Genomic DNA, 422,004 nt, shown 5'->3' on the forward strand with positions numbered 1-422,004 from the left:
GCGGAGGGTCGCCCTCGTACTGGGCGTACGAGGGCGATCCCGACAACGCGGCGAGCGCGCGTGCCAGGCGTCGCGAGCCAGACGGGACTTTCGAATCACGCCCTAGATGCATCGAACGGCGGCGTCGGACACCGTCTCGTCTGGTGGCCGTCGGCGGCGCCCGGTGGGCGGCCCCGCGCGGGCGCCCGTCAGTGCCGTTCCACCAGCACCGCGCTCCCCTGTCCCACACCCACGCACATGGTCGCCAGGCCGCGTTCCGCGCCCGTCCTGCGCATCCGGTGCAGCAGCGTCGTGAGGATGCGGGCCCCCGAGCAGCCCAGCGGGTGGCCGAGGGCGATCGCGCCGCCGCTGGGGTTGACCAGGTCGGGGTCGATGCCCAGTTGGTCCACGCAGGCCAGCGCCTGGGCGGCGAACGCCTCGTTGAACTCGGCCTCCTGGAGGTCGCCCACGCTCCAGCCGGCCCGGGCCAGCGCCTTGCGCGTCGCGGGCACCGGGCCGATGCCCATCACGTCGGGGTGCACCCCGGCGGAGGCGCCGGCGACATAGCGGCCGAGCGACTCCAGGCCCAGGTCGTTCAGGGCCTCCTCGCTGACCAGGAGGAGCCCGGCGGCGCCGTCGTTCATCGGGGAGGCGTTGCCCGCGGTGACGGTGCCGCCGGGGCGGAAGACCGGCTTGAGCCCGGCGAGCTTGTCCAAGGAGGTGTCCTCGCGGACGGACTCGTCGGCGTCGACGAGCACGCCGTCGGGGCGGGTGACGGGCAGGAGTTCGTCGTCGAAGTGGCCGTCCTTGCGGGCCCGGGCGGCGCGCTGGTGGCTGCGCAGGGCGAACCGGTCCTGGCGTTCGCGGGACACGCCGTACCGTCCGGCGACCTCCTCGGCGGTCTCCCCCATGGCCAGCAGACCGTGCAGGTCCTTCATCGCCGGGTTGACCAGGCGCCAGCCGAGCCGGGTGTCGACGGTCTCGACACGGTGCGGGAGGGCCTCGTCGGGGCGGGCCAGCACGAAGGGGGCGCGGCTCATCGACTCGGAGCCGCCCGCGATCACGATGTCGGCCTCGCCGGCGGCGATGGTGCGGGCGGCGGCGGTGACGGCCTCCATCCCGGAGGCGCACAGCCGGTTCACCGTGGCGCCGGGCACGCTCTCGGGGAGGCCCGCGAGGAGCACGGCCATCCGGGCGACGTTGCGGTTGTCCTCGCCCGCCTGGTTGGCGGCGCCCCAGTAGACGTCGTCGACGCGGGCGGGGTCGAGGGCCGGCACCTCGGAGACGAGGGCGCGGACCACGGTGGCGGCGAGGTCGTCGGGCCGCACGGTGGACAGGGCGCCGCGCAGCCGGCCGATGGGGGTGCGGCGGGCGACGGCGAAGTGGACGGGACGCACGACGGGCACTCCTGATCGAGGACACGCGGAAGGCGAGGACGCCGTTGTTAGCACTGCTAGTTTCGGACTATAGACCGCCCCGCACCCCCCTGGGAAGATTTCCCGAGGGGCCTCACCGACGCAGCCGCGTGCGGTGCCCGTGGTGGAGCGCGCCCCGAGACGTTCCACGGGAGGGACCGCGTCGAGGTCTTCGCCGACCCGCCGCACGCCCTCGATGCCGTCCTTTCCGAGGAGCGCATATCGCGAGGACAGGCCGTGTTTGCGGGTGTTCGCCCGGGGCACCCGCGCGGTCATGGAGTGGTTGCGCAGCGCCGCCTGCGTGGGCGAGGACCCCGAGCTGTTCTTTCCCGTCGGCACGTCCGGCCCGGCCCTGAGGGACGCGGCGAACGCCAAACGCGTGTGCGCCCGCTGCAGGGTGACCGCCGCGTGTCTGGCCTTCGCCCTCGACAGCCCGCCGACGTCGGGCGTCTGGGGCGGGACCGACGAGGCGGAGCGCGCCGCACTGCTCCGTACCGCACGTGACGACGCGAGAAGGAGAACCTCGGTATGACTGTCGTGAAGAGCCCGCTGCCCGAACCGGCCCGTCAGGTCACCTTCGATGCGTTGCAGAGCACTCTCGTCGACCTGCTCGGACTCTCGCTGATCGGCAAGCAGGCCCACTGGAACATCGTGGGCCCCCGCTTCCGCTCGATCCACCTCCAGCTCGACGAGGTGGTCTCGACGACCCGCACCTACTCCGACACCGTCGCCGAGCGCGCCGCCGCCCTCGGCCTGCCGCCGGACGGCCGGCCGGAGACGATCGCGTCGGCGTTCACCCTGCCCGCCCCGAAGGACGGCTGGGTGCGCGACGAGGACGTCGTACAGGTGATCTCGGAGACGCTGGGCGCGGCGATCGGACGGCTGCGCGAGCGCATCGCAGCGACGGAGTCGGCCGACCCGGTCACCCAGGACCTGCTCATCGCCATCACCGCCGACCTGGAGAAGCAGCGGTGGATGTTCGAGGCGGAGAACTGGCAGCAGGGGGACTGACCCGCACCGACCGGCACGGACCGACTGCCCCGGCGTCACACGCCGAGCGGCACACGGACGGACGACACACGAACGACGCACGGACGGAGGAGCACCGCATGACGGACGCCCTCGAACTCGACGCGCTGTGGGAGGACTTCCACCGCGTGGTCAACATGACCTCGCAGGAGCTGGCCGCCTGGCTGCGGGTGCGGGACGCCGACGAGAACGCCGAGCCGCTGCCCGACGAGGCGGGGACCTCGACCGGTCAGCACGTGCTGGCCATCCTGCAGAAGCGACGTACCGACCTCACCGACGACGACCTGCGGGTGATGCACCGCGTCGTGGACACGGTGACCGCGCGTACGGACCTGGAGGACGAGCCGGCGGCCGAGGACACCCGGCTTCGGCACCTTCTGATGACGGTCGGGCACGACCCGCTCAAACCCTGACGCCGGGGCCTTGAGCCCCCCACACGTTCGACGAGGAGTCCGCGGCGCACGCCGCGGACTCCTCGTCGTCGTCACCGCAGACCGCTCACGGGCAGGTCGAGCAGCCGGGCGACCGTGCGCAGCACGCCGTTGTCGTTGTTGGACGGGGCCAGATGGCGGGCCCTGCCGACGACCTCCGGGTGGGCGTTGGCCATGGCGAAGGACCAGTCGGCGGCGTCCAGCATCTCCAGGTCGTTGAGGTAGTCGCCGAACACCATGGTCTGCGCGGGCGTGATGCCCAGTTCCCGCTGGAGCCGACGCAGCGCGGCGCCCTTGGTGGCGGTGCGGTTCATGACGTCCACCCAGTGCTCGCCGGAGACGACCACGTTGTGGGTGCCCGTGAACGCGGCGAGGGCCGGGGCGGTGATGCGCTCGGCGGAGGCGAAGTCGTAGAGGGCCACCTTGAGGACGTCGTCGTCGACGGCGGCGATGTCGTCGACGACCGCGTTGCGCCGGTAGTAGCGGCGGACCTCGGCCAGGAACGCGTCGTCGGTGCGCTCCACGTACGCGGACCGCTTCCCGCAGACGACGGCGCCCACGTCCGCGCCGCCCGCGACGAGTCGCCGTACGCACTCCACGACCTGGGCGACGACGTCCGGGTCCATCGGGTCGGAACTCAGCTCCTCGCCGTCGCGGACCACATAGGTGCCGTTCTCGGCGATGAACACCATGCCGTCGGCGACGCCCTCGAACTCGTGCGCCAGCGTCGCGTACTGCCGGCCGCTCGCCGGGCTGAACAGCACCCCGCGCTCCCGCAGCAGCCCGATCACCTCCCGCAGCCCCTCCGGCGGCCGCTTGTGGTCGTCGAGCAGGGTCCCGTCCATGTCGGTGACGACCAGGCGGACGCCGGCCGACGCGGCCGACGGCTCCGGGACGGACAGATGGGCGGTTTCGGAGTAGGGCATGTCCTGCTTCCTGTACGAGGGCGACCGGGTCGTCACCCTACCGGGGGACCCCGAGCGGCCCTCGAACACGGAGCGGGCCGTCCGAATCCCGGGACAGCGGTGATCACCGGGCGGCACAATGACGGCTGACGGGCCAAGGCGACGAGTACGCGACAAGAGCGCGGGAGGGAGCGGTCACGTGAGCGAGGTCCACACGCCGTCGGGCGGATCGACGGCGCCGCTGAACACCGGGGTGGCGCACAACGCGCGGGTGTGGAACTACTGGATCGGCGGCAAGGACAACTACGAGGTCGACCAGCGGGTCGGCGAGCACGTCGCCGGGATGTTCCCGCTGATCCGGGAGATCGCCCGCGCGGACCGCTGGTTCCTGGGCCGGGCGGTGCGCTTCCTCGCCGAGGAGCGCGGCATCCGGCAGTTCCTCGACATCGGCACCGGTCTGCCGACGGCCGACAACACCCACGAGATCGCCCAGCGTCTCGCCCCCGACTCACGGATCGTGTACGTGGACAACGACCCGATCGTGCTGGTGCACGCGCGCACCCTGCTGACCGGCACCGCCTCCGGCGTCACCGACTACGTCGACGCCGACGTCCACGACCCCGACGCGATCCTGCGACGCGCCGCCGGCACCCTGGACTTCACCCGACCCGTCGCGGTGATGATGCTGGGCATCCTGAACTTCGTGCTGGACGTGGAGGCGGCGCGGGACATCGTGCGCCGGGTCATGGCGGCGGTCCCCTCCGGGAGTTTCCTGGTGCTCACGCATCCCACCCACGACAGCGAGGTGGGCGGCGAGGGCCAGATCCCCGCCATGAGGTTCTGGAACGAGAACGCGACCCCGCCGATCACCGCCCGCAGCGGCGCGGAGATCTCCGCGTTCTTCGACGGCCTCCAGCTGCTCGAGCCCGGCCTGGTGTCCTGCTCGCGGTGGCGTCCCGAGCCGGGCGCCCCGGCCGTGGTGCCGCAGTACGGCGGAGTGGCCGTGAAACCCTGACGGCGCGCGCCGCCCGCGGGCGTGGGCGGGGCGGACCATCGACGACGCCACTGACCTGGAGGCCGTATGAGCACCCTCGCCGACCCCGTGCCCGGCGGTCGCCCCGGGGACGTGGAGCGGGCGAGAGCCCTGGCCGCCGAGCTGCCGGGGCGGGGTGTGCACGGGGTCGTGCTGGCCTACGTCGACACCGCGGGCGTCGGCCGGGTGAAGACGGTCCCGGTGGCGCGGCTGGCGTCGGCCACGGCCTGGGGCGTCGGCATGTCCCCGGTGTTCGACACGTTCCTCGCCGACGACCGGATCGTCTCCACGGACGTGCTGGGCTCCCCCGACGGCGACCTGCGTCTGTACCCCGACCTGGACCGGCTGGTGGTCCTCGCCGCGCAGCCGGGCTGGGCGTGGGCGCCGGTCGACCGGATCACCCAGGACGGCGAACGGCATCCGGGGTGCTCGCGCACCTTCCTGCGCGAGATCGTCGCCGGCGCCGCCCGGACGCACGGCCTGACCTTCCGGGCGGCCGTCGAGATCGAGTGGTCGTTCGGTCTGGACTCCGCGCCCGCCGGCGAGTTCGTCCCGGCGACCACCGGGCCCGCGTACGGCGCGATCCGGCAGGTCGAGCTGAGCGACTGCACCGCCGATCTGCTCGCGGCGTGCGCGGCGCAGGGGGTGGACGTCGAGCAGGTCCATCCCGAGTACGCGCCCGGCCAGTTCGAGATCTCCGTGGGCGCCCTCGATCCTGTGGCCGCCGCCGACCGCAGCGTCCTGGTGCGCCAGACCGTGCGCGCGGTGGCCCGGCGGCACGGGCTGCGGGTGTCGTTCTCCCCCGCCGTCACCGCCCAGGGCGTCGGCAACGGCGGTCACCTCCATCTGTCCGCCTGGCGTGACGGGGTCAACCTGCACACGGGCGGGGAACGCCGGCACGGGATGACGGCCGACGCGGAGGCCTTCGCGGCCGGTGTGCTGGGCCGGCTGCCCGCCCTGACCGCGGTGACCGCGCCGAGCCCGGCCGGCTATCTGCGCCTCAAGCCCTCCCAGTGGGCGGGGGTGTTCACCGCCTGGGGCCTGGAGACCCGCGAGGCGGCGCTACGGCTGGTGCGGGGCACCGCGGGCCGGCGCGCGGAGCTGGCGAACCTGGAGGTCAAGCCGGTCGACCTGGCCGCCAATCCCTACCTCGCGCTCGGCTGTGTGATCGCCGCCGGCCTGGACGGGATCGCGTCGGGCGCGACCCTGCCGGAGGAGACCGCGGGCGACCCGGCCGCTCTGGAAGACGCGACGGCCGAGGCCCGGGGCGTGCGCCGGCTGCCTGCCTCGCTGGCCGAGGCGGTGGAGCGGTTCCAGGAGGACGAGGTGCTGCGGGCCGCCCTGGGCCCGGTCCTCGCCGACGCGGTGACCGCCGTCCGCCGCGGTGAGATCGAGGCGGTCGCCGGGCTGGACGACGAACGGGTGGCGGCGGCCTACCGCTGGGCGTACTGAGATGCGCGCCGGGCCGGTCCACGAGGCGCTCGCCGCCCTGGCGCTGGTGGACCACCACTGTCACGGGGTGGTGGCGGGCCCGCTTGACCGGGCGGGTTTCGAGGAGCTGCTCACCGAGGGCGACCGGTGGCCGGGCCACTCGTCGTTCGACACCCCGGCCGGTGTGGCCGTACGGCGGCACTGCGCGCCGCTGCTGGACCTGGACCGGCACGCCCCGCCCCGGGAGTACCTGGCGCGGCGGGCCGAACTGGGGCCGCGGGAGGTGAACCGGCGGTTCCTGACGGCGGCCGGGACGGGCCGGTTCTTCGTGGACACCGGTTTCGACGCGGACCGTCTCACCCCGCCCGCCGAACTGGCCGCGCTGGCGGGCGCGAGCGCCCACGAGGTCGTCCGGCTGGAGACCGTCGCGGAGGCGGTGGCCGCGCGGGGCGTGGACGCGGGCGGGTACGCCGACGCGTTCCGGGCGGCGGCCCTGGACGCCGTGCGGGCGCCGGGGGTGGTGGCGGTGAAGTCGGTGGCCGCCTACCGCACCGGCTTCGGCCTCGACCCGGCCCGGCCCTCGGACGCCGAGGTGACCCGGGCGGCCCGGACCTGGCTGGCGGCCGGCGGCCGGCTCCAGGACCCGGTGCTCGTACGGCATCTGCTGTGGACGGCCGTGGACCTGGGGCTGCCGCTGCAACTGCACACGGGCTTCGGCGACCGGGACATCCGGCTGCCCCGCGCGGATCCCGGACTTCTGACGGACTGGTTGCACCTGATCGCGGGCACGATCCCGGTGCTGCTCCTGCACTGCTGGCCCTACCAGCGGCAGGCCGCCTTCCTGGCGGCCGTGTTCGAGCAGGTGTACCTGGACGTGGGACTCACCCTGCACCATGTGGGTCCCGTACGAGCGCGGGCGGTCCTGGAGGAGGCCTTGGAGATCACACCGTTCCGCAAACTGCTGTACAGCTCCGACGCCTACGGTGTCGCCGAGTTCCACGCACTCGGCGCGCTGGCGTTCCGCCGGGGTCTGGGGGACCTCCTCCAGGACCGGGTGGACGCCGGCGAACTCAGTCTGGCCGACGCGCTGCGCCTGGCGCGGTGGGCCGGGGCGGACAACGCCCTCGAGGTCTACCGGCTTCCCGACGGACACTGAAAGTATGATCAAGCAATGTCTGACCTGACCGAAACCACGCCCGGTTGGCTGAGCGCCGACGAGCTCGAGATGGCCCGCGCACGGATGCCGATCCTGTACGTCGAGGCCGTGCCCGTGCGCGTCGACGACAGCGGTGAAGTCACCAGCATCGGCCTGCTGCTGCGGATCGGACCGGACGGCAACGTCAACCGGACCCTGGTCTCGGGCCGGGTCCTGCACCACGAGCGGGTCCGCGACGCTCTGCTGCGGCACCTGGAGAAGGACCTCGGACCGGTGGCCCTGCCGCGGGTGCCGACCTCGCTGCAGCCCTTCACCGTCGCCGAGTACTTCCCGACGCAAGGGCTCACCCCGTACCACGACCCCCGTCAGCACGCGGTGTCCCTCGCCTACATCGTGCCGGTGACCGGTGACTGCCGGCCCCGGCAGGACGCGCTGGACCTGGTCTGGTTCGACCCGCAGGAGGCCGCGTCGCCGGCGGTGCAGAGCGAGATGCCCGGCGGGCACGGGTTCCTGCTGCGGCAGGCCCTGGCCCACGTCGGCCTCTCGGCCTCCTGACCCGGGTGGGACCGCGTCGCACGGTGCCCGGTCAGCGCGCGGTGGCGATCGGCGCCGCCGCCCGCCGGCCCTGCACCCTCGTGGTGTGCCGGGGCTGCTGCTGCGGCGACGCCCGCAAGCACCCCGGCTTCGACCACGCCTGGCAGCTCGACCGGCTGCGCGCGGCCGCCGCCGCGTCCGACGGGGGCTTCGCGGTCCGTACGACGGACTGTCTCGGCCCGTGCGACCAGGCCAACGTGGTCGTCGTCCAGCCCTCGGCGGCCGGGCGGCGGGCGGGCGGCCGGGCCACCTGGGTGGGGTTCGCCATGGACGACGACTGCACGGAGGAGCTCATCGGCTGGGCGGCCGCGGGCGGCCCCGGCGTCGCCGAGCCGCCGCTCACCCTGGAACTGCAGTTCATCGCCCCGCCGAGGGGCGCGCGGACGCGCGGCCGCCGGTAGAGGGCGGCCCGGCGGACATGGACGGACGACCCGGCCCCGAGGCGCACACCCCTCGCGCAGCCAGACACGACTGGTGGGGCGTGGTGCTGGAGGCCCCCGATCCCCGGGCGCTCGCCCGCTTCTACGCGGGGCTGCTCGGCTGGGAGATCGTCAAGGAGGACGCGGACGGAGCGGCCGTCGTGCCGCCCGAAGGCGTGGGCTACCTGGGCTTCCAGTTCTCGGAGGGCTTCGTCGCGCCGGTCTGGCCGGCCCGGGAGGGCGCCCGGCGGATCACCATGCACCTGGATTTCGAGGTGGTCGATCTGCGCGCCGCCGTGGCGCACGCGCTGGCGCTCGGGGCACGGGAGGCGGACCACCAGCCGCAGGCGAACGTCCGCGTGCTGCTCGACCCGGCGGGCCATCCGTTCTGCCTCTACGTGGACGCCGACATGGAACAGGCCGCCTCCCCGTGATCGAGAAGACGGCCTCCGACCTGCGTGAAGCCGGTCGGGGCGACAGACATCGGCTCCTCGCTGTCAGGCTCGACGGGCGGAGGACGCGAGGCGATCGGCGAGCTCGATGACGAGGTCGCGCAGTTCATCGGGGCGCTCGATGACGAACGGCCGGTCGAGTGAGGCGAGTGTCGGAGGCAACCAGTCGAGCCGCTCCACCCGCAGCTCAACGCGCAGCCAGCGCTCGCTCGCCAGGTCCTCGCCCGCCACGGGCGGGTACTCCTCCAGGCTCGCGACGCCGACCGGAAGGCGGGCGCGGATCTGCTCGACCGTCCCGTGGATCCGCAAGGTCACCTCATGCCGGTACTCGGCCGTGGCGAACCCTGACAGCACACGCTGGACCGGACCGGGCCCCGCGGGCTCATCGAACGAGCCGGGCAGGATCCGCGCGTCCGCGATGCGATCGAGCCGGAAGGTTCGCTCCTCGCCGATCCGGACGTCCGCGCCCGTGACGTACCACCGGCCCCCATGGGCGACGATCCCGTACGCGTGCAGCGTGCGTTCGCTGCGCCGTCCGTCGCGGTCGGTGTAACGGATCGAGACCGGTCGGCGGTGGCGCACCGCATCGGCGATGGCGAGCAGGACCCCGGCGTCCGGGGTGTCGAACTCGGCGGGCCGATCCGTGAAGGCGAGAGTTTCCAGGAGTGTGTCGAGCCGACGGGCGATGTGCTTGGGCAGCACCCGCCGGATCTTCGCCGATGCCGTCTCGCTCGCCGTGTGCTGCGTCGTCGTCAGCCCTGCCCGGCGGCCGGCGACCAGGCCGAGCAGCACGGCCAGCGCCTCGTCGTCGCTGAGCATGAGCGGAGGCAAGCGATACCCGGGGGCGAGCCGGTACCCGCCGTAGCGGCCGCGCACCGACTCCACGGGCACGTCCAGGTCGATCAGCTGGTTCACGTACCGCCGCACGGTGCGCCCTTCGACGCCGAGCCGGTCGGCGAGTTCGGCCACCGTCCGGGTGCCGCCCGACTGCAGCAGCTCCAGGAGTGTCAGCACGCGGCCGGTGGGTCGAGGCATGTGCACAACATAGCGCGAAAATAGAGGACCGATTCTGTCCACTATTTCTCCTAGCCTGCGACGTGCACGCCTCCGCACAGCCAAGGAGATCCCCATGGACTTCGTCTCGATCCGCATCATCACCAGCGACGTAGCGCGCCTCGTCGAGTTCTACGAGCGAGCCACCGGGGCGCGGGCGACGTGGGCCACCGAAGACTTCGCCGAACTCAGGACCGCGGGTGCCACCCTCGCGATCGCGGGCACCCGCACCGTCCCGCTGTTCGCCCCGGGCTCTGCCCGGCCGGCGGACAACCACAGCGTGATCACCGAGTTCCTCGTCGACGACGTGGACCGCGTTCACCAGAACCTGACCGGCTTCGTCACCGACTTCGTCAGCGGGCCCACCACGATGCCCTGGGGCAACCGGTCGCTGCTGTTCCGCGACCCCGACGGCAACCTCGTCAATTTCTTCACCCCCGTGACGCCGGCGGCCATCGAGAAGTTCGCACGCTGACGCCTGACCGCCGATCAGCCCCCACCCCACGAAGTGGCCTTTGCCCCGTCACGGAGGGCTGCATGGCCCACCTTGAGTGAGTCGAGGTGGGCTTTGGCAGTGCTCGAGCGGACTGGTCCCCGACAGGTCCCCGAAAATGACCAAAGGCCACTCCAGATCCTCTCTGGAATGACCTCTGACCTGCGACTTCGTAAAGTCGGGACGACAGGATTTGAACCTGCGACCCCTTGACCCCCAGTCAAGTGCGCTACCAAGCTGCGCCACGTCCCGGTGCCCGTCTGACCTGGGGTTTCCCCCGGCAGAACGTGCAGGGAAACCATACCGCACTCGCGTCGGTGGTCGCGCATCCGTTTCGGCGCTCAGCGGCCCTCGGGCAGCCCCAGCCCGGGGTGGGCCTCCAGCAGGCGCGGCGGGGCCGCCTGGCGCCAGGAGTCGGCGAGGATGTCGCCCAGCTCGCCCTCGTCCTCCAGGGCGGCCAGCCGGACTCGCACCCAGGCGAACTGGGCCTCGTGGCCGGCGATCCAGAACTTGCCGGGCTCGGCCAGGACCAGTTCGGCGCGCTCCTCCTTGGGGCAGCGCACGGCGAGGGAGGTCTCGTCCTCGGGCAGGGTGGCGAACATCTTCGTCCCGACCCGGAACGTGGGCATGCTCCAGGCGATCTTCTCCGTGGTGTCCGGCAGGGACAGGGCGATACGGCGTACGTCTTCGGCGTCCGGCATGCTCCGCACGGTAGCCGCTGCCACTGACAACGCGCGTGTCACGCCGTCTGGGCCCGTGCCGCCTGTCCGAGCGCCTCCAACACCGGCCGGATCAGCGGGTGCTCCTCCGCGCCGCGCCGTACGGCCGCGAACACGCGCCGCGTGGGGGCCGCCCCGTCGACCGGGCGGACGACCACGCCGGCGAGGTCCATGCCGCGCAGCGCCGAGCGCGGGACGAGGGCCACGCCGACGTCCGCCGAGGCCAGCGCGACGACCGCGCGGAAGTCGTCGGAGGAGTGCTCGAGGCGGGGCTGGAAGCCGGCGTGCTCACAGGCCAGCACCACCACGTCGTGGCAGGGGTTGCCTGGGTACGGGCCGATCCAGGGGTCCTTGGCCAGCTCGGCGAGCGGCACCTCCGGGAGGTCCGCGAGCCGGTGGGTGACGGGGACGACCGCGTCGAAGGGCTCGGCGTACAGCGGGAGGTGCGCCAGTCGCGGGTCGTCGGCGGCCGGCGCCCCCCGGTACTCGACGGCGACGGCCACATCGACCTGCCGGTCCAGGACCATCCGCAGACTGGCGTCGCCCTCGGCGTCCTGGACGCGGATTCTTATCCCCGGGGCGGCGCCGGCGAGCCGGGCCACGGCGGGCGCGACGACCAGGGCGATGCCGGTGGCGAAGGCGGCGACCGTGACCGTGCCGGCCGCCCCCGAGCCGTAGGCGGCGAGTTCGGCCTCCGCCCGCTCCAGCTGGGCGAGGACCGCGTGGGTGTGGGCGAGCAGGATCTCCCCGGCCGGGGTCAGCCGCACGCCCTTGGCGCCCCGCTCGACCAGCCGGTGCCCGGTCTCCTGCTCCAGCGCCGTGAGCTGCTGGGACACCGCGGACGGCGTGAGGTACAGGGCGGCGGCGGCCGCCGTCACCGTACGGTGGTCCGCCACCGCCCGAAGGATGTGCAGCCGCCGAGCTTCGATCACCCCACGATTATCGCAGGCCACGGGGCCGGGTCGGGGCCGTCAGGCAGGGGTCGGTTCCGCTTCCTCCAACTCGGCTCGGGCCGCGACGAAGGCGTCCACCGCACGGTCGACGTCCTTCGTGGAATGCGCGGCGGACAGCTGGACCCGGATCCGGGCCTGGCCCTGGGGGACGACCGGGTAGGAGAAGCCGATGACGTAGACCCCGCGCTCCAGCAGGAGTTCCGCCATCCGGCCGGCCCGCGCCGCGTCGCCGATCATGACGGGGGCGATGGCGTGGTCGCCCGGGAGGACGTCGAAGCCCTCCGCCGTCATCCGCCGGCGGAACAGGGCCGTGTTCTCGGCGAGCCGCACGCGCAGGTCGTCGGCCGACTCCAGCAGGTCGAGGACCTTGAGGGAGGCCGCGGCGATGACCGGGGCGAGGGTGTTGGAGAACAGGTACGGGCGGGAGCGCTGGCGCAGCAGGGCGACGATCTCGGCACGGGCCGCGACGTACCCGCCGGAGGCGCCGCCGAGCGCCTTGCCCAGCGTGCCGGTGATGACGTCGACGCGGTCCATGACGCCGTGCAGCTCGGGCGTGCCGCGGCCGCCGGGCCCGACGAAGCCGACGGCGTGCGAGTCGTCGACCATGACCATGGCGTCGTAGCGGTCGGCGAGGTCGCAGATCTCGCGCAGGGGGGCGACATAGCCGTCCATGGAGAACACGCCGTCGGTGACGATCAGCTTGCGGCGGGCGCCGCCTTCGGTCGCCTCCTTCAGCCGGGCTTCGAGGTCGGCCATGTCGCGGTTTGCGTAGCGGAAGCGGCGCGCCTTGCACAGCCGGATGCCGTCGATGATCGAGGCGTGGTTGAGGGCGTCGGAGATGACGGCGTCCTCGGAGCCGAGCAGCGTCTCGAAGACGCCGCCGTTGGCGTCGAAGCAGGAGGAGTACAGGATCGTGTCCTCCTGGCCGAGGAACGCCGACAGCCTGGCCTCCAGTTCCTTGTGCACCTCCTGGGTGCCGCAGATGAAGCGCACGGAGGCCATGCCGTAGCCCCAGCGGTCCAGGGCCTCGTGGGCGGCGGCGATCACCTCGGGGTGGTCGGCGAGCCCGAGGTAGTTGTTGGCGCAGAAGTTGAGGACCTCGCCGGGGCGGCCGCCCGCGGTCACGGCGACGGTCGCGGACTGCGGGGTGCCGATGACGCGCTCGGGCTTGTGCAGACCGGCGGCGCGGATCTCGTCGAGGGTGGCGCGCAGGTCGTCGCGCACGGAGTCGAACATGAGGACAGGCTCCTGAAAGTGTCTCGCCGGGAAGGGAGTTACGCGGTCCAGTCGAGGATGACCTTGCCGCCGCGGCCGCTCGCCGCGTCCGCGAAGGCCGCCTCGAAGTCGCGGTAGCCGTAGCGGCCGGTGATCACGGGGGCGAGGTCGAGCCCGCCCTCGAGCAGCACCGACATCGCGTACCAGGTCTCGAACATCTCACGGCCGTAGATGCCCTTGATCGTGATCATCGAGGTGACGATCCGGGCCCAGTCGACCGGGAACTCCTCGGCGGGCAGGCCGAGCATGGCGATCCGGCCGCCGTGCGTCATGTTGGCGATCATGTCGCGCAGGGCCTCGGCGCGGCCGGACATCTCCAGGCCGATGTCGAAGCCCTCGCGCAGGCCCAGCTCCCGCTGCCCGTCGGCGATGGACTCCCGCGAGACGTCGAGGGCGAGGCTCACACCGATCTTGCGGGCCAGCTCCAGCCGCTCCTCGCTGACGTCGGTGACGACGACGTTGCGGGCTCCGGCGTGCCGGGCGACGGCGGCGGCCATCAGGCCGATCGGCCCGGCGCCCGTGATCAGGACGTCCTCGCCGACCAGCGGGAAGGACAGCGCGGTGTGGACGGCGTTGCCGAACGGGTCGAAGATCGCCGCCACGTCGAGGTCCACGGGCACCCGGTGCACCCACACGTTGGACGCGGGCAGCGCGACGTACTCCGCGAAGGCTCCGTCGCGGCCGACGCCGAGACCGACGGTGGCCCGGCACAGATGGCGGCGGCCGGCCAGGCAGTTGCGGCACTTCCCGCACACGAGGTGCCCCTCGCCGCTGACCCGGTCGCCGACGGCGATCTCCGTGACGTCACGCCCGGTCTCGACGACCTCGCCCACGAACTCGTGTCCGACCACCAGCGGGGTGCGGATCGCCTGGCGCGCCCAGCCGTCCCAGGCCCGGATGTGCAGGTCGGTGCCGCAGATGCCGGTGCGGAGCACCTTGATCAGCACATCGCCCGGTCCGACGGCGGGCTCCGGCACGTCCGCGAGCCACAGCCCGGGCTCCGCCTTCTCCTTGACCAGCGCCTTCACGCTACGGCTCCTGTGGTTAGGTCCCCCGGGGGCCGGGCACGCCGAAGGGGCCGCCGGCACCGGGGAAGGGGTGGAATCCCGTAGCAATCTGCCGTACGGCGCGGGTGCGGTCCATCGAGAGTTTCTTAAGCGGCTCCACAGTTCCGCTTCACACGCCGGCTGCCACCGGGCCGACGCCCCTCACCGCGCCTCACAGAGGGCTTCCGCCGGCGTCCCGCCGTTCCAGCCGGCCGGCGAGGTCGGCGGCGGTCGCCTTGATCGTGTCCAGACCGGTCCTTCCCCAGGCGCGGGGAGCCAGGTCGGCGACGCACACCGTGCCGAGCGCCATGCCGGTCGAGTCGATGAGCGGGGCTCCCAGGTAGGAGCGGACGCCGTACGCGTCGACGACGGGGTTGCCCGCGAACCGCGGGTAGTCGCTCACGTCCTCCAGGACCAGCGCCTTGCGCCGGACGACGACGTGCGGGCAGTAGCCGTGGTCGCGGGGCAGCGTGCGGCCGATCTCGGGCTTGCCGCCGCGGGCCTGCCGGCCGCCGGGCGGGGTGTGCAGCCCGGCGAAGAACTGCCGCTCCCCGTCAGGGAAGTTGACCATGGCGTACGGCGCTCCGGCCAGCTCGGCGAGACGGTCCGCGAAGGCGTCGAGGGCGGGCTCCGGCCACACTCCGAGACCCAGCCGGCGCAGTCTGCGGGCGCGGGCGGGGGCGTCCTTGTCCTCGGGGGTGAGCAGCAGCCGACCGGCCGGGCGCTGCGGGTCGTAGCTCATGAGCGGGCTCCGTCCCCGTGGACGCTCGGCTGGGGCGCCGCCGAGACGTGGGCGATGAGGTGCCGGACGAGGGTGAGCAGGGTCTGGACGCCGGAGGCGGAGATCCGGGCGTCGCAGCGCACGACGGGGACCTGCGGGTCCAAGTCGATGGCCGCGCGGACCTCCTCGGGGTCGTAGCGGTGGGCGCCGTCGAACTCGTTCACGGCGATGATGAACCCCAGACCGCGTTCCTCGAAGAAGTCGACGGCCGCGAAGCACTCCTCCAGTCGGCGGGTGTCGGCGAGGATGACCGCGCCGAGGGCGCCCTCGGAGAGTTCGTCCCACATGAACCAGAACCGCTCCTGGCCCGGGGTGCCGAACAGGTACAGGACGTGCTCGGCGTCGAGGGTGATACGGCCGAAGTCCATGGCGACGGTCGTCTCGACCTTGTTCTCGATGCCGTCGAGGTTGTCGGTGGCGGCGCTGACCGTGGTGAGCAGTTCCTCGGTGCTGAGCGGCGCGATCTCGCTGACGGTGCCGACGAACGTGGTCTTGCCGACCCCGAACCCGCCCGCGACGAGGATCTTGAGCGCGGTGGGGAAGGGCTCGGGACGGTCGCGGAGTTCGTCGTAGGGGGCGGCGTGGGCGGCGCGGGCACCCTGGCCGGCGCGGTTCGGGTCGGGTGCGTCGCGCCCTTGCCGGGCAGCGCGGGCGTCGCTCTCAGAGCTGTCGTCGTAGTCCATCGAGCACTGCCTCCAGTAGGGCCCGGTCGGTGGGGATGTGGTGGTACTCGGGGGGCTTGGTGGTGAGCGCCCCGCAGTCGACGAGGTCCGACAGCAGCACCTTGGTGACCGCGGCCGGCAGCTTGAGGTGGGCGGCGACCTCGGCGACCGGGACGGGCCCCCGGCACAGGTCCAGCGCCTGTGCGTGCTCGGGGCCGAGATAGCCGAGGGGGGTCGACCCGGTGGCTCTCACCTGTGACATCAGATCGAGGGCGACACTGGGCTCGGTCCGGCCGTTGCTGACCGTGAAGGGGCGCACCAGCCGTCCGGCCGCGTCGTCGAGCCAGGGGCCGTCGCCGGCCGCCGCCACGCTCAAGGTCCCGTCACCGACGGTTCGACGGCATGCCGGCGGGGCGCGGTCTCCAGGTAGGGGCGGACGCTCTTGACGAGCATCGCCATCTCGTAGCCGAGGACGGCGGCGTCGGCCTCGCGGCCGGCGAGGACCGCGAGACAGGTGCCGGAGCCGGCGGTGGTGACGAACAGCAGCGTCGAGGCGAGCTCGACGACGACCTGGCGCACGTCGCCGCCGTCGCCGAAGCGGACTCCGGCGCTGCGGCCGAGCGAGTACAGGCCGGAGGCCAGGGCGGCCATGTGGTCGGCGCTGTCGTGGTCGAGGCCGTGGACCGACTTCACGAGGCCGTCGCAGGAGAGGAGGACCGCGCTGGTGGTGTGCGGTACGCGCTGCACGAGGCCGCTCATCAGCCAGTCGAGGTCGGATACATGGCCGGTCGGCGCTTCGCTCGCCATGGTGGATCGACTCCTTGGGGTACGCGGGTCCGCGGGAGCGGCGGGGGTGGGGGTGAGGGAGGTGCTGCTCATCCGGCCGGCGGGCTCCCGTCGTACGGGCCGGTGGGGTACGGCACCTGTCCCGGGGGCGGGGTCGGGGTGGAGTACCGGGGCGTTTGCAGGTCTTCCGGTTCCAGGCTCTGCTGGGCCTCGGCGAGGCCCATGCCGCGCTGGAAGGCGGCCATGAGGCCGGGGTCGTGCCCGACGGGCCGCTCGATGTCCTGCCGGGGGGCGGGGCCGCCGCGCAGCTGGGGCACGATGTGCTCCTGGGCGCGGCGGCGGGGCAGTTGCGGCTTGCCCATGGTGCCGCGGACCGCTCCGGCGCGGGGGGTGGGCGCGATGCCCGAGTGCTCCTCCAGCACGGGCCGGTCGGCGGGCCGGATGCCGGGCACGGCCTCCGCCGGGGTGGGCCGCTCCTCGTGCGCGCCGCGCACGGGCAGCGGAGCCAGACCGTGACCGTCCGGGCGGGGTGCGTCGTGCCGGGCGCCCTGACCCTGAGGCTGCGCACGCGATGCCTGGGGCGGGACGGGGGCGGACACGGAGGGGACGGGACCGTGGGCCAGGGCCGTGTCCGGAGCGGAGAGCGAAGACGGCGGTGGAGCCGAAGCATGAGGCGTGTTCGGCAGGTGGGGCGCACCCGGCGGACGCGGTGGGAGGGCGGGTTGCGTGTGTCGGCTCTGCGCACCTGTCGCCGACGGCGCCGGGCCACGCCCTTGTGCACCGCCTTCCTGCGGCACCGCACCGCGGCCGGCCGCGCCCCCCTGGGACGGCGTCCCGCTTCGCGTGACCACCCCGACCCCCGACGGCATTTCTCCGAGGCCGACCGCGCCTGCCGCCGACGAAGCCCCGGGCTGCTCCCCCGGGGCTCGTGCCGTGCCCTCCGCCCCGGCCTGCGGCAGCCCCTGCGTCGAGCCCAACAGGGCTTGCGGTACGACGAGTACGGCCTGGACGCCGCCGTAGATGTTGCCCTGGAGGCGGACGTGGATGCCGTGGCGGCGGGCGAGTTGGGAGACGACGTAGAGGCCGATGCGGCCGTCGGCGAGCAGGCGGCCGACGTTGACCTGGTCGGGGTCGGTGAGCAGGGCGTTCATCCGGCTCTGCTCATCGACGGGCATGCCGAGTCCGCGGTCCTCGACCTCGACGGCGAGCCCGGAGGTGACGAGGTTCGCGCGCAGCAGGACCTGGGTGTGCGGGGCGGAGAACACCGTGGCGTTCTCGACGAGTTCGGCGAGGAGATGGATGACGTCGGCGACGGCGTGCCCGCGCAGATCCCCGGCGATGGGCGGGACGAGCTTGACCCGCGAGTACTGCTCGACCTCGGCGATGGCTGAGCGCAGCACCTCGGTCATGGAGACGGGGTTGCTCCATTGCCGCCGGGAGACGGCGCCGCCGAGCACCGCGAGGTTCTCGGCGTGGCGGCGGATGCGGGTGGCGAGGTGGTCGACGTGGAAGAGGCCCTTCAGCAGGTCGGGGTCCTCGATCTCGTTCTCCAGCTCGTCCAGGATGGAGATCTCGCGGTGCACGAGGGACTGAAGGCGCCGCGCGAGGTTGACGAAGACCTCCAGCTTCTGTTCGCTGCCGGCCTGGCTGGAGAGCTGGGCCGCCTGGACGACGGCGGCGACGGCCCCGTCGTGGGCGCGGGCGAGATCGGCGGCGAGGAGTTCGAAGTCGTCGGCGTCGCCGGGCGGTCCGCCGCGTGCCTTGCGGGGCGGCGGGGCCTCGCCGCGGCGCAGTGTGTCGAGCAGCGCGCGCAAGTCGGCCTCGCCGCGCGCGCTGTTGCCGCGCAGGGCGGCGATGCGGTCGCTGACGGAGCGGGCGGCGCGGTCGGCGGCCACGGCCGCGACGAGGATGCCGACGGCGGTCACGCCGACCGCGCCGGTGAGGACGGCCCACAGGGTGGGGCTGGGCCGGGCGCCGGTGGAGCGCACGGTGAACAGCACGGCCGCGCAGGCGCTGAGGGCGACGGCGGTCGGCGGGAGCACGGCGAGCCGGACGAGCTGTGGCCGTATGTGTGTCTCGGCCGGCGCGAGTGCGGGTCGGGCGACCGGTCGTCCGTGCCGTCCGCCCTCACGGCGGTCTGCGCGTGGAGCGGGTGCGCCAAGGTGAGACATCGGTGTCCTCGTACTGTCGGTCCGTCGGGCGTGCTCGGCCGCGCGGGTGCGCGTCCCGGGCATGCGCCATCGCGGTGTCGGTCGAGAGGGCCGGGAATTCGGCCGCGCGTCGTCCGACGGACACTCACAGTAGTCGCCAACGCATCATGTGCGGTGGGCAGTTGACAAACTCCCCCGGAGAGGGTCCCGCTCTGGTATGAGGCTTCGCACGACAGACCGATAAGGCCCGCAATGCCCCGTTCCCAGAGCGCACCCAAAGAGCGAGGGAACGATCGACGCCGATCAAAAGTGGTCACTGTCGGTGAGCGGACCCACGCCTAGGCTCCGCCGGTCCGGGCGGGTCCAGCCGGCTGCGTGTGTGATTTTTTTGGGGGGCCGCTGCGGAGCCCGTTCACCGTGGGCCGTCGGGCGCAGCGTCAGCACGGCCGTCATCGCCGCGAGCGCCTCCGCGCTCGACCGCGTAGCAGGGGGTGGACTCGCATCGAGGCGTCGGCGGCGGCCGTCGAGGGCAGCGCAGGGCGCACCTCAGCGCGGCGCCGACACCTGCTCGCCGGCCTCGTCGAACTCCCGCCTGGCCCGCTCGACCTTCCGGAGGTTCTCCGCGGACCACTCGGCGAGGTGGGCGAAGATCGGCGCCAGGCTGCGGCCGAGCTCGCTGATCTCGTACTCGACCCGGGGCGGCACCTCGGGGTGGTACGTGCGCACCACCAGGCCGTCGCGCTCCATCTGGCGCAGCCGCTGGGTGAGCACCTTCGGCGTGATGGTGCGGATGTTGCGCTGGAGCTGGACGAAGCGCTGCCGCCCGAACTCGTTCAGCGTCCACAGGATCGGCGTCGTCCAGCGACTGAAGACGATGTCGACCACCGGGGAGACCGGGCACGCCAGCTCCGAGTCGGCCTTCCCGCCCCGCGTGGTGGCGCCGCGCATGGCGCCGGTGCTGCCGCCCATTCGAACCCTCCAGGAAGTCACTTTCCTCTAGGTACCTACTATACGGACGATGCTAGCGTCGCGGACACCGCCCGGCCGGGCCAACTCTCCTTCTTCCACACGACTTTGGAGTTGTCATGATCGTTGTCACCGGAGCTTCCGGAAACGTCGGCCGTCCGCTCGTCGAGGCGCTCACCACGGCGGGCGAGAAGGTCACCGCGGTGTCCCGCAGTCCCCTCTCCCACGACCTTCCGGAGGGAGCGTGGCACGTCCGCGCCGACCTCGCCGATCCCGCCACCCTGGCCCCCGCCCTGGACGGCGCGGACGCGCTGTTCATCCTGCTGGCCGGCGAACTGCTCGGCGGCGGCGCACCCGCGGTCGAGGTCCTGGCCGCGGCGGCGGAGGCCGGCGTCCGGCGTGTGGTGCTGCTCTCCTCGCAGATCAACGGCACCCGCCCGGACGCCCTCTCGCACGGCCGGCTCCGGGAGTTCGAGGAGGCCGTACGCTCCTCGGGCCCGGACTGGACGATCCTGCGCCCGGGCGCCTTCGCCTCCAACGCCTACGCCTGGATCGAGACCGTGCGTACGCAGCGCGCGGTGATCGCCCCGTTCGCCGACGTGGCGCTGCCGGTCGTGGACCCGGCGGACATCTCCGCGGTCGCCGCCGTGGCCCTGCGCGACGAGGGCCACCTCGGACAGACGTACGAGCTGACCGGCCCGGCCGCCGTCACCCCGCGCGAGCAGGCGGCGGCGCTGGCGGAGGCCCTCGGCGAGCAGGTGGGCTTCGTGGAGCTGACCCGCGATCAGGCCCGCGAGCACATGGCGCGGTTCATGCCCGAGCCGGTGATCGACGGCACCCTCGACATCCTCGGCGCGCCGCTCCCCGCCGAGCAGCGGGTCAGCCCCGACGTCGAGCGGATCCTCGGCCGCCCCGCCGGCTCCTTCGCCGGATGGGCCGAGCGCAACGTCCACGCCTTCAAGTGACAACGGCGGCCTGACCGGCCCCGGCGCCTCGCCGTCCCCGTGGACGCGCATGCGCGGGGCCGGGAGCGCGGGTCGGGACAGCCTCCTGGAGCCGGACCTGTCCATCCCGGCACCACTTCACTGACACAAGGTGTCAGCGAACCTCTGGACAGTGGTGCCATGATCCTCAGCCGCCACTCCCGCCGCGCCGAGCTGCTGCTTGTGCCCGCTGCCTTCGCCACCGCTCTCGGCAACAATGTCCAGCTCATCGTCGGGGCCCTGCTCATGATCAGGGAGCAGCGGACCATGATGGCCGTCGGCTGGCTGTTCATCGCCGTCGCCGGGCCGCAGGCGCTGCTGTCGCCGTTCTTCGGCCGGCTGGCCGACCGCTTCGACCGGCGGGCCCTGTGGATCGGCTGCGATGTGACCAGCGCGGCGCTGGCCCTCGGGCTGCCGCTGTGGCTGGCCTGCGGCGGCGCCCCGGGATCCGGGATCTACATGGCCAATCTGGCGCTCGCCGTGGTCGGCGCCCTGTTCTTCCCCGCCAGCTCCGCGCTGATCAAGGAACGGATTCCGGCAGACAGGCTGCGGCGGTTCAACGCCCGCTACGAGATGGCGACCCAGGCGGGGATGCTGCTGTCGGCGACTGCCGGCGGGCTGTGCGTCCAGGCGTTCGGCGCCGTGCCGCTGCTGGTGTTCAACGCCGGGACTTTCCTGGTCTCGGCGCTCTGCGTCGCTGCGGTGGGGCGTCGCCCGGTCCGGGCCCTGCCGGCCGGAGTCGCCCGGGAGCCGGGGCCGGTCCTGGCGGCCGCGCGGGGGCCGCTGCGGATGCGCCGCTTCATCCTGCTCTACGCCCAGGGGAGCGTGGTCGTCACGGTCTTCAACGCTCTGCTGCCCACCGCCGTGATCGGTGAACTCCACTTGGGCGCAGGGACGTTCGGTGCCGTGGACGCTCTCGGGTGCCTCGGCTTCCTGCTGGCCGCCGGCGCCTACCGGATCGTCAGCAGACGACGTGCGGACCTTCGCATCGCCGTCGCCGGCTTTCTGCTCTGCGATGTCTGCCTGGTACTGCAGAGCCAGTTCGGGATCGCCGGATACCTCGTCGGGGTACCACTGGGCGCGTTCTTCTTCGGGCAGGCCCGGATCGCCTCCCGCACCATGCTGATGACCTCGGCCGACGAAGCCTCGGTGGGCAGGGCCTTCGGGCTGGCGAACGGCGGCGGGCTGGCGGCTACGGTCGGGGTGATGTTCCTGGTCGCGACGGTCACCGACCACAGTGACACGCGCTACGGCTTCGGGGTCCTTGCCGCCCTCGCGCTGCCGGCGACCGTGTCCGCCGGACTGCTGCTGAGGTCGCCGGCCCCGTCCCGGCCTGATGGGTCCGCTGGTCGGTACCGGTCGAGCACGGCCGCCGCCATCCGCGCGATCTTGCAGCGCAGTTCCTCGGGGGCGAGCACCTCGACGTCCGGCCCCAGTGACAGCAGTACGGGTACCGCCAGGTCGACCGATTCCAGCGGTACCGTCGCTGTCACCCAGCCGTCGCCGTCCGGCGGGCCCACCGAGGCTTCGACGGCGCGGACCAGTGCCGCGTCCAGGCGGTCCGGCAATGCGGCGAGCAGTGCCGGAGCGATCCGGAGAGAGGCCTGAAGCCGCAGCCTGCGGGCGTCGTAGGCGGTGAGGTAGTCCTGCCAGTGGGCGGTCAGGTCGAAGCCGTCGGGGCGCTCGAAACCGTCCTCCCCGACGTCCAGGCGGAGGATCGACGACACCCGATAGGTCCGCACAGCTCCGTGCACCGCTGCGACGAGGTACCAGACGCCCGCCTTGAGGACCAGGCCGTAGGGGTCGAGTTCGCGCTCGACCTCCTGCGGCTCGGCCCAGCGGCGGTAACGCACCTGGATTCGCCGCTGGTTCCACACGGCGTCGGCGAGCGCCACGAGAGCGGGCGGGGAGTCCTGTTCCCGGTACCAGCCGAGAGCGTCGAGGTGGAAGCGCTCTCGGATCCGGTCGGCTCGGTCCCGCAGTGGGGTCGGGAGCGCCGCGGTCAGTTTCAGCTGTGCCGCCGCGAGCACCTCGCCCAGTCCCAGGTCGTCCGCCGCACCGGGCAGCCCGGCCAGGAACAACGTCTCGGCCTCGTCGGCGTGCAGTCCGGTGAGCCGGGTCCGGTAGCCGCCGAGCAGTTGGTAGCCGCCATGGTGCCCGGCGTCCCCGTAGACCGGAATGCCCGCGCTGCTGAGTGAGTCGATGTCCCGGTAGACGGTCCGGGTCGAGACACCCAGCTCCTCCGCGAGTTCGTCGGCCGTCAGCCTGCCCCGGTTCTGCAGCAGGAGAACGAGGGAGAGGAGCCGGGCCGCGCGCATGAACCGATCATGACAGGTCCGGGCTCTGTGGGCTCGCCTCCTCGGGGGCATGGAGTCAGTCCCCGCACAGATCCGCCCGGCCGTGCCCGCCTGTCCGGCAATCACCCGACATCGCCCGATCATGTTCAGTACCGTCGAGTCCGTGATCGTATGGCTCAACGGCACCCACGGCGCAGGCAAGACGACGACCAGTGCGCTCGTGCAGCAACTGATACCGCAGTCACGGGTGTTCGACGCCGAGAAGGTCGGCGAGACACTCATGGACATCACGCCGGGGCTGCCCACGACGGACAACTTCCAGCACTGGCCGCCGTGGCGGCCGCTCGTGGTCGAGACCGCCCGACGCGTCCTCGAGTACACCGGCGGCACCCTGATCATGCCCATGACGGTCCTGGTCGAGCAGTACTGGCGCGAGATCAGCTCGGGCCTCGCCCAGCATGCCGTTCCGGTCCGGCACTTCGTCCTCCACGCCGATCAGGACACCCTCCGCGGGCGTATCGCGGGCGACACCGTCGTCGGCCCCGACTCCCCGTTCCGTCTCCAGTACCTCGCGCCCTACGCCGAGGCGGCGCGCACGTGGCTGCACGCCGAGGCCGAGGTCGTCGACACCACACACCTCACACCCGCCCAGGCCGCCCGGCGGATCGCGGAGGCCGTCACGAGCGAAGGTCCCGGCTGACTCGCATCCGCGACCACCTGACCGCCCGGATCTCCGAGGCGGAGCCCCGGCCCGGCCGCACCGCCGGTCAGCCGTTTCAGCCGCCCCGAAGACCGACCGCCAGCGTCAGTTCGAGGACCCGGTGGGGCGACGCGAGATCGGGGAACAGCTCCCGCAGTTGCGACATCCGGTACCGGACGGTCTGGGGATGGACGAACAACGCCGCCGCCACCTCGTCCCGCCTGCCCTGGTGCAGCAGCCACGCCCGCAAGGTCTCCTCCAGCCGCCGCGCGGTCGCGGCGGGCAGGGTCCGCAACGGCGCGAGGGCCCGGGCACGCAGGTCCGCGAACGCGTCCACGTCGGCGCTCAGCACCAGCTCGGGCAGGTGGTCCTCGGTGTCGTGGATATCAGCGGAGAGGGAGCGCGCGCGTACGGCTCGTTCGTACGAGGCGGACGCACGAGTCCATGGCCGGGCCGGACCGACCACTGCGGTGCGGTCGGTCAGCTGCCGCAGGAGATGCGGTCGGTCGGCGTCGGGGACGAGCAGCACACCGGTGGCGTCCGGCAGATCGTCCAGGACGAGGGTGCTCGGGTCGAGCCCGCGGTAGGCGGGCCGGGCCTGGGCGGCGGGCAGCAGGACCGCGGTCAGCGAGACCGGAGGCTGCCACCCGGCCCGCTGAGCGGAGGCGAGCAGCACGTCCGGGCTCGCGCCGGCGAGGAGGTCGCGGGCCAGGTGTTCCAGGTGGCGCTCGTGGTCCCTGCCCCGGGCGGCCAGTTCGTCGGCGTGGCCCGCGGCGCTCGCGGCGGAGAGCTCGTCGATGTAGGCGAAGGTCAGTTCGGCGAACTTGGCGACCTCGGCGGCGGGCAGACCCGCCGGCACGGCACCCGCTGCCAGGCATCGCCAGGCCACGCGGGCGCCGACCCGGTATGCGCTGAGCAGCGCGTCCATCGAACGGCCGTCGCGCACCTCGCCGCGGCCCAGCTCGTAGGCCGCGTCACCGGCGTCACCGCCGGTGGCGTTCCCGCTCGCGAGGTCCAGATAGTGCCCCAGGGCGGTGCGGACGGCTCGGCGGATCGTGGCGCCCATGTGACCCGAAAGGGCGTTGGCGTAGGGAGGGACCTCGTCGATGATCGCCTGAACGACCTCGTCGGCGGTGGTCTTCAGCGCGGCCCTCAGTGCGGTGACCGTCGTCTCATCAAGGGCCAGTTCGCTGGCTCTCCGGATTGCATGGCTCACGTTTTTGTTCCCTGCGAACAATACAGCCGACCAGATTTATGTCTTTCGGTCAGGACTTTACGCCTTGAGGCACAGCAAGCTGGAGTCATGACGAGTGCAACCCTCCGCAGCAGGGCCTGGAAGCTGCTGGAGATGGTCACGACGCCGGTGCTGCCGTCGGACTACCTCGACCTGGTCAGCCCGCTGCGTGCGGGCGCCGACCTGCGTGGGCGCATCGAGGCCGTGCACCCCGAGACGGGTGACGCCGCGACCGTCGTGATCAGGCCTGGACGGGGCTGGCGCGGCCACACGGCCGGTCAGTACATGCGGGTCGGGGTCGACGTCGACGGGGTGCGCCTGTGGCGTGCCTACTCCATCACCTCGCCGACGCACCGCCAGGACGGCCGCGTCACGATCACCGTGAAGGCGATCCCGGACGGCAAGGTCAGCAACCACCTGGTCCGCAAGGTGAGACCGGGCACGCTGATCCAGCTCGACCAGGCGACCGGTGACTTCGTGCTGCCGCAGGCCAAGCCCGCCAAGGTGCTCTACCTGACGGCCGGCAGCGGCATCACGCCCGTGATGGGCATGCTGCGCGACGCCGAGTTCGACGACGTGGTCATGGTCCACTGCGCGCCACGGCCGCAAGACGTGATCTTCCGCAACGAACTGCACGACCTGGTGGCGGACAAGAAGCTGCGGCTCACCGAGGTGCACACCGACACGGACGGCATGCTCGACATCGCCCGTCTCGACGAACTCGTGCCCGACTGGGCCGAGCGCGAGACCTGGGCCTGCGGGCCGGCGGGCCTGCTCGACGCCGCCGAGGAGCACTGGAGCGGGCACGGCGTCCTGGAGCGCCTGCACACCGAACGCTTCCGCCCGAGCGTCGTCGTCGCCGGTGACGGCGGCGAGGTCACGTTCAGCGACAGCGGCAAGACCGTCGACGCGGACGGCGCCACGCCGTTGCTGGACGTCGGCGAAGAGGCCGGCGTGCTCATGCCCTCCGGGTGCCGCATGGGCATCTGCTTCGGCTGCGTCACGCCGCTCAAGGCGGGCGCCGTCCGCGACCTGCGCACCGGCGAGATCACCGAGGCCGAGCCCGGCGTCCTCATCCAGACCTGCGTGTCCGCCGCGGCGGGCCCGTGCGACATCGAACGGTAGGAGCACCTTGACCGCCATCGACCCCACCGCCCACCTGACCGCGGAGCAGATCGAGGAGCTCGGCCGTGAGCTGGACGCGATCCGCGACGAGGTGATCGCCGGCCGCGGCGAGAAGGACGCCGCCTACATCCGCAAGGTCATCTCGGCGCAGCGCAAGCTCGAGCTGGTCAGCAGGGGCGTGCTGCTGTTCTCGATCTTCCCGCCCGCGTGGGTGATCGGCACCGCCGGTCTGTCCGTGGCGAAGATCATGGACAACATGGAGATCGGCCACAACATCCTGCACGGCCAGTGGGACTGGATGCGGGACCCGAAGATCCACTCCACCACCTGGGAATGGGACCACGTCTCGCCGGCCGACCAGTGGAAGCATTCGCACAACGAACTGCACCACGCGTACACCAACGTGATCGGCAAGGACAACGACCTCGGCTACGGCATCATGCGCGTCGACGAGGACCAGAAGTGGCACCCCTTCCACCTCGGCCAGCCGCTGTGGAACTTCATCAACGCCTGTTTCTTCGAGTACGGCATCGCGGCGTACGACCTGGAGCTCGGCAAGAACCTGAGCAAGCGCCGCCGAAAGAACCCGGAGTTCCGCGCGCGGGCCAAGGCCGTGGGCCGCAAGATCCGCAAGCAGGTGCTCAAGGACTATGTGATCCACCCGCTGCTGTCGGGCCCGTCGTTCCTCCCCACGCTCGCCGCCACGTTCACCTCGAACCTGGTCCGCAACATCTGGTCCCACTCGGTGATCATGTGCGGGCACTTCCCCGAGGGCGTGCAGGTCTTCGAGCGCCGGTCGATCACGGGCGAGACACGCGGCCAGTGGTACCTGCGCCAGATGATGGGCTCGGCGAACATCAGCGGCAGCAGAGCCATGCACTTCATGACCGGCAACCTGTCGCACCAGATCGAGCACCACCTGTTCCCGGACCTGCCGAGCAACCGGTACGCCGAGGTCGCGGTGAAGGTGCGCGCGCTGTTCGAGAAGTACGAGCTGGAGTACGTCACCGGGCCGCTGCCCAAGCAGGTCTTCTCCGCGTGGCGCAAGGTCTTCCGGCTCTCGCTGCCGAACAAGAAGCCCAAGGTCACGACGCCGGACCGCGAGCGGGAGCTCGTCGCTGCCTGACTCGGCGGTCCGTGAGCGGCGGTGCCGGCGAAGCGGGACTTCTCGTCGGGACGCCCGGCCCGCGGACCGTCTCGCCGAGCTCCTCCCCGCCCGGCGTCACCGCTCACCCGCGAGGTCGAGGTCACCCCTGTCCGTCTCGGCCGCACCCTCAGCGCGCCGGGGACGGCGCCACGGACGGGCGATCGGGCCGGACACCGCCTGCCACCACGCCTCCGCCGGAAGCTTCCCGGCCGGCTCGAACGGCTCGCCCGGGCGTGGGAGCGCCACCGCCTGACCGGCCTCCTCGGCGGCGTCCTTCGTCCACTCGCCCGGCTCCGCCCAGGCGTGCATCGCCAGGTTGAAGGTGCCCCAGTGGATCGGCAGGAGTACGCCCGTCGGCTCGCCGCCCTGGAGGTCGAGGTGGGCGCGGACGCCCTCCTCGGGGGTCATGTGGATGTCGGGCCAGAACTCGGAGTACGCGCCGATCTGGATCATCGTGGCGTCGAAGGGGCCGTGTGCGGCGCCGATCTCACGGAAGCCGTCGAAGTAGCCCGTGTCGCCGCTGTGGTAGACGCGGTGCTCGTCGCCGGTGACGACCCAGGAGGCCCACAGGGTGTGCTGAGTGTTGCGCAGGCCCCGGCCGCAGAAGTGGCGGGCCGGGGTGGCGGTGAGGGTGAGTCCGCCGACCTCCGTCGTCTCCTGCCAGTCCAGCTCGCGCACCCGGTCCGCCGAGACGCCCCAGTGTTCGAGGTGGGCGCCCACGCCGAGCGGCGCCGCGAACAGGGTGTCGGTGCCGGCCAGGGCCTTGATCGTGGGCAGGTCCAGGTGGTCGTAGTGGTCGTGCGAGATGACGACGACGTCGACCGGGCCGAGGGCCGCGAGCGGCAGCGGGGCGGGGTGCAGCCGCTTCGGGCCCGCGAAGGGGAAGGGGGAGCAGCGCTCGCCCCACACCGGGTCGAAGAGCACCCGGTGTCCGTCGATCTCCGCCAGCACGCTGGAGTGGCCGAGCCACGTCAGCCGCAGGCCCGTCGGGGCCGGCTTGGACAGGTCGGCGACGGTGGTGGCGTGCACGGGGAGGGTGCCGGCCGGGGCGCGGCGGGTGCGGGTGTCCTTGTCGAGGAACGCCTTGGCCAGGTCGAGTGTGGAGCCCGAGGGGCGGGTGCGCGCCGGACCGCCGGGGTTGCGGAAGACGCCGTCGGCGAAGTGGGGCGATCTGCGGATGCGCGCCAGGCGCTCACCGCTCGGATCCGCGCCGAAGGCCTCGGGCCGGAGCGCGCGAAGCCCTGAGCGCGGGGAACGGGAACCGGCCACGGTACCTCCAGGGTGGAATCGCTGAGGGGTTCCATTATGGTCGGCCCCCTCGACAACGCCGGGGCCGACCCCGGCGCGGGCGCCGCTTCGACGCGAACGCTCCTACCGCGTCGACGCACAACGCCCGCACCGCGTCGACACCGGCGCCCCGCACCGCTTTGACACGGCGTTCCCCCAGTCCCGATACTGACCTGCCGTTCAGTGATGGCCCAGGCCGAGGAGCCCGTATGACCGCCCCCCTGCTGTCCCTCACCTGGACCGACGACGTCACCGGCCGACAGGGCTTCCTGGTCGTCGACCGGCTGGTGCGCGGCGTGTGCAGCGGGGGTCTGCGGATGCGGGCGGGCTGCACCCTGGAGGAGGTGACCGGCCTCGCCCGCGGCATGAGCCTGAAGGAGGCGCTGCACTACGACCCCGAGGCCCGTTACGTCCCCCTCGGCGGCGCCAAGGGCGGCATCGACTGCGATCCCAGGGACCCTGAGGCGTACGGGCTGCTGGTGCGGTACCTGCGCGCGGTGCGGCCGTACATCGAGAGCTGCTGGACCACGGGGGAAGATCTGGGGCTCACGCAGGACGTCGTCGACCGGGCCGCCGTCGAGGCGGGTCTGGTGTCGTCGGTGCAGGCCGTCTATCCACTGCTCGACGACGAGGAGGAGGCCCGGCGGCGGCTCGCCGACGCCTTCGCCGTCGAGGTGGACGGCATCGGCCTGGACGAGCTGGTCGGCGGCTGCGGGGTCGCCGAGTCGGTGCTCACGGCGCTGGACCGCGCGGAAGTGCCGTACGCCGGGACGCGGGTCGCCCTCCAGGGGCTGGGCACCATGGGCGGGGCCACGGCCCGCTTCCTCACGCGCGCGGGGCTGAGGGTGGTGGCCGTCGCCGACGTCAAGGGGACGATCGCCAACCCCGAGGGCCTGGACGTGGAGGCGCTGCTGGCCGCGCGGGACGCGTACGGCACCGTCGACCGCGCCGCCCTGCGCCCCGGCGACCGTGAACTGCCCGGCGACGCCTGGCTCTCGGCGGACGTGGAGGTGCTGGTGCCGGCGGCGGTGTCGTACGCGATCGGGGTCGAGGAGCAGGAGCGGATCACCGCCCGGTGGATCGCCGAGGCCGCCAACATGCCCGTCCTCGCGGCGGCGGAGGAACCGCTCCACGCGCGCGGGGTGTGCGTGCTGCCGGACGTCGTGGTCAACTCCGGCACCAACGCCTGGTGGTGGTGGACGCTCTTCGGCGACATCGGCGCGGACGCGGACGAGGCGTTCGCGCACACACGCCGCTCGATGCGGGCGCTGGTCGAAGACGTCCTCGCGCGCGCGGAGAGCGACGGCACGACCCCTCGCGCCGCCGCCCACGCCCTGGCCGCCCAGCGCCTGCCGGCGATCACACGACGGTTCGGCGGTCACCGCTGAGGCGGGGCGCACGGGTGCCGGGGTGGGCGTCCGAAGGGGCTGTGAGCACGTCGGCGCAGGTCGCGGGGGGTGTGTAGGGTTGCCGCGTGGCGAGAGTCCGATTGAGTGTGGCCGAGCGGCGTGAGGAGTTGCTGCGGGCGGCCATCGAGCAGATCGAGGCGCGGGGCGTCGCGGCGGTCAGGATCGCCGACGTGGCCGGGTCGCTCGGGGTGAGCAACGCGCTCGTGCTCTACCACTTCGAGACCAAGGAGAAACTGGTCGCCGCCGCCTTCGCGCACGCCGCCCAGGACGATCTGGCCCGGCTGCGCAAGCTGCTGGGCCGCCGGGCCACGGCCCTGAGCCGGCTGCGGTCGGCCGTGCGCTGGTACGCGCCCACGGGCCAGGCCAAGGGCTGGCGGCTGTGGATCGAAGGCTGGGCGGTGTCACTGCGCGAGCCCGCGCTGCGGGAGGTCGCGCGTGATCTCGACCGGCAGTGGAAGGCGGCGCTGGCGGAGGTGATCGCCGAGGGCGTGGCCGCGGGCGAGTTCCGCTGCCCCGACCCGTCCGGCACCGCCCTGCGCCTGACGGCCCTGCTCGACGGTCTCGCCGTACAGCTGACGTCCTACCAGGGCGCGGTGTCCCGGGCGAAGGCCCACGACTGGGTCGAGGAGACGCTCATCCGGGAACTCGGCCTGCCGACGGGGAGTTGAGCGGCCGGAAGCGTCCGTGTGGACGCCCCCCCGCGCACGGTCGGCCGCGCGGAGGGACCGCTCACGCCGACGCGGTCCCTCCGCCGGACGGCCCCTCACGCCACCGATTCGATCCACAACTTGATGTCGTCCGGCGACAACGCGCCCTTGGCCGTGATGTGGTCCCCGGAGGACTCCCCGCGCAGCCTGCGGCCGATCCACGGCACGAGGTACTCGCGCGCCCACTGCACGTCGTCGCGGCGGACGTCGAGGGCGCCGCGGGGCGGCAGCGGCGGCCAGGGCTGCTCCGGGTCGGCCGGGACCTCCAGGCCGAGCGCCTGGCCGGCGCGCAGCGCCACGCGCGTGTGCCCCTCCGGGGAGAGGTGGAGCCGGTCGTGGTCCCAGGCCCGCCGGTCCTGCACGGACCTCAGCGACCACAGGTCCAGCACCGGACAGCCGTAGCGGTCGGCGACGGCGCGGACGTGCCCGTTGTACGTGGCGATCTTGCCGCGCAGGTGCTTGAGGACGGGGACGCCACGGGTGTCGAAGCCGGTCGTCACCATGACCGTGCCGCATACGGCGGTGAGTTCGGCGATCGCCCGCTCGAACCGCTCGGCCACCTCGTCCGGGTCGGTGCCCGGACGGAGGATGTCGTTGCCGCCCGCGCAGAAGGAGACGAGGTCGGGCGCGAGTTCGACGGCCCTCGGCAACTGGTCGGCCATGATCTGGTCGAGCAGCTTGCCGCGCACCGCGAGGTTCGCGTACCGGAAGTCGCCCTCCGGCCGCCGGTCCGCGAGCAGTACCGCGAACCGGTCGGCCCAGCCGACGAACGCCCCGTCGGGCCCGGGGTCGCCGACGCCCTCGGTGAAGCTGTCCCCCACCGCCACGTACGACCCGATCACTGATCTGCTGTCACTCTTCGAATCGTCTGCCACAACCGTGCATGATTCACCTTCGAATGTGACCTACGCGACCGTAGGCAGGGGTTGACTGGCGGTGAGAAAGGACACTCTTAAAGAATTTGCCAATCAAGGAATAAGGGACCACACGCGGAAGTCGTTGATGCGGAAGTGGCTCCACGTGGTGCGGAACGCGAAGTGCCCGCCGGTGTAGGGCTCGGGGTCGGTGTGGTCGAACACGAGCCGCCCGTTGTTCCACCACTGGACCGTGGAGCCGTCGGAGACGATGCGGACACGGTTCGGCTCGCCCGCGACGAGCAGCGGCTCGCTGTAGTCGTACAGCAGCGGCCGCTCTCCCGGCCGGCCGACGTAACGGCGCATCCGGGTCGTGGTGTTGGAGTTGGCGCCGTAGCCGACGTAGTACGTCTCGAGGTGGTCGTACTCCGCGAGGGCGCCGCCCCTGGACGTGGCGAAGAGGTCGTCCGGGGAGCGGACGTCGACGGCGTTCCAGAAGTTGTTGAGGTCGGAGACGCGGTCGTTGGCCCCGCCGGCGGAGACGGGGGTCGCGGTGTACTGAAGGACGCACGGTCCTTCGAGCCGCTTCCGGTACCAGATCGTCGCGCCGGCGGGCACGTCCACCTCGAGGGTCCCCCGGGAGGCGGCGACCGTGCCGCCCTTCTCCAGTTCCACGGCCCATCGGCACAGGCCGTGCCGGAAGTCGTCGTGGGCGACCAGCCGACGGCGCCGGGGCGCTCGGCCGTCGACGGGAGCGGCGTTCGCGGTGACCGCGGGGGCGATCGCGGCGAGGGCGGCGCCGGCGGCCAGGGCGCCGAACGCTCTGCGCGAGGTCGTCATGGGGGAACGGCTCCTTTGTGACGCGCGGAGTACGGCGGACAGCGCGGGTAAGCGCTTGCCCGCCGAGGGGCGGAGCTCACTGTGCCCTCGCTCCGCCACCGCTGTCGACACCGCGGGAGCCATGCCACGAGACCGCGATACGACGATCAGGGACTCGCGGCGGCCGCCGGGCCCCCTCTCAGCCGACGGAGACGCCGTGCGAGCGGAGGTAGGCGACCGGGTCGACGTCGGAGCCGTAGTTCGGCGTGGTGCGGATCTCGAAGTGCAGGTGCGGCCCGGTCACGTTGCCGGTCGCGCCGGAGAGGCCGATCTGCTGGCCGGCGAAGACGCTCTGGCCGGCCGAGACGGAGAGCGCGGAGAGGTGGGCGTACTGGGCGTAGTAGCCGTCTGCGAGCCGGATGACGACCTGGTTGCCGTACGCGCCGCCCCAGCCCGCGGAGACGACCGTGCCCGCGCCGACGGCCTTGAGGGAGGTGCCGGTCGGGACGACGAAGTCGACGCCTGTGTGGTAGCCGCTGGACCACATGCTGCCGGACATCCGGTACGGGGTGCCGACGGCGGGGTTGGACACGGGGAGGTGGAAACCGGAGACGTTGCCGCCGCCGTGGGCGCTCTGCCCGGCCGACGCCTTCGTGGCGGACTTCGAGGAGTGCGAGGAGTGCGACGACTTCGAGGACGCCGAGGACTTCGAGGCGGACGACTTCGAGGAGTGCGCGGAGCGCGAGCTCTTCGACGCCGTGTCACCGGCGGAACCGGCGCTGCCCGCGGAACCGCCCGCCCGCTTGCCGATCGACAGCTTCAGACCGGGGTGGATGAGCGAGGGGTCCTCGCCGACGACCTCGCGGTTGTCGGCGTACAGCTTCTGCCAGCCTCCGCGCACGTGCTGCTCGTCCGCGATCCTGGAGAGGTAGTCGCCGGACCGGACCGTGTAGGTCGTGGTGTTCGCCGCGGCCGGGGCGTCGGTCGCGGCCGTGCGCTGCGCGACCGGAACGGTCTGCACGGGCTTGTCCGAGACGGAGGAGACGGACTGGGCCGCCGACTGGGCGGGGGCCGCGTGGGCGCCGGCGGCGCCGATGAGCGGGAGGGCGAGAGCCGCGCCGCCGGTGCCGGCGGCGGCGATGGAACGGCTGAAGCGCGGGGCCTTGGGACGGCGGTGCTTACCCTTCGCGGGCATGGCGGGTTCCTCTCCGGCGCCTGCGAGGTGAGCTGTCGGGTGCGGGCTGGAGATGCCCGGCCGCGCCGGAGCGCGGCTTTACCCCAAGCCTGTTCCGGAGACCGGAACAGGCGGTCGTGCCTGTGGGTCCCCCGCTCCTGCCGTGGACGGGTGAGTGTCTGCGGGTTCCGGTCGGCGGCAGGATTCGGCGTCCGTCCGGATTGGCGTGAAACGTAAGCGACTGGGACACGCGGCGACAAGCGAAGGTTGCGCCGGTGACGCCCTCGACGTGATCCGCTGCGCCGCACTCCCGTCACACTGCGTGCACCAGGTGACGGATTCTGCGGAAACACCCATGAAAACTCCATGAATTACGTGAACATGACCAACGACGCACGGTCACGAATATGACGCTGCTCACGCCGCACCGCTCCAGCGCCCCTTATTTCAGACCGAGTTGAATGAAGGACTTCAAATTCGGACAGAGCACTCAGATGCGACGCAGGCGGATAACCGTCGCATCGAGGTCACCGCGCAGTCCCGTGCGCAACCCGTGATGCAACAGCACCGCACCTCGGTGCACTTCGCCCGTTTCGAGGCATTCGTACGACGCCTTCGGGTCGAGGCCGCGCAACCGCACCGCCGGCGCCGGCTCGCCGTAGCGCTGCGCCTGGAGCCAGGCGAGCACGACGCTCTCGTCCTCCCCGCGCACGTACTGCACCGCGCTCAGCCCGCCCTCGGGGGCGCGCAGCCGGTGAAGATCGCCGTGCTGGACGAGGGGCCGGATCTCCTTGTAGAGATCCACCCAGTGCCGGGCCTCGGCGAGTTCCTCCTCGGTCCATTCGGACAGGTCTCCGCCGACGCCGAGCACTCCCGCCATCGCGCTGACGAACCGGAACCGCAGCGAGCTGACCCGGCCGTTGAGCTGGGTGTTGGGGCTGTCGGTGACCCAGGCGGCCATCACTCGCGCGGGATGGATCTGGCTGAAGCCGTGCTGGATGGCGAGCCGGTCCAGCGGATCGGTGTTGTCGGAGGTCCACACCTGGTCCGTACGGCTCATGATCCCGAGGTCGATCCGCCCGCCGCCGCCCGAGCAGGACTCGAAGGCGACGCCGGGGTGCGCCGCCCGCAGCCGGTCCAACAGGGCGTACAGACCGCGCACATGGTCCACCCAGAGCCGCTGCGGATACGGGTCGTCCGGCCAGCCGGCGTCGGTGAAGCAGCGGTTGAAGTCCCACTTGACGTAGTCGATGGGCGCACTCGAGAGCAGGGTGTCGAGGCGCTGCCACAGGTACTCCTGGACGTCCTCGCGGGCGAGGTTGAGGACCAGCTGGTTGCGCAGTTCCGTCCGCCTGCGTCCCGGTTGGAACTGCACCCAGTCGGGGTGCGCCCGGTACAGGTCGCTGTCCGGGTTGACCATCTCGGGCTCGACCCAGATGCCGAACTGCATGCCGAGCGCGTGCACGTACTCGGCGAGCGGCTTCAGGCCCTTGGGGAAGCGGTCGGGGTTGGGCGTCCAGTCGCCGAGCCCCGCGTGGTCGCCGGTGCGCGCGCCGAACCAGCCGTCGTCGACCACGAACAGCTCGACGCCGACGGCCGCGGCGCGGCGGGCGAGGGTGGCCTGCTGCTCCTCGGAGATGTCGAAGTAGGTGGCCTCCCAGGAGTTGAACAGCACCGGCCGGTCGCGCTCGGCGTCCGGGATCACATGGGCGCGCTGGTAGGCGTGCCAGGCGCGGCTGGCGCCCCCGAAGCCCTCGTCGGTCCACAGGCCGGCGAACACGGGGGTGGTGAATTCCTCGCCGGGCGCGAGCCGCAGCAGGCCCGAGTCGTCGTAGCCGGCTCCGCCGGTGATCTGCACGCGCGCGTCGGGCAGTTGGGCGACGGAGATCCGCCAGGACCCGGACCAGCCCAGGGCGCAGCCGTAGACCTCGCCGCGCTCCTCGGTGGCGTCGGCGTCCAGGGCGACCCAGGGCAGGTGCTGGTGACTCGTGTGGCCTCGGCGGCTGCCGATGACCTTCTCGCCATAGGTGAGGGGCGCGCGGGTGAGCCGGGACTCCGCGGCCCAGCGGCCGTGCAGCTGGGACAGCCGCCAGCCGTCGCGGTCGGGCAGGGTCCAGACGGCGGAGTCGGCGCGCAGCAGTTCCAGCGGCTCGTCGCCCTGCTCGCCCTCGTGGCGAAGCGTCGCCCAGCGCTCCACGACGTCGCCCCGCATCCGGTAGTGCAGGGTGACGGCCAGCCGGCCGTCGCGGAAGCGCAGCCGCAGCTCGTCGCCCTCCTCGCCGCCGTGCGTCTCGTGGCCGACGAAGCTCCACTCGGTGCCGCGCCGCCCGGCGGTGCGCACCGACAGGGCGGGCCGCACGAAGCGGGCCCCGCCCTCCACGGGGTACTCCTCGCGGCCGTCGAGGGGGGACTCGAAGGCCCAGTAGTCCGGCAGCGGGCGCACGGCCAGCGCCTGCGCGTCGGCGAGCTCCATCCGGGGGCCCCAGTGCAGGTGCACGAGCTCGTCGGTCTCGGTGACATGGACGGCGTAGCTGCTGGCGGGCCCGGAGAGGAGCCAGGTACGGCCGTCGGCGTCGGACTCGGACATGAAACCCCCACTGATTCGAACAGGTGCGATCAATCGTCGACATCATCCGACGTCGGCGTTCACTGAGCAAACGTCACGGGACGCGCTGCGGGGGAACGGGTGACGCCGGGTGGGCCGCCTCGGGCGGACCGGAGGACGCAGGGTGAGCCGGAGCTCGCACAGGGCCGTGACCGGCCTCTCGGGACCCAGGAGCGCCCGGCGCGTGAGCCGGGCTCACATGGCCCTGGGCGGATGCCACGTCCGGGCCCCGCACGGGACCGAGCAAACCCAGCACCACCGGCCTCGAAACCCGGGCCCACCCAGCGTCTGAGCCCGGCTCAGACGGCCCAGGCAGACGCCACGTGAGCCGAGCCCCGCACGGGACCGAGCAAACCCAGCATGACCGGCCTCGGAATCCGGACCCACCCAGCGCGTGAGCCGGGCTCACACGGCCCGGACAGGCGCCGCGTGGGTCGGGCCGCGTACGGAGCTGGGCGGGCGCCGCCTGGGTCGGGCCTGTTCACGGTGCGTGGGCGGGCTCGGCCGGGCCTTGGCGCACTGTCTGTGCGGCCTCGCGTGGAACGGGCGGGCACCGCCGAAGCGGCCTCGCTTGAAACGGGCGCGCACCGCCGAAGCGGCCTCGCTTGAAACGGGCGCGCACCGGGGAAGCGGCCTCGCACAGAACGGGCGGGCACCGCCGAAGCGGCCTCGGGAGGTGGCCGTTCGACGTGCGGTGGCGGGCGGTGGACGGCTGCCGGGGGCGCGAATCGATGTCGTATGGTCAAGGAAGTTCCGTCGGTCACCGAGCCGCGCCGACGGGGACCGACCGGGAGGGAGCCCCCGTGACGCAGCAGATCCCGTCGACCGAGCCCGAGCTGGCCGGTGTGCGCAACTTCCGTGACGTGGGCGGTCTGCCGACCGCCGACGGCCGCAAGGTGCGGCACGGCGTGCTGTTCCGCAGCGGCCACCTCGCGCACGCGACCGGCGAGGACGCCGCGTTCCTGGCCTCCCTCGGCCTGCACACGATCTTCGACTTCCGCAACGCGGCGGACCTCAGGCTGGAGGGCCCGGACGTCGAGCTGCCGGGCGTGCGCAACGTGAACCTGCCGCTGTCCGACCCGGCGGACGGCGCGGAGTTCTGGAAGATGGTCCGCGACGGCGACATCGACCAGCTGCGCCGGATCCTGGGCGACGGCAAGGCCGCCGGCCGGATGATCGCCTCCTACCGCTCGATCATCACACAGCGCACGGCCGAGCACTCCCGGGTGCTGCACGCGCTGGCCGAGGACAGCGTCCCCGTGCTGATGCACTGCGCGGCGGGCAAGGACCGCGCCGGCCTGTCCGTCGCGGTGACGCTGCTCGCGCTGGGCGTGGAGCGCGACGCGATCCTCGTCGACTACCTGGAGTCCAACGCCAAGCACCGCCGCTACAAGGTGCGCCGCAGCGGCGCCTCCGCGGACACCTACTCCCCCGAGGTCATGGAGCTGCTCGGCCCCCTGTTCGACGCCCGCGCGGAGTACCTCACGGCGGCGCTCGAGACCATCGAGGCGACCTGGGGCGGCGTCGACCCCTATCTGGAGCAGGGCCTCGGGCTCACGGAGCAGACCCGGGAGCGGCTCCGGGAGCGGCTCCTCGACTGAGGGGTCCGCGCCCTGCGCCCGTCCGGCCGCCGCGCTACTTCGCGCCGACCTCGAACAGCAGCCAGATGAACGCGGCGAGGGCGTGTCCCACGGCGATGTAGATGAACAGACGGATCCAGATCCCGCGCGGGAACCTCTCCTCGATGTCGTTCATGACGTCCCTCCAGGGGTGGGGCCGAGGCACAGGGCGGCCGTCGGGCTCTGCAGCAGGGTGTGGACGAAGAGCAGGTCGACCCCGTCGGGGTCGCGTGCCGCGATGCGGTGCGGGGTCAGCGAGTCGAAGTGGGCGCTGTCGCCGGGCGCGAGGCGGTGCGTGGCGTCACCGAGCCGGAGCACCAGCCGGCCGCGCAGGACGTGCAGCCACTCCTCCCCGGGGTGGACGCGCACGACGTCACCCTGCGAGCCGTGGGGCACATGGACGCGCAGGGCCTGCATGCCCCGCCCGGACGCGCCGGCCCGCCAGTACGTCCAGCCGCCCGCGCGGGTCGGTTCCATGTCGTCGGCGCGCACCACGGCGTCCCGGTCGGCGGCCGCCTCGCCGAGCAGGTCGGAGACCGTCGTACCGTAGACGCGGGCGAGTGCCAGCAGCATCGGCAGCGAGGGCTGTCGCCGCCCGGTCTCCAGACGGGAGAGATGGGCGGGCGAGAGCCCGGCGTCCCGGGCCGCGGCCTCCAGGGTGAGACCGGCCAGACGGCGCAGGGAGCGCAGCCGGGGCGCGACGGCCGGCAGGGTGTCGCCGCCCTCGCCCGAGCCGGGACCGGCGTCGGACGGTCCGGGGCCGGGTTCGGCGTCGGAGGGTGTCATGCCTCCATTCAGCCGGAGTTTTGCCTCTGCGGCAAACTTCTTGCCTCAGAGGCAAAAACCGTCACCGTTCGGCGACCGCCTGCTTGACGAGGGTCTTGCCGAAGTCCCACATCAGTCCGCCCCCGTTGTGCGCGTCGTCCATCACCTCGGTGAACGCGGCGACGAACCGGTCGACCTCCCGCTCCCCGATGACGAGCGGCGGGATCAGCTTGATCACCTCCAGGTGGTCGCCGGAGACCTGGGTGAGGATCCGGTGCCGCTGGAGCAGCGGCACGACCACCATCTGCGCGAACAGCCCCTTGCGGGCGGCCTGGAGCATCGCCCACCTGCTCCGCAGCTTCAGCGACTTCGGCCGGCCGAACTCGATGCCGATCATCAGCCCCCGGCCGCGGACGTCGGCGAGCAGCTCGTACTCGCCGGTGAGCGCCGCCAGCCGTGACGTCAGCAGCTCGCCGGTGGCGCGGGCGTTGGCGACGATCTGCTCGTTCTCCATGACCGCCAGCACGGCGAGGCCGGCGGCCATGGCCTGGGCGTTGGATCCGAAGCTGGCCGAGTGGACCAGCACCCGGTCCATGGAGGAGTAGACCTTCTTGAAGATCCAGTCCTTGCCGAGGGTGGCCCCGACCGGCACATAGCCTCCGGAGAGGGCCTTCGCCACGCACACCAGGTCCGGCTCGACGCCGTCCTCGTGCTGGTGGGCGTAGAAGTCGCCGGTGCGGCCCAGTCCCGTCTGCACCTCGTCGGCGACGAGCAGCGCCTTGTGCCGGTGCAGGAGTTCCTGGGCGGCGCGCAGATAGCCGGGCGGGGCCTCGTGCACGCCCTTGCCCTGGATCGGCTCGATGATCAGTGCGGCGACGTCGCCCTTGGCCAACTCGCGGGCGAGGGCGTCGAGATCGCCGAGAGGCACGGCCGTGTCGGGCAGCAGCGGGGCGAAGCCGTCGCGGAAGCCGGACTCGCCGTTGACGGACAGGGAGCCCGTGGTCAGTCCGTGAAAGGCGTGGTCGCAGTAGAGGACGCGCGGTCTTCCGGTCGCGTACCGGGCGAATTTCAGCGCGGTCTCGACGGCCTCCGTGCCGCTGTTGCCGAAGAACACCCGGTCCAGGTGCGGACTGTGGGCGAGGAGTCTCTCCGCGAGCAGTCCCGGCAGCGGCTGGCAGTCGAAGCGGGTGAGGTCGGCGAGCTGCGCGTCGAGCACGTCGTGCAGCGCCCGGCGGACGACGGGATGGTGCCGGCCCAGGCCCATCACGCCGAAGCCGGCGAGCATGTCGAGGTAGTCGTGGCCGTCGGCGTCCCAGAAGTAGGCGCCCTCGGCGCGCTCGTAGACCTTGTCGAAGCCGATGGTGTGCAGCATGCGCGGCAGTTGGTGGTTGAGGTACCTGCCGTGCAGTGCGTAGCGTTCGGCTCCGCGCTCGGCCAGGAGCGCGCCGAGGTCGAACTCCTTCGTCATTCGCTCTCCTTGACTGAGCCGACGAGGTCCCTGACGGCCGGGCTCGCACCGATCCGACCGGCGATCTCGACAGGCGTGAGGCCGATGTCGGCCAGCACCTCCGAGCGTTTGGCGTGGGCGAGGAACTGTTCGGGGATGCCGAACCGCCGTACCGGAACGTCGACTTCGGCGTCTCCCAGAGCCAGCGCCACCGCCGAACCGACGCCCGCGGCACGGCTGTTGTCCTCGACGACGGCGACGAGCCGGTGCGCGGCCGCGAGTTCGGGCAGCGCCGGGTCGACGGGCTTGACCCACCGCGGGTCCACCACCGTGCAGTCGACGCCGCGTGCCGCCAGCAGTTCGGCGGTCCGCAGGCACACCGGCGCCATGACGCCGACCGCGACCAGCAGCACGTCCGGGCGTTGGGCTCGGCGCAGCACGTCCATGCCGCCCACCCGGTCGACGGCGGGGACGCGCGGGCCGACGGATTCCTTCGGGAAGCGCACCAGGGTCGGCGCGTCGTCGACCGCGACGGCCTCCCGCAGCTGGGCGCGGAGCTGGTCGGCGTCGCGGGGCGCGGCGATCCTCAGGCCGGGGACGACCTGGAGGACGGACATGTCCCACATGCCGTTGTGTGAGGCCCCGTCGACGCCGGTCACCCCGGCCCGGTCGAGGACGAACGTGACCCCGCAGCGGTGCAGGGCGACGTCCATCAGCAGCTGGTCGAAGGCCCGGTTGAGGAAGGTGGCGTAGACGGCGACGACGGGATGCAGGCCGCCGGTGGCGAGGCCTGCGGCGCTCACGGCGGCGTGCTGTTCGGCGATGCCGACGTCCCACACCCGGTCCGGGAAGCGCTCGGCGAACGGGCCGAGGCCCACCGGGTGGAGCATGGCCGCGGTGATCGCCACGACGTCGTCGCGTTCCTCGCCGATGCGTACGATCTCCTCGCCGAAGACGGACGTCCAGGACGGGCCGCCGGCCGGTACGAGCGGCGCGCAGGTCAGGGGGTCCATCACGCCGACGGTGTGGAAGCGGTCCTCCTCGTGTGCGAGGGCGGGTTCGCAGCCGCGGCCCTTCTCGGTGAGGCAGTGCACCAGCACCGGGCCGTGGAAGCGCTTGGCCCGCCGCAGCGCGGACTCGACGGCCCTGACGTCGTGCCCGTCGATCGGGCCGACGTACTTCAGGCCGAGGTCCTCGAACATGCCCTGCGGGGCGAACGCGTCCTTGAAGCCCTTCTTCGCGCCGTGCAGGGACTCGTAGAGGGTGGGGCCCACCACCGGGGTCCGCTGCAGGACGTCCTTTCCCCAGGCCAGCACCTTCTCGTAACCGTCGGTGGTGCGCAGGGCGGCCAGGTGGTGGGCGAGGCCCCCGATGGTCGGCGCGTAGGAGCGTTCGTTGTCGTTGACGACGATGATCAGCGGCCGGTCCCTGGCGGCGGCGATGTTGTTGAGCGCCTCCCAGGCCATGCCGCCGGTGAGCGCGCCGTCGCCGACGACCGCGACCACGTGGCCCGTCTCCCCCAGCACCTGGCGGGCCTTGGCCAGGCCGTCGGCCCAGCCGAGGGCGGTGGAGGCGTGACTGTTCTCGATGACGTCGTGCTCGGACTCCTCCCGGGAGGGGTAGCCGGACAGGCCGCCCTTGCCGCGCAGCTTGGAGAAGTCCTGACGGCCGGTCAGAAGCTTGTGGACGTAGCTCTGGTGGCCGGTGTCCCACAGGATGCGGTCGGCCGGCGACTCGAAGACCCGGTGGAGCGCGACGGTCAGTTCCACCACGCCCAGGTTGGGGCCGAGGTGCCCGCCGGTGCGGGCGACCGCGTGCACCAGGAACTCCCTGATCTCGTTGGACAGTTCACCGAGTTCCGCCTCGGACAGCGCCTTCAGGTCACGTGGTTGCCGGATGTTCTCCAGGATGGTCACGCTCGGGCCCCCTCTCGTTGCGTACGGCTGCTCTCACGGCGCCGGCCGGGTCGCCCTCACTCCCGGTTCCCGGAGACGGTCTCGCGCATCGCGCGCAGCGACTCCTTCAGCGAGCCCATGGTGGCGAGGACGGCGGTGGGCTCGTAGCCGCAGTGCGCCATGCAGTTGGCGCAGCGCGGGTCCTTGCCGCGGCCGTAGCGGTCCCAGTCGGTGTCCTCGATGAGCTCGCGGTACGTGGGCACGTATCCGTCGCTCATGAGGTAGCAGGGTTTCTGCCAGCCGAACAGGGAGTAGTTGGGGATCGCCCAGGCGGTGCAGGGGAAGTCGACCCGGCCTTCGAGGAAGTCCAGGAAGAGCGGTGAGTGGTTGAGCCGCCAGCGGCGGCGGTTGCCGCCCGCGAAGGCTTTCCTGAACAGTTCGCGGGTCTGTTCCACGCCGAGGAAGTGCTCCTGGTCGGGGGCCTTCTCGTAGGCGTAGGCGGGCGAGATCATCATCTCGTCGACCTTGAGGTCGTCGTTGAGGAAGTTGAGCACCTCGACGATGGTCTGCGGGGTGTCGGTGTTGAAGAAGGTGGAGTTGGTGGTGACCCGGAAGCCGCGCCGCTTGGCCTCCTTGATCGCCGCCACAGCCTCGTCGAAGACGCCCTCCTTCGCCACGGACTCGTCGTGCCGTTCGCGCAGTCCGTCGATGTGCACGGCGAACGCGAAGTAGGGGGACGGGGTGAAGCGGTCCATCTTCTTGCGCAGCAGCATCGCGTTGGTGCACAGGAAGACGTACTTCCGTCTCGCCACCAACTGCCGGACGATCTCGTCGATGTGAGGGTGCATCAGCGGTTCGCCGCCCGCGATGGAGACCATCGGGGCGCCGGACTCGAGCACCGCTCCCACGGCCTGGGCGACCGGCATGCGCTGCTTGAGCACGCCCGCCGGATGCTGGATCTTTCCGCAACCCTCGCACTTGAGGTTGCAGGCGAAGAGGGGCTCCAGCTCGACGATGAGCGGGAACTTGTCACGCTTGCGGAGCTTTTGTTCAGCCAAGTATGTAGCGACCTTGATGGACTGGCGCAGCGGCATGGCCATCTGGCTCACCTCCGGGGGAGCAGCACGTTTCGGTGCCATTCGAAGAATGCAGGCAGGACGGAGCGAAGGACGCGGAAAGCCGATATTCCACCGCGCACCGTGCCGATCCGGACGAGTTCATGTTCAGGAGCGTCCACGACCACCCGGACGGCCGCAACCGGGCGCATCGAAGCGCGGACGGCGCTCAGGAGCGTGGCCGCGGACTCCATGTCGGCCGCGATCGCCCCGGCGGCGCGCAGGTCGGAGCGCTCCGGGCCGCGCACCACGTGGTCGGAGCCGGTCAGCGGGCCGGTGTGGACGGTGCGGCCGGGCAGGGTGCGGGTGAGTTCCTTGACGAGCAGTTCGGTCCCCACGCACTCCACGGTGCCGCGCGGGTCGCGGGTCTCCTCGGCGACGACCAGGTCGCCGGGGTGCATTCCGGGGGCGAGTCCGGCGCAGAAGCCGGTGGCGACGACCGCCGCCCCGCCCAGCGGCGGGCCCGAGAGGGCCCGGGTGACGGAGCGTTCGGCCGCCTTCGGTCCCATCCCGGTGCGCAGGACGGTGACCGGCCCGCCGGCCCCGCCGCGGTCGCCCATGCGCAGGGCGAGGCGCTCGATGCCGAGGGCGCAGGCGATCAGCAGCGGGGCGGAGGCGGGCCGTGCGTTCATCAGCGTCCCTCGCCCTTCGCGGCCACCGCGCCGGCCGTGTCCTCGGCGGCCGCCCGGGCCGTCGTCCCGGCGAACGGCTCGCCGTGGACGTACCGGCCGAGCGCGGTCAGCGGGAACACCTGCCGGTAGAGGTGGTAGTTGATGGAGAAGTCCCAGGGGAAGCCGGTACCGGTGAACTGCGGCTCGTCCCAGGAGCCGTCCTCCCGCTGGGTCGCGGCGAGCCAGTCCACGCCCCGCCGGACGGCCTCGGACTCGCGCTCCCCCGCCGCCAGCAGCGCCATCAGCGCCCAGGCGCTCTGGGAGGCCGTGGAAGCCCCCCGGCCGCTCCAGCGGGCCGGGTCCTCGTAGGAGCGCAGGTCCTCGCCCCAGCCCCCGTCGTCGTTCTGCACCCGCTCCAGCCAGGCCACCGCCCGCCGGATCGCCGGGTGCTGGGCGGGCATCCCGGCGGCGGTCAGCGCGGGCACCACCGAGCCGGTGCCGTAGAGGTAGTTGACGCCCCAGCGCCCGAACCACGAGCCGTCCGGCTCCTGTTCGGCGAGCAGCCAGTCGATGCCGCGCCGGGTGCGCGGGTCGCCGGCGAGTCCCTCGACGGCCAGCATCTCCACGACATGCGCGGTGACGTCGGCCGAGGGCGGGTCGATGACCTCACCGAAGTCGCAGAAGGGCAGCCGGTTGGGGAAGGGGCTGGTGTTGTCGACGTCGAAGGCGCCCCATCCACCGTTGCGCGACTGCATCCCGAGGTTCCAGCGCACTCCGCGCTCGACGGCCTTCTCCAGCCGCTCGGGGTCGTGGTGGCGGACGCGGCGCAGCGCGAGGACCACCTCGGCGGTGTCGTCCATGTCGGGATAGTTGTCGTTGTGGAACTCGAACGCCCACCCTCCGGGTGGGAGTTGGGGCCTGCGTACGGACCAGTCGCCGGGCCGCACGATCTGCTCGCCGAGCATCCAGTCGGCCGCCTTGACCAGTTGGGGGTGATCGGCGGGCACCCCCGCGTCGGCCAGCGCGATCGTGGCCAGGCAGGTGTCCCACACGGGCGACTGGCAGGCCTCGATCATCCGGGCGCCGTCCTCGCGCCGGACCGCGTACCGGTCGAGGGATTCGAGGCCCGCCCGCATCACCGGGTGCTGGAGGTCGTAGCCGAGCAGGTGCAGGGCGATCACGGAGTACACGGCGGGCGGCTGGATGCCGCCCCAGCAGCCGTCGTTCTCCTGCCGTTCGATGATCCAGCGCGCGGCGGAGTTCAGGGCGGCGCGGCGCAGCCGGCGCACCGCGACCGTGCGGTAGGCGCGCACCACCTTGTCGAGGCGCTGGAAGAGGCCGTCCCAGGTGTGCAGCGGCGCCGGCGGCCTGGGCGGGTTGGGCCGGGCGGGGTCGGTGTGCAGCTCGTCGAGCGGGAAGGGCGCCGGACGCACCGGGCGCTTGGCCGAGACGACGGTGAGCGGGACGATGGTCTGCCGTGCCCAGCAGCCGAAGTTGTAGATGCTGAGCGGGAACCACTTGGGGAAGTAGAGGAGTTCCGGCGGGAGTTCGGGCAGGTCCTCCCACTTCCACCAGCCGAACAGGGCGAGCCAGATCCGGGTGAAGACGCGGGCTGCGGCGATGCCGCCGCGCTCGCGGATCCAGGCGGAGGCTCTCGCCATGTGGGGCGCGTCGGGCGGGTCCCCGGCCAGGCGCAGGGCGACGTAGGCCTCGACGGTGGCCGAGAGTTCGCCGGGGCCGCCGTGGAAGGTGGCCCACGTCCCGTCCTCGCGTTGCTCGCCGCGGATGAAGAGGGCGGCGGCCCGGGTCGTCGACTCGTCGCGGATGCCCAGGAACTGACGGAGCAGCAGGTCCTCGGCGTCCATGCTGACGTTGGTCTCGAGGTCGCCCTTCCACCAGCCCTCGGCGTCCTGTCGGGCGAGCAGGAAGTCTCTCGCACGCCGCATCGCGCGCTCGGCGGTCTCTTGTGTCCCGGCCGCCTCGGGGGTGTCGCTGTCGGTGTCGCTGGCCGCCGCGGCCCGGGGCGGCAGGGCCCCGGGGCTCGGGTCGGTCGTCGCTGTCATGGCTTCCCCTTCGTGCAGTGTGCATGGCGTTGCGTCTGCTGTGGGTCCGCCGTCGGCCGGTGCGTCTCTTCCCTCGACACCGGCCGGCGACTACGCGAGGGCTATTCGACCGATGGGGATCATCTCTTGCGCACGACGACGAAGTCGGCGAGCGCCGTGAACCGGTCCCGCACCTGCTCGGGCATGTCGACGGCGTTCAGCGCGTCGAGGGCGACGGTGTGCTGGCGGCGGGCCTCCTCGGCGGTCCACGCGCGTCCGCCGGCCTCCTCGATGAGGGCGGCGCGGGCCGCGAACTCCTCCTCGGAGAAGTTCTCGAAGTCGCTGCTCTTGGCGTCGGCGGCGAGCATCTCGCCGAGCCGCTCGGAGGCGGGGCCGCCCGCCGCGAGCGCCGCCACGACCGGCAGGGACTTCTTGCGCTGGCGCAGGTCGCTCCAGGTCTGCTTGCCGGTGGAGACCGGGTCGCCCCAGATACCGAGGAGGTCGTCGACGGCCTGGAAGGCGAGCCCGAGGTGGTAGCCGTACCGCTCCAGGGCGTCGGCGGTGGGGTCGTCGGCGCCGCCGAGCACGGCGCCGACGGAGCTGGCGCAGGCCAGCAGCGCGCCGGTCTTGTTGCCCTCCATCTCCAGGCACTCCTCGACGCTCACGCGGTCGCGGTGCTCGTAGGAGATGTCCTGCGCCTGACCGTCGATCAGGGCCCGGGTGGCGGTGGTCAGCCGCCGGGTGGCCCGTGCGGCCTCGGCCGTGCCGAGCTCCAGCAGGACCTCGCCGGCGAGGGCGAACAGGGCGTCGCCGACCAGGATGGCCTGGGCGGGGCCGTGCACCTTCCAGACGGTGTCGCGGTGCCGGCGCTGCTCGTCGCCGTCCATCAGATCGTCGTGCAGGAGTGAGAAGTTGTGGACCAGCTCCACGGCGACGGCGCCGGGGACGCCCACCTCGGGCCGGGCTCCGGCGACCTCCGCGGAGAGCACCGCGAGCGCCGGACGCACGGCCTTGCCGCCGTCGCCGTCGGTCGGGTTGCCCTGGGCGTCGATCCAGCCGAAGTGATAGGCGGCGACGGTGTCCATGGGGGGCGCCAGACGGTCGACGGCCGCCCGCAGCACCGGTGTCGCCAGGGTCCGGCCGCGCTCGAGGAGCGCGGCCACGTCCACCGCGGTCTTACGAGCGGCCGTCGTGGCCGTGGGCACAGGGGGCACTGATTCTCCTCTTGTCACGGTGCCGGAGGGGGTGCGGGAATGTGCCGAGCCGTGCTGATCTCGTTCGAGCGTCATGCGGCCTCCTCGATGGCGAAGAGGTGGCGGGGGCGGGACCGGCCGAGGGCGCCGAGGGCGGCGTCCGCCGCGCCGACGCCGCTGCGGACCGCACTCTCCATGGTCGCGGGCCACCCTGTGGCGGTCCACGCTCCGGCCAGGTACAGGCCGGACGCCTTGGTGCGGGCGCCGGGCCGCAGACGCCCGACGCCGGGGGCGGGAGCGAACGTGGCCGTGCGCTCCCTGGTCACGAAGAAGTCGTTCACGCGTGCGCCGCGGGCACGGGGCAGCAGCCGCTCCAGCTCGGGCAGATAGCGCTCGCGCAAGGCGGCGACGGGCTCGTCGATCTCGTCCTGGGCGGCCGACTGCGACAACGCGAGGTACTGCCCCTGGCGCAGGCCGGAGGCGTCGGTGCGGTCGAAGACCCACTGCACGGGCGTGCCGAGCGCGGCGAGGAACGGCGCGGCGAGGACCTCGCGGTCGTAGACGACGTGCACGTTGAGGATCGGCGCGACACCGATGTCGAGGAGCCGCTCGGGGGCGTCGAGCGCCCCGGCCGGCAGCAGGTCGTAGGTCTCGCGCTGCGGTACGGCGAGGACGACGGCGTCGGCGCTCAGCGTGCCGCCGGCCGTCCGCACGGTCCAGCCGCCCTGCCCGGCCGGGGCCACGGAGGTGACGCGGGCGCGGACCTCGGTGCGCACGCCGGCCGCGGCGAGCGCCTCGCGGGCCAGCATGTCGTGCAGGTCGCCCAGCGGGACGCGCGCCCAGCCGATGTCGGCGGCGCCCGGTTCGGACAGCAGGCCGGTCTTGAAGACCATCGCGGCGAGCTGGAGTGAGGCGTCGTCGGCGACCGCGTTGAGGGTGGCGACGCCGACCAGGTCCCACAGGGCCTCGACGGCGCGCGGGGACTGGCCGTGCGCGGCGAGCCAGCCGCCGAAGTCCTGGTCGTCCAGGGCGGGATCGGCGAGGTCGAGCCGCTTGAGGGCGAGCGCGGCCCGGCCGACCCGGGCGCGTTCGGCGAGCGAGAGGTGCGGGTAGGCGGCCAGGCCGCGGCCCAGGTGGAGGGGGACGGGCAGGGCGTCCCGGCGCAGCCTGCCCAGCCGTCGTCCTTCGGGCCTCGCCAGGTCGAGAACGGGCACGTCGAGACGTTCCTGCAGGGGCGCGAGCGCCGCCGCGCCGATGCGGTCGAGGAACCAGCGGTAGGCGGTGCAGCAGCGCAGGTACACGTGCTGGCCGTTGTCGACGGTGAGTTCGCCGCGCCGGAAGGAGAAGGCGAGGCCGCCCAGCCGGGGCCGGCCTTCGAGCAGGGTGACGCGGACGCCGGCGTCGGCGAGCGCGAGCGCGGCGGTCACCCCTGCGAGCCCGCCGCCGACCACGACCGCCTCGTGCGGCGCGTCCGGGCCGGGACGGCGCAGCGGATCGTCGCTCATCGTGCACCCTCCCCCGCACGTCCGCCGTGGCAGGTCCGCCGCCTGCGGCGGGCCGTCGCAGTCAGGGACGCCGGGGCGCGCCGGAGGGTTGCGCGCCGCCGCGTCCCGGTCGCCTCGCTCCGGCTCGGCGCGCCGCCGGTCACAGCGGCCTCCTGACGGTCAGCCGGGACACATGGCGGGCGTCCAGACCGGACAGTCCGCGCACCGCGACGTACGCCTTCTCGCGGCCGGGCAGCGAGACCCGGCCGCGCAGCACCGCCTCGGGGTCGCGCTCGATGCGGTCCAGCAGGCGGCGGTAGATGCCGGCCATCGCCGCGACGCAGGCCCCGCTGCGCCGGTCGAGCAGGGGCAGCAGACGGTAGCCCTCGGCGAAGAGGGCGCGGGCGCGCCGCACTTCGAAGTGCACGAGGCCCGCGAAGTCGGAGCCCTCCGGCGGCGTCGGCCCGTCGAACCCGGCCGAGCACCCGAACTTGGCGAGGTCGTCGGAGGGCAGGTAGGTCCGGCCGCCCGCGGCGTCCTCGCGCACGTCCCTGAGGATGTTGGTGAGCTGGAGGGCGAGCCCGAGGGTGTCGGCGTACTCCGGCGCGCGTTCGGCGCCCCGTGCCCCCGGTTCGGTCCCGAACACGCCGAGCGAGAGGCGTCCGATGGCGCCCGCGACGCACCGGCAGTACGTCTTGAGGTCGTCCCAGGTCTCGTAGGTCTCGCCGCGGACGTCCATCAGGACGCCGTCGATCAGCTCGTCCAGGCCGCCGAGCGGGATCGGGAAGACCCGCGCGGCGTGCGCCAGGGCGACCGCCACGGGATCGGTGTCGTCCTCCTCCACCTCGCCCTCGCGGACACGGGTGAGCAGCGCGCGGGTGTCCTCCAGCCGGGTGGCCTTGACGTCGTCGTCGAGCGGTCCGTCGCCGATGTCGTCGACCCGGCGGGAGAACGCGTACAGCGCCGACATCGCGCGCCGCTTCGGCGTGGGCAGCAGCCGGATGCCGTAGGCGAAGTTGCGGGCCTGCTGCCCGGTGACGGCCTCGCAGTAGCCGTAGGCGGCGAGTACCGGTGCGGACGCGTGTGGCGCGGAGTCCACGGCCTGGCTCACCCCTCTCCTCGCAGGGTCGCGCCCGTCTCGCGCAGCAGCCGGAGTCGGCCGGGGCGGGGCGGGCCGGGAAGGACGTCGTAGTGGGCGGCGGCGATCGCGTGGAGCGCCGCCCTTCCCCCGGCCACGAACCCGGCGAGCAGCAGCCTGAGCCTGCCGTGGACGCTGTGCACCAGCGGGGTGCCGTCGGCGAGGAGGTCGTGGGCGCGCTGGGCCTCGAAGGCGATCAGGGCGCGCAGCGACGCGCCGGCGGTGGGCGCGGCGAGGTCGGCCTCCTGGACGTGGAAGCGCTTCATGTCGGCGGCGGGCAGATAGACGCGGCCGCGGTCGAGGTCCTCGGCCACGTCCTGGAGGTGCTCGACGATCTGCAGCGCGGTGCAGATCGCGTCGGAGCTGCGGATCCGCTCGGGGGTCGCGGTGCCGGTGACGGCGAGGACGAGCCGGCCCACGGGGTTGGCCGACAGCTCGCAGTAGGCGAGGAGGTCGTCGTAGGTCTCGTAGCGCGTGACGAGCTGGTCGCGGCGGTTGGCGGCGATCAGGCCGAGGAAGGGCTCGGGGGTGAGGCGCCGGCGGCGGACGACGGGCTGGAGGCGGCGCAGCAGCGGATGGCGCGGGGCGCCGTCGAAGACGCGGCGCAGGTCGGCCTCGAAGGCGTCCAGCAGGACCAGCCGGTCGTCGGCGTCCGTGTCGGTGACGCCGAGCAGGCGGGCGTCGGCGCCGCCCGGGGCCAGATCGCCGTCGCCGATGTCGTCGACGAGACGGGCGAAGCCGTAGACGGCCATGAGGTCGTCGCGCCAGGCGCGCGGAAGGAAGAAGGGGGCCACGGGGAAGTTCTCGTCCGCGGCCTTGGCGAGGGTGTCGCGCTCGGGGTGCCCGGTGCGCGACGCGGTCGGCGCCGTCACCGTCGGCTGCCCCGGACGGGAACGGCACGTGCTGCGCTGAGCTGGGGAGTTTCCGTAGCCATTGCCGTCACATCTCCCGTTCTACACCGACAACCCGATACCCACTATTTCGGACACGCCGCCCAGCCGCCGCACGGCGGCCCGCGTGAGGACAAGGACCCCTTATCGCCGCACTTGCACGTGTTTCGGGACCGGTACAGCTTACGTTGTACAACACCGTACGGTTCGCGGGGGTGCCCCGCAGATCACAACAACACACCGATGGGCGTCAAGCATCCTGCGCCGCACCGGAGTTGACGCTTCCTTTGCAGACGCGGGGCCCCGCCGGGCAGGTGCCCGCGGGGCCCTGACGGACCGGCGGCTACTTGGCCGTGAACTTCTCGTACTCCTTGAGGACCTCTTCGGTCGGACCGTCCAGGCGCAGTTCGCCGCGCTCCAGCCAGAGCACGCGGTCGCAGGTGTCCCTGATCGACTTGTTGCTGTGGCTGACGAGGAACACCGTGCCGGCTTCCTTGCGCAGCTCCCGGATGCGTTCCTCGGAGCGGAGCTGGAACTTGCGGTCGCCGGTGGCCAGCGCCTCGTCGATCATGAGGACGTCGTGGTCCTTCGCGGCGGCGATGGAGAACCGCAGCCGGGCCTGCATGCCGGAGGAGTAGGTGCGCATCGGCAGCGTGATGAAGTCGCCCTTCTCGTTGATGCCGGAGAAGTCGACGATGCCCTGGTAGCGCTCCTTGATCTGCTCCCGGGACATGCCCATGGCCAGGCCGCCGAGGATGACGTTGCGCTCGCCGGTGAGGTCGTTCATCAGGGCCGCGTTGACGCCGAGCAGCGACGGCTGGCCGTCGGTGTAGACCTTGCCCCGCTCGGGCGGCAGCAGCCCGGCGATGGCCCGCAGCAGCGTGGACTTGCCGGAGCCGTTGGATCCGATGAGGCCGATGGCCTCGCCCCGGTGCGCGACGAAGGAGACGCCCCGCACGGCGTGCACCTTGCGCACGCCGCGTTCCTCACCGCGCTTGAGGATGCGGCTCAGTGCCGCGGTGGCGCTGCCCTTGCCCGTCTTCGCGCCGTTGACGCGGTAGACGATGTGCACGTCGTCGGCGATGACGGTGGGGACCCGCTCGCCCGGAGCCCGCTCAGCCACGGCCATACCTCTCCTCCGCCTTCCAGAAGTACACGAAGCCTCCCACGGCGAACAGCACCGCCCAGCCGCACGCGATCGCCCACACGTGGTCCGGCAGGTACCGGGCGCCGTACTCGTCGATGAGCGCGAAGCGCATCAGGTCCATGTAGACGGCGGCCGGGTTCCACTGCAGCAGGGTCGACAGCCACTGCGGACGGTCGGCGAGGAAGACCGGGATGGAGAACATCACGCCGGACGCGTACATCCACGTCCGCATCACGAACGGCATGAGCTGCGCGAGGTCGGGGGTCCTCGCGCCGGCCCGGGCGAAGATCAGCGCCAGGCCGGTGTTGAAGCAGAACTGCAGCAGGAGCACCGGCACGATCAGCGCCCAGGACGCGGACGGATAGCTGCCGAAGGCGATCGCCACCAGGAACAGCACGACCATCGAGTACAGCAGCTGCTGGAGCTGCTGGAGGGCGAAGGAGACGGGCAGGGAGGCGCGCGGGAAGTGCAGGGCGCGCACCAGACCGAGGTTGCCGGAGATCGCGCGCACGCCGCTCATGACCGAGCTCTGCGTGAAGGTGAAGACGAAGACGCCGGTGACCAGGAACGGGATGTAGACGTCGCGGGGCATGCCTTTGCCGGCGTTGAGGATCACGCCGAAGATGAAGAAGTAGACGCCCGCGTTGAGCAGCGGGGTGGCGACCTGCCACAGCTGCCCCAGCTTGGCCTGGCTGTACTGGGCGGTCAGCTTCGCCTGGGAGAAGGCCAGGATGAAGTGCCGGCGCCCCCACAGCTGCCGGACGTACTCCCCCAGCCGGGGCCGCGCACCGCTCACGGCCAGCCCGTACTTGGCGGCCAGTTGCGCCGCCGTGAGGCCCTCGTCGGGCGACGGGGGCGCGCTCACCGCGACTCCGCCGTCATGCGTTGTCTCACTCACAGGTCGGAAACTTTCGTCTTCGGGGCGCCCGGCCGGAAGGGGGCCGGGCAACAGCCGGGGGGCCGCGGCAGGCTCCGGGGCCCTCGGATGGAGCTTGTCAGATGACCGGAGGCCGGCCCAGCCGGCCTGGTCGGACGGCGGAAGGGCCGCCCGGCCGGCCTGGTCAGACGACGGGGGGACGGCCCAGCCGGGTCAGCCGCCACACCGTACGCCACTTCATCGGCCGGCGCGGCCCGCACGGGGTGGCCCAGCCCTCGCGGAAGCCGCCGAACCAGGCCTTGAGCGCGGGCCCCGAGGGGCGGCGCAGCAGGGTCAGCAGCAGCCACACCCCGAGGTACACCGGGACCAGCGGCGCGGGCAGGTTGCGGCGGGCCAGCCAGACGCGGTTGCGGGCGACCATGCGGTGGTAGACCGCGTGCCGCGAGGGCGCGGTGGTCGGGTGGTACAGCACCATGTCGGACCGGTAGTCGATCATCCAGCCCGCGTCGAGGGCCCGCCATGCCAGGTCGGTTTCCTCGTGCGCGTAGAAGAACGCCTCCGGGAGCACGCCGGCTTCGGCGAAGACCCGGGTGCGCACGGCGTTGGCGCCGCCGAGGAAGGTGGTGACCCGGGAGGAGCGCATCGGGTCCGAGGCGCGCAGCCGGGGCACGTGGCGGCGCTGGGTGACGCCGGTCTCCGGGTCGGCGATGCGGAAGCTGACGATGCCGAGCTTCGGGTCGGCCGCGAAGGCCTGCCGGCACAGCTCGGCGGTGTCGCGCTGGGCCAGCAGTCCGTCGTCGTCCAGGAAGAGGAGGATGTCGACGTCGCGGCCGCTGGGCCCGAAGGCCTCGATGCCGACGTTGCGCCCGCCGGGGATGCCGAGGTTCTCCGGCAGCTCCACGGTGCGCACGCCCTCGGGGACCTCCGGGACGGGCGAGCCGTTGCCGACCACGACCACCTCGACCCGGTCGCCGTCCTGCCCGGCGACCGAGTCGATCAGCGCGCGCAGCTCCTCGGGGCGGTTGCCCATCGTGATGACGACCGCGCCGACCTTCAGCGGCGCGCTCACTTCAGCCTGCTCGACGCGAGGATGGACACCAGGTGCAGCACCGTCTGGAGCAGCGCGATGCCGGCCAGCACGGCGACGCCGAGCCGGGAGAAGAACAAGTCGCCGCGGACCTGGTCCACGATCGCCAGGACCAGGATCAGCAGGGACGCCTCGATGCCCAGGATCAGCCGGTGGAACTTGAGCGCGGCGGCGGCCTTGCGGGCCAGCGCCATGCCCGAGGAGCGCGGCTCGGACGCCGCCTCCTTGACCGGCGGCAGCCCGCCCTGGTGCCGGGCGACGCCGACCAGGTCCGTCTCGGCCTTGATCAGGATCGCGCCGAGCGCGGCCAGGGTGCCGAGGAACGCCCACAGCCAGTCGATACGGCCGCTGCCCCACAGGTCGGCGGCGCGCAGCCCGAAGCCGACGAGGACGGCGGCGTCGGTGAGGTAGGCCCCGACCCGGTCCAGGTACACCCCGGCGAGCGAGTACTGCTTCTTCCAGCGCGCGATCTCGCCGTCGACGCAGTCCAGCAGCAGGTACATCTGGACGCACACCACGCCGAGCACGGCGCCCCAGATCCCCGGCACCAGCAGCGCCGGGGCGGCGAGGACGCCGAAGACGGTCATCAGGTACGTGAGCTGGTTGGGCGTGACCCTGGTGTTGACCAGGTAGCGGTCGACCCGCAGGGACACCTCGCGCATGTAGAGGCGTCCCATCCAGTGCTCACCGCTGCGCCGGTCCTTCACCCCCGGAGGGTGGACGACCGGTCTGAGTTCAGCTACCGATGGCCTTGACATAGTCGGCGTAGGTGTCCTTGATCTGTTCGGGGGTCAGGGCGAGGTGTTCGAGGATGGTGTAGCGGCCGGGGCGGGTCTCCGGGGCGTACTCGACCGCGCGGACGAACTCCTCCACGGTGAAGCCGATCTCCTGCGCGAGCACCGGCAGCCCGTGCCGGCGCAGCACCTGCGCCATGTGGGCGGACTCCTCGTGCGCGCCGCGCAGGTACATCGCGAAGGCCGCGCCCAAACCGCACTGCTCGCCGTGGGCCGCCGCCCGGGTGGGGAAGAGCAGGTCGAAGGCGTGGTTGATCTCGTGGCAGGCGCCCGAGGAGGGCCGCGAGTCGCCCGAGACGGACATCGCGATGCCGCTGAGGACCAGCGCTTCGGCCAGCACCTGGAGGAAGCCGGTGTCGCCGATCCCGCCCGGGTGCCGCAGCACCGCCTCCCCGGCCTGGCGGGCGATCGCCGCGGCCAGTCCGTCGATCTTCTCGCCCTTGACCCGGTTGGCCAGCTCCCAGTCGGCGATCGCGGAGATGTTGGAGACCGCGTCGCCGATCCCGGCCCGCACGAACTTGGCCGGCGCCTGGGCGATCACGTCCAGGTCGATGACGACCGCGATCGGGTTGGGGACGCCGTACGAACCGCGGCCGGCGTCGTTGTCCAGCGTCGCCACCGGCGAGCACAGTCCGTCGTGCGCGAGGTTGGTCGGCACCGCCACCAGCGGCAGCCCGACGCGCGCGGCGGCGAACTTCGCACAGTCGATGATCTTGCCGCCGCCCAGGCCGACGACAGCCTCGAACCGGCCGGCCCGCATGTCGGCGGCCAGCCGCACCGCGTCGTCCAGCGTTCCGCCGCCGACCTCGAACCACGTGGCGCCCGGCATCGAGTCGGCCAGCCGCTCCCGCAGCCGCGCGCCCGAACCGCCGCTGACCGCCACGGCCAGCCGGCCCGAGCGGGAGATCCGCTCGTCGGCCAGCACGCCCGCCAGGTCGTCCAGCGCGCCCGCGCGGATGTCGACCACGACGGGCGAGGGAATCAACCGCGTCAGTACTGGCACGCGATCTCCCTGCCCCGAGCGAGGTCGTCGTGGTTGTCGATCTCGACCCACGACACGTCGCCGATCGGGGCCACGTCGATGCGGAAGCCCCGGTCGACCAGCTCCTGGTAGCCGTGCTCGTAGAACTGCTGCGGGTCGGCGTTCCACACGGTGTGCAGCGCGTCCGCCAGCTCGGCCGCCGCGTCGCCCTCGATCAGCGTGACGCCGATGTACTCGCCGCTCGCCTCCGCCGGGTCCATCAGCTTCGTGATCTTCGTCATCCCCCGCTCGGGGTCGACGACGACCTTCATCTCCTCGTCCGCGAGCTTCTTCACGGTGTCGACGGCGAGGATGATCTTCTTGCCGTCGCCGCGGGCGGCCAGCAGCGTCTTCTCCACCGACACCGGGTGCACGGTGTCACCGTTGGCGAGGATCACGCCGTCGCGCAGCGCGTCCCGGCCGCACCACAGCGAGTAGGCGTTGTTCCACTCCTCCGCCTTGTCGTTGTCGATCAGAGTGATCTTCAGCCCGTACTTGGCCTCCAGCGCGGCACGTCGCTCGTACACCGCCTCCTTGCGGTAGCCCACGATGACGGCGACCTCGGTCAGGCCGATCTCCGCGAAGTTGCCGAGCGTCAGGTCCAGCACCGTGGGCCCGTCGGCTTCGCCCTCGGGCCCCACCGGCACCAACGCCTTGGGCAGGGTGTCGGTATAGGGACGCAGACGCCGTCCGGCGCCGGCGGCCAGCACGAGGCCGATCATGCGGGTTCTCCTTCGTCGTGTACGGCGGGCACGCCACCCAGATGAGCGGCCACCCAGAAGCGGATGCTCTCGGTGAGCACCAGCAGGGCCACGGCCACGGCGAGGGCCGTGAGCGCGACCGTGAACTGCGCGGCGGTGAGCAGCGCGGCCAGGACGGTGACGAGCAGCGTCCGTCCTTCGTGTCCCCCTGCGGCGCGCACCAGCCAGGCCGGTGGCGGCGCTCCGGTGTCTCCCCAGTTGCGGTACACCGTGTCGTAGTGATGGTAGGCGACGGCGGCCACCAGCCCGAAAGCCGCAGGCAGCGCTCCGTCCACGTCCGACCTGGCGGCCAGGAGGAGGACGGCGCCGTACTCGGCCGCGCGGAAGACCGGGACGACCAGCCAGTCCAGGGAGCCCGTGAGGGGGCGGGCGACGGCGACGGCCGAGCACAGGACGTACACGCCGGCCGCCGGGACGACCCACCAGCCGGGTCCCTGGAGCCGGGCGACGGTGAGAAGGACCACGGCGCCGGCGAGGGCGCTGAGCGGCGCGAGGCGGGAGACGGCGGGGACGCGCCCGCGCAGGCCGCGGGCGAGCAGTTCGGCGAGGGGCCCGCTGTCGGCGAGAGCGGCGAGCGAGCGCGCCTCCCGTCCGGTCAGCGCCGTCCTGCGGCGCAGCGAGCGCAGCACCCGCCCGGCCGTGGTGTACAGGGCGGCGAAGGCGGAGCCGGCCAGCAGCGCGTAGAACGTGATGCGCGGGGTGGCCACCGCGGTGAGGACGGCGATCATGGCCCAGCGTTCGCCGATGGGCAGCACGATGATCCGGCGCGCCCAGACGGTCCAGCCGACGCGGTCCGGCCGGCCGGCGAGGGCGGGGGCGCCGGTGCCGGTTGTGCCGGCGGTGGCCGCGGCGGGCTCCGCCGCGGGGGTGGCTGCGCGGGTGGCGTCGCGTTCGGCTTCGTGGAAGGCGAAGTCGACGACGTGCCGGCAGGTCTGGAGCACCATGGCGCCCAGCGCGAGGGCCCATACGTCGTCGCCGCCGCGGGCCGCGCCGAGAGCGAGGCCCGCGTAGAACGCGTACTCCTTGGCCCGGTCGAAGGTGGCGTCGAGCCAGGCGCCGAGAGTGGAGTACTGCAGCGAGTAGCGGGCGAGCTGGCCGTCCGTGCAGTCGAGGACGAAGGACAGGAGCAGCAGCACGCCGGCGGCCACGAACCCGCCCCGGGTGCCGGTGGCCGCGCTGCCGGCCGCGATCAGCGCGGTGATCAGCGAGGCGGTGGTGACCTGGTTCGGGGTGAGGCCCCGGCGGGCGCACCAGCGGGCGATGTAGCGCGAGTACGGGCTGACGAAGTAGGTGGTGAAGAAGCCGTCGCCCGCCTTCACGGCCGACTTCAGGCGTACGGCCTCGTCGTCGACGGCGCTGACGGCCTGGCGTGCCTCGTTGCGGGCCTGAGGGTCGGCGGGGACGGCGGCGACCAGACTGCCCAGCTCGGGACGGTGGACGGCGGCGCCGTCGGCGTCCAGCGCGGTGACGACACGATCGGCCACGCCCGCGAGGCTGCCGACGGCGAGGGCGGCCCCGCCGGCGGCGGAGTGCTCCCGGGCCATCGCGCGGGTCAGGGCCTGGCGGCCGTCGGGCTGCGCGGTGACGGCGCCGGGGATCGCCGAGAGCGGGTGGCGGGGGTCGGTCAGACCGAGGCGCAACGCGTGCGTGTGGCCCACGAAGCGGCTGTCGACCAGGGCGACGCGCTGGTCACCGGGCACCTCGGCGAGGAGTGTCTCCGCTTCGGCGGCGTCGGCGGCGGTCCGGACGTCGAAGCCGAGGGACCGCAGGTCGCCCTCGATCGACGATCCCGGAACCGGCTGACCGGTGAGGATGGCGGTCGGCAACCGAACTCACTCCCTGGTTCCCGGCGCGCCCGCGCCGGTCGTGTGCATGGTGGGGGACGCCCCTTGGCTGCACCAGGCGGGCGGCATGTCGGCAGAGGCTATCGGATACCCGGAAAGCGGTGCTCACCGGCCGTTCAGCCGCACTGGACGCACCGAGATCATCTTGGGGGATCGACACCCCGCCCGACAAACCGCGTCCGGCTGCCGCCCGTTCGGCGTCCGCGGACGAGGCCCGTGCGGCCGGGGAGGGCGCCCCATAGAGTGGACCGCCATGACCTGGCTGATCACCGGCGGAGCCGGATACATAGGCGCCCACGTGGCACACACCATGACCGCCGCCGGCGAATCCCTCGTCGTCCTCGACGACCTCTCCTCGGGAGACCCCGCCCGCCTCCCGTCCCACGTCCCCCTCGTCACCGGCGACACCGCCGACCCGGCCCTGCTCAAGCGCGTTCTCGCCGACCACCAGGTCACCGGCGTGATCCACCTGGCGGCCCGCAAACAGGTCCCGGAGTCGGTGGCCCACCCCACCCGCTACTACCGGGAGAACGTGGGTGCGCTGGCCGCCCTCCTGGAGGCGGCGGCCGAGGCCGGAGTGCGGCGCTTCCTCTTCTCCTCCTCCGCGGCCGTCTACGGCACCCCCGACGTGGCCCTCGTCACGGAGGACACCCCGTGCGCCCCGGTGAACCCGTACGGCGAGACCAAGCTCGCCGGGGAGTGGCTGGTGCGGGCCGCCGGCCGGGCGCACGGCATGGCGACGACCTGCCTGCGCTACTTCAACGTGGCCGGCGCGGCCACCCCCGAGCTGGCCGACACCGGTGTCTTCAACATCGTCCCGATGGTCTTCGACCGGCTGACGCGCGGCGAGGCCCCGCGGATCTTCGGCGACGACTATCCGACGCCGGACGGCACCTGTGTGCGCGACTACATCCACGTGGCCGACCTGGCGGAGGCGCACCTCGCCGCGGCCCGGCGGCTGGCCGCGCCGGACACGGCCGGGGACCTGACGGTGAACATCGGCCGGGGCGAGGGCGTCTCGGTGCGGGAGCTGGTGACCCTGATCGGCGAGGTCACCGGGGACCGGCGGCCGGCCGTGGTCGAGGGGCGCCGGCCGGGGGACGCCCCGCGCGCGGTCGCCTCGGCCGCGCTGGCCGGGCGGGAGCTCGGCTGGACGGCGTCGCGCGGGGTCCGCGAGATGGTCGGTTCCGCGTGGCGCGGCTGGCTGCTGCACCAGGGCGCGACCCGGTGAGGCTGCCCTGACCTGCGGTTCGTTTGCGCAGGTCAGGGCACATGACAACGGTGTTCAATGCCGCGTTGCCGGATACCCCCCACCCGTAGTTGACTGTGCTCCCGGACAGACACAGACGAACACGGACGCACGGCAGGGAGGCATTCCCCATGGGGGCTGGGCACGACCACGGCCACACGCACGCGCCGGTCACCGGCACCGCCGCGGCGGCGTACCGGGGGAGGCTGCGCGTCGCACTGTCGATCACGCTCACCGTGATGGTGGTGCAGATCGTCGGCGGGCTCCTCGCGGACTCCCTCGCCCTGATCGTGGACGCGGCGCACATGGCGACGGACGCGCTCGGTCTCGGCATGGCGCTGCTCGCCATCCACTTCGCGAACCGGCCCCCGAGCGAGAGCCGTACCTTCGGCCTCGCCCGCGCCGAGATCCTGGCCGCCCTCGCCAACTGCCTGCTGCTCCTCGGGGTGGGCGGCTATGTGCTGTACGAGGCCATCGAGCGGTTCCTCACGCCGGCCGCCACCGAGGGCGGGCTGATGCTCGTGTTCGGAGCGATCGGCCTGGTCGCCAACTCGATCTCGCTGACGCTGCTGATGCGCGGCCAGGCGGAGAGCGTGAACGTGCGCGGGGCGTTCCTGGAGGTGGCGGCGGACACGCTGGGCTCGGTCGCGGTGATGGTCTCGGCGGCGGTGATCCTCACCACGGGCTGGCAGGCCGCCGACCCGATCGCCTCGCTCGTCATCGGCGTGATGATCGTGCCGCGGACCGTGAAGCTGCTGCGGGAGACGCTGGACGTCCTGCTGGAGGCGGCGCCGAAGGGCGTGGACATGGCGCAGGTGCGGGCGCACATCCTGGAGCTGGAGGGGGTGGAGGACGTGCACGACCTGCACGCCTGGACGATCACCTCGGGGATGCCGGTGCTGTCGGCGCACGTCGTGGTCCGCTCGGACTGGTTGAACGCGAGCGGCCACGAGAAGATGCTGCACGAGCTCCAGGGCTGCCTCGGCGACCACTTCGACGTGGAGCACTGCACCTTCCAGCTGGAGCCGAGCGGGCACGCGGAGCACGAGGCGCGGCTGTGCCACTGACCTGGGCCGCTCGCCGCCGGGGACCCTTCGCTGACGCGGCCCTCCCGCTGATCCCGGCCTGGCGCTGACGGCCTCGACGGGAGGGTGTCCGCACATCCGTTCAGGACGGTTCCGTGCCCGCCCCCCAGGGCAAGATCACCTCTGCGCGGGACATGCGGGCGTTCGCGCGAAGTGCCGGAGGCGCCGGACGCGTACGGCAGACTGGGGCGCGAGGACCGATGCTAAGGATGGGTATGCCGATCACTTCTGCCACCACGACGAACGGTTCGTCGAACGGCGCCGCGGACGCGATTTTGCTGGAACTGGTCGACGCCGACGGCCTGACGATCGGCACCGCGGAGAAGCTCGCCGCCCACCAGCCGCCCGGGCAGCTGCACCGGGCGTTCTCGGTCTTCCTCTTCGACGAGCGGGGCCGGCTGCTGCTCCAGCAGCGGGCGCTGGGCAAGTACCACTCCCCCGGTGTGTGGTCCAACACGTGCTGCGGGCACCCCTACCCCGGTGAGGCGCCGTTCGCGGCGGCGGCGCGGCGCACGTTCGAGGAGCTCGGGGTGTCGCCGTCGCTGATGGCGGAGGCGGGCACGGTGCGCTACAACCACCCGGACCCGGCGTCGGGCCTGGTGGAGCAGGAGTACAACCACCTCTTCGTGGGGCTGGTGCAGTCGCGGCTGCGGCCGGATCCGGAGGAGGTCGGCGACACGGCGTACGTGACGCCCGCCGAACTGGCCGAGCGGCACGCGAAGGACACGTTCTCGGCCTGGTTCATGACGGTGCTGGACGCGGCCCGGCCGGCGGTCAGGGAGCTGACCGGCCCGTCGGCGGGCTGGTGACGCACGCCGTGGGCGGGCCGGATCTCACCTGATCCGGGCGTCCTTGAACGGCAGACCGGCCCAGATCACCTTCCCGCCGCTCGCCGTGTGGTGGACGTCGCACGTCCCGCCGGCCTCCCTGGCGATCTCACGGACGAGAAGGAGCCCCCGGCCGCCGGTGCGGCCGTGGTCGGTCTCCAGGGCGGTCGGACGGTAGGGGTGCTCGTCCTCCACGGAGACCCGTACCCACTCGGCCCCCACCGCGACCTCCACTCCGAGCATCGGGGACAGCACCGCCGCGTGCCGGACGGCGTTGGTCACCAGCTCGGAGACGATCAGCAGCAGTCCCTGCACCAGGTCGTCGCTGAGGGGCACTCCCTGGCGGTACAGCAGATCCCGTACGGCGTGGCGGGCCTCGGGGACGGAGGCGTCGACGGCGGGCGCGGTGAACCGCCAGACCCCTTCGTACGGCAGTGGCCGGGGCCCGTCCTCGTCGGCGGGATCGTCCTGCGCGCCCGTGTCGCCGTCGGGGCGTGGGCCGCTTCCGCGCCCGTCGTCGTCCATCGTCCGGTCGCCACCCTTGCGCTCGATTGTCACCACGCGTCGAGTGTTGGCACCGAGGCGCGCACCCCCTGACGACTGAACACAAGTCAGCGGATATCGAGCGTCCCTGACCACCCCGGCGCGAGACGGCCGGCGACACGACCGCTTCTGTCCGCCTCGCGCCGCCTTCACGCATTATTCGGGTTGTACGGCTTCGGCGGGCCTCCGGCCGGTCCACACCTCGGCGGCCGCCCTCACCGGACGGCGTCAGGCCCCGCCGGGGAGAACGTCGTCTGCCGGGGCGCTAGCATCCGGCGCATGGAGCCCGAACTGTTGCACGGTGTCGTCGAAGAGGTGGCCACCGTCGTCCTGCACCACCCGGCCAAGCGCAACGCCATGACGGCCGCGATGTGGCGCGCGCTGCCGCCGCTGCTCGACGAACTGGCCGCGCGCAAGGACGTACGGGCCCTGGTGCTGACCGGGGCGGGCGGCACCTTCTGCGCGGGGGCCGACATCTCCACGCTGCGGGGCTCGTCGGCCGAGGCGCAGGAACTGGCCGTACGGGCCGAGGAGGCCCTCGCCGCGTTCCCCAAGCCGACCCTCGCGGTGGTGCGGGGTCACTGCGTGGGCGGCGGGGCACAGCTCGCGGCCGCCTGCGACCTGCGGTTCGCCGAGGAGGGCGCCCTGTTCGGGGTGACACCGGCGAAGCTCGGCATCGTCTACCCGTCCTCCGCGACCCGGCGCCTGGTCTCCCTGGTGGGACCGGCGACCGCCAAGTACCTGCTCTTCTCCGGCGAGTTGATCGACACGGAACGGGCCCTGCGCACAGGACTGATCGACGAGGTGCTCCCCGCCGCGGAACTCGACGTCCGCGTCGAGGAGTTCACCCGGACCCTGGCCTCCCGCTCCCAACTGACCCAGGCCGCCGCGAAGGAGTTCGCAGGCGGCCGCACGGACCGAGACGCCCACTGGACCGCCCAGTCCCGGAACGCCTCCGACACCGCAGAGGGAGTCACCGCCTTCCTGGACCGCAGGGAGCCGCGCTTCACCTGGACTACGTCAGGATGAACCGGCTCCGGGAGCGCAGCAGCTCGACGAGATGCGCGGGCGCCTTCTCGGGGGACCCGGCGTCGTAGGGCGGCTGCGGATCGTACTCCGCGGCCAGTTGCACCGTCTGGGCGTGCTCGTCGCCGGCGATCGTGCCCAGCAGGGTGAGCGCCATGTCGATGCCGGCGGAGACGCCGGCCGCCGTGACGTACTTGCCGTCGGTCACCACCCGCTCCCCCGTCGGCACGGCGCCGAACTGCTTCAGTCGGTCGAGGGCGAGCCAGTGCGAGGTCGCTCGACGCCCGTCGAGCAACCCGGCGGCGGCCAGCAGCAGGGAGCCGGTGCACACCGAGGTCGTCCAGGCGCTGGCGGCGTCCGCGGTGCGCAGCCAGTCCAGCAGGACGCCGTTCTCCATCTGCGCGTTCTGGCCGGGTCCGCCGGGCACGACGACGATGTCCGGGCCGGTGACCTCGGCGAGCGTCCGGTCGGCGGTGAGGGCGAGGTCGCCGGTGTCGGCGCGCACGGGCCCGGTCCGCTCGGCCACGAAGACGGTACGGGCGTCGGGGAGCCGTCCCAGGATCTCGTAGGGGCCGACGGCGTCCAGGGCGGTGAATCGGTCGAAGAGGACGATGGCGATCTGCATGCGTTTCCTTCGGTTCGGTGGACCGGTCGGGAGACCGGCTATCGAGGGGCGGGCACGGTGGGCGGTGCGGGGCGGAAGCGGCGGCGGTACTCGGCGGGCGGGACGCCGAGGGCCTTGAGGAAGGCGCGACGCATGGCCTCGGGGGTGCCGTAACCGCTCGCCCGGGAGATCCGTTCGACGCCGTCCGCCGTGTCCTCGAGCAGACGGCGGGCGTGTTCGAGGCGGACGCGCTCGACGTGGCGACCGGGGGTCGTGCCGGTCTCGGCGCGGAAGGCGCGGGCGAAGTGACGGGGCGACAGTCCGGCGCGGGCGGCGAGGGATTCGATGCTCAGATCGTCGGCGGGATGCTCGGTGATCCAGTGCTGGACCTCCCGCAACGGTTCACGCGTCGCCGTCTGGGCGGCGAGCTGGGCGCTGAACTGGGCCTGGTTGCCGGGGCGGCGCAGGAAGACGACCAGATGCCGGGCGATGGTCAGCGCGACCTCCCGGCCCAGGTCCTCCTCGACCAGTGCGAGGGCCAGGTCGATGCCGGAGGTGACGCCCGCCGAGGTGTAGACGTCGCCGTCCCGGACGTAGATCGGTTCGGCGTCGACCTCGACGGCCGGATGACGGCGTGCGAGCCCGTCCGCGTAGGCCCAGTGGGTCGTCGCCCGCCGACCGTCCAACAGCCCGGCCGCGGCCAGCAGGGCGGCGCCGGTGCAGACCGACACCAGTCGCCGTGCGCGCGGGCCGTTCGCGCGCAGCCAGTCGACCAGCGGCGGATCCGGCCGCCGCGTGCCCTGACCGCCGGGCACCACCAGGGTGTGCGGGTCGGGCTCGTCGGCCAGGATCCCGTCCGGCACGAGCCTCAGGCCGCTGCTGGTGCGCACGGGAGCGCCGTCCAGCGAGGCGGTACGGATGCGGTAGGAGCCCGGGGTGTGCGTCTCCGCCCCGGCGAACACCTCCAGGGGACCGCTCACGTCGAGGCTCTGGACGTCGTCGAAGAGGACGACGAGAACGGTTCGCTGCGCCATGCGGACGATTCTTCGCGGGCCGGGCGATGTCCACAACGACGAGTTCCCCACCCTTTCTGCCATGCCTCGCACAGAGGCGAAGCGAACGGCTGGGCATGGTCCGGCGTCGGTGAGGTACACGGAGGGTCCCGGTCGTTGGGGCCGGGAGAGGAAAGGAGTTGGTCGTGTTCCGTGCTATCGGTGATGTTCTGCGGCAGATCGGTGGAGCGATCGCCACTGTGGTGACGCTTCCCTTCCGGGCGCTGGCGCGGTTGTTCGGGGGCGCCTCCTCCTCGGCTCGGGGCAGCAGGGCCTGAGGAAGCCTCGCAGGGCGTGCCCTGATCCGCCGGAGCCGGTGTCGCCTGCCACAATTGCCGCGCAACCTTAAGCGGAGAAGGCGGTACGGGATCGTGACGACACCCGGGTCCAGCGAGGCCATGGCAGCAGTGTCCATCGAAGGCAGGATCGCCGAGGAGCTCGGCGTACGGGAGCGGCAGGTGAAGGCCGCCGTGGAGCTGCTGGACGGCGGCTCGACGGTGCCCTTCATCGCCCGCTACCGCAAGGAAGCGACCGAGATGCTCGACGACGCGCAGCTGCGCACGCTCGAGGAGCGGCTGCGCTACCTGCGGGAGCTGGAGGAGCGCCGGGCGGCGATCCTGGAGTCGGTGCGCGAGCAGGGCAAGCTCACCGACGAGTTGGAGGCGCGGATCCGGGGCGCCGAGACCAAGGCGCGCCTGGAGGACGTCTATCTGCCGTACAAGCCGAAGCGGCGGACGAAGGCGCAGATCGCCCGGGAGGCCGGCCTCGAGCCGCTGGCCGAGGGGCTGCTCGGGGACCCGGGCGTCGAGCCGCTCGCGGCGGCGGCCGCGTTCGTCGACGCCGGCAAGGGCGTCGCCGATCCGCAGGCCGCGCTGGACGGCGCGCGGGCGATCCTCACCGAGCGGTTCTCGGAGGACGCCGACCTGATCGGCGAGCTGCGCGAGCGCATGTGGGTGCGAGGGCGGCTGGCGGCGAAGGTGCGGGAGGGCAAGGAGGAGTCCGGCGCGAAGTTCGCCGACTACTTCGACTTCGCCGAGCCGTTCACCGACCTGCCCTCGCACCGGATCCTGGCGATGCTGCGCGGCGAGAAGGAGGAGGTCCTCGACCTCGTCCTGGAGCCGGAGGAGCCCACGGAGGGCCCTTCCTCGTACGAGGGGATCGTGGCCGCCAGGTTCGGCATCGCCGACCGCGGCCGGCCGGCCGACAAGTGGCTGCGGGACACGGTCCGCTGGGCGTGGCGCACCCGCGTCCTCGTCCACCTCGGCATCGACCTGCGGCTGAGGCTGCGCACGGCCGCCGAGGACGAGGCGGTCGACGTGTTCGCGGCGAACCTGCGCGACCTGCTGCTGGCCGCCCCGGCCGGCACCCGCGCCACCCTCGGCCTGGACCCCGGCTTCCGTACGGGTGTGAAGGTGGCCGTGGTCGACGCGACCGGCAAGGTGGTCGCGACCGACGTCATCCATCCGCACGTCCCGGCCAACAGGTGGGACGAGGCGATCGCCAGGCTCGCGCGGCTGGCTACGGAGCACGCGGTCGAGCTGATCGCCATCGGCAACGGCACCGCCTCCCGCGAGACCGACAAGCTCGCCGGTGAACTCATCGCCAAGCACCCCGAGTTGAAGCTGACCAAGGTGATGGTGTCGGAGGCCGGCGCCTCCGTGTACTCGGCGTCCGCGTTCGCCTCGCAGGAACTGCCCGGCATGGACGTGTCGCTGCGCGGCGCGGTGTCCATCGCGCGCCGTCTCCAGGACCCGCTGGCCGAGCTGGTGAAGATCGACCCGAAGTCGATCGGCGTCGGCCAGTACCAGCACGACCTGTCCGAGGTGAAGCTGTCGCGTTCGCTGGACGCGGTGGTGGAGGACTGTGTGAACGGCGTCGGCGTCGACGTGAACACCGCGTCCGCCCCACTGCTCGCCCGCGTCTCCGGCATCACCTCAGGGCTCGCGGAGAACATCGTGGCGCACCGCGACGCCAACGGGCCGTTCGCCTCGCGCTCCGCCCTGAAGAAGGTTCCCAGGCTCGGCCCCAAGGCGTACGAGCAGTGCGCGGGCTTCCTGCGGATCCGGGGCGGCGACGACCCGCTGGACGCGTCCAGCGTGCACCCCGAGGCGTACCCGGTGGTCCGGCGGATGGTGAAGACCTCCGGGCAGGAGGTGGCCGCCCTCGTCGGCAACACCTCCGTCCTGCGCTCGCTGCGTCCCGCGGACTTCGTGGACGAGACGTTCGGCCTGCCGACCGTCACCGACATCCTGAAGGAGCTGGAGAAGCCCGGGCGCGACCCGCGGCCCGCGTTCAAGACGGCCACCTTCAAGGAGGGCGTGGAGAAGATCTCCGACCTGGCGCCCGGCATGGTGCTGGAGGGCGTCGTGACGAACGTGGCCGCCTTCGGGGCGTTCATCGACGTCGGCGTCCACCAGGACGGTCTGGCGCATGTCTCCGCGTTGTCGCGGACGTTCGTCAAGGACCCGCGGGACGTGGTCAAGCCGGGTGACATCGTCAAGGTGAAGGTCCTGGACGTCGACATCCCGCGCAAGCGGATCTCGCTCACGCTCCGCCTGGACGACGAGGCGGCCCCGAAGGGCGGCGCCCCGGGCGAGGGCGGCCGGTCGCAGCGCGGGGGCGGACGTCCCCCGCAGCAGCGGCAGGGCGGCCGGCGCGGCGCGGACGGCGGCAACGACGGCCGGCGCGGCGGGAGCGGGGGTCAGCGCGGCGGCAGCGGCGGCGGGCGGCAGGCCCCGCCGCCGGCGAACAGCGCGATGGCCGACGCGCTGCGGCGCGCGGGGCTGGTCGACCCCAAGAACAAGCGGTGACGCCTTGAGCGACGGGCCCGGTCCTCCCTGATCTCGCGGGAGGGCCGGGCCCTTCTCACGCCGTACGCCTGGCGTCTCGCCGGCGGTCCGTCAACGTTCCGTCACCTTGCCGTCGGCCACCTCGAGTCGGCGGGTGACATGGACCGCGTCCAGCATGCGGCGGTCGTGGGTGACCAGCAGCAGGGTGCCCTCGTAGGCGTCGAGGGCGGACTCCAGCTGCTCGATGGCCGGGAGGTCGAGGTGGTTGGTCGGCTCGTCGAGGACGAGGAGGTTGACGCCTCGTCCCTGGAGGAGCGCGAGGGCGGCCCTCGTCCGCTCCCCCGGTGACAGCGTGGCCGCCGGGCGCAGCACATGGTCCGACTTCAGACCGAACTTGGCCAGAAGGGTGCGCACTTCGACCGGCTCGGTGTCCGGGACGGCCGCGCGGAACGCGTCGAGCAGCCCCTCGGGCCCGTGGAACAGCTTCCGCGCCTGGTCGACCTCTCCGACCAGGACGCCCGAGCCGAGCGCGGCGTGACCGGCGTCCAGCGGGATCCGGCCGAGGAGCGCGCCGAGCAGCGTCGACTTCCCCGCGCCGTTCGCGCCGGTGACCGCGACCCGGTCGGCCCAGTCGATCTGCAGGGTGACCGGCCCGAAGGCGAAGGCGCCGCGCCGCACCTCGGCGTCCCGCAGGGCGGCGACGACCGCGCCGGAGCGCGGGGCGGCCGCGATCTCCATGCGCAGCTCCCACTCCTTGCGCGGCTCCTCCACGACGTCCAGGCGTTCGATCATGCGCTGGGTCTGCCGGGCCTTCGCGGCCTGCTTCTCGCTGGCCTCGCTGCGGAACTTGCGGCCGATCTTGTCGTTGTCGTTGCCCGCCTTGCGGCGCGCGTTCTTCACGCCCTTGTCCATCCAGGAGCGCTGGGTCTGGGCCCGGTCCTGGAGGGCGGCCCTCTTGTCGGCGTACTCCTCGTAGTCGTCGCGGGCGTGCCGGCGGGCGATCTCGCGCTCTTCCAGGTAGGCGTCGTAGCCGCCGCCGTAGAGGTTGATCCGGCCCTGCGCGAGGTCGAGTTCGAGGACCTTGGTGACGGTGCGGGTGAGGAACTCGCGGTCGTGGCTGACGACGACGGCGCCGGCGCGCAGGCCGGCGACGAAGCGTTCGAGGCGCTCCAGCCCGTCGAGGTCGAGGTCGTTGGTGGGCTCGTCGAGGAGGAAGACGTCGTAGCGGGACAGCAGGAGGGAGGCGAGGCCGGCGCGGGCGGCCTGGCCGCCGGACAGGGACGTCATCGGCTGGTCGAGGTCCACGCCGAGGCCGAGGGAGTCGGCGACCTCCTCCGCGCGCTCGTCGAGGTCGGCTCCGCCGAGGCCGAGCCAGCGCTCCAGGCTGACCGCGTAGGCGTCGTCGGCGCCGGGGGCCCCGTCGACCAGGGCCTGGGTGGCCTCGTCCATGGCGTGCTGCGCCTCGGCGACCCCGGTGCGGCGGGCGAGGAACGCGCGCACGCTCTCGCCGGGGCGGCGCTCGGGTTCCTGGGGCAGGTGCCCGACGGTCGCGCTCGGCGGGGAGAGCCGCAGCTCGCCCGCCTCCGGCGCGGTGAGGCCGGCGAGGAGCCTGAGCAGGGTGGACTTCCCCGCGCCGTTGGCTCCGACCAGCCCGATCACGTCGCCGGGGGCGACGACGAGGTCGAGCCCGGAGAAGAGGGAGCGGTCGCCGTGCCCGGCGGCGAGGTTCTTGGCGACGAGGGTGGCGGTCACAGACGCCAGATCCTAGTCGGCCAGGAGCGCTCCCTCCGCTCCGGCCCGTCACGGGAGGCGCGGTGCGGACAGTGGGGCGCGGACGCCGTCCGCCGGCGCGGAGCGCGAGGCGTCGGGCGCCGTCGTCGCGGCTCCGGCGGGGGCGACGGTGGAGGTGGCGGCGGCGAACCCCCTGGCGCCGCCGACGAGCGGGACCCGGGCCGACGTGCGGGACAGGTCCAGGGTGAGGGTCGGGGTGTCGGCGGGCGGGTCGATGAGGTCCTTGTCGGTGCCCGCGACGATCAGCGCCAGCCGGTGGCCCGCGGGCACCACGTGGTCGGTGGCCGCCAGGTCGAGGGTGATCGAGTACGCGCGGCCCGGGGTGAGCGGGACGCCCCGGCCGGCGTCGGCGTAAGTGCCCAGGTCGGCCCAGCCGCGACTGACGACGGTATGGCCGACGTCGGCCGTGCGCGGCGCGGTCTCCTTGAAGCAGGCGCTGTCGCCGGCGCTGCTGTCGCCCCAGCAGGTGCGGTCGGCGAGGGTGGTGATGCCCTCGCCGCTCGCCGCGTAGTCCCGGATGGTGTCGGGGCCGAGGTCGACGAGGACGGCGGTCAGATGGGCCGTGGGGGTGCTGGGCGTGGCGGTGACGGTGACCTCGGAGGAGCCGGACAGGCGCAGGTCCCGGGTGAGGGGCGCGGTGACGAAGCCGGCCTTGTCGGGGGTCGCGGTGTCGACCCGCGCCGCCCAGTCGGTCTCGCCGAGCCGCGGGTCGTCGGTGAAGGCCGCGGTGCCGCGTCCCTTGCGCAGGCCCAGGGCGCCGACGCCGGGGTGGACGCCCTGGGCGGGGCGCAGGGTGGTGGTCTGTGTGCCGCGCGGCGGCCAGGACCGCGAGGTGACCCACTGGTCGGGGTGGCGTTCGACGTCGGCCATCGGCTCGCGGTCGATGCCGTTGTCGTAGCCGAGGAGTTCGTGGTCGAACCAGCGGTGCAGGGTCTTCACCCAGTCGGCGCGGCGGAAGTCGAAGGGGTCGACGTGTCCGGTCTGGGAGAGCCAGATCTTGCGTTCGACGCCGTGCTCGGCGAGCGCGTCCCACCACTGACCGACGTGCTTCATACGGACGTTGAGGTCCTGGAGGCCGTGGACGAGGAAGACGCTGGCCTCGACCCTGCTCGCGTGCCTGACGTAGTCGCGTTCTTTCCACAGGCCGGTCCGGTCGCCCGTGCGGGGCGCCTGCTCGACGAGTCTGCGCTGCACGGCGGCGCATTTGGCGCGGGCGTCGGGGCTGGCGACGTAGTCCGAGAGCCAGTCGGGGCCGGAGTCGTAGAGCGGGGCGCCCTGCTGGAAGTAGTAGTCGTACCAGGAGGAGATGGCGCTGATCGGGACGATGGTCTTCAGGCCCTTCACACCGGTGGCGGCGACGCCGTTGGCGATCGTGCCGTCCCAGCTCTTGCCGATCATGCCGGTCGTGCCGTCGGTCCAGCCCGCCTTGACTGCGGTGGTGCCGGTGCGGGTGGTGTACGCGGTGCCGCGTCCGCCCAGCCAGTCGATCACGGCCTTCGCGGAGAGGACGTCGGAGCGGCCGCCGACGTCGACACAGCCATCGGAGCGGTTGGTTCCGGCCAGGTCGACGGCGACGAAGGCGTAGCCGCGGGGCACGAAGTAGTTGTCGTAGAACAGCGGGGTCTGGACGACGGCGCCGTTCGCGTCGTACGTCTTGCGCTGGCTCTCGTTGCCGCGTCCGCAGCACGAGTAGTAGGGGCTGGCGTCCATGATGACGGGCACCTTGCGGCCGCGGGCGGCGGGTTCGCGCGGGCGGACGATGTCGACGGCGACCCGGTCGGTCCTTCCGTCGCCGTCGCCGTCGAGCCGGGTGTCCACCCAGACGGCCTCGCGGACGGCGTCGTCGTAGGAGTACACCGGCAGGCTCTCGCGCGGGGCGGCATGGGCGGTCGCCGGGGTGAGGAAGGCGGCCGTCAGGAGGGTGACGGCCGCGGCCGCGAGCGGTCTCCAGATCGTGAAGCGCGTGCGTATCGGCATGCGCCTGGACGGTACAGCGGGCAACTCCCCTGCAGAAGAGGGCGATTGTGCGCAGGATGTGACCGGAACGGGACCACCCCGGCCAGGGCTCGGAGCGTGGACGGCGGGAACCGGTCGTCGGGGCCGGTGCGGCTCGTGTCGTACAGGGAGAGCCGCCGGCCGTCGGGGCCGACGAGGTTGACGGCGCGCTTGGTGCCGGCGGGCTGCGGGACGGCGGTCAGCCCGATGCCGCGGTCGCGGTGCAGGGCTCGGACCAGCGCGCCCTCGGGGTCGTCGCCGAGGAAGTCGAGATGGTGGGTGCGCAGGCCCAGGGCGGCCAGGCCGACGGCGACGAAGTCCCCTGTCTGTCCGGCGCGGGTGCGGATCCCGCTGCCGATCATGTAGCTGTCGGCGTACGGGAGCGGCAGCTCGGGGACGTACACGATGGTGTCAACGCCCGCGCCGCCCAGGACGAGGACGTCGGTGTCCCGGCCGGACGGGGCGGACCGCGCGGACCTGCTCACCTCAGGCCTCCCCGTGGTCGTACACCGTCACCGCTATGCCGCGCTTCACCAGGCGTTCGGTGATCAGCGGCTCCACCCGGGACCACTTGCCGCCAGCCAGGCCGCAGCCGATGCGGGGCATGTGGACGGAGGCGTCGAGTTCGGCGGCCTTGTCCGCCAGGGCCTGAAGTGCCGTGTCGATGGCCTCGTAGCGCACGGGGACGCCCTTGCTGCCCGTGCCAATGCCGCGCTGACCGACCAGGTTGGCGACCCAGACGTACGGCTCGACCTGGACGAACTGGGCGGCGCCCAGCCCGAAGTCGTTCGCCGCGCGCTCCCGGTGCCAGGCGCGGTAGGCCGCCTCGGGCTGCGGCCAGCGGCGGGAGAGCGCCACGACGAAGCCCTTCCCCCATCCCCCGATGTCGTTGCAGACATGGGCGATCACCTTGACGCCCTTCACCGACGGCACGGTGGCGTCACCCCGGATGTAAGTGATCTCCGACATGACGCCACCGTAGGCGATGCCACTGACAGTGGCCTGCGAGTCACCGCATGGGCCGGCCCGCTACTTCGTGGGGCCGGTCAGCTCCTGGTCGGCGGTTCGCGCCACCCTGTTGCGGATCCCGAACCAGCCGGCGACGAGTGCGGCGGCGATGAGCGGGACGAGCAGCACGGTCTTGCGGCCGACCTCGGGGTCGTTCCACATCAGGCCGAGCACGGCGATCAGGAAGACGATCGTGGCGATCTCCGTGCCCGGACTGCCGGGGAGGCGGAAGGACGGCCGGTGGAGCAGGCCCGCCCTGGCGCGGCGTACGAAGACCAGGTGGCAGACCATGATGATCACCCAGGTGCTGATGACGCCGAGGGAGGCGACGTTCAGCACGATCTCGAAGGCCTGCTCCGGCACGAGGTAGTTCAGGCCGACGCCGAGGACGCAGACCCCGCAGGTGAGCAGGATGCCGCCGTAGGGGACCTGGCTGCGGTTCATGCGGGCGGTGAACTTCGGGGCGGAGCCCGCCATCGCCATGGAGCGCAGGATGCGGCCGGTGGAGTACAGGCCGGAGTTGAGCGAGGACATGGCGGCGGTGAGGACGACGAGGTTCATCACGTCGCCGGCGCCGGAGACGCCGATCTTCGACAGGACGGTGACGAACGGGCTCTGGTCGGCGGAGTAGGCCGAGCCGGGCAGCAGCAGGGCGAGCAGGACGACCGAGCCGACGTAGAACAGGCCGACCCGCCACATGATCGAGTTCACCGCGCGCGGGACGACCTTCTCCGGCTCGGCGGTCTCGCCCGCGGCGACGCCGACCAGCTCCAGTGCGGCGTACGCGAAGATCACGCCCTGCATGACGATGACGACGGGCATCAGGCCGTGCGGGAGGAGGCCGCCGTTGTCGGTGATCACGCCGAGGCCGGGCGCCCGGCCGTCGACCTCGTGCCGGGTGGCGAGCAGGAAGATGCCGATGCACATGAACGCGACGAGGGTGGCGACCTTGACGACGGAGAACCAGAACTCCATCTCGCCGAAGATCTTCACCGAGATCAGGTTGACGGCCAGCACCACGGCCAGTGCGGCCAGCGCCAGCACCCACTGGGGGATGCTGGTGAACAGACTCCAGTAGTGCGTGTAGAGCGCGATCGCCGTGATGTCGGCGATGCCGGTGGTCGACCAGTTCAGGAAGTACATCCAGCCGGCGACGTACGCGCCCTTCTCGCCCAGGAACTCACGCGCGTACGACACGAACGAGCCGGAGGACGGCCGGTAGAGGACCAGCTCGCCCAGGGCGCGGACGACGAAGAAGGCGAAGACGCCGCAGACGAGGTAGGCCGCGGCGAGCGCCGGGCCCGCGGTGTGCAGGCGTCCTCCGGCGCCCAGGAAGAGGCCGGTGCCGATGGCGCCGCCGATGGCGATCATGTTGACGTGGCGGTGCTTCAGGTCCTTGCTGTAGCCGGCGTCGCCCGCGTCCGCGGGTGTCGCGGTCGCCCGGGTGGGGGCGGCGACCTCGGCCGTGTGCACGGTGTCCTTGCTCACGGGAGTTCCACTCTCTGGTGCGCCCGGGCGTCGTGCGCTCGGGTTTTCCGTACGGTCCTGGCCCGCGGCTCCCAGGTCGGGGCACAGACCAAGGGGGCAGCTTCCCCGCGTGTGACCGCTCATGCGGTGGCTCATGTCACAGAGGGTGACTTCTCACAGGGTCCTCACTCCGCCCCTCGGCTTTCACCTGATTCTGGCGAGGAGGCCCCAGCGTTCACGCGGGGAGGAATCGCCTCCCGCGACCGCGACGCGGAGCGTCTCCTGTTGCCGACGCCCGAGCAGGCGTCGGTACTGGAGGCGACTCTGCACGCCTGCAACCGCGCGGCCGACCATGTGTCCCGTACCGCCTTCGAGCAGGGCGTGTACGGGCGCAATGAGTTGCAGAAGCTGGTGTATACGGACATCAAGGGCGACCTTTGGTCTGTCCGCCCAGCCCGCCGTCCGCGCGATCAAGAAGACCGTCGACGCGTACGCCACCCTGCGGGCGAACCTCACGGCCGGAAACCTCGGCAAGCCCGGCTCGAAACGCTGGCGCAAGGCCACATGCACCCCGATCGCCTTCCGGCCCGAGGCGGCCCAGCCGTTCGACGACCGGTGTCTGTCGTGGCAGCACGACGCGCGCACAGTGTGTACGACCGAGCGCACCTTCTCGGCAGTTCACGGCCGAGAAGGTGACAGCGGTGGTGTGACAGCGATACTGCTGCGCATGACGATCGAAATCGAGGAGCCGTCCCTCACGGTCGACGAGCTGGCCGCCCGGGCCGGTGTCACGGTGCGCACGGTCCGCTTCTACGGCACCAGAGGGCTGCTGCCGCCGCCGGCCATCGGTCCGCGCCGGGTGGGCCGCTACGGCGCGGGGCATCTCGCGCGGCTGGCGTTGATCGAGGAGCTGAGGCGGCAGGGCATGACGCTGGCCGCGATCGAGCGCTATCTGGACCGGCTGCCCGCCGGTCTCGACGCCCACGACCTCGCCGTCCACCGCGCGGTGGTGGCGTCGTGGGCGCCGGACGCGCAGGAGACGGTGACGCGCAAGGAGCTGTGCCGGCGGGCGGGACGGGCGCTGGAGCCGGGGGACGTGGACCGGCTGACGGCGATGGGCGTGCTGACCGAGGCTCCCGCCGAGGACTCCTACCGGGTGGATCCGGGGTTGCTGAGGCTGGGCGTGCGGCTCCTGGACGTACCGCTGTCCCCGGAGTCGATCCTCGCGGCGCGCACCGTGCTCGTGGAGCACGCGCGGGCCGCCGCGCAGGAGATGTCGCGGCTGCTGCGCGAGGAGGTGTCCGAGGGCGACGCGCGCGCGGTGCGGTCGCTGTCGGCGCACATGCAGCCGCTGGTGGTGCAGGCGCTGCTCACGGCGTTCCAGCGGTCGCTGACCGAGGAGGTCCGGGAGTGGCTCGGGGAGCCGCCGCCGGCGGACGGCTCCCCTGAGTGAGCCGCTCAGCGGCCGTCGGTGAAGGTCTCCCCCTTCTCCGCCTTCTCGACGAGCAGCGCGGGCGGGGCGAAACGGTCGCCGTAGCGCTCGGCGAGTTCACGCGCGCGCGCCACGAAACCGGTGAGGCCTCCCTCGTAGCCGTTGATGTACTGGAGCACGCCGCCGGTCCAGCCCGGGAAGCCGATGCCGAAGAGGGAGCCGATGTTGGCGTCCGCGACGGAGGTCAGCACGCCCTCCTCCAGCAGCCGGACCGTGTCGAGGGCCTCGGCGAAGAGCATGCGCTCCTGCATGTCCCGGAACGGGATCTGCGCGCCCTCGCGGGTGAAGTGCTCGCGCAGGCCCGGCCACAGGCCCGCCCGCTTGCCGTCGGCCCCGTACTCGTAGAAGCCGGCGCCGCCGCTGCGGCCCGTGCGGCCGAACTCGTCGACCATGCGGTCGATGACGGCCTCGGCGGGGTGCGCGCTCCACACGCCGCCCGCGTCCTGAACGGCCCGCCGGGTCTCCTGGCGGATCCTGCGCGGCAGGGTGAGGGTCAGGTCGTCCATCAGGGACAGCACCTTGGCCGGGTAGCCCGCCTGGGCGGCCGCCTGTTCGACGGAGGCGGGCTCGATGCCCTCGCCGACCATGGCGACGCCCTCGTTGATGAAGTGGCCGATCACCCGGGAGGTGAAGAAGCCGCGCGAGTCGTTGACGACGATCGGCGTCTTCTTGATCTGCCGGACCAGGTCGAAGGCGCGCGCGAGCGCCTCGTCGCCGGTCCGCTCGCCCTTGATGATCTCGACGAGGGGCATCTTGTCGACGGGCGAGAAGAAGTGCAGCCCGATGAAGTCGGTCTGGCGCTCCACGCCCTCGGCGAGGGCGGTGATGGGCAGGGTGGAGGTGTTGGAGCACAGCAGTGCGTCGGGGGCGAGGAGGTGCTGGATCTCCTGGAACACCTTGTGCTTGAGGGAGGTGTCCTCGAACACGGCCTCGATGACGGCGTCGCAGCCGGCCACGTCCTGCGGGTCGGCGGTGGGTGTGATCCGGGCGAGCAGGGCGTCCGCCTTCTCCTGGGTCGTACGCCCCCGGGAGACGGCCTTGGCGCACAGCTTCTCGGAGTAGGCCTTGCCCTTGACGGCCGCCTCCAGGGAGACGTCCTTGAGCACGACGTCGATGCCCGCGCGGGCGCACGAGTAGGCGATGCCGGCGCCCATCATCCCGGCGCCGAGGACGGCGGCCTTGCGGACCTGGCGCCGCGGGACGCCCTGGGGCCGGTTGGCGCCGGAGTTGACGGCCTGGAGGTCGAAGAAGAACGCCTGGATCATGTTCTTGGAGATCTGCCCGGCGGCCAGCTCCACGAAGTAGCGGGCCTCGATGACCTGCGCGGTCTCGAAGTCGACCTGGGCGCCCTCGACGGCTGCGGCGAGGATGTTGCGCGGGGCCGGGTAGGGGGCGCCCTTGGTCTCCTTGCGCAGACTGGCCGGGAAGGCGGGCAGGTTCGCCGCGAACTTGGGGTTCGAGGGCGTACCGCCGGGGATACGGTAGCCGGGCCGGTCCCAGGGCTGCTGCGATTCGGGGTGTGCGTCGATGAAGGCGCGGGCCTTGGCGAGCATGTCCTCGGGCGTGTCGGCCACCTCGTGGATCAGGCCGTGCTCCAGGGCGCGCCGCGGGCTGTACTGGGTGCCCTTGAGGAGGACCTTGAGAAGGGCGTCGGCGATGCCGAGCAGGCGCACGGTGCGCACCACGCCGCCGCCCCCGGGGAGCAGTCCGAGGGTGACCTCGGGGCAGCCGATCCGGGAGCCGGGGGCGTCGAGGGCGACCCGGTGGTGGCAGGCGAGGGCGATCTCGTAACCGCCGCCCAGGGCCGCGCCGTTCAGTGCGGCGACGACGGGCTTGCCGAGGGTCTCGATGCGGCGCAGGTTGCGCTTGATCTCCAGGCCGCCGTCGAGGAGCTGCTGTGCGGTGCCGGGGGTGACGCGGATCAGGTCGCGCAGGTCGCCGCCGGCGAAGAAGGTCTTCTTGGCGGAGGTGATGATCACGCCCCGGACGGAGTCCTTCTCGGCCTCCAGGCGGTCGGCGATCACCGCGAGCGAGTCGCGGAACGCCTGGTTCATGGTGTTGGCGGACTGTTCGGGGTCGTCGAGGACGAGGGTGACGAGGCCGGTGCGGTCCTGTTCCCAGCGGATGGCAGTGCTCTGTGTCATGACAGGGTCTCCGTTGAAGTCTGTTGTTCCGCCGGGGTGGTCAGAGGCGTTCGACGATGGTCGCGATGCCCATGCCGCCGCCCACGCACAGCGTGGCGAGGCCGTAGCGCTTGTCCTGGCGCTCCAGTTCGTCGACGAGAGTGCCGAGGATCATCGCGCCGGTGGCGCCGAGGGGATGGCCGAGGGCGATGGCGCCGCCGTTGACGTTGACCTTGTCCAGGGACAGGCCCATGTCCTTGACGAAGCGCAGGACGACGGCGGCGAAGGCCTCGTTGATCTCGACGAGGTCGATGTCGTCGACCGTCAGGCCCGCCTTGGCGAGGGCCTTGCGGGTGGCGGGGGCGGGTCCGGTGAGCATGATGGTGGGCTCGGAGCCGGAGACGGCGGCGGAGACGATCCGCGCGCGCGGGGTGAGCCCGTACCGTTCGCCGACCTCCTTGGAGCCGATCGCGACGAGTGAGGCGCCGTCGACGATGCCGGAGGAGTTGCCCGCGTGGTGGACGTGGTCGATCTTCTCCACCCAGTGGTACTTCTGCAGGGCGACCGCGTCGAAGCCGCCGAGTTCGCCGATGTCGGCGAAGGACGGCTTGAGTCCGGCGAGGGAGTCCGCGGTGGTGCCGGGGCGCGGGTGCTCGTCGTGGTCGAGGACGACCAGGCCGCTGCGGTCCCTGACCGGCACGACGGAGCGGTCGAAGCGGCCGTCCTTCCAGGCGGCGGCCGCCCGCTCCTGGGAGAGGGCCGCGTACTCGTCGACGTCGCGCCGGGTGAAGCCCTCGATGGTGGCGATGAGGTCGGCGCCGATGCCCTGGGGCACGAAGTTCACGGCGAGGTTGGTCATCGGGTCGTTGAACCAGGCGCCGCCGTCGGAGGCCATCGGCACCCGGGACATCGACTCCACGCCGCCGGCGAGAACGAGGTCCTCCCATCCTGAACGGACTTTCGCGGCAGCCAGGTTGACGGCTTCCAGGCCCGAGGCGCAGAAGCGGTTCTCCTGCACGCCGGCGACCGTGTCGGGCAGTCCGGCGGCGATCGCGGCGGTGCGCGCGATGTCGGAGCCCTGGTCGCCGACGGGGCTGACGACGCCGAGGACGATGTCGTCGACGGCGGCCGGGTCGAGTCCGGGGAAGCGGTCGCGCAGCTCGTGGATCAGGCCGACGACGAGGTCGATGGGCTTGGTCCCGTGCAGGGCGCCGTTCGCCTTGCCGCGCCCGCGCGGGGTGCGGATCGCGTCGTACACGTACGCTTCGGTGCTCACTGGGAGGCCTTTCGGGGAGGGTGGGCCGAGGAGGAACGGTCGCCCTGGCGGGGAGGGTCCGTGACGAGCAGCGGGACGTCCCAGTCGCGCGCCACCTCGGCGGTGTCGGCGCCGGGCCGGGCGGGGCCGCCGCGCACGGCGGCCGGGGTCAGGGAGAAGCGGGGCGCGGGGGCGGGCTGGGTGATGCCGCCGTGGTCGGTGAAGGTGCCGCGGGCGGCGAGGTGCGGGTGGCGCGGGGCCTCGCTCAGCGACAGCACGGGCGCCACGCATGCGTCGGTGTCCGCGAAGAGGGCCGTCCACTCGTCCCGGGTGCGGGACTTGAAGCGGGCGGCGACCGCCTCGCGCAGGTCGTCCCAGCGGGAGGGGTCCTTGCGGGCGTCACCGAAGTCGTCGAGCCCCAGCAGGCGTACGAAGGTGTCGTAGAACTGCGGTTCCAGGGCGCCGACGGCCATGTGGCCGCCGTCGGCGGTCTCGTAGGTGCCGTAGTAGGGACAGCCGCCGTCCAGGAGGTTGGCTGCGCGGCGGTCCTGCCAGCGCCCGGCGGCGAGCATGCCGTGGAGCATGGCGGACAGGTGCGCCGTTCCGTCGACGATGGCGGCGTCGACGACCTGGCCCTCGCCGGTCGCGCGCGCGTGGTGCAGTGCGGCCAGGACGCCGACGACGAGGTAGAGGGAGCCGCCGGCGTAGTCCCCGAGGAGGTTGGCGGGGGCGGGCGGGGGCGTGTCCGGGGGGCCGATCAGGCCGAGGGCGCCGGTGAGGGCGATGTAGGCGATGTCGTGGCCGGCGCGAGGGGCGAGGGGGCCGTCCTGGCCCCACCCGGTCATCCGGCCGTAGACCAGCCGGGGGTTGCGGGCGTGGCAGGCCTCGGGGCCGACACCGAGGCGTTCGGCGACGCCGGGGCGGTTGCCCTCCAGCAGCACGTCGGCGCGGGCGGCGAGGTCGAGGACGCGCGCGGGCCCGTCGGGGGACTTCAGGTCGACGATCACCGAGCGCTTGTTGCGGTTGGTGACGTCGTGGGCGGGGTCGACGGCGAGGGCGGAGCCGCCGGGGCGGTCGACGCGGACGACGTCGGCGCCGAGGTCGGCGAGGAGCATCGCCGCGAAGGGGCCGGGGCCGATGCCGGCGAGCTCGACCACGCGTACGCCCGTGAGCGGGCCGTGCCGGGGCGGGGGTGCCGCGTCCGCGGTGTCTGCCGTTGTCATCCAGCCCCCTTGCTGTGACACAACCGATGTAACACCAGTGATGCTAGGAACGTGTTCCCGTGGACACAAGAGGCGAGCGAGCAAGCGCTTAGCCAGTTTAGTGCGCGACGCGGGGTTTCTCCCGGCGGGCGGTCGGGAGGGGGCGGGCGCGGACCGGGCGCGTGCCTTCTCCCGCTTTTTCCGGTCGTTCCCGGGCACGGCCACCCGCTGCTCGTGGCCTCGTCGCCGGGCTTCGCACCGCTCACGCTAACCTCGGCCACCCACAGCGGCGCGGGCTGCACGACAAAGGGGTGTCATGAGCAGGCTGAACAGGTCGGACCGTCCGTACGACATCGTGCTCTTCGGGGCCACCGGCTTCGTCGGGACGCTCACCGCGGAGTACCTGGCCGCCCACGCGCCCGAGGGCCTGCGCTGGGCGATCGCCGGGCGCGACGAGGTCAAGCTGCGCCGGCTGCGCGACCGGCTTCCGGGCGGCGCGGAGCCGGGGGTGCTGCGGGCCGACGTGTCCGACACGGCCTCCCTGCGCGCGCTCGCCCGGCAGGCACGCGTGGTGGCGACGACGGTCGGCCCCTATGTGGCCTACGGCGAGGACCTGGTGGCCGCCTGCGCGGACGCCGGCGCCGACTACCTCGACCTCACCGGGGAGCCGGAGTTCGTCGACCTGACGTACGTCCGGCACGACGCACGCGCGCGGGAGACCGGGGCGCGCCTGGTGCACGCGTGCGGCTTCGACTCCGTGCCGCACGATCTGGGCGTGTACTTCACGGTCCGTCAACTGCCCGCGGGCGTGCCGCTGACGGTGGACGGCTTCGTGACCGCCGACGCCGCCTTCTCGGGCGGGACGTTCGCCTCCGCGCTGGGGCAGTTCGCACGCGGGCGGCGGATGGCGGCCGCGGCGCGGGAGCGGCGCCGGCACGAGCCCCGGCTGATGGGCCGGCGGGCGGGCGCGCCCACCGGGCCGCCCCGGTTCGCGCCGGAGGTCGGCGCCTGGGCGCTGCCGCTGCCCACCATCGACCCGCAGATCGTGCGCCGCTCCGCGAAGGCGCTGGACCGCTACGGACCCGACTTCCGCTACCGCCACTACGCGGCCGTACGGCGTCTGCCGGTCGCCGTGGGCGGTGTGGCGGGCGTGGGGGCGCTGTTCGCCGCCGCCCAGGTGCCGCCCGTGCGGCGCTGGCTGTCGGAGCGGCTGAAGCCCGGCGACGGGCCGAGTGCCGAGCGCCGGGCGCGCAGCTGGTTCTCGGTGCGGTTCGTGGGCGAGGGCGGCGGCCGGCGGGTCTTCACCGAGGTGTCGGGCGGCGACCCCGGCTACGACGAGACGGCGAAGATGTTCGCCGAGGCGGCGCTCGCCCTGGCCCTGGACGACCTGCCGGAGACGGCCGGGCAGGTCACGACGGCGGTCGCGATGGGCGACGCCCTGATCGAACGGCTCGGCGCCGCGGGCATCCGCTTCCGGGTGGCGGCGCGCCGCTGAGGCCTGGGCCCGACCCGGCGGCTCAGAGGTTCCACCGGGCCAGGGTGTAGATCATGCCGGCGATCCAGCCCAGTCCGGCCAGCAGGGCGAGGACCAGCGCCGCGTTCATGGCGCGCCGCACGGGCAGGGCGGGGCCGGCCGGCGGCTCGGGGCAACGATGCGTCGTCATGGCGGCCACACTGCCGGGCGGCGGCCGGGCGGCGCATCCGTACGGGTACTCAGACGGCGTACTCGAACGGCGCGCCCCGCTCAGGGGCTCGCCGTCGCCTCCCGGAGCGCCCGCCGGCACAGCGCGTCGGCCCGGCGGGTCGACTCCGGGAGCCGGAACCGCGGGGTGAGCGCGAGCGTGTGGGCGCAGGCGCGGTCCAGGGTCACCCGGTGGCCGACGGACACGAAGACCGGCTTGACGCCCTCGCGGGTGCGCAGCGCGCGGCCCACCTCGTCGGCGCCCGCGAGCAGCGGGGACGCCGATCCACGCGGGACGCCGGGGTCGTCGTACGTGAAGGCGAAGGGGTTCTTGGCGACGCCGATCGTGGGCAGGCCGGTGAGGACGCCGAGGTGGCTGGCGAGCCCGAATCGGCGCGGGTGGGCGAGGCCGTAGCCGTCGCACACGATGAGGCCCGGCGGGCAGGGCAGCGCGTCGAGCGCGGCCAGCACCGTGGGGATCTCGCGGAAGGCGAGCAGACCGGGCACGTACGGGAAGGAGATCCGTCCGACGGCGGTCGCCTCGGCGACGACGTCGAGGGTCGCCGCGTCGAGCACGACGGCCGCGGCGGCGACGACGTCCCGCTCGTCGTCGTAGGCGACGTCCACCCCCGTCACCCGGCCGGTGCCCGGAGGCGGCCCGGGTTCGTCGAGCACCACCCGGGCTCGCAGCGCGTCCTGGACGGCGTGGGCCTCTGCCTCGGTCGCGGGCCAGCCCGCGGGAATGCGTACGGTCGTCATGGCGGTGACGAGCGTACGGCTCCCGCGGGCCGGTCCGCGATCGAGTTCCCCGGCGGCCGGGTCAGCCCTTGTCGTCCAGGGCGCGCTGCAGCTGGCTCTTGTTCATGTCCGAACGGCCGTGGACGCCCCGCCGCTTGGCCTCCTCGTACAGCTGGTCGTACGTGGGCCCCTGGGAGCCCTTGCCGGACCGCTGGCCCCCGCGCTTGCCGGACGACATGTCCTGCGTGGATGTCCGGCTGGCGGTCTTGGACTCGCCGGCCCGGGCGCGTTCCTTGTTGACGGTCCTGGCGGCGATCTCCTCCGCCCGGCCGGTGCTCTCACCCCGGTCCTGCGCGCTCTTCTTGATGTGCTCGTACTGGCGCTCCCGCTTGGGGCTGGAACCGCGTGGCATGTGCGCTCACTCCTTTCGCGGCTTTCGCGTTCGCACCGCCCGGGTACCCCTGAAACCGCTCACCTCTCCAGCCGTGCCACCCGCCCCTGCTCGCCGGCCGCCCAGCAGGCCCCGTCCCGGGTGCAGTCGACGGTGTCGTAGGAACCGGTGTCGACCGTGCGCCAGGTGCGGCCGGCGTCGGTGGTCAGGTCGGTTCCGGTGGGGCCGACGGCGAGGGCGGCGGTCCGGCTGTGCGGCAGCCAGGCGACGCCGGAGCGGTAGGCGGGCGGGGGTGCGGCGGCGGTCCGCCAGGTCCGGCCGGCGTCGCCGGTCGTGGCGGCCGACCGGGGGGAGACCTGGTCGGGCCGGTAGTCGCCGCCCACGGCGAGGCCGTGGGCGCGGTCGCGGAAGGCGAGGGCGAAGACTCCGCGCGCAGGGTCGCCCGCGGGGATCGGGGCGTCGGCGGCCTTCCAGGTCAGTCCGCGGTCAAAGGAGTGCAGCACTCGCGCGCGTGCCCCGCCGCCGGTGGCGAGCCAGACGTCGCGGGACCCGGCGGAGACCAGGCACTGGCCGCCGGCCGCGAAGCCCGCCTCGCCTTCCAGGGCGGGCGGCATGCCCCGGTCGGGCAGCACCTTCCAGGAGCGGCCGCCGTCGCTCGTGGACAGGATGCGGAACTTGCCGTCCACCGGGTCGCTCATCGCCAGGCCGTGGCGGCGGTCGAAGAAGGTCATGCAGTCGTAGAAGGCCCTGGCGTCGGTGTTGCGGAAGGACTCCTTCCAGGTGGCTCCGCCGTCGTCCGTGCGGTAGACACGGGAGGCCTCGCCCTCGCCGATGGCCAGCACCACGGCGCGGCGCGCGTCGAACGCCTCGATGTCGCGGAACTGCAACTCGGCGGCGCCGGGCGGGGAGACGTCCCGCCAGGTCCGCCCGCCGTCGGCGGTGCGCAGGACGGTGCCGAGGCTGCCGGCCGCCCAGGCCGTGTTCCGGTCGACGGCGGCCAGGCCGCGGAAGCGGACGGCGGGCTTGCCGGTGTCCTTGAGGGCCCACGCGGGCGCGTGGCCGCCCGGTACGGCGGGGGCGCGGCCCGCCTCCGGTGCGGGCGCCCGGTCCACCGCCCGGGCCGGGGCGGCCGTCACGGCCAGGACGGCCGCGCAGGCCGCCGCCGCTGCCATGACGGCTCGCGCGGCGCGCCTCTTCAGGAAGGGGGGAGATGTCGGGGTTGTGCGGGTGGCGGGAGCCGTCCCCGCCGTCGGAACCGTTCGTACCGTGTGTCGCGTCTTCCCCAGGGGTCTCATGGCGCGGGAAGCTAGCCCACGGCCCTGACGGCGTCCAGAGGACCACGGTCGCCTCAATCGCCTTACGGGGCACAGGAAGAGAGGTGAGTCACTCGTGTGCATGAAACTCGGTGACCGAGGTCACTCGCATTGCATGTGCACGCACCGGCAGGTTCCGACGTCTCTTCCAGTGTCCGGCTGCACTCACCCCCGGTAGTTCGTCCCGCTGTCACAAGGGAGCAAGGCGTTGTCCATCGTCATCGATCAGCCCGTTGAGGCCCGCCTGGTCGCCGCCGCACCTCGGATGTCGAGCATCCCCGCCACGCTGCACTACGACCGTCGCGACCCCTTCGCCGTCCGCATGACCTTCCCCGCCCCGGCCACCCTGGAGGGCGTCGAGGTCTGCTGGACCTTCGCCCGCGATCTGCTCACGGCGGGGCTGCACGAGGCGGAGGGCCACGGTGACGTCCGCGTCCGCCCCTACGGCTACGACAGGACGGTGCTGGAGTTCCACGCGCCCGAGGGCACCGCGATCGTGCACGTGCACTCGTCGGAGATCCGGCGGTTCCTCCAGGCCACGAGCGAGCTGGTGCCGGCCGGGCGGGAGCACCTGCAGCTCGACCTCGACAACGGCCTGGCGGAGCTGATGCGGGACGCCTGACCCGGCCGAAGGCCCGAAGTGGGCGGGACGTGCGAAACCGGTGGGTGCCCGGACCTTTTAATGCGTTGACCGGCCCTCGCGGCCCCCTTACGGTGAGAACGCTTCTGTCGCCGCCGAAGGGAGAAGGACGTTGTACGTCTGAGGTCAGAGACACCGCGCCACGCCTGTCAGGCGTGCGCGCAGCGTGCGACCTCGGCGTCGAGCCGTCCTTGCGAACGGGCCCCGTCACCATGGGTTTCTTCCCTGACCGCATCCCTGCCGCTCCCCCGCGGTGGTCGCCGCCTCCCGGTGTCTCGATACGCGTCGTCCTGACCGCACACGCGACCGCGAGGCCCACTTGTCATCATCTGTCACCTGTTCCGCCCTGTCCTTCGCCTGGCCCGACGGCACGCCCGTCTTCGAAGGGCTCGACACCGCCTTCGGCCCCGGCCGGACCGGGCTCGTCGGCGTCAACGGCTCCGGCAAGTCCACTCTGTTGAAACTGCTCACCGGTGAACTCGCCCCTGCCGAAGGCGCCGTGCACATCACCGGCGAGGTAGGCCATCTCCCGCAGAACGTCACCCTGGACACCTCCCTCCGCGTCGACGAGGCGCTGGGCATCGCCGCCCGGCGGGCCGCACTGCACGCGATCGAGGCCGGCGACGTGTCCGAGAAGCACTTCGAGACCGTCGGCGACGACTGGGACGTCGAGGAGCGCGCCCTCGCCGCTCTCGGCGAACTCGGGCTCGGCCACATCGGGTTGGACCGCACCGTCGGCGAAATTTCCGGCGGCGAGTCGGTCCTGCTGAGGCTGGCCGCGCTGCTGCTGCGCCGCCCGGACGTCCTGCTGCTGGACGAGCCCACCAACAACCTCGACCTGCACGCACGGCGGCGGCTGTACGCGGCCGTCGCGTCCTGGCCGGGGGTCATGGTCGTCGTCAGCCACGACCGCGAACTCCTGGACCTCGTCGACCAGATCGCCGATCTGCACGCCGGGGAGATCACCTGGTACGGCGGCAACTTCTCCGCCTACGAGGAGGCACTCGTCGTCGAACAGGAGGCCGCCGAGCGCATGTTGAAGGTCGCCGAGGCCGACCTGCGCAAGCAGAAACGCGAACTGGTCGACGCCCAGGTCAAGCTGGCCCGCCGCAAGCGGTACGGGCAGAAGATGCAGGAGCAGAAACGCGAGCCGAAGATCGTGATGGGGGCGCGCAAGCGAGCGGCGCAGGAGTCCGCGGGCAAGCACCGCATCCTCCACGAGGAGCGGCTCGCCGAGGCCAGGGAGCGGCTCGACGAGGCCGCGGAGGCGGTGCGCGACGAGGACGAGATCCGCGTGGACCTGCCGTACACGGCGGTGCCGCCGGGCCGTGACGTGCTCACCCTGCGGGACCTGCGCCTCGCGTACGGCGAGCGCGTGGCGGGCGGTCTCGATCTGCGCGGGCCGGAGCGGGTGGCGCTGGTCGGGCGCAACGGCGCGGGCAAGACGACGCTGTTGCGCACCGTCGCCGGCGAGCTGGAACCGGTGGCGGGCGAGGTGCACACGCATGTGCCGCTGCGTTTCCTGCCCCAGCGGCTGGACGTGCTCGACGGCGAGCTGACCGTGGCCGAGAACGTGGCCCGCTACGCGCCCGGCGCCACCGCGAACCGGATCCGCGCCCGGCTGGCCCGCTTCCTGTTCCGCGGCGCCCGCGCCGACCGCCGGGCGGCGACGCTGTCGGGTGGGGAGCGGTTCCGGGCGGCGCTGGCGGCGCTGATGCTGGCCGAGCCGGCGCCGCAGCTGCTGATGCTGGACGAGCCGACCAACAACCTCGACATGGCGAGTGTGCGCCAGCTCACCACGGCCCTGGAGTCGTACGAAGGCGCCCTGATCGTCGCCAGCCACGACCTGCCGTTCCTGAAGTCGCTCGGCATCACCCGCTGGCTGCTGCTGGACGGGGAGTTGCGGGAGACGACCGAGGACGAGGTGAGCGCCCCTGCGTGAGCCGCGGCGCCGGCCGGGGCTCAGGACGGGCGCGGGGCGGCGCCGCGGGGGTTTTGTGCTGGGCGGGAGGGGTTGCATGATGGCGGATCGGCGTCGGACAGGGGCGCCGGTCGGGGTCTGCCGGGCAGGCCCCGAGCCACCCCGCCGATTCGGAGACCTGGACGTGCCCAGCAAGAAGGCCCTCATCCGCCGCCCCAGCCCGCGCCTCGCCGAAGGCCTGGTGACGCACCTCGAGCGGGAGACGGTCGACGTGGGCCTCGCCCTGAAGCAGTGGGAGGCGTACGTCGAGGCCCTGCGGGCGCACGGCTGGGAGACCGTCGAGGTCGATCCGGCCGACGACTGCCCCGACTCGGTGTTCGTCGAGGACGCCGTCGTGATGTACCGCAACGTCGCCCTGATCGCGCGGCCCGGCGCCGAGTCCCGGCGGGAGGAGACCGCCGGCGTCGAGGAGGCCGTGGCCCGTATGGGCTGCTCGGTCAACTGGATCTGGGAGCCGGGCACGCTGGACGGCGGCGACGTGCTGAAGGTCGGCGACACGGTCTACGTGGGCCGGGGCGGCCGTACGAACGCGGCCGGCGTGCAGCAGGTGCGGGAGGCCTTCGAGCCGCTGGGGGCGCGGGTCGTGGCGGTGCCGGTGAGCAAGGTGCTGCATCTGAAGTCGGCGGTCACCGCGCTCCCGGACGGCACGGTGATCGGGCACATCCCGAAGGTGGACCGCCCCTCGCTGTTCCCGCGGTTCCTCTCGGTGCCCGAGGAGGCCGGCGCGCACGTGGTGCTGCTGGGCGGCCCCAAGCTGCTCATGGCGGCCAGCGCGCCGAGGACGCAGGAGCTGCTCGAAAGCCTCGGGTACGAGCCCGTCGTGGTCGACATCAGCGAGTTCGAGAAGCTGGAGGGCTGTGTGACATGCCTCTCGGTGCGACTGCGGGAGCTGTACGCCTGACCGCGTGACGTGTGCGCCGCCTCAGCCCCGGGACCCGTGCGTCCCGGGGCTGTTCCGCGTACCCGGAAAGATCGGTTCGACGGCTCGGCGAGTCGGCTGGGGCCCGGTCGACCGGCGGCTGATCAGCGCTCTTTACGGCGCCCTTAACCTACGGATTCGTAACCTACGGATTCGTAGCCTACGATCCCGTAAGTTCCGGTGTAGCACCGGATGTCTCTCCGCTCTGCATCTCGTCCCCTGGAGTACCCGTGACGATCGCCTCCCCGCACCTCGGCAGCCCCTCCGTCTGGACCGACGCCAAGCTGCTGTACGCCCTGGAGGAAGTTGTCGAGAAGGAGCTCGACCGGCACCTGAAGGTCACCAAGGACTGGATGCCGCACGAGTACGTGCCCTGGAGCGACGGCCGCAACTTCCCCGGCTTCTTCGAGGACGGCGAGGCCTGGGAGAAGGAGCAGTCGAAGGTCACCGAGATCGGCCGTATCGCCCTGGTCGTGAACCTCCTGACCGAGGACAACCTCCCCAGCTACCACCACGAGATCGCCAGCCTGTTCGGCCGGGACGGCGCCTGGGGCACCTGGGTGCACCGCTGGACGGCGGAGGAGGGCCGGCACGGCATCGTGATGCGCGACTACCTGCTGGCCTCGCGCGCGGTGGACCCGGACAAGCTGGAGGAGTTCCGGATGTCCCACATGAGCGAGGGCTTCGAGTCCGACAACCGGCACTCGATGCTCCACTCGATCGCCTACGTCTCCTTCCAGGAGCTCGCGACCCGCATCTCCCACCGCAACACCGGTCACCAGTCCGGCGACCCGGTCTGCGACCGCATGCTGGCCCGCATCGCGACCGACGAGAACCTCCACATGGTCTTCTACCGCAACCTCCTGAAGGCCGCCTTCGAACTCGCCCCCGACCTCACCATGCAGGCCGTGCGGGACGTCGTCGTCGACTTCCGCATGCCCGGCCACGGCATCCCCGGCTTCGAGCGGGCCGCGGCGCAGATGGCGATCGGCGAGGTCTACAACCTGCGCATCCACCACGACGACGTGCTCCAGCCGGTGCTGCGCTTCCTGAAGGTGATGGAGATCGACGGTCTCGGCCCCGAGGGCCTGAAGGCGCAGGAGGAACTCGGCCTGTACATGGACGGTCTGGACGCCGAGGCCCTGAAGTTCGACGAGAAGCTGGCGGCGCGCAAGGCACGGATGGCGGCACGCGCCGGAGCCTGACACCCGCCGACCCCGGCAACACACCGCTCGAGCCGACGGCCCGCACAGGGAAGCGATTTCCCGGTGCGGGCCGTCGGCGTCATGCGGCATCATGCCGCCATGCACCACAGCCACCCGGAGGGCCGGGCGCTCGGTTTCCTGCTCGGTCTGACCGACGAGGAGACCGCCCGGCGCGTCCGCGCACGCGTCGGGCTGACGGGCGGCGCGCGCCAGACCTCCGCGTCGCGGCGGCAGCGGCTGAGCCGGCCGTGGACATGGCCGCCGGGCGTCCCGTCCTCCCTCGTGCTGTGGGTGCTCCAGGAGGACGACCCGCAGCTGAACGCCGTGGTGTGGCAGTACACCGGCCTCGACACCGGCCTGCGCCGGGCCCTCGCCCGCGGCATCCCGTTCGGCCTCGGGCGTGAGCGGCCACCGCGGCCGGGCTGGCGGCTGCCGGTCGAGGAACCCGGCATACCCGAGAGCTACGTCCGCCACGGCCTGGTCGGCGCCCTGCGCGCGGCGACCACCATGGCCACCGGGCGCGCGGCCGCGTCCATGGTCCTCACCCCGGACGACTGGGCATCGGTCACCGAGGCGGACGCCGAGCGCGCCCTGCCGGGTTACGCGCGCTGGGCGCTGGCCGTACGCCCCGACTGCCCGCCCGCGACCCGCGCCGGCTTCGGCGCGCACCCCAAGTTCACCCACCGGCTCCGTGGCGCGGGCGTCGTCGACGGCCCGGCGCAGTACGCCCTGGACCACGGGCCCGCCGTACGCGTCCTGGATCTGCTGTCCATGGGCGGATCGCTGTTCCCGGCGCGGATCGGCGAAGCCGAAGACGCCTTGCGGCCCCTGGTGCGGCGTCACCTGGGCGACCGGGAGGAGGCGTGGACGGCGCTGGCGCGACTCATGGGCACGTTCCACGGCACCGCCCGCGAGTTGACGGCGACGGCGGGTGCCGTCGCCGGAAACGGGGTGCGACGGTAGGGAGTCGAAGGACGTCAGGGGGCGGGGTGGCTGGATTCGAACCAGCGTGTTCCGGTTTTGGAGACCGGTGCGCCTGCCTCTGCGCTACGACCCCGCCCTTGACGCAGAGCGTAGCGGCTCGGGTCCGGTGTCAGGGAGACCAGGGAGAGGGGACGGCGGGGCCGGTCACCACTGCGCCTCGCGGTAGTCCTTCAGGAACACGCCCGCCACCGGGTCGCCGGCCTCGCCGCGGACGACGGGGTCGTACACGCGGGCCGCGCCGTCCACGATGTCCAGCGGGGTGCGGAAGCCCGCGTTCGCCATCCTGGCCTTCTTGGGCGCGGGGTTCTCGTCGGTGATCCAGCCCGTGTCGACGGCGCACATGTGCACGCCCTGCTCGGCGAGTTCGGCGGCGCTGGTGCGGGTGAGCATGTTGAGGGCGGCCTTGGCCATGTTGGTGTGCGGGTGCCCCGCCGTCTTGTTGCGCACGGCGAACCGGCCCTCCACGGCGGTCACGTTGATCACGTAGCGGCGCGGGCGCGGGGAGGCGAGCAGCAGCGGCAGCAGCCGGTCGCACAGCAGGGCGGGGGCGAGGGAGTTGACGAGCTGCGTCTCCAGCACCTCGGCCGGGTCGAGTTCGCCGAGCCGCGCGGACCAGGAGTTCTCCGGGGACGGGTCGGGCAGCAGCCCGGCCTCGTCGGCCTCGTGCAGGGCTGCGGGCAGGGCGGAGAGGGAGCCGCCGAGACCCTCCAGCATGCGCATCGGCTTGAAGCCGGGCGCGGGGCGCGCGCCTTCGGGCAGCGTGTCGTGCTCGCCGGCGGCCAGCAGGGCGTAGGACGAGGGCGGGCGGCGCACGGTCTGGGCCGCGTTGTTGACGAGGATGTCGAGCGGCTCGCCCTCCCGGCGCAGGTCCTCGCACAGGCCCAGCACCTGGCGCGGGTCGCGCAGGTCGACGGCGAGGACGGTGAGCCGGTCCCGCCAGGCCGCGCTGCGGGGCTCGGCGTGGAACCGGCGCACGGTGTCGTGCGGGAACCGGGAGGTGACGGCGACCTCCGCGCCGTCGCGCAGCATCATCAGAGCCAGCTGGAAGCCGATCTTCACCCTGCCGCCGGTCAGCAGGACCCGGCGTCCGCTCAGGTCGGTGCTCAGGGCGCGGCGCGCACTGTTGTCGGCGGCGCAGGCGGGACAGAGACGGTGGTAGAAGGCGTCGACCTGTCGGTACGGCAGCTTGCAGACGTAGCAGGTGCGGGGCCGGCGGTAGACGCCCACGACGCGGGGGGTGCCGGGTACGGGGCTTGCGACGGGCTCCGTGCCCGGGGTTCGGCCCGTGCTCTCGGCCGACCCCACAGCCTCGGCTCCGTGTCGGACGTCGTCCGTCAGGGGCGCGTCCTCGCGGCGGTCCAGCGCCCCGGTCGAGGTCGCGGCCATCGCCGCCGCGTCGGCGGCGGACACCTGCGCGCCGCGCGCCTTGCGCCGGCGCAGCCGGCCGTCGCGGGCGAAGGACGCCGCGACCTGCTCGGCCCGCAGCCGGACGGGATCGTCGACGGGCAGGGCGCGCAGCCGGCCCACGACGTCGTGAAAGGCGGCGATGTCCGCCTCGGTGATCTCCGCGCCCATCCGTCCCCGCCCGCCCCTGCCGCGTCGAACCGTGGTCCCGACCGGATTCGAACCGGCGTGACCGCCCTGAGAAGGCGGCGAGTCTGCCTCTGCTCTACAGGACCCCGCGCGCATCCGGACAGCCGGATTCGAACCGGCGTGGTCGCCTGGGCAAGGCGGTGCGCCTGCCTCTGCGCTACATCCGGACGCGCTTTTCGGGATCTTAACCGCACCCCCGCGACGCGGTCTCCCGAATATGCCGACCCGGTCGTGCGGCCGACCGTGCCGTGTGTGCCGGGTTCAGGACGAGGTGCGGCGCAGTTCGAGCCGTTCCTTCTCGGAGAGGCCGCCCCACACGCCGAAGCGTTCGTCGTGGTTCAGGGCGTAGTCGAGACAGGCGGGGCGCATCTCGCACAGGCCGCAGATGCGCTTGGCCTCGCGGACCGAGCTGCCGGGCTCCGGGAAGAAGAAGTCCGCCCCGGTCTGCGCGCACAGCGCCTCCCGCTGCCAGGCGAGCTCGGGTGTGCGGATCGTGTCGGTGTACATGGCGAGGATCGTGCCGGGCGGCGAAAAACGTTCGCTCAACGCCGGATATACACGGCCGGGCGGCGGTTGTCAGTGGGCGGTGCCAGACTCGGCAGTGCACAGAACGGGACTGCGAGGAGGAGGGCGCGATGCTCACCACCCGTTTCGTCAACGGCGCTCCGAACTGGGTCGACGTCGGCACGTCGGACATCGAGCGCGCTTCGGCCTTCTACGGCGCCCTCTTCGGCTGGCGGTTCCGGTCGGCGGGGCCGGACGCCGGCGGCTACGGCTTCTTCCAGCTGGACGGGAGGACGGCGGCCGGCGGCATGCAGACCACGCCCGAGCAGGGTCCGCCGTCGTGGACGGTGTACTTCCAGTCGGCGGACGCGGAGGACACCTGCAAGGCGGTCGAGCAGGCGCACGGCAGCGTCCTCTTCCCGCCCATGGACGTCATGGGCCAGGGCACGATGGCGATCCTCGCCGACTCCGCCGGCGCGCCGTTCGGCGTCTGGCAGCCGGGACAGATCAAGGGCGTGGACATAGCGGGCGACCCGGGCTCGCTGCGCTGGGTCGAGCTGTACACGCCGGACGAGGCGGCGGCCGCCGCCTTCTACGGGGCCGCCCTGGGCCTGGAGACGTCGGCCGTGCCGTTCCCGGGCGGCACGTACACGTGCGTCAACCCGGCCGGCGCCGGACCGGAGGCCATGTTCGGCGGGATCGTCCCGCCGGGCGACGATCCCGAGGAGGCAGGGGCGGTGTCGGGCGCGTACTGGCTGCCGTACTTCGAGGTCGCCGACGTGGACACGGCCGTCGCCCGCGCCGGGGAGCTGGGCGGGTCGGTGCGGCGGGCGGCCGTCGACCTGCCGGGCGTCGGCCGCATCGCCTCACTCGCCGACCCGGACGGCGCACGCTTCGCGGTGATGAGGAGCGCACCCCGGCCGGCCTGAGGGACTGCCGGAACTTCCTGAGGCGTGTTTCGGAAGCCCCTCCCCCACTGCCTCCAGGGCGTGGGAGGTGCCCCCAGGCCCTCCGGGCGGACGACACTGCTTTCGAACACGCCCTAAGGGCTAGGCGGAGGCGCGGCGGACCAGGGTGGTCGGCAGGACCGTGCCGGGGCCGGGGGCGGCGGGGTCGTGGCCGCCGTGGAGGAGGAGGCGGGCCATGATCCGGCCCATCTCCTCGATGTCCTGACGGACCGTCGTCAGCGGCGGAGCGGTCTGTTCGGCCACGGGCAGCATGTCGTCGAAGCCGACCACCGCCACGTCCTCGGGCACGCGCCGCCCGTGTGCGCGCAGGACGCGCAGGGCGCCCGCGGCGCTGAGGTCGTTGGCGGCGAACACGGCGTCGAGGTCGGGGCTGCGGTCCAGGAGTTCCCGCATCGCGCGCTCGCCGCCGCCGGGGGTGAAGTCGCCCTCCGCCACGAGCCGCGGGTCCGCGTCGGCCATGACGTCCCGGAAGCCCTGGAGGCGGTCCGCGGCGGAGGTCTGGTCGAGGGGCCCGGTGATGTGCGCGACCCGGCGGCGGCCCAGGCCCACGAGGTGGCGCACGGCCTCGCGGGCGCCGCCGCGGTTGTCGCTGTCGACGTAGACGACGTCCCGGGTGCCGTCGCTCCAGCCGGGGCGCCCGCCGAACACGGTGGGCACACCGGCGCCCTGGATCAGACCGGGCAGCGGGTCGTCGAGGTGGAGGGAGAAGACGAGGGCGCCGTCGACATGGCCGCCGGCGAGATAGCGGGCGACCCGGGCGTGGTCGTCCCGGCCCTCGGTGAGCAGCAGCACCAGCTGGTTGTCATGAGCCGTCAACTCCTTGCTGATGCCTCGGAGTTGGAGTGCGAAGAAGGGGTCGGCGAAGACCCGCGTCTCGGGTTCGGCGATGACGACGGCGACGGCGTCGTGCCGTCTGGTCACCAGGCTGCGGGCGGCCTGGTTGGGGACGTACCCGAGTTCCTCCACGGCCCGCCGGACCCGCTCGACGAGCGGCTCCCTGACCCCGTCCCCGCCGTTGACCACCCGTGAGACGGTGGCCCGGGAGACCCCGGCCCGCGCGGCCACGGCCTCCAGCGTGGGACGCGGGGCTGTCTCGGTCACTGCGGGGCTCCTCCTCGGTGGTGGGGCCAGGATAGCCCTGCGCGGAACCCGCCCTCAGAGCGCTCTCGGCGCCTGCGGGACCCTCTCAGGAGGGGCTCTTGCGGGCCCGGCTCGGCTGGACCCGCCTGGGCTCCCCCGGCATCTTCGGGTACTCCGGCGGATAGGGCAGGTCGCCGAGCCCGTGGTCGTGTTCGTCGCGGCGGGCGAGGTCGAGGAGGGCGTCCAGGGAGTAGGCGTGGTCGTCCATGTCGGCGTGCACGTCGCCGAGTTCGGCGTAGCGGGCCGGCATCGTCGCGATGTCGAAGTCGCGCGGGTGGGCCACGCCGACCTCCTCCCAGCGCAGGGGCGCCGACACGGGGGCGTGCGGGCGGGGCCGTACGGAGTAGGCGGAGGCGATGGTGCGGTCGCGGGCGGTCTGGTTGTAGTCGATGAAGATGCGCTCGCCGCGCTCCTCCTTCCACCACTTGATGGTCACCCGCTCGGGCATCCGGCGTTCCATCTCCCGGCCGACGGCGATGGCGGCGCGCCGGACCTGGGTGAAGGTCCAGCGCGGCTCGATCGGCACGAACACGTGCAGCCCGCGTCCGCCGGAGGTCTTCGGCCAGCCACGCAGCCCTCCGAACTCCTCCAGGACGGCCCGCAGTTCGTGGGCGGCGTGGACGGCGTCGTCGTAGTCGGTGCCGGGCTGCGGGTCGAGGTCGATGCGCAGTTCGTCGGGGCGGTCGACGTCGGTGCGGCGGACCGGCCAGGGGTGGAAGGTGAGCGTGCCGAACTGGGCGGCCCACAGGACGGCGGCTTCCTCGGTGGGGCACATCTCGTCGGCGGAGCGGCCGCTGGGGAAGGTGATGTGGGCGGTCGGGATCCAGTCGGGCATGTTCTTCGGGGCCCGTTTCTGGAAGAAGGACTCGCCGGTGACGCCGTCCGGGTAGCGCTCCAGGGTGGTGGGCCGCTCGCGCAGGGCGCGCAGGATGCCGGGGGCGACGGCCTGGTAGTAGCGGGCGACGTCCAGCTTGGTGAAGCCGCGCTCCGGGAAGAAGACCTTGTCGGGACTGGACAGCCGTACGGTCCGGCCGCCCGCCTGAAGTTCCACCGCATCGCCCATGCGAGCCACGGTAGGCGTACCGCCCATGGCGCGCACACCGGGCGACGACGGCCGTACCGGAGCAGAATCGGACCATGGATCTGCCGGTCATGCCGCCCGTGAAGCCGATGCTCGCCAAGTCGGTGGCGGTGATCCCGCCGGGCATGCAGTACGAGGCGAAGTGGGACGGGTTCCGGGCGATCGTGTTCCGCGACGGGCCCGACGTCGAGCTGGGCAGCCGTACCGGGAAGCCGCTGACCAGGTACTTCCCCGAGCTGGTGGCGGCGCTGCGGGAGCGGGTGCCCGTGCGGTGCGTGCTGGACGGGGAGATCGTGATCGCGCGGGAGGGGCGGCTGGACTTCGACGCGCTGACCGAGCGCATCCACCCGGCGGACTCCCGGGTGCGCACGCTCGCCGAGCGGACCCCGGCGTCGTTCGTCGCGTTCGATCTGCTGGCGCTGGCCGACGAGTCGCTGCTCTCCGTGGGGATGACCGACCGGCGGGCGCTGCTCGCCCGGGCGCTGGCCGGGGTGACGCCGCCCGTGCACCTGGCGCCGGCGACGACGGACGTCGAGGTGGCGCGGCGGTGGTTCGAGGAGTACGAGGGCGCGGGGCTGGACGGGGTGATCGCCAAGCCGCTGACGCTGCCCTACCGGCAGGACGAGCGGGTCATGTTCAAGGTCAAGCACGAGCGCACGGCGGACGTGGTGGTGGCCGGCTACCGGCTGCACAAGAGCGGCCCCGTGGTCGGCTCGCTGCTGCTCGGCCTGTACGACGGCCGGGGCGTCCTCCAGCACGTCGGCGTGTCCGCCGCGTTCTCGATGAAGCGGCGGGCCGAGCTGGTCGAGGAGCTGGAGCCGCTGCGCATGGAGGACGCGGCGGGCCATCCCTGGGCCGCCTGGTCACAGGAGGCCGCCCACGAGACGGCCAGGCTGCCGGGCGCGCCGAGCCGCTGGTCGGGCAAGAAGGACCTGTCCTGGGTGCCGTTGCGGCCGGAGCGGGTGGTGGAGGTGGCGTACGACCACATGGAGAACGGCGCCCGGTTCCGCCACACGGCCCGCTTTCGCCGCTGGCGCCCCGACCGCGCCCCGGAGAGCTGCACGTACGCGCAGTTGGAGGAGCCGGTGCGCTACGACCTGGCGGAGATCCTGGGCGCGCCGCCCAGGACGCCGCCCGGACCGTGAGACCCGGGCGGCGCTGCGCCTGACGGCGCCGGCTACGGCGTCATGAGGAACTTGACCGCGCCGTCCCGCTTCTGCTGGAACGTCTCGTAGGCCTGGGGCGCCTCCGACAGCGGCACGCGGTGGGTGGCGAAGTCGTCGACGCCGAGCGGGTCCTCGTCGGTGAGGTAGGGGAGGATCTCGTCGACCCAGCGGCGCACGTTGGCCTGGCCCATCCGGATCTGGAGCTGCTTGTCGAACATGGTGAGCATGGGCATCGGGTCGGCCATGCCGCCGTAGACGCCGGTCAGGGAGATGGTTCCGCCGCGGCGCACCAGCTCGATGGCGGTGTGCAGGGCGGCGAGGCGGTCGACGCTGAAGCGTTCGGCGAGGAGGCCGCCTATCTTGCGGGGCAACAGGGCGGAGGCGTTCTGGACGAGGCGCGCGGCGGCGCTGCCGTGGGCCTCGGTGCCGACGGCGTCGATCACCGCGTCGGGCCCGCGTCCGTCGGTCTGGTCGCGGATCGCGGCGACCAGTTCCTTCTCGCTGTCGAAACTGCGCAGGTCGAACGTCTCGACGCCCCGGGCGCGAGCCCGCCGCAGCCGGTCCCCGACCAGGTCCACGCCGAACACCCGTCCGGCGCCGCGCACCTGGGCGACCCGGCAGGCCATGTCGCCGATGGGCCCGAGACCGAGCACGGCGACGCTGCCGCCCTCGGGGATGCCGGCGTAGGCGACCGCCTGCCAGGCGGTGGGCAGCACGTCGGAGAGGTAGACGAAGCGGTCGTCGGACGGGCCCTCGGGGACCTTGATGGGGCCGTACTGCGCCTGCGGGACGCGCAGGTACTCGGCCTGGCCGCCGGGCACCGCGCCGTACAGCCGTGTGTAGCCGAACAGGGCGGCGCCCATGCCCTCGCCGGTGACCTGGGTGGTCTCGCATTGGGTGGGCAGGGAGTTGAGGCACATCCAGCAGTCGCCGCAGGCGATCTGGAACGGGACGACGACCCGGTCGCCGGCCTTGAGGTCGGGCACGCCCGCACCGACCTCCTCGACGATGCCCATGGGTTCGTGGCCGAGGATGTCGCCGGGAGTCATGAACGGCGTGAGCACCTCGTAGAGGTGCAGGTCGGATCCGCACAGCCCGGTGGACGTGACGCGGATGACGGCGTCCGTCGGTTCCTGGATCGTCGGGTCGGGCACGGTCTCCACCCGTACGTCGCGCTTCCCCTGCCAGGTCACTGCCTTCATCGTGCCGCGCTCCCTCCACCGACTTCGGGGGCCCGCTCCGGATCCGGGGCCGGGCCCTGGACGCCCCGGGTACCCGAGGGCCCGAGTGGCGAACCGCGCTCCGGACGTCCCCCTGGGCCGAACGGCCCAGTCGGCGCGAACGATCGGGATCGATCGGGTAGGGCCACCGATGAACCGATAAGCGCACAATCAAGTCATGGAACGGGGTGCGAGGGTGGGCGTGACGACGGTGGACGGCGGGACGGGCCCGGGGTGCGGAGCGCGCCGGGGGCGGCCCGTGAACAGGTCGGTGGCGGCCCTGGCCACGGTGGTCGCGGCCGCCCTGGCGGCGGGCTGCTCGGCATCGAGCGCTCCCGTCGACGACGCCCGCGGCGCGGGCCACCGGCCCGGTGGTCACCGGTCGGACGGCGCGAGCCCCGCACCGGCCGCCCCCTCGGCCGGCCGGCCGGAACGCGCCCCCGGCGGCGCGGACCACGACCCCGGGGGCCCCGGCTTGAGCACACCGCCGCCCGCCGGCCCACTGCTCGCCGTGAAGATCGACAACGTCCGGGCGGCCCGTCCGCAGACCGGCCTGGACGCCGCGGACATCGTGTACGTCGAACCGGTCGAGGGCGGCCTGAGCCGGCTGATGGCGGTGTACGCGACGAAGCTGCCGAAGGCGGTCGGGCCGGTGCGCAGCGCCCGTGAGTCCGACCTCGAACTGCTGCGCCAGTTCGACCGGCCGGTCCTGGCCTTCTCCGGAGCGCAGCGCAAACTGCTGCCGCTGATCGGCGAGGCTCCGTTGAAGGCCGCCACCCCCGATGCGGCCCCGGACGCCTACTACCGCAGCGCGGACGGTCAGGCCCCGCACAACCTGTACGTACGGCCCGGCCGGCTGCTGCCCTCGGCCCCCGGCGCGGTCGCTCTGACCACCGGCTTCCGCTTCGGCGCCGCGCCTGCCGGCGGAACGCCGCGGACCTCGCGCACGGTGCGGTACCCGGCCGCCCGCTTCACCTTCGAGTGGTCGCCGGAGCGTCGGCGCTGGCTGGTCTCCACCGACGGCCGCGCGACCACGACCGCCGACGGACGGCGGGCAGCGCCGGCGACGGTGGTCGTGCAGTACATGAGGGTGCGCGCGTCGGCCTACCACGACTCGCTCGGCAACCACACCCCGTACCCGGAGACGGTGGGAGCGGGGAAGGCGGAGGTGCTGCGGGACGGCCGCTCCTACGCGGTGCGGTGGAAGCGACCGGCGGCCGAGGAGGGCACCCGGTTCACGACGAACGACGGCAGACCGGTCGCCTTCGCCCCGGGCCAGGTGTGGGTGGTGTTCGCGAAGGCCCCCTAGTGCCTGTCCGGGCCGAGGTCAGCTCTCCGCCTCGGCCGGCCCCTCCCCGCTCTCCGGGTTGCGCAGCCCCTCCGCCGCGTCCGCCACCCGGCGGAGCAGGTCGAAGAACACCGTCCGCTCCTCGGCGGACAGCGGCGCGAGGAAGACCTGGCTCATCCGGGCGGCGCGCAGGGCGAGCCGGCGGTGCGTGCGCGCGCCCTCGTCCGTGGGGCGCAGCAGGGAGCGGCGGCCGTCCTGCGGGTCGCGGACCTTGTCGAGCAGCCCGCGCCGGGTCAGCCGGCTGACGACCTCGGCGACGGTGGAGCGGTCCAGGTTCACCCGCTCCCCCACCGTGCGCTGGTCGAGGCCGGGCTCGGCGACGAGGGCGTTGAGGACGGCGAACTGGGGTGAGGTGGTCTCCTCGGACACCATGGCGTTCCACAGGAGGTGGTGCCCCTGCTGGAGCCGCCGGGCCAGGTGCCCGGGATGGGTGTTCAGGTCCACCGCCGCCATACGCGCTCCCGAGGTCGGATCGTACGTGCACTGAACGATACCCGGGACCCGAGAGGCCGTCTCCCCTCTGAGTGTCGACGCCCCGCGGCAGGGGGTTGACGGTCGGGCCCGGCGGTGGCAGCGTGAAGAGCACCTCGTCGAATAGTCAGTGCCCTGATCAATCGGAGCTGTGGATCAGGCGCGCGCGGATCGAGGGTTCGAAGGCCTTGCGGCGCGTCGGCGCGTCCACGACAGATGGGGCTTGACGGATGGACAAGGTGGTCGCCACGGCCCTGGAGGCGGTGGCGGACGTGCCGGACGGCGCGTCGCTGGCGGTGGGCGGGTTCGGACTGAGCGGCGTGCCCAATGTCCTCATCCAGGCGCTGTACGAGCGGGGCGTCACCGGCCTGTCGGTCGTCTCCAACAACTGCGGGGCGATGGAATCGGGCCTCGCCGTCCTCCTGGCCGCCGGGCGGATCGGCCGGGTGACCGGTTCCTACATAGGGGCCAACAAGGAGTTCGCCCGCCAGTACCTGGCCGGGGAACTGGAGGTGGAGATGATCCCGCAGGGCACGCTCGCGGAGCGGCTGCGGGCCGGCGGCGCCGGCATCCCCGCCTTCTACACGCCCGCCGGCGTGGGCACGCAGGTCGCGGACGGCGGACTGCCCTGGCGCTACGACGGCGAGGGCGGGGTCGCGCTGGCCTCGCCGGCGAAGGAGGTCCGCGAGTTCGACGGCGCGCGCTACGTCCTGGAGCGCGGTATCCGCACCGACTTCGCGCTGGTCAGGGCGGCCAAGGGGGATCGGCACGGCAACCTCGTCTTCAACCGCTCCGCCCGCAACTTCAACCCGCTCGCGGCGATGGCGGGGCGGGTGACCGTCGCCGAGGTCGAGGAACTTCTGGAGCCGGGCGAGATCGACCCGGACGCGGTGCATCTGCCGGGCGTCTTCGTGCAGCGGGTGGTCGCGCTGACTCCGGAGCAGGCGGCCGACAAGAAGATCGAGCGGCGGACGGTCACGGCGCCCCGCGCGGAGGGGACGGTGAGCCGCTGATGGCCTGGACACGTGAGGAGATGGCCGCCCGGGCCGCGCGCGAGCTCCGCGACGGCCAGTACGTCAACCTCGGCATCGGGCTGCCGACCCTGATCCCCAACTACCTGCCGCCGGGCGTCGAGGTGATCCTCGAGTCCGAGAACGGCATCCTGGGCACCGGCCCCTACCCCACCGAGGACCAGGTCGACCCTGATCTGATCAACGCCGGCAAGGAGACCGTGACGGTCCTGCCGGGGGCGTCGTTCTTCGACTCGTCGCTGTCGTTCTCGATGATCCGCGGCGGGCACATCGACGTCGCCGTGCTGGGCGCGATGCAGGTGTCCGCCAGGGGCGACCTCGCCAACTGGGCGATCCCGGGGAAGATGATCACCGGGATCGGCGGCGCGATGGACCTGGTGCACGGCGCCCGCACGGTCATCGTCGTCATGACCCACACCGCCAAGGACGGCAGCCCCAAGATCCTCGACGAGTGCGCGCTGCCGCTCACCGGCAAGGGGTGCGTCGACCGGATCATCACCGACCTCGGCGTCCTGGACGTCACCGGGGACGGGCTGGTGCTGGCTGAGACCGCGCCCGGCGTGAGCGTCGAGGAGATCGCCGCGCGCACCGCCGCCGAACTCACCGTCACGGAGGCCCTGCGATGAGGGACGTCCGCCTTGTCGACGCGGTCCGCACGCCCGGCGGCCGCTGTGACGGGGCGCTCGCCGCCGTCCGGCCGGACGATCCGGCCGCGCACGTCCTGCGTGAAAACCTCCGGGGCGTCGGCGTCGGCGTGGGGCAGGGCCTCGCGCTCGTCCTCGAACGGTGAGCGGCACCGCACCCCCTGCCCCCTTCGACGAGACCGTCAGGAAACCGGGACACCCCATGACTCTCACCCAGCACGACATCGACCTGGAGATCGCGGCCGAGCGCGCCGCCTACGAGAAGCGGATCGCCGACGGGGCGCCCGTCGAGCACCAGCCGCGCCGCGACTACGCCCCCTACCGTTCCTCCGTGCTGCGCCACCCGAAGCAGCCGCCGGTCACGATCGACGTCGGCACGGACCCGGAGCTGGTCGAGCTGGCCTCCCCCGCCTTCGGCGAGCGCGACGTCACCGAGATCGACAACGACCTGACCCGGCAGCACACCGGCGAGCCGATCGGTGAGCGCATCACCGTCTCCGGCCGGCTCCTCGACCGCGCCGGGCGGCCGGTCCGCGGCCAGCTGATCGAGATCTGGCAGGCCAACTCGGCAGGACGCTACGCCCACCGGCGCGAGCAGCACGACGCACCGCTGGACCCGAACTTCACCGGCGTCGGCCGCACGCTCACCGACGACACCGGCTCCTACCGTTTCACCACCATCCAGCCGGGCCCGTACCCGTGGCGGCAGCACCTCAACGCCTGGCGGCCGGCGCACATCCACTTCTCGCTCTTCGGCTCGGCGTTCACGCAACGGCTGGTGACGCAGATGTACTTCCCGAGCGACCCGCTGTTCCCGTACGACCCGATCATCCAGTCGGTGACGGACGACGCGGCCCGGCAACGGCTGGTCGCCACCTACGACCACGCCCTGTCGGTGCCGGAGTTCTCGATGGGCTACCACTGGGACATCGTGCTCGACGGCCCGCACGCCACCTGGATCGAAGAGGGACGCTGACCCCCCATGACGAAGATCGACACCGCTCGCCCGGAGACGGTCCTGCCCACCCCGTCGCACACGGTGGGCCCCTTCTACGGGCACGCCCTGCCGTTCCCCGGCGGCGGCGACATCGCCCCGCTCGGCCACCCCGACACCGTCGCCGTCCACGGCTATGTGTACGACGGCGCGGGCCGGCCGCTGCCCGACGCCTTCCTGGAGCTGTGGGGCGCGGACCCCGAGGGCCGGCTTTCCCAGGTCGACGGCTCGATGCGGCGCGACCCGGCCGGCGGCGGCTTCCAGGGCCGCAACGGCGTGGAGTTCACCGGCTGGGGGCGGGTGCAGACGGACGCGGACGGGCACTGGTCGGCCCGTACGCTGCGCCCCGGGGCACGCGGACGCAGCGCCCCCTACCTGAGCGTCTGCGTGTTCGCGCGCGGACTGCTGGTCCACCTGTTCACCCGGATCTACTTCCCCGAGGACACGGCCGCGCACGCCGCCGACCCGCTGCTGTCCCGGCTCGACGAGGCACGCCGGGCGACGCTGGTCGCGGGTGGCGGCGGCAAGGACCCTTACCGCTTCGACGTCCGCCTCCAGGGCGAGGGCGAGACCGTCTTCCTGGAGTTCCGGTGACCCTCGCGGCGTCCGGGCCGGAGGGGGCCCCGGCCGCGCCCGACGACGCCGGTCTGCTCGCCCCCGGCCGGGCCGGCTCCCCCGCCGCCGCCGCGACCGGCGACAGCGCCTATCTGCGGGCGCTGCTCGACGCCGAGGCCGCGCTCACCCGGGCTCAGGCCGCGCTGGGGCTGGCCCCCGCGGAGGCCGCGCGCGCGGTGACCGAGGCGGCCGCCCGCGCGGTCTTCGACGTACGGTCCCTCGCGGACCGTGCCCGCGCCGGCGGGAACCCGGTGATCCCGCTGGTCGGGGACCTCACCGAGGCGGTCGGCGCGGAGCACGGTCCGTACGTCCACCGGGGCGCGACCAGTCAGGACATCATGGACACGGCGACCATGCTGGTGGCCCGGCGCACCCTGGACCTGCTCCTGCCCGACCTGGAGCGCACCCAGCGGGCGCTGGCCGGGCTCGCGGCCGGGCACCGGGACACGCCGATGGCCGGGCGCACGCTCACCCAGCACGCCGTGCCCACCACGTTCGGGCTGAAGGCGGCCGGGTGGCGGTCGCTGGTCCTGGACGCACGGGACCGGGCGACGGCCGTACGGGACGCCCTGCCCGCCCAACTCGGCGGCGCGGCCGGGACACTGGCCGCGTTCACGGCGTACGGCGCCCCGGACGCGACCGAACTGCCCGCCGCCTACGCTCGTGAACTCGGGCTCACGGAACCGCTGTTGCCGTGGCACACCCTGCGGACGCCGATCGCCGACCTCGCCGGGTGCCTCGCCTTCACGGCGGGCGCGCTGGGGAAGGTCGCCGTCGACGTGCTCACTCTCGCCCGCACCGAGATCGCCGAGGTGGCGGAGGGCAGCGGGGGCGGCTCCTCGGCCATGCCGCACAAGGCGAACCCGGTGCGCGCCACGCTGATCGCGTCGGCGGCCCGGCGCGCGCCGCAGCTCGCGGCCGTGCTGTACGGGTCGCTGGCCGCGGAGGACGAACGGCCGGCCGGGGCCTGGCACGCCGAGTGGGAGCCGCTCCGGGATCTGCTGCGACTGGCCGGCGGGGCCGCCCGGGACGCCGCCGAGCTGACGGAGGGGCTGCGTGTGCACCCCGACACGATGCGTTCCCATCTCGGTCTCACGCATGGGCTGATCGTCTCCGAGCGGCTCTCCGCCGAACTGTCGCAGATCCTGGGGCGGTCCCGCGCGAAGGAGCTGCTCACCGAACTCGCTCCCCGCGCCTGCACCGAAGGCCGCTCTCTTGGGGAACTGCTCAGCGAGCAAGCCGAATTGAAGGGCGCCGACCTCGGCGATCTCACCGACCCCGCCCGTTACACCGGCTCCGCCGGAGCCCTCACCGACCGTGCCCTGGAGCGACGTTGACCGAGAAGCTGCTCAACCACCTCGCCGAGGGGCCCCCTTCCGCGCCCACGCTGCTCCTCGGCTCCTCGCTGGGGACCTCGTACGCCTTGTGGGACAAGGTCGCGCCCGAACTGTCCACCACTCACCGGGTGATCCGCTGGGATCTGCCGGGACACGGCGGCTCAGCGGCCGAGTTGATCGGGCCCGGCGCCACCGTGGGGGATCTCGCCGCCCTGGTGCTGGCGCTCGCGGACGCGCTGGGCGTGGAGCGCTTCGCTTACGCCGGGGTGTCGTTGGGCGGCGCCGTCGGCATGCACCTCGCGGCGCACCACCCCGACCGGGTGTCCGCGCTGGCGGTGATCTGCTCCTCGGCCCACTTCAACGGCGAGCAGCCGTGGCGGGAGCGGGCCGCGCTGGTGCGGCGCGAGGGGCTCGCGGAGTTGGCCGCCACGGCGGACGCCCGCTGGTTCACGCCCGGGTTCACCGCCCCGGAGCTGATCGCCGACCACCGGGACGCCGACCCCGGGGCGTACGCCGCCTGCTGTGACGCGCTGGCCGCGCTCGATCTGCGGGAGCTGCTGCCGGAGATCTCTGCGCCCACGCTGGCGGTCGCCGGGCGCGAGGACCCGGCGACGCCGCCCGCGCATCTGCGGGAGATCGCGGACGCGGTGCCGGGCGCCGCACTGGTCGAGATCCCGGGGGCCTCGCACCTGGCGCCGGCGGAGCGGCCGGAGGCGGTGCTGACGGCGCTGCGCGCCCACTTCGACGGAGACGCCCGGCGCGGTATGGAGGTCCGCCGCCAGGTGCTGGGCGACGCGCACGTGGCCCGGGCGCAGGCCCGGCAGAGCCCGTTCACGGCCCGCTTCCAGGACTTCATCTCGCGTTACGCCTGGGGGGAGATCTGGACCGACCCGACCCTCAGCCGCCGGGAACGCAGCATGATCACCCTGACCGCGCTGGTGGCCCACGGCCACCTCGACGAACTGGCCATGCATGTGCGGGCTGCCCGGCGCAACGGTCTCAGCTCGGAGGAGATCGCCGCGGTCCTGCTGCAGACGGCCGTCTACTGCGGCGTCCCCGCGGCGAACGCCGCCTTCGCCACGGCTCAGCGGGCGCTGGCCGAGGAGGGACCCGCCGACGGGGGCGTCTGACCCGGGAGCGGAGTCAGCGGCGGGTCTGGCCGGGGACCAGCCCCACCTGGGGTGCGCCGAGACCGTCCAGTGCCCGCTGGGCCTGGACGACCAGGCCGTCCGCGCCGCAGGAGCGGGCCAGGGTGAGGCCGCGGTGGAGTTCGGACACCGAGCGGGCGGCGATGCCGTGTTCGACGCGGGCCGCCGCGTGCTCGTACTGGCAGGGTGAGGCCTCCAGGTAGGCGACGGCCTGGGCGGTCAGCCGGACCGCGCGCTGGCCGGTCTCCAGGGCGGCGGCGCAGCGCAGGGCCTCGCCGATCGCCGTGTCGGTGCCGAAGCGTTCGGCCCGGCGGCGAGCGTCGGAGGCGAGGCGGGCCGCGCGCGCCGGGTCCTCGGTGGCGAGGGCGCGGGCGAGGTCGACGGCCCAGGGGACCATGACGGGGTTGAGGTGGCCGCGGACGGCCGCCGCCTTCTCGGCCTCCTCCAGTTCGTTGACGGCGTCCTTGGTGCGGCCGACGGCGAGCAGCAGCCGGCCCCGCACGGACCGCGGGTCGGGGAGCACGATCGTGGAGGGGTAGGGCGGGGCGAATCCGTGCTGTCCGGCGACCTGCCACGCCTCGTCGACATGGCCGCGGGCGAGCAGCGTGTCGACCAGGTTGCAGGTGGCCGACCAGTACAGGGGCAGGCCCCGGCCGACGCGTTCGGCGAGCCGCAGCGACTCCCGCAGGGACTTCTCCGCGTCCTGCAGCCGGCCTCGGCGACGGTGGCCGAGCCCGAGGTAGGCGTGGGCGAGGGCGAGATGGCCGCCGCTCCAGCCGGCCGTCTCGTAGGCGCGCAGGGCCTCGTTGAAGAGGGCCTCGGCGCGGTCGAGGCGGTCGGTGTAGGCGTAGGAGCTGGCCAGCATCATCAGCAGTTCGAGGCCCCATTCGGGGTCGGTCCACCCGAGCCCGGGCGCGAGGCGGCCGTTGACGAGGGCGCGGTCGCAGTACTCGACGACCTCCTCGGCGTTCTCGCCGTGGGTCATGGCGTCGAAGCCGCGCAGGATGAGCAGGGCGCGTTCGGAGTTGTCGCGGCCGGCGCAGGTCGCGGCGAGCGAGGCGAGTCTTTGCGAGCGGGCCGGTGAGGCGGTCTCGCCTGCGTGCACGCCCTCCCACATGAACTGCACGGCCTGAAGCCGCATCCGCGCCGGTCCCGGCGGCTGCCGGGCGACCTCGGCCTCGACCGTGCGCACGGCCTCCGCCATCTGGTCGTTGTGCAGGAGGGCCTGGGAGAGGCGGAAGATGGCGTCGACGCGTTCGCCGCCGTCGAGGCCCTGCATGGCGAGCGCGGCACGCAGGTGCTCGATGGTCTTCGCGGGTGCGGTGAGGTGGGTGGCACTGCCCAACTCGTGCAGCACGCGCGCGTGGACGTCGGGCGGGGGCGGTTCCTGCAGGGCGCGTTCCAGGCAGAGGCGGGCCGCGTCGGGGGCGCCGACGGCGAGGTGTTCGCGGGCCGCGCCGCGCAGTTGCTCGACGAGTTCCTCGTCGCCCTCGGGGTGGACCTGGATCAGGTGACGGGAGGCGGCGGCGAGGCCCTTGCCGGCGTCGGTGACGACCGCGGCGGCGATGCCGTGCATCGCGGTGCGCAGGCTCGGCGGGATGGACTCGTAGATGGCTGAGGCGATCAGCGGGTGGAGGAACTCCAGGTCGCCGTCGGCGGAGGGCATGGCCGCCGGGTCGGGCTCGGTCAGAATGCGGGCGCTGCGCAGCAGTTCGGCGCAGCGCGCCGCGTCCTCGCGGCCCATGACGGCGAGCCGGGCGGCCTCGTCGACGGAGATGTCGGTGCCGAGGATGGCGGCCGCCATCGCGAACCGGTGGGCGTCGACGCCGAGTTCCTCCAGGCGGGCGACGAGTCCGCCGCCGCGGGCGGAGCGGTTGAGGGGGCGCAGTTCGGTGGCGGAGGGCTCGCTCGGGTCGAGTTCGCTCTCCTGCACCTTGGCGAGGAGTTCGACGGTCTCGTAGGGGTTGCCGCCGGTGACGGCCCACACCTCGCGGCAGAACGGGTCGTCGGCGTGCGCGCCGAGGGTGTCGCGGGTCAGGCCCGCCACGGCCTCCGGGGTGAGGGCGCTCAGGCTGGTCACGGAGTGCGCGGCGGCGCCGGAGAGCGCGTCGAGGTGTCCGGCGGCGTCGCCCTTGACGTCGGGCCTGCGGGCGATGACGAGCAGGACGGAGAGGTGGTCGAGGCGTTCGGTGAAGGCGGCGAGCCAGCGCAGGGTCTCCTGGTCGGCCCAGTGCGCGTCGTCGACGAGCAGCACCAGCGGGTAGTAGCGCGCGGCCAGCCGGCTCACCGCGGCGACCAGGCCGTCGCACACGCCCTGCGGGTCGGCGTGGCCCGCGAGGGGTTCGGCGATGCCGAGGGCGGGGCCGGCGATGTCGTACCAGTCGCCGAGGTACTCGCGGGCCTCCTCCGGCAGCAGCGACAGCAACGCGGGCTGCAGCAGCTGGCGTACGACGTTGAAGGGGACGGACCGCAGGGTCTCGCCGCCTCGCGCCGACCACACGGTGCAGCCGCGGGTCTCCGCGATACGGCGGGTCTCGGCCAGCAGCGTCGTCTTGCCCAGGCCCGCCTCGCCCCGCAGCACGTGCACATGGCCCGAGGAGGAGCGGTCGGCGCGGAGCGCCTCCACCGCCCGCTCGATGGCGGCGACTTCCGCGTCGCGCTCCCACAGGGAAGCCGAGGCGGCCGCCGCCGGCCGTACCTCCGTCATCCCGCTACCTCCCCAAGTCGCCCGAACGACGTACAGACCTTGAGCGTAGCTCTCCGACGGCCCGCGCGGGGGCGGTAGGGCCAGCTGTTGCCTCGACGGGTGACGGCGAGCGGCCCCGGCCGCCTCGACGGGCCTGCGGATGAGACTCCGGAGCGTCAACACCGTTCGTCGCGCGCCGAATTGACGTCGCGTTTCGGCCAGGTCGCCGCGCCGGGCCCGGGACGTCCGGCCTTCCGGGAGGAAGCACGCCGACGGTGTCCGGAGGGCGCGCCGGCGGAGGGGGAACGGCGTGCGACGGCGTCGGGGGGCTCGCGCGGCGGCGGCGCGCCGGTCACCATGGAGAGGCACGAGACGGCATCCCTCTCATCCGACTTTCACCGACGCCTCATACGGTGGGGACATGACGCAGGTGACTCCCCCCGGGTGGTACCCCGACCCCGGGCAGACAAGTGACGGTCCCGCCACCGAGCGCTGGTGGGACGGCGGTGCGTGGACGGACCAGACCCGCCCCGCGGGCTCGGCCGCCGCGTGGGGTCCGCCGGCTCAGGGGCCGGCCGCCGGGCCCTATCCGGCGTACTCCGCCTATCCGCAGTACCCGGCGGCGCCGCCCGGCAAGGGCGGGCGGCGCGGGCTGCGGACCGGCATAGCCGTCGCGGCGGCCGTCGCGGTGCTGACCAGCATCGGAATCGGCGTGTACGCGCTGACCAAGAACGACGGCGGCTCGGGTGACCCCGGCACGGCGCAGGGGCCCGGCGGCCGCGGCGGACCGGACGGGCAGGACGGCGGCGGGGGCGGCCCCTTCGGCGACTCGGGCGGCAATGACGGTTCGGGGGGCTCCGACGGCTCTCCCGGGTCGCCCCGCGGGTCCGCGCCCCCGGAGGTCAAGAGCGGTTCGGTGACGGACCCGCTCAACGGGATCAGCATCCCCGTCCCGGCAGGCTGGACGGGGCAGCAGATGACCGGGGGCGCGCAGGTGACCTCCGACTCCGCCTACAAGTGCCCCGGCGACACCGCCAAGACGTGCACCAAGGGCGGCGTGTACTCGGCGCCCGCCGAGGTGCTGGGTGCCAAGGGGTCCACGGCGGAGGCGATCGCCAAGGCGGACATCGAGGCGAACGCGAAGGAGTCCTACGGCGGCACCACCTACGGCGCGATCACCTCACACCAGGTACTCGCCTCGCAGGCGGTGACGGTGGCCGGGCAGAAGGGCTACCTGGTCCGCTGGAAGGCGATCACCAGCAAGGGCGCGGACGGGTTCGTCGAGTCACTGGCGTTCCCGGCGCCGGCCGACGCCAAGCGGTTCGTCGTCCTGCGCTTCGGTCTGGACGCCGACCAGAGCGTGTCGGTGATCGACACGATCACCAAGGGGGTCAAGGCGGCGAAGGGCGGGGGGAACGGGCAGGACGTCTGAGGGCGACTCCGCGGGCAGCCGGGGCGGGGCGCCTGAGGCCGGACGGCCGGGGCGCACCGCCGACTGCCTGAGGCCGGGGGCACACCGCCGGCTCCCGGAGGCCGGGGGCGTACCGGGCGGGCGAGAGCACGATCCCCGGGCGGCCGGGTGGGACGCCTGCCGCTCAAGAGGCGTCCCACCCGGCCGGGGGTGCGCGCCGCCCCCGTCCCCACGGTGCGGCGCGAGCAGGTCGCCGTCCGGTCATCCCGCGGACGGCGGCCTGGGTCTTCAGGTCAGGCCGAGCGCCGGCAGCACGGCGGCCTCCACGAAGCGGAGCAGGTACTCCTCGTCGGCGTACGTCCCGTCCACCACGGGGCGGGCGCGGACCACGCCGAACATCTGGGCCGGGATGTACTCCAGCGCCGGGTGACCGGCCGGGATCTCGCCGCGCTCGACCCCGCGCCGCAGGATGTCCCGCAGTGCCGCGATCTCCGGGTCGACGAGCGCCTCGCGCAGCGCCCGCGCGAGTTCCTGGTCTTGGGTGACGGCGTGCCCGAGGGCCTGGAGGAGCTTGGTGTCGGTCATGGACCACCGGGCCGCTGCGCGCGCGGCCTCGCGCAGGTCGCCGGCGAGAGTGCCGGTGTCGATGCCGTCCAGGCGTGAGCGCCGGCGGGAGCGCAGGGCGGCCACGACGAACTGCGGCTTGGTGCGCCACTGCCGGTAGAGCGTGGACTTGCTGCACCGCGTGGTCGCGGCGACCCCCTCCATCGTCACGGCGTCGTACCCGCACTCGCGGATCTGTTCGAGGACGGCGTCGAAGAACTCCTGCTCACGCTCGGGCGTGAGCTTGGAGCGGCGCGAGGCGGTGACCGACTCCGGTCCGTCCGCGGCCTGCGACGTCATCGGCGCTTCTCCTCTTGTCTCCGTCGTGTCCCGCGGTTTCCCGGCAGGGCGGCCCGAGGGCGCTGGGGGCCTGGTTCCAGTGTGTCGTACGCAATCGATACGCCAGTGTACCGGTACCGGCGCGTATCGGTACACTGACGTATCGGTACGGCACCGTATCGATGATGTGCCGTCAGCACACGCACCACCCATCACACGCACCACCGTCAGCGAAGGGGCCGGGGGATGAATGCCCGCACCGAGCCTGCACAAGCGGAGCCGGACATACCGGCACGGCCGCCGATAGTCCGCGAACTCCTGCTCGTCGCGGGACTCTTCCTCGTCTACAAGCTCGGCCGTCGGCTGGCCGCCGGCCACACCGGCGAGGCCTTCCTCGACGCGCATCGCGTGTGGGCGGTGGAACGGTGGCTGCGACTGCCCGGCGAGGGCGCGGTGCAGTCCCTGTTGCTGCACGGCGACACGGTGGTCCGCGTCGCGAACGCCTACTACGCGACCGTCCACTTCCCCGCCACCGCCGCCTTCCTGGTCTGGCTCTACCTGCGCCGCCCGGCGCACTACGTCTGGGCGCGCCGGGTGCTGGCCGCCGTCACGGCCGCCGCCCTGGCGCTGCACCTGGCGTTCCCGCTGGCCCCGCCCCGCATGCTGGCCGCGACGGGACTCGTCGACACCGCGCGCGTGTACGGGCCGTCGGTGTACGGGCCGCCGCAGACCGATCATCTGTCGAACCAGTTCGCGGCGATGCCCTCGCTGCACTTCGGCTGGGCGCTGATGGTCGCCGTCGGCCTCGTCGTGGCGACCGGGTCGCGGTGGCGCTGGCTGTGGCTGCTGCATCCGCTGGTCACGTTGCTGGTGATCGTCGGGACGGCGAACCACTACTGGCTCGACGCGCTGGTCGCCGCGGCCCTGCTGGGCGTCGCGCTCGCCGTGGTCCACGCGCCGCGCCCCGGCGCGGTCGGCACGCCGGCCGGACCTGGGGCGCCACGGCTCGCGCCGGCCGGCGAACGCCAGGTGCTCGTGGGGGCGGGACGATGAGCGCCGGGTACGCCACCCTCGTCGCCGTCGGTCTGTCGCTGCTGTCGGCCGTCGCCTACGCGGCCGCCGCCGTCGCCCAGGAGCGGCTGGCCTCCCGCGCCCCGGGCTCGGGGGTGGCGCGGATGCTGCGCCGTGGCGCCTGGTGGGCGTCGGTGGGGCTGAACGCGGGCGCCGCGCTGCTGCACGTCGTGGCGCTCAAGTACGGTCCGCTGACCGTGGTGCAGCCGCTGGGAGCGCTCACCCTGGTCGCGGCCGTGCCGATGGGCGCGCGGGTCGCGGGCCGGCGGGTGAGCGCGGCCGAGTGGCGGGGCACCGCCTTCACCCTGGCCGGGCTGGCCGCGATCCTGCTCACCGCGTCGGGGACGTCGCCCGAGGCGGTGCTGAGTGCGCCGGAGGCGCTGGCGGTGGCCGCGGCGACGGCGATGGCGATCGGTCTGCTGGCACGGCCCGGCGCCCGGCCCGGCCTGCGGCACGCGAGCGCGTCCGGCTTCGCCTCGGGAGTGGCGTCCGCCCTCACCCAGACGGTGACGGTGGCGGCGACGGACCGGTCCGGCCCGGTGCTGAGCGTGCAGGTGATCGGGGTGGCGCTGCTGGTGGCCGCGTTCTCGACGGCGGGACTGCTGCTGTCGCAGACGGCCTACCGGGGCGGCCTCGGAGCCCCGCTGGCGGTGGTGACGCTGACCAATCCGCTGGCGGCCGCGGTCATCGGCCTGTCGCTCCTCGGCGAACGGCTCCAGGGCGGACCGACCGGCGTGCTCCTCGCCGTGGCGGGAGCGGGACTCGCCGGCTGGGGCGTGGTGCTGCTGTCCCGGGCGACGCCGGAGTCCGGCCCCGAGGAGGAACACCCGGTGGCGGCCGTCCTGGCCCTGGAACCCGGGACGGCCTCCCCCGAACCGGCCCTGCTCCCCCGCGCGACGAGGACTTCCCGCCGCCGGCACTCCTCACGGGGCACGGAACACCTGACGCGGCTGTGAAGCGGTCGGGCTCAGCCGAGCCCGCGGGAGTCCTGCTTGAGGGCCGTGTCGACGGTCAGGGCCGTGGCCACGGTCAGGCTCAGCAGGGGCTCGGGCAGCTGGTAGTGGATCTGCAGGACGTAGTTGTCCGCGGTCGTGAACAGGGTCTTGGCGAGGCCCTCCCACGTCTTGGTGATCCGGGCGACCTCGTTGCCCGCGTGGTCGACGATCGCGAAGTTCCAGGCGCGCCAGTTCTCCGCCCTGATCGCGCCGACCTGCTGACCGTTCGCGTTCATCGCGAAGTTGATCTTCCCGAAGACGTTCTGCTGGACGATCTCGCCGACCTGTTGTCCGTCCGGCCGGGTGACGAGGACCCGCGACTTCAGGAACTTCGCAGGCCTCGTCAGCAGCAGCACCGGCTGCCCGTGGGCGTCGCGGATCTCCAGCTTGTGCGTCAGGAACTGGTCGATGCCGGCGAAGAAGCGCACCACCTTGCGCAGCGCGCTCTGTCCGACCTGGACGACCGAGCCGAGCTGGCCGCCCTGCTGGTCCATGACCTTGTACTCGTTGGTCAGCTCGATCAGCTTGGCCTTCTGGTTCACGACCAGCACCGGCTCGCTGAACAGCGTCCCGCCGCCGGGGCCGCCCGCCGCGACCCCGGCCTGCTGCTGCACCTGCCGCTGCACCCGCGGGTCGGGGCCTGCGGGCTGCGCGGGCACCTGCGGCTGGGGCTGGGCCTGCGCGACGGGCTGGGCCTGGGCCTGGGCCTGCTCGGCGTGGGTGTGGTCCGTCCACCGGGAGCCGTCCCAGTAGCGCAGGGTCTGCGCGGCCCCGTGCGGATCCGGGTACCAACCTGCAGGTGTGTTCGAATGCGTGGTCACCGGGGCACACTACCCCGCCTCCACCCGCACCTGACCAGCCACCACGATGCGGTGTTCACCAGCCCTTTACCCTCCTGGTGCGATCAAACCGTCACGATGGCAGGATCGCTCACCCCGGGCCGCCCGTTCTCCGCGTGCCCGGCGAACCGTCGCCGGAAGGCGGGGTCTTCGACCGAGGTCACGGTGAGGTCGTACCAGCGCCGGCCGGCCGACAGCCCGACGGTCCGCCTGAGGACGGCGCGGGGCCGCACCCGTACCGTCGTCGTCCGGCCGCCGTAGCCGTCCGCCACCTTCAACTCGGCTGTTCCGGTGCCCCGGTTGGTGAACGTCAGTTCCAGCCCGTCGCCCACGTGCCGTACGACGACCTCGGGGCCCGCGGTCCTGCCCCGGCCCCGGAAGACGCGCAGGAAGCCGTTGGGGCCGTGCACGGTCAGGTCGTGCGTACCGTCGGAGAGGGCGCAGTCCCAGGCGCCGGAGACCTTCTTGCCGGCCTCGGTGGTGTAGTTCCAGGGTCCGTCGGACCGGTTGCCGGAGGTGACGAGGAAGGCGGCGCCGGCCGTGGCCCCCGAGGCGAAGGTGAGGGTGAGCGTGCCCGCGGCCGGGTCGACCGAAGCGTCCACGCTGGGCACGTACTTGAGCGGGCGGGTGGGCCGCGTGCCGCGCTCCTGCCGGGGCAGGACACCCTGGGCGGGCGGGGTGGGCCGGTAGTCGGGGTGACGCTCGCGGTCCGGGGGCTCGTAGGCGTCGGTGTCGGGGAGCGCGACCGGCTCGGCGTCCTTGCGGGAGAAGTCGAAGGCCGAGGTGAGATCACCGCAGACGGTGCGCCGCCAGGGCGAGATGTTCGGCTCGCGCACACCGAACCGCCGCTCCATGAAGCGGATGACCGAGGTGTGGTCGAACGTCTCGGAGCAGACGTAACCGCCCTTGCTCCAAGGCGAGATGACCAGCATCGGCACGCGCGGCCCGAGACCGTAGGGCCCCGCCACATGGGTCGCGCTGCCCGGGAAGAGGTCCAGGGAGACGTCGACGGTCGACCGGCCCCGGTCCGGCGAGACGGGCGGGAGCGGCGGCACCACGTGGTCGAAGAAGCCGTCGTTCTCGTCGTAGGTGATGAACAGGGCCGTCTTCGCCCACACCGCCGGGTTGGAGGTGAGCGCGTCGAGGACCTGCGCGATGTACCACGCGCCGTAGTTCGAAGGCCAGTTGGAGTGCTCGGAGAACGCCTCCGGGGCGGCGATCCAGGAGATCTGCGGCAGCTTGCCCGCTTTGACGTCGGCGCGCAGCACGTCGAACCAGCCGTCGCCGTTCTTGACGTCGGTGCCGGTGCGGGCCTTGTCGTGGAGCGGGTCGCCCGGCCGAGCGTCGCGGTACTTGTCGAAGTAGAGCAGGGAGTTGTCGCCGTAGTTGCCGCGGTAGGCGTCCTTGATCCAGCCCCAGGAGCCCTCGGCGTCGAGGCCGTCCCCGACGTCCTGGTAGATCTTCCAGGAGATCCCGGCCTTCTCCAGCCGCTCGGGGTAGGTCGTCCAGCCGTATCCGGCTTCGTCGTTGCCCAGGACGGGCCCGCCGCCGACGCCGTCGTTGCCGGTGTGGCCGGTCCACAGGTAGTAGCGGTTGGGGTCGGTGGAGCCGATGAAGGAGCAGTGGTAGGCGTCGCAGACGGTGAATTTGTCGGCGAGGGCGTAGTGGAAGGGGATGTCCTCGCGGGTCAGATAGGCCATCGTGGTGGTGCCCTTGGCGGGGACCCAGCGGTCGTACCGGCCGCCGTCGTAGGCGGCCTGGCCGTCGGGCCAGCTGTGCGGCAGGCCCTCCAGGAACTGCATGCCGAGGTCGTCGGCGGTGGGGTGGAAGGGCAGCACGTCCTTGGCGCCGTCCGACTGGTGCCACACCGACTTGCCCCCGGCCAGGGTGACCGGATGCGGGTCGCCGAAGCCGCGTACGCCCCTGAGCGTGCCGAAGTAGTGGTCGAAGGAGCGGTTCTCCTGCATCAGGACGACGATGTGCTCGACGTCCTCGATCGTCCCCGTGCGGTGGTGGGCGGGGAGGGCGGCGGCGCGCTCGATGCTGCTCGACAGGGCGCTGAAGGCCGTGGTGGCGCCCGCGATCTGGAGGAATCTGCGCCGGTTGACTTCGGACATGGCTGGAGGACCTCTCGTGCGGTTCTTGCCGGGGCCGGCCGGTTCGACGGTCGGTCGGCCAGTCGGCCGGCGGACGACGGAGTGCGCGCGCGAGAAGTCTTCCAAGGCCGCCCGGAACGAAGGGGAAGTACCGGGTGGCGCCCGCGTGAAGCTCGACGGTACGGGGGGTGCGCGGGGAACGGGTGACGCCGGGTCAGCGCTCAGGGCGTAGCCGCACGGCGGCCGTTCACAGCACCTCGTTGCCGTACATCTCCCCCAGCGGATCGGCGATGAGCTCGATGCGGGCGCCGTCGGGGTCGCGGAAGTAGACCGAGACCTCGCTGTGCACGACGTGGTCGACACCGGCCTCGGCGAGCTTGTCTACGAGGTGGTGCCAGCGCTCCGGCTCGACGGAGATCGCCACATGGTGCAGACCGCCCAGGACCTCTGCGTACGGGCCGACGTCGAGGCCGGGGAAGTCGAAGAAGGCGAGGAGGTTGCCGTTGCCGATGTCGAAGAAGAAGTGGGAGGAACCGGGGTAGTCGCGGTTCTCGATCAGCTCGGTCAGCGGGAACTCCAGCACGTCCTGGTAGAAGCGGACGGTCCGTTCGACGTCGCTGCTGATCAGGGCGGTGTGGTGCAGGCCGCGGGCGGACGACGCGGGGCGCGACCCGCTCGGCCGCAGGTGCCGTTCCCGGATCCGCTGCCGCTGGGCCTCGAAGGCCGAACGGTCCGGCTGTGCTTCTTCCTTGGGCGCGCTGGTCATCTCTCTCCTCGGACGGCGAAGCGGACGGGTCCCTGCGTGATCAGCATCGCAGAGTCCGTCCGCCCCGGCCGAGCACGACGTTCCGGCCGGCCGCCGGTCCGCCTCGGGCGCGGGTCCATCCCTGCTGGGCCTGGCCGTTGCAGGCACAGCAGGGCCAGGGCGGTCCCGTCGGCGTCGATCGGCTGTGCTCACCGCAGCCCGCGCGGAAGTCCTTCCGTCTGACAGAAGCCGCCTTGCGAGGCGGTCGCGGCGCTCAGGACCCTGAGTGCCATCACGGCCGCGGGGCGACGGCGCCCCGCTCTCAGGGACGGGAACGCCATGCCTCACACGACCGCCTTCGCCAGGAACCAGTGGTACGTCGCCGCCTACAGCCACGAGGTCGGGCGGGACCTGCTCGGCCGGACGATCCTCGGCGAGCCGCTCGTCCTCTACCGCACCGAGGGCGAGGGCACGCCGGTCGTCCTGCACGACCGCTGCGTGCACCGCCGCTACCCGCTGTCGCACAGCGGTCTCGACGGCGACCGGATCGTCTGCGGCTACCACGGGTTCACGTACGACACGACGGGCGCCTGCGTGTACGTGCCGGGGCAGAAACGCGTGCCGCGCACCGCGCGGGTCGCCTCCTACCCGGTGGTCGAGCAGGACTCCCTGATCTGGGTGTGGATCGGCGATCCGGCGCTCGCCGATCCGCAGGGCATCCCGCGCGCCCGTCACCTCGACTCCCCCGGCTGGACCACCGTACGCGGGATGGAGCCCATCGACGCCGACTACGGGCTGCTCGTCGACAACCTCCTCGACCTGTCCCACGAGACGTATCTGCACGGTGGTTACATCGGCACTCCCGAGGTGGCCGAGACGCCGATCACCACCGAGGTCGACGAGGGCGCGGGCGTCGTGCGGGTGAGCCGGCACATGGACGACGCCGAGTGCCCGCCGTTCTACGCCCGTTCGACGGGCATCGAGGGCCGGATCACGCGCTGGCAGGACATCGAGTACCACGCGCCCTGTCTGTATCTGCTGCACAGCCGGGTCGCCCCGGTCGGCGTGCTGCCCGAGGCGGACGGCAGCGACCCGGGCGGCTTCCACACCGAGGTCACGTACGCGATCACTCCGTCGGGCGACGGCAAGGTGTACGACTTCTGGATGGTCTCGCGGGACTGGGCCATCGACGACGAGGAGGTCACCGAGTTCCTGCGGGCCAACAACCACACGGTGGTCATGCAGGACGTCGACGCGCTCAACCTGCTGCAGCGGACCCTGGGCACCGAGCGCACCGGCTACCAGGAACTGAGCATCAACATCGACACCGGCGGGCTGGCCGCCCGCCGTATCCTCGCCCGGCTGGTCGAGGAGGGCGACAAGCCGGCGGAGCCGGCGCTGTGAGCGGCCCCACGGGCGAGATCTACCGCATCGACTGGCTGCCGGGCACCGACACCCTGCACGGCACCTGTCACTGCGGCGCCGAGCACACCGCCCAGGACCCGACCGCGATGTGGGAGTGGATGCTCGGCCACCCCGAAGGCCACCGCCCGGCGGCCCAGCCGGCTTCCGGGCCGCGAGGGAGCGGCTCATGACCGCCGGGACGGCCGTGCCGGAGGCCGAACTCGTCGTCGCCGAGGCGGAGTCGGCAGCGGACGGCGTACTCGCGCTCACTCTGCGCCATCCGCTGGGCGAGCCGCTGCCCGAATGGGAGCCGGGCGCGCACGTCGATCTCGTCCTCGGGCCGGGCCTGGAGCGCCAGTACTCTCTGTGCGGCGATCCGGCGGACCGTTCGGCATGGCGGGTCGCGGTGCTGCGCGAGCCGGCCGGGCGGGGCGGATCCGCTTATGTGCACGAGCGGTTGACGCCGGGGCGCCGGGTGCGGGTGCGCGGGCCCCGCAACCACTTCGCGCTGCGGCCGGCGCCCCGCTACCGCTTCATCGCTGGCGGCATCGGCATCACCCCGATCCTTCCGATGCTCGCGGCGGCCGAGGCCGCCGGCGTCGAGTGGACGCTCCTCTACGGCGGTCGCTCCCGCAAGTCCATGGCGTTCGCGGGCGAGTTGGCGCGCTACGGCGACCGGGTCACGCTCGTCCCGCAGGACGAATCCGGGCTGCTGGACCTCGGGGCCGTCCTGGACGGTCTACCCGAGGGGGAGTTGGTGTACTGCTGCGGCCCGGGCCCGCTGCTCGACGCCGTCGAGGAGAGGTGCCCGCCCGGGGCGCTGCACGTCGAGCGGTTCCAGCCCAAGGAGCAACCGCCGGGTGAGGGAGACGAGTTCGAGGTGGAGCTGGCCCGGAGCGGCCGTACGGTGACCGTCGCGGCGGACGTCTCCGTGCTGGACGCCGTACGCGCGGCCGGCGTGGAGGTGCTGTTCTCCTGCACCGAGGGGACGTGCGGCACCTGCGAGACCGATGTGGTGGAGGGCGCCGTGGACCACCGGGACTCGGTGCTCACCGCGCAGGAGCGCGAGGCCGGGGAGACGATGATGATCTGCGTGTCCCGGTGCCGCGGGAAGCGGCTGGTCCTGGATCTGTGACTACTCGGCGGTGACGCCGCGCGCCGGTCCGCCGGGCGCCGTCGGCGACCTGAACGCCGGCGGTGCCCGGTCAGACCTCGGGGGCGGGAACCACGCTGAGGTGTCCCGCGGTGCGGCGGGGCCTCAGGGCCCTGCGGGGCGCGGGCGCGGGGGCCTCGCGCAGCACCATCGTCAGCCGAGCGCACCCCAACTCGCTCAGGGTCCTCGGCGTCTCGTCGACGATACGGCACTGCGTGGCGCCCCAGCGAGGGTCGGGGTGGAAGAGGGGCCGGACCGCTCCGTCGTGCTCCACGGCGTCCTCGCCGACAGCGCGGATCCAGTGCGGCAGGCCCTGCCGGTAGGCGGCCTCCATGATCGGGTCCTGGGCGATCTCGCGCCGGACCGCCTGGAGAGCGGGGTCGTGGCCGTGCCGTTCGAGGGCCTCGGCGAAGCGGGCCAGCATCGGCAGGCACCAGCTCGCCTCGTGGTCGCCGAGGACCGTGGCCGCGTCGGGATGGAAGAGGACGAAGCGGAGGAAGTTGTCGTCGGGCAGGGCCGTCGGATGCGGGCCCACGTCCCGGAAAAGTGTCCGGAAAGCAGTGTTGGCCAGGACGACGTCCCACCGGTGGTCCAGGACGACGGACGGGAAGGAGACGGCCTCCAGGTAGGCGGCGTAGTCCTCGAGGTAGGCCTGGGCCCGAGGACTGTCGGGGACGGGCCGCGGCACCGACCGCTGCCCTCCTGCCTGATATGCCATCGGGAGGTCACCCCTCTTGCCTCTGCCGCCTTCACGCGGCGCCCCGATCCTGGTGCCCCGACGCGAGTCGTGTCAACTATCGTGGCATTAGGCCCTCGTTGACGGCTGAAATAGGCCACAGTTGTGGCGATGCCTGGATGTGAGTTCGAAGGACCCGCTACTCTCCGGTCAGTTCACGGCGATCGCCTGTGCCTGTGAGAGGGTCGTGAGAGACGTAGGAGACCTGTCGGTGACGGATGGCTTCGAGGTTCCGGGCGCCACGGCGACGGTTCTGCTGTCGGCCGTCGTCGCCCGTGTCGCCGCGCTCGCGGACCGGCTGGGCGTGCCCCACGCGGAGGTCTTCGACACCGGCCGGCTGTCCGTGGCCTGCGGCGTCCCGGAGGTCGTGGTCAAGGCCCTGCTGAGCGGCCGGCCGGCGGGCGAGCCGGACGTCCAGGCCCGCTTCCTGCAACGGCTGGACCTGCTGCGCCGCACCCGGCTCAAGCCCAACGGGCGCAAGTACACCCAGCAGGAGATCGCCGACGGCGCCGGCATGTCCCGGCAGCAGGCGGGCGCCCTCATCAACGGTGACCGCCGGCCCACGATGGAGCACTGCGACGCCATCCAGCGCTTCTTCCACGTGAACGCCGGTTTCCTGACGGCCGAGGACCCCGAGGCGCTCGCCGGCGCGCTCCAGCGCACCGAGCAGGACCTGTTGCAGAGGCTCGCCGCGCGGGAGGCGGCCGCGGCCGCCGAGGATCCGCTGGAGCGGCTGCTCCAGGACCATGGGGTGCGCGGCATCGCCTGGCGGGCCGCCCAGTTGCCCACCGACCAGCACCGCGACAAGGTCGCCGAGTGGCTGGACATGCTCTTGGAGAGCGTGAAGCGGCCCGAGTCGTGATCCGGGAGAGAACTGTGGGCATCAGCAAGGACATGCGCCGTCTGTGCGACGAGCTGGTCGCGGAGCTGACCCTCCTCCCGGCCCCCGCCCCGCCGGCCGACCTGTACACCGCTCTGTGCGACGGCATGAGCAGACGCCGTGGCCGCCCCGTCCACTTCCGTACGGCTCCCTTCCCGCCCGGCACGGCCAGCGGGCTGTGGCTCGACATGGCGGACCAGGACCTCGTCGTCGTCGAGGAACGCACCGCGCCCGACCACCAGTTGGTGATCCTCGGACACGAGCTGTGGCACATGGAGGCGGGACACTGCAGCCACCATGTGGAGGGCGCCGCCGTCGCGGCCCGTTTACTCAGCGACGGCGCCGACCTCCAGGCGACGGTCAGGAACGTGGCCGCGCGCACGCGCTTCGACCAGGCCGACGAACGGGACGCCGAACGCTTCGGCCTGCTGCTGGCCAGCAAGTGCCGTGCCTGGCTGGCGGGTTCCCCGGGCCGGGGCCGCGGCCGGCGCGACCACCTGGCCGGCCGGATCGAGGCGGCGCTCGGATACCTGGGCCCGAAGGACCGCGGCGCGAACTGAGGGCCTCCCCCTCCCTCCGCGCCCCGGCGGTCGCCGCACGGTTCCGCTCCAGCGCGGGAGCCGTTTCCGCCGGGGGCCACGGTGACGGCGCGCCCTGAGCTAAGCGGGCGAACCGACGACGAGCGGAGCCGGATTGTCAGTGGTGGGCGGCAAGCTGGGCAGTGCGCCGCCGCACGGTGGCGTACGCGCCGTCAGGCGCGGCGGAGACGACGCCGACCCGGGGAGAGCCGACCGATGCCCACTGCCGTACTGACCGACCGCGAGCGCACCGCCGTCCAGGCCTACCTGCGGCTGCTGCACACCGTGCGGGCCGCCTTCGGCGAGGAGAGCGCCGGCGCGCCCTACGCCCGCCGCCCGCCGCTGGTGCCGCCCGCAGTCCTGGCCGAGGCGGAACAGGCGCTGGCCGAAGCCGGGCTGGCGGGCAACGAGGAGGAGTTCTTCCGGCTGCTCCACCACTGGTGCCCCGGGCCGTGAGCCGGTCGCGTACGCCCCCGCGCGCGGCTACCGGGTCGCGGCGGGCGGGACCGCGACCACCGTTGCCGTCAGTCCCCGCTCCACCGTCCAGCGGCCGTCGAAGTGCGTGAGCCGCCGTCCGCCGACGAGCGGGCCGGGGACGAGGAGCCGGGCGCGGAAGGTTCCCTGAGCGGCCGTCACCGTGACCGCGTCCGCCGGGGGGCCGGGGTGGACGTCGATGTCGGCCTCGCTGAAGTCCAGCCACTTCCCGGTGAGGGGGAACCACGCCTTGTAGACGGACTCCTTGGCGCTGAACAGCAGCCGGTCCCAGCAGATCTCGGGGCGCTCGGCGGCCAGCCGGCGAAGACGCTCGGTCTCCGCCGGCAGGGCGATGGCGGGCAGCACGCCCTCGGGCAGCGGCTCGTGCGGTTCGGCGTCGATGCCGAGGGAGGCCAGCTCCGCCGTCCGGGCCAGCGCTGCCGCGCCGTAGCCCTCACAGTGGGTCATGCTGCCGGTCAGCCCGTCCGGCCACCGGGGTGCGCCGCGTTCGCCGGGCAGCACGGGCTGCGCCGGCACGCCGAGCTTCTCCATGGCGCGCCGGGCGCAGGAGCGTACGAGGGCGAACTCGCGGCGGCGTTTGAGGACGGCGCGCGCCACGAACACCTCCTCCTCGGGGTGCAGCGGCGCGTCACCGAATGCAGAGGCGCCCTCCTCGTCGTACGCCTCCACCACGACGGCGTCGGGGAGCAGCTTGTCGATCACGCGGTGTCGTCCTCTCGTGGCAGGATGCGGCACAGCCGGCCGGGGTGCGTCGGGCGCTCGCGCCACTCGCGGGGGTAGCCGACCGACACCTCCTCGAAGCGGACGCCGTCGTGCCAGGTGGTGCGGGGGATGTGCAGATGGCCGTAGACCATGGTCTCGACCCGGAACCGGCGGTGCCAGTCGGCGGTCAGCCGGGTGCCGCACCACATGGCGAACTCGGGGTACCACAGGACGTCCGTCGGGTGCCGGTCCAGCGGGTAGTGGTTGACGAGGACCGTGGGCAGGCCGGGCGGGAGGGCGGCGAGGCGGCGTTCGGTCTCGGCGACGCGGGCCCGGCACCAGGCCTCGCGGGTCGGGTACGGGTCGGGGTGCAGCAGGTACTCGTCGTTGCAGACGACGCCGGTGCCGTGCGCGTACGCCAGGCCCTCCTCCTTGGTGGCGCAGCCCGCCGGCAGGAAGGAGTAGTCGTACAGGAGGAACAGCGGGGCGACCGCGACCGGGCCGCCGGGGCCCTCCCACACCGGGTAGGGGTCCTCGGGGGTCGTCACGCCCAGTTCACGGCAGATCTCGATCAGGTGCTCGTAGCGGGCGACGCCCCGCAGGGTGACGGCGTCCTTGGGGTGGGTCCACAGCTCGTGGTTGCCGGGCGCCCAGACGACCTTGCGGAAACGGCCCGCGAGTGTTCCCAGCGCCCAGCGGACGTCCGCCACGCTCTCCGAGACGTCGCCCGCGACGAGCAGCCAGTCCTCGTCGGTGTCCGGGACCATGCGCTCGACCAGGGCGCGGTTCTCGGGGTAGCCGATGTGCAGATCGCTGACGGCCAGCAGCCGTCCGGCTCCCCCGTCGCCACCCGCTTCCCCGGCCCTCGCCGTCACCTCGCGCCCCCGCTCCGCTCGCCCTGTGTGCCGCACCGGCAGAAGACCGCACGGCGTGAAGGCCACGCGATGCGAAGACCACACGGCGTGAAGACCACACGGTGTGGAGAGCGCACGATGCGAAGACCGCACGACGTGATGAACGCACGGCGTCCTATCCTTACCCGCCCCGCGCCCGTCGTGAACAAGATCGGAAAATCCGTAACATGCGCGTTGCACGCGGCAGCCCTCGGAAGCCGTATGATCCCCCCAACACCACCGCCTCGAACCCGCCTCAGCGCAGGGCGGTTTGGTGTCCCTCCATTCCCCCTGCCCGGGCACGGGCCTGCTCTGCCCTGCCCGCGTACCCTGAAAGGCGGCCTGCATGGTCTCTCGCGTACGCGTCTGGCTCAACCGCACGTACGCGGAGAACGTGTTCTTCATGGATCAGCTGCGGCGAAATCCGAACGACCGCGCCGTCGAGATCCACGCCACGCACGCCGACGCCGACTCTCCCGTCCTGGCCGCGGCCGACACCGCCGACCTGGAGCCGGAGGGGCTGTCCCCGGCCGGATACGTCGAGTTCGCGCTCGACCAGTGCGCGCGGCGCGGCATCGACGTGTTCGTCCCCCGGCTGCACCAGGCCGAGATCGTCGCCCACCGCGCCGAGTTCGAGGCGGTCGGCACGGCCCTGCTGGCGCCGACGCCCGAGGGCGTCGCCGTCTTCCACGACAAGGTGGTCGCCTACGAGGCGGTCCAGGCGGTCGGCGTGCCGGTGCCGCCGTGGTGGCGGGTCCGGACAGCGGACGAACTCGTCGCCGCGGTGGAGGAGTTGGAGGACGGCGGGCACCGGGCGTGCTTCAAGCCGGCGTCCGGTGCGGGCGGTGTGGGCTTCCGCGTGATCACCCGGTCGGCCTTCTCCCTGCAGCAGCTGAACGGGTTCCCCAGCTCCTACGTCCAGCTCGACACGGTCGTGGCGGCGCTGGAGGAGGCCGAGGAGCAGGTGGACTGGCTGGTGATGCCGCGCCTGGAGCAGCCCGAGGTGTCCGTGGACTGCCTCACCGGTCCCGACGACCTGGTCCGGATGGCCATCGGGCGCACCAAGAACGGCCGTCGTCGCGGCTTCACCCTTCAGGACCAGTGGCTGGAGCCGGCCCGGCGGATCGCCGAGGGCTTCGGGCTGCACTACCTGTCCAACATCCAGTTCCGGATGCTGGGCGAGCAGCCGGTCCTCATGGACGTCAACACGCGTCCCGCCGGTGGACTCCATCAGCTGTCGCTGTGTGGGGTGAACGCGCCCTGGGCGGCCGTGCAGCTGGCGCTCGGCGAGGACCCCGGGGAGATCGCCCCGCCGTTCCTCGGCCAGGACTACACGGTGGTCTCCGGGCCGCGTCCGCTGCGTGCGGTGTCGCTTCCGCACCAGCGCGCGGAGGAGACGGAGACCCTGCTCCCGGCGGTCCCGGCCCCCGCGCCCCAGCCCGAGCCCACCACCGAGCCCGCCCCGGCGACGGCAGCCGCGCCGGCCACGGCGTAGCGCGGGAGCGCCGCCGACTGGTGGCGTAGGGCCACGGGGCGCCGGTGACGCCACGGGGCGCGGGAGCGGCGCGAGGCGGGGCAGCGGCGCGAGGCGCACGGCCGGACGGAGACGGGCGCGCGGCGGCGCCCGGCCGCGCGCCCGTCGCCAGCCCAGCGCGCACGGCGGCGTGGCGGCGACGCCCGCAGCCGCGCTCCCGGCAACGGCGTGGCGTGACGACGTGGCCGTTTCGCCCGGGTGGGGCCTTTCCTCTCCGTCTGCCGGAACTGTCCCGCGCGGCCTCCCCCGAGGTCTACGCTGGTGCGTCCGACGTGGTCCGGCGGTGGGGCGGGCCGAGGAACGGGGGCGGCATGGAACCGGTGTCCATCATCCTCGCGGCGCTGGCCGCCGGGGCGGCCGGGGGCGCGGTCGAAGAGGTGCGGGAGTCCGCGAGCGCGGCGGCGCGGGGCGCGTACGACCGGCTGCGCACGACACTCGCGGGCCGCTTCGGCGGCGACCGGGAGGCCGAAGCGGCCCTGGCCCGCTACGAGGCCGACCCCCGGGACCCCGCCGTGCGCGACGCGCTGGACGCCCAGCTGACGAGGACCGGCGCGACCGGGGATCCCGAGGTCCTCGACGCGGCCGCCGCCCTGGTCCGGATCGGCGCCGGGACCCGCACGGTGCAGAAGTACGGCCTCCAGGTCGACGGCGACGTACACGGCCTGGCCCAGGGCGACCGGCAGCAGGTCACCATGCACTTCGGCACCCCGCCGCGCGGGGAATGACGGCGCCGGGCCCGGCCCGGACCACGGTCACCGCCGGCGACGTACAGGGACTGGTCGTCGGGGACGGGAACGTCGTCCACCAGCACTTCCTGGGCGGCATCACCCGTCTGCCCACGGACTACGCGCAGCGTGTCGCCAACTTCCTCGTGGAATACCTGGGGACGCCCGGGCGGCCGGTGCCGTTCGGCGGCAGGCGGCGGGAGGCGGGGGTGCTCGACGCGTGGCTGACCGACCCCGGCGCCCCGCCCAGCCTGCTGCTGTGCGCGGCGGCGGGGCAGGGCAAGTCGGCGCTGCTGGTGCGCTGGTCGCGGGCCCTGCTCGACCGGGGCGAGGCGGTGGCGTTCGTCCCCGCGAGCATCCGCTACCGGACCAACCTCGCCGGTGTGTTCTTCCCCGCGCTGGCCGCGCGCCTCGCCGGACTCCACGGCGACGAGGCCCCCTTGGACTCCCACGCCCCGGCCGAGGTGTGGCGCGGGGTGGTCGCCGACTACCTGGCGCGTCCCCTGCCGGACGGACGCCGGCTGCTGGTCGTCCTGGACGGCCTGGACGAGGCCGCCGACTGGGAGGCCGGGGCGGACCTGCTCCCCGCGGCGCCGCCGCCGGGGCTGCGGGTGGTCGTCTCGGCCCGCACGACCGCCGCCGTGCCGACCGGTGCGGACTGGCTGCGCACGCTGGGCCTGGACGGCCCGGGCCGCGCGGCCTCGCTGCCGCTGGCGGGACTGACCGAGGACGACGTCCTGCATCTCGTGGGCGCCGAAGCGCCAGGTCTGGCCGGCCAGTTGCACCGGCTGAGCGGCGGCGACCCCCTGCTGCTCTCGCTCTATCTGCGTGAGGGCCGGCCCGAGGACCTCACCGGGCTCACGGCCACCCCGCCGGGCCTCGCGGGCTACTTCGACCGGTGGTGGGCGGAGCAACGGCACCAGTGGCGGGACCGGTACGGAGCGTTCGAAGCCCTGGAGGTCGAGCGCCGGGTGGGCGCGCTGATGGCGCTGTTCTCCCGCGCCGCCGGGCCGCTCGACCGCGACGACCTGACCGGCCTCGATCCGAAGTCGCCGCCGCACGCGATCGCGTCCGCGCTGGTCCCGCTCACCCGTTTCCTCCTCGGCGACGGCCGGACGTTCGCCCTCGCGCACTCCCGGCTCGGCGAGTACTGGGCCGAACGGCACCTCGGCGCGGCGGAGTCCCGGCGACTGGACCGGCGGTTCGCCGCCTACGGCCTGGGGCTCGCCCGGGAACTGGGCGAGGGAGGTCTGACACCGGCCGAGGTCTCGCCGTACGTCGTGCAGTACCTGTCCGCTCACCTGGACCGGATCGCCGCGGGCCCCGAGGACCGGCTCCCGCTGGTGCACGAGCGGTGGCGGCAGGCCTGGCAGTACGTCGAGGGAACCGACAGCGGTTTCCTGGCGGACGTACGGGCGTGCCGGCGGACGCTGGCCGAGGCGAACGGGCGTGCGGTCGCCGAGGGGCGGGCGGCGCCGTACCTCACGGAGGAGGTCCGGTGCGTCCTGACGGAGAACAGCGTCGTGGACCAGTCCCGCAACCTCTCGTCGGCCCTGCTGTCCGCACTGGTGGAGCGGGGCATGTGGAGCGCGGCGCAGGCCCTGGCGCACGCACGGCGGCTGCCCGCCCCCGACGCCCGGGCGAGAGCACTGCTCGCGGTCGCCGAACGGCTGCCCGATGGGCAGCGGCGCGAGGTCTGCGGGGAGGCGATCGCGGCGGCGGAAGAAGGAGGGGCTTTCGGCCGGGAGACGGTGCTCGGGGACGTGCTGCCGTGGGCGGCGCGGCTCGGGGCCGCCCACGAGGCGTGGGAGGTCGCGCGCCGCCACCGGTACGGTTCTGTTCTCCCGACGGTCCTCCCCCGGCTCGCTCCCCACGCGGACGACGCGTTGCGCCGGGAGATGGGCCGATGGCTGGAGGAACACATCGAGGTCCTCGCCGACTTCGAGAACACCCTCGATGTCACGGGCCGCCATCGCGGTGACACCCTCCTGCTGAAGGGCTGCGCCCCCTGTCTGACCGAGGACCGCCGTCGCGCGCTGGAGCGCCGGTTGTCCGGCGGGGAGTGGTTCCCGTTCGGTTTCCGCTTTCGGGCACGGCAGCCGGACTCCGGCGAGGCCGGGGCCCGGGCGGCCGTCGAGGAGGCGTCGCGAGCCTTCGCCCATGCCATCGCCTTCGACACCGGCGGGACGGACGGCGGTGTGCGGCCGGCCGATCAGGCGAACGCGCTGGCCGCCCTCGGCCCATGGCTCCCCGACCGTCTGCACGGCCGTTTGGTCGAGGCGGTGACAGCGCTGCCCCGTCCATGGCCTCGCACGGACGCCGTCGCGGGCGTCCTCGCGCATGTGCGGGGCGAACCGCGGGCACGGCTGCTGGCAGCCGTGGAGCTGCTGCCGCTCCACCTCATGCGGTGCAGGGCGTTCCTCGCCGCGGCGGGCGGCGAGGAGCGGTCCGGCCACCGCGCCCGGTACGTCCTGCGCGCCCTCGACGAGGCCCACGCTTCGGGGAGCGAGGCGCACTGGCTCGGCGTCCTGGCGCAGGAGGGGGACGCGCTGCCCGACTCCGCCCTGCCCGGCCTGGTCGAGACGGCGGCCGCCTCGGGGCACGCCGCCACCGCGCTGGGCTCGCTCACCGCCGTCCATCTGCGTCGCGGACGGGTGCGGGACGCCCTCGCCGTGGCCGCCCGGGTTGCGGAGCCGGCGGAGCGGCCCTGGCTGCTGCTGCCGCACTGCGGCCGGCTGCCCGCGTCCGAACTGCGGGAGCTGGCCCGCGACGCGGAGCGGCTCGCCGGGGGCGCGGAGCTGTGGTGGCTGGTCTCACGCGTCCGAGGGCTGGTGGCCGACCTGCCCTGCGAGGTCGTCGACCCGGCGTGTGCGGCACTGCTCGCCCGGGGCGAGTCAGCGCTCGGGGACACGGCGTTCGCGCTGTTCCTGGCGCGTCGCACCCCGGGTACGCCGCTGCCGTCCGGGCTGCTCGCCAAGGCCCGGAGCATCGGGGCGGACACGTCAGCCGACGAGGAGCGTCAGCAGGGGGTCCTGGTCGGGCTCGTCCGGGCCGGACACACGAAGTCGGCCTTGACCTTGGTCGCCGACCACACTCGGAGCGCGAGGACCCGGCTCCGGTTCATCGAGGCTGTCGTCGCGCACGGATCCGACGCGGACGTCGAAGCCGTGCTGGAGGCGCACTTGTCGCCCGCCGAGGCACTGCCCGAGGCGCTCGCCGCGCTGGTGGGCAGAGCGCCGGCCGGGGCGCTTGCGCGCGTGCGGGCCGCTGCCGGGCGCGTCCCTTCCGGTCACTCCGCGTCCCTGGCCACCTGCGCCCTGGCCCGCCGTCTGCTCGACGTCGGTCAGCCCGAGGAGTCCCTCGAAGTCCTGGTGGGGACCACTCGCGGCACAGGCGTCGGACGCATCGCCGAAGCAGCCGCGGAAGTCCTGCCCCACCTGCCGCACGAGGCGCTCCGCGCGAGACTGGACTGGCTCGGCGCTCTGGCGCGGCGCGTTCACGACGCTGAACTCCTCGAGCGGCTGGCCACGGCTCTGCCGGCGAGCCTGGCCGAGGAGTTGTTCGACCGCCTCCGCGACGGCGACGCCCGTCTACGGGGCCGGCGGCTCGCCGCTGCCTGCGTCGTCGCCGCGGTGCCGACGCCCCGCAGGCAAGAGGCGGCCCAGGAGTTGTGGGCCGAACTGGAGGCCGAGCAAGGGACGAGCGACGACCACGCCTCCGCCGCCCTGTCCCTGCTGCGCCTGCTGCCCGACGCGCAGCAGGACGTAGCTGTCGCCCGGCTGCTGCGCCGTGCCCACGAGACCTCGAACGGGCTCTCCATGGACGGGGGGAGGGTGGACTCTCTGCTGCCTTTTCTCCCCGACGACGACCTGGACGAGGCGGTGGAGCACGTCGTCCGGGCGTGGACCACTCACGAGGGGACCGTCGCCGCTCTCGACGCCCGGCTCGCTGAGTCCGGGCGGGCCGGGCTGCTGCACGCCCGCCTCCCCCGGCTGCCCCGGCGGCTCAGGACGGTCTTCCTGGTGGGACTCTCACAGCGGGCCGAACCTGAGGCGGCCCGGGACATGCTGCGCGAGGCGCTGAGCAACGTCCGGCTCATAGGCGACGAGGAGACGGTCCTCACCACGATGGCGGAAGCGGCTCGGCAGGCGACCGCGACGCGCAGGCCTGCACTCCTCGCACGCTGCCTGGCCGTCTGCCGACGCGCGCCGACCGCGGCGCTGGAGAGCGACGACGTACTGGAAGCGCTGACACCGCAGTTGGCCTCCGACGACCGTGAGGACCTGCTCGTGCGCGCGGTCGCCCACTGGGAACGCCCCTCCGACGACCGCGTGCTGCGCACCGCGTTCCGGCTGATGGCGGGTCACGGACACGCCCGACTCGCGCTGGATCACCTGGCGATGCCCTCGCTGGGCCACGGCTGGGCCGCCGCGTTCTGCGGGGCCGTGTCGTCGTTGCCCGAGGCGCTGGTCCCCGAGGCACGCGCGCTCGTCGGGCGGCGACCGGCGGACGTCGCTCCGCCGGCGTACGTCGATGTGCTGCTGACGCTGACCGCCCGGGTGCCGACGGCCGAACGCGGCCCGCTGATCGACGAGTTGCTGGAGGCGCTCCCCTCTCTTCAACCGGCCGAGTTCACCGTGGCCCTGCTGGCCGAACTCACCGACGTGTCGCCCGAGCAGCGGGCCGCCGTCGTCCGGCACGTCATGGCGGACGAGCGGCTGTGGCGCGAGAGCCGTGCGCTCGCGCATCTCGACGCCGGTGAACTGGCGGCCTTGGTGCCGCGTGTGCTCCGCCTTGAGCCGGATGAGGCCGAACTCGCCCTGGGCGCCGCGGCCAAGCGGCTGCACATCCTGGGCGAGACGTCGAGCGCGGTCGGCCTCCTCCGGGCGCACCTGTCGGACGCGGCGTTCTGCCGGACGGCGGCATGCCTGCCGCCGACGGCCGCCGACGCACATCTCACCGGCGTGGTCCGGGCCGTCCTCGACTGCGCGCCGCACCCGAACCGCGACCGGGCGCTCCGCGTACTGGCTCCCCACGCCGACGCCGCGAGCTGGGAGCGCCTGCGAGGCGAACTCCCGTCGGTCGACGGCGAGGACCGCGCCTTCCTCCTCGCCGAAGCCGCCCGGCGCGGCGCTCGCGCCGAGGCCGAGCGGTGGGCCACGGCGAGCCTGGAACAGGCCGAGGCGCTCGTTGCCGAGTCCCCCTACGGCCGTCACATCTGCGTTCCACTGCTCGACCGGCTCAAGGACGTGCTGCCGCCCGGCGTGGTCGTCGACAAGGCACTGCCGCTGCTGACACATCCGGTCACCGACGACGCGCCGCGGCACCGGAAGATGCTCCGCACGCTGGTCACGCCGCTGCCACCGCAGCTGCAACTTGCCGCCTTACGCGATGTGTGGACGGCATGCGAGACCAAGTCCCGCGCCGAGACGCTGGCCTGGGTCGGTGCCCTCCTCCCCGTCCTGACAGGCCTGGGCGGACCGGACACGGCGGAGCGGTTGTTCGAGGTCGTCGAGGAGGTCGCCGCCGTCTGGCCCTGACGCGGAAACTTTTTTCTCCGAGTTTCCGCGCGGGGTGTATCAGGGCGCGAAGTGCGCGCTCTTAACGGTGTGACGCCGAAGGTCCGCGGAGGAGAGCGGGGGAACACGGGGGCCTCCGCGAGGCCTTGGGCGGAGCGCGCGGGGCCGGTCGACGGGGGGGGACCGGGGGAAGGCGCCGCGCAGGGCGGGGAAGCACCACGCAGTACGGAACCGACGGGGGAACGGGGATCGACGGGGGATCCCCGGAGCACGGGGGATCGGGCCGGCCGGCCGCTGTCACGGGGAGCGACCGGCCGGCCCGAAGCGTGTGCCGCCGTACGGGCCGGGCGGGTCAGAAGCGGCCCGATCCCCGGTACAGCTCCAGTTCGCCGTCCAGTTCCACGGCGAGCACCGTGGCGTACGGGTCGAGGTCGCGGGCCGGCGGCGGGTCGATCCACAGCACGCCGACCGCCTCGTGCAGGCCGCCGAGGACCCGGTGGGCCAGCTCCGTCCCGGTGCCGAGCACGGTGACCCTGCGGACGGGCGTGACGACGCCGCGGACGCCGATCTCGGCGCGCGGGGCGTCGAACAGGGTGAGGTGGAGCGTGCGGCGGTCGGCCGAGAGGGTGCTCGGTCCGTAGTGGTGCCCGGCGGGCAGTCCGCGCACTGTGCCGTACACGGCGTCCGCGTGGCGGGCGATCCACTCCCCCAGTCCTTCCAGCCGTTCGACCTGCGGCTGCGGGATGGTGCCGTCCTCCTTCGGGCCGACGTCGAGCAGCAGGTTGCCGCCCGAGCCGATGGTCTCGGTGAAGTAGCGGACGAGTTGGGCGAGTGACTTGTGGTTGTGGTCGTGGTGCTGGTAGCCCCACGAGTCGTTGATCGTCAGGCACAGTTCCCAGGGACCCTCCGGCGGCACGACGGGAGCGCCCTGCTCGGGGGTCGCGTAGTCGCCCTCGCTGAGCATGCGGGCGTTGAAGACGACGTCGGGGGTGTACGAGCGGATGAGCGCGGCGAGTTCGGGGATGCGCCACTGCTCCTCGCTGCGGTCCCACTCGCCGTCGAACCACATCAGGTCGGGCCGGTGGCGGGAGGCGAGTTCGCGGACCTGGCCGTCGCGGTAGGCGATGAACCGCTCCCAGGCGTCGAGGTCCTCGTCCCCGGCCGGGCATTCGGAGTAGCGGTTGTCCTCCATCTCCGGCGGGCGGCCCGGTTTGCGGGTGGTGGCGTAGTCGGGGTGGTTCCAGTCGGAGTGCGAGTAGTAGAAGCCCACCTTGAGGTTCTTCTCGCGCAGGGCCTCGACGTACCCGGAGACGTAGTCGCGGCCGAGGCCGAGGTCGCCGAAGGCGGTGTCCCACAGGGCCACGCCGTCGTGATGCCGGGTGGTGAGCACGGCGTAGCGGGCGCCCGCGCGGGCGAACAGGTCGGCCCAGGCGCGCGGGTCGTAGCGGGCGCCGGTGAACCGGTCGAGCTGGGACATGTAGCGGTCGTGCGGCACGATGTCGTCGTAGAACGACCAGGACTCCTGAACGCCGTCGACGGCGTAGATCCCCCAGTGGACGAAGATCCCCAACTTGGCTTCGGTGAACCAGGGTTGCATCGGCATGGTGGAACTCCTCGGCTCGCTGGGGCACTTGGGGCGAGGGCGGGCGCGCGGCAGGACGACGGGCCGCGCGCCGGCCCCCGGATCGGCTTTTCCTATCGGCCGTCCGTGGCGCGCTCCAGGCGGAGCGTCAGGACCTGGAAGGGGCGCAACGTCAGGCCGACGGCGCCTTGTTCGTCGGTGACGGCCGGCTCCAAGGGGCGTTCCAGCAGGTCGGTCACCTGGGCCCCGGCCAGCGGGAAGCCCGTGCGCAGGGCGCCGGTCGCGCGGCCGCCCCTCGACTCGTACAGGCGCACCACCACGTCGCCGGAGCCGTCGTCGGCGAGCTTGACCGCCTCCACGGTCACGCCCTCGCCGCTGACGGAGACGACCGGCTCGGGGGCGCCGGCCGCGTCCGCCACGCGCAGCGGGAGGTTGAGGGCGTAGCCCTCGGCGACGGCGTCGTCGATGCTCGCGCCGGGCAGCAGGGAGTAGGTGAAGCGGTGGCGGCCCTGGTCGGCCTCGGGGTCGGGGATGCGCGGGGCGCGGACCAGGCTCAGTCCCACGGTGGTCGTCGTGCCGCCGTCCTCACGGACCGTGCGGGAGACGTCGTGGCCGTACGTCGAGTCGTTGATGACGGCGACGCCGTAGCCGGGTTCGCCGATGTGCACCCAGCGGTGACCGGGGACCTCGAAACGGGCCGCCTCCCAGGTGGTGTTGGTGTGGGTGGGGCGCTGGACGTGGCCGAACTGGATCTCGGCGGAGGAGTGCGCCGCGCGGATGTCGACCGGGAAGCCCGCCTTGAGGATCTTCTCGACCTCGTGCCAGTCGATCTCGGTCTCGAAGTCGATGCGGGGGCTGCCGGCGCGGACGCTGATCGTCTGCGTGATCGTGGAGCCCTTGCCGAAGGAGCGCGTGACGCGGATCGCACCGACCAGCGGGTCGTCCTCGACGACGGTCACCGAGTCGGCGTCCAGGAGGTCGGTGTAGCGGTTCCTGTAGTGCTTGTCGATGTCCCAGGCGTCCCAGCAGTTCGGGAGGTCGGTGTGCAGGCGGAGCAGGTTGCCCGGCTCGGCGAGGACTTCGCGGTCCGCCCGCAGGTCGATCACGGAGGACAGGGTGCCGTCCGCGGCCACCTCCACCCGGACCAGGCCGTTGTCGAGGACGTGGCCGGTGACCTTGACCGGGTGCGGCGGCTCGGCGTCGGTGAGCGGGGCGCTGCCGCCGGCCGGGACCTCCACGTAGGCGGGGGCGCCGTCGGCGGTGCGGACCACCTCGGCGCGGTCGAAGGGGCTCGTGTTGAACACGCGGGGGCCGCCGGCGCCGAGCGCGGCGACCGCCTGTGCGGTCAGTTCCTCCACCTCGCCCGCCACGCGGGCGTATTCGGCCTCGGCCTCGCGGTGCACCCAGGCGATGGAGGAGCCGGGCAGGATGTCGTGGAACTGGTGCAGCAGGACCGTCTTCCAGAGCCGCTCGAGCTCTTCGTGGGGGTAGGTGTAGTCCGGCGCGTGCAGTGCGGCGGTCGTGGCCCACAACTCGGCCTCGCGCAGGCGGTGTTCGCTGCGGCGGTTGCCCTGCTTGGTGCGGGCCTGGGAGGTGTAGGTGGCGCGGTGCAGCTCCAGGTAGAGCTCGCCGACCCAGACGGGGGCGTCCGGGTACTCCTCGCGGGCCTTGGCGAAGAACGCGTCGGGGTGCTCGATGACGACCTTGGCCGAGCCCTCCAGGTCGGCGAGCCTGCGTGCCCGTTCCATGATCTCGCGGGTGGGACCGCCGCCGCCGTCTCCCCAGCCGAAGGGGGCCAGGGAGCGGGTGCCGGCGCCCTTCTCGGAGTAGTTGCGGACGGCGCGGTCCATCTCGACGCCGCTGAAGCGGGCGTTGTAGGTGTCGATGGGCGGGAAGTGGGTGAAGATCCGGGTGCCGTCGATGCCCTCCCACCAGAAGGTGTGGTGGGGGAACTTGTTGGTCTGGTTCCAGGAGATCTTCTGGGTGAGGAACCAGTCGTTGCCGGCGAGCTTGGCGAGCTGCGGGTAGGCGGCGGTGTAGCCGAAGGAGTCCGGCAGCCAGACGCCCTTGGTCTCGATGCCGAAGTGCTCGATGAAGAACCGCTTGCCGAGGACGAGCTGGCGGGCGATGGCCTCGCCGCCGGGCAGGTTGCCGTCGGCCTCGACCCACATTCCGCCGACCGGGGCCCACTGGCCCTTCTTCACGGACTCCTGGATGCGGGCCCACACGTGGGGGTAGTTGTCGCGCACCCACTCGTACTGCTGGGCCTGGGAGCAGGCGAAGATGAAGTCGTCGTACTCGTCGGCCAGGGACGTCACGTTGGAGAAGGTGCGGGACGTCTTGCGCTTGGTCTCGCGGATGGGCCACAGCCAGGCGGAGTCGATGTGGGCGTGGCCGACGCCGGAGACGGTGTGCGCGCTGGCGTGGGCGGGCTTGGCGAGGACGGGCGCGAGGACGGCGCGGACGTCGGCGGCGCTGCCGGCGACGTCGTCCAGGTCGAGGGCGTCCATGGCGCGGTCGAGGGCGTGCAGGATCTCGTGGCGGCGGGGCTCGTGCTCGCCGAGGTGGACCATGAGATCGCGCAGCACCTGGAGGTCCAGGTCCAGGTGCCAGACCTCCTCGTCGAGGACGGCGAGGACGGCGCGGCGGAAGGTGTAGAGCGGCTTGTCGCCGGCGGTGAGGATGTCGCCGAGCGGGGTGGGGCGCGCGAAGTCGTCGGCCAGGATGTCGGGGTTGGAGGCGGCCTCGACCAGGTAGTCGACGCGTTCGCCGCCCTTGGCGGGGTGGGCGACCGGCACGTACTGGTTGAGCGGGTTGACCGCCTTCAGGGGCCGGCCGTCGAGCAGGTGGACCAGGGCCTCGGCCTGGTTGCCGGGCCAGTCGCCGGTGAAACCGAGGTCGATGACGGCCTCGACCCGCCGGCCCGCCCACTCGGCGGGGACCTCTCCGGCCATGCGGAACCAGGTCGTGCCCCAGGGCGGCCCCCACGGGGTGTCCATCGTGAAGGGCTCGTACGAGGCGGCCGCCGCCTCCTCGAAGGGGACGGGCTCCCCCGGCGCCTGCCAGGCCTCCACGCTGAGGGGGACGGTGGCCGCGTAGATCGCGGGCTGGATGCGCTGGGTGTGGAGGCGCTCGGCGCGCTCCTCGATCCGGTTGCGTTCGTCGTGCATGAGAGGTTCTCCAGACAGGGAGCGGAGCGTGCGGGAAAGGCCGGGAGAAAGCGCTTTCCGGTCGCGGAGCTTACTTGAGGTACCCGAGCCCCGGATGCACCCGGGTGTAGCCCTCGACCAGCCTGCGGGCCACGTTGACGGAGTCGACGAGCGGGTGCAGCGCGAAGGCCTTCACCGCCGTCGCACGGGCGCCGGACTCGGCGGCGGTCAGCACCTCGCGCTCGACCGCCTTGACCGCGCAGACCAGGCCGGTGGCGTGGTCGGGCAGCGGGTCCGCGGCGACGGGGTGAGCGCCGTTGGCGTCGACCAGGCAGGGGACCTCGATGACGGCCTCGGAGTCGAGCACGGACAGGGTGGCGCCGTTGCGGACGTTGAGGATCAGCGTGGTGCGCTCGTCGCGGGCGATGGCACGCATCAGCGCCAGGGCGACCTTCTCGTAGCCGCCGGACAGGTCGTCGGCGTCGCGTTCGCCCGCGCCGGCCGTCTCCCGGTTCTCCGCCATGTAGGTGGCCTCGCGCTCGGCGCGGGTGCGGTCCCATGCGGTCAGGGCGGAGACGCCGGGCCGGCGCGTCTCCTCGTAGAACCGGGCCTGCTGGTCGCGCAGGAAGGCCCCGCGGGTCTGAGCCGCGGACCTGTAGGCGTCGACGGCTTCCCTGTTGAAGTAGTAGTAGTGCAGGTACTCGTTGGGGATCGCGCCGAGGGACCGCAGCCAGTCGGCCCCGAAGAGTTTGCCCTCCTCGAAGGAGCCGAGCAGATCCGGGTCGGCGAGCAGGCGCGGCAGTTCGTCGCGGCCGGCCACGCGCAGGCCGCGCACCCAGCCGAGATGGTTGAGGCCGACGTAGTCGATCCACGCCTCGCGCGGGTCGGCGCCGAGCACCCGGGCGATGCGGCGGCCGAGGCCGACGGGCGAGTCGCAGATGCCGATCACGCGGTCGCCGAGGTGGCGGGACATGGCCTCGGTGACCAGCCCGGCCGGGTTGGTGAAGTTGATGACCCAGGCGTCGGGGGCCAGCCGGGCCACCCGGCGGGCGATGTCGACGGCCACCGGGACCGTGCGCAGGCCGTAGGCGATACCGCCCGCGCCGACCGTCTCCTGGCCGAGGACGCCCTCGTCCAGGGCCACCCGCTCGTCGTTCGCGCGGCCCTCCAGACCACCGACGCGGATCGCGGAGAACACGAAGTCGGCGCCGCGCAGGGCCTCGTCGAGGTCTGTGGTGGCGGTCAGCGCGGGGGCGTCGGGCACGCCCTCGGCCTGTTCGGCCAGCACACGGGCGACCGCGTCCAGCCGGCCGGCGTCGAGATCGTGCAGGACGACCTCGCTCACCCGCCCCTCGCCGCGGTCGGCGAGCAGTGCTCCGTGGACCAGCGGCACCCGGAATCCTCCGCCGCCCAGAATCGTCAGTTTCACCCGTGCACCTCTCCTGCCACGACCACCTCGACGCCCGCCTCCTCCAGGGAGGACCGGGTCGCCGGGTCGACCGGCGCGTTCGTCACCACTGCGTCCAGGTCCTCGGGACCGCAGACCTTCGCCATCCCGGTACCCGGGAACTTCGCCGCGTCGGCGAGCAGGACGGCTCTGTCGCTCGCCTTGATCATGGCTCTCTTGACCGGCACCTCGACGACCGTCGTGTCCATCACCTGGCCGCCGGGACGCACGCCGCTGGTGCCGAGGAAGAGCCAGTCGGCGTGCAGCTGGCGCAGGTTGTCCTCGGTGAGGAAGCCGACCAGGGAGCGGTACTCGCGGCGGACCATGCCGCCGAGCAGCACCAGCTCGATGCCCTCGTCGTCGGCGAGTTCCTCGTAGACCACCAGGTTGCTGGTGATCACGGTGAGCCGGCGGCCGTGCAGCTGCCGGGCCAGCCGGTAGGCGGTGGTGCCGATGTCGAGCAGCACCGACTGCCCGTCCTGGACCATCGCCGCGGCGTGCGCGGCTATGGCGTCCTTCTCGGGCACCCGCACCTCGGCGACCTCCGCGAAGGGCTGGTCGCCCTCGTCGGCGACGGCGCCGCCGTGCACCCTTGTCAGCAGTCCGTCCTCCTCCAGTTTGACCAGGTCGCGCCTGATCGTGGCGGGGCTCACGCCGAGCTGCCCGGAGAGATCGGTCACGGCCGCGGGACCCCCGGCGCGCAGGGCCCGCAGGATGAGTTGGTGTCGTCGTTCTGCCAGCACGCCATGGACACTACTCGTCATCTTCAATCATTTCCATGCTCAGTTCTGCTCGGGTATTGACCAATCTCCCGGAGCAGCGCACGATTCCGGTCACGAAATGAAGAAGTTTGACGAACCCTCCGCGATCCCCCCGACGAGAGGACGTTTCCGTGGACGACGACCGGCCCGACGTGCTGCTGACCGGGCTGCTCTTCTACGACCTCGTCCTCACGGGGCTGGGGAAGCCCCCCACCCCTGGTGAGGAGGTATGGACGGCCGGCATGGGCTGCGGCCCGGGCGGCATCGCCAACCTGGCGGTGGCCGCCTCCCGGTTCGGCCTGCGGACCTCGCTGGCCACCGTCTTCGGCGACGATTTCTACGGCGGCCACTGCCGGGAGGTGCTCGCCGGGCAGGAGGGCGTCGACCTCTCGCTCTCCCGCACGGCCGAGGGCTGGCCCACCCCCGTCACCGTGGCCCTGGCCCACGGTGACGACCGGGCCCTGGTCACCCACGGCCAGGAGCCTCCGTACTCGCAGGACGCCCTGATGAACGACCCGCCCGAGGCGCGCACGGCCCTCGTGCACATCGAGGCCGAACCGCGCGCGTGGCTCGGAAAGGCCGCCGCGAACGGCACCCTGATCTACGCCGACGTCGGCTGGGACCCGACCCGTCAGTGGTCCCGCGACCTCCTGGACCAGCTCGCCCTGTGTCACGCCTTCCTCCCCAACGAGGCCGAGGCGATGGCCTACACCCGCACCGACAGCGCGGTCGCCGCCCTCGGGACACTGTGCGAGCTGGTCCCGGTGGCCGTGGTGACGCGGGGCGGGGACGGCGCGATCGCCGTCGACCAGACGACCGGCGAGTACGCGGAGGTCCCCGCCCTCGACGTCGACGTGCTGGACGCCACGGGCGCGGGGGACGTCTTCGGCGCGAGCTTCGTCGCCGCGTCGCTGGGCGGCTGGCCGCTGGCGGAGCGGCTGCGGTTCGCGGTGCTGGCCGCCGGGCTGTCCGTCCGGCACCACGGCGGCGCGCTCGCGGCTCCCGGCTGGTACGGCGTGGACCGCTGGTGGCGCTCGGTGACCGACCCCGCCCTGAAGCGGACGTACGGCTTCCTCACGGACCGGCTGCCGGCGGACCCCGGCCCGCCCGTCCGGCACGCCCCGGTGACCCCGCCGGACCCACGGCGCTGAACCATGGGCCGGCGCGAGGAACGAGCCGCTGTGAGCGGGCGCGGGACGCCGCCCGACGGCGGCCCCGCGAGAGCACCGCTCCCCCGAAGACACACCACCGCCCGGACCCGCCGGGCCCGGGCCGGAGCACCGATTCCCCAGGCGCGCGAAGGAGCCGGACGGCTCCGGCGTACGCGAGCACCGATCCCCAGCGAGAGCACTGATTCCCGAGTAGGCATGCGAAGAAGCGAAGAGATCCGAAAGGCGGTGGGAGCTGTGCGGCTCTCACGAAGAGGCCTGCTCCGCGCGGGCGCGGCAGGCGCGGCCGCCACGGCGCTCGGCGGCCTGACGTCCGGCTGCGCCGTCCCGACCGGCTCCACCGGGCGTGACATGGTCCTGTGGTACTGGAGCGGCGGTCTGAGCGACACCGTCGTGAAGAACGCGAAGGCCCGCTACGGCGGCGAGGTGAGCCTGAAGGCCGTCCAGATCGGCGGCTACTACCGCTCCAAGCTGATCACCACGATGGCCGGCAGCGCCCACATCCCCGACATCGCCGGGCTCAAGGGCGAGGACATGGCGTCCTATCTGCCCGACGCCGGCCAGTTCGTGGACCTGCGCACGCTGGGCGCGGACCGGTACCGCAGCGGGTACCTGCCGTGGAAGTGGGACCAGGGCGTCGCCGACGACGGCGCGATGGTCGGCTTCCCCATCGACTGCGGGCCGGTCGCGCACTACTACCAGTACGCCGTCTTCCGCAGGGCGGGGCTGCCCCACGAGCCGGCCGACGTCTCCGCGGAGCTCAACACCTGGGAGAGGTTCTTCGGCGCGGGCGAGCAGCTCAAGAAGCGGATACCGGGGACCTGTCTGCTCACCGACGTCAACAGCGTCTTCGAGAACGCGGTGCAGCAGGGCGGCAAGCGGTACGTCGACAAGGAGCGCCGCTTCATCGGCGACCAGGAGCATGTGCGCCGGGCCTGGGATCTTGCCGTGGAGGCCAAGCGGCGCGGCATCGTCTCCGACATCGTCAACGGCACCCCGGACCAGTTGTCGGCGATCGAGTCCGGCAAGCTGCCCAGCCAGCTCGGCGCATCCTGGGCCACCGGCGACCTCAAGAACGGCGTGCCGAAGACGGCGGGCCGGTGGCGGGTGGCGGACATGCCGGTGCGGCCGTCCAACAACGGCGGCTCCTTCCTGTCGATCACCAAGGCGTGCCGCGATCCCGAGCGGGCCTTCCGGATCATCACCTGGCTGCTGGACCCGGCGAACCAGGCGCGGGGCTTCGTCGACGCGGGCCTGTTCCCCTCCACCCCGGCCTCGTACGGCATGGCGGAACTGCGTGAGCCCGATCCCTTCTTCGGCGGCCAGGTGACGATGGACGTCTTCGGGCCCGCCGCGCAGAAGATCACGGTCGCCTACAACAGCCCGTACGACGTGGCGCTCGGGCAGCCGATCAAGGACGAGATCAAGAACGTCGGCGTCCTCGGCAAGGACCCGAAGAAAGCCTGGAGTGACGCCATGGGCAAGTGCCGGCGCATCGCAGAACACCTGGGGGTGAGCTACTGATGGCCACCGTCCCCGCACTGGAGAAGCCCGCGGTCGCCGTGATGGAGACGCCCGTCGCCCGGCCCCGGTCGGCGCTGCGCAGGCACTGGCATCTGTACGCCGCGATCTCGCCGTTCTACCTGCTGTTCCTCGCCTTCGGCCTGGTGCCCGTCGGGTTCTCGCTCTACCTGTCCCTGCACCGCTGGGACGGTCTCGGCTCGATGGAGTGGGCCGGCCTGTCGCAGTACCGGTATCTGATCGGGGACTCGGAGTTCTGGAGCTCGATCGGGAACACCCTCGTCATCTGGGCGCTCGCCACCTTCCCGATGATCTTCCTGGCGATGGTGACGGCCGTGATGCTCAACTCGGCGGTCCGGTTCAAGAACGTCTACCGGTTCGCCTACTTCCTGCCCAACGTCACCTCGGTGGTGGCGATCGCCATCGTCTTCGGCTCGGTCTTCTCCACCGACTTCGGCCTCGTCAACGCCCTGTTGCAGGCGGTAGGGCTGGACCAGGTGGCGTGGCTGAACACCCCCTGGGGCATCAAGGTCGCCATCGCCACCCTGATGACCTGGCAGTGGACCGGCTACAACGCGATCATCTTCCTCGCCGGTCTGCAGACGGTCCCCGGCGAGCTGTACGAGGCGGCGCGCATCGACGGCGCCGGTCCGGTGCAGACGTTCTTCCGGGTCACGCTGCCGATGATGCGGCCGGTGCTGCTGTTCGTGCTGGTGGTCTCGACGGTGACCGGGTTGCAGAGCTTCTCCGAACCGCAGGTGCTGCTGCAGACCACCGCCAACGACTCGACGTTCTCCGGCGGTCCGGACCACGCGGGGCGCACGATGGTCCTCTACTTCTTCCAGCAGACCTTCGACAACAACGACTTCGGCTACGGCGCCGCCGTGGCGTGGGGCATCTTCCTCGTCGTCGTCCTCTTCTCGATCATCAACTGGCGTCTGGTGCAGCGCCGGGGCGAAGACTAGGAGGGTCTGACGCCATGGCTTCCATCCACGACACGAAGCGGCCCGGGGCGATCCACGGCTCCCGGCGCCGGGGCCTCGCCCTGCACACCGTGCTGATCCTCGGACTGCTGCTCTCGGCCTTCCCGTTCTACTGGGCCGTGATCATGTCGACGCACACCTCGTCGGAGATCTTCTCCTACCCGCCGAAGCTGCTGCCGGGCTCGCACTTCGTGGAGAACGTCCGCAACCTGTTCCACACGGTCGACTTCTTCGGCTCGATGGCCAACTCCCTGCTGGTGGCGGGGTCGGTGACGTTCCTGGTGCTGCTCTTCGACTCGCTCGCGGCGTTCGTCTTCGCCAAGTTCGACTTCCCCGGCAAACGGACGCTGTTCGTGCTGCTGATGTTCATCTTCATGGTTCCGGCGCAGCTCGCGGCGATCCCGCAGTTCGTCATCATGGCGAAGATCGGCTGGATCGGCTCGATGACCGCGCTGATCGTGCCGGCCGCCGCGAACGCCTTCGGCATCTTCTGGATGCGCCAGTACATGACGGGAGCGATCCACGACGAACTCCTCGACGCCTCCCGCATCGACGGGGCGAGCTTCCTGCGCCAGTACTGGCACGTGGCCCTTCCGGTCGTCCGGCCGGGCCTTGCGTTCCTCGGCGTCTTCACCTTCATGGGCCAGTGGAACGACTACGCCTGGCCGCTGATCGCTCTGACGAACCCGGACAACGTCACCCTCCAGGTCGCGCTGTCCCAACTGAACGGGACGCACGGCACGACGGACTACGGGATGGTCATGACGGGCGCGCTGCTCGCCCTGATCCCGCTGCTCGTGGTGTTCGCGATCGGCGCCCGCCAGATCATCGCGGACCTCGGCAAGGGAGCCATCAAGTGACCGGCCCCCTGTCCCCCGCGGCCGATCCGCTGATCGCGCTCCGCCCCTGGGAGTCGCCCGAGACGACCTCCTGGCGGCGGCTGCCCATGAATGCCGTGGACCGGCGCGGCGACGCTCACGTCCTGGACGGCGAGTGGCGCTTCCAGCTGCTGCCGGCTCCGGACGCACCGGCCGGCGACACGTGGTCCACGGCGGCCGTCCCCGGTGTGTGGACGTTGCAGGGCGCCGCGGACCTGCCTCAGTACCTGAACATCCGGATGCCGTTCCCCCAGTTCCCGCCGTTTTCGCCCGCGCGCAATCCGACGGGCGTGTACGAGCGGGAGGTCGACGTGCCCGCCGACTGGGCCGGGCGGCGGATCGTGCTCCAGGTCGGGGCAGCCGAGAGCGTGCTGCTGGTGCACGTGGACGGGCGGCCCGTCGGCCTGTCCAAGGACTCCCACCTGGCCGCCGAGTTCGACCTGACGGACGTGGTGCGCGCCGGGGAGCGGTCCGTCGTACGGCTGACCGTCGTGAAGTGGTCGGACGCCTCGCACATCGAGGACCAGGACCAGTGGTGGCACGGCGGGATCACCCGCTCGGTGCTGCTGTACGCGACCGACCCGCTGCATCTGGCGGACGTCGCGGTGCGGGCGTCGCACGGCGGTGAGCTGCGAGTGGACTGCCGGGTGCGGGACGCGCGCGGGGCGCTGCCCGCGGGCTGGCACGTCAGCGCGGAGCTGGACGGGCTGCCGCTCGCGCCGGACACCGCCTTGGACCTGGCCAACGCCGAGGACGGGCGCGTCTCCGACTTCCTCGGCGAGGCCCGGCTGCTCGCGCGTGTGCCCGACGTGCGCTCGTGGACCGCCGAGACGCCCGAGCTGTACGGCCTGACCGTCCGGCTGCACCGCGCGGACGGCACGGTCGCCGACGTGTCCCGGCACCGGGTGGGCTTCCGCGACGTGGAGATCGCCGGACGGGACCTGCTGATCAACGGGGAGCGCGTCTTCATCCGGGGCGTCAACAGACACGACTTCCATCCGCTGACCGGGCGCACGGTGTCGTACGACGACATGCGGGCCGATCTGGTGCTGCTCAAGCGGTTCGGCTTCAACGCAATCCGCACCGCGCACTATCCGAACGACCCGACGCTGTACGACCTCGCCGACGAGCTCGGTCTCTACCTCGTCGACGAGGCGGACATCGAGTCCCACGACCACGCCCACGAGATCGCCGACGACCCCCGCTATCTGAACGCGTTCGTGGACCGGGTCTCGCGCATGGTGCTGCGGGACAAGAACCACCCGTCGATCGTCGTCTGGTCGCTGGGCAACGAGTCCGACTACGGCGCGGGCCACGACGCGGCGGCCGGCTGGGTGCGCCGCCACGACCCGACGCGGCCGGTGCAGTACGAGGGGGCCGCCAAGCGCGGCTGGGCGGACCCGGACGTGGCCTCCGACATCGCCTGCCCGATGTACGCGCCGCTGGAGGACTGTCTGGCGCACGCGCTCTCGGGACAGCAGACCAAGCCGCTCATCCAGTGCGAGTACTCCCACGCGATGGGCAACAGCAACGGCACGCTCGCCGACCACTGGGCCGCCATCGAGGCCACCCCGGGTCTTCAGGGCGGGTTCATCTGGGAGTTCTGGGACCACGGAATCCTCCAGCGTGTGAACGACGCGGGACCGGCAGGCCGTGAGGGCGCCGGACACTATGACAACGGTGTCGCCGCGCCCGGCTACCGCTGGGCCTACGGCGGCGACTTCGGCGAGCGGGAGCACGACGGCGCGTTCATCGCGGACGGCGTGGTCTTCCCGGACCGCACGCCCAAGCCCGTGATGTACGAGCACCGGGAGCTGGCGGCGCCGGTGCGGCTGACGGGCTCGCGGCACGAGGGCCTGGTCCTCTCCAACCACCAGCACTTCCGCGGCCTGGAGTGGCTCGCAGCCGAGTGGGAGCTGTCCCTGGAGCACGGCGGCACCCTGACCGCGCCGGCCGAACTGCCGCGGCTGGCGCCGGGCGGGACGGCGGTGGTGCCGCAGCCGTTCGAGCTGCCGGCGGACGGCGGCGAAGCGTGGCTGACGCTGCGGGTGCGCACCGCGCACGATCTGCCCTGGGCGCCGTGCGGCACCGAGCTGTGCGCGCCGCAGTTGCGGCTGCGGGCGGCCGAGCCGGTCGAGGAGCGGTCGGTGGCTGCGCGCGTGGAGGTCGACGACGCGGGGCTGCTGGTGCATCCGCTGCTGAGCGCGGCGCCCACGCTGTCGCTGTGGCGGGCCCCGACCGACAACGACGAGCTGGGCGGTATGGCGCGGCGCTGGCGGGAGTGGGGCCTGGACGCGCTCGTGCGCAAGCCGGTGTCGGTGGGCCGGCACGGCCTGTCGGTGACGGTGGTCGCCGAGTACGCGGGCCCGGCGGGCGTGGTGCGGCACCGGCAGGTGCTCACCCCGGTCGAGGGCGGGGTCCGCATCGAGGAGGAGGCCGCGCTGCCCGAGGAGTTCGACGACGTGGCGCGGGTGGGCTCGGTGTTCGAGACGGTCGCGGGACCCGACCTGCTGGAGTGGTTCGGTCGGGGCCCCTGGGAGTCGTACCCGGACCGCAGCGCGGGAGCCGCGGTGGGCCATCACTCGGTCCCCGTGGACGCGCTGTTCACGCCCTACCTGCGGCCGCAGGAGAGCGGGGGCCGGCACGGGGTGCGGCGCTTCACGCTGTCCGCGCCGGACGCCACGGGTGTCGCGGTGACCCTGGACGAGCCGCGTCAGGTGTCCGTCACCCGGTACCGCGCCGAGGACCTGGCGGCGGCGGCCCATCACGACGAACTCACTCCGCGCGCGGGCTGCGTGGTGCACATCGACGCGGCGCACCGGGGCCTGGGAACGGCGTCCTGCGGCCCTGACACCTTCCCCTCCTACCTCGTCGCACCGGGCGTCCACCGCTGGAGCTGGACCCTGCGCGTTCTGTAGCCGCCCGCCCCCGACTTCCCCTTCTCCACGACTCACTTCCCCCCGGCTTTCCCATGGAGCACCCGTGTGTACTTCGCATGCCCAGGAACAGGGCGAGGCCCCGCAGGCCGACGCCGGACGGCGCGGTTTCCTCAGAGCCACCGCGCTGCTCGGCGCGGCCGCGACGGCCTCGGTGGCACTGCCCGCGACCGCCGCCGACGCCGCCGCGGCGGGCCGCTCGCGCCCTGATCCCGACAGCCGCCGGTTCACGCTCGCGGTGATGCCGGACACGCAGTACCTCTTCGACGGGCCGAGCATCGACAAGGCGCCGGTGGAGGCGTCGCTGAGGTATCTGCTGGCGCACGGGGAGGACGAGAACGTCGTCTTCCTCTCGCACCTCGGGGATCTCACGCAGAACGGGACGAAGGAGGAAGTCGCCGCCGTCAGCGAGGCGTTCGCCCTGCTCGACCGGCGCGGGGCCGGATACAGCGTCCTGGCCGGCAATCACGACGTGCCGTCGTCCACCGACGACCAGCGCGGCGCGACGCCCTACCTCGACGCCTTCGGCCCGCGACGCTTCACAGGCAAGCCGACCTTCGGCGGCGCCTCCCCCGACGGCTACAACGCCTACCACGTCTTCCGGGCCGGCGGACGGGAGTGGATGGTGCTGGCGCTGGACTGGCGGCTGTCGGACCAGGGGTACGCGTGGGCGGCCGACGTCCTGACGCGGCATCCGCACACCCCCGTCGTCCTCACCACGCATGAACTGGTCGTCGCGGACGACACGTTGTCGCCGTACGGGCAGCAGCTGTGGGACCGGCTGATCGCCGACCACGACCAGATCTTCCTCACCCTCAACGGCCACTACTGGCCCGCCGGGCGGGCGGTCCGCCGCAACAAGGCCGGGCATGACGTCCATCTGCACCTGACGAACTACCAGAACCGTTACTTCGGCGGTGCGGCGATGATCCGCCTCTACCGCTTCGACCTCGACCGGAACGTCATCGACGTGGAGACGGTCTCCCCGTGGATCCTGGGCCGGGCGGCGAAGGGGCTCAACGAGCTGGAGCGGCAGGAGATCGAACTGAGCGGCGACGTCGACCGGTTCACCGTCGACATCGACTTCGCCGAGCGGTTCTCCGGGTTCGCCCCCGCGCCGGTACGCCCGGCACGCCCGGCGTCGCGGATGCTGGTGAGCGGCACGGGCGCCTACTGGCGATTCGACTCGGCGGTCGCGGGCGCCGTGCGGGACCTCTCCGGGCACGGCAACGACCTCACCGTGGTGGCGGTGGGCGGCGGTTCGCTCGGCTGGTCCCCGGACCACCACCCGGACCAGCCGGGCCACGGCAGCCTGGAGTTCCAGGGCCACAAGTCCCCGCTGAAGGGGGCGTATCTGCGCACGGTCGACGGGGCGCCCCTCAACTCGGCCACGCTCAAGGGCGGTTACACCATCGAGGCGTTCTACCGCCTCCCCGCCGACTGGGATCCCGCACACCACGCCTGGTCCGGGCTGGTCGGCCGCACCGGCACGGGCGGGGCCGCCGGCAAGACCGCCGACGACCCCGACGAGCCGCTCGCCACGCTCTCCCTGTCGAACGACCGTGAGCCGCAGTGGGCGATGCGCCCGCTGAACCAGCAGGGCATCGCCACCAACTGGGGCCAGGAGACACCGCTGGAGACCTGGTGGCACGTCGCCGTCGTCAACGACGGCAGGCACACCACGCTCTACGTCGAGGGATGCCCGGTGGTCCGCAACCCGAGGGCGCCCGCCGTCGGGATCGCCTCCGTCGGCCTGCCCTGGCTGCTCGGCGGCTACGAGTACGGCGGGCGCGTCGACCAGATCCTGCACGGGCGGCTCGGCGACGTCCGGATCGTCGAACGGGCGCTGCCCGTTACGTCGTTCATGAACCACTGACAAGCGCTGAGATCCACTGAGAGGCATCGATGACCGAGCAGCAACTGCCCGCCTGGGCCGATCCGTCCGTCCCACCGGCCGAACTCGACGCCCAGGGCGTGTCCCGGCGCGGAATCCTCCGCGGAGCGGGCCTGTTCGGCGCCGCCTTCGCCCTCGGCGGGGCGGCGACGCCTGCCCTCGCGGCCCCCGCCGCCGCAAGCCCGGGGCGCGCTGTCGGGGGCGAGGACCCCCGGCTCGCCTATCTCGTCGGCGACCATCACGTCCACAGCGTCTACAGCCACGACGCGAAGTACACGTTCTCCCAACTGGCCACGGCCGCCGCCCGGTACGGCCTGGACTGGATGGTGTTCAACGAGCACTCCAACTTCGGGCACGCCCGCTACGGCGCGAAGGCGGAGCACCAGGAGATCCTGAAGGCCCGCGCCGAGAACCCCCGCCAGCTGATCTTCCAGGGCCTGGAGTGGTACATCCCGGCCGCCGAGCACTGCACGGTGTTCGCGGCGCCCGGCCCGCACGAGGTCGACGTGCTCACGCGGTTCGAGCTGGCCTACGACGGCAAGCTGCTCAAGTACACCGACGGCGCGGCGGACAACCCGAACACCGCCCGCAACGAGGCGCACGCGGTGAAGGCCGTCAAGTGGCTCGCCGAGCAGCGCCGGACGGGGTACGTCGACGACGTCCTCGTCCTCGCCAATCATCCGATGCGCCTGGGCATCGACTCACCGCACGAGATGCGCAACTGGCGCGACGCCGCCCCCGAGGTCATGATCGGCATGGAGGGCGCGCCCGGCGCCCAGGGCGGCGGCATCCCGGGGTGGGAGGGGCCCGACTCGCAGCGCGGCGAGTACACCAACAAGCCGTCGGCGGACTCGTGGGCCGGATACCCGCAGAACGCCTACGTGCTCTACGGCGGCTTCGACTGGATGACGGCGACGGTCGGCGGTATGTGGGACGCGATGCTCGCCGAGGGCAAGCTGTTCACCGTCACGACCAACTCCGACGTCCACCGGGTCGTCTTCGACACGTGGAAGAACGGCGACTGGCCGCCCGGCACGACGTTCGACGACACCGGCCGGGTCCCCGACCCCGTGAACACCGACTCCCCGCAGCCCGGCGGCGACTTCTGGCCCGGCCAGTTCAGCCGCACCCATGTGGGCGTCACCCGCTACGGCTACCGCTCGGTGATGGCGGGACTGCGCGCGGGCCGGGTGTGGCTGGACCACGGCCATCTGCTCGACGGGCTGGAGGTGCGGCTGACCCGCGAGGGCGACCGCGGCCGGGGCGTCACGCTCGGCGGCCGGCTGCGGGTCCGCAGGGGCGAGAAGCTCACCCTGAACATCACCGTGACGACCGCATCCCGCCCCAACCCCCATGGGATTCCTCCCCGGTTGGCGCATGTGGACATGATCCGCGGCGCGGTGCGCGGCCCGGTCGCCGACCGCGACGACTGGCGCGCTCCGGACAGCAGGGTCGCGTGGTCCAGGGACGTGAGCGGCCGCAGGGGGACGTACACGCTGCGCGTCCCGCTGGCCGCCGGGGAGGAGTCCTTCTACATCCGGCTGCGCGGCAGCGACGGCAAGCGGAACGCGGCCGGTTACCTGGGCGCGTCCGTCGACCCGCACGGCCCGATCCCGCACCCGCCGGGCGACGGCGACCCTTGGCAGGACACCTGGTTCTACTCCAACCCGGTGTTCGTGGACGTGGTGCGCTGAAGCGGCCGGTACGGACGAACGGGCCTCACGCGTAGAAGCGGGAGAGGCTCTGCAGCACCGCGGCGGGCTTCGCGGCCCCCTCTGTCTCGATCGTCCCGTCCACGGTGATCTGCACGCCGCCCGGCACCTCCTCGACCGCCGCCAGCCTCCCGGCCAGCCGAATCCGGGAACCGACCTTCACCGGCGAGGGGAACCGCACCTTGTTCAGGCCGTAGTTGACCTTGGTCGTGACGCCCTGGACGTCCAGCAGTTCGGTGAAGAGCGGGATGAACAGGGAGAGTGTCAGGTACCCGTGCGCGATGGGCGCTCCGAAGGGCCCGTCCTTCGCGCGTTCGGGGTCGACGTGGATCCACTGGTGGTCCCCGGTCGCGTCGGCGAACGTGTCGACGCGCCCCTGTGTGACCTCGATCCACTCGCTCGTGCCGAGGTCGCTGCCGGCGAGCTTCTTGAGTTCGTCGAGGCCGTTGACGGTGATGGTCATGCGAGGGTCCTTCCGGGGTCAGGAGTCGGTGCCGAAGCGCTGGCGCACCCGGGCTTTGAGGAGCTTTCCGGAGGCGGTGCGCGGGAGTTCGTCCGCGACCACCACCGACTTGGGGATCTTGTACTTGGCGAGCCGGCCGGCGAGGGAGGAGAGCACCTCGTCGGGATCCAGCGAAGCGCCCTCACGGGGCACGACGACCGCGCGGGGCACCTCGCCCCACTTGTCGTCCGGCACGCCGATGACCGCGCACTCGACGATGTCGGGGTGGGTCAGGAGCCGGTCCTCGATCTCGGCGGGGTAGACGTTCTCCCCACCGGAGATGATCATGTCCTTGATGCGGTCGACGATGTGGACGTAACCGTCCTCGTCGACCCTCGCCGCGTCCCCGCTGCGGAACCAGCCGTCGGCGAAGGACGCGGCCGTCTCCTCGGGCAGCCCCCAGTAGCCGGGCATGACGTGCGGGCCGCGCACGATCACCTCGCCGGTCTCGCCTGCGTCGACGGGCGTCAGGTCGGGCCGCACGACCCGGACGTCGCTGAAGAAGTGCGGGACGCCGGCCGAGCCCGCCTTGCTGACGGCGTGCTCCGCGTCCAGGAAGAGCGTGCCGGGCGCTGCCTCGGTCATGCCGTAGCCCTGGAGGAAGGTGAGGCCGCGTTCCTGGTAGGCCGCGATCAGCGGGGTCGGGACGGGTGAGCCGCCGCAGGTGAGGATGCGCAGCGAGGACAGGTCGGCGTCCGGCCAGCGCGGGTGACGGGCGAGCTGGTCGAACATGGTCGGCACACCGAACATGAAGGTGATTTGGTGCCGTTCGACCAGGTCGAAGGTGGTCTGCGGGTCGAACGCCTCGACCAGGACGCAGGCGCCGCCCTTGAGCAGCACCGGCAGTGTCAGCATGTTCAGCCCGGCCGTGTGGAACAGCGGTGCGGTCACCAGGGCCCGTTCGTCGGCGACCAGGTCGGTGTCGACGAGGACGTTGACCGCGTTCCACGTGAGGTTGCCGTGCGTGAGCATGGCGCCCTTGGGGCGGCCGGTGGTGCCCGAGGTGTACATGATGACGCAGGTGTCGTCGGGGCCGACGGGCTCGTCGAAGGGCTCGTCGGCGGCCGCGGCGAGCGCCTCCTCGTACTCGGCGCCCACCTCGACGTACGCCCGTACGTCGGTGCTGCCGGGCAGTCCGGCGACGAGGCCCGCGGACGCCGGGCCGTAGACGAGGGCCTTGGCGCCGGAGTCGGCGAGCTGGTAGGCGATCTCGGGGCCGGCCAGGCGGGTGTTGAGCGGGACGAAGACCGCGCCGAGGGCGCCGGCCGCGAACAGGGTCTCCAGATAGGAGGGGTGGTTCGGGCCGAGGTAGGCGACGCGGTCGCCGCGGCGCACGCCCCGGGCGCGCAGGGCATGGGCCAGGCGCGTGGTGCGGGTGTGCAGGGTGGCGTAGTCGGTCGGCCGCTCGCCGTGGATCAGGGCCGTGCGGTGCGGGGTCTTGCGGGCCCGGCGTGCGGGCCATGACCCCAGTCCCTCGTTGCGCATCTTCGACGCCCCTCTACGGTGTGGTCAGCCCGAGCAGACGGGCGGCGTTCTCCTTGAGGATCTTCGGCTTCACGTCGTCCTTGATCGTCAGCTTGTCGAAGTCGGCGAGCCAGCGGTCGGGGGTGAGGACGGGGAAGTCGGAGCCGAAGAGGACCTTGTCCTTGAGCAGCGTGTTGGCGTACTGCACGAGTTGCGGCGGGAAGTACTTCGGCGACCAGCCGGACAGGTCGATGTGGACGCCCGGCTTGTGGGTGGCGACGGCGAGGGCCTCGTCCTGCCAGGGGAAGGACGGGTGCGCCAGGATGATCTTGAGGTGGGGGAAGTCGGCGGCGACGTCGTCGACGTGGAGGGGGTTGGAGTACTTCAGCCGGATGCCCCCGCCGCCCGGGACGCCGGCTCCGATGCCGGTCTGACCGGTGTGGAAGAGGGCGATGGAGCCGGTCTCCTCGATCACCTCGTAGAGGTCGTACGCCACCGCGCGGTCGTCGGGGAAGAAGCCCTGGATGCTGGGGTGGAACTTGAAGCCCCTCACCCCGTACTCCTCGACCAGGCGGCGGGCCTGCTTCACGCCGGCCTTGCCCCGGAAGGGGTCGATGGAGGCGAAGGGGATGAGCACGTCCGCGTTGGCGGCGGCGGCCTCGGCGACCTCCTCGTTGGGCACCGGCGGGGTGCCGGTGGCGGACTCGGCGTCCACCGTGAAGATCACGGCGGCCATCTTCCGCTCCCGGTAGTAGCGGGCCGTCTCCTCGATGGTCGGCTTCCGCTCGCCCTCGACCTTGAAGTAGGCGGAGGAGGCGTCGTGCAGGTCGTCGTCGAGCGAGGAGTGCCCCTTGGAGGACACCTCGGCATGGGTGTGGACGTCGATCGCGACGAGTTCCTCGACGTCGATGCTCGCCATGACTCACGCCTCCGGGAAGGTGGGTGCCGGGATGCCGACGGTCTGGAGCTCGGCGCCGACCGAGGCGGGGAAGGCGTCGGCCAGGGTCGCCGGGGTCCAGCCGCCGTCGGCGTAGGCCGCGCGGATCTCCTGCGGATGCGACCAGAGTGCCACCTTGTCGCCGCCGATGCCGATGGCCTGGCCGGTGACGCCCCGGGCGGCCTCGGAGGCGAGGAAGGGCACGAGCGCGGCGCAGTCCTCAGGGGTGCCGAAGCCCTCGCCCTTGCGCAGGAAGTCCGGGAGCGCCTCACCGTTCTTCATGGCCTCGACGTAGGGCGCGAAGGCGGGGATGGTCTCGGTCATCGCCGTCGCGGCGACCGGCACGATCGCGTTGACGGTGATGTTCGCGCGGCCCAGCTCCATGGCCCAGGTGCGGGCGAAGGCGGCGATGCCCGCCTTGGCGGCGGCGTAGTTCGTCTGCCCGAAGTTGCCGCGCTGTCCGGCCGGGGAGCCCACGAGGATCAGGCTGCCGCCCTCGCCCTGCTCGCGCATCCGTACGGCGGCGGCGCGGGCACAGGTGAAGGTGCCCCTGAGGTGGGTGGCGATCACCGCGTCGAAGTCGTCGTCGGTCATCTTCCACAGCACCTTGTCGCGCAGGATGCCGGCGTTGGTGACCAGGACGTCCAGCCGCCCGAACTCCTCCACCGCGCGGCTGACGAGCCGCTCCGCGGCCTCGGTCGTGCCGACCGGCACCACCTCGGCGACGGCGGCGCCGCCCGCCTCGACGACGGACTTCACGGCCTGCTCGGCGGCCGTCTCGTCGACGTCGTTGACGACCACGGAGGCGCCGTGGGCGGCCAGGGCCTGCGCGTAGGCGAGACCGAGTCCCCGGCCGCTGCCGGTGACGACGGCGACCTTGCCGGTGAGATCGATGGTGGGCACGGGTGAGTCCCTTCACGCGGTGACAGGTGCTGCGGCTGCGGTCGCGCACCGGGTGCGGCTGCGAGATCGAAGTTAGGAGCAATAATTGTCGTCGTCAATAGTTGTTGTCATCCGGCGGGTGGGTCATGCTGGAATCTGGAACGGCGCGGCACGCACCACCGCATGGACGACATGCACGTCCCGCCGCACGCGCGACCGCATCGCACCGCACGCACGACCGCCCCGCCGGGGCCGACACCAGGGAGCCCGCCATCGCCCGCCAGCACGACACCGTGAACGCCACCCCGATCGACTCGGAGGAGCCGTGGATGCGCGGGCTGCACGCGGACGCGGGCTACCTGCTCTACCGGCTCGGCCTGCGCTCGGGTCAGTTGTTCAACACGTTCCTCCAGGAGTCGGGGCTGCGCCTGCGCCACTACGCCGTGCTGCGTTTCCTCGCCACGACGGAGGGCGCGCTCCAGCGCGAGCTGAGCGCACGGCTCGGGTACGACCCGAGCGCGATCGTCGGTCTCGTCGACGACCTGGAGAAGCTGGGCTTCGCCGAGCGCCGCCCGGCCCCGGACGACCGGCGCAGCCGGATCGTCGTCCTCACGGACGCGGGCGGCGCGTTCCTGCGCGGCACGGACGAGGCCGGCCTGCGGGTGACGAACGAGCTGCTGTCCCCGCTCGACCCGGCCGAGCGCGAGACGCTGCACGCCCTGCTGCTGCGCGTCGCCGGGGACGGGCTCGGCGGATGAGACAGGTCCGGGCGGACGATTGACGCCGGCCCGGCGGTCTGCCTAACTTCGCGACAAAAGCGGGACGACGTTCGTCCCGCCGCAGCACGGGGAGGAGGAACCCGTTGCCGACGACGTCAAGGACGCCGCCGCTCACGGGCACGGCCGCCGCACCCGTGCCGACGGTCGCCCCCACCCGTTCCGCGCCCGACCGGCTGCTGTCCGTGCTCGCCGCCTTCGACCACGCGCATCCGGCGCTGTCCCTCACCGACATCAGCCGGCGGGCGGGCCTGAGCCTCACCACCGCGCACCGGCTCGTGGCGGCGCTGAGCGAGTGGGGCGCCCTGGAGCGGGACCCGACGGGCACCTACCACGTGGGGCTGCGGCTGTGGGAGATCGCGGCCCTGGCTCCCCGGGGCCTGGCCCTCCGCCAGGCGGCGCTCCCCTACCTGGAGGACCTGTACGAGGCCACGCACGAGAACGTGCAACTGGCCGTGCGGGACGGCGCCGAGGTCGTCTACACCGAATGGCTCTCGGGACACTCTGCGGTCGGCGTGCGCATCCGCGTCGGCGCGCGCTGGCCGCTGCACGTGACCGGCGTCGGACTCGTCCTGCTGGCCCACGGCGGAGCGGAGCTCCAGGAGACCTACTGCGCCGCCCCGCTGACCTCGTACACGGCCCACACGATCACCGACCCGGCACTGCTGCGCCGCATGCTCGCCGAAGTCCGGCGCACAGGAGTCGCGGTGAGCGACCGTCAGGTCACGGACGACGCGCTCTCGGTCGCAGCCCCGGTGCGCGGCCCGGACGGCGAGGTGGTGGCGGCGGTGTCGGTGGTCGTACCGGCGGCGAACGCCCAAGTCCCGTCCCTGAAACCGGCGATACGACTGGCGGCAAGAGGAATCTCCCGATCCCTGGGCTGGCACCCGGCCTGAAACTCTTGTCCCGGCCCCGAACCCTGAGCCCTGACACGAGGACCACCGGCGGGCCCGGATCGCGCGCCGATGAGTTTTCCGCGCCACGCTGGTCTGTACCCGGGACACCCACGGACGGAAGGCTGCGCCATGCGGAAACTGATCTACGGCATGAACCTGACCCTGGACGGCTACATCGCCGCGGCCGGCGATGACATCGGCTGGAGCGGACCGCCGAGCCACGAGCTGTTCCAATGGTGGCTCGACCACGACAAGGCGAGTGGCCTGGCGCTGTACGGGCGCAAGCTGTGGGAGGCGATGAGCTCCTACTGGCCGACCTGCGACCAGCAGCCCCACGCCACCCCGGCGGAGATCGAGTTCGCGCGGAACTGGCGGGACACGCCGAAGGTGGTGTTCTCCTCGACGATCGACAAGGTCGACTGGAACACCCGTCTGGTCACCGGCGACGCGATCGCCGAGATCAGCCGGCTCAAGGCCGAGGACGGCGGCCCGATGAGCATCGGCGGCGCGACGCTCGCCGGGGCGGCCATGCGCGCCGGGCTGATCGACGAGTACGTGATCGCCACCCATCCGGTCCTGGTGGGCGGCGGCACGCCGTTCTTCACCGCACTGGACAGCTGGGTGAACCTGAACCTGGTGGAGACGCGGACGTTGTCCGGCGGCGTGGTCCTGACCAGATACGAGACGAGGCGCTGAGCGGCAGCACCCGACGCGCGGCGTCGCCGGCGGCCATCGGGCGCGACGTCTCCCGCGCGCCGGCGACGCGCTCGGGGGCACCGCTATTCCAGCCATGTCCCGTCGCGCATGACGACTCTGCCGCGCAGTTCCGGTTCGCCGCGCCAAGCGTGCACACTCTTCGGCACCACGCGCACATACAGATAGGGCCCTTCCTCCGCACGCGGGTCCCACCCGAACCTGGCGGCGAACGCCTCGGCCGCGTCTGTGGGCACGTCCTGGTCCGGGAAGCATTCCGCCTCCCCCTGGAGAAGCACCACGTCGAAGGTGTCCGGCAGCGCCAGGCGCACGCGCGGCTCCGCGCGGACGTTCCGCGCGGTCGCGGACGTGGTGCTGGTGCACATCCACACCGCCCGTCCGTCCCACATGAACCACAACGGCACTTGGTGCGGCCCGTGATCGGGATGCGCCGTCGACACCCAGACCTCGCGCTCGGAGGCGAGCCGTTCCAGGGTGTCGCGCCTGCGCTCCGCCGCCAGGCGGCGAACAGTTTCCGTGCTCTGCATGAGTGCCGACCGTAGCCAGCGGTCTCACAGCGCGCATGGGGCGAGAGGCCTACTCCTGACGACGGAAGAACCTCGGCCCTCCGACGCAGGACGGTCGCTGCGCTGCTCGGCCGATCGGGGCCGGAAGGGCTGAGCGTTGCGGGTCAGGCCGTCGGTGAGGGCGCGTAGTGGTGGGCGAGGTCGGTGGCGAGGTCGCTGAGGTGAGCCCTGGCTTCGGCGGGGCCGTGCACGGTGATGGCGCTCCCGAACGGCAGCAGTGCTCGCACGTCCTCCAGATGCAGAAAGCGGATCGTCACCTTGTGGCCGGTGGCGGATTCCTCATGGTCGCCCCGGACGAGTCGTCGGCCGAAGATCCGTTGCGCTCGCTCGATCTGGGTCCGGTCGACGGTGGCGCTGACCTCTGTCGCGTGGTGGTCCTCCCACTGATCAAGGAGCGCTGTGGCGACGGTGGCCAGGGTCTCGTTCTCGCGGATCCGTCGTGGCTGGTCGACTTCGCTCCATGCCGTGATCCGTTCGAGCCGGTACATCCGTGGCACTCGGGCACAGTCGGCGACGAGGTACCAGAGGCCGGCCTTGGCGAACAGCCCGTAGGGATCAACGACCAGGACGCTTGAGCAGGATTCTCGTGGGCTGTCGTACTCGATCCGTAGCCGGCGGCCTCGCCGCACCGGGCCGATCAGCGAAGCCGGAGTCGTGCCGGAAGCATGTGCCCGGAGCCACGGACGGCTGTCCACGTGCACCACGTCGGTGAGCGGCAGGAGCTCATGAGCTCGACGTGACGGCGCAGCGGCGATCTTGGAGAGCGCGCGCCGGCTTTCGACGGAGGCGTCGAGCTCCGCACGTTGCTTCTCGTCCAGCCCGGTGAGCGACAGATGATCACGCTCCCCCGGCGTGAGTCGTGTGAGGTCGGGACCGGCCCCGGGCAGCATGGTCACGCCTCCGAGGCGGCCCCGTTGTGCGGTCACCGGCAGACCGGCGTCGCGGAGCCAGTTCAGGTCCCGGGTGATGGTCCGAAGGGACACCCCGAGCGCCGAGGCGAGGTCCTGTGTGGTCACGGCATCCCTCGACGCGAGGAGCAGCATCAGAGAGAAGAAGCGGTCTGGGGTCACGCACAGAGTTTTTCAGGAAATTGCGACACGATGCGGCGCATATCCCGGTCAGGCTGGTGGATGCCCGTCTACGACCTGCGAGAAGGAACAGCCATGACCACATCCGTCGTGTCCATCGTCTATGTGAGCGACGCTCCCGCCGCGGCGCGTTTCTACGGCGACCTCCTCGGCATGAGGCCGTCGTTCGAGACTCCGGGATACATCACCTTCGACCTCGGGCCAGGCGCTGACCTCGCCGTGTGGTCCGGCCAGTTCGAGGATCTGTCACCGGCCGTCCCGCGCACCGGCGAGGTGTGCCTGGCCACCGACGGTGGACCCGACGAGGTCGACGCGATCTTCAAGCAGTGGCAGTCCAAGGGCGTCACGATCCTGAGCGAGCCTCATGACGCGGGGTTCGGGCTGACCTTCCTCGCAGCCGATCCTGACGGGAACCGCATCCGCGTCGCACCGCGGGGCTGAAAGGCCGCGACGCGGCAGGCGCGCAGACAGGTGTCGCGCCTGCCGTCGTCCGGCTTCGAGAGGACGACGAGTGCCCCACGCGAACGCGCTCCTGGGCGTCCCGCCCCCGCGCGGTGAGGGGTGAACGGCTCCGCCGACAGCCCCTTCACGGGCTGAACCCACCTGCACCGCAACGACTTTCACGGTTTCACCTCTTGACGGCCGACGGCAGCGGGAGCACATTGGGCCCACTTTGAGAGCGCTCTCAGGCACCTCGGCACCCGTACTCCCCCACCCCGTACCCGAGAGGCACACCATGAGTGACACCTCCGGCACCCCCCGCGGACAGCGGCGCCCACTGCGACGGGCGTTCGTCGCCGTCCTGAGCACCCTCGGTCTCGCGGCGCTCGCCGCCACGGCCGCCACCCTGCCCGCGACGGCCTCCGCGCCCACGCCCCCGACCGGCTGGACGCAGGTCTTCCTCGACGACTTCGACGGCGCCGCGGGAACCGGCGTCAACGCCGCCGACTGGCAGTATTCGACCGGGACTTCGTATCCCGGCGGCCCCGCCAACTGGGGCACCGGCGAGGTCGAGACGATGACGAACAGCACGAGCAACGTCTCGCTCGACGGCAGTGGCAACCTGCGCATCACCCCGCTGCGCGACTCCGCGGGCCGTTGGACCTCGGGCCGTATAGAGACCAGGCGCACCGACTTCCAGCCCCCGTCCGGCGGCAAACTGCGCGTGGAGTCCCGGCTGCAGATGCCCGCCGTCACCGGGACCCCCGCCGAGGGCTACTGGCCGGCCTTCTGGATGCTGGGCGCGCCGTACCGGGGCAACTACCAGAACTGGCCCTCGGTGGGCGAGATGGACATCATGGAGAACGTGCAGGGCCTGAACCGCGTGTGGGCGACGCTGCACTGCGGCACCAGCCCGGGCGGCCCCTGCAACGAGACCACCGGCATCGGCGGTTCCACGGTGTGTCCCGGCGCCGCCTGCCAATCCGGCTTCCACACCTACGCGTTGGAGTGGGACCGCTCGGTGACCCCGGAGACGCTGCGCTTCTCCGTCGACGGGACCGTCTACCACACCGTCACCGCGAACCAGGTGGACGCCACGACCTGGAACAACGCCACCCGTCACGGCTACTTCATCATCCTGAACGTGGCGATGGGCGGCGGCTTCCCCGACGCCTTCGGCGGCGGGCTGGACGCCGACACCCGCTCGGGCGTGCCGATGGTCGTGGACTACGTGCGGGTCCTCCAGGCGGCGGGCGGCACCGGCGGAACCACCCCTCCGCCGAGCGGGAACCGCGACGCCTACACCGCCGTCCAGGCCGAGTCCCACGACGACCAGTCCGGTACGACGACGGAGACGACCACCGACACCGGCGGCGGGCAGAACATCGGCTCCCTCGCCAACGGCGACTGGGCGCTGTACCGGGGCGTCGATTTCGGCTCCGGCGCGGCGACCCAGTTCCTCGGGCGGGTGGCGAGCGGCGCGGGCGGCGGCGTCAGCGGTCTGGTCGAGGTCCGTCTGGACAGCCGCGGCAGCGCTCCCGTCGGGAGCTTCGCGGTGGCCGGCACCGGCGGCTGGCAGTCCTGGCGCACGGTCCCGGCGAACATCTCCCCGGTCACCGGCACCCACGACGTCTATCTGACCTTCACCAGCGGCCAGCCGTCCGACTTCGTCAACGTCAACTGGTTCACCTTCGGACACTGAGGCGAGAGCCCGGGACCGCCGGTTCACCCGGCGGCGTTCAGCGCATCTCCGCGCGGAACGCCGCCGGCGTCGTGTCCGTGTGCTGGTGGAAGAACTTGGAGAAGTTCGCCGGGTCGGGGAAGCCCACCGCGACGCCGACGCGGCCGATGGGCAGATCGGTGTGCGCCAGCAGGCGCTTGGCCTCCAGGACCACCCGCTTGTCGATGAACCCCTTGGGCGTCTCGCCGGTCGCCGCGCGGACCGCCCGCACCAGGGTGCGGCGGGAGTAGCCGAGCGCGTCGGCGTAGGCGCTGACGCTGTGGACGGTGGCGAAGTCCCGTTCCACCGCCTCCCGGAAGAGGGTGAACGTGGTGTCGGCCTGACGGCGGGCCGCCTCGGCGGAGCTGGTCGCGAGGTGCGCGAGACGCAGCAGGAACGCGGTCAGACAGTGGCGCAGTACGGAGGTGTGCAGGTTCGGGGGCAGGGTCGCGCTGTCCTCGTACTCGCGTCGCAGGTGGGCCAGGGCCGCGCGCAGAGCGGCCGCCTGGGGTGCGTCGGGGCGCAGGAGCGGCGGGAGGTCGTAGCGGTACAGGCCGGTGGCCTCGACGGTGTCGCGGGGCAGGAAGCCGGGTTGCATGGTGAGGGCGGTTCCCCGGTACTCGCCGGCCCGGGTGAAGCGGTGGACCTGGCCCGGGCGGATCCACAGGACGTCGCCGGCTGTCGCCTCGTACTCGTCGAAGTCGACCATGTGGCGGACGGGACCCTCGGTGAAGAGCAGCACGACGTGGAAGTCGATGCGGTGGACGCGGTCCAGCGGGGCGTCGGCGTGCCAGGTGCGCCCGGCGCCCATGGGGCCGATCTGCATGCCGACTCCGCCGACGCTGAGTTCGACGGGGAAGGGGAAGGTTCTGATCCCGTCATCGGCGGCTTCTTGGGTACTTGTTTCCACCATGTCCTTCTTGCGCTGTTCCGCTGCCGCGGTCCGTGTCCCACTTTCACCACAGGCTGACACAGGCAGACCTTCCCCCGTAAAAGTCAGACTTTTAAGTTCGAACACGCAAGACCTGATCACCGGCTCCTATCGAGGACTTCTTGAAGATGAGCACGCAGAACCAGAACAGCTTCGAGTGGACCGACCTGGACCGGCGTGCCGTCGACACGGCGCGCGTCCTGGCCGCGGACGCGGTGCAGAAGGTCGGCAACGGTCATCCCGGCACGGCGATGGCGCTGGCCCCTGCCGCGTACACGCTCTTTCAGAAGGTGATGCGGCACGATCCCGCGGATCCGGAGTGGACGGGGCGTGACCGCTTCGTCCTGTCCCCCGGTCACACCTCGCTGACGCTCTACACCCAGCTGTTCCTCTCCGGCTACGAAGTCGCTCTGGACGACCTCAAGGCGTTCCGCACCCATGGCTCCCGGACGCCGGGGCACCCCGAGTACGGGCACACGGCCGGTGTGGAGACCACCACCGGCCCGCTCGGCCAGGGTGTCGCCAACGCCGTGGGGATGGCGATGGCCGCCCGTTACGAGCGCGGTCTGTTCGACCCGGAGGCCCCCGAGGGCGACTCGCCGTTCGACCACACGATCTGGGCGATCGTCTCCGACGGCGACCTCCAGGAGGGCGTCTCCGCCGAGGCGTCCTCCCTCGCCGGGCACCAGAAGCTCGGCAACCTGGTCTTCCTCTACGACGACAACCACATCTCCATCGAGGGCGACACCGCGACGGCCTTCTCCGAGGACGTGCTGAAGCGCTACGCGGCCTACGGCTGGCACACGCAGCGCATCGAGCCGCGGGAGGACGGCGACGTCGACGTGCACGCGCTGCACGAGGCGCTGACGACGGCGCGGGCGGAGACCGGGCGTCCCTCCATCATCGCGATGCGCACGATCATCGCCTGGCCCGCCCCGAACGCGCGGAACACCGAGGCGTCCCACGGATCCGCGCTCGGCGAGGACGAGGTGGCCGCCACCAAGCGGATCCTCGGCTTCGACCCGGAGCGGTCCTTCGAGGTCGCCGACGACGTCCTCACCCACACCCGGGCCGCCCTGGACCGGGGCGCCGAGGCCCACGCCGCCTGGGACAAGCGGCTCGCCGTCTGGCGCGAGGCCGACCCTGAGCGCGCGGAGCTGTTCGACCGGGTCGTCGCCGGTCAGCTCCCCGAAGGCTGGGAGCGGTCGCTGCCGGTCTTCGAGGAGGGCCGGTCCGTCGCCACGCGCGCCGCGTCCGGCAAGGTGCTCCAGGCGCTCGGCGGTGTGATCCCCGAGCTGTGGGGCGGCTCGGCCGACCTGGCCGGCTCCAACAACACCACCATCGACAAGACGTCGTCGTTCCTGCCCGCCGGCAACCCGCTGCCGGAGGCCGACCCGTACGGCCGCACCGTGCACTTCGGCATCCGCGAGTTCTCGATGGCGGCCGAGATGAACGGCATCGCCCTGCACGGCAACACCCGCGTGTACGGCGGCACGTTCCTGGTGTTCTCCGACTACATGCGCAACGCGGTGCGCATGTCGGCCCTGATGCAGCTTCCGGTGACGTACGTGTGGACGCACGACTCCATCGGCCTGGGCGAGGACGGCCCCACCCACCAGCCGGTCGAGCACCTCGCCGCGCTGCGCGCCATCCCGGGTCTGAACGTGGTCCGTCCGGCGGACGCCAACGAGACGGCGATCGCCTGGGCCGAGATCCTGAAGCGGCACGCCACGCGTCCGGCCCCGCACGGTCTGGCGCTCACCCGGCAGGGCGTGCCGACGTACGCGCCGAACCCGGACGCGGCGAAGGGCGGTTACGTGCTGGCGGAGTCCTCGACCCAGACCCCGGACGTCGTCCTGATCGCCACCGGCTCCGAGGTGCACCTCGCCGTCGCCGCCCGGGAGCGGCTGGAGGCCGAGGGGACCGGGACGCGGGTGGTGTCGATGCCGTCCGTGGAGTGGTTCGAGGAGCAGCCGCGGGAGTACCGCGACAGTGTGCTCCCGCCGTCGGTGAGGGCGCGTGTCGCGGTCGAGGCGGGCATCGGACTGACCTGGCACCGGTTCGTGGGCGACGCGGGACGCATCGTCTCCCTCGAGCACTTCGGCGCGTCCGCGGACGCGAAGACCCTGTTCGCCGAGTACGGCTTCACCGCCGAGAACGTGGCCGCCGCGGCGCGGGCCGTCCTCGACGCGACCAGCGGGCCGGCCGCAGCGCGCGGCTGATCCGATCGCCAGAAAGAAGATGATCACAATGACCGAAGCAGTCGCCACCGAGGGAGCGCTCGCGCGTCTCACCGACGAGGGCGTCTCGATCTGGCTGGACGATCTGTCGCGCAGGCGCATCACGTCCGGCAACCTCGCCGAGCTCGTCGCCACCCGGCACGTCGTCGGCGTGACCACCAACCCGTCCATCTTCCAGGCGGCCATCGGCTCCGGAGAGGGTTACGAGGAGCAGCTCGCCGAGCTCGCCGCGCGAGGCGTCACGGTCGACGAGGCCGTACGGATGATGACGACGGCGGACGTGCGCGCCGCCGCCGACGTCCTGGGCCCGGTGCACTCGGCCACCGGCGGCCGCGACGGCTGGGTCTCCATCGAGGTCGACCCCCGTCTCGCCCACGACACCCGGGCCACGGTCGCCGAGGCCAAGCAGCTGTCCTGGCTGGTGGACCGCCCCAACGTGATGATCAAGATCCCGGCGACGAAGGCCGGCCTCCCGGCCGTCACCGAGGTGATCGGTCTGGGCATCAGCGTCAACGTCACGCTGATCTTCTCGCTGGAGCGCTACCGCGAGGTCATGGACGCCTACCTGGCGGGTCTGGAGAAGGCCGCCGCGAAGGGCCTGGACCTGTCGGCGATCCACTCCGTGGCCTCCTTCTTCGTCTCCCGTGTGGACTCCGAGACCGACAAGCGGCTGACGGTCCTCGGCACGGACGAGGCCCTCGCGCTGAAAGGCCGGGCGGCGCTGGCCAACGCCCGTCTGGCCTACCAGGCGTACGAGGAGGTGTTCGGCTCGGCCGGGCGCCCGACGCCGGCGGGGTCGCGCTGGACCGCTCTGGGCGGAGCGCGGGCGAACAAGCAGCGTCCCCTGTGGGCGTCGACCGGGGTGAAGGACCCCGCGTACAAGGACACCCTGTACGTGGACGAGCTGGTCGCGCCCGGCACGGTCAACACCATGCCGGAGACCACCCTCGCCGCCACGGCCGACCACGGCCGGATCACCGGCGACACCGTCACCGGCGGCTACGCGCAGGCCCGCGCCGACCTCGCCGCCGTCGAGGCACTGGGCATCTCCTACGACGAGGTGGTCACCCGACTGGAGGAGGAAGGCGTCGCGAAGTTCGAGACGGCGTGGCAGGACCTTCTGGACGCGGTCGCCAAGTCGCTGAACAGCAAGGGAGTTGACGCGGAATGAACGCACGGGTGTGGAGCAACCCGCTCCGGGACCCCCGGGACCGGCGGCTGCCGCGGATCGCCGGGCCCTCCGGGCTCGTCATCTTCGGCGTGACCGGCGACCTGTCCCGCAAGAAGCTGATGCCGGCGGTCTACGACCTCGCCAACCGCGGTCTGCTGCCGCCGGGCTTCTCGCTCGTGGGCTTCGCCCGCCGCGACTGGGAGGACCAGGACTTCGCGCAGGTCGTCCATGACGCGGTCCGCGAGCACGCGCGCACACCGTTCCGTGAGGAGGTCTGGCAGCAGCTCGCCGAGGGCATGCGGTTCATCCCCGGCGACTTCGACGACGACACCGCGTTCAAGCAGCTGCGGGACGCCGTCGAGGAGCTGGACGCCTCGCGGGGCACGGGCGGCAACTTCGCCTTCTATCTGTCGGTGCCGCCGAAGTTCTTCCCCAAGGTGACCGAGCAGCTCAAGAAGCACGGGCTGGCCAAGGCGCCGGAGGGGTCCTGGCGGCGGGCCGTCATCGAGAAGCCGTTCGGGCACGACCTCGCCAGCGCGCGCGAGCTGAACGCGATCGTGCACGATGTGTTCGAGCCGGACCAGGTGTTCCGCATCGACCACTACCTGGGCAAGGAGACCGTCCAGAACATCCTGGCGCTGCGCTTCGCCAACCAGCTCTTCGAGCCGATCTGGAACCGCTCGTACGTCGATCATGTACAGATCACGATGGCCGAGGACATAGGCATCGGCGGCCGGGCCGGATACTACGACGGCATCGGCTCGGCGCGTGACGTCATCCAGAACCACCTGCTCCAGCTGATGGCGCTGACCGCGATGGAGGAGCCCGCCTCCTTCGACGCGGCCTCCCTGCTCACCGAGAAGCTGAAGGTCCTGCGGGCCGTGAAGCTGCCGGCGGAGCTGGGCGAGCACACGGTGCGCGGCCAGTACGCGGCCGCGTGGCAGGGCGGCGAGAAGGTGCGCGGCTATCTGGAGGAGGACGGCATCGACGCGTCCTCGACGACGGACACCTACGCCGCCGTCCGGCTGAACGTCGACAACCGCCGCTGGGCGGGCGTCCCCTTCTACCTGCGCACCGGCAAGCGCCTCGGCCGCCGGGTCACCGAGATCGCGGTCGTCTTCCAGCGCGCCCCGCACTCCCCGTTCGACTCCACCGCGACGGAGGAGCTCGGCGAGAACGCGATCGTCATCCGGGTCCAGCCCGACGAGGGCGTGACGGTCCGCTTCGGTTCCAAGGTGCCGGGCACGTCGATGGAGATCCGGGACGTGTCCATGGACTTCGCCTACGGCGAGTCCTTCACGGAGTCCAGCCCCGAGGCGTACGAGCGTCTCATCCTGGACGTGCTCCTCGGCGACGCCAACCTGTTCCCGCGTCACCAGGAAGTGGAAGAGTCCTGGAAGATCCTCGACCCGATCGAGGAGTACTGGGCCGCGCACGGCAGGCCGGCCCCGTACCCGTCGGGCAGCTGGGGACCCGAAGAAGCCGACGAGATGCTCGCACGAGACGGACGGAGCTGGCGCAGGCCATGAAGATCGACCTGACCGACACCACGGCAAGCAAGATCAACAAGGCGCTGGTGCAGGGTCGCCGCGCCATCGGCACACCCGCCGTGGGCATGGTCCTGACGATGGTCATCGTCACGGACGAGGAGAACGCCTACGACTCGATCCGGGCGGCCGAGGAGGCCTCGCACGAGCACCCCTCGCGCACCCTGGTCGTCATCAAGCGGCACGCCCGCAACCCGCGCGAGCGCACCAACTCCCGCCTCGACGCCGAGGTGCGGGTGGGCGCCGACGCCGGCACCGGCGAGACGGTGGTGCTGCGCACCTACGGCGAGGTCTCCGACCACGCGGACTCCGTGGTGCTGCCGCTGCTGCTGCCGGACGCCCCCGTCGTCGTGTGGTGGCCGGTGAACGCGCCCTCGAACCCCGCGAAGGACCCGCTGGGCGCGCTCGCCCAGCGCCGCATCACCGACATGTACGCCGTCGAGCAGCCCCTCAAGGCGCTGGAGCTGCGGGTGAAGTCCTACGCCCCCGGCGACACCGACCTCGCCTGGACGCGGCTGACGCCGTGGCGTTCGATGCTGGCGGCGGCCCTGGACCAGGCACGGGTGCCGATCACCTCCGCGGCCGTGGAGAGCGAGGCGGAGAACCCCAGCGCCGAACTGCTCGCCCGCTGGCTGGAGGCCCGGCTGAACGTGCCCGTCGAGCGGGTCGTCACCGCGGGCCCGGTCGTCACGGCCGTGCGTCTCGGCACCGACGACGGCGAGATCCTCATCGACCGCCCGGAGGGCCCGCTCGCCACGCTGACCCTGCCGGGCCAGCCCTCGCGCACCCTCGCGCTGAAGGTGCGCGCCACCTCCGAACTGATCGCCGAGGAGCTGCGGCGCCTCGACGCCGACGAGATGTACGCCGTCGCCCTGCGCGGCGAGGGCGCCGAGGAGGCCTTGTCCCATGTCTGACTCCCCTCTGCTCACCCAGCGGCCCGAGTGGACCGCCCTGGCGGACCACCGCGCCGGCTGGCAGGCGCACCTGCGCGAGCTGTTCGCCGAGGACCCCGGGCGCGCCGAACGGTACGTGGTGCGCGTGGGCGATCTGCGGATCGACTACTCCAAGAACCTGGTCACCGACGAGACCCTCGCCCTGCTGCGCGAACTGGCCGCCGCCACCGATGTGTTCGGGCTGCGCGACGCGATGTTCCGCGGTGAGAAGATCAACGTGACCGAGGACCGGGCCGTGCTCCACACGGCGCTGCGCGCCCCGGCCGACGCGGTGGTCGAGGTGGACGGCGAGAACGTGGTCCCCCAGGTGCACGCCGTGCTGGACAAGATGAGCGACTTCGCGCGCCGGGTGCGTTCCGGCGAGTGGACCGGCCACACCGGCCGCCCGATCCGCAACGTCGTCAACATCGGCATCGGCGGCTCCGACCTGGGTCCGGCGATGGCGTACGAGGCGCTGCGCGCCTACACGGCACGGGAGTTGACGTTCCGGTTCGTCTCCAACGTGGACGGCGCCGACCTGCACGAGGCCGTGCGGGACCTGGACCCGGCCGAGACCCTGTTCATCGTGGCGTCGAAGACGTTCACGACGATCGAGACGATCACCAACGCCACCTCGGCCCGCTCCTGGCTCCTCGACGGACTCGGCGGCGAGGAGAAGGCGGTCGCCCGGCACTTCGTGGCGCTGTCGACGAACGCGGAGAAGGTCGCCGGCTTCGGCATCGACCCGGACAACATGTTCGAGTTCTGGGACTGGGTCGGCGGCCGCTACTCCTTCGACTCGGCGATCGGCCTGTCGCTGATGATCGCCATCGGCCCGGAGCGGTTCCGGGAGATGCTCGACGGGTTCAGGATCGTCGACGACCACTTCCGCAACGCCGAAGCCGAGTCCAACGCCCCGCTGATCCTGGGCCTGTTGGGCGTCTGGTACGGCGAGTTCCTGGACGCCCAGTCGCACGCGGTGCTGCCGTACTCGCACTACCTGTCCAAGTTCACCGCCTACCTCCAGCAGCTCGACATGGAGTCCAACGGCAAGTCGGTGGACCGTGAGGGCCGGCCCGTGCGCTGGCAGACCGGACCGGTGGTGTGGGGGACGCCCGGCACCAACGGGCAGCACGCTTACTACCAGTTGATCCACCAAGGCACCAAGCTGATCCCGGCCGACCTGATCGGCTTCGTCCGCCCCGTCGCCGAACTGAGCGACGAACTCAAGGCGCAGCACGACCTGTTGATGGCCAACTTGTTCGCGCAGGGCCAGGCGCTCGCCTTCGGCCGCACCGCCGAGGAGGTCCGCGCGGAGGGCGTGCCGGAGGAGCAGGTGCCGCACCGCACCTTCGCCGGCAACCACCCCACCACGACCGTGCTCGCCACCGAGCTGACCCCGTCGGTCCTCGGTCAGCTCATCGCCCTCTACGAGCACAAGGTGTTCGTGCAGGGCGCGATCTGGAACATCGACTCCTTCGACCAGTGGGGCGTGGAACTGGGCAAGGCCCTCGCCAAGCGCGTCGAACCCGCTCTGACCGGGACGTTCTCGTCAGCCGCCGACGCGGCGGGCTCCGTCCGCGGTCTCGACCCGTCCACCGCCGCCCTCGTGGCCGCCTACCGTGAACTCAAGGAAGTGCACTGACATGGCATCGATGCAGTTGGGCCTGATCGGTCTCGGCAAGATGGGCGGCAACATGCGCCAGCGCATCCGCAACGCCGGCCACACCGTCATCGGCTACGACCGCAACCCCGAGCTGTCCGACGTGGCCGGCCTGCCCGAGCTGGTCGCCCGGCTCGAAGCGCCGCGCACCGTCTGGGTGATGGTCCCGGCGGGACCCGCCACCCAGGCCGTCATCGACGAGCTCGCCGACCTCCTGGAGCCGGGCGACGTCGTCGTGGACGGCGGCAACTCCCGCTGGACGGACGACGAGAAGCACGCCGCCGAACTCGGCTCCAAGGGCATCGGGTTCGTCGACGCCGGCGTCTCCGGCGGCGTCTGGGGCCTGGAGAACGGCTACGCCCTGATGGTCGGCGGCGACAAGGAGCACGTCGACCGCCTGCAGCCCCTCTTCGACGCGCTCAAGCCGGAGGGCCCGTACGGCTACGTCCACGCGGGCAAGGTGGGCGCGGGCCACTTCTCGAAGATGGTCCACAACGGCATCGAGTACGCGATGATGCAGGCCTACGCCGAGGGCTGGGAGCTGCTGGAGAAGGTCGACTCGGTCACGGACGTGCGCGAGGTCTTCCGTTCCTGGCAGGAGGGCACGGTCATCCGTTCCTGGCTGCTGGACCTGGCGGTCAACGCCCTCGACGAGGACGAGCACCTGGACAAGCTGCGCGGCTACGCGCAGGACTCCGGCGAGGGCCGCTGGACGGTGGAGGCCGCCATCGACAACGCGGTGCCGCTGCCGGCCATCACCGCGTCCCTGTTCGCGCGGTTCGCCTCCCGCCAGGACGACTCGCCGCAGATGAAGATGATCGCCGCGCTGCGCAACCAGTTCGGCGGCCACGCCGTGGAGTCGGCGAAGAAGTAGCCCCGGGTCAACGCTCGTGGGACAACGAGTTGTTGACACGGTTCGAAGGGCCCGCCAGAGTCGCGGCTGATGGAGATCGACGATCTGACACCGGCCGAACAGCGCGTCTGGCGGGCCTTCGCCACGGGGACCACCGTGGATCTGCGCGCCCTGGGCGAGGAGGACGGCCCCGAACGCACCGTCCGCGCGGTCGTGTTGCGGGCCCTGCTGCTCAACGGCCCCCGCGAGGCCGGCGAGGTGGCCGCGCTCAAGGTGCTGGGGGCGCGTGTCATCGGCGTGCTCGACCTGAGCTACGCGGTCGTCGACAACGTGGCCCGACTCGGGTACTGCCGCTTCGAGGAGGCCCCCCGCCTCGCCGGCGCCCAGCTCGGCTACCTCAATCTGCGCGACTCGGTCCTGCCCGGGCTCAAAGCGGCCAGGACCCGGATCGACGGCAGCCTGCGGCTGACGAGCTGCCGCATCGACGGGCCGGTGTACCTCGGGGGCGCGCAGATCTCCGGCGGGCTGTTCCTCGACGACGCGGAGATCAGTGGCGCGGACCCCGACGAGCCGGTGCTCCAGCTCAACCAGATCACCGTGGACGACGACCTCTGCGCCCGCGGGCTGCGCGCCCGGGGGCGCATCCGGCTCGACGGCGCCACCGTCGCCGGCTCCATCGACCTCCAGGACGCCCAGCTGAGCAACCCCGGCGGGCACGTCCTCGACGCCGAGTCCCTGGACGTGGGCGCCAACCTGCTGGGCCGCCGGCTGCGCGCACACGGCCGGATCGATCTGCGCGGCTCCCGCATACCCGGCCGCGTGGACCTGATGCAGACCACACTCTCCAACCCCGGCGACACCGCCCTGCGGGCCAGCAGTTGCGTCATCGGCGAGCTGTGGCTGCGCGCGGGCGAGCCCGTCGTGGGCCGGCTCAACCTTCGGCGCGCCGAGATCAACCAGCTCCATCTGGAGCCCGAGATGCTGCCCGACCAGGTCCGCCTGCTCGACCTCACCTACACCTTCCTCACCCCGCACGAGCCCGCCGAGCGGCGCCTGCCGATGCTGGAGCGGGACGACGACGCCTTCGACCCGCACGCCTACGAGCAGCTGACCGCCGCGTACCGGCGCGTCGGCGACGACCGGGCGGCCCGCCTCGTCCAGCTCGCGAAGCAGCGCCGGCACCGCGGCACGCTGCCCTGGTACGGCAGGCTGTGGGGCCACCTCCAGGACGCCACCGTCGGGTACGGATTCCGCCCGCTGCGCGCCGCGGTCTGGCTGCTGTCGCTGCTCGCCGTCGGCTCGGCCGCCTTCGCGCAGCATCGTCCGCGCGCGCTGAAGGCGTCCGAGGCGCCGGAGTTCGACCCGGTCTTCTACACCCTCGACCTGCTGCTGCCGGTGATCTCTTTCGGGCAGGAGTCCGCGTTCGCCCCGTCGGGCGGCTACCGGACACTGGCGTACGTCCTCATCGTCACCGGATGGATCCTGGCCACGACCGTCGTCGCGGGCGTCACCCGCAGCGTCAGCCGCCAATGAGCCGCCGGGCACGGGATCTTGGAACTCGCGGGGCGGCGTGGCACGATCACCCGGGTGACGAGCAGACCCGACCCGGCGCGGCGGCTCAGCGATCTGGCGCTGCTGCGCCGGGTGCGTGACCGGATCGACCGGGAGTACGCGCAGCCGCTGGACGTGGAGGCCCTCGCGCGGGGCGTGCACATGTCGGCGGGGCACCTCAGCCGCGCGTTCCGGCGCGCCTACGGCGAGTCGCCGTACTCGTACCTCATGACGCGCCGCATCGAGCGCGCGATGGCGCTGCTGCGGCGCGGCGATCTCAGCGTGACCGAGGTCTGCTTCGCCGTCGGCTGTTCGTCGCTGGGCACCTTCAGCACGCGTTTCACGGAGCTGGTCGGCGTGCCGCCCAGCGTGTACCGGCAGGATCCGGCGCGTGCGACCGCGGGCATCCCGTCCTGTGTCGCGAAACAGGTCACGCGACCGGTCAGAAATCGAGAAGCGCCGCCCTCCGAACGCCCATAGCGTGAGGCCCATGGACATCAGCACTCACGCGAGCGTGGACGACGACATGGGCAAGGGCACGAGCACCGGCACGGACATGGGCACGGACTCCCCGGCGCACGCGGCCGACAGCCACGAGCTGATCCGCGTGCACGGGGCGCGCGAGAACAACCTGAAAGACGTCAGCATCGAGATCCCGAAGCGCCGGCTGACGGTGTTCACCGGCGTGTCCGGCTCGGGCAAGAGCTCGCTGGTGTTCGACACGATCGCCGCCGAGTCGCAGCGTCTGATCAACGAGACCTACAGCACCTTCGTGCAGGGCTTCATGCCGACGCTGGACCGGCCCGAGGTCGACGTCCTCGACGGACTCACCACCGCGATCATCGTCGACCAGCAGCGGATGGGCGCCGACCCCCGCTCCACCGTCGGCACCGCCACCGACGCGAACGCGATGCTGCGCATCCTCTTCAGCCGGCTCGGCACGCCGCACATCGGCCCGCCGAGCGCGTACTCCTTCAACACCGCCTCCGTGCGCGGCAGCGGGGCGATCGCCGTCGGCGGCAAGAAGGCGGTCAAGGCGACCTACTCCCGCACCGGTGGCATGTGCACCCGCTGCGAGGGCCGCGGCACGGTCTCCGACATCGACCTCACCCAGCTCTACGACGACTCCAAGTCGATCGCGGAGGGCGCGTTCACCATCCCCGGCTGGAAGTCGGACAACGTGTGGACGGTGGGGATCTACGCCGAGTCCGGCTTCCTCGACCCGCACAAGCCGATCCGGGAGTACACCGAGCAGGAGATGCGCGACTTCCTGCACCGCGAGCCGACCAAGGTGAAGGTCAACGGCGTCAACCTGACCTACGAAGGGCTGATCCCGAAGATCCAGAAGTCGTTCCTGTCCAAGGACAAGGAGGCGATGCAGCCGCACATCCGGGCGTTCGTGGAGCGGGCGGTCACCTTCACCACCTGTCCCGAGTGCGACGGCAGCCGGCTCAGCGAGGGCGCCCGCTCGTCGAAGATCGGCGAGGTCAGCATCGCCGACGCCTGCGCGATGGAGATCCGGGACCTGGCCGAGTGGATCCGCGCTCTGCGCGAGCCCACGGTCGCGCCGCTGCTCACCGCGCTGCAGCACACCCTGGAGGCGTTCACGGAGATCGGGCTCGGCTATCTCTCGCTCGACCGGCCGGCGGGCACGCTGTCGGGCGGCGAGGCGCAGCGCGTCAAGATGATCCGCCACCTCGGCTCCTCCCTCACCGACGTGACCTACGTCTTCGACGAGCCGACGGTCGGTCTGCACCCCCATGACATCCAGCGGATGAACAACCTGCTGCTGCGGCTGCGGGACAAGGGCAACACCGTGCTCGTCGTGGAGCACAAGCCGGAGACCATCGCGATCGCCGACCATGTCGTCGACCTCGGCCCGGGCGCCGGCACCGCGGGCGGCACCGTCTGCTTCGAGGGCACCGTCGAGGGGCTGCGCGGCAGTGACACCGTCACCGGGCGGCACCTGGACGACCGGGCGGCGCTGAAGGAGTCGGTGCGGGGGCCGGCCGGCACGCTGGAGATCCGCGGCGCGAACGCGCACAACCTGAAGGGCGTGGACGTCGACGTCCCGCTCGGCGTGCTGTGCGTGGTGACCGGCGTGGCCGGTTCCGGCAAGAGCTCGCTGATCCACGGCTCGATCCCCGCCGGCGAGGGCGTGATCTCGGTCGACCAGACGCCGATCCGCGGTTCGCGCCGCAGCAACCCGGCGACGTACACCGGTCTGCTGGAACCCATCCGCAAGGCGTTCGCCAAGGCCAACGGCGTGAAGCCGGCGCTGTTCAGCGCCAACTCCGAGGGTGCTTGCCCCACGTGCAACGGCGCCGGCGTCCTGTACACCGACCTGGCGATGATGGCCGGCGTCAGCACCACCTGCGAGGAGTGCGAGGGCAAGCGGTTCCAGGCCTCGGTCCTGGAGTACCGGTTCGGCGGCCGGGACATCAGCGAGGTGCTGGCGATGTCGGTGACGGAGGCGGAGGAGTTCTTCGGCGCCGGCGAGGCGCGTACGCCGGCCGCGCACGCCGTGCTGACCCGGCTCGCCGACGTGGGCCTCGGCTACCTCACGCTCGGCCAACCGCTCACCACCCTCTCGGGCGGCGAGCGGCAACGGCTCAAGCTGGCCACGCACATGGCCGACAAGGGCGGCGTGTACGTCCTCGACGAGCCGACGACCGGGCTCCACCTCGCCGATGTCGAGCAGTTGCTCGCCCTGCTGGACCGGCTCGTGGACTCCGGCAAGTCCGTCATCGTGATCGAGCACCACCAGGCGGTCATGGCGCACGCCGACTGGATCATCGACCTCGGCCCCGGCGCCGGTCACGACGGCGGCCGGATCGTCTTCGAGGGCGTCCCGGCCGACCTGGTCGCGGCCCGCGCCACGCTCACCGGCGAGCATCTGGCGTCGTACGTCGGGAAGCAGTGAGCGGCTTCCACTGAGCGGCCGGCGCCTGCCCGGCCTCCCGGGCAGGCGTAGACAGTGTCTACCGGATCATGGTAGACACTGTCTGCAGCCGAGCCCTCCGGGAGTGAGCCCCAGTGAAACCGCCACAGAAGGACGAGCCCGATCTGCGCACGCGACTCGTCGACGTCGGTGTGGAACTGCTGGCCGAACAGGGCGTCGAGGCGTTGACGCTGCGGGAGATCGCCCGCCGGGCGGGTGTGTCGCACGGGGCTCCGCGCCGCCATTTCCCCACCCACCTGGAGCTGTTGTCGGCCATCGCCCACCGGGGCTTCACCGAACTGGCCGGCCGGGTGACCTCGGCGCTGGGCGACGATGACGCTCCCCCGCGCGCAAAGCTCTCGCAACTGGGCTACGTCTACCTGGAGTTCGCCCTCGAGCAGCCCGGCATGTACGAGCTGATGTTCCGTCACGATCTGCTGGAGAGCGGGCATCTTCGGCTGAGGGACACCAGCCTGCCCTTGTTCGGCGTGCTGGTGGAACTCGTGGCCCGCGTCCGGCCCGGCGCCGACGCGCGGGCGGTCGCCGGCGCGCTGTGGGCCAACCTGCACGGCCTGGCCCAGTTGTGGCGCTGGGGCAGTCTCCAACTCGCCACCGGAAGCGATGACTTCGCCCCGCTCCTGGGGACCGCGCTCGACGCCCACCTGGGACCGGAGGCCGGACGATGAAGCGCCCCCTCGCGCTGGCGAGCAGTGTGGCGGGCGCGGCGGTCGTCGCTCTGGACGGCACCGTGCTGACCGTCGCCCAGCCCACCCTGCGGCGCGACCTGCACGCGTCGATCGCACAGGTGCAGTGGACCAGCACCGGGTACCTGGTGGCGGTGGCGAGCCTGTTGGTCTTCGCCGGCCGGCTGGGGGACCGCTACGGTCACCGCCGGGCCTTCGCCGTCGGCATACTCGGCTTCGGCGCCGCCTCGGCGGGCATCGCGCTGGCCCCCGACATCGGCTGGGTGATCGGACTGCGCGTCGTGCAAGGCGTGTTCGGGGCGCTGTCGCAGCCGGCGACGCTCGGCATGCTGCGGGTCGCCTACCCGCCCGAGCGGCTGCGGCGGCCCATCGCCGTGCGCACGGCCGCGATCGGACTGGCGGCTGCCGCCGGGCCGGTGATCGGCGGGGCGCTGGCCACCTCGTACGGCTGGCGGGCGGTGTTCCTCGTCAACATCGTGCCCGCGCTGGTATTCGGCGTGCTCGCTCTCGCCTCCCCCGACGGGGGCGGGGAGCGCGTGCGCTCCGGCGCGGCGGGCCGCCCGGCGTTGGACGTCCCGGGTGCGCTGCTGCTCGCGGTCGCGCTGGCGGGACTGGTGCACACCCTGGCCACCCCTCTCGCCTCCCCCGGCGCCCCGGGAGCGAGCGGCCTGACCACTGTCGTCACCGGGGTCGTCGCCCTCGCCGCGGGCGTCGCCTTCGTCCGGCACGAGCGCCGCACGCCGGCTCCGCTGCTGCCGCCGGACGTGATCGGCTCCCCGGCGGTGGGCTCGGCGCTCGTCCTGCTGGTCACCGCCTCCGCCACGCTCAACGGCGCGCTGTTCGCCTGCGTCCATCTCCTCCAGGACGGCCTGGGCCTCACCCCGCTGCGCACCGCGCTGCTCAGCCTCCCTCTGGCCGTGCTGCTGGTGGCCGCTGCGCCCGCGTCCGCCGTCCTGCTGCGGCGGGCCGGCGCACGGGCGACCCTCGCCGCGGCGACGGCCGTCCTCGCCGCGGCTCTGCTCGTCCTCGCGGGCGCCTCGGGAACCCCGGCCTTCGGCGTCGGGTTCGCCCTGCTGGGCGCGGGCTTCGGCACGGTGATGGTGGCGGGGACCCATGTCGTCGTACGGCGGGCTCCCGTGGAGTCGGCCGGGGTGGCCGGCGGGTTGCAGCAGACGGCGATGAACGTCGGGCCGGCGCTCGGGGTGGCGGCCGCGGCCCTGCTGATGGACCTGGGCGGCTCGCGCCTCCCGCTCGCCGTCCTGGCCGCGGCGGCCGCGGCGGCGATCGGGGTGTGCCGCCTGCTGCCGGGCCGCGCCCCCGGCGCCCCGCCCCTGCGGCCCGGTCCGCCGGCGAGGGTCTCGCCGCAGGCCGGCCGGCGCGACACAGAGCACACAGGTCACGGCGTGGAAAGGGGCTCTTCGGCGCCGTCCCTGGGCGACGATGAGGGCTGAGGGCGTTCCTGCGGGATGTGCCGGAGCGCGCCTCGTACGAGCGCAACGGAGGCAAGCGATGGCACAACTGCGGCAAGAGGTCGACCCGCGCGAGGCAGGGCTCGACGCGAAGGCGCTGGACCGTCTGGACCGGTATGTCGCCCACCACGTCGACGGGGGCCGCCTGCCCGGCTTCCTCATGGCCGTCGCCCGCGGCGGCCGGGTCGCCCACCTCACCACGCACGGCCGGCGTGACATCGCCGCCGGTCTCCCCGTCGAGGCCGACACCCTCTACCGCATCTACTCCATGACCAAGCCGGTCACCTCGGTCGCCGCGCTGACGCTGGTGGAGGACGGCTCCCTCTCCCTCGACGATCCGGTCGCCGACCACCTGCCCGCCTTCGCCGACCAGCGGGTGTACGTCTCCGGCTCCGGCGCGGACCTGACCACCCGGCCGGCCGGGCAGCCGCTCCTGGTGCGGCATCTGATGACCCACACTGCGGGCCTGACCTTCGCCTTCTACCACTGTCACCCGGTCGACGCCCTCTACCGCGAGGCCGGACTCGACTCGGCCGTGCTGCCGGGCTCGGACCTGGCCGGCACCGTGGAGGCGTACGCGCGCCTCCCCCTGCAGTTCGAGCCGGGCACGCAGTGGAACTACTCGGTGGCCACCAACGTCCTCGGCCGGGTCATCGAGGTCGTCTCCGGCCGGCCCCTGGACGAGTTCCTCGCCGAGCGCGTCTTCGGGCCGCTCGCCATGCCCGACGCCGGCTTCCAGGTGACGGACGAACAGGCCGAGCGTCTCGCCGAGCTGTACGGGGACACCGACAGCGGCGCCATACAGCCCATCCCCGGGCTGCCGCTGTCCGGGCGGCCCCGGTTCCTGTCGGGCAGCGGCGGCATGGTGGCCAGCGCCTACGACATCCACCGCTTCATGGAGATGCTCCGCCGACGCGGCGAGCTCGACGGCGTGCGGCTGCTGCGGCCGGAGACGGTGGACCTGATGACCCGCAACCATCTGCCCGGCGGCGCCGACCTGCGCACCGTCGGCAGCCGCCCCGCCCACGACGAGCCCGGCAACGACGGCGTGGGCTTCGGGCTGGGCGTCTCCGTCGTGATCGACCCGTCCCGCACCCAAGCCCCCGCGGGGCTGGGCACGTTCGGCTGGAGCGGGGTGGCCACGACCACGTTCTGGGTCGACCCGAGCCGGGATCTGACCGTGCAGTTCCTGACCCAGCTGCGGCCGAGGAAGTCCCTGAAGCTCTACCCCGAGCTCAAGCGTCTGGTGCACGAGGCGGTCGTCGGCTGAACCGGGCGCGGCCGTTCACGCGGGCGGCCCCGGCCGGCATCGCCGAGGCCGAGGCCGTCGTACCCCGTGGCCGCGCGTTCGCGCGGCCGGGAGCGGGGGTCAGGACCAGTGGGCCACCGCGTCCAGGTGCGGCAGGTGGTGGTCCAGCCGCTCGCGCTTGGTGCGCAGGTAGGTGATGTTGTTCTCGCACGGCGGGATCAGCAGCGGCACCTCCTCGGCGACCTGGATGCCGTTGTCCACCAGGGCCTCGCGCTTGCGCGGGTTGTTCGACATCAGGCGGACCGAGCGCACGCCCAGGTCCTTGAGCATCTCGGCGGCCACGCGGTAGTCGCGGGCGTCCACCGGCAGGCCGAGGGCGAGGTTCGCCTCGACGGTGTCCAGGCCCTCCGCCTGCAGCGCCATGGCCCGCAGCTTGGCGAGCAGACCGATGCCGCGGCCCTCGTGCCCGCGCAGGTAGACGACGATGCCGCGGCCCTCGGCGACGACGGCGCGCATCGCGGCGTCGAGCTGGTCGCCGCACTCGCAGTGCTGGGAGCCGAACGCGTCACCGGTCAGGCACTCCGAGTGCAAGCGGATCAGCACGTCCTCCGCGCCGATCTCGCCGTAGACGAGGGCCACTTGCTCGTCACCGCGGTCGTGGTCGAGGTATCCGACCGCCTGGAATTTCCCGTAGACGGTGGGCAGGGGCGCATTCACCACGCGTTCCACACCGGTGCGCTGCGAGGTCTTCTTGCCGAGCACGCCAATTTTTTCTGTCATGATCTGGTTCCTAAGCAGAGACGAAAGGCCGGGAAAAGATGAGTGGTTCGGACAAACGGTCGGCGGCGCACGGACTGTTGCCGGCGGACACCACGGAAGACGTACGAGGGCGGCTGTCGGGCGTCCCGGTCAAGGTGGCGGTCCTTCCGGTCGGAAGCTTCGAACAACACGGTCCGTACCTGCCGTTGGCCACCGACACGCTCGTCGCGTGCGCCATAGCCGCGGAGGTCGCCGCAGCGTACCCGGTGCAGCTCCTCCCTCCGGTGGCCATCGCCTGCTCGCACGAGCACGCTGCCTGGCCGGGAACCGTCAGCATCTCCTCGGTGACCCTTCACGCGGTGGTACGGGACATCGCGGCGTCACTGCGCCGCTCGGGCGTCGAGGCCCTGGTAGTGGTCAACGGACACGGGGGGAACTACGTCCTGGGCAACGTCGTCCAGGAGGCTTCCGCCCGCGGCGAGCGGATGGCGCTCTTCCCCGCCCCGGAGGACTGGGAGGCGGCACGGGAGCGGTCCGGGGTGTCGGCCTCTCTCCTCACCGACATGCACGCCGGGGAGATCGAGACCTCGATCCTGCTGCACACCCACCCCGAAGTCGTCCGGCCCGGTTACGAGTCGGCCGATTTCACGGCGGACGACCGTCGCCATCTGCTCACGCTGGGAATGTCCGCCTATACCGATTCGGGCGTCATCGGCCGTCCTTCCCTGGGGTCGGCGGAAAAGGGCAAGGAACTCCTGGCGAGCCTCACGGATTCCTTCGCCGCGTATTTCTCGCTGCTGACGGAACCGTCCGCGAGTTCCACGCGGACGCCTTCGGGGAGTTCGGCGCGAACGCCGGCGGAGGGCGATCGCTGACCGCCCACCCGGGGCGTGGCCGTCGCGACGGGCGCCGGGCCGGCCGGCTCGGCGTCGGCCGGCGCCGGGTCCGCGATCGCGGTCGGGTCGGCGGTCGCCGCGGGCGCCTCCCGGCGGGCCCGCAGGGCGCTGTACCAGCGGACCAGCAGGACCACCGCGCCCGGCAGTGCCGCCGCGAAGGTGAGGACGCCGTAGACGACGGCCACGGACAGGCCGGTGCCCGCGCCGAGGCCCGCAGCGCCGAACGCCCAGGCGGTGACGCCCTCTCGGGGCCCCCAGCCGCCGACGTTCAGCGGCAGTCCCATCGCCAGCAGTGCGAGGACGGCCAGCGGCAGCAGCGCCAGGACGGAGGCGCCGGACCCGGCGACCCGGGCGGCCACGACGAACGTGGCGACGTGCCCGGCGAGGACGACCAGCGACGACAGGGCGACGCCGGGCCCGTTGCGCCGGGACAGCAGCCCCTCGCGCGCCTCGGCCAGCGCCGCCCGGATCCGGCCGCCCTTGCGCCGCGCCGGGGAGTTCATGCGCACGGCGAGGAGGACGGCGAGCGCGCCCACGGCGCCGAGAGCGGCGAGCGGGACGACGTGCCGTACGTCGGCACGCACCGGCGACGGCAGCACCAGCAACACCCCCGCCCCGGCGACGACCAGCGCGAGCTGTCCCGCCGTACGCTCCAGGACGACGGCCCGCACGCCGCGTCCGACGTCCCCGGCGCTCTGCCCGTGCCGCACGGCGCGGTGCACGTCGCCGAGGATGCCGCCGGGCAGGGCGGCGTTGAGGAAGAGGGAGCGGTAGTAGTCGGCGACCGCCGGGCCGAGCGGCAGCCGAATCCGCAGACCGCGCGCCACGAGCGCCCAACGCCAGGCGCTGAACACCGTGGTGACCACGCCGATGCCGACCGCCGCCAGCAAGGTCGGCGCGTCGATCCGCCGCAGCCCGTCCAGGAAGACGCCGGTCCCCATCCGCCACAGCAGGACGGCGAGGATGACGACTCCGGCGAACGTGCCGATGTGGGTGCGGAGAGCGGGGGACTTGAGACGGGCGAGGAAGGGCCGCGCCGGCCCGTCCGCCGTCACCGCGGCGGAGGGTCCGGACAGCCTCACGACCGCGGTCGTGTCCTCGCGCCGTCTCTTGCGCGCGGTGGGGGGCACCTGCGCGTCCGCCGTCTCCGCACCCATCACGCGCCGCCCGTCGGCCGGGCCAGGGCCAGCAGGTCGCTGTGGTGGACGTCGACCCGCAGCTCGCCGGCCGAGCAGGCGGCCAGCCGGCGGGTCAGGTACTCGTCGGCGCGGGAGGCCAGTTCGGGGCGCTGCTCGACGGCGGCGCCGACCCAGCCGCGCAGCCACTGCGCGGTGAGGGCCGCCTGCTCCGGGCCGAGCCGCCAGGCGCTGGGGTTGACCTTCACCGTCGCGCCGCGGTCGGCGAACGCCTCGCAGGCCGCGGTCACCGCGTCGGGGCCGAGGAGGCCGCCGCGCCGCTGATGGTCGTTGAACGCGGAGGCGATCTCCTCGTCCATCGGGTCGGCCTCGCCGAAGTCGACGCGTCCGGCGACCGACAGGGTGAGCAGCGCCGGGCAGCCCGCTCCGGCGCAGGCGGCGGCGAGAGCGTCGATCTCCTCGCGGGTGAGGACGTCGAGCAGCGCCGACGCGGTGACCAGCGAGGCGCCGGCCAGGGCGTCCGGGGTGAGCCGGGCGACGTCCGCGCGCCGCGTCTCGACGGTGACCCGGCTGCCGTCGGCGGCGGCGCGCGGGGAGGCGACGGCGGCGAAATGCAGGAGGTAGGGGTCGCGGTCGTGCAGGATCCAGTGCTGGGGCCCGTCGAGGCGGGGGGCCAGCCAGCGGCCCATCGAACCGGTGCCGCAGCCCAGGTCGTGCACGACCAGCCCGCCGGGGCGGCCCGGCAGGTTGGCGAGCCGGATCCGCAGCGGGTCGAGCAGGTCCATGGCGCGGGCGGCCGCGTCGGCGCTCTCGCGCAGCTGGAGCCACTCGGGGGCATAGCGGGGCGGCTCCTCCGGTCCCGCGTCGTCGCGCAGCCGCACAGTGGGCCGCTCGCCGGGTCGGGTCACGGGGCCCGCGCCGGCGATGACGGCGCAGTCGTCGCCCGCCGGCTGGTCCCGCTTGTCGTCGCTGGTGCTGATGTCGGTGTCCAAGGACGCCTCCCGAGGCCCCGGCTGGGCCGGAACGGCCGATATGGCGGATGTGGCGGGCGTGGCCGCGGCGGGCCGCTCCGCCGGGGTCACCGTCGTCTTGCTCATGCGGCCCTCCGGGGTTCGCTGGGGAGCCGGCCGAGGACGCCGGCCAGGCTCTGGGCGGTGGACGCCCAGCCGTTGAGAGCCGCACGGCGGCCGCGGGCGGCGGCCTTGAGCCGGCGCCGCACATCGGCCTCGCCGAACCAGCCGCGCAGTTCGGCGGCGAGCGCGGCCGGGTCCTCCGGCGGGACGAGGATGCCGGGGACGCCGCCGTCGGGGGCTCGGCCGACCGCCTCGGGCAGTCCGCCGACGTCCGTGGCGAGGACGGGGATGCCGCGCGCGAGGGCCTCCGTGACCGCCATGCCGTAGGTCTCGGCGTAGGAGGTGAGGACCATGAGGTCGGCGCGGGCGTAGGCGGCGTCGAGCGCGGCGCCGGCCTTCGGGCCCGCGAGCTCCAGCCGGTCCTCGAGGCCGTACTTGGCGATCAGGCGACGCAGGTGGTCGACGTACTCGGGGTCCTGGCCGAGGCCGCCCACGCAGGAGCAGGTCCACGGCAGGTCGGTGACCGCGGCGAGCGCCTCGATCAGCCGGTGCTGGCCCTTGCGCGGGGTCACGGAGGCCACGCACAGCAGGCGGGAGACGCCGTCGGTGCCGGAGGCGAGCGGCGCGATGTCGGCGCCGGGGGCGGCGACGTGCACCTTCTCGGGGGCCAGGCCGTGGTGGGAGACGAGGCGGCGGACGGCCCACTCGCTGGTGGCGACCACCGCGGGGACGGCGCGCAGCACCTCGCGTTCCTTGGCGTCGAGCTGGGCCGCCACCTCGGGGGCGATGCCCCGCTCGTCGCCGAGCGGCAGGTGCACGAGGATGACGAGCCGCAGCCGCTCCGCCTCCGGGACGACGATCTCGGGGACGCCGCAGGCGACCAGCCCGTCCATGAGGACGATGGTCCCGTCGGGCAGCTCGCGCAGGGTGCGGGCCAGTTCACCGGCGGCGGCGGCGCCGGGGCGGGGCCACTCGCCGGACACGAGGTGCTTGTGGACCTGCCAGCCGAAGCCCGGCAGGTCGAGGCAGAGCCGCCGGTCGTAGGCGTTGCCGCCGCTGGGGTTCGCCGCGTCGTCGACGCCGCCCGGCATGACGAAGTGCACGGAGCGCAGGGACATGGGGATGATCCCGCCGATCTTGGGAGCTTCCGTTCTCGTGGGCCCGGTCTGCGCGGGCACGGGCACGGTCTGCGCGGGCACATACGCGAGCGGGGCCGGGGGGACGGCCTTCTCCAGGGTCACGTCGGTCACAGCGCACGCTCGTAACTCGCCCAGGCGATGTGCGACTCGTGCAGGGTGACGGAGATGCCGGCGACACCGCGGGCGCCCTCGCCGAGCGCGCCCTTGTGGATCCGCTCGGCGAGCCGGTCGGCGATCACCTTGGCGAGGAACTCGGTGGAGGTGTTCACGCCGGCGAAGTCGGGCTCGTTGTCGAGGTTGCGGTAGTTGAGCTCGCTCACCACTGCTCCGAGCTCCTGGGTCGCCAGGCCGATGTCGACGACGATGTTGTCGTCGTCCAGCTGCTCGCGGCGGAACGTGGCGTCCACCAGGAACGTGGCCCCGTGGAGGCGCTGCGCGGGTCCGAAGACCTCGCCGCGGAAGCTGTGGGCGATCATGATGTGATCGCGGACGGTGACACTGAACAACGGACGACCCTCCAGGTGCGGCGCGTCTGGTCCTCCGGCCATCGGGCGCCGGGGGATGCCGAGTAGTACGGCTCTTCGCTTCCCCGTGTTCAGCCGTCTCTCACTCTTTTCTCAGGTCAGGCGCTTTCGTCGTGGTCGCGGGCGGGATCGGCGTCGTACCTGACGCGATGGCACAGCGCGGGGATCTCCCCCGTGGCGAGCCGTGGCATGACCGCCGGCAGCTCCTCGAAACCGCTTTCTCCGGTGATGAGGGCGTCAAGCGCGGGGTCGGCCAGCAGATCCAGGGCGAGGGCGAGCCGGTCGGCGTAGGTACGGCCGGAGCGGCGCGGGGAGACGGTGCCGACCTGGCTGCTGCGGATGACGAGCCGCCGGGAGTGGAAGGCCTCGCCGAGCGGGAGCGAGACCTGCCGGTCGCCGTACCAGCTCAGTTCGAGGACCGTGCCCTCAGGGCTGAGCAGTTCCAGACAGCGGGCGAGGCCCTGCTCGGTGGCGCTGGCGTGCACGACGAGGTCACAGCCGTCGAGGGCGTCCTCGGGGCGCGCGAAGCCGACGCCGAGCGCCTCGGCGATCTCGGCGCGGGCGGGGTCGGCGTCCACCAGCTGGACGCGGACGCCGGGGAAGCGGGCGAGCAGCGCGGCCACCGAGCAACCGACCATGCCGCCGCCGACGACCGCGATCCGGTCTCCGACGAGGGGCGCGGCGTCCCACAGCGCGTTGACGGCCGTCTCCACGGTGCCGGCCAGGACGGCCCGCGCGGCGGGCACGGAGTCGGGGACGGGCGTCACCGCGCTCGCCGGGACGACGAAGCGGGTCTGGTGGGGGTAGAGGGAGAAGACGGTACGGCCCTTCAGTGCGGCCGGGCCCTCCTCGACCAGGCCCACGTTGAGGTAGCCGTACTTCACCGGCGCCGGGAAGTCGCCTTCCTGGAACGGCGCCCGCATCGCGGTGTGCTGGCTCTCGGGCACGCCGCCGCGGAAGACGAGCGTCTCGGTGCCACGGCTGACACCCGAATACAGGGACCGTACGACGACCTCGTCGGGCGCCGGATCCGGCAGGGTGAGGTCACGGATCTCGCCATGACCGGGCGAACCGATCCAGAACGCACGTGCGGTGCGGTTCATCGGCGTCCTCCTGAACGATCGGGAACTTGTTCACGTACCGAGGTGTGGCACAGGTCGCGCACAGTACGCGGCCTTGATCGACTCTGTCACCTGGCCGGAGGATGTGCGGTGGCCCTGAACAACACTTACGACGCGAGGCTGGTCCAGCAGGAGACCGCTGTGGGAGCGGGCGTGCAGGTCCTGTTGCTGGCCTTCCTCGGCACGGCGATCGGCATGGGGCCGGCGGGCTGGGTGACCGGGCTCGTCTTCGCCGTCGCCACCTGGGCGGTGCTCTCCCGCGCGCTGCACCGCTCCCGGTTGCGCTCCTTCGGCCCGGCCAACCGGGTCACCCTCGGCCGCGCCACGCTGGTCGGCGGGGTGACCGCGCTGGTTGCGGACTCCTTCGTCAGCGCGCCGCCGGTGTCCCTGCTGGTCGGGCTGACCGCGGTGGCCCTGATCCTGGACGGCGTGGACGGCAAGGTCGCCCGCCGCACCGGCACGTCGACGGCGCTGGGCGCGCGGTTCGACATGGAGGTCGACGCGTTCCTGATCCTGGTGCTCAGCGTGTACGTGTCGATGGAGCTGGGCCCGTGGGTGCTGCTGATGGGCGGCATGCGCTACGCCTTCGTCGCCGCGGCCCGCGTCGCCCCGTGGCTGAACGCCCCGCTCCCGCCGAGCATGGCCCGCAAGACGGTCGCCGCGATGCAGGGCGTCTGCCTGCTGGTCGCGGGCGCGGACCTGCTCCCGTACGCCGCCAACTTCGGTGTCGCCCTGCTCGCCCTGACCCTGCTGCTGTGGTCCTTCGGCCGCGACGTCCTGTGGCTGTGGCGCACCTCCCGGGTCCTGCCGGCCGCCCCCGCGGAGCCTCGCCTGGAGCTGGCCACGCGCTGACCACCGACCCCTGCCAGGGGGCCAGGACTTGACGGCGAAGGGCCCGTACCGCTCTCACGGTTCGGGCCCTTCGCCGTTGTCGGTGCCGCCCGTGCACGCCACCGCCGACGGGGGGGCGTCTACTCCGCCGCCACGATGCGTTCGACCGCCGCCGCGACCAGCTCGTCGCGTTCGGCCTCGGTGAAGACGTCCGGCAGGGTGAGCTGTTCGACGATCAGCCAGTTCAGCGTCAGCATCAGCAACTTGACGGCCATGGCGTCGCCGGGGAGGCCGGACGCCTCGTGATGGGCGACGTTGGCGTCGACGTCGGCCCGCACCCGTTCGGTGAGGACCGTGCGCAGTTCGGGGCGGCGGGTGGCCTCCAGGCGCAGTTCGAGCAGCGCCAGGTATCCGGTGCGGAACGCGGCGACCCGGCCCACGAGTTCACGCATCAGCTCCACGTACGTCTCCCGGTCGCGGCCGGCCGTCCGCTGCCGGGCGATCGTGGCTTCGTCGGGCTGGAGCCGTTCGTAGACCCGGGCGCCGGCCTGGGTGAGCAGGTCGTCGCGGCTGGCGAAGTAGTTGGACGCGGTGCCGACGGGCACGGCGGCCTCGGCGTCCACCGCGCGGAACGTCAGCCCTCGCGCGCCCTGCGCGGCCAGCACCTCGATCGCGGCATCGACGAGCGCCGCCCGTCGTTGCTCGTTCCGTCTCACCATTGACACCACTCCATGTGTAGTACTACGTTCACACCACTACAGAGAGAGTACTACGTATGGAGTTATCCCGGATGCGAAAGCTCGTGTACTACATCGCCGTCACCCTCGACGGCCGGATCGCCGGCCCCGGCGGCGAGTTCGACTTCTACCCGGCCGGGGACGAGCGGCAGGCCGCCGCCTACGCCGCCTGGACCAACGCCCTGTACCCCGAGACGGTCCCGACCGCCTTCCGCGCCGCCGTCGGGCTCAGCGACGCGCCCAACCGGCACTTCGACACCGTCGTCATGGGCCTGGGCAGTTACCGTCCCGCCCTGGACGCGGGCATCACCAGTCCGTACGCCCACCTGCGGCAGTACGTGGTCTCCAGCACGCTCGACCCCGACGTCGACCCGGCCGTCACCGTCGTCCCCGGCGACCCGCTCGCCCTCGTCCGCGAGCTCAAGCGGGAGGAGGACGCCGCTCTGGACGTCTGGCTCTGCGGCGGCGGCAAGCTCGCGGGCGCCGTCCTGCCCGAGATCGACGAACTGGTGATCAAGAGCTATCCGGTGGTGGCCGGCGCGGGCATCCCGGTCTTCGACGGCGCCTTCGACCCCACGGTGTTCGACGTCGCCGAGCGCACCGCGTTCCCCAGCGGCGTCACCCTCACCCACCTCACCCGGCGCTGAACGAGCCCGCGGGCCGTGCGGCCGGCGGCCGCCTCGTCGGCGGGGCGCGTCAGCCGCGCGCGCCGACGGGGCACGGCGGGGCGGGCGGACGGCGCGGGAGCAGCGTCAGCGCCGCCGCCGGGACGGCCGCCAGGACGAGCCACGGCGCGGCCGGCGGCAGGCCGGCGTCCAGCAGGGCGCCCGTCGCCGCGCTGCCGGCCAGCACGATCAGGCCGGACACCGAGGACAGCGCTCCGGTGTAGAGACCCAGGCGGCCCTCCTCCGCCAGGTCGGGCACCCAGGCCCGGGCCGCGGGGGCGACGAGCATCTGGCCGAGGGTGAGCAGGACGACGAAGCCCGTCGCCGGCAGCAGTCCGCTCACCCCGGTCGCCCCGGCGGGGGCCGCCGCGGCGACGACCGCGAAGCCGCCCGCGATGAGCGCCAGTCCGGCCGCCATGGAGCGGCGCAGGGTGAGCCGGTCCCCCACCCATCGGGTGACCGGCAGCTGCGCCGTCACCACCAGCAGCGAGGACAGCGCGAACAGCCACGCCAGCGGCCCCTGCGACCCGGCCGCGCGCTCCACCTCCGCGGGCAGCGCGAGATAGAGCTGGTTGTAGGCGAGGAGGTACGCGCCGTACGCGCAGCACAGCGCGAGGAAGCGCCGGTTGCGCAGCAACGGGCCGATCCCGCCCCGCAGCCGGACCCGCTCCCGGCCGGGGATGCGCTGCGGCAGCAGCAGGGCGTGCCCGGCGAGGACGAGGACGAAGATCCCCGCGCCGGCCAGGCAGACGGCACGGAAGTCGACCGACAGCAGCAGCGCGCCCAGCAGCGGGCCGAGGAACGCCCCGGCCTGCCCGGCGACCGTGAACAACGCCAGCACCCTGGTGCGCGAACCGGCCCCCGACTCCTCCCGCACGACGGCCTGCCGGGCCACCTCGGACTCGACGGCGGGCGAGAACAGCGCGGCGGCGAATCCGATGAGCAGCACCGCCGCGATCACCGACCAGGGCTGTCCGGCGTACCCCAGCCAGCCGAACCCGGCGATGCGCAGCAGGCATCCGGCCAGGACGACGGGCCGGATGCCGTACCGGTCGGCCAGCGCGCCGCCCACCACGAACAGCCCCTGCTGGCTGAAGGTCCGCAGCCCAAGCACGAACCCGACCGTCCAGCCCGCCATGCCGACGGCCCCGCCCAGATGCTCCGCCAGGAAGGGCAGCACGGCGAAGAAGCCGATGTTGAAGGCGAGCTGAGTGGCTATCAGGAGCTTGAGAAGAGGAGTCAGTCGAGCCCTGCCCGTGTCAGGGCGCAGGGCGGAGAGGGTCATCACGTCCCCGCCAACTCCGCTTCTGCCGGGACGCGTTCCGCCACGGGTGCCGTCGTGTGCCCCTCTCGTCGCCATCGCCGTCGCGATGGCAGTCGCACGCCGCCCGCCGCCGTCACGGCGAGCGCACCGAGCAGGGCGAGAACGGCGGCCGGTGCCAGGACGGCCCAGGGGGCGCGTTCGGCGTAGGGCTGGTTCTCGGCGAGCAGCAACCCCCACTCGGGGGACGGGGGTTGGGCGCCGAGCCCCAGGAAGCCGAGGGAGGCCAGGGCGAGGGCGACGCCGGGCAGGCGCAGCAGCGCGTGGCGGGCGACGGGCGGGAGGACGGCCGGCAGGAGTTCGCTCCGCAGCAGGTACCAGGGTCCGGCGCCGAGGGCCCGGGTCGCGGTGAGGTGGACGGTGGCGCGTTCCTCGCTCAGCAGTGCTGAGGTGTGCGCGGCGAGCGGGGCCCAGGCGACGACGGCGACGGCGAGGACGGGCGTGCTCGCGCCGCTGCCGGTGACCGCGGTGACGAAGAGCGCGGCGAGGACGGGCGGCACGGCGTTGACGGTGTCGACGAGCGGCCCGGACAACGCCGGCAGCAGTCCGAGCAGCACGCCGGCGATCAGCGCGAGGGCGGTGACGGCGAGGGCGAGGAGCAGGGTGTCGAGTGCGCCGTGGGCGACCCGGGCGAGGACGTCCCGGCCGAGGGCGTCGGTGCCGAACGGGTGGGCGGGCGAGGGCGACTTCAGGCGGGCCACCGTGTCGAGGGCGAGCGGGTCGCGTGGCAGACCGAGGGCGATGACGCCGAGCAGGAGAGCGCCGTAGGCAAGCGGCAGGACCGCGCGGGCCGGCGGCGTCGGCCGGTGCAGGCTGTGCAGCGCGCCGTCGCGCAGCGCGGGGCCGATGAGGCGGCGGGCGGCGAGACGGGCGAGGACGGTGGTGAGGGCGGCGAGGGCGACCAGGGCCAGGGTGCCGGCCTGGAGCACGGGCAGGTCCTGGGCGAGCGCGGCCTGGAGGGTGGTGCGGCCGAGGCCGGGGATGTCGAAGATCTTCTCCACGGCGACCGATCCGCCGGTCAGGCCCACGACGAACAGCCCGAGGTTGGGCAGCAGTCCAGGAACGCACCGGCGCAGGGCCTGGCGTGCGATGCGATGGCCGGGCAGCCCTCGGGCCGCCGCTGCCAGCGCCCACGATTCGCCGAAGGCGCCGGGGAGTTGGTCGTCGAGGAGCCGCCCGAGGACCGCGCCGGCGGGCAGGCCGAGGGCGAGCGCCGGCAGCACGGTCCACTGCGGGCCGTACCAGCCGAGGGCGGGCAGCCAGCCCCACTGGACGCCGACGACGGTGGCGAGGACGGACGCGGTGAGGAACTCGGGGAGCGCCGCGAGGACCGCGGAGGCCGATCCGCCGGCCCGCCGCCCGTCCAGGCGTCGCGCCGCGCCGAGGCGCAGGGTGCGTGCGCAGACGGCCGCGGCGGTGACCAGGGCGACGAGGAGGGCCACCGTCACCAGCAGCAGCGAGACGCCGAGTGCCTGGAGCAGGGCGGGCATGACGTCGGAGCCGGAGATCCACGACCGTCCGGCGTCCCCGCGGGGCAGCCCGGCGAGCCACTGGCCGAGCAGACGCACCGGGCCTTCGTCCAGGCCGAGTTGGGCACGGATGTGGGCGAGTGTCTCGGGAGTGGGGTCGCGGTCGGCGGACCGCGCCTTGAGGACCGTCAGCGCCGGGTCCGTGTGCGAGAGCCAGGGCAGCAGCCCGATCCCGCACACCAGCAGCGCGGCCAGTACGGCGCGCCACAGCAGCGCGCGCAGCCTGCTCCCCATGGCTCAGCGCCGGGTGCCGGTGCCGACGAGGGTGCGCTCGTAGGGATCGAGGATCACACCGCTCGCCTCGGCGCCGACGCCCGTGATGACACGCTGGTGGACCAGCGGCACGACGGCGTCGGTGCCGAGGACGGCGGCCTCGGCGGCCATGACCGCGTCCTGTCGCTTCGCCGTGTCGGCGACGCCCTGCGCCTTCGCGACGGCCTGGTCGACCTTCTTGTCGCAGAGCTGGGCGAGGTTGTAGCTCCCGGCGCAGGTGTAGTCGCTGCTGAGGACCGCGACCGGGTCGCCGGTGTCGAGGAGGCTATTGCGGGCCCCGACGACGGCGTCGAACTTCCCGGCGAGGGCGTCGCTCTCCAGGCGTGAGTACTCGCGCACCTCCAGCTTGACCTTGAAGCCGGCCTTCTCCAGCTGCTGTTTCAACACCTGTGCCACTTCGGGAAGTTCGGGCCGGTTGTCGTAGGTGGCGAGGGTGATGGGGGTGCCGGCGGGCTTGCCGGCCGGGGCCCGGCCGATCGGCGGGACGCGCTTGCCCTGGGCCCAGGTCAGGGCGGGTCCGTAGATGCCGGCGCCGGCGTCGGCGTGGCCTTCGTAGACGCCCTTGGCGAGGACGGAGGCGTCGACGGCTTCGCGGGCGGCGGCGCGCAGCGAAGGGTCCTTGAAGACGCCGGACTTGGCGTTGAGCTGCAGGCTGGTGGTGCGGGTGGTGGCGGTCTCGCGGCGGGTGTCCGCTTCGAGGGTGGCGGCCTGCGACACGGGGATCGCCTCGGCGACGTCGACCTGTCCGGTGCGCAGGGCGTTGGCCCGGGCGGTGCCGTCGGCGATGAAGCGGGCGTCGATGCCGGACGCCTGGGCGCGGCCGCCCCAGTAGTCGTCGAAGCGGTCGAGGTCGGCGCTGGTGCTGCCGTTGACCTTGGTCAGCCGGAAGGGGCCGGTGGCGGTGCCGACCGGGTCGGCGGCGCCCTTGGCGTCGTAGGCCTTGGGGGCGAGGACGGCGAGGCTCGGGCTGGACAGACGCAGCGGCAGCGCCGGGTCGGGGGCGGCGGTGGTGACGCGGACGCCGGTGGCGCCGTCGGCCTCGGCGGTGAGGGCGACGCCGGAGAGGGCGGCGGGGGCGGGCTCGGCCCGGGTGGCGTGGGTGAGGGAGGCTGCTACGGCGGCCGGGGTGAGTGCGGTGCCGTCCTGGAAGTCGGCCTCGCGCAGGGTGAACAGCCAGGTGCGGTCGTTCTCACGGCGCCAGGAGGAGGCGAGCGCGGGGGCGGCCGCGCCGTTGCCGTCGAGGGCGGTCAGGCCCTCGGTGACGCCGAGCCGGCTGAGGAGGGTGGCGTCGGCGCCGTACGGAGAGAGGTTCTCGGCGGGCGGGAAGGCCAGGGCGACCCGCAGCCGGGACCCGTCCTTCGCGTCGGCCGCCTCACCGCTGCCGCCGCCGGAGGCGAAGCAGCCGGACAGGAGCGGGGCGAGCGTCGGGGCGAGCACGAGGGTGGCGGCGAGCCGCCGACGGCGGGGGAAGCGCATGGGATTTACCGGCCTATGACGTGGTGGGGTGCGGGTGCGTCGGAGCGGAGGGCGTCGAAGGGGACGTCGAAGTGCACGACTTGGTGGGCGGCGCCGGGGTTCTCGCGCTCGTCGTGCACGACGGTTCCGATCGACCGCCAGAAACCTTCGGCGCCTTCGACCGACGGGTCCGTGTGCAGGTAGACGGAGCGGTAGCCGCCGTCCGCCGCCGCGAAGGCGAGCAGGTCGGCGACCAGCCGCCGGGCGAGTCCGCGCCGGCGGTGTGCGCGGCGGACGTACACGCGACGCAACTGCGCGGTGGCGCCGGACGGATAGCGCTCGGCGATGTGCCGGGGGTTCGGCGGATGCAGCGGACCGCGCGAGTTCAGCGCGCCCGTGGCGACGACCTCGCCGTCCGCGTCCAGCGCGACCAGCAGCGTGTGCCGGTCGGGGATCAGGTACGCGGCGGCCGGATCGATGATGTCGCCGTGCCAGCGCGGCACGTACCCGGTGCCGAAGTCGCGGTAGACGGTGTCGAGCATGAGGGCCCGGGCTCCGTCGAGGTCGCAGGGGCGGGCGGTCTGAATGCAGTAGTCAGGCACTTGCACATCATAGGCAGTAAGCGGAAACCACTTGATCACTTGCCCTCCTCCCCGCCGGCTCGACACCCCTCAACTTACCCACATGATATTCATTTTCAAAACCAGGGCGGAGTGTGACGCGCGCGACCCTGCGACAACGCGGGGCCCGGACGAACCGGACCCCGCGCCACGGGGCGCTCACCACCCCTTCGTTCATCGCCCTGCCATGGCGCTCACGGCTGGTCGAGCACCGTCCCCGTCAGCACCGGCCTGTCGGGCAGCGGCTCGGCGCGGCGGTCGGTCAGCGCGAGACGCGTCGATTCGGCCGGCTCGGCCACCTGGTCCCGCACGGTCGGCACGGCGAAGTCCACGCCGGTGCTCCCGGGCGGGATGTTGAGCCACACCCACAAGTGCGCGTCGGAGAGCGGCCGCTCGGGGTCGGGCACGTCACCGGAGAAGTCCTTGAGCCACCGCGGGTCCACGTCCTTCGTGGACAGCTCGGCTCCCTGGGTGACCGGAAGCACCCGCACCGGCTCCCAGAGGTCCGCCGCCGCGGGCGCGTCCACGGACAGCCGCCAGGTCAGCGTCCCGCCCTCGCTCACCCGGTCAGCGACCGGCGACAGGGTGACCACCGGCGCGGGGTCGTCGTTCTTCACGGTGATCCCGCCCCGGTGCTTGCCGACGACGGCGCCCCGAACGGCCTTGACGGCGATGTCGTGTTCCACGTCGTCGCCGTAGGCCGTGTCGCCCTTCACCTCGACCGGCACGTCGACCGTGTCGCCACCGGGCCGTACGGTCACGAGGCGGTTCTCGGCCCGGCCGCCGGCGGGGTCGATGACGTACACGCGGACCTGCCCGCCGCCGTGCCCGGAGACCTCGACGGGGATGCGGTAGGTGCGGGTGCCCGAGTCGCCCTCCTCGACCATGGCGCGGCCCACGTCGACACGCGCCAGTGCGGTCGCCTTCACCGCCGAAGTGCCGGGCGCCCAGCCCCAGGCGTCCATCAGCCAGGCCTGCCCGGACCGTGAACGGGGCGTCAGCTCGAGGGATTCGACGTGCCCGAGGTCGAGCCCGGCGCGGGTCGCGGCCGACAGCGGGACGCGCAGCTCCTGAGCCCAGTGGGAGGCGGTGTTCGCGGAACCCGGGAGCCCGTCCACCCGGACCGAGCCCAGCGTCACCCGACGGTCAGAGGAGTCGGTGACGGACACGTCGAACGTCGTGCCGGTGGTGTTCGGCGGCACGAAGACCCGGAGCGCGAGCTTCTGGGAGCCGCGGAGGGAGAGCGGCACGGCCGGGGTGACACGCGCGGCCGCGCCCGGAACGGACCACTTCAGGTGCACCGCGCTGCGACCGGTCTCCTGTTGCGTCTCCCACGACGCGAAGTGCGGTGACGATCCGGCGGCATCCGGGTCCAGACAGGCCACGGCCGGGTCGGGGTCGACCGCCGAACACAGCCGGGCGCCGGTCACCTGCGCCCCGCCGTCCGGCAGGAAGCCGGCGCTGCGGCGGCCGCCGACCGCGTGGGTCAGCACCCGGGCCGGGTCGGCGGACGGGGCCCGCCGGCCGGAACCGTCGAGCAGCGGGAGCACCCGGTCGTCGCCGGCGAGGAAGAGCCGGGCCGCGGCGGCGATGTACGTGGCGCCCGCCTTGTGCTGCTGGGCGGCGGTCAGCCGGGTCGCGGCGCCCGGCGCGCACACCGGGTCCGGCTGCTCCGGGTCGTCGCCGAAGTCGTCCCTGGCCGATGCGACGGCCTCGCCCGGGGTCCACTCGCTGTTGAAGTAGTTGTGGTTGGCGCCGACCATGTAGACCGCGCTGTGCAGAGCCGTGCCCCGGCTGACCCCGCGCGTCCCGTCGACGAAGCCCTCGCCCTGAAGGTCCGACACATCGCCGTCGCAGCCCGGCAGCAGCGTCACGGACGGCACGTCGGCGACCGGGTTCTGGCCGAAGATCGTCGGGCCGATGAGCACGGTCCCTCGCACCTTCCAGCGCACCGGACCCCGGTAGCCGTCCTCGGCGGCCGGCGGCGGGTAGAGGCTGTCCATGGCGGCCCGGTTGACGCCCTCGCCACCGCGCGAGTGGCCGACGAGCAGGACTCGGGAGAGGTCCGCCTTCACCGCCTCGCGTACGACGGCCGGGGCGGTGGAGCGGTGGGCACTCCAGTCGGCCCAGTGGGCGAGGTGCTGCCGTACCAGCGAGGAACGCGCCTGCGCGCCGGCGTCCTCGGTCTCCAGGTCCTGGGCGTTGACGCCGTTCGCCGAGATCGACACCGTCACATAGCCCTGGGAAGCCAGCAGTCGCTGGTCGCGCAGATGACCCAGGTAGCTCGGTATCGGCTTGTAGCCGTCCGCGCAGGGCCAGTCACCGTTGATGTCGTCCTCGGAGCCCGGCTTGTAGCAGGTGTCGTGGCGGCCGTGCAGGAACAGCGCCAGCGGCCGGCTGCCGGCGGCGTTCTTCGGCGCCACCACCTGGGCGCGCATCTCCACCGGGGTGGCGTATCCGGGCAGGCGCACCGGGTCGAGGTCGTACTCGCCGGCGACCGTGCGGTACGCGCCGGGTTCGCCCGGGTCGACGCCGTTCGCCGGCGCCTGCGCGGGCATCCGTGCCACGCGCGAGCCGGAGCCGGGGGTGTCGTCGGCCGACACGTCCAGCCGGCGCCCCGCGGCGGTGACTTGCAGGTCCGTCAACTGCTCGGGCCGTATCTCTTTCTCTTCGAGGCCGAGCCGGAAGGTCCGCCCGTCCCTCGCCGGCTTGGGCACCCCCAACGGACGGTCCCCGGCCCGGAACTCGACTCTCGCATCACCCATGGGCACGGCCTTCGGCGCACGCCAGACCAGCTCACGCGTCCCGGCCTCCCCGTCGATCCGCCACCCCGGCGGGAGCGGGTCGCCCTTCACCGCTTCCAACAACATTGATTCATAAGGCTGTTGAGCCTGTGCCGGTCCGGACGAGGCCACCAGGGCCGCCAGCACCGCCACGACGGTCACACCTGTTCGCCGGGCATGGATCAATGACCCTCTCCTCAAAACCCCTTGCGCAGAAGCCCCGTCGGTCCCGGAGCGTCTTTCGCGTCACCTAGGACGGGGAAGGGCGAGGGTGGGTTGTGTGTGCGGCCGCACGGCTGTGAGTCCCTGCCCCCGTCGGCGACGGCGGGAGCAGGGGCGGGGCGGAGCGGGGGCCTGCTATCGGTTCGCGGCCAGGAACGGCAGGACGACGTCGGCCATCTCGTCGGGCACCTCCTCCGCGAGGTCGTGGCCCGCGTCGAAGACGTGTCCGGTGACGTCATGGGCGACGAACCGCGCCTGGGACTCGTTGCGTTCGCCGATGAAGGCGGAACCGCCGAGCGCGAGGACGGGGATGTCGAGCTTCCGCCGGGCGGCACTCCGGTTCTGCGCGGCGTCGGTGAGCATCGCCCGGTAGACGGCGAGCATCGCGCGGATGCCGCCGGGCATGGAGTAGCAGCGCACGTACTCCTCGATGGCGTCGGAGGTGGCGGTGTCGGGGTGACTGCGCTCGTTCTTGATCATGTAGGTGATCAGTTCGCGTTCGTGCCCGGCGATCAGCATCTCGGGGACGTCGGGCTGGAAGTAGAAGCCCAGGTGCCACAGGTGCATGCCGCTGGAGACGTTCTCGGGGGTGAGGGCCGTGTGGTCCTCGAAGCCGAAGCCGGGGAACAGGGCCTCGGCGAAGACCAGGGAGGTGGCGTGGTCACGGTGGCGGGCGGCGAGCTGGTAGCCGATCACCGCGCCCCAGTCCTCGCCGACCACGGCGTAGGTCTCGTGTCCGAGACGGTCCATCAGCTCGGCGACGTCGTCGCTCATCGTCGCGGAGTCGTAGCCGTCCGCGGGGCGGGCGGAGTCACCGAGGCCACGCAGGTCGGGCACGACGACGGTGTGGTGGGGCGTCAGCTTCGGGACCAGGTGACGCCAGTGGTAGCCGGTCTTGGGCACGCCGTGCAGGAGCACCACGGCGGGGCCGGCCCCGGCCGTCCGGTAGTGCAGGCTCGTTCCGTTCACGGCGGCGCGGCCGGTGCGCAGGGGGGCTGTCGTGTGGTCGTACATCATGACGTGGCTCTTTCCTGGCTGCGGTGGGTCGGTGGGGGTGTCGTCGCAGCCCGTGGGGGATGTTTTTCTTTATCGAGCGTTACAGAATCGAGGCATGGAAAACGTCCGGCCGAGGCGGTGGGGCCTCAGTCGAGGGCGGTCAGCGCGACCTCCACGAGGGGTTCGAGGGCGGTCGCGTCCGGCGTGATCTTCGAGGAGACCAGCAGCCCGTTGAGGAAGGTGACCAGGAACGCGGCGACGGCGTGCGGGTCGTGCCGCGCCGCGATCTCACCACGCTCCATCCCGGCCCGCAGCACCTCGGTGAGCGCTTCCCGGGCGGCGTCCTGCATGTCGCGTACGGTGCGCCGGGTCGCCTCGTCCTGAGGAACCCGCTCACAGACGGCGTTGACGGCCAGACAGCCCTGGCCGCCGCTCCTGACGGCGATGCGGATCCGCTCCGTCAGCAGCGCACGGACCGCCGCGCGGGCGTCCGTCCCCTCCTCCAGGCTCCGCAGGGCGGCTGCCGCGAGGGTGGTGCGGTAGTGCTCCAGCGCGGCCCGGTACAGGCCGTCCTTGCCGTCGAACGCGGCATACAGGGACCCTTGCCCGATCCCCAGGTGCTGGGTCAGATCGCGCACCGAGGTCGCCTCGTAGCCGCGCGTCCAGAACAGCTCCATGGCGCGGCTCACCGCCGCCTCGGTGTCGAATTCCCGGGTCCTTGCCATGACCTCACGGTAACGTATCTGGATCGCTCGCTCAAGAATAGGGATCGAGGGCCGCCACGATGTCCGGCGGAGCCCCGTCCGCGAGGGCGTCGTGCACCCCGGTCCGTATCCAGTCGGCCTGGTTGTCGTCGGCTTCGGCGACCGCCGAGGCGATGAGCCTCATGGCGGCCGCCGTCCCCACCCGGGCCAACGTTTCCGCCGTCTGCCGGGTCACCGCCGTGTCCTCGGCGTCCAGCAACAGCCCCAGCACCGCTTCCGCGACTTCGGGGACGTCGACGAAGGCAGCGAGGTCACGTCCGGCACGGGCACGTTGCGGCCACGAAGGCGAGGTGGCCCGGGCCAAGGCCGCGTTCAACTCGGTCATGAGTGTCATGCTCCGAACGGACCCGGCGGCGGCGCATGATGCCGCGCGCCGCCGGGACACATGGGTTCGGGCCGTTCAGGCCTCCGTGAAGGGCCTCGCGGAGTCCAAGGCCCCCACGAAACGCGCCCAGCCCTCACGCCCGACGGCGAAGTGCGGTCGCGTCACGTCCTTGGAGTCCCGCACGCACACGGCCTGTCGGGTGACGGCGACCTCGACACAGTCGTCGCCCTGACTGCCGCTGTAGCTGGACTTGAACCACGCCGGTTCGGTCGCGCTCATAGTTCTCCTCGGAGTCGCTCCAGCAGGCGCCGCGATTCCTTGGCGTTCAGGGCCTGCGAGCGCAGTGTGTCATAGCGCTGCCTGAGGAGCCTCACCTCTTTCGCGCGGGAGATCAGACGGCCGTTCTGCTGGCCTTCGGAGTAGGCGAGCCACTGCCCCTTCGGCGTCTCCAACAGGCGAACCGGCCCGTCCAGGCAGGCGTGCAGTCCGGCCTCCAGCGGCACGATCTGCAGCGACACGTTGCGCGGCGCGGTCAGCTCCAGCACATGGTCGAACATGCCCCGCATCTGCTCCGCGTCCCCGAACCGCCGCCTGAGGACGTGCTCTTCGACGATGAAGCCGTACGGCGTCGTGGGCCGCGCGGTGAGCATCCGCTGCCGCTCCATCCGGCTCTCCATGTAGCTCTGCAACCGGCTGTCCGGCACGAGCGGGACGGTCCCCTCGAACACCGCCCGCGCGTACGCCGCCGACTGCAACAGGCCCGGCACCAGGCGGCATTCGTAGGTGTACAGGCCCACGGCCTTCCGCTCCAGCCGGGCCCACTCCCGGAACCAGGCCGCCAGGCCCACGTCGCCCCGCGTCACGAACTTCGCCGAGGCGCGCAGCGCTCCCGTGTTCCCGGACACCTCCTCCGCCCGCTCGACGTACGCCTCGTCGGCCATACGCCGCCCCAACTCCACGGACTCCACGGTGTGCTTGGAGAAGCGGACGAGCTCGGCGAACTCGGCCCGGCTGTACCCCGCGTGCTCGCGGAGCGCCCGACTGACGGCGCCCCAGGTGCGCAGACTGTCCGAGGGATCGGGCTCACGGGCCGGCTCGCAGTCGCCGGAACCGTCGTCGCCCCCCTCGTCGTCGTCCCCGTAGAGGAAGCCGCCGTCGTCGGCCGTGCCCTCCTCGAAGCCTTCGACGTCGCCGTCCATGCTCATGCCGCTGTCGGTCATGCGCGGCCACCTCCCGTTCACGTACGCGCTGTTCCTGGCCCCCACGCCTCGTCATCACCAAGACTGGCGGCAAGATCCGCGTACCGTCTACAGAAAGTGCCCGTACGCTGACTCAGCGTACGGACCCGCTCTCCGGCTCGGCTCCCGTCGCGGGGGCGGTGGCGAACGGTCCGGCCGGCGGTACGGCCGCTCCCTCGTGCGCCTGCGAGTCGGTGACCCGGCCCCGGCGGGCCGCGACGACCCCGCCGGCCGCCGGCCTGCGAGGATCATCCGAAAGACGTTGCCAATCGCCCGCCATCAGGCGAACCTGATCACATACACCGACCAGGGGGACACGGAGATGACCACCACAGGCCTGGAGACCCAGCCCAGCGCGACCACCTACGAACTGGGCGACCTGGTGGCCCAGGCCTGGAACGGCAGGATCCACGTGCCGCACTTCCAGCGCGACTTCCGCTGGGGCACCACCGACGTACTCCGGCTCTTCGACAGCATCGTCAAGGGCTACCCCATCGGGAACCTGCTCCTGTGGGTCCGCAAGACACCCGCGCGTTCCTTCACCCTGGGCCAGTTGAAGATCGACGCGCCGGCCTCCCCCGACGCCTTCTGGGTGGTGGACGGGCAGCAGCGCATCACCAGTCTGGCCAACGCTCTCAGCCCTGAGGGACATCTCCACGAGCCGTTCTCCGTCTATTACGACCTCAGGGAGAAGAGGTTCATCGCCCAGCCCAAGACCCGTGAGCCCCAGCACATCGCGCTGCCGGTCCTCTTCGATCTGAAGAAGCTGCTCGGCTGGTTCCGCACGGAGGGCGAGCTGGTCGCCGACCTGTTCGACGAGGCCGACCGGGTGGCCACCGCGCTGCGTCAGTACAAGGTGCCCGCCTATCTCGTACGCCAGGACGACCTCGACATCCTGACCGACATCTTCGACCGCATGAACAACTACGGCAAGCGCCTCAACCGCGCGGAGATCTTCTCCGCGCTGTACGCGGGCCCGGAAGAAGGCGCCGCGGAGCGGCTCAACCTCTCCCGAATCGCCGACCGTATCGCCACCAGGACCGGTTTCGGCACCATCGACACGGACACCGTCCTCGCCTCGATCCTCGCGCGCCGTGGACCGGACCCGTCGCGGGACATCCGCAACGAGTTCAGCTCCACGGGCCGCCGTACCGCCCCGGAGTTCGAGGACGAGGACCAGTACGCGGCCTACGGCGAGGGCGAAGAGGCTCTGGTGCGCGCCATCGGTTTCCTGCAGACCGAGGCGGAGGTTCCGCACATCGCGCTGCTCGTCTACCGCGCGCTGCTCGTCGTCCTGACCCGCTTCTTCGCCCACTTCCCCGACCCCGAGCCCAACACCCGCCGCCTGTTGCGACGGCTGTACTGGCGGGTGGCCGTGTCCGGGCCCGCCGTCTTCAAGGGCAGCTTCACGCAGGTGTCGCGGGTCCTGTGCGCCCGCATCCGCAAGGGCGACGAGCGCGGTTCGATCATGGGCCTCATGGACGCCATGGCCGAAGCCCAGCCGACCATCCCGACCATCGAGCGGTTCCGGACCAACGAAGCGGCCGCAAAGGTCATTCTGAGCTCCTGGTGGTCGCTGCGCCCCCGTTCCCTGGTCACCGGTGCGCCCGTCGATCTGCAGAACCTCTCGACTCTGCTCGCCGATCAGAAGACCGCCAGCACGGTGGCCCACGTGATCTTTCCTCGCGGGCTCACCTCCCAGCAGGTTCTGTACGCGGCGAACCGTCTGTTCCTGCCCAGCGCGGAGGACCCGGTCTCGGAGATCACCACGCTGCTCGCGCGTCGCCCTGCCCACCTCGACGAGGAGACCTGGAACCTGGTCCTGGCGTCGCACACCATGAACCAGCACACCAGTCAGGCTCTCGCCGAGGGGGATCGCGAAGGGTTCCTCCACCTGCGTCAGCAGATCATCCAGCAGCATCTCGCGGACTTCCTCGGGCGCATGGCCGAGTGGGACTACGAGGACACTCCCTCGTTGGACTCGATGGACTTCGACGCCCTCGACGAACTCGACACGTCCGAAGAGCTGTTCTGAGCAGTCCCGCCTCCCGTGAACAGGACACCGCCACGCATGAACACGCTCCCGGAGACGTACCACGCCGTGCTCCTGCACTCGCGGCGGATCGGCACGCTCTGCCAGAAGGGCGACTACACGCGTTTCGTCGTGAACGAGTCCTACGTCACCGACCCCGGGCGCCCGGTCCTCGGGCTCCGCTTCGAGGAGGACCTGCGCGCGCCCTACGCGTCCGCCCTGCGGCTGCCCCGCTGGTTCTCCAACCTCCTTCCCGAGGGTCCCTTGCGGGAGTGGATCGCCGACGACCGTGGCGTCTCCCTCGATCGCGAGATGGAACTTCTGGCCCAGGTCGGCCACGACCTGCCGGGCGCCGTCCAGGTCCTGCCGGCGGACGGGCCCCACGACGGCTGGGAATGGCCTGACGGCGAGCCGTCCGCGACGACCGGAAGACGCCCCGGCGGGACCTACGGCTTCCCCTCCTCCGACTCGCCGTGGCGGTTCTCCCTGGCGGGTGTCGCCCTGAAGTTCTCCATGCTGGCCAGGGGAGACCGCCTCACCGTTCCCGCGGCCGGCGAGCACGGCGACTGGCTGGTCAAGTTCCCCGATTACCGTCATCCGGACGTACCGCGCAACGAGTTCACCGTCATGTCCCTGGCCAGGGCCGTCGGCCTGGACGTCCCGGAGGTACGCCTCATGCACCGGGACGAACTCGAAGGGCTGCCTGACCGCATGTGGCCGAACGACGAGCGATGGGCCTATGCCGTCCGCCGTTTCGACCGCACGCGGGACGAACAGCGCGCCCCTGTCCACATCGAGGACTTCGCACAGGTCAGGGACAAGTACCCGCAGGACAAGTACCAGTCGACGTTCGAGACGGTCGCGGCCATCGCCTATCGCGGCCACGACGTGGTCTCGCTGCGCGAGGCCGCCCGGCGCATAGCGTTCTCCGTCGTGGTGGGCAACGGAGACGCCCACTTGAAGAACTGGTCCCTGATCTACCGCGACCGCCGGATCCCGTCGTTGTCGCCGGTGTACGACCTGGTGTCCACGGCCCCCTACGCCCCCAGGGACGAACCCGAGGACCTGGGGCTCAAGTTCGGGGGCACCAAGTCCTTCGACCGGGTGCGGCTCGCGGCCTTCGACCGGCTCGAAGGAGCCCTGGATCGCCGCTTCGGAACGACCGGCGCCCGTCTGCGCGAGGAGGCGGTGCAGACGGTCGAGCGGACCCGCGCCCACTGGCCGCGGTACGAGGAACACCTCGCGGAGAACCAGACCCTGCGCAAGACGATCGGGGCATGGATCAACGACTCCGCCCGGCGTCTGCTCAGCACCCCGTGACGGCCGTCGACCGCCGCAGGCCACCAAGCGCACGCCGTGAAGGGCCGCGGTCTGCCGGGTCGCCGTCCTCGGCGTGACGGCCGGGCCGCGCGTGGGTCGCACGGCCCGGCCGTCACCCGGGGGTCCCGGTCTCACACATGGGCCTGAAGCCGTCGAGGCCGGGGCCGCGGCGATCGCATGGATCGCCGCGACGGGCGCGTGCGGGATCACGCGCTACGGCGTCGCCGCCACCGTCGGCGCCGGGGCGTAGCCGGTGGGGCGGGCCGTGAAGGCGCCGCGACCCTGGGTGCGGCTGCGCAGGCGGGTCGCGTAGCCGAACAGTTCGGCCAGCGGCACGGTCGCGGTCACCACGGCCGCTCCCCCGCGCACCTGCGAGTCGGTGACCCGGCCGCGGCGGGCCGCGAGGTCGCCGAGGACCCCGCCGACCGCGCCCTCGGGCACGGTCACCGTGACCTCGACGACCGGCTCCAGCAACTGCATCGCGCAACCGCGCAGGGCTTCCCGGAGGGCGAGCCGGCCCGCCGTGCGGAAGGCCATCTCCGAGGAGTCCTTCACATGGGTGGCGCCGTCGGTCAGGGTGACGCGCAGCCCGGTCACCGTGTGCCCGCCGAGGGGGCCCTCGGCGAGCGCGTCACGGCAGCCGGCCTCGACCGCGCGGACGTACTCCTGCGGCACCCGCCCGCCGACGACGGCGGACCGGAAGTCGAACCCGTCCTCCAGCGGCTCCACATCGAGCACGACATGCGCGAACTGGCCCGCCCCTCCGTCCTGTTTCACGTGCCGGAAGACCAGACCGGACACTCCGCGCGCCACCGTCTCGCGGTAGGTGACGCGTGGGCGGCCGACGTTGATCTCCAGCCCGAGAGCGCGACGGATCTTCTCCACCGCGACCTCCAAGTGCAGTTCACCCATGCCGGACAGCACCGTCTGGCCGGTCTCGGCGTCGGTGCGGACCGTCAGCGACGGGTCCTCCTCGGCCAGCCGGGCCAGCGCGGTGACCAGCCGTTCGGTGTCCGTGCTCCGGCGTGGCTCGACCGCCACCGAGACGACGGGGTCGGCGACGCCGGGCGGTTCCAGGACGAGCGGGGCGTCCGGCGCGCACAGGGTGGAGCCGGCCCGCGCCGACTTCAGGCCCACCACGGCCACGATGTCCCCGGCGACCGCCCGCTCCAACTGTGCGTGCCGGTCGGCCCGGACGCGCAGGATCCGGCCGATCCGCTCGCCGCGCCCGGCGGTCGCGTCCCACACCGTGTCTCCCTTCTCGATCGTGCCGGAGTACACCCGCACATAGGTGAGCCGGCCGGTGGGGGTGGCGGCGACCTTGAACGCGAGGGCCGCGAACGGCGCGCCCGGGTCGGCCGGCCGCCGCTCGTCGGCCCCGTCGTACGTACCGTGCACGGCCGGCACGTCCAGGGGCGAGGGCAGGTAGTCGACGACCGCGTCGAGCAGCGGCTCGACGCCCCGGTTGCGGTAGGCCGAGCCGCACAGCACGACCACGCCGTCACCGGTGCGCGTCAGGTCGCGCAGGGCCGACGACAGGGTGGCCGCCGAGAGCGTCTCCCGGTCGCAGAACTCCTCCAGCGCGGCCGGATGCCGTTCCGCCACGGCCTCCTCCAGCAGTCGCCGCCGGTGCAGCGCCTCCTCCCGCAGCTGATCGGGGACAGGCCCCCCGGTCGCCGCTTCTGCGCCGTCCTCCCAGGTCAGCGCACGCATGCGGAGCAGGTCGACGACGCCGGTGAAGGCGTCCTCCGTGCCGATCGGCAGCTGGACCACCAGCGGTACGGGGTGCAGGCGCTCGCGGATCGACGCCACGGCGGCGTCGAGGTCGGCGCCCGCACGGTCCAGCTTGTTGACGAACGCGATCCTCGGCACGCCGTGCCGGTCGGCCTGCCGCCACACCGACTCGCTCTGCGGCTCCACGCCCGCGACGGCGTCGAACACCGCGACCGCCCCGTCGAGCACCCGCAGCGAACGCTCCACCTCGTCGGCGAAGTCGACGTGCCCCGGGGTGTCGATCAGGTTGACGCGATGGTCCCGCCAGGCGCAGCTGACGGCGGCCGCGAAGATGGTGATGCCACGGTCGCGTTCCTGGGGGTCGAAGTCGGTGACGGTGGTGCCGTCGTGGACCTCGCCGCGCTTGTGCGTGGTCCCGGTGGCGTACAGGATCCGCTCGGTGACGGTGGTCTTGCCGGCGTCGACGTGGGCGAGGATGCCCAGGTTGCGCACGGCGGCGAGGTGACGGTCGAGGTTGTTGCGCACGGCCCTTGGCCTTTCGGGGTGTTCCGGGAAACGGGCAGCGCGATTCGCCTGCGGGACATGACGCCGACACACCGGCGGAAACGCCTCGGTGCGAAGTGTTCGAAAGCGACGGTCCCGTCAGGCCGTCCGGTGCCGGCCGCGCAGCGGGCACCGGACGGACGGGGACACGAGGATCACCTCGAAGCGGGAGGGGGGAACGACGGCAGCGGTGTGCTCACGCATGGCCGGCTCCCCTCGCTTGTTCGTCTTCGTCCTGATGACGCGCTCGCCCTGTCGTGGGCGGACGCGTGATGTGTGGTGAGTGTAGGGAGGGACGGACGGGCCCCGCACGGGGTTTTCGCATCCGTCCGTCCCCGTCTCCCCTCCCCCGTCACCCCGCCCCCCATCACCCGTCAGCCCGTCAGCCGTCAGCCGTCGCCCGAGCCGCGTAGAAGTGCCGCCGCACGCGGCGCAGCCAGGCGTCGGCGGCCGTGTCGTCGGGGTGTTCGGGCAGGGGGCTCCGTGTTTCGGCGAACGCTTCCTCGTAGCGGCGCAGGAGCGGCAGCGCCGCCTCGGGATCGGCGGCCACCTGCTCGCCGAAGCGGTGGAAGCTCTCCGGGTCGTCGACGCGTATGGTCAACTCACCCGTCGCGTACAGCTCATAGCCCTGCTCGCACAGTCGCTTCAGATGCCGGGCGTGCTTGGCGGTGCGTCTGCCGGTGGCGGTGGTGTCCGCGCCGGGTCCGGCTCCGTCGTTGCGGTTCTGCAGCTTGCGGAACTGCTGGGTGGCGTAACCGAGATAGGCGTCACGGATCCGGCGTGCGCTGAGGAACGTCCCGCGGATGGCGATGAGTTCGTCGCCCAGCGGGGTGCGCGTCTCGTACAGGTCGTCGGGCAGCCAGACGAGTTCCATGACGGTGGGGTTGCCGCCGAGGGCGAGCCGGCACCACTTGGCGGCCTCGTGCAGGGTGCGGTCGGGCGCCGTGCTGACGTGGGACTCCTTCGGGCCGTGCAGGCCGAGCAGGTCCTCGGTGGGGGCCGCGAACATGCCGAGCCGGTCCACGTCGGATCCCGCGTGCGCGAGTCCGTAGGCGGTCGAGCCGACTACGCCGGACAGCAGGATGTTCCGGACGGTCACGTCGTGGACGGTCTCGCTCTGGACGGTCTCGCTCTGGACGGTCTCGCTCTGGACGGTCATGGGAGCCCCCGATGGTGATCGGCCGCCCGGCCCGGACGTGAACGGCGGGCGGGAGCGGCGGGCGACGGAACCGACATCATGCCCCGGCGACCGGCCCGCCCACCTCGCATTTAAGCGGCGGGGCGGCGGCTGCCGCAGCCGAACGCCCCTCGCCTTCCGTCCGGGCCCGTCGCGGGCGCTCTCCGTCACCCGGATGATCCAGTGCGCTGGTGACACGGCCGGGCCGGTGGTGCGGTGGGAGGGCAGGGGGGCAGCCGCCACGCCCGGCGCGTGCGGACGCGTCCGGCACCCGTTCCGTCTCCAGGAGGCACCTGTGACCACCTCTCGTCCGCCCCGTCCGTCCCGTCCGTCACACCGGCCGCACGGGTCTCACCGGAGCACGGTCCGAACGGCCCGCCCCGCCCGTCTTCTGGCCGGCGCCCTGGCCGCCGGGGCGCTGCTGGCCACGGCGGCCTGCTCCGGCGGGGGCGACGACACGACGGCCGAGTCGGACACCGCGGCCTCAGCCGTCGCGAAACGGCCCGTCGCCGAGCAGCCGATCGCCCGGCAGACCAGCCCGACCGCCACCGGCACGCCGTCGGCCGAGCGGTCCGGCAGCGGCAGCCCGTCGCCCGCAGCGAGCCTCACGGAGTCCGGCGCGCAGACCGCGCTGATCACCGAGGCCGACCTGGAGGGCGACTGGAACCAGGTGGACGACGCGCAGGACTGGCGCGACTCCCTCCTCATCGGCCAGGTGGACGTGAACGACTTCATCTCGGGCAAGTCGAACGCCTCCCAGTGCCAGCGCCTCATCGACACGCTCTACGACGAGGATCTGCTGGGCGACCCGTCCGGGGCGTCGGCGCTCAGAGGCTTCCAGCAGGGGCAGTCCCGACTGCTGTACCAGGTGGCCGCCTACGAGCAGGCCGACCTGGAGAAGTCGATGGACTGGCTGGGTTCGCTGCCCGACGACTGCGACCAGTTCACCGTGACCGGCGGCAGCGGCGGTGACCGTACCGTGCAGGTCGTCGAGGCCTCGGTGCCCAAGGTGGGCGACGACGTCAAGGCCCTGACCGTGACCATGAAGGGGACGACGAACGGCGACCCCGTCACGCTCACTCTGGACGTCGCCGTGGTGCGGATCGGCGCCGACGCCATCACGGTCACCAACGGCGGGCTCGCCGGGGTCGACCACGCCAGTACGGTGGCCGCGGTCCAGCAGGGCACGCCGCGGCTCCAGGACGTGCTGGCCGGCCGTAGCCCGCAGTCCACGCCGAGCGGGATCAACTGAGCCCTCACTCCGGGTTCCTGAGGCATTCCGGTGCACGGCACCATGTGACATATTACTGGCGTGACCAACCATCCCAGGGGTGACGTCGTGGTCGTCGGCGCCGGCATGGTGGGCGCCGCCTGCGCGTTCTACGCGGCGCGCGCCGGGCTGGACGTCGTCGTGGTGGACCGTGGTCCGGTGGCCGGCGGCACAACGGGAGCGGGCGAGGGGAACCTCCTCGTCTCCGACAAGGAGCCCGGCCCGGAACTCGAACTGGCGCTGCTCTCCCTCACGTTGTGGGGCGAGCTGGCCGAAGAGCTGGGCGCGGCGGTGGAGTACGAGCCGAAGGGCGGCCTCGTCGTCGCCTCCACACCCGAGGCGCTGACCTCCCTCGCGGAACTGGCGGCCGGGCAGCGCACGGCGGGCGTGCGGGCGACCGAGGTCCATGCCGGTGAACTCGCCGATCTGGAGCCGTATGCGGCGGCGGACCTGTCGGGCGGCGTCCTCTATCCGCAGGACGCGCAGGTCATGCCGACCCTGGCGGCAGCCCACCTCCTGCGGGCGTCGGGGGCGCGCCTGGAGACCGGCCGGACGGTGACACGGGTGCTGCGCGGCCCCGACGGAGGTGTACGCGGTGTTCGCACGGACCGGGGCGATCTCCTCGCGCCGGCCGTGGTGAACGCGGCCGGCGTCTGGGGCGGCGAGGTCGCCGCGCGCGCGGGCGTCGGGCTGCCGGTGCTCCCCCGCCGCGGCTTCGTCCTGGTCACGGAGCCGTTGCCGCGCCGCATCCGGCACAAGGTGTACGCCGCCGACTATGTGGCCGACGTCGCCAGCGACTCCGCCGCGCTCCAGACCTCACCGGTCGTCGAAGGCACCGCGGCAGGGCCCGTGCTGATCGGCGCGAGCCGTGAACGGGTCGGATTCGACCGGTCCTTCTCCCTCCCCGTGGTGCGGGCGCTGGCGGCGGGTGCGACCCGCCTCTTCCCGTTCCTCGCCGACGTCAGGGCGATGCGCACCTACCTCGGGTTCCGCCCCTACATGCCGGACCACCTGCCGGCCGTCGGACCGGACCCACGCGTGCCCGGCCTCTTCCACGCCTGCGGCCATGAGGGCGCGGGCATCGGACTCGCCACCGGTACCGGGCAGTTGATCGCCCAGGTCATGACCGGCGAGGCGCCCGCCGTGGACCTGACGCCGTTCCGCCCCGACCGCTTCGCCGAGGAGGCCGCCTCGTGAACCCGCTGGACCTGGTCCGGGCCCGGCCCGGCGCCCCGTTCACCGTCACCTTCGACGGCCGGGTCGTGGAGGCGCTGCCGGGACAGACGATCGCGGCGGCCCTGTGGTCGGCGGGCGTCACCTCGTGGCGCACGACCCGCCGTGAGGGACGGCCCCGTGGCGTGTTCTGCGGAATCGGCGTGTGCTTCGACTGTCTGGTCACCGTGGACGACCGCCCGGGTCAACGGGCCTGTGTGACACCGGCCTTGCCGGGCTCGGACATCCGCACGCAGGAGGGGACGGGTCACGATGACTGAACGCGCCGTGGTGCTCGCGGTGATCGGGGCCGGACCGGCCGGACTCGCCGCCGCGCTCGCGGCCGCCGCCCGGGGCGTCCGGGTCGTGCTGGTCGACTCCGCGGCCGAGGCGGGCGGGCAGTACTACCGGCAGCCCGCCCGCGCGCTCGGGGCCCGCCGCCCGCAGGCGCTGCACCACCGGTGGCGCACCTGGGAGCGCCTGAGCGAGGGGCTCACCGTCCACATCGCCGCCGGACGCGTCACGCATCTGAGTGACCATCACGTCTGGTGTGTGGAGCGGCAGTCGGCCGGTTTCGACGTGCACGCTCTGGTCGGCGCACGGCAGGAGGAGTCGGTCGCCGTCCGCGCGGACGGGGCGCTGCTGGCGACGGGCGCTTACGAGAAGGTCCTGCCGTTCCCGGGGTGGACCCTGCCCGGCGTGCTCACCGCGGGCGGCGCCCAGGCCATGCTGAAGGGCGGGCTCGTGCTGCCCGGCCGTACGGCGGTCGTGGCCGGGACCGGCCCCCTGCTGCTGCCCGTGGCCACCGGCCTCGCGGCGGCCGGCGCCCGGGTCGTGGGCCTGGTCGAGTCGGCCGACCCGAGGGACTTCGCCCGCCGGGCCCGCACGCTCGGCGGCCAGGCCGCGGGGCTCGTAGAGGCGTCGGGCTACGCGGTCCGGCTCATGTCCCGGCGCGTGCCCGTGCTGGCGCGTCATGCCGTGCTGGAGGCGCACGGCCGGGATCGCCTGGAGGCCGTCATCGTCGCCGCACTGGACGTCGCGGGCCGGGCCGTACCCGGTTCCGAGCGGCGGTTGCCCTGCGACACTCTCGCCGTCGGCCACGGACTGCTCCCCCACACCGACCTCGCCGAAGGGCTCGGCTGTCGCCTGGACGGGCCGAACGTCCACGTGGACGGCGAACAGCGCACCGACGTCCCCGGCGTCTGGGCCGCCGGGGAGGCCACGGGCGTCGGCGGCGCGGTCCTCTCCCTCGCCGAGGGGCACCTCGCCGGACGGTCCGCCGCCGCCCGGCTCCTCGGCGCCGCTCCCGACCTCCGGGGACGGGCCGCGCCCGCCCGGGTCCGCGCTCGACAGCGTTCCTTCGCGGCGGAGTTGGAGGGCGCGTACGCGGCGCCCGTGCGCTGGGAGGAGCACGTGACCGACGCGACGGTCGTGTGCCGCTGCGAGGAGGTGACCGCGGGCGCGGTCCGCGAGGCCGTCGGCTCGCTCGGCGCGGGCGACCTGCGCACCGTGAAGCTGCTGACCAGGGCGGGCATGGGCTGGTGCCAGGGCAGGATGTGCGAGCCCGGCGTCGCGGGCGTCGCCGGCTGCGGACTCACGCCCGCCAGACGCTCGTTGGCCCGCCCGGTACCCCTCGGAGTCCTGGCCGCGCCGCCTCGTCGCGCGCTCCCGCCGGACGGTCCGACACCCCTGCCCGGGTGAACCCTCACCGACGCCGCCCGATCGGCGATCCAGTGCCGTCCCGACCGAGAAGAGAGGCCCTCGTATGAACGCCCCCACCGCCCGCCCCTGGCGCGGCGTCCTCGTCGCCACCGCGCTGCCCCTCGACGACGATCTCCGCGTCGACCACGACCGCTATGCCGACCACTGCGCCTGGCTCGTCGCCAACGGTTGCGACGGCGTCGTGCCGAACGGCTCGCTCGGCGAGTACCAGGTGCTCACGCCGGAGGAACGCGCCAAGGTGGTGGAGACCGCGGTCGCCGCCGTCGGCGGGGAGCGGGTGATGCCCGGCGTCGCGGCGTACGGCTCGGCGGAGGCGCGCCGCTGGGCCGAGCAGGCGCGCGCGGCGGGCTGCGGAGCGGTGATGCTGCTGCCGCCCAACGCCTACCGCGCCGACGAGCGGTCGGTGGTGGCGCACTACGCCGAGGTGGCGAAGGCGGGCCTGCCGGTGGTGGCGTACAACAACCCGATCGACACCAAGGTCGACCTCGTGCCCGAGCTCCTCGCCCGGCTGCACGGCGAGGGACTGATCCACGCCGTGAAGGAGTTCTCGGGCGATGTGCGCCGCGCCTATCGCATCGCCGAACTCGCCCCGGAGCTCGACCTGTTGATCGGCGCGGACGATGTGCTGCTGGAGCTGGCGGTGGCCGGCGCCAAGGGCTGGGTGGCCGGTTACCCCAACGCGCTCCCCCGCGCCTCGGTCGAGCTGTACCGCTCCGCCGTGGCCGGGGACCTCACCGCCGCGCTGCCCCTGTACCGGCAGCTGCACCCGTTGCTGCGCTGGGACTCGCGGGTGGAGTTCGTGCAGGCCATCAAGGTGTCGATGGACGTCGTGGGCCGGTACGGCGGGCCCTGCCGGCCTCCGCGGGTCCCGTTGCCGCCGGAACAGGAGGCGGCCGTCCGGGCGGCCACCGAGAAGGCCGTCGCCGCCGGGCTCGCGTGACCGCCGGCCCCAGGAAGGAGTTCCCATGCGCAGCAGACTCGTCCTGCACGCCGTCGACTCGCACACCGAGGGCATGCCCACCCGGGTGATCACCGGCGGGATCGGCACGATCCCCGGGGCCACGATGAACGAGCGGCGGTTGTACTTCCGTGAACACCGCGACGACATCAAGCAGTTGCTGATGAACGAACCGCGCGGCCACTCCGCGATGAGCGGCGCGATCCTCCAGCCGCCCAGCCGGGCGGACTGCGACTGGGGCGTGGTCTACATCGAGGTCTCCGGCTATCTGCCGATGTGCGGTCACGGCACGATCGGAGTGGCGACCGTGCTCGTCGAGACGGGCATGGTGGAGGTCGTGGAACCGGTGACCACCATCCGTCTGGACACCCCGGCGGGGCTGGTCGTCGCCGAGGTGGCGGTCGAGGACGGCGCGGCCCGTGCGGTGACGCTGCGCAACGTGCCCTCCTTCGCCGTCGGCCTGGACCGGAAGGCGACGCTGCCCGACGGCCGTACGGTGACCTACGACCTCGCGTACGGCGGGAACTTCTACGCGATCCTGCCGCTGGAGGAGTTCGGGCTGCCCTTCGACCGGGCGCGCAAGGACGACATCCTGCGGGCCGGACTGTCGTTGATGGAGGCGATCAACTCCGAGGCGGAGCCGGTGCATCCGGAGGACCCGTCGATCCACGGCTGTCACCACGTGCACCTCTACGCGCCCGGTGCGACCGCCCGTCACTCGCGGCACGCGATGGCCATCCACCCGGGCTGGTTCGACCGCTCGCCCTGCGGCACGGGGACCAGCGCGCGCATGGCGCAACTGCACGCGCGTGGTGAACTCCCCCTGCACACCGAGTTCGTGAACGAGTCGTTCATCGGCACGCGCTTCACCGGCCGGCTGCTCGGGACGACGGAGGTGGCCGGGCGTCCGGCGGTGCTGCCCAGTTTCACGGGCCGTGCCTGGATCACCGGCACGGCCCAGTATCTGCTGGACCCGGCCGATCCGTTCCCGGCGGGGTTCGTGCTGTGACCGGCCGAGCCTCTGCCGCCTCGGGTGGCGCGCGGCCCGGCACGCCCGAGCTGCCCGTGCTCGGGGGGCGTCGCAGCAGCTACCGCGAGCGGGTCGCCGACGCTCTGCGGGCGGCGCTGATCGCCGGCGAACTGCGGCCCGGCCAGGTGTACTCGGCCCCGACGCTGGCCGCCCGGTTCGGCGTGTCGGCGACGCCCGTGCGGGAGGCGCTGCTCGACCTCGCCAAGGAGGGCCTGGTCGACTCGGTCCCCAACAAGGGATTCCGGGTCACCGACGTCTCCGACCGGCAGCTCGACGAGTACACGCATGTCCGGGCGCTCATCGAGATCCCCACGGTGGCCGCGCTGGCGACGAGCGCCGACCCGGCGTCGCTTCAGGCGCTGCGTCCGGCCGCCCGGGAGATCGTCGCGGCGGCCGCAGCGGGCGACCTCGTCGCCTACGTCGAGGCCGACACCCGTTTCCATCTGGGCCTGCTCGCCCTCGCCGGCAACGCCCACCTGGTGGAGGTGGTCCGCGACCTGCGCGGCCGGGCCCGTCTGTACGGCCTGACCGCGCTCTCCGCGTCGGGCCGCCTGCCGGCCTCGGCGGAGGAACACCTCGAGCTGCTCGACGCGTTGGAGGCCCGCGACGAACGGGCCGTGCGCGAGGTCATGACCCGCCACCTGGGGCATGTCCGGGGCATGTGGGCGTCCGCACAGTCCTGACCGCACCGCGCGGCACACGACTGCCGGACGCAACCGCCCGCCACCGGCGCAGGGCGCGGCCACCGCGCACCGTCCCGGAGTCGCCCCGGCCCCCGCCCCCCGACTCCTGTGATCTTTCTCGCGGGTTGCCGTGGACGGGAGATGGGCAGGGACTGCGCGTGTCCGGTGAAGGCGGAGTCGTTCAAGTGGGGGAAGTCGTGCGTGTGTGTCTCATCGGTGCGGGTCTGTCGGGGCTGGCGACGGCACATGCGCTCAAGTCCGCGGGCATCGAGTTCGTCTGCCTGGAGCAGGCGCCCGACGTCGGCGGCATCTGGCGGCGGCCGCAGGCCGGGGAGCGCGGCCCGGGCTATCTGTCGCTGCACCTCAACACCGCCAAGGATCTGACCGGTTACGCCGGTTTCCCGATGCCCGCCTCCTATCCCACCTACCCCCGGCACAGCGACGTCGCCGCGTACCTGCGTTCCTTCGCCGAGTGGGCCGGCGTCCTGGACCACGTCGAGACGGGGACGACCGTGGAGTCCGTACGGCAGGAGGACGACGGGGCGTGGACCGTCGTCAGTCTCGACGCCGGCGGCACGCGGGCCTCGCGGAAGTTCACCCACGTGGTCGTCGCGTCGGGACACAACTCCGAGCCGTCCCTGCCCGCTCCGGCGCCCGGCTCCGACACGTTCACCGGACGAATCCTGCACGCCCTCGACTACCACGACGGCGCGGAGTACGCGGGCCAGGACGTCGTCGTGGTGGGCCTCGGCGCGTCGGCGGTGGACATCGCCGCGGACCTCTCCCGGCACGCCGCGCGCACCCTGCTCTCCGTGCGCCGGGGACTGCACGTCCTGCCCAAGCAGCTGTTCGGGATGCCGCTGGACGAGATCGCCCGCGCGCCCTGGTGGGCCGCCATGTCGCTGGCCGAGCAGCGGCGCTTCGTGGAGCAGGCGCTGCTCGTCATCCGCGGCCGGCTCGCCGACTACGGCCTGCCCGAGCCCGACCACCCGCTCTTCGCCTCGGCGGTCACCATCTCGGACGAGCTCCTCAGCCGTATCCGCCACGGCGCGATCACGCCCAAGCCCGCGATCGAGCGCTTCGACGGCGACCGGGTGGTCTTCGCCGACGGCTCCTCGGAGCGGGCCGACGCCGTCGTCCACTGCACCGGCTACCGCATGTCCTTCCCGTTCCTGCCGGCCGACTGCCCCGTCGGCCCGCGGGGATCGGTCGAGCTGTACAAGCGGGCCGTGGCCGCCGACCGTCGCGGGCTCTACTTCGTGGGCCTGGTACGTCCGTTGGGCTCCATCACCCGGCTCGTGGAAGCCCAGTCACGGTGGATCGCGCGCCTCGTCACGGGCGACGCCGTCCTCCCGGAACCGGAGGTCATGCACAAGGAGATAGCCACCCACCTCGCAGGCGTCGCCGGCCAGTACGGCCAGACGGAAGGCGCGTCCATCCAGGTCAACGTGGAGCCCTACCTGCGGGAGCTGGGCGAGGTGTGACCTTGGTGGCCTGACAGGTGACACGACGGCAATGTGACGCGGCTCACCGGGAAACGGTGACAGGACGCTGTCGCGGACCGCTGCGACCGTCGGCAGCATGACGATCACAGACGAGGACTGCCTCACCGAGACCTTGGCATTCAACGACCGATTCGAGGCCGCCGCCGCGAACCGACCGGTGCGTGAAGCGGTGCCGGACGCAGCCCTGCTGGCCGGCCTGCGGCGTAACCGGCTCGGTGGCGACACGCCGCCGGTAAGACTGCCGTACGGCCAGGACCGCGTCGTCGAGGGCGGGGTGAGGGTACGGGTCTTCGTGCCGGACCGCACCGACGGCGTGTACCTGCACATCCATGGAGGCGGCTGGGCGTTCGGCTCCGCGGACGGGCAGGACGAGAGGCTGTGGCTGCTCGCCGAGCGGGCACGGCTGGCCGTGGTGAGCGTGGACTACCGTCTCGCACCGGAACACCCGTTCCCCGCCGGGCCCGACGACTGCGAAGCGGCCGCCCGATGGCTGGTGCGGCACGCCGCGGCCGAGTTCGGCACCGAACGGCTGCTCATCGGCGGTGAATCGGCCGGTGCCCACCTCAGTGTCGTGACGCTGCTGCGCCTGCGCGACCGCCACGGCATCACCGGCGCGTTCCGGGCGGCCCACCTGCTCTTCGGCCCCTACGACCTGTCGATGACGCCGAGCCAGCGATCGTTCGGCTCCAAGCGGCTGCTGAGCAACACCGACTCGCTGAGGCGGGCCTACGAGCTGTTCACGCCGGGCATGGGGGCGGAGCAGCGCCGGAATCCCGAGGTCTCACCGCTGTTCGCCGACCTTGCCGGCATGCCGCCGGCCCGGATCGTCGTCGGTGGCGAGGACCCCCTGCGGGACGACTCGCTGTTCCTGGCCGGGCGGTGGCAGGCGGCAGGCGCGCCTGTGCGGCTCGGTGTCGTCGCCGGGGCCATGCATGGCTTCACGCTGTTCCCGTTGACCGTCACCGAGCGCGAACTGCGGCGCGAGCGGCACTTCTTGTCCACCGCGGGACGGTAGCGTCGCCGGCATGAACCGCACCGCCCGGCTGTACGCGCTGGTGGAGGAGTTGCGCGCGGCGGCGCCTCGGCCGCTGACGGTCGCGGCGCTGGCCGCGCGATTCGAGGTCAGCACGCGTACGGTGCAGCGCGACCTCCAGGTGCTGATGGAGACCGGTGTCCCGGTACGCACCACACCAGGGCGGGGCGGGGGGTGGTCGATCGACCCGGAGATGACCCTGTCCCCGATCCGCTTCACCGCCGATGAAGCCTCGGCGCTGGCCGTCGCCCTCGCCGCAGCCGACGCCGCCATCCCTTACGCCGGCGCGGCCCGCACAGCAGCCCAGAAGATCGCGGCCTCGATGACCGGCCCCGCCGCGGCGGCGGCACAGGAACTCGCCGCACGGATCGTTGCGTCGTCCTCGCCGACCGACACCACAGTGCGCGCCGCAGTGGAACAAGCCCTCGCCACCGACACCGTGCTACGGCTGTCGTACAAGGACGCGGCAGGGCACGAAAGCGACCGTGCGGTGGAACCGGCCGGACTTCTCACCGCCGGCGGCCGGTGGTACCTCATCGCCTGGTGCCGCACGCGACAGGCCGGCCGGGGCTTCCGGCTGGACCGCATCACAGCGGCGGCCCCGACCACCGAACAGGCTCAGCCCCACGACCTGACCGAACTGCTGCGCGGCTCGGCCGCAGCCGACGCCGTGCAACCCGCCACGCTCGCTTCACTCACGCCCTCGCCTTCGGCGGACCGAAGGCTCCACCCCGGCGAACCTTCACCGTCACGGCACGGCCGGTGGGCCCGGCCGGGGTTCAGGGCGTGATCTACGGCTCCCCTCCGGGCTCTGCGCCGCGGGCGTCAGCCGGTCGCCGTGGCTGCGGTGACGGGGCGGGGGGTGACGGGTGGGCGGACGTCGTACGCCTCCGCGGAGATGTACGTCGTCACGCGCGGGGGGCGGCCCTGCTGGTGGGCCAGCGCCAGGTAGGCGACGAGTCCCACCCCGTCCTGAAGGCGGCGCGAGGTGACGGCGGCCAGGGCCTTCGGCAGCGGGGAGGGGTCCATGCCGTAGGCACGCAGGAGGTCGGTGGCCCGGGAGAGGGACTCGCCGTCGTGCGCCGCGTAGCCCCGGACCGGGACGTGGAGGGTGAAGCCGGTAGGACGCCCGACGCCCGTTTTGGTGAAGGCATGACATGTCAGGACGGGACGGCCGGTGAGCCGTTCCTCTCCGTCGGGGCCGGTCTCGAAGACGTCTAAGGGGTCGCCGCCGAAGACGCTGTCCCCGAGTCCCGCGGCTGTGCGCAGGAACCGCTCGATCTCCGCCGGGCCGGGACCGGCCTCCATCCGGGACAGGCCGGCCGCCCCGGCGACCGAGAGGCGGTCGTGGCGCAGGTAGACCTTGACCCGCGGGCTCTCCCAGTCGCCCAGGTCCAGGGCAAGGAACGGATAGCCGTCGGCCGGGGGCAGCGAGGCGAACGCCTGGCCGTGGCCGAGCCGGTCCAGGGCCTCCCGCACCGTCTCGGCGCAGTGCTCGGCCCCGTTGGCGGCCGGGTTCAGGTACACCTTCAGCATGGGCACGCCGCCGGGGCGCAGCTCCAGGGCGCACCACAGGGCGAGGGCTCCCTGCGGCGCGGGCGGCAGGAAGAGGTCCTCCAGCTCGTCGAGCCGGTCGGTGGAGAAACCCCAGCGGTACGCCATGTCGCGGATGACGTCGAGTCCGACGCGGCCGTTCTGCGCCAGGCCGGGGGCACCGCAGCCGGGTTCGATCAGGACGCGCAGGGCGCAGGCGCCGTCCGGGAGGAAGGAGAGCGAGTACTCGACCGGCGTGTGATCGTCGGAGAGGAAGGTCCGCGAGGGCGGCGGAAGGTGCAGCGGCCGTTCGGCGACCGGGCCCAGCGCTTCGGCGAGTACGGCGGCGTAGGTCTTCGCGTCCACGGGGCTCAGCCCGGCGACGCCGCACAGACGGGCCAGTTGGGCGGAGGTGAGGGAACCGAGCGTCGACGTGGCCGCCCCGCTCAGCCCGTCGAGCGCGGGGGCGGTCACCGTGCCTCCCCGCGGGCGAGGGGGCGGGCATGAAGATACCCGCCGGTCGGGGCGGGTATCTCGCTGTCCTGCGTGTGGAGTTGAGCCCGGCGGGCGGGGGCGGCGACGCGCCCCCAGGTTATGTGGGGCGCGGGCTGGGGCCGTCCGGCGTGGGGTCTGACGGCTTCGGCGTCGAGGCACATGAGGTCCACGACACCTCCTTCTTCTCGTGAGCAACACGGGTTCCGCGTTGCTCACTACCCCCGCCGTTGAAACTTCATGCAGTTGTCGGGAAGGCTGTGGATGTCGTGTGAATCACTTCGTCAGCCAGTTGAGGAACTGGCTCCACATGCCCCCTCGTTCACCCCTGCGGCCGGTGCCCGCCGTGGGCGCCGAGGGCGTCTCGGTGCGGGTCTGCGCGGCCGGCCGGCGCACCGGCTGGACGGGGGTGAACCGCGCGGGCAGAGTGGTCAGACCACGGCTGAACGCTCCCGGACGCCACGTCAGGCTGTCCTCGGGCACGGAGAGTTCGACGTCCGGCAGCTGGTTGAGCAGGTTCTCGATGGCGGCGACGGCGATGTGCCGGGCGGGGTCCTTGGAGGGGCAGGCGTGCGGGCCCGCGCTCCAGGCCAGGTGCGCCCGGTTGCTGCCCGCCTGCCGGGCCGCCGTCAGCGCCGGGCCGGTGTTGGCGGCGGCGAAGCTCACCAGCACCAGGTCTCCCGCCGAGAGTTTCTGGCCGGCGAACTCCATGTCGGCCACCGGGTAGTGGGCCGCGTAGTTCGTCATCGGCGGGTTCTCCCACAGCGTGTCGTCCAGCGCCTCCTCGATCAGTCCGCCCTTGTAGGCGTACCGGTCGTCGGTGAGCAGCCGGTGCAGTGTGTTGCCGATGAGGTTGACGAGAGCCTCGGCGCCCGCGCCGAGCAGCAGTGCCAGCTGGTGCACCATCTCCTCGTCGCTCAGGGCAGACTGATGCTGCATCAGCCATGAGGTGACGTCGTCGCCGGGCTTGGCCCGCTTGAGCGCGATGAGCTCGCCGACCGCCTCGAACAGCACGGCGATCGCCTTCTCGGCGTTGACCCCGTCGAACATGCCGGAGATGCCGAAGAACACCCGGTCGCCGATGTCGGCGGTGCAGCCGAACAGCTCGTTGAACACGAACAGCGGCAGCTGCCGGGCGTAGCCGCCGACCAGGTCGGCCGAACCGCGGGAGCTGAACTGGGAGATGAGGAAGTCGGAGATCCGCTCAGTGGACTGGCTCAACCGGCGCGAGTCGATGCGCGCCATGCTGTCCGTGATCGCCTGACGCAGCCTCAGGTGTTCGGCGCCGTCGCTGAACATGCAGTTCGGCCGGTACGACAGGAGAGGCACCACGGGGCTGTCCGGGGCGATCTTGCCGTCGTTGAAGTCACGCCAGCGGCGGGAGTCCTTGCGGAACGAGGCCGAGTCCTGCAGGAGGTGCAGAGCGGTGGCGTAGTCGGTGACGAGGGTGGCCTCGACGCCGGGGGCGAGCTCGACGGGCGCGGTGGGCCCGTAGTGCCGCAGGTAGGCGTAGTAGGCCTGCGGGTCGGCGGCGAACTCCGGCCCGTGCAGCGGCACTGCGCCGCCGCTGTTGTGCGCCGGGCACCCGGGCGGGGGCGCCGGAGCGGTGGGTCGGTCCATGTGTTGCTCCTAGTGGGCACGGTCCTGCAGATGGCGGACGAGAGTGATCAGCGCTTCGGCCGACGACTGCTCGTCCCGCGCGTCGCAGGTGACGACGGGGGTGTCGTCGAGCAGGTCCAGCGCCTCGCGCAGGGCGTTCTCGTCCCGCAGGGGGCTGCCGTCGAAGTGGTTGACGGCGATGGCGTAGTCGAGGCCGTACTGCTCGATGAGGTCGATCACGGCGAAGGAGTCCGCGAGCCGCTCGGGGTCGACCAGCACCAGCGCGCCGAGCGCGCCCCGGGCCATGTCCTCCCACATCTGCACGAAGCGCTGCTGGCCCGGCGTTCCGAACAGGTAGAGCACGACCCGGTCGCTGATGGTGAGGCGGCCGAAGTCCATGGCGACCGTGGTGGTGGTCTTGCCCTGGACGCCCTTGAGATCGTCCACGGACTCGGCGGCCCGTGTCATCGTCTCCTCGGTGGACAGCGGCTCGATCTCGGAGATCGCGCCGATGAACGTGGTCTTGCCCACCGCGAAGTGGCCGACGACGAGGATCTTCACGGCGGTCTGCGTCGCTCCGCCGCGGACGTACGCCTGCTCATCCAAACTTGGCCCTGAGACCATTCAGCACCTCCTCCAGGATCTCCCGGTCGGCGAGGGGCGCCCGCTGCACGGGCGGGCGGGTCACGAGGTAGCCGCCCTCGGTGAGAGCGGCTAGCAGGATCTTCACCACGCCGAGGGGCAGTTGGGTGTGCCCCGCGATCTCGGCGACCGAGAGGTAGCCGGCGGAGCACAGGTCGAGCAGCTTCTGCTCCTCCGGGGACAGCCGGGTGGGCCGCTGCCGGTGGTCGGCGGTGGCCGTGACCAGGGTGATGAGGGAGAGCTTCTCCTCGTCCGGCAGTCCGCGTCCTTTGGTGATGACGTACGGACGCACTAACTCCGGCGTCTGCGGCTCCAGTTCACCGAAACCGGTCATGAGCGCACGCCGAGGTTCTCGCGCGGCGGCGTCGTCAGGGCCTTGCCGAGCTGGCCGACGAGCTGCTGCATCCGGAAGGTGATGTCCGCCATGTCGACGTCCGGGGAGGCCGAGACGCCGAGGTAGGCACCCTCGCCGGCGGAGATGAGGAAGACCCAGCCTCCGTCGAACTCGACCAGGGTCTGCCGCCACCTCTGGGTGGTGTCCTCGCAGAAGAAGGCGAGGGAGCGGCTGAGCGACTGCACGCCGCTCATCGCGGCGGCGACCCGGTCCGCGTCGTCCTTGCCGAAGTCCTGCGTCCGGGCCATCAGCAGCCCGTCGGCGGAGATCAGGACGGCGTGCAGGGCCCCGGGAATCTCCAGGGCGCTGTCAAGCATCCATGACAGATCGTCGTTCACGAGAACTCATGCCCTTCGTTTCTCGTACCGCGTGTGCTGCTCGACTGTTCCGCGTTGTCCGCAGGGGTGGCCCGCCGGCCCGACTGGGTGCCGCGCTGGAACGCGCCCATGATCGCCGCCGTCTCCGCGCCCGAACGGGCGGTGGAGGGGGCGTTCGACGCGCTGCCGGGGACGATGGCCATCGGCCTCTTGCGGCGCCGCTTGGGCAGTCCGTCCGCGGTGGTGCCGGTCGCGGTCTGTACGGGTTCCGGCCCGCCGAGGGTGGGGGCGGGGGCGGGGGCCGCGGCGACGACCGGGGCCGGCTCCTTCTGCTCGGGCGCGCTGGTGAGCAGGTCGTGCGGCAGGAGGAGGACCGCCCGTACGCCGCCGTAGGGCGAGGAGGAGTCGACCGACACCTCGAAGCCGAAGCGTTCGGCGAGGACGCCGATCACCGCGAATCCGAACTGGGGCGGGTTGCCGAGCCCCGAGACGCCGGAGACGCGTTCGCTCGACAGGAGTTTCTCCGCGCGGGCCCGCTCCTCGTCGTTCATTCCGACACCTGCGTCGTCCACGACGATGCAGATCCCCTTGGGGACGGTACGGATATTGATTTCGACGACGGTGTCCGGGCTGGAATAGCTGGTGGCGTTGTCGAGCATTTCGGCGAGGGCCAGCGCCACCGGTTCGACGGCGCGGCTCGTGATGCCGAAATCGACCTGCGAAAGGATTTCCACCCGCCGGTAGTGGCGGATCCTGCCCTGCGCGCTGCGGACCACGTCGTACACCGAGGCCACGTCGCGCTGGCGGCCGAGCCACCCGTCGCAGAGCACCGCGATGGACTGGGCCCGGCGACCGAACTGGGAGTTGGTGTGGTCGATCTCCAGGAGGTCCTGGAGGATGACCGACTCGCCGTATTTGTTCTGCAGCCGGGAAACGATCAACTGCTGTTCCGCGGCGAGGCCCTGAAGGGTCCGCATCGCGGACTTCAGGACGGTTTTCGTTGCCTCTTCGGCTCTGTCCTGGGCTGCCTCGACGGATTTCGCGTACCCGTTCTCCAGCTCGGTGTGCTGAGCCCTGAGATCTGCGAACTCCTGCCTTAACGTGCGCGCGGCCCTCCGCTGGCGAACAAGGAGGGCGAGTGCGACGATCACGGCGACGAGGAGAGCCCAGAATACCGGGTTCTGTATGTAATCAGTCATAAGACTCTCTTCAGGCGACTGACGGCCAGTGCTGAATTCCCGTCAACGCGGGTGGACCGGCGGACCGCCCGCAGCGGGGTCAACGCCCGGACTGTCCCCGTAGTCGAGGATGTCGTCTTCCACCCATCCGCCCGCTCTACAAGCGCCGTGATCGTATCACCACAGGATGCGATCAACGACCGCCAACATACGGGCCTTTGACGCTCATTGACGGTCTGTCAGACAGCTCGCCGACAGCTTCGCGACAGGCCGCGCCACCCGGAAGCGATAAACGGGGTTCCGCGGCATGACGGGGCCTCGCGACGCGACGGCGTTCTGAGGCATAACAGCGATCTGCCGCATAACGACGTTCTGCGGCATTCGAGGGCATCGGCGACGGAGAGGGTCGGGCATACGACAAAACCCGCACCGGATGCACCGGATGCGGGTTTGTGATGAGTGTCCGAGGGGGGACTTGAACCCCCACGCCCGATAAAGGGCACTAGCACCTCAAGCTAGCGCGTCTGCCATTCCGCCACCCGGACAAGGTGTCTGCCGCCCGTGCGGGTGCTCCCCGCGGCGACGAGGACAACCATACCAAGCTTTGGGAGTGCGTTTCACCTGCGTATTCACCGCCCCGGCGGCCCGCCCCGGCGAGGGCCGCTCAGGGGCAGCGGACGACCTGTCCCGCGTACGACAGGTTCCCGCCGAAGCCGAACAGCAGGACCGGGTCGCCGGTGGAGATCACGCCCTGCTCGACCAGCTTGGAGAAGGCGAGCGGGATGCTCGCGGCGGAGGTGTTCCCGGAGTCGGTCACATCGCGCGCGACCACCGCGTTGACGGCGCCGATCTTCTGCGCGAGGGGTTCGATGATCCGCAGGTTCGCCTGGTGCAGGACGACGGCGGCGAGGTCCTCCGGGGTGAGCCCCGCACGCTCGCACGCCTGCCGGGCGAGCGGCGGCAGCCGGGTCGTCGCCCAGCGGTACACGCTCTGCCCCTCCTGCGCGAACCGGGCCGGCTGCCCCTCGATGCGCACCGCGTGCCCCATCTCGGGCACCGAGCCCCACAGCACCGGCGCGATGCCCGGCTCCTCGGACGCCTCGACGACGGCGGCCCCCGCGCCGTCGCCGACGAGGACGCAGGTGGTGCGGTCGTTCCAGTCGGTCACCTCGGACATCTTGTCGGCCCCGATCACCAGGGCGCGGCGCGCGGCCCCGGCCCGGACGGTGTGGTCGGCGGTGGCCAGCGCGTGGGTGAAGCCGGCGCACACCACGTTGACGTCGATCGCCGCCGGGCCCGGGATGCCGAGCCGGGCGGCGACCCGGGCGGCCATGTTGGGCGAGCGGTCGACGGCCGTGGAGGTGGCGACCAGCACGAGGTCGATGTCGGCGGGGGTGAGCCCGGCCGTCGCGAGGGCCTTGGCGGCGGCGTGCGCGGCCAGTTCGTCCACGGGCTCGTCGGGCCCTGCGATGTGACGCGTGCGGATGCCCACCCGGCTCGTGATCCACTCGTCACTGGTGTCGACCATGCCCGCCAGCTCCTCGTTGGTGAGCACCTTGGCGGGCTGGTGGTGGCCGACGGCGGTGATGCGCGAGCCGTTCATGAGCGGGTCCCCCTCGTTGCCTTGGGTAGCGGGATCCACCAGTCTGGTGAGTGACTCGCGGGTACGAGGACACGACAAGCGACAGGAAACACGAGCCGGGCTTGTCGGCTTCCCTCTAACGTCCGGCAGGCCGGGCCGTCCGTCCCCGGCCGGCGAGCGACGGGCGCTGCGAGCGGTGAGCCAGGGGCCGCGAGACGCCCTCGGCGTGCAGGACAATGAGATCGTCAAGGTCACGTACAGAACCGGGGCTGATCACGACATGGGACGTGTCACCGAACGACGCAAGGTGCTCCGCATACGGGACGGGGCGCTCTCCACCCGGCCGGACACGCTCGTCGCGGAGGAGCCGCTGGAGATCCGGCTCGACGGGCGGCCGCTCGCCATCACCATGCGCACGCCCGGCGACGACTTCGCGCTGGCCGCCGGCTTCCTGGTCAGCGAGGGCGTCCTGGCCGCGGCGTCCGATCTGCTGAACATCGTGTACTGCGCCGGGGCGACGGCGGACGGGACGAACACGTACAACGTGGTGGACGTGAGGACCGCGCCGCACGTGGTCGTCCCCGACATCACCCTGGAGCGCAACGTCTACACCACCTCCTCCTGCGGCCTGTGCGGCAAGGCGAGCCTGGACGCGGTGCGTACGACGGCCCGCTGGCCCATCGCCGACACGCCGCCGCTGCGGGTGGAGCCGGAGCTGCTGTCGGCCCTGCCCGACCGGCTGCGCGCGGCCCAGCGGGTCTTCGACCGGACCGGGGGGCTGCACGCGGCGGCGCTGTTCTCCGAGGACGGGGAGCTGCTGGACGTGCGGGAGGACGTCGGGCGGCACAACGCCGTCGACAAGCTGGTGGGCCGCGCCCTGCGGGACGGCGCGCTGCCGCTGTCCCGCACGATTCTGCTGGTCTCGGGCCGGGCGTCGTTCGAGCTGGCCCAGAAGGCCGTGATGGCGGGCGTCCCGGTGCTCGCGGCGGTCTCGGCGCCGTCCTCGCTGGCGGTGGACCTCGCGGCGGAGACCGGGCTGACGCTGGTGGGCTTCCTGCGGGGCTCCTCCATGAACGTGTACGCGGGCGAGGACCGCATCGCCCTGCGGAGCGAGGCCGCCCAGGGCTGAGCGGCCTCGGCGGGTCCCCGCGCCCTCGTCATCCCGTCCCGAACGTCACCTGCCCTGCCGAGGTCACCGTGCCCAGCCGGGGGAAGTCGAGCCGTACCGACGCCTCGTGCTCGGGCTCGGTGAGGGCGGACATGGCGTCCTCGACGAAGACGAGGTCGTAGCCGAGGTCGCTCGCGGCGCGGGCCGTGGACTCCACGCCGAGGTTGGTGGCGATGCCGCCGAACACCAGCGTGGTGACTCCGCGCCGGCGCAGCCGGTCGTCCAGGCCCGTGGCGTGGAAGCCGCCGAGGGTCCCCTTGACGACCTCGATGTCGCCCTCGCGCGCCAGCCCCTGGGCCAGCGAACTGCCGGGCGGCTGCTCGGCGACGCCGGGCCGTTCGACGCGGACGAGGACGACGGCGGCCCCGGCCGCACGGAACCTGCCCGCCAGCTCCTCGGCGGTGGCGAGCACGTCGGCGCCCTTGCGGGGCGCCAGGGGCAGCGCGAGGATCCGGTCCATCAGGTCGACGAGGACGAGGGCGGTGCGCGCGGGGTCGAGCACGAGGGGTGCGGTCATGACGGAACGCTATCCGCCGTCAGCCGTCCGTACCGGAAATCCCGGTCAACGGCTGTGTGAACTGGTCGCGTTCGGGTTCCGGCTGTGGGTCGCGGGCCCGGCGTTTGGCGATCACCGCGCAGACCATGAGCTGCATCTGGTGGAAGAGCATCAGCGGCAGCACGGCCAGTGAGGCGTGCGCCCCGAACAGCACGCTCGCCATGGGCAGCCCCGAGGCGAGGGACTTCTTGGACCCGGCGAACTGGATCACGATCCGGTCCGCGCGGCCGAACCGCAGAGCCTTCGCGCCGTACCAGGTCAGCGCGAGCATCACGGCGAGCAGCACGGCCTCGACGGCCACCAGAGCGCCCAGCCGGCCCACGCCGATCCGGGTCCAGACGCCCTGGACCATGCCCTCGCTGAACGCGGTGTAGACGACGAGCAGGATGGAGCCCCGGTCGACGTACCCGAGGATCTTCTTGTGCCGGGTGACGAAACCCCCGATCCAGCGCCGCAGCAGCTGCCCCGCGGCGAAGGGCACGAGCAGTTTCAGCACGATCTCGACGAGCGAGTCCGCCGAGAAGCCGCCGCCGGTGCCTCCGAGCAGCGCGGCGGCCAGCAGCGGGGTGACGACGATGCCGGCGAGCGAGGAGAAGGACCCCGCGCAGATCGCGGCGGGGACGTTGCCTCGGGCGATGGAGGTGAAGGCGATCGACGACTGGACCGTCGACGGGACGAGGGTGAGGAAGAGCAGGCCCTGGTGGAGCGGGTCGGTCAGGACCACCGGGACCAGTCCGCGGGTGGCCAGGCCCAGCACCGGGAACACGACGAACGTGCAGGCCAGCACGGTGACGTGCAGTCGCCAGTGCTTCAGGCCGTCCAGTGCCTCGCGGGTGGACAGCCGGGCGCCGTACAGGAAGAAGAGGAAGGCGATCGCGGCCGTTGAGGCGCCGGAGGCCACGTCGGCGGCCGTCCCGCGCGCCGGGAGGAGCGCGGCGAGGCCCACGGTCCCCAGCAGCAGGAGGATGTACGGATCGATCGGCAGACGGCTCGGCAGTCGGCTCGGCCGGCGCAGGCGTTTCACGGTGCTCCACATGCTCTTCTGGCTCTGCTCGGTTCTTCGTTCACTTCGGCGAGGGCCACGGTCGGCCCTGACCATCGTGCCCTCCGCCGCCGTGATCGGGAATCCTTCATACCGCTCTGACTGTCATCGCCATTCGTGATGACGGCCCCGTGCCGGGGGTACCGTGACGGGTAGGTACGACCCCTCTCACCTGCGCACCTTCCTCGCGGTCGCCCAGACGCTGAGCTTCACCCAGGCCGCTCGCCGGCTGGGGCTGCGCCAGTCCACCGTGAGCCAGCACGTGCGCAGGCTGGAGGACGCGGCCGGGCGGACGCTGTTCTCCCGGGACACGCACTCCGTGGAGCTGACCGAGGACGGCGAGGCGATGCTCGGCTTCGCCCGCCGGATCCTGGAGGTGCACGAGCAGGCGACGGCGTTCTTCACCGGCATCCGGCTGCGCGGCCGGCTCCGCTTCGGCGCCTCCGAGGACTTCGTGCTGACGCGGCTGCCCGAGATCCTGGAGGGCTTCCGCCACGACCACCCGGAGGTCGACCTGGAGCTCACGGTGGAGCTGTCCGGCACGCTCCACGAGCAGCTGGCCGCCGGGAAACTGGATCTGGTGCTGGCCAAGCGGCGCCCCGAGGACGGCCGGGGCGAGCTGGTCCACCACGACGAGCTGGTGTGGATCGGCGCCGAGCGGCTGCGGCTGGACCCCGACCGCCCGGTCCCGCTCATCGTCTACCCGCCGCCCGGCATCACCCGGGCGCTCGCCCTGGAGGCGCTGGAGCGACAGGGGCGGGCGTGGCGGATCGCGTGCACGAGCGGCAGCCTCAACGGGCTGATCGCGGCGGCCCTGGCCGGGCTGGGCGTGATGGCGCACTCACGGGGCCTGATCCCGCCCGGGCTGGTCCGCGTCCCCGAGCGGTCGGGGCTGCCGGAGCTGGGCCGGGTGGACTTCGTCCTGGTGCACGGCCGCCGCCGCCCGTCCGCGCAGGGCGCGGCGGACGCCTTGGCGACGGCGATCCTCGCGGCCGGCGACCGGCTGCGCCGCCGCACCTGAGACGGGAGTCGCAGGGGCCGTACGGGAGCCGCCCGGGGAGTCGGACGGCGTGACCGGAACGGGAAGATTCGGTGGAGGTTACGGCACCGAAACTTACTCGGACGTCAGCTTCCTGTCCGACCCTTCCCCATGTGGGCCCTTTTTCCGGCGCTGACCGGCGCAGACGAGAGCATCGCTCGCTTTTCCACCCCCTCCCGCACCCGTCGGGGGTGGGGTAGCTTTCACGGCGCTGTGGGGCATTGAGAAGCGGGGTGCGGGATTTGCGCGAGTTCTCCAACCCTCCCTTGGCGCTGGCGCCGCCGGTGGGCGGACTGGCCGACGTCGTCTTCCAGCACGCCCAGGAAGACCCGCAGCACATCGCGCTCGGCCGCAAGGACGAACGGGGCGAGTGGCGGGACGTCACCTCCGCCGAGTTCCGCGACGAGGTCCTCGCGCTCGCCAAGGGCCTGCTCTCCCAGGGCGTCCGCTTCGGCGACCGCGTCGCGATCATGTCGCGCACCCGGTACGAGTGGACCCTCTTCGACTTCGCCCTGTGGACCATCGGCGCCCAGGTGGTGCCGGTCTATCCGACGTCCTCCGCCGAACAGTGCTTCTGGATGCTGTACGACGCGGAGGTCACGGCCGCCGTCGTGGAGCACGAGGACCACGCGATGACGATCGCCACCGTCATCGACCGCCTCCCCGCACTGCGCAGACTCTGGCAGCTCGACTCCGGCTGTGTGCAGGAGCTGTACGAGGCGGGCGCAGGACTGGACGACGACGTGGTGCACCGGCACCGGGAGGCGGTCACGCCCGACTCGGTCGCCACGATCATCTACACCTCCGGCACCACCGGCCGCCCCAAGGGCTGTGTCATCTCCCACGGCAACTTCATGTTCGAGGCGGACACGGTCATCGAGCGCTGGGAGCCGGTGTTCCATTCCCGCCGGGGCGACGAGGCGGCCACCCTGCTGTTCCTGCCGCTCGCGCACGTCTTCGGGCGGATGGTGGAGATCGCCGCGATCCGCGGCCGGGTCCGCTTCGGCCACCAGCCGCAGCTGCACGCCGCCGCCCTGCTGCCCGACCTCGCCGCCTTCAAGCCGACCTTCTTCCTGGCCGTGCCGTACATCTTCGAGAAGGTCTTCAACGCGGCCCGCCGCAAGGCGGAGCGGGAGGGGAAGGCCGGGCCGTTCGAGAAGGCGGTCGGGGTGGCCGTGCAGTACGCGGAGGCCGTGGAGGCCAAGGCGTGGGGCACCGGGCCGGGACCGTCGGCGGGTCTGCGCGTGCAGCACCAGTTGTTCGACAAGCTCGTCTACTCCAAGGTGCGCGCCGCGATGGGCGGCCGGGTCCGGCACGCCATGTCGGGTGGCTCGGCGATGGACCGCAGGCTGGGGCTGTTCTTCGCCGGCGCGGGCGTGCAGATCTACGAGGGCTACGGCCTGACCGAGTCGACGGCGGCAGCGACCGCCAACCCGCCCGGACGCACCCGGTACGGCACCGTCGGCCAGGCCATCCCCGGCATGACCGTGCACCTCGCGGACGACGGGGAGATCTGGCTGCGCGGCGGGAACGTCTTCCAGGGGTACCTGAACAATCCCAAGGCCACCGACGAGACGCTGCACGACGGCTGGCTGGCCACCGGCGACCTGGGCTCCCTCGACGAGGACGGCTACCTCACCATCACCGGCCGCAAGAAGGAGATCCTCGTCACTTCCGGCGGCAAGAGCGTTTCCCCAGGGCTGCTGGAGGAACGTGTTCGGGACCATCCGCTGGTGAACCAGTGCATCGTCGTCGGCAACGACCGGCCGTTCGTCGCCGCTCTGGTCACCCTCGATCAGGAGGCCGTCGAACACTGGCTGCAGATGCGGGCCAAGCCGCAGCTGGCCCCGGCCGACCTGGTGCGCGACGCGGACCTGGAGGCGGAGGTGCGCCGGGCCGTCGTCGCCGCCAACACGCTGGTGTCGCAGGCGGAGTCCATCCGCACCTTCCGCATCCTCGCCCAGCCGTTCACCGAGGAACACGGTCTGCTGACGCCGTCGCTGAAACTGAAGCGCAAGGCCATCGAAAACACGTACGCCGACGAGGTCGACGCGCTGTACCGCACCTGAGACCCGCCGGAGCGGATTCGGCAGTCAGGAATGCATCACGCCTCGTGATCGTTGACGATGGGAGAAACTTTTGACGGACAACCGAAGGATCAAGGGCTCGTGAGCAGCAAGGTATCCCCGATCACCCTGAACAACGGCGTCGAGATGCCCCAGCTGGGCTTCGGCGTCTGGCAGGTGCCGGACGACGAGGCCACCCGGGCGGTCAGCACCGCGCTGGAGGCCGGGTACCGCAGCATCGACACAGCGGCGATCTACGGCAACGAGGAGGGCACCGGCAAGGCGATCGCCGACTCCGGCCTGCCCCGCGAGGACATCTTCGTCACCACCAAGCTCTGGAACAGCGACCAGGGGTACGACGCGACGCTCCGCGCGTTCGACGCCTCCCTGACCAAGCTGGGTCTGGACTACGTCGACCTGTACCTGATCCACTGGCCGCTGCCGGCCAAGGACACCTACGTCGACACGTACAAGGCGTTCGAGAAGCTGCTCGCGGACGGCCGCGCGCGGGCGATCGGCGTCTCCAACTTCCTGCCCGAGCACCTGGAGCGGCTGATCGAGCAGACGTCGGTCGTCCCGGCGGTCAACCAGATCGAGCTGCACCCGCACCTGCAGCAGCAGGCCTCGCGCGACTTCCACGCGAAGCGGGGCATCGCCACCGAGGCCTGGTCCCCGCTCGGCCAGGGCAAGGGCCTGCTGGAGGTCCCGGCGATCGTCGCCATCGCACGGAAGCACGAGCGCACCCCGGCCCAGGTCGTGCTGCGCTGGCACCTCCAGCTCGGCAACGTCGTGATCCCGAAGTCCGTGACGCCCTCGCGCGTCAAGGAGAACATCGAGGTCTTCGACTTCAGCCTCGACGACGAGGACCTGGCCGCGATCAGCGCCCTCAACGAGGACCGGCGCATCGGCCCGGACCCGGCCACGTTCGACGTGGTCTGAGACCGGCCGCCGGCGCACAGCCCGTCGGCACATGAACCACCGCCGTGGCCGGCCCGGGAGCATCCGGGCCGGCCACCGGCGCGTCCGGGCAGGCGCTACCCGGGCTTGACCGCCGTGTGGACGGTGTGGGCCGCCAGGAGGAACACGTCCGGTCGCTGGTGCACGCCCGCCGGGTCGCGCGGGTCGAGGAGCCGGTCCAGCGCGGCCCGGTCGTCGGGGGCGAGAACCTCGTCGGAGGCGTCGCGCCAGCGCTCGAAGTGCGTGACGGCGTAGGCGCGGACCCGTTCGGAGGCGGGGGCGGGCAGGTCGAGCAGGAAGCTGCGGCTGCGGGCGTCCTTCAGGCCCGCCCCGCCGAGCAGCGCCGGCCAGTCCTCGGCCTCCCCCACGGTGCCGGGCAGGTCGGCCCGCATCCGGGCGAACCACTCCTCCTGCACGGCGTCGAGCCGCGCCTCCAGACCGGGGCGGCCGAAGCCGAGGTCACGGGGAAGGAACCGGGACGGCAGCCCGCCCTCCATGATCGCCAGCATGCCGCCCGGTGCCAGCCGCTGAGCGAACGCGGCGAGCGCGGCCCGCTGGTCGCCGATGTGGTGCAGACTGCGGCCGGCCCAGATCAGATCGGCCGGATAGTCCAATTCGTCGAGGACGCCGGGGAGTTCACCGGCGACGGTGTCGAACCGGTCGCCGTGTCCGAGGCCTTCGGCACGCGCCCGGGCCCGCTGGAGGAGCGGCGCTGAACCGTCGACGGCCAGGACGCGCGCGCCGGGGAAGGTCTCGGCGAACAGGCAGGAGATCACCCCGGGGCCGCTGCCCACGTCGACGATCAGTCCCGGCTCGGTCACCTCCCCGCCCAGCCAGGACAGCGCCCGCTCGTACAGGGGCGTGAACAACTCGGCCTGGGCCTCCAGATGGGGGGCCATCTCCGCCCAGTCGATCTCGGTGCCGCGCCCCGGGCCGGCCGGCCCGTGCCGGTGCTCGTGGGGGCGGTGGTGGTCGTGCTGCTGGTGCGCCATGGTGGTCAGCCTCTCGTCCGCTGTGCCGACAGCGTGCGCCGACGCACCGGCAGAAGGCCACCTCTGTTGCCGTTACGGCAAAAACGCGGGGTACGGAACACAGGCACGCCCGGCCGTCCCCGGAGAGGGAACGGCCGGACGCGAGCTGCGCTCGGGCGGCTACGGCAGCGGCGGGTACGCGTTCTGCATCAGCTGCTGGAACTGGGCCGAGAACCACTTCCCGGACAGCGGGGCGTTGGGCAGAGCGCCCGACATGTTGTTGTTGTTGCGCGGGTTGCCCTTGTACGTCGGGTCGCACATCCGGTCGAAGCCCTTGCCCTCGTCGTTCGGGATGAGCGAGCTCGACCCGTCGGACTCACCCGGCGGCTTCATCCAGACGTAGGCGTCGATCCCGGCGGCCGGGGACGCCTTCGGGCGCTCACCGAGGCCGGCGCCGGCCTGGTTGCACCAGTTGCCGGTGTTGAAACGGCGGTCGTAGCGGCCGCCGTCGACGTAGGCGTCGACGGTTGTCGTCGGTCCCGGTCCGGCGGGCCGGGCGGAACCGCCCCAGCCGTTGCGGGAGGTGTCGATCAGCATGCCGATGCCGGAGTTGAAGCCCGCCGTCACCAGCTGGTTGCGGAACGCCTGGGCGAAGGACAGCTCGTCCACGTAGCGGTTCCAGTCGACCCACTTGGACTCGCGGACCGACTTGCCGCCCGCGTTGTCGTTGACGGTGAAGTTGTTCTCCTTCAGTGCGCTGTAGTTGGCCGTGTTGGTGATGAAGCCGTGGACGTCGTTGACCGTGGCGCCCTCGGTGGTCGCGGCCTCCTTCATGAGGGCCGCGCTGGGTGCGAAGTTGTCGTCCCAGCCGATCCAGCCGTGGTGGCCGGCGTCGATGTAGTTGTAGACGTTGGGCACGTCGCCGAGCTTGTTCAGGGCGTAGCCGACGCCCTTCTGGTAGTTGCCGTTGGCCTTCATCACGTCGCACTGCGGGGTGGCCGTGACCCGGCTCCCGGTGTTGGTGACGAGGTTGGGCAGCGAGTCGATCTCGATGGTGGTGACGATCCGCAGCGAGGCGTACTTGGGGTCGGCGAGGATCGTCTTGATCGGGTCGATGTACTGCGTCTTGTACTTGTCGATCTCCGTCGGGCCGAGCTCGCCGTTGGAGGCGAGGGCCGCGCAGTCGCGTCCGGGCAGGTTGTAGACGACCAGCTGGACGACGAGCTGGCCGCTGCCCTTCTGGCGCAGCGCCTCGTCGAGGTGGGCGCGCAGGCCCATCTTGCCGCCTGCGCCGTTGATCGCGGCGATGCGGTCGAGCCAGACGCCGGTGGGCTGGTTGGAGATGCGGCTGCCGCCCGGTTCGGCGGCGGCGTTGGCGGCCCATTCGGGGTTCACGTACACCTTGGCGCCGGTGTAGGGGTTGTCGACCCTGCCGGGGGTTCCGGGGTCGGTGGGGCCCGGGTCGGTCGGGCCCGGGTCGGTGGGGCCGCCGCCGTCGACGTTGCAGGTGACACCGTCCAGGGTGAACGTGGCGGGGACGGCGTTGCTGCCGCTGTAGGCGCCCTGGAAGCCGAAGCTGACCGAAGCGCCGGTTCCCAGCGAGCCGTTGTAGGTCTCGTTGGCGGCGGTGACCGCGGCGCCGGACTGGGTGACCTTCGCGTTCCAGCCGTTGGTGACCCTCTGGTTCCCGGCGTACGACCACTTCACCGCCCAACTCGACTTGGCGGCCGAGTTGTTGGTGACGGTGACGTTGGCGGTGAAGCCGCTTCCCCAGTCGTTCTGCACCTTGTAGTCGACGGTGCAGGGGGCGGCGGCGAGGCCCGAGTCGCCGGGGACGACCGCGAGCGCCGTCCCGGAGGCTCCGGCGACCAGTGCCAGCGCGGCGAGTATCGCTGTTCTGCTACGGCTCATGAGTGCGGGTTTCCTTCTCTCGTTCCGGGGGTGTGGGGTGGTGGTGCGGGTCATCCGTTCAGGGCGCGCAGGTGATCGCGCAGCCCGACGCCGAAAGCGGTGGGCGTCCCGTTGTAGTCGCTGATCAGAGCGGGTCCCGTGGAGCAGGCCCAGGCGTTCCAGGTCCAGCCGAGGTAGGACAGCCGGTGTTCGTCGAACCACCGCATGACCTGGTCGACGAACCCGTGCGAGCAGGTGTTCTCGCCGATCTCCCCGGCGACGAGCGGCACCCGGTCGGCGACGGGAGCCAGCGTGGAGTTCCAGCAGGCCTCGGTCACACAGGAGTTGAAGTTGTACACATGCCAGGCGGCGGCGAGGTTGCCCGTCGGGTCGGTGGGCCGGTACGTCAGCCACTGGGAGAGGTCGTTGGACCAGGCGAGTCCGCCCGCGAGGATCACGTTCCGGGCGCCGGTGGACCGCACGGCGTCGACGAGGTCCTGCATGCCGGCGACCTCGTAGCCGATGCCGGGGCAGGTTCCGCCGTCCCGCCAGCACTGCCACGCCTGGGCGGCCGTGGAGGTGGCGCGGTCCGGGTAGGGCTCGTTGAACAGGTCGAACACGACCGCCGGGTCGTTCTTGAAGGTGTCGGCGACCGACGTCCAGAACGCCGGCGTGTAGCGCATGTCCGGCATCGGTTTCTGGCAGCCGGCGTGGACGTCGGTGCAGCCGGCCCCATCGCCGGTGTACTGGCCCCAGGTCCAGTGCAGTTCGACCATCGGGGTCATGCCGTGCGCCTCGACTCGGGCCACCAGCGCCTTGACCGCGTTGATGTAGTTCGAACCTCCGTAGGCGGGTTGGATGTTGGACAGGCCGAGCCAGCACTCCTCGTTCAGCGGGATGCGGACGGTGTTGGCCCTCCAGTCCGCGATCGCCTTGATCGCGGCGTCGTCGACGGGACCGTCGAAGATGCCGCGGCCCTGGACGCACATGAACTCGCCGCCGCTGCGGTTGACGCCGAGCAGCCGGCGGGCAGCTCCGCTCGCGTCCACGAACCGGTTGCCGAGGACGCGCAGTGCGGGCGGCCGGTCACCGCCTCCCGGTGGGGTGGTCGGGGACGATGTCGGGGTGGGTGTGGGCGTAGGACCGCCGTCGACGTTGCAGGTCGTGCCGTTCAGCCGGAAGGTCACCGGTACGGCGTTGGCTCCCGCCTTGGAGGCGATGAACCCGGCGGTGACGCTCGCGCCGGCGCCGAGCGCACCGTTGTAGCTCTCGTTCGCCGCGGTGACGGTCGCGCCGGACTGGGACCACTTGGCGTTCCAGCCCTGGGTGACCTTCTGCCCGTTCGCGAAGTCGAAGCTCAGGCTCCAACCGTTCACCGCCGCCGCGTTGTTGGTGACTTTCACGGACGCCTGGAAGCCGGCGTCCCACTGTCCGGTGACCGAGTACTCCACCGTGCAGGCGGGCGCGGCTCCCTGTGCCGTCACGACCGGCAGCAGGGCGCCCGCGACGAGGGCGACCGTGCCGGCGACGGCTAAAAGTACTGAACGCGGGGGGTGTCGCATGAGCGACTCCTCACAGCTCAGGCGCGTCGTGACGGACGCGTCGACTGATGGAATCGCTCCCACTGGTGTCACCGAAGCTAGCGCCAAGCGTCGGCAAAGAACAGGGCAGTCGCTGACTTTCCCTCAACTTTCCGGGTCGAATCTTTTCGACTCTTCAAGCACCTTGACCGCACTCCAGGGTCTACGCACTATGGGAGCGCTCCCACTGGTTCAAGGCTTGTTGCTCCTCCCCCCACCTCTTCGAGCCGCAAGGAGGAACCAGCACCATGGATCCCGCACGCGGACGCCGTGGGACGCGGCGCCTGTGGACCGCCTTTGTGGCGGCTCTCGCACTCCCCCTGGCCATGCTGAGCACCGGTACGACGCCCGCCCGGGCGGCCGCTCTCCAGTGCAGCGTGGACTACAAGGCCAACGACTGGGGCTCCGGTTTCACCGCGGAGCTCACCCTCACCAACCGGGGCACGGACCCCATCAACGGCTGGTCGCTGGCGTACTCCTACGCCGGCAACCAGAAGCTGACGAGCGGCTGGAACGGCACCTGGTCGCAGTCGGGCCAGCAGATCACCGTGGTCAACGCCCCCTACAACGCGACGGTCGCGCCCGGAGCGGCCGTCAGCGCCGGCGCGCAGTTCACCTACAGCGGCGCCAACGCCGCGCCCACCTCGTTCTCGGTCAACGGCACGCCGTGCACCGGCGCCCACCAGCCCCCCGTCACCGTGCTGACCAGCCCGGCGCCGGGCGCGGTCTACACGCAAGGGGCCGCGGTGCCGCTCGCGGCGACCGCCGCGGCCGCCGACAACGCGACGATCACCAAGATGGAGTTCTACGACGACACCACCCTGCTGGGCACCGACACCAGCGCCCCGTACACGCTGTCGGCCTCCGCGCTGACCGTGGGCAGTCACTCCCTGGTGGCGAAGGCCTACGACAGCCTGGGCGCGTCCGGGACGTCCGCCCCGGTCGGCATCACGGTCGCCTCGGGACCCGCCGTGGTGGCCTCCACCAACCAGCTGGCCGTGCAGCAGGGCGGGACGGGGTCGTACGACCTCAAGCTGTCGACGCAGCCGTCGGCCAACGTGACCGTAATGACCGCCCGGACGAGCGGGAACACCGGTCTCACCGTCACGGGCGGCGCGAGCCTCACCTTCACCCCGTCGAACTGGAACACCGCGCAACGGGTCACCGTCGCCGGCAACGCCAACGGCACCGGTTCGGCGACCTTCGAGTCGACGGCGACCGGACACGCCAAGGCGTCGGTCACCGTCACCCAGATCGCCGGCTCCAAGGTGTACGACGCCCGCTTCCTGGAGCTCTACGGCAAGATCACCAACCCGGCGAACGGCTACTTCTCCCCCGAGGGCATCCCGTACCACTCGGTGGAGACGCTGATCGTCGAGGCTCCCGACCACGGACACGAGACCACGTCGGAGGCCTACAGCTACCTGCTGTGGCTGCAGGCGATGTACGGCAAGGTGACGGGCGACTGGACCAAGTTCAACGGCGCCTGGGACATCATGGAGAAGTACATGATCCCCACCCACGCCGACCAGCCGACCAACTCCTTCTACAACGCCTCCAAGCCGGCCACCTACGCGCCCGAGCTGGACACCCCGAACGAGTACCCGGCGAAGCTGGACACCGGGGTCTCGGTGGGCTCGGACCCGATCGCCGGTGAGCTGAAGAGCGCGTACGGCACGGACGACGTCTACGGCATGCACTGGCTGCAGGACGTCGACAACGTGTACGGCTACGGCAACTCGCCCGGCAAGTGCGAGGCGGGCCCGTCGGACACCGGCCCGTCGTACATCAACACCTTCCAGCGGGGCGCTGAGGAGTCCGTCTGGGAGACGGTCCCGCAGCCGACCTGTGACGCCTTCAAGTACGGCGGCAAGAACGGCTACCTGGATCTGTTCACCGGTGACTCCTCGTACGCCAAGCAGTGGAAGTTCACCAACGCCCCGGACGCCGACGCGCGTGCCGTGCAGGCCGCGTACTGGGCGGACGTCTGGGCCAAGGAGCAGGGCAAGGGCTCGGACGTCTCCGCAGCCGTGGGCAAGGCCGCGAAGATGGGCGACTACCTGCGCTACGCCATGTACGACAAGTACTTCAAGAAGGTCGGCAACTGTGTGGGGGCCTCGTCCTGCCCGGCCGGCACCGGCAAGGACGCCTCGTTCTACCTGCTGTCCTGGTACTACGCCTGGGGCGGTGCCACCGACACCAACGCGGGCTGGGCCTGGCGCATCGGCTCCAGCCACGCCCACGGCGGCTACCAGAACCCGCTGGCGGCCTACGCGCTCAGCAGCTACGCCCCGCTGAAGCCCAAGTCGGCGACCGGGCAGGCGGACTGGACCAAGTCCCTCCAGCGGCAGATGGAGTTCTACCGCTGGCTGCAGTCGAACGAGGGCGCGATCGCGGGCGGCGCCACCAACAGCTGGGCGGGCCGGTACGCGACGCCGCCGGCCGGCAAGTCGACCTTCTACGGCATGTACTACGACCAGCAGCCCGTCTACCACGACCCGCCGTCCAACCAGTGGTTCGGCTTCCAGGCGTGGTCGATGGAGCGGGTGGCCGAGTACTACCAGCAGACGGGGAACGCGGCCGCCAAGGCGGTCCTCGACAAGTGGGTCGACTGGGCGCTGTCCAAGACCACGATCAACCCGGACGGCAGCTACCGGATCCCCTCGACGCTCCAGTGGTCGGGCCAGCCCGACACCTGGAACGCCTCGAGTCCCGGCGCCAACAGCGGACTCCACGTCACCGTCGCCGACTACACCGACGACGTCGGTGTGGCGGCCTCGTACGCCAAGACCCTGACGTACTACGCCGACCGGTCCGGTGACACGGAGGCGAAGACGACGGCGAAGGCGCTGCTGGACGGCATGTGGAACAAGCACCGGGACGCCCTCGGGATCGCCGTCCCGGAGACCCGCACCGACTACAACCGCTTCGACGACGCCGTGTACGTCCCGAGCGGCTGGAGCGGCAAGATGCCCAACGGCGACACGATCAACTCCTCCTCTACCTTCACCTCGCTCAGGTCCTTCTACAAGAACGACCCCAACTGGTCGAAGATCGAGAGCTATCTCGCGGGCGGCGCCGCGCCCTCGTTCACGTACCACCGGTTCTGGGCCCAGGCCGACATCGCACTGGCCATGGGCTCGTACGCGGAGCTCCTCGAATAGTCCCCGCCGGGCGCTCCGCGGGCCGAGTCCCGCGGAACCGCTCAAGAGCTCCGCGTACCGCGCCGGGCGGCCCTCACCCGCACAGAGGGCCGCCCGGTCGTCGCGCGTCCCCCTCCCCCACCCGGAAGGATCCCCGCCGTGCGAAGAACCCGCGTCCTCACCGCCGTCCTCGCCCTCGCCGCCGGGCTGCTCGCGGGCACCCCGCCCGCACTGGCCTCGGGCGCCGAGAAGACGACGATCTCCGCCGAGTCGTACACCTGGAAGAACGCCCGGATCGACGGCGGCGGCTTCGTGCCGGGCATCGTCTTCAACCGCAAGGAGAAGAACCTCGCCTACGCGCGCACCGACATCGGCGGGGCGTACCGCTGGCAGCAGAGCAGCAAGACGTGGACGCCGTTGCTGGACTCGGTCGGCTGGGCGAACTGGGGACACACGGGCGTGGTCAGCCTGGCCTCCGACCCGGTCGACCCGAACCGGGTCTACGTCGCCGCCGGGACGTACACCAACAGCTGGGACCCGGGCAACGGGGCCGTGCTGCGCTCCGCCGACCGGGGCGCGAGCTGGCAGCGGGCGGACCTGCCGTTCAAGCTGGGCGGCAACATGCCCGGCCGGGGCATGGGCGAGCGGCTCGCCGTCGACCCGCACCGCAACAGCGTGCTCTATCTGGGCGCGCCCAGCGGGAAGGGGCTGTGGCGGTCGACGGACTCGGGCGTCACCTGGTCGCAGGTGGCGAACTTCCCCAACGTCGGCAACTACGTGCAGGATCCGAGCGACACCAGCGGCTACGCCTCCGACAACCAGGGCATCGTCTGGGTCACCTTCGACGAGTCCACCGGCACGGCGGGCAGCGCCACGCGGACGATCTACGTCGGCGTGGCGGACAAGGACAACGCGGTGTACCGGTCGACGGACGCGGGCGCGACCTGGTCGCGGCTGGCCGGGCAGCCGACGGGACAGCTCGCGCACAAGGGCGTCCTGGACACCGTCAACGGCCAGCTGTACGTGGCCTACAGCGACAAGGGCGGCCCGTACGACGGCGGCAAGGGCCGGCTGTGGCGGTACACGACGGCGACCGGCGTGTGGACGGACATCAGCCCGGTCGCGGAAGCCGACACCTTCTACGGCTTCAGCGGACTGACGGTCGACCGGCAGCGGCCGGGCACGGTGATGGCCACCGCGTACAGCTCCTGGTGGCCGGACACACAGATCTTCCGCTCGACCGACAGCGGAGCGACCTGGACGAAGGCGTGGGACTACACCTCGTATCCCGAGCGGGCCAACCGCTACACCATCGACGTCTCGTCCTCGCCGTGGCTGACCTGGGGTGCGAACCCGTCGCCGCCCGAACAGAGCCCGAAGCTGGGGTGGATGACGGAGGCGCTGGAGATCGACCCGTTCGACTCGAACCGGATGATGTACGGGACGGGCGCGACGATCTACGGCACGGAGAGCCTGCGGAACTGGGACACCGGCGGGCAGTTCGCGGTCAGGCCGATGGTGCAGGGGCTGGAGGAGACCGCGGTCAACGACCTCGACTCTCCCCCGTCCGGTGCGCCGCTGCTCAGCGCGCTCGGTGACGTCGGCGGATTCCGGCACACGGACCTGACGAAGGTCCCCTCGATGATGTTCACCTCACCGAACTTCACCACGACGACGAGCCTGGACCACGCCGAGTCCGACCCGAACACGGTGGTGCGCGTCGGCAACCTCGACTCCGGTCCGCATGTGGCGTTCTCGACGGACAACGGGGCCAACTGGTTCGCGGGGAGCGACCCTTCGGGTGTGAGCGGCGGCGGGACGGTGGCCGCGGCCGCCGACGGCAGCCGCTTCGTGTGGAGTCCGCAGGGTGCGGGCGTGCAGCACACGACCGGCTTCGGCTCCTCCTGGACGGCGTCGACCGGCATCCCGGCGGGCGCGGTCGTCGAGTCCGACCGGGTGGACCCGAAGGTCTTCTACGGCTTCAAGTCCGGCCGCTTCTACGTCAGTTCCGACGGCGGCGCCTCGTTCACCGCTTCCGCGGCGACCGGGCTGCCGAGCGGCGACAGCGTGCGCTTCAAGGCGTTGCCGGGTGCGAGGGGCGACGTGTGGCTGGCGGGCGGGGCGAGCGACGGCGCGTACGGCCTGTGGCACTCGACGGACGGCGGCGCGAGCTTCGCCAAGCTGTCGAACGTCCAGGAGGCCGACACGATCGGCTTCGGCAAGGCGGCCTCGGGCGCCTCCTACCAGACCCTCTACACCAGTGCGAAGATCGCCGGGGTGCGGGGGATCTTCCGCTCCACGGACAAGGGCGCGACCTGGACGAGGATCAACGACGACGCCCACCAGTTCGGTTGGACCGGAGCGGCGATCACCGGCGACCCCCGGGTCTACGGCCGGGTCTACCTCGCCACCAACGGCCGGGGCGTGATCTACGGCGACACCTCGGACGCCGGCGGCGGAGGCGGGGGCGGCACGGACCCGCCGCCGACCCCGACCGGCGCCTGCACGGTGACCTACTCGATCACCAACCAGTGGTCGGGCGGCTTCCAGGCGGACGTGAAACTCACCAACACGGGTGCGAGCGCCTGGTCCGGCTGGAGCCTCGACTGGACGTTCCCCGACGGCCAGACGGTCTCCCAGCTGTGGAACGCCCAGCACACGCAGTCGGGTTCGTCGGTGACGGCGAGGAACACCACCTGGAACGCCGTCGTGGCGGCCGGTTCGTCGGTGGGCTTCGGCTTCACGGGCAACTGGTCCGGCAGGAACACCGAACCGACGGCGTTCCGGCTGGGCGGCCAGGCCTGCAAGGTGAGTTGAGCAGCAGTCCTGAACCGCCGGTCAGCTGCCTGACGAGGAGGGCGCCGCCGGCTTCCGGAAGGCCCTGAGCGTGAACTCGGGGTCGGGGCGGAGGCGGTCCTGGTCGGGCAGCTGCGCCAGCCGGCCGGCGAAGACCTCGGCGAGGGGTTCGCCGGGGGGCAGGGTCACGAACCAGCCGCGCCGCAGGTCGGCGATCGTGCGGCGCGGACTGCGGCCCTGCCCCCGGCCCGGGAAGCGCGCCCGCCCGGCCGGGACGAGGCCGCAGGCGACGGCGTACGACTCGACGGCGGCCTCGTCGTCCCGGGCGGTGTGGGGCGGCCGTGAGACGAGCACGGCGTCGATGTCGCTGCCGACATTGTGCGCGGCGGCCTTGTCGACCGTCGTGACGTAGACGCCGCCCGGCCGCAGCACCCGCGCGCACTCGGCGACGATCGCACGCGCGTCTACGTCGCTCCGCGCGAGGTGCAGCAGCCACACACTGCTGACGGCGTCGAACTCGCCGTCCCGGAAAGGCAGTCGGCGGCTGTCGGCCCGCACGATCGCACCGGGCAGCCGTGACGCGGCCTGCCGGACCATCGCGGCCGCGAGGTCGACGCCGGTCACCCGCGGAGCGTCGCACCCGGCGGCGAGCCTGCGGGTGACGATGCCGGTGCCGCAGGCGACGTCGAGCAGACTGCCCGTCCCGTCCGGCAGCAGGCCGAGGACGGCCCGCGCCGCGGCCGCCGCCCGGGGCTCGCCGCCGCGCGCGGCGTCGTAGCGTTCGGCTTCCTCGTCGTAGTCCAGCACGCGCGCCCCCCGTGTCCCCGTGTCGCGTCCGCCGTCGTGCGTCAGCGCGCCCCGTGGCCCGGGGCCAGATCCTCGACCCTGCGGGCGAGCGCGAAGTCGAGCTCGGTGAGGGCGCCGCCCGCGCTGTGGGTGTTCACGGCGAGCGTCACCGAGTCGTAGCCGAGGGTGAGGTCGGAGTGGTGGTTGAGCTCCTCCTGCACCTGGGCCACATGGATGACCAGCGCGGTCGCGGCGAAGTGCGAGGCCAGCCGGTAGGAGCGGGTGAGGCGGCCCGCGTCGACGGACCAGCCCGGCAGCTCCGAGAGGCGGTCCTCGATCTCCTTCAGCGACAGCGGTTCGACGGCCATGGCCCGGCTCCCTTCCTGGATGTCGTGCGATGTCGCGGTGGCACGGTGTCGCGTACCCGTCCAGCCTGCCACAGGAGCGCCGTGACGACCCTGCCCGAGGCCGCCCGCGGGCCGGCGGGGCTCGTGGCGCGCCGTGTCCGTCGGCTACGGTCGACGGCATGACCACTGTCGCCTCCGATCCCACCCAAGCCGTCGGCCCCCTCTTACGGGCCTGGCGGGAGCGGCGGCGGGTGAGCCAGCTGGAGCTGGCGCTGCGCGCGGACTCCTCGGCGCGGCACATCAGCTTCATCGAGACGGGCCGCTCCCGGCCCAGCGAGGAGATGGTGCTGCGGCTGGCGGAGCACCTCGACGTCCCCGTGCGGGAGCGCAACTCGCTCCTCCTCGCGGCGGGTTACGCCCCCCGCTTCCGGGAGACCCCGCTGGGCGACCCGGCGCTGGACGCCCTGCGCACCGGCATGGAGCGCCTGATCCGCGGCTACGAGCCCTATCCGGCGCTGGTCGTGGACGCCATGTACAACGTGCTGGCGGCGAACCGCGGGATCGCCCTTCTGCTGGACGGGCTCCCCGAGTCGCTGCTCGCGCCACCGCTGAACGCGATGCGCCTGACCCTGCACCCGCAGGGCCTCGCGCCGCGCATCCGCAACCTGCCCGAGTGGCGCGGCCATCTCCTCGCCCAGATGGAACGCGACATCGCCCTGCACCGCTCCGCGCCGCTGCGGGCGCTGTACGAGGAGGTGGCCGCGTATCCGGCGCCGGAGACCGAGCCCGGGACGGGGGCGGGCGAGGGGGCCGAACGGGACGATCCGGTGCCGTACTTCGCGCTGCCGCTGCTGATCGAGCACGAGGGCCGGACGCTGTCGTTCATCTCGTCGATCTCCACGTTCAACACCCCCATGGACGTGACCGTCGCCGAGCTGGCCATCGAGACGCTGCTCCCGGCCGACCCGGCGACGGTCAAGTACCTTCACTCGCTCGGAACCTGAGAAGCCATCAGTTCTGGCGCGCCCTCAGTGCCGCCTGCTGGAGCGCCGCGAAGCCGGCCACGACGAAGGCCTGCGCCACGGTCCACGCCCCGCCCACGGCGGTCGGTGACAGCCACAGGGCGAGGGCGACGCAACTGAGCACCGCCCAGGCTGCGTTGCCCTCGATCACCACCCGCACGGGCAGCGCGGCGGGGCGGACGCGGGCGGCGAGGAGGCCCACCCCGGCCGCGTACACCGTGAGGAACGCGCCGAGCCCGAGGAGGGTCGCGGAGCCGACGCCGAGGAGGCGGCCGAGGGGCCCGGACGCGGCGAGGTAGGCGAGCCCGTTGACGCCGGTCACCACCGCGTCCAGCGCGAGGAAGCGGCGCAGCGCGGTGTGCGGCTCTGCGGTGCGGGCGAGTGCGAGGAGCGCGGTGCGCCGGGCGGGGCGGACGGGCGCGGTGGTCTGGGTGGCGGACATGGCGGATCACCCTCCGTCGAGGTCGGGATGCGGCTGGGGCCGCGGGTTCCGGACCGGAGTGCGCCGGCCCGGAACCCGCTGTCCTTACGATCCCGTGCGGGGGAAGCGGGGTCGATTACTCCCGGGGTAATGCCGTCCGTACGACCGCCGCGCGCCCCTCCGGACGATCACCTCGCCATGTCCCCTGCGGACGGGAACCGGAACATGACACACTGTCCGCGTGCCTCGACGCGCAGGGGAGACGTGGCGTGAGTGAGCGGCGGCCCGCGCCCACGGTGGGCCAGGTGGTACTGGGCAGGCGGCTCCAGGAGCTGCGCGAGGCGGCCGGGCTGAGCCGCGAGGAGGCGGCCCGCGCGCTGCGGGTGGCCCCGGCGACCGTGCGGCGCATGGAGACGGCCGAGGTCTCGCTGAAGATCCCGTACGTGCAGGTGCTGCTGGACGCGTACGGCGTGCCGGCGCCGGAGGCCGACTCGTTCGTGGCGCTCGCCGAGGAGGCGAACCGGCCGGGCTGGTGGCAGCGGTTCCACGACGTGCTGCCCGAGTGGTTCAGCCTGTACGTGAGCCTGGAGGGCGCGGCCCGGCTGATCCGCTCCTACGAGCCGCACTTCGCGCCGGGGCTGTTGCAGACCGAGGCGTACGCGCGGGCGGTACTGGAGTCCGGGACGGTCGGGCGCAGGAGCCCGGAGGCGATCGAGCGGCACGTGTCGCTGCGTATGGCCCGGCAGCGGCTGCTGGAAGGCCCCGACGCACCCCATCTGTGGGCGGTGATGGACGAGACGGTGCTGCGCCGGCCGGTGGGCGCCGATCCGGCCGTCATGCGTGAACAGCTCGACAAGCTGCTGGAGTTCGCGGAGCGGGACCGGATCACCTTGCAGGTGGCGGAGTTCGCGGACGGCCCGCACCCGGGCGCGTCCGCGCCGTTCTCCCTCTTCCGGTTCGCCGAACCGGAGTTGCCCGACATGGTGGTCACCGAGTACGTCTCCGGCGCGCTGTACCTCGACTCCCGCAACGAGGTGTCCGCGCATCTGGAGGTCCTCGACCACATCACGACGCACGCCGCGTCGGCAGAGCGCACGAAGGAGCTTCTGCGGGACGCCCGCGAAAGCTTCTGATCCCCCCCACCTCGCCCAGGGCCCGGCACGGGTCCCGCGGGCTCCGCACGGCCCTGACCATCCGTACCGCACGCCCGAGGAGACGACCCCGTATGACCGGATCCGAGTCCGAGAACCCCCTGCGCATCGACACCAGCCGGCCGCACCCGGCCCGGGTGTACGACTGGTGGCTGGGCGGCAAGGACAACTACCCCGTGGACGAGGAGCTGGCGCGCAAAATCCTCGCCGTGGACGGCACGGTGCTGCGCGGGGCACGCGCCAACCGCCGGTTCATGCAGCGGGCCGTACGTGCCGTCGCCGAGGCCGGGATACGCCAGTTCCTGGACATCGGCACGGGCATCCCCACCGAGCCGAACCTGCACCAGGTGGCGCAGGGCGTCGCCCCGGAGGCGAAGGTCGTGTACGCCGACAACGACCCGGTCGTGCTGCGGCACGCCGAGGCGCTGCTGCACGGCTCCCCCGAGGGCTCCACCCAGTACGTGCACGCCGACGTCCGTGACCTGGACGCCGTGCTGCACCGGGCCGCCGAGTCCCTGGACCTCGGCCGGCCGGTCGCGCTGTCGCTGGTGGCGCTCACCCACTACCTGGGCGATGACCCGTCGGGCGACGACGTGTACGGGCTGCTGAAGCGGTACGTCGCCGCGCTCGCGCCGGGGAGCCACCTGATCCTCTCCCAGGTCACCCCTGATCTGAACCCGGAGGCCATCGAGCAGGCGGCGAACCACTTCCGGCGCAGCGGCACCCCTTTCCACCCCCGTTCGCTCGCGGAGTTCTCCCGCTTCTTCGAGGGTCTGGAGCTGCTCGGCCCGGGAGTGATCCCGGTGTCGGGCTGGCGGCCGGAGCCCGAGGACGTGGCGCTCCAGGCGGAGGGCATCGTGCCGGTGTACGCGGGGGTCGCCCGCAAGCCCTGACGTCCGCGCACCGCGCGAGGTCCCGCGTGCCGGACGCGAACCGGCCGGCCGTGCGGGATGCGCGACGGCCGGCCGGGGCGACCCCAGGGCTCAGGCGAGCTTGGCGGACAGGGTGATCGTGGTGCCCGCGAGGGCCTGGCTGACCGGGCAGTTCTTCTTGGCGTCCTCGGCGGCGGCCACGAAGGCGTCCTCGTCGAGGCCGGGCACGGTGCCCTCCACGGTCAGATGGATGCCGGTGATGCCCTCACCCGGCTGGAAGGTGACGTCGGCGGACGTCACCAGCTTGGTGGGCGGGGTGCCGGCGCCGGCCAGGCCGTGCGACAGCGCCATGGAGAAGCAGCTGGAGTGGGCGGCGGCGATCAGCTCCTCGGGGCTGGTCTTGCCGTTCGCCTGCTCGGCGCGCGACGGCCACGACACCGGCTGCCGGCCGATGCCGGAGGAGTCGAAGGTGACGACGCCGTTCCCCTCGAGCAGGTTGCCTTCCCATTCGGTGTGTGCGGTGCGCGTGGTGGCCACGGTTGTTCCTTTCGCGTGGGGGTCCCGTCGGACGGGTTCACGGGTGACGGGTTTCCGTGTACCCATCCGATCACACTCGCCGTCATCGCACCCGGAAGACCGGCCCACGGGCCGTGAACGGCAGCCGGCGTCCCTGGGGGGACCGTCGCGGGCGATGGCCTCCGGCGGGCAGAACACCGAGCGGCCGTCGCGGATCTGGGGGACGCCGATGAGGTCCTCCGGAGCGAGTTGGGTGCCGAGCAGGCTGACGCACTCCAGGCCGAGAGACTCGGCGAACTCCCTCACCAGGGAGGACTTCCCGATGCCGGGGGCGCCCCACAGGAAGACCGGGCGAACGGTGGCGAGGCCGAGGAGCAACTCGGGGACGCGTGCGGGCGTGACGGTGACGGCTGCCTGCAAAGCAGCATCTCCTAGCGGGTGTCGGGGCGCGGTGGAGGGCAACCTCGCGGCGGCGCGCGGTCGGTACGCACAGCGCGGTCGGTACGCACAGTGTGGGCGTACGGCTCTTTCGGCGCAGCCGCCTTTTACGGTGCCACGGCCCCTAGGCGAGGCCCCTCAGGCGGCCCGTTCCTCGGGGGTCGGCTCCAGGGGGGTCTCGGGGGCGTTCCGCTCGCTCAGCCAGCGGCGCAGGACGCGGTGGACGTGCTCGGCGCCCACGAGGTCCTCGCCGTCCTCGACCGGCGCGGACAGGTCGAGCGGGGACAGCAGGAACGGCCTGGCCTGGGGGCCGCCGAGGCCGCCGTGCGAGCCGATCTGCTCCTCGAAGGCGAGGACCTCGCCGTCGGCGGGGTCGTGGAAGGAGTTGACCATGATGTCGGCGGTGTGCGGGAAGGCGTGCGTGCGGCGCACCGCGTCGGCGGCGCGCGGCCCGAATCCGGCGAGCGGGCCGGGTTCCTCGTCGAGCCGGTCGAGGGGTATCTCCGCGCCGAACGCGCCGAGCACGACCGCTCCGTGCCGCTCGCTGCGCACGAGGAGGAAGCCGATGCCGGGGTGGTTGGCGAGCGTGGACAGCAGGGCGGGGTGACGGGCGTCGATCTCCTCCTTGCTCATCCGGTGCGGCACGTCGGGGAAGGAGACCAGGCCCAGGTTGCCGGAGGCGAGGACGAGGGGCTCCGAGCCGGGGGCCGCGGGGGAACGGCCACCGCCACTCTCCTCGACCGGTCTGCGCAGCGCCGCCCGGACGGCCGCACGCGCCTCGGCGCCGCTGTGGGTGCGCTGCGCCCTGCGCGGGACGGGCAGACCGCAGCCGGCCCGCACCAGGTCGCCGAGGGTGAGGCCGTAGCGGGCGCGGAAGGTCTCCCCCGGGCTCTGCCCGTGGTCGGACAGGACGACGATCCGGTATGGGCGGGGCGCGTGCTCGGCGACGTTCGCGATGAGCGCGAGGGACCGGTCGAGGCGGGCCAGGACCTTCTGCGCGTCGCGGCTGCGCGGGCCGGAGTGGTGCGCGACCTCGTCGTAGGCGACCAGGTCGGCGTAGACGGCGCCGCGGCCGGCGAGCATGTCGCCCATGACGGCGGTCACCACGACGTCGCGTTCGACGACGGTCGCGAAGGCGCGGACGAAGGGGTAGAGGCCGCCGCGTCCCACGCGCGGGCGCTGTCTGCGCAGCCGGGCGCGGGTGGACTCGACGATCTCGCGGACGACCTCGGCGACGAACGACAGCGCGGTGCGCACCGCGTTCGCCGGGTCGGAGAAGTAGGCGAAGTATCCGGCCCGGGAGCGGGTGGCCGCGTCGCGCCGGCCGACGGCGATGGACAGCACGAGGGCCTGCTCGTCGGCGCCGCCGCCGAAGAGGTTGCCGCGGCTCGCGCCGTCGCCCGCGAGCAGTCCGGCGTCACCGGTGCGCTCGACCGCGCGGCGCTGGAGTTCGGCGGCGCTGGTGGGCCGGTTGCAGACCATGACCTCGCCGCTGTCCTTCTCGTACCAGCGGAAGGCGGGCACGTCGTGGTTGCTGCCGTGCAGGATGCCCAGCTGGCTCGCGCCCGTCTGGCTCGACCAGTCGGTGTGCCAGAGCGTGAGGCGGTGGGTGGCGGCGTGGCCGGGGGTGTGTCCCAGCCAGCGGGCCGTCGTGGGCATCACCCCGGTCGCGGCGGCCGCCAGCAGGACGTCGTGCCCGACCCCGTCGAGCTGGAGGAAGACGGTGCCGGGGGTGGTCGCGCAGGGCGGGCCGCCCCGGCTGCGGCGGACGGACAGCCGGTGGAGGCGGTGCCGGTAGGCGTCGTCGTCGCGTACGGCGAGGGCGCCTCCGGTGGCGGAGGCGACGGCGGACATCACGGCGGCGACGATCACCGCCGTCTCGGGGGCCACCTCGCTCTGCCCGGAGGGGTTCAGCCGGAGCGCGAGCAGGAGCAGCGAGCCGTTGAGGAAGAACACCAGCAGGCCGAGGACGAGCGCCGGCACGAGCAGCAGCAGGCGCACCAGGACGGGCCAGACCAGCGCCGACAGCAGGCCGAAGACGCCCGCGCCGACAGCCGCCGTGACGGCTATCGTGGGCGAGTTGTCGCCGTCCGGCGGCTGCAGCCGGAAGTCCGGCAGGATGCCGGCGAGCGCGAGCATGGTGACCGTGGACACCGCCCACACCGCGACGCTCCGCCCGGCCTGACTGACGGCCCGCCGCCAACGCACTCCCCGCACGCCCAGCCACCTCACGTTCCGGCCCCGCCGCCCGGGGGACCGCCATCCACCTTGTCATACCGCGTCGGGGGGTGGCCCCGGGCCGGGGAGGGGGTCGGTTCCGGCGGCCCGGGGCGCCGCGTCAGCGGCCGTCGTAGCCCGCCGTCGGCATGGACAGACGGCGGTGGACGCGTGCTTTCATCTGGGCGTCGTAGGCGGGTTCCGCGACGCCCACCGTCTCCACGCGGACCCCGCGCCGCTCGCACTCCTCGGTGAACTCCTCGACGGAGGACAGGGCGCTCTCCAGCACCCGCCGGCTGGGCGCGACGAACACGTCGACGCCGGGCCGGACGCCGTCCCACAGCACGCAGTGATCGGGGCGCAGCGCGCGCACCAGCAGCTCCCGGCTGACGACATACCCGTGTTCCTCGGCCCACCGCGCGCACATCGCGTGCTGGCCGCGGGAGTCCACCAGGAAGGGATCGGCGTCCAGTTCCTCGAGCGGCGTCAGACTCGCGATCGCCGTGACCCGCACCGGCCCCATGGCGTCCCCCCTCACCTCCGGGTTTCGCCGCCGACCCTACTCCTGCCCGTAGGCTTCGGGGGAGTCGCACGAAGGAGGCAAAGAGGTGCCGGTGGAGATCACCTGGTGGGGTCACGCCACCTGCACGGTCGAGGATTCGGACGTCCGTGTGCTCACCGACCCCCTGTTCGCCCGCCGGCTCGCCCACCTGCGCCGTCGTCGCGGCGCCGTGCCCCCGCCGGAGGCCTGGCGGGCTGACGTGGCGCTCGTGTCGCACCTGCACGCCGACCATCTGCACGTGCCCTCCCTGGCGCGCCTCGCGCCGGGCACGCGCCTGCTGGTGCCCCGGGGCGCGCCGCGCGCCGTGCCGGGGCTGCGCCGTCTGACGCATCTGCGGGTGACCGAGATGGCGCCGGGCGACGAGACGGACGCCGGGCCGGTGCGGATACGCGCCGTGCCCGCGGAGCACGACGGCCGGCGGCTGCCGGTCGGACCGCACCGCTCCCCCGCGCTCGGATACGTCGTGGAGGGCGAGGCCAGGACGTACTTCGCCGGGGACACGGGCCTGTTCGAGGGGATGGCCAAGGAGGTCGGACCCGTCGACGTGGCGCTGCTGCCGGTGGGCGGCTGGGGCCCGTATCTCGGCGAGGGACACCTCGACGCGGGGCGCGCGGCGGAGGCGCTGGCGCGGCTCGCGCCCCACAGCGCCGTTCCGGTGCACTACGGCACGTACTGGCCGATCGGGATGGACGCCGTGCGCCCCCATGAATTCCATGCGCCGGGCGAGGACTTCGTGCGCCGGGCCGCGCAACGCGCGCCGGCGGTCACGGTGCACCGGCTCGCGCACGGGGAGAGCGTGCGCCCGGCGGTCACGCCGTGACGCCGCCCGCCGCCCTGACGGCGCTGGCCGCGTGGGCGTCCGCCTCGCTCAGACCCCAGGCCGATCCGACGCCGCTGGCCGTCGTCGCGCTTCTGCCGACGGAGCCCACGCAGCAGGCGATCGGCTACCCGACGCTGTTCCTGCTGGTGCTGGCCGGCGCGCTGGTGCCGGTGGTGCCGACGGGCGCGCTGGTGAGCGGGGCGGCCGTGGTCGCCTTCCACCAGACGGCGCCCTTCTCGCTGCTGCTGGTGTTCGTGACGGCGTCCCTGGCCGCGTTCCTCGGCGACGCCGCGCTGTACTGGCTGGGCCGGCGCGGGCTGGGCTCGAAGAACGGCTCACGCTGGCTGGAGGCGATCCGCAACCGCGCTCCGGAGGAGCGGCTCGCCCAGGCGCAGGCCAAGCTCGCCGACCACGACGTGGCCGTCCTGGTGCTGTCCCGGCTGGTCCCGGCGGGCCGCATCCCGGTGATGCTCGCCTGCCTGCTGGCGAAGTGGCCGCTGCGCCGCTTCGCCCGGGGCAATCTGCCGGCCTGTCTGGCCTGGGCCCTGACCTACCAGCTGATCGGCATCCTCGGCGGCTCGCTGTTCCCGGAACCCTGGCAGGGCGTGCTGGCCGCGATCGCGCTGACCGTCGTGATCGGCGCGGCCCCGAGCGTGTGGCACCGGCTGCGGCGCCGCACGGACACGGCGTAGACCTCCCGGTCGGGGCGGCAGCTCAGGGCAACAGCTCTTTCCTGAGCATGAGTTCGCGCAGCTGCTCGCGGTCGAGCGGGAAGCCCTTGAGCAACGGGCCCAGTGCCTTCTTGCCCGAGAAGCCCTCCCAGGCGCCCACAGTGAGCACCGTGCCGTCCTTCAACAGCAGTTGAGCCTGCAGCGAGGATCCGTCGGAACGGTTCGTGGAGGTGTACTGCCAGATGGACAACCGGCCGCCGGCCACCGCCTCTTCGGTGCATCGTTGCCGGGGGTACGAACTCTCCGGACTCGACGCGTCGCACGGAGCGAAGAAGGCAGTGTCCTTCTTGTACCTGTGACGCGTGGCGGGATCGATCACCTGGACCTGGAGATACCCGATGCCCCCGCCCCGGGCGACCGCGTAGTCCCCGTCGTAGGGTCCGATCGTCTGCGGCCCGGTCGGCTCCCTGTCTGTGAGGATCTTCTCCAGCGAGATCTTCGTGACCTTGCCGACGCCCTTCGGCAGCAGGTCCTGGAACACGGGGGCGCGGGCCGTCGGCGATGCGGCCACCGGCGTCTTCTCGTCGCCGGTACGCAGCACGCCGGAGCCGAGGGTGGCCGACACCGCGATCACCCCGACCACGACGCCGGTCGTCGCCGCCCGCCTCCGTCGCCGTATGCGCGCGGCCGTCGTGAAGACGGACCCGCCGTCGCGCCCGGCCGGCGGCCGCACGTCGGCGACGGCCCGCCCGAGCAGCTCCCGCACCGCTTCCCCGTCATCCAGGTCGGTCGCACGATCCAGGTCGTTCATACGAGTTCCTCCCGCACCACGGCCTTCAGGGCCGCGAGTCCTCTCGCCGTGTGGCTCTTGACCGTGCTCTCCCGCATGCCGAGCAGTTCGGCGGTGGCGGCGACGCTGAGGTCCTCCCAGTAGCGCAGCACCAGCACCGCCCGCTGTCTGGGCGCGAGCCGGCCGAGGGCGGCTCGGACCATCAGCCCGGTGTCGCTGTCCGTCTGCCGGTCCGGCACGTCGGGCACCTCGCCGTACGGTTGCTCCCGCCGCCAGAACCGGCGGCGCCCCGCGATGAACGTGTTCACCAGCGTCTTGCGGGCGTAGGCGTCGAGGTTGTCCAGCCGCCCGTGCCTTCGTGCGCCGAGGACGACCTTCACCAACGCCGTCTGGACGAGGTCCTCGGCCTCGTCGCGGTTGCCGCACAGCAGATAGGCGCTGCGGAACAGCTCCGAGCGTCTGCCTTCGACGAAGGCGTGCAAGGCCGCTTCCGCCCCCCGCGTCATCCGTCCCCCTCTTCCGGCCCTCACGTGCTGACGGCCCTCCCACCCTGTCAGTGCGGTGGGAGGGCCGTCAGGACGCAGCGGACGGGGACCGATTTCGGCTCAGGTCGTGGCGGGGCCCCGCCGGTCCAGGACCCGGGAGCCGCCCACCGGCAGGTCCCACAGGTCGGCTCGGGGGCGGCCCGCCTGCTGCCAGGCGGCGCGGACCCGGGTGAGGGGTTCGAGGACCGGTTCGGCGGAGAGGACGAACGTGCCCCAGTGCATCGGGGCCATCCGGCGCGCCCCCAGGTCCTCGGCGGCCCGCACCGCCTCCTCCGGGTCGCAGTGGACGTCGCTCAGCCACCAGCGGGGATCGTAGGCGCCGATGGGCAGGAGGGCGAGGTCGATGCCCGGGTAGCGCTGCCCGATACGGGAGAACCAGTGGCCGTAACCGGTGTCGCCGGCGAAGTAGAGGCGCCGGCCGTCGGGGTCCGTGAGCACCCAACCGCCCCACAGGGAACGGCAGGTGTCGGTGAGGCTGCGCTTGGACCAGTGGTGGGCGGGGACGAAGTCGAAGCGGACGCCGGACAGTTCGGCCGCCTCCCACCAGTCCAGCTCGGTGACGCGGGTGAACCGGCGGCGCAGGAACCAGCGGCCGAGCCCGGCCGGCACGAACACCGGTGTGTCGCGCGGGAGTCGGCGCAGGGTGGGCGCGTCCAGATGGTCGTAGTGGTTGTGGCTGATCACGACCGCGTCGACGGGCGGCAGCGCCTCCCACGGGATGCCGACGGGCGTGACACGGGCCGGGGTGCCGAGGATGCGACGGGACCAGACCGGGTCGGTCAGCACGGTCAGCCCGCCGATCCGCACGACCCAACTGGCGTGCCCCGCCCAGGAGACGGCGACGGTACGGGCGTCCACGGCGGGCAACGGGCCGGGCTCGAAGGGCAGTCGGGGGATGTCGGCGAGGCCTTCCCGGCCGGGGCGTACGGAGCCTTCGCGGGCGAAGCGGGCCATGGCCTTGAGGCCGGGCAGCGGGGCGGTGAGCCGGTCGTGGAAGGAGCGCGGCCACACCCGCCGCTCCCCCAGCGGCCGGGGCTCGGCGAGTGGCGGCGCGGGGGGAGCCGAGGGCACGGGGGGCGCCGCGGACGCCTGCGGGGCGGCGGGCGGGGCGGGCAGGGAGCTCGCGGGGGACGCAGGGGCCGGGGGGTCGGCCTCCCGGACGCCGCCGACGGCGGTGGTGACGGTCGTGCCGGTGAAGGCGGTCGCACGGGTGGTGGTCGACTCGGACTGCTGCGTCATCGAGGAGGCTCCCATCGCTGAGCGTCGCCGCCGAGATCGTCGAAGACCGACCTCAGGAGGGACAACGCGCGGTGCACGTGTGGCAGTTCCAACGGGGTGGGTGAGGTGAGGCTTTCGGTGCGCTGGGCGTCCGTGCCGCCCAGCAGCGCGCCGGTGGACAGCCGGACGCGCAGCGCGGCGAGGTCGTCGCCGAAGCGGTGGCCGCCCGGCGCGGGCATGCCGAGCCGGGCGGTGAGGAGGTCCTCCAAATCCTGCGCGTCGTCGACGTCCCGCGCGGCGAGCGCGTCGCGCAACGGGCCGAGGTCGACGTAGAGATGGCGGCCGGCCTGTGGTGGCGGGGCGAGCGCCCCGGCGGAGACGACGACGTCGTGCGCGGCGGCGGCCAGGCGTGCGTGCAGCCGTACGGCGTCCCGCACGCGCGTGCGGACCGGCTCGGGCTCGGTCAGGACATGGGCGGCGGCCGCGGCGACCGGTGCGGCGACGCGGGCGTCGAGAGCGGTGAGGACGTCGAGCACACGCGCGTGCAGGTCGTCCCCCGCCGCCCCGGGCGGCAGCCGGGCCACGGCGGCGGGCCAGCCCGCCGGCAGCAGCGCGCCCGCGAGGTCGCTGACGACGGTGACCCGGCCCGGCAGCATCTCGGCGGGGCTGACCAGCACGGTGGCGTGCGGGTCGTGCAGCGTGTCGCGCCAGGTCTCGTCGCTGACGAGGTGCAGCCCCTCGCCGTCGGCGGCCTCCACGACCTCGTGCAGCACCTCGGGCGGGGCGACGGTGGCGGTGGGGTCGTCGGCGACGGACAGCACCAGCAGCCGCGGGTCGCCGCCCTCCGCACGCACCCGCCGCACGGTCTCCAGGAGCGCGAACGGGTCCGGGACGCCGCCGCACTCGGCGGGTGTCGCCACATGGAAGACGGGTCTGCCCAGCAGTCGCGCGTACGGCGCCCACCAGGCCGCGCAGGGCCTCGGCACGAGCACGTCCCCGCCGACGGCGGCGGTCAGCGCGAGCAGCAAGGCCGGGGCGCCGGGGCCGGCCACGATCCGCTCGGGTCCGGCGGGGGTGCCGCGCCGCTCCCAGTAGCCGCGGGCCGCTTCCAGGAGGGCGGGGCCGCCGCCGACCGGTTCGCCGTCGCCGTGGGAGGCGGCGGAGGCGAGGGCCGCGGCGAGGCCGGGAGATACGGGCAGACCGTCCGCGGGAAGCGGGGGGCCGTAGCGGACGGGCCCGTGCCCTTCCGGTTCCGTCCGCCGCATGAGGTCCTCCGCGCAGTCCGTCCCTGGTGCCCAGTGCCGTCGCCGGCCGGTCGCCACGCGCCCGCCCGCCGGGGCCGCTGTCCGCCCGTGCGCCGGATGGTGCGTGACATCTCGTACGGGGCCGGGTGTGCCCTCGGGCACCGAGTACCCCGTGTGCCGCCTTCCCATGGCCGCCTCGCCGGTGTTGCGCCGGTCACGGCCCGGGGGCGACGTCAGAGGCGCCCCGCGGCGTCACGGCGGCGCAGCCGGTGGACGGCGGCGCCGAACGCGCCGGCGATGAGGAGAGCGCCGGCGACCAGTGCGGGCACGGAGTCGGTGAAGGCGCCGCCCGCCCCGGCCCGCACCCCGTGCTGGACGGCCGCGCCGGCGCAGGCGTCGTCGTGCAGGCCGGCGCCGCGGGTGTGGCCGGGGCAGGGCGCGGGCTCGGTGGTCCCGCAGAGCCGGCCGTGCTCGGCGTCGGCTTCCTCGCCTCGGCCGGCGGAGCAGGCTTCGTGGCCGGCGCAGGCCTCGGTGGCGCCGGGCGAGGTCCCGGGGGCCTTGGGATCCTCGGCGTCCTGGGGGCTTTCCGCACACGTGCCAGGGGTGCCGCAGGCGTCGAGGTGATCGTCCTCGCAGGGCGCGGCCGGCGTCGTACAGGCCTTGCCTTCGGGGCAGGGCACGCCCGCCCCGCTCCCGCCCTCGGTGATGGCGAAGCCGGCGCTCCACGGCGTGCCGCGCCCGCCGGGCGGCGCCGGGCAGACGCCGTCGACTTTCCAGGCGGAGCCCGCACCGGCGGCGTCGACGGCGTCCGGGGCGGTTTGCCGGGCAGTGCCGTCGGGCGCGTCGGCGGGCGGCTCGCCGGCCTCATCCGCGTCCACCGGCACCGTCAGGGCCGTGGCGGGGGCGATGCGGGCGGTGCCGCGGTAGGCGGGGCCGGTCAGCTCGTCGCCGCCCGGCACGAGGGTGAGCGTGACGGTCCCGTCGGCGAAGGCCCGGGATGTTGCGTCCACGGTTTCGGGCGCGGGACCGCCGAGGGGGTCGCACGTCACCGAGACGGTGACGCTGCCGCCCGGGGGGACGGCGGCCGGGCCGATCTCCGCCGCCGGCTCCGCGGACGCGTCCGGGACGGCGCCGGTCAGTACGGCGGCGCCCAGGGCGGCGACGGACAGGACACGGGCGGTGCGGCGCATGGGACGGCTCCTTCGGCCGGCGACAGCGAGGCACGACGTCCATGCCCCACAGCCATCACAGCCCGCCCTCCGGTGCGCCCGCGCGCGGCCGCCCGCCATTCGCGGGAGATGACCCCGCCAACCGGGTGACTCCCCGGCGAGGCGCCCCCACCCATCGAGGCCCGACGGTGCCGACGTCCCGTCCGGCGGTGCCGGCTTCCCGCGAGGGGTGACGCGTCACCCGAGGCCTCGAAGCTCTTTACGCCGTCTCGTTCAGTGTCTGCTCGCGGATGCGTTCGCAGCAGCGGTTGATCAGGCGGGAGACGTGCATCTGCGAGATGCCGAGCTGTTCGGCGATCCGGCTCTGCGTCATGTCCTGGAAGAAGCGCATGTAGAGGATCGTCCGCTCGCGTTCGGGCAGTGCGGCGAGCCCGGCCTTCACCGACTCCCGGTCGACGACCGTGTCCAGGGCGGGATCGGGCGAGCCCAGGGCGTCGCCGAGGGAGTAGCCGTTCTCTCCGCCCGCCGTCTGCGCGTCGAGCGACAGCGCGCTGAAGCTGTCCAGCGCCTGCAGCCCCTCGCGCACCTCCTCCTCGCTCAGCTGGGTGTACCGGGCGATGTCGGCGACGGCGGGGTGGTGGGCGGAGCCGGCCTGGGACAGCTCCCGGCAGGCGACCCGCACCCGGTTGCGCAGTTCCTGCACCCGGCGCGGCACGTGCAGGGTCCACATGTGGTCGCGGAAGTGCCGCTTGATCTCGCCGGTGACGGTGGGCACGGCGTAGCTCTCGAACGCCTTGCCGCGCTCGGGGTCGTACCGGTCGACGGCCTTGACCAGGCCGAGGGCGGCCACCTGTCGCAGGTCGTCGGAGTTCTCGCCGCGGTCGCGGAAGCGGCCGGCCAGGCGGTCGGCCATGGGCAGCCAGGCCTCGACGATCCGGGCGCGGAGCGCGTCGCGCCGGGGACCGGGCGGCAGGGCGGCGAGCCTGCGGAAGGCGTCGGCGGTGTCGGGGGCGTCGTGGTGCGGGTGGCGCTTCGCGCTCGCCCGGTCGTACACGGGGGTGGGCACGGATGTACGCATGAGCGTGGCAACTCCCTTGACGAGTGCTTTGGGTTGGCCGGTCACCGTGGAGATGCGACGCGACGCGGCCGGAGGGGCCCGCCGGGGTCGCCGACTGCGGTGTCCCACGGACGTGCCTCCGGTCCGAAGCACTGATTCCGCGCCTGCCCCGGGCCCGGGCCCGCAAACACCCCGCCCGATGCGGCGCACATCGGCCCCGAGTGCCCCGTGTCGGGGTCCGCACCTCGGGTACGCGGTGGGCCGACCCCGAAGATCTGGAGGGAGACATGCAGCGAGGCAGCGACCGGCTGAGTGTCCACCGGGACGACGAGATGAAGCACGAACTGCAGGGTCTGCTGAGGTCCGGGCACCCCACCCGGTCCGAGGAGTGGCACGACCCCGAACCGTCCGCCGACGACGACCCCCAGGTGTGGGGCGGTCCGGTGGTGCCGGGCACGTCCCGGGCGTCGCTGGCGACCGTACGGCTGGAGCTGGCCCGCATCCTGGGCCGGGGCTCCTTTCCCGCGGGGCCGGAGGACCTGACGCGTGCCCTGCGCCGCAAGAACGCTCCGGACGGCCTCGTGGAGGCGGTGGGGCGGCTGCCGCGCAAGGAGCGTTACGCCACGGTGCAGGAACTGGCCGAGACCCTGGTCGGAAGCGAGCGTTGAGCGGGGCCTCGCCGATGTGCCCACGCCGGTGAGAGGAACGAGCAGCGGCGGGCCGGGGCCCACGAGGGCGGCCGGCCCGCCGCGGAAGGACGGTGAACGAACATGCGTATCGCGTTTCTGACGGCTCCCGAGGGCGTCGAGCAGGTGGAGCTGACCGATCCGTGGCAGGCGGCGCTGGAGGCGGGTCACGAACCCGTGCTGGTGTCGACCGACTCCGGTGAGGTCCAGGGCTTCAACCACCTCGACAAGGCGGACACGTTCCGTGTGGACGAGGTCGTCGGGCAGACGTCAGCGGACTCCTTCGGCGGGCTGGTGCTGCCGGGCGGGGTCGCCAACCCCGATTTCCTGCGCACCGACGACAAGGCCGTGGCGTTCGTCAAGGACTTCTTCGAGCAGGGCCATCCGGTGGCCGCGATCTGCCACGCCCCGTGGACGCTGGTCGAGGCGGACGTCGTACGGGGCCGGACGCTGACCTCGTGGCCGAGCCTGCGGACGGACATCCGCAACGCGGGCGGCACCTGGGTCGACGAGCAGGTGAAGGTCTGCGACCACGGGCCGAACAAGCTGGTCACCAGCCGCAAGCCGGACGACCTCAAGGCGTTCTGCGAGGCGTTCCTGGACGTCTTCGCCAAGGAGACCGAGGCGGCCTGAGACGCCCTGGCGGCCTGGGAGGTCGCCTCTCGGCGCCACTCGGCCAGGACGCGTATGCCCCGGTGGGGTCACTCCCCGCCGGGGCCCTCCTTCGTCCCACGGCCGGGTCTTCCCGCACCGCCGGCCGAGCCCGGACCCCACTTGCCGACCGGGGTGTCCGCGCGGCCGCCCCTGCCGCCGCTCTCCGTCGCCGTGTCACGTTCGCGGGCGCCCTCGCGGGTACGGCTGGGGGCGACGAAGCGGTCCGGGTTGCGGCGCAGGTACTCGCCCTCCAGCTTCGCCATGCGGTCGTTGTGGGCGCGCAGCGCGTCGTTCGAGCCGTGCAGCAGGGTGTCGTGGCGCGTGCGGTGGATCGTCTCCAGCTCTTTCATCAGCTGCTGGTCGTCCAGCCGGTCCGGGTCGACTCCGGTCATCGTGATGCCCCGCTCGTTGTGTTCGTCCATGTCGTCCGGGTACCCGCCCGGTGCGAAAAGACCCCCGAGCGGCATCCGGGAGGGAGCCATGGATCTCGCCTTTCTGCATCCACTGTACGAACATTCCGGCCCCTGGGCCTCCGTCTACGTCGACACCTCACGGCACACCGAGTCCACCCCGCACGAACGGCGTCTGACGGCCGCCGCGATGGCGCGACAGCTGGCCGAGCAGGGCGCGGACGAAGCCACCTGCCGGGCGGTGGAGAAGGCGATCGATGAGTTGCGCCGCTCCGGCGAACCGCACGGGCGGGCCCTGTTCGCCCGCGCCGGCGAGGTCGTCCTCGATCCGCCGCTGGCCCGCCCACCGCAGGCCGACCACGCCGAGTGGGCGCCGCTGCCGCGGGTGACACCGCTGCTGGAGCTGGCCGGCCAGGACCCCTTGTGCCTGGTGGCCTATGTGGACCGCCGGGGCGCGGACCTCGAGCTGCGCAGCGGACTGGGCCGCCAGGAGGCCGGCACGGTCACCGGCCGGCAGTACCCGATCCACCGCACGTCGTCGGCCGACTGGTCGGAGCGGCACTTCCAGCTGAAGGTGGAGAACACCTGGGAGCACAACGCGGGGGAGATCGCCGACAACGTCTCCGCCTGCCAAGAGGAGACCGGCGCCGACCTGATCGTCCTGGTCGGGGACGACCGGGAGCGGCGGGCCGTGCACGAGCGGCTGCCGCAGCGGTTGCGGGACCGGGTGGTCGAGGCGCCGCACGGAGCGGGCAGCCGACTGCTCGACGAGGACGTGGAGTCGGCCCGCGCCGAGCACACGCGCCGGCGGGCCGAGGCCGAACTGGAACGGTTCCTGGCCGCCCGTGCCCCCGACGGCGAGGGCCGGTCCGGGGCCGTGGAGGACGTGCCCGCGCTCGTCGAGGCGGCCCGTGAGCACCGGATCGACGAACTGCTGATCCGCGCGGACGGGCCGGACACCCGCCGTGAGGTGTGGATCGGCGAGGACTCGGACCAACTGGCCGTCCGGCGCACCGAGTTGAAGACGCTGGGTGAGCAGAACTCATGGGCGGCCCGAGCGGACGACGCCCTGATCCGCTCGGCCGTCACCACGGACGCCCCGGTCCTGGTGCTCCCGCCGGAATCCGAGGAGACCCCGGTGGGCGGCCTGGGCGCCCTGCTCCGCTGGAAGTGACCACGTCCTGAGCGCCCGGGGCGGTAGGACCCCGATCCCGGTCAGCGAACTCGCTCCACGCGGCGTTCGTCCCATACCGGGGTCGGGGTCTCGCGGACTCGGCCGTCCGTGCCGAAGACCAGATAGCGATCGAAGGAGCGGGCGAACCAGCGGTCGTGGGTGACCGCCAGGACCGTGCCGTCGAAGGCCTCCAGACCTTCCTGGAGGGCTTCGGCGGACTCCAGGTCGAGGTTGTCGGTCGGCTCGTCGAGCAACAGGGCGGTGACGCCCTGCAGCTCCAGCAGCAGGATCTGGAAGCGGGCCTGCTGGCCGCCGGAGAGCCGGTCGAAGCTCTGCTCGGCCTGGCCGGTCAGCTCGTAGCGGCGCAGCCTCGACATGGCGGCGCCCCGGTCCTGGGAGTGCTCGGTCCACAGGATGTCGAGCAGGGCGCGGCCCCGGAGTTCGGGGTGGGCGTGCGTCTGGGCGAAGTGCCCGGGCACGACCCGCGCGCCGAGCTTGAACTGCCCCGTGTGCGCCACGTCCTCGCCGGCGAGCAGGCGCAGGAAGTGCGACTTGCCGGAGCCGTTGGAGCCGAGGACGGCGACGCGCTCGCCGTAGAAGACCTCCAGGTCGAACGGCTTCATCAGGCCGGTCAGCTCAAGTCCCTGGCAGGTGACCGCCCTTACGCCGGTGCGGCCGCCCTTGAGGCGCATGGTGATCTCCTGCTCGCGCGGCGGCTCGGGCGGCGGTCCCGCCTCCTCGAACTTGCGCAGCCGGGTCTGGGCGGCGTGGTAGCGGGACGCCATCTCATGGCTGACGGAGGCGGCCTGACGCAGGTTCAGCACCAGCTTCTTCAGCTGGGCGTGCTTCTCGTCCCAGCGGCGGCGCAACTCCTCGAAGCGGGCGAAGCGTTCACGCCGGGCGTCGTGGTAGGTGGCGAAGCCACCGCCGTGCACCCAGGCGTCGGCGCCGGCCGGGCCGGGCTCCACGGAGACGATCTTCTCGGCGGCGCGGGAGAGGAGTTCGCGGTCGTGGGAGACGAACAGGACGGTCTTGCGGGTCTCCTTCAGCCGCTCCTCCAGCCACCGCTTGCCCGGCACGTCGAGATAGTTGTCGGGCTCGTCGAGGAGCAGCACCTCGTCGGCGCCGCGCAGCAGCGCCTCCAGCACCAGCCGTTTCTGCTCTCCGCCGGAGAGGGTGCGGACCTCACGGAACTGCGCCTTGTCGTACGGCACGCCGAGCGCGGCCGTGGTGCACATGTCCCACAGCGTCTCGGCCTCGTAGCCGCGCACCTCGGCCCAGTCGGCGAGGGCCTGCGCGTACTGGAGCTGGGCGGCCTCGTCGTCGACGGTCATGATGGCGTGCTCGGCCCGGTCGACGGCCCGCGCGGCCTCCTGGATGCGGGGCGGGGCCACGGACACGAGGAGGTCGCGCACGGTCGTCTCGTCCCGCACGGAGCCCACGAACTGGCGCATCACACCGAGTCCGCCGCTGACGGTGACGGTGCCGGCGTGCGGTTTCAGCTCGCCGGAGATCAGCCGCAGCAGGGTGGTCTTGCCGGCGCCGTTGGGCCCCACGAGGGCCACGACGGCCCCTTCGCCCACCCGGAAGGACACGTCGCCGAGCAACGCCCTCCCGTCGGGGAGGTAGTACTCGAGGTGCGCGGCTTCCAGATGTCCCATGGTGACGCATTCTGCGGGCCGCCCTCGGCGGGCGGCAAACCGATATCCCCGGCCCGGCGGTCCGCCCCGCCCTCCCGTGCGGGCGGCACGGCCGTACCGGCGCCCGGGTGAGGCAGGAAACGGCCACCTCAGGGTACTCGCGGCCCTATGAGCCCAGATGTCGATCTGACCGCCCCCGAGCCCGGTCGCGGTGTGCTGCGCGACCGACTCCTCGCCCTCGACTGCCGTCTGTTCGAGTTCGCCGCCGAGCGGGACTGGCCGGGCGCGCAGCGGATCCTGCCCCGGCTGAGCCGCGGCGCGAACCACGGGGTGCTGTGGTTCGCCACGGCCGCCGTGATCGCGGCGAGCCGCACGCCCAGGGCCCGCCGGGCCGCCGTGCGCGGCGTCGCCTCGCTGAGCCTGGCCTCGCTGGCGATCAACACCGTCGGCAAGCGCTCGGTGCGCCGCCCGCGGCCGGCGCTGGACCCGGTGCCGCTGGTGCGGCGGCTGAAGCGGCAGCCGATCACGACGTCCTTCCCGTCCGGTCACTCGGCGTCGGCGGCGGCCTTCGCCACCGGCGTGGCCCTGGAGTCGCCGGCGTGGGGCGCGGTGGTGGCGCCGGTCGCGTTCTCGGTGGCGGCGTCCCGCGTGTACACGGGCGCCCACTTCCCCGTCGACGTCGTGGCGGGGGCGACCCTCGGCGCGGGCGCCGCCTTCGTCGTACGCCGTCTGCTGGCCGCGCGCGACGAGTCGCCGGAGGCTGGGGTGGAGGAGGCGGAGGGCCCGTCGGCGGCACGGCAGCCGTCCACATGACGGAATGAACTGTCTCAGCATGCGGCTGCCCCTCTACAGTGGAGGCGATCCTGGCGAGAGAGGGGAACGGCCATGCCGCGAGCACGGGAGACCGCCGTCTACACCCATGGGCACCATGAGTCGGTGCTGCGGTCGCACACCTGGCGGACGGCCGCCAACTCGGCCGCCTATCTCCTCGGCTCGCTCACGCCCGACATGCGGATCCTGGACGTCGGCTGCGGTCCCGGCACCATCACCGCCGACCTGGCGGCCCTGGTTCCCGACGGGCACGTCACCGCCGTCGACCACGCGCCCGGCATCCTGGACCGCGCCCGGGCGACCGCCGCCGAACGCGGCCTGACCAACGTCGACTTCGCGGTCGCCGACGTACACGCCCTGGACCACCCCGACGACACGTTCTGCGTGGTCCACGCCCATCAGGTGCTCCAGCACGTCGGCGACCCGGTGGGGGCGCTGCGCGAGATGCGCCGGGTGACCCGGCCCGGCGGGCTGGTGGCCGTGCGCGACTCGGACTACGCGGCGATGACCTGGTACCCCGCGTCGGCGGGGCTGGACGACTGGCTGGACCTGTACCGCCGGGTGGCCCGCGCCAACGGCGGGGAGCCCGACGCGGGGCGCCGGCTGAAGTCCTGGGCGCTGGCCGCGGGCTTCACCGACGTCACCGCCACGTCGGCGACCTGGACGTTCAGCACCGAGCAGGAGCGGGCCTGGTGGAGCGGTCTGTGGGCCGACCGCACGGTGGCCTCCGCCTACGCCGAGCGCGCCGTCGGCGGCGGGCACGCCACCGAGGCGGATCTGCGGGCCGTGGCTCGGGCCTGGCGGGAATGGGGGCGGCGGGAGGACGGATGGTTCGGCGTCCTGCACGGAGAGATCCTGTGCCGGAAGGACGCGACGGCCGCCTGACCCTCGCGGCCGCGGGAGCCGGGGGCCGCTGACACAGGCAGTGCGCGGCCCCCGGGGTCACTCCCGGGGCAGGAGCGGGCCGAGCGGCCCGAGGTCCAGGTTCAGGTCCTCGGGCCGCAGGCCGTAGCGCTCGCGCAGTTCGGTCATACGGTCGTCGAGCAGCATCAGGGTGAGCCCGATGCGCTCCTCCTGCTCCTCGTTCAGATCGCCCTGGTCGAAGCGCCGCAGCGCCTGACGTTCCATCAACTGGCGCAGCAGTTCCACCACGGTGAGGACGAGTTTGACCAAGTCGCGCTCGACGGTGTCGGGTTCGAGATCGAGGCGTTTGCGCTGAGTCGTCACACCAGATCCCCCCAAGGCGACGAGACGTTCTCGTTGACGGAGCTGATGAGGGCGTTCAGGTCGATCCGGACGAGGTCGACGTCGGCGATCCGCAGGGTGATGTCGCCCGTGATCACGACCCCGCCGGCGAGCAGCCGGTCGAGCAGGTCCACGAGGGCGACCTCACGGCGTTCCACGACGGTCATGAGCCGGCCTCCTGGGAATCCCTCTCCGTCTCCTGGTCCTCCATGTCCACGAAGGAATAGGCGGCCCACGGCCCGGTGAGTTCCACCCGCATCCCGGGCTCCTGGTCCTTGGTGTGGTCGACGATCTCGACGAATTCCTCGGACCCGGCGCGCGGCACGAGATAGGCCGCGTTCAGGACGTTCTGGCCGGACGCCCGGGAGAGGGCGGGATTCTGCGGCGCGTGGAGACGGGCGGCGTCGGCGTGCTCGGAGAGCAGGGTGTGCAGCCGGCCGGCGAAACGCTCGGCCCGCTGCCAGGTGTCGTCCTGCGCCCTGGCCTGCTTCCGGCGCTGGAGCAGATAGTCCCGGCCCGAGGCGGGCTTGGCGCTCGCCTCGGATCGGGCGCCGACCCCGGCCGCCTCCGCTTGGGGCTCCACATAGACCTTCACGCCCCACTCCACCCGGCCCTGAAGCCGGTCCAGAGTGCGCCGGAAGTCGTCCTCGCGCTCCTCCATCATCACGCGGACGCCGCTGTCGTCGCGGAAGACAGTGGCGAGCCGCAGCGGCAGCGGCGTGGTGACCGCGGTGAGCGCGTCGATCACCTGCTGGTGGCCGCGGGCGGTCGCGCTCAGCCAGTCCAGGTCCTCCAGATGGGAGCGAAGCGGCTCCTCGGCGAAGTCCTTCACCGGCACGTCGCTGACGACGGCGATGAGGCCGTGGTGGTGCAGCAGCTTGGCCGGTGCGCCCGCCACCCCCGTCAGCTGGGCCTGGAGCGGCGCGCCGAAGGGCCGGCAGACGGCGTACACATAGCGCAGTCCGGTCATGTGGACTCCTCCTCCCGGGACCGGGCACGACCCAGCTCCAGCTCCTCCAGCCGCGCCAGCCGCTCGCGCAACTCTGCGTTCTCACGCGTGAGTTGGTCGCGGCGGGCGCGGGTGGAGAGCTCCGGGTCGTCCTCCCACCAGTCGATGCCCATCTCCTTGGCCTTGTCGACCGAGGCGACGATGAGACGGAGCTTGATGGTCAGCAGTTCGATGTCGAGCAGGTTGATCCGGATGTCGCCGGCGATGACGATGCCCTTGTCGAGGACGCGTTCCAGAATGTCCGCGAGATTGGCTCCGCCGCTCTGGCCGTACGGCTCCGGCATCCGGCTCGGCATGGTCATCGCCGACTCCTGCCGCCGGCGTACTCGGCCTCGTCCTCGTCCTCGTACTCGGCGTCCTCGTCGCCGTTCGCGGAGTCCTCGGCGTCTTCGGCGTCCTCGTCCTCGTACTCCGCCTCAGGCTCCTCCTCGTCGTACTCCTCCTCGGGCTCGCCCTCCTCGTCGTACTCGTCCTCGTACTCCTCGCCGTCCTCCGGCTCCCCTTCCTCGCGGTCGCCGTTCTCGCCGTTCTCGTCGCTCTCTTCGGCCTGCTGCTCCTCCTCCAGGGCGTCCTCGTGGGACTGGACGACCTCGCCGTCGCGGATCTCACCGCGCCAGCCGTCCTCGGCCTCACCCTTGAGCGTGATGAAGCGGGCGTAGTTCTTCAGGTCGAGGCGGGCACGGCGGCCCTGGGCGCGCCAGATGTTGCCCGTCTTCTCGAAGAACCCGGAGGGGTAGTACTCGATGACCAGCAGCACGCGGGTGAGGTTCTCCGCGAGGCGGTGGAAGGAGACGACGCCCTTCGTGGTGCCCTTGGCGCCCTCCGAACTCCAGGCGATCCGGTCGTCGGGGACCTGCTCGGTCGTCTTCGCCTTCCAGCTGCGGTTGGACCACCAGACCTTCATCTGCCAGTCGCTGGTGGTGTCGTCGGCACGGCTCGCGCTCTTGACGCCCTTGGCGAAGGTGCTGAAGTCCTGGTACTTGGTCCACTGGTCGTAGGCGGTGCGCAGCGGCACGCCGACGTCGATCTGCTCGATGATGACGGTCGGCTTGTTGCCCGAGCCGCTCTTGCCCTTCTTCCCCTTGCCGCCGCCGAGGTTCTTGAGGGTCCCGGTCACCTTGTCCTTGACGCTGGAGGCGCCGACTTCCAGCGCGCTGCGCAGCGGGCCCTTGCCCTCGGCGAGCTTGCGGCCGCCGTCCAGGGCCAGTTTGGCGAAGCCGGGGCTGTTGCCGTCGGCGATGTCGTTCAGTTTGACCGTGGTCTCGCCGAGCTTGCGGCCGACGCCGGTCAGGACACGCTGGGCCTGGGCGGCGAGGTACTCCTGCACCTCCGCCTTCAGCCGGTCGGCGGCCTCGCTCTGGGCAAGGCCTGAGAGCGGGTTGGCGCCGTTGGTCGCCTTGCCCGCGGCGGAGGTCGCGGATCCGAGGGGCTCGGTCATCGCTCACCGCCTCCCTTCGGCCCCCGGGCACGGGAGGCCGTCTTGCTCGCCGTCTTGCGGGCCGTCGCGGTCTTCTTCGCGGCGGTCTTCTTGGCGGGGGCCCGCTTGGCGGCGGCGGTCTTCTTCGCCGGGGCCTTCTTCGCCGGGGCCTTCTTCGCGGGCGCCTTGCCGGCCGCCTTCTTCGCGGGGCGCTCGTCCTCGCCCTCGTCCTCGTCGCCCTCGTCCTCGTCCTCGTCGGCGTCTTCCTCGCCGCGGGCCTCCTCGGGCTCCTCCTCGTCGTCCTCGGCGGCCTCGGGCTCCTCCTCGTACGCGTCCTCGGGCTCCTCCTCGTCGTCGTCCGAGCGGGAGCCGGGCGCGTCGGGCACGACGCCGTTCAGCTGGTCGCGCACATCGGAGGTCCGGCTGTGCAGCCGGTCGGCGAGCGCGCTCATCTGGCGTTCGACCATGGCGCCGGAGGCGGCCTTGCCGACCCCGCGCAGGTCCTGGCGGAGCTGGTCGCCGATCTCCTTGAACTGCGGGTTGTCCTTCAACTGCTGGGACACCAGGTCGGCCAGGCCCCGCGGGGTCAGGTTCATCCGCTTGCCGGCCACCAGGGAGCCCACCGCGAACGCCAGTTTCATCTTCTTCGTACGTCCGAGGAGATATCCGGCCCCTACCGCGAGGCCCAGTCCCATTCGGTTCATCGTGTCGTCCCGTCCGTTCCCGCGCTTCTGCGCGACGCGATCTCCAGCCGGTCCAGGAGTTCGTCCTCCATCCGGTCGAACTCCTCCTCGGTGATCTCTCCCGCTTCCAACTGCTCTTCGAGCCGGGAGAGTTCGGCCCGGACCGCAGCGGGGTCGTAATAGATCCGCTCGGCCTCCTTGACCACCTGTCCGATCACCCAGCCACTACCGCGCACCGGGGCGAACGGCAGCAGCAGCACCTCCGAGATCAAGCCCATCTCTCTGCTCCCTCGCTCGCGCGCCCGGCGCTCGCCGGCCGCTACACGGCGTTCTCGGCCGCCGGCACCGCGGGCTTCGCGGGACCGGGTTCGACGAAGCTGTACGGCGGCAGCGGCCCGTTGACCCGGACCTCCAGGTAGGGGTGGCTCTCACGCAGCGCTTCCGCCGCCTCCAGGAACCGTGCCGCGGAGTCGCGGTCGACCAGGAAGGACACGTTGGCCAGCCAGCCCGTGGACTCGGGACCCGCCTCGACGTCGGAGGCCAGCGACTCCAGCGACTCGCGCACCTCGGCCGCGTCCGTGGCCTCACGGTTCTTGACCGCGGCCGCCACCATCTCGCCGAGCTGGAGCTTCTGCTCGTAGGTGCCGCCGCCGGCCTGGCGGTTGGCCTCGGCCAGCCCGCGCAGTTCGGGGCTCTCGGCCATCACCTGGTGCAGGACCGCCTCCTCGACGTGGGAGGCCTTCACGTTGTACTCGACCTTGTTGTCGAGCGCCGCCAGCCGCTCCCTGTAGTGCTCGAGGCGCTCGGCGAGCACGCCGGTGACGGCGCTGTCGTCGGGGGCGACGCTCCCGAAGCGCATGGGCAGCACGCAGCCCTCGGCGCCCGCCTCGGCGAGGACGTTCTGGTGGGCGAGCAGGTCCTTGCGCTTGGGACGCAGATTCTCCGGGGCATCGCTGACGATCGCCGCGAGGTCGCCCTCCGTGAGCACCCGGATCTGCATCGGCGGGTCGCCCACACCGCCGAGGCCCTCCGGCAGCGCCGGGTGGGAGGCGGCGGTGATGCCGTAGACGTAGGTGCTCACTCCTGCTCCTCCTTACGGCTGCGCGAGGCGGTGGACTTGCGGGCACGCGGCCGCGGCTCGGACTCGCCCTCGTCGCGGGCCTGCTTGAAGGCGCCCGAGATGGTCTCGGCGGCGCCGGACAGGGCGCCCTTGGACTTGCCGCGCGCGCCGGACTCGGTGACCTCTCCGACGATCTCCGGCAGCCCCGGGCTCTTGCGCGGGCCGGCCTCGAGGTCGAGGCGGTTGCACGCCTCGGCGAAGCGCAGATAGGTATCGACGCTGGCGACGACGACCCGTATGTCGATCTTGAGGATCTCGATGCCGACCAGGGAGACCCGTACGAACGCGTCGATGACCAGTCCCCTGTCGAGAACGAGTTCCAGGACGTCGTAGAGGCCGCTGGAGCCGCCTCCGCCTCCGGACTGCTGTGCCGGGACTACGGTCATGCCGACCGCACCTCCTTGTCTCGCGGATGAATGTCGGGATGTGCCGGGATCGGGCGGTCTAGCGACCGCCCCGCCGATGTGCGTCGGCCCGTCCGCGCTCGTAGCGGCGAACGCGCCGGTAGCCGGTGAGCTGGCCCTGCGGGTCCAGCTCCACCTCGTAGCTGGCCATGAGGCTCATGGTGTCGGGGACCCGCTCGAGTTCGAGGACCTCGACCTCCAGCGACCAGCCGTCCTCCGTCTGCGAGAAGGACGAGACGCTCTCGGCGGTCATGCCCGTCAGCTCGGCGAGCTGGGCGCGCGCCTGACGCAGCACCTCCATGGGGCTCGGCCGGTCCGCCACGGTGTCGTCCTCCTCCCTGCGGGTGTCTCGGGTGCTCCGCTCGCTGGACTCCGGAGCACTGTCGGTGTCCTGTGAAGACCGTGAAGTCTTCGTCTCCGATGTGTTCTTCGTGTTCGCCATGACCACCTCTCCTTCCGGGTGGCCTGAAGGTCCTTGGCCAAACCTTCACGAGCGCACGGGTCTGGGCCTCCGTACGGACATCACTGCGTACCGGCGGTACGTGTATCAGCCACGCGAGTCCACGCTGTCACGCCGGACGGGGCGCGGGCGCGGGCCACTCGTCACGGCACGACCGCCGTCTCCACCAGCAGTCGCGCCGAGGCGGCGATCGACTCGGCGTCGATGCCGGCGGCGTGCAACTGCTCGTCCGGACCGGCCGAGCCCGGCATCGTCCGCACCCCCAGCCGCACCAGACGGGGCACCGGCCGCCCGTCGGCGAAGGCCTCCGCGACCGCGTCGCCGAGGCCGCCCTCCTCGTGGTGGTCCTCCACCGTCAGCAGACAGCCGGTCTCCTCGGCGGCCCGCCGCAGGGTCTCCCGGTCCACCGGCTTGACCGAGTACAAGTCCACGACCCTGACGTCGACGCCCTCGCCGGCGAGCGCGTCGGCGGCCTTGAGCGCCTCGTGCACGGTGACGCCGGCCGCCACGACGGTGAGCCGGTCCCGGCCGGAGGAGCGCAGCACCTTGCTGCCGCCCACCGGGAACTCCTCGTCGGGCCCGTAGATCACCGGGCTCGCGCCGCGCGAGGTGCGCAGATAGCGGACGCCGTCCAGCTGGGCCATGGTCGCGACCAGGCGGGCGGTCTGGTTGGCGTCGCACGGGTACAGCACGGTGGAGCCGTGCACGGCCCTGAACATCGCGAGGTCCTCCAGGCCCATCTGGGAGGGCCCGTCCTGTCCGATGGCCACGCCCGCGTGCGAGCCGACCAGGTTGATCCCGGCCCCGCTGATCGACGCCATCCGCACGAAGTCGTACGCCCTGGTCAGGAAGGCGGCGAAGGTGGAGGCGTACGGCACCCTGCCGCGCGCCGCGAGGCCCACCGCGGCGGCGACGAGCTGCTGCTCGGCGATGTAGCACTCGAAGAACCGCTCGGGGTGCTCCTTGGCGAAGAACTCGGCCCGGGTGGAGTCGCTCACCTCGCCGTCGAGGGCGACGACGTCCTCGCGGGCGGTGCCGAGGGCGGCGAGCGCCTGTCCGTAGGCGTCACGGGTGGCGACGCCCTTCTCGGGATCGCCCTTCTCCCAGCGCGGCAGGTCGAGGTGTCCGTCGGCGACGGCGTGCAGCAGCCGGGCGGCGGGCGGCGGCTGCACCCGCACGCGCAGATCGCGCACCCCGCCGAGCTCCTCGATCGCCTCGTCGGCGTCCGGGAGCGGCTTGCCGTGCAGGCCCTCGCGATCCTGGACGGCTTCGACGCCCTTGCCCTTGAGGGTGCGGGCGAGGATCGCGGTGGGCTGGCCCTTGGTGGAACGGGCCTCGCCGTAGGCGCGGTCCACGGCGTCCACGTCATGGCCGTCGACCTCGACCGTGTGCCAGCCGAAGGCCTGGAAGCGGCGCGCGTAGGCGTCGAGGTCGTGCCCGTGGCGGGTCGGGCCGCGCTGGCCGAGCCGGTTGACGTCGACGATGACCACGAGGTTGTCCAGGCGCTCGTGACCCGCGTGCTCGGCGGCCTCCCACACCGATCCCTCGGCCATCTCGCTGTCGCCGCACAGCACCCACACCCGCGCCTCGGAGCGGTCCAGCCGCTTCACGGCGAGCGCGATGCCGACGCCGACCGGCAGTCCCTGCCCGAGTGAGCCGGTGGCGGTCTCCACCCAGGGCAGCCGCCGCGGGGTGGGATGCCCTTCGAGCCGGCTGCCGAGCTCCCGGAAGGTGAGCAGCTCGTCGTCGTCGACGACCCCGGCCGCCTTGTAGGCGGAGTAGAGCAGCGGGGAGGCGTGGCCCTTGGAGAGGACGAAGCGGTCGTTGCCGGGGTGGGCGGGGCGGTCGAAGTCGTAGCGGAGGTGGTGGGCCAGCAGGACGGCCATGAGGTCCGCGGCGGACATCGAGGACGTCGGGTGCCCGGACTTCGCGGCTGCGGCGGCGCGGACGCTGTCTACGCGCAACTGCTGTCCGAGATCGGTGAGTTCGGCGGTGTCCATCGGGTCGCTGATCTCCTTCCCCGGGGTCGGGAGGTAGGGGGTGCGAGGGCTGTCGTGGGCTCTCGAAGGCTGTCGGGGCGGGGTCGCCGCCGGGGTCACGCTCGCCGGCGGTTCACCGAGGGGCCCTCGCGGGCGGGTTCACCGCGGGTTCCGCTGGGCGGGCCGGGCGCCGGGCTGGTTCTTGGCGGGCTCGCCTCCGGGCTGGTTCCTGGCGGCCTCACCGCCCGGCTGATTCTTCGCGGCCTCACCGCCAGGCTGATTCTTCGCGGGCTCAGCGCCGGGTTCGCTCTTCCCCGGCGCGCGGTCCGTCCGCGTGGGCTTGTCGTCACGCCGCTTCTTCGCGGGCTCGTCCTTCACCGGCTCGGGTGTGGGCGAGGTGATCGTCCGGGACGTGTCCTCACCGCCACCCCCACCCACAACGCTCTCGACGGCAGCTCCGTCGGCCGCGGCGGACTCCGGCTCCACCCGCCGCCGCGCAGGCTCGTCCTTCACCGGCCCGGGCGTCGGCGACGTGATCGTCCGGGACGCGTCCTCACCGCCACCCCCGCCCACGGCACTCTCGACGGCAGCTCCGTCGGCCCCGGCGGACTCCGGCTCCACCCGCCGCCGCGCAGGCTCGTCCTTCACCGGCCCGGGCGTCGGCGACGTGATCGTCCGGGACGTGTCCTCGCCCCCGCCGCCACCCCTGGTCCGCGGTCCGTCGCCGTGCGCGCCGCCACCGCCGACGGCGCCCGCGCTCGACGCGGCGGCCCCCTGCCGCTCGCTCGGGGCCCGCACCAGCTCCGGCGAGGCGGTGTCCAGCGGCACCGACCAGGAGCGGACCAGGCCCAACTGGACGCCCTGGCGCGGCAGTACGGCGTCCAGGAGCCAGTCGGCGGCGACCCGGACGCGGTTGCCGGGCATGGCGGCGAGATGATAGCCGCGGGTGACCACGCCGGCCGGCAGCCCGGAGAGATGGACGCCCAGCGGGTTGGCGGCCGCCTTGACCCCGCCGAGGTCGACGACGAAGCCCATGTCCTTGTGCCGGTAGGGCCGCAGCTCGCGGCCGGTCAGCGAGGCGGCGATGTTGTGCGCGGCCACCTTGCCCTGCCGCCAGGCGTGCTGCGCCGTCATCGGCGTGTACTGTCCGGGCTTCTCCAGATCGGGCACGGCGGCGGCGTCGCCGCAGGCGAACACCTCGGGCCGGCCCGGGACTTGCAGCGTCGGCTCGACCAGGAGCCGGCCACGCTCCAGGGGCAGTCCCAGGGATTCGGCGAGCGGGTCGGGCCGTACGCCCACGCACCACACCAGGCTGCGGGTGTCGACGGACTCGCCGTCGGTGAGCAGGACCCCGTCACGGGTGGCCTCCTTCACGGAGGTGCCCATCCGGACCTCGACGCCCCGTTCGCGCAGGACCGTGTCGGCGGTGCGCGAGAGCCGCTCGTCCAGTTCGGGCAGGACGCGGTCGGCGATGTCGAGGAGCATCCAGCGCGGCCGTACGTCCTCGCGCAGCGGGCGCGAGCGCACCAGCGCGTCGGTGAACAGCTGTCCCTGCGCGGCGACTTCGGTGCCGGTGTAGCCGGCGCCGACCACCACGAACGTGCAGCGCGCCGCGCGCTCCTCGGGGTCGTCGGCGGTGGCCGCCAGCTCCACCTGCCGGGTGACGTGGTCACGCAGGTAGAGCGCCTCGGGCAGGCCGCGGAAGCCGTGCGCGTGCTCGGCGACGCCGGGGATGGGCAGCAGCTTGTTGACACTGCCGGCGGCGAGCACCAGCCGGTCGTACTCCAGCGTGCCCTCCCGGCCCTCCGGGTCGGTGTAGTGGACGGCGCGCCCGTCGAGGTCGACGCGGCCCGCCTCGCCGAGCACCAGCCGCACGTCGGGCAGGGTGCCGGAGAGGGAGACGGTGACCCGGCGCGGTTCGAGGATGCCGGCGGACACCTGGGGCAGCAGGGGAAGGTAAAGGAAGTAGTCGGTCGGGTTGAGCAGGGTGATGTCGGCCCGGCCCCGGGCCGCCCGCGCCAGACTGCGGGCTGTCCGGTACCCGGCGAATCCGGCTCCGACGATCACGATGCGGGGTCGACTCACGGTTCGCCTCCGGTTGGGGAGTCGTACGGTCGTACAAGGGTTTCCGCGTCCCCCTGGGCAGGGGGGCCAAACGTCGGCCCGGTCCGGGCGGTCGCGGTTTCCCGGCCGGGCGCCGGGTACCCGGACGGGCGACCCCCACCCACCCGCGGCACACCAGCGGAGGTTCCCCCATGCCCGAGTACGGCTACTTCCTGTCCACCGAGGAGCACGGCCCCGCCGACCTGATCGAGCAGGCGCGCATGGCCGAGCAGGCCGGATTCCAGGCGCTGTGGATCTCCGACCACTACCACCCGTGGAACGACGCGCAGGGCCAGAGCCCGTTCGTGTGGTCGGTGATCGGCGCGCTGTCGGAGGCCGTGTCGCTGCCGATCGAGACGGCGGTGACCTGCCCGACGGTGCGGATGCACCCGGCGGTGGTGGCGCAGGCCGCCGCCACCGCGGCGGTGATGACCGAGGGCCGGTTCCGGCTGGGCGTCGGCTCGGGCGAGGCCCTCAACGAGCACATCCTCGGCGACGCGTGGCCGCCCACGCAGGTGCGTCTGGAGATGCTGGAGGAGGCGATCCAGATCATGCGCCGGCTGTTCACCGGTGAGGAGGTCAGCCACCACGGCACCCACTACACGGTGGAGAACGCGCGCCTCTACACCGTCCCCGACCAGCCGGTGCCGATCGACATCTCCGGCTTCGGCCCGAAGGCGACGGCGCTCGCCTCCCGCGTCGCCGACGGCTACATCACGATGATGCCGGAGGAGACGATGGTGGAGCAGTTCCGCAAGGGCGGGGGCGGCGGCAAGCCGGTCAGCGGCGGCACCAAGGTCTGCTACGGTCCGGACCGCGACGAGGCTCTCCGAACGGCGCACCGCCTGTGGGCGAACGAACTGCTTCCCGGCGAGCTGGGCCAGGTCCTGCCCACGCCCCGTCACTTCGAGCAGGCGCAGTCGCTGGTCACCGAGGACATGGTGCGCGAGAACCGGGTGTGCGGCGACGACGTCGACGAACACGTCTCGGCGCTCACCGCGTTCGCCGACGCCGGCTTCGACCGGGTCTACGTCAACCAGATCGGCCCGGACCAGCGGGGCTTCTTCGACTTCTACCGCACGAAGGTGCTGCCGCAGCTGTCCTGAGCCGCCCCCGACAGCTGTCCTGAGCCGCCCCCGACGCCGCAGGCCGGGACCCACGACGGCGGGGTCCCGGCCTGCGGCGTGACGGCGGTGGTTCAGGCGGCGCGTGCCCGCCGGCGCAGTCCCGCCGTCACCGCCGCGCCGACACCCGCGGCGAGCAGCCCGGCGCCGACCCGTCCACGGTTGCGGGAGGCCCACTCCTGCGGGCTGTGCCCGATCGCCTCGTCGTCGAAGCGGCCGTGGGCGCCGTGGTCGTACCCGTGGGGGCCGTCGGCGGGATCCCACAGGTTGCCCGGGCCGTGGTCGCCCCGGGCCCCGTCCTCCTCCTGCTGCGCGCCGAAGGCGGTGCGGGCCAGATAGCGGTCGAGGAGGCCGGGGATCACGGCGTTGGCGATGAGGGTGGCCGCGGTGGAACCGCCCACCCAGTACTCGCGCCGCCGCGCGTGGCCGGCGGCGTGCACGATCGCCCGGGCGGCGATCTCGGGCTGGTACACGGGCGCCACCGGGCGGGCACGGCCCGGCATCCGGTCCAGCACCCAGTCGAACTGCGGGGTGTTGAGGCCGGGCAACTGCACCATCGTCGTCCGCACCCGGCTGCGGGAGTGCAGCAGCTCGCAGCGCAGCGACTCGTTGAACCCCTGGATGGCGTGCTTGGCCCCGCAGTACGCCGCCTGCAGGGGCACCCCGCGGTAGGCGAGCGCGGAACCGACCTGGACGATCGTGCCGCGGTCGCGGGGCAGCATGTGCCGCAGCGCGGCGCGCGTGCCGAACACGAAGCCCAGGTACGTCACTTCCGTCACCCGGCGGAACTCGTCGGGGGTGATCTCGGTGAACGGGGCGAAGACGCCGGTGAAGGCGTCGTTGACCCATACGTCGATGCGGCCGTAGGCGTCGACGACCTGCTGCGCCGCGTCCTCGACCGCCTTGGCGTCGGCCATGTCGACGCTCACGGTCAGCGCCTCGCCGCCGGCCCGCTGCACTTCGTCGGCGGCCGCGGCGAGGCCCTCACGGCCCCGGGCCAGCAGGGCGACGCGGTCGCCCCGGGCGGCGAAGGCGCGGGCGGTGGCCCGCCCCACTCCGCCGCTGGCCCCGGTCACCACGACGACCCGGCGTCCGTCGTCCGCCGCCGTCTTCCACGGTGCGCGCATCCGGCATCACACCCGGTGGTTCGGGACGTCGGGGCCGGCGCCGCCCTGACGCGGCACGTCGGGCGGGGTGGACGGCATCGGCGGGACGGACATGCCGAGACCGCCGGCGGGCGTGCCCACGGGCGGGGCGGCGAGTCCGGCCCCGGCGCCCTCCGGGCGGCCGCTCGTGTGGCGGTGCGGCCGGGCGGCGCCGCGCAGCACGTACGCCAGCACGCCGAGAACGGCCGCGGTGATCAGCGCGGCGGCCCAGTCGGGCAGCACAAGGGCGAACGCCAGGCCCACGGCGAGGGAGACGGCGGCGCCCGCGTACAGGGCGAGGGCGCCGGACGAGGCGTACAGCACGGCCGTACGGCGCTGCTTGCGGGTCTGCTCGCGCACCTCCTCCCGGATGGTCTCGCGTGCCACCTGCGCCAGCTCGTCGACCAGGTGCTTGTCCAGATGCTCCAGGTGATCCATGCGCTCCATTGCGCTCGGGTACCCGGGGTGTGCGACGGGTAACACCGGGGGACGTCGAGGGGATCAAGTGAAGGCGCCGCGTCCGCGCGGCCGCCCCAACTACGCTTTCCGGCATGGAGATTCTCGGAACTACGCTGCGGGTCTGCGTCGACGACCTGGAGACCGCGGTCCCCTTCTACGAGCGGCTCACGAACGCCCCGGCGCTGCGTTTCGAGCGCGCCGGGGTGCAGGTCGCGGCGGTCGGCTGCTTCCTGCTGATGAGCGGTCCCGCCGCCGAGCTGGAGGTGCTGCGCAAGGTGGTGGCGACGATCGCCGTCACGGACGTGGACGAGGCCCACAAGACCCTCACCGACCTGGGCGCGGACGTCCTGGCGGGCCCGGTGTCGACCCCGGTGGGCCGCAACCTGGTCGCCCGCCACCCTGACGGCACCCTCTACGAATACGTCGACCGCCGCCGAGACTGACGGCCACCCCCGCTCATCCCCGCCCGAGAGCCACGACGACCAGATTCCGCCTCCGGGCATCCTCGCCGACGCCCGGTCGCGCGTTCAACGGGGTTCCGGGGCGGGTGCGGGTCTCATTTCGGCCGTGAGGGCCCAGCGTTGGTGGTCTCGCCAGTCGCCGTCGATGTAGATCATCCCCGGGGAGAAGCCCTCCAGGCGGAAGCCGCCGCCCCGGGCGAGGGCGATCGAGGCGGCGTTGCCGGGCTGGACGTTGATCTCCAGGCGGTGCAGCCGCATCGGGCCGAAGGCGTGGCCCACGACGAGGCCGAGCCCCTCGCGCATCAGTCCCCGCCCGGCGGCGTGCGCGAACGCGCCGTAGCCCAGCGCCCCGTTCTGGAAGGCGCCCTGGACGATGTTGTTGATGTTGACGAACCCGGCGATGGCCCCGTCGTCCTTGGTGCACACCAGGAAGCCGGCTTTCGAGGAGTCCTGGATCAGCCGGTCCGCGTACGCGGTGTACGCGTCGGGGGTGGCCGGCGGGAACAGCCACGGGCGGTGCAGGTCGTGGCTCTCGCGGACGCGGGCGGTGAACTCGGCCCCGTCCGCGTGGGTGAGGTGGCGTATGCCCACGCGGGGGCCCTCGGCGAGGTAGCGCGATGCGGTGTGCGGCATCCGGCCAGCGTAGTCAGCCGCGCCGTCGCACCGCGTAGGCGCCGCACAGCGCGCCGATGACGCCGGTGGCCAGCAGGGCCGTCCACAGCGGCATGGTCACCTCCGGCACCAGCAGTCTGATCCTGGTCGCGCCGGTGTTCTCGAAGATGAAGACGACGGCGAGGACGGCGAGCGCCGACACGGTGATCCGGGCGGGCGTCGCCCCGGTGCCCTGGCCGCCGGTCTTCCCGCCGCTCTCGGAGGTCTTCGCGCTCATGCGACCAGCGTGAGCCCGGCCTCGCCCGCCCGCACGGCGGGTCCTGCCTCCGGGTGACACGGCGCGGGCGCGCGGGTCAGATCAGCGCGGGCGCGTCCAGGGTCAGCGTCCCGGCGTCGGCGTCCAGCTCGGCGCTCACGCCGAACGGCACGGTCAGCGCCCCCTCGCAGTGCCCGAAGCCCAGCTCCTCCACGACGGGCACCCCGAGCCCGCCCAGCCGGTCGGCGAGGACGGGGCGCAGCTCCTCGTAGGGGCCGCAGGCCTGCCAGGAGCCGAGGGCGACGCCGGCGACGCCGTCGAGCCAGCCGGTGCGCAGCAGTTGGGTGAGGGCCCGGTCGAGACGGTACGGCGGCTCCCCCACGTCCTCCAGCAGGAGCAGTCCGCCGCGCGCGCCGGAGCGGGTGTGCGGGGTGCCGTAGCCGGTGGCGAGGAGGGTGAGACAGCCGCCCAGGGTGACGCCCCGGGCCCGGCCGGGGGCGAGGGCGGCGCCGGTGGAGGCGAGGACGCGGACGCTCTCCGGGGCGAACAGGGTGGCCCTGAGGTGGTCCTGGGCACGGGAGTTCTTGATGAAGTCGACGCCGGCGGCGACGGGGCCGTACAAGGTGACCAGGCCCAGACGGACGGCGAACGCCTCGTGCAGGGCGGTGCTGTCGCTGAAGCCGATGAACACCTTGGGGCCGGCCGCCCGCATCGCGTCCCAGTCGAGCAGGTCGACGAGGCGCTGCGCGCCGTAGCCGCCGCGTGCGCACAGCACGGCGTCGACGGCAGGGTCGCACCAGGCGCGCTGGAGGTCGGCGGCCCGGTCGGCGTCCTCGCCCGCGAGGTGGCCGAGCGTGCGGTGCCGGTCGAGGACGTGGGGCGCGGCCACCGGGTCGAGGTCCCAGCCGCGCAGGACGTCGAGACCGGCCTGAAGCCGCTCCTCGGCCACCGGTCCGCTGGGGGCCACGACCGCCACCCGGGCGCCGGGGGCGAGCCGGGAAGGGCGTACGAGGTCGTTCACCGCGTGAGCTCCAGGGTCGGGATACCGGGCGGACGCAGCCCGAACACCTGAGCGTACAGCGAGAGCTCGGCCTCCAGGGCCCGCACCATGGTCTCCGCCCGCCGGAACCCGTGCCCCTCCCCCTCGAAGGCGAGGTAGGCGTGCGGGACGCCGCGGCCGGCGATGCGGGACAGGAGGCGTTCGGCCTGGGCGGGCGGGCAGATCACGTCGTCGAGGCCCTGGAGCAGCAGGAACGGCGCGCGGATCCGGTCGGCGTGCTCGACGGGCGAGCGTTCGGCGTACCGGGCGGGCACCTCGTCGAGCGGTCCGACGAGGGTGTCGAGGTAGCGGGACTCGAAGTCGTGGGTGCCGCCGGTCGCCCAGGCCGCGAGGTCCAGGACGGGGTAGACGATGGTGCCGCAGGCGTAGACGCCGGCGCCGGTGAGCGAGACGGCGGCGGTCCAGCCGCCCGCGCTGCCGCCGCGGATCGCCAGCCGGTCCCGGTCGGCGGTGCCCTCGTCGGCGAGGGCGAGGGCGACGGCCGCGCAGTCCTCGACGTCGACCACGCCCCACTGTTCGCGCAGCCGGTCGCGGTACTCCCGTCCGTAGCCGCTCGACCCGCCGTAGTCGACCTCGGCGACGCCGATGCCCCGGGAGGTGAAGTAGGCGGTCTCCAGGTCCAGTACGAGCGGGGAACGGTCGGTGGGCCCGCCGTGCGCCCGGATGACGTAGGGCGGCAGCTCGGCGCCGGGGGCGACGCACCCGGGGTTGTGCGGCGGGTACACGTGCGCGTGGACGTCGCGGCCGTCGGGTCCGGTGAAGGTGCGCAGCTGCGGTTCGGGGTAGTAGGCGGGGTCCACGGTGTCGTCGTGCGGCGCGCCGATCACCCGGGCCCGGCCGGTGCGGGTGTCGAGCTCCACCACCTCGTAGGCGCTGCGCGGGCTGGCGCCGACGGCGACGACGCGTTCTCCGTGCACGGCGAGGGTGGAGGCGAACTCCGTCCACGGGCCGGCCACGTCGACGACCTCGCCGCTCTCCGGGTCGAGGACGCCGAGCGCGGCGGCGCCCCGGCCGTGCACGACGGCGAGGAGACCGCCGGGAAGCGGCGCGAACCAGCGGTGGCCGAGCTTCCACAGCGGCCCGGCGAACTCCTCCTCGCGCGGGCAGACGGGCTGGTGGTCGCGGTAGACGTTCCACCAGCCGGAGCGGTCGCTGGTGTAGAGCAGGCGGCCGTCCGAGGACCAGTCGACCTGGGCGACCGACTCCTCGGGCCCGCCCGCGACCACCCGGGCGTCGTCGAGCCCGCCGTCCGCCCCGATCCCGGCCACGACGACGTCCGTGCCGTCCCACGGCATCCGTGGATGGTCCCAGGCCAGCCACGCGGCCTGTCGCCCGTTCGGCGAGATGCGCGCCCCGGTGACGAACCTCCGGTGGTCGTCGGTGAGTTCGCGTACGGCGGTCCGGTCCCCGGCGGCCGATCCGTCCAGCGGCACGGCGGCCAGGACCCGGCGCACGTCGGTGGGCCCGTCACCGGTGAACTCCTCCAGCACACACCAGACTTCGCCCCGGTCGAGCAGCAACTGCGGCTCGGCCCAGCGCAGTCCGCCGCCCACGGGCGACAGCGGGGTCAGCGGCCGGGGCTCGCCGCCCGGCCGCCAGACGTACAGCCGCTGGTCGGCGAAGTGCGCGAACACCACCAGCGGCCGGTCCTCGTGGAGCACACCGGCCCAGGGCTGCCCGCCGTACTCCAGCACCCGGCTGCGCACGTTCCACGGCGCGGGCAGCACCGACTCCTCGGCGCCGTCGGCGCGCCGGCGCACCAGGGTGCGCCGGCCGCCCTCGGCGGGGCGGGGCGCGGTCCACCACACCTCGTCGCCGACGAAGCCGACGTACTCGGGCCGCCCGTCGTGCGCGGCGGCGAGCCGCGCGTCGAGCGGCGAGGGCCAGGAACCGTACGGCAGGATCTGCACGTCTCCCCCGCCCGCTCAGGCCGTGCGCAGGAAGCGGTCGAGGACGTCGACGCCGAACTGGAGCGCCTCGACGGGCACCCGCTCGTCGACGCCGTGGAAGAGCGCCTGGTAGTCCAGCCCCTCCGGCAGCCTGAGCGGCGCGAACCCGTAGCCGGTGATCCCGAGCCGCGAGAACTGCTTGGCGTCGGTGCCGCCGGACATGCAGTAGGGCACCACATGTCCCCCCGGCGCGAACTCCTCCACGGCGGCGCGCATCCGCGCGTACGTCGGCGAGTCCACCGGCGCCTGGAGGGCGACCTGGCGGTGCAGGAACTCCCATTCCACGTCGGGGCCGGTCAGTTCGTCGAGGGTGGCGCAGAATTCGTCCTCGCCGCCCGCGAGATACCGTCCGTCGACGTAGGCGACGGCCTCGCCCGGAATCACGTTGACCTTGTAACCGGCTTCCAGCATGGTCGGGTTGGCGCTGTTGCGGACGGTCGCCTCCACCAGCTTGGCGGCCGGCCCCAGCTTGTCCAGCAGGGCGTCCACGTCGTCGAGGCGGGCCTCGATGCCGTACACGGCGGCCAGTTCGGTCAGCGCGGCCCGCACGGTCGGGGTCAGCCTGAGCGGCCACTCGTGCTCGCCGATGCGCGTGATCGCGGCGGACAGGCGGGTCACCGCGTTCTCCCGGTTGACCTTGGAGCCGTGCCCGGCGCGGCCTCGGGCGGTCAGCTTCAGCCAGCCGGTGCCGCGCTCCCCCGCCGCGATCGGGTAGATCTCCCGGCCGCCGCCGTCGTGGAAGGTGAACGCGCCGGACTCGCCGACGGCCTCCGTGCAGCCCTCGAAGAGGTGGGCGTGCTCGTCGGCGAGGAAGCCCGAGCCGTCCTCGGCGCTGGCCTCCTCGTCGGCGGTGAAGGCGATCACCACGTCACGCCGGGGCCGTACGCCCTCGCGGGCCCAGGCGCGCACGACGGCGAGGATCATCGCGTCCATGTTCTTCATGTCGACGGCGCCGCGCCCCCACACCACGCCGTCGCGGATCTCCCCGGAGAAGGGGTGCACGCTCCAGTCCGCCGCCTCGGCGGGCACCACGTCGAGGTGACCGTGGACCAGCAGCGCATCCGCCGACGGGTCGGAGCCCTCGACGCGTGCGACGACGTTGGTCCGGCCCGGGGTGCGCTCCAGCAGCGTCGGCTCCAGGCCTGTCTCGGCGAGCAGCGCGGCCGCGTACTCGGCGGCGGGCCGCTCCTTGCAGTCCCCGCCGCCCCGGTTGGTGGTGTCGATGCGGATGAGGTCGGACGTGAACCGCACGACCTCGTCCCTCGCCTGCGCGTCAGCCATGCTGCTCCTCAGCCGTATTGTTCCTCGACCGCCGCCGAGACGACCGTCGTGACCGCCTTGAACGTGCGGATGCCCTCGTACATGGTGCCGCTGGTGTACGCCACCTTGCGCTCCCCGATCCGCGCCACTCCCGGCACCACCGTGGCGGCCATCGCCAGGTGTTCGGCGTCGAACTCCACCGCCACGGTGAACGGCCCTTCCCGCGAAGGCTCCTGACGGACCGCCAGCCGGACGGCCTCTTTCGCCGCGGCCCGGATGTCGGCGGCGGTGCGGGCCGGCGTCCGGCACACGGCCGCGTACCGCGACACATGGTCCTTGACCGCCACCTTCAGCGCCTCGGGCGCGTACCCGAGGGCGTCCTCGCAGGCTACGTCGTCGCCCGTGACCAGCACCACGGGTACCCCGAACTCGGCGGCCACGCGCGCGTTGAGCAGCCCCTCGCTGGCCCGTACGTCGTTCAGCCACACCCCGGTGATCGAGTTGGCGAGATAGGTGTGGGCGAGGACGCCCTCCGCGCCGGCCCCGGCGTGGTAGCCGACGAAGGCGACGCCGTCCACGTCGCCGTGCTGGACGCCCTCCACCATGGACAGCGACTTGTGCCGCCCGGTGAGCATCTGGGCCCGCTCGTCGAGCTGCTCCAGGAGAAGGTTGCGCATGGTCCAGTGGGCCTCGTTGATCAGGACGTCGTCGGCGCCGCCGTCGAAGAAGCCGAGGACGGCCGCGTTGACGTCCGAGGTGAACAGCGCCCGGCACCGCTCCCACTGCGGCGTCCCCGGCAGCACGTCGGCCGGCCAGGTGACACCGGTGGCGCCTTCCATGTCGGCGCTGATCAGGATCTTCATGCCCGCATCCGCCCTCTCCCGCAAACGCCCCGAGCTTAACCGGTCCGTTTCTGCTCTGATCTACCTCGCACGCCGCTCACCTCACCTTCGACGACGAACGGGGAACCCGCCATGACCGGGCGCATACTCTCGCCGGAACGCTTCGAGGCGGACCGGCCGCGACTGCGGGCCGTCGCCCACCGCATGCTCGGCTCGCTCGCCGAGGCCGACGACGCCGTCCAGGAGACCTGGCTGCGGGCGTCCGCGGCCGATCTCGGCGAGGTGGAGAACGTCACCGCGTGGCTGACCACCGTGGTGGGCCGGGTGAGCCTGAACATGCTGCGCTCGCGCAGGACGCGGCGCGAGGAGCCGCTGGAGACCTCGGAGACCGGCCTCGGGGCCGGCGCCGCGCCCGCCGGCGATCCCGAGGAGGAGGCGCTGCTGGCCGACTCCGTCGGGGTGGCGCTGCTCGTCGTCCTGGACTCGCTGGGGCCGGACGAGCGGCTGGCGTTCGTCCTGCACGACCTGTTCGCGGTGCCGTTCGACGCGATCGCCCCGCTGATCGACCGCACCCCGGCGACGACCCGGCAGCTCGCCAGCCGTGCCCGCCGGCGGGTCAGGGGCACGACGCCGGCGCCGGCCGGCGCACGGGAGCCGGCGGGCGTCCGCACCTCGCGGGCCGCGCCCGCCGCCGACGCCCCCCGGCGACGGCAGGCGGTGGAGGCGTTCCTCGCCGCCACGCGCGGCGGCGACTTCGAGGCCCTGCTCGCGCTGCTGCATCCGGACGTGGTGCTCACCGCCGACCGGTTCGTCGTCCCGACGCCGGAGCCGGTCGAGGTCGTCGGCGCCCGTACGGTCGCGCAGGGCGCGATGGCGGCGACCGGCCGGGCCCGGTTCACCGGCCCCGCGCTGCTGGACGGCCGCGCCGGCCTGGTGATGGCTCCCCAGGGGCGGCTGCGGATGGCCCTGCTGCTCACGGTCACGGACGAGGGGATCACCCGCATCGAGATCGTCGCGGACCGCGAGCGGCTGGCCGGGATCGAGGTGGGGGTGCTCGACGGCTGAGACCGGACGGACCGAAGTGCGCGGCGGCCGGGGAGTCCCGGTCACCGCGCCTTGAGTCCAGCTCCGGTCGGAGCCGCTCAGAACCAGAGCACGAGCGACGCGGCGGCCGGCGCCCCGTAGATCAGCGGGAACGGCAGGTGCGAGAACCAGCGGGCGCGCGCCACGGTGGCCGCGGCCCCGAGGAAGTACAGGACCAGGCCCGCCGCGGCCGGCACGCCGATCACGGGCACGAAGAGCCCGGCCAGCAGACCGGCCGCGCCGGCGGCCTTCGCGACGCCGAGCCATGTCCACCAGGCACGCGGCACGCCGTAGTCGGCGAGCGGCTTCACGGTCCACTCGGCGCCGAGCAGCAGTGACGCGGCCGAGAACCCGGCCAGGACGGCTCCCAGGACGGTGACGACGACATAGGCAGTGGACATGTCAGTGGCTCCTCATCGGGGTGTCGTGCTCGTTCACCCCCCTGACACGCCGCGTCCCGGAGGTGTGACAGGACCGGAGCGCAAGACCACTGTGACCCCGCTCACATCGTGCGCCCCGCCAGCAGCCATCTCGACGGCAGCTCGATCCGGGTGCCGTCCGGGGTGAACTCGGTGGTGGTGAGAGGGAGTTCACCCGAGGCGAGCACCGCGAGGCCGGCGACGGCCAGATAGACGGGCACGGCCTCGTCGGCGACCTCGCCGGGGGCGATGCCGTGACTCAGGACGGGGGCGAGCTTCGGGGGCGGGCCGGCGGGCCCGCCGGCCAGGTCTGCGAGGAGAGGCCGGGCCGTCTCCGACAGCTCGACGAGGAAGGCCCGCCCGGCCTCGCCGAGGAGGGCGGCGATGCCGTCCACGAGCGGCTGGCGGTCGTCGGGCTCACACTGGTGCAGTACGCCCCTCATATAGACGTTGACGTCGCCGAGTTCGGCGTGCAGAGCCTCGGCCTCGCCCTGGGCGGCCGCGTCCAGCCGCCGGTACTCGGCCTGTCCGGCGGGGTCCGCGCGCCGGGCGTGATCGAGGGCGGCGTCGGACAGGTCGACGCCGATCACCCGCGGGAAGCGGTCGGCGAGGAAACGCGTCTGGGTGCCGTTGCCGCAGCCGAGGTCGACCAACGGCAGGGCGGCGTCGCGGAGTCGGGGCTCGAAGAAGGCGAGGTGGTGGGCGGAGGTCACCGCGGGGTCCGCGTCCCAGAACACCCCGCCCGGCGCCGTCGGGGCCGCCCGCCAGAACCCCTCCCAGGAGTCCCGGTACCGACTCGTCACGCTCATGCCCAACTCCCCTTCGCGCGACGCCGTTTCGACGTCACCCTCGCTCAGTGCCCCGCATCCGGTCCGGCGCGCTCACCGCGCGCGGCCTCCGGCCCGTGCCCCGCGCCGCCCGACACCCCAGTCGGGGGTGACGGGCACCCGGTCGTTCCGACTGAACTCCAGCACGGGGTAGCCGAGTTCGAGGACCTGCGCGACGATGCGAGTGCTGTCGCCGGCGCTCATGCCGGGCAGGATCTCGGGCAGCCGGCGGGCGAGTTCCCCGGCGCCGGGGAAGTCGGTGTGCAGCGCGAAGGCGGGGGCGATGCATTCGACGGTCCGCCCGTCCGGCTCCCGCCGCCGGTCCAGGCTCTCCGCGTCGGCGGCCAGCACGAGCAGCCGCTCGGACCCCGGGCCGACGAGCGGGTACGCCCACCACAGGACATCGACCCGGCCCCTGGTCCCCGCCTCGCCTCGCTCGGGCACGGTCAGCCGGGCCCGCCCGGCGGCCGGGTGGCTCAGAGCGCCGTCGAGGGAGGCGTCCTCGGCGTGGGAGACCGGGCCTTCGCAGGGAAGGTCCTCGTCCACCTCGGGGAGGGCCCCGGAGACGGGGAGCAGGTCGATCGCGGGACGGCCGATCGCCTCGTCCGCGGCGACGCCGAAGAGCCCGTGGGCGGAGCTGCTCCAGTGGGCGACGAAGCCGCCCCGGTCGACGACGACCACGGCGAGCGGCACGCGCCCGGCGTCCGAGGACCTGTCCGGGGGGCCCTGCGTGAAGTCGCCCGAAGGGCTGTCAGGTGGACCGGCGTCGGCGCCACGGCTGGGAGGTGCGTGCCTCTCGGTGCCGCGGTCCATGGCCCAGGCCCTCCCGGAGCTGCGCAAGATCTGTTCCGAAGGCACCACCGTACGGCGCGGGCCGCTCGCGATGTGCGTCATTTCTGTAATTGGTTTCACTGTGGAGCCGCCCGGGAAGCCTCCCGCCCGGCGCGCCGCCGGAGCCCGCGTCACCGCAGGTCACGCCCGGGTCCAGGGTCCGGGAACGACACGACGGCCAAGGGCCGCCGGGCCCTTGACCGTCGTGGTGGGGCGTGGCCTACTTCTCGACCTCGGTGGCGAGGTTGGCGAGAATCGCGTCGTAGATCCGGCCGAGACCCTTGGGCGCGAAGGTCCTCTCGAAGAAGCCGCCGATGCCGCCGGCGCCGGTCCAGGTGGTGGTCACGACGACCCGGGACCTGCCCTCGCCGGCCGGGGTGACGCGCCAGACGGTGACCATGGAGGAGTTGCGGTCCTTCTCGACCAGCTCGCCGTCGGTGGGCTCGGTGACCTCCAGGAGGCAGTCGCGGACGCGCTTGCTGGTGGCCTGGAGCTTCCAGTGCACGAGGGTGCCCTCGCCGTCGCCGCCCTCGCGCACCTCGTACTCGCTGAAGTGCTCGGGCAGCAGCTTCCCGCGCGTGCCGCTGTAGTCGGCGATCGTGTCGAACACCGTCTCCGGGTCCGCCGCGACGACCCGCTCCGTGGTGGCTTCGACCTGCGCCATGGGTTCCTCCAGGTCCTTGTTGCTCAGGGCTGAACAGGGGTTTCCTCAGCTTCGGGGCAAGCCAACCACCCCGCTGTCCGGCCGCCAAATCGGGGCCCCGGAAGCGGTCGCCGGCCGATCGGAAAGCACCTTCGCACGATCATGGGAACACATGTTCTATTGTGGGCCCAGTGCTACCGAGGAGGCGTCATGCGCTGGGAGAACCTCACCGTGGAGTCCCGCCACGACCGCGCGGCGGAAGCCGCCCTGTTCGGCGCGGACGCGGTCACCATCAGGACGTTCGACACGCCCGAGTTCCGCGGGATCACCTTCCACGAGATCCGCGCCCGCTCGATCCTCAACCGGGTGCCGGGCGCCTCCCGCATGCCGTTCGAGTGGACGGTGAACCCCTACCGGGGCTGCACGCACGCGTGCGTCTACTGTTTCGCCCGCAAGACGCACAGCTATCTGGACCTGGACACCGGCGTCGGCTTCGACACCCAGATCGTCGTCAAGGTGAACGCGCCCGAACTGCTGCGCCGGCAGCTGGCCTCGCCCCGCTGGCACGGCGAGCACGTGGCGATGGGCACCAACGTGGACTGCTACCAGCGCGCCGAGGGCCGCTACCGGCTGATGCCGGGCATCCTCTCCGCGCTGCGCGAGCGGGCCAACCCCTTCTCGATCCTGACCAAGGGCACGCTGATCCTGCGCGACCTCGACCTGCTGCGGCAGGCGGCCGAGGTGACCGAGGTCGGCGTCTCCGTGTCGGTCGGCTTCGTCGACACCGAGCTGTGGCGCACCGTCGAGCCGGGCACGCCCTCGCCGCAGCGGCGGCTGGACGTCGTACGCACCCTCAGCGAGCACGGCATCGGCTGCGGGGTGCTGATGGCGCCGGTCATCCCCTTCCTCGGCGACGAGCCGGCCCAACTGCGGTCCACGGTACGGGCGATCGCGGAGGCCGGCGCGACCTCCGTCACCCCGCTGGCGCTGCACCTGCGCCCCGGAGCCCGCGAGTGGTTCATGGCCTGGCTCGGGCAGCACCACCCGCACCTGGTGCGCCGCTACGAGCGGCTGTACGCCGAAGGGGCCTACGCGCCGAAGTGGTACCAGCGCCGGATCACCCGTCAGGTCCACGATCTGGCCGAGGAGTACGGGATCGGTCCCACGCGCGCGGGGATGCCGCGCCGGATCCGGCCGCCCGAGCCGGTCGAGGAGCCGGAGCCGTCCGGCCCCACCCAACTCACCCTGATCTGAGCTCTTTCGCACTGATCCCGAAGGAATCCACAACCGATCACGCCGAACTGAGTGCGTTCGAGGGCATCCGGCGACCCGATCGGGTCAACAATCACCGGAACAGGCTTCTGTGATCCCTCTTTCCGGGACGATGCGCCGAGGGCCGTGACCCACGCGGTCCCTCGACCTCCGTCCTGGGAGGACCCATGAGAAAACGCGCAGCCGTGCTGTGCGGCGCCGCCGTCGTCGTGGCCGGGACGATCACCGCCGCGCCCGCCGACGCGAGCCCCACACACCCCGCGCGCACCGCCCCGGCGGCCCGGATCGCCTGGAAGGCCTGCGGCACCGCCGACTCCCCGACACTGCAGTGCGCTTCCCTGAAGGTGCCGCTCGATCACGCCAGGCCGCACGGCGAGAAGATCACGATCGCGCTGTCCCGCGTCCCGCACACCGCGAAGAAGTCCCAGGGACCGCTGCTGGTCAACCCCGGCGGCCCCGGCGGCAGCGGGCTGGCCCTCGCCGGGTTCGTCGCCTCGTCGCTGCCGAAGGCGGTCGCCGCCCAGTACGACGTCATCGGCTTCGACCCGCGCGGGGTGGGCAAGAGCACGCCCGCGCTGAACTGCGTGCCGGGCCACTTCAAGCCGGTCCGCCCGGACTCGCTGCCGGCGACGGCGGCGGTCGAGCGGGCCGACCTGCGGCGCGCGGAGGACTTCGCCGCGGCCTGCGGCAAGAAGTACGGCCGCCTGCTGCCGTACATCGACACCCTCAGCGCCGTACGGGACATGGACGCCGTCCGCGACGCCCTCGGCGCGCCGAAGCTGAACTACTTCGGCTACTCGTACGGCACTTACCTGGGCGCGGTCTACGCCAAGCTCTACCCGCAGCGGGTGCGGCGGCTGGTCCTCGACTCGATCGTCGACCCCACCGGCGTGTGGTACGAGGACAATCTGGCGCAGGATCACGCCTTCAACGACCGCCACCGCGCCCTGATGGCGTGGATCGCGAAGCACGACGCCACGTACAAGCTGGGCACGGACCCCGCGAAGATCGAGGCGAAGTGGTACGCGATGCGGGCGGCGCTGGCGAAGCGGCCGGCCGGCGGCAAGGTGGGCGCCGCCGAGCTGGAGGACACCTTCCTGCCCGGCGGTTACTACAACGGCTACTGGCCCCGCCTCGCCGCCGCCTTCGCCGCGTACGCCGACGGCAAGGACACCGGCCCGCTGGTCAAGGCGTACGAGACCCTCGGCGCGGTCGACGCCTCGGGCGACAACGGCTACAGCGTCTACACCGCGGTGCAGTGCCGTGACGCCCACTGGCCGCGCTCCTGGAGCCGGTGGCGCGCGGACAACTGGACGGCGTACCGGAAGGCGCCGTTCATGACCTGGAACAACGCCTGGTACAACGCGCCGTGCGCGTTCTGGCCGACCCGTTCGCTGGGGCCGGTGAACATCATGAACGGCAAGCTGCCGCCGGTCCTGCTGTTCCAGGCGACGGACGACGCCGCCACGCCGTACGAGGGCGGCGCGACGGTCCACGCACTGCTGCGCGGGTCCAGCCTCGTCGTCGAGCAGGGCGGCGGCAACCACGGCATCACGCTGAGCGGGAACGCCTGCCTGGACAAGCACCTCGCGGCCTATCTCACCGATGGCACCGTGCCCCGCGGCGTCGGCGGGGTGGACGCGGTGTGCGCGGCGCAGCCCGACCCCGAACCGCTGACAGCGAAGGCCGCTTCGGGCACGGCCCGCGGTTCCGCCCTGCACGGCCTGCTCGGCTTCCGCGGCTGACCCCACCCGCTCACCCCGTCGGGGGCGTCGTCTGACCCATGGTCCAGGATGGCCCCATGAGCGATCTGACAAGGATCCCCGCCCCCGCCGGGGTCGCCGCGGCCGCCCAGTACTCGCATGTGGTGCTGGGCACGGGCAGGTTCGTGGCCGTCTCCGGCCAGCTCCCCCTCGACGAGGACGGCCGCCCGGTCGGCGAGGGCGACCCGGCAGCCCAGGCCCGCCAGGTCTTCGAGAACCTGCGGCGCTGCCTGGCCGCCGCCGGCGCGGGCTTCGACGACGTCGTCAAACTCACGTACTTCGTCACGGACATGGCCCACCTGCCGGCTATCCGCGCGGCCCGCTCCGCGCACATACCCGACGACAGGCTCCCGGCCTCGTCGGCCGTGCAGGTCGCCGCTCTGGTGCGCCCCGAGTTCCTGATGGAGATCGAGGCCTACGCGGTGGTGTCCGGGTGACCGCCGCGGTGGTTCGCGCGATGGCGCTCGACGACTGCGAGCGGGTCTCCGAGGTTCGGATCCGGGGCTGGCAGAGCGCCTATCGGGGGCTGATGCCGCAGGCCTACCTCGACGCGCTCGACGTGGGTGAGGACGCCGAGCGGCGGCGGGCCTGGTTCACGCAGGGGGACGGCACTGTGCGCAACCTGGTCGCCGAGCGGGACGGCCGAGTCGTCGGCTGGGCCGCCTACGGGCCGTACCGGGACGGCGAAGTGCGCACGGACGACGGCGAGTTGTACGCGATCTACGTGGACCCCGAGCACCACGGCGAGGGTCTGGGCAGGGCCCTGCTCGAGGCGTCCCTGCGGGGCTGCGCCGCGGAAGGGCGCCGGCTGGCGCGACTGTGGGTCCTGAAGGAGAATTCCCCCGCCCGCCGCTTCTACGAACGGGCGGGCTTCCACGCGGACGGCGCCGAGGAGCCGTTCGAGGTGGACGGCATCGAGGTCCCCGAACTCCGGTACACGAAGGTCGTGGAGCTTCCCGTACCGTGACCGCGCTTCACCGCTGCCGGGGGATGCGGGCCAGCGCGCCGGCCGCCGCCGCCGCGAGGGCCGGGTGGGCCAGGGCGTCGTTGAGGACGGGGCGGGCTCGCGTGTCGCCGAGGGCGCCCAGTCCCTCCACGCAGGCGAGGGCGACCCGGCGGTAGGGGTCGTGCGGGCGCAGCCGTCGTCCCAGGGTGGTGATCAGCGCGGGCACGGACTCGGGGGCGCGCAACTCCACCAGCAGCCTGACCGGTTGCAGTGCGTAGGCGATCCGTAACTCGTTGGTGGCGAGGGTGGCCGCCGCGCGGGCTGTGCGGGGGTCGCCGAGGCGGGCCAGCGCGTGCGCGGCGCCGGCGCAGCGCGGCGGATCCCGGTGGTTGAGCAGCAGGACGAGCGCCTCGAAGGCCCGCCGGTCGCCGGCGACCCCCAGCCGGAACGCGGCCAGTTCTCTCGCCCACAGCGGCTGCCCGGCGGCGGTGAGCACCGCGGCGAGCTCGTCGTGGTCACCGGTGCGCACGAGCCGTTCGAAGGCGGCGGCGCCCCCCGACTCCTGCCGTAAGCGTTCCGTGAGCGATCGCAACTCCCCGTCCATGGAGGCGAGCTTAGAACCACTCGGCCGGGGCGTCGGGACGTATGTCACAAAGTCGAGGTCTGGCGCGCTCGTTACCCGGCGGTTAAGCTCAGACGAGCGAGTTACCCACTCGCACAACCTGCTCGCGGTGGCCTGGTGACGCAGCCGCCAAGAGAGCAGTCGGTTCGGTACACAGGTACCTCAGGCGTGACCCGGTCCCGGGACAGGGCCGGTCGGTCATCACCGTTCCTCGGGCGTGTGCGCGTCTCGAGCGACGGCCCCGGGCGTGTGCGCAGTGCCCTCACAGGCGCTGACAGCCCGGCAACACCCGCATCCAGCACCTCTGTTCACGCACCGGTGCGCCACGGCCCGGCCCTCGGCCCGGCTTCCCCGGCGCACCCGGTCGCGCTTCTCAGTCGTCACCCTCATCTCTGGAGTCCCGCGATGGCCACTCCCCTGTCCCACACCTCTCAGCCCTCCCTCCGCACGATCGCCGTGGTCGGTCTCGGCACCATGGGCGCCGGCATCACCGAAGTCCTCGCCAAGGCGGGCCGCGAGGTGATCGGCATCGACGTCGACGAGACCCAGACCGCGCGTTGTGTCGCCGCTCTGGAGTCCGCCACCGCCCGCGCCGTGGAACGCGGCCGGCTGACCGAGCGGGAGCGCGCCGACGCGCTGGCCCGCCTGCGCACCTCCACCGACCTGCGCGACGCGGCCGACGCCGATCTGGTCATCGAGGTGGCGCCGGAGTCGTACGAGGTCAAGCAGCAGATCTTCCGGGAGCTCGACGGGATCGTGCGGCCCGAGACGATTCTCGCCACCGGCACCAACGCGCTGTCCGTCACCCGGCTCGCCGCCGACTCGGCCCGCCCCGAGCGCGTCCTCGGCCTGCACTTCTTCAACCCCGCCCCGGCGATGAAGCTCGTCGAGGTCGTCTCCTCGGTGCTGACCGCGCCGGCCGCCGTCACCGCCGTCACCAACCTCGCCCTGGACCTGGGCAAGGAGCCCGTCGCGGTCGGCGACCGCCCCGGGTTCGTCGCCGACGGGCTGCTGTTCGGCTACCTCAACCAGGCCGCCGCGATGTACGAGGCGCGGTACGCCTCCCGTGAGGACATCGACGCCGCGATGCGGCTGGGCTGCGGCCTGCCGATGGGCCCGCTCGCCCTGCTGGACCTGATCGGCGTCGACACCGCGCGCACGGTTCTGGAGGCCATGTACGCCGCCTCCCACGACCGCCTGCACGCCCCCGCCCCCATCCTCAAGCAGCTCAGCGAGGCCGGTCTGACCGGCCGCAAGTCGGGCCGGGGCTTCTACACCTACGAGGCCCCGGGCAGCGCGACCGTCGTCCAGGACGCCCTCACGCCGGTGGGCGGCGGCACCGGGACCGCCGGCCGTGCGGTGCGCTCCGTGGGCGTCGCCGGGTCCGGCACGATGGCCTCCGGCATCGCCGAGGTGTTCGCCAAGGCGGGCTTCGACGTCGTCCTCGCCGCCCGCAGCGAGGAGAAGGCGCAGGTCGCCAAGGCGCGGATCGGCAAGTCGCTGTCCCGTTCCGTCGACAAGGGCAGGCTGACGGCCGAGGCCGCCGCGCAGACCCTGGAGCGCGTCACCCCGGCCGGTTCCTACGACGCCTTCGCCGACGTCGACCTGGCCGTCGAGGCCGTCGCCGAGGACCTGGAGGTCAAGCGGCAGCTGTTCGCGACGCTGGACAAGGTGTGCAAGCCGGGCGCCGTCCTCGCCACGACGACGTCCTCGCTGCCGGTGGTCGCGCTGGCCCGCGCCACCTCGCGTCCGCAGGACGTGATCGGCATGCACTTCTTCAACCCCGCGCCGGCGATGAAGCTGGTCGAGGTGGTCCGCACGGTGCTGACCGGCGAGGACGTCCACGCCACGGTCCACGAGGTCTGCGGCCGGATCAGGAAGCACGCCGTGGACTGCGGCGACCGGGCCGGGTTCATCGTGAACGCCCTGCTGTTCCCGTACCTCAACAACGCGATCAAGATGGTCGAGGAGCACTACGCGACCCTCGACGACATCGACGCCGCGATGAAGCTGGGCGGCGGCTACCCGATGGGCCCCTTCGAACTGCTCGACGTGGTCGGTCTGGACGTCTCCCTGGCCATCGAGAAGGTGCTGCACCGCGAGTTCCGCGACCCGGGACTGGCCCCGGCGCCGCTGCTGGAGCACCTGGTGGCCGCGGGCTGCCTCGGCCGCAAGACCGGCCGCGGCTTCCGCGAATATGCCCGTCGCTGACGGCGCCGGCGACCGGCCGCGGGCCGGAGAGGACTGGGGCGGGCTGCTGGACCCGGCGGCCCCCCTCCCGCCCGCCTGGGCCGGGGGAGCCCGCCGGCCCCGCGGACCGGCGCACCGAGCTGCGCGCATGCAGTACGTTCAGGACATGCCCCAGCCCGCCAAGTCCTCACGTACCTCAGCTCCGACCGAAGTGTCGGACAGCCCCGCGGGCAGCCGCGCTGCGGCCCAGCGGCTCAAGATGCGCCGGGAACTCGCCGCCTCGGCCATGGAGTTGTTCGCGACCAAGGGGTACGAGGCGACCACCGTCGACGAGATCGCGGCGCGGGCGGGCGTCGCCCGCCGCACGTTCTTCCGTCACTTCCGCTCCAAGGAAGAGGCGATCTTCCCGGATCACGACGACACCCTGATCCGCGCCGAGGCGGTCCTGAACGCGGCGCCCGCGCACGAGCATCCGCTCGACACGGTGTGCCGGGGCATCAAGGAGGTCATGAAGATGTACGCGGCGCGGCCGGAGATCTCGGTCGCCCGCTACAAGCTCACCCGCGAGGTGCCCACCCTGCGCGAGGCGGAGATCGCCTCGGTGGCCCGCTACGAGCGTCTCTTCACCCGTTACCTCCTCGGGCACTTCGACGAGCACGCGCACGACGACGACGCCAACGACGACCCGCTGCTGGCGGAGGTGGCCGCGTCGGCCGTGGTCACCGCGCACAACCACGTGCTGCGGCGCTGGCTGAGAGCCGGCGGCCAGGGGGAGGTGGAGGCGCAGCTCGACCACGCCTTCGCGATCGTCCGCAAGACGTTCGGGACGGGTATCGGGGCCGGGCGCGTGGGCGCCGCGGCCACCGCCTCGGCCTCGGCGTCGACGGCGGTGTCCGCGCACGGCGAGGTGCTGGTGACGGTGGCGCGGACCGACGCCCCGCTGGACGAGGTGATGCGGACCATCGAGCAGGCGCTCAAGGAGCGCTGAGGAGTCCTGCCGGGCCCTGCCGCGCCGCGGCGCCCTGTGATGACGGCCACCCGCCCGGGTGGCCGTTTTGGCATGTCAGGGGCCGTTTTCTCGCGGATTCACGGGCCCGTTCGATCGATCATCGCTCATTTGTGACGTAAAGATTTCAGCTGAGTGGAAGTTCTGGCACTCAGTGCCTTGCGAGGTGACACGCGGTGTCATACGTTGAAGGAGTCCGGGCGGCCGGCGTGCAGAGACCTTTCGTACGTCGGCTGTCCCCGCAAGCCAACGGTTTGCGCGCCCGGACGCCTGCGTCACAGGCACCCTCCCGCGCCACAAAGCGCTGCCGAACAGCACCACCGAGCCGAACCGACGGCACATTCCCATCCCTCAGCAGCACCGACGTAACCATCGGCGCCCCTCCCTCAGGGCGCTCACCGCCGGAGGCAACACCGTGACCGTGAAGGACATCCTGGCCGCGATCCAGTCGCCCGACTCCACGTCGGCGGACTTCGCCGCCCTGCAGCTCCCCGAGTCGTACCGCGCGATCACCGTGCACAAGGACGAGACCGAGATGTTCGCGGGCCTCGAGACCCGCGACAAGGACCCGCGCAAGTCGATCCACCTCGACGAGGTGCCGCTGCCGGAGCTCGGCCCCGGCGAGGCCCTGGTGGCCGTCATGGCCTCCTCGGTCAACTACAACTCCGTGTGGACGTCGATCTTCGAGCCGCTGTCGACGTTCGGCTTCCTGGAGCGCTACGGCCGCACCAACGAGCTGGCCAAGCGCCACGACCTGCCGTACCACATCATCGGCTCCGACCTCGCGGGCGTCGTCCTGCGCACCGGCCCCGGCGTCAACGCCTGGAAGCCCGGCGACGAGGTCGTCGCGCACTGCCTCTCCGTGGAGCTGGAGTCCTCGGACGGCCACAACGACACGATGCTCGACCCCGAGCAGCGCATCTGGGGCTTCGAGACCAACTTCGGCGGCCTCGCCGAGATCGCGCTCGTCAAGTCCAACCAGCTGATGCCCAAGCCGGACCACCTCAGCTGGGAGGAGGCCGCCGCCCCGGGCCTGGTCAACTCCACCGCCTACCGCCAGCTGGTCTCCCGCAACGGCGCCGGCATGAAGCAGGGCGACAACGTCCTGATCTGGGGCGCGAGCGGCGGCCTCGGCAGCTACGCCACCCAGTTCGCGCTGGCCGGCGGCGCCAACCCGATCTGCGTCGTCTCCAGCGACCAGAAGGCCGACATCTGCCGGTCCATGGGCGCCGAGGCGATCATCGACCGCAGCGCCGAGGGCTACAAGTTCTGGAAGGACGAGCAGACCCAGGACCCCAAGGAGTGGAAGCGCTTCGGCAAGCGCATCCGCGAGCTCACCGGCGGCGAGGACATCGACATCGTCTTCGAGCACCCCGGCCGCGAGACCTTCGGCGCGAGCGTCTTCGTCACCCGCAAGGGCGGCACCATCACCACCTGCGCCTCGACCTCGGGCTACATGCACGAGTACGACAACCGCTACCTGTGGATGTCCCTGAAGCGCATCATCGGCTCGCACTTCGCCAACTACCGCGAGGCCTGGGAGGCCAACCGGCTGATCGCCAAGGGCAAGATCCACCCGACGCTGTCGAAGGTGTACTCCCTGGAGGACACCGGCCAGGCCGCCTACGACGTGCACCGCAACCTCCACCAGGGCAAGGTCGGCGTCCTCGCGCTGGCCCCCGAGGAGGGCCTGGGCGTGCGCGACCACGAGAAGCGCGCCGAGCACATCGACGCCATCAACCGCTTCCGGAACATCTGAGGTCGTCCATGAGTGAGCGTCAGAAGGACCGGCCGTGGCTCATGCGCACGTACGCCGGTCACTCCACGGCCGAGGCGTCCAACGAGCTGTACCGGCGCAACCTCGCCAAGGGCCAGACGGGTCTGTCGGTCGCCTTCGACCTGCCGACCCAGACCGGCTACGACTCCGACCACATCCTCGCCCGCGGCGAGGTCGGACGGGTCGGCGTGCCGGTCGCGCACCTCGGTGACATGCGCCGGCTGTTCCAGGACATCCCCCTGGAGCAGATGAACACCTCGATGACGATCAACGCCACGGCCATGTGGCTGCTGGCGCTCTACCAGGTCGTCGCCGAGGAGCAGGGTGCGGACATCACCCGGCTCCAGGGCACGACCCAGAACGACATCGTCAAGGAGTACCTGTCCCGGGGGACCCATGTGTTCCCCCCGGGGCCGAGCCTCCGGCTGACGACGGACATGATCGCGTACACGGTCTCCCACATGCCGAAGTGGAACCCGATCAACATCTGCAGCTACCACCTGCAGGAGGCCGGGGCCACGCCGGTGCAGGAGATCGCGTACGCGATGTCCACCGCCGTCGCCGTCCTGGACGCCGTGCGCGACAGCGGCCAGGTGCCGCAGGAGCGCATGGGCGACGTCGTCGGGCGGATCTCGTTCTTCGTCAACGCGGGCGTCCGCTTCGTCGAGGAGATGTGCAAGATGCGCGCCTTCGGCCGCATCTGGGACAAGATCACGCTGGAGCGGTACGGCATCCAGGACCCCAAGCACCGCCGCTTCCGCTACGGCGTCCAGGTCAACTCCCTCGGCCTGACCGAGGCGCAGCCGGAGAACAACGTCCAGCGGATCGTGCTGGAGATGCTGGCGGTGACGCTGTCCAAGGACGCCCGCGCGCGTGCCGTGCAGCTGCCCGCCTGGAACGAGGCGCTGGGGCTCCCCCGGCCCTGGGACCAGCAGTGGTCGCTGCGCATCCAGCAGGTGCTGGCGCACGAGAGCGACCTGCTGGAGTACGAGGACATCTTCGAGGGCTCGCACGTCGTCGAGGCGAAGGTGGCGAAGCTGGTCGAGGAGTCGCTCGCGGAGATCGAGCGGATCCAGGAGATGGGCGGCGCGATGGCCGCCGTCGAGTCGGGCTACCTCAAGTCGCAGCTCGTCTCCTCGCACGCCGAACGCCGGGCCCGGATCGAGTCCGGCCAGGAGAAGATCGTCGGCGTCAACATCTTCGAGACGACCGAGCCGAACCCGCTGACCGCCGACCTGGACACCGCGATCCAGACGGTCGACCCGGCGGTCGAGGCCAGGGTCATCGCCTCCCTTCAGAACTGGCGCGACACGCGCTACCAGCCCCCCTTCAACCACCCGCGCCCGTGCAAGGCGCTGGAGAAGCTGAAGGAGGCCGCCAAGGGCACCGCCAACCTCATGGAGGCCACCCTGGAGTGCGCCCGTGCCGGCGTCACCACCGGTGAGTGGGCCGGGGCCCTGCGCGAGGTGTTCGGGGAGTTCCGGGCGCCGACCGGGGTCTCCTCGGCGCCGGTCGCCGTCCCCGCCGAGGAGGGCTCGGCCCTGTCCGAGGTGCGCCGCACGGTCGACCTCACGGCCAAGGACCTGGGCGTGGGCAAGCTGCGCTTCCTGGTCGGCAAGCCGGGCCTGGACGGCCACTCCAACGGCGCCGAGCAGATAGCCGTGCGCGCCCGCGACGCCGGCTTCGAGGTCGTCTACCAGGGAATCCGGCTCACCCCGGAGCAGATCGTGGACGCGGCCCTCGCCGAGGACGTGCACGCGGTCGGCCTGTCGATCCTGTCCGGCTCCCACGCCCAGCTGGTCCCGGACGTACTCGAACGGCTGCGTGTGGCCGGTGCCACAGACATCCCGGTGATCGCCGGTGGCATCATCCCGAACGGGGACGCCGAGCAGCTCCGGGCAGCCGGAGTGGCCGCGGTGTTCACCCCGAAGGACTTCGACATCACCGGAATCATCGGCCGCATCGTCGACGAGATCCGGAAAGCGAACAAGCTCGACCCCCTGGAGGTCCCCGCATGACGACCGTCAACCGCCTTCGCCCCCGGCGTTCGTGTCTGGCCGTACCGGGCTCGAACCCGCGCTTCCTGGAGAAGGCCCAGGGCCTCCCGGCGGACCAGGTCTTCCTCGACCTGGAGGACGCGTGCGCGCCGCTCGCCAAGCCCGAGGCGCGGCACACCATCGTCAAGTTCCTCAACGAGGGCGACTGGACGGGCAAGACGAGGGTCGTGCGCGTCAACGACTGGACGACCGAGTGGACCTACCGTGACGTCGTCACGGTCGTCGAGGGCGCCGGCCAGAACCTCGACTGCATCATGCTGCCGAAGGTGCAGTCGGCCGAGCAGGTCGTCGCCCTGGACCTGCTGCTGACGCAGATCGAGAAGACGATGGGCTTCGAGGTCGGCAAGATCGGCATCGAGGCGCAGATCGAGAACGCGCAGGGCCTGAACAACGTCAACGAGATCGCGACGGCGTCCCAGCGCGTCGAGACGATCATCTTCGGCCCGGCCGACTTCATGGCCTCCATCAACATGAAGTCGCTGGTCGTGGGCGAGCAGCCGCCCGGCTACCCGGCCGACGCCTACCACTACATCCTGATGAAGATCCTGATGGCCGCCCGCGCCAACAACCTCCAGGCGATCGACGGCCCCTACCTGCAGATCCGCAACATCGACGGCTACCGCGAGGTCGCCCGGCGCGCCGCCGCGCTCGGCTTCGACGGCAAGTGGGTGCTGCACCCGGGCCAGGTCGAGGCGTCCAACGAGATCTTCTCCCCGTCGCAGGAGGACTACGACCACGCCGAGCTGATCCTGGACGCGTACGACTACTACACGTCCGAGGCGGGCGGCAAGAAGGGCTCGGCGATGCTCGGCGACGAGATGATCGACGAGGCCAGCCGCAAGATGGCGCTCGTCATCTCCGGCAAGGGCCGCGCGGCCGGCATGCAGCGCACCAGCAAGTTCGAGACCCCCACCGACTAGAAGGGCGCTGAGCGCGATGCAGTTCGGACGCACCTACGAGGAGTTCGAGGTCGGGGCGACGTACAAGCACTGGCCGGGCAAGACGGTCACGGAGTACGACGACCACCTGTTCTGTCTCCTCACGATGAACCACCACCCGCTTCACATGGACGTCAACTACGCCGAGAACACGACGGACTTCGGCAAGAACGTGGTGGTCGGCAACTACATCTACTCGCTGCTGCTCGGCATGTCCGTCCCGGACATCTCCGGCAAGGCGATCGCCAACCTGGAGATCGAGTCGCTCAAGCACGTGGCGCCGACCTTCCACGGCGACACGATCTACGGTCAGACGACCGTGCTCGACAAGTGGCCCTCGAAGTCGAAGAACGACCGCGGGATCGTGCACGTCGAGACCAAGGGCTACAAGCAGGACGGCACGCTCGTGTGCGTGTTCCGCCGCAAGGTGATGGTGCCGACCGAGACGTACATCAAGGAGCGCGGCGGCGAGCAGCCGGGCCGCCCGGAACTTCAGGAAGGCTGACCGATGGCCCGCCTCGCCCAGACCGCCGGTCTGACCGACGTCCAGCAGGAGATCCTCTCCACCGTCCGCGACTTCGTGGACAAGGAGATCATCCCCGTCGCCACCGGGCTGGAGCACCGTGACGAGTACCCGCAGCAGATCGTCGACGGCCTGAAGGATCTGGGCCTCTTCGGCCTGATGATCCCCGAGGAGTACGGCGGTCTGGGCGAGTCGCTCCTGACGTACGCGCTGTGCGTCGAGGAGATCGCCCGCGGGTGGATGTCGGTCTCCGGCATCATCAACACGCACTTCATCGTGGCGTACATGCTCAAGCAGCACGGCACGCAGGAGCAGAAGGAGCACTTCCTGCCGAGGATGGCGGCCGGCGACATCCGGGGCGCCTTCTCGATGTCGGAGCCGGGTCTCGGCTCGGACGTGTCGGCGATCACGTCGAAGGCGGTGAAGGACGGCGACGAGTACGTCCTCAACGGCCAGAAGATGTGGCTGACGAACGGCGGCACCTCGTCCCTCGTGGCCGTTCTCGTCCGAAGTGACGAAGGACACCCCGAGGGCACCGCGCCCCACAAGTCCATGACCACCTTCCTCGTCGAGAAGGAGCCCGGCTTCGGGGAGGTCCGCCCCGGCCTCACCATCCCGGGCAAGATCGACAAGATGGGCTACAAGGGCGTCGACACCACCGAGCTCATCATGGACGGCCTGCGGGTTCCCGCGGACCGGGTGCTCGGCGGCGTCACCGGACGCGGCTTCTACCACATGATGGACGGCGTGGAGGTCGGGCGGGTCAACGTCGCCGCCCGTGGCTGCGGCGTCGCCCAGCGTGCGTTCGAACTCGGCGTCGGATACGCCCAGCAGCGGCACACCTTCGGCAAGCCGATCGCCCAGCACCAGGCCATTCAGTTCAAGCTGGCCGAGATGGCTACCAAGGTCGAGGCCGCGCATGCCATGATGGTGAACGCGGCACGCAAAAAGGATTCCGGAGAACGAAACGACCTCGAGGCCGGGATGGCGAAGTATCTCGCCTCCGAGTACTGCAAGGAGGTCGTGGAGGACGCCTTCCGGATCCACGGTGGCTACGGCTTCTCCAAGGAGTACGAGATCGAGCGCCTCTACCGTGAGGCTCCGATGCTGCTGATCGGTGAAGGTACCGCCGAGATCCAGAAAATGATCATCGGCCGCAGGCTGCTCGAGGAGTACCGGTTCCAGGGCTAGATGTCAGGGTTGGGGGTGTTTTCTTCGAGAAGAAGATCACACCCCGTCGACCCGCTCCAGCCGCCGACTCGGCTTCTTGACTTACCCAGTTGCGGCCTCGAACCGCTACCATCGCGGTAAGCCGCCGTCCCCCTGTCGAGCGCGGCGTCATCCGCTACGAAGGTCATCCATGCCCCACAGCCAAACCTCTGCACCTCGCGACAGCCTGGTCGGCGTACGCCTTGCGCGTGGAGCATCGCCGTGGCTTCTCCCGACCGTCGCCACCGCAGCCGTCAGCCTGCTCCGCGCCCGCCGTTCCGGCGCCGCGAAGGCCGTCGCCGTACCCGCCACCGCTCTGGCGGCGGGCATGCTGTGGTTCTTCCGCGACCCCGAGCGCGAGATCGCTCAGGGCCGGGTCATCTCCCCCGCCGACGGTGTGGTGCAGAGCATCATGCCGTGGAAGGACGGACGCACCCGGGTCGCGATCTTCATGAGCCCGCTCAACGTCCACGTCAACCGCGCCCCGCTGTCGGGCACGGTGACGTCGGTCGAGCACATCCCGGGCGGGTTCGTACCGGCGTTCAACAAGGAGAGCGAGAACAACGAGCGCGTTGTCTGGCACTTCGACACCGAGCTCGGTGACATCGAGATGATCCAGATCGCCGGCGCCGTCGCCCGCCGCATCGTCCCCTACATCCCTGAGGGCACGAAGGTCGAGCAGGGCGAGCGCATCGGTCTGATCCGCTTCGGCTCGCGCGTCGACATCTACCTGCCCGAGGGCGTGGAGGTCGCGGTCGAGGTCGGGCAGAAGACCGTGGCGGGGGTGACTCGCATTGACCGTGATTGACCCGCAGACCCAGACGGGCTGGGTGCCCGAGGCCGACGAGGCGGACGACGAGGAGATGCCCCTCTCGCTGCGGCTGTCGATAGCGGACACCCTCACCCTCGGCAACGCCACGTGCGGCTTCATGGCGGTGTACTTCACCACCACCGGCATCCTGATCCCGCACATCACCGGCAGCCAGGAGACCGGCATGGCCCGCCACAGCGCGGCCACCGCGGTCATCCTGATGCTCTGCGCGGCGGTGTTCGACCTCTTCGACGGACTGGTCGCCCGCAAGCTGCGCTCCTCGCCCATGGGCGCGGAGCTGGACAACCTCTCCGACCTGATCAGCTTCGGCCTGGCGCCGGCGTACTTCGTCCTCGTCTACGGCATGGTCGCCAACGACGCGCACCAGCGGGTGGCGGCGGTCGGCGCGATCATGGTGCTGCTGGCGGTGGTGCTCAGGCTCGCCAGGTTCTCCTGCGTGACGGTGAAGGACGGCACCTTCCAGGGCATGCCCTCGCCGTTCGGTGCGCTGACGGTCGTCTCCATCGTGCTGCTGGAGCTGCCCTTCGAGGCGACCCTCCTCGCCATCCTGGGCACCGCCTGGCTGATGGTGAGCCGGGTGGAGTACCCGAAGCCGCGGGGACGCCTCGCCGGCGCGATGCTCTCCTGGATCGTGCTGTCGATGGGCCTCCTCGCCGCCTGGGCCTTCGACGCCCCCGGCGGTCAGCTGCTCCTCCAGGCCGGCTGCGCGCTTCAGCTGGTGATGGGCGCGGTGATCCCCCTGTTCGCCACGGCACGCCGGGTGAACAGCTTCCGCGGCAACCGCCGCGAGGCTCGCGCGGCGCAGCTGCCGTGACGCTCCGCCGAAGGGCCCCGGACCCGGGTCGGGTCCGGGGCCCTTCGCGTTCACCCGAACCGCTCACAAGAGGGTGAGCCGTCCCAGCCCGTGGGGTGCCCCCTCTGGGGGAGTTCGGGGGCGAGGCCCGTTCAGGGCCGAAGCGGGGGTCGACGGCAAGCAGCCCCCGGGCAACGGGACGGGGTAGGGGCGGCGAGGGCGAGAAACCCCCGGTCAGGACAGGAAGTCGCGTCCGATCCGCTCCGCGGCCCGCTCCAGGATCGGGCCGGCCTCGGCGATGCACCGGGCCACGTCCGGCTCGACCTCGGTCAGCGCGTACACCCGCCGGATCCCCGCCCGCCCCAACGCCTCGGGCGGCAACGTCACCCGCCCGCACACCGCGACCACGTCCTTGCCCGCCGCACGCGCCGCCGCCGCGACCCCCGCCGGCGCCTTCCCGTGCAGGGTCTGCTCGTCCAGCGACCCCTCCCCCGTGACGACCAGCTGCGCCCACTCCAGCGCCGGCGCGAAGCCCAGCACCTCGAGCATCACCTCGATCCCGGCCTGGAACCGCGCGCCGAGCAGCAGCGCCCCGTACCCGATACCGCCCGCGGCCCCGGCGCCGGGCGCGACCGCGTACTCCGCGGCCTTCGGCCCGGCCGCCGCCTCCAGCACCTTCGCGTACCGGGCGAGCGCCGCGTCCAGCGCCTGCACATCGTCCGGTGAGGCGCCCTTCTGCGGCCCGTACACGGCCGGCGCGCCCTTCGGCCCGGTCAGCGGGTTGTCGACGTCGCTGGCGAGAATCAGCTCGACCGAGGCCAGCCGGGGGTCGAGACCCGAGAGGTCGGCGCGCGCGATGTCCACGAGGCCTCCGCCGCCCGGCGCGACCGGCTCGCCGTGCGCGTCGAGGAAACGCGCGCCGAGCGCGGACAGCATGCCCGCTCCGCCGTCCGTGGTGGCGCTGCCGCCGACCCCGAACACGATCGTCCGCACGCCCGCGTCCAGCGCGGCGCGCAGCAGTTCCCCGGAGCCGTAGGTGGAGGCGGTGAGCGGGGCGAACACACCGGCCGGGAGGCGCTGCAGCCCGCTCGCCTCGGCCATTTCCACGACCGCGGTCTCCCCGCGCACCGCGAAGGCGGCGGTGACCTCGTCGCCGAGGGGGCCCGCGACCCGTGCCTCCCGGCGTTCGAATCCGGCCGCGACGGCCGCGGCGACGGTGCCGTCGCCGCCGTCGGCGACCGGCAGGGCCTCGACCTCGACACCGGGCACGGCCCGGCGCAGCCCGGCCGTCACCCGCTCGGCGACCTCCACGGCCGTCAGCGAGCCCTTGAACTTGTCCGCGGCCACGAGCACCCGTCGGATGCCCTGCCGTGCAGCGTCCGCCACCTTCCCAACCCCTTGCTCCCCGGGCCCCGAACCCGTCGGGGCCAGTCACGCCGCAGCGACCCTATCCGCCCCGCGCACCCGCCGTCATGCCCCTGCCCGCCCCCTGGACGGGTGCCGTCCCACAGGCGCGGTTGCACCGACGCGGGGCGCCGATGACGACCCGCCGGGCCGGGAACACCGCGCAAACGGGTACACCGAAACCATGACGACCCTCGTGGGCACCGAGACAGAGCTGGCCGAGCGCGTGCTCGGGGGCTGGCTGGGCCGGGTCGCGGGCAACATGCTCGGGAAACCGGTCGAACAGGGCGAGCTGTGGACGCGCGAGCGCATCGACCGCTACCTGCGCCGCGCCGACGCCCTCCCGCTCACCGACTACCTGCCCGAACCGGCCGCCGGGGACGACGGCCCGCCGCTGCGTCCCGAGTGGCGCGAGTGCGTGCGCGGCCGGATCCACGGCAGCTGCCGCGACGACGACGTCGACTACGCCATCCTGGGCCTGCATCTGCTGGAGACCCACGGTTTCGGCTTCAGCACGGAGCAGGTCGGCGACCTGTGGCTGCTGCGGCTGCCGTACCGGCAGACGTTCACGGCGGAGCGGGCGGCCTACCGCAACCTCGCCAACGGGCTGAAGCCGCCGCTGACGGCGACGTACGACAACCCGTACCAAGAGTGGATCGGCGCCCTGATCCGCGCCGACGTGTTCGGCTGGACCCGCCCCGGCGATCCGCGCCGCGCCGCCGCGCTGGCCCGGCGGGACGCGGTGCTGTCCCACACCGGCAACGGTGTCTACGGCGCGATGTGGGCGGCTGCGCTGGTCTCCGCGGCGTTCACCGCGCCGACGGTGCGGCACGTCGTGGAGGAGGCGCTGGCCGTGATCCCGGCGAGCAGCCGCCTCTCCCGCGCCGTGCGCCGGGTCTCCTCCCTCCACGAGGCAGGCCTCGGCTGGGAGGACACGCTCACCACGATGGCCGAGGAGACGGCCGGCCTGGGCTGGATCCACACGGTGCCGAACGCGGCCGTCCTCACCGCCGGGCTGCTGTACGGCGACGGCGACTTCACCCGGACCATCGCGCTCACCGTGCGCGGCGGGCTGGACACCGACTCCAACGGCGCGACGGCCGGTTCCGTGGCCGGCGTCCTCATCGGGGCGGACGCCATCCCGGCCCAGTGGACGGATCCGCTGGAGGACACCGTGCGCAGCGCCGTGTTCGGCTTCGACGGGGTGCGGATCAGCGAGCTGGCGGAGCGCACGCTGCGGCTGGTCGGATCGGACGGGTGACGGGGCGTGACCGGGGCCCGCGTCCCGCTGCCGCTGGCTACGCTGCCTTCATGACCGCTGCTGACTACGCCACGTACATCGCCTCCCTGCCCCGTGTCCTGGCCGGGGCGGCCGCCCTCTTCCGCGACGCGGAGGGACGGGTGCTGCTGGTGGAGCCCAACTATCGCGAGGGGTGGGCGCTGCCCGGCGGCACGATCGAGTCCGACGACGGCGAGACCCCGCGGCAGGGCGCGAACCGGGAGACGCTGGAGGAGATCGGCCTCGACCGCGCTCTCGGGCGGCTGCTCGCGGTGGACTGGGTGTGCGGCGCGCATCGGCCGCCGCTGGTGGCGTACGTGTACGACGGCGGGGTCCTCGACGAGGAGGACCTCAAGGCGATCCGCCTCCAGGAGGAGGAACTGCTGTCCTGGCGCATGGTCCCGCGCGAGGAGATCCACGAGTACCTGCTCGGCAACCTGGCCCTGCGCGTCGGGGCCGCCCTGGACGCGCTGGACGCGGGCACGGGCACGGCGGAGCTGGAGAACGGCGTCCGCGTGAGCTGACGGGGCTGCGGGAGCGCCGGGACGGAGAGTGCCGGGCGGGGGGCGGCCTGCCGCCGCCCCCCGCAAACCGTTCGCGTGCCGCCGGTCCCTCGTCCTACCCTCGGTGACATGGCCAAGCCCCTCGTCGCCGTGCTCAGTGGAGCGGGCATCTCCACGGACTCCGGGATCCCCGACTACCGCGGTCCGCAGGGGCTGTGGCGGCGGGATCCCGAGGCCGAGAAGCTCGTCACGTACGACTACTACATGCGTGATCCGGAGATCCGGCGCCGGTCCTGGCAGATGCGCCGCAGGAACCGCACCCTGCAGGCCGAGCCGAACGCGGCGCACCGCGCGATCGTCGACCTGGAACGGTCCGGCGTCCCCGTACGGGTCATCACCCAGAACGTCGACGGGCTCCACCAGATGGCCGGCCTGCCCGCCCGCAAGGTCCTCGAACTACACGGCACCGCACGGCAGTTCATCTGCACCAAGTGCCACACCCGCGGCCCCATGGAAGACGCCCTCGCCCGCCTCGACGCCGGCGAGGACGATCCGCCCTGCCAGGAATGCGGCGCCGTCCTGAAGTCCGCCACCGTCATGTTCGGCCAGCGCCTCGACCCGGTCGTCCTCGGCGAGGCCCTCGCCATCACCAAGGCCTGCACCGTCTTCATCGCCGTCGGCACCAGCCTCAAGGTCCAGCCCGCCGCCGGCCTGGCAGGCGTCGCCGCCGACCACGACGCACGATTGATCATCGTCAACGCCGAGCCGACGCCGTACGACGAACGGGCCGACGAGGTCATCCGCGAACCCATCGGCACCGCCCTGCCCCGACTGCTGCGTCGGCTGAGCCCGAACGGCGACTGAGCAAGGATCTTGAATCGGGGCCCGGCGGGATTCGTGCCTCCTCACCATCGGGGCGGCCGGTGCCGCGGCCGCGTTGTGGCTGGTTCCGTCGGTGCGGCGAGCCATGCCGTGGTGGTGGATGTCTCCGGCTCTGTTGCTGGGGGCGATTGCCGCAGTGCGATGGGCTGTAGGTGGGTAGGACCACGATCCCCATCTGTCGTCCACCCGGTACGGGCCGCGAGGACTGTGGGGGCGGGACCCCGAGGCGCAGTGGTCGGCCACGGTGCGGCCCGCACGGTGTTCCTCACCGGACGAGCGGGCCGACGAGGTCGTGCGGGAGCCGGTCGGGGCGGCGTTGCCGCGGCTGCTGCGGGAGCCGGCCGCGGTGGGTCGCTGACGTGGGTCAGAAGAGGGCTGAGCCGCTCTCGAAGGTCAGCAGGCGCCGCTTGCGGTCCAGGCCGCCGCCGTAGCCGGTGAGGCTGCCGTCGGCGCCGACGACGCGGTGGCACGGGACGATGATGCCGATCGGGTTCTTGCCGTTGGCGAGGCCCACCGCGCGGGAGGCCGTCGGCGCGCCGAGGGCATGGGCGAGGTCGCCGTAGGTCCGGGTCTCGCCGTAGGGGATCTTTTGGAGTTCGGCCCAGACGGTGCGCTGGAACGGCGTGCCGTCCAGGCGCAGCGGGAGGGTGAAGGCCTTCAACTCGCCTGTGAAGTAGGCCTCCAGCTGGTCTTCGGCCTCGGCGAAGAGACGGTCGTCGCGGGCGCCGAAGGAGTCCTGCGCGGGGCGGTGCCGCTGTTCGGTCATGTAGAGGCCGCACAGGACGCCGTCGTCGGCGACGAGCGTCAGGGGGCCGTAGGGGCTGTCGATGACGGTGTGCTGCTTCATGGCGCGTCCGTTCGTCGGGCTGTGTCGGTCCGAACGTGCTCAGACCGGAAGGAAGTTGATCGGGTGACTGTCCGTCGCCCACAGGTACTGGACCGCGTAGGCCCGCCAGGGCCGCCAGGCCGCCGCCCGCGCGGTGAGCGCCGCCGGGGTGGAGGGCAGTCCCAACTCCCGTGCCGCACGCCGGACTCCGAGGTCGGTGGGCAGGAACGCGTCGGGGTCGCCGAGGGCGCGCATACCGATGACGTCCACGGTCCATGGACCGAAGCCGGGGAGGGCGAGAAGCCGGGCCCGGGCCTCAGCCCAGTCGCTGTCGACATCCAAGTGCAGCCTGCCGTCAGCCAGTTCGCTGACGAGGTGGGTGAAGGTGGCGCGGCGGGTGCGGGGCATCGCCAGGGACTCGGGGTCGAGGGCGGCGAGCGCCTGAGGGGTGGGGAAGAGGTGGGTGAGTCCGCCCTCCGGGTCCTCGACCGGGTCGCCGTGGGCGGTGACCAGGCGGGCCGCGTGGGTGCGGGCGGCGGCGGTGGACACCTGCTGGCCGAGCACCGCGCGCACGGCGAACTCCGCCTCGTCGACCGTGCGCGGGACGCGGCGGCCCGGAGCCTTGTCCACCAGGGGCGAGAGCAGCGGATCGGCGCGCAGCAGGCCGTCCACGGCGACGGGATCGGCGTCCAGGTCGAGCAGGCGCCGGCAGCGGCTGATCGCGACGGTGAGATCGCGCGGGTCGCTGAGGACGAGACGGCAGCCGATGTGGTCGGGGCGCGGGGTGAGGGCCACGACGCCGTGCCCGTGGGGCAGCCGGAGCGTGCGCCGGTACGCCCCGTCGCGCCACTCCTCGACGCCCGGCACACCGGTCGCCGCGAGGTGGCCGAAGACGTTGTCCGGGTTGAACGGGGCGCGGAACGGCAGCCGCAGCTGGAGGGCGCCGGGGGTGGTCGTGGGCGTCCCGGCCCTGTCGGGTGAGCGGCGGGTGCGCAGTTCGCTCGGGGAGAGCGCGAAGACCTCGCGCACGGTGTCGTTGAAGGTCCGGACGGAGGAGAAGCCTGCGGCGAACGCGACGTCCGCCATGGGCAGTTCGGTGGTCTCAATGAGAAGGCGTGCGGTCTGGGCCCGCTGGGCGCGGGCCAACGCCAGTGGTCCGGCGCCGAGTTCGGCGAGGAGTTGGCGTTCGACCTGGCGGGCGCTGTAGCCGAGGCGGGCGGCGAGGCCGGGCACTCCGTCGCGGTCGACGACGCCGTCGGCGATCAGGCGCATGGCGCGGGCGACGAGGTCCGCGCGCTGGTTCCACTCGGGGGAGCCGGGGCTGGTGTCGGGGCGGCAGCGCTTGCAGGCGCGGAACCCGGCCTGCTGGCAGGCTGCGGCGCTGGGGTGGAAGGTCATGTTCTCCGGTTTGGGCGCCACCACGGGGCAGCTGGGCCGGCAGTAGATCCCGGTGGTCAGGACCGCTGTGAAGAACCAGCCGTCGAACCGCGCGTCCTTGGACTGCACGGCTCGCACACAGTGTTCCCGGTCGGTGTGCATCGCGTTCCGCATGCGTTCAGCATCGGCCACCCGGCCTCCGGGCGCTGGCGAGAATCCGACATCGACCTCGCGCTACCGGGACCGTCGCCGATCGCCGCGTACTCGGGGACCGCGCCTCAGGACGACGGCGGCGGAGCCGGTGACCCGGGCGGCCGGGAGGACGAGGGCGCGGGGGGTGTGCTCGGCGGGCTCGGCGGGCTCTCCGGACCCGGCGCGCCCGGTGCACTCTGCCCGCCCGGCGCGCCCGGTGCGCTCGGCGGTCCCGGTGCGCTCGGCGCGCTCGGCGCGCTCGGCGGTCCCGGTGCGCTCGGCGCCAGGAAGTCGACGACGCTCAGCGCGAAGAGCAGGGCGAGGGCGAGACCGATGACGACCCAGCCGGTCGGGTACGACCACAGCACGTAGGCCAGAACGGCCGCGCCGGTCAGGATCCAGGTGATCCAGGTGCGGTAGCGGTCGACGAACGGGCCGACGGGTCCGGTGCGCATCCCCGCGTGGTCGGCCGTCGTACGGACGGCCCCGATGCCGGAGTGCCACAGCCCGCGCACCAGACCGGCCCGGCGGCCGGGCCCGGTCAGCCAGGCGGCGAGGGCGACCACCACGCCGAGGGCGACCACCACGCGCACCCCGGTGCGCAGGAAGCGGGTCAGGGTGTCGTAGACGGTCCCGGCGGCGTCCTGGGACACGTCGGCGGGAAGGGCGTCGAGGTAGACCACGCGGAAGACGGTCAGCGCGATGCCGAGCAGCAGGGTGGCGAGGGCGAAGCACAGCGCGGCGGCGACCAGGGCGCGGCGGCGGCGCGTGGCGAGCAGGACGCCTGCGGCGACCAGCAGGACGGCGACGACGGGCAGCCACACGCCCGCCAGTTGCAGCAGCCGGAAGTAGGTCTTCGCCTTGCCGATCTCCTCGGATCTGAGGACGGTGAAACTGGTGTGGACCTGGGGGATCTTCTCGGCGACCGTGAGACCGTCGTCGACCAGGCGCTGCTTGACCTCCTCGACCACGGGGGCGAGGTCGATCGTCACGGTGTCGTTCTCGAGCTTGACGGCTCCGCCGCCGCTGCCCGTGAGGGCCTTGTCCAGGGCGGCGTGGACGCGGCGGTTGGCGTCGGTCCAGATCCGCTGGAAGGTGTCGGAGGCGACGACGGCCTGTGTCTTGTCCTGGACGAAGCTGCGGACCGCGTCCTGAAGGGAGTCGCCCAGTTTGCCCAGGGCCTTCTGCAGGAGCGGTCCTTGGTCCGGGGCCACGTTCTCGAGGAGGGCGGGCAGGTCGAGGTGGGTCATGACGGCGTCGGTGACCCGGCCTGCGACGGCCTTCTGGATGTCCTCGTCGGCGGCGAGCGGTTGGACGGTCTGCACATAGCGGTCGGTGTCGCCGACGATGTCGGCGCTCCAGGCGGCGACCACGCCCAGCGGGGCCAGGAGGCAGCCGAGGACGATGAGGATCACCGCGAGGACGGACCGCGCCCGGTGCCGGGAGGGCCGTGGAGCGGCCCGTTCCGTGTCGCGGGCGCGGTGCCCGCTCTCCAGGGCCGCGATCCGGGCCCTCAGTTCCCGCAGCTCGTCCTGTGCGGCGTCCCCGCCGTCCGAGGGGGCACCGCCGACCGGCATGTCCGGTGTGTCCGGCATGGCTGAGGCTCCCTCGTCCGTCGGATCGGTCCGGTGAGGGTCAGCACATCGCGGACGGGGGCGGACGGCGAGCGCGGCGGGACCGTCCGGGTGAACGGCCCCGCCGGGCCCGGGTCGCGACTCACATGTTGATCATGTGGCCGGCGAGCCCGTGCACCGCTTCCTTGACCGCCTCACCGAGCGTCGGGTGGGCGTGGACGTTGCGGGCGACCTCGTGGACGGTGAGGTCCCACTGCTGGGCCAGGGTGAGCTCGGGGAGCAGCTCGGTGACGTCGGGGCCGATGAGGTGGCCGCCGAGGAGCTCGCCGTACTTGGCGTCGCTGATCAGCTTGACGAAGCCGGTGGTGTCGCCGAGGCCGTGCGACTTGCCGTTGGCGGTGAAGGGGAACTTCGCGACCTTCACGTCGTGGCCGAGTTCGCGGGCCTGCGCCTCGGTGTACCCGAAGCTGGCGATCTGCGGCTGGCAGTAGGTGGCGCGCGGAATCATCGCGTAGTCGAGTTCCATGGTCTCCGCGCCGGCGAGGGTCTCGGCGGCGATCACGCCCATCGCCTCGGCGGTGTGCGCCAGCATCAGCTTGGCCGTGACGTCGCCGATGGCGTAGATGTGCGGAACGGAGGTGCGGCAGCGGCCGTCGACGTCGACGGCCCCCCGCTCGGTGAGGGCGACGCCGGTGTTCTCCAGGCCGTAGCCGGTGACGTTGGGGGCGAAGCCGATGGCCTGGAGAACCTTGTCGGCCTCCAGTACCCGCTGGGCGCCGTCCTTGCCGGTGACGGTGACGCGGACCTGCGGCCCGGACTCGTCGATGGACTCGACCCGGGTCGAGGTGAGCACGTCGATGCCCAGCTTGCGGTACTGCTTGGCGAGTTCGGCGGAGACCTCGGCGTCCTCCAGCGGGGCGACCCGGTCCAGGAACTCGACGACGGTGACCTTGACGCCGTAGTTGTGCAGGACGTAGGCGAACTCCACGCCGATGGCGCCGGCGCCCGCGATGACGACCGACCTCGGGAGGTCCTCGGCGAGGATCTGCTCCTCGTACGTCACCACGCGGGCGCTGCGCTTGGTGCCGGGCAGGAGCCTGGGGGTGGCGCCGGTGGCGATGACGCAGTGTTCGAAGCCGAGGGTGCGGGTGGTGCCCTCGTAGTCGGTGACCTGGAGGGTGTGGGGGTCGAGGAAGACGCCGCGGCCGTCGAACTCGGTGATCTTGTTCTTCTTCATCAGGTAGTGGACGCCCTTGACGCGCCCGTCGGCGACCTTGCGGCTGCGCCGGAACGCCTCGCCGTAGTCGAAGGAGACCTCGCCGTCGACCTTGATCCCGAAGGTCTTCGCCTCCCGCAGGACGATGTGCGCGAGTTCGGCGTTGCGCAGCAGCGCCTTGGTGGGAATGCAGCCCACGTTCAGACAGACGCCGCCCCAGTACTTCTCCTCGACGACGGCGACCCGCTTGCCCAGCTGTGCGGCCCGCACCGCCGCGACGTAGCCGCCGGGACCGGCGCCGAGGACCACGACGTCGAAGCGTTCGTCCAGCTCGACCATGGGAGGTTTCCTTTTCCGTGAAGTGAGTGACGGCTGATGCGTCGTTGCGGTCCGATTCTTCCTCGTCCCCGGCCGGGGCGCGTGAGTGATCGGACACTGTTCCCGACATCACGACGGGCACGGCCGCCGTACGGCGGCCGTGCCCGTGGGGGTGGGTCCGCGGCGGCTACTCGGTGGCCGCCGTCGGCCTGCGGGAGGCCTGCGTCGCCTCACCGGTGTGCTTCAGGGGGCGCAGCCGGTAGGTGTACGAGTAGTCGCGGTCGGCGAAGAGCTTGTACTCGTCGTGGGTGTGGGCGCCCCAGCTGTTGTCGCCGCCGACTCCCATCTGGCGGTGGTTCAGTCGCAGGACGACCTCCTTGCGCGGGGTGAGCTGGAAGTCGTGGCGGGCGCCCACCGAGAGGTCCTCGGGGGTGAAGTGGGAGGCGTTGACCTCCAGGAGCGGTTCGCCGGAGACGAGCAGGCCGGCGCCGTCGCGGTCGGTGAGGGCGATCCAGCGGACGTCGGTCTTGTTGCCGTTCTCCTGCGGGCGCAGGTAGGGGGTCCACTGTCCGGAGACGGTGCCCGAGTACAGGCCGACGTCGGTGGCGTCGTTGCGGTCCCAGTGGTTCTCTTCGGGGCCGCGGCCGTAGTAGTGCAGTTGCTCCAGGCGGTCCGGGAGGAACAGCAGGGTGCCGACCTCGGGGATGTACGGCAGGGAGGCCGCCCCCGGGTGCAGGGTGTTGTCGACCTTGATCTCGCCGTTGCCGAACACGGTGTAGGTGGTGGTGTACGTCGATCGCGTCGTCGTCGGCAGGGTGCCGGCCACCTTGATCTCGACGGCCCGGTCGCGCAGCGCCCGCACGCTGACGCCGGTCACCTCGCGCCGAGCGCCGGCGTCGCGCCAGGTCTGGTTGCGGGTGTGCTGGCCGTTGCCCCGGTCGTTGTCGGTGGGGGCGCGCCAGAAGTTGGGGACCGGACCGGAGGTGATGAGCTTCTCGCCGCCGACCCGGTACTTCGTGATGACGCCGGCCTTCTTGTCGACGGTGACGGAGAAGTCCTCGCCGGTGACGGTGACCGCGCTCTCGCCGTCCCGGAAGCGGAGCGCCGGGACGCTGTCCAGCGGCACGGGCGTGACGGCGGGGCCGCCGGCGTCGACGGCGAGCTGCTGCCGGGCCACCTCGAAGCCGGCCTTCGCCCACTTCGTGTCCTGTCGGGTGGTGAAGGACAGGTTCAGGAAGTACTCGGCGCCCGGCGCCGGGTCGGCCGGCACGGTGAAGGGCACGGTGACGCCCTTGCTGGACAGCGGCGGGACGTCCAGCTGGTCGCGGCTCAGCTTCCCGTGCTGCACCGCCTTGCCGTCGCGGACGAGCTCCCAACTCCCCTCGAACTCACGGAGGTCGGTGAAGAGGTACTCGTTGGTGAGGGTGACCGGCGCTCCCGGAGTGAGCCGGCCGCCGGCCGCCGGCGCCACGCCGACCGCCTGGTAGATCCGCTTGACCTCGGCGGACTTGCCGGTGAGTCCGCGGTCGGCGGTGACGATGCCGTCGCCGGAGAAGGCCCCGTCGTTGGGGTTGTCGCCCCAGTCGCCGCCGTAGGCGTAGAACGTCTTGTCGCGGGACCGCTTCTCGGTGAGCCCGACGGTGGCGGCGTCGAACCAGAAGCGCACGCCGTCGTCGCCGGGGCCGCGGCTTTCGGAGGCCAGTTCGGCGGCGCTGAGCGGGCGGGCGTAGACACGGGCCCGTCGGACGGTGCCGCTGAACTCGCGGGTGGGGTTGTCGACGTCGGTGGCCAGGGAGAGCGAGGCGGTGTTGTTGTCCGGCCTGCGGGTGGTGCTCCGGGTGGCCCGGGCCATGCCGTCGACGTAGAGGGTGACGGTGCCCGCGGTCGCGTCGAAGACGCCCGCGACATGGTGTTCGCGGCCGGTCCAGTCGTCGGGGAGCGCCCAGCTCGCGGTGACCCACTGGCCGCCGCCGTGGATGAAGAACTCCAGGGTCCGGTTGGTCTGCTTCAGCGCGTACTGGGTGTCGCCCTTGGCGATGATCGGCTGGTGGTAGCCGGTGACGTGCGGGGTGATCCAGGCTTCCAGGGTGAGGGACCCGGTGAGGTCCAGGCCCGCGTCACGGGCGAAGACGGTGCCGCCGAAGACGCCCTTGTCCCGGCTGAAGGAGCCGCTGGGCGCGATGACCTCGCCCCGCAGCGCGGCGGGGCCCGACTCGGTGAGCAGCTTGCGGTGCGGGGCGGGCCAGCTGAGGGCCTGGTCGACGAAGTCCCAGATCCAGCCGCCCTGGAGCACGGGGTAGCGGCGGACGAGGTCCCAGTACTTCTTGAAGTTGCCGCTCGAGTTACCCATGGCGTGGGAGTACTCGATCATGACGTAGGGCCGGGTGTCCGAGGTGTCCTTGGCCCGTGCCTCGACGCGGGAGGGACTGTCGTACATCTCGGAGCGGATGTCGCTGATCCCGGGGCGGTCGTCGCCCTCGTACTGGATGACGCGGGTGGTGTCGTAGGAGCTGATCCAGTCGTGCATGGCGTTGAAGGTGGTGCCGCCGCCCGCCTCGTTGCCGAGCGACCAGATGACGACCGAGGCGTGGTTCTTGTCGCGGTGGACCATGTTCTGGGCGCGGGCCACGCAGGCGGTGGTCCACTCGGGGTGGTTGCCGGGGTACTCGCCGCGGATGCCGTGGGTCTCGAGGTTGGTCTCGTCCACGAGGTACAGGCCGTACTCGTCGGCGAGTTCGAGCCAGACGGGGTTGTTGGGGTAGTGCGAGGTGCGCACGGAGTTGATGTTCAGCCGCTTGATGATCTCGATGTCCTGGACCATGTCGGCGCGGGTGAGGGCCGAGCCGTGGACCGGGTGCATCTCGTGCCGGTTGGTGCCCCGCAGGGAGACCGGTTTGCCGTTGATGCGCATCAGCCCGTCCCGGAGCGCGAACTCCCGCAGGCCGACCCGGTGGGACAGGGTCTCGATCACCTTGCCCGCCGGGTCGCGCAGTTGGAGCACCGCGGTGTAGAGGTCGGGGTGTTCGGCGGACCACAGGCGCGGCGCGGGCACCGCCTTCGCGGCCTGGACGGTGCTCTCCTCGCCGGCGCCGAGGGTGACGCTCTGCTGCAACGGCCGGGGCCACACCGGGTGTCCGCCCGCGTCGTACAGCTGGGTCTCCACCGAGTACCGGCCGGCGCCCTGGCCGCCGTAGTCCCGCACGCTGGCGGTGACCGACAGTTCGGCGGCGCGGTAGTCGTCGCTGAGGGGGGTGTCCAGCCGGAAGTCCCGCAGGTGCACGGCGGGTGTGGAGTAGAGGTAGACCGAGCGGAAGATGCCGCTCAGCCGGATCATGTCCTGGTCCTCCAGCCAGTCGCCGTCGGAGTAGCGGTAGACCTCGACCGCGATCTGGTTGGACCCCGGCTTGAGGTGCTCGGTGATGTCGTACTCGGCGGGGTCGTAGGAGTCCTCGTGGTAGCCGACCAGCTCCCCGTTGATCCACACGTAGTGGGCGGACTTGACGCCTTCGAAGTGGAGGAAGGTCCGTCGTCCCGTCGTCCAGTCGCGGGGGACGTTGAAGGTGCGGCGGTACTGGCCGACGGGGTTGTAGAGCGTCGGCGCGGCCGGCGGCTGCGCCTCCTCGCCCAGGCCGTTGGGGCCCCACCACGGATAGGTGATGTTGATGTAGATCGGGCGGTCGTAGCCGTGCAGTTGCCAGGCGGAGGGGACGGGGATGGAGTCCCAGTCCCTGTCGTCGAGGTCGGTGCGGAAGAAGTCGGCGTCCCGGTCGTCGGGGCTGTCGGAGTAGGCGAACCTCCACTTGCCGTCGAGGCTGATCCGGTGCGGGGATCCGGTGCGGTCGGCGGCCAGTGCCTGGGGAACGGTGGCATACGGCATGAGCGTGGTGTGCGGGGGCTCGGCGCCGAGGCGGAAGACGTCGATGTGCCCGTTCCACTCGGGGGTCGCGGCGGCGCCGGGAGCGGCTTCCGCGGCCTTGGCGGCCCGTTGGCCGACGGCCGGCCCGGACAGGGCGAACGCGCCCAGAACGGCGGCGGACCCTTCGAGAAGACGACGGCGGCTGACGACAGCCCGCTGGGGGCGGTCCTGCCGGTCCATGGACGACACGTGCGGGTGCGACATGACCATGACCTTCCACGGGACGAACCGTGCGGCTGCACGGGACGAGGGTGCGTCAGATCTTGTCCGTTAGTGTTGAAAAAACGAACAGGGCCACGCCGTGTTGGCTGATTATCAACTTAGTTCGGCGCAACATCTCTTGACACCCGTCGCAGCAGGTCCGTTGTGCCCCTCCCGCCCCCGGTGCACGCTTCCTCAGTAGACGTCCCGCACATACCGTTTGTCGGACGCGAGCCGCTTGACGTACGCCGCCGCCTCGTCCTCGCCGAGGCCGCCGTGCACCACGGCGATGTCGTGCAGGGCCCGGTCGACGTCCTTGGCCATGCGGGAGGCGTCGCCGCAGACGTAGAAGTGGGCGCCGTCCCGCAGCCAGGACCACAGCTGCGAGCCGTGCTCGCGCATCCGGTCCTGCACATAGACCTTGGCGCGCTGATCACGGGAGAAGGCGGTGTCCAGACGGCTGAGGACGCCGTCGGCCCGCAGGGCGGTCAGCTCCTCCTCGTAGTAGAAGTCCGTCGCCCGGTGCTGCTCGCCGAAGAACAGCCAGTTGGGGGCGTGGTGACCGCGGGCCCGGCGCTCCTCGAGGAAGCCCACGAAGGGCGCGACACCGGTGCCCGGACCCACCATCACCATGGGCGTGGCCGGGTCGGCGGGCGGACGGAAGGACGGGGCGCGCTGCACGTGCACCGGTACCTGCGCGCCGGGCTCGGCGTCGGCGAGGAACGGCGAGCAGACACCCTGGCGGGGGCGGCCGGCCAGGTTCTCGTAGCGCACCACGGAGACCGTGAGGGAGACCAGGTGCGGGTCGGCCGCCGGGCTGGAGGAGATGGAGTACAGGCGTGGCTGGAGGCGTCCCAGCGTCCCCGCCCACTCCTGCGGCCCGGCCCGGACGCCGAACTCCGCGGCCACGTCGACGGCCTGCCGGCCCCAGGACCACTTCGCCAACTCCCCCTTGTTGTCCGGGCGCAGCAGCTTGCGCAGCTCGCGCGGGTCCCGGGTGCGCTCGGCGGTGAAGCGCAGCAGCGCGGGAGTGACGCGGGTGATGTCGAGATGGCGCAGCAGCGCTTCACCGAGGGAGACCTCGCCGGCCCCGCCCACCTCGACGGCGGCATCGGCGTCGAGGCCGGTCACGGCCAGCCACTCCGCCACGAGATCCGGGGAGTTGAGGGGGTGCACGCCGAGGGCGTCGCCCGCCTCGTAGCCGAGCGGGGTGTCGTTGTCGCGCGTGTCGAAGGTGAAGCGGCGCACCTCCTTGCCGGAGCCCGGCAGGCTGAGCAACCGGTTCCCGACGAGGCGGGCGGCGACGGGGGCGGGGCGCCTGGAGCGGGACGGGGCGGCCGCCGCGGGCGGGGTCTCGATGCCGGCGGGCGCGGCGGCGGCACGGATGTCCGACGGGCGCGGCGGTGCGGCCGCTGTCGTGGGCGCGGCCGGTGCGGGCCCCGGCTCCGCGCTCCCCTTCAGCGCGGTGAGCACATGGTCGAGCCAGGCCTGCGCCTCCATCTCGTAGTCGGGTTCGCAGTCGGTGCGGGGGGCCAGCCGTACGGCGCCCAGTTCGTCCAGCCGGTCGTCGAGGCGGCGGCCGTGACCGCAGAAGTCGTCGTAGGAGGAGTCGCCGAAGGCGAGGACGGCGTAGCGCCGCCCCTCCAGTCGTCCCGCGTCGGGCGCGGCGAGGCCGTCCCAGAACCCTGCCCCGTTGTCGGGGGCGTCGCCGTCGCCGAACGTGCTGGTGATCACCAGCAGGTCGGCGTCGCCGGGGAGCGCGGCGGGGTCGGCCTCGTCCATGGCGACGAGGGAGGCCGCGTGGCCGCCGTCGGTCAGCCGCCGGGCGGTGGCGGCGGCGAAGTCCTCGGCGTTGCCGGTCTGGGAGGCCCAAAGGATCACGACGCTGCGGCCGGCGGCCGGCCGGGGCTCCGGGCTGCTGCGGGAGTACAGCCCGGCGAGGGTGCCGTTGACCCACAGGGCGTGCTCGGGGCTGAAGGGGGCGTCCGGGGGCAGGACAGGGACGCCGGGGGCGCCGGCCGGGATGCCGGCGAGGAAGCCCACGAGGTACTGCCGTTCGCGCGCCGTGAGGACCGGGGGCGGGCTCGGCTCCAGGCCGAAGACCGCGGCGGCCGAGGGCTGCACGGCGGCCGGTACGGCGAGCGCGCCGCCCACGGCGGACGGCTGCGGTCCGGCCGGCGTCGGCCGGTTCGCCGAGGGCGTCACGCCGCTCGACGCGAGCGCACCCCCCGGCGTCTGCACGCTCACCGGCGTCGACACCTTCGTGAGCGCCACCGCGCACACCTTCAGCTCGGGCTGGAAGGACAGCGGGTCGACGGCGTCGCTGGTCACGGCGTTGACGCTGAGGTACTCGCCGAACAGGTCGTTCCAGTGGAACGGCGCGAAGCAGGAGCCGGGCAGCACCCGGTCGGTGACCACGGCCGGCAGCACGGCGCGCCCACGCCGCGAGGCGACCTCGACGGAATCGCCGTCGGCGACCGCGAGCCCGGCCGCGTCCTGCGGGTGCACCTCGACGAACGGGCCGGGGTCGAGCTTGTTGAGCTTGGCCACTTTGGCGGTCTTGGTCAGGGTGTGCCACTGGTGCTGGAGCCGGCCGGTGTTCAGCACGAACGGGTAGTCCTCGTCCGGCATCTCGGCCGGCGGGACGTGCGGACGGGCGTGGAAGACGGCACGGCCGCTGGGGGTGGCGAAGGTGAGGGAGCCGTCGGCGGCGACGTACCGGATCGGGTTGCGGTCGGGGCCGTCGGGGTCGGCGGCGGGCCACTGCACCGGGGCGGCGCGCAGCCGTTCGTAGGAGACTCCGCGCAGGTCGTAGCCGGTCTGCGGGTTGTGGAACCGCTTGATCTCCTCGAAGACCTCCTCCGCGCTGTCATGGCGGAAGCCGTCCTCGTACCCCATCGCCCTCGCGACGGCGGCTATGAGGCGCCAGTCGGCGCTCGCCTCGCCGGGCGGGTCGGCGGCGGGCCGGGCGAGGGTGAGGTTGCGCTCGCTGTTGATGAGGACGCCCTCGGTCTCGGTCCACAGCGCGCCCGGCAGGACCACGTCGGCGTAGGCGTTGGTCTCGGTGTCGGCGAAGACGTCCTGGGCGACGACGAACTCGGCGGCCTCCAGGCCCTCGATGACCGTCTTGCGGTGGGCGACGGAGGCGACCGGGTTGGTGCAGATGATCCAGCAGGCCTTGATCTCGCCGTCGGCCATCTTCCGGAACATCTCCACCGTGCCCTTGCCGACGCCGTCGGCGCGGATCGTGCCCGGCGGCAGCCCCCACCGTTCCTCGACGAAGGCGCGGTCGGCGTCGACGAGGACGGACCGCTGCCCGGGGAGGCCAGGGCCCATGTAGCCCATCTCCCGGCCGCCCATCGCGTTCGGCTGGCCGGTGAGGGAGAAGGGGCCGCTGCCCGGACGGCAGATCTTGCCGGTGGCGAGATGCAGGTTGATCAGGGCGTTGGTGTTCCAGGTGCCGTGCGTGGACTGGTTGAGTCCCATCGTCCAGCAGCTGGTCCACTCCCCCGCCTCGCCGATCAGCCGGGCCGCCTCGCGCAGGGCTTCCTCCGGGATGCCGGTGATCCGGGCGACGGCGGCGGGCGGGTAGTCAGCCAGGAATTCCGGCATCGCCTCCCAGCCCTCGGTGTGGGCGGCGACGAACTCCGGGTCGGTGTGGCCGTTCTCGTGCAGCAGATGGAGCAGGCCGTTGAGCAGGGCGAGGTCCGTGCCCGGGTTGACCTGGAGGAACAGATCCGCCTTCGCGGCGGTCGCGGTGCGGCGCGGGTCGACGACGATGAGCTTGGCGCCCGCCTTCACCCGCTCCATCAGTCTCAGGAAGAGGATCGGGTGGCAGTCGGCCATGTTGGAGCCGATGACGAGGAAGACGTCCGCCTTGTCCAGGTCCTCGTAGGACCCGGGCGGCCCGTCGGCGCCGAGCGAGAGCTTGTAGCCGGTGCCGGCGCTCGCCATGCACAGCCGGGAGTTCGACTCGATCTGGTTGCTGCGCAGATAACCCTTGACCAGCTTGTTCGCCAGATACTGCGCCTCGAGGCTCATCTGCCCGGAGACATAGAGGGCGACCGCGTCGGGGCCGTGCTCGTCGACGATCTCGCGCAGCCGCCGGGCCGTCTCGGCGACGGCCGCGTCCACGGGCGTGGCCTCCGGTTCCTCCCCGCGGTCGGCGCGGACGAGGGCGGTGGTGAGCCGGCCCGGCGCGGCGAGCATGTCGGCGGTGGTCGCGCCCTTGGTGCAGAGCCGGCCGTGATTGGCGGGGTGATCCTTGTCGCCGGACGCCTTCAGGACCGTACGGCGTCCGTCCGGTCCACGGCCGACGTCGAGGACCATGCCGCAGCCGACACCGCAGTACGAGCAGACCGTGCGCACCTTCGTCGCGCTGTCGGTCCGCGGGTCCGGCACGGCCACGGGCGCCCCCTTCTGTCTGTCGGTCGGCCTGGTGAGAGCCTCTGCGAGCCTTCGGCGACCGTACGAACCGCGCATTACGCAGGTGTCTCCCGGACCGGCGGCCAGGGGTTAAGCCCGACGCACAGCGGGGGGCGGGCGGGTGTGAGTACGCGCTCCCGTGCAGGGGGTGTGACCGGCCTCGCTCAGTCGAGCCGTGCGGTGAACGCGGCGTACGCCCGCTCGTCGAAGAGGACGAATCTGGCTTCCTCGACCGCCGTTCGTGTGGCTCGCACCGTGTCCACGGCGATCCGGGCGGCGTCGTCCATCGGCCAGCCGTAGATGCCGGCGGAGACGGCGGGGAACGCGACCGTGCGGGCGCCCAGTTCGTCGGCGACCCGCAGCGACTCCCGGTAGCAGGAGGCCAGCAGCTCCGAGCGGTCCTCGGTGGCGCTGTACACCGGGCCGACGGTGTGGATCACCCAGCGGGCGTCGAGCGCGCCGGCGGTGGTGGCGACGGCGCGGCCGGTCGGGAGACCCTTGCCGTAATGAGAGGCGCGCAGGTCTCTGCACGCTTCGAGGATGGCGGGGCCGCCGCGCCGGTGGATGGCGCCGTCCACTCCTCCGCCGCCGAGCAGCGAGGAATTGGCCGCGTTGACCACCGCGTCCACGGACTGCCGGGTGATGTCGCCCTGCACGAAGGTGATGACGGTCATGGCTGTCAGGCTCCCTTTTCCTCAGCGGGCGCCGTCGGAGGCGGCGGCGCGGGACCGGCCGGGCCGGCGGATCACGGCTCCTGCCGCAGCCTGCGCCAGACCGCCTTCGCGGCGTTGTGCCCGGACATGCCGTGGACGCCCGGTCCCGGCGGGGTGGCCGAGGAGCAGATGAAGACGGCCGGGTGCGGGGTGGAGTACGGGGACAGGGACAGTCTGGGGCGCAGCAGGAGCTGCAGTCCCGAGGCCGCGCCCGAACCGATGTCGCCGCCGACGTAGTTGGCGTTGCGGGCGGCGAGCTCGGCGGGGCCCGCGACGGCCCGGGCCAGGACGCGGTCGCGGAAGTCGGGTGCGAAACGCTCCAGTTGACGTTCCATCACCTCGGTGAGGTCGCCGGTCCAGCCGTTGGGCACATGGGCGTACGCCCAGAAGACCTGCTTGCCGGCCGGAGCGCGGGTGGGGTCGACGACGCCGGGCTGCACGGTGATCATGAAGGGGCGGGTGGGCGGACGGCCCTCCCGGGAGGCGGCGCGCAGGGCGGCGCCGATCTCCGCGCTGTCCGCGCCGATCTGGACCGTGGTGGCGACCCTGGCCTCCGGGGCGGTCCAGGGGACCGGACCGTCCAGCGCGTAGTCGATCTTGAAGACGCCGGCGCCGTACTTGTAGCGCTCGTAGAAGCGGCCGAGGCCGGCGATGCGGGCGAGCGCGGTGGGCGAGGTGTCGAAGACGTAGGCGCGGGCCGGCGGCAGATCGTCGAGGCGCTTGACCTCGTAGTCGGTGTGGATGGCGCCGCCCAGGTCGGTGAGGTAGCCGGCGAGGGCGTCGGAGAGGGCCTGGGAGCCGCCGCGGGCCACCGGCCAGCCGCGGGCGTGCGCGGCGAGGGCGAAGACCAGACCGACCGCGCTGGTGGCGAAGCCGCCGAGCGGGGCCATGATGTGGGCGACCAGGCCGGCGAAGAGCGTCTTGGCGGGCTCGTCGCTGAAGCGCCGGGTGAGCCAGGTGGAAGGGGGCAGGCCGGCCAGTCCGAAGCGGGCCAGGGTGACCGGATCGCGGGGCAGGGCGGTCAGCGGCAGGGACATGAAGTCCCGGACGAGGGTGTCCCAGCGGGGCAGGAACGGTTCGACCAGCCTGCGGTACGCGCCCGCGTCGCGCGGCCCGAACGAGGCGGCGGTCTCGGCGACCGAGCGGGAGAGCACGGCGGCGCTGCCGTCGGGGAAGGGGTGCGCCATGGCCAGCTCGGAGTGCAGCCACTGCAGGCCGTAGCGCTCCAGGGGCAGGGCGCGGAAGGCGGGCGAGTTGATGGCGAGGGGGTGCGCGGCGGAGCAGGGGTCGTGGCGGAATCCGGGGAGGGTGAGCTCCTCGGTGCGGGCGCCGCCGCCCACCGTGTCCCTGGCTTCGAAGAGGGCCACGGAGAAGCCGCGCCTCGCCAGCTCCACGGCGGCGGTCAGACCGTTCGGTCCCGCCCCCACCACGACCACGTCAAGCATCGGCACTTCGGACCCCTTCGTCAGCCGGTGGCCTCCGGGTTCAGGATATGCCGGGGGTCTGACACCGCCGACGGGACGGTGTCCTCGGGCGGCCCGCACCGGCGGCGGCCGACCTCTGTTACGCGCGAAGGCCGCCGGGCGACTCAGCGACGCCCGCGGTGAGCAGTTCCCGCACGTGTCGCGCGGTCGCCGCGTCGCGGGCCGCCGTGAACGGCAGGCTGTTGCCGCCGGTGATGCGGAACGGCTCGCCGCTGAGTGTGAGATGGGCGCCGCCGGCCTCCTCGACGAGCAGCAGTCCCGCCGCGTGGTCCCAGGCCGCCTCCCAGGAGAAGGCGGTGGCGTCCAGCTCGCCCCGGGCGATCGCGAGGTACTCCAGGCCGGCCGATCCGCAGGGGCGCGGGGCGACGCCGTCCGTCCACAGCCCGAGCAGGGAGTGCTTCTGCTCGTCGGTGGTGTAGTCGGGGTGGGAGGTGGCCACCTCCAGGTCACGGCCGGCGGTGGGCGGTCCGGCGAAGAGCCGCTCCCCGTCGAGGAAGGCCCCGCCGCCGCGTACGGCGGTGGCGAGCCGGTCGAGGGCGGGTGCGTATGTCCAGGAGGCGAGCACGACGCCGTGGCGGGCGAGGGCGACCAGGGTGCAGAAGCCGTCGTCGCCGTGGACGAACTGCCGTGTGCCGTCGACCGGGTCGACGATCCAGACGAAGGCGTCGTCGCGTATCGCCTCGTACGTCGCCGGGTTGGCGTGGACCGCCTCCTCGCCGACGACGACCGATCCGGGCAGCAGATCGCCGAGGGCGCCGGTGAGGTACAGCTCGGCGTTGCGGTCGGCGTCGGTGACGAGGTCGTGCGGGCCGTTCTTCTGGTCGATCTCGTGCGCGGCGAGCTGCCGGAAGCGGGGCATGATCTCGGCCGCGGCGGCCTTGCGGACGGCTTCCTCCACGTCGGCCGAACGGCGGGCGAGAAACTCGTCGATGGTTTCCATGTCTTCGATCATGCCTCCATGAGAGCACGCCCCACTGACAATCCCCGCCGGGGCGGTGCACACCGGGTGGAATCCGGATGAAGAAGGGGTTCGCGCCGGTCGAGGGTGCCTTCAACGCCCCACGGCGTACCCCTGCGTGCCGCGCGGGTTCGCCGCCGCCGACAGGATCCCGGTCCGCGGGTCGCGGGCGACCGCGCAGAGGCGGCCCTCGGACCATGCCGCGCCGACGGTCACGTCGTGGCCCCGCCGGCGCAGCTCCTCGACGACCTCTGCGGGCATGCGGGACTCGACGGTGAGGCTGCCGGGGCGCATGCCGCGCGGGTAGAAGGAGCCGGGGAAGGAGTCGTTGTGCCAGTTCGGGGCGTCGATCGCGCCCTGGAGGTCGAGGCCGCCGCGCACGCGCGCGCGAAGGACGACGGCGAGGAAGAAGTGCAGCTGCCACTGGTCCTGCTGGTCGCCGCCGGGCGTGCCGAAGGCCAGCGCCGGGACGCCGTCGCGCAGGGCGATGGAGGGGGTGAGGGTGGTGCGGGGACGGCGGCCGGGTGTGAGGGTGTTCGGCAGGCCTTCGGTCAGCCATGCCATCTGCAGCCGGGTGCCCAGCGGGAAGCCCAGTTCGGGCACGACCGGGTTGGACTGGAGCCAGCCGCCGCTGGGGGTGGCCGCGACCATGTTGCCCCAGCGGTCGACGACGTCGAGGTGGCAGGTGTCGCCGCGGGTCAGCCCCTGCGCGCCGACCTCCGGCTCACCCGGCACGGGTGAGGTCGGCGCCTTGGCGACGGTCGGCTCGCCGACGCCCATCGGGTTGAAGCCGGGCTCGTCGGACAGGACCACGCGCGCGTGCTCGCTCAGCCGGGGGGAGCGCCCGCCGGGTGCGCCGGGCCGCAGCTCGTACGACGCCTTGTCGGCGACGAGGGCGCGCCGCTCGGCGTTGTAGGAGTCCGAGAGCAGCTCGGCCAGCGGGACGTCGGCCGCGTCGCCGTACCAGGCCTCGCGGTCGGCCATGGCGAGCTTGCAGCCCTCGACGAGCAGGTGGACGTAGTCGGCGGAGCCGTAGGGGGGCAGTTCGGGCGGGAGCAGGGCGAGTTGCTGGAGGAGGGCCGGCCCCTGGCTCCAGGGGCCGGCCTTGCACACGGTCCAGCCGTTCCACTCGTACGTCGCCGGCGCCTCGTACGTCGCGGACCAGGCGGCGAGGTCGTCGGCGGTGAGCGTGCCGGTGTGGTGGGCGCCGCTGGTGTCCAGGGTGGGGCGGCGGGCCTGGCGGACCAGCGCGTCGGCGACGAATCCGGTGCGCCACACCTGCCGCGCGGCCTCGATCCGGGTCTCGCGGTCGCCGGCGCCCTCGGTCTCGGCGAGCAGCCGCCGCCAGGTGGCCGCCAGGGCGGGGTTGCGGAACAGCCGGCCGGGGCGGGGCGCTCGTCCGCCGGGGAGGTACACCTCGGCGGACGAGGTCCATTCCGTCTCGAACAGCTCGCGTACGGTCTCGACGGTCGCGCCGACGTTCTCCACGGGCGGGTGCCCGTCCTCGGCGTACCCGACGGCGTACTTCAGCACGTCGGCGAGGGACTTGGTGCCGTGGTCGCGCAGCAGGAGCATCCAGGCGTCGAACGCGCCGGGGACGGCGGCGGCGAGCGGTCCGGTGCCGGGGACGAGGTCCAGGCCGAGCCCCTTGTAGTGCGCGGCCGTCGCCCCGGCGGGCGCGACGCCCTGCCCGCACAGAACCCGCACCTCGCCGCCGGCCGGCGTCAGCAGAATCGGCGCCTCACCGGCGGGCCCGTTGAGATGCGGCTCGACGACATGCAGCACGAACGCCCCGGCCACGGCGGCGTCGTAGGCGTTGCCCCCGTCCTCCAGCACGGCCATGGCCGCCTGCGAGGCCAGCCAGTGCGTGGACGAGACCATTCCGAAGGTGCCCTGGAGGGTGGGCCGGGTGGTGAACAAGGGGGCTCCTCACGACAGGGACCGATCACGCGATCGTACGGACGGGGTGGGTCCGGAGGGGGGCCGGTGTGAGGCTTGTGTCACTGTGGCGGTGCGGAGCGGGTTCGCTCTTTCGTCGGGCGGGGAGTCATGTGACACTGGCGTACCCGTCCGCATCGCGGGCCGCGTCCGCCTCGTCCTGACGAAAGAGCGCCGTGCGTTCTCTGCCCCTGCCGCTCGCGCTCACCGCGCGCATCTCCCCCGTGGCCGTACTCGCCTGCGCGGGCTGGGCGTTGACCTCCGGTCCGCTCACCTCGGCGCAGAGCACCGACGCCGCCACGACGCAGAAGTCCCCCTCGCGGTCGCAGAGCGCGCCGTCCTCCACCGCGGTGTCGAAGACGTACGCCTCCGCGCCCGCGCCCTGTGCGGGCGTGGCCGCGAAGACCGTCGCCGCGCTGGTGCCGGGGGCGAAGGCGGAGGGCAAGGAGATCCCCTCCACCGACACCACGCTGCGTCGCACCTGCTCCTGGAACGCCCTGAAGGGATACGACTACCGCTGGCTCGACGTCTCGTTCGAGCTGATGGACTCGGACGAGGCGGCGCAGGACTCGTACAAGGAGCGCGTCGGGGACAAGAGCGGCGGCGGGGCGGTGCCGGGGCTCGGCGACGAGGGGTATTCGGTGGTCAACCTGGTCACCGAGGACAAGCAGCAGACCCGTGAGGGCACGGTGTTCGCGCGGGTGGCCAACGCGTTGGTGGTCGTGACGTACAACGGCAGCGACTTCGAGACCAAGAAGGCGCCCGGCACGGACGAGATCAACAAGGGTGCGATCAAGGCGGCGAAGGAAGCGGTGGCCGCGTTGCGGACCGGCCCGAAGGGCTGAACTCCTCGGGCCGGCCCGCTCGTTCGCTGTCCGCGCCGGTCAGACGGTGGCTTCCTCGCGGCTTCCGCGCAGCAGCATCAGGGCGACGTACAGCACCATCGAGGTGCCCAGGCCCACCGCCCAGCCGTAGTCGGCGAGGGGCTCCAGCGCGGGGACGGGCCGACCGTCGATCAGCGGTTTGAAGCTGGCGCCGCCGACGGCGAGGACACCGCCGACGACGAAGGCGACGACCGCCCGCCAGTTCCAGCCGCCGTCGTACCAGTACCGTCCGCCCGTGCGGTACAGGTCGCTCAGGTCGAGTCGGCCGCGGCGCAGGATCCAGTAGTCGGCGATGAGGATGCCGGCGACCGTGCCGAGCAGTCCGCCGACCAGGCCGAGCCAGGTGAAGATGTAGCCCTGCGGGTCGGAGTACAGCTTCCACGGGAAGATCAGCACGCCGAGGACGCAGGTCGCGAGGGCGCCGGTCCGGAAACTGATCTTCCGGGGCGCGATGTTGGAGAAGTCGAACGCCGGTGAGACGAGGTTCGCGGCGATGTTGACCGACAGGGTCGCCACCAGCACCGTGACCAGCGCGAAGAGCAGGCCGACGGCGTTGTCCGTCTTGGCGGCGAGCTGGACCGGATCCCAGATCGTCTCGCCGTAGACCGCTTGCGAGCCGGAGGTGACCATCACCGACAGCAGCGCGAACAACGTCATGGTGGTGGGCAGGCCGAGCGCCTGTCCCCAGGTCTGCGCCTTCTGGGACTTGCCGTAGCGGGTGAAGTCGGGGATGTTCAGCGACAGCGTGGACCAGAAGCCGATCATGCCCATCAGCGACGGCCAGAACAGCTTCCAGAAGTCGCCGCCCCAGCCGAGCTTGGAGGGCTGGTCGAGCAGCGGGCCGAAGCCGCCGGCCTTGTCGCTCATCCAGATCAGCATCACGAGCGCGCCGACGAGGACGAAGGGCGCGGCCCAGTTCTCGAAGCGGCGGATCGTCTCCATGCCCCGGTAGATGATCGCGACCTGGATCGCCCAGAAGATCGCGAACGACAGCCACATCGTCCAGGCGTAGCCGCCGACCTTCCCGGCGTCCGTCCAGCCGTTCCCGATGAGTTTGCCGGCGAGGAAGTAGATCGCCTCGCCGCCGATCCAGGTCTGGATGCCGAACCAGCCGCACGCCACCAACGCCCGTACGACGGCGGGGAGGTTGGCGCCGCGGATGCCGAAGGATGCGCGGGCGAAGACCGGGAAGGGGATGCCGTACTTGGGACCCGCGTGCCCGGTGAGCAGCATCGGGACCAGCACGATCACATTGGCCAGCGCGATGGTGAACACCGCCTGCTTCCAGTCCATGCCGACGGCGATCAGACCGGAGGCGAGCGTCCACGACGCCGTGTTGTGGGCCATGCCCACCCAGAGCGCGGAGAAGTTGTACGTGGTCCAGGTGCGCTTGTCGACGGGGACCGGCAGCAGGTCCTCGTTGGCATAGGGGCCGCTGGGCTGCGGCGAACCAGGAGCGATCTCCACCCGGCCGTCGGCGAGGGTGACTTGGGCGGTCGGCGGTATGGCCGTGGGAGCGGTGTCGGTCATGGGCAGGCCAATCAAACGAGAGGTGGATCCGGAAAGGCCGTGCGGGTCTTTCGGCCCCCTCCCCGCGTTCTGCTGCGGGGAGGGGAGAACTGGAGTGGGGGTTGGGGAGTCGACTACCGGACCCGGGGGGTGGGTCAGGCGTTGATCGCGGGGATGACCGTGTCGCCGTACGCGTCGATGACCTTCTCCTGCGCGTCGTGCATGTCGTAGAGGGCGAACTGGTCCACGCCCAGCTCGCGCAGTGCCCGGAGTTTCTCGATGTGCCGCTCGGCGGTGCCGATCAGGCAGAAGCGGTCGACGATCTCGTCGGGGACGAACTCGGTGTCGGGGTTGCCGCTGCGGCCGTGGTGGGAGTAGTCGTACCCCTGGCGGGACTTGATGTAGTCGGTGAGCTCCTCGGGCACCTGGGCGGAGTGCTCGCCGTACTTGGACACCAGGTCGGCGACGTGGTTGCCGACCATGCCGCCGAACCAGCGGCACTGGTCGCGGGCGTGGGCGAGGGCCTCGGGCGAGTCGTCGTCGGTGACGTAGGCCGGGGCGGCGACGCAGATCTTCACCTCGGACGGGTCGCGACCGGCGGCGACGGCGGCGTCCTTGACGGCTTTCACCATGTACTCGGTGAGGTAGAGATCGGCGAGCTGGAGGATGAAGCCGTCGGCCTCCTCGCCGGTCATCTTCAGCGCCTTGGGGCCGTAGGCGGCCATCCAGACGGGGAGTTCGGCGCCTTCCCGGATCCAGGGGAACCTGACGACGGTCCCTCCGAGGTCGGCCTCCCGGCCCGAGCCGAGGTCCCTGATGACCTTCATCGCGGCGCTGATCCGGGCGAGGGTGTTGGGGGTGCGCCCGGCGACGCGCATCGCGGAGTCGCCTCGGCCGATGCCGCACACCGTGCGGTTGCCGAACATGTCGTTGAGGGTGGCGAAGGTGGAGGCGGTGACCTCCCAGGTGCGCGTGCCCGGGTTGGTGACCATCGGGCCGACCGTCAGCCTGCTGGTGTTGGCGAGGATCTGGCTGTAGATCACGAACGGCTCCTGCCAGAGCACGGCGGAGTCGAAGGTCCAGCCGTGGGTGAAGCCGTTGTTCTCGGCCCGCCGCATCAGGTCGATGACCTTCGAGGCCGGCGGATCCGTCTGCAGGACGAGTCCGAAGTCCATGGCGCCGCTCCCTAGTTGAGGTACTGACAGGTGGAGCGCGGGGTGTAGACGCCGTGACCGGCGCGTCCGGTGTACTCCCGCTCGGTGATGACGGGTTCGCCCCGCGACAGGACCGTCTCGACACGGCCGGTGATCCGCCTGCCCTCGTACGCCGAGTAGTCGACGTTCATGTGGTGGGTCTCGGCGGAGACGATCTGCTCGGCGTGCGGGTCGTAGACGACGATGTCGGCGTCCGCGCCCGGGGCGATGGTGCCCTTCTTCGGGTACATGCCGAACATCCGGGCCGGGGTGGCGCAGGCGATCTCGATCCAGCGGCGGCGGGAGATGCGCCCGTCGACCACGGCCTGGTGGAGCAGGTCCATCCGGTTCTCCACGCCCGGCAGGCCGTTGGGGATCTTCGAGAAGTCGCCTCGGCCCAGCTCCTTCTGGCCCACGAAGCAGAAGGGGCAGTGGTCGGTGGAGACCACCTGGAGGTCGTTGGTGCGCAGGCCCCGCCAGAGCGCGGCCTGGTGCTCCTTCGGCCTGAGCGGGGTCGAGCACACGTACTTGGCGCCTTCGAAGTCGGGCTCGGCGAGGTTGTCGGTCGACAGGAACAGGTACTGCGGGCAGGTCTCGCCGAAGACGTTCAGTCCCTCGTCGCGCGCCCTGGCCAGCTCGGCGACCGCCTCCTGCGCCGAGACGTGCACGACGTACAGGGGCGCGCCCGCGACCTGGGCGAGCCTGATGGCGCGGTGGGTGGCCTCGGCCTCCAGCAGGGCCTTGCGGACCTCGCCGTGGTAGCGGGGGTCGGTCTCGCCGCGGGCGAGCGCCTGCTCCACCAGGACGTCGATCGCGATGCCGTTCTCGGCGTGCATCATGATCAGGCCGCCGTTGTCGGCGGAGCGCTGCATGGCGCGCAGGATCTGCCCGTCGTCGCTGTAGAAGACGCCGGGGTACGCCATGAACTGCTTGAAGGAGGTGACGCCTTCCTCCACCAGCAGGTCCATCTCCTTGAGCGTCTCCTCGTTCACATCGGAGACGATCATGTGGAAGCCGTAGTCGATGGCGCAGTTGCCCTCGGCCTTGGCGTGCCAGCCGTCCAGGCCCTCGCGCAGGGTGTGGCCGACGCTCTGCACGGCGAAGTCGACGATGGTGGTGGTGCCGCCCCAGGCGGCGGCCCGGGTGCCGGTCTCGAAGGTGTCGGAGGCGAAGGTGCCGCCGAACGGCAGCTCCATGTGGGTGTGGACGTCGACCCCGCCGGGGACGACGTACTTCCCGGTGGCGTCGATGCTCTGCTCGGCGGTCCAGGCCTCGGCGGCCGGGGTGCCGGAGGCGGCGAGGGCGGCGACCCGGCCGTCCTCGATCAGGACGTCGGCGTGGATCTCGTCCGCCGCGGTGATGACGAGGCCGCCGCGGATGACTTTCCGGCTGCTCATGTTGCGTCTCCGTCAGGGGTAGTCGGGCGTCTGCGGATCGTGCGTGACCGGTGGCGCCCCGCGCCGTCGGCCGGGGCGCGGGGCGCCGCGGTTCACGGAGCCGTCAGCGGCTCGTACGCGTCCGGGCGGCGGTCGCGGTAGAACTGCCAGCGGTCGCGCACCTCGCGCAGCTTGGCCATGTCCAGGTCGCGCACGACGAGTTCGGGCTCCTTGTCGCTCGCCACCTCGCCCACGAACTGGGCCTCGGGGTCGACGAAGTAGGAGGTGCCGTAGAAGTCGTTGTCGCCGAGCTCCTCCACGCCGACCCGGTTGATCGCACCGACGAAGTACTCGTTGGCGACGGCCGCCGCGGGCTGCTCCAGCTGCCAGAGGTAGGCGGACAGGCCGCGTGAGGTCGCCGACGGGTTGAAGACGATCTCGGCGCCCGCCAGGCCCAGGGCGCGCCACCCCTCCGGGAAGTGGCGGTCGTAGCAGATGTAGACGCCGATCCTGCCGACGGCGGTGTCGAAGACAGGCCAGCCGGCGTTGCCGGGCTTGAAGTAGAACTTCTCCCAGAAGCCCTTGACCTGCGGGATGTGGTGCTTGCGGTACTTGCCGAGGTAGGTGCCGTCCGCGTCGATCACCGCCGCCGTGTTGTAGAGGACGCCGGGCTGCTCCTCCTCGTACATCGGCAGCACCAGGACGATGCCGTGCTCGCGGGCGAGCGCCTGGAAGCGCCGCACGATCGGGCCGTCGGGGATCCGCTCGGCGTACTCGTAGAACGCGGGGTCCTGGACCTGGCAGAAGTACGGTCCGTAGAACAGTTCCTGGAAGCACAGGACCTTCGCACCCTGGGCGGCCGCGTCGCGCACCGCCTGCTCGTGCACCTGGATCATCGATTCCTTGTCGCCGGTCCACGCGGTCTGGAAGACGGCGGCACGGATCACTCGGCTCATCGGGACCTCCGGTCGCTCGGTGTGCTGGGGCGGACGTCGGCTTCGACGCCTGCCCCAGGAGCGTAGGAAGCGCGCATCCGGGCTTTGAGTTGCACCGTGTCACGTCTGCGGGTGTGCGGCGTGCCACCGTGTCACGTGTTCCTCGGTCCATGTTTCACAACCGTTTTCCCAGTTCGTCAGGGGTTTCCAGCGTGTTGCGCGTCATGCGCGAGGAGCGCGATGTGCACGGACGCCGCCTGCTCGAAGTCGTCGAGGTCCACACCGAGCCGGCTCTCTATCGCCTCCAGCCGGCGGTACAGCGCGGGCCGGGAGACATGGTGGAGCTGGGCGGTGCGGGACTTGTTGCGGCCGGTGGCCAGGTAGGTGCGCAGCACGGCGAGCAGCTCCTCGCCGGCCGCGCACAGCAGCCCGTCCAGCTCGCGTTCGGCGAAGGACTGCACGTGCGGGTCGTCGCGCAACAGGCGTATCAGACCGCGCAGGTGGACGTCCCTCAGCCGGACGACGGCGGGGAGGTCGAGGGCGGCCGAGGAGCCGGCGACGGCGTCCGCGACATGCTGGGCCTCGCGCAGTCCTGCGGGCACGTCGTCCCAGGCGATCCGCGGGGCGGCCGCGGCGACGACGGTGTGGGCCTCCCCCGTCTCGGTGCGCAGCCGGGCGGCGAAGTGGGCGGCGAGCGCCTCGGCGTCCTGGTCGCGGGCGAGGCTGAGCAGGACGGCGGTGGTCTCATCGGTGAGCTCGGCGACCAGGCCGGACAGGCCGAGCAGGCGCAGCAGCCTTTCGAGCCGGGAGGCGCCCGCGTCGCGGACGACGAGCGGGACGAAGGTGCGCCGGTTGACCGGCAGACCGGCCGCGCGGGCGCGGGGCAGCAGTTGGCGGGCGGGTACGACGCCGGAGACCAGGTCGGTGAGGAGGCCATGCGCGGACTGCTCCTCCCAGGTGTGGGCAGTGGCGCCGCCGAGCATGCGGTGCAGGACGAGGGCCTCGGCGGCCCGGTCGGCGAGCATCCGTCCGCCGGCGGTGTCGCCGCGGTAGCCGCACAGCATGATCTGTCCCCAGCGCTCGCCGCGTCCGCCGAGTTCGGCGCGGATCCAGCCGTCGCCCTCGGCGCCTCCCCCAGTGCCTGAACGGCCTGGGTGGGGCCCCCACGCCTGGCGGGCGATGCGCTCCCAGTCGCGCAGCACGTCGTCGACCGCGGAGCGCTCTCCGGCGGTGGCCAGGACGCGGTGGGCGAGGTTGGTGACGACGACGGGGCAGCCGGTGTGGTGGGCGATCTCGTCGAGGAGGCTTTGCAGCGGGGCACCGGCGGTGATGAGCCCGGTGAGGGCGGTGCGCACCGCCTCCGACAGGCTCACGGCGGCGAACTTGCGCCGTACGAGGCGGGATTGGACCTCTTCGGTGAGTTCGGCGAAGGGGAAGGGCCGGTGCAGGACGATCATCGGCAGCCCGCACCGCTCGGCGGCGCGGCGCATCGCGTCCGGGGTGGCCGGGAAGGCCCGCCCGAGGCCGAGGACGACAGCGGCGGCCTCGGCGCGGTGCAGGGAGCGGACGTACTCGGCCTGGGCGCCCTCGTCGCCGGCGAGCAGCACACCGGTGGTGAGCACCATCTCGCCGCCGCTGAGCATCACGCCGACGTCGGCCGCCTCGGCGACGTGCACCCAGCGCACGGGGCGGTCGAGCTGGGCGGAGCCGGCCACCACCTCGGGTTCGCCGGCCGACACCCTCTCCAGCGACAGCACTTGCCGGACCGTCAGGGCCGGTCGCAGTGGCTCGGGGGACTTCGGCGGCTCGAAAGGCTCCATGGGCCCCCAGTACTGGGAGACGGTGGTCATGACGGTGTTCCCTTGCTCGTCCGCTCACTCACGTCGCCGTCACCGGGTGCTCCGGAGCGCGCCGTCGAGGATCGCGGCGCCCTCCTCGGCCTCGGCGACGGTCAGGGACAGCGGCGGCGCGACGCGCAGGGCGCTGGTGTCGTGTCCGCCGCCCTTGCCGATGAGCAGGCCGCCCGCGCGGGCCGCCGCCAGCACGGCCGCCGCCCGGTCCGGGTCGGCCCGGTCGGTGCCCGGCCTGGTCAGCTCGACGCCGATCATCAGCCCGCGCCCGCGCACCTCCCGAACACCGGGGTCCTGGGCGGTGACGGCCCGCAGCCGTTCGACGAGCAGCCCGCCGACCCGCCGGGCGTTGCCCTGGAGGTCGTGTTCCAGCAGGTAGGCCAGGTTGGCGAGGCCTGCCGCCATGGTGACCTGGGTGCCGCCGAAGGTGGAGATGCTGTTGGCGTCCAGACAGTTCATGATCTCGGCGCGGGCGACGACGCCGCCGATCGACATGCCGTTGCCGATGCCCTTGGCGAAGGTCACGATGTCCGGCGGGCCGTTGCTGCCGTGCGCCTGCCAGCCCCAGAAGTGCTCGCCGGTGCGGCCCCAGCCCGTCTGCACCTCGTCGGCGATCCACAGGATCCCGTGGGCGTCCAGCACTTCGCGGAACGCCGCGTAGAGCCCGTCCGGCGGGCTGGTGAAGCCGCCGACTCCCTGGATCGGCTCGGCGATCAGCGCGGCGGGCGCGCGGGTGTGCCCGAGCAGATCCCGCAGGTCCTCGACGCAGGCCGCGATGAAGTCGGCGTCGCTCAGGTCGGCGTACGGACCGCGGGTGCGCACGCCGCCGTGGACGTACAGCGTCTGCAGCGGGGAGAGGGAGGTCGGGGACCAGCCGCGGTTGCCGGTGATGCCGACCGCGCTGAAGGAGCGGCCGTGGTAGCTGTTGCGCATCGCCAGGACGGTGTTGCTGCGCCGGTACGTCGTCGCCAGCAGCAGGGCGGTGTCGTTGGCCTCGGTGCCGGAGGTGGTGAAGAAGACGCGGGCGTCCGGGATGCCGCTCAACTGGGCTACGCGCTCGGCCAGTTCGATCATGGGGCGGTTGAGGTAGAGCGTGGAGGAGTGGATGATGCGTCCCGCCTGCTCGCTCACCGCCTTGGTCACCTCGGGCAGGGCGTGCGCGGTCATCGTCGTGAGGATTCCGCCGAAGAAGTCGAGGTACCGCCTCCCGTCGGCGTCCCAGACGTGACGGCCCTCGCCGTGCGTGATCTCCAGGGGGTCGTCGTAGTACAGGGCGAGCCAGTCCGGCATGACCCTGCGGTGGCGGTCGTACAGTTCGCCGTTCATGGCCGCACCAGCCCTTCGTAGGCGTCGGGACGGCGGTCGCGGTAGAAGGCCCACGTCTGCCGCACCTGCTCGACGAGGTCGAAGTCGAGGTCGCGGACGAGGAGTTCCTCGTCCTGGTCGCTGCCGACCTCGCCGACGAACTGGCCGCGCGGGTCGACGAAGTAGGACGTCCCGTAGAAGTCGTTGTCTCCGTACTCCTCGACGCCGACCCGGTTGATCGCGGCGACGAAGTACTCGTTGGCGACGGCCGCGGCGGGCTGTTCCAGCTGCCAGAGGTGGGAGGACAGGCCGCGGTGGGTGGCCGACGGATTGTAGACCAGCTGGGCGCCGTTCAGGCCGAGCTGCCGCCAGCCCTCCGGGAAGTGGCGGTCGTAGCAGATGTAGACGCCGACCTTGCCGACGGCGGTGTCGAAGACGGGCCAGCCGACGTTGCCCGGTTTGAAGTAGTACTTCTCCCAGAAGCCCTTGACCTGCGGAATGTGGTGCTTGCGGTACTTGCCGAGGTAGGAGCCGTCCGCGTCGATCACGGCCGCGGTGTTGTAGTAGAAACCGGACTGCTCGATCTCGAAGACCGGGACGACGATCACCATGCCCGTCTCGCGGGCCAGCTCCCGCATCCGGCGCACGGTCGGACCGTCGGGGACCGGCTCGGCCCAGCGGTAGTGCTCCGGTTCCTGGACCTGGCAGAAGTAGGGGGCGTTGAAGACCTCCTGAAAGCCGATGATCTTCGCGCCCTGCCGGGCCGCCTCGCGGGCGTGCCCCTCGTGTTTCGCCACCATGGACTCGGTGTCGCCGGTCCAGGTGGCCTGGACCAGAGCGGCACGTACGACGTTGGCCATGAGCTGCTCCTTCGACGGGAACGTCAGAGCCTCTACACCCGTAGACGATGGCGGTAGAGGGACGAACGTAAGCCTCCGGGAGAGGCTTGCCAAGACCATCGCCGTCAACCCGCGGTGTCGATCGCGTTTCACCCCTGCGGGCGAGCGGCGGGGCGTACGGCGTACAGGGCGACGGGCGGGTGGTGCCGGGGGCGCGGGGGCGGGTCGGGGCGTGGGGGCGGGTCGGGGCGTGGGGGCGGGCAGGGCTTGGGGGCGGGCGGGGCGTGGGGCCGGGCTCGGTCCGGTGGCGCCACCTCGGCCCGGTTTCGCTGGGGACAGCCCTCAGGTTCGCTGGGGACATCCCTCAGGCTCACGGGGTGAAGCCGGCCGCCCGGAGGGCGTTCAGGAGGTCGCGGCGGCGGTCCTTCGAGACGGCCCGGGCGGCCTCCATCAGCAGCGGGACGAGGAGGTTCGGCTCCGGTTCCGCGCCACGGGCGATGTCCTCGGGGGTGCGGACCCGGACGAACGCGTCGAGCAGGGTCTGGGCCTCGCGGCGGCGCGACTGCGCCATCAGCACGCTGACCGCCTTGCCGATCTCCTCGGCCGGCCGTACGACGCCCTGCCGCAGGACCTGTTCCCCGTCCGCCGCGCGCCCCGCCCCGGTCAGGGCGTCCGCCACGGCCAGCAGCCGGTCGGCGGGCAGCGAGGCCGCCTCCCACAGCAGGGTCGCCCAGTCGGCGTCCAGCCCGGCGCGCTGGAAGCCTGTCGCGAGCAGCGGGATGCGGGCTGCGGGGCCGTACGCCAGCTCCACGAGCAGCGCGTGCGCCTCACCGCTGCGGCCCTCGCCGCGCAGACGCACGAGCCGCTCCACGACCTCGGCGCCGTCGGGATTCGCGTTCTGCGCCCCCGCGTCGGCAGGCGCTTCCGTCGCGGGCCCCGCGTCGCCTGTGACGGGCCTTGCCGACGGCTCGGTCCGAAGGGGCCGGAGGGGCTCCTGCCCCGGGTGCGCTCGGGCTGCGGCACCGGCGAAGCGGGCGCCGCGCGGGGTGCGGGGCGAGGCGGGCTCGGTCCCGGTGCCGGTCTTGGGTACGAGCGTGGGCGTCACCGGCTCGACTGCGGGCGGCACGACGAGGGGAGCGGTGTCCTCCCCCTCGGCCATCCCGGCGAACCGAGCACTCCCGCGCCGGCGTTTGCGCTGCCTGGGGTGGGTGGCGGAGGCCTCGTCGGGGGTGGGCGCGCTGCCGGCGGGAGCGGGCGCGGCGCCGGAGTCGTGAGGGGCAGAGGGGGCGGCGGAGTCGTGAGGGGCAGAGGGGGCGGCGGAGTGGAGGGGGGCGTCGGCGTGGACGGGGGCGGCGGAGGCTGGGCCGGGGGTGTTCCCGGCCCCGGTTCTGCGGGCCGTCGGCGTCGGATCGGCCTGGACCGTCTCGGCGGGGCCGGGCCAGGCGCCGTAGCCCGCTTCGGGCGCTCTCCCGCTCGCGCGCGGGCGGATCAGGCGGGACGGTCCCTGGCCCTGTGCGGCAGCCGTGCGGCGGTCCAGTTCGGCCAGGCGGTGGCCGAGTTCGGCGCAGCGGGCGGTGGCTCGTTCGTGGTCGTCCTGCGCCCAGGCCAGGTCGAGACGGAGGCCGTCGGCCTCCTCCGGGGTGGCCGCGGAGGCGAGCCTGCGGCTGAGTTCGGCCTGCCGCTCGGCGGTGTGGCGCTGCTCGCGGAGCATGGCGTCGAGCCGGTCGCCGAGGGAGTCCCGGCCGCCGGGGCGGGCGTCGTGGGCGGCGACGGCGGCGGCGTGCAGGGGCCGCGCCCGTTCCGCGTCCTGGACGGCCACTTCGGTGCCGTACCTCGCCGCGAGATCCTGGAGCAGGGCCTCGACGACATCCCAGGGCGGCACATCGACGCCGGCGAGGCAGGCCCGCATACCGCGCGGGTCACGATGCCAGAAGACGGCGCACCAGCCGGAGCCCTGGTCGAGGCGCGTCAGCAGACCGTCCAGGTAGTGCGCGAACTCCCGTATCTGCGACGGGAGTTGATCCCAAGCCATCGCTCGACTCCCGCCCGACCGGAGAACTCCGATCCGTAGAGAACATCATGTGTGTTACAGCGGGGCTACGGTGACTTTTCGAAGCGGGCGCGGCGGGGTCATTGCCCGATCTTGACCGAATGGCACGCCCTCGACGGCCGGAATCACATCGGTGAGGGGATCACCGGCACTCGATCGGTCATCCGAGCGGCCCGGTGCCCGTGAGCGCACAGCGGTCGGCCAGCTCGTCCATCGACAGGCCGAGGGCCCGGGCCAGGGCGGAGACCGTGAAGAAGGCCGGGGTCGGGGCGCGGCCGGTCTCGATCTTGCGGAGGGTCTCGGCGGAGATGCCCGCGCTCGCGGCGACCTCGGCCATGCTCCGGTCGCCACGGGCCTCGCGGAGCAGCTTGCCGAGGCGCTCGCCGCGTTCGCGCTCTTCGGGGGTCAACGGGGTGCGCACCATGACGCCATTCTAATACCGGTATAGTAATTGGCATGGTGGAACTGAAGACGGACGCATCGATCGATGCCATGTACGAGGCCGGCCAGGTCGTCGCCCGCGCCCTGACGGCCGTACGGGAGGCCGCGGCGGTCGGCGTCTCCTTGCTGGAGCTGGACGAGCTGGCGCACGGGGTGCTGCGCGAGGCGGGCGCGACCTCGCCGTTCCTCGGTTACCGGCCGTCCTTCGCGCCGACGCCCTTCCCGGCGGTGATCTGCGCTTCGGTGAACGACGCGATCGTGCACGGCATCCCCACCGCCTACCGGCTGCGCGACGGCGACCTGGTCTCGATCGATTTCGGCGCCCAGCTGAACGGCTGGGCCGGTGACTCGGCGCTCAGCTTCACCGTGGGAGCGGCGCGGCCTGCGGACCTGCGGCTGATCGAGACCGCCGAGCGCGCCCTCGCCGCCGGTATCGAGGCGGCCGTCGTCGGCAACCGCGTCGGCGACATCGCGTACGCGATCGGCAGCGTGTGCCGGGCGGCCGGCTACGGGGTGCCGGCCGGATTCGGCGGTCACGGGATCGGCCGCCGTATGCACGAGGATCCGCCCGTCCCCAACGAGGGCCGGCCCGGCCGGGGTCTGCGTCTGCGGCGCGGCATGGTCCTGGCGATCGAGCCCATGCTGATCGCCGGCGGCACCGACGGATACCACGAGGCGCCCGACGGCTGGACCCTCAAGACGAACGACGGCTCGCGGGCGGCCCACGCGGAACACACGGTGGCGATCACGGATGAGGGGCCTCGGATTCTCACGGAGCGGGGGGCTGCGCCGGCTGGGGGGTGAGGTGGGGGCGGCCGGGCGGGGTGTCGACATGCCGTCGTTCGGCTGCGGCGCGGCGCGCAGTTCCTCGCGCCCCTTGTCGGTGGTGCCGTGCCGCTCCTGTTCCGGCACCCCCTGCCGGTGCGGCGTCGTTCGGCTGCCGCGGCGTCGTGGCCGGGCGCGCAGTTCCCCGCGCCCCCTACCGGTGGTGCCGTGCCGCTCCTGTTCCGGGCACCCCCTGCTGATGCGGCGTCGTTCGGCTGCCGCGACGTCGTGGCCGGTCGCGCAGTTCCCCGCGCCCCTTACCGGTGGTGCCGTGCCGCTCCTGTTCCGGCGCCCCCTGCTGATGCGGCGTCGTGCGGCTGCCGCGACGTCGTGGCCGGGCGCGCAGTTCCCCGCGCCCCCTACCGGTGGTGCCGTGCCGCTCCTGTTCCGGCACCCCCTGCTGATCCGGCGTCGTTCGGCTGCCGCGGCGTCGTGGCCGGGCGCGCAGTTCCCCGCGCCCCTTACCGGTGGTGCCGTGCCGCTCCTGTTCCGGGCACCCTCTGCTGATGCGGCGTCGGACGGGTGCCGTGGTGCCCTGTCGTCACGACGTGCCGGGGCTTCTTGGGCGTGACAAGGTGGACTGGGTGCCCTCAGCGGCTCCTCAGGTGTAGCGCCGCACGGCATGGGCACCCGTCCGCACCGGCAACCGCACGTCGATCGAACGGAACGCCATGACCAGCGGCTTCACCAGCCCGGAGGGCTACGGCGACCCCTTCGGTGAGTTCCTGGCCCGCTTCTTCGGCGGGTCCCGCCCCGGCCCTCGCCAGATCAACATCGGTCAGCTCCTGAGCCAGCCGGCCAGGGAGCTGGTCCGCGGCGCGGCGCAGTACGCCGCCGAACACGGCAGCCGTGACCTGGACACCGAGCACCTCCTGCGCGCGGCCCTCTCCGCGGAGCCGACCCGTACACTGCTCAGCCGGGCCGGCGCGGACCCCGACTCACTCGCGACGGAGATAGACGAGCGCTCCGGCCCCGCCCAGCACCCGCCGGGCGAGGCGCCGCCGCCTACCTCGCTGTCGCTCACCCCGGCCGCCAAGCGCGCCCTGCTGGACGCGCACGACCTGGCCCGCTCGCGCGGCGCCGGGTACATCGGCCCGGAGCACGTGCTCAGCGCCCTCGCGGCGAACCCGGACTCCGCGGCCGGGCACATCCTGAACGCGGCCCGCTTCGCCCCGGCGGCCGGCGGCGCCCGGCCCGAGCCGCCGGACGCCGCGCAGCCGCGCCCGGAGCGGCCGTGGCCCACCGAGACGCCCACCCTCGACAAGTACGGCCGCGACCTCACGGAGCTGGCCCGCGAGGGCCGCGTCGACCCGGTGATCGGACGGGACGAGGAGATCGAGCAGACCATCGAGGTGCTCTCCCGGCGCGGCAAGAACAACCCGGTACTGATCGGGGACGCCGGCGTCGGCAAGACGGCCGTCGTGGAGGGCCTCGCGCAGCGCCTTGCCGACGGCGACGTGCCGGACGTGCTGGGCGGCCGCCGTGTCGTCGCCCTGGACCTGCCCGGCGTGGTCGCCGGCACCCGCTACCGCGGCGACTTCGAGGAACGCCTCAACAACATCGTCGGCGAGATCCGCGCCCACTCCGACCAGCTGATCGTCTTCATCGACGAACTGCACACGGTCGTCGGCGCGGGCGGGGGCGGCGAGGGCGGCTCGATGGACGCCGGGAACATCCTCAAGGCGGCCCTGGCCCGCGGCGAGCTGCACATCGTCGGCGCGACGACGCTGGAGGAGTACCGGCGGATCGAGAAGGACGCGGCGCTGGCCCGGCGGTTCCAGCCGATCCTGGTGCCCGAGCCGTCGGTCGCCGACGCGATCGAGATCCTGCGCGGCCTGCGGGACCGCTACGAGGCCCACCACCAGGTCCGCTACACCGACGAGGCGCTGACGGCGGCCGTGGAGCTGTCCGACCGGTACCTGACGGACCGGCGGCTGCCCGACAAGGCCATCGACCTGATCGACCAGGCCGGCGCCCGGGTGCGGCTGGGGGCGCGCACCAAGGGCACCGACGTGCGCGCGATGGAGCGCGAGGTGGAGCAGCTGGCCCGGGACAAGGACCAGGCGGTCGCCGACGAGCAGTACGAGCAGGCCACGCAACTGCGGGACCGTATCGTCGAGTTGAAGCGCCGGATCACGGACGCCGCGCACAGCGACGAGGTGGACGAGGGCCAGCATCTGGAGGTCACCGCCGAGGCGATCGCCGAGGTGGTGTCGCGGCAGACCGGGATCCCGGTGGCGAGCCTCACCCAGGAGGAGAAGGACCGGCTGCTGGGTCTGGAGGAGCACCTGCACGAGCGGGTCGTCGGCCAGGACGAGGCCGTACGGGTCGTCGCGGACGCGGTGCTGCGCTCGCGCGCGGGGCTGGCGAGCCCGGACCGGCCGATCGGCAGCTTCCTCTTCCTCGGCCCGACCGGCGTCGGCAAGACGGAGCTGGCGCGCGCGCTCGCCGAACAGTTGTTCGGCAGCGAGGAGCGGATGGTCCGCCTGGACATGAGCGAGTACCAGGAGCGGCACACCGTGAGCCGGCTGGTGGGCGCCCCGCCCGGCTACGTCGGCCACGAGGAGGCCGGGCAGCTCACCGAGGCGGTGCGCAGGCACCCGTACTCGCTGCTCCTGCTCGACGAGGTGGAGAAGGCGCATCCCGACGTCTTCAACATCCTGCTCCAGGTCCTCGACGACGGCCGGCTCACCGACTCCCAGGGCCGCACGGTCGACTTCACCAACACGGTCATCGTGATGACGAGCAACCTGGGCTCGGAGGCGATCACCCGGACCGGCGGGGGCATCGGCTTCGGGCCGGGCGGCGCGGACGCCGACGAGGAGGCGCGCCAGGAGCGGATCCTGCGGCCGTTGCGCGAGCACTTCCGGCCGGAGTTCCTCAACCGCATCGACGAGATCGTCGTCTTCCGCCAGCTGACCGGTGAGCAACTGCGCCGGATCACCGACCTGTTGCTGGAGGGCACCCGTCGGCTGCTGACCGCGCAGGACATCGCGGTCGAGTTCAGCGAAGCGGCCGTCGACTGGCTCGCCGAACGCGGATACCAGCCGGAGTACGGCGCCCGGCCGCTGCGCCGCACCATCCAGCGCGAGGTCGACAACCGGCTGTCGAGGCTGCTGCTCGACGGGCAGGTCGAGGAGGGCGACCGGTTGACGGTCGAGGTCGAGGACGGGCGGCTCGCGTTCCGCACCGGGCCGCCCGTCCCCGCCGTGGAGCTATGACGCCGGGCGCACCACCTGCGCCGAACCGCCGCCCCGCCGTGTCTTCTCGGCGGCCGCCAGCCACTTGCCGTCGGGCAGCCGCTGGACGCCGGTGGCGGCGCCGATCTCCGGGTTGAGCCGGAAGGAATGACCGAGGGCCTCCAACTGCCTGGCCACGTCGCTTCCGTACAGCCCGGGTTCGAGTTCGGTCTGGGCTGCGTTGCGCTGGCTGGCGCGGGGTGCGGCGATGGCGTCCACGAGCGGCAGCTTCCGGTCGAGGAAGCCGGTGAGGGTCTGCAGCACGGTGGTGATGATGGTCGCGCCGCCCGGCGAACCGAGCGCCACGACGGGCTTGTCGTGCCGGTCGAGGACGATGGTCGGCGAGATCGAGGAGCGCGGCCGCTTGCCCGGCCCCGGCAGGTTCGGGTCGTGCACGGCCGGGTTGGCCGGGGCGAAGGAGAAGTCGGTCAGCTCGTTGTTGAGGAGGAAGCCGCGGCCGGGGACGGTGATGCCGCTGCCGCCGGTCTGCTCGATGGTGAGCGTGTAGGCGACGACGTTGCCCCACTTGTCCGCCACTGTCAGGTGCGTGGTGTTCTCGCCCTCGTACGTGGTCGGCGCGGCCGTGCCGCCGGCGCCGCAGGGCACGGGGTGCCGCGGGTCGCCGGGGGCGAGGGGGCTGGTGAGGACGGCGTCGTCCTTGATGAGGCAGGCGCGTGAGTCCGCGTACTTCTGGGAGAGCAGTTCCTTCGTCGGCACGTCCTCGAAGGCGGGGTCGCCGACCCAGCGTCCGCGGTCGGCGAAGGCGATGCGGCTGGCCTCGATGTAGCGGTGCAGGTACTGGACCTGGGTCGCCTTGGACAGGTCGGTGCGCTCCAGGATGTTCAGCGCCTCGCCCACGGTGGTGCCGCCGGAGGAGGAGGGCGCGATGGAGAAGACGCCCAGACCGCGGTACGACGTTTTGGTGGGGGCCCGGAATTCGGCGCGGTAGGCGGCGAGGTCCTTCGCCGACAGCTTGCCCGGGCGGGCGTTCCAGCCCGAGGCCGGGTCGACGGGCGGGTGGTTGACGGTGTCGACGATGTCGTCGGCGATGTCGCCCCGGTAGAGCTCTCGAACGCCGTTCCTGCCCAGCTCCTTGTAGGTGCGGGCGAGGTCGGGGTTCTTGAAGGTGGAGCCGACCGCCGGAAGCCGTCCGCCGGGCAGGAAGAGCCGGGCGGTGTCGGGGAAGTAGCGGAAGCGGGTCTCGTTGGCGGCGGTCTGGCTGCGGAAGGTGTCGTCGACGGTGAAGCCGTCGCGGGCCAGGCGTTCGGCGGGCTTCAGCAGCGTGCCGAGCTTTCTGCTGCCCCACTTGTCGAGGGCGCTCGCCCAGGTGGCGGGCGTTCCCGGGGTGCCGACCGCGAGGCCGCTGCTGACGGCGTCGGTGAAGGCGAGCGGTTTGCCGTTCTCCTGGAAGAGGTTCGCGTCGGCGGTCCGCGGGGCGGTCTCGCGTCCGTCGATGGTGCGCACGGTGCGGGACTTGGCGTCGTAGTAGACGAAGTAGCCGCCTCCGCCGATGCCGGCGGAGTAGGGCTCGGTGACGCCGAGGGCCGCGGCGGTGGCGACGGCCGCGTCGACGGCGTTGCCGCCGTTCCTCAGCACCTCGATGCCGGCCGCGGAGGCGTCGGCGTCGACGCTGGCCACGGCGCCGCCGTAGCCGACCGCGACCGGGGTCTTCTCGACGGCCGTTCTCGCGGCGGCGGGCGGGGCCGCTGCCCCCACCGAGACGACGGCGGCCGAAACCGCCAGGACCGACAGTTTCCGCGCGACAGGGCGACGCATCCGTACCTCCAGTCCAGGAACGTCCGCGCAGCGTAACCACATTCGAGCGGCCCCGACAGTCCGCCTCGACGCACTGTCATACGACTGCCACGCCTCGAACACGGGTACGTCACCGGAACGTTCGCCCGCTAGCATGCGCGCCCATGAACGACGACGTGCGCAACATCGTCCTGGGCGTGGTCGCGGGCGGCATCAGTGCCGCGCTCGGCTGGGTTGCCCGCACCTACCTGTGGAAGCGCCGACTCCGGCGCAAGCAGGCGTTCTTCGGGCTGCCGGACAACTCCGAGTCGCTGCTCGTGGTGAACCGTGGCGCGGCCGGCCCCGAGCTCGCGGTGATGCGATACGACGTGTTCGCGCTGCTCGAACTGGCCGCACTGATCAAGGACTGCGGCGCTCAGGCGCAGGTCGTCGCGCACGACGCGGCACGGCAGGGTTTCGGTGAGCGCACCGAGTTCTGCGTGGGCGGGCCGGCGTCAAATCGGCGGATGACGGCGCACCTCGCCTCGTTGCTGCCCGGCGTACGGATGAACGTCGACGCCGAACCCACGCCCGACCGCGGGGCGTTGCAGATCGGCGCCGAACGGTACCGACTGGAGGCGGGGGTCACGGAGTACGTGCTTCTCGCGCGGCTCACCGTCGAGGCGAGCCCGCACAACCGGCCCGTCTTCCTCTTCTGCGGCCAGACGGCCATCACCAACCAGGCCGCGACCCGCTATCTCGCCCGCCATCACGAGCGCCTGCAGCGCAAACACCGCCACAACTCGTTCGTGCTGCTGCTGAAGGTCGTCAACTCACACGCGTACGGCCCGGACGTGGTGGAGGAAGTGGCGGACGTGACGCGGGCGGCGCGGGCGCCGCTGCCCGCGCAGGCGACCGCGGCCCGCCCCTCCCACCGCGCGTCCTGACGCCCGCCCGGTCCGGCCTGACCTCGTCGTCGGCACGATCAGCCCCGCCGCCCGGCGAGCACAACCCGTCCGGCGCACGGCTGACCTTCTCCTCGCCGGCGGGCGACCCGTCGAACGGGCCGGTTCCGCCGCGCGAGCAGTGATCTCCGACCGTGGCCGGGCGGGTGGAGCTCTCTGGGTGGACTGCTGCCTCTGGGTCCTCGCGGACCGGATGAACGGCACATCGTAGTCGAGACGTCGGAGTCGGCGGGCATGCCCGGAGCCGATCGGGGGCCCGCGACGCCGAATCACCGCCCGTGGTCACAGGGCGAGTTCACCTGCCGACTCGTGGTGAACGGCGGGCCGGCGCGGGCGGTCGCAGGGACCCGCGCCGCCGCGGTCGTCAGGCCTCCGCCACCTCGCCGTAGAGCTGGGACAGTTCGGGGACGCCGTTCGCCGCCCACTCGTGGCCGGCCGCGACCACGTCGAACTCACGGCCGGACGCCAGCCGGACGAGGGGGCGGCCGCCCGGCCAGACCTGCCACTGCGCGCCGGGGACGGTGCGCACGGTCACCGTGCCCAGGTAGAGCCCCGCGTCGTTGCCGAGCCACGGGAGGATCTCCTCGTCGTCGCGCCAGCGCGGCACCAGCTGGTCCAGGGCCTCCAGGGAGCGCACGGAGTCGTCGAGGAGGACGCCTTCCCGGGCGGCCAGGGAGCGCAGCAGGTCGCATTCGGAGAGCAGTTCGGCGATCCCCTCGGGATCGGCCGCCAGCGTCGCCTCATCCTGCTTCTTGCGCCTGATGCCCAGGAACGGGATGTTCATGGCCTCAGAGTGACATTCACACCGATGTGCGCACCATAGGGCGCGCGGGCGACCCCGTCGGGGCGGGACCGCCCTCGCCGCGCGCCGCCGCTCACACCTCCAGGTCGACGACGACCGGCGCGTGGTCCGAGGCGCCCTTGCCCTTGCGCTCCTCCCGGTCTACGTAGGCGTCCTTCACGGCCTTGGCGAACGGCTCGTTGCCGTAGACCAGGTCGATGCGCATGCCCCGGTTCTTGGGGAAGCAGAGCTGGCGGTAGTCCCAGTACGTGAACGGGTGGTCGTACTTCAGGGGGCGCGGGACGACGTCGGAGAGGCCTGCCTCGCGCAGCGCGGCGAGGGCGGCGCGCTCGGCGGCCGTGACGTGCGTGGAGCCCTCGAAGGCGGCCGGGTCGAAGACGTCGTCGTCGGTCGGCGCCACGTTGTAGTCGCCGAGCACGGCGAAGGGGCGGCCGCCGGCGGCGTCCCCGGCGACGGCGGCCTTGAGGGCCTCGAACCACTGGAGCTTGTAGGCGTAGTGCGGGTGGTCCACCTCGCGGCCGTTGGGCACGTACACCGACCAGACGCGGACCGGGCCGCAGGTCGCGGAGATCGCGCGGGGCTCGGGAGCGCCGTCGTAGCCAGGGTCGCCGGGCAGGCCCTTGACGACGTCCTCCAGGCCGGCCCGGGAGATCACCGCCACGCCGTTCCACCGGCCGGTGGCGTGGACCGCCGCCTCGTAGCCCAGCTCGCGCAGCTGGTCGAACGGGAACTGCTCCTCGGCGACCTTGGCCTCCTGGAGGCACAGCACGTCCGTGCCGCTGCTCTCCAGCCAGGCCAGGAGCCTCGGCAGGCGGGCGGTGATCGAGTTGACGTTCCAGGTCGCGATGCGCATGCCTCACAACCTACCGGGCGCCACCGACACTCACAGAGCCGTGCTCTCCCCCGGCGCCAGCCGTCGGTGCTCCGCGCCGCCGAGGGCCGCGATCTGGTTGTCGTAGATGGGGCGGGCGAGGTCGGTGAGCAGCGCGTCGTGGATGTCGTAGGCGCGCTGCGGCTTCACCTCGCGGACGTAGTCGATGACTTCGGAGATCTTGCTCCAGGGGGCCATGACGGGGAGCATCAGCGTCTCCACGGCCGTGCCGGGGACGGTGAGCGCGTCGCCGGGGTGGAAGACGCGGCCGCCGTCGATCAGATAGCCGACGTTGGTGATGCGCGGCAGGTCGGGGTGGATGACGGCGTGCAGTTCGCCGTGGACCTGGACGTCGAATCCCGCGGCGGTGAAGGCGTCGCCGTGGCCGACGGTGTGGACGCGGCCCGGGTAGGCGGCGGAGAGCCGCTCCGCGACCGAGCGGAGCGTCCACAGTTCGGCGGCCGGGTCGGCGTCCAGCGCGGCCCGCAGCCGCCCCTCGTCGAAGTGGTCGGGGTGTTCGTGCGTGACCAGGATCGCGTCGGCGCCCGCGGCAGCGTCGGGCTCGCTGAACCCGCCCGGGTCCAGGACGAGGGTGCGCCCCTCCTTCTCCAGGCGGACGCAGGCGTGCGACTTCTTCGTGAGCTTCGTGGTCGTCATGTCGTCCATCCTGCCTTCCGGAGTGCGGGGAACGACGCTCACTCGGGGGGTGTGGTCTCCTCCTGGATGACCTGCTGGGCCACCCGGAAGGCGCTGTTCGCCGCCGGTACGCCGCAGTACACGGCGGCCTGGAGCAGGACTTCCTTGATCTCGTCGGGGGTGAGGCCGTTGCGCAGGGCGGCGCGCGTGTGGAAGGCGAGCTCCTCCAGGTGGCCGCCGGCGACGAGCGCGGTGAGGGTGACGCAGGAGCGGGAGCGCCGGTCGAGGCCGGGCCGGTCCCAGATCTCGCCCCAGGCGTAGCGGGTGACGAAGTCCTGGAAGTCGCCGGAGAAGTCGTCGGCCTGCGACAGCGCCCGGTCGACGTGGGCGTCGCCGAGCACTTCCCGGCGCACCTTCAGTCCCGCGTCGTAGGGGTCGGGGCGACCCATGACCTGCGGCGGTTCGACCAGGCCGGCGGGCGCGATCTCGGCGACGGGGGCGGGCGGGGGCGGGGCGACGGCCGGCTTGAGGGAGACGCCGGGCACGGCGGTCTGCCCGGTGGTGTGGTCGAAGGCGGGCTGCCAGGCGGTGGAGAAGTGCCGCACCAGCAGGTCGGTGACGGCCGCGGGCTGTTCCACCGGCACCAGGTGGGAGGCGCCGGGGACGACGGCCAGGCGGGCGTCCGGGATGCCGGCGACCAGGGTGCGGGCCTCGGCGGGGCCGGTGACCTGGTCGTCCGAGCCGACGAGGACCAGCGTCGGCACGCCGACGAGCCCGAGCTCGGCGCGCACGTCGAACGCGGCGAGCGCCTCGCAGGCGCCGATGTAGCAGCCGGGGTCGGTGGTGCGCACCATCTGCACCGCCCAGTCGGTGATGGCGGGCTGCGCGGCGGCGAAGCCGCTGGTGAACCAGCGGTCGGGTGAGCTGCGGGCGATGGGGTCGAGGCCGTTGGTCCGCACGATCACGCCGCGCTGGCGGAACTCGTCCGCCGTGCCGAACCGCGGGGAGGCGGCGATCAGCGCGAGCGAGGCGACGCGTTCGGGGTGGCGCAGCGCCAGCTCGACGCCGACCGCGCCGCCGAGCGCGCAGCCGGCGTAGCCGAAGCGTTGCACGCCGAGCGCGTCGAGCGTGGCGAGCAGCCGCGCGGCGAGGTCGGCGACGGAGCCCGCGGGATGGGCGGGGGCGCCGCCGTGGCCGGGCAGGTCGTAGCGGAAGATCCGCCACTGCCGCGCCAGCTCGGGGACCTGCCGGTCCCACATGTGCCATGTGGTCCCCAGGGAAGGGCCCAGGATCAGGACCGGTGCGTCTTCCGGCCCGTCAAAGCGGTATTGCAGGGTGTTCGGTGGTGTCTCGCTCACCCGTCAGACCCTCTCATCTCTCACGTACACCCCTCCAACTAGGGGGCGCTGGATACCGTCCCGAGGAGGGTTGCAGACCTGCGGGCCGCGTATCGCCCGAGGCATCGGATGATCTCACGACGGGTCTTGCCCTCCTGGGGGCGGCGTTCACAGCACGCCTGGGTGCGCGGGTCGGAGCCGGGTGAACACGATGCGGTGCAGGGCGGCGTTGGCCTGGCGGTCGCCGCCGTAGTCGAGCCGGCGCGTGCTCCGCCGGCCAGAGGAGTACTCGATGGGGCTGATTCCGCAAAGGGCGGCAAAGGACGCCTCGGAGTTCAGCCGCTCGGGGTCGTCCCCCTACCGCACCCTCGTCTCCCCCACCGTCGTGGGCCCTGACCGCCGTCAGGACGTTGCCCGGCGGGGCCTCGCCGTCTCACCCGCTCCTCAGAGAGACCACACAGGCAACGGATCATGTCGTCCCGCACTCCGGGTAACGTCAGGGTATGAGTCACCCGCACCCCGAACTGAAAGCCGCCCCTCCCCTTCCCGAAGGAGGGCTGCGAGTCATCGCCCTGGGCGGCCTGGGGGAGATCGGCCGCAACATGACCGTCTTCGAGCACGCCGGCAAACTGCTCATCGTCGACTGCGGTGTGCTGTTCCCCGAGGAGACCCAGCCCGGCGTGGACGTGATCCTGCCGGACTTCACCTCGATCCGGGACCGGCTGGACGACATCGTGGCCATCGTCCTCACCCATGGCCACGAAGACCACATCGGCGGCGTGCCGTACCTGCTGCGCGAGCGGCGCGACATTCCCGTCGTCGGTTCCAAGCTGACGCTGGCGTTCCTGGAGGCCAAACTCAAGGAACACGGAATCCGACCGCGCACGGTGCGGGTGCGGGAAGACGACCGGCGGGGCTTCGGGCCCTTCGACTGCGAGTTCGTGGCGGTCAACCACTCCATTCCGGACAGCCTCGCGGTCGCGATCCGCACCGGCGCCGGGATGGTGCTGCACACCGGTGACTTCAAGATGGACCAGTTCCCTCTCGACGACCGCATCACCGATCTGCGTGCCTTCGCCCGGCTCGGCGAGGAGGGCGTGGACCTGTTCCTCACCGATTCCACCAACGCCGAAGTGCCCGGCTTCACCACATCCGAGCGTGAGCTGAACCCGGCGATCGAGCAGGTGATGCGCACCGCGCCGCGCCGCGTCATCGTCTCCAGCTTCGCCAGCCATGTGCACCGCATCCAGCAGGTACTGGACGCCGCCCACCAGCACGGCCGCAAGGTCGCCTTCGTCGGCCGGTCGATGGTCCGCAACATGGGCATCGCCCGTGACCTGGGCTATCTGAAGGTCCCGTCCGGTCTGGTCGTGAGCACCAAGGAGCTGGAGAAGCTCCCGGACCACAAGATCACTCTGGTGTGCACCGGCTCCCAGGGCGAACCGATGGCCGCGCTGTCACGAATGGCCAACCGCGACCACCAGATCCGCATCGGCAAGGGCGACACCGTACTGCTCGCCAGCTCCCTCATCCCCGGCAACGAGAATGCCATCTACCGGGTGATCAACGGACTCACCCGGTGGGGCGCCCACGTCGTCCACAAGGGCAACGCCAAGGTGCACGTCTCCGGACACGCCAGCGCCGGCGAACTCGTCTACTGCTACAACATCGTCAAACCCCGCAACGTCATGCCCGTACACGGCGAATGGCGCCATCTGCGGGCCAACGGCGACCTCGCCATCCGTACCGGTGTCGACCCCGACCGCGTCGTCATCGCCGAGGACGGCGTGGTCGTCGACCTCGTCGACGGGCGCGCGTCCATCACCGGCAAGGTCCCCGCCGGCAACGTCTACGTGGACGGCATGGAAGTCGGCGGGGCGACCGAAGCGTCCCTGAAGGACCGCCTCACCCTCGCGGAGGAAGGGGTGGTCACGGTGGTGGCGATCGTCGACGCGGACACCGGCGCCCTCGCCGAGCCCCCCGACTTCCTGGCCCGGGGCTTCGTCCACGACGACACCACCTTCGAGCCGGTCGTCCCCGTCATCGAGAAGACCCTGGCCACCGCGGCCGAGGAAGGCGTCGGGGACGCCCGCCAGCTCGAACAGCTCGTCGCCCGCGCCGTGGCGAACTGGGCCTTCCGCACCCACCGCCGCAAGCCCCTGATCATCCCCGTCATCATCGACGCCTGAGCCACGGCCCGGCAGCGCGGCCCGCGGTTCCGGTCGCGGTCCTGCCGGCATCGCGGCCGGGCACGGGAGTCCACCTCTCGAGGCTCCTCCGTCGGGGTCAGCCGCGGACCGATGCCTCGGCCACCGCCCGGCCCGTTCGCGGTGCGGCACGCGTAGCGCGTGTGACGAGCGGCGCAAGCCCGGACGCCGTCGCGGTCAGTAGGTGACCAGGGAGATGGCGATGTAGTGCGCGGTGAAGGCTGCCACGGTCAGGGCGTGGAAGACCTCGTGGTAACCGAACCAGCGGGGTGAGGGGTCGGGCTGCTGCAATGCGTAGACCACCGCGCCCGCGCTGTAGAGGAGACCGCCGACAACGATCAGGACGACCACGGCCGCTCCGCCGGTGTGCTGGAAGTCGGGCATGTAGCACACCGGCGCCCACCCCAGGGCCAGATAACACGGGGTGTACAGCCAGCGCGGAGCTCCGATCCACAGGACCCGGAACACGATGCCGGCCAATGCCCCGGTCCATACGATCCACAGCAGCGTGGACCGCTGTTCCGGCCGGAGGAGGAGCACGGCCAGGGGGGTGCAGGTACCGGCGGTGATCAGGAAGATGTTGGCGTGGTCGAGTCGTCGTAGAAGAGCCTCGCCCACTGGTCCCCAGGTGCCGCGGTGGTAGATGGCGCTCGTCGCGAACAGCAGCCAGGCGGTGACCGAGTACACGGCACAGGCCAGGGCTGCCTGCGGAGTACGGGCCAGGCAGATGAGTACGACGCCCAGGATCAGCGCGGCGGGGACCATTCCGGCATGGAGCCAGCCACGCAATTTCGGCTTGATCGGTTCGGCCAGGTCGGCCGCCCGCTCCACCAGGGCGGAGACCGAATGAGCCTTCTCCCCTGCTTGTCCGCCTTGCGATCCGTCCGGCGACCCGTCTTCACGACGCTCTCCACGCGCTGGTGCGACGTGACCGTACTCCACTTCAGCGGCATCACGGGACACAGCTTCTCGTTCTCCCTCGGGCGACAGGACGTCACTGATTGCAATGCGGCAATGCTAAAACTCACTCCGGCAGCCTCATGGAATGTCGGTCCAGGGCCCCAGGGCCACCACCGGGCCCGGGCCGGCTCGCCACCGCGTGAACTTCAGCCCCGTCGAGCCTCCCACCGATCGAGCCTGCCGAAGCCGAGCAGAACGGCCTGCCATGGGAAAGATCAGGGGTTTGCGAACGGGCATCTCCGCTCGCCCATGCGCAGGGATCGCCGATGCTTCCTGAGGTCCGCCCCCACGTATCCACTGCCCTCGCAGACCAGTTGGAACACCCACTGGAGACCTTGAGCTCACCGCCCGGCGCGTTCTGCATGCGGACCGTCGACGGGACGATCCGGATGGACGGCAAGCCTTCCTCGCCGCTTGGACGGGCACCTGACCGTCTGCTGCTCCGAACTGCGCGAACAGAGGCGCAGAGCGTGCGGCACCCGAACCGGACGACGCTCGCGGCAACTGAGGTCAGGAAGTTCGGCCGAGGTCGTACCCGCCTCCGCCTCGACAGATCAGGGGCCGCGCAGGCATGCCTGCGCGGCCCCTGATCCTGTGCACGCCCGGCACGAGAGCAGGCCCTTCGTCCGGTGAGGCCCGCACGGGCGGCGCTCACCGGACGCAGCGTGCGCGATCCCCGGGCAGGTCTGCGAGGTCAGACCAGGTTGATGTTCTCGGCCTGCGGACCCTTCTGGCCCTGGGTGACGTCGAACGTCACGGCCTGGCCCTCCTGGAGCTCACGAAAGCCCGTGGAGTTGATCGCGGAGTAGTGCGCGAAGACATCCGGGCCGCCGCCGTCCTGGGCGATGAAACCGAAGCCCTTCTCCGCGTTGAACCACTTCACAGTTCCCGTTGCCATGTCTGATGCCTTCCAGTGGATGAACGCCTCCCACTCCATGTGGAAGGCAGAGGTGATCGCCCTGGTCCCTGCGGCACAGCACAGCAAAACGCCCACGCCGAAGGCGTGGGCAAGAGGGAAATCCGAACCACGACAGCTGACGCAGACGCTACACGCCCACACGCCGCGTCACCACAGGAAATGATCACACCGCATGGCAGACCGTGCGCGCGGCGCCCGCCGACTCGGACGGGCACGCTCATCTCACGCTGCTGCGGTCGGGTTCGCCGATTCGGTGGCGCGACGGTATTCGGCGTTGAGGCGCTGGGCTTCCTCGAGCTGGTCTTCGAGGATGATGATGCGGCAAGCGGCCTCGATGGGGGTGCCGTGGTCGACGAGTTCCCGGGCGCGGGCGGCGATGCGCAGCTGGTAGCGGGAGTAGCGGCGGTGGCCGCCCGCGGAGCGCAGCGGGGTGATGAGGCGGGCTTCGCCGATGGCGCGCAGGAAGCCCTGCGTGGTGCCGAGCATCTCGGCGGCCCGGCCCATGGTGTAGGCGGGGTAGTCGTCGTCATCGAGACGGCCGAGCGTGTCGTCTGCTGTCATTGCACCTCTCTGGGGAACGCGTGGAGGGGCCCTGGCGCCGTACCGGCACCAGGGCCCCGAAGGAACTACTACACCATCTGCCGGCCCTGATACTGCACCGGCCCTCTGTTGCCGCAGACCCGACCGAGACGCTCTCGGGGGCGCGGGGATCGCGGTTGCTCGACCGGAGACCACCTCACTATCGATGTCCTGCGGTACCCGGGTCCAGGACTTCCACCCGGGCGATCCTGATGGCGCTGGGCTCCTCCGTTCTTCCCTCTTGATCAACTACTCACTGCTGGGTACTGCGAACCTTCTCCTACTGGCACTGCGGTACTGCTCATGGTGGCCCCTGATCACTGCGGGCCACCCGGTCCGGTCGTCAGTCCCGTCGCCGTCCTGCAAACGCTCTGGCTTCGAAACTCCACCACCGCACCGTCATGCCAACTGCAACTGCGTACTACTGCCCGGCAGTTCATGTCTGCCGGGCCTTGCTCGATCTCGGCTACGAAAGAAACCATAACCACACCGTCAGCGAATGTCTACTCCGGTCAGCATAGATTTCTGCGCCCTCGAAGATGAGGTAGTCCACCTCGACCGGTCCGCCCCGGACCGAGCGCGACGCCGCCGACCGCTGGGCGGCATGGAAGTGCGGGCGGAATCCGTCAGCATCCGACACCCTCCGCCTCCACATGGCTGCGACGGCCCATCGACCGGTGACGGCAGCGCCATTGGTGACCACGGTCAGGGACTCCGACCGCCCTGAGGCCGCCGGGCGTTCGGTGCTGAAGTTCCGGCGTCGACGGGAATGCGTCCACGGGACTCCGCCCGTTTCACAATCGTGACAGGCGGAGGACCCGCCTCCCTCACCTGCGCGGCCGCACACACCGCCACTGGCTACACACCGAGTGTATACATGCCGCGTATACACGGTGCGTATAGTGGATCCATGTCCATCGGTCACACCCTTTTGGGGCTCCTGGAGTCCGGCCCGCGGCACGGTTACGAGCTGAAGCGGGCCTTCGACGAGACGTTCGGTCACGATCGGCCGCTGCACTACGGCCAGGTCTACTCGACGATGTCCCGGCTGCTGAAGAACGGTCTCGTCGAGGTCGACGGGATCGAGGCCGGCGGCGGCCCGGAGCGCAAACGTTACGCGATCACCGGCGCCGGCGTCACCGATGTGGAGCAGTGGCTCGGGACCCCGCAGAAGCCCCAGGAGTACCTCCAGTCGGCCCTCTACACCAAGGTCGTCCTCGCGCTGCTCACCCACAGGAACGCCGCCGACATCCTGGACACCCAGCGCTCCGAGCATCTGCGCAGCATGCGCATCCTGACCGACCGCAAACGCAAGGGCGATCTGGCGGACCAGCTGATCTGCGACCACGCCCTGTACCACCTGGAGGCGGACCTGCGCTGGCTGGAGCTGACCGCCGCCCGACTCGACAAACTCCGTGAGGTCATAGCCCGATGACGACTCCTCCCCTTGGTTCCCTGCTCACCGCGCGGGACCTGCGCAAGACGTACGGGCAGACCCACGCCCTCGACGGCGCCGGGTTCTCCATCCACCCCGGCGAGGTCGTCGCCATCATGGGCCCCTCAGGCTCCGGCAAGTCGACGCTGCTGCACTGCCTCGCGGGCATCCTGCCGCCCGACTCCGGGTCGATCACCTACAACGGGCGTGAGGTGACGACGATGAGCGACGGCAGGCGCAGCGCCCTCAGACGCTCGGAGTTCGGGTTCGTGTTCCAGTTCGGGCAACTGGTCCCGGAGCTGACCTGCGTGGAGAACGTCGCCCTGCCGCTCAGGCTGAACGGCTCCTCCCGCAAGGAAGCCGAGCGGTCGGCGCTCGGCTGGATGGAGCGCCTGGAGGTCGACGACCTGAAGGGCAAACGGCCCGGCGAGGTCTCCGGCGGCCAGGGCCAGCGCGTCGCCGTGGCCCGCGCGCTGGTCACGAATCCCCGGGTGGTGTTCGCCGACGAACCGACCGGCGCGCTCGACTCCCACAACGGCGAGCGCGTGATGGAACTGCTCACCCAGGCGGCCCGCTCCGCCAACGCCGCCGTCGTCCTCGTCACCCACGAGGCACGGGTGGCCGCGTTCTCCGACCGCGAGGTCGTCGTACGCGACGGCAAGTCCCGGGACATGGAGCGCGCCGTATGAGCCCGCGACAGTGGGCCGTGGACCTGGCCATGGGAGCCCGGTTCGCCGTCACCGGCGGCCGCGAGGGCTGGGTCCGGACGTCGCTGACGGCGATCGGCGTCGGCCTCGGTGTGGCCCTGCTCCTGCTGTGCAGCGCGGTGCCCAACGTGCTCGCCTCCCGCGGCGAGGTGAACGACGCCCGCCACGTCGACGTGTACACCCGGAACATCCCGCCCAAGGGCGACGACACCCTCCTGGTCGCGGACGCCGACACCACCTGGCGCGACGACGACGTCCTCGGACGGCTGGTCGAACCCGAGGGCGCGCGGGCGCCGCTGCCCCCGGGGGTCGACCGCTTCCCGGGCAAGGGCGAGATGCTGGTCTCCCCCGCGCTCAAGGACGTACTGGAGTCGGACGACGCGAAACTGCTGCGGGAGCGCCTGCCGTACAAGATCACCGGCACGATCGGCGAGAGCGGGCTGGTCGGCTCGCACGAACTGGTCTACTACGCGGGCGCCTCGGGGCTGAAACTCACGGATTCCACCCTGGTCACACGGCTGAACCGGTTCGGCAAACCGGACGCACCGCCCGAGAAGACCGACCCGGTGCTGCTGCTCATGGTCCTGGTCGTGTTCGTGGCACTGCTGACGCCGGTCGCCGTGTTCATCGCCGCCGCCGTCCGCTTCGGCGGCGAACGCCGCGACCGCCGGCTCGCCGCGCTGCGCCTGGTCGGCTCCGACCGGGGGATGACCCGGAGGATCGCGGCGGGCGAAGCGCTGGCCGGGGCGCTGCTCGGCCTGGTCGTGGGCACCGGCCTCTTCCTGCTCAGCCGTCAGAAGCTGGGGACCGGCGAGTTGCTGGGGCTGAGCGTCTGGCCCAGCTACCTCGACCCCGCTCCCGCGCTCGCCGCGCTGGTCGCGGTGGCGGTGCCGGTCGCCGCCGTACTCGTCACGCTGCTCGCGATGCGCGGCGTGGTCGTCGAACCCCTCGGTGTCGTGCGCACGGCCAAACAGCGCCGCCGCCGACTGTGGTGGCGGCTGCTGCCGCCGCTGGCCGGCCTCGGGATGCTCTACCCGATGATCGGCCAGGGCCGTGAGAACGGGGAGTTCAACCAGTACCTCGTCATCGGCGGCGTCCTGATGTTGCTCATCGGCATCACCGCCCTGCTGCCGTGGGTGGTGGAGGCGGTCGTCGTCCGGCTCGGGAAGGGCTCGCTGTCCTGGCAACTGGCTGTGCGCAGGCTGCAGTTGAGCAGCGGCACCGCGGCCCGCATGGTCAACGGCATCGCCGTGGCGGTGGCGGGGGCGATCGCGCTGCAGATGCTCTTCACGGGGACGCAGAGCCAGTACACCAAGAGCACGGGCCAGGACCCGAGCCGGGTCCAGATGCAGGTCGAGTTCAGCGGACCCAGGCAACTGTCCGGCGTCGAGAGCGAGTTCGCCGGCGCCAAGGGCGTACGGGCCGCGGTGGCCCTGGCCCGCGCCGAGTACGGGGACACCCGTCGCGACCCGGAGAACATGAGCAGCATGACCGTGGCCACCTGCGCCGGGCTGCGCGAGCTCGCCACCCTGCCCTCCTGCAAGGACGGTGACGTGTTCGTCACGCGAACGCGCAGCGGCTACGAGAACACCGACAACGCCGCCGAAGTCGCCCTGCTGAAGCCCGGCCGCCGGCTCTACATCGACCCGTCGTACGACGGCGGCGACCGCGGCCTCGAGGTGCCCTGGGCCGTTCCGTCGAACATTCGGGCGGTGGACGCGCGCAAGGACTCCCTGCAGGACTACAACAGTGTGCTGGTCACCCCCGGCGCCCTGCCGCGCGCGGCCGCGCCCGTGGTGATCTCGGACGGCGTCTACCTGCGGCTGGATCCCTCGGTGCCGGACTCACGCGAGTACGTCCGCAACGTCGCCGCCCGCCTCGACCCCCTGGCGCAGACCTACGGCTGGTCGGCGTCCCAGGAGAACGCCAAGTACACCTCCATCCGCACCGGCCTGTTCATCGGCTCCGCCTTCGTGCTGGCGCTGATCGGGGCGAGCCTTCTGGTCTCCCAGCTGGAACAGCTGCGCGAACGCAAGAAGCTGCTCTCCGCGCTGGTCGCCTTCGGCACCCGGCGCCGCACGCTGAGCCTGTCGGTGCTGTGGCAGACGGCCGTCCCGGTCGGACTCGGTCTGGTACTGGCCACCTCGGTGGGCGTCACCCTCGGCTCGGCGCTGCTGAAGATGACCCGTACGCCGGTGATCATGGACTGGGCGAGCGTGTTCACCATGACCGGCGTGGGCGCGGCCGTGGTCGGTGTGGTCACGCTGCTCAGCCTGCCGCCGCTGCTGCGCATGATGCGCCCGACGGGCCTGCGTACGGAGTAGACCCGCGCACACCCCTGAAGTGGGCTCCTCCTGACCGGAGGAGCCCGCTTCTGCGTGTGGTCACGACCTTCCACCTAAGGGCTGTCCCGTAATCCCTGGTGGATCAGCGCACGCCCGCCAGGGATTACGGGACCGCCCTTAGAAGCCGTCGGCGCCGTCCAGGCCGGTCAGGGCGCCGACCGGGTCGGGGTCGGGGGTGCCGCGCGGCCACCAGTCGTCGTGGCCCGGCTCGGATTCATAGGCGTACCACAGGCCTTCGCGGCCGAAGCGGAGCTGGACATGGCCGCGGGGGTGGGTGAGGTGGTTGCGCCAGGGGCGGAAGGCGGGGAGGTCCGCGGCGAGGAGGAGGGGACGGGCCCGGTCGAAACGGCCGGCCGGCGGGTCCCACGCCTCCTCCAGGACGGCGAGTCCGTCGGGGCCGCCCTGACGCCAGGCGGCGACCGCGCGGGCCAGTTCGGCCGGGGTGCGGCCGGCGGCGGTGGCCAGGGCGGAGTACAGGGAGCGGGTGGCGGCGGTGAGGCCGGAGCCGGGGCGGGCGGCGGCGAGCCGTACGGCGTCCTGCCAGAACGTCAGTTCACCGACCTCGTCGCGGCCGGTGGCGAGCAGGGCGTGCGCGCGGGCGGCGGCGTCGGTGGCGAGCTGGTCCAGCGCGAAGGAGTCGGGGCCGCCGTTGGGGAGGGAAGGGTACGCCGGGGGCTGCCCGGGGTGCGGCGGGGTGGGCAACGGGGGTGGGAGCGGGGGGAGTCGGCGTGCGGCCAGGGCGTCCGTGGCCCGGATGCCGGGCAGGGGGTCGGGCTCGCGCTCCTGGGCGGCGCGGGCCGCGCGGGTGGCGTTGCGGCGGGACAGCGCGTCGAGGAGCTCGCGTTCACCCCGGCCGCGCAGGAGGAGCAGGACGAAAGGGTCGGCGTCGAGCAGGCGTGCCGTCTGGTAGCAGAGGGCGGCGGCGTGCTTGCAGGGGTGGCCGTGGTCGGGGCAACTGCACTGCGGGGCGAGGTCCCCGGGCTCCGGCAGCAACGGCACGCCGCAGCCGGCGAGGGACTCGGGCATCTCCTTGTCCAGCAGCGCCGCGATGTGCGCGGGGCGCTCCACGGCGGCGTCCAGGAACCGCTCCCAGTCCTCGTCGCCGAGGGTGCGCAGTCTGACCTGCACGCGGTAGGGGCGGGGGCGGCTGCCCTGCACGTAGGCGAGGACGAGGCCGGGGGTGACCGTGATGGCGTCCACATGGCCCTGCTCGGCGTAACCCCGCCCGCGCGCCAGCCGGTTGACGTCCAGCGCACCTTCTTCGAGCGCGCGCACCCAGGCGTTCCCCCACCAGCTCGCGGCGAACTCACCGGCATCGGCCTGGAGTTCACCGCCGACGGGCCTGGGCGGCAGGGCGGGAAACGTACGGCGGTGCTCACTGTCCCGGTTAGGGGCCGCCATGGAGCGGGGTGAGGAGGGGGGCGAGGGGTGGCTGGGCGCGGCCTGCGAGGCGGCGGCAGCGGGCGCGCCGCCGGGTTCCCGCACCGCGGGACGACCCACCCCGGGAGCGGGCGCGCCGCCGGGTTCCGGCACCGCGGGACGACCGACCCCGGGAGCGGGCGCGTCGCCGGGTTCCCGCACGTCGGGACGACTTCCGGCTGCGGGGGCCGGCTCTCCGGCAGGTTCCCGGACGTCGGCGGGAGCTTCCCGGCGGAGGGAGGCATCGGCCAAGGGGGCGACACCCTCGCGAGCACCCGCAGACGCGGACTCGCGGCTCCGTGCCCCGGAGACGGCAGGCGGAAGCTCACGTGCGGAATCGCCGCCCGGCCCCCCGGCGCCCGGACGGACGGCCCCCGGAACCGGCTCACCAGCCGAAGCCCGGACGTCGGCGGGAGCTTCCCGGCGGAGGGAGGCGTCGGCGAAGGGCTCGGCATCCTCGCGAGCACCCGGAGACGCGGGCTCGCGGTTCGGTGAGCCGGCGGCGGGCGGTGGGAGCTTGCGGGCGGGCGCGCCGGTCTCGCCGGCCGGCTCGGCCGGGTCCTGCCGCGACTTCGCCCGTGCCGCGCGGAGAGCCTCACGCGCGATGTCTCCGGGTCGTGCGCCCACCGCGCCGTGCGCAGAGGAGGCGGTCGGGGCAGCGCCCTCGATGGGGGGCTGCCCTGCACTGGGCGAACCCGGTGGATGGGCTGATCCCGGGCGGCGCAGCGCCGCGCGGGCGGCGTCGGCCGGCCGCTCGCCGGACGTGCCCTGAGTCTTCCGCGGCCCCTCGGTCGTCTCCGCCCGTGCCGCGTCGCCCGCGACCGGCGTCGCCTGCGTCCGGGCGGCACGCAGGGCGCGGCGGGCCTCATCGGCGGGACGGGGTTCGGCCTGCCCGCGCGAAGGCGTCGGCTCCGCCGGTGGACGGGCGGCGGTGTCCGACGGCTCGGGAGCCTCGCGCTCCTGCGCCGACCGCGTGGTGTCGGTCGAGTGAGGCGTGACCTCGTCCGCCTCCGACGCGGCGTCCGGCGGAGAGGTGGGCTCATGGAGTGGGTGGTCTCGCATCACGCCTCCCTTCGGAGGCTGACCAGGTCGGCGAGTTCGGTGTCGGTCAGTTCGGTGAGGGACGATTCGCCGGAGCCAAGGATGGCTTCGGCGAGGGCTCGTTTGCTCTGGAGCATCTCGGCGATGCGGTCCTCGACCGTGCCCTCCGTGATGAGGCGGTGGACCTGCACCGGCTGGGTCTGGCCGATGCGGTAGGCGCGGTCGGTGGCCTGTTCCTCGACGGCCGGGTTCCACCAGCGGTCGAAGTGGACGACATGGCCCGCGCGGGTGAGGTTCAGACCGGTGCCGGCGGCCTTGAGGGAGAGGACCAGGACCGGTGTCGCCCCGTTCTGGAAGCGGTCGACCATGCGCTCGCGTTCGGGCACCGGGGTCCCGCCGTGCAGGAGGTCGACGGGGACCGCGCGGTCGGCGAGGTGGGCGGTGATCAGGCGGGCCATGCCGACGTACTGGGTGAAGACGAGGGCGGAGCCGTCCTCGGCGAGCAGGGTGTCGAGCAGCTCGTCCAGGAGGGCGAGTTTGCCGGAGCGGGAGGCGAGGCCGTCACCGGCGCCGGGGGCCGCCTCCTTGAGGTAGAGCGCGGGGTGGTCGCAGATCTGCTTCAGCGCGCCCAGGAGCTTGAGGACCAGCCCGCGCCGTGCCATGCCCTGCGACGTCTCGATGGCGAGCATCGACTCGCGCACCACCGCCTCGTACAGGGCGGCCTGTTCACGGGTGAGCGGCACGGGGTGGTCGGTCTCGGTCTTGGGCGGCAGTTCGGGCACGATGCCGGGGTCGGACTTCTTGCGGCGCAGGAGGAACGGGCGGACCAGGCGCGCCAGCCGCTCCCCCGCCTCCTCGTCCTCGCCGTTCTCCACCGCGCGCGCGTGCCGGGCGCGGAAGGCCTTCAGCGGACCGAGGAGGCCGGGGGTGGTCCAGTCGAGCAGCGCCCACAGCTCGGAGAGGTTGTTCTCGACGGGTGTGCCGGTGAGCGCCACGCGCGCGGGGGTGGGGATGGTGCGCAGGGCCTTCGCGGTGGCCGAGAAGGGATTCTTGACGTGCTGGGCCTCGTCCGCGACGACCATGCCCCAGGTCTGCCGGGCCAGGTCTGCGGCAGCCGAGCGCATCGTGCCGTACGTGGTGAGGACGAAGCCGTCGGCCAGGCCGTCCAGGGTGCGGTCGGGGCCGTGGAAGCGGCGGACGGGGACGCCGGGGGCGAAGCGGGTGATCTCGCGCTGCCAGTTGCCCAGGAGGGAGGCCGGGCAGACCACCAGGGTGGGTTCGCTGCGGGCCCGCTTCAGGTGCAGGGCGATGAGGGTGATCGTCTTGCCGAGGCCCATGTCGTCGGCGAGGCAGCCGCCGAGGCCTAGCGAGGTCATGAGGTCGAGCCAGGCCAGGCCGCGGAGCTGGTAGTCCCGGAGGGTGGCGCGCAGGCCGGGGGGCGGCTCGGCGGGCCGTACACCCGTGGTGAGACGGTCGCGCAGGGCGGCCAGTGCGCCCACGGGGACGGCTTCGACGGTCTCGCCGTCGATGTCCGCGGTGCCGGTGAGGGCGACGGACAGGGCGTCCACCGGGTCCAGCAGCCCGAGTTCGCGTTTGCGGGCCTTGCGGACGAGGGCCGGGTCGACGAGCACCCACTGGTCGCGCAGGCGGACGACGGGCCGGTGGGCCTCGGCCAGCGTGTCCATCTCGGCCTCGCTGAGCATGTCGCCGCCGAGCGCCAACTGCCAGCGGAAGCTGAGCAGTCGCCCGCTCTCGAAGAAGCCGGTGCCGTCGGTCGCGGAGCCCGGCGCGGAGCGGACGACGGCGGTGGCGCTGAGGTCCTGGGCGAGGTCCCTGGGCCAGTGGACGGCGACCCCGGCCGCGGCGAGGCGGGTCGCGGCCACGCCGAGCAGGTCGTTCACCTCGTCCTCGGACAGGGCAAGGACATCGGGCGTCTCCTGCTCGGCGAGCCGGGCGAGGGGCGGCCAGACGCGGGCCGCACGGCGTACGGCGAGGGCCGCGTCCACGCGGGCGCGTGCGCCGAAGGCGGCGTCCGCCTCGCCCGCCCACAGGGCCGCCGCGTCCGTCACCAGCGTCGGGTCGGCGAGGCTGTGCACCTGCACGACGGCCGCGCCCGCGCGGCGCGCGTCCCCGCCCTCGTCGAACAGGTCGTACGCCGACAGGTCGAGCCGGAGCGAGATCCGCACGCCCGCGTCCATCCCGGCGGCGACCTCGGCGGCCCAGTCGTGGGCGTCGGGGAGCTGCTGCGGGCGACGGTCGGCGAAGGGCTTCCCGGAGGCGTGGGGCGCGGCGGGCGTGCGGGGCAGGGTGTCCGCGACGGCGTCCAGGAACGACCGCATCAGGGCCTCGGGGCGGGGCAGCCGGATCGGGCCGGAGCCCGGGAGCGGGACGGCGTGGCCCTCGTACGGCAGGGCGGCGGCGATGGCGCGCAGGTGGGCGATGTCCTCCGGGTCGAGCGGGCCGGCCCGCCAGGCGTCGTCGCCGTCGGGAGTGAGGCCGGGCAGCAGGCGGCCGCGGGCGGTGAGCCGCAGGGCGTGCAGCGCGGCCGCGCCCCAGCAGGCCGTAGAGAGGTGGGCGGCGGGGTCGCGGCGGGCGCGCACCAGGAGCGGGAGCGCCGTGTCCAGGGGCAGCGACAGCGCGGGGATCTGCCGCCGGCGGACGGAAGCGCCGTGCCGGCGTACGACGGTCAGCTCGGTGAGGTCGGTGTGCGGCGGGGCGGGCAGCGGGCCGTCGTCCGGGTCCCAGAAGGCGACGCGGCCGTCGCGCGGAAGGCGCGCGGGCAGGAAGACGGCGGCGAGGCCCATACCGAGCGGCTCGCGGGACCGCCCGGCGGACGCCGCCGAGGTCGCCTCCGCCGTGGCCCCTGTCGCCGGGGCCGCCCACCTCGTAGCCATGTCGTTCATCCCGCCTGTTCACCTCCCGCCCGTGTGCGGACCCGGTCGTCGATCAGTCGTCTTCGACTCTACGGGCGGGGTCTGACAATCGGCTCCGCCAGCCGTCGGGACGGCCCGGGAGCGGGCGGGGCGGTGGGGGCAGCCCTTAGGGAACCGTGCGGGAGACGACGTAGACCAGGGGGTAGTCGGGGTTTCCGGTGTTGACCACGACGTCCAGGGTGGGCCGCGGGTTCTTCTGCTCGTGGACGAAGCCGAAGTCGTTCCCGGGGCGGGAGCCCGGGCCGGTGAACTTCCAGCCGCTGACGCCCTGGTCCCGCTCGCTGATCGTGATGTCGTCCTTCACCAGGACGGACCGGTTCACGCCCAGGTCCTTCAAGAAGGAGTCCAGACCGGTCTGTGTGGTCTGGAACTGCACATAGAGGCGGCTGGTCTTCCAGTTGTTCGTCTCGTAGTACGCGACGTTGTTCGAGGGGTCCGGCACCGGCACCTGGTAGAGGCGGAGCTGGATTCCGGACGGCCAGCCCTTGGTCAGTCCGGTGGCCGAGTACTTGGCCTCCTTGTCCTTGCCGCTGTCGCGGCTCTGGTTCGCGGAGATCACCAGGTAGCCGGCCGGGACGCCGATGAGGAGCACGATGATCAGCAGCGTGAGCGCCCTGCGCCGGATCATGCGCCCCCTGGGCTCCGGCGGACGGGAGGGCGGGGCGGGCTCGTCGGCCGGCGGGGCCTGGTGGGGCAGGGAGGCCGTCATGCGGTGTCCCGGGCCCGGCGGGCCGCCTCCGCGAACCGCTCGATGCGCTCGTACCGCTCCACCCGGCGGCGCTTGGCACGCCGGAAGCGGCGGGCGACCAGCCGGGCGAGGTCGGCCGCGCCGACCATGCCGGCCTCGGGGCCGAGCTGGGCGCGCACGATGCGGGCCTCGGGGCGGTAGCCGCGGCCGGTGAGGTGCCGTTTGAAGGCGTCGCGCGCGGGGCCGATCAGCAGGTCGTCGGCGGCCGAGACGCCGCCGCCGATCACGAAGCAGGACGGGTCGAGGGCTGCGGCGAGGTTGGCGATGCCGACGCCGAGCCACTGGCCGATGTCCTGGAGCAGCTCGATGCACATCGCGTCGCCCTCGCGGGCCAGCTCGGTGATCATCGGGCCGGTGATGTCGCCGATGCTGCCCTTGACGTGCTCGATGATCCCGTACGCCACCGGGGAGTCCGCCGCGGCCAGCTCGCGGGCCTCCCTGACCAGCGCGTTGCCCGAGCTGTACTGCTCCCAGCAGCCGCGGTTGCCGCACGGGCAGCGGTGACCGCCGGGCACGACCTGCATATGGCCGAACTCGCCGGCGACGCCGTACTTGCCGCGCTTGACCTGGCCGTCCTCCAGGATCGCGCCGCCGATGCCGGTGCCCAGCGTGATCATGACGAGGTGGTCCTCGCCGCGGCCCGCGCCGAAGCGCCACTCGGCCCAGGCGGCGGTGTTGGCGTCGTTGTCGACGAGGACGGGGACGGACAGCCGGCCGGAGAGGCGGTCCCGCAGCGGCTCGTTGCGCCAGGACAGGTGGGGCGCGAACAGGACGCGGTTGCGGTCGGCGTCGACCCAGCCGGCCGCGCCGATGCCGACGGCGTGCACGTCGTGCCGGTCGGACAGGTCCAGTACCAGCTCGGCGATCGTGTCCTCGACGACCTTCGGGCTCTTGGACTTGTCCGGGGTCTCCGTGCGGACCTTCTCCAGGATGTTGCCGTCGGCGTCCACGACGCCCGCCATGACCTTGGTGCCGCCGATGTCGATGCCCACGGTGGGCACACGGGGCGCGGTCAGGTGCGAGCGGCGCTCGCGGGTGCCCACGGTGCGCAGGGCGGGGGCGCGACGGGAGCCGATGGGGGCGGTGAAGGTGCCGTAGGTGCTCATCGTCGCCGATTGTGCCTCACCCACGGGGCGGGTGCCGTGCTGGGGACCGAAGGGGCACGTGAAGTGCGCCGGGCGCAGGGGCGTCGTGCCTCGTCGCGCCACGGGGCCGGCTGCCTCACGGTGACGCGCATCGCACCCGGCCTCACGGTGACGCCCATCGCAGCCGGATTTGTCCGGACAATATCACCGGGCGGTGTCGGTGAACGAGTGCCTGCACCGGGCGTCGTCACCCGGCGGCGTCACCGCGCGGCCCCCGGCACCGGGCCGCTCAGGGGCGCACGAGCAGCTGGAACTCGAACGCGTAGCGGCTCGGCCGGTAGATGTGGTCGCCGAACTCCACCGCGCGGCCGGTGTCGTCGAAGGTCGTGCGCTGCATGGTGAGCAGCGGGGCGCCCTCCGCCTCGGCGAGCCGTCCGGCCTCGTCGGCGGTGGCGGCGCGGGCGCCGATGGACTGGCGGGCGCTGTGCAGGGTGATCCCGGCGGCCCGCATCAGCCGGTACAGGCCCGTGGCCTCCAGTTGCGCCGTGTCCGGGTCGAGCAGGCCGGCGGGCAGGTGGTTGCACAGGTACGCCATCGGCTCCCCGTGCGCCAGCCGCAGCCGCTCCACCCGCTGGACGTCACCGCCCTCGGGGACGCCTAGGGCGGCCGCGACCTCGGCGGACGCGGGGACGACGGTGTTGACGAGGACCGTGGTCGCCGGGCGCTGCCCGGCCGCCTCCAGGTCGTCGTAGAGGCTGCTCAGCTCCAGCGGGCGCTTGACCTGGCTGTGCACGACCTGGGTGCCGACGCCCCGCCGGCGCACCAGCAGGCCCTTGTCGACGAGGGACTGGATCGCCTGCCGCACGGTGGGCCGGGACAGACCGAGCCGGGCGGCGAGCTCGATCTCGTTGCCGAGCAGGCTGCCGGGCGTGAGCGTTCCGTGCTCGATGGCGGCTTCGAGCTGCTGCGACAGCTGGAAGTACAAGGGCACCGGTGAGCTGCGGTCCACTCGGAGTTCGAGCTGCACGGTCGGGTCCACTTCAGGTTTCGGCACGGGCCGAGCGTAGCTCCGCGGCCGGTTGACGGGAAGTAGTGTAGTTCGGTTGTCCGGACATACGCATTGACAGGGCGCCGACTCCGACGTCACCTTGAACACATGCGCATCGGGGTCATCGGGACGGGCCGCATCGGCACCATTCATGCGAGGACGCTCAGCCGTCACCGGGAGGTCGGATCCCTCATCCTGACGGACACGGATCCCGCGCGGGCCCAGGAGCTGGCGTACCGGCTGGGCGAGACGGCCGCGCCGGGCGTGGACGAGATCTTCCGGTGGGGCGTGGACGCCGTGGTCATCACGACGGCGACCTCCGCCCACGCCGAGCTGATCGGCCGGGCCGCCCGCTCGGGGCTGCCGGTCTTCTGCGAGAAGCCCATCGCCCTGGACCTGGCGGGCACCTCGGCGGCGATCGCCGAGGTCGAGGCCGCCGGGACCGTCCTGCAGATGGGCTTCCAGCGCCGCTTCGACGCGGGGTACACGGGGGCGCGGGACGCCGTGCGCTCGGGACGGCTCGGGCGACTGCACACCGTGCGGGCGGTGACGTCGGACCAGTCGCCGCCCCCGCCCGCCTGGCTGCCGCTGTCCGGCGGACTGTTCCGGGACGCGCTGATCCACGACTTCGACGTGCTGCGCTGGGTGACCGGGCGCGAGGTGACCGACGTGTACGCGACCGGGTCCGACGCCGGCCCTGCCATGTTCCGCGCCGCCGGCGACGTGGACACGGCCGCCGCGATCCTCACCCTGGACGACGGCACCCTCGCCACGGCGACGGCGACCCGGATGAACGGGGCCGGCTACGACGTGCGCATGGAGCTGGCCGGCGAGCTCGACCAGATCGTCGTGGGCCTGGACGACCGCACCCCGATCGCCTCCACCGAGCCGACCGGTCCCCCGGCGGCGGACAAGCCCTGGACCGGCTTCTTCGAGCGCTTCGGCCCCGCCTACGAGGCAGAGCTGACGGCGTTCGTGGACGTCCTGCGGGGTGCGCGGCCCAACCCCTGCGACGGCCGCGAGGCGCTCCAGGCGCTCCGTGTCGCCGAGGCGTGCGAGGTGTCCCGCCGCGAGCGAAGAGCGGTGTCGCTCGCCGAGATCCCGGGGGCGGGCCCGGCCGAGGGCGGCCCTGCCGCACCGCGAGAGCCGGAGCCGTACCGGCACTTCCCCGGGGCGGGCGGCCAGAGCGACGGCACGGGATTACGGCCGCGGACCGCTCACAGAGCGGAGGGAGCGGACGGAGTTCCTGGGGTGTACGACGCCTACGCGGCCCCCGGGGCGTACGAGGCGCCCGGCGTGACCGGGGCCTGGGGCGGCGGCTCGGAGGCGTACGGCGGCCCGGGGACCTACCCCTACGGGTGACCCCGCGCAAAAGGCCCCGGAGGATGCGGCCTCAGTCGTCCAGCAGTCCCGCGTCGTGCGCCAGCAGCGCGATCTGCACCCGGTTGTTGAGGTCGAGTTTGGCCAGGATGCGGGAGACGTGCGTCTTGACGGTGGCGACGCTCATGAACAGGCCGGCGGCGATCTCCGCGTTCGACTGACCGCGGCCGACGGCGACGGCCACCTCGCGTTCGCGTTCGCCCAGGGCCGCGACGCGCTCACGCGCGCGGGAACGCCGGGTGTCGGCGGCGGCGTCGGCCGCGTGGTCCATCAGCTGGCGGGTGACCGTGGGCGACAGCACGGGGTCGCCGGCCGCGACCCGGCGCACGGCGTCGAGGATCTCGGCGGGCGGGGTGTCCTTGAGGACGAAACCGGCGGCGCCCGCGCGCAGCGCGCGCAGGACCTGCTCGTCGGCGTGGAAGGTGGTCAGGACGACGACCTGAGGGGCCTGACCGCGCGAGCGCAGCCGTTCGGTGGCGGTCAGACCGTCCACGGCCGGCATGCGGATGTCCATGAGGACCACGTGCGGACGGGTGCGGTCGACGAGCGCCTCGACCTCGCCCCCGTCACCGGCCTCCCCGACGATCTCTATGTCGTCGGCGCCGCCCATCATGAAGGACAACCCGGCACGCACCAGGGGGTCGTCATCTACGAGGAGGACTCTGATCGCAGTCATGGTGCGTACGTAATCATGCTTGCGGCGGGCGAGTTGACGCTCCGGGGGACGCACCCACGCGCGCGCGTGCCTGCTGCTGCGCCGACGCCGGCCAGGGCAGCCACGCGCATACCTCGAAGCCGCCGTCGCCGCGCCGCCCGTGTTCCAGGCGGCCGCCGGCGAGGGTGGCTCGTTCGCCGAGGCCGATCAGCCCTTGACCGGAACCGGGGACGGGGGGCACCTCGCCGTCGGGGGCGGGGTTGCGGACGGTGACGGCGAGGCCCTCGCCAGGGCCGCCCGCGACGGTGACCGCGGCCTCCGTGCCGGGGGCGTGCTTGCGGGCGTTGGTCAGGCACTCCTGGGCGATCCGGTACGCGGTGCGGCCGACGGAGGCGGGGACCGCGCCGGGGTCGGTGACGCGTTGTTCCAGAGTGACCTTCATGCCCGCCGCACGGGACTCCGCGACCAGCGCGTCCAGGGCGGCCAGCGTCGGCTGGGGGCGGCCGGTGTCGTCCGGCGCGTCGGCCCGCAGCACGCCGATGATCTCCCGCAGGTCCTGGAGGGCCTCGTGGGCGCTCTCGCGGATCACGCCGGCGGCTCTGACGACCTCCTCGCGGGGCGCGTCCGGCCGGAACTCCAACGCGCCCGCGTGCACGCTGAGCAGGGTCAGCCGGTGAGCGAGCACGTCGTGCATCTCGCGGGCGATGGCCTCGCGGGCCAGCCGCTGCGCCTGCTCGGCGCGAAGCCGCGCCTCCGTCTCTGCGCGCCGGGCCCGGTCGCGCAGGCTCAGCATGAGCTGTCGCTTGGAGCGCACGAACATGCCCCAGACGATGATCGTGACGGTGAACAGCATGGTCCACACCACGGCCGGCCCGTAGGCCAGGTCCGGGTCCGGGCGGGCCCACAACACCACCGGGATCAGCGCGAGGTGGCCGCCGCCGATCCAGGCCACGTACCGGAAGGGCCGGTGCACGGCGAGGGTGAAGAGGGCGATCGCGCCGACGCCGCCCGAGGTGGTCGACAGGAAGCCGACCGGGATCGCTCCGAGCGAGAGAGCGACGGGCCAGCGGCGGCGCAGCCAGGTCGCGGCACAGGCGAGGGCTCCGATGAGCTGGTCGGCGACGAGGACGGAGTGCGGAAGGCCCGATTCGCCGGGGAGCGTGTCCGCCACCAGAAGGCCGACGGCGACCGCGACGAGGAAGCAGGTGAAGTCGACCACCCAGTCGCGCACGGTACGGCGAGGACGGGCTCCGGACCGGCCGAATCGACCGGGCCGCCCGGACCGCTCGGCCGGCTCGCCCCCCGCGCTCCCGTTCTCCGTCTCCAGTTCGGCGGCCACCGCGGACGGCAGCAGCCATCGGCGGCCCGGGAAGGCGGGCGCGGTCGGCGCGGATCGGTCGTCACCCCTCATGGGCGTCGAATCTACGCAGCCGGCGGCGCCGCCACCGCCCGTCCGACGGGATCGGCGACCGAAAGCGGCCGACGCGCGACGGAGGCTGACGGACACTCCGACCGAAGGATGACAGGGCGCGTGCTTTCGGCGTGGGAGACCGGCCGCCGGCGCCGACTTTCGCCGGACGCGCACCGCTCGCCGGCCGATGTGCGCGTGGGGCCGACGGGCCAAGGTGGGGGCATGAGGCAGCTGCTGGAGGTACTCGGATTCATCGCCCTGGTGCAGGGCATAGCCGGCCTGGTGCACGAGTTCACCGACGTGCACTGGGGCCTGGTGCAACAGCTGGGCTTCCTCGACGGCTACGAGGTCTACGCGAGCGTCGCGCTGCTGGTGCTCTCCTTCGCCCTGTTCGCCATGGCGGAGGCCCAGAAGCCGCGCTGAGGTCGGCGTCGCCGACGCGGAACGGCGACCGGGGCGGTGGGGCGGCCTCCCCGGGATCGGGCCCCGCTGGCGGCTCAGCCCGACGTCGTGCTCGCCGGGCAGCCGGCACGCCTCGCGCGGCACGCCCTCGCCGCGTCAGGGGAAGGCGATGCTGTGGCCGTGGTGCGTCCCGATAGGGAGCCCAGCTCCGATTCCGCCCCTGAGGCCACGAAGTCCGCTCGCGGCCTCAGGGGCGTGCGGCACTCCTGCCACCGCGGGCGGGCCCTGGCCGCAGGCCGCCGAGCGAGGAGCGAGGAGCGCACCGCGTCAGGCTCACGCGTCCTGTCAGTCGCCCGTCATCAGGGTCAGCACGCTGTGCGGTGCATGGTCGTCGATCATGAGTCCGTAGAAGCCGTCGTCGTGCGCTTCCACCTCGGCGGCGCGGGCGAACATGGCCTCCTCGTGCGCGGCGAAGGCAGCTTCCGCGTCACCGGGGTGCGCGGCGAGGGCCCGGCCGAGTTCCGCGCCGTCCTGCATGGCCAGGTTGGCGCCTTCGCCGTTCGGCGCCTGTAGGTGGGCGGCGTCGCCGAGCAGGGTCACCCCTCGTACGCGATCCCAGCGGTGTCCGGCCGGCAGTGTGAAGACGGGCCGCAGGGCCGGCGGGGTGTCGCTGCCGGTGATCAGGGCGGTGAGTTCGGGAGCCCAGCCGTCGAACTCCTTCGCCACCCGTGCGGTGAGGGTCCCGGCGTCGGCGGTGTCGAGGCCGGCGAACCAGTCCTGCGGCTTCTTCAACTGCGCGTAGGTGTGCAGGGTTCCGCCGCCTTCCCGGTGGGCCAGCAGCCCCCGGCCCGGGGCGAGCGCGAACAGTGAACCGGCTCCGACCGCCTTGGCGGAGGCGGGGTGGCGGGTCTCCGCGTCGAAGAGGAACGTCTCGACGCTGCAGACGCCGAAGTACCGCGGAGCGGCCTTCGAGAGCAGCGGTCGTACCCGCGACCAGGCGCCGTCGGCGCCGATGAGCAGGTCCGCGACCTCGGTGGCGCCGTCGGCGAAGTCCACCCGGTGGCGGCCGTCGGCGAGGGCCCGCACGGCGGTGACCTTGTGACCCCAGCGGACGGTTCCGGCCGGCAGGGAGTCGAGCAGCATCCGCCGCAGTGCGCCGCGCGGTACCTCCGGGCGCTCGCCGGTTCCAGTGTCGGGCAGGTCGAGCAGCACGTTGCCCGCCCGGTCCATGACCCGGTACGCCTCACGGCCCGGCAGGACCAGTGTGCGGAACTCCTCGATGAGACCGGCTGCTTCCAGGGCGGCCTGCCCGCTGTGGGGGTGCAGGTCGAGCAGGCCGCCCTGGCGGCGGGCGTCCGGCGCGGGCTCGGCCTCGTGGACCGTGGCCCGGATGCCGTGGACATGCAGTACGCGGGCCAGCGTCAGGCCGCCCAGACCCGCTCCGACGATGGTGACGGGTGTCGTCATGGTTTCCTCCCCGGCCCCGTGAAGGGGCGATACGACGCCCACTTTGGATCGCCGCTCCAATCAAGCTAACACGGAGTTGGATCGACGCTCCATCCATGGGATGCTGGGGCCATGGAGAAGAGAGCGGCGAAGGGATCCGCGCGGGCCGCGCGGCGGACGGACAGCCTGTCGAGGGAGCTGATCATCCGGACCGCGATCGAGATCCTGGACAGCGGCGGCGAGAAGGCGCTGACCCTGCGCGCGCTCACCGAGCGCCTGAGCACCGGCTACGGGGCGATCTACCACCACGTCGCGGACAAGGGCGATGTGCTCGCCACGGCCACCGACGACGTCATCGCCGGCGTGCTGTCCGGCGCCGTCGCCGACGCGGACCCCCTCACCGCTCTGCGCCGCCTCGCCCTCGGCCTGTTCGACGCGGTCGACGCGCACCCCTGGATCGGGACGGAACTCTCCCGGCAGCCGTGGCGGCCCGCACTGCTGGACTTCTACGAGAGCGTCGGCCGGCTCATGAACGCCCTCGACGTCCCGGAGAAGGCGCGCTTCGACGCGGCCGGCGCGCTCGTGAACTACGTCCTCGGCGTCGCCGCCCAGAACGCCGCGAACGCACGGCTGCACGCGGGCGACGACACGGACCGGGAGGCCTTCCTGAAGGACGCCGCCGCCCAATGGGCGCGGATCGACCCCGCCCGGTACCCGTTCGTGCACGCGGCGGCGACTCGCCTGGGCGAGCACGACGACCGCGAACAGTTCCTCGTCGGAGTCGACATCTTCCTCGCCGGCATCTCGGCCCTGCGCTGACCGTACGGGCCACCGACGCCGTCAACCGCCCGCGGGCGGTTCAGGGGTGGAGGTGACTGCGTTCGCCGTCGCGGTCGAGAACGATCAGGATCTCGGCGGGGCCGCGATCGCCGCGGAGGCGTGGGGGGGTCATCGTGGAGAAGGACGCGGCTTGCCCGGCCTCGACCCGGACGACGCGTTCGCCGAGGTGGAGGACGACGGTGCCGGACAGCACGGTGAACCAGTCACGTCCGGGTGGACGCCCGGGTCGTCGGGGGTGACGTCGCCGGCCTCGCCGCCCTGGGCGTCCTCCTGGACGCCGCCGGAGTTCAGCCGCCCAGTTCCTGGCACCGGGCCGCCAGCCTCGCCGCGCCCTCGGTGGTCAGGGAGCCGAACAGGCGCAGCCGGGAGATGCCGCCGTCGGGATAGACGTCCACGCGCGCGTGCGTGCCGACCGCCGGGGCCGGCAGGACGAAGCGGTGGTTGGTGTCGGGCTGCAGGCGGGTGCGCGGGAGGATCTCCCGCCAGTCGCCGTCCTCACCGTCTCTCACGGAGACCGCCGCCCAGCCGGCGCTGTTGCCCTTCAGGTACGCCGTGTCGATCTCCAGGGCGCGGATCCGGGCCTGGGCGGCCAGCCGGTAGCGGATCCAGTCGTGGCCGTGGTCGCGGCGGCGGCGGGTCTCCCAGCCGTCGTCCATCTTGGCGGAGCGGCCCGGCCGGATGGTGTTGCCGGCCGGTGAGTAGAAGCGGTCGGAGACGTCCTCGACCTGGCCGCCGTTCTCCAGCGCGACCACGTCGAACGCGCCGAGGGCGGTGAGCCAGGCGGCGTCGGGGACGACCTCTCCGTACACGCGCAGACGGGCGATGCCACCGTCGGGATGCTGGTTGACCCGGAGGTGGGTGAAGCACTGCTCCACGGCCACCTCGAACCCGTTCGCCGCGTGGCCGCCCACGGGGGTGCGGGGGACGAGCGTCGTCCATTTCACGTCGTCCGCGAGCAGTTCCCGCGGGGACGGGGAGCCGGGCATCGACGTGCCCTCGACGGACACCGCCTGCGGATGGTTGCCGCGGAAGTGGGCGGTGTCCACGACGACGCCCCGGACGACGCCGGGCGCGCCGAGCCGGACCAGCGCCCAGTCGTGGTCGTCCGCCGTGGGCCACGGGTGTTCGGCCGATGCCCCGCGCCGGCGGCGGGTCTCCCAGCCGTCCATGATCTTGCCCTTGTGGCCGAAGCGTTCCGGATCGAACACGGCGGGCCCGGGCAGCAACAGGTTCTCCCGGTGGGCGAAGAACTCGTCGTTGGCGGCGATGACCGAGGCGCCGAGCTCCCGGGCGGCGAGGTCGACGTACCGGGTGAAGGAGAAGTCCGCGGTGCGGTAGTCCGCGTACGGGTCGCCGCCGCCGTAGGGGTTCGCGTCGCCGGTGAAGCTCGGTATCGCCGTCACGGGGTGCCTTTCGACTGTCGGCCGCGCGGATGCGGGAGGCCGTGCGGGTTGCGGGGGCGGACGGGTCGCGGGGGCGGATGGGTCGCGGGGGGCGGGCCGGGTCAGTCGGCGCGGGTGAGGAGCCGGCCCTCCGGCGCGGTGAACTCGCCGTCGGCATAGATGCGTCGACCGCGCAGCCAGGTGGACTTCACGACGCCGTGCAGGGTCCTGCCTGCGTACGCCGTGACGCGGTTGCGGTGCTGGAGGGCCGCGGGGTCGACGGTGAAGGTCTCTTCCGGGGCGAGGACGGCGAAGTCGGCGTCGCGGCCCGCCTCGACGGCACCCTTGCGGTCGAGACCGACGAGTGCCGCGGTGCGCGTGGACATCCAGCGGACGACGTCCTCCAGGCCGTGGCCGCGCCGTCGCGCCTCGGTCCACACCGCAGGCAGGCTCAGCTGGAGTCCGGAGATGCCGCCCCACGCGGTGGCGAAGTCGCCGGTCTTGAGGTCGGCCGTGGACGGGGAGTGGTCGGTGACCACGCAGTCGACGGTGCCGTCCGCCAGCGCCTGCCACAGCAGGTCCTGGTTGGCGGCCTCACGGATGGGCGGGCAGCACTTGAACTCGCTGGCGCCGTCGGGGACTTCCTCGGCGGTGAGGGTCAGGTAGTGCGGGCAGGTCTCCACGGTGAGGCGGACGCCGTCGGCCTTGGCGGCGGCGATCAGGGGCAGGGCGTCGCTCGACGAAAGGTGCAGGACGTGCACACGCGCGCGGAGGCGGGCCGCCTCGGCGACGAGTCCCGCGATCGCGCTGTCCTCGGCACGGCGTGGCCGGGAGGCGAGGAAGTCGGCGTACCGGGGGCCGCCGCGCTGCGGGGCGGCGTCGAGGCGGTGCGGGTCCTCGGCGTGCACGATGAGCAGGCCGCCGAAGCCGGCGATCGTCGCCATCGACCGGGCCAGCTCCTCCCGGCCGAGGTGGGGGAACTCCTCGACGCCCGAGGGCGAGAGGAAGGCCTTGAAGCCGAAGACCCCGGCGTCGTACAGCGGGCCCAGGTCCCCGACGTTGCCGGGCAGGGCGCCGCCCCAGAAGCCGACGTCGACGTGTGCCTTGTCCGCGGCGGTCTGCCGTTTCGTACGGAGGTGGTCGACCGTCGTGGTGGGCGGGAGGGAGTTGAGGGGCATGTCGACGAGGGTGGTGATGCCGCCGGCCGCCGCGGCGCGCGTGGCGGTCCAGAAGCCCTCCCATTCGGTGCGGCCCGGGTCGTTGACGTGGACGTGGGTGTCGACGAGGCCGGGCAGCAGGACGTCGTCCCCGAGGTCCTCCAGACGGGCGCCCGCGGGCGGCCTCGCGTCATGGGGGAGGACGGCGGTGATGACGCCGGCGGCCACCGCGACCGAGGCGGCGCGCATGCCCTGAGGGGTGATGACGCGCGTCGAGCGCAGCACCAGATCGGCGTCGGAGGGCGCCGGTCCGGCATCGGACGGCATCAGCTCGGCGTCGGACACTCGGGCCCCTCTCTGCCGCTGTCGCACCACCGGTTTCAACGTTCTGTTGAAGGAGTGTTCACTTCCGGCCGTGCACCGTCAAGGGCACACCCCGCGACCCTCCTCTCCCTCTCTCCACCATGCCCCACCGTCGCCACCCTGGACGTTTCCGTGAAGTGACATGACGATTCCGGCTGACAGGCGGCGATCGCGGGCGAGGCAGGGCGCGACCGGCCGCCGGGTACGCTTCAGATCTTCCCGCCAGCCGCGAAAGGAACGCGCCCGTGCCGACGTCCAGCGCCAGCGCCAGCGACTCCACCAAGTCCGCCGGCGGGGGAGTCCAGTCCCTCGAGCGCGCCTTCGACCTGCTGGAGCGCATGGCGGACGCGGGCGGCGAGGTCGGGCTCAGCGAGCTGTCGGCGAGCAGCGGGCTGCCGCTGCCCACCATCCACCGCCTGATGCGCACCCTGGTGGCCTGCGGATACGTCCGCCAGCAGCCCAACCGCCGGTACGCCCTCGGCCCGCGTCTGATCCGTCTCGGCGAGTCCGCGTCCCGGCTGCTCGGCACCTGGGCCCGCCCCTATCTCGCCCGCCTCGTCGACGAGACCGGCGAGACGGCGAACATGGCGCTGCTCGACGGGGACGAGGTCGTGTACGTGGCGCAGGCGCCGTCGAAGCACTCGATGCGGATGTTCACCGAGGTCGGCCGCCGGGTCCTGCCGCACTCCACGGGCGTCGGCAAGGCGCTCCTCGCGGACTTCCCCGAAGACCAGGTGCGCGCCCTGCTGACCCGCACGGGCATGCCCGCCGCGACCGAGAAGACCATCACCACCCCGGACGGCTTCCTGGCGGCCCTGGCCGAGGTCCGGCGCTCCGGTTACGCGATCGACGACAACGAGCAGGAGATCGGCGTCCGCTGCCTCGCGGTGCCGGTGCCGGACTCCCCCACCCCGGCGGCCATCTCCATCTCGGGCCCGGCGGGCCGGGTCACGGAGACGGCCACGGAGCGGATCGTGCCGGTGCTGCAGCAGGTGGCGGGAGCGCTGTCCGAGGCGCTCGCCACGCGGAACGACGCGTAGCCGGCCCGCGGCGTCCCATCGGGTGCGCCACCCCCGCCCCGTGGCGGCCGGCCGAACAGGTCCACCGCCCGACGCACGGGTGCGCTACCCCCGCCCCCGCGGCGGCCGGCCGAACACGTCCACCGCCCGACGCACCTCCGACAGCCCGCCGGACAGCGCGCTCATCGAGCCGATCGCCCCGGCGATCAGCAGCAACGAGCGGCGCAGGCGCGGGACTTCGGGCACGCCGTGCGCGGCCATCGCGGCGAGGGCGGCGAGTTCGTCCTCGGCGATGGCACGGTCCGGGAACTCCGCCGGATGCGCGGCGAGTTCACGGCGCAGCCGGGACACCGCGGTCCGCAGCCCCGCCACCCTGGGATCCTCGTCACTGCCGGTCACCGGCCTCTGCCCCAAGCTCCGCAACACAGCATTCCCCCTCGTGCGCGCCTTCGTCGTGCCCCGCGAGCATCCCGTGGCGGTGGCCGGACGCCGGGGGGACGCGGGTCAGTAAACGCCACCCGATGCCGGCCGCGCCACCGTGAGGACCGAAATTCAGCCCGCCGAAACCGTGTGGACGCCTGCGCGTCAGGTATGCAGAACGCATGACGCAGACGCAGGACCAGGTCGCCGGGCTGCTTCTCGCCGCGGGCGGGGGGCACCGCCTCGGCGGACGCCCCAAGGCGCTGCTGACGCACCGGGGGCGTCCGCTCGTCGAACACGCGGTCCAGGCGCTGCGCACGGCGGGCTGCGGACGCGTCCATGTGGTCCTCGGGGCCGCCGCCGACGCCGTACGGGAGAAGGCACGGCTCGGCGGGTGCGTGCTCGTCGACAATCCGCGGTGGGAGCGAGGGATGGGGGGCTCACTGCGCCTGGGGCTGGAGTCGCTGGCGGGGACCGGCGCCAGGGCCGCGCTGGTGTGCCTGGTCGACCAGCCCGGGATCGGAGCCGAGGCGATGGCCCGGGTTCTCGCCGCCCACCGTTGCGGTGACTCGCTCGCGGCCGCCTCCTACGAGGGCCGGCGCGGCCACCCGGTGCTGCTCGGGGCCCGGCACTGGGCGGGCGTCGCCGCCGGCGCGACCGGCGACCGCGGCGCCCGCGCCTATCTGAGCGCGCACGACGACGAGCTGACGCTGGTGGAGTGCGGGGACGTGGCGCAGCCGTACGACATCGACCACGTGGGCGACCTGTGGCGGCTGGAGTGACTTCGGCGGGACCGGCCCGCGCTGCAGCGTTGAACTTCCACGATGAGGAAACTACTATCCACTGACGCCGCTCACGTCGCGCGTGCCGACCCGCCCCGCCGAAGGAAGTGACCGCTCATGGCAGCCCCCGCGCCGTCCCCGCCGGCCGTAGTCGCCGCCGAGCCGCTGCCGCGGCAGGAGGAGGTCCTCACCGAGGCGGCCCTCGCCTTCGTGGCCGAACTGCACCGCCGCTTCACCCCGCGCCGCGACGAACTCCTCGCCCGCCGGGCGGAGCGCCGCGCCGAGATCGCCCGTACCGGCACGCTCGACTTCCTCCCGGAGACCGCCGCGATCCGCGCCGACGACTCCTGGAAGGTGGCCCCCTCCCCCGCCGCGCTGGAGGACCGCCGGGTCGAGATCACCGGCCCCACCGACCGCAGGATGACGATCAACGCCCTCAACTCAGGCGCCCGGGTGTGGCTCGCGGACTTCGAGGACGCCTCCGCGCCGACCTGGGAGAACGTGGTCCTCGGCCAGCTCAGCCTCATCGACGCCTACACCCGGAACATCGACTTCACCGACCCGGTCTCCGGCAAGGCGTACGCCCTTCGCCCCGACGACGAGCTCGCCACCGTCGTCATGCGCCCGCGAGGCTGGCACCTGGACGAGCGACACCTCGTCGACGCCGAAGGGGTGCGGGTGCCCGGTGCGCTCGTCGACTTCGGCCTGTACTTCTTCCACAACGCCCGGCGACTGCTCGACCTCGGCAAGGGGCCGTACTTCTACCTCCCCAAGACCGAGTCGCACCTCGAAGCACGCCTGTGGAACGACGTGTTCGTCTTCGCGCAGGACCACCTCGGCATCCCACGGGGCACCGTCCGCGCCACGGTCCTCATCGAGACGATCACGGCCGCCTACGAGATGGAGGAGATCCTCTACGAACTCCGCGACCACGCCTCCGGGTTGAACGCGGGCCGCTGGGACTACCTGTTCTCCATCATCAAGAACTTCCGTGACGGCGGGCCCGAGTTCGTCCTGCCGGACCGCAACGCCGTCACGATGACCGCCCCGTTCATGCGGGCGTACACCGAACTCCTCGTCCGCACCTGCCACAAGCGCGGCGCGCACGCCATCGGCGGCATGGCGGCGTTCATCCCGTCCCGCCGGGACGCCGAGGTGAACAAGGTCGCCTTCGAGAAGGTCCGCGCCGACAAGGACCGTGAGGCCGGCGACGGGTTCGACGGCTCCTGGGTGGCCCACCCCGACCTCGTCCCGATCGCCATGGAGTCCTTCGACAAGGTCCTCGGCGACCGGCCGCACCAGAAGGACCGGCTGCGCGAGGACGTCGACGTCCGGGCCGCCGACCTGATCGCGATCGGCTCGCTGGACGCGAGGCCCACGTACGAGGGTCTCGTCAACGCGGTGCAGGTCGGCATCCGCTACATCGAGGCGTGGCTGCGCGGACTCGGTGCGGTGGCCATCTTCAACCTGATGGAGGACGCGGCCACCGCGGAGATCTCGCGCTCGCAGATCTGGCAGTGGATCAACGCGGGCGTGGAGTTCGCGCACGAGGGGCGGACCGTGCGGGCCACCCCCGAGCTGGCCCGCCGGGTCGCCGCCGAGGAACTGGCGGCGGTCCGCGCGGAGATCGGCGAGGAGGCGTTCGCGGCGGGGCACTGGCAGCAGGCCCACGACCTGCTGCTCCAAGTCGCCCTGGACGAGGACTACGCCGACTTCCTGACCCTGCCGGCGTACGAGCGGCTCGAAGGCTGAGCGCCGCGCCTCAGGGCGCGCCCTGGTCCGAGTGGCCCAGGGGCTTGCCCGGGGCCACCCGGTCGCGTACGAGGCGCTTGACCGCCGTGGGCTCCGGGAAGCCCTGCTCACGGCGGTCCCACACCACTTCGTCGTTCACCCGTACGACGAAGACGCCGCCGGTGCCGGGCCGCAGGGCCAGCTCGGTGAGCTCCGTCTCGAAGGTCGTCAGCAGTTCCTGGGCGAGCCAGGCGGCGCGGGGCAGCCAGCGGCACCGGGTGCAGTACTCGATCTCCACACGCTGCACATCGCTCATCCCAGGTGCACCGACCAATCCTGTTCCGCGGCCGGCTTGCCGTGCAGGTCGGGGACCCGCTTGAGCCAGTTCGGCCGTCCCTGCTGCGTCTTCGCCGCCCGCAGGGCCTCCTCGGCGGCGAGCTCCTCCCGGGTGGGGAAGTCCGTGGGCAGCCAGGCCGCCGAGGCCTTCACGCGTGCGTGAAGGTGGTCCACGTACGCCGTGCGGGCGTCGTCGGCCGTGGCGAACGCCGGGTCGTCCGCGAGCCAGGCGTCCGGGACCTCGGCGAGGATCTCCCGGAGCAGTTCCCCGGTCACCCGGGGCGCGAGTTCCGCGTCGGCGGCACGCACGTCGGGCGCGTACCGGCCGAGGGCGTGGTGGCGGAAGTCGTAGGCCTTCGCGGGGTCGGCGCCGTCCCAGCGGTGGTGGAAGACGAGCGCGGCGCCGTGGTCGATCAGCCACAGCCTCGGCGGTACGGTCCCGGACGTGGGCCACACCATCAGGTTGGAACTGTGGACGGTGCGGTCGACGTTGACGGTGAGGGCGTCGAGCCAGACGATCCGGCCCGCCTCCAGCGGGTCCACGCGGAAGGTCTTCGCGACCTCGGGGGTGAAGTCGCGCGCGCCCGGCAGGCAGTCCATGCCGAGGTTGAGTCCGGCGCTGGCGGCGTGCAGCTCCCGCACCTCCTGGTGGGGCTCACTGTCGGCGATCGCCGGGTCGAAGCCGACCATGACCAGCTCGGGGAAGCGCAGCCCCAGGGCGCGCGCCAGTTCGCCCACGACGATCTCGGCGACCAGCGCCTTGCGGCCCTGCGCCGAACCGGTGAACTTCACGACGTAGGCGCCGAGGTCGTCGGCCTCGACGACAGCGGGAACGGAACCGCCGGACCTGAGCGGTTTCACATATCGAACAGCAGTCACGTGGCGCAGCACACCGGTCAGCCTAGTTCAGGTCGTACGGGGCCGGATCACGCGTCGGCCAGGGGGTTGGGCAGGGGCAGGTAGCGGGCGTCGGCGCCGTCCGCGCCGGTCCAGCGCAGCAGCAGGTTGGTCTTGCCGGGCAGGGTGGGCGCGGCGAGCAGGGCGCGGACCTCGGGGAGGTCGTGCCGGGCGACTTCACGGCGGGCGGCGGGCCACGGGTCCAGTCCGGGCCGGTGCTCGGCGAGGGCGGCGGCGACCTCGGTGAGGTGGTTGACGACCAGGCAGTACACCAGCCGTTCCCAGCCGGCGGTCCGCTCGACGTCCGGCAGCAGCTTCACGCCCTCCGCGTCGCGGAACAGGGCCTGCACCGGCGTCCCGTCGGCGTCGACGGCGACCAGGGTGTTCTGCAGATGCGCCTCCAGGACGACGCCGTGGTCGGCGAAGGCGCCGAGCACCGGCGGGACGACGGCGGCCAGGTACGCCTCCCACCAGGCCGCCGTGTCGGCCGCGCGGTGCGGCGGGCTGCCCGCGAAGCCCTCCACAAGACCGGCGGCGAGCAGCGGGGTCGCGCCGGGCAGCAGGTGGCCGCGCAGGCCGTCGCGGACCAGCACGGCGAGTTCCTCGAAGGCGAAGTCGGCGGTGCGGTAGCCCCGGTCGCTCAGCCAGGCCGCCGGGCCGCCGGCCGCCGTGAAGGCGCGCGTGACGGCCGCGTCGGTCCGGCGGACGCGGAGCAGGTCGTGGCGCCAGAGCCGGCGGATGTCGTTGGTGATGCGCACGTCGAGGCTGAACTTGAGGAACAGGTCGGGCCCGGGTGCGTACAGGGTCCGGATCGCGGCGGTCGGCCAGGCGTCGAAGGCGGTGACGCCGAGGCGGACCAGCCGCCCGTCGGCGAACGCGGGGGCGAGGGCGCGGCGCGCCAGGTCGAGCTGCCAGGGGTGGGCGGGCAGCAGCCGGTAGCCGGGCGGGGCCTCGCCGAGGGCGTCGAGCGCAGCGGTGTCGCCCTCCTCGACGACCGTGTCCTCGCGCAGCCCGAGCAGGACCAGCGGGAAGCGGGCGTGGGCCTCGGGGGCGTACGGCAGCCAGGCGCTCGCGGGGCCGCCGCCGCGCGCCTTGGGCGCGGGATGGTGGGGGTGGCCGGTGAGGAGGGACTGCTCGGAGCGCAGGTAGGGGTCGACGGGCGGGGTGGCACCCGCACGTGCGGTGAGCAGGGCGGCCACCGCCTGGCGGCTGTCGAGCATCTCGGCGGGCAGCTCGTGGTTGGCGAGCCCGGTGTGCCGGCGCAGTTCCTCGCCGACCAGACGGACGAGCGCGCCGTGGTCGAGGCGGTGCCAGGCGCCGGCGGTGCGTACCTCCGGTTCGGTGGGGCGCCGGGCGCCGCGCACCCGCAGCACACGGCCGGAGGGCAGCCGGTGCACCTGGCGTCCGTCGCGTTCGGACAGCGGTTCCGCGACCTCCCGCAGCAGACAGTTCAGCAGGGGCGCGCCCGCGCAGGCGTCGGCGCGGGCGGCGAGGCCGTCCCGTCCGGCCCGGTCGGCGGACGCCGGGGCCTCTGCGGTCGGGGGGATGAGGTCCACGGGTTGTACTCGTTCCCTACGGTTCTTCTCGGGCGGAGACGATCAGTATCGCGGTCGTCACGAGCCGTCCGTGACGCCGTACCCGTACCCGAGGAGTCCGCCCGTGCACCGTCCCCCCACCGCCGAGGCCGAGGTGGCCGCCGAGCTCGCCGCGGTGCGCCCCGCGCTCGGGCCCCGGTTCGCCGCCGAGCTGCCGGGGGCCCGCGCGGCCGTGCTGACGCGGCTGTGGCGGGCGCTGGCCCATGAGCCGCTGCCCTGGATCGAGCGCCGCGAGGCGGGCCGGGAGGGTCTCGCGTTGCGCCTCCCGGACGGCCGCCGTCTGCACGGGCCGCCCGCGGATCCGTACGCGACGACCGGCCACGTGAGGGAGGTGCGGCTCGACGGGGTGGCGTACGACGATCCCGCGCGGCTGACGACCGAGCTCGCCGTGCCGCACGGCGACGGCTTCGCCGCCGAACTCGGCGACAGCGTCGCGTCGTTGGCGCTCTCCCGGGCCGGCGCGGCGAGTGGCGGCGCCGGCCCGGATGGGTGGCCCGCGCACGACTGGGAGTGGGAGCAGCGTGTCGTCGACGGGCATCCGTACCACCCCAACTGCCGTTCCCGGCCCGGCTTCTCGGTGGCGGAGCAGCTCGCGTACGGCCCCGAGCACCGCCCCCCGCCGGTACGGCTGCCGTTGCTGCCGGCGCCGGCCGCGGAGTGTCTGGTCACGGGTGACTGGCCGGAGGAACTGCGGGACGGGCGAGACGTGTTGATCCCGGTGCATCCCTGGCAGGCGGCGCACGTCCTCAAGCGGTCCGGTCCGCCTGGCCCCGCCGCGCACCCGTTGATGTCGTTGCGTACGCTCGCGGTGCCGGGCGGCCCGCATGTGAAGACGGCGCTGAGCGCCCGGCTGACGTCGTCGGTGCGGGACATCTCGGTCGGCTCCGTCGCCTCCGCCGCGGCGCTGTCGGCGTTCGGCGAGACGCTGGCGGCGCGCACGGACGGTCTGCTGCACATGACGCGGACGTGGGGCGCGGTCACCGCCGACTCCCCCGATCTGGCGGCCCTGTTGCGCGAGTCGCCGGCGGCGTACGCGGGGCCGGGCGAGCGTGTCGCGCCGGTCGCGGCCCTCGCCACCACCGAACTTCCCTCACGGCCGGGCTGGTTGGCGGAGCTCGCGCGGCTGTGTCTGGGCGTCGGGCTGCGGTTGCTGGAGCTGGGCGTGGCGCTGGAGGCGCACGGGCAGAACCTGCTGGTGGTGCTCTCGGCGTCGGGCGCCCCGCTGCGGCTGGTCTACCGCGACCTCGCCGACATCCGGGTCAGCCCGGCCCGGCTGACCCGGCACGGCGTGCCGCTGCCCGAACTGCCGGAGCGGATCCGCACGGACGACGTACGGGCGCTGCGCCGCAAGCTGTTCGGCTCACTCGTCGGTGGCGCGCTGGCGGGGACGGCGGGCGACGGGGAGACGCTGCGGGCGGCGCTGACGGCGGCCGTTCGGGAGCTGCCGCGCACGCCCGATCTCGACGCGCTGTGCGAACAACCGCTGCCGGTCAAGGCGTTGACGCTCATGCGGCTGTCCCCCGAGGTCGCGGGCGACCAGTGGACCGTACTGCCCAATCCGCTGCGGCCGCAGGACATCTGAGACTGTTTTTGTGGCGGAGCGCCTCCGATCAATAGGATCCGCCGATGATCAGAACACAACGGCTGGCGGCGGGCGTGGGAGCACTGCTCGCCACGCTCGCGGTCGGGATCGCGTTCCCGTCCGGGGCGGTCGCCGACGAGACCACAGCCAACGCTCCGAAGGTCGACCTGGTCCTCGACGTCAGCGGCTCCATGCGGGCCAAGGACATCGACGGCGGGACGCGGATGGCCGCGGCCAAGCAGGCGTTCAACGAGGTGCTCGACGCGACCCCGGAGGGCGTACGGCTCGGCATCCGCACCCTCGGCGCCAACTACCCCGGCGACGACCGGCAGACGGGCTGCAAGGACACCGCGCAGCTCTACCCGGTCGGCCCGCTGGACCGGACCGAGGCGAAGACGGCGGTGGCGACGCTCACGCCCACCGGCTGGACGCCGATCGGCCCGGCGCTGCTGAAGGCGGCCGGGGACCTCGACGGCGGCACCGGCTCCAAGCGGATCGTGCTGATCAGTGACGGCGAGGACACCTGCGCGCCGCTCGACCCGTGCGTGGTGGCCCGCGAGATCGCCGCCAAGGGCATCGGACTGACCATCGACACCCTCGGACTGGTCCCCAACGTCAAGATGCGCCAGCAGCTCAGCTGCATCGCCGAGGCCACCGGCGGCACCTACACATCGGTGGAGCACACCGATGAACTCGCCGACAAGGTGAACCAGTTGGTGGACCGGGCGGCCGACCCCGTGGTGACGCCGGTCGCCGTCGGCGGCGCGGACTCCTGCACCGCCGCGCCGACGCTGAAGTCGGGCCTGTTCACCGACCGCGAGGAGTTCGGCCGGCAGCGCTGGTACCGGGTCGACGTCGAGCCGGGCAAGGAACTGCGCGCCTCGGTCAGCGTGGCGGCCGACCGGGCCGTGAACCCCTCCCACGGGGTGCTGCTGCGGGCGGTCACCGTGCACGGCCGGGAGATCGTGCGGGGCGAGGCCGCGGGCACCGGCCGCACCGACGTCGTCTCGGCCGGGCTGCGCTACCCGAAGGCGGAGAGCGACGAGGATGAGGCGCCGGCCGAGACGGTGTGCCTCCAGGTGACCAACTCCTTCTCCCCGGCGGCCGGGGTGAAGACCACGCCGGGCATGCCGCTGGAGCTGACGGTGGACGTGGTGGACGGCCCGTCCCCGGCGAGCGACGTGGCCTCCTTCGGTCTGGGCCGCGGCTGGTGGCTGCTGGGCGCGCTGGTGCTGGCCGGCTTCGTCGCGGGCCTGCTGTGGGGCTGGCTGTCACGCTGGCGTGTCGCGATCTGGAGGACGAACTGATGCGGATCACACGCGTGGTGAGCGCGACCCTGCTGGCACTCGGCCTGGCGGCGGCACCGGCCGCGGCCGACTCGACGCCCTCGGCGAGCCCCTCCGAGGACAGCGCGGCGCCCACCCGGGCGGGCACGTCGTTCCGCACCGCCACGGAGGTCGACCAGGGCCAGAAGGCGACCGCGAGCGCCTCCACGGGCGACTACCTGTACTGGTCGTTCCCGGCCGACGCCGGCCAACGGCCCACCGTGAAGGCGACGGTGAACCTCCCCGAGGGCCACACCGGCCAGACCTGGCAGATCGACGTGTACGACGGTCTGCGCCGCCGCCAGGCCTGCCAGTACGGCGCCCAGACGCGCACCGCCGCCGCGGGCGCGGCCTCGGTCGAACTGGCCTGCGTCCTGCGCACCGTGCGGGCCTGGTCCGAGCCGTGGGCGAACGACCCGCTGCCGGGCACGTACTACGTCCGTCTGACCGCCGTCGGACTGAAGACGGCCGACCTCGGACTGCCGGTCGGAACCGAACTGCGCGTGGACTCCAAGGACATGGGCGGTGCGGCTGCGGTGGACGGCAGCCTGGCCGAGCCGCTGGTGCCGGGCGTCGCGGTCAAGTCGACCGCGGAGAAGGAGGACTCGTCCTCGGCGGTGCTGTCGAGCATCGAGCCGGACGACGGCTGGTCGTCGGGCTGGTGGTCGGACCGCTGGGTGTGGACGGCGATCGGCGGCATGCTGGCCGCGCTGGCCGGCATCGGCGGGTACGCGCTGACCCGGGGCTCGGGCCGCCCGCCCGGGGCGCTGCCGCAGGCCTAGGGCGTGGCGCGCGAGCGCCTGAACGACCCTCGGAAGGCCTGCCGCTCACCTGTGGCAGGCCTTCTCTCACGCCTCACGCCTCACGCCTCACGCTTCGCGCAGCGCCTTGGCGAGCGGGCCTTCGCCGCTCACGCCGACCCGCCCGGCGCGCACCGCGTCGGACAGGGTCAACTCGCCGCGTGCCAGGGCCTCGGAGGTGCCGGCGTCCAGCGTGAGACGCACGTCGGGCTCCCCGGGCGCGGGACCGTCGCCGTAGACGGGCGTGTCCCGGGCCCCCACGAGAAGGTGGAACTCCCCTTCCTCCAGACCTACTTCGACCACCCCGTCGCCTTCGCCCTCCAGCGCGCGCAGCAACGGCAACGCGAACCAGTGGGCGCGTACGGCGTCGGTGGGCCGCCGCTCCCCCAGCTCCGCCTGGCCCCACGCCCCGAGCGCCTGCAGGACGGGCAGCAACTCGCTTCCCCGAGGGGTGAGTTCGTAGACGTAGGCCGCTCCGGGCGGCGGCAGCCTGCGGCGGGTGGCGAGGCCGTCGCGTTCCATGTCCCGCAGCCGGGAGGCGAGTACGTCCGTGCTGACGCCGGGCAGGTCGGCGTGCAGGTCGGTGTAGCGGCGCGGGCCGGCGAGCAGCTCCCGGACGATCAGCAGGGTCCAGCGGTCGCCGACGGCGTCGAGCGCGCGGGCGGCGGAACAGTACTGGTCGTAGCTTCGGCGACGAGACATGCGAGGCAGTCTAGACATGTCGTTGGACTTTCCAAGCAGGGACTTGGTAAAACCAAGCAACCCCAGATACCGGAGGGACGCATGGAGTTCCGGCAGTCGAACAAGCTCAGCGAGGTCTGTTACGAGATCCGCGGCCCGGTGATCGAGCACGCCAACGCGCTGGAGGAGGCCGGCCACAGCGTGCTGCGCCTGAACACGGGCAACCCCGCGCTGTTCGGCTTCGAGGCGCCGGAGGAGATCATCCAGGACATGATCCGGATGCTTCCGCAGGCCCACGGATACACCGACTCGCGCGGCGTCCTGTCCGCCCGCCGGGCGGTGGCCCAGCGCTACCAGAGCCGGGGCCTGGAGGTCGACGTCGACGACGTCTTCCTCGGCAACGGGGTCTCCGAACTGGTCTCCATGGCCGTGCAGGCGCTGGTGGAGGACGGCGACGAGATCCTCATCCCGGCCCCCGACTTCCCGCTGTGGACGGCGGTGACGACCCTCGCCGGAGGCAAGGCGGTCCACTACCTCTGCGACGAGCAGTCGGAGTGGTACCCGGACCTGGACGACATGGCGTCCAAGATCACCGACCGCACCAAGGCCGTCGTGATCATCAATCCGAACAACCCCACCGGGGCGGTCTACCCCAAGGAGATCATCGAGGGCATCCTCGATCTGGCCCGCCGTCACGGCCTGATGGTGTTCGCCGACGAGATCTACGACCAGATCCTCTACGACGACGCCGTCCACCACTCGGCCGCCGCGCTCGCCCCCGACCTGGTCGTCCTGACCTTCTGCGGACTGTCCAAGACGTACCGGGTCGCGGGCTTCCGCTCGGGCTGGCTGGTGGTCACCGGCCCCAGGCAGCACGCCAAGGACTACCTGGAGGGCCTGGCCATGCTGGCCTCCATGCGCCTGTGCGCCAACGCGCCCGCCCAGTACGCCATCCAGGCCGCGCTGGGCGGCCGGCAGTCCATCGGCGAACTGACCGCGCCCGGCGGCCGGCTGCGCGAACAGCGGGACGTGGTCTTCGAGAAGCTCAACGAGATCCCGGGCGTCTCCTGCGTCAAGCCCAAGGGCGCGCTGTACGCCTTCCCGCGCCTGGACCCGGCGGTGCACCGGATCCACGACGACGAGAAGTTCGTCCTGGACCTCCTCCTGCGCGAGAAGATCCAGGTGGTCCAGGGAACCGGCTTCAACTGGCCCTCCCCGGACCACTTCCGCATCCTGACCCTCCCCCACGCGGAGGACCTGGAGGCGGCGATCGGAAGGATCGGGCGGTTCCTCGGCGGATACCGGCAGTAGGACCACCGGGCGTCGAGCGCTGACGGGGCGCCTGGAGTCTGCGTCTGCGGGTGCGCTGTGCGAGTCTGTGTCGCATGGGTGATCTTTTTCTCGTCCGGCACGGGGAGACCGCGTGGTCGCGTTCCGGTCGGCACACCGGGTCGACGGACGTCCCGCTCACCGAGCACGGGCGGGAGGAGGCGCGGCGGCTGGCGCCGATGATCCGGTCGCACCGGATCGGGGCCGCGTTCGTCAGTCCCGCGCAGCGGGCGCGGGAGACGGCCGAGCTGATCGGGCTCGGCCCGCACGAGCCGCGGGTCGACGCGGATCTGCGGGAGTGGGACTACGGCGGCTACGAGGGCATCACCACCGTCGAGATCCAGCGTGAGCGGCCCGACTGGTTCCTGTTCACGGACGGGGTCGCGCCGGGCCCGCCCGAGCATCCCGGGGAGAGCCCGGAGCAGGTCGGGGAGCGGGCCGACCGGATGCTGGCCAAGGTGGACGCGGCGCTCGCCAACACCGAGGGGTGCGTGGTGCTGGTGGCGCACGGCCACTTCCTGCGGGTCCTCACCGCGCGCCGGCTCGGGCTGCCGCCGTCCGCGGGCGCCCTGTTCCAGCTGGCCACGGGCACGCTGGGCCGGCTGGGGACGGAACACGGGCGACCGGTGATCGCGGGGTGGAACATCCGCCCGGGCGGCTGACGGGGCACGGGGGATGTCAGACCCTCGTCGTAGCCTCGGGGGCGGTGGGTGAACGACGGGGGCGGGCCCGTCGTCCCCGTGGCCCGGAGGGGGTACGCCGTGACACGACCGCCGACCGCCGCGCAACGGCGGGTGATCGACGCCGCCGATCCCGTCACCGGGCGGCTTCGGGGTACGCAGGCGCAGCTCGCGGCGCTGGTGGTGCGGGGCCTCGCCTTCCGGCATCCGCGCCCGCCGCACGACTTCTTCCTGACGCCCGCCGGGCACCGGATACGCGAGGCCGCGCCCGAACCGCCCGGTGCGGCCGAAGCGGCTCCGAAGGCGGCGGGCGCGGGCGGGGTGTTCGCCGCCCGGGTCGGCGGCGAGGAGGAGCCGGCGGCGGGGCCCTCCCGCGCCCGGGAGGTGCACAGCGCCTGGCAGGGGCTGCTCGAGCTGCGCCGGATGACCAATCCGGACGGCGCCGCGGACCGGCCGTGCGGGTGGGAGCGTACGCATCTGGTGCGGGCCGCCGCGCTCGCCCTGGAGGCCGCCGGGCACCGCGCCGCCGGGCCGGACGGCGACGGCTACCGGGTCCGCGCGACACCGCAGCCGGACGCCGTGGGGGTGCGCGGGCCGGACGACGAGACGCTGCGGGCATGTGCGGCGACACTGAAGGGGGCGGGCTGGCAGGTCGGGGAGCACACCGACTCCCGCACGCGGGACCGCTACCTGCTGGCGTCCCCGCGCCGCGTGTGAGGGGCGTGCCAAGATGGGCCCGGACCAGCGGTCAGGGCAGGACGAGCAACAGCAGGGGGAGCCAGCAGTGAGTGAGCCGTTTTCCGTCCGGATCACCGTCCGCGGATACGAGACCGACACGCAGGGCCATGTGAACCAGAGCGTGTACGTCAACTACGCGGAGCACGCACGCTGGTCGTTGCTCCAGGCCGCCGGGATCACCCAGGCCGCTCTGATCGCGAGAGGCGTCGGGCCCGTCGCCCTGGAGACGACCATCCGCTACAGGCGTGAGCTGCTCGCCGGCGACGAGGTCGACGTGACGTGCGTCTTCGAGTGGAGCGGCGGCAAGACGTTCCGCATCGAGCAGGTCATGCGCAAGGCGGACGGCACGGTGGCGGCCGAACTCACCGCGGTCGGCGGCCTGCTGGACCTCACGTCGCGGCGGATGGTGCCCGACCCGCAGCACCACTTCAAGGAGCTGGCGTCCGACCCGGGCCTGTTCGGACTCTGACGGACGAGGTCACCCGAAGGCCGCTCGACGCTCCCGCGCCCACTGCCGGTACGTCCGCGCGGGACGCCCCAGCAGCTCCGGCACGTCCTCGGTGACCACGGCGTTGCCGCCGTCGCGCACGAAGGCGTTGCCGGCCAGGACGCCCTCCGCCTGGGCCTCGCTGAGGCCCCAGGCGAGCAGACGCTCACGCGCCTGGCGCGGTGTGAGGTCCCGGGTGGCGACCGGCCGGCCGAGGACCTCGGCGAGCACGGCGGCCTGCCCCGGCACGCTGATCGTCTCCGGGCCGGTCAGCGTGTACGTCCGTCCTGCGAGCCGGCCGTCGAGGAGGACCCGCGCCGCCGCCTCGGCCACGTCACGCGGGTCGATCACGCCCTGCGCCCCGTCGCCGCTCATGTTCGGCACCGGCTCGCCCGCCCTGATCGGGTCCGCCCAGCTCAGCGTGTTCGAGGCGAACGACGAGGGGCGCAGGACGGCCCACTCGGCCCCGCTCTCGCGCACGGCCCGCTCGCCGGGCAGGTGCCACGTCCCGAAAGTCCCCAGACCGGGGTCGCCGGTCGCGATCGCGGACAGCTTCACCAGCCGGCCCACCCGCGCCGACCGGGCCGCCGCCACCAGTGCCCGGTCGTGGTCGGTGTCCGGCCCCGGGACGCCGACCAGGAACGCGGCCTCCACTCCGGCCGCCGCCGCTTCCAGGGAGCCGGGGTCGAGATAGTCCCCACGTGCCACCTCCACCCCCGAGGGCAACCCGGCGGCCTTCGCCGGGTCGCGGAGCAGCGCACGCACTTTCTCGCCGCGCGCCGCCAACTGTCGTACGAGTTCACTGCCGATGGTGCCCGTGGCACCGGTCACGAGGATCATGGCCCTCACGGTGCCGGGCATCATCGCCGCGCCTCTAGGAGATTCCGGCACGCTTCGGCAGCCCTCCGGGACCTGTCCGGCGCTTACGGTTGAGCGGTGACCGACGTCCTCACCGAGCAGCCCCTCACCGTCCCCGACCGGGCGCGCCCCTGGATCTCGGGCGTCGCGGCGATGCGGGCCGCGGGCCTCGCGGAGGAAGCCCTCGCACACCCGCCGGACACCGCGACCCAGGTGGTCGTGCGCCTCCGGGGCAACGGGCGGCGCGACACACTGGTCGTCGGACCGCGCACCCAGGCCACGTACCACGCGGACGCGGAGAAGCGGGTGGTGTCCTGTGTGCGCCTGCGTCTGGAGCCGGGTGCGGCGCGACCGGTGCTGGGTGTGCCGGCCGTGGACCTCGTCGGCCGGGTGGTGCCGCTGGGCGCCCTGCCCTCCGACACGGCCCGTGCGCTGGCGCGCGAACTGGCGTACCGGGAGCCGGGGGAGGTCACGTCCGGACTCGCGGATCTGCTGCCCCCGCCCAGCGGCCGTTCCCGCGACCGCGACCGGCTGCTGCGCGCCGCCGTCGCCGCACTGTCGACCCGACGGGACCGCGCGCCGGCCGCCGTGCGGGACGTCGCCCGTGAACTGGCCGTCAGTGAACGCCAGTTGCGCAACCTCTTCGCGGAGGGAGTGGGCCTCTCCCCCAAGCACTTCGCCCGCATCGACCGGGTGCGGCACGTCCTGGACCACGCCCTGACCACCCCGTGGGCCGAACTCGCCGCCGTCACCGGCTACTACGACCAGTCGCACATGACGGCCGACTTCCGCACCCTGATGGGTGTGCCGCCCCGGGCGTTCTTCGCGGGACGGCTGCCGCGGGCCACACCCTGCCAAGCGCCCCCATGAGACCACCGGGGAAGCGGAATTCGGGTGCACCCGGCCCCGCGCACCTGCGATGCTCCCCTCCCATGCCCGCACGACGCGTCAGACCCAGCCTGTACATCTCCGTGGACATCGAGGCCGACGGTCCCATCCCCGGCCCGTACTCGATGCTCAGCCTCGGTGCCGCGGTCGCCGGTGTGCAGGACGCGGACGGTTTCACCGCGGCCGACCCCGCGGCGCGGACCTTCTACCGTGAACTGCGGCCGATCAGCGAGGATTTCGTGCCCGAGGCGCTGGCCGTGAGCGGGCTCGACCGGGAGCGGCTCGGCCGGGAGGGGATCGAACCGGCGGTGGCGTTGGGCGCGTTCGCCCGCTGGGTGCGTGAGGTGAGCGACGGCGCGCAGCCGGTGATGTGCGGTTACCCGGCGTCGTACGACTGGACGTTCCTGTACTGGTATCTGATCCGGTTCACCGGAGCGAGTCCGTTCGGGCACTCCGGCTGCCTCGACATGAAGACGCTGTACGCCGCCAAGGCGGGGCTGCCCCTGAGGGCGGTGGCGAAGCGCGCCATGCCGCCCGGGCTGCTGTCGACGCGCCGCCACACCCACCACGCCCTCGACGACGCGATCGAGCAGGCCGAGCTGTTCGCCAACCTGATGGCCTGGGCCGGCCCCTCGACGCGCTGAGGCCGTCGCCCCCTTCGGCTCAGGACCCGGCCGCGATCCGGGCCAGCCGTCGGGCCTCCTCGCGGGTGGAGCGGGCGATCGCCTCCTCGTCGGCGGTCAGCAGCCTTCCGTTCTCGACGATCTGACGGCCGTTCACGAAGGAGGCGGTGACCGGAGCTGCCGCGCCGAGGACCAGCGCGGTCACCGGGTCGGCGATGGAGGCGTGGGCGAGGGTGTCCATCCGCCAAAGCACCAGGTCGGCCAGCTTGCCCGGCTCCAGGGAGCCGATCTCCCCTGCCCGTCCCAGCACTTGGGCCCCGCCGTAGGTGCCGAGGCGCAATGCCTGACGGGCGTTCAGAGCGGCCTCTCGATGAGGACCGAGTCGGTTGACGAGGAGCGCGTTGCGCAGCTCGGTGTGCAGTTCGCCGGACTCGTTGGACGCGGTGCCGTCGACGCCGAGGCCGACCGGGACGCCGGCCGCGAGGAGGTCGGGGACGCGTGCGATCCCCGCCGCCAGGCGGGCGTTGGACGAAGGGCAGTGGGCGACGCCGGTCCTCGTGCGGGCGAAGGCATCGATGTCGGAGTCGTTCATGTGGACGCAGTGCGCCATCCACACGTCCTCGCCGAGCCAGCCGGTGGACTCGAAGTAGTCGGTCGGTCCCATGCCGAACAGCTCGTGGCAGAACTTCTCCTCCTCGACCGTCTCCGATCCGTGGGTGTGCAGCCGCACGCCGAGCCGGCGCGCCGACTCCGCTCCCTGCCGCATCAGTTCGGTGGACACGGAGAACGGGGAGCAGGGGGCCACGGCCACCTGGGTCATCGCTCCGAAGGAGGCGTCGTGGTGCCGCCGTACGGTCTCCTCGGTGGCGGCGAGGGCGTCCTCGAGGCTCTCGACGGCGAAGTCGGGCGGCAGGCCGCCGTCCTTCTCGCCGCGATCCATGGAGCCGCGCGCCAGGGTGAAGCGCACGCCCATGTCGCGGGCGGCGCCGATGATCGTGCCGGCCAGGTCCCCGCAGCCGCGTGGGAAGACGTAATGGTGGTCCATGGCGGTGGTGACGCCGCCGCGGGCCATCATCGCGAGCGAGCCCTGCGCGGCCGCGCGCACCATCGGCTCGTCGATGCGCGCCCACGTCGGGTACAGCGCGACGAGCCAGTCGAAGAGGTTGTGGTCGGTGGCCAGGCCCCGGGTGATCCACTGGTAGAAGTGGTGGTGGGTGTTGACCAGGCCGGGGGTCACCAGGTGGCCGGTGGCGTCGACGACCCGTACGACGTTCTCCAGGCCCTCGGGGGCACGGCCGGGGCCGAGCGACTCGATCCGGTCGTCCGCCAGGACCACGTGCCCCGAGGCATGCTCGGTGTCGTTCGCGTCCACGGTGGCGATCGCCGCGTTCTCGATGACGGTGCGCTGGGTCATCCGGTCCGTCCTCACAGGTTGGTCAGGTCCTCCGGGATCCGCGCCTCGCAGCCGTCCCGCAGGACGGTGGCCTCGATCAGGCCGTAGGGGCGGTCCGCGGCGAAGTACACCTCGTTGTCGTTCTCCAAACCGAACGGCGTGAGATCGACCAGGAAGTGGTGCTTGTTGGGCAGTGAGAAGCGGACCTCGTCGATCTCCGGGCGGTGTTCGACGATCCGGGAGCCCATCGCGTACAGGGTCTGCTGGAGGGACAGCGAGTACGTCCCGGCGAAGGCCGAGAGCAGGTGTTCCCTGACTCGCGCGTAGGACTCGTTCCAGTCGGGCGCGGGCTGCGTGTCGTCGGTCCAGTGGAAGCGCCAGCGGCCGGAGACCGCGGTGGCCAGGACCCGGTCGTGGGCCTCCGGGAGCGTCGTGTACCTGTCCTTGACGTAGCCCCGGAACTCGGAGTCGGTGGTGTTCAGCACGGTCAGGTCCTTGAGCCCGGCGACGACCTCCCACCGCTCGCCGTCATAGGCGATCTGGGCGAGCCGGGTCTCCTGGCCCTTGCGGACGAAGGAGTGCGCGCCCTGTGCGGAGGTCTCGACGCGCTCCCAGGCGTACTCCTCGACGCGGATCCGGGCGCGGTGGATGGACGGCTGCGAGGTGACGAAGTGGCGGGCGAGGCGGATGCCGAACTGCTCGGCGGAGTCGATACCGTGCTCCTTGGCGAACGCGTACACCGTGTTCTTGGTGGTGTCGGTCGGCAGGACGCCGGCGTTCGAGCCCGAGTAGTGGACCTCCTCCATGTCGCCGCTGAGCGACACCGAGACGTTGAGGTCCTTGATGTGGTGGGTGGCCCCGTCGCGCGTGACCTTGACGACCCGGGTCTCGGCCTTGCCGTACCGGTTCGGCCCTAGCACAGGGCGGCCGGGGCGGGGAATGTCTGCCATGGAGCTAGCTCCCTCGGTATACGGAGTAGCCGAACGGGCTGAGCAGCAGCGGTACGTGGTAGTGCTCGCCGGGCACGACGGCGAACGTGACCGTCACCTCCGGGAAGAACACGCCCGGACCGCCGTCCCGGTGCGCGGGGGCGTCCCGCCGTGCCTCGGCCCGCTCGTTCTCGAAGTACGGTTCGACCGCGAAGTCGAGCCGTACGTGGGTGATCCCTTCCGGCAGGTCCGGGAGGTCCTTGCACCGGCCGTCCGCGTCGGTCGCGGAGCCGCCGAGGGGCTGCCAGCCGGCGTCGTGGCCCGCGCGGGCGGAGATCCGGACGGCGACGTCGCGGGCGGGACGGCCGGCGGAGGTGTCCAGGATGTGCGTGGACACCGAGGCGGTCGTGCGGGTGCTCATGGTGCTCCTCGGTCCTCTTCGGCTTCGACGACGCGGGCGAGCCGGATGCGGTTGATCTTCCCCAGTTCGGTGCGGACGATCTCCCGCTCCCGCTCCGGCGTGTTGCCGATCCGTTCCCGCGCGGCGTCGCGCATCTGCTCACCGGTGCGGCCGGTGGCGCAGATCAGGAAGACGTGCCCGAACCTCTCCTGGTAGGCCAGGTTGAGTTCGAGCATCTCCGCTCTCAGCGCCTCGGACGCGCCGGCCATGCCGCGCTGTTCGCGGGCGGAGGCCGGGTCGCCGAGCCGGGGCCGGCCGATCGGCGGATGCCCGGCCATGGCCTCGTCGAGGTCCCGCGCGCACAGGCCGGCCGTCGCGGCGTCGCTGACGGCGTAGAGGTCGCCGGGGGTGGCGTAGGGACGCTCGGCGAGAAGCTGTCGCGCCCAGGCCGTGGACGCGCACACCTCGTGCAGGGCGGCGGCTGCCGCCCGCTCCTCCAGGGCGTTGAACCGGCTCAGACCGGCGGGCGGGGGAGTCGACGTCACGGGAGCCTCCGTGGCCGTGGCGGCCTGCGTGCTGATCGGACTGCGTACTGACCGGGCTGGGGCCAGCTAACGCCTCACCACTCCCCGCCGTCAACACTTTGTTGAAAAATCCGGGGTCACGGCTCCTCCCGCGACGGGTCACGACGCCCACCGCGGCCGACGCCCCCGCGGCCGCTCAGCCGCCCTTCTCGCGGTTGAGGTAGTTGTAGACGGTGAAGCGGCTCACCCCGAGCGCGGCGGCCACGGTCTCCACCCCGTGCCGCACGGAGAACGCGCCGCGCGCCTCGAGTATCCGTACGACCTCCTGCTTGGCCTTGCGGTCCAGCTCGGCGAGCGGCATGCCCCGCTCGCGCTCCAGGGCGGCCAGGATGCGGTCCAGGGAGTCGGCGAGCTGCGGCAGCCGTACGGCGACGGCCGGCTCGCCCTCCCAGGCGAGCACGACGTCGTCGGGGCCGGCCTCGTCCGGCGGGAGCAGCTCTCCGCCCATCGCGTCGACCAACGGCTTGACGGCCGCGACGAAGGCCTCGTCCCCGGCGCGGGTCACTTCCCGTCCTCGCCGACCACGTTGAGCTGGAGGGAGATCCGGGTGGCGCCCGACCCGAGGGTCCGGCGCAGCACGGCGTCCACCGCGGCGAGCACGGCGTCGGCGTCGCCTTCGGCGGTGTTGCCGAACGGGCCGACGTCCACGGCGTCCAGGTCGGCCGACTCGATCACCTCGCGGGCGACCAGCGCGTGCGCGGGCGCCTCGTCGAGATCGAAGGGCTCGGTGGTGAACTCCAGTCTCAATCGCACGCGCTCAACCTAACGCGCGACGCGGCCGCCCGCCGGGTCTCTTCCCCGGCGGGCGCATGCCCGTCCGGTGCGGTCCGGAGCCGGCGTCAACCTCAAATGAACCTCTGAACATGGGCCGGTGGGCTTCAACCACGCCTGGCGCAGGGCACATTGTGGTCATGCGGGGTCCGCCGACACGGGGGCGGCGGACTCCGCGAACGTGAAGCGGGCGTTCGAGCTTCGAGCACGCGCCGGGCCCTCGGCCCCGCTTCCTCCGGTCTCCTTCCGACCTTCGCCAAGGGACGGACAAGCGGGGGACGATGGAGGACGATGGGGGCCATGTTCGAGAGCGTGCCGGTGAGTTGCCCGGCCTGCCGACGAGAGCGTCTCTACTCCGCGCCGACCTATCCGTGCGCGTGCGGCGCCCCGGTCGCCCCGCGCCTCGACCTCCGCGCGAAGGCTACGGCCGTCGCCCACCGCTCGTGGGAGGAGGAGTGGGTCACCGTGCGCTGCGCGGCCTGCGGTCGCCATGACCAGTGGCCGCGACCGGAGTTGGGGTGCGCCTGCGGCACGGTGCTGCGCATCCCGCTGAGCGCGGAGACGGACGACGATGAGGGGGCGACGGCCTCACCGCCGCAGCGCAAGACGACGGGCCCGCCGCCGGCCGCTGACCCGGCGCAGGACCTCGCGGCCCCCGCACCCCTCGCGTCCATATCCGCGTCCCCGCCCCGCCCCCGCCCCTTCCGCCCCGTCGCCATCCGCACCGCCCGGGACGCGGTCACCGCGACCGCCCTGTACCTGGACTGGCTGGGCTACCCGAAGGTCCGCCGGGCCGACCAGCGCCCGACCTCGGGCATAGGCCTCGCCGCCCGGGGGCTGCTGGCGCAGGTCGATCCCAAGGCGCGCCCGGCTTCCCTGCGGGACGTGGAATGCCTGTGGCTGACGGCCATGACGGAGTCCTCGGAGTGCGTGTACTTCTCCCTCTCCGGTTACACCCCCGACGCCCACGCCCGCGCCGACTCCCTCGCCGTGCCCCTGTTCGTCATGGACCTCACGGGCAGACCCCGGCCGGTGAACGCGGTGGCCGGCGCCCTCGACGCACAGGGCGGCGGCTGAGCCGGCCCGACCGCGCCGCCCCGGCTCCTGTGCCCGCTCACGCGCGAAGACTCACCGGAAGTCCTCCTCCCGGTACTCCCCCGCCGACCCTGCCGCCGTGGCCTCGCGGAGCTCCACCCGGCGGATCTTGCCCGAGACGGTCTTGGGCAGCGGCGCGAACTCCAGCCGGCGGAGGCGCTTGTAGGGGGCGAGGACCTCACGGGAGTGCTCGAACAGCACCTTCGCGGTGTCCGGGCCGGGCTCCCAGCCCTCCGCCAGGACGACGTACGCCTTGGGCACGGCAAGCCGCAGCTCGTCCGGCGCGGGGACCACGGCCGCCTCGGCGACGGCCTCGTGCTCCAGCAGGGCGCTCTCCAGCTCGAAGGGGCTGATCTTGTAGTCGGAGGCCTTGAAGACGTCGTCGCTCCTGCCGACATAGGTGATGTATCCGGATTCGTCGCGTTCGCCGATGTCGCCGGTGCGGTAGTAGCCGCCCGCCATCGCCTCCGCCGTGCGGTCGTCGTCGCCGTGGTAGCCGGTCATCAGGCCGACCGGCCGTACCGACAGGTCGAGGGCGATCTCGCCCTCCCGCGCGCCGGGCGCGCCGGTCACCGGGTCCAGCAGTTCCACCCGGTAGCCGGGGCTGGGGCGGCCCATGGAGCCGGTCTTCAGGGGCTGTCCGGGGCTGTTGGCGATCTGTACGGCCGTCTCCGTCTGGCCGAAGCCGTCCCGGACGGTGACGCCCCAGGCCCGCCGGATCTGCTCGATCACCTCGGGGTTGAGCGGTTCCCCGGCGGCCACGATCTCGCGGGGCGGGGTGCGCAGGCCGGTCAGGTCGGCCTGGATGAGCATGCGCCACACGGTCGGCGGGGCGCAGAACGTCGTCACGCCCGCGCGGTCCATCTCGGCCATCAGCCTGGCGGGGTCGAAGCGGGTGTAGTTGTGGATGAAGACGGTCGCCTCGGCGTTCCACGGGGCGAACAGATTGGACCAGGCGTGCTTGGCCCAGCCGGGTGAGGAGATGTTGAGGTGGACGTCGCCGGGCCGCAGGCCGATCCAGTACATGGTGGCGAGGTGCCCGACCGGGTACGACACGTGCGTGTGCTCGACGAGCTTGGGGCGGGCGGTCGTCCCGGAGGTGAAGTACAGCATCAGGGTGTCGTCGGCCAGGGTCGGACCGTCGGGCAGGAACTCGGCGGAGGCGGCATATGCGTCCTCGTACGGCTGCCAGCCCTCGGGCACTGCGCCGACGGCGGTGCGCGTGTAGTCGCCGGGGACCTCGTCGAACTTGCCGGCGTCCTCGGCGCGGACGACGACGTGCCGTACCTGGCCGCGCTCGACGCGGTCGCGCAGGTCGGCGGGGCCGAGCAGCGGGGTCGCGGGGATGACGACGGCGCGCAGCTTCATCGCGGCGAGGGCGGTCTCCCACAGTTCGGCCTGGTTGCCGAGCATCACGAGGATGCGGTCGCCGGCCTCGACGCCGCGCTCGCGCAACAGGTTGGCGAGCCGGTCGGAGCGTTCGGACAGCTCGGCGAAGGACAGCCGGACCTCGGAGCCGTCCTCCTCGACGATGTGCAGCGCGATGCGGTCGTTGCCGTCCGCGATGGCGTCGAACCAGTCGAGGGCCCAGTTGAAGTGCTCGAACCGGGGCCACTCGAAGCCCTCATGGGCCGTGGCGTAGTCCTCGCGGTGTCGCAGCAGGAAGTCCCGCGCCGCGCGGAACCGCTCCGTAGCCGTCGTCATCCGTCCTCCATCTCGCTCTGCCGGCCACCCGGTCCCGTCGGGCCCACCGCGGCCGCGCGCCCGGTGAAGCGCACGGGCCGACGCCGAACCATTGCCGGGCGGCTCTCTGTCATCGTGTAATCCGTGATGCGGGTGCACCACCCCCGGACAGGGATCACCTCGGGAAAGGAGAGGCCGCCGGCACAGGAGGCGAGGAGACTGACACGGAAGGCAGGGACCGCCCACCCGGAAGGACGAGAGGACCGGGAGAGAGGTGTTCCGGCGCAGGAGTCCGTTCCGGCCAGGGGCGGCCTCGGGCGACGAGCGGCCATTCACCGGCCGGTTCATTGAATTTTCCCATGCTTCCCGCTGTTATATCCCTCACCACGGAGTCCGCCGGGATTTCAACGGGATGTTGCCTAGAATTTGGCCCGAACACGACACACGGAGGGGAGCGGTGACCGTGCGACGGGACTTCCAGGAGCCTGCCAGATGCCGCCCCGACCTGGTCATCGGACGGGAGGAACTGGTCGCGGCCGCCCGCGACCAGCTGACCGGCGGCGGCAGCGTGCTGCTGCACGGCCCGGCCGGAATAGGTAAGTCGACCGTGCTGCGGGCATTGGCCGCGGATTACGGAGAGTCGGCCCGCACCGTCCTGCGCTGCTCGGCGACCGAGTCCGAATCGCACCTTCCCTTCCTCGCGCTGGCCGACCTCTTCGGGCTGGTCCTCGGCGAGGTGTCCGACAAGCTGCCCGCCGCCCAGCTCACGGCCCTGGAGGCGGCGCTCACCGGCCGCGGTGAGTCGAGCCTGCAACGCGACGGCCTCGCCCTGCGCCTGGCCGTGCTGTCGGCGCTGCGCGCCCTCGCCGCCGCCGGGCCCGTGCTGCTCGTCGCCGACGATCTCCAGTGGCTGGACTCCGCCAGTGCCGAACTCCTCGGCTTCGCCGCCCGGCGCCTGGGCGACACCCCCGTGCAGCTGCTGTGCGCGGTGCGGACCGAGGGGCAGGAGTACGACCGCCATCTACGCGCGTCCCCGCCCGACACCCTCGCCGTCCGGCTGAACCCGCTCTCCCGCGCCCAGGTGTCCGCCCTGCTCGACCACCGCGGCTACACCGACCTGCCGCGCTCCACGATGCGGGAGATCCACCGCACGAGCGGCGGCAACCCGCTGTTCGCGCTGGAGCTCGGCCGCGCCCTCGGCGAGAACCCGACCCCGCCGCGCCCGGGCGAGCCGCTGCCGGTGCCGACCTCGCTGCGCGACCTGGTGCTCAGCCGGCTCGACATGCTCTCCGGCGAGGCGCGCCGCACCCTGCTCGTCGCCAGCGCGGGCGCCCGCCCCACGCTCGCCCTGCTCCAGGCGGCCGGCCGGGAGAACGCGGAGGCGGAGACCGCCCAGGCCGCCACGCTCGGCCTGCTGGCGACGGAACCCGACGGGCCGGCCGTACGGTTCGCGCATCCGCTGATCTCGGCCGCGCTGTACGCCGAGGCGCCCGCGCAGGAACGCCGGGCCGCGCACGCCGCGCTGTCCACGGCGGCCTCCGACCCGATCGAGCGGGCCCGGCACCTCGCGCTGTCGACGACCGGGACCGACCCGGGCGTGGCCGCGCGGCTCGCGGGGGCGGCCGCGATGGCCAGGGACCGCGGCGCACCCTCGGTGGCCGCCTCGCTCGGCCTGCTCGCGGCCCGGCACACCCCGCCGGACGGCACGCCCGCCCCGGACGACCGCCGGCTGCAGGCCGCGGAGGACGCGATCACCGCCGGGGAGGTGGATCTCGCCCGGGACATCGCCCACGAGGTGCTGACCCGCGCCACGGCGCCCGCCGAGCGGGTACGCGCCTGGATGGTGGTGATCGAGGCCGCCGGGCAGGCGCTGGGCGACGTCGACGCCGTCTACCCGCAGGCGCTCTCCGACGCGGGCGACGACCCGGGGCTGCTCGCCCAGGTGCACTACCAGCTCGCCTGGCGGGGTCTGGTCGTGCAGGGCGACTTCGCCGAGGCCCGCCGGCAGGCGGCGCACGCCGCGGAGCTGGCCGCGCGCGGCGAGGACCGGCGCAACGAGCTCATGGCGCTCTCCCTCCAGGCGTCGACGGAGATCCTCATGGGGCATCCGAACGCGCCCGTCACCATCAAGCGGGCCCTGAAAGAGCCTCAGGACCCTTACGTGACGTGCCATCACAACGGCGTCGGCATGGCCCGGTTCCGCTGGTTGCTGATGAGCGACCAGCTGCCCGAGGCCCGGGCGACCATCAGCGCGCTGCTGCGCGAGGTGCGCCGCCGCGGCATGGTCGAGAGCGAGGTGCACTTCCAGCGGTTCCTGGCCGACATCGAACTGCGCTCCGGGCACTGCGGACGCGCCCTGGACCTGGCCCGGGAGAGTCTGCGGCTGGCCAGGGACTCCGGTATCGGCCTCGGAGCCTCCGCCATGCTCGCCTCCCTCGCGGAGGCGTCCGGCGGGGACGTCGACCAGGCGCTGGCGCTGGCCCGGGAGGCGGTGGACCGGGCCGAGGAGGACGGCGACCAGATGTATCTGTCGCGGGCTCTGGCCGCCCTGGGCTACGCCCAGTTGGTCGCCGGCGACGCGGCGGGCGCGGTGGGAAGCCTGCGCCGGGTGCGAGAGCTGGAGCAGGGGCTGGGCATCACCGACCCGGCGCGCGGCCGCTGGCAGGGCGACCTGGCCGAGGCCCTGGTCCGCGTCGGCGAGCCGGGCGAGGCGCAGGACGTCATCGACGTCGCCCGGGAGCACGCGCTGCGGCTGGGCCGGGAGAGCATCCTCGCGGTGCTGGACCGGGCGGAGGCGCTGGTGCGGGCGGCGCGGGGCGACCAGGAGGGGGCGCTGGCCCGGCTGACGTCCGTTCAGGACCGGCTGGCCAAGCTGGGACACGGGCTGGAGGAGGCGCGGGCGGCGTTCGAGCTGGCGCGGCTGCGCACCCGGCGGCCGGGGCCGACGTCGTACGAGGAGGCGGCGCGGCTGTTCCGGCGGTGCCGGGCGCTGCCGTGGCTGCGGCAGGTGGACGCCGCGGCCGCGGAGGGGGCGGCCGAGGCCGTGGCCGCGCCCGTGCCGGCGCCCGCCGCCGACGCGCTGGAGGGGCTGGCCTCGATGGAGCGTCAGGTGGCCGCGCTGGTCATGGAGGGCGCCACCAACCGGGAGATCGCCGCGCGGCTGTTCATCAGCGTCAAGACGGTCGAGGCGACGCTGACCCGGGTCTACCGCAAGCTGGGGATCCGCTCGCGGGTGGACATCGTCCGGTTGGCGGCGGGGCACCACGCCAAGTGAGGGATCCGCGGGTTTTACTGCCTGCTGTCGAAGACCGGTACCGGCCCCCGTGGTCTTCCGTGTGCGGTCCGCCGAGGGCGACCGAGGGTTTTCCCTGCCCCAACTCCCTTAGGGGGTTCCCTCATTGGGAAGGGTGAACCCCGAGCCCTAGCGTAAGGGACGTGCCGCTCGCCCGGGCACACGGGGGTCGGTCCCGCGACCCCTGTGCAACCCCCCACACCCGCGCGTCCCCCACCGGCCACCTCCCCACGCAAGGAGATCCATGTTCGGGCTCACCCGTGCCAAGAAGACCGCGGCCGTCGTCGCGGCGACCGCGGCGGCTGCCGCGACCGCGTTGATCGGCGCCCCCACCGCTGTCGCCGCGCCGCAGCCCATCGTCGGCGGCACGACCACCACCACGACGGCCTACCCGTTCATGATGCAGATCACGGACGCCTCGCAGAACCAGTTCTGCGGCGGCACGCTCGTCTCCCCGACCAAGGTGGTCACCGCGGCCCACTGCATGGTCGGCGAGACCACGAGCAGCGTGCGGGTGGTCGGCGGCCGGACGTACCTCAACGGCACCAACGGCACGGTCAGCCGGGTCAGCAAGATCTGGATCAACCCGAGCTACACGGACGCCACCGACGGCGACGACGTGGCCGTGCTGACCCTGTCGACGTCGATGCCCTACACCACGGCGTCGTACGTCTCCTCCAGCCAGACCGGTGTGTACGCGGCCGGCACCACCGCGCGCATCCTCGGCTGGGGCACCACCTCTTCGAACGGCAGCTCCTCCAACCAGCTGCGGACCGCGACCGTCCCGATCGTGTCCGACGCCAGCTGCGGCAGTTCGTACGGCTCCGACTTCGTCGCGAGCGACATGGTGTGCGCCGGATACACCTCCGGCGGCGTAGACACCTGCCAGGGCGACAGCGGCGGTCCCCTGCTCATCGGGGGCGTCCTGGCAGGGATCACTTCTTGGGGCGAGGGCTGTGCCCAGGCGGGTTACCCGGGTGTCTACACCCGGCTGACCACCTTCTCCAGCCTGGTGACCGCACAGGTCAACTCCTAGCCCCAATGGCTCCCTGAGCCTCGCTCAGGGACAAGACCGGGGGGCGTTGCGGGCCTCCACGAGCGGCCCGCAACGCCCCCTCTCCATGCGCCCGACGGGTGTCGGGGACACCCTGTGAGGGTCAGCGCCGTACGACGGTCGTGAACCGGATGTCGTACGGCGTTCGCGCGTACAGGCACGCCAGCAGGTGCTCCGCCTCCGCCGTCACCTCATCCCGCCGGGCCCGGTCCAGGTCGGCGAAGGGTTCGATGACGAGGGCGTCCGGCTCGAGCCGCCACACTCCGGCCACGAAACCGTCGACGAGGAACGTGCGGTGGGCCTGGTTGCCCTGCCAGGTGCGGCCCCGGTACGGGGGCGGGACCACGCGGGCGCGGTCGGCGTGGGACAGGAGCAGGTTGTCGAACTCGGGGAGGAAGCGGGGCGGGGCGGGGGTGTCCGGGTCGGGACGCGGGGCGTCGGGGAGGTCGAAGAGTTCGACGCCGCGCTCGTCGCGGAAGACGAGGAGCCCTGGGCGCAGGCGCTCGAAGGCCTCGCGCAGCCGGGTCAGGCCGGCCCAGGTCTGCATGTCCTTCACGGAGGCCGGGCCGAAGGCCGCGAGGTAGCGCAGGACGACCGCGTCGACCGGTGGCGCGGGTTCGGCGGGACGGCCGAGCCAGTGCTCGGCGGTGGTGAGGGCGACCTGGCCGGCCTGTCCCCACAGCCCGCGCGGGGTGACCTGCACCAGGGGCAGCGTGCAGCGGGCGGCGACCGCCAGGGACTGCGGGTCGGCGTCGGGCCACCGGGCGCCGAGTTCTTCGCGCAGCTGCTTCATGGTGCGCGGCTCGGCCTCGACGAGGTCGCGGGCGAGTGCGGCGAGCGCCTGGAGGTCGACGCCGGCGAGGCCGGCGCGGAACGCGGTCAGTTCCCGTTCCCGGGCGGGCTGCACCAGCGGGCGCAGGGTGAGGCAGTCGTCGGCGGTGTGGGTGTGCAGGGTCGAGCGCAGGGTGACGATCCGGGCGACCTGACGGTCCGCCATGAGCGCCGAGAGGGCCTCGGGCGCGAAGCCGTCGAGGCGGGCGGCGAGGGCGTGGTACGGCGGCCTGACGTTCTGCGCCTGCAGCCCGACGAGGTGGGCGACGGCCGCCTCGGGTGTGAGCCGGGAGCGGCTCAGCAGGAGCTGCCGGTCGAGGGTCGCGCGGTTCAGCGCGCGCACGCCGAGCACGGGGGCGGAGGCCGTCGTCTTCGTCATGCCGGGCACGGTAGCGGGCGCGGAGGGCGTGCGACCGCGTGACGGGACATCGGCGTGACGTCCGATCAGCCCGCCCGGCAGTGGTTCCACGCCGACCAATGTTGTGCACTTCGTTGACTGCGGTCAGATCAACGCCTACTTTCGCGGTGTCCTTCCCCCGGTCAAGGGAGACCGCGATGCCTTCGTCCCCCGTCGCATCCGCATCACCGTCCAGGACCCCCGAACAGACCCGGCAGCTGCGCCGGGTCGCCCTCTCCGGCCTGCTCGGCACGGCCGTCGAGTTCTACGACTTCCTCGTCTACGGCACCGTCGCCGCGCTCGTCTTCGGCGAACTGTTCTTCCCCGGCGCCGATCCCGCCGTCGGCACGGTCGCCGCGTTCGGCACCTTCGCCGCCGGCTATGCCGCCCGGCCGCTCGGCGGCGTCCTCTTCGGCCACTTCGGCGACCGGCTGGGCCGCAAGTCGATGCTGCTGCTCACCATGGGCCTGATGGGCGGCGCCAGCTTCCTCATCGGCCTGCTCCCCACGTACGACACGATCGGCGTCTGGGCGCCGGTGCTGCTGATCGCCCTGCGCGTGGTCCAGGGCATCGCCATCGGCGGCGAGTGGGGCGGAGCCACGCTGATGGTCGTCGAGCACGCCGGGGAGCGGCGGCGCGGTCTGTGGTCCAGCTTCACGCAGATGGGAGCCCCGCTCGGCTCCCTGCTGTCGACCGCCGTCGTCACCCTCGTGGTCGCCCTGCCCCGGGAGGAGTTCGCGGCGTGGGGCTGGCGTGTGCCGTTCCTGCTGAGCGTGGTGCTGCTCGGCGTCGGGCTGTTCGTCCGGCTGCGGGTGGTGGAGAGCCCGCTGTTCGCCGAGGTGAGGAAGGACCGCGCCGAGGCGCGGCTGCCGGTCCTCGACGTGCTGCGCCGGCCGCGCCCGCTGCTGCTGGCCTGCTGCGTCGGCATCGGCGCGTTCACCGCGCAGTCGCTGCTGACCAGCTACATGATCGCGTACGCCACCGGCATCGGCTACGCCCGCCCGCAGGTGCTCACCGCGCTCACGGTGTCCGCCTGCGTCGCGCTCGTCGTCCTGCCCTGCGCCTCCGCGCTGTCCGACCGGGTGGGCCGCCGCCCGGTGGTCCTGGCCGGAGCCGTCGCCTCGGCCGCGCTCGCCTTCCCCGTGCTGGCGCTGGTCGACTCAGAGTCGCCCGGGCTGCTGATCCTCGCCGTCGCCCTCGGTCACGGCGTCGCCCAGTCGACGATGTACGGGCCGCTGGGCGCCCTGCTCACCGAGATGTTCGGCACCCGGGTCCGCTACACCGGCGCTTCCCTCGGCTACCAGGGCGCCACCCTCGTCGGCGCCGGCTTCTCCCCCATGATCGCCGGCAGCCTGGTGGCCGCGAGCGGCGACAGCACGCCCGTCGCCCTGCTGCTCTGCGGCGGCGCCGCGATCACCGCGCTGACCGTGCTGTTCGTCCGCGAGACCCACAAGGACTCGCTCACCGAGGCAGCCGAACGGCCCGCCACCGCCCACACGGAAGAGGTCACGGCATGACGACGGACGCCGCCACCGAGAGCACCCGCGTCCCCCGCGGGGCCGCCCCCGGCCGCCACCGCTCGGCCGTCGTCCCCGGCGCGCCCCACCGATCCGTCCGCCGTGCCGCCCGTGCCGCCGCGTTACTTCTGGCGGTCGCCGCCGTGCCCGCGCCGGGCGCGGCGGCCGCCACCGGCGCCGTCCACGCGGGCGCCGCTCACGTCGAGGGCCGGCTGCCCTCGGGGGCCACGTACGTGATGGACGTGCCCGCGACCTGGAACGGCACCGTGCTGCTCTACAGCCACGGCTACACCCCTTCCGGCGCGCCCAACCCCGCCCGCAACGGACCCGACGGAGCCACCGGCTCCCTTCTGCTCGGCGAGGGGTACGCGCTCATCGGTTCCTCCTACGCCACCACCGGGTGGGCGGTGACCGACGCGGTCCCCGACCAGATCGCCACGCTGTCCGCGTTCTCCGACCGCTTCGGCGCGACCCGTCGCACGATCGCCTGGGGCACGTCCTACGGCGGTCTGGTCACCACCGCTCTCGCCGAGCGGCACGGCGACCGGCTCGACGGCTCGCTGTCCCTGTGCGGCCTGGTCCACGGCGGGGTCGCCAACTGGAACAACACCCTCGACCCGGTGTTCGCCCTCAAGGCGCTCCTCGCACCCGGGTCCGGGATGCCTCTGACCCGCCTGCCCGACCAGCGCGCCGCCACCGCCGCGGCCGACGCCCTGACCGCCGCGGTCGACTCGGCGCAGTCGACGGCCGCGGGGCGGGCCCGGATCGCGCTGGCCGCCGCACTGCACAACATCCCGGTGTGGAACCAGCCCGGCCAGCCACGGCCGGCCCCCGCCGACCTGGACGCGCAGCAGGCCAACCAGTACGAGGCCGTCAAGGGCCTGGTGAAGGTGGCCGCCTTCAACTGGCGGCAGGAGGCCGAGGCCAGGGCCGGCGGCAACATGTCCTGGAACACCGGCGTCGACTACGCACGGCTCCTCGGCCGGTCCTCCGTCCGCGAGGAGGTCACCGCCCTGTACCGGAAGGCGGGGCTGTCGCTGAAGGGCGACCTCGCCACGCTCGACCGCGCCCCGCGGATCGGCGCCGACCGGGCCGCCGTCGCCTGGATGAGCCGCACCAGCGCCTTCACCGGCCGGCTGACCAAGCCACAGCTGTCCGTGCACACCGTCGGCGACGCCCTCGTCCCCGTCCAGACGGAGAGCGCGCTGCTCCGCGCGGTCACCGCCGCCGGCACGACTCCGCTCCTGCGACAGGCGTACACCGAAACCCCCGGCCACTGCACCTTCAGCCCCGCCGAGCAGCTCGCCGCCCTGCACGCGCTGGAGGACCGCATCACCACCGGCGCCTGGCGCGGCGCCACCCCCGACGCCCTGAACTCCCGTGCGGCGGCGGCCGATCCCTCGACTCCCGCGCGTTACGTCCCGTACCGCCCCACCCCGTACCCACGGCCGTACGACCTTGCGCATCCCGCCGACCGCCCCTGATGCCGTACGGCCGTCCGCCGAGCCGTCGGCGGACGGCCGTACCCTTTCCCCCGTGGAGGACGACGACATCCTGGACACCACGGACGACGACAGCGCAGAGAGCGGCAACGGCGGTGACGCCGTGGACGCTCCCGCGCCACGCCCCCAGTCCCTCATGTTGACCTTCTTCGGCAACCACGTGCTGGACGAGGGACAGCTGTGCGTCTACTCCGGCAGCATCATCGACGTCCTCGGCCGGGTCGGGGTGGGCGAGCAGGCCGTGCGCTCCACGCTGACGCGCATGGTCAACCGGGGCCTGCTGTGCCGGCAACGCGAGGGCCGCAGGATGTACTTCGGGCTCACCCCTCAGGCGGTGCGCGTCCTGGAGGACGGCCGTGTGCGCATCTGGCAGCAAGGCGCGGTCAACGACGACTGGGACGGCTCCTGGACCCTGCTCGGCTTCTCGCTGCCCGACTCGTGGAAGCGGCAGCGCCACGATCTGCGCTCCCGGCTCGCCTGGTCCGGGTTCGGCGCGCTGTACAGCGGGCTGTGGATCGCCCCGGGGGACGTCGACGTGTCCGCCGTCGTCGCGGAGCTGGGGCTGACCGACCGCGTCAAGATCTTCCGCGCCCGGGCCGACACGGCCACCGACATCGAGCTGATGGTCCGTGACACCTGGGACCTGGAGAGCATCGCCGCCCGTTACGTGACCTTCGACAAACGCTGGACCGCCCACCTGGGGGCCGGGTCGGGGGACGATCCGATCGCGACGCGGCTGCGGCTGGTCAGCGAATGGCTGTGGACGATCCGCACGGACCCCCGGCTGCCCGCCCTGCATCTGCCCCGCGCCTGGCCGGCCCGCCCGGCCCAGGAGACCTTCCGCCGCGTCGCCGACCAGACCGCGGCGCCGGCCAGGAGGACCGCCCGTGCTCTGCTGGAGACGACCCCGATGCGGTAGGGGTCCCGGCGACGAGGCGTGCGGTGTGGTGGGCGGCCGCCGAGCGGGAGACCTCGCTCGGGCAGGCCCCCTGCCCGCGGGCGATGTGACTCGGCGGTACGGCCTTCCTCGGTCAACGCCCGTCAGAGGGCGCCCCCATGTGCCGCATTTCTTGCACTCCCCGCATTCCCGAGCGATCCACCCACCCGGCCCCCGGAGTACCTCCTAAAGTCGCAGTCGGTCGACCGACCGACCCGCCGACACGGGAGGTATCCGCCGTGATCCGTCTCAGCCCGCCCGACCCCCGCCCGCTCGCCTGCCGTGTCGGCCCCGAGGACGCCGACGACGCACTGTTAAGCACCGACTGACGTTCCATCAGTCACGTGCGACGCTCGCGTCACCAGGGTCGCAGCGCCCGCACCGCGGGGTCGCCACGCAGCCGGTTCGCGCGGTCCGACAGATGCGAGGGACGCAACTCGCCGAAGAGGGAGGGCCGTCCACGGTTGGCGCTCCCGTCGAGCCACTCAAGTACCCGCCAGGCACAAAGGAACTGATGGTCCACCAGATGCGCGGGCAGCCGTGGGTCCGCCGCCGCGAGGGGGCAGGGCGGATCGGGCAGCGTCAGCAGGAGGTCGCCGCCCGCGGGCAGCCCGCGGCTGCCGCGCCGGGCGTGCAGGACGTCCTCGACGCGTTCCAGCGCGCGGTCGATGCCGGCCCTCCACACGTCCCCCGGGGTTCCCCGGACCGAAGTGAGGTCCCGGCGGGCGGCCCACCAGTCGAGGTGCCGGTGCGAGGGGCGGACGTACACCACCCGCGCGCCGGTCTCCCGCAGCAGGTCCGCCATGACGTGCCCGTAGTGGCCCTCCTCGGCGAACACGTACGGCTTGACCAGGACGACCGCGGGCCAGTTCTCCTGGAGCCGGATCCGCTCGGCGATGTGCCGCGCCGTCACCGCCCAGCCGCGCAGCCGGCCCGACCGGCGGTCCAGGGGGTCGCCCTGGACGACGCGGCCGCCGTCCACCTCGGTGGCGGAGCTGACCGGCACGTACTCCCAGCCGAGCGCGTCGGCGACCAGGGCGGCGGTGAGCGCGGCCGACCAGACGGCGCCGACCACCACCAACGGCCGCTGATCGACCCCCCGCCACGGGTAGGCGGCCTGCCGGTGCAGGTCGACCAGGCAGTTCTGCACGAGGAGATGTCCCGGCCACTCGGCGGCCGCAGGCGCCCAGAGCGAGGTGCCGGGCTCGCCCTGCCAGCTGAACTCCCCGACGGCCCGCAGGGACTCGGAGACGACGATTCCCAACTCCGCCCGGACCCGGGCGTGTTCTCCGTCGCCGTCGTCCACGCCGACGCCGTCCGGCAGCCGGGCGGCCGACGGGCCCGCGCGGAGCGCGCGTTCGGCCAGCTCCCGCCACGGCAGGGCCTCAGCCCCGGCGGCGAGCCGGAACTCGCCCACCAGCGCCGTGGACACGGGGTACTCCCGGCCCGAGACGAGGTGCGACAGGCCGACCCGGAAGCGCGCCGCGGCCCGCCGGTCGCCGCACAGCGCGGCCGCGGCCCGCAGCGGCGCGGGCAGCCTGGCCTGCGTGAACCCCCGTACGTACGCCTCGATGCCGCTGATCGCGGACAGCGCCGCCACCAGTTCGGGCGGCGGTTCGTAGGCGGCCGGGGACGGCGCCTCGCCGCGCGGCAGCCAGCCGATGTCCGCGAACACCCGCGCCGGACTCACCCCGGCGAGCTCCGCCAGCGCCCGCACGAAGCGGGGCGGCGGCATGCGCTCGCCCAGCATGTACTTGCGCACCGTTTCCGCCTTGTACCCGAGGGCGTTGGCCAGCGCGCTGTCACCACCGGGCCGCCCCTGCGCCACCGAGGCGGCCCGGCACCCCTCCAACGCCGTTCTCACCCGCTCCCGTTCTTCCCGGCTGTAGGTCATCGGCCCCCTCGACCCCCTCCGCCCCGCTACGCCGCGTACGGAAATGGTGACACGAACGTACGGATCGGGCGGCCCGAACGCCCCGACGCTGCGCGAATCTGACCCCCGGGACATCCGTTCCCGCCGGCGCCGGGCCGATCGCGTCCCGTGTCTGGGGACGGAGGAGGGAGTGGAAGATGACGCCGGAGAAGCCCTCGGGGGGAGCCATGCCGAACAGCGCGAAGCCGCCGGGCGATGTCCCGACGGTGACCAAGTGGCCGCCGTTCCATCCGGGGAGCGTCCTGGGCGGGTACCGCCGCCTGGCCCGTTACGTGAGCGTCCCGGCGCTCTCGGGCCTCGACCTCATGGAGCACGAGGCGCACAAGTGGCGCGGGGAACCCCGGGAGTTGCTGAACCGGCTCTACGACCGCCTCCGTCACAAGCGGATCCCGTACAACCAGGCCTGGAACGCCGGGACCCATCAGCGGGTCCGCGACCCGCACCTGATCGACCGCAGCTCGGGCACCTGCCTCGACCTGGTCCTGATGTTCGCCGCGATGTGCGAGGCGGCCGGCCTCAGGCCCTATGTGACCGTCCTGGGCGACCACGCCCTCGTCCTGGTGCACACCGACCCCGACGCCACGGCGGGACAGCTGTCCGACCCCCCGGTGAGCTCCTGGCACGACCACGACCGGGGCGTCTTCCTCGCCTACGGCGAGGGGCTGCGGCTCAGGGGCGGCACGGCGATCGACGTGGTCGGCGCCTGCCGGGGCGAGGAGAAGACCTTCGCCGAGGCGTGCGCGAGCGGGGCGCTGTGGCTGGAGTCCGGCCAGGACGACGTCCGCATGGTCGACGTCGTCGCCCTGCACGCGGAGGGCGGTGAGGACGTGGCCGAACTGCCGCTGGTGCGCGACGAGTCGAGGCCGGCGATCTACCGACGGCTGCCGGCCCGGCCGCAGTTCGTCGACTTCCCCGGGCGGGACAAGTTCATGGCCGAGCTGCGGGACCTCGCGGCGAGCGGCGGCACGGTGGTGCTGCACGGCCCGCAGGGCATCGGCAAGAGCATGGTCGCCCACCGGCTCGCGGCCGGCGCGGACGAGGGGTGCGGATGGTTCCTCGACGCCTTCGACCAGCGGACGCTGACCGCCTCCCTCGGCGACGCGGAGATCGAGGAGCGGGGGCTCGGCGGCGAGGCGCGGGACGACTCCGACCGCACCGTGTTCGCCGCGCTGGCCATGGAGCGGCTCGCCGACGCCATGGGCCCCTGGGTGGTCGTCCTGGACAACGTCGACGTCGACCCCACCGAGCTGCGCCTGCCCCGGCCCACCCGACAGGGGCAGCTCGTGGTCGTCACCACGACCAACGCCAAGTGGGCCGCCCCGGAAGGGAATCCCACCTTACGGAGCACCTGGGCCAAGGAAGTGCCCGAGCTGGACGCCGACGACCTCCCGCACGTCCTGGACGTGGAGGACGCGCCCACCGAACTCCTCGCCGGTCGCCCCCTGCTGCTCGAGGCCAGCGCCCGGCTGCTCCGGGCGACGGGCCGGGCGTGGTGGAGGCACCGCGCCGCCCGACCCGCCACGCCCGGTCAGGTGCCGGCCGCCATCTGGTCCACGGTGGTGCGTGAGGCCGAGGCGGGGAACGCGGCCGGCCCGCTGCACGACCCCGTCCGCATCGAGCGCCGGCTGGCGACGGTCATGGCCTGGCTGCCGCCCTCCGGCCTCTCCCCCGAACTGCTCACTCTGGCCGTGCGGGACGAGGCGAGCGGGGCCGGGACACAGCCCGCAGAGGTGCACGCGGGTTTGGAGCGACTGCGCGCGCTGGGACTGATCGAATTCACCGGCGGCCTGGCGGCCATGCACCGGCTCTTCCAACGAGCCGTCCGCGAGCACGGGTCAGGGAAGAACGTGGCCGACACCGCCGCGCTGGTCGGCGGTGTCTACCGGAACTTCTTCACCGCGACCAGCGCCAGGCAGCCCGCCGGCGCCGGGCGGGCCGGTCTGTCCACGCCCTTCGACCTCGTCCTGGATCCCCGTCAAGTCGGCTCGATCGCCGCCCTGTTGACGCATCAGCCATCGGACCTGGACGCCTTCCGCAGCCTGCACGCGCTGGGTGTGCTCGTGGAACGCCAGGATCCGGCAGCGGCGACCGAGTGCTTCCAGAAGGCGCTCGAGCGAGTCGCGCACCACGCGGCGGGCGACGACGCGGAGTTGCGGATCATGCGCTCGGACTGTCTGCGCGGCAAGGCACGGGTCGTGCACCGCACCCCGGGCCGGTCGCCGTGGGGCACCGTCGACGACGCCATCGGCTGGGCGATCGAGGCGCGGGAGCTGTGCGCCGTCCCGAACGCCGGCCGCGACGAACAACTGGCCGCGTCCCGCGCCGAGGCCATGCACGGCCTGCTGATCCGCAGGAAGGCGAACGCGGAAGGCCTCACCGCTCAACAGCGGTTGGCTCTGCTGCGCGAGGCCGAGGTCCTCCTGCGCCACAGCGCCGCCGAGCGGGAGCTCCTCACCGGCGAGGACTCGCCCGACGCGGACCGCAGCCGCTTCAACCTCGCCGGTCTGGAGATCTCCCTCGCCCAGGTCGATCCCGATCTTCCGCCTCAGCGTCACCTCGACGCGGCGGACGAGCACTATCAGGCCGTGTTGACCCTGCGTGAGCGCCGCTACGGCACGCGGCACCTGGAGGAGGTGATCACCTGTGTCAACGGCCTGGCACTGGTGAACTTCTACCGCGCCGTCCTCCAGGACGTCGGACCGGCCCAGCGCATCACCTTCCTCACCCACGCCCTGCGCTTCGCCCACGAGGCGCTGGAGGTTCGCCAGAGCCTCGCGATCCCCATCGAGGTCAACGTGACGAAAAGCCTCGACATCCTCGCCAAGACCGCCCTCGCCCGTCTCGACGCCCGTCGACCGGCCGCGCGCGCCGGGGAAGCGGCCGGAGCGGCCTCCGAGAAGCTGTACACGACCTACCGACGCGAGTCCGCCGACGGCCGGTTCACCGTCCGTCCCGCGGTCGAACCCCCCGGCCTGCCCGGCATCCCCGCTCAGCAGTCCTCCCAGGAAAAGGAACCCTCATGAGCACGCTCTTCCCCCGGCCCACGCTGCCCGGCAGCGGCAAGGACCTGATCTCCGACATCGACGCCTACCTGGCCTCCGACGCCATGCGGGCGCTGGTCGCCGCTTTCCAGGGCGACCCGGACGCGCTGTCCGGCGGCCCGGCCACCCTGACGGAACGCATCGACCGGCTCTACGAGTTCACCGCCACCGTCAGCACCCGCCTGGAGGACAGGGAGCGCAACACCGCCGACGAACTGCCGATGACCCCCGACCAGGCCGACACCACCATGGCCGCCGTCACCGCGCTCGGCCTGCGCGACGAACTCCCGCCCCGGCACCGCGAGTACGACCATGTGCTCATGCTGGGCGGCCTCGTCCGCGCCTGCTTCAACCGCCCGGCCTACGCCGCCCGGCTCGTCGACGACGGCGTGGTGAGCGCCGGCGCCGTCACCGCCCTCGGCGGTCACCGGGAGTTCGAGGCGTCCGACAAGAACGTGAAAGACCCCGACGAGCGGGAGTCCGCGATCTCCCAGCGGCTCGGCCACCCCGAACTCACCGACGAGTACGGGGCGCTCGACCTCGGCACCCGGCTGGCGTTCGGGCTCGGCGCCCCGGAACGCGTCGAGGGCGAGGAGTCCCCCGACCCGGTGAAGCAGCCCGGCCTGACCTGGGGGGTCCGTCACTACCGCCGGGGCGACGGGCTGTCCGTGCGGGTGGCCGCGGCGCCGTCCGAGGACCCGAAGCGGCGCGCCCACACCGGCGAGACGTACGCCTTCTTCGCCGAACGGATGACCGCGCTGAAGCCGGGGACGCGGCTGCTGCTCGTGACCACGCCCATCTACGCGCCGATGCAGCACTTCACGGCCGTCCGGATGCTCGCGCTGCCGTACGACGTGGAGGTGGAGACCATCGGCGGCGACGTGCCGGACCGGGCGCCCGCCCTGCGCCAGCCGTTCACGCCGACGAAGTACCTCAACGATCTGCGCACCACCGTGCGGGCCCTGCGTGCCCTCGCGGAGGACGCGCTCGCACGCGACGAACTGGGCTGAGGGAGAGGACGGGGAGGACATGCCGGAAACGATGGCCGAGGCGCTGACCCGGGGCTGGCTGCGACTGCCGCGGGAGGCCCGGCAGGCGATCCATCCGCTGAGCGCGCTCACGCGCGACGGCCTGGTCAACTCACGGTTGGCGCGCGCCTACTTGACGCCCCGGGTGCGGTGCGCGCACCCCGAGCTGGGGCCGGTCCTGCGCGCGAGGGCCTGGGAGAGCCGGGAGTTGGACCAGGTCGCCGAGGCCGTGGCCGGACTGCTGCCCGAGGTGCTGGCCGACGGCCCGGTCGCGACCGGGCTCCGGAAGGCGTTCGCCCGGGCCGGGCTCCCGACCGCCGAGCACGAGGACACGTTGTACGGATGGGTCGTCCGGTGGACCGGGAACCGTCCGCCGTCCCGCGAGGAGTGCGATCGGGTGATCGACGAGCGCTTCGGTCGGGGCCCCGACTCCCGGCCGCCGACGTACGCGGCGCTGGACACCCTGCTGGGGGACGCGGCCGCGGTCGCGGAGCTGGGCGAGGTCGTCTCCCGGAACTGGACTCCTCGGCCGGCCCGCCCCCGCCGGCCGATGGACGCGGCGCAACGCCGCGCGCTGGACGACCTGCTGGACTCCGACGTCACCTGCGATCTGAACGGACTGTGGGAGGCGTACGTCAAGACCCGCCCGTGGGAAAGCCTGTTGGACGACCCGGCCCGGTCGGGGATGTCGGCGGCCTCGGTGCCTGAGCAGCCGACCGTGACCGAGCGGCGGCAGGGGCGGGGCACGTCCCTGCCGCTCCCGCTGGACAGGTCACTGCGCCAGCGGCTGGGCTCCGCGGTGTTCCAGCACCCCGAGACGGCGGGCGAGGAATTCCGCGGGAGTTCCACCCGGGACCTCGCCCGCCGAGAGGCGGAACGGATGTGCCTGCCGCTGGGGCTCGGGTCGGACGACCGGCGGACGGCCTTCGCGCTCGGCATCCACCTGGCGTACGCGGTCAACGCCTCCACCATCGAAGAGCGGAGGTCGCCGCACGCCGGCGGTCACCGTCTCTTCCGCCGCATGGAGAAGCTGATCGCGAAGGTCCTCGACAAGGACCTCTTCGCCTACAGCGAGCGCCGGCCGGGCGACTGGCAGTCCCCGGCGCAACTGCGGCTGGAGAACCCGCAGTTCCATGTGGTCCCCCGGCTGTGGCCCCGGCTGCACACCCCCGACGTGCGCGGGGAGTCGTTCGCCCCGGAGCAGTACTTCAAGCTGCTCAACAGCGCGATCCGGTCCTTCGTCCGCGAGAACGGCAAGCGGGACGCCGACTCCGACGAGTTTCGGATCGTCCCCCTCGCCGGGGACGGGCCGGCGGCCCTCGCGACGGACGTCCCGCAGGAGCACACCGTCTCCTTCCTGGACGCCGGCGCCGTCGTGGTCTCCGTGTTCAACCACCGCGTCGCCCACCTCGACTTCGCGGGGCACACGGACGCCTTCGGGCTGACGCGCTGGTTCCTCACCGCGTCCGACCAGGAGGCCGTCCGCGACTGGTGGTCGCGGGCCCTGGACGCCTGCACGGCGTCCCTCCCGGACGGAGCCGAGCTCCCCGTCCGCCCCACCGCCGCCGAGGCCCGGGAAGTCGTCCGGCGCCTCCACTCCACCGACGACCGCCCTGACGACGACTCAGGAGAAGGACAATGACCCTGACCGTACGCATCGACACGGTCGGCACCGTCCGGCTGGGCCCCCGGCCGTCGGCGCGGCCGTTCCACTCGCCGCTGGCCCTGGCCGGCGGGACGTTGTGCGTCGACCCGTTCGCGCCGGACGCGCCGCCCTACGCCGAGGTGGACGACCTTGGCGAGGCGGCGGGCTGGCTGGAGGGCGTCTACGGCGCGCTCGCCCTGGACGCGGCCCGCGAGGCGCTCGCCGGGGCGCGCGAGGGGTCGGTGTCGCGTCAGGACCCGGTGGACGCCACCGTCCGGTCGGCCGTCGTCGCGTGGGCGCCGGGGCCGCGGCACACGTCCATGGCCCGGCTGGCGACGACGCGCTGGCTCGGCGCCTGGTCGCCGGAGCGTCTCGACCCGGCGCTCCTCGACCTGGAGACCGGCGGTCTGCTGTGGGACCTGGACGGGCTGGTGCCGGACGCGCTGCCGCAGGCGAGGGCGTGTCTGGACGGCTCGGCCGGACGGCTGTCGGCGCTGGCGGGACGGCTGCGGCGCCGGTCGCCCGAGCAGGTGTCGGACGGGCTGGTGGCGGAGGCCGTCATGGACGCGGTGCTCGCCGCCGCGTGTCTGCTCGACGGCCGCCCGCACCACGCCCGGCTGCTGGAGCTCGCCCGGGAGGAGGCGGGCCTGCGGGAGTCGGGACACCGGATGGCGTCGTCCGAGGAAACGGTTCTGGCCGCCTTCCGCACGGAGTCCGCCGGGCGCGGCGGCGAGCGGCTGGGCAGCGTCGACTGGGAGCAGGTGCCGGCGCACGTGCTGAGCGCGGCGGAGAACACGGTGCGCTGGGCCACCGCGCCGGGCCCGGACGGCTCCCGGGTGCTCCAGGTGGAGGTGGAGGCCGCCTCACGGACCGTCCGTCCGGGCGGGCTGGGCTTTCGCGCCTACCACCCGGAACTGCCGCTGCCCGTGGCGCTCGGCCGGCTGGCCGGGCCGTCGGAGCCGGGCGGCACGACGCTGCACGGTGAGGCCGTGCTCAGTCCGGCGGCGGACGCCCTCGACGCGGCGGACATCGTGGTCGACGTGTTCGACGCGTCGATGGTGTCCCGCCCGCGCCTGGGCCGGGCCGCCGTGCGGGCCGCGCACGAGCGGCGGGCGGTGCGCCGGCTCACCGCCCTGCGCCGGCACTGGGCCGCCCGCGACGGCGGCGCCCTGCGGGAGTGGGCGCAGGCCGCCGCGCGAACCGCGCAGAGCCTCGACGAGGACACCGCGGGCACCGGCCCCGACCCGCTGGGGACCCGGATGTGGACGCTCGTCCTGGCGGCCGCCGACACCGCGGTCTCCCTGGGCGCGCCGGCGGCCCGGCTGCCGGAGCGGGCCGCGGCCGTCCGCGAGGCGGCGCGCGCCGGGAACCGGGACGGCGACGCGGGCGACCTGTACGTGCCGCGGCTGCGGGACGCCGCCTGGCGGCCCACCGTCGCCGAATGGCTGACCGTCCGGCCGGACTTCGGTCTGACGGCGACCTGAGCCCGGCCGGGGCCGCGGCGAGGGGGTGGTCAGCGGCCGCGCAGCGCCCGGTCCGCCAGGTCGTACGCCATGCCGGCGATCACGAGGACGACCACGGCGCACAGGCCGGCCGTGTTGTCCACGAACCAGCCCTCGGCGATGGCCAGGACGAGGCCGCCGGTGCCCGTGACCGACACCGTCCGTGCCGCCCTCGGCAGCGCCAGCTGCACGAAGGCGCCCGAGTCGCCGGCGCCGGACCGGAAGGCGGCGCCCGTGTCGTCGCGCCCGCCGGAGCCGCGTCCCCGGGACGTGTCATCGTGGGTCATGGTGCTCCTCCTGAGGAGTTCCCTCCGCCCGCCGCTTCCTGCGACCGCCAGATCCGGGGCGGCGGGCGGACATCCGATGCGTCCCGCCGGAGCCCCGAGGGCGTCCGCGGCACGCGCTGTCATCCCCTTTCTCCGCTCCCAGGACCGCCCCGGCCGCCCCACGCCACCTGCCGCACCCCTCTTGCCCGGCGTCGGCCCGCCATCCATGGGCCCGCTCACCCCGCACGGGTGTCCAGCCGCACGAAACCCGCCGCCCCGGTGAACCGGCCGGGTTATGCGAGTGAAGCCCGGTCCGCGGTTCGCCGGGCGGGGCATGCATGGAGGTCCCGGCCGCACCCCGGCCGGCTCGGCGGACACGACGCGCTGGAGGCGAGTGATGAACACGAGAGCCGAGCACCCCGATCCCACGGTCGAGCCCCCTGGACCCCAGGTCCACGAGGTCCCCGTCCTCATCGTCGGCGGCTCCCTGGTCGGGCTGTCGACCTCCCTGTTCCTGGGCCGGCTGGGGGTGCCGCACACCCTGGTGGAGCGTCACGCCGGCACCTCCATCCACCCCCGCGGGCGCGGCAACAACGTACGCACGATGGAACTGTTCCGGGTGGCCGGCGTCGAGGCCGACATCCACACCGCCGCCGCGACCCTGGCCCACAACCACGGCATCCTTCAGACGCCCACCCTGGTGGGCGACGCCGGCGAGTGGCTGTTCAAGAACATCGACCCGGGCGGCGGTCTGGCCCGCTTCAGTCCGGCCTCGTGGTGCCTGTGCAGCCAGAACGACCTGGAGCCGGTCCTGCTGGAGCACGCCCGTGCCCTCGGCGGCGACCTGCGCTACCACACCGAGCTGATGTCCTTCGAGACCGACGCCGACGGCGTGACCGCGGTGGTCAAGAGCCGTCGCACCGGTGAGCACTCCACCGTCCGCGCGCAGTACCTGGTCGCCGCCGACGGGCCCCGCAGCCCCGTCCGGGAGCAGCTCGGCATCGGGCAGAGCGGACCGGGCGACCTCTTCCACAACATCAGCATGACCTTCCGTTCCCGCCGCCTGGCCGACGTCGTGGACGACCGGCGCTTCATCGTCTGCTACCTGACCTCGCCGGACGCCGACGGCGCTCTGCTGCCCGTGGACAACCGCGAGAACTGGGTGTTCCACGCCCCGTGGCACCCCGAAACCGGGGAGACGCTGGAGGACTTCACCGACGAGCGCTGCATCGCGCACATCCGCCGCGCGGTCGGGGACCCGGACCTCGACGTGGAGATCACCGGCCGGGCGCCCTGGCACGCGGCGCAGCGCGTCGCCCGCGGCTACCGGTCGGGGCGCGTCTTCCTGGCGGGCGACTCGGCCCACGAGATGTCCCCGACGGGGGCGTTCGGCTCCAACACCGGCATCCAGGACGCGCACAACCTCGCCTGGAAACTGGCGGCGGTGCTCGGCGGCTGGGCGGGCGAGGGGCTGCTGGACACCTACGACCTCGAACGCCGTCCGGTGGCTGAGGCGACCAGCGCCCGCGCGGCCGCCCGTTCGGTCGAGCACAGCCACCCGGGCTTCGCCCCGCCGCCGGGTGCGGGCGGCGGGCCGCAGCGCGGCATCCTCAACGTGGCGCTGGGCTACCGCTATCCGATGGGGGCGGTCGTCGGCACCGACCCGGAGTCCCCGGTCGTCCCCGACGAGCTCGCCCTGGCCGGGGCGCCCGGCACCCGGGCGCCCCACCTGTGGGTGCGGCGCGAGGGCCGGCGGCTCTCCACCCTCGATCTCTACGAGCGGTCACTGGTCCTGCTGAGCGAGGCGGGTGACCTGAACGAGTGGCACGAGGCGGCCGCGCGCCTCGCGGACCAGCTTCAGGTGCCGCTCGTGTCGTACCGGGTGGGCGAGGGGCCGGACGCCGACCTGACGCCGGAGGACGGCGCCGACTGGCGCACGCACCACGGCACCAAGCCCGGTGGCGCCGTACTGGTGCGGCCCGACGGTTTCGTCGCCTGGCGGGAGACCGGTCCGGCGCCGGACGCGGAGAAGGTGCTGCGCCAGGCCCTCACCAAGGTGATGTCGCTGGCCTGACGGGCTCTCATCTCGCGCCGCGCGCACGCACGACGGCCGGGCCGTCTCCCCTCCCCGGGGTGACGGCCCGGCCGTCGTCGCCCGTCCGGCCGCGCCCGCGCCCGGCGTCTCCCGGGAACGCCGGTCACCCGCGCGCTCCACACGAGTCGCGCGCCGATGGGGACCGGCTCAAGATCGAGGCACGCTCACCTCGACGCTCTGCGGCCGGGGTACGCCTTCCCCTCTCCCGAAGGAGATGTGCACACCGATGACCACGACGTCCGCGCCTGCCTCGCCACCGCTGACACGACAGGTGTCACAACATGTCTCCCAGTCCGTGTTCGACGGCTCCCGGCTCCGGGTCGTCCTGCTGGTGGACGTCTACGACGGAGCCCAGCAGCAGTTCCTGGAGGCGTACGAGCAGCTCTGCAACCAGGTCGCGTCGGTGCCCGGGCACGTCAGCGACCAGCTGTGCCAGTCGATCGAGAACCCCTCGCAGTGGCTCATCACCAGCGAGTGGGAGAGCGCCCCGCCGTTCCTCACCTGGGTGAACAGCGAGGAGCACGTGGAGATGGTGCGGCCGCTGCACAACTGTGTGAGCGACACCCGCTCGCTGCGGTTCCACGTGGTGCGCGAGACCGGCGGCGAGGCGGCGGGCGCGGAGTCCGGCCGGCGCCGGCTGCAGTCCTCGCCCCGCATCGGCGACGGCGTCATCCGGCACGCTCTCACCTTCACCGTCAAGCCCGGCAACGAGAAGGCCGTCGCCAAGCTCCTCGCCGACTACGCGCCGCCCAACCCCCGCGTCGACGACACCACGCGGCTGGTGCGGACCTCCCTGTTCATGCACGGCAACCGGGTGGTACGGGCCATCGAGGTGCGCGGCGACCTGCTCGCCGCGCTGCGTCACGTGGCCCGGCAGCCCGAGGTGCGGGCCGTGGAGGAGGCCATCAACCCCTATCTGGAGCAGGACCGGGACCTCGACGACCCCGAGTCCGCCCGTGTCTTCTTCACCCGGGCCGCGCTGCCCGCCGTCCACCATGTGACGACGGACCAGGAGCCCGCGGGCGCCGTCCGGCACGCGCTGTACTACCCGGCCCGGGAGGGCGACGGGATGCGGCTGGCGGAGCTCCTCGCCCAGCGGGACGAGGCCGCGGCGGACGACCCGCGCAGCCCGGTGCTGCGCAGCACGATCTTCCAGCGCGACGACGTCGTGGTGCGGCTGGTCGACGTGCAGGAGGGCCTCGACGCCGACGCCGGCACGGTCCTCGGGCTCACCGACCCCGCCCGGACGGCCGAGCTGACGGACCTGCTGGACGTCGCCGCCCTGGGCGCGGACGCCTCCGCGCTGCGGGCCGGGTCCGCAGACCGTCTCCTCGCCCTCGCCCGCATGGAGCTCGTCACCGACCGCCGCTCCCCCGACGCCTGAGCCGTCGCCACCCCGGGGGCGACGGCGCCCAAGTCGACACAGCACACGAACGGAGCAACGTCGTGATCACTTCCCGTCCCAGAATCGTGGACCTCAGCGAGGTCGAGCCGAACACCCGGCGCGGCGGCGACCTGCGCGCCATGCTCACGCCCGCCACGGTCGGCGCGACCAGCGGCTTCATGGGCGTGGCCATCGTGCAGCCCGGCGACCGCATCGGCGAGCACTACCACCCGTACTCCGAGGAGTTCGTGTACGTCGTCTGCGGACAGCTGGAGGTCGACCTGGACGGCGACCCCCACCCGCTGCGGCCCGAGCAGGGACTGATGATCCCCATCGGGATGCGGCACCGGTTCCGCAACGTCGGCAAGGTGGAGGCGCGTGTCGTCTTCCACCTCGGTCCGCTGGCCCCGACCCCGCCGCTGGGCCATGTCGACACCGAGACCACCGACGGGATGCCCGTCGCGGCGGAGGGCGCGGGCGGGCCGGCCGCCGGCCGCGGGGCCCGGTCATGACGCGGCGGGTCGCGGTCACCGGGATAGGCGTGGTCGCGCCGGGCGGCATCGGCATACCGAATTTCTGGGACCTGCTCTCCAACGGCCGCACCGCGACGCGGGGCATCACCTTCTTCGACCCGAGCGGACTGCGGTCGCGGATCGCCGCCGAGTGCGACTTCGACCCGGCGGCCCACGGGCTGGACGCGGAGCAGGTCGCCCGGTGCGACCGCTACATCCAGTTCGCCCTCGTGGCCGGCGAGGAGGCGATCCGCGACTCGGGTCTCGACCTCGGCCGGGAGAACCCGTGGCGGGTCGGGGTGTCGCTGGGCACCGCGGTCGGCGGCACCACCCGTCTGGAGCACGACTACGTGCTGGTCAGTCAGGGCGGGCAGCGCTGGGACGTGGACCACCGGGAGGCGGAGCCGCATCTGCACCGGGCGTTCGCGCCCAGCACGCTCGCCTCCACGGTCGCGGAGCGGTTCGGCGCCCGGGGTCCGGTGCAGACGGTGTCCACGGGCTGCACCTCCGGCCTCGACGCCGTCGGGTACGCCTTCCACACGATCGAGGAGGGCCGGGCCGACGTGTGCGTCGCGGGCGCGTCGGACTCCCCCATCTCCCCGATCACGATGGCCTGCTTCGACGCGATCAAGGCCACCTCGCCCCACAACGACGACCCCGCCCACGCCTCGCGTCCCTTCGACGCCGACCGGGACGGGTTCGTGATGGGCGAGGGGGGCGCGGTCCTGGTCCTGGAGGAGCTGGAGCACGCCCGGGCCCGCGGCGCCCATGTGTACTGCGAGCTCGGCGGCTACGCGACGTACGGCAACGCCTACCACATGACCGGGCTGACGAAGGAGGGCGTGGAGATGGCCCGGGCCATCGAGGACGCGCTCGAACACGCGCGGCTCGACCCGACGGCGATCGACTACGTCAACGCGCACGGCTCGGGCACCAAGCAGAACGACCGGCACGAGACGGCCGCGGTGAAGCGGTCCCTGGGAGCGCACGCCTACGACACGCCGATGAGCTCCATCAAGTCGATGGTGGGGCACTCGCTGGGCGCGATCGGGGCGATCGAGGTCGTCGCGTGTGTGCTGGCGCTGGCCCGCCAGGTGGTGCCGCCCACCGCCAACTACGAGACGCCGGACCCCGAGTGCGACCTGGACTACGTCCCGAAGGTCGCGCGCGAGCGGAAGCTGAACAGCGTGCTCTCCGTGGGCAGCGGGTTCGGCGGCTTCCAGTCCGCGGTGATCCTGACCCGGCCGAGGGAGAGGACACGATGAGCGAACCCCGACCACGGCGCGCCGCCGTCACCGGAATCGGTGTGGTCGCGCCCAACGGAACCAGCACCGAGTCCTTCTGGAAGTCCACCCAGGAGGGCATCAGCGTCCTCGACCGGGTCACCCGCGAGGGCTGCGAGCACCTGCCGCTGCGGGTGGCCGGCGAGATCCGCGCCTTCGAGCCGTCGACGGCGGTGGAGGAGCGCTTCCTCGTCCAGACCGACCGGTTCACGCACTTCGCGCTGGCCGCGGCGGACCTCGCACTGGAGGACGCCCGTCTCGGCCACGCCGACACCGACGCCGAGCCGTTCTCCGTGGGCGTGGTCACCGCGGCCGGCTCCGGCGGCGGTGAGTTCGGCCAGCGGGAGCTGCAGCAACTGTGGGGAAAGGGGAGCCGGTTCGTCGGCCCCTACCAGTCCATCGCCTGGTTCTACGCCGCCAGCACCGGCCAGATCTCCATCCGCCGGGGCTTCAAGGGCCCCTGCTCGGTGGTCGCCGCCGACGAGGCGGGCGGTCTGGACGCGCTGGCGCACGCGGCGCGGGCGGTGCGGCGCGGCACCGACGTGATCGTGGCCGGCGCCACCGAGGCGCCGCTCGCCCCCTACTCGGTGGTGTGCCAGCTCGGCTACGAGGAGTTGAGCACCGCCGACGACCCGGCCCGCGCCTACCGCCCGTTCACGGAGTCGGCCTGCGGGTTCGTGCCCGCCGAGGGCGGCGCCATGTTCGTGGTGGAGGAGGAGGACTGGGCCCTGGAGCGGGGGGCGCGGGTGCGGGCCGTCCTCGCCGGGCACACGGCGACCTTCACCGGGCCGTCCCGCTGGGCCGAGTCCCGGGAGGGGCTCGCGCAGGCGATCCGGGGCGCCCTGGACGAGGCCGGCTGCGCCCCGGAGGAGATCGACGTGGTCTTCGCGGACGCCCTGGGCGTCCCGGAGGCGGACCGGGCCGAGGCGATGGCGATCACCGACGCGCTCGGCGCGCACGGCCGGCGGGTGCCGGTCACCGCGCCGAAGACCGGCATCGGCCGGGGCTACTGCGCGGCGCCGGTGCTGGACGCGGCGGCGGCGGTGCTCGCGATGGAGCACGGCGTGGTCCCGCCCACCCCGAACGTCTTCGACGTCTGCCACGACCTCGACCTCGTGTCCGGCCGGGCCCGTGCCGCCGAGCTGCGCACGGCGCTGGTCCTCAGCCGGGGCCTCATGGGATCGAACTCGGCGCTGGTGCTGCGGCACGGCGCCGCCGACGCCTCGCAGCGGGGCGACGGGAAGCAAAGGAGAGGAACCGCATGAGCGACCGCATCACCGTGGAAGAGCTGGCCGAGCTGATGAAGAAGTGCGCCGGGGTCACCGTCCCGGCCGCGGAGCTCGCCCAGCAGCCCGACATCGGCTTCGACAGCATCGGCGTCGACTCGCTCGGTCTGCTCGGGATCGTCGGCGAGCTGGAGAACCGTTACGGCACGCAGATGCCCCCGGACGCGGAACGCTGCAAGACGCCGCAGGCGTTCCTCGACCTCGTCAACAGCGCCCTGCTGGCTGGAGCCTGACATGCCCGGACACACGCAGAACGAGATCACCGTCGCCGCCCCGCTGGACCTGGTCTGGGACATCACCAACGACGTGGCGAACTGGCCGCGGCTGTTCAGCGAGTACGCCTCCGCCGAGATCCTCTCCACCGAGGGGCGGAAAACGACGTTCCGGCTGACCATGCACCCCGACGAGAACGGCACCGTGTGGAGCTGGGTCTCGGAGCGGGAGGCGGACCGCGACACCCTCAGCGTGAAGGCCCGCCGGGTCGAGACGGGCCCCTTCGCGTACATGAACATCCTCTGGCGGTACGAGGAGGTCGCCGGCGGCGTGCGGATGGTCTGGACGCAGGACTTCGCGATGAAGCCCGAGGCGCCGGTCGACGACGACTGGATGACCGACAACATCAACCGCAACTCCAAGGTCCAGCTGGCCCTGATCCGGGACCGCATCGAGAAGGCCGCCGCGGAGCGCGGGTCCGTGCCGAACCTGTCCGACTGAGCGGAAGCCGCGCGGAAACCGAGCACAACGGAGGAAGGCCCATGCACCAGGCCCTGATCGTCGCCAAGATGGCTCCCGGTTCGGCCCCCGACATCGCCAAGCTGTTCGAGGAGTCCGACCGGGGGGAGCTGCCGCACCTCGTGGGCGTCGCCCGGCGCAGTCTCTTCGAGTTCGGCGACGTGTACCTGCACCTGATCGAGTCCGAGCAGGACCCCGGGCCGGCGATCGCCAAGGTCGCCGGTCATCCCGAGTTCCGGGGCATCAGCGAGCGGCTCCAGGCGTACGTCAGCGCGTACGACCCGGCGACCTGGCGTTCGCCGAAGGACGCGATGGCCCGCTGCTTCTACCGCTGGGAGCGGGACGGGCGCGCCTGACCCACGCCGCGTCACCGGTCGCCGGGCCCGCGAGTCGCGCGGGCCCGGCGACCGTTTCGCGGGGGATGTCAGGCGGGGACGGTGCAGTCGAAGGCGTGCAGGTACGGGTTGACCGGGCGGATGTCGTCGACGACGAGGCCGCCCGCGGTCAGCCGGCGGACCATGCTGTCGGTGGTGTGCTTGGCGCCGCCGACGTTGAGGAGGAGCAGCAGGTCCATGGCGGTGCTGAACCGCATGGAGGGGGTGTCGTCGACGAGGTTCTCGATGACGACGACCCGGGTTCCGGGGCCGCCCGCCTCGCGCACGTTGCGCAGGGTGCGGGCGGTGCTCTCGTCGTCCCACTCCAGGATGTTCTTGATGATGTAGACGTCCGCCCGCACCGGGACGGCCACCCGGCAGTCGCCGGGGACGACGCTCACCCGCTCGGCGAGCGCGCCGCCGGGGCGCAGCCGGGGGTCGGCGTTCTCCACCACGCGCGGCAGGTCGAGCAGGGTGCCGTGCAGGGCGGGGTACTTCTCCAGCAGGCTGGCCACCACGTGCCCCTGGCCGCCGCCGATGTCGGCGACGGAGGAGCTCCCCGACAGGTCCAGGAAGTCGGCGACGTCCTGGGCGGACTGGGCGCTGGAGGTGGTCATGGCGCGGTTGAAGACGAGGGCCGACTCGGGGGCGTCCTCGTTGAGGTACTGGAAGAACTCCTTGCCGTACAGGTCCTCGACCACGTTGCGGCCGGTGCGCACCGCCTCGTCGAGCAGGGGCCACGCGTCCCAGGTCCACGGCTCGGTGCACCACAGGGTGATGTATTTCAGGCTGTGCGGGTCGTCCTCGCGCAGCAGCCGGGACATGTCGGTGTGCGCGAAGGCTCCGTCCGGCTGCTCGGCGAAGACGCCGTAGCAGGACAGGGCCCGCAACAGCCGTCGCAGCGGCTGGGGTTCGGTCTTCACCGCGGTGGCGAGGTCCTCCACGGACACCGGGGAGTCGCCGACGGCGTCGGCGACTCCCAGCCGGGCCGCCGTGCGGAGGGCGGCGGCACAGGCCGCCCCGAACACCAGCTCCCTCAGCCGCATGGACGGCGGTGGAGCAGTCTCTGCGGTCGTCATGTGCCGCCTTCCTTCTCTCTGTGAACTCGGTGAACTCTGCGTGCCCTACGGCTCTTTGTGCCTCGGTGTCACCGGTGGGTCAGCACAGGCCGGCGGGCCGGGAGGAGCGGCAGGAGTTGTTCTCGAACGTGTTCCCGACGCCGGCGGTGTCGGTGTTGACGAGGTCGGCCGGGGAGTTGTCGCTCAGCGTGTTGCCGGTGACGCGGTTGCGGTCGCTGGTGGCGCCCACGAAGCTCTTGAACACGACGATGCCGCCGGACAGCGGGGAGGCGCCGGCGTGGCCGGTGATCCTGTTCCGCGTCACCTCGGTGTCCTCGGCGCCGGTGAGCACGATGCCGGAGCCCTGGAGGGCGTCCAGTCGCGCGGTCTTCGGGCAGGACTTGTTGTTGTGCTCGACGCGGTTCTCGCGCACGCTCAGCGCGCCGGTCTTCGGCTTGTTCTCGTCGCCGACGACGAAGACGCCGGCGCAGTTGTCGATGACGAGGTTGCGCGCGACGGTGAGGTTGCGCAGTCGCCGGACCGTGACGCCGATCCGGTTGTCCTCCAGCCGGTTGCGCTCGACCAGGGTTCCCCCGGTGTCCGAGGCGCCCTTCTCGGCGGTGATGGTGTTGGCGAGGAACAGGCCGGCGTCCCCGTTGCCACGGGCGGTGTTGCGCCGGTAGACGCTGCGGACGGAGCCCTCCTCGGCGATGCCCCACACGCCGTTCTTCTCGGCGGTCACGTTCCGCACGGTCAGCCCGTCGGTGGCGGCGGCCGAGACGCCGGACTTGGCGAAGCCGGTCACCTTGAGGGAGGCGACGGTGACGCCCTTGAGCGGCTTCTTCGAAGTCCCCTCCACACAGATGCCGTTGCCGGCCTCGGCACAAGTGACGACGGCCTTCGCCGCGACCGGCTTGGCGGGCTTGGCGGGGGTCTGCTTCGCGGGGGCCGGCTTCGCGGGAGCGGGCTTGGCGGGAGCCGGCTTCGCCGGGGCGGGCTTGGCGGGAGCCGGCTTCGCCGGGGCGGGCTTGGCGGGAGCCGGCTTCGCCGGGGCGGGCTTGGCGGGAGCCGGCTTCGCCGGGGCGGG

368 protein-coding genes, 5 tRNA genes, 9 pseudogenes and 1 riboswitch are annotated in these 422,004 nt (G+C 72.7%); of the genes and pseudogenes, 169 read left to right on the top strand and 213 right to left on the bottom strand.

Annotated features, from left to right (window positions below; translation table 11 throughout):
* Positions 1–188 precede the first annotated feature (188 nt).
* Complete coding sequence (locus tag ACIRS4_RS04330) at positions 189–1,376, bottom strand: thiolase family protein (RefSeq protein WP_404189837.1); 1,188 nt, start codon at positions 1,374–1,376, stop codon at positions 189–191.
* A gap of 292 nt (positions 1,377–1,668) precedes the next feature.
* Here ACIRS4_RS04330 and ACIRS4_RS04335 point away from each other — a divergent pair, with 292 nt between their 5' ends.
* The 3 genes from ACIRS4_RS04335 to ACIRS4_RS04345 all read left to right on the top strand — a co-directional run bounded on the left by ACIRS4_RS04335 (position 1,669) and on the right by ACIRS4_RS04345 (position 2,836).
* Positions 1,669–1,926, top strand: a complete 258-nt coding sequence (locus ACIRS4_RS04335; RefSeq protein ID WP_404189840.1) for a WhiB family transcriptional regulator — start codon at positions 1,669–1,671, stop codon at positions 1,924–1,926.
* Complete coding sequence (locus ACIRS4_RS04340) at positions 1,923–2,405, top strand: Dps family protein (protein ID WP_404189843.1); 483 nt, start codon at positions 1,923–1,925, stop codon at positions 2,403–2,405. The genes ACIRS4_RS04335 and ACIRS4_RS04340 overlap by 4 nt, the downstream gene beginning before the upstream one ends.
* A 98-nt stretch (positions 2,406–2,503) precedes the next feature.
* Positions 2,504–2,836 (top strand): DUF3140 domain-containing protein, encoded by a 333-nt coding sequence (locus ACIRS4_RS04345; protein ID WP_404189845.1) that lies wholly within the window; start codon positions 2,504–2,506, stop codon positions 2,834–2,836.
* A gap of 71 nt (positions 2,837–2,907) precedes the next feature.
* On the opposite strand, the gene ACIRS4_RS04350 is transcribed toward ACIRS4_RS04345, so the two are convergent.
* On the bottom strand, positions 2,908–3,780 hold the full coding sequence (locus ACIRS4_RS04350; protein WP_404189848.1) for a Cof-type HAD-IIB family hydrolase: 873 nt from the start codon (positions 3,778–3,780) through the stop codon (positions 2,908–2,910).
* A gap of 178 nt (positions 3,781–3,958) precedes the next feature.
* Between ACIRS4_RS04350 and ACIRS4_RS04355 the strand changes: the two genes are divergently transcribed.
* The 6 genes from ACIRS4_RS04355 (at position 3,959) to ACIRS4_RS04380 (ending at position 8,826) form a co-directional block, all read left to right on the top strand.
* The gene (locus ACIRS4_RS04355) at positions 3,959–4,774 is read left to right on the top strand and encodes an SAM-dependent methyltransferase (RefSeq protein WP_404189851.1); all 816 of its coding nucleotides are present in this window, start codon (positions 3,959–3,961) and stop codon (positions 4,772–4,774) included.
* Between the two features lie 66 nt (positions 4,775–4,840).
* Positions 4,841–6,244, top strand: coding sequence for a glutamine synthetase (locus tag ACIRS4_RS04360; protein WP_404189854.1), 1,404 nt, complete (start codon positions 4,841–4,843; stop codon positions 6,242–6,244).
* A 1-nt stretch (position 6,245) separates the two neighbouring features.
* Positions 6,246–7,379 carry an amidohydrolase family protein gene (locus tag ACIRS4_RS04365; RefSeq protein ID WP_404189856.1) on the top strand — a complete coding sequence of 378 codons (1,134 nt, stop codon included), beginning with the start codon at positions 6,246–6,248 and terminating at the stop codon, positions 7,377–7,379.
* Between the two features lie 15 nt (positions 7,380–7,394).
* On the top strand, positions 7,395–7,934 hold the full coding sequence (locus ACIRS4_RS04370; protein ID WP_358796181.1) for an NUDIX hydrolase family protein: 540 nt from the start codon (positions 7,395–7,397) through the stop codon (positions 7,932–7,934).
* 23 nt (positions 7,935–7,957) lie between these two features.
* Positions 7,958–8,374, top strand: coding sequence for a (2Fe-2S) ferredoxin domain-containing protein (locus ACIRS4_RS04375; RefSeq protein WP_358796182.1), 417 nt, complete (start codon positions 7,958–7,960; stop codon positions 8,372–8,374).
* 17 nt (positions 8,375–8,391) lie between these two features.
* On the top strand, positions 8,392–8,826 hold the full coding sequence (locus ACIRS4_RS04380; RefSeq protein ID WP_404189859.1) for a VOC family protein: 435 nt from the start codon (positions 8,392–8,394) through the stop codon (positions 8,824–8,826).
* Positions 8,827–8,889: 63 nt separating this feature from the next.
* On the opposite strand, the gene ACIRS4_RS04385 is transcribed toward ACIRS4_RS04380, so the two are convergent.
* The gene (locus tag ACIRS4_RS04385; RefSeq protein WP_404189862.1) at positions 8,890–9,879 is read right to left on the bottom strand and encodes a helix-turn-helix transcriptional regulator; all 990 of its coding nucleotides are present in this window, start codon (positions 9,877–9,879) and stop codon (positions 8,890–8,892) included.
* A 94-nt stretch (positions 9,880–9,973) separates the two neighbouring features.
* Here ACIRS4_RS04385 and ACIRS4_RS04390 point away from each other — a divergent pair, with 94 nt between their 5' ends.
* Entirely contained in the window at positions 9,974–10,372 is a 399-nt protein-coding gene (locus ACIRS4_RS04390; protein ID WP_404189865.1) for a VOC family protein, read from the top strand.
* A gap of 196 nt (positions 10,373–10,568) precedes the next feature.
* Here the strand turns inward: ACIRS4_RS04390 and ACIRS4_RS04395 are convergent.
* The 11 genes from ACIRS4_RS04395 to ACIRS4_RS04445 form a co-directional block, all read right to left on the bottom strand.
* A tRNA-Pro gene (locus tag ACIRS4_RS04395) sits at positions 10,569–10,642 on the bottom strand.
* 89 nt (positions 10,643–10,731) lie between these two features.
* A complete protein-coding gene (locus ACIRS4_RS04400) occupies positions 10,732–11,091 on the bottom strand; it encodes an MmcQ/YjbR family DNA-binding protein (RefSeq protein WP_404189868.1) in 360 nt (119 codons plus the stop codon).
* A gap of 38 nt (positions 11,092–11,129) precedes the next feature.
* On the bottom strand, positions 11,130–12,041 hold the full coding sequence (locus ACIRS4_RS04405; RefSeq protein ID WP_389027978.1) for a LysR family transcriptional regulator: 912 nt from the start codon (positions 12,039–12,041) through the stop codon (positions 11,130–11,132).
* Positions 12,042–12,080: 39 nt separating this feature from the next.
* Positions 12,081–13,298: a glycine C-acetyltransferase gene (locus ACIRS4_RS04410; RefSeq protein WP_404189871.1), complete on the bottom strand. Its 1,218-nt coding sequence runs from the start codon at positions 13,296–13,298 to the stop codon at positions 12,081–12,083.
* A 38-nt stretch (positions 13,299–13,336) separates the two neighbouring features.
* On the bottom strand, positions 13,337–14,365 hold the full coding sequence (tdh, locus tag ACIRS4_RS04415; protein ID WP_404189873.1) for an L-threonine 3-dehydrogenase: 1,029 nt from the start codon (positions 14,363–14,365) through the stop codon (positions 13,337–13,339).
* A 190-nt stretch (positions 14,366–14,555) separates the two neighbouring features.
* A complete protein-coding gene (locus ACIRS4_RS04420) occupies positions 14,556–15,125 on the bottom strand; it encodes a GAF domain-containing protein (protein ID WP_404189875.1) in 570 nt (189 codons plus the stop codon).
* Complete coding sequence (locus tag ACIRS4_RS04425) at positions 15,122–15,847, bottom strand: GTP-binding protein (RefSeq protein ID WP_404189878.1); 726 nt, start codon at positions 15,845–15,847, stop codon at positions 15,122–15,124. Before ACIRS4_RS04425 ends, ACIRS4_RS04420 begins: the two co-directional genes overlap by 4 nt.
* A complete protein-coding gene (locus tag ACIRS4_RS04430; RefSeq protein WP_404191006.1) occupies positions 15,825–16,196 on the bottom strand; it encodes a DUF742 domain-containing protein in 372 nt (123 codons plus the stop codon). The genes ACIRS4_RS04425 and ACIRS4_RS04430 overlap by 23 nt, the downstream gene beginning before the upstream one ends.
* Positions 16,197–16,198: 2 nt before the next feature.
* On the bottom strand, positions 16,199–16,633 hold the full coding sequence (locus ACIRS4_RS04435) for a roadblock/LC7 domain-containing protein (protein ID WP_402159092.1): 435 nt from the start codon (positions 16,631–16,633) through the stop codon (positions 16,199–16,201).
* Between the two features lie 68 nt (positions 16,634–16,701).
* Positions 16,702–18,783: an ATP-binding protein gene (locus ACIRS4_RS04440; RefSeq protein WP_404189881.1), complete on the bottom strand. Its 2,082-nt coding sequence runs from the start codon at positions 18,781–18,783 to the stop codon at positions 16,702–16,704.
* A gap of 525 nt (positions 18,784–19,308) precedes the next feature.
* Positions 19,309–19,731, bottom strand: coding sequence for a winged helix-turn-helix transcriptional regulator (locus ACIRS4_RS04445; RefSeq protein ID WP_404189883.1), 423 nt, complete (start codon positions 19,729–19,731; stop codon positions 19,309–19,311).
* A 116-nt stretch (positions 19,732–19,847) separates the two neighbouring features.
* Between ACIRS4_RS04445 and ACIRS4_RS04450 the strand changes: the two genes are divergently transcribed.
* Both ACIRS4_RS04450 and ACIRS4_RS04455 read left to right on the top strand, forming a co-directional pair.
* Positions 19,848–20,693, top strand: coding sequence for an SDR family oxidoreductase (locus ACIRS4_RS04450; protein ID WP_404189886.1), 846 nt, complete (start codon positions 19,848–19,850; stop codon positions 20,691–20,693).
* A 159-nt stretch (positions 20,694–20,852) separates the two neighbouring features.
* Positions 20,853–21,884: pseudogene (locus ACIRS4_RS04455) on the top strand (MFS transporter); the annotation flags it as partial.
* Between the two features lie 74 nt (positions 21,885–21,958).
* Here the strand turns inward: ACIRS4_RS04455 and ACIRS4_RS04460 are convergent.
* Complete coding sequence (locus ACIRS4_RS04460) at positions 21,959–23,029, bottom strand: helix-turn-helix transcriptional regulator (protein ID WP_404189888.1); 1,071 nt, start codon at positions 23,027–23,029, stop codon at positions 21,959–21,961.
* A gap of 142 nt (positions 23,030–23,171) precedes the next feature.
* On the opposite strand from ACIRS4_RS04460, the gene ACIRS4_RS04465 reads away from it, so the two are divergent.
* Positions 23,172–23,708: an AAA family ATPase gene (locus ACIRS4_RS04465; RefSeq protein WP_404189890.1), complete on the top strand. Its 537-nt coding sequence runs from the start codon at positions 23,172–23,174 to the stop codon at positions 23,706–23,708.
* Positions 23,709–23,784: 76 nt separating this feature from the next.
* On the opposite strand, the gene ACIRS4_RS04470 is transcribed toward ACIRS4_RS04465, so the two are convergent.
* Positions 23,785–24,924 (bottom strand): PucR family transcriptional regulator, encoded by a 1,140-nt coding sequence (locus ACIRS4_RS04470; RefSeq protein ID WP_404189893.1) that lies wholly within the window; start codon positions 24,922–24,924, stop codon positions 23,785–23,787.
* Between the two features lie 87 nt (positions 24,925–25,011).
* Between ACIRS4_RS04470 and ACIRS4_RS04475 the strand changes: the two genes are divergently transcribed.
* Entirely contained in the window at positions 25,012–26,067 is a 1,056-nt protein-coding gene (locus ACIRS4_RS04475; RefSeq protein ID WP_404189896.1) for a ferredoxin reductase, read from the top strand.
* A 7-nt stretch (positions 26,068–26,074) separates the two neighbouring features.
* On the top strand, positions 26,075–27,193 hold the full coding sequence (locus ACIRS4_RS04480) for a fatty acid desaturase family protein (protein WP_404189899.1): 1,119 nt from the start codon (positions 26,075–26,077) through the stop codon (positions 27,191–27,193).
* A 96-nt stretch (positions 27,194–27,289) separates the two neighbouring features.
* On the opposite strand, the gene ACIRS4_RS04485 is transcribed toward ACIRS4_RS04480, so the two are convergent.
* Entirely contained in the window at positions 27,290–28,483 is a 1,194-nt protein-coding gene (locus tag ACIRS4_RS04485; RefSeq protein ID WP_404189902.1) for an MBL fold metallo-hydrolase, read from the bottom strand.
* A 227-nt stretch (positions 28,484–28,710) separates the two neighbouring features.
* Between ACIRS4_RS04485 and ACIRS4_RS04490 the strand changes: the two genes are divergently transcribed.
* Together ACIRS4_RS04490 and ACIRS4_RS04495 are read left to right on the top strand one after the other, a co-directional pair.
* Positions 28,711–29,889 (top strand): Glu/Leu/Phe/Val dehydrogenase dimerization domain-containing protein, encoded by a 1,179-nt coding sequence (locus tag ACIRS4_RS04490; protein ID WP_404189905.1) that lies wholly within the window; start codon positions 28,711–28,713, stop codon positions 29,887–29,889.
* Between the two features lie 86 nt (positions 29,890–29,975).
* Positions 29,976–30,578, top strand: a complete 603-nt coding sequence (locus ACIRS4_RS04495; RefSeq protein WP_404189908.1) for a TetR/AcrR family transcriptional regulator — start codon at positions 29,976–29,978, stop codon at positions 30,576–30,578.
* Positions 30,579–30,673: 95 nt separating this feature from the next.
* Here the strand turns inward: ACIRS4_RS04495 and ACIRS4_RS04500 are convergent, their stop codons facing one another.
* The 4 genes from ACIRS4_RS04500 to ACIRS4_RS04515 all read right to left on the bottom strand — a co-directional run bounded on the left by ACIRS4_RS04500 (position 30,674) and on the right by ACIRS4_RS04515 (position 36,051).
* Positions 30,674–31,459, bottom strand: coding sequence for an SGNH/GDSL hydrolase family protein (locus tag ACIRS4_RS04500; protein ID WP_404191008.1), 786 nt, complete (start codon positions 31,457–31,459; stop codon positions 30,674–30,676).
* 126 nt (positions 31,460–31,585) lie between these two features.
* Positions 31,586–32,311 (bottom strand): DUF6250 domain-containing protein, encoded by a 726-nt coding sequence (locus tag ACIRS4_RS04505; RefSeq protein ID WP_404189910.1) that lies wholly within the window; start codon positions 32,309–32,311, stop codon positions 31,586–31,588.
* 178 nt (positions 32,312–32,489) lie between these two features.
* Positions 32,490–33,485: a peptidoglycan DD-metalloendopeptidase family protein gene (locus ACIRS4_RS04510; RefSeq protein ID WP_404189913.1), complete on the bottom strand. Its 996-nt coding sequence runs from the start codon at positions 33,483–33,485 to the stop codon at positions 32,490–32,492.
* A gap of 4 nt (positions 33,486–33,489) precedes the next feature.
* Positions 33,490–33,648, bottom strand: a riboswitch (cyclic di-AMP (ydaO/yuaA leader).
* Between the two features lie 306 nt (positions 33,649–33,954).
* Positions 33,955–36,051 carry an alpha-galactosidase gene (locus ACIRS4_RS04515; RefSeq protein WP_404189916.1) on the bottom strand — a complete coding sequence of 699 codons (2,097 nt, stop codon included), beginning with the start codon at positions 36,049–36,051 and terminating at the stop codon, positions 33,955–33,957.
* A gap of 821 nt (positions 36,052–36,872) precedes the next feature.
* Between ACIRS4_RS04515 and ACIRS4_RS04520 the strand changes: the two genes are divergently transcribed.
* Positions 36,873–37,670, top strand: coding sequence for a tyrosine-protein phosphatase (locus ACIRS4_RS04520; RefSeq protein ID WP_404189919.1), 798 nt, complete (start codon positions 36,873–36,875; stop codon positions 37,668–37,670).
* A 34-nt stretch (positions 37,671–37,704) separates the two neighbouring features.
* Here the strand turns inward: ACIRS4_RS04520 and ACIRS4_RS04525 are convergent, their stop codons facing one another.
* The 19 genes from ACIRS4_RS04525 to ACIRS4_RS04615 form a co-directional block, all read right to left on the bottom strand.
* Positions 37,705–37,824, bottom strand: a complete 120-nt coding sequence (locus tag ACIRS4_RS04525; RefSeq protein ID WP_404189922.1) for a DUF6126 family protein — start codon at positions 37,822–37,824, stop codon at positions 37,705–37,707.
* Positions 37,821–38,474, bottom strand: coding sequence for a helix-turn-helix domain-containing protein (locus ACIRS4_RS04530; RefSeq protein ID WP_404189924.1), 654 nt, complete (start codon positions 38,472–38,474; stop codon positions 37,821–37,823). The genes ACIRS4_RS04525 and ACIRS4_RS04530 overlap by 4 nt, the downstream gene beginning before the upstream one ends.
* A 61-nt stretch (positions 38,475–38,535) precedes the next feature.
* Positions 38,536–39,921 (bottom strand): aspartate aminotransferase family protein, encoded by a 1,386-nt coding sequence (locus ACIRS4_RS04535; protein ID WP_404189927.1) that lies wholly within the window; start codon positions 39,919–39,921, stop codon positions 38,536–38,538.
* A complete protein-coding gene (dxs, locus tag ACIRS4_RS04540; protein WP_404189930.1) occupies positions 39,918–41,816 on the bottom strand; it encodes a 1-deoxy-D-xylulose-5-phosphate synthase in 1,899 nt (632 codons plus the stop codon). Before dxs ends, ACIRS4_RS04535 begins: the two co-directional genes overlap by 4 nt.
* A gap of 56 nt (positions 41,817–41,872) precedes the next feature.
* On the bottom strand, positions 41,873–42,895 hold the full coding sequence (gene hpnH / locus ACIRS4_RS04545; RefSeq protein WP_404189932.1) for an adenosyl-hopene transferase HpnH: 1,023 nt from the start codon (positions 42,893–42,895) through the stop codon (positions 41,873–41,875).
* A 5-nt stretch (positions 42,896–42,900) separates the two neighbouring features.
* Positions 42,901–43,542, bottom strand: coding sequence for a 1-hydroxy-2-methyl-2-butenyl 4-diphosphate reductase (locus ACIRS4_RS04550; RefSeq protein ID WP_404189935.1), 642 nt, complete (start codon positions 43,540–43,542; stop codon positions 42,901–42,903).
* Complete coding sequence (gene shc, locus ACIRS4_RS04555; RefSeq protein WP_404189938.1) at positions 43,542–45,584, bottom strand: squalene--hopene cyclase; 2,043 nt, start codon at positions 45,582–45,584, stop codon at positions 43,542–43,544. Before shc ends, ACIRS4_RS04550 begins: the two co-directional genes overlap by 1 nt.
* 119 nt (positions 45,585–45,703) lie before the next feature.
* Positions 45,704–46,768, bottom strand: coding sequence for a polyprenyl synthetase family protein (locus ACIRS4_RS04560; RefSeq protein ID WP_404191010.1), 1,065 nt, complete (start codon positions 46,766–46,768; stop codon positions 45,704–45,706).
* Positions 46,769–46,848: 80 nt separating this feature from the next.
* Positions 46,849–48,261: a hydroxysqualene dehydroxylase HpnE gene (hpnE, locus tag ACIRS4_RS04565; RefSeq protein ID WP_404189941.1), complete on the bottom strand. Its 1,413-nt coding sequence runs from the start codon at positions 48,259–48,261 to the stop codon at positions 46,849–46,851.
* Positions 48,258–48,404, bottom strand: coding sequence for a DUF6380 family protein (locus tag ACIRS4_RS04570; protein WP_404189943.1), 147 nt, complete (start codon positions 48,402–48,404; stop codon positions 48,258–48,260). Before ACIRS4_RS04570 ends, hpnE begins: the two co-directional genes overlap by 4 nt.
* Complete coding sequence (gene hpnD, locus ACIRS4_RS04575; RefSeq protein ID WP_404189946.1) at positions 48,401–49,351, bottom strand: presqualene diphosphate synthase HpnD; 951 nt, start codon at positions 49,349–49,351, stop codon at positions 48,401–48,403. Before hpnD ends, ACIRS4_RS04570 begins: the two co-directional genes overlap by 4 nt.
* A complete protein-coding gene (hpnC, locus tag ACIRS4_RS04580) occupies positions 49,348–50,250 on the bottom strand; it encodes a squalene synthase HpnC (protein ID WP_404189948.1) in 903 nt (300 codons plus the stop codon). The genes hpnD and hpnC overlap by 4 nt, the downstream gene beginning before the upstream one ends.
* Positions 50,251–50,611: 361 nt before the next feature.
* Entirely contained in the window at positions 50,612–51,397 is a 786-nt protein-coding gene (locus ACIRS4_RS04585; protein WP_403804301.1) for an ABC transporter ATP-binding protein, read from the bottom strand.
* Positions 51,384–52,313 (bottom strand): ABC transporter permease, encoded by a 930-nt coding sequence (locus tag ACIRS4_RS04590; RefSeq protein ID WP_404189951.1) that lies wholly within the window; start codon positions 52,311–52,313, stop codon positions 51,384–51,386. The genes ACIRS4_RS04585 and ACIRS4_RS04590 overlap by 14 nt, the downstream gene beginning before the upstream one ends.
* 163 nt (positions 52,314–52,476) lie before the next feature.
* Complete coding sequence (locus ACIRS4_RS04595; protein WP_404189954.1) at positions 52,477–53,361, bottom strand: glycosyltransferase family 2 protein; 885 nt, start codon at positions 53,359–53,361, stop codon at positions 52,477–52,479.
* Positions 53,358–54,137 carry a CDP-alcohol phosphatidyltransferase family protein gene (locus ACIRS4_RS04600; RefSeq protein WP_404189957.1) on the bottom strand — a complete coding sequence of 260 codons (780 nt, stop codon included), beginning with the start codon at positions 54,135–54,137 and terminating at the stop codon, positions 53,358–53,360. Before ACIRS4_RS04600 ends, ACIRS4_RS04595 begins: the two co-directional genes overlap by 4 nt.
* Positions 54,115–55,176 (bottom strand): iron-containing alcohol dehydrogenase family protein, encoded by a 1,062-nt coding sequence (locus tag ACIRS4_RS04605; RefSeq protein WP_404189959.1) that lies wholly within the window; start codon positions 55,174–55,176, stop codon positions 54,115–54,117. Before ACIRS4_RS04605 ends, ACIRS4_RS04600 begins: the two co-directional genes overlap by 23 nt.
* Positions 55,164–55,916: a sugar phosphate nucleotidyltransferase gene (locus ACIRS4_RS04610; protein ID WP_404189962.1), complete on the bottom strand. Its 753-nt coding sequence runs from the start codon at positions 55,914–55,916 to the stop codon at positions 55,164–55,166. Before ACIRS4_RS04610 ends, ACIRS4_RS04605 begins: the two co-directional genes overlap by 13 nt.
* Entirely contained in the window at positions 55,913–57,781 is a 1,869-nt protein-coding gene (locus tag ACIRS4_RS04615; protein WP_404189965.1) for a DUF5941 domain-containing protein, read from the bottom strand. Before ACIRS4_RS04615 ends, ACIRS4_RS04610 begins: the two co-directional genes overlap by 4 nt.
* A gap of 271 nt (positions 57,782–58,052) precedes the next feature.
* On the opposite strand from ACIRS4_RS04615, the gene galE reads away from it, so the two are divergent.
* From galE to idi, 3 genes are all read left to right on the top strand, one after another.
* Positions 58,053–59,030 carry a UDP-glucose 4-epimerase GalE gene (gene galE / locus ACIRS4_RS04620; protein ID WP_404189968.1) on the top strand — a complete coding sequence of 326 codons (978 nt, stop codon included), beginning with the start codon at positions 58,053–58,055 and terminating at the stop codon, positions 59,028–59,030.
* A gap of 149 nt (positions 59,031–59,179) precedes the next feature.
* Positions 59,180–60,115, top strand: coding sequence for a cation diffusion facilitator family transporter (locus tag ACIRS4_RS04625; RefSeq protein WP_404189970.1), 936 nt, complete (start codon positions 59,180–59,182; stop codon positions 60,113–60,115).
* 233 nt (positions 60,116–60,348) lie between these two features.
* Entirely contained in the window at positions 60,349–60,942 is a 594-nt protein-coding gene (idi, locus tag ACIRS4_RS04630) for an isopentenyl-diphosphate Delta-isomerase (protein ID WP_351097131.1), read from the top strand.
* 24 nt (positions 60,943–60,966) lie between these two features.
* On the opposite strand, the gene ACIRS4_RS04635 is transcribed toward idi, so the two are convergent.
* Positions 60,967–61,485, bottom strand: a complete 519-nt coding sequence (locus ACIRS4_RS04635) for an ATP-binding protein (protein WP_404191013.1) — start codon at positions 61,483–61,485, stop codon at positions 60,967–60,969.
* 297 nt (positions 61,486–61,782) lie between these two features.
* Between ACIRS4_RS04635 and ACIRS4_RS04640 the strand changes: the two genes are divergently transcribed.
* Complete coding sequence (locus tag ACIRS4_RS04640; protein ID WP_404189972.1) at positions 61,783–62,532, top strand: enoyl-CoA hydratase/isomerase family protein; 750 nt, start codon at positions 61,783–61,785, stop codon at positions 62,530–62,532.
* Here the strand turns inward: ACIRS4_RS04640 and ACIRS4_RS04645 are convergent.
* Together ACIRS4_RS04645 and ACIRS4_RS04650 are read right to left on the bottom strand one after the other, a co-directional pair.
* Positions 62,519–63,154 (bottom strand): DJ-1/PfpI family protein, encoded by a 636-nt coding sequence (locus tag ACIRS4_RS04645; protein WP_404189975.1) that lies wholly within the window; start codon positions 63,152–63,154, stop codon positions 62,519–62,521. The genes ACIRS4_RS04640 and ACIRS4_RS04645 overlap by 14 nt on opposite strands.
* Positions 63,155–63,192: 38 nt before the next feature.
* On the bottom strand, positions 63,193–64,167 hold the full coding sequence (locus ACIRS4_RS04650) for a GlxA family transcriptional regulator (protein ID WP_404189977.1): 975 nt from the start codon (positions 64,165–64,167) through the stop codon (positions 63,193–63,195).
* 164 nt (positions 64,168–64,331) lie between these two features.
* Between ACIRS4_RS04650 and ACIRS4_RS04655 the strand changes: the two genes are divergently transcribed.
* A complete protein-coding gene (locus ACIRS4_RS04655; RefSeq protein ID WP_278044736.1) occupies positions 64,332–64,463 on the top strand; it encodes an LPFR motif small protein in 132 nt (43 codons plus the stop codon).
* Between the two features lie 93 nt (positions 64,464–64,556).
* The gene (locus ACIRS4_RS04660) at positions 64,557–66,995 is read left to right on the top strand and encodes a Tex family protein (protein ID WP_404189980.1); all 2,439 of its coding nucleotides are present in this window, start codon (positions 64,557–64,559) and stop codon (positions 66,993–66,995) included.
* A gap of 90 nt (positions 66,996–67,085) precedes the next feature.
* Here ACIRS4_RS04660 and ACIRS4_RS04665 read toward each other — a convergent pair whose 3' ends face one another.
* The 5 genes and pseudogenes from ACIRS4_RS04665 to ACIRS4_RS04685 all read right to left on the bottom strand — a co-directional run bounded on the left by ACIRS4_RS04665 (position 67,086) and on the right by ACIRS4_RS04685 (position 73,256).
* On the bottom strand, positions 67,086–68,726 hold the full coding sequence (locus ACIRS4_RS04665; protein ID WP_404189983.1) for an ABC-F family ATP-binding cassette domain-containing protein: 1,641 nt from the start codon (positions 68,724–68,726) through the stop codon (positions 67,086–67,088).
* A 48-nt stretch (positions 68,727–68,774) separates the two neighbouring features.
* On the bottom strand, positions 68,775–70,742 hold the full coding sequence (locus ACIRS4_RS04670; protein ID WP_404189985.1) for a Xaa-Pro dipeptidyl-peptidase: 1,968 nt from the start codon (positions 70,740–70,742) through the stop codon (positions 68,775–68,777).
* Positions 70,743–70,819: 77 nt separating this feature from the next.
* Positions 70,820–71,245 (bottom strand): annotated as a pseudogene (locus ACIRS4_RS04675) (adenosine kinase); the annotation flags it as partial.
* Between the two features lies 1 nt (position 71,246).
* A complete protein-coding gene (locus ACIRS4_RS04680; RefSeq protein ID WP_404189988.1) occupies positions 71,247–71,729 on the bottom strand; it encodes a macro domain-containing protein in 483 nt (160 codons plus the stop codon).
* Between the two features lie 60 nt (positions 71,730–71,789).
* A complete protein-coding gene (locus tag ACIRS4_RS04685; protein WP_404189991.1) occupies positions 71,790–73,256 on the bottom strand; it encodes an amino acid permease in 1,467 nt (488 codons plus the stop codon).
* A 706-nt stretch (positions 73,257–73,962) separates the two neighbouring features.
* Between ACIRS4_RS04685 and ACIRS4_RS04690 the strand changes: the two genes are divergently transcribed.
* The gene (locus ACIRS4_RS04690) at positions 73,963–74,688 is read left to right on the top strand and encodes a MerR family transcriptional regulator (RefSeq protein WP_404191016.1); all 726 of its coding nucleotides are present in this window, start codon (positions 73,963–73,965) and stop codon (positions 74,686–74,688) included.
* Positions 74,689–74,693: 5 nt separating this feature from the next.
* Here ACIRS4_RS04690 and ACIRS4_RS04695 read toward each other — a convergent pair whose 3' ends face one another.
* Genes ACIRS4_RS04695 through ACIRS4_RS04705 form a run of 3 tightly spaced genes read right to left on the bottom strand, consistent with a single transcriptional unit; the run spans position 74,694 to position 79,328 of the window.
* Positions 74,694–76,871 carry a 3-hydroxyacyl-CoA dehydrogenase NAD-binding domain-containing protein gene (locus ACIRS4_RS04695; protein WP_404189994.1) on the bottom strand — a complete coding sequence of 726 codons (2,178 nt, stop codon included), beginning with the start codon at positions 76,869–76,871 and terminating at the stop codon, positions 74,694–74,696.
* 40 nt (positions 76,872–76,911) lie between these two features.
* Complete coding sequence (locus tag ACIRS4_RS04700; protein ID WP_404189997.1) at positions 76,912–78,126, bottom strand: acetyl-CoA C-acetyltransferase; 1,215 nt, start codon at positions 78,124–78,126, stop codon at positions 76,912–76,914.
* Positions 78,123–79,328 carry a CaiB/BaiF CoA transferase family protein gene (locus ACIRS4_RS04705; RefSeq protein WP_404189999.1) on the bottom strand — a complete coding sequence of 402 codons (1,206 nt, stop codon included), beginning with the start codon at positions 79,326–79,328 and terminating at the stop codon, positions 78,123–78,125. The genes ACIRS4_RS04700 and ACIRS4_RS04705 overlap by 4 nt, the downstream gene beginning before the upstream one ends.
* A gap of 295 nt (positions 79,329–79,623) precedes the next feature.
* On the opposite strand from ACIRS4_RS04705, the gene ACIRS4_RS04710 reads away from it, so the two are divergent.
* The gene (locus ACIRS4_RS04710) at positions 79,624–80,802 is read left to right on the top strand and encodes a saccharopine dehydrogenase family protein (protein WP_404190002.1); all 1,179 of its coding nucleotides are present in this window, start codon (positions 79,624–79,626) and stop codon (positions 80,800–80,802) included.
* A gap of 22 nt (positions 80,803–80,824) precedes the next feature.
* Here ACIRS4_RS04710 and mmpA read toward each other — a convergent pair whose 3' ends face one another.
* The 4 genes from mmpA to ACIRS4_RS04730 form a co-directional block, all read right to left on the bottom strand.
* Positions 80,825–80,971: a morphogenic membrane protein MmpA gene (mmpA, locus tag ACIRS4_RS04715; protein ID WP_404190005.1), complete on the bottom strand. Its 147-nt coding sequence runs from the start codon at positions 80,969–80,971 to the stop codon at positions 80,825–80,827.
* Positions 80,972–81,051: 80 nt separating this feature from the next.
* Positions 81,052–81,747 (bottom strand): endonuclease V, encoded by a 696-nt coding sequence (locus tag ACIRS4_RS04720; RefSeq protein ID WP_404190008.1) that lies wholly within the window; start codon positions 81,745–81,747, stop codon positions 81,052–81,054.
* A gap of 61 nt (positions 81,748–81,808) precedes the next feature.
* Complete coding sequence (locus ACIRS4_RS04725) at positions 81,809–82,138, bottom strand: plasmid stabilization protein (protein WP_404190011.1); 330 nt, start codon at positions 82,136–82,138, stop codon at positions 81,809–81,811.
* Between the two features lie 59 nt (positions 82,139–82,197).
* Positions 82,198–83,289: a WD40/YVTN/BNR-like repeat-containing protein gene (locus tag ACIRS4_RS04730; protein ID WP_404190014.1), complete on the bottom strand. Its 1,092-nt coding sequence runs from the start codon at positions 83,287–83,289 to the stop codon at positions 82,198–82,200.
* 349 nt (positions 83,290–83,638) lie between these two features.
* On the opposite strand from ACIRS4_RS04730, the gene ACIRS4_RS04735 reads away from it, so the two are divergent.
* The 5 genes from ACIRS4_RS04735 to ACIRS4_RS04755 all read left to right on the top strand — a co-directional run bounded on the left by ACIRS4_RS04735 (position 83,639) and on the right by ACIRS4_RS04755 (position 89,138).
* Positions 83,639–84,052, top strand: a complete 414-nt coding sequence (locus tag ACIRS4_RS04735) for an SsgA family sporulation/cell division regulator (protein WP_130437639.1) — start codon at positions 83,639–83,641, stop codon at positions 84,050–84,052.
* A 337-nt stretch (positions 84,053–84,389) separates the two neighbouring features.
* A complete protein-coding gene (locus tag ACIRS4_RS04740) occupies positions 84,390–86,012 on the top strand; it encodes an ABC-F family ATP-binding cassette domain-containing protein (RefSeq protein ID WP_404190017.1) in 1,623 nt (540 codons plus the stop codon).
* A gap of 163 nt (positions 86,013–86,175) precedes the next feature.
* Positions 86,176–86,952, top strand: coding sequence for a dimethylargininase (ddaH, locus tag ACIRS4_RS04745; protein WP_404190019.1), 777 nt, complete (start codon positions 86,176–86,178; stop codon positions 86,950–86,952).
* Between the two features lie 248 nt (positions 86,953–87,200).
* Positions 87,201–88,175 carry an acyl-ACP desaturase gene (locus tag ACIRS4_RS04750; protein ID WP_404190022.1) on the top strand — a complete coding sequence of 325 codons (975 nt, stop codon included), beginning with the start codon at positions 87,201–87,203 and terminating at the stop codon, positions 88,173–88,175.
* A 99-nt stretch (positions 88,176–88,274) separates the two neighbouring features.
* Entirely contained in the window at positions 88,275–89,138 is an 864-nt protein-coding gene (locus tag ACIRS4_RS04755) for a hypothetical protein (protein WP_404190024.1), read from the top strand.
* A gap of 20 nt (positions 89,139–89,158) precedes the next feature.
* On the opposite strand, the gene ACIRS4_RS04760 is transcribed toward ACIRS4_RS04755, so the two are convergent.
* The 5 genes from ACIRS4_RS04760 to ACIRS4_RS04780 all read right to left on the bottom strand — a co-directional run bounded on the left by ACIRS4_RS04760 (position 89,159) and on the right by ACIRS4_RS04780 (position 91,259).
* Positions 89,159–89,234: transfer RNA gene (locus ACIRS4_RS04760), tRNA-Trp, on the bottom strand.
* Between the two features lie 69 nt (positions 89,235–89,303).
* Complete coding sequence (locus tag ACIRS4_RS04765; RefSeq protein WP_404190027.1) at positions 89,304–90,734, bottom strand: SDR family NAD(P)-dependent oxidoreductase; 1,431 nt, start codon at positions 90,732–90,734, stop codon at positions 89,304–89,306.
* Positions 90,735–90,766: 32 nt separating this feature from the next.
* Positions 90,767–90,838 (bottom strand) — tRNA-Glu (locus ACIRS4_RS04770).
* A 9-nt stretch (positions 90,839–90,847) separates the two neighbouring features.
* Positions 90,848–90,919 (bottom strand) — tRNA-Gly (locus ACIRS4_RS04775).
* A 94-nt stretch (positions 90,920–91,013) separates the two neighbouring features.
* A complete protein-coding gene (locus tag ACIRS4_RS04780) occupies positions 91,014–91,259 on the bottom strand; it encodes a WhiB family transcriptional regulator (RefSeq protein WP_207228691.1) in 246 nt (81 codons plus the stop codon).
* Positions 91,260–91,387: 128 nt separating this feature from the next.
* Between ACIRS4_RS04780 and ACIRS4_RS04785 the strand changes: the two genes are divergently transcribed.
* Positions 91,388–92,185 carry a VOC family protein gene (locus tag ACIRS4_RS04785; protein ID WP_404190030.1) on the top strand — a complete coding sequence of 266 codons (798 nt, stop codon included), beginning with the start codon at positions 91,388–91,390 and terminating at the stop codon, positions 92,183–92,185.
* 120 nt (positions 92,186–92,305) lie between these two features.
* On the opposite strand, the gene ACIRS4_RS04790 is transcribed toward ACIRS4_RS04785, so the two are convergent.
* Both ACIRS4_RS04790 and ligD read right to left on the bottom strand, forming a co-directional pair.
* Positions 92,306–93,325, bottom strand: a complete 1,020-nt coding sequence (locus tag ACIRS4_RS04790) for a LacI family DNA-binding transcriptional regulator (RefSeq protein WP_404190032.1) — start codon at positions 93,323–93,325, stop codon at positions 92,306–92,308.
* Positions 93,326–93,410: 85 nt separating this feature from the next.
* A complete protein-coding gene (gene ligD, locus ACIRS4_RS04795) occupies positions 93,411–94,427 on the bottom strand; it encodes a non-homologous end-joining DNA ligase (RefSeq protein WP_404190035.1) in 1,017 nt (338 codons plus the stop codon).
* Between the two features lie 74 nt (positions 94,428–94,501).
* On the opposite strand from ligD, the gene ACIRS4_RS04800 reads away from it, so the two are divergent.
* Positions 94,502–95,590 (top strand): ATP-dependent DNA ligase, encoded by a 1,089-nt coding sequence (locus ACIRS4_RS04800; RefSeq protein ID WP_404190038.1) that lies wholly within the window; start codon positions 94,502–94,504, stop codon positions 95,588–95,590.
* A 32-nt stretch (positions 95,591–95,622) separates the two neighbouring features.
* On the opposite strand, the gene ACIRS4_RS04805 is transcribed toward ACIRS4_RS04800, so the two are convergent.
* Positions 95,623–96,813 carry a zinc-dependent alcohol dehydrogenase gene (locus tag ACIRS4_RS04805; protein ID WP_404190041.1) on the bottom strand — a complete coding sequence of 397 codons (1,191 nt, stop codon included), beginning with the start codon at positions 96,811–96,813 and terminating at the stop codon, positions 95,623–95,625.
* Positions 96,814–97,009: 196 nt separating this feature from the next.
* Here ACIRS4_RS04805 and ACIRS4_RS04810 point away from each other — a divergent pair, with 196 nt between their 5' ends.
* A complete protein-coding gene (locus ACIRS4_RS04810; RefSeq protein ID WP_404190044.1) occupies positions 97,010–98,140 on the top strand; it encodes a DUF3048 domain-containing protein in 1,131 nt (376 codons plus the stop codon).
* An 18-nt stretch (positions 98,141–98,158) separates the two neighbouring features.
* Here ACIRS4_RS04810 and ACIRS4_RS04815 read toward each other — a convergent pair whose 3' ends face one another.
* Positions 98,159–98,632, bottom strand: coding sequence for a MarR family winged helix-turn-helix transcriptional regulator (locus tag ACIRS4_RS04815; RefSeq protein WP_404190047.1), 474 nt, complete (start codon positions 98,630–98,632; stop codon positions 98,159–98,161).
* A gap of 248 nt (positions 98,633–98,880) precedes the next feature.
* Here ACIRS4_RS04815 and ACIRS4_RS04820 point away from each other — a divergent pair, with 248 nt between their 5' ends.
* The 7 genes and pseudogenes from ACIRS4_RS04820 (at position 98,881) to pcaD (ending at position 104,401) form a co-directional block, all read left to right on the top strand.
* Positions 98,881–99,663, top strand: coding sequence for a CoA transferase subunit A (locus tag ACIRS4_RS04820; protein ID WP_404190050.1), 783 nt, complete (start codon positions 98,881–98,883; stop codon positions 99,661–99,663).
* Positions 99,663–100,307: a 3-oxoacid CoA-transferase subunit B gene (locus ACIRS4_RS04825; RefSeq protein ID WP_404190052.1), complete on the top strand. Its 645-nt coding sequence runs from the start codon at positions 99,663–99,665 to the stop codon at positions 100,305–100,307. Before ACIRS4_RS04820 ends, ACIRS4_RS04825 begins: the two co-directional genes overlap by 1 nt.
* Positions 100,304–100,417 (top strand): annotated as a pseudogene (locus tag ACIRS4_RS04830) (acetyl-CoA acetyltransferase); the annotation flags it as partial. The gene ACIRS4_RS04825 and the pseudogene ACIRS4_RS04830, both read left to right, overlap by 4 nt.
* Positions 100,418–100,527: 110 nt before the next feature.
* Entirely contained in the window at positions 100,528–101,301 is a 774-nt protein-coding gene (gene pcaH, locus ACIRS4_RS04835) for a protocatechuate 3,4-dioxygenase subunit beta (protein WP_404190055.1), read from the top strand.
* Between the two features lie 6 nt (positions 101,302–101,307).
* Entirely contained in the window at positions 101,308–101,913 is a 606-nt protein-coding gene (pcaG, locus tag ACIRS4_RS04840; protein ID WP_404190058.1) for a protocatechuate 3,4-dioxygenase subunit alpha, read from the top strand.
* Positions 101,910–103,271 carry a 3-carboxy-cis,cis-muconate cycloisomerase gene (gene pcaB, locus ACIRS4_RS04845; protein WP_404190060.1) on the top strand — a complete coding sequence of 454 codons (1,362 nt, stop codon included), beginning with the start codon at positions 101,910–101,912 and terminating at the stop codon, positions 103,269–103,271. The genes pcaG and pcaB overlap by 4 nt, the downstream gene beginning before the upstream one ends.
* Entirely contained in the window at positions 103,268–104,401 is a 1,134-nt protein-coding gene (gene pcaD / locus ACIRS4_RS04850; protein WP_404190063.1) for a 3-oxoadipate enol-lactonase, read from the top strand. Before pcaB ends, pcaD begins: the two co-directional genes overlap by 4 nt.
* Before the next feature lie 13 nt (positions 104,402–104,414).
* Here the strand turns inward: pcaD and ACIRS4_RS04855 are convergent, their stop codons facing one another.
* Positions 104,415–107,126, bottom strand: coding sequence for an ATP-binding protein (locus ACIRS4_RS04855; RefSeq protein WP_404190066.1), 2,712 nt, complete (start codon positions 107,124–107,126; stop codon positions 104,415–104,417).
* A gap of 400 nt (positions 107,127–107,526) precedes the next feature.
* On the opposite strand from ACIRS4_RS04855, the gene ACIRS4_RS04860 reads away from it, so the two are divergent.
* Positions 107,527–108,537, top strand: a complete 1,011-nt coding sequence (locus tag ACIRS4_RS04860) for a DUF2510 domain-containing protein (protein ID WP_404190069.1) — start codon at positions 107,527–107,529, stop codon at positions 108,535–108,537.
* Between the two features lie 267 nt (positions 108,538–108,804).
* Here ACIRS4_RS04860 and ACIRS4_RS04865 read toward each other — a convergent pair whose 3' ends face one another.
* A complete protein-coding gene (locus ACIRS4_RS04865; protein WP_358796279.1) occupies positions 108,805–109,419 on the bottom strand; it encodes a TetR/AcrR family transcriptional regulator C-terminal ligand-binding domain-containing protein in 615 nt (204 codons plus the stop codon).
* Between the two features lie 225 nt (positions 109,420–109,644).
* Here ACIRS4_RS04865 and ACIRS4_RS04870 point away from each other — a divergent pair, with 225 nt between their 5' ends.
* Together ACIRS4_RS04870 and ACIRS4_RS04875 are read left to right on the top strand one after the other, a co-directional pair.
* Positions 109,645–110,451, top strand: a complete 807-nt coding sequence (locus ACIRS4_RS04870) for a phosphatase PAP2 family protein (protein ID WP_404190073.1) — start codon at positions 109,645–109,647, stop codon at positions 110,449–110,451.
* Positions 110,448–111,425, top strand: coding sequence for a hypothetical protein (locus tag ACIRS4_RS04875; RefSeq protein WP_404190076.1), 978 nt, complete (start codon positions 110,448–110,450; stop codon positions 111,423–111,425). Before ACIRS4_RS04870 ends, ACIRS4_RS04875 begins: the two co-directional genes overlap by 4 nt.
* Before the next feature lie 11 nt (positions 111,426–111,436).
* Here ACIRS4_RS04875 and ACIRS4_RS04880 read toward each other — a convergent pair whose 3' ends face one another.
* The 3 genes from ACIRS4_RS04880 to ACIRS4_RS04890 all read right to left on the bottom strand — a co-directional run bounded on the left by ACIRS4_RS04880 (position 111,437) and on the right by ACIRS4_RS04890 (position 115,165).
* Positions 111,437–112,285: a phospholipid scramblase-related protein gene (locus ACIRS4_RS04880; protein WP_404190079.1), complete on the bottom strand. Its 849-nt coding sequence runs from the start codon at positions 112,283–112,285 to the stop codon at positions 111,437–111,439.
* 83 nt (positions 112,286–112,368) lie between these two features.
* Positions 112,369–114,420 carry a phosphocholine-specific phospholipase C gene (locus ACIRS4_RS04885; RefSeq protein WP_404190081.1) on the bottom strand — a complete coding sequence of 684 codons (2,052 nt, stop codon included), beginning with the start codon at positions 114,418–114,420 and terminating at the stop codon, positions 112,369–112,371.
* Positions 114,421–114,646: 226 nt separating this feature from the next.
* On the bottom strand, positions 114,647–115,165 hold the full coding sequence (locus ACIRS4_RS04890; RefSeq protein ID WP_404190084.1) for a VOC family protein: 519 nt from the start codon (positions 115,163–115,165) through the stop codon (positions 114,647–114,649).
* Between the two features lie 318 nt (positions 115,166–115,483).
* On the opposite strand from ACIRS4_RS04890, the gene ACIRS4_RS04895 reads away from it, so the two are divergent.
* The 3 genes from ACIRS4_RS04895 to ACIRS4_RS04905 are packed head-to-tail and all read left to right on the top strand — an operon-like array spanning position 115,484 to position 117,683.
* Positions 115,484–116,548 (top strand): Rieske 2Fe-2S domain-containing protein, encoded by a 1,065-nt coding sequence (locus tag ACIRS4_RS04895; protein WP_404190087.1) that lies wholly within the window; start codon positions 115,484–115,486, stop codon positions 116,546–116,548.
* The gene (locus ACIRS4_RS04900; protein WP_404190090.1) at positions 116,545–116,739 is read left to right on the top strand and encodes a hypothetical protein; all 195 of its coding nucleotides are present in this window, start codon (positions 116,545–116,547) and stop codon (positions 116,737–116,739) included. Before ACIRS4_RS04895 ends, ACIRS4_RS04900 begins: the two co-directional genes overlap by 4 nt.
* Positions 116,736–117,683 (top strand): PDR/VanB family oxidoreductase, encoded by a 948-nt coding sequence (locus tag ACIRS4_RS04905; RefSeq protein ID WP_404190094.1) that lies wholly within the window; start codon positions 116,736–116,738, stop codon positions 117,681–117,683. Before ACIRS4_RS04900 ends, ACIRS4_RS04905 begins: the two co-directional genes overlap by 4 nt.
* Before the next feature lie 70 nt (positions 117,684–117,753).
* Here ACIRS4_RS04905 and ACIRS4_RS04910 read toward each other — a convergent pair whose 3' ends face one another.
* Positions 117,754–118,419 carry a hypothetical protein gene (locus ACIRS4_RS04910; RefSeq protein WP_404190097.1) on the bottom strand — a complete coding sequence of 222 codons (666 nt, stop codon included), beginning with the start codon at positions 118,417–118,419 and terminating at the stop codon, positions 117,754–117,756.
* Positions 118,420–118,648: 229 nt separating this feature from the next.
* On the opposite strand from ACIRS4_RS04910, the gene ACIRS4_RS04915 reads away from it, so the two are divergent.
* From ACIRS4_RS04915 to ACIRS4_RS04925, 3 genes are all read left to right on the top strand, one after another.
* Positions 118,649–119,299, top strand: coding sequence for a helix-turn-helix domain-containing protein (locus ACIRS4_RS04915; protein ID WP_404191019.1), 651 nt, complete (start codon positions 118,649–118,651; stop codon positions 119,297–119,299).
* Between the two features lie 32 nt (positions 119,300–119,331).
* Positions 119,332–119,877, top strand: a complete 546-nt coding sequence (locus ACIRS4_RS04920) for a toxin-antitoxin system, toxin component (RefSeq protein ID WP_404191022.1) — start codon at positions 119,332–119,334, stop codon at positions 119,875–119,877.
* A 234-nt stretch (positions 119,878–120,111) separates the two neighbouring features.
* Complete coding sequence (locus ACIRS4_RS04925; RefSeq protein WP_404190100.1) at positions 120,112–120,351, top strand: hypothetical protein; 240 nt, start codon at positions 120,112–120,114, stop codon at positions 120,349–120,351.
* A 27-nt stretch (positions 120,352–120,378) separates the two neighbouring features.
* On the opposite strand, the gene ACIRS4_RS04930 is transcribed toward ACIRS4_RS04925, so the two are convergent.
* Both ACIRS4_RS04930 and ACIRS4_RS04935 read right to left on the bottom strand, forming a co-directional pair.
* Positions 120,379–121,092, bottom strand: coding sequence for a 4'-phosphopantetheinyl transferase (locus tag ACIRS4_RS04930; RefSeq protein ID WP_404190102.1), 714 nt, complete (start codon positions 121,090–121,092; stop codon positions 120,379–120,381).
* Positions 121,089–121,967 (bottom strand): metallophosphoesterase family protein, encoded by an 879-nt coding sequence (locus ACIRS4_RS04935; protein ID WP_404190105.1) that lies wholly within the window; start codon positions 121,965–121,967, stop codon positions 121,089–121,091. Before ACIRS4_RS04935 ends, ACIRS4_RS04930 begins: the two co-directional genes overlap by 4 nt.
* Positions 121,968–122,331: 364 nt before the next feature.
* Here ACIRS4_RS04935 and ACIRS4_RS04940 point away from each other — a divergent pair, with 364 nt between their 5' ends.
* From ACIRS4_RS04940 to ACIRS4_RS04950, 3 genes are all read left to right on the top strand, one after another.
* Positions 122,332–123,480 carry an ATP-grasp domain-containing protein gene (locus tag ACIRS4_RS04940; protein WP_404190108.1) on the top strand — a complete coding sequence of 383 codons (1,149 nt, stop codon included), beginning with the start codon at positions 122,332–122,334 and terminating at the stop codon, positions 123,478–123,480.
* 350 nt (positions 123,481–123,830) lie between these two features.
* Positions 123,831–124,244: a hypothetical protein gene (locus ACIRS4_RS04945; RefSeq protein ID WP_404190111.1), complete on the top strand. Its 414-nt coding sequence runs from the start codon at positions 123,831–123,833 to the stop codon at positions 124,242–124,244.
* Complete coding sequence (locus ACIRS4_RS04950; protein ID WP_404190115.1) at positions 124,241–129,784, top strand: hypothetical protein; 5,544 nt, start codon at positions 124,241–124,243, stop codon at positions 129,782–129,784. Before ACIRS4_RS04945 ends, ACIRS4_RS04950 begins: the two co-directional genes overlap by 4 nt.
* 331 nt (positions 129,785–130,115) lie before the next feature.
* Here the strand turns inward: ACIRS4_RS04950 and ACIRS4_RS04955 are convergent, their stop codons facing one another.
* The 4 genes from ACIRS4_RS04955 to ACIRS4_RS04970 form a co-directional block, all read right to left on the bottom strand.
* Positions 130,116–131,366 (bottom strand): alpha-L-fucosidase, encoded by a 1,251-nt coding sequence (locus tag ACIRS4_RS04955; RefSeq protein WP_404190119.1) that lies wholly within the window; start codon positions 131,364–131,366, stop codon positions 130,116–130,118.
* Positions 131,367–131,458: 92 nt separating this feature from the next.
* Complete coding sequence (locus ACIRS4_RS04960) at positions 131,459–134,515, bottom strand: alpha-mannosidase (protein WP_404190122.1); 3,057 nt, start codon at positions 134,513–134,515, stop codon at positions 131,459–131,461.
* A 70-nt stretch (positions 134,516–134,585) separates the two neighbouring features.
* Positions 134,586–135,923, bottom strand: coding sequence for a 6-phospho-beta-glucosidase (locus tag ACIRS4_RS04965; RefSeq protein ID WP_404190125.1), 1,338 nt, complete (start codon positions 135,921–135,923; stop codon positions 134,586–134,588).
* On the bottom strand, positions 135,920–136,684 hold the full coding sequence (locus ACIRS4_RS04970; RefSeq protein WP_404190128.1) for a DeoR/GlpR family DNA-binding transcription regulator: 765 nt from the start codon (positions 136,682–136,684) through the stop codon (positions 135,920–135,922). The genes ACIRS4_RS04965 and ACIRS4_RS04970 overlap by 4 nt, the downstream gene beginning before the upstream one ends.
* Before the next feature lie 149 nt (positions 136,685–136,833).
* On the opposite strand from ACIRS4_RS04970, the gene ACIRS4_RS04975 reads away from it, so the two are divergent.
* From ACIRS4_RS04975 to ACIRS4_RS05005, 7 genes are all read left to right on the top strand, one after another.
* A complete protein-coding gene (locus ACIRS4_RS04975) occupies positions 136,834–137,853 on the top strand; it encodes a carbohydrate kinase family protein (RefSeq protein ID WP_404190131.1) in 1,020 nt (339 codons plus the stop codon).
* Between the two features lie 255 nt (positions 137,854–138,108).
* A complete protein-coding gene (locus ACIRS4_RS04980; protein WP_404191026.1) occupies positions 138,109–139,395 on the top strand; it encodes an ABC transporter substrate-binding protein in 1,287 nt (428 codons plus the stop codon).
* Positions 139,395–140,357 (top strand): carbohydrate ABC transporter permease, encoded by a 963-nt coding sequence (locus tag ACIRS4_RS04985; protein ID WP_404190134.1) that lies wholly within the window; start codon positions 139,395–139,397, stop codon positions 140,355–140,357. The genes ACIRS4_RS04980 and ACIRS4_RS04985 overlap by 1 nt, the downstream gene beginning before the upstream one ends.
* 14 nt (positions 140,358–140,371) lie before the next feature.
* Positions 140,372–141,235, top strand: a complete 864-nt coding sequence (locus tag ACIRS4_RS04990) for a carbohydrate ABC transporter permease (protein ID WP_404190136.1) — start codon at positions 140,372–140,374, stop codon at positions 141,233–141,235.
* Positions 141,232–144,171: a glycoside hydrolase family 2 TIM barrel-domain containing protein gene (locus tag ACIRS4_RS04995; RefSeq protein WP_404190139.1), complete on the top strand. Its 2,940-nt coding sequence runs from the start codon at positions 141,232–141,234 to the stop codon at positions 144,169–144,171. The genes ACIRS4_RS04990 and ACIRS4_RS04995 overlap by 4 nt, the downstream gene beginning before the upstream one ends.
* A gap of 64 nt (positions 144,172–144,235) precedes the next feature.
* Positions 144,236–146,065, top strand: a complete 1,830-nt coding sequence (locus ACIRS4_RS05000) for a LamG-like jellyroll fold domain-containing protein (protein WP_404190141.1) — start codon at positions 144,236–144,238, stop codon at positions 146,063–146,065.
* 29 nt (positions 146,066–146,094) lie between these two features.
* Positions 146,095–147,777: a PHP domain-containing protein gene (locus ACIRS4_RS05005; RefSeq protein ID WP_404190144.1), complete on the top strand. Its 1,683-nt coding sequence runs from the start codon at positions 146,095–146,097 to the stop codon at positions 147,775–147,777.
* Positions 147,778–147,802: 25 nt separating this feature from the next.
* On the opposite strand, the gene ACIRS4_RS05010 is transcribed toward ACIRS4_RS05005, so the two are convergent.
* Genes ACIRS4_RS05010 through ACIRS4_RS05025 form a run of 4 tightly spaced genes read right to left on the bottom strand, consistent with a single transcriptional unit; the run spans position 147,803 to position 151,601 of the window.
* Positions 147,803–148,258 carry a MaoC family dehydratase gene (locus tag ACIRS4_RS05010; protein WP_404190147.1) on the bottom strand — a complete coding sequence of 152 codons (456 nt, stop codon included), beginning with the start codon at positions 148,256–148,258 and terminating at the stop codon, positions 147,803–147,805.
* A gap of 18 nt (positions 148,259–148,276) precedes the next feature.
* Complete coding sequence (locus ACIRS4_RS05015) at positions 148,277–149,782, bottom strand: long-chain fatty acid--CoA ligase (RefSeq protein ID WP_404190150.1); 1,506 nt, start codon at positions 149,780–149,782, stop codon at positions 148,277–148,279.
* A 13-nt stretch (positions 149,783–149,795) separates the two neighbouring features.
* Complete coding sequence (locus ACIRS4_RS05020) at positions 149,796–150,671, bottom strand: amidohydrolase family protein (protein WP_404191029.1); 876 nt, start codon at positions 150,669–150,671, stop codon at positions 149,796–149,798.
* Positions 150,672–150,683: 12 nt separating this feature from the next.
* Positions 150,684–151,601: an SDR family NAD(P)-dependent oxidoreductase gene (locus ACIRS4_RS05025; protein ID WP_404190152.1), complete on the bottom strand. Its 918-nt coding sequence runs from the start codon at positions 151,599–151,601 to the stop codon at positions 150,684–150,686.
* Between the two features lie 272 nt (positions 151,602–151,873).
* Between ACIRS4_RS05025 and ACIRS4_RS05030 the strand changes: the two genes are divergently transcribed.
* From ACIRS4_RS05030 to ACIRS4_RS05040, 3 genes are all read left to right on the top strand, one after another.
* Complete coding sequence (locus ACIRS4_RS05030; RefSeq protein ID WP_404190155.1) at positions 151,874–152,338, top strand: MarR family winged helix-turn-helix transcriptional regulator; 465 nt, start codon at positions 151,874–151,876, stop codon at positions 152,336–152,338.
* A 155-nt stretch (positions 152,339–152,493) separates the two neighbouring features.
* The gene (locus ACIRS4_RS05035) at positions 152,494–153,252 is read left to right on the top strand and encodes an IclR family transcriptional regulator (RefSeq protein ID WP_404191031.1); all 759 of its coding nucleotides are present in this window, start codon (positions 152,494–152,496) and stop codon (positions 153,250–153,252) included.
* Positions 153,253–153,381: 129 nt separating this feature from the next.
* Positions 153,382–153,948 (top strand): dihydrofolate reductase family protein, encoded by a 567-nt coding sequence (locus ACIRS4_RS05040; protein WP_404190158.1) that lies wholly within the window; start codon positions 153,382–153,384, stop codon positions 153,946–153,948.
* An 83-nt stretch (positions 153,949–154,031) separates the two neighbouring features.
* On the opposite strand, the gene ACIRS4_RS05045 is transcribed toward ACIRS4_RS05040, so the two are convergent.
* Both ACIRS4_RS05045 and ACIRS4_RS05050 read right to left on the bottom strand, forming a co-directional pair.
* Positions 154,032–154,493: a pyridoxamine 5'-phosphate oxidase family protein gene (locus ACIRS4_RS05045; protein WP_404190161.1), complete on the bottom strand. Its 462-nt coding sequence runs from the start codon at positions 154,491–154,493 to the stop codon at positions 154,032–154,034.
* Between the two features lie 143 nt (positions 154,494–154,636).
* Positions 154,637–155,602: a helix-turn-helix transcriptional regulator gene (locus ACIRS4_RS05050; RefSeq protein ID WP_404190164.1), complete on the bottom strand. Its 966-nt coding sequence runs from the start codon at positions 155,600–155,602 to the stop codon at positions 154,637–154,639.
* 93 nt (positions 155,603–155,695) lie between these two features.
* Between ACIRS4_RS05050 and ACIRS4_RS05055 the strand changes: the two genes are divergently transcribed.
* Positions 155,696–156,061 carry a VOC family protein gene (locus tag ACIRS4_RS05055; protein WP_404190167.1) on the top strand — a complete coding sequence of 122 codons (366 nt, stop codon included), beginning with the start codon at positions 155,696–155,698 and terminating at the stop codon, positions 156,059–156,061.
* A gap of 295 nt (positions 156,062–156,356) precedes the next feature.
* A complete protein-coding gene (locus ACIRS4_RS05060; protein ID WP_404190170.1) occupies positions 156,357–157,763 on the top strand; it encodes a glycoside hydrolase family 16 protein in 1,407 nt (468 codons plus the stop codon).
* 37 nt (positions 157,764–157,800) lie between these two features.
* Here the strand turns inward: ACIRS4_RS05060 and ACIRS4_RS05065 are convergent, their stop codons facing one another.
* Positions 157,801–158,694 (bottom strand): helix-turn-helix domain-containing protein, encoded by an 894-nt coding sequence (locus ACIRS4_RS05065; RefSeq protein ID WP_404190173.1) that lies wholly within the window; start codon positions 158,692–158,694, stop codon positions 157,801–157,803.
* Positions 158,695–158,840: 146 nt separating this feature from the next.
* Here ACIRS4_RS05065 and tkt point away from each other — a divergent pair, with 146 nt between their 5' ends.
* The 12 genes from tkt to ACIRS4_RS05125 all read left to right on the top strand — a co-directional run bounded on the left by tkt (position 158,841) and on the right by ACIRS4_RS05125 (position 175,053).
* Entirely contained in the window at positions 158,841–160,934 is a 2,094-nt protein-coding gene (tkt, locus tag ACIRS4_RS05070) for a transketolase (RefSeq protein WP_404190176.1), read from the top strand.
* A gap of 19 nt (positions 160,935–160,953) precedes the next feature.
* Entirely contained in the window at positions 160,954–162,123 is a 1,170-nt protein-coding gene (gene tal, locus ACIRS4_RS05075; RefSeq protein ID WP_404190179.1) for a transaldolase, read from the top strand.
* Positions 162,120–163,652 carry a glucose-6-phosphate dehydrogenase gene (gene zwf, locus ACIRS4_RS05080; protein WP_404190182.1) on the top strand — a complete coding sequence of 511 codons (1,533 nt, stop codon included), beginning with the start codon at positions 162,120–162,122 and terminating at the stop codon, positions 163,650–163,652. Before tal ends, zwf begins: the two co-directional genes overlap by 4 nt.
* Positions 163,649–164,584 carry a glucose-6-phosphate dehydrogenase assembly protein OpcA gene (gene opcA / locus ACIRS4_RS05085; RefSeq protein WP_404190185.1) on the top strand — a complete coding sequence of 312 codons (936 nt, stop codon included), beginning with the start codon at positions 163,649–163,651 and terminating at the stop codon, positions 164,582–164,584. Before zwf ends, opcA begins: the two co-directional genes overlap by 4 nt.
* Positions 164,577–166,247 (top strand): glucose-6-phosphate isomerase, encoded by a 1,671-nt coding sequence (gene pgi, locus ACIRS4_RS05090; protein ID WP_404190188.1) that lies wholly within the window; start codon positions 164,577–164,579, stop codon positions 166,245–166,247. The genes opcA and pgi overlap by 8 nt, the downstream gene beginning before the upstream one ends.
* 10 nt (positions 166,248–166,257) lie before the next feature.
* Entirely contained in the window at positions 166,258–167,139 is an 882-nt protein-coding gene (gene gnd, locus ACIRS4_RS05095; RefSeq protein ID WP_404191034.1) for a phosphogluconate dehydrogenase (NAD(+)-dependent, decarboxylating), read from the top strand.
* A gap of 69 nt (positions 167,140–167,208) precedes the next feature.
* Positions 167,209–168,651 carry a membrane-associated oxidoreductase gene (locus ACIRS4_RS05100; RefSeq protein ID WP_404190191.1) on the top strand — a complete coding sequence of 481 codons (1,443 nt, stop codon included), beginning with the start codon at positions 167,209–167,211 and terminating at the stop codon, positions 168,649–168,651.
* 54 nt (positions 168,652–168,705) lie between these two features.
* Positions 168,706–169,149, top strand: a complete 444-nt coding sequence (locus tag ACIRS4_RS05105; protein ID WP_404190193.1) for a helix-turn-helix transcriptional regulator — start codon at positions 168,706–168,708, stop codon at positions 169,147–169,149.
* A gap of 46 nt (positions 169,150–169,195) precedes the next feature.
* Positions 169,196–171,592 (top strand): ATP-binding cassette domain-containing protein, encoded by a 2,397-nt coding sequence (locus ACIRS4_RS05110; RefSeq protein ID WP_404191036.1) that lies wholly within the window; start codon positions 169,196–169,198, stop codon positions 171,590–171,592.
* A 113-nt stretch (positions 171,593–171,705) separates the two neighbouring features.
* Positions 171,706–172,296 carry a TetR/AcrR family transcriptional regulator gene (locus ACIRS4_RS05115; protein ID WP_404190196.1) on the top strand — a complete coding sequence of 197 codons (591 nt, stop codon included), beginning with the start codon at positions 171,706–171,708 and terminating at the stop codon, positions 172,294–172,296.
* Positions 172,293–173,765, top strand: coding sequence for an MFS transporter (locus tag ACIRS4_RS05120; RefSeq protein ID WP_404190198.1), 1,473 nt, complete (start codon positions 172,293–172,295; stop codon positions 173,763–173,765). Before ACIRS4_RS05115 ends, ACIRS4_RS05120 begins: the two co-directional genes overlap by 4 nt.
* 58 nt (positions 173,766–173,823) lie before the next feature.
* Entirely contained in the window at positions 173,824–175,053 is a 1,230-nt protein-coding gene (locus ACIRS4_RS05125; protein ID WP_404190201.1) for a serine hydrolase domain-containing protein, read from the top strand.
* 99 nt (positions 175,054–175,152) lie between these two features.
* Here the strand turns inward: ACIRS4_RS05125 and ribA are convergent, their stop codons facing one another.
* Positions 175,153–175,812, bottom strand: coding sequence for a GTP cyclohydrolase II (gene ribA, locus ACIRS4_RS05130; RefSeq protein WP_404190204.1), 660 nt, complete (start codon positions 175,810–175,812; stop codon positions 175,153–175,155).
* Positions 175,813–175,850: 38 nt separating this feature from the next.
* On the opposite strand from ribA, the gene ACIRS4_RS05135 reads away from it, so the two are divergent.
* Positions 175,851–176,666, top strand: a complete 816-nt coding sequence (locus ACIRS4_RS05135) for a creatininase family protein (RefSeq protein ID WP_404190206.1) — start codon at positions 175,851–175,853, stop codon at positions 176,664–176,666.
* Between the two features lie 224 nt (positions 176,667–176,890).
* On the opposite strand, the pseudogene ACIRS4_RS05140 reads toward ACIRS4_RS05135, so the two are convergent.
* The 5 genes and pseudogenes from ACIRS4_RS05140 to ACIRS4_RS05160 form a co-directional block, all read right to left on the bottom strand.
* Positions 176,891–177,844 (bottom strand): annotated as a pseudogene (locus ACIRS4_RS05140) (YbhN family protein); the annotation flags it as partial.
* Positions 177,844–178,920, bottom strand: a complete 1,077-nt coding sequence (locus tag ACIRS4_RS05145) for a methyltransferase domain-containing protein (RefSeq protein WP_404190209.1) — start codon at positions 178,918–178,920, stop codon at positions 177,844–177,846. The gene ACIRS4_RS05145 and the pseudogene ACIRS4_RS05140, both read right to left, overlap by 1 nt.
* A complete protein-coding gene (locus tag ACIRS4_RS05150) occupies positions 178,917–180,146 on the bottom strand; it encodes a glycosyltransferase family 4 protein (RefSeq protein ID WP_404190212.1) in 1,230 nt (409 codons plus the stop codon). The genes ACIRS4_RS05145 and ACIRS4_RS05150 overlap by 4 nt, the downstream gene beginning before the upstream one ends.
* Positions 180,143–180,541 carry a 6-carboxytetrahydropterin synthase gene (locus ACIRS4_RS05155; protein WP_130437707.1) on the bottom strand — a complete coding sequence of 133 codons (399 nt, stop codon included), beginning with the start codon at positions 180,539–180,541 and terminating at the stop codon, positions 180,143–180,145. The genes ACIRS4_RS05150 and ACIRS4_RS05155 overlap by 4 nt, the downstream gene beginning before the upstream one ends.
* A gap of 116 nt (positions 180,542–180,657) precedes the next feature.
* The gene (locus ACIRS4_RS05160) at positions 180,658–181,662 is read right to left on the bottom strand and encodes a zinc-binding alcohol dehydrogenase (protein WP_404190215.1); all 1,005 of its coding nucleotides are present in this window, start codon (positions 181,660–181,662) and stop codon (positions 180,658–180,660) included.
* 108 nt (positions 181,663–181,770) lie between these two features.
* Here ACIRS4_RS05160 and ACIRS4_RS05165 point away from each other — a divergent pair, with 108 nt between their 5' ends.
* Positions 181,771–182,532, top strand: a complete 762-nt coding sequence (locus ACIRS4_RS05165; protein WP_404190217.1) for a CDP-alcohol phosphatidyltransferase family protein — start codon at positions 181,771–181,773, stop codon at positions 182,530–182,532.
* 119 nt (positions 182,533–182,651) lie between these two features.
* Here the strand turns inward: ACIRS4_RS05165 and ACIRS4_RS05170 are convergent, their stop codons facing one another.
* Positions 182,652–183,230 carry a TetR/AcrR family transcriptional regulator gene (locus tag ACIRS4_RS05170; protein WP_404190219.1) on the bottom strand — a complete coding sequence of 193 codons (579 nt, stop codon included), beginning with the start codon at positions 183,228–183,230 and terminating at the stop codon, positions 182,652–182,654.
* Positions 183,231–183,301: 71 nt separating this feature from the next.
* Between ACIRS4_RS05170 and ACIRS4_RS05175 the strand changes: the two genes are divergently transcribed.
* On the top strand, positions 183,302–183,895 hold the full coding sequence (locus tag ACIRS4_RS05175) for a dihydrofolate reductase family protein (RefSeq protein WP_404190221.1): 594 nt from the start codon (positions 183,302–183,304) through the stop codon (positions 183,893–183,895).
* A 49-nt stretch (positions 183,896–183,944) separates the two neighbouring features.
* Here ACIRS4_RS05175 and ACIRS4_RS05180 read toward each other — a convergent pair whose 3' ends face one another.
* The 10 genes from ACIRS4_RS05180 to ACIRS4_RS05225 all read right to left on the bottom strand — a co-directional run bounded on the left by ACIRS4_RS05180 (position 183,945) and on the right by ACIRS4_RS05225 (position 195,421).
* Positions 183,945–185,198 carry an MDR family MFS transporter gene (locus ACIRS4_RS05180; RefSeq protein WP_404191039.1) on the bottom strand — a complete coding sequence of 418 codons (1,254 nt, stop codon included), beginning with the start codon at positions 185,196–185,198 and terminating at the stop codon, positions 183,945–183,947.
* The gene (locus ACIRS4_RS05185) at positions 185,198–186,997 is read right to left on the bottom strand and encodes an ABC transporter permease subunit (protein ID WP_404190224.1); all 1,800 of its coding nucleotides are present in this window, start codon (positions 186,995–186,997) and stop codon (positions 185,198–185,200) included. Before ACIRS4_RS05185 ends, ACIRS4_RS05180 begins: the two co-directional genes overlap by 1 nt.
* Positions 186,998–187,000: 3 nt before the next feature.
* Positions 187,001–188,512, bottom strand: a complete 1,512-nt coding sequence (locus tag ACIRS4_RS05190) for an ABC transporter substrate-binding protein (protein ID WP_404190227.1) — start codon at positions 188,510–188,512, stop codon at positions 187,001–187,003.
* A gap of 5 nt (positions 188,513–188,517) precedes the next feature.
* A complete protein-coding gene (locus tag ACIRS4_RS05195; RefSeq protein ID WP_404190230.1) occupies positions 188,518–189,093 on the bottom strand; it encodes a GNAT family N-acetyltransferase in 576 nt (191 codons plus the stop codon).
* Between the two features lie 212 nt (positions 189,094–189,305).
* A complete protein-coding gene (locus ACIRS4_RS05200; RefSeq protein ID WP_404191042.1) occupies positions 189,306–192,056 on the bottom strand; it encodes a hypothetical protein in 2,751 nt (916 codons plus the stop codon).
* Positions 192,057–192,251: 195 nt separating this feature from the next.
* A complete protein-coding gene (locus ACIRS4_RS05205; protein WP_404190232.1) occupies positions 192,252–193,133 on the bottom strand; it encodes an alpha/beta fold hydrolase in 882 nt (293 codons plus the stop codon).
* Between the two features lie 125 nt (positions 193,134–193,258).
* Positions 193,259–193,837 carry a TetR/AcrR family transcriptional regulator gene (locus tag ACIRS4_RS05210; RefSeq protein ID WP_404190235.1) on the bottom strand — a complete coding sequence of 193 codons (579 nt, stop codon included), beginning with the start codon at positions 193,835–193,837 and terminating at the stop codon, positions 193,259–193,261.
* Positions 193,838–193,868: 31 nt separating this feature from the next.
* Positions 193,869–194,201 carry a hypothetical protein gene (locus tag ACIRS4_RS05215; RefSeq protein WP_404190238.1) on the bottom strand — a complete coding sequence of 111 codons (333 nt, stop codon included), beginning with the start codon at positions 194,199–194,201 and terminating at the stop codon, positions 193,869–193,871.
* 75 nt (positions 194,202–194,276) lie between these two features.
* Positions 194,277–194,480, bottom strand: coding sequence for a DUF397 domain-containing protein (locus tag ACIRS4_RS05220; protein WP_404190241.1), 204 nt, complete (start codon positions 194,478–194,480; stop codon positions 194,277–194,279).
* On the bottom strand, positions 194,477–195,421 hold the full coding sequence (locus ACIRS4_RS05225; RefSeq protein ID WP_404190244.1) for a helix-turn-helix domain-containing protein: 945 nt from the start codon (positions 195,419–195,421) through the stop codon (positions 194,477–194,479). Before ACIRS4_RS05225 ends, ACIRS4_RS05220 begins: the two co-directional genes overlap by 4 nt.
* Positions 195,422–195,761: 340 nt before the next feature.
* Here ACIRS4_RS05225 and ACIRS4_RS05230 point away from each other — a divergent pair, with 340 nt between their 5' ends.
* Both ACIRS4_RS05230 and ACIRS4_RS05235 read left to right on the top strand, forming a co-directional pair.
* The gene (locus tag ACIRS4_RS05230) at positions 195,762–197,474 is read left to right on the top strand and encodes a DUF262 domain-containing protein (protein ID WP_404190247.1); all 1,713 of its coding nucleotides are present in this window, start codon (positions 195,762–195,764) and stop codon (positions 197,472–197,474) included.
* 36 nt (positions 197,475–197,510) lie between these two features.
* Entirely contained in the window at positions 197,511–198,791 is a 1,281-nt protein-coding gene (locus ACIRS4_RS05235) for a type II toxin-antitoxin system HipA family toxin (protein ID WP_404190250.1), read from the top strand.
* Between the two features lie 213 nt (positions 198,792–199,004).
* Here the strand turns inward: ACIRS4_RS05235 and fusA are convergent, their stop codons facing one another.
* Together fusA and ACIRS4_RS05245 are read right to left on the bottom strand one after the other, a co-directional pair.
* On the bottom strand, positions 199,005–201,050 hold the full coding sequence (gene fusA / locus ACIRS4_RS05240; protein WP_404190252.1) for an elongation factor G: 2,046 nt from the start codon (positions 201,048–201,050) through the stop codon (positions 199,005–199,007).
* Between the two features lie 400 nt (positions 201,051–201,450).
* On the bottom strand, positions 201,451–202,227 hold the full coding sequence (locus ACIRS4_RS05245; RefSeq protein WP_404190254.1) for a DNA polymerase beta superfamily protein: 777 nt from the start codon (positions 202,225–202,227) through the stop codon (positions 201,451–201,453).
* Between the two features lie 313 nt (positions 202,228–202,540).
* Here ACIRS4_RS05245 and ACIRS4_RS05250 point away from each other — a divergent pair, with 313 nt between their 5' ends.
* The 10 genes from ACIRS4_RS05250 to ACIRS4_RS05295 all read left to right on the top strand — a co-directional run bounded on the left by ACIRS4_RS05250 (position 202,541) and on the right by ACIRS4_RS05295 (position 212,448).
* Positions 202,541–203,497, top strand: coding sequence for a hypothetical protein (locus tag ACIRS4_RS05250; protein WP_404190258.1), 957 nt, complete (start codon positions 202,541–202,543; stop codon positions 203,495–203,497).
* Positions 203,498–203,557: 60 nt separating this feature from the next.
* A complete protein-coding gene (locus ACIRS4_RS05255) occupies positions 203,558–204,712 on the top strand; it encodes an NAD(P)/FAD-dependent oxidoreductase (protein WP_404190261.1) in 1,155 nt (384 codons plus the stop codon).
* Positions 204,709–205,008, top strand: coding sequence for a (2Fe-2S)-binding protein (locus ACIRS4_RS05260; RefSeq protein ID WP_404190264.1), 300 nt, complete (start codon positions 204,709–204,711; stop codon positions 205,006–205,008). Before ACIRS4_RS05255 ends, ACIRS4_RS05260 begins: the two co-directional genes overlap by 4 nt.
* Positions 205,001–206,428, top strand: coding sequence for an FAD-dependent oxidoreductase (locus ACIRS4_RS05265; RefSeq protein ID WP_404190267.1), 1,428 nt, complete (start codon positions 205,001–205,003; stop codon positions 206,426–206,428). The genes ACIRS4_RS05260 and ACIRS4_RS05265 overlap by 8 nt, the downstream gene beginning before the upstream one ends.
* Positions 206,429–206,492: 64 nt before the next feature.
* Positions 206,493–207,389 (top strand): dihydrodipicolinate synthase family protein, encoded by an 897-nt coding sequence (locus ACIRS4_RS05270; RefSeq protein WP_404190270.1) that lies wholly within the window; start codon positions 206,493–206,495, stop codon positions 207,387–207,389.
* Between the two features lie 25 nt (positions 207,390–207,414).
* Entirely contained in the window at positions 207,415–208,416 is a 1,002-nt protein-coding gene (locus ACIRS4_RS05275; RefSeq protein WP_404190273.1) for a proline racemase family protein, read from the top strand.
* Positions 208,413–209,120, top strand: a complete 708-nt coding sequence (locus tag ACIRS4_RS05280; RefSeq protein WP_404190275.1) for a GntR family transcriptional regulator — start codon at positions 208,413–208,415, stop codon at positions 209,118–209,120. The genes ACIRS4_RS05275 and ACIRS4_RS05280 overlap by 4 nt, the downstream gene beginning before the upstream one ends.
* Before the next feature lie 197 nt (positions 209,121–209,317).
* The gene (locus ACIRS4_RS05285; protein ID WP_404190278.1) at positions 209,318–210,604 is read left to right on the top strand and encodes a flavin-containing monooxygenase; all 1,287 of its coding nucleotides are present in this window, start codon (positions 209,318–209,320) and stop codon (positions 210,602–210,604) included.
* A gap of 97 nt (positions 210,605–210,701) precedes the next feature.
* Positions 210,702–211,640: an alpha/beta hydrolase gene (locus ACIRS4_RS05290; RefSeq protein ID WP_404190280.1), complete on the top strand. Its 939-nt coding sequence runs from the start codon at positions 210,702–210,704 to the stop codon at positions 211,638–211,640.
* Positions 211,641–211,650: 10 nt separating this feature from the next.
* Positions 211,651–212,448, top strand: a complete 798-nt coding sequence (locus ACIRS4_RS05295) for a helix-turn-helix transcriptional regulator (protein ID WP_404190283.1) — start codon at positions 211,651–211,653, stop codon at positions 212,446–212,448.
* Between the two features lie 35 nt (positions 212,449–212,483).
* On the opposite strand, the gene ACIRS4_RS05300 is transcribed toward ACIRS4_RS05295, so the two are convergent.
* Positions 212,484–213,665, bottom strand: coding sequence for a tryptophan dimethylallyltransferase family protein (locus tag ACIRS4_RS05300; protein ID WP_404190285.1), 1,182 nt, complete (start codon positions 213,663–213,665; stop codon positions 212,484–212,486).
* A gap of 29 nt (positions 213,666–213,694) precedes the next feature.
* Here ACIRS4_RS05300 and ACIRS4_RS05305 point away from each other — a divergent pair, with 29 nt between their 5' ends.
* Positions 213,695–213,877: a hypothetical protein gene (locus tag ACIRS4_RS05305; RefSeq protein ID WP_404190287.1), complete on the top strand. Its 183-nt coding sequence runs from the start codon at positions 213,695–213,697 to the stop codon at positions 213,875–213,877.
* Between the two features lie 82 nt (positions 213,878–213,959).
* Here the strand turns inward: ACIRS4_RS05305 and ACIRS4_RS05310 are convergent, their stop codons facing one another.
* From ACIRS4_RS05310 to ACIRS4_RS05340, 7 genes are all read right to left on the bottom strand, one after another.
* Positions 213,960–215,303, bottom strand: coding sequence for a cytochrome P450 (locus ACIRS4_RS05310; RefSeq protein WP_404190289.1), 1,344 nt, complete (start codon positions 215,301–215,303; stop codon positions 213,960–213,962).
* Positions 215,304–215,312: 9 nt separating this feature from the next.
* Entirely contained in the window at positions 215,313–215,906 is a 594-nt protein-coding gene (locus ACIRS4_RS05315) for an ATP/GTP-binding protein (protein WP_130437729.1), read from the bottom strand.
* Positions 215,881–216,258 carry a DUF742 domain-containing protein gene (locus ACIRS4_RS05320; RefSeq protein ID WP_130437730.1) on the bottom strand — a complete coding sequence of 126 codons (378 nt, stop codon included), beginning with the start codon at positions 216,256–216,258 and terminating at the stop codon, positions 215,881–215,883. The genes ACIRS4_RS05315 and ACIRS4_RS05320 overlap by 26 nt, the downstream gene beginning before the upstream one ends.
* Entirely contained in the window at positions 216,255–216,656 is a 402-nt protein-coding gene (locus tag ACIRS4_RS05325) for a roadblock/LC7 domain-containing protein (protein WP_358800196.1), read from the bottom strand. Before ACIRS4_RS05325 ends, ACIRS4_RS05320 begins: the two co-directional genes overlap by 4 nt.
* Positions 216,653–217,834, bottom strand: a complete 1,182-nt coding sequence (locus ACIRS4_RS05330) for an ATP-binding protein (protein WP_404190294.1) — start codon at positions 217,832–217,834, stop codon at positions 216,653–216,655. Before ACIRS4_RS05330 ends, ACIRS4_RS05325 begins: the two co-directional genes overlap by 4 nt.
* 439 nt (positions 217,835–218,273) lie before the next feature.
* A tRNA-Leu gene (locus ACIRS4_RS05335) sits at positions 218,274–218,358 on the bottom strand.
* A 119-nt stretch (positions 218,359–218,477) separates the two neighbouring features.
* Positions 218,478–219,416, bottom strand: a complete 939-nt coding sequence (locus ACIRS4_RS05340; protein WP_404190297.1) for a beta-ketoacyl-ACP synthase III — start codon at positions 219,414–219,416, stop codon at positions 218,478–218,480.
* Between the two features lie 259 nt (positions 219,417–219,675).
* Between ACIRS4_RS05340 and fdhD the strand changes: the two genes are divergently transcribed.
* Positions 219,676–220,524: a formate dehydrogenase accessory sulfurtransferase FdhD gene (gene fdhD, locus ACIRS4_RS05345; RefSeq protein WP_404190300.1), complete on the top strand. Its 849-nt coding sequence runs from the start codon at positions 219,676–219,678 to the stop codon at positions 220,522–220,524.
* A gap of 28 nt (positions 220,525–220,552) precedes the next feature.
* Here the strand turns inward: fdhD and ACIRS4_RS05350 are convergent, their stop codons facing one another.
* Positions 220,553–221,080, bottom strand: coding sequence for an isochorismatase family protein (locus ACIRS4_RS05350; protein ID WP_404190303.1), 528 nt, complete (start codon positions 221,078–221,080; stop codon positions 220,553–220,555).
* 19 nt (positions 221,081–221,099) lie between these two features.
* Positions 221,100–222,155: a bile acid:sodium symporter family protein gene (locus tag ACIRS4_RS05355; protein ID WP_404190306.1), complete on the bottom strand. Its 1,056-nt coding sequence runs from the start codon at positions 222,153–222,155 to the stop codon at positions 221,100–221,102.
* Between the two features lie 151 nt (positions 222,156–222,306).
* Between ACIRS4_RS05355 and ACIRS4_RS05360 the strand changes: the two genes are divergently transcribed.
* The 3 genes from ACIRS4_RS05360 (at position 222,307) to ACIRS4_RS05370 (ending at position 226,205) form a co-directional block, all read left to right on the top strand.
* Positions 222,307–223,182, top strand: a complete 876-nt coding sequence (locus tag ACIRS4_RS05360) for a LysR substrate-binding domain-containing protein (protein ID WP_404190308.1) — start codon at positions 222,307–222,309, stop codon at positions 223,180–223,182.
* A gap of 260 nt (positions 223,183–223,442) precedes the next feature.
* On the top strand, positions 223,443–225,269 hold the full coding sequence (locus ACIRS4_RS05365) for an AMP-dependent synthetase/ligase (RefSeq protein ID WP_404191044.1): 1,827 nt from the start codon (positions 223,443–223,445) through the stop codon (positions 225,267–225,269).
* Positions 225,270–225,368: 99 nt separating this feature from the next.
* The gene (locus ACIRS4_RS05370; protein WP_404190311.1) at positions 225,369–226,205 is read left to right on the top strand and encodes an aldo/keto reductase; all 837 of its coding nucleotides are present in this window, start codon (positions 225,369–225,371) and stop codon (positions 226,203–226,205) included.
* Between the two features lie 95 nt (positions 226,206–226,300).
* Here the strand turns inward: ACIRS4_RS05370 and ACIRS4_RS05375 are convergent, their stop codons facing one another.
* From ACIRS4_RS05375 to ACIRS4_RS05385, 3 genes are all read right to left on the bottom strand, one after another.
* Complete coding sequence (locus tag ACIRS4_RS05375; protein WP_404190314.1) at positions 226,301–227,215, bottom strand: class I SAM-dependent methyltransferase; 915 nt, start codon at positions 227,213–227,215, stop codon at positions 226,301–226,303.
* Positions 227,216–227,374: 159 nt separating this feature from the next.
* Complete coding sequence (locus ACIRS4_RS05380; RefSeq protein ID WP_404190317.1) at positions 227,375–229,105, bottom strand: glycoside hydrolase family 6 protein; 1,731 nt, start codon at positions 229,103–229,105, stop codon at positions 227,375–227,377.
* 50 nt (positions 229,106–229,155) lie between these two features.
* The gene (locus ACIRS4_RS05385) at positions 229,156–230,646 is read right to left on the bottom strand and encodes a cellulase family glycosylhydrolase (RefSeq protein WP_404190320.1); all 1,491 of its coding nucleotides are present in this window, start codon (positions 230,644–230,646) and stop codon (positions 229,156–229,158) included.
* A 266-nt stretch (positions 230,647–230,912) separates the two neighbouring features.
* Between ACIRS4_RS05385 and ACIRS4_RS05390 the strand changes: the two genes are divergently transcribed.
* Positions 230,913–233,828, top strand: coding sequence for a glycoside hydrolase family 48 protein (locus ACIRS4_RS05390; protein WP_404190323.1), 2,916 nt, complete (start codon positions 230,913–230,915; stop codon positions 233,826–233,828).
* A 138-nt stretch (positions 233,829–233,966) separates the two neighbouring features.
* Complete coding sequence (locus tag ACIRS4_RS05395) at positions 233,967–236,624, top strand: cellulose binding domain-containing protein (RefSeq protein WP_404190325.1); 2,658 nt, start codon at positions 233,967–233,969, stop codon at positions 236,622–236,624.
* Positions 236,625–236,645: 21 nt separating this feature from the next.
* On the opposite strand, the gene ACIRS4_RS05400 is transcribed toward ACIRS4_RS05395, so the two are convergent.
* Positions 236,646–237,410 (bottom strand): class I SAM-dependent methyltransferase, encoded by a 765-nt coding sequence (locus ACIRS4_RS05400; RefSeq protein WP_404190328.1) that lies wholly within the window; start codon positions 237,408–237,410, stop codon positions 236,646–236,648.
* 41 nt (positions 237,411–237,451) lie between these two features.
* Positions 237,452–237,757: a 4a-hydroxytetrahydrobiopterin dehydratase gene (locus ACIRS4_RS05405; protein ID WP_404190331.1), complete on the bottom strand. Its 306-nt coding sequence runs from the start codon at positions 237,755–237,757 to the stop codon at positions 237,452–237,454.
* Positions 237,758–237,915: 158 nt separating this feature from the next.
* Between ACIRS4_RS05405 and ACIRS4_RS05410 the strand changes: the two genes are divergently transcribed.
* Positions 237,916–238,740, top strand: a complete 825-nt coding sequence (locus ACIRS4_RS05410) for a helix-turn-helix domain-containing protein (protein ID WP_404190334.1) — start codon at positions 237,916–237,918, stop codon at positions 238,738–238,740.
* A 7-nt stretch (positions 238,741–238,747) separates the two neighbouring features.
* Here ACIRS4_RS05410 and ACIRS4_RS05415 read toward each other — a convergent pair whose 3' ends face one another.
* A complete protein-coding gene (locus ACIRS4_RS05415) occupies positions 238,748–239,200 on the bottom strand; it encodes a hypothetical protein (RefSeq protein WP_404190337.1) in 453 nt (150 codons plus the stop codon).
* Between the two features lie 248 nt (positions 239,201–239,448).
* Between ACIRS4_RS05415 and ACIRS4_RS05420 the strand changes: the two genes are divergently transcribed.
* Together ACIRS4_RS05420 and ACIRS4_RS05425 are read left to right on the top strand one after the other, a co-directional pair.
* Positions 239,449–240,312, top strand: coding sequence for a helix-turn-helix domain-containing protein (locus ACIRS4_RS05420; protein WP_404190339.1), 864 nt, complete (start codon positions 239,449–239,451; stop codon positions 240,310–240,312).
* A 92-nt stretch (positions 240,313–240,404) separates the two neighbouring features.
* On the top strand, positions 240,405–241,223 hold the full coding sequence (locus tag ACIRS4_RS05425) for an SAM-dependent methyltransferase (RefSeq protein WP_404190341.1): 819 nt from the start codon (positions 240,405–240,407) through the stop codon (positions 241,221–241,223).
* 90 nt (positions 241,224–241,313) lie between these two features.
* Here ACIRS4_RS05425 and ACIRS4_RS05430 read toward each other — a convergent pair whose 3' ends face one another.
* From ACIRS4_RS05430 to ACIRS4_RS05445, 4 genes and pseudogenes are all read right to left on the bottom strand, one after another.
* A complete protein-coding gene (locus tag ACIRS4_RS05430) occupies positions 241,314–241,739 on the bottom strand; it encodes an OsmC family protein (RefSeq protein WP_404191047.1) in 426 nt (141 codons plus the stop codon).
* Positions 241,740–241,877: 138 nt separating this feature from the next.
* Positions 241,878–242,138 (bottom strand): annotated as a pseudogene (locus ACIRS4_RS05435) (AAA family ATPase); the annotation flags it as partial.
* Positions 242,139–242,294: 156 nt separating this feature from the next.
* Positions 242,295–244,373, bottom strand: a complete 2,079-nt coding sequence (locus ACIRS4_RS05440) for a phage holin family protein (protein WP_404190344.1) — start codon at positions 244,371–244,373, stop codon at positions 242,295–242,297.
* A gap of 121 nt (positions 244,374–244,494) precedes the next feature.
* Entirely contained in the window at positions 244,495–244,896 is a 402-nt protein-coding gene (locus ACIRS4_RS05445) for a hypothetical protein (RefSeq protein WP_404190346.1), read from the bottom strand.
* Positions 244,897–244,981: 85 nt separating this feature from the next.
* On the opposite strand from ACIRS4_RS05445, the gene ACIRS4_RS05450 reads away from it, so the two are divergent.
* Together ACIRS4_RS05450 and ACIRS4_RS05455 are read left to right on the top strand one after the other, a co-directional pair.
* Positions 244,982–245,755 carry an MBL fold metallo-hydrolase gene (locus ACIRS4_RS05450; RefSeq protein ID WP_404190348.1) on the top strand — a complete coding sequence of 258 codons (774 nt, stop codon included), beginning with the start codon at positions 244,982–244,984 and terminating at the stop codon, positions 245,753–245,755.
* Between the two features lie 74 nt (positions 245,756–245,829).
* Positions 245,830–246,447 (top strand): DedA family protein, encoded by a 618-nt coding sequence (locus ACIRS4_RS05455; RefSeq protein ID WP_404191050.1) that lies wholly within the window; start codon positions 245,830–245,832, stop codon positions 246,445–246,447.
* 22 nt (positions 246,448–246,469) lie between these two features.
* Here the strand turns inward: ACIRS4_RS05455 and ACIRS4_RS05460 are convergent, their stop codons facing one another.
* The 6 genes from ACIRS4_RS05460 to ACIRS4_RS05485 all read right to left on the bottom strand — a co-directional run bounded on the left by ACIRS4_RS05460 (position 246,470) and on the right by ACIRS4_RS05485 (position 252,470).
* Complete coding sequence (locus tag ACIRS4_RS05460; protein WP_404190351.1) at positions 246,470–247,237, bottom strand: hypothetical protein; 768 nt, start codon at positions 247,235–247,237, stop codon at positions 246,470–246,472.
* Complete coding sequence (locus tag ACIRS4_RS05465) at positions 247,234–247,722, bottom strand: SigE family RNA polymerase sigma factor (protein WP_404190354.1); 489 nt, start codon at positions 247,720–247,722, stop codon at positions 247,234–247,236. Before ACIRS4_RS05465 ends, ACIRS4_RS05460 begins: the two co-directional genes overlap by 4 nt.
* 99 nt (positions 247,723–247,821) lie before the next feature.
* Positions 247,822–249,000: an MBL fold metallo-hydrolase gene (locus ACIRS4_RS05470; protein ID WP_404190357.1), complete on the bottom strand. Its 1,179-nt coding sequence runs from the start codon at positions 248,998–249,000 to the stop codon at positions 247,822–247,824.
* Positions 248,997–250,244 (bottom strand): aminotransferase class I/II-fold pyridoxal phosphate-dependent enzyme, encoded by a 1,248-nt coding sequence (locus ACIRS4_RS05475; protein ID WP_404190360.1) that lies wholly within the window; start codon positions 250,242–250,244, stop codon positions 248,997–248,999. The genes ACIRS4_RS05470 and ACIRS4_RS05475 overlap by 4 nt, the downstream gene beginning before the upstream one ends.
* A gap of 212 nt (positions 250,245–250,456) precedes the next feature.
* Positions 250,457–251,413: a hypothetical protein gene (locus tag ACIRS4_RS05480; protein ID WP_404190362.1), complete on the bottom strand. Its 957-nt coding sequence runs from the start codon at positions 251,411–251,413 to the stop codon at positions 250,457–250,459.
* A gap of 238 nt (positions 251,414–251,651) precedes the next feature.
* Positions 251,652–252,470, bottom strand: a complete 819-nt coding sequence (locus ACIRS4_RS05485) for a SigB/SigF/SigG family RNA polymerase sigma factor (RefSeq protein WP_404190365.1) — start codon at positions 252,468–252,470, stop codon at positions 251,652–251,654.
* 266 nt (positions 252,471–252,736) lie between these two features.
* Here ACIRS4_RS05485 and ACIRS4_RS05490 point away from each other — a divergent pair, with 266 nt between their 5' ends.
* Together ACIRS4_RS05490 and ACIRS4_RS05495 are read left to right on the top strand one after the other, a co-directional pair.
* Complete coding sequence (locus tag ACIRS4_RS05490) at positions 252,737–253,117, top strand: DUF2795 domain-containing protein (protein ID WP_404190367.1); 381 nt, start codon at positions 252,737–252,739, stop codon at positions 253,115–253,117.
* 102 nt (positions 253,118–253,219) lie between these two features.
* Complete coding sequence (locus ACIRS4_RS05495; RefSeq protein ID WP_404190370.1) at positions 253,220–253,768, top strand: type 1 glutamine amidotransferase domain-containing protein; 549 nt, start codon at positions 253,220–253,222, stop codon at positions 253,766–253,768.
* A gap of 197 nt (positions 253,769–253,965) precedes the next feature.
* Here the strand turns inward: ACIRS4_RS05495 and ACIRS4_RS05500 are convergent.
* Positions 253,966–254,211: pseudogene (locus tag ACIRS4_RS05500) on the bottom strand (DUF6158 family protein); the annotation flags it as partial.
* A 58-nt stretch (positions 254,212–254,269) separates the two neighbouring features.
* On the opposite strand from ACIRS4_RS05500, the gene ACIRS4_RS05505 reads away from it, so the two are divergent.
* Positions 254,270–255,373, top strand: a complete 1,104-nt coding sequence (locus ACIRS4_RS05505) for a Vms1/Ankzf1 family peptidyl-tRNA hydrolase (protein WP_404190373.1) — start codon at positions 254,270–254,272, stop codon at positions 255,371–255,373.
* Between the two features lie 41 nt (positions 255,374–255,414).
* On the opposite strand, the gene ACIRS4_RS05510 is transcribed toward ACIRS4_RS05505, so the two are convergent.
* Positions 255,415–257,034 carry an ABC-F family ATP-binding cassette domain-containing protein gene (locus ACIRS4_RS05510; protein ID WP_404190376.1) on the bottom strand — a complete coding sequence of 540 codons (1,620 nt, stop codon included), beginning with the start codon at positions 257,032–257,034 and terminating at the stop codon, positions 255,415–255,417.
* 147 nt (positions 257,035–257,181) lie between these two features.
* On the opposite strand from ACIRS4_RS05510, the pseudogene ACIRS4_RS05515 reads away from it, so the two are divergent.
* Positions 257,182–257,802 (top strand): annotated as a pseudogene (locus tag ACIRS4_RS05515) (phosphatase PAP2 family protein); the annotation flags it as partial.
* Between the two features lie 96 nt (positions 257,803–257,898).
* Positions 257,899–258,729 carry a class I SAM-dependent methyltransferase gene (locus ACIRS4_RS05520; protein ID WP_404190379.1) on the top strand — a complete coding sequence of 277 codons (831 nt, stop codon included), beginning with the start codon at positions 257,899–257,901 and terminating at the stop codon, positions 258,727–258,729.
* A 57-nt stretch (positions 258,730–258,786) separates the two neighbouring features.
* Here ACIRS4_RS05520 and ACIRS4_RS05525 read toward each other — a convergent pair whose 3' ends face one another.
* From ACIRS4_RS05525 to ACIRS4_RS05580, 12 genes are all read right to left on the bottom strand, one after another.
* Complete coding sequence (locus ACIRS4_RS05525; RefSeq protein ID WP_358798997.1) at positions 258,787–259,071, bottom strand: gas vesicle protein K; 285 nt, start codon at positions 259,069–259,071, stop codon at positions 258,787–258,789.
* On the bottom strand, positions 259,068–259,256 hold the full coding sequence (locus tag ACIRS4_RS05530; protein WP_358798998.1) for a gas vesicle protein: 189 nt from the start codon (positions 259,254–259,256) through the stop codon (positions 259,068–259,070). The genes ACIRS4_RS05525 and ACIRS4_RS05530 overlap by 4 nt, the downstream gene beginning before the upstream one ends.
* A complete protein-coding gene (locus ACIRS4_RS05535; protein ID WP_404190383.1) occupies positions 259,253–260,059 on the bottom strand; it encodes a GvpL/GvpF family gas vesicle protein in 807 nt (268 codons plus the stop codon). Before ACIRS4_RS05535 ends, ACIRS4_RS05530 begins: the two co-directional genes overlap by 4 nt.
* Positions 260,056–260,400, bottom strand: coding sequence for a gas vesicle protein (locus ACIRS4_RS05540; RefSeq protein WP_130437765.1), 345 nt, complete (start codon positions 260,398–260,400; stop codon positions 260,056–260,058). Before ACIRS4_RS05540 ends, ACIRS4_RS05535 begins: the two co-directional genes overlap by 4 nt.
* A complete protein-coding gene (locus ACIRS4_RS05545) occupies positions 260,397–261,536 on the bottom strand; it encodes an SRPBCC family protein (protein WP_404190386.1) in 1,140 nt (379 codons plus the stop codon). Before ACIRS4_RS05545 ends, ACIRS4_RS05540 begins: the two co-directional genes overlap by 4 nt.
* Positions 261,533–262,219, bottom strand: a complete 687-nt coding sequence (locus ACIRS4_RS05550; RefSeq protein WP_404190389.1) for a DNA primase — start codon at positions 262,217–262,219, stop codon at positions 261,533–261,535. Before ACIRS4_RS05550 ends, ACIRS4_RS05545 begins: the two co-directional genes overlap by 4 nt.
* Positions 262,216–262,476: a gas vesicle protein GvpG gene (locus ACIRS4_RS05555; protein ID WP_404190392.1), complete on the bottom strand. Its 261-nt coding sequence runs from the start codon at positions 262,474–262,476 to the stop codon at positions 262,216–262,218. The genes ACIRS4_RS05550 and ACIRS4_RS05555 overlap by 4 nt, the downstream gene beginning before the upstream one ends.
* A 41-nt stretch (positions 262,477–262,517) precedes the next feature.
* Positions 262,518–263,279: a GvpL/GvpF family gas vesicle protein gene (locus tag ACIRS4_RS05560; RefSeq protein ID WP_404190395.1), complete on the bottom strand. Its 762-nt coding sequence runs from the start codon at positions 263,277–263,279 to the stop codon at positions 262,518–262,520.
* Positions 263,276–263,704 carry a gas vesicle structural protein GvpA gene (locus ACIRS4_RS05565; RefSeq protein WP_404190398.1) on the bottom strand — a complete coding sequence of 143 codons (429 nt, stop codon included), beginning with the start codon at positions 263,702–263,704 and terminating at the stop codon, positions 263,276–263,278. Before ACIRS4_RS05565 ends, ACIRS4_RS05560 begins: the two co-directional genes overlap by 4 nt.
* Positions 263,705–263,762: 58 nt before the next feature.
* On the bottom strand, positions 263,763–264,164 hold the full coding sequence (locus ACIRS4_RS05570; protein WP_404190401.1) for a gas vesicle protein: 402 nt from the start codon (positions 264,162–264,164) through the stop codon (positions 263,763–263,765).
* A gap of 161 nt (positions 264,165–264,325) precedes the next feature.
* Entirely contained in the window at positions 264,326–266,182 is a 1,857-nt protein-coding gene (locus tag ACIRS4_RS05575; RefSeq protein WP_404190403.1) for a transketolase, read from the bottom strand.
* 138 nt (positions 266,183–266,320) lie between these two features.
* A complete protein-coding gene (locus tag ACIRS4_RS05580; RefSeq protein WP_404190406.1) occupies positions 266,321–268,246 on the bottom strand; it encodes an FAD-dependent oxidoreductase in 1,926 nt (641 codons plus the stop codon).
* Between the two features lie 170 nt (positions 268,247–268,416).
* On the opposite strand from ACIRS4_RS05580, the gene ACIRS4_RS05585 reads away from it, so the two are divergent.
* Entirely contained in the window at positions 268,417–269,370 is a 954-nt protein-coding gene (locus tag ACIRS4_RS05585; protein ID WP_404190409.1) for a TIGR03557 family F420-dependent LLM class oxidoreductase, read from the top strand.
* Between the two features lie 92 nt (positions 269,371–269,462).
* Here ACIRS4_RS05585 and ACIRS4_RS05590 read toward each other — a convergent pair whose 3' ends face one another.
* A complete protein-coding gene (locus ACIRS4_RS05590) occupies positions 269,463–270,515 on the bottom strand; it encodes an SDR family oxidoreductase (protein WP_404190411.1) in 1,053 nt (350 codons plus the stop codon).
* 6 nt (positions 270,516–270,521) lie between these two features.
* A complete protein-coding gene (locus ACIRS4_RS05595) occupies positions 270,522–270,980 on the bottom strand; it encodes a phage holin family protein (RefSeq protein ID WP_404190414.1) in 459 nt (152 codons plus the stop codon).
* 104 nt (positions 270,981–271,084) lie between these two features.
* Between ACIRS4_RS05595 and ACIRS4_RS05600 the strand changes: the two genes are divergently transcribed.
* The gene (locus ACIRS4_RS05600) at positions 271,085–271,435 is read left to right on the top strand and encodes a VOC family protein (protein WP_404190417.1); all 351 of its coding nucleotides are present in this window, start codon (positions 271,085–271,087) and stop codon (positions 271,433–271,435) included.
* A gap of 84 nt (positions 271,436–271,519) precedes the next feature.
* Here the strand turns inward: ACIRS4_RS05600 and ACIRS4_RS05605 are convergent, their stop codons facing one another.
* The 6 genes from ACIRS4_RS05605 to ACIRS4_RS05630 all read right to left on the bottom strand — a co-directional run bounded on the left by ACIRS4_RS05605 (position 271,520) and on the right by ACIRS4_RS05630 (position 277,453).
* Complete coding sequence (locus tag ACIRS4_RS05605) at positions 271,520–272,086, bottom strand: GNAT family N-acetyltransferase (RefSeq protein ID WP_404190419.1); 567 nt, start codon at positions 272,084–272,086, stop codon at positions 271,520–271,522.
* A gap of 13 nt (positions 272,087–272,099) precedes the next feature.
* Positions 272,100–272,342, bottom strand: a complete 243-nt coding sequence (locus ACIRS4_RS05610) for a DUF1049 domain-containing protein (protein ID WP_404190422.1) — start codon at positions 272,340–272,342, stop codon at positions 272,100–272,102.
* 76 nt (positions 272,343–272,418) lie between these two features.
* Positions 272,419–273,342, bottom strand: a complete 924-nt coding sequence (locus ACIRS4_RS05615; protein WP_404190425.1) for an LD-carboxypeptidase — start codon at positions 273,340–273,342, stop codon at positions 272,419–272,421.
* Positions 273,339–275,291 (bottom strand): prolyl oligopeptidase family serine peptidase, encoded by a 1,953-nt coding sequence (locus ACIRS4_RS05620; protein ID WP_404190427.1) that lies wholly within the window; start codon positions 275,289–275,291, stop codon positions 273,339–273,341. The genes ACIRS4_RS05615 and ACIRS4_RS05620 overlap by 4 nt, the downstream gene beginning before the upstream one ends.
* Before the next feature lie 15 nt (positions 275,292–275,306).
* A complete protein-coding gene (locus ACIRS4_RS05625) occupies positions 275,307–276,611 on the bottom strand; it encodes a M20/M25/M40 family metallo-hydrolase (RefSeq protein WP_404190430.1) in 1,305 nt (434 codons plus the stop codon).
* A gap of 8 nt (positions 276,612–276,619) precedes the next feature.
* Positions 276,620–277,453: a M55 family metallopeptidase gene (locus tag ACIRS4_RS05630; protein WP_404190432.1), complete on the bottom strand. Its 834-nt coding sequence runs from the start codon at positions 277,451–277,453 to the stop codon at positions 276,620–276,622.
* Between the two features lie 111 nt (positions 277,454–277,564).
* Between ACIRS4_RS05630 and ACIRS4_RS05635 the strand changes: the two genes are divergently transcribed.
* On the top strand, positions 277,565–278,497 hold the full coding sequence (locus tag ACIRS4_RS05635; RefSeq protein WP_404190434.1) for a sigma-70 family RNA polymerase sigma factor: 933 nt from the start codon (positions 277,565–277,567) through the stop codon (positions 278,495–278,497).
* Between the two features lie 77 nt (positions 278,498–278,574).
* Here ACIRS4_RS05635 and ACIRS4_RS05640 read toward each other — a convergent pair whose 3' ends face one another.
* The 4 genes and pseudogenes from ACIRS4_RS05640 to ACIRS4_RS05655 form a co-directional block, all read right to left on the bottom strand.
* Complete coding sequence (locus ACIRS4_RS05640; protein WP_404190437.1) at positions 278,575–278,916, bottom strand: DoxX family protein; 342 nt, start codon at positions 278,914–278,916, stop codon at positions 278,575–278,577.
* A 101-nt stretch (positions 278,917–279,017) separates the two neighbouring features.
* A complete protein-coding gene (locus ACIRS4_RS05645; RefSeq protein WP_404190440.1) occupies positions 279,018–279,743 on the bottom strand; it encodes a class I SAM-dependent methyltransferase in 726 nt (241 codons plus the stop codon).
* Between the two features lie 75 nt (positions 279,744–279,818).
* Positions 279,819–280,574 (bottom strand): annotated as a pseudogene (locus ACIRS4_RS05650) (PAS sensor protein); the annotation flags it as partial.
* Positions 280,575–280,812: 238 nt separating this feature from the next.
* The gene (locus tag ACIRS4_RS05655; protein WP_358799020.1) at positions 280,813–281,256 is read right to left on the bottom strand and encodes an SRPBCC family protein; all 444 of its coding nucleotides are present in this window, start codon (positions 281,254–281,256) and stop codon (positions 280,813–280,815) included.
* 189 nt (positions 281,257–281,445) lie between these two features.
* Between ACIRS4_RS05655 and ACIRS4_RS05660 the strand changes: the two genes are divergently transcribed.
* The 4 genes from ACIRS4_RS05660 (at position 281,446) to ACIRS4_RS05675 (ending at position 285,237) form a co-directional block, all read left to right on the top strand.
* Positions 281,446–282,489: an Rv2578c family radical SAM protein gene (locus tag ACIRS4_RS05660; RefSeq protein WP_404190444.1), complete on the top strand. Its 1,044-nt coding sequence runs from the start codon at positions 281,446–281,448 to the stop codon at positions 282,487–282,489.
* A 185-nt stretch (positions 282,490–282,674) separates the two neighbouring features.
* Positions 282,675–284,252, top strand: coding sequence for an alpha/beta fold hydrolase (locus tag ACIRS4_RS05665; protein WP_404190446.1), 1,578 nt, complete (start codon positions 282,675–282,677; stop codon positions 284,250–284,252).
* 56 nt (positions 284,253–284,308) lie between these two features.
* The gene (locus ACIRS4_RS05670) at positions 284,309–284,707 is read left to right on the top strand and encodes a RidA family protein (RefSeq protein WP_404190449.1); all 399 of its coding nucleotides are present in this window, start codon (positions 284,309–284,311) and stop codon (positions 284,705–284,707) included.
* A complete protein-coding gene (locus ACIRS4_RS05675) occupies positions 284,704–285,237 on the top strand; it encodes a GNAT family N-acetyltransferase (protein WP_404190452.1) in 534 nt (177 codons plus the stop codon). Before ACIRS4_RS05670 ends, ACIRS4_RS05675 begins: the two co-directional genes overlap by 4 nt.
* A 7-nt stretch (positions 285,238–285,244) precedes the next feature.
* Here ACIRS4_RS05675 and ACIRS4_RS05680 read toward each other — a convergent pair whose 3' ends face one another.
* Complete coding sequence (locus ACIRS4_RS05680) at positions 285,245–285,820, bottom strand: adenylosuccinate lyase (RefSeq protein ID WP_404190455.1); 576 nt, start codon at positions 285,818–285,820, stop codon at positions 285,245–285,247.
* Positions 285,821–286,243: 423 nt separating this feature from the next.
* Between ACIRS4_RS05680 and ACIRS4_RS05685 the strand changes: the two genes are divergently transcribed.
* From ACIRS4_RS05685 to pssA, 9 genes are all read left to right on the top strand, one after another.
* Entirely contained in the window at positions 286,244–288,049 is a 1,806-nt protein-coding gene (locus tag ACIRS4_RS05685; protein ID WP_404190458.1) for a 3-hydroxyacyl-CoA dehydrogenase family protein, read from the top strand.
* Between the two features lie 145 nt (positions 288,050–288,194).
* Positions 288,195–289,016 (top strand): TetR family transcriptional regulator, encoded by an 822-nt coding sequence (locus ACIRS4_RS05690; RefSeq protein WP_404190461.1) that lies wholly within the window; start codon positions 288,195–288,197, stop codon positions 289,014–289,016.
* Positions 289,017–289,449: 433 nt separating this feature from the next.
* Positions 289,450–290,793 (top strand): crotonyl-CoA carboxylase/reductase, encoded by a 1,344-nt coding sequence (ccrA, locus tag ACIRS4_RS05695; RefSeq protein ID WP_404190464.1) that lies wholly within the window; start codon positions 289,450–289,452, stop codon positions 290,791–290,793.
* Between the two features lie 8 nt (positions 290,794–290,801).
* Positions 290,802–292,829, top strand: a complete 2,028-nt coding sequence (locus ACIRS4_RS05700; RefSeq protein WP_404190467.1) for a protein meaA — start codon at positions 290,802–290,804, stop codon at positions 292,827–292,829.
* Complete coding sequence (locus tag ACIRS4_RS05705; RefSeq protein WP_404190470.1) at positions 292,826–293,788, top strand: HpcH/HpaI aldolase/citrate lyase family protein; 963 nt, start codon at positions 292,826–292,828, stop codon at positions 293,786–293,788. Before ACIRS4_RS05700 ends, ACIRS4_RS05705 begins: the two co-directional genes overlap by 4 nt.
* Before the next feature lie 16 nt (positions 293,789–293,804).
* Positions 293,805–294,311 (top strand): MaoC family dehydratase, encoded by a 507-nt coding sequence (locus ACIRS4_RS05710; RefSeq protein WP_130437798.1) that lies wholly within the window; start codon positions 293,805–293,807, stop codon positions 294,309–294,311.
* Between the two features lie 3 nt (positions 294,312–294,314).
* Positions 294,315–295,520 (top strand): acyl-CoA dehydrogenase family protein, encoded by a 1,206-nt coding sequence (locus ACIRS4_RS05715; protein WP_404190472.1) that lies wholly within the window; start codon positions 294,315–294,317, stop codon positions 295,518–295,520.
* A gap of 169 nt (positions 295,521–295,689) precedes the next feature.
* Positions 295,690–296,346: a phosphatidylserine decarboxylase gene (locus ACIRS4_RS05720; protein WP_130437800.1), complete on the top strand. Its 657-nt coding sequence runs from the start codon at positions 295,690–295,692 to the stop codon at positions 296,344–296,346.
* Positions 296,347–296,368: 22 nt separating this feature from the next.
* Positions 296,369–297,184 carry a CDP-diacylglycerol--serine O-phosphatidyltransferase gene (gene pssA / locus ACIRS4_RS05725; RefSeq protein ID WP_404191052.1) on the top strand — a complete coding sequence of 272 codons (816 nt, stop codon included), beginning with the start codon at positions 296,369–296,371 and terminating at the stop codon, positions 297,182–297,184.
* Between the two features lie 213 nt (positions 297,185–297,397).
* Here the strand turns inward: pssA and ACIRS4_RS05730 are convergent, their stop codons facing one another.
* Positions 297,398–298,516 (bottom strand): glycerate kinase, encoded by a 1,119-nt coding sequence (locus ACIRS4_RS05730; protein WP_404191055.1) that lies wholly within the window; start codon positions 298,514–298,516, stop codon positions 297,398–297,400.
* Positions 298,517–298,751: 235 nt separating this feature from the next.
* Between ACIRS4_RS05730 and ACIRS4_RS05735 the strand changes: the two genes are divergently transcribed.
* From ACIRS4_RS05735 to ACIRS4_RS05745, 3 genes are all read left to right on the top strand, one after another.
* Complete coding sequence (locus ACIRS4_RS05735; RefSeq protein WP_404190475.1) at positions 298,752–299,828, top strand: ADP-ribosylglycohydrolase family protein; 1,077 nt, start codon at positions 298,752–298,754, stop codon at positions 299,826–299,828.
* Between the two features lie 50 nt (positions 299,829–299,878).
* Positions 299,879–300,370 (top strand): NUDIX domain-containing protein, encoded by a 492-nt coding sequence (locus tag ACIRS4_RS05740; protein WP_404190478.1) that lies wholly within the window; start codon positions 299,879–299,881, stop codon positions 300,368–300,370.
* A 108-nt stretch (positions 300,371–300,478) separates the two neighbouring features.
* Positions 300,479–301,213, top strand: a complete 735-nt coding sequence (locus ACIRS4_RS05745) for an SIR2 family NAD-dependent protein deacylase (protein ID WP_404190481.1) — start codon at positions 300,479–300,481, stop codon at positions 301,211–301,213.
* 382 nt (positions 301,214–301,595) lie between these two features.
* On the opposite strand, the gene ACIRS4_RS05750 is transcribed toward ACIRS4_RS05745, so the two are convergent.
* From ACIRS4_RS05750 to ACIRS4_RS05795, 10 genes are all read right to left on the bottom strand, one after another.
* Positions 301,596–302,078, bottom strand: coding sequence for a methylated-DNA--[protein]-cysteine S-methyltransferase (locus tag ACIRS4_RS05750; RefSeq protein ID WP_404190483.1), 483 nt, complete (start codon positions 302,076–302,078; stop codon positions 301,596–301,598).
* Between the two features lie 39 nt (positions 302,079–302,117).
* Positions 302,118–303,608 carry an AlkA N-terminal domain-containing protein gene (locus tag ACIRS4_RS05755; RefSeq protein WP_404190485.1) on the bottom strand — a complete coding sequence of 497 codons (1,491 nt, stop codon included), beginning with the start codon at positions 303,606–303,608 and terminating at the stop codon, positions 302,118–302,120.
* Between the two features lie 104 nt (positions 303,609–303,712).
* On the bottom strand, positions 303,713–305,203 hold the full coding sequence (locus ACIRS4_RS05760; protein WP_404191057.1) for a hypothetical protein: 1,491 nt from the start codon (positions 305,201–305,203) through the stop codon (positions 303,713–303,715).
* A 139-nt stretch (positions 305,204–305,342) separates the two neighbouring features.
* Entirely contained in the window at positions 305,343–306,755 is a 1,413-nt protein-coding gene (gene lpdA / locus ACIRS4_RS05765) for a dihydrolipoyl dehydrogenase (RefSeq protein WP_404190488.1), read from the bottom strand.
* Positions 306,756–306,921: 166 nt separating this feature from the next.
* On the bottom strand, positions 306,922–310,854 hold the full coding sequence (locus ACIRS4_RS05770) for a glycoside hydrolase family 2 TIM barrel-domain containing protein (RefSeq protein ID WP_404190491.1): 3,933 nt from the start codon (positions 310,852–310,854) through the stop codon (positions 306,922–306,924).
* Positions 310,855–311,046: 192 nt separating this feature from the next.
* Complete coding sequence (locus tag ACIRS4_RS05775) at positions 311,047–315,180, bottom strand: molybdopterin-dependent oxidoreductase (protein WP_404191060.1); 4,134 nt, start codon at positions 315,178–315,180, stop codon at positions 311,047–311,049.
* Positions 315,181–315,440: 260 nt separating this feature from the next.
* Complete coding sequence (locus tag ACIRS4_RS05780) at positions 315,441–315,950, bottom strand: O-acetyl-ADP-ribose deacetylase (RefSeq protein ID WP_404190493.1); 510 nt, start codon at positions 315,948–315,950, stop codon at positions 315,441–315,443.
* Between the two features lie 71 nt (positions 315,951–316,021).
* Positions 316,022–317,434, bottom strand: coding sequence for a phytoene desaturase family protein (locus tag ACIRS4_RS05785; RefSeq protein ID WP_404191062.1), 1,413 nt, complete (start codon positions 317,432–317,434; stop codon positions 316,022–316,024).
* Between the two features lie 118 nt (positions 317,435–317,552).
* A complete protein-coding gene (locus ACIRS4_RS05790; RefSeq protein WP_404190496.1) occupies positions 317,553–318,425 on the bottom strand; it encodes an inositol monophosphatase family protein in 873 nt (290 codons plus the stop codon).
* 99 nt (positions 318,426–318,524) lie between these two features.
* Positions 318,525–320,351, bottom strand: coding sequence for a gamma-glutamyltransferase family protein (locus tag ACIRS4_RS05795; protein WP_404190499.1), 1,827 nt, complete (start codon positions 320,349–320,351; stop codon positions 318,525–318,527).
* A 194-nt stretch (positions 320,352–320,545) separates the two neighbouring features.
* On the opposite strand from ACIRS4_RS05795, the gene ACIRS4_RS05800 reads away from it, so the two are divergent.
* The gene (locus ACIRS4_RS05800; RefSeq protein WP_404190502.1) at positions 320,546–321,214 is read left to right on the top strand and encodes a hypothetical protein; all 669 of its coding nucleotides are present in this window, start codon (positions 320,546–320,548) and stop codon (positions 321,212–321,214) included.
* 39 nt (positions 321,215–321,253) lie between these two features.
* Here ACIRS4_RS05800 and ACIRS4_RS05805 read toward each other — a convergent pair whose 3' ends face one another.
* From ACIRS4_RS05805 to ACIRS4_RS05845, 9 genes are all read right to left on the bottom strand, one after another.
* Positions 321,254–322,783, bottom strand: coding sequence for an NCS1 family nucleobase:cation symporter-1 (locus ACIRS4_RS05805; RefSeq protein WP_404190504.1), 1,530 nt, complete (start codon positions 322,781–322,783; stop codon positions 321,254–321,256).
* 134 nt (positions 322,784–322,917) lie between these two features.
* Positions 322,918–323,937 (bottom strand): TIGR03842 family LLM class F420-dependent oxidoreductase, encoded by a 1,020-nt coding sequence (locus ACIRS4_RS05810; RefSeq protein WP_404190506.1) that lies wholly within the window; start codon positions 323,935–323,937, stop codon positions 322,918–322,920.
* A gap of 11 nt (positions 323,938–323,948) precedes the next feature.
* A complete protein-coding gene (gene hydA, locus ACIRS4_RS05815) occupies positions 323,949–325,352 on the bottom strand; it encodes a dihydropyrimidinase (protein ID WP_404190508.1) in 1,404 nt (467 codons plus the stop codon).
* A gap of 92 nt (positions 325,353–325,444) precedes the next feature.
* Positions 325,445–326,287, bottom strand: coding sequence for a nitrilase-related carbon-nitrogen hydrolase (locus ACIRS4_RS05820; protein ID WP_404190511.1), 843 nt, complete (start codon positions 326,285–326,287; stop codon positions 325,445–325,447).
* 176 nt (positions 326,288–326,463) lie between these two features.
* Positions 326,464–328,116, bottom strand: coding sequence for a PucR family transcriptional regulator (locus ACIRS4_RS05825; protein ID WP_404190513.1), 1,653 nt, complete (start codon positions 328,114–328,116; stop codon positions 326,464–326,466).
* A gap of 39 nt (positions 328,117–328,155) precedes the next feature.
* Positions 328,156–329,442 carry an aspartate aminotransferase family protein gene (locus ACIRS4_RS05830; RefSeq protein ID WP_404190516.1) on the bottom strand — a complete coding sequence of 429 codons (1,287 nt, stop codon included), beginning with the start codon at positions 329,440–329,442 and terminating at the stop codon, positions 328,156–328,158.
* Positions 329,439–330,281: a nitrilase-related carbon-nitrogen hydrolase gene (locus ACIRS4_RS05835; RefSeq protein ID WP_404190519.1), complete on the bottom strand. Its 843-nt coding sequence runs from the start codon at positions 330,279–330,281 to the stop codon at positions 329,439–329,441. The genes ACIRS4_RS05830 and ACIRS4_RS05835 overlap by 4 nt, the downstream gene beginning before the upstream one ends.
* Before the next feature lie 349 nt (positions 330,282–330,630).
* Positions 330,631–332,292 (bottom strand): hypothetical protein, encoded by a 1,662-nt coding sequence (locus ACIRS4_RS05840; RefSeq protein ID WP_404190522.1) that lies wholly within the window; start codon positions 332,290–332,292, stop codon positions 330,631–330,633.
* A 178-nt stretch (positions 332,293–332,470) separates the two neighbouring features.
* Positions 332,471–332,734 carry a helix-turn-helix domain-containing protein gene (locus tag ACIRS4_RS05845; RefSeq protein ID WP_404190524.1) on the bottom strand — a complete coding sequence of 88 codons (264 nt, stop codon included), beginning with the start codon at positions 332,732–332,734 and terminating at the stop codon, positions 332,471–332,473.
* Between the two features lie 32 nt (positions 332,735–332,766).
* Between ACIRS4_RS05845 and map the strand changes: the two genes are divergently transcribed.
* Positions 332,767–333,555, top strand: a complete 789-nt coding sequence (gene map, locus ACIRS4_RS05850) for a type I methionyl aminopeptidase (protein ID WP_404190527.1) — start codon at positions 332,767–332,769, stop codon at positions 333,553–333,555.
* 692 nt (positions 333,556–334,247) lie between these two features.
* Entirely contained in the window at positions 334,248–336,797 is a 2,550-nt protein-coding gene (locus ACIRS4_RS05855; RefSeq protein WP_404190530.1) for an ATP-dependent Clp protease ATP-binding subunit, read from the top strand.
* Here the strand turns inward: ACIRS4_RS05855 and ggt are convergent.
* Positions 336,792–338,591 (bottom strand): gamma-glutamyltransferase, encoded by a 1,800-nt coding sequence (gene ggt, locus ACIRS4_RS05860; protein ID WP_404190533.1) that lies wholly within the window; start codon positions 338,589–338,591, stop codon positions 336,792–336,794. The genes ACIRS4_RS05855 and ggt overlap by 6 nt on opposite strands.
* A 143-nt stretch (positions 338,592–338,734) precedes the next feature.
* Here ggt and ACIRS4_RS05865 point away from each other — a divergent pair, with 143 nt between their 5' ends.
* A complete protein-coding gene (locus ACIRS4_RS05865; RefSeq protein WP_404190535.1) occupies positions 338,735–339,496 on the top strand; it encodes a hypothetical protein in 762 nt (253 codons plus the stop codon).
* Positions 339,497–339,878: 382 nt separating this feature from the next.
* Here ACIRS4_RS05865 and ACIRS4_RS05870 read toward each other — a convergent pair whose 3' ends face one another.
* From ACIRS4_RS05870 to ACIRS4_RS05890, 5 genes are all read right to left on the bottom strand, one after another.
* Positions 339,879–340,298: a DUF6278 family protein gene (locus tag ACIRS4_RS05870; protein ID WP_404190538.1), complete on the bottom strand. Its 420-nt coding sequence runs from the start codon at positions 340,296–340,298 to the stop codon at positions 339,879–339,881.
* Positions 340,299–340,389: 91 nt separating this feature from the next.
* Entirely contained in the window at positions 340,390–341,169 is a 780-nt protein-coding gene (locus ACIRS4_RS05875; RefSeq protein WP_404190541.1) for an exodeoxyribonuclease III, read from the bottom strand.
* Between the two features lie 30 nt (positions 341,170–341,199).
* The gene (locus ACIRS4_RS05880; RefSeq protein ID WP_404190544.1) at positions 341,200–341,844 is read right to left on the bottom strand and encodes an MBL fold metallo-hydrolase; all 645 of its coding nucleotides are present in this window, start codon (positions 341,842–341,844) and stop codon (positions 341,200–341,202) included.
* Positions 341,845–341,882: 38 nt separating this feature from the next.
* A complete protein-coding gene (gene pcaC / locus ACIRS4_RS05885) occupies positions 341,883–343,181 on the bottom strand; it encodes a 4-carboxymuconolactone decarboxylase (protein WP_404190547.1) in 1,299 nt (432 codons plus the stop codon).
* A gap of 147 nt (positions 343,182–343,328) precedes the next feature.
* Entirely contained in the window at positions 343,329–343,499 is a 171-nt protein-coding gene (locus ACIRS4_RS05890) for a transposase (protein WP_404191065.1), read from the bottom strand.
* Between the two features lie 164 nt (positions 343,500–343,663).
* Between ACIRS4_RS05890 and ACIRS4_RS05895 the strand changes: the two genes are divergently transcribed.
* Complete coding sequence (locus tag ACIRS4_RS05895; RefSeq protein WP_404190550.1) at positions 343,664–345,349, top strand: ribonuclease J; 1,686 nt, start codon at positions 343,664–343,666, stop codon at positions 345,347–345,349.
* 195 nt (positions 345,350–345,544) lie between these two features.
* On the opposite strand, the gene ACIRS4_RS05900 is transcribed toward ACIRS4_RS05895, so the two are convergent.
* The 3 genes from ACIRS4_RS05900 to ACIRS4_RS05910 all read right to left on the bottom strand — a co-directional run bounded on the left by ACIRS4_RS05900 (position 345,545) and on the right by ACIRS4_RS05910 (position 347,807).
* Positions 345,545–346,330, bottom strand: a complete 786-nt coding sequence (locus ACIRS4_RS05900; RefSeq protein WP_404190553.1) for a hemolysin III family protein — start codon at positions 346,328–346,330, stop codon at positions 345,545–345,547.
* A gap of 691 nt (positions 346,331–347,021) precedes the next feature.
* Entirely contained in the window at positions 347,022–347,225 is a 204-nt protein-coding gene (locus ACIRS4_RS05905) for a cold-shock protein (protein WP_055495910.1), read from the bottom strand.
* A 243-nt stretch (positions 347,226–347,468) separates the two neighbouring features.
* Positions 347,469–347,807 carry a MerR family transcriptional regulator gene (locus tag ACIRS4_RS05910; protein WP_404190556.1) on the bottom strand — a complete coding sequence of 113 codons (339 nt, stop codon included), beginning with the start codon at positions 347,805–347,807 and terminating at the stop codon, positions 347,469–347,471.
* Positions 347,808–348,735: 928 nt separating this feature from the next.
* Between ACIRS4_RS05910 and ACIRS4_RS05915 the strand changes: the two genes are divergently transcribed.
* Genes ACIRS4_RS05915 through ACIRS4_RS05925 form a run of 3 tightly spaced genes read left to right on the top strand, consistent with a single transcriptional unit; the run spans position 348,736 to position 352,291 of the window.
* A complete protein-coding gene (locus ACIRS4_RS05915) occupies positions 348,736–349,260 on the top strand; it encodes a PadR family transcriptional regulator (RefSeq protein WP_404190558.1) in 525 nt (174 codons plus the stop codon).
* The gene (locus ACIRS4_RS05920; protein ID WP_404190560.1) at positions 349,257–349,949 is read left to right on the top strand and encodes an ABC transporter ATP-binding protein; all 693 of its coding nucleotides are present in this window, start codon (positions 349,257–349,259) and stop codon (positions 349,947–349,949) included. The genes ACIRS4_RS05915 and ACIRS4_RS05920 overlap by 4 nt, the downstream gene beginning before the upstream one ends.
* Positions 349,946–352,291 carry an ABC transporter permease gene (locus ACIRS4_RS05925; RefSeq protein ID WP_404190563.1) on the top strand — a complete coding sequence of 782 codons (2,346 nt, stop codon included), beginning with the start codon at positions 349,946–349,948 and terminating at the stop codon, positions 352,289–352,291. The genes ACIRS4_RS05920 and ACIRS4_RS05925 overlap by 4 nt, the downstream gene beginning before the upstream one ends.
* Before the next feature lie 138 nt (positions 352,292–352,429).
* Here ACIRS4_RS05925 and ACIRS4_RS05930 read toward each other — a convergent pair whose 3' ends face one another.
* The 5 genes from ACIRS4_RS05930 to ACIRS4_RS05950 all read right to left on the bottom strand — a co-directional run bounded on the left by ACIRS4_RS05930 (position 352,430) and on the right by ACIRS4_RS05950 (position 360,565).
* Positions 352,430–354,583, bottom strand: coding sequence for an SWIM zinc finger family protein (locus tag ACIRS4_RS05930; RefSeq protein WP_404191068.1), 2,154 nt, complete (start codon positions 354,581–354,583; stop codon positions 352,430–352,432).
* Between the two features lie 209 nt (positions 354,584–354,792).
* On the bottom strand, positions 354,793–357,576 hold the full coding sequence (locus tag ACIRS4_RS05935) for an SNF2-related protein (RefSeq protein ID WP_404191071.1): 2,784 nt from the start codon (positions 357,574–357,576) through the stop codon (positions 354,793–354,795).
* Positions 357,577–357,811: 235 nt separating this feature from the next.
* Positions 357,812–358,414, bottom strand: coding sequence for a sugar kinase (locus ACIRS4_RS05940; RefSeq protein ID WP_404190566.1), 603 nt, complete (start codon positions 358,412–358,414; stop codon positions 357,812–357,814).
* Positions 358,411–359,559, bottom strand: a complete 1,149-nt coding sequence (locus tag ACIRS4_RS05945) for an ROK family glucokinase (RefSeq protein ID WP_404190568.1) — start codon at positions 359,557–359,559, stop codon at positions 358,411–358,413. Before ACIRS4_RS05945 ends, ACIRS4_RS05940 begins: the two co-directional genes overlap by 4 nt.
* 268 nt (positions 359,560–359,827) lie before the next feature.
* Positions 359,828–360,565, bottom strand: a complete 738-nt coding sequence (locus ACIRS4_RS05950) for a GntR family transcriptional regulator (RefSeq protein ID WP_404191074.1) — start codon at positions 360,563–360,565, stop codon at positions 359,828–359,830.
* Between the two features lie 129 nt (positions 360,566–360,694).
* Between ACIRS4_RS05950 and ACIRS4_RS05955 the strand changes: the two are divergent.
* A pseudogene (locus ACIRS4_RS05955) lies at positions 360,695–361,693 on the top strand (Gfo/Idh/MocA family oxidoreductase); the annotation flags it as partial.
* A 286-nt stretch (positions 361,694–361,979) separates the two neighbouring features.
* Here ACIRS4_RS05955 and ACIRS4_RS05960 read toward each other — a convergent pair.
* Together ACIRS4_RS05960 and ACIRS4_RS05965 are read right to left on the bottom strand one after the other, a co-directional pair.
* Positions 361,980–362,642, bottom strand: a complete 663-nt coding sequence (locus ACIRS4_RS05960) for a response regulator (RefSeq protein ID WP_404190571.1) — start codon at positions 362,640–362,642, stop codon at positions 361,980–361,982.
* A gap of 13 nt (positions 362,643–362,655) precedes the next feature.
* Positions 362,656–364,032, bottom strand: a complete 1,377-nt coding sequence (locus ACIRS4_RS05965; RefSeq protein ID WP_404190574.1) for a sensor histidine kinase — start codon at positions 364,030–364,032, stop codon at positions 362,656–362,658.
* A gap of 222 nt (positions 364,033–364,254) precedes the next feature.
* Between ACIRS4_RS05965 and ACIRS4_RS05970 the strand changes: the two genes are divergently transcribed.
* Complete coding sequence (locus ACIRS4_RS05970; RefSeq protein ID WP_404190577.1) at positions 364,255–364,455, top strand: hypothetical protein; 201 nt, start codon at positions 364,255–364,257, stop codon at positions 364,453–364,455.
* A 324-nt stretch (positions 364,456–364,779) separates the two neighbouring features.
* Here ACIRS4_RS05970 and ACIRS4_RS05975 read toward each other — a convergent pair whose 3' ends face one another.
* Positions 364,780–365,901 (bottom strand): FAD-dependent oxidoreductase, encoded by a 1,122-nt coding sequence (locus ACIRS4_RS05975; RefSeq protein ID WP_404190579.1) that lies wholly within the window; start codon positions 365,899–365,901, stop codon positions 364,780–364,782.
* 111 nt (positions 365,902–366,012) lie between these two features.
* Here ACIRS4_RS05975 and ACIRS4_RS05980 point away from each other — a divergent pair, with 111 nt between their 5' ends.
* On the top strand, positions 366,013–366,699 hold the full coding sequence (locus ACIRS4_RS05980; protein ID WP_404190582.1) for a TetR/AcrR family transcriptional regulator: 687 nt from the start codon (positions 366,013–366,015) through the stop codon (positions 366,697–366,699).
* A 40-nt stretch (positions 366,700–366,739) separates the two neighbouring features.
* Here the strand turns inward: ACIRS4_RS05980 and ACIRS4_RS05985 are convergent, their stop codons facing one another.
* The 3 genes from ACIRS4_RS05985 to allB all read right to left on the bottom strand — a co-directional run bounded on the left by ACIRS4_RS05985 (position 366,740) and on the right by allB (position 369,586).
* A complete protein-coding gene (locus ACIRS4_RS05985) occupies positions 366,740–366,913 on the bottom strand; it encodes a hypothetical protein (RefSeq protein ID WP_404190584.1) in 174 nt (57 codons plus the stop codon).
* A gap of 94 nt (positions 366,914–367,007) precedes the next feature.
* Positions 367,008–368,123 (bottom strand): allantoicase, encoded by a 1,116-nt coding sequence (gene alc / locus ACIRS4_RS05990; RefSeq protein ID WP_404190587.1) that lies wholly within the window; start codon positions 368,121–368,123, stop codon positions 367,008–367,010.
* Positions 368,124–368,224: 101 nt separating this feature from the next.
* Positions 368,225–369,586 carry an allantoinase AllB gene (allB, locus tag ACIRS4_RS05995; protein WP_404191077.1) on the bottom strand — a complete coding sequence of 454 codons (1,362 nt, stop codon included), beginning with the start codon at positions 369,584–369,586 and terminating at the stop codon, positions 368,225–368,227.
* A gap of 281 nt (positions 369,587–369,867) precedes the next feature.
* Here allB and ACIRS4_RS06000 point away from each other — a divergent pair, with 281 nt between their 5' ends.
* The gene (locus ACIRS4_RS06000) at positions 369,868–370,662 is read left to right on the top strand and encodes an IclR family transcriptional regulator (RefSeq protein ID WP_404190590.1); all 795 of its coding nucleotides are present in this window, start codon (positions 369,868–369,870) and stop codon (positions 370,660–370,662) included.
* Between the two features lie 84 nt (positions 370,663–370,746).
* Here ACIRS4_RS06000 and ACIRS4_RS06005 read toward each other — a convergent pair whose 3' ends face one another.
* Positions 370,747–371,040 (bottom strand): DUF5955 family protein, encoded by a 294-nt coding sequence (locus ACIRS4_RS06005; RefSeq protein ID WP_404190592.1) that lies wholly within the window; start codon positions 371,038–371,040, stop codon positions 370,747–370,749.
* A 203-nt stretch (positions 371,041–371,243) separates the two neighbouring features.
* On the opposite strand from ACIRS4_RS06005, the gene ACIRS4_RS06010 reads away from it, so the two are divergent.
* Complete coding sequence (locus ACIRS4_RS06010; protein ID WP_404190595.1) at positions 371,244–371,843, top strand: NTP transferase domain-containing protein; 600 nt, start codon at positions 371,244–371,246, stop codon at positions 371,841–371,843.
* A 117-nt stretch (positions 371,844–371,960) separates the two neighbouring features.
* Entirely contained in the window at positions 371,961–373,595 is a 1,635-nt protein-coding gene (gene aceB, locus ACIRS4_RS06015; RefSeq protein ID WP_404190597.1) for a malate synthase A, read from the top strand.
* A 10-nt stretch (positions 373,596–373,605) separates the two neighbouring features.
* Here aceB and ACIRS4_RS06020 read toward each other — a convergent pair whose 3' ends face one another.
* From ACIRS4_RS06020 to ACIRS4_RS06030, 3 genes are read right to left on the bottom strand one after another with little or no spacing between them, the layout of a single operon-like run.
* The gene (locus tag ACIRS4_RS06020; RefSeq protein ID WP_404190600.1) at positions 373,606–373,890 is read right to left on the bottom strand and encodes a SelT/SelW/SelH family protein; all 285 of its coding nucleotides are present in this window, start codon (positions 373,888–373,890) and stop codon (positions 373,606–373,608) included.
* The gene (locus ACIRS4_RS06025; protein WP_404190602.1) at positions 373,887–374,801 is read right to left on the bottom strand and encodes a HipA family kinase; all 915 of its coding nucleotides are present in this window, start codon (positions 374,799–374,801) and stop codon (positions 373,887–373,889) included. Before ACIRS4_RS06025 ends, ACIRS4_RS06020 begins: the two co-directional genes overlap by 4 nt.
* 35 nt (positions 374,802–374,836) lie before the next feature.
* The gene (locus ACIRS4_RS06030) at positions 374,837–376,363 is read right to left on the bottom strand and encodes an IucA/IucC family protein (RefSeq protein ID WP_404190604.1); all 1,527 of its coding nucleotides are present in this window, start codon (positions 376,361–376,363) and stop codon (positions 374,837–374,839) included.
* Positions 376,364–376,466: 103 nt separating this feature from the next.
* Between ACIRS4_RS06030 and ACIRS4_RS06035 the strand changes: the two genes are divergently transcribed.
* Genes ACIRS4_RS06035 through ACIRS4_RS06045 form a run of 3 tightly spaced genes read left to right on the top strand, consistent with a single transcriptional unit; the run spans position 376,467 to position 380,091 of the window.
* On the top strand, positions 376,467–377,984 hold the full coding sequence (locus ACIRS4_RS06035) for an IucA/IucC family protein (protein ID WP_404190606.1): 1,518 nt from the start codon (positions 376,467–376,469) through the stop codon (positions 377,982–377,984).
* Between the two features lie 44 nt (positions 377,985–378,028).
* Complete coding sequence (locus tag ACIRS4_RS06040; protein ID WP_404190609.1) at positions 378,029–379,291, top strand: VWA domain-containing protein; 1,263 nt, start codon at positions 378,029–378,031, stop codon at positions 379,289–379,291.
* The gene (locus tag ACIRS4_RS06045; RefSeq protein ID WP_404190612.1) at positions 379,291–380,091 is read left to right on the top strand and encodes a hypothetical protein; all 801 of its coding nucleotides are present in this window, start codon (positions 379,291–379,293) and stop codon (positions 380,089–380,091) included. Before ACIRS4_RS06040 ends, ACIRS4_RS06045 begins: the two co-directional genes overlap by 1 nt.
* Before the next feature lie 87 nt (positions 380,092–380,178).
* Here the strand turns inward: ACIRS4_RS06045 and ACIRS4_RS06050 are convergent, their stop codons facing one another.
* A complete protein-coding gene (locus ACIRS4_RS06050) occupies positions 380,179–380,811 on the bottom strand; it encodes a winged helix-turn-helix transcriptional regulator (protein ID WP_404190615.1) in 633 nt (210 codons plus the stop codon).
* Positions 380,812–380,892: 81 nt separating this feature from the next.
* Here ACIRS4_RS06050 and ACIRS4_RS06055 point away from each other — a divergent pair, with 81 nt between their 5' ends.
* The 4 genes from ACIRS4_RS06055 to ACIRS4_RS06070 all read left to right on the top strand — a co-directional run bounded on the left by ACIRS4_RS06055 (position 380,893) and on the right by ACIRS4_RS06070 (position 384,006).
* Positions 380,893–382,101 (top strand): pyridoxal phosphate-dependent aminotransferase, encoded by a 1,209-nt coding sequence (locus ACIRS4_RS06055; RefSeq protein ID WP_404190617.1) that lies wholly within the window; start codon positions 380,893–380,895, stop codon positions 382,099–382,101.
* Between the two features lie 74 nt (positions 382,102–382,175).
* A complete protein-coding gene (locus ACIRS4_RS06060; protein WP_404190620.1) occupies positions 382,176–382,781 on the top strand; it encodes a histidine phosphatase family protein in 606 nt (201 codons plus the stop codon).
* 99 nt (positions 382,782–382,880) lie between these two features.
* A complete protein-coding gene (locus ACIRS4_RS06065) occupies positions 382,881–383,516 on the top strand; it encodes a hypothetical protein (protein WP_404190623.1) in 636 nt (211 codons plus the stop codon).
* Between the two features lie 67 nt (positions 383,517–383,583).
* Positions 383,584–384,006 carry an acyl-CoA thioesterase gene (locus ACIRS4_RS06070; protein ID WP_404190626.1) on the top strand — a complete coding sequence of 141 codons (423 nt, stop codon included), beginning with the start codon at positions 383,584–383,586 and terminating at the stop codon, positions 384,004–384,006.
* Positions 384,007–384,015: 9 nt separating this feature from the next.
* Here ACIRS4_RS06070 and ACIRS4_RS06075 read toward each other — a convergent pair whose 3' ends face one another.
* Entirely contained in the window at positions 384,016–384,873 is an 858-nt protein-coding gene (locus ACIRS4_RS06075) for an NAD(P)H-binding protein (RefSeq protein ID WP_404191080.1), read from the bottom strand.
* Positions 384,874–384,960: 87 nt separating this feature from the next.
* Between ACIRS4_RS06075 and ACIRS4_RS06080 the strand changes: the two genes are divergently transcribed.
* Entirely contained in the window at positions 384,961–385,752 is a 792-nt protein-coding gene (locus tag ACIRS4_RS06080) for a helix-turn-helix domain-containing protein (protein WP_404190629.1), read from the top strand.
* 62 nt (positions 385,753–385,814) lie between these two features.
* The gene (locus tag ACIRS4_RS06085) at positions 385,815–386,414 is read left to right on the top strand and encodes an exonuclease (RefSeq protein WP_404190632.1); all 600 of its coding nucleotides are present in this window, start codon (positions 385,815–385,817) and stop codon (positions 386,412–386,414) included.
* A gap of 19 nt (positions 386,415–386,433) precedes the next feature.
* Here the strand turns inward: ACIRS4_RS06085 and ACIRS4_RS06090 are convergent, their stop codons facing one another.
* From ACIRS4_RS06090 to ACIRS4_RS06115, 6 genes are all read right to left on the bottom strand, one after another.
* A complete protein-coding gene (locus tag ACIRS4_RS06090) occupies positions 386,434–387,807 on the bottom strand; it encodes an 8-oxoguanine deaminase (protein ID WP_404190635.1) in 1,374 nt (457 codons plus the stop codon).
* An 11-nt stretch (positions 387,808–387,818) separates the two neighbouring features.
* Positions 387,819–388,736, bottom strand: a complete 918-nt coding sequence (gene pucL / locus ACIRS4_RS06095) for a factor-independent urate hydroxylase (protein ID WP_404190638.1) — start codon at positions 388,734–388,736, stop codon at positions 387,819–387,821.
* Between the two features lie 4 nt (positions 388,737–388,740).
* A complete protein-coding gene (gene uraH, locus ACIRS4_RS06100; RefSeq protein ID WP_404190641.1) occupies positions 388,741–389,136 on the bottom strand; it encodes a hydroxyisourate hydrolase in 396 nt (131 codons plus the stop codon).
* Positions 389,133–389,660 (bottom strand): 2-oxo-4-hydroxy-4-carboxy-5-ureidoimidazoline decarboxylase, encoded by a 528-nt coding sequence (gene uraD, locus ACIRS4_RS06105; RefSeq protein ID WP_404190643.1) that lies wholly within the window; start codon positions 389,658–389,660, stop codon positions 389,133–389,135. The genes uraH and uraD overlap by 4 nt, the downstream gene beginning before the upstream one ends.
* A gap of 175 nt (positions 389,661–389,835) precedes the next feature.
* The gene (locus ACIRS4_RS06110; RefSeq protein WP_404190646.1) at positions 389,836–390,204 is read right to left on the bottom strand and encodes a helix-turn-helix domain-containing protein; all 369 of its coding nucleotides are present in this window, start codon (positions 390,202–390,204) and stop codon (positions 389,836–389,838) included.
* Positions 390,201–390,452 carry a hypothetical protein gene (locus ACIRS4_RS06115; RefSeq protein ID WP_165430327.1) on the bottom strand — a complete coding sequence of 84 codons (252 nt, stop codon included), beginning with the start codon at positions 390,450–390,452 and terminating at the stop codon, positions 390,201–390,203. Before ACIRS4_RS06115 ends, ACIRS4_RS06110 begins: the two co-directional genes overlap by 4 nt.
* A 318-nt stretch (positions 390,453–390,770) precedes the next feature.
* Between ACIRS4_RS06115 and ACIRS4_RS06120 the strand changes: the two genes are divergently transcribed.
* The gene (locus tag ACIRS4_RS06120; RefSeq protein WP_404190650.1) at positions 390,771–391,547 is read left to right on the top strand and encodes a hypothetical protein; all 777 of its coding nucleotides are present in this window, start codon (positions 390,771–390,773) and stop codon (positions 391,545–391,547) included.
* Between the two features lie 51 nt (positions 391,548–391,598).
* Here the strand turns inward: ACIRS4_RS06120 and ACIRS4_RS06125 are convergent, their stop codons facing one another.
* Positions 391,599–393,269 (bottom strand): AMP-binding protein, encoded by a 1,671-nt coding sequence (locus ACIRS4_RS06125; protein ID WP_404190652.1) that lies wholly within the window; start codon positions 393,267–393,269, stop codon positions 391,599–391,601.
* A 436-nt stretch (positions 393,270–393,705) separates the two neighbouring features.
* Here ACIRS4_RS06125 and ACIRS4_RS06130 point away from each other — a divergent pair, with 436 nt between their 5' ends.
* Together ACIRS4_RS06130 and ACIRS4_RS06135 are read left to right on the top strand one after the other, a co-directional pair.
* Entirely contained in the window at positions 393,706–396,522 is a 2,817-nt protein-coding gene (locus ACIRS4_RS06130; RefSeq protein ID WP_404190654.1) for an ATP-binding protein, read from the top strand.
* 262 nt (positions 396,523–396,784) lie between these two features.
* Positions 396,785–397,576: a S1 family peptidase gene (locus ACIRS4_RS06135; protein ID WP_404190656.1), complete on the top strand. Its 792-nt coding sequence runs from the start codon at positions 396,785–396,787 to the stop codon at positions 397,574–397,576.
* Positions 397,577–397,697: 121 nt separating this feature from the next.
* On the opposite strand, the gene ACIRS4_RS06140 is transcribed toward ACIRS4_RS06135, so the two are convergent.
* Complete coding sequence (locus tag ACIRS4_RS06140) at positions 397,698–398,804, bottom strand: winged helix DNA-binding domain-containing protein (protein WP_404190659.1); 1,107 nt, start codon at positions 398,802–398,804, stop codon at positions 397,698–397,700.
* Between the two features lie 176 nt (positions 398,805–398,980).
* On the opposite strand from ACIRS4_RS06140, the gene ACIRS4_RS06145 reads away from it, so the two are divergent.
* Genes ACIRS4_RS06145 through ACIRS4_RS06155 form a run of 3 tightly spaced genes read left to right on the top strand, consistent with a single transcriptional unit; the run spans position 398,981 to position 402,760 of the window.
* Positions 398,981–400,339: an MFS transporter gene (locus ACIRS4_RS06145; RefSeq protein ID WP_404190662.1), complete on the top strand. Its 1,359-nt coding sequence runs from the start codon at positions 398,981–398,983 to the stop codon at positions 400,337–400,339.
* Complete coding sequence (locus tag ACIRS4_RS06150; protein WP_404190666.1) at positions 400,336–401,823, top strand: hypothetical protein; 1,488 nt, start codon at positions 400,336–400,338, stop codon at positions 401,821–401,823. Before ACIRS4_RS06145 ends, ACIRS4_RS06150 begins: the two co-directional genes overlap by 4 nt.
* Positions 401,824–401,875: 52 nt before the next feature.
* Entirely contained in the window at positions 401,876–402,760 is an 885-nt protein-coding gene (locus tag ACIRS4_RS06155) for a PaaX family transcriptional regulator C-terminal domain-containing protein (RefSeq protein WP_404190669.1), read from the top strand.
* A 376-nt stretch (positions 402,761–403,136) separates the two neighbouring features.
* Here the strand turns inward: ACIRS4_RS06155 and ACIRS4_RS06160 are convergent, their stop codons facing one another.
* The gene (locus tag ACIRS4_RS06160) at positions 403,137–404,672 is read right to left on the bottom strand and encodes a helix-turn-helix domain-containing protein (RefSeq protein WP_404190672.1); all 1,536 of its coding nucleotides are present in this window, start codon (positions 404,670–404,672) and stop codon (positions 403,137–403,139) included.
* 176 nt (positions 404,673–404,848) lie between these two features.
* Between ACIRS4_RS06160 and ACIRS4_RS06165 the strand changes: the two genes are divergently transcribed.
* Genes ACIRS4_RS06165 through ACIRS4_RS06180 form a run of 4 tightly spaced genes read left to right on the top strand, consistent with a single transcriptional unit; the run spans position 404,849 to position 411,909 of the window.
* A complete protein-coding gene (locus tag ACIRS4_RS06165; RefSeq protein ID WP_404190675.1) occupies positions 404,849–407,734 on the top strand; it encodes a hypothetical protein in 2,886 nt (961 codons plus the stop codon).
* Positions 407,731–408,762, top strand: a complete 1,032-nt coding sequence (locus ACIRS4_RS06170) for a hypothetical protein (RefSeq protein ID WP_404190678.1) — start codon at positions 407,731–407,733, stop codon at positions 408,760–408,762. The genes ACIRS4_RS06165 and ACIRS4_RS06170 overlap by 4 nt, the downstream gene beginning before the upstream one ends.
* 19 nt (positions 408,763–408,781) lie before the next feature.
* The gene (locus tag ACIRS4_RS06175) at positions 408,782–410,422 is read left to right on the top strand and encodes a hypothetical protein (protein WP_404190681.1); all 1,641 of its coding nucleotides are present in this window, start codon (positions 408,782–408,784) and stop codon (positions 410,420–410,422) included.
* Positions 410,419–411,909 carry a hypothetical protein gene (locus tag ACIRS4_RS06180; protein WP_404190684.1) on the top strand — a complete coding sequence of 497 codons (1,491 nt, stop codon included), beginning with the start codon at positions 410,419–410,421 and terminating at the stop codon, positions 411,907–411,909. The genes ACIRS4_RS06175 and ACIRS4_RS06180 overlap by 4 nt, the downstream gene beginning before the upstream one ends.
* A gap of 29 nt (positions 411,910–411,938) precedes the next feature.
* Here the strand turns inward: ACIRS4_RS06180 and ACIRS4_RS06185 are convergent, their stop codons facing one another.
* Positions 411,939–412,214, bottom strand: coding sequence for a hypothetical protein (locus ACIRS4_RS06185; protein WP_404190689.1), 276 nt, complete (start codon positions 412,212–412,214; stop codon positions 411,939–411,941).
* A 376-nt stretch (positions 412,215–412,590) separates the two neighbouring features.
* Here ACIRS4_RS06185 and ACIRS4_RS06190 point away from each other — a divergent pair, with 376 nt between their 5' ends.
* From ACIRS4_RS06190 to ACIRS4_RS06225, 8 genes are all read left to right on the top strand, one after another.
* On the top strand, positions 412,591–414,267 hold the full coding sequence (locus ACIRS4_RS06190) for an FAD-dependent oxidoreductase (RefSeq protein WP_404190691.1): 1,677 nt from the start codon (positions 412,591–412,593) through the stop codon (positions 414,265–414,267).
* 247 nt (positions 414,268–414,514) lie between these two features.
* Complete coding sequence (locus ACIRS4_RS06195; RefSeq protein WP_404190694.1) at positions 414,515–415,672, top strand: SchA/CurD-like domain-containing protein; 1,158 nt, start codon at positions 414,515–414,517, stop codon at positions 415,670–415,672.
* A 62-nt stretch (positions 415,673–415,734) separates the two neighbouring features.
* The gene (locus ACIRS4_RS06200; protein WP_404190696.1) at positions 415,735–416,184 is read left to right on the top strand and encodes a cupin domain-containing protein; all 450 of its coding nucleotides are present in this window, start codon (positions 415,735–415,737) and stop codon (positions 416,182–416,184) included.
* Positions 416,181–417,449: a beta-ketoacyl-[acyl-carrier-protein] synthase family protein gene (locus ACIRS4_RS06205; RefSeq protein WP_358795358.1), complete on the top strand. Its 1,269-nt coding sequence runs from the start codon at positions 416,181–416,183 to the stop codon at positions 417,447–417,449. The genes ACIRS4_RS06200 and ACIRS4_RS06205 overlap by 4 nt, the downstream gene beginning before the upstream one ends.
* Positions 417,446–418,732 carry a ketosynthase chain-length factor gene (locus tag ACIRS4_RS06210; protein ID WP_404190699.1) on the top strand — a complete coding sequence of 429 codons (1,287 nt, stop codon included), beginning with the start codon at positions 417,446–417,448 and terminating at the stop codon, positions 418,730–418,732. Before ACIRS4_RS06205 ends, ACIRS4_RS06210 begins: the two co-directional genes overlap by 4 nt.
* Positions 418,729–418,986, top strand: a complete 258-nt coding sequence (locus ACIRS4_RS06215) for an acyl carrier protein (RefSeq protein WP_130437926.1) — start codon at positions 418,729–418,731, stop codon at positions 418,984–418,986. Before ACIRS4_RS06210 ends, ACIRS4_RS06215 begins: the two co-directional genes overlap by 4 nt.
* A gap of 1 nt (position 418,987) precedes the next feature.
* Complete coding sequence (locus ACIRS4_RS06220; protein ID WP_404190702.1) at positions 418,988–419,467, top strand: SRPBCC family protein; 480 nt, start codon at positions 418,988–418,990, stop codon at positions 419,465–419,467.
* A 41-nt stretch (positions 419,468–419,508) separates the two neighbouring features.
* Positions 419,509–419,841 carry a TcmI family type II polyketide cyclase gene (locus ACIRS4_RS06225; RefSeq protein WP_404190704.1) on the top strand — a complete coding sequence of 111 codons (333 nt, stop codon included), beginning with the start codon at positions 419,509–419,511 and terminating at the stop codon, positions 419,839–419,841.
* Between the two features lie 68 nt (positions 419,842–419,909).
* Here ACIRS4_RS06225 and ACIRS4_RS06230 read toward each other — a convergent pair whose 3' ends face one another.
* Positions 419,910–420,938: a methyltransferase gene (locus ACIRS4_RS06230; RefSeq protein WP_404190707.1), complete on the bottom strand. Its 1,029-nt coding sequence runs from the start codon at positions 420,936–420,938 to the stop codon at positions 419,910–419,912.
* A 79-nt stretch (positions 420,939–421,017) separates the two neighbouring features.
* Positions 421,018–422,004, bottom strand: a 987-nt coding sequence (locus tag ACIRS4_RS06235) for a right-handed parallel beta-helix repeat-containing protein (RefSeq protein ID WP_404190710.1), incomplete at its 5' end; no start/stop codon positions are given.

This window comes from Streptomyces sp. NPDC101166, from assembly GCF_044768125.1.
Classification (GTDB): Bacteria; Actinomycetota; Actinomycetes; order Streptomycetales; family Streptomycetaceae; genus Streptomyces.

What these genes read in the sequence shown, in the direction of transcription:
- ACIRS4_RS04335 (WP_404189840.1), top strand. Translation starts at nt 1,669, where the DNA reads ATGGAGTGGTTGCGCAGCGCCGCCTGCGTGGGCGAGGACCCCGAGCTG.
- ACIRS4_RS04340 (WP_404189843.1), top strand. Translation starts at nt 1,923, where the DNA reads ATGACTGTCGTGAAGAGCCCGCTGCCCGAACCGGCCCGTCAGGTCACC.
- ACIRS4_RS04345 (WP_404189845.1), top strand. Translation starts at nt 2,504, where the DNA reads ATGACGGACGCCCTCGAACTCGACGCGCTGTGGGAGGACTTCCACCGC.
- ACIRS4_RS04350 (WP_404189848.1), bottom strand. Translation starts at nt 3,780, where the DNA reads ATGCCCTACTCCGAAACCGCCCATCTGTCCGTCCCGGAGCCGTCGGCC.
- ACIRS4_RS04360 (WP_404189854.1), top strand. Translation starts at nt 4,841, where the DNA reads ATGAGCACCCTCGCCGACCCCGTGCCCGGCGGTCGCCCCGGGGACGTG.
- ACIRS4_RS04365 (WP_404189856.1), top strand. Translation starts at nt 6,246, where the DNA reads ATGCGCGCCGGGCCGGTCCACGAGGCGCTCGCCGCCCTGGCGCTGGTG.
- ACIRS4_RS04370 (WP_358796181.1), top strand. Translation starts at nt 7,395, where the DNA reads ATGTCTGACCTGACCGAAACCACGCCCGGTTGGCTGAGCGCCGACGAG.
- ACIRS4_RS04380 (WP_404189859.1), top strand. Translation starts at nt 8,392, where the DNA reads ATGGACGGACGACCCGGCCCCGAGGCGCACACCCCTCGCGCAGCCAGA.
- ACIRS4_RS04385 (WP_404189862.1), bottom strand. Translation starts at nt 9,879, where the DNA reads ATGCCTCGACCCACCGGCCGCGTGCTGACACTCCTGGAGCTGCTGCAG.
- ACIRS4_RS04390 (WP_404189865.1), top strand. Translation starts at nt 9,974, where the DNA reads ATGGACTTCGTCTCGATCCGCATCATCACCAGCGACGTAGCGCGCCTC.
- ACIRS4_RS04400 (WP_404189868.1), bottom strand. Translation starts at nt 11,091, where the DNA reads ATGCCGGACGCCGAAGACGTACGCCGTATCGCCCTGTCCCTGCCGGAC.
- ACIRS4_RS04410 (WP_404189871.1), bottom strand. Translation starts at nt 13,298, where the DNA reads ATGTTCGACTCCGTGCGCGACGACCTGCGCGCCACCCTCGACGAGATC.
- ACIRS4_RS04420 (WP_404189875.1), bottom strand. Translation starts at nt 15,125, where the DNA reads ATGAGCTACGACCCGCAGCGCCCGGCCGGTCGGCTGCTGCTCACCCCC.
- ACIRS4_RS04425 (WP_404189878.1), bottom strand. Translation starts at nt 15,847, where the DNA reads ATGGACTACGACGACAGCTCTGAGAGCGACGCCCGCGCTGCCCGGCAA.
- ACIRS4_RS04435 (WP_402159092.1), bottom strand. Translation starts at nt 16,633, where the DNA reads ATGGCGAGCGAAGCGCCGACCGGCCATGTATCCGACCTCGACTGGCTG.
- ACIRS4_RS04440 (WP_404189881.1), bottom strand. Translation starts at nt 18,783, where the DNA reads ATGTCTCACCTTGGCGCACCCGCTCCACGCGCAGACCGCCGTGAGGGC.
- ACIRS4_RS04445 (WP_404189883.1), bottom strand. Translation starts at nt 19,731, where the DNA reads ATGGGCGGCAGCACCGGCGCCATGCGCGGCGCCACCACGCGGGGCGGG.
- ACIRS4_RS04450 (WP_404189886.1), top strand. Translation starts at nt 19,848, where the DNA reads ATGATCGTTGTCACCGGAGCTTCCGGAAACGTCGGCCGTCCGCTCGTC.
- ACIRS4_RS04460 (WP_404189888.1), bottom strand. Translation starts at nt 23,029, where the DNA reads ATGCGCGCGGCCCGGCTCCTCTCCCTCGTTCTCCTGCTGCAGAACCGG.
- ACIRS4_RS04475 (WP_404189896.1), top strand. Translation starts at nt 25,012, where the DNA reads ATGACGAGTGCAACCCTCCGCAGCAGGGCCTGGAAGCTGCTGGAGATG.
- ACIRS4_RS04490 (WP_404189905.1), top strand. Translation starts at nt 28,711, where the DNA reads ATGACCGCCCCCCTGCTGTCCCTCACCTGGACCGACGACGTCACCGGC.
- ACIRS4_RS04505 (WP_404189910.1), bottom strand. Translation starts at nt 32,311, where the DNA reads ATGACGACCTCGCGCAGAGCGTTCGGCGCCCTGGCCGCCGGCGCCGCC.
- ACIRS4_RS04510 (WP_404189913.1), bottom strand. Translation starts at nt 33,485, where the DNA reads ATGCCCGCGAAGGGTAAGCACCGCCGTCCCAAGGCCCCGCGCTTCAGC.
- ACIRS4_RS04515 (WP_404189916.1), bottom strand. Translation starts at nt 36,051, where the DNA reads ATGTCCGAGTCCGACGCCGACGGCCGTACCTGGCTCCTCTCCGGGCCC.
- ACIRS4_RS04525 (WP_404189922.1), bottom strand. Translation starts at nt 37,824, where the DNA reads ATGAACGACATCGAGGAGAGGTTCCCGCGCGGGATCTGGATCCGTCTG.
- ACIRS4_RS04530 (WP_404189924.1), bottom strand. Translation starts at nt 38,474, where the DNA reads ATGACACCCTCCGACGCCGAACCCGGCCCCGGACCGTCCGACGCCGGT.
- ACIRS4_RS04535 (WP_404189927.1), bottom strand. Translation starts at nt 39,921, where the DNA reads ATGACGAAGGAGTTCGACCTCGGCGCGCTCCTGGCCGAGCGCGGAGCC.
- hpnH (WP_404189932.1), bottom strand. Translation starts at nt 42,895, where the DNA reads ATGGCCATGCCGCTGCGCCAGTCCATCAAGGTCGCTACATACTTGGCT.
- ACIRS4_RS04550 (WP_404189935.1), bottom strand. Translation starts at nt 43,542, where the DNA reads ATGAACGCACGGCCCGCCTCCGCCCCGCTGCTGATCGCCTGCGCCCTC.
- shc (WP_404189938.1), bottom strand. Translation starts at nt 45,584, where the DNA reads ATGACAGCGACGACCGACCCGAGCCCCGGGGCCCTGCCGCCCCGGGCC.
- hpnE (WP_404189941.1), bottom strand. Translation starts at nt 48,261, where the DNA reads ATGAGCGACGATCCGCTGCGCCGTCCCGGCCCGGACGCGCCGCACGAG.
- ACIRS4_RS04585 (WP_403804301.1), bottom strand. Translation starts at nt 51,397, where the DNA reads ATGGCCGTGGCTGAGCGGGCTCCGGGCGAGCGGGTCCCCACCGTCATC.
- ACIRS4_RS04600 (WP_404189957.1), bottom strand. Translation starts at nt 54,137, where the DNA reads ATGTCAAGGCCATCGGTAGCTGAACTCAGACCGGTCGTCCACCCTCCG.
- ACIRS4_RS04610 (WP_404189962.1), bottom strand. Translation starts at nt 55,916, where the DNA reads ATGATCGGCCTCGTGCTGGCCGCCGGCGCCGGACGGCGTCTGCGTCCC.
- galE (WP_404189968.1), top strand. Translation starts at nt 58,053, where the DNA reads ATGACCTGGCTGATCACCGGCGGAGCCGGATACATAGGCGCCCACGTG.
- ACIRS4_RS04625 (WP_404189970.1), top strand. Translation starts at nt 59,180, where the DNA reads ATGGGGGCTGGGCACGACCACGGCCACACGCACGCGCCGGTCACCGGC.
- idi (WP_351097131.1), top strand. Translation starts at nt 60,349, where the DNA reads ATGCCGATCACTTCTGCCACCACGACGAACGGTTCGTCGAACGGCGCC.
- ACIRS4_RS04635 (WP_404191013.1), bottom strand. Translation starts at nt 61,485, where the DNA reads ATGGACGACGACGGGCGCGGAAGCGGCCCACGCCCCGACGGCGACACG.
- ACIRS4_RS04640 (WP_404189972.1), top strand. Translation starts at nt 61,783, where the DNA reads ATGGAGCCCGAACTGTTGCACGGTGTCGTCGAAGAGGTGGCCACCGTC.
- ACIRS4_RS04645 (WP_404189975.1), bottom strand. Translation starts at nt 63,154, where the DNA reads ATGCAGATCGCCATCGTCCTCTTCGACCGATTCACCGCCCTGGACGCC.
- ACIRS4_RS04650 (WP_404189977.1), bottom strand. Translation starts at nt 64,167, where the DNA reads ATGGCGCAGCGAACCGTTCTCGTCGTCCTCTTCGACGACGTCCAGAGC.
- ACIRS4_RS04670 (WP_404189985.1), bottom strand. Translation starts at nt 70,742, where the DNA reads ATGCCGATACGCACGCGCTTCACGATCTGGAGACCGCTCGCGGCCGCG.
- ACIRS4_RS04680 (WP_404189988.1), bottom strand. Translation starts at nt 71,729, where the DNA reads ATGTCGGAGATCACTTACATCCGGGGTGACGCCACCGTGCCGTCGGTG.
- ACIRS4_RS04690 (WP_404191016.1), top strand. Translation starts at nt 73,963, where the DNA reads ATGACGATCGAAATCGAGGAGCCGTCCCTCACGGTCGACGAGCTGGCC.
- ACIRS4_RS04695 (WP_404189994.1), bottom strand. Translation starts at nt 76,871, where the DNA reads ATGACACAGAGCACTGCCATCCGCTGGGAACAGGACCGCACCGGCCTC.
- ACIRS4_RS04705 (WP_404189999.1), bottom strand. Translation starts at nt 79,328, where the DNA reads ATGACAACGGCAGACACCGCGGACGCGGCACCCCCGCCCCGGCACGGC.
- ACIRS4_RS04710 (WP_404190002.1), top strand. Translation starts at nt 79,624, where the DNA reads ATGAGCAGGCTGAACAGGTCGGACCGTCCGTACGACATCGTGCTCTTC.
- mmpA (WP_404190005.1), bottom strand. Translation starts at nt 80,971, where the DNA reads ATGACGACGCATCGTTGCCCCGAGCCGCCGGCCGGCCCCGCCCTGCCC.
- ACIRS4_RS04720 (WP_404190008.1), bottom strand. Translation starts at nt 81,747, where the DNA reads ATGACGACCGTACGCATTCCCGCGGGCTGGCCCGCGACCGAGGCAGAG.
- ACIRS4_RS04725 (WP_404190011.1), bottom strand. Translation starts at nt 82,138, where the DNA reads ATGCCACGCGGTTCCAGCCCCAAGCGGGAGCGCCAGTACGAGCACATC.
- ACIRS4_RS04730 (WP_404190014.1), bottom strand. Translation starts at nt 83,289, where the DNA reads ATGGCAGCGGCGGCGGCCTGCGCGGCCGTCCTGGCCGTGACGGCCGCC.
- ACIRS4_RS04755 (WP_404190024.1), top strand. Translation starts at nt 88,275, where the DNA reads ATGCACCACAGCCACCCGGAGGGCCGGGCGCTCGGTTTCCTGCTCGGT.
- ACIRS4_RS04765 (WP_404190027.1), bottom strand. Translation starts at nt 90,734, where the DNA reads ATGGGCGCGGAGATCACCGAGGCGGACATCGCCGCCTTTCACGACGTC.
- ACIRS4_RS04780 (WP_207228691.1), bottom strand. Translation starts at nt 91,259, where the DNA reads ATGTACACCGACACGATCCGCACACCCGAGCTCGCCTGGCAGCGGGAG.
- ACIRS4_RS04785 (WP_404190030.1), top strand. Translation starts at nt 91,388, where the DNA reads ATGCTCACCACCCGTTTCGTCAACGGCGCTCCGAACTGGGTCGACGTC.
- ligD (WP_404190035.1), bottom strand. Translation starts at nt 94,427, where the DNA reads ATGGGCGATGCGGTGGAACTTCAGGCGGGCGGCCGGACCGTACGGCTG.
- ACIRS4_RS04800 (WP_404190038.1), top strand. Translation starts at nt 94,502, where the DNA reads ATGGATCTGCCGGTCATGCCGCCCGTGAAGCCGATGCTCGCCAAGTCG.
- ACIRS4_RS04805 (WP_404190041.1), bottom strand. Translation starts at nt 96,813, where the DNA reads ATGAAGGCAGTGACCTGGCAGGGGAAGCGCGACGTACGGGTGGAGACC.
- ACIRS4_RS04810 (WP_404190044.1), top strand. Translation starts at nt 97,010, where the DNA reads ATGGAACGGGGTGCGAGGGTGGGCGTGACGACGGTGGACGGCGGGACG.
- ACIRS4_RS04815 (WP_404190047.1), bottom strand. Translation starts at nt 98,632, where the DNA reads ATGGCGGCGGTGGACCTGAACACCCATCCCGGGCACCTGGCCCGGCGG.
- ACIRS4_RS04820 (WP_404190050.1), top strand. Translation starts at nt 98,881, where the DNA reads ATGGACAAGGTGGTCGCCACGGCCCTGGAGGCGGTGGCGGACGTGCCG.
- ACIRS4_RS04825 (WP_404190052.1), top strand. Translation starts at nt 99,663, where the DNA reads ATGGCCTGGACACGTGAGGAGATGGCCGCCCGGGCCGCGCGCGAGCTC.
- pcaH (WP_404190055.1), top strand. Translation starts at nt 100,528, where the DNA reads ATGACTCTCACCCAGCACGACATCGACCTGGAGATCGCGGCCGAGCGC.
- pcaG (WP_404190058.1), top strand. Translation starts at nt 101,308, where the DNA reads ATGACGAAGATCGACACCGCTCGCCCGGAGACGGTCCTGCCCACCCCG.
- ACIRS4_RS04855 (WP_404190066.1), bottom strand. Translation starts at nt 107,126, where the DNA reads ATGACGGAGGTACGGCCGGCGGCGGCCGCCTCGGCTTCCCTGTGGGAG.
- ACIRS4_RS04860 (WP_404190069.1), top strand. Translation starts at nt 107,527, where the DNA reads ATGACGCAGGTGACTCCCCCCGGGTGGTACCCCGACCCCGGGCAGACA.
- ACIRS4_RS04865 (WP_358796279.1), bottom strand. Translation starts at nt 109,419, where the DNA reads ATGACGTCGCAGGCCGCGGACGGACCGGAGTCGGTCACCGCCTCGCGC.
- ACIRS4_RS04870 (WP_404190073.1), top strand. Translation starts at nt 109,645, where the DNA reads ATGAATGCCCGCACCGAGCCTGCACAAGCGGAGCCGGACATACCGGCA.
- ACIRS4_RS04875 (WP_404190076.1), top strand. Translation starts at nt 110,448, where the DNA reads ATGAGCGCCGGGTACGCCACCCTCGTCGCCGTCGGTCTGTCGCTGCTG.
- ACIRS4_RS04885 (WP_404190081.1), bottom strand. Translation starts at nt 114,420, where the DNA reads ATGTCCGAAGTCAACCGGCGCAGATTCCTCCAGATCGCGGGCGCCACC.
- ACIRS4_RS04890 (WP_404190084.1), bottom strand. Translation starts at nt 115,165, where the DNA reads ATGACCAGCGCGCCCAAGGAAGAAGCACAGCCGGACCGTTCGGCCTTC.
- ACIRS4_RS04895 (WP_404190087.1), top strand. Translation starts at nt 115,484, where the DNA reads ATGCCTCACACGACCGCCTTCGCCAGGAACCAGTGGTACGTCGCCGCC.
- ACIRS4_RS04905 (WP_404190094.1), top strand. Translation starts at nt 116,736, where the DNA reads ATGACCGCCGGGACGGCCGTGCCGGAGGCCGAACTCGTCGTCGCCGAG.
- ACIRS4_RS04910 (WP_404190097.1), bottom strand. Translation starts at nt 118,419, where the DNA reads ATGGCATATCAGGCAGGAGGGCAGCGGTCGGTGCCGCGGCCCGTCCCC.
- ACIRS4_RS04920 (WP_404191022.1), top strand. Translation starts at nt 119,332, where the DNA reads ATGCGCCGTCTGTGCGACGAGCTGGTCGCGGAGCTGACCCTCCTCCCG.
- ACIRS4_RS04925 (WP_404190100.1), top strand. Translation starts at nt 120,112, where the DNA reads ATGCCCACTGCCGTACTGACCGACCGCGAGCGCACCGCCGTCCAGGCC.
- ACIRS4_RS04940 (WP_404190108.1), top strand. Translation starts at nt 122,332, where the DNA reads ATGGTCTCTCGCGTACGCGTCTGGCTCAACCGCACGTACGCGGAGAAC.
- ACIRS4_RS04945 (WP_404190111.1), top strand. Translation starts at nt 123,831, where the DNA reads ATGGAACCGGTGTCCATCATCCTCGCGGCGCTGGCCGCCGGGGCGGCC.
- ACIRS4_RS04950 (WP_404190115.1), top strand. Translation starts at nt 124,241, where the DNA reads ATGACGGCGCCGGGCCCGGCCCGGACCACGGTCACCGCCGGCGACGTA.
- ACIRS4_RS04955 (WP_404190119.1), bottom strand. Translation starts at nt 131,366, where the DNA reads ATGCCGATGCAACCCTGGTTCACCGAAGCCAAGTTGGGGATCTTCGTC.
- ACIRS4_RS04960 (WP_404190122.1), bottom strand. Translation starts at nt 134,515, where the DNA reads ATGCACGACGAACGCAACCGGATCGAGGAGCGCGCCGAGCGCCTCCAC.
- ACIRS4_RS04985 (WP_404190134.1), top strand. Translation starts at nt 139,395, where the DNA reads ATGGCCACCGTCCCCGCACTGGAGAAGCCCGCGGTCGCCGTGATGGAG.
- ACIRS4_RS04990 (WP_404190136.1), top strand. Translation starts at nt 140,372, where the DNA reads ATGGCTTCCATCCACGACACGAAGCGGCCCGGGGCGATCCACGGCTCC.
- ACIRS4_RS05005 (WP_404190144.1), top strand. Translation starts at nt 146,095, where the DNA reads ATGACCGAGCAGCAACTGCCCGCCTGGGCCGATCCGTCCGTCCCACCG.
- ACIRS4_RS05010 (WP_404190147.1), bottom strand. Translation starts at nt 148,258, where the DNA reads ATGACCATCACCGTCAACGGCCTCGACGAACTCAAGAAGCTCGCCGGC.
- ACIRS4_RS05015 (WP_404190150.1), bottom strand. Translation starts at nt 149,782, where the DNA reads ATGCGCAACGAGGGACTGGGGTCATGGCCCGCACGCCGGGCCCGCAAG.
- ACIRS4_RS05040 (WP_404190158.1), top strand. Translation starts at nt 153,382, where the DNA reads ATGCGGAAACTGATCTACGGCATGAACCTGACCCTGGACGGCTACATC.
- ACIRS4_RS05045 (WP_404190161.1), bottom strand. Translation starts at nt 154,493, where the DNA reads ATGCAGAGCACGGAAACTGTTCGCCGCCTGGCGGCGGAGCGCAGGCGC.
- ACIRS4_RS05055 (WP_404190167.1), top strand. Translation starts at nt 155,696, where the DNA reads ATGACCACATCCGTCGTGTCCATCGTCTATGTGAGCGACGCTCCCGCC.
- ACIRS4_RS05060 (WP_404190170.1), top strand. Translation starts at nt 156,357, where the DNA reads ATGAGTGACACCTCCGGCACCCCCCGCGGACAGCGGCGCCCACTGCGA.
- ACIRS4_RS05065 (WP_404190173.1), bottom strand. Translation starts at nt 158,694, where the DNA reads ATGGTGGAAACAAGTACCCAAGAAGCCGCCGATGACGGGATCAGAACC.
- tkt (WP_404190176.1), top strand. Translation starts at nt 158,841, where the DNA reads ATGAGCACGCAGAACCAGAACAGCTTCGAGTGGACCGACCTGGACCGG.
- tal (WP_404190179.1), top strand. Translation starts at nt 160,954, where the DNA reads ATGATCACAATGACCGAAGCAGTCGCCACCGAGGGAGCGCTCGCGCGT.
- zwf (WP_404190182.1), top strand. Translation starts at nt 162,120, where the DNA reads ATGAACGCACGGGTGTGGAGCAACCCGCTCCGGGACCCCCGGGACCGG.
- opcA (WP_404190185.1), top strand. Translation starts at nt 163,649, where the DNA reads ATGAAGATCGACCTGACCGACACCACGGCAAGCAAGATCAACAAGGCG.
- pgi (WP_404190188.1), top strand. Translation starts at nt 164,577, where the DNA reads ATGTCTGACTCCCCTCTGCTCACCCAGCGGCCCGAGTGGACCGCCCTG.
- gnd (WP_404191034.1), top strand. Translation starts at nt 166,258, where the DNA reads ATGCAGTTGGGCCTGATCGGTCTCGGCAAGATGGGCGGCAACATGCGC.
- ACIRS4_RS05100 (WP_404190191.1), top strand. Translation starts at nt 167,209, where the DNA reads ATGGAGATCGACGATCTGACACCGGCCGAACAGCGCGTCTGGCGGGCC.
- ACIRS4_RS05110 (WP_404191036.1), top strand. Translation starts at nt 169,196, where the DNA reads ATGGGCAAGGGCACGAGCACCGGCACGGACATGGGCACGGACTCCCCG.
- ACIRS4_RS05120 (WP_404190198.1), top strand. Translation starts at nt 172,293, where the DNA reads ATGAAGCGCCCCCTCGCGCTGGCGAGCAGTGTGGCGGGCGCGGCGGTC.
- ACIRS4_RS05125 (WP_404190201.1), top strand. Translation starts at nt 173,824, where the DNA reads ATGGCACAACTGCGGCAAGAGGTCGACCCGCGCGAGGCAGGGCTCGAC.
- ribA (WP_404190204.1), bottom strand. Translation starts at nt 175,812, where the DNA reads ATGACAGAAAAAATTGGCGTGCTCGGCAAGAAGACCTCGCAGCGCACC.
- ACIRS4_RS05135 (WP_404190206.1), top strand. Translation starts at nt 175,851, where the DNA reads ATGAGTGGTTCGGACAAACGGTCGGCGGCGCACGGACTGTTGCCGGCG.
- ACIRS4_RS05145 (WP_404190209.1), bottom strand. Translation starts at nt 178,920, where the DNA reads ATGAGCAAGACGACGGTGACCCCGGCGGAGCGGCCCGCCGCGGCCACG.
- ACIRS4_RS05160 (WP_404190215.1), bottom strand. Translation starts at nt 181,662, where the DNA reads ATGAACCGCACCGCACGTGCGTTCTGGATCGGTTCGCCCGGTCATGGC.
- ACIRS4_RS05170 (WP_404190219.1), bottom strand. Translation starts at nt 183,230, where the DNA reads ATGGTGAGACGGAACGAGCAACGACGGGCGGCGCTCGTCGATGCCGCG.
- ACIRS4_RS05175 (WP_404190221.1), top strand. Translation starts at nt 183,302, where the DNA reads ATGCGAAAGCTCGTGTACTACATCGCCGTCACCCTCGACGGCCGGATC.
- ACIRS4_RS05180 (WP_404191039.1), bottom strand. Translation starts at nt 185,198, where the DNA reads ATGACCCTCTCCGCCCTGCGCCCTGACACGGGCAGGGCTCGACTGACT.
- ACIRS4_RS05185 (WP_404190224.1), bottom strand. Translation starts at nt 186,997, where the DNA reads ATGGGGAGCAGGCTGCGCGCGCTGCTGTGGCGCGCCGTACTGGCCGCG.
- ACIRS4_RS05190 (WP_404190227.1), bottom strand. Translation starts at nt 188,512, where the DNA reads ATGCGCTTCCCCCGCCGTCGGCGGCTCGCCGCCACCCTCGTGCTCGCC.
- ACIRS4_RS05205 (WP_404190232.1), bottom strand. Translation starts at nt 193,133, where the DNA reads ATGATGTACGACCACACGACAGCCCCCCTGCGCACCGGCCGCGCCGCC.
- ACIRS4_RS05210 (WP_404190235.1), bottom strand. Translation starts at nt 193,837, where the DNA reads ATGGCAAGGACCCGGGAATTCGACACCGAGGCGGCGGTGAGCCGCGCC.
- ACIRS4_RS05215 (WP_404190238.1), bottom strand. Translation starts at nt 194,201, where the DNA reads ATGACCGAGTTGAACGCGGCCTTGGCCCGGGCCACCTCGCCTTCGTGG.
- ACIRS4_RS05220 (WP_404190241.1), bottom strand. Translation starts at nt 194,480, where the DNA reads ATGAGCGCGACCGAACCGGCGTGGTTCAAGTCCAGCTACAGCGGCAGT.
- ACIRS4_RS05225 (WP_404190244.1), bottom strand. Translation starts at nt 195,421, where the DNA reads ATGACCGACAGCGGCATGAGCATGGACGGCGACGTCGAAGGCTTCGAG.
- ACIRS4_RS05230 (WP_404190247.1), top strand. Translation starts at nt 195,762, where the DNA reads ATGACCACCACAGGCCTGGAGACCCAGCCCAGCGCGACCACCTACGAA.
- ACIRS4_RS05235 (WP_404190250.1), top strand. Translation starts at nt 197,511, where the DNA reads ATGAACACGCTCCCGGAGACGTACCACGCCGTGCTCCTGCACTCGCGG.
- ACIRS4_RS05245 (WP_404190254.1), bottom strand. Translation starts at nt 202,227, where the DNA reads ATGACCGTCCAGAGCGAGACCGTCCAGAGCGAGACCGTCCAGAGCGAG.
- ACIRS4_RS05265 (WP_404190267.1), top strand. Translation starts at nt 205,001, where the DNA reads ATGACTGAACGCGCCGTGGTGCTCGCGGTGATCGGGGCCGGACCGGCC.
- ACIRS4_RS05270 (WP_404190270.1), top strand. Translation starts at nt 206,493, where the DNA reads ATGAACGCCCCCACCGCCCGCCCCTGGCGCGGCGTCCTCGTCGCCACC.
- ACIRS4_RS05275 (WP_404190273.1), top strand. Translation starts at nt 207,415, where the DNA reads ATGCGCAGCAGACTCGTCCTGCACGCCGTCGACTCGCACACCGAGGGC.
- ACIRS4_RS05290 (WP_404190280.1), top strand. Translation starts at nt 210,702, where the DNA reads ATGACGATCACAGACGAGGACTGCCTCACCGAGACCTTGGCATTCAAC.
- ACIRS4_RS05295 (WP_404190283.1), top strand. Translation starts at nt 211,651, where the DNA reads ATGAACCGCACCGCCCGGCTGTACGCGCTGGTGGAGGAGTTGCGCGCG.
- ACIRS4_RS05305 (WP_404190287.1), top strand. Translation starts at nt 213,695, where the DNA reads ATGAAGATACCCGCCGGTCGGGGCGGGTATCTCGCTGTCCTGCGTGTG.
- ACIRS4_RS05310 (WP_404190289.1), bottom strand. Translation starts at nt 215,303, where the DNA reads ATGGACCGACCCACCGCTCCGGCGCCCCCGCCCGGGTGCCCGGCGCAC.
- ACIRS4_RS05315 (WP_130437729.1), bottom strand. Translation starts at nt 215,906, where the DNA reads ATGGTCTCAGGGCCAAGTTTGGATGAGCAGGCGTACGTCCGCGGCGGA.
- ACIRS4_RS05320 (WP_130437730.1), bottom strand. Translation starts at nt 216,258, where the DNA reads ATGACCGGTTTCGGTGAACTGGAGCCGCAGACGCCGGAGTTAGTGCGT.
- ACIRS4_RS05330 (WP_404190294.1), bottom strand. Translation starts at nt 217,834, where the DNA reads ATGACTGATTACATACAGAACCCGGTATTCTGGGCTCTCCTCGTCGCC.
- ACIRS4_RS05340 (WP_404190297.1), bottom strand. Translation starts at nt 219,416, where the DNA reads ATGAACGGCTCGCGCATCACCGCCGTCGGCCACCACCAGCCCGCCAAG.
- fdhD (WP_404190300.1), top strand. Translation starts at nt 219,676, where the DNA reads ATGGGACGTGTCACCGAACGACGCAAGGTGCTCCGCATACGGGACGGG.
- ACIRS4_RS05350 (WP_404190303.1), bottom strand. Translation starts at nt 221,080, where the DNA reads ATGACCGCACCCCTCGTGCTCGACCCCGCGCGCACCGCCCTCGTCCTC.
- ACIRS4_RS05355 (WP_404190306.1), bottom strand. Translation starts at nt 222,155, where the DNA reads ATGTGGAGCACCGTGAAACGCCTGCGCCGGCCGAGCCGACTGCCGAGC.
- ACIRS4_RS05375 (WP_404190314.1), bottom strand. Translation starts at nt 227,215, where the DNA reads ATGGCGCACCAGCAGCACGACCACCACCGCCCCCACGAGCACCGGCAC.
- ACIRS4_RS05380 (WP_404190317.1), bottom strand. Translation starts at nt 229,105, where the DNA reads ATGAGCCGTAGCAGAACAGCGATACTCGCCGCGCTGGCACTGGTCGCC.
- ACIRS4_RS05385 (WP_404190320.1), bottom strand. Translation starts at nt 230,646, where the DNA reads ATGCGACACCCCCCGCGTTCAGTACTTTTAGCCGTCGCCGGCACGGTC.
- ACIRS4_RS05390 (WP_404190323.1), top strand. Translation starts at nt 230,913, where the DNA reads ATGGATCCCGCACGCGGACGCCGTGGGACGCGGCGCCTGTGGACCGCC.
- ACIRS4_RS05405 (WP_404190331.1), bottom strand. Translation starts at nt 237,757, where the DNA reads ATGGCCGTCGAACCGCTGTCGCTGAAGGAGATCGAGGACCGCCTCTCG.
- ACIRS4_RS05410 (WP_404190334.1), top strand. Translation starts at nt 237,916, where the DNA reads ATGACCACTGTCGCCTCCGATCCCACCCAAGCCGTCGGCCCCCTCTTA.
- ACIRS4_RS05415 (WP_404190337.1), bottom strand. Translation starts at nt 239,200, where the DNA reads ATGTCCGCCACCCAGACCACCGCGCCCGTCCGCCCCGCCCGGCGCACC.
- ACIRS4_RS05425 (WP_404190341.1), top strand. Translation starts at nt 240,405, where the DNA reads ATGACCGGATCCGAGTCCGAGAACCCCCTGCGCATCGACACCAGCCGG.
- ACIRS4_RS05445 (WP_404190346.1), bottom strand. Translation starts at nt 244,896, where the DNA reads ATGGGGCCGGTGCGGGTCACGGCGATCGCGAGTCTGACGCCGCTCGAG.
- ACIRS4_RS05460 (WP_404190351.1), bottom strand. Translation starts at nt 247,237, where the DNA reads ATGAACGACCTGGATCGTGCGACCGACCTGGATGACGGGGAAGCGGTG.
- ACIRS4_RS05465 (WP_404190354.1), bottom strand. Translation starts at nt 247,722, where the DNA reads ATGACGCGGGGGGCGGAAGCGGCCTTGCACGCCTTCGTCGAAGGCAGA.
- ACIRS4_RS05470 (WP_404190357.1), bottom strand. Translation starts at nt 249,000, where the DNA reads ATGACGCAGCAGTCCGAGTCGACCACCACCCGTGCGACCGCCTTCACC.
- ACIRS4_RS05475 (WP_404190360.1), bottom strand. Translation starts at nt 250,244, where the DNA reads ATGCGGCGGACGGAACCGGAAGGGCACGGGCCCGTCCGCTACGGCCCC.
- ACIRS4_RS05480 (WP_404190362.1), bottom strand. Translation starts at nt 251,413, where the DNA reads ATGCGCCGCACCGCCCGTGTCCTGTCCGTCGCCGCCCTGGGCGCCGCC.
- ACIRS4_RS05485 (WP_404190365.1), bottom strand. Translation starts at nt 252,470, where the DNA reads ATGCGTACATCCGTGCCCACCCCCGTGTACGACCGGGCGAGCGCGAAG.
- ACIRS4_RS05490 (WP_404190367.1), top strand. Translation starts at nt 252,737, where the DNA reads ATGCAGCGAGGCAGCGACCGGCTGAGTGTCCACCGGGACGACGAGATG.
- ACIRS4_RS05495 (WP_404190370.1), top strand. Translation starts at nt 253,220, where the DNA reads ATGCGTATCGCGTTTCTGACGGCTCCCGAGGGCGTCGAGCAGGTGGAG.
- ACIRS4_RS05505 (WP_404190373.1), top strand. Translation starts at nt 254,270, where the DNA reads ATGGATCTCGCCTTTCTGCATCCACTGTACGAACATTCCGGCCCCTGG.
- ACIRS4_RS05510 (WP_404190376.1), bottom strand. Translation starts at nt 257,034, where the DNA reads ATGGGACATCTGGAAGCCGCGCACCTCGAGTACTACCTCCCCGACGGG.
- ACIRS4_RS05520 (WP_404190379.1), top strand. Translation starts at nt 257,899, where the DNA reads ATGCCGCGAGCACGGGAGACCGCCGTCTACACCCATGGGCACCATGAG.
- ACIRS4_RS05530 (WP_358798998.1), bottom strand. Translation starts at nt 259,256, where the DNA reads ATGACCGTCGTGGAACGCCGTGAGGTCGCCCTCGTGGACCTGCTCGAC.
- ACIRS4_RS05535 (WP_404190383.1), bottom strand. Translation starts at nt 260,059, where the DNA reads ATGACCGGACTGCGCTATGTGTACGCCGTCTGCCGGCCCTTCGGCGCG.
- ACIRS4_RS05540 (WP_130437765.1), bottom strand. Translation starts at nt 260,400, where the DNA reads ATGACCATGCCGAGCCGGATGCCGGAGCCGTACGGCCAGAGCGGCGGA.
- ACIRS4_RS05545 (WP_404190386.1), bottom strand. Translation starts at nt 261,536, where the DNA reads ATGACCGAGCCCCTCGGATCCGCGACCTCCGCCGCGGGCAAGGCGACC.
- ACIRS4_RS05550 (WP_404190389.1), bottom strand. Translation starts at nt 262,219, where the DNA reads ATGAACCGAATGGGACTGGGCCTCGCGGTAGGGGCCGGATATCTCCTC.
- ACIRS4_RS05555 (WP_404190392.1), bottom strand. Translation starts at nt 262,476, where the DNA reads ATGGGCTTGATCTCGGAGGTGCTGCTGCTGCCGTTCGCCCCGGTGCGC.
- ACIRS4_RS05565 (WP_404190398.1), bottom strand. Translation starts at nt 263,704, where the DNA reads ATGACCGTAGTCCCGGCACAGCAGTCCGGAGGCGGAGGCGGCTCCAGC.
- ACIRS4_RS05570 (WP_404190401.1), bottom strand. Translation starts at nt 264,164, where the DNA reads ATGGCGAACACGAAGAACACATCGGAGACGAAGACTTCACGGTCTTCA.
- ACIRS4_RS05575 (WP_404190403.1), bottom strand. Translation starts at nt 266,182, where the DNA reads ATGGACACCGCCGAACTCACCGATCTCGGACAGCAGTTGCGCGTAGAC.
- ACIRS4_RS05585 (WP_404190409.1), top strand. Translation starts at nt 268,417, where the DNA reads ATGCCCGAGTACGGCTACTTCCTGTCCACCGAGGAGCACGGCCCCGCC.
- ACIRS4_RS05590 (WP_404190411.1), bottom strand. Translation starts at nt 270,515, where the DNA reads ATGCGCGCACCGTGGAAGACGGCGGCGGACGACGGACGCCGGGTCGTC.
- ACIRS4_RS05595 (WP_404190414.1), bottom strand. Translation starts at nt 270,980, where the DNA reads ATGGAGCGCATGGATCACCTGGAGCATCTGGACAAGCACCTGGTCGAC.
- ACIRS4_RS05600 (WP_404190417.1), top strand. Translation starts at nt 271,085, where the DNA reads ATGGAGATTCTCGGAACTACGCTGCGGGTCTGCGTCGACGACCTGGAG.
- ACIRS4_RS05605 (WP_404190419.1), bottom strand. Translation starts at nt 272,086, where the DNA reads ATGCCGCACACCGCATCGCGCTACCTCGCCGAGGGCCCCCGCGTGGGC.
- ACIRS4_RS05610 (WP_404190422.1), bottom strand. Translation starts at nt 272,342, where the DNA reads ATGAGCGCGAAGACCTCCGAGAGCGGCGGGAAGACCGGCGGCCAGGGC.
- ACIRS4_RS05625 (WP_404190430.1), bottom strand. Translation starts at nt 276,611, where the DNA reads ATGGCTGACGCGCAGGCGAGGGACGAGGTCGTGCGGTTCACGTCCGAC.
- ACIRS4_RS05630 (WP_404190432.1), bottom strand. Translation starts at nt 277,453, where the DNA reads ATGAAGATCCTGATCAGCGCCGACATGGAAGGCGCCACCGGTGTCACC.
- ACIRS4_RS05635 (WP_404190434.1), top strand. Translation starts at nt 277,565, where the DNA reads ATGACCGGGCGCATACTCTCGCCGGAACGCTTCGAGGCGGACCGGCCG.
- ACIRS4_RS05640 (WP_404190437.1), bottom strand. Translation starts at nt 278,916, where the DNA reads ATGTCCACTGCCTATGTCGTCGTCACCGTCCTGGGAGCCGTCCTGGCC.
- ACIRS4_RS05645 (WP_404190440.1), bottom strand. Translation starts at nt 279,743, where the DNA reads ATGAGCGTGACGAGTCGGTACCGGGACTCCTGGGAGGGGTTCTGGCGG.
- ACIRS4_RS05655 (WP_358799020.1), bottom strand. Translation starts at nt 281,256, where the DNA reads ATGGCGCAGGTCGAAGCCACCACGGAGCGGGTCGTCGCGGCGGACCCG.
- ACIRS4_RS05660 (WP_404190444.1), top strand. Translation starts at nt 281,446, where the DNA reads ATGCGCTGGGAGAACCTCACCGTGGAGTCCCGCCACGACCGCGCGGCG.
- ACIRS4_RS05665 (WP_404190446.1), top strand. Translation starts at nt 282,675, where the DNA reads ATGAGAAAACGCGCAGCCGTGCTGTGCGGCGCCGCCGTCGTCGTGGCC.
- ACIRS4_RS05670 (WP_404190449.1), top strand. Translation starts at nt 284,309, where the DNA reads ATGAGCGATCTGACAAGGATCCCCGCCCCCGCCGGGGTCGCCGCGGCC.
- ACIRS4_RS05680 (WP_404190455.1), bottom strand. Translation starts at nt 285,820, where the DNA reads ATGGACGGGGAGTTGCGATCGCTCACGGAACGCTTACGGCAGGAGTCG.
- ACIRS4_RS05685 (WP_404190458.1), top strand. Translation starts at nt 286,244, where the DNA reads ATGGCCACTCCCCTGTCCCACACCTCTCAGCCCTCCCTCCGCACGATC.
- ACIRS4_RS05690 (WP_404190461.1), top strand. Translation starts at nt 288,195, where the DNA reads ATGCCCCAGCCCGCCAAGTCCTCACGTACCTCAGCTCCGACCGAAGTG.
- ACIRS4_RS05700 (WP_404190467.1), top strand. Translation starts at nt 290,802, where the DNA reads ATGAGTGAGCGTCAGAAGGACCGGCCGTGGCTCATGCGCACGTACGCC.
- ACIRS4_RS05705 (WP_404190470.1), top strand. Translation starts at nt 292,826, where the DNA reads ATGACGACCGTCAACCGCCTTCGCCCCCGGCGTTCGTGTCTGGCCGTA.
- ACIRS4_RS05710 (WP_130437798.1), top strand. Translation starts at nt 293,805, where the DNA reads ATGCAGTTCGGACGCACCTACGAGGAGTTCGAGGTCGGGGCGACGTAC.
- ACIRS4_RS05715 (WP_404190472.1), top strand. Translation starts at nt 294,315, where the DNA reads ATGGCCCGCCTCGCCCAGACCGCCGGTCTGACCGACGTCCAGCAGGAG.
- ACIRS4_RS05720 (WP_130437800.1), top strand. Translation starts at nt 295,690, where the DNA reads ATGCCCCACAGCCAAACCTCTGCACCTCGCGACAGCCTGGTCGGCGTA.
- ACIRS4_RS05735 (WP_404190475.1), top strand. Translation starts at nt 298,752, where the DNA reads ATGACGACCCTCGTGGGCACCGAGACAGAGCTGGCCGAGCGCGTGCTC.
- ACIRS4_RS05740 (WP_404190478.1), top strand. Translation starts at nt 299,879, where the DNA reads ATGACCGCTGCTGACTACGCCACGTACATCGCCTCCCTGCCCCGTGTC.
- ACIRS4_RS05745 (WP_404190481.1), top strand. Translation starts at nt 300,479, where the DNA reads ATGGCCAAGCCCCTCGTCGCCGTGCTCAGTGGAGCGGGCATCTCCACG.
- ACIRS4_RS05750 (WP_404190483.1), bottom strand. Translation starts at nt 302,078, where the DNA reads ATGAAGCAGCACACCGTCATCGACAGCCCCTACGGCCCCCTGACGCTC.
- ACIRS4_RS05755 (WP_404190485.1), bottom strand. Translation starts at nt 303,608, where the DNA reads ATGCGGAACGCGATGCACACCGACCGGGAACACTGTGTGCGAGCCGTG.
- ACIRS4_RS05760 (WP_404191057.1), bottom strand. Translation starts at nt 305,203, where the DNA reads ATGCCGGTCGGCGGTGCCCCCTCGGACGGCGGGGACGCCGCACAGGAC.
- lpdA (WP_404190488.1), bottom strand. Translation starts at nt 306,755, where the DNA reads ATGGTCGAGCTGGACGAACGCTTCGACGTCGTGGTCCTCGGCGCCGGT.
- ACIRS4_RS05770 (WP_404190491.1), bottom strand. Translation starts at nt 310,854, where the DNA reads ATGTCGCACCCGCACGTGTCGTCCATGGACCGGCAGGACCGCCCCCAG.
- ACIRS4_RS05775 (WP_404191060.1), bottom strand. Translation starts at nt 315,180, where the DNA reads ATGGTCCTCGACGTCGGCCGTGGACCGGACGGACGCCGTACGGTCCTG.
- ACIRS4_RS05780 (WP_404190493.1), bottom strand. Translation starts at nt 315,950, where the DNA reads ATGACCGTCATCACCTTCGTGCAGGGCGACATCACCCGGCAGTCCGTG.
- ACIRS4_RS05785 (WP_404191062.1), bottom strand. Translation starts at nt 317,434, where the DNA reads ATGCTTGACGTGGTCGTGGTGGGGGCGGGACCGAACGGTCTGACCGCC.
- ACIRS4_RS05790 (WP_404190496.1), bottom strand. Translation starts at nt 318,425, where the DNA reads ATGATCGAAGACATGGAAACCATCGACGAGTTTCTCGCCCGCCGTTCG.
- ACIRS4_RS05805 (WP_404190504.1), bottom strand. Translation starts at nt 322,783, where the DNA reads ATGACCGACACCGCTCCCACGGCCATACCGCCGACCGCCCAAGTCACC.
- ACIRS4_RS05810 (WP_404190506.1), bottom strand. Translation starts at nt 323,937, where the DNA reads ATGGACTTCGGACTCGTCCTGCAGACGGATCCGCCGGCCTCGAAGGTC.
- hydA (WP_404190508.1), bottom strand. Translation starts at nt 325,352, where the DNA reads ATGAGCAGCCGGAAAGTCATCCGCGGCGGCCTCGTCATCACCGCGGCG.
- ACIRS4_RS05820 (WP_404190511.1), bottom strand. Translation starts at nt 326,287, where the DNA reads ATGAGCCGAGTGATCCGTGCCGCCGTCTTCCAGACCGCGTGGACCGGC.
- ACIRS4_RS05825 (WP_404190513.1), bottom strand. Translation starts at nt 328,116, where the DNA reads ATGACCACCGTCTCCCAGTACTGGGGGCCCATGGAGCCTTTCGAGCCG.
- ACIRS4_RS05830 (WP_404190516.1), bottom strand. Translation starts at nt 329,442, where the DNA reads ATGAACGGCGAACTGTACGACCGCCACCGCAGGGTCATGCCGGACTGG.
- ACIRS4_RS05835 (WP_404190519.1), bottom strand. Translation starts at nt 330,281, where the DNA reads ATGGCCAACGTCGTACGTGCCGCTCTGGTCCAGGCCACCTGGACCGGC.
- ACIRS4_RS05840 (WP_404190522.1), bottom strand. Translation starts at nt 332,292, where the DNA reads ATGGCTTGGGATCAACTCCCGTCGCAGATACGGGAGTTCGCGCACTAC.
- ACIRS4_RS05845 (WP_404190524.1), bottom strand. Translation starts at nt 332,734, where the DNA reads ATGGTGCGCACCCCGTTGACCCCCGAAGAGCGCGAACGCGGCGAGCGC.
- map (WP_404190527.1), top strand. Translation starts at nt 332,767, where the DNA reads ATGGTGGAACTGAAGACGGACGCATCGATCGATGCCATGTACGAGGCC.
- ACIRS4_RS05855 (WP_404190530.1), top strand. Translation starts at nt 334,248, where the DNA reads ATGACCAGCGGCTTCACCAGCCCGGAGGGCTACGGCGACCCCTTCGGT.
- ggt (WP_404190533.1), bottom strand. Translation starts at nt 338,591, where the DNA reads ATGCGTCGCCCTGTCGCGCGGAAACTGTCGGTCCTGGCGGTTTCGGCC.
- ACIRS4_RS05865 (WP_404190535.1), top strand. Translation starts at nt 338,735, where the DNA reads ATGAACGACGACGTGCGCAACATCGTCCTGGGCGTGGTCGCGGGCGGC.
- ACIRS4_RS05870 (WP_404190538.1), bottom strand. Translation starts at nt 340,298, where the DNA reads ATGAACATCCCGTTCCTGGGCATCAGGCGCAAGAAGCAGGATGAGGCG.
- ACIRS4_RS05875 (WP_404190541.1), bottom strand. Translation starts at nt 341,169, where the DNA reads ATGCGCATCGCGACCTGGAACGTCAACTCGATCACCGCCCGCCTGCCG.
- ACIRS4_RS05880 (WP_404190544.1), bottom strand. Translation starts at nt 341,844, where the DNA reads ATGACGACCACGAAGCTCACGAAGAAGTCGCACGCCTGCGTCCGCCTG.
- ACIRS4_RS05895 (WP_404190550.1), top strand. Translation starts at nt 343,664, where the DNA reads ATGAGTCACCCGCACCCCGAACTGAAAGCCGCCCCTCCCCTTCCCGAA.
- ACIRS4_RS05905 (WP_055495910.1), bottom strand. Translation starts at nt 347,225, where the DNA reads ATGGCAACGGGAACTGTGAAGTGGTTCAACGCGGAGAAGGGCTTCGGT.
- ACIRS4_RS05910 (WP_404190556.1), bottom strand. Translation starts at nt 347,807, where the DNA reads ATGACAGCAGACGACACGCTCGGCCGTCTCGATGACGACGACTACCCC.
- ACIRS4_RS05915 (WP_404190558.1), top strand. Translation starts at nt 348,736, where the DNA reads ATGTCCATCGGTCACACCCTTTTGGGGCTCCTGGAGTCCGGCCCGCGG.
- ACIRS4_RS05920 (WP_404190560.1), top strand. Translation starts at nt 349,257, where the DNA reads ATGACGACTCCTCCCCTTGGTTCCCTGCTCACCGCGCGGGACCTGCGC.
- ACIRS4_RS05925 (WP_404190563.1), top strand. Translation starts at nt 349,946, where the DNA reads ATGAGCCCGCGACAGTGGGCCGTGGACCTGGCCATGGGAGCCCGGTTC.
- ACIRS4_RS05935 (WP_404191071.1), bottom strand. Translation starts at nt 357,576, where the DNA reads ATGGGCCTCGCCGCCGTCTTCCTGCCCGCGCGCCTTCCGCGCGACGGC.
- ACIRS4_RS05940 (WP_404190566.1), bottom strand. Translation starts at nt 358,414, where the DNA reads ATGACGGCCTCCCTGCCCCACCAGGCCCCGCCGGCCGACGAGCCCGCC.
- ACIRS4_RS05945 (WP_404190568.1), bottom strand. Translation starts at nt 359,559, where the DNA reads ATGAGCACCTACGGCACCTTCACCGCCCCCATCGGCTCCCGTCGCGCC.
- ACIRS4_RS05960 (WP_404190571.1), bottom strand. Translation starts at nt 362,642, where the DNA reads ATGACTGCGATCAGAGTCCTCCTCGTAGATGACGACCCCCTGGTGCGT.
- ACIRS4_RS05965 (WP_404190574.1), bottom strand. Translation starts at nt 364,032, where the DNA reads ATGAGGGGTGACGACCGATCCGCGCCGACCGCGCCCGCCTTCCCGGGC.
- ACIRS4_RS05970 (WP_404190577.1), top strand. Translation starts at nt 364,255, where the DNA reads ATGAGGCAGCTGCTGGAGGTACTCGGATTCATCGCCCTGGTGCAGGGC.
- ACIRS4_RS05975 (WP_404190579.1), bottom strand. Translation starts at nt 365,901, where the DNA reads ATGACGACACCCGTCACCATCGTCGGAGCGGGTCTGGGCGGCCTGACG.
- ACIRS4_RS05980 (WP_404190582.1), top strand. Translation starts at nt 366,013, where the DNA reads ATGGAGAAGAGAGCGGCGAAGGGATCCGCGCGGGCCGCGCGGCGGACG.
- allB (WP_404191077.1), bottom strand. Translation starts at nt 369,586, where the DNA reads ATGCCGTCCGATGCCGGACCGGCGCCCTCCGACGCCGATCTGGTGCTG.
- ACIRS4_RS06010 (WP_404190595.1), top strand. Translation starts at nt 371,244, where the DNA reads ATGACGCAGACGCAGGACCAGGTCGCCGGGCTGCTTCTCGCCGCGGGC.
- aceB (WP_404190597.1), top strand. Translation starts at nt 371,961, where the DNA reads ATGGCAGCCCCCGCGCCGTCCCCGCCGGCCGTAGTCGCCGCCGAGCCG.
- ACIRS4_RS06020 (WP_404190600.1), bottom strand. Translation starts at nt 373,890, where the DNA reads ATGAGCGATGTGCAGCGTGTGGAGATCGAGTACTGCACCCGGTGCCGC.
- ACIRS4_RS06040 (WP_404190609.1), top strand. Translation starts at nt 378,029, where the DNA reads ATGATCAGAACACAACGGCTGGCGGCGGGCGTGGGAGCACTGCTCGCC.
- ACIRS4_RS06045 (WP_404190612.1), top strand. Translation starts at nt 379,291, where the DNA reads ATGCGGATCACACGCGTGGTGAGCGCGACCCTGCTGGCACTCGGCCTG.
- ACIRS4_RS06050 (WP_404190615.1), bottom strand. Translation starts at nt 380,811, where the DNA reads ATGTCTCGTCGCCGAAGCTACGACCAGTACTGTTCCGCCGCCCGCGCG.
- ACIRS4_RS06055 (WP_404190617.1), top strand. Translation starts at nt 380,893, where the DNA reads ATGGAGTTCCGGCAGTCGAACAAGCTCAGCGAGGTCTGTTACGAGATC.
- ACIRS4_RS06060 (WP_404190620.1), top strand. Translation starts at nt 382,176, where the DNA reads ATGGGTGATCTTTTTCTCGTCCGGCACGGGGAGACCGCGTGGTCGCGT.
- ACIRS4_RS06085 (WP_404190632.1), top strand. Translation starts at nt 385,815, where the DNA reads ATGCCCGCACGACGCGTCAGACCCAGCCTGTACATCTCCGTGGACATC.
- ACIRS4_RS06090 (WP_404190635.1), bottom strand. Translation starts at nt 387,807, where the DNA reads ATGACCCAGCGCACCGTCATCGAGAACGCGGCGATCGCCACCGTGGAC.
- pucL (WP_404190638.1), bottom strand. Translation starts at nt 388,736, where the DNA reads ATGGCAGACATTCCCCGCCCCGGCCGCCCTGTGCTAGGGCCGAACCGG.
- uraH (WP_404190641.1), bottom strand. Translation starts at nt 389,136, where the DNA reads ATGAGCACCCGCACGACCGCCTCGGTGTCCACGCACATCCTGGACACC.
- ACIRS4_RS06120 (WP_404190650.1), top strand. Translation starts at nt 390,771, where the DNA reads ATGTTCGAGAGCGTGCCGGTGAGTTGCCCGGCCTGCCGACGAGAGCGT.
- ACIRS4_RS06125 (WP_404190652.1), bottom strand. Translation starts at nt 393,269, where the DNA reads ATGACGACGGCTACGGAGCGGTTCCGCGCGGCGCGGGACTTCCTGCTG.
- ACIRS4_RS06135 (WP_404190656.1), top strand. Translation starts at nt 396,785, where the DNA reads ATGTTCGGGCTCACCCGTGCCAAGAAGACCGCGGCCGTCGTCGCGGCG.
- ACIRS4_RS06140 (WP_404190659.1), bottom strand. Translation starts at nt 398,804, where the DNA reads ATGACGAAGACGACGGCCTCCGCCCCCGTGCTCGGCGTGCGCGCGCTG.
- ACIRS4_RS06145 (WP_404190662.1), top strand. Translation starts at nt 398,981, where the DNA reads ATGCCTTCGTCCCCCGTCGCATCCGCATCACCGTCCAGGACCCCCGAA.
- ACIRS4_RS06150 (WP_404190666.1), top strand. Translation starts at nt 400,336, where the DNA reads ATGACGACGGACGCCGCCACCGAGAGCACCCGCGTCCCCCGCGGGGCC.
- ACIRS4_RS06160 (WP_404190672.1), bottom strand. Translation starts at nt 404,672, where the DNA reads ATGACCTACAGCCGGGAAGAACGGGAGCGGGTGAGAACGGCGTTGGAG.
- ACIRS4_RS06165 (WP_404190675.1), top strand. Translation starts at nt 404,849, where the DNA reads ATGACGCCGGAGAAGCCCTCGGGGGGAGCCATGCCGAACAGCGCGAAG.
- ACIRS4_RS06170 (WP_404190678.1), top strand. Translation starts at nt 407,731, where the DNA reads ATGAGCACGCTCTTCCCCCGGCCCACGCTGCCCGGCAGCGGCAAGGAC.
- ACIRS4_RS06175 (WP_404190681.1), top strand. Translation starts at nt 408,782, where the DNA reads ATGCCGGAAACGATGGCCGAGGCGCTGACCCGGGGCTGGCTGCGACTG.
- ACIRS4_RS06180 (WP_404190684.1), top strand. Translation starts at nt 410,419, where the DNA reads ATGACCCTGACCGTACGCATCGACACGGTCGGCACCGTCCGGCTGGGC.
- ACIRS4_RS06185 (WP_404190689.1), bottom strand. Translation starts at nt 412,214, where the DNA reads ATGACCCACGATGACACGTCCCGGGGACGCGGCTCCGGCGGGCGCGAC.
- ACIRS4_RS06190 (WP_404190691.1), top strand. Translation starts at nt 412,591, where the DNA reads ATGAACACGAGAGCCGAGCACCCCGATCCCACGGTCGAGCCCCCTGGA.
- ACIRS4_RS06195 (WP_404190694.1), top strand. Translation starts at nt 414,515, where the DNA reads ATGACCACGACGTCCGCGCCTGCCTCGCCACCGCTGACACGACAGGTG.
- ACIRS4_RS06205 (WP_358795358.1), top strand. Translation starts at nt 416,181, where the DNA reads ATGACGCGGCGGGTCGCGGTCACCGGGATAGGCGTGGTCGCGCCGGGC.
- ACIRS4_RS06210 (WP_404190699.1), top strand. Translation starts at nt 417,446, where the DNA reads ATGAGCGAACCCCGACCACGGCGCGCCGCCGTCACCGGAATCGGTGTG.
- ACIRS4_RS06215 (WP_130437926.1), top strand. Translation starts at nt 418,729, where the DNA reads ATGAGCGACCGCATCACCGTGGAAGAGCTGGCCGAGCTGATGAAGAAG.
- ACIRS4_RS06220 (WP_404190702.1), top strand. Translation starts at nt 418,988, where the DNA reads ATGCCCGGACACACGCAGAACGAGATCACCGTCGCCGCCCCGCTGGAC.
- ACIRS4_RS06225 (WP_404190704.1), top strand. Translation starts at nt 419,509, where the DNA reads ATGCACCAGGCCCTGATCGTCGCCAAGATGGCTCCCGGTTCGGCCCCC.
- ACIRS4_RS06230 (WP_404190707.1), bottom strand. Translation starts at nt 420,938, where the DNA reads ATGACGACCGCAGAGACTGCTCCACCGCCGTCCATGCGGCTGAGGGAG.